The sequence below is a fragment of the Paenibacillus sp. 481 genome, from assembly GCF_021223605.1.
Taxonomy (GTDB): domain Bacteria; phylum Bacillota; class Bacilli; order Paenibacillales; family Paenibacillaceae; genus Paenibacillus_B.
The window spans coordinates 3,117,501-3,578,873 of the sequence record NZ_CP075175.1 but is presented as its reverse complement, the minus strand read 5'-3'; the positions used below and the strand labels follow the sequence as shown (position 1 = coordinate 3,578,873).

376 protein-coding genes, 22 tRNA genes, 1 rRNA gene, 12 pseudogenes, 6 CRISPR repeat arrays and 1 riboswitch (1 of these 418 cut by a window edge) are annotated in these 461,373 nt (G+C 44.7%); of the genes and pseudogenes, 96 read left to right on the top strand and 315 right to left on the bottom strand.

From position 1 onward, the window contains the following. Positions 1–161 precede the first annotated feature (161 nt). The 3 genes from KIK04_RS15775 to argS form a co-directional block, all read right to left on the bottom strand. A complete protein-coding gene (locus KIK04_RS15775) occupies positions 162–929 on the bottom strand; it encodes a hypothetical protein (protein ID WP_232274583.1) in 768 nt (255 codons plus the stop codon). Positions 930–1,164: 235 nt separating this feature from the next. Beyond that, positions 1,165–1,518, bottom strand: a complete 354-nt coding sequence (locus KIK04_RS15770; RefSeq protein ID WP_232274582.1) for a hypothetical protein — start codon at positions 1,516–1,518, stop codon at positions 1,165–1,167. 86 nt (positions 1,519–1,604) lie between these two features. Then, entirely contained in the window at positions 1,605–3,323 is a 1,719-nt protein-coding gene (gene argS, locus KIK04_RS15765; protein ID WP_232274581.1) for an arginine--tRNA ligase, read from the bottom strand. A gap of 267 nt (positions 3,324–3,590) precedes the next feature. On the opposite strand from argS, the gene KIK04_RS15760 reads away from it, so the two are divergent. Beyond that, positions 3,591–4,031 (top strand): hypothetical protein, encoded by a 441-nt coding sequence (locus tag KIK04_RS15760; RefSeq protein ID WP_232274580.1) that lies wholly within the window; start codon positions 3,591–3,593, stop codon positions 4,029–4,031. A 184-nt stretch (positions 4,032–4,215) separates the two neighbouring features. Here the strand turns inward: KIK04_RS15760 and KIK04_RS15755 are convergent, their stop codons facing one another. The 6 genes from KIK04_RS15755 to KIK04_RS15730 all read right to left on the bottom strand — a co-directional run bounded on the left by KIK04_RS15755 (position 4,216) and on the right by KIK04_RS15730 (position 9,082). Further along, the gene (locus KIK04_RS15755) at positions 4,216–4,368 is read right to left on the bottom strand and encodes a hypothetical protein (RefSeq protein ID WP_232274579.1); all 153 of its coding nucleotides are present in this window, start codon (positions 4,366–4,368) and stop codon (positions 4,216–4,218) included. A 771-nt stretch (positions 4,369–5,139) separates the two neighbouring features. Further along, complete coding sequence (locus tag KIK04_RS15750; RefSeq protein ID WP_232274578.1) at positions 5,140–5,589, bottom strand: GNAT family N-acetyltransferase; 450 nt, start codon at positions 5,587–5,589, stop codon at positions 5,140–5,142. Positions 5,590–6,003: 414 nt separating this feature from the next. Next, positions 6,004–6,516, bottom strand: coding sequence for an SMI1/KNR4 family protein (locus KIK04_RS15745; protein ID WP_232274577.1), 513 nt, complete (start codon positions 6,514–6,516; stop codon positions 6,004–6,006). A 130-nt stretch (positions 6,517–6,646) separates the two neighbouring features. After that, positions 6,647–6,895, bottom strand: a complete 249-nt coding sequence (locus KIK04_RS15740; protein WP_232274576.1) for a helix-turn-helix transcriptional regulator — start codon at positions 6,893–6,895, stop codon at positions 6,647–6,649. After that, positions 6,892–7,095, bottom strand: a complete 204-nt coding sequence (locus KIK04_RS15735; protein ID WP_232274575.1) for an aspartyl-phosphate phosphatase Spo0E family protein — start codon at positions 7,093–7,095, stop codon at positions 6,892–6,894. The genes KIK04_RS15740 and KIK04_RS15735 overlap by 4 nt, the downstream gene beginning before the upstream one ends. 691 nt (positions 7,096–7,786) lie before the next feature. Next, positions 7,787–9,082 (bottom strand): helix-turn-helix domain-containing protein, encoded by a 1,296-nt coding sequence (locus KIK04_RS15730; RefSeq protein WP_232274574.1) that lies wholly within the window; start codon positions 9,080–9,082, stop codon positions 7,787–7,789. Positions 9,083–9,455: 373 nt separating this feature from the next. Between KIK04_RS15730 and KIK04_RS15725 the strand changes: the two genes are divergently transcribed. After that, a complete protein-coding gene (locus KIK04_RS15725; RefSeq protein WP_232274573.1) occupies positions 9,456–10,169 on the top strand; it encodes a hypothetical protein in 714 nt (237 codons plus the stop codon). Positions 10,170–10,495: 326 nt separating this feature from the next. On the opposite strand, the gene KIK04_RS15720 is transcribed toward KIK04_RS15725, so the two are convergent. Both KIK04_RS15720 and KIK04_RS15715 read right to left on the bottom strand, forming a co-directional pair. Beyond that, entirely contained in the window at positions 10,496–11,263 is a 768-nt protein-coding gene (locus KIK04_RS15720) for a nucleotidyltransferase domain-containing protein (RefSeq protein ID WP_232274572.1), read from the bottom strand. A 251-nt stretch (positions 11,264–11,514) separates the two neighbouring features. After that, a pseudogene (locus tag KIK04_RS15715) lies at positions 11,515–11,964 on the bottom strand (site-specific integrase); the annotation flags it as partial. 410 nt (positions 11,965–12,374) lie between these two features. On the opposite strand from KIK04_RS15715, the pseudogene KIK04_RS15710 reads away from it, so the two are divergent. Together KIK04_RS15710 and KIK04_RS15705 are read left to right on the top strand one after the other, a co-directional pair. Continuing rightward, positions 12,375–12,707: pseudogene (locus KIK04_RS15710) on the top strand (site-specific integrase); the annotation flags it as partial. Positions 12,708–12,727: 20 nt separating this feature from the next. Beyond that, positions 12,728–13,072 carry a DUF6262 family protein gene (locus KIK04_RS15705; protein ID WP_232278760.1) on the top strand — a complete coding sequence of 115 codons (345 nt, stop codon included), beginning with the start codon at positions 12,728–12,730 and terminating at the stop codon, positions 13,070–13,072. Between the two features lie 168 nt (positions 13,073–13,240). Here the strand turns inward: KIK04_RS15705 and KIK04_RS15700 are convergent, their stop codons facing one another. Next, positions 13,241–14,152 (bottom strand): helix-turn-helix transcriptional regulator, encoded by a 912-nt coding sequence (locus tag KIK04_RS15700; protein WP_232274571.1) that lies wholly within the window; start codon positions 14,150–14,152, stop codon positions 13,241–13,243. Between the two features lie 99 nt (positions 14,153–14,251). On the opposite strand from KIK04_RS15700, the gene KIK04_RS15695 reads away from it, so the two are divergent. After that, on the top strand, positions 14,252–15,196 hold the full coding sequence (locus KIK04_RS15695) for an alpha/beta fold hydrolase (RefSeq protein WP_232274570.1): 945 nt from the start codon (positions 14,252–14,254) through the stop codon (positions 15,194–15,196). Positions 15,197–15,737: 541 nt separating this feature from the next. Here KIK04_RS15695 and KIK04_RS15690 read toward each other — a convergent pair. The 11 genes from KIK04_RS15690 to KIK04_RS15635 all read right to left on the bottom strand — a co-directional run bounded on the left by KIK04_RS15690 (position 15,738) and on the right by KIK04_RS15635 (position 32,117). Then, positions 15,738–16,262, bottom strand: coding sequence for an SMI1/KNR4 family protein (locus tag KIK04_RS15690; RefSeq protein WP_232274569.1), 525 nt, complete (start codon positions 16,260–16,262; stop codon positions 15,738–15,740). A gap of 109 nt (positions 16,263–16,371) precedes the next feature. Continuing rightward, positions 16,372–16,623 carry a helix-turn-helix transcriptional regulator gene (locus KIK04_RS15685; protein WP_232274568.1) on the bottom strand — a complete coding sequence of 84 codons (252 nt, stop codon included), beginning with the start codon at positions 16,621–16,623 and terminating at the stop codon, positions 16,372–16,374. After that, entirely contained in the window at positions 16,620–16,814 is a 195-nt protein-coding gene (locus tag KIK04_RS15680; protein WP_232274567.1) for an aspartyl-phosphate phosphatase Spo0E family protein, read from the bottom strand. Before KIK04_RS15680 ends, KIK04_RS15685 begins: the two co-directional genes overlap by 4 nt. A gap of 339 nt (positions 16,815–17,153) precedes the next feature. Beyond that, on the bottom strand, positions 17,154–18,425 hold the full coding sequence (locus KIK04_RS15675; protein ID WP_232274566.1) for a helix-turn-helix domain-containing protein: 1,272 nt from the start codon (positions 18,423–18,425) through the stop codon (positions 17,154–17,156). A 142-nt stretch (positions 18,426–18,567) separates the two neighbouring features. After that, a complete protein-coding gene (locus tag KIK04_RS15670) occupies positions 18,568–18,789 on the bottom strand; it encodes a helix-turn-helix transcriptional regulator (RefSeq protein WP_232274565.1) in 222 nt (73 codons plus the stop codon). Between the two features lie 222 nt (positions 18,790–19,011). Then, positions 19,012–20,292 (bottom strand): helix-turn-helix domain-containing protein, encoded by a 1,281-nt coding sequence (locus tag KIK04_RS15665; protein ID WP_232274564.1) that lies wholly within the window; start codon positions 20,290–20,292, stop codon positions 19,012–19,014. Between the two features lie 238 nt (positions 20,293–20,530). Further along, positions 20,531–21,158: direct repeats of the CRISPR family, unit length 30 nt; unit sequence GTTTCAATTCCTTATAGGTACGTTACAAAC. A 241-nt stretch (positions 21,159–21,399) separates the two neighbouring features. Further along, positions 21,400–21,588: a hypothetical protein gene (locus tag KIK04_RS15660; protein WP_232274563.1), complete on the bottom strand. Its 189-nt coding sequence runs from the start codon at positions 21,586–21,588 to the stop codon at positions 21,400–21,402. 579 nt (positions 21,589–22,167) lie between these two features. After that, a CRISPR array of direct repeats spans positions 22,168–22,801; the repeat unit is 30 nt. A gap of 429 nt (positions 22,802–23,230) precedes the next feature. After that, a CRISPR array of direct repeats spans positions 23,231–23,730; the repeat unit is 30 nt; unit sequence GTTTCAATTCCTTATAGGTACGTTACAAAC. 433 nt (positions 23,731–24,163) lie between these two features. Beyond that, positions 24,164–24,465: a CRISPR direct-repeat array (repeat unit 30 nt; unit sequence GTTTCAATTCCTTATAGGTACGTTACAAAC). A gap of 1,190 nt (positions 24,466–25,655) precedes the next feature. Beyond that, positions 25,656–26,030, bottom strand: a complete 375-nt coding sequence (locus tag KIK04_RS15650) for a helix-turn-helix transcriptional regulator (RefSeq protein WP_232274561.1) — start codon at positions 26,028–26,030, stop codon at positions 25,656–25,658. Positions 26,031–26,209: 179 nt separating this feature from the next. Next, on the bottom strand, positions 26,210–27,823 hold the full coding sequence (locus KIK04_RS15645) for a hypothetical protein (protein ID WP_232274560.1): 1,614 nt from the start codon (positions 27,821–27,823) through the stop codon (positions 26,210–26,212). Between the two features lie 215 nt (positions 27,824–28,038). Then, positions 28,039–31,224 (bottom strand): hypothetical protein, encoded by a 3,186-nt coding sequence (locus KIK04_RS15640; protein WP_232274559.1) that lies wholly within the window; start codon positions 31,222–31,224, stop codon positions 28,039–28,041. A 29-nt stretch (positions 31,225–31,253) separates the two neighbouring features. Continuing rightward, positions 31,254–32,117 (bottom strand): hypothetical protein, encoded by an 864-nt coding sequence (locus KIK04_RS15635; protein WP_232274558.1) that lies wholly within the window; start codon positions 32,115–32,117, stop codon positions 31,254–31,256. A 214-nt stretch (positions 32,118–32,331) separates the two neighbouring features. On the opposite strand from KIK04_RS15635, the gene KIK04_RS15630 reads away from it, so the two are divergent. Both KIK04_RS15630 and KIK04_RS15625 read left to right on the top strand, forming a co-directional pair. Then, entirely contained in the window at positions 32,332–32,709 is a 378-nt protein-coding gene (locus tag KIK04_RS15630) for a BlaI/MecI/CopY family transcriptional regulator (protein WP_269670950.1), read from the top strand. Between the two features lie 2 nt (positions 32,710–32,711). Next, positions 32,712–34,769 carry a M56 family metallopeptidase gene (locus KIK04_RS15625; protein WP_232274557.1) on the top strand — a complete coding sequence of 686 codons (2,058 nt, stop codon included), beginning with the start codon at positions 32,712–32,714 and terminating at the stop codon, positions 34,767–34,769. Between the two features lie 234 nt (positions 34,770–35,003). Here the strand turns inward: KIK04_RS15625 and KIK04_RS15620 are convergent, their stop codons facing one another. Then, positions 35,004–36,497 carry a protein adenylyltransferase SelO gene (locus KIK04_RS15620; RefSeq protein ID WP_232274556.1) on the bottom strand — a complete coding sequence of 498 codons (1,494 nt, stop codon included), beginning with the start codon at positions 36,495–36,497 and terminating at the stop codon, positions 35,004–35,006. A gap of 183 nt (positions 36,498–36,680) precedes the next feature. Next, the gene (locus KIK04_RS15615) at positions 36,681–37,697 is read right to left on the bottom strand and encodes a serine hydrolase domain-containing protein (protein WP_232274555.1); all 1,017 of its coding nucleotides are present in this window, start codon (positions 37,695–37,697) and stop codon (positions 36,681–36,683) included. A 399-nt stretch (positions 37,698–38,096) separates the two neighbouring features. On the opposite strand from KIK04_RS15615, the gene KIK04_RS15610 reads away from it, so the two are divergent. Then, positions 38,097–39,104, top strand: a complete 1,008-nt coding sequence (locus KIK04_RS15610) for a copper amine oxidase N-terminal domain-containing protein (RefSeq protein ID WP_232274554.1) — start codon at positions 38,097–38,099, stop codon at positions 39,102–39,104. Further along, positions 39,104–42,364 (top strand): DUF5704 domain-containing protein, encoded by a 3,261-nt coding sequence (locus KIK04_RS15605; RefSeq protein WP_232274553.1) that lies wholly within the window; start codon positions 39,104–39,106, stop codon positions 42,362–42,364. Before KIK04_RS15610 ends, KIK04_RS15605 begins: the two co-directional genes overlap by 1 nt. A gap of 343 nt (positions 42,365–42,707) precedes the next feature. Here the strand turns inward: KIK04_RS15605 and KIK04_RS15600 are convergent, their stop codons facing one another. The 10 genes from KIK04_RS15600 to KIK04_RS15555 all read right to left on the bottom strand — a co-directional run bounded on the left by KIK04_RS15600 (position 42,708) and on the right by KIK04_RS15555 (position 56,317). Next, positions 42,708–44,000 (bottom strand): helix-turn-helix domain-containing protein, encoded by a 1,293-nt coding sequence (locus tag KIK04_RS15600; protein ID WP_232274552.1) that lies wholly within the window; start codon positions 43,998–44,000, stop codon positions 42,708–42,710. Between the two features lie 347 nt (positions 44,001–44,347). Further along, complete coding sequence (locus tag KIK04_RS15595) at positions 44,348–46,735, bottom strand: hypothetical protein (protein ID WP_232274551.1); 2,388 nt, start codon at positions 46,733–46,735, stop codon at positions 44,348–44,350. A gap of 5 nt (positions 46,736–46,740) precedes the next feature. After that, on the bottom strand, positions 46,741–47,172 hold the full coding sequence (locus KIK04_RS15590) for a hypothetical protein (protein ID WP_232274550.1): 432 nt from the start codon (positions 47,170–47,172) through the stop codon (positions 46,741–46,743). Continuing rightward, positions 47,169–48,635: an RAMP superfamily CRISPR-associated protein gene (locus KIK04_RS15585; RefSeq protein WP_232274549.1), complete on the bottom strand. Its 1,467-nt coding sequence runs from the start codon at positions 48,633–48,635 to the stop codon at positions 47,169–47,171. The genes KIK04_RS15590 and KIK04_RS15585 overlap by 4 nt, the downstream gene beginning before the upstream one ends. Beyond that, positions 48,628–50,298 (bottom strand): hypothetical protein, encoded by a 1,671-nt coding sequence (locus tag KIK04_RS15580; protein WP_232274548.1) that lies wholly within the window; start codon positions 50,296–50,298, stop codon positions 48,628–48,630. Before KIK04_RS15580 ends, KIK04_RS15585 begins: the two co-directional genes overlap by 8 nt. After that, positions 50,295–51,062: a hypothetical protein gene (locus KIK04_RS15575; protein WP_232274547.1), complete on the bottom strand. Its 768-nt coding sequence runs from the start codon at positions 51,060–51,062 to the stop codon at positions 50,295–50,297. The genes KIK04_RS15580 and KIK04_RS15575 overlap by 4 nt, the downstream gene beginning before the upstream one ends. Then, a complete protein-coding gene (locus KIK04_RS15570; protein WP_232274546.1) occupies positions 51,059–52,609 on the bottom strand; it encodes a Cas10/Cmr2 second palm domain-containing protein in 1,551 nt (516 codons plus the stop codon). Before KIK04_RS15570 ends, KIK04_RS15575 begins: the two co-directional genes overlap by 4 nt. A gap of 36 nt (positions 52,610–52,645) precedes the next feature. After that, a complete protein-coding gene (locus KIK04_RS15565; protein ID WP_232274545.1) occupies positions 52,646–53,653 on the bottom strand; it encodes a DUF6602 domain-containing protein in 1,008 nt (335 codons plus the stop codon). 152 nt (positions 53,654–53,805) lie between these two features. Further along, on the bottom strand, positions 53,806–54,564 hold the full coding sequence (cas6, locus tag KIK04_RS15560; protein ID WP_232274544.1) for a CRISPR-associated endoribonuclease Cas6: 759 nt from the start codon (positions 54,562–54,564) through the stop codon (positions 53,806–53,808). A 769-nt stretch (positions 54,565–55,333) separates the two neighbouring features. Continuing rightward, on the bottom strand, positions 55,334–56,317 hold the full coding sequence (locus tag KIK04_RS15555) for a helix-turn-helix domain-containing protein (RefSeq protein WP_232274543.1): 984 nt from the start codon (positions 56,315–56,317) through the stop codon (positions 55,334–55,336). 186 nt (positions 56,318–56,503) lie between these two features. Here KIK04_RS15555 and KIK04_RS15550 point away from each other — a divergent pair, with 186 nt between their 5' ends. The 5 genes from KIK04_RS15550 to KIK04_RS15530 all read left to right on the top strand — a co-directional run bounded on the left by KIK04_RS15550 (position 56,504) and on the right by KIK04_RS15530 (position 61,048). Further along, positions 56,504–57,184: an MOSC domain-containing protein gene (locus KIK04_RS15550; RefSeq protein ID WP_232274542.1), complete on the top strand. Its 681-nt coding sequence runs from the start codon at positions 56,504–56,506 to the stop codon at positions 57,182–57,184. 152 nt (positions 57,185–57,336) lie between these two features. Further along, positions 57,337–58,464, top strand: coding sequence for a WXG100 family type VII secretion target (locus tag KIK04_RS15545; RefSeq protein ID WP_232274541.1), 1,128 nt, complete (start codon positions 57,337–57,339; stop codon positions 58,462–58,464). Positions 58,465–58,511: 47 nt separating this feature from the next. After that, a complete protein-coding gene (locus tag KIK04_RS15540; protein WP_232274540.1) occupies positions 58,512–59,516 on the top strand; it encodes a hypothetical protein in 1,005 nt (334 codons plus the stop codon). Then, positions 59,500–59,985 (top strand): DUF5381 family protein, encoded by a 486-nt coding sequence (locus tag KIK04_RS15535; RefSeq protein WP_232274539.1) that lies wholly within the window; start codon positions 59,500–59,502, stop codon positions 59,983–59,985. Before KIK04_RS15540 ends, KIK04_RS15535 begins: the two co-directional genes overlap by 17 nt. A gap of 253 nt (positions 59,986–60,238) precedes the next feature. Further along, positions 60,239–61,048, top strand: coding sequence for an endonuclease I family protein (locus tag KIK04_RS15530; RefSeq protein ID WP_232274538.1), 810 nt, complete (start codon positions 60,239–60,241; stop codon positions 61,046–61,048). A gap of 178 nt (positions 61,049–61,226) precedes the next feature. Here the strand turns inward: KIK04_RS15530 and KIK04_RS15525 are convergent, their stop codons facing one another. The 5 genes and pseudogenes from KIK04_RS15525 to KIK04_RS15505 form a co-directional block, all read right to left on the bottom strand. Further along, a complete protein-coding gene (locus KIK04_RS15525) occupies positions 61,227–61,928 on the bottom strand; it encodes an ABC transporter permease (RefSeq protein ID WP_232274537.1) in 702 nt (233 codons plus the stop codon). A gap of 3 nt (positions 61,929–61,931) precedes the next feature. Continuing rightward, positions 61,932–62,834 (bottom strand): glycine betaine ABC transporter substrate-binding protein, encoded by a 903-nt coding sequence (locus KIK04_RS15520; RefSeq protein ID WP_232274536.1) that lies wholly within the window; start codon positions 62,832–62,834, stop codon positions 61,932–61,934. A gap of 176 nt (positions 62,835–63,010) precedes the next feature. Beyond that, on the bottom strand, positions 63,011–63,670 hold the full coding sequence (locus KIK04_RS15515) for an ABC transporter permease (RefSeq protein WP_232274535.1): 660 nt from the start codon (positions 63,668–63,670) through the stop codon (positions 63,011–63,013). Between the two features lie 213 nt (positions 63,671–63,883). Continuing rightward, positions 63,884–65,020, bottom strand: a pseudogene (locus KIK04_RS15510) (ABC transporter ATP-binding protein); the annotation flags it as partial. A 572-nt stretch (positions 65,021–65,592) separates the two neighbouring features. Further along, positions 65,593–65,856, bottom strand: coding sequence for a DUF3395 domain-containing protein (locus tag KIK04_RS15505; protein ID WP_232274534.1), 264 nt, complete (start codon positions 65,854–65,856; stop codon positions 65,593–65,595). Between the two features lie 244 nt (positions 65,857–66,100). Between KIK04_RS15505 and KIK04_RS15500 the strand changes: the two genes are divergently transcribed. Continuing rightward, on the top strand, positions 66,101–66,553 hold the full coding sequence (locus KIK04_RS15500) for a MarR family winged helix-turn-helix transcriptional regulator (protein ID WP_232274533.1): 453 nt from the start codon (positions 66,101–66,103) through the stop codon (positions 66,551–66,553). After that, positions 66,550–67,794 carry an MFS transporter gene (locus tag KIK04_RS15495; RefSeq protein WP_232274532.1) on the top strand — a complete coding sequence of 415 codons (1,245 nt, stop codon included), beginning with the start codon at positions 66,550–66,552 and terminating at the stop codon, positions 67,792–67,794. Before KIK04_RS15500 ends, KIK04_RS15495 begins: the two co-directional genes overlap by 4 nt. Before the next feature lie 115 nt (positions 67,795–67,909). Here KIK04_RS15495 and KIK04_RS15490 read toward each other — a convergent pair whose 3' ends face one another. The 6 genes from KIK04_RS15490 to KIK04_RS15465 form a co-directional block, all read right to left on the bottom strand. Further along, positions 67,910–68,605 carry an ABC transporter ATP-binding protein gene (locus tag KIK04_RS15490; protein WP_232274531.1) on the bottom strand — a complete coding sequence of 232 codons (696 nt, stop codon included), beginning with the start codon at positions 68,603–68,605 and terminating at the stop codon, positions 67,910–67,912. A 4-nt stretch (positions 68,606–68,609) separates the two neighbouring features. Beyond that, entirely contained in the window at positions 68,610–69,893 is a 1,284-nt protein-coding gene (locus KIK04_RS15485; RefSeq protein ID WP_232274530.1) for an ABC transporter permease, read from the bottom strand. Beyond that, positions 69,890–70,990, bottom strand: coding sequence for a hypothetical protein (locus tag KIK04_RS15480; protein WP_232274529.1), 1,101 nt, complete (start codon positions 70,988–70,990; stop codon positions 69,890–69,892). Before KIK04_RS15480 ends, KIK04_RS15485 begins: the two co-directional genes overlap by 4 nt. 9 nt (positions 70,991–70,999) lie before the next feature. Beyond that, on the bottom strand, positions 71,000–71,371 hold the full coding sequence (locus tag KIK04_RS15475; RefSeq protein ID WP_232274528.1) for a hypothetical protein: 372 nt from the start codon (positions 71,369–71,371) through the stop codon (positions 71,000–71,002). A gap of 621 nt (positions 71,372–71,992) precedes the next feature. Further along, positions 71,993–72,442, bottom strand: a complete 450-nt coding sequence (locus KIK04_RS15470) for a DnaJ family domain-containing protein (protein ID WP_232274527.1) — start codon at positions 72,440–72,442, stop codon at positions 71,993–71,995. A gap of 606 nt (positions 72,443–73,048) precedes the next feature. Further along, on the bottom strand, positions 73,049–74,344 hold the full coding sequence (locus KIK04_RS15465; RefSeq protein ID WP_232274526.1) for an NCS2 family permease: 1,296 nt from the start codon (positions 74,342–74,344) through the stop codon (positions 73,049–73,051). A gap of 209 nt (positions 74,345–74,553) precedes the next feature. Continuing rightward, a riboswitch (purine riboswitch) is annotated at positions 74,554–74,655 on the bottom strand. 262 nt (positions 74,656–74,917) lie between these two features. Between KIK04_RS15465 and KIK04_RS15460 the strand changes: the two genes are divergently transcribed. Further along, positions 74,918–75,343: a hypothetical protein gene (locus tag KIK04_RS15460; protein ID WP_232274525.1), complete on the top strand. Its 426-nt coding sequence runs from the start codon at positions 74,918–74,920 to the stop codon at positions 75,341–75,343. Next, the gene (locus tag KIK04_RS15455) at positions 75,336–75,557 is read left to right on the top strand and encodes a type II toxin-antitoxin system HicA family toxin (RefSeq protein ID WP_232274524.1); all 222 of its coding nucleotides are present in this window, start codon (positions 75,336–75,338) and stop codon (positions 75,555–75,557) included. Before KIK04_RS15460 ends, KIK04_RS15455 begins: the two co-directional genes overlap by 8 nt. Before the next feature lie 93 nt (positions 75,558–75,650). On the opposite strand, the gene KIK04_RS15450 is transcribed toward KIK04_RS15455, so the two are convergent. The 13 genes and pseudogenes from KIK04_RS15450 to KIK04_RS15390 all read right to left on the bottom strand — a co-directional run bounded on the left by KIK04_RS15450 (position 75,651) and on the right by KIK04_RS15390 (position 111,311). Beyond that, positions 75,651–76,166 carry a DUF2179 domain-containing protein gene (locus KIK04_RS15450; protein ID WP_232274523.1) on the bottom strand — a complete coding sequence of 172 codons (516 nt, stop codon included), beginning with the start codon at positions 76,164–76,166 and terminating at the stop codon, positions 75,651–75,653. Between the two features lie 176 nt (positions 76,167–76,342). After that, positions 76,343–78,070 (bottom strand): cobyric acid synthase, encoded by a 1,728-nt coding sequence (locus KIK04_RS15445; protein ID WP_442951176.1) that lies wholly within the window; start codon positions 78,068–78,070, stop codon positions 76,343–76,345. A gap of 104 nt (positions 78,071–78,174) precedes the next feature. Then, positions 78,175–79,092 (bottom strand): adenosylcobinamide-GDP ribazoletransferase, encoded by a 918-nt coding sequence (cobS, locus tag KIK04_RS15440; RefSeq protein WP_232274521.1) that lies wholly within the window; start codon positions 79,090–79,092, stop codon positions 78,175–78,177. Next, positions 79,089–79,793, bottom strand: a complete 705-nt coding sequence (gene cobU / locus KIK04_RS15435; protein ID WP_232274520.1) for a bifunctional adenosylcobinamide kinase/adenosylcobinamide-phosphate guanylyltransferase — start codon at positions 79,791–79,793, stop codon at positions 79,089–79,091. Before cobU ends, cobS begins: the two co-directional genes overlap by 4 nt. 3 nt (positions 79,794–79,796) lie before the next feature. Then, complete coding sequence (cobT, locus tag KIK04_RS15430; protein WP_232278758.1) at positions 79,797–80,876, bottom strand: nicotinate-nucleotide--dimethylbenzimidazole phosphoribosyltransferase; 1,080 nt, start codon at positions 80,874–80,876, stop codon at positions 79,797–79,799. Positions 80,877–81,114: 238 nt separating this feature from the next. Then, the gene (locus KIK04_RS15425; RefSeq protein ID WP_232278757.1) at positions 81,115–81,954 is read right to left on the bottom strand and encodes an ABC transporter ATP-binding protein; all 840 of its coding nucleotides are present in this window, start codon (positions 81,952–81,954) and stop codon (positions 81,115–81,117) included. A gap of 2 nt (positions 81,955–81,956) precedes the next feature. Next, a pseudogene (locus KIK04_RS15420) lies at positions 81,957–82,996 on the bottom strand (FecCD family ABC transporter permease). Between the two features lie 87 nt (positions 82,997–83,083). Beyond that, positions 83,084–84,091 carry an ABC transporter substrate-binding protein gene (locus KIK04_RS15415; protein ID WP_232274519.1) on the bottom strand — a complete coding sequence of 336 codons (1,008 nt, stop codon included), beginning with the start codon at positions 84,089–84,091 and terminating at the stop codon, positions 83,084–83,086. 140 nt (positions 84,092–84,231) lie between these two features. Then, positions 84,232–85,497, bottom strand: coding sequence for an ATP-grasp domain-containing protein (locus KIK04_RS15410; protein WP_232274518.1), 1,266 nt, complete (start codon positions 85,495–85,497; stop codon positions 84,232–84,234). Positions 85,498–85,823: 326 nt separating this feature from the next. Then, a complete protein-coding gene (locus tag KIK04_RS15405) occupies positions 85,824–86,663 on the bottom strand; it encodes a histidine phosphatase family protein (protein WP_232274517.1) in 840 nt (279 codons plus the stop codon). A 278-nt stretch (positions 86,664–86,941) separates the two neighbouring features. Further along, positions 86,942–95,044: pseudogene (locus tag KIK04_RS15400) on the bottom strand (amino acid adenylation domain-containing protein); the annotation flags it as partial. 54 nt (positions 95,045–95,098) lie between these two features. Next, complete coding sequence (locus KIK04_RS15395) at positions 95,099–110,353, bottom strand: non-ribosomal peptide synthetase (protein ID WP_232274515.1); 15,255 nt, start codon at positions 110,351–110,353, stop codon at positions 95,099–95,101. A gap of 244 nt (positions 110,354–110,597) precedes the next feature. After that, complete coding sequence (locus KIK04_RS15390; RefSeq protein WP_232274514.1) at positions 110,598–111,311, bottom strand: adenosylcobinamide amidohydrolase; 714 nt, start codon at positions 111,309–111,311, stop codon at positions 110,598–110,600. Positions 111,312–111,601: 290 nt separating this feature from the next. On the opposite strand from KIK04_RS15390, the gene KIK04_RS15385 reads away from it, so the two are divergent. Beyond that, positions 111,602–112,078, top strand: a complete 477-nt coding sequence (locus tag KIK04_RS15385; protein ID WP_232274513.1) for a phosphatase — start codon at positions 111,602–111,604, stop codon at positions 112,076–112,078. A 266-nt stretch (positions 112,079–112,344) separates the two neighbouring features. On the opposite strand, the gene KIK04_RS15380 is transcribed toward KIK04_RS15385, so the two are convergent. Then, positions 112,345–112,905, bottom strand: coding sequence for a nitroreductase family protein (locus KIK04_RS15380; protein WP_232274512.1), 561 nt, complete (start codon positions 112,903–112,905; stop codon positions 112,345–112,347). A gap of 264 nt (positions 112,906–113,169) precedes the next feature. Here KIK04_RS15380 and KIK04_RS15375 point away from each other — a divergent pair, with 264 nt between their 5' ends. After that, positions 113,170–114,174: a lipoate--protein ligase gene (locus KIK04_RS15375; protein ID WP_232274511.1), complete on the top strand. Its 1,005-nt coding sequence runs from the start codon at positions 113,170–113,172 to the stop codon at positions 114,172–114,174. A 100-nt stretch (positions 114,175–114,274) separates the two neighbouring features. Here KIK04_RS15375 and KIK04_RS15370 read toward each other — a convergent pair whose 3' ends face one another. Then, on the bottom strand, positions 114,275–115,126 hold the full coding sequence (locus KIK04_RS15370) for a MurR/RpiR family transcriptional regulator (RefSeq protein ID WP_232274510.1): 852 nt from the start codon (positions 115,124–115,126) through the stop codon (positions 114,275–114,277). A 286-nt stretch (positions 115,127–115,412) separates the two neighbouring features. On the opposite strand from KIK04_RS15370, the gene KIK04_RS15365 reads away from it, so the two are divergent. Both KIK04_RS15365 and KIK04_RS15360 read left to right on the top strand, forming a co-directional pair. Then, positions 115,413–116,456, top strand: a complete 1,044-nt coding sequence (locus KIK04_RS15365; protein WP_232274509.1) for a DMT family transporter — start codon at positions 115,413–115,415, stop codon at positions 116,454–116,456. A gap of 242 nt (positions 116,457–116,698) precedes the next feature. Continuing rightward, positions 116,699–117,511: a Cof-type HAD-IIB family hydrolase gene (locus KIK04_RS15360; protein ID WP_232274508.1), complete on the top strand. Its 813-nt coding sequence runs from the start codon at positions 116,699–116,701 to the stop codon at positions 117,509–117,511. 140 nt (positions 117,512–117,651) lie between these two features. Here the strand turns inward: KIK04_RS15360 and KIK04_RS15355 are convergent, their stop codons facing one another. Further along, a complete protein-coding gene (locus tag KIK04_RS15355; RefSeq protein ID WP_232278756.1) occupies positions 117,652–118,383 on the bottom strand; it encodes an MBL fold metallo-hydrolase in 732 nt (243 codons plus the stop codon). 342 nt (positions 118,384–118,725) lie between these two features. On the opposite strand from KIK04_RS15355, the gene KIK04_RS15350 reads away from it, so the two are divergent. Next, complete coding sequence (locus KIK04_RS15350; protein ID WP_232278755.1) at positions 118,726–119,475, top strand: class I SAM-dependent methyltransferase; 750 nt, start codon at positions 118,726–118,728, stop codon at positions 119,473–119,475. A gap of 148 nt (positions 119,476–119,623) precedes the next feature. Here the strand turns inward: KIK04_RS15350 and KIK04_RS15345 are convergent, their stop codons facing one another. The 8 genes from KIK04_RS15345 to KIK04_RS15310 form a co-directional block, all read right to left on the bottom strand. Beyond that, positions 119,624–120,712, bottom strand: a complete 1,089-nt coding sequence (locus KIK04_RS15345; protein WP_232274507.1) for a sulfate ABC transporter substrate-binding protein — start codon at positions 120,710–120,712, stop codon at positions 119,624–119,626. A 75-nt stretch (positions 120,713–120,787) separates the two neighbouring features. Then, positions 120,788–121,852 (bottom strand): sulfate/molybdate ABC transporter ATP-binding protein, encoded by a 1,065-nt coding sequence (locus KIK04_RS15340; RefSeq protein ID WP_232274506.1) that lies wholly within the window; start codon positions 121,850–121,852, stop codon positions 120,788–120,790. 1 nt (position 121,853) lies between these two features. Next, positions 121,854–122,726: a sulfate ABC transporter permease subunit gene (locus KIK04_RS15335; RefSeq protein WP_442951175.1), complete on the bottom strand. Its 873-nt coding sequence runs from the start codon at positions 122,724–122,726 to the stop codon at positions 121,854–121,856. 131 nt (positions 122,727–122,857) lie between these two features. Next, the gene (gene cysT, locus KIK04_RS15330) at positions 122,858–123,673 is read right to left on the bottom strand and encodes a sulfate ABC transporter permease subunit CysT (protein WP_232274505.1); all 816 of its coding nucleotides are present in this window, start codon (positions 123,671–123,673) and stop codon (positions 122,858–122,860) included. 272 nt (positions 123,674–123,945) lie between these two features. Beyond that, positions 123,946–124,899, bottom strand: a complete 954-nt coding sequence (locus KIK04_RS15325; protein WP_232274504.1) for a LysM peptidoglycan-binding domain-containing protein — start codon at positions 124,897–124,899, stop codon at positions 123,946–123,948. Positions 124,900–125,189: 290 nt separating this feature from the next. Further along, positions 125,190–125,798 carry a TetR/AcrR family transcriptional regulator gene (locus KIK04_RS15320; protein ID WP_232274503.1) on the bottom strand — a complete coding sequence of 203 codons (609 nt, stop codon included), beginning with the start codon at positions 125,796–125,798 and terminating at the stop codon, positions 125,190–125,192. A gap of 12 nt (positions 125,799–125,810) precedes the next feature. Next, a complete protein-coding gene (locus tag KIK04_RS15315) occupies positions 125,811–126,443 on the bottom strand; it encodes a YigZ family protein (protein WP_232274502.1) in 633 nt (210 codons plus the stop codon). A 124-nt stretch (positions 126,444–126,567) separates the two neighbouring features. Beyond that, positions 126,568–127,923, bottom strand: a complete 1,356-nt coding sequence (locus KIK04_RS15310) for a glucose-6-phosphate isomerase (RefSeq protein ID WP_232274501.1) — start codon at positions 127,921–127,923, stop codon at positions 126,568–126,570. A gap of 277 nt (positions 127,924–128,200) precedes the next feature. Between KIK04_RS15310 and KIK04_RS15305 the strand changes: the two genes are divergently transcribed. After that, a complete protein-coding gene (locus KIK04_RS15305; protein WP_232274500.1) occupies positions 128,201–129,100 on the top strand; it encodes an NAD(P)-dependent oxidoreductase in 900 nt (299 codons plus the stop codon). Between the two features lie 102 nt (positions 129,101–129,202). Here KIK04_RS15305 and ppnP read toward each other — a convergent pair whose 3' ends face one another. The 12 genes from ppnP to KIK04_RS15245 all read right to left on the bottom strand — a co-directional run bounded on the left by ppnP (position 129,203) and on the right by KIK04_RS15245 (position 144,918). Further along, positions 129,203–129,538 (bottom strand): pyrimidine/purine nucleoside phosphorylase, encoded by a 336-nt coding sequence (gene ppnP, locus KIK04_RS15300; protein ID WP_232274499.1) that lies wholly within the window; start codon positions 129,536–129,538, stop codon positions 129,203–129,205. 111 nt (positions 129,539–129,649) lie between these two features. Continuing rightward, the gene (gene tkt, locus KIK04_RS15295) at positions 129,650–131,671 is read right to left on the bottom strand and encodes a transketolase (protein WP_232274498.1); all 2,022 of its coding nucleotides are present in this window, start codon (positions 131,669–131,671) and stop codon (positions 129,650–129,652) included. 503 nt (positions 131,672–132,174) lie between these two features. Next, entirely contained in the window at positions 132,175–132,516 is a 342-nt protein-coding gene (locus KIK04_RS15290; RefSeq protein WP_232274497.1) for a DUF2085 domain-containing protein, read from the bottom strand. Between the two features lie 365 nt (positions 132,517–132,881). Continuing rightward, positions 132,882–133,625 (bottom strand): hypothetical protein, encoded by a 744-nt coding sequence (locus tag KIK04_RS15285; RefSeq protein WP_232274496.1) that lies wholly within the window; start codon positions 133,623–133,625, stop codon positions 132,882–132,884. A gap of 68 nt (positions 133,626–133,693) precedes the next feature. Continuing rightward, positions 133,694–135,994, bottom strand: coding sequence for a hypothetical protein (locus KIK04_RS15280; protein WP_232274495.1), 2,301 nt, complete (start codon positions 135,992–135,994; stop codon positions 133,694–133,696). Between the two features lie 42 nt (positions 135,995–136,036). Further along, complete coding sequence (locus KIK04_RS15275) at positions 136,037–136,369, bottom strand: EsaB/YukD family protein (RefSeq protein ID WP_232274494.1); 333 nt, start codon at positions 136,367–136,369, stop codon at positions 136,037–136,039. Continuing rightward, complete coding sequence (locus tag KIK04_RS15270; protein WP_232274493.1) at positions 136,360–137,235, bottom strand: hypothetical protein; 876 nt, start codon at positions 137,233–137,235, stop codon at positions 136,360–136,362. Before KIK04_RS15270 ends, KIK04_RS15275 begins: the two co-directional genes overlap by 10 nt. A gap of 20 nt (positions 137,236–137,255) precedes the next feature. Then, positions 137,256–138,011 (bottom strand): vWA domain-containing protein, encoded by a 756-nt coding sequence (locus KIK04_RS15265; protein WP_232274492.1) that lies wholly within the window; start codon positions 138,009–138,011, stop codon positions 137,256–137,258. 93 nt (positions 138,012–138,104) lie between these two features. After that, on the bottom strand, positions 138,105–138,380 hold the full coding sequence (locus KIK04_RS15260; RefSeq protein ID WP_232274491.1) for a WXG100 family type VII secretion target: 276 nt from the start codon (positions 138,378–138,380) through the stop codon (positions 138,105–138,107). A gap of 91 nt (positions 138,381–138,471) precedes the next feature. After that, positions 138,472–142,533, bottom strand: a complete 4,062-nt coding sequence (gene essC, locus KIK04_RS15255) for a type VII secretion protein EssC (protein ID WP_232274490.1) — start codon at positions 142,531–142,533, stop codon at positions 138,472–138,474. Positions 142,534–142,752: 219 nt separating this feature from the next. Further along, a complete protein-coding gene (gene purU / locus KIK04_RS15250) occupies positions 142,753–143,658 on the bottom strand; it encodes a formyltetrahydrofolate deformylase (RefSeq protein WP_232274489.1) in 906 nt (301 codons plus the stop codon). Between the two features lie 138 nt (positions 143,659–143,796). Beyond that, entirely contained in the window at positions 143,797–144,918 is a 1,122-nt protein-coding gene (locus KIK04_RS15245) for a deoxyribonuclease IV (protein WP_232274488.1), read from the bottom strand. Positions 144,919–145,043: 125 nt separating this feature from the next. Between KIK04_RS15245 and KIK04_RS15240 the strand changes: the two genes are divergently transcribed. Together KIK04_RS15240 and KIK04_RS15235 are read left to right on the top strand one after the other, a co-directional pair. Continuing rightward, positions 145,044–145,514: a DUF2621 domain-containing protein gene (locus KIK04_RS15240; protein WP_232274487.1), complete on the top strand. Its 471-nt coding sequence runs from the start codon at positions 145,044–145,046 to the stop codon at positions 145,512–145,514. A gap of 85 nt (positions 145,515–145,599) precedes the next feature. Continuing rightward, positions 145,600–146,514 (top strand): TIGR01777 family oxidoreductase, encoded by a 915-nt coding sequence (locus KIK04_RS15235; protein ID WP_232278753.1) that lies wholly within the window; start codon positions 145,600–145,602, stop codon positions 146,512–146,514. Between the two features lie 112 nt (positions 146,515–146,626). Here the strand turns inward: KIK04_RS15235 and KIK04_RS15230 are convergent, their stop codons facing one another. The 9 genes and pseudogenes from KIK04_RS15230 to KIK04_RS15190 form a co-directional block, all read right to left on the bottom strand. Next, complete coding sequence (locus KIK04_RS15230; protein WP_232274486.1) at positions 146,627–148,411, bottom strand: DUF6382 and FHA domain-containing protein; 1,785 nt, start codon at positions 148,409–148,411, stop codon at positions 146,627–146,629. A 24-nt stretch (positions 148,412–148,435) separates the two neighbouring features. Next, positions 148,436–148,945, bottom strand: coding sequence for an A24 family peptidase (locus tag KIK04_RS15225; RefSeq protein ID WP_232274485.1), 510 nt, complete (start codon positions 148,943–148,945; stop codon positions 148,436–148,438). Between the two features lie 13 nt (positions 148,946–148,958). After that, positions 148,959–149,990 carry a TadE/TadG family type IV pilus assembly protein gene (locus KIK04_RS15220; RefSeq protein ID WP_232274484.1) on the bottom strand — a complete coding sequence of 344 codons (1,032 nt, stop codon included), beginning with the start codon at positions 149,988–149,990 and terminating at the stop codon, positions 148,959–148,961. Next, a complete protein-coding gene (locus KIK04_RS15215) occupies positions 149,935–152,199 on the bottom strand; it encodes an acyl-CoA cholesterol acyltransferase (RefSeq protein WP_232274483.1) in 2,265 nt (754 codons plus the stop codon). Before KIK04_RS15215 ends, KIK04_RS15220 begins: the two co-directional genes overlap by 56 nt. Before the next feature lie 2 nt (positions 152,200–152,201). After that, complete coding sequence (locus tag KIK04_RS15210) at positions 152,202–152,879, bottom strand: TadE family protein (protein WP_232274482.1); 678 nt, start codon at positions 152,877–152,879, stop codon at positions 152,202–152,204. Positions 152,880–152,916: 37 nt separating this feature from the next. Further along, positions 152,917–153,102, bottom strand: a complete 186-nt coding sequence (locus tag KIK04_RS15205; RefSeq protein ID WP_232274481.1) for a Flp1 family type IVb pilin — start codon at positions 153,100–153,102, stop codon at positions 152,917–152,919. 81 nt (positions 153,103–153,183) lie between these two features. Then, positions 153,184–154,059, bottom strand: coding sequence for a type II secretion system F family protein (locus tag KIK04_RS15200; RefSeq protein ID WP_232274480.1), 876 nt, complete (start codon positions 154,057–154,059; stop codon positions 153,184–153,186). Positions 154,060–154,096: 37 nt separating this feature from the next. Beyond that, the gene (locus KIK04_RS15195; protein ID WP_232274479.1) at positions 154,097–154,936 is read right to left on the bottom strand and encodes a type II secretion system F family protein; all 840 of its coding nucleotides are present in this window, start codon (positions 154,934–154,936) and stop codon (positions 154,097–154,099) included. Next, a pseudogene (locus KIK04_RS15190) lies at positions 154,936–155,340 on the bottom strand (ATPase, T2SS/T4P/T4SS family); the annotation flags it as partial. The pseudogene KIK04_RS15190 and the gene KIK04_RS15195, both read right to left, overlap by 1 nt. 121 nt (positions 155,341–155,461) lie before the next feature. Here KIK04_RS15190 and KIK04_RS15185 point away from each other — a divergent pair. After that, positions 155,462–156,922, top strand: coding sequence for a hypothetical protein (locus KIK04_RS15185; RefSeq protein ID WP_232274478.1), 1,461 nt, complete (start codon positions 155,462–155,464; stop codon positions 156,920–156,922). A 274-nt stretch (positions 156,923–157,196) separates the two neighbouring features. Here KIK04_RS15185 and KIK04_RS15180 read toward each other — a convergent pair whose 3' ends face one another. Continuing rightward, on the bottom strand, positions 157,197–157,394 hold the full coding sequence (locus tag KIK04_RS15180) for a hypothetical protein (RefSeq protein ID WP_232274477.1): 198 nt from the start codon (positions 157,392–157,394) through the stop codon (positions 157,197–157,199). A gap of 59 nt (positions 157,395–157,453) precedes the next feature. On the opposite strand from KIK04_RS15180, the gene KIK04_RS15175 reads away from it, so the two are divergent. Then, complete coding sequence (locus KIK04_RS15175) at positions 157,454–157,687, top strand: tyrosine-type recombinase/integrase (protein WP_269670949.1); 234 nt, start codon at positions 157,454–157,456, stop codon at positions 157,685–157,687. 344 nt (positions 157,688–158,031) lie between these two features. Here KIK04_RS15175 and KIK04_RS15170 read toward each other — a convergent pair whose 3' ends face one another. The 12 genes from KIK04_RS15170 to KIK04_RS15120 all read right to left on the bottom strand — a co-directional run bounded on the left by KIK04_RS15170 (position 158,032) and on the right by KIK04_RS15120 (position 166,920). Beyond that, entirely contained in the window at positions 158,032–158,544 is a 513-nt protein-coding gene (locus KIK04_RS15170; RefSeq protein WP_232274475.1) for an SMI1/KNR4 family protein, read from the bottom strand. A 19-nt stretch (positions 158,545–158,563) separates the two neighbouring features. Then, on the bottom strand, positions 158,564–159,652 hold the full coding sequence (locus KIK04_RS15165) for an HNH endonuclease (RefSeq protein ID WP_232274474.1): 1,089 nt from the start codon (positions 159,650–159,652) through the stop codon (positions 158,564–158,566). A 253-nt stretch (positions 159,653–159,905) separates the two neighbouring features. Continuing rightward, complete coding sequence (locus KIK04_RS15160) at positions 159,906–160,478, bottom strand: SMI1/KNR4 family protein (protein ID WP_232274473.1); 573 nt, start codon at positions 160,476–160,478, stop codon at positions 159,906–159,908. Positions 160,479–160,643: 165 nt separating this feature from the next. Next, positions 160,644–160,895: a helix-turn-helix domain-containing protein gene (locus KIK04_RS15155; protein WP_232274472.1), complete on the bottom strand. Its 252-nt coding sequence runs from the start codon at positions 160,893–160,895 to the stop codon at positions 160,644–160,646. Further along, positions 160,861–161,055, bottom strand: a complete 195-nt coding sequence (locus tag KIK04_RS24455) for an aspartyl-phosphate phosphatase Spo0E family protein (RefSeq protein WP_442951095.1) — start codon at positions 161,053–161,055, stop codon at positions 160,861–160,863. The genes KIK04_RS15155 and KIK04_RS24455 overlap by 35 nt, the downstream gene beginning before the upstream one ends. Before the next feature lie 353 nt (positions 161,056–161,408). After that, a complete protein-coding gene (locus KIK04_RS15150) occupies positions 161,409–162,707 on the bottom strand; it encodes a helix-turn-helix domain-containing protein (RefSeq protein ID WP_232274471.1) in 1,299 nt (432 codons plus the stop codon). 475 nt (positions 162,708–163,182) lie between these two features. Then, positions 163,183–163,695 (bottom strand): hypothetical protein, encoded by a 513-nt coding sequence (locus KIK04_RS15145; RefSeq protein ID WP_232274470.1) that lies wholly within the window; start codon positions 163,693–163,695, stop codon positions 163,183–163,185. Positions 163,696–163,726: 31 nt separating this feature from the next. Then, positions 163,727–164,758 carry a TIR domain-containing protein gene (locus tag KIK04_RS15140; protein ID WP_232274469.1) on the bottom strand — a complete coding sequence of 344 codons (1,032 nt, stop codon included), beginning with the start codon at positions 164,756–164,758 and terminating at the stop codon, positions 163,727–163,729. A gap of 143 nt (positions 164,759–164,901) precedes the next feature. Next, entirely contained in the window at positions 164,902–165,108 is a 207-nt protein-coding gene (locus tag KIK04_RS15135) for a hypothetical protein (RefSeq protein ID WP_232274468.1), read from the bottom strand. A gap of 99 nt (positions 165,109–165,207) precedes the next feature. Next, positions 165,208–165,615, bottom strand: a complete 408-nt coding sequence (locus KIK04_RS15130; protein WP_232274467.1) for a hypothetical protein — start codon at positions 165,613–165,615, stop codon at positions 165,208–165,210. Positions 165,616–165,637: 22 nt separating this feature from the next. Further along, the gene (locus KIK04_RS15125; protein ID WP_232274466.1) at positions 165,638–166,555 is read right to left on the bottom strand and encodes an abortive infection family protein; all 918 of its coding nucleotides are present in this window, start codon (positions 166,553–166,555) and stop codon (positions 165,638–165,640) included. 167 nt (positions 166,556–166,722) lie between these two features. After that, positions 166,723–166,920 carry a hypothetical protein gene (locus KIK04_RS15120; protein ID WP_232274465.1) on the bottom strand — a complete coding sequence of 66 codons (198 nt, stop codon included), beginning with the start codon at positions 166,918–166,920 and terminating at the stop codon, positions 166,723–166,725. A 157-nt stretch (positions 166,921–167,077) separates the two neighbouring features. Between KIK04_RS15120 and KIK04_RS15115 the strand changes: the two genes are divergently transcribed. The 4 genes from KIK04_RS15115 (at position 167,078) to KIK04_RS15100 (ending at position 170,518) form a co-directional block, all read left to right on the top strand. Then, on the top strand, positions 167,078–168,019 hold the full coding sequence (locus KIK04_RS15115) for a hypothetical protein (protein WP_232274464.1): 942 nt from the start codon (positions 167,078–167,080) through the stop codon (positions 168,017–168,019). A gap of 12 nt (positions 168,020–168,031) precedes the next feature. After that, the gene (locus KIK04_RS15110; protein WP_232274463.1) at positions 168,032–169,048 is read left to right on the top strand and encodes a phage exclusion protein Lit family protein; all 1,017 of its coding nucleotides are present in this window, start codon (positions 168,032–168,034) and stop codon (positions 169,046–169,048) included. 110 nt (positions 169,049–169,158) lie between these two features. Next, positions 169,159–169,869 (top strand): DUF8453 domain-containing protein, encoded by a 711-nt coding sequence (locus KIK04_RS15105; protein ID WP_232274462.1) that lies wholly within the window; start codon positions 169,159–169,161, stop codon positions 169,867–169,869. 85 nt (positions 169,870–169,954) lie between these two features. Next, positions 169,955–170,518, top strand: a complete 564-nt coding sequence (locus KIK04_RS15100) for a hypothetical protein (protein WP_232274461.1) — start codon at positions 169,955–169,957, stop codon at positions 170,516–170,518. Positions 170,519–170,704: 186 nt separating this feature from the next. On the opposite strand, the gene KIK04_RS15095 is transcribed toward KIK04_RS15100, so the two are convergent. Together KIK04_RS15095 and KIK04_RS15090 are read right to left on the bottom strand one after the other, a co-directional pair. Further along, positions 170,705–171,526, bottom strand: coding sequence for a TadA family conjugal transfer-associated ATPase (locus KIK04_RS15095; protein WP_232278752.1), 822 nt, complete (start codon positions 171,524–171,526; stop codon positions 170,705–170,707). Between the two features lie 40 nt (positions 171,527–171,566). Beyond that, the gene (locus tag KIK04_RS15090) at positions 171,567–172,829 is read right to left on the bottom strand and encodes a nucleotide-binding protein (protein WP_232274460.1); all 1,263 of its coding nucleotides are present in this window, start codon (positions 172,827–172,829) and stop codon (positions 171,567–171,569) included. Positions 172,830–173,116: 287 nt separating this feature from the next. On the opposite strand from KIK04_RS15090, the gene KIK04_RS15085 reads away from it, so the two are divergent. From KIK04_RS15085 to KIK04_RS15075, 3 genes are all read left to right on the top strand, one after another. Continuing rightward, a complete protein-coding gene (locus tag KIK04_RS15085; RefSeq protein ID WP_232274459.1) occupies positions 173,117–174,190 on the top strand; it encodes a copper amine oxidase N-terminal domain-containing protein in 1,074 nt (357 codons plus the stop codon). A gap of 146 nt (positions 174,191–174,336) precedes the next feature. After that, positions 174,337–175,251 (top strand): thermonuclease family protein, encoded by a 915-nt coding sequence (locus KIK04_RS15080; RefSeq protein ID WP_232274458.1) that lies wholly within the window; start codon positions 174,337–174,339, stop codon positions 175,249–175,251. Positions 175,252–175,333: 82 nt separating this feature from the next. Then, positions 175,334–176,548 carry a NupC/NupG family nucleoside CNT transporter gene (locus tag KIK04_RS15075; protein WP_232274457.1) on the top strand — a complete coding sequence of 405 codons (1,215 nt, stop codon included), beginning with the start codon at positions 175,334–175,336 and terminating at the stop codon, positions 176,546–176,548. A 101-nt stretch (positions 176,549–176,649) separates the two neighbouring features. Here KIK04_RS15075 and KIK04_RS15070 read toward each other — a convergent pair whose 3' ends face one another. The 14 genes from KIK04_RS15070 to KIK04_RS15005 all read right to left on the bottom strand — a co-directional run bounded on the left by KIK04_RS15070 (position 176,650) and on the right by KIK04_RS15005 (position 193,807). Then, a complete protein-coding gene (locus tag KIK04_RS15070; protein ID WP_232274456.1) occupies positions 176,650–176,877 on the bottom strand; it encodes a DUF2642 domain-containing protein in 228 nt (75 codons plus the stop codon). A gap of 107 nt (positions 176,878–176,984) precedes the next feature. Further along, entirely contained in the window at positions 176,985–179,084 is a 2,100-nt protein-coding gene (locus tag KIK04_RS15065) for a methyl-accepting chemotaxis protein (RefSeq protein WP_232274455.1), read from the bottom strand. 75 nt (positions 179,085–179,159) lie between these two features. Next, positions 179,160–179,459 carry a hypothetical protein gene (locus KIK04_RS15060; protein WP_232274454.1) on the bottom strand — a complete coding sequence of 100 codons (300 nt, stop codon included), beginning with the start codon at positions 179,457–179,459 and terminating at the stop codon, positions 179,160–179,162. Between the two features lie 106 nt (positions 179,460–179,565). Further along, a complete protein-coding gene (locus KIK04_RS15055) occupies positions 179,566–181,059 on the bottom strand; it encodes a potassium/proton antiporter (protein ID WP_232278751.1) in 1,494 nt (497 codons plus the stop codon). Positions 181,060–181,256: 197 nt separating this feature from the next. Further along, entirely contained in the window at positions 181,257–182,036 is a 780-nt protein-coding gene (locus tag KIK04_RS15050) for an SDR family NAD(P)-dependent oxidoreductase (RefSeq protein ID WP_232274453.1), read from the bottom strand. A 70-nt stretch (positions 182,037–182,106) separates the two neighbouring features. Then, positions 182,107–186,477 (bottom strand): non-ribosomal peptide synthetase, encoded by a 4,371-nt coding sequence (locus tag KIK04_RS15045; protein ID WP_232274452.1) that lies wholly within the window; start codon positions 186,475–186,477, stop codon positions 182,107–182,109. Positions 186,478–186,510: 33 nt separating this feature from the next. After that, positions 186,511–186,969: a 3-hydroxyacyl-ACP dehydratase FabZ gene (gene fabZ / locus KIK04_RS15040; protein ID WP_232274451.1), complete on the bottom strand. Its 459-nt coding sequence runs from the start codon at positions 186,967–186,969 to the stop codon at positions 186,511–186,513. Positions 186,970–186,990: 21 nt separating this feature from the next. Further along, positions 186,991–188,136: a beta-ketoacyl synthase N-terminal-like domain-containing protein gene (locus KIK04_RS15035; protein ID WP_232274450.1), complete on the bottom strand. Its 1,146-nt coding sequence runs from the start codon at positions 188,134–188,136 to the stop codon at positions 186,991–186,993. Continuing rightward, positions 188,133–189,350 (bottom strand): beta-ketoacyl-[acyl-carrier-protein] synthase family protein, encoded by a 1,218-nt coding sequence (locus tag KIK04_RS15030; protein ID WP_232274449.1) that lies wholly within the window; start codon positions 189,348–189,350, stop codon positions 188,133–188,135. Before KIK04_RS15030 ends, KIK04_RS15035 begins: the two co-directional genes overlap by 4 nt. Continuing rightward, entirely contained in the window at positions 189,350–189,607 is a 258-nt protein-coding gene (locus KIK04_RS15025) for an acyl carrier protein (RefSeq protein ID WP_232274448.1), read from the bottom strand. The genes KIK04_RS15030 and KIK04_RS15025 overlap by 1 nt, the downstream gene beginning before the upstream one ends. A 30-nt stretch (positions 189,608–189,637) precedes the next feature. Next, the gene (locus KIK04_RS15020) at positions 189,638–190,369 is read right to left on the bottom strand and encodes an SDR family oxidoreductase (RefSeq protein WP_232274447.1); all 732 of its coding nucleotides are present in this window, start codon (positions 190,367–190,369) and stop codon (positions 189,638–189,640) included. 58 nt (positions 190,370–190,427) lie between these two features. Beyond that, positions 190,428–190,673 (bottom strand): acyl carrier protein, encoded by a 246-nt coding sequence (locus KIK04_RS15015; RefSeq protein WP_232274446.1) that lies wholly within the window; start codon positions 190,671–190,673, stop codon positions 190,428–190,430. 16 nt (positions 190,674–190,689) lie between these two features. Then, positions 190,690–192,330 carry an HAL/PAL/TAL family ammonia-lyase gene (locus tag KIK04_RS15010; RefSeq protein ID WP_232274445.1) on the bottom strand — a complete coding sequence of 547 codons (1,641 nt, stop codon included), beginning with the start codon at positions 192,328–192,330 and terminating at the stop codon, positions 190,690–190,692. Positions 192,331–192,346: 16 nt separating this feature from the next. Beyond that, the gene (locus KIK04_RS15005) at positions 192,347–193,807 is read right to left on the bottom strand and encodes a class I adenylate-forming enzyme family protein (RefSeq protein ID WP_232274444.1); all 1,461 of its coding nucleotides are present in this window, start codon (positions 193,805–193,807) and stop codon (positions 192,347–192,349) included. 1,273 nt (positions 193,808–195,080) lie between these two features. Here KIK04_RS15005 and KIK04_RS24450 point away from each other — a divergent pair. Then, complete coding sequence (locus tag KIK04_RS24450; protein ID WP_442951094.1) at positions 195,081–195,176, top strand: hypothetical protein; 96 nt, start codon at positions 195,081–195,083, stop codon at positions 195,174–195,176. 608 nt (positions 195,177–195,784) lie between these two features. Here KIK04_RS24450 and KIK04_RS15000 read toward each other — a convergent pair. From KIK04_RS15000 to KIK04_RS14970, 7 genes and pseudogenes are all read right to left on the bottom strand, one after another. Beyond that, a complete protein-coding gene (locus KIK04_RS15000; protein ID WP_232278750.1) occupies positions 195,785–198,028 on the bottom strand; it encodes a heavy metal translocating P-type ATPase in 2,244 nt (747 codons plus the stop codon). Between the two features lie 261 nt (positions 198,029–198,289). Further along, a complete protein-coding gene (locus tag KIK04_RS14995; protein WP_232274443.1) occupies positions 198,290–199,612 on the bottom strand; it encodes an MFS transporter in 1,323 nt (440 codons plus the stop codon). A gap of 145 nt (positions 199,613–199,757) precedes the next feature. Then, positions 199,758–200,123 (bottom strand): hypothetical protein, encoded by a 366-nt coding sequence (locus KIK04_RS14990; RefSeq protein WP_232274442.1) that lies wholly within the window; start codon positions 200,121–200,123, stop codon positions 199,758–199,760. A gap of 51 nt (positions 200,124–200,174) precedes the next feature. Beyond that, the gene (locus KIK04_RS14985; RefSeq protein WP_232274441.1) at positions 200,175–202,478 is read right to left on the bottom strand and encodes an arylsulfatase; all 2,304 of its coding nucleotides are present in this window, start codon (positions 202,476–202,478) and stop codon (positions 200,175–200,177) included. A 90-nt stretch (positions 202,479–202,568) separates the two neighbouring features. After that, a complete protein-coding gene (locus KIK04_RS14980; protein ID WP_232274440.1) occupies positions 202,569–203,351 on the bottom strand; it encodes an ABC transporter permease in 783 nt (260 codons plus the stop codon). Positions 203,352–203,557: 206 nt separating this feature from the next. Next, positions 203,558–204,334 (bottom strand): annotated as a pseudogene (locus KIK04_RS14975) (ABC transporter ATP-binding protein); the annotation flags it as partial. Positions 204,335–204,378: 44 nt separating this feature from the next. Next, positions 204,379–205,413 carry an ABC transporter substrate-binding protein gene (locus KIK04_RS14970; protein WP_232274439.1) on the bottom strand — a complete coding sequence of 345 codons (1,035 nt, stop codon included), beginning with the start codon at positions 205,411–205,413 and terminating at the stop codon, positions 204,379–204,381. A 232-nt stretch (positions 205,414–205,645) separates the two neighbouring features. On the opposite strand from KIK04_RS14970, the gene KIK04_RS14965 reads away from it, so the two are divergent. Then, on the top strand, positions 205,646–206,257 hold the full coding sequence (locus KIK04_RS14965) for a hypothetical protein (RefSeq protein WP_232274438.1): 612 nt from the start codon (positions 205,646–205,648) through the stop codon (positions 206,255–206,257). 172 nt (positions 206,258–206,429) lie between these two features. Here the strand turns inward: KIK04_RS14965 and odhB are convergent, their stop codons facing one another. The 5 genes from odhB to KIK04_RS14940 form a co-directional block, all read right to left on the bottom strand. Further along, positions 206,430–207,719 carry a 2-oxoglutarate dehydrogenase complex dihydrolipoyllysine-residue succinyltransferase gene (gene odhB, locus KIK04_RS14960; RefSeq protein WP_232274437.1) on the bottom strand — a complete coding sequence of 430 codons (1,290 nt, stop codon included), beginning with the start codon at positions 207,717–207,719 and terminating at the stop codon, positions 206,430–206,432. A gap of 27 nt (positions 207,720–207,746) precedes the next feature. After that, a complete protein-coding gene (locus KIK04_RS14955; RefSeq protein WP_232274436.1) occupies positions 207,747–210,620 on the bottom strand; it encodes a 2-oxoglutarate dehydrogenase E1 component in 2,874 nt (957 codons plus the stop codon). A 535-nt stretch (positions 210,621–211,155) separates the two neighbouring features. After that, positions 211,156–212,466, bottom strand: coding sequence for a purine/pyrimidine permease (locus tag KIK04_RS14950; protein ID WP_232274435.1), 1,311 nt, complete (start codon positions 212,464–212,466; stop codon positions 211,156–211,158). A 100-nt stretch (positions 212,467–212,566) separates the two neighbouring features. After that, positions 212,567–213,010 (bottom strand): cyanase, encoded by a 444-nt coding sequence (cynS, locus tag KIK04_RS14945; protein ID WP_232274434.1) that lies wholly within the window; start codon positions 213,008–213,010, stop codon positions 212,567–212,569. A gap of 39 nt (positions 213,011–213,049) precedes the next feature. Then, positions 213,050–213,634 (bottom strand): beta-class carbonic anhydrase, encoded by a 585-nt coding sequence (locus KIK04_RS14940; RefSeq protein ID WP_232274433.1) that lies wholly within the window; start codon positions 213,632–213,634, stop codon positions 213,050–213,052. 144 nt (positions 213,635–213,778) lie between these two features. Here KIK04_RS14940 and KIK04_RS14935 point away from each other — a divergent pair, with 144 nt between their 5' ends. The 3 genes from KIK04_RS14935 to KIK04_RS14925 all read left to right on the top strand — a co-directional run bounded on the left by KIK04_RS14935 (position 213,779) and on the right by KIK04_RS14925 (position 215,329). Then, positions 213,779–214,213, top strand: coding sequence for an Lrp/AsnC family transcriptional regulator (locus KIK04_RS14935; protein ID WP_232274432.1), 435 nt, complete (start codon positions 213,779–213,781; stop codon positions 214,211–214,213). A 48-nt stretch (positions 214,214–214,261) separates the two neighbouring features. Continuing rightward, the gene (locus tag KIK04_RS14930; RefSeq protein ID WP_232274431.1) at positions 214,262–214,579 is read left to right on the top strand and encodes a BLB8/JUQZ-1 family protein; all 318 of its coding nucleotides are present in this window, start codon (positions 214,262–214,264) and stop codon (positions 214,577–214,579) included. Positions 214,580–215,008: 429 nt separating this feature from the next. Continuing rightward, complete coding sequence (locus KIK04_RS14925; protein WP_232274430.1) at positions 215,009–215,329, top strand: BLB8/JUQZ-1 family protein; 321 nt, start codon at positions 215,009–215,011, stop codon at positions 215,327–215,329. A 47-nt stretch (positions 215,330–215,376) separates the two neighbouring features. On the opposite strand, the gene KIK04_RS14920 is transcribed toward KIK04_RS14925, so the two are convergent. Both KIK04_RS14920 and KIK04_RS14915 read right to left on the bottom strand, forming a co-directional pair. Continuing rightward, entirely contained in the window at positions 215,377–216,312 is a 936-nt protein-coding gene (locus tag KIK04_RS14920) for a phosphotransferase (protein ID WP_232278749.1), read from the bottom strand. 329 nt (positions 216,313–216,641) lie between these two features. After that, positions 216,642–219,851, bottom strand: a complete 3,210-nt coding sequence (locus KIK04_RS14915) for a bifunctional cytochrome P450/NADPH--P450 reductase (RefSeq protein ID WP_232274429.1) — start codon at positions 219,849–219,851, stop codon at positions 216,642–216,644. Positions 219,852–220,373: 522 nt separating this feature from the next. Between KIK04_RS14915 and KIK04_RS14910 the strand changes: the two genes are divergently transcribed. Then, positions 220,374–220,613 carry a phosphatidylinositol kinase gene (locus KIK04_RS14910; protein WP_232274428.1) on the top strand — a complete coding sequence of 80 codons (240 nt, stop codon included), beginning with the start codon at positions 220,374–220,376 and terminating at the stop codon, positions 220,611–220,613. A 665-nt stretch (positions 220,614–221,278) separates the two neighbouring features. Here the strand turns inward: KIK04_RS14910 and KIK04_RS14905 are convergent. The 3 genes from KIK04_RS14905 to KIK04_RS14895 form a co-directional block, all read right to left on the bottom strand. Continuing rightward, positions 221,279–221,434, bottom strand: coding sequence for a helix-turn-helix domain-containing protein (locus KIK04_RS14905; protein ID WP_232274427.1), 156 nt, complete (start codon positions 221,432–221,434; stop codon positions 221,279–221,281). Between the two features lie 206 nt (positions 221,435–221,640). Next, positions 221,641–221,726 (bottom strand) — tRNA-Leu (locus KIK04_RS14900). Positions 221,727–221,757: 31 nt separating this feature from the next. Beyond that, entirely contained in the window at positions 221,758–222,117 is a 360-nt protein-coding gene (locus tag KIK04_RS14895) for a winged helix-turn-helix transcriptional regulator (protein ID WP_232274426.1), read from the bottom strand. 221 nt (positions 222,118–222,338) lie between these two features. Here KIK04_RS14895 and KIK04_RS14890 point away from each other — a divergent pair, with 221 nt between their 5' ends. The 5 genes from KIK04_RS14890 to KIK04_RS14870 all read left to right on the top strand — a co-directional run bounded on the left by KIK04_RS14890 (position 222,339) and on the right by KIK04_RS14870 (position 225,215). Continuing rightward, on the top strand, positions 222,339–222,986 hold the full coding sequence (locus KIK04_RS14890; protein ID WP_232274425.1) for a nitroreductase family protein: 648 nt from the start codon (positions 222,339–222,341) through the stop codon (positions 222,984–222,986). 224 nt (positions 222,987–223,210) lie between these two features. Next, positions 223,211–224,203: an LLM class flavin-dependent oxidoreductase gene (locus KIK04_RS14885; protein ID WP_232274424.1), complete on the top strand. Its 993-nt coding sequence runs from the start codon at positions 223,211–223,213 to the stop codon at positions 224,201–224,203. Between the two features lie 18 nt (positions 224,204–224,221). Then, complete coding sequence (locus tag KIK04_RS14880) at positions 224,222–224,434, top strand: DUF896 domain-containing protein (RefSeq protein WP_232274423.1); 213 nt, start codon at positions 224,222–224,224, stop codon at positions 224,432–224,434. After that, positions 224,431–224,910 (top strand): Rrf2 family transcriptional regulator, encoded by a 480-nt coding sequence (locus tag KIK04_RS14875; protein WP_232274422.1) that lies wholly within the window; start codon positions 224,431–224,433, stop codon positions 224,908–224,910. The genes KIK04_RS14880 and KIK04_RS14875 overlap by 4 nt, the downstream gene beginning before the upstream one ends. Then, positions 224,883–225,215: a putative quinol monooxygenase gene (locus KIK04_RS14870; protein WP_232274421.1), complete on the top strand. Its 333-nt coding sequence runs from the start codon at positions 224,883–224,885 to the stop codon at positions 225,213–225,215. The genes KIK04_RS14875 and KIK04_RS14870 overlap by 28 nt, the downstream gene beginning before the upstream one ends. A gap of 149 nt (positions 225,216–225,364) precedes the next feature. Here KIK04_RS14870 and KIK04_RS14865 read toward each other — a convergent pair whose 3' ends face one another. From KIK04_RS14865 to KIK04_RS14820, 10 genes are all read right to left on the bottom strand, one after another. Then, complete coding sequence (locus KIK04_RS14865; protein ID WP_232274420.1) at positions 225,365–226,624, bottom strand: MFS transporter; 1,260 nt, start codon at positions 226,622–226,624, stop codon at positions 225,365–225,367. Between the two features lie 640 nt (positions 226,625–227,264). Further along, positions 227,265–227,350: transfer RNA gene (locus KIK04_RS14860), tRNA-Leu, on the bottom strand. 19 nt (positions 227,351–227,369) lie between these two features. Next, a tRNA-Lys gene (locus KIK04_RS14855) sits at positions 227,370–227,445 on the bottom strand. A 49-nt stretch (positions 227,446–227,494) separates the two neighbouring features. Then, positions 227,495–227,569 (bottom strand) — tRNA-Glu (locus KIK04_RS14850). A gap of 151 nt (positions 227,570–227,720) precedes the next feature. Beyond that, the gene (gene mgtE / locus KIK04_RS14845; RefSeq protein ID WP_232274419.1) at positions 227,721–229,187 is read right to left on the bottom strand and encodes a magnesium transporter; all 1,467 of its coding nucleotides are present in this window, start codon (positions 229,185–229,187) and stop codon (positions 227,721–227,723) included. Between the two features lie 228 nt (positions 229,188–229,415). Next, positions 229,416–229,504: transfer RNA gene (locus KIK04_RS14840), tRNA-Ser, on the bottom strand. 5 nt (positions 229,505–229,509) lie between these two features. Next, positions 229,510–229,585 (bottom strand) — tRNA-Asn (locus KIK04_RS14835). A gap of 223 nt (positions 229,586–229,808) precedes the next feature. After that, positions 229,809–231,374: a DNA-binding protein gene (locus KIK04_RS14830; RefSeq protein WP_442951093.1), complete on the bottom strand. Its 1,566-nt coding sequence runs from the start codon at positions 231,372–231,374 to the stop codon at positions 229,809–229,811. A gap of 357 nt (positions 231,375–231,731) precedes the next feature. Continuing rightward, positions 231,732–232,559 (bottom strand): uroporphyrinogen-III synthase, encoded by an 828-nt coding sequence (locus tag KIK04_RS14825; RefSeq protein ID WP_232274418.1) that lies wholly within the window; start codon positions 232,557–232,559, stop codon positions 231,732–231,734. A gap of 45 nt (positions 232,560–232,604) precedes the next feature. Beyond that, positions 232,605–233,123, bottom strand: a complete 519-nt coding sequence (locus KIK04_RS14820) for a SprT family protein (protein ID WP_232278747.1) — start codon at positions 233,121–233,123, stop codon at positions 232,605–232,607. 184 nt (positions 233,124–233,307) lie between these two features. On the opposite strand from KIK04_RS14820, the gene KIK04_RS14815 reads away from it, so the two are divergent. Both KIK04_RS14815 and cmpA read left to right on the top strand, forming a co-directional pair. Then, on the top strand, positions 233,308–233,664 hold the full coding sequence (locus tag KIK04_RS14815; protein ID WP_232274417.1) for a hydrolase/acyltransferase: 357 nt from the start codon (positions 233,308–233,310) through the stop codon (positions 233,662–233,664). Positions 233,665–233,853: 189 nt separating this feature from the next. Further along, the gene (cmpA, locus tag KIK04_RS14810) at positions 233,854–233,994 is read left to right on the top strand and encodes a cortex morphogenetic protein CmpA (RefSeq protein ID WP_232274416.1); all 141 of its coding nucleotides are present in this window, start codon (positions 233,854–233,856) and stop codon (positions 233,992–233,994) included. A gap of 181 nt (positions 233,995–234,175) precedes the next feature. Here the strand turns inward: cmpA and KIK04_RS14805 are convergent, their stop codons facing one another. The 5 genes from KIK04_RS14805 to KIK04_RS14785 form a co-directional block, all read right to left on the bottom strand. Next, entirely contained in the window at positions 234,176–236,395 is a 2,220-nt protein-coding gene (locus KIK04_RS14805; RefSeq protein WP_269670948.1) for a Tex family protein, read from the bottom strand. A 159-nt stretch (positions 236,396–236,554) separates the two neighbouring features. Continuing rightward, positions 236,555–236,905 carry a type II toxin-antitoxin system PemK/MazF family toxin gene (locus KIK04_RS14800; RefSeq protein ID WP_232274415.1) on the bottom strand — a complete coding sequence of 117 codons (351 nt, stop codon included), beginning with the start codon at positions 236,903–236,905 and terminating at the stop codon, positions 236,555–236,557. A gap of 3 nt (positions 236,906–236,908) precedes the next feature. Next, a complete protein-coding gene (locus KIK04_RS14795) occupies positions 236,909–237,190 on the bottom strand; it encodes a CopG family ribbon-helix-helix protein (protein WP_232274414.1) in 282 nt (93 codons plus the stop codon). Positions 237,191–237,416: 226 nt separating this feature from the next. After that, positions 237,417–238,640: an alanine racemase gene (gene alr / locus KIK04_RS14790; RefSeq protein WP_232278745.1), complete on the bottom strand. Its 1,224-nt coding sequence runs from the start codon at positions 238,638–238,640 to the stop codon at positions 237,417–237,419. A 209-nt stretch (positions 238,641–238,849) separates the two neighbouring features. Then, entirely contained in the window at positions 238,850–240,292 is a 1,443-nt protein-coding gene (locus tag KIK04_RS14785) for a DUF4367 domain-containing protein (RefSeq protein ID WP_232274413.1), read from the bottom strand. 835 nt (positions 240,293–241,127) lie between these two features. Between KIK04_RS14785 and KIK04_RS14780 the strand changes: the two are divergent. Next, a pseudogene (locus KIK04_RS14780) lies at positions 241,128–241,310 on the top strand (transposase); the annotation flags it as partial. 249 nt (positions 241,311–241,559) lie between these two features. Here the strand turns inward: KIK04_RS14780 and KIK04_RS14775 are convergent. Further along, positions 241,560–243,272 carry an alpha/beta hydrolase family protein gene (locus KIK04_RS14775; RefSeq protein WP_232274412.1) on the bottom strand — a complete coding sequence of 571 codons (1,713 nt, stop codon included), beginning with the start codon at positions 243,270–243,272 and terminating at the stop codon, positions 241,560–241,562. Between the two features lie 281 nt (positions 243,273–243,553). On the opposite strand from KIK04_RS14775, the gene KIK04_RS14770 reads away from it, so the two are divergent. Both KIK04_RS14770 and KIK04_RS14765 read left to right on the top strand, forming a co-directional pair. After that, complete coding sequence (locus tag KIK04_RS14770; protein ID WP_232274411.1) at positions 243,554–244,261, top strand: lysoplasmalogenase; 708 nt, start codon at positions 243,554–243,556, stop codon at positions 244,259–244,261. A 165-nt stretch (positions 244,262–244,426) separates the two neighbouring features. Beyond that, positions 244,427–244,534, top strand: a complete 108-nt coding sequence (locus KIK04_RS14765; RefSeq protein WP_232274410.1) for a DUF6254 family protein — start codon at positions 244,427–244,429, stop codon at positions 244,532–244,534. A gap of 194 nt (positions 244,535–244,728) precedes the next feature. On the opposite strand, the gene KIK04_RS14760 is transcribed toward KIK04_RS14765, so the two are convergent. The 8 genes from KIK04_RS14760 to KIK04_RS14725 form a co-directional block, all read right to left on the bottom strand. After that, complete coding sequence (locus tag KIK04_RS14760; RefSeq protein ID WP_232274409.1) at positions 244,729–249,111, bottom strand: SdrD B-like domain-containing protein; 4,383 nt, start codon at positions 249,109–249,111, stop codon at positions 244,729–244,731. 355 nt (positions 249,112–249,466) lie between these two features. Continuing rightward, on the bottom strand, positions 249,467–251,104 hold the full coding sequence (gene groL / locus KIK04_RS14755; RefSeq protein WP_232274408.1) for a chaperonin GroEL: 1,638 nt from the start codon (positions 251,102–251,104) through the stop codon (positions 249,467–249,469). A gap of 114 nt (positions 251,105–251,218) precedes the next feature. Beyond that, positions 251,219–251,500 (bottom strand): co-chaperone GroES, encoded by a 282-nt coding sequence (gene groES / locus KIK04_RS14750; RefSeq protein ID WP_232274407.1) that lies wholly within the window; start codon positions 251,498–251,500, stop codon positions 251,219–251,221. A 295-nt stretch (positions 251,501–251,795) separates the two neighbouring features. Then, positions 251,796–252,578: a twin-arginine translocase subunit TatC gene (tatC, locus tag KIK04_RS14745; protein WP_232278744.1), complete on the bottom strand. Its 783-nt coding sequence runs from the start codon at positions 252,576–252,578 to the stop codon at positions 251,796–251,798. A 73-nt stretch (positions 252,579–252,651) separates the two neighbouring features. Further along, positions 252,652–252,948, bottom strand: a complete 297-nt coding sequence (locus KIK04_RS14740) for a twin-arginine translocase TatA/TatE family subunit (protein WP_232274406.1) — start codon at positions 252,946–252,948, stop codon at positions 252,652–252,654. 143 nt (positions 252,949–253,091) lie between these two features. Continuing rightward, positions 253,092–253,589: a MogA/MoaB family molybdenum cofactor biosynthesis protein gene (locus KIK04_RS14735; RefSeq protein WP_232274405.1), complete on the bottom strand. Its 498-nt coding sequence runs from the start codon at positions 253,587–253,589 to the stop codon at positions 253,092–253,094. A gap of 45 nt (positions 253,590–253,634) precedes the next feature. Beyond that, a complete protein-coding gene (gene moaC, locus KIK04_RS14730) occupies positions 253,635–254,123 on the bottom strand; it encodes a cyclic pyranopterin monophosphate synthase MoaC (protein ID WP_232274404.1) in 489 nt (162 codons plus the stop codon). Between the two features lie 44 nt (positions 254,124–254,167). After that, positions 254,168–254,782, bottom strand: a complete 615-nt coding sequence (locus tag KIK04_RS14725) for a 5-formyltetrahydrofolate cyclo-ligase (protein ID WP_232274403.1) — start codon at positions 254,780–254,782, stop codon at positions 254,168–254,170. Between the two features lie 243 nt (positions 254,783–255,025). On the opposite strand from KIK04_RS14725, the gene KIK04_RS14720 reads away from it, so the two are divergent. Continuing rightward, positions 255,026–256,999 carry an ABC-F family ATP-binding cassette domain-containing protein gene (locus KIK04_RS14720; RefSeq protein WP_232274402.1) on the top strand — a complete coding sequence of 658 codons (1,974 nt, stop codon included), beginning with the start codon at positions 255,026–255,028 and terminating at the stop codon, positions 256,997–256,999. Positions 257,000–258,345: 1,346 nt separating this feature from the next. On the opposite strand, the gene KIK04_RS14715 is transcribed toward KIK04_RS14720, so the two are convergent. The 15 genes from KIK04_RS14715 to cls form a co-directional block, all read right to left on the bottom strand. Then, the gene (locus tag KIK04_RS14715; protein WP_232274401.1) at positions 258,346–258,906 is read right to left on the bottom strand and encodes an NADPH-dependent FMN reductase; all 561 of its coding nucleotides are present in this window, start codon (positions 258,904–258,906) and stop codon (positions 258,346–258,348) included. 81 nt (positions 258,907–258,987) lie between these two features. After that, the gene (locus KIK04_RS14710; RefSeq protein WP_232274400.1) at positions 258,988–260,088 is read right to left on the bottom strand and encodes a cation diffusion facilitator family transporter; all 1,101 of its coding nucleotides are present in this window, start codon (positions 260,086–260,088) and stop codon (positions 258,988–258,990) included. Positions 260,089–260,289: 201 nt separating this feature from the next. After that, positions 260,290–261,330, bottom strand: a complete 1,041-nt coding sequence (gene tsaD, locus KIK04_RS14705; RefSeq protein ID WP_232274399.1) for a tRNA (adenosine(37)-N6)-threonylcarbamoyltransferase complex transferase subunit TsaD — start codon at positions 261,328–261,330, stop codon at positions 260,290–260,292. A 14-nt stretch (positions 261,331–261,344) separates the two neighbouring features. Continuing rightward, positions 261,345–261,821: a ribosomal protein S18-alanine N-acetyltransferase gene (gene rimI, locus KIK04_RS14700; RefSeq protein ID WP_232278743.1), complete on the bottom strand. Its 477-nt coding sequence runs from the start codon at positions 261,819–261,821 to the stop codon at positions 261,345–261,347. Positions 261,822–261,903: 82 nt separating this feature from the next. Then, a complete protein-coding gene (gene tsaB / locus KIK04_RS14695) occupies positions 261,904–262,752 on the bottom strand; it encodes a tRNA (adenosine(37)-N6)-threonylcarbamoyltransferase complex dimerization subunit type 1 TsaB (protein WP_232274398.1) in 849 nt (282 codons plus the stop codon). Between the two features lie 2 nt (positions 262,753–262,754). Next, positions 262,755–263,234: a tRNA (adenosine(37)-N6)-threonylcarbamoyltransferase complex ATPase subunit type 1 TsaE gene (tsaE, locus tag KIK04_RS14690; protein ID WP_232274397.1), complete on the bottom strand. Its 480-nt coding sequence runs from the start codon at positions 263,232–263,234 to the stop codon at positions 262,755–262,757. Between the two features lie 198 nt (positions 263,235–263,432). After that, positions 263,433–263,870, bottom strand: coding sequence for a TlpA family protein disulfide reductase (locus KIK04_RS14685; protein ID WP_232274396.1), 438 nt, complete (start codon positions 263,868–263,870; stop codon positions 263,433–263,435). A gap of 11 nt (positions 263,871–263,881) precedes the next feature. Then, a complete protein-coding gene (locus KIK04_RS14680) occupies positions 263,882–264,394 on the bottom strand; it encodes a HEAT repeat domain-containing protein (RefSeq protein ID WP_232274395.1) in 513 nt (170 codons plus the stop codon). A gap of 29 nt (positions 264,395–264,423) precedes the next feature. Continuing rightward, on the bottom strand, positions 264,424–265,941 hold the full coding sequence (gene skfF / locus KIK04_RS14675) for a sporulation killing factor system integral membrane protein (RefSeq protein WP_232274394.1): 1,518 nt from the start codon (positions 265,939–265,941) through the stop codon (positions 264,424–264,426). After that, a complete protein-coding gene (locus tag KIK04_RS14670) occupies positions 265,934–266,659 on the bottom strand; it encodes an ABC transporter ATP-binding protein (RefSeq protein WP_232274393.1) in 726 nt (241 codons plus the stop codon). Before KIK04_RS14670 ends, skfF begins: the two co-directional genes overlap by 8 nt. Before the next feature lie 18 nt (positions 266,660–266,677). Beyond that, positions 266,678–268,171, bottom strand: a complete 1,494-nt coding sequence (locus KIK04_RS14665; protein WP_232274392.1) for a CPBP family intramembrane glutamic endopeptidase — start codon at positions 268,169–268,171, stop codon at positions 266,678–266,680. 15 nt (positions 268,172–268,186) lie between these two features. Continuing rightward, a complete protein-coding gene (gene skfB, locus KIK04_RS14660) occupies positions 268,187–269,395 on the bottom strand; it encodes a sporulation killing factor system radical SAM maturase (protein WP_232274391.1) in 1,209 nt (402 codons plus the stop codon). A gap of 84 nt (positions 269,396–269,479) precedes the next feature. After that, complete coding sequence (gene skfA, locus KIK04_RS14655) at positions 269,480–269,647, bottom strand: sporulation killing factor (protein WP_232274390.1); 168 nt, start codon at positions 269,645–269,647, stop codon at positions 269,480–269,482. A 286-nt stretch (positions 269,648–269,933) separates the two neighbouring features. After that, the gene (locus KIK04_RS14650) at positions 269,934–270,125 is read right to left on the bottom strand and encodes an H-type small acid-soluble spore protein (protein ID WP_232278742.1); all 192 of its coding nucleotides are present in this window, start codon (positions 270,123–270,125) and stop codon (positions 269,934–269,936) included. Positions 270,126–270,368: 243 nt separating this feature from the next. Then, positions 270,369–271,799, bottom strand: a complete 1,431-nt coding sequence (cls, locus tag KIK04_RS14645; protein WP_232274389.1) for a cardiolipin synthase — start codon at positions 271,797–271,799, stop codon at positions 270,369–270,371. A gap of 223 nt (positions 271,800–272,022) precedes the next feature. On the opposite strand from cls, the gene KIK04_RS14640 reads away from it, so the two are divergent. Then, entirely contained in the window at positions 272,023–273,144 is a 1,122-nt protein-coding gene (locus KIK04_RS14640) for a M23 family metallopeptidase (RefSeq protein ID WP_232274388.1), read from the top strand. A 55-nt stretch (positions 273,145–273,199) separates the two neighbouring features. Beyond that, a complete protein-coding gene (locus KIK04_RS14635; protein ID WP_232274387.1) occupies positions 273,200–273,766 on the top strand; it encodes a bactofilin family protein in 567 nt (188 codons plus the stop codon). 46 nt (positions 273,767–273,812) lie between these two features. Here KIK04_RS14635 and KIK04_RS14630 read toward each other — a convergent pair whose 3' ends face one another. The 19 genes from KIK04_RS14630 to KIK04_RS14540 all read right to left on the bottom strand — a co-directional run bounded on the left by KIK04_RS14630 (position 273,813) and on the right by KIK04_RS14540 (position 295,217). Beyond that, positions 273,813–274,034 (bottom strand): diaminopimelate decarboxylase, encoded by a 222-nt coding sequence (locus KIK04_RS14630; RefSeq protein WP_232274386.1) that lies wholly within the window; start codon positions 274,032–274,034, stop codon positions 273,813–273,815. A 208-nt stretch (positions 274,035–274,242) separates the two neighbouring features. Beyond that, the gene (locus KIK04_RS14625) at positions 274,243–275,031 is read right to left on the bottom strand and encodes an NAD(P)-binding domain-containing protein (RefSeq protein ID WP_232274385.1); all 789 of its coding nucleotides are present in this window, start codon (positions 275,029–275,031) and stop codon (positions 274,243–274,245) included. A 119-nt stretch (positions 275,032–275,150) separates the two neighbouring features. Beyond that, entirely contained in the window at positions 275,151–276,017 is an 867-nt protein-coding gene (gene rfbD, locus KIK04_RS14620; protein ID WP_232274384.1) for a dTDP-4-dehydrorhamnose reductase, read from the bottom strand. After that, the gene (rfbC, locus tag KIK04_RS14615) at positions 276,007–276,591 is read right to left on the bottom strand and encodes a dTDP-4-dehydrorhamnose 3,5-epimerase (RefSeq protein ID WP_232274383.1); all 585 of its coding nucleotides are present in this window, start codon (positions 276,589–276,591) and stop codon (positions 276,007–276,009) included. Before rfbC ends, rfbD begins: the two co-directional genes overlap by 11 nt. A gap of 44 nt (positions 276,592–276,635) precedes the next feature. Beyond that, positions 276,636–278,477: a glycoside hydrolase family 55 protein gene (locus tag KIK04_RS14610; protein WP_232274382.1), complete on the bottom strand. Its 1,842-nt coding sequence runs from the start codon at positions 278,475–278,477 to the stop codon at positions 276,636–276,638. A gap of 108 nt (positions 278,478–278,585) precedes the next feature. Beyond that, positions 278,586–279,668: a lipid II:glycine glycyltransferase FemX gene (locus KIK04_RS14605; RefSeq protein WP_232274381.1), complete on the bottom strand. Its 1,083-nt coding sequence runs from the start codon at positions 279,666–279,668 to the stop codon at positions 278,586–278,588. Continuing rightward, complete coding sequence (locus KIK04_RS14600; RefSeq protein ID WP_232278741.1) at positions 279,649–280,515, bottom strand: formyl transferase; 867 nt, start codon at positions 280,513–280,515, stop codon at positions 279,649–279,651. The genes KIK04_RS14605 and KIK04_RS14600 overlap by 20 nt, the downstream gene beginning before the upstream one ends. Before the next feature lie 31 nt (positions 280,516–280,546). Further along, on the bottom strand, positions 280,547–281,161 hold the full coding sequence (locus KIK04_RS14595) for a sugar transferase (RefSeq protein WP_232274380.1): 615 nt from the start codon (positions 281,159–281,161) through the stop codon (positions 280,547–280,549). A 30-nt stretch (positions 281,162–281,191) separates the two neighbouring features. Further along, positions 281,192–282,310 (bottom strand): DegT/DnrJ/EryC1/StrS family aminotransferase, encoded by a 1,119-nt coding sequence (locus tag KIK04_RS14590; protein ID WP_269671032.1) that lies wholly within the window; start codon positions 282,308–282,310, stop codon positions 281,192–281,194. 96 nt (positions 282,311–282,406) lie between these two features. After that, positions 282,407–283,297: a UTP--glucose-1-phosphate uridylyltransferase GalU gene (gene galU / locus KIK04_RS14585; RefSeq protein ID WP_232274378.1), complete on the bottom strand. Its 891-nt coding sequence runs from the start codon at positions 283,295–283,297 to the stop codon at positions 282,407–282,409. A 6-nt stretch (positions 283,298–283,303) separates the two neighbouring features. After that, positions 283,304–284,587 carry a glycosyltransferase family 4 protein gene (locus KIK04_RS14580; protein ID WP_232274377.1) on the bottom strand — a complete coding sequence of 428 codons (1,284 nt, stop codon included), beginning with the start codon at positions 284,585–284,587 and terminating at the stop codon, positions 283,304–283,306. Between the two features lie 256 nt (positions 284,588–284,843). Next, positions 284,844–286,097 (bottom strand): glycosyltransferase family 4 protein, encoded by a 1,254-nt coding sequence (locus KIK04_RS14575; RefSeq protein WP_232274376.1) that lies wholly within the window; start codon positions 286,095–286,097, stop codon positions 284,844–284,846. After that, entirely contained in the window at positions 286,075–287,709 is a 1,635-nt protein-coding gene (locus tag KIK04_RS14570; protein WP_232274375.1) for a glycosyltransferase, read from the bottom strand. The genes KIK04_RS14575 and KIK04_RS14570 overlap by 23 nt, the downstream gene beginning before the upstream one ends. Next, on the bottom strand, positions 287,681–289,366 hold the full coding sequence (wzy, locus tag KIK04_RS14565) for an O-antigen polysaccharide polymerase Wzy (RefSeq protein WP_232274374.1): 1,686 nt from the start codon (positions 289,364–289,366) through the stop codon (positions 287,681–287,683). The genes KIK04_RS14570 and wzy overlap by 29 nt, the downstream gene beginning before the upstream one ends. Then, a complete protein-coding gene (locus KIK04_RS14560) occupies positions 289,363–290,694 on the bottom strand; it encodes a lipopolysaccharide biosynthesis protein (RefSeq protein ID WP_232274373.1) in 1,332 nt (443 codons plus the stop codon). The genes wzy and KIK04_RS14560 overlap by 4 nt, the downstream gene beginning before the upstream one ends. A 178-nt stretch (positions 290,695–290,872) precedes the next feature. Further along, positions 290,873–292,792, bottom strand: a complete 1,920-nt coding sequence (locus KIK04_RS14555; RefSeq protein WP_232274372.1) for a polysaccharide biosynthesis protein — start codon at positions 292,790–292,792, stop codon at positions 290,873–290,875. A gap of 199 nt (positions 292,793–292,991) precedes the next feature. Then, positions 292,992–293,702, bottom strand: coding sequence for a CpsD/CapB family tyrosine-protein kinase (locus KIK04_RS14550; RefSeq protein WP_232274371.1), 711 nt, complete (start codon positions 293,700–293,702; stop codon positions 292,992–292,994). Next, positions 293,686–294,435, bottom strand: a complete 750-nt coding sequence (locus KIK04_RS14545; RefSeq protein WP_232274370.1) for a YveK family protein — start codon at positions 294,433–294,435, stop codon at positions 293,686–293,688. The genes KIK04_RS14550 and KIK04_RS14545 overlap by 17 nt, the downstream gene beginning before the upstream one ends. After that, the gene (locus KIK04_RS14540) at positions 294,435–295,217 is read right to left on the bottom strand and encodes a tyrosine-protein phosphatase (protein WP_232274369.1); all 783 of its coding nucleotides are present in this window, start codon (positions 295,215–295,217) and stop codon (positions 294,435–294,437) included. The genes KIK04_RS14545 and KIK04_RS14540 overlap by 1 nt, the downstream gene beginning before the upstream one ends. A gap of 355 nt (positions 295,218–295,572) precedes the next feature. Here KIK04_RS14540 and KIK04_RS14535 point away from each other — a divergent pair, with 355 nt between their 5' ends. Then, on the top strand, positions 295,573–295,944 hold the full coding sequence (locus KIK04_RS14535) for a helix-turn-helix domain-containing protein (protein ID WP_232274368.1): 372 nt from the start codon (positions 295,573–295,575) through the stop codon (positions 295,942–295,944). Between the two features lie 53 nt (positions 295,945–295,997). On the opposite strand, the gene KIK04_RS14530 is transcribed toward KIK04_RS14535, so the two are convergent. The 4 genes from KIK04_RS14530 to KIK04_RS14515 form a co-directional block, all read right to left on the bottom strand. After that, entirely contained in the window at positions 295,998–296,171 is a 174-nt protein-coding gene (locus tag KIK04_RS14530) for a hypothetical protein (RefSeq protein ID WP_232274367.1), read from the bottom strand. Positions 296,172–296,333: 162 nt separating this feature from the next. Beyond that, the gene (locus KIK04_RS14525; protein WP_232274366.1) at positions 296,334–297,803 is read right to left on the bottom strand and encodes an MFS transporter; all 1,470 of its coding nucleotides are present in this window, start codon (positions 297,801–297,803) and stop codon (positions 296,334–296,336) included. Between the two features lie 119 nt (positions 297,804–297,922). Beyond that, positions 297,923–302,521 (bottom strand): glutamate synthase large subunit, encoded by a 4,599-nt coding sequence (gltB, locus tag KIK04_RS14520; RefSeq protein ID WP_232274365.1) that lies wholly within the window; start codon positions 302,519–302,521, stop codon positions 297,923–297,925. Positions 302,522–302,974: 453 nt separating this feature from the next. Then, entirely contained in the window at positions 302,975–305,188 is a 2,214-nt protein-coding gene (locus KIK04_RS14515) for a bacterial surface protein (RefSeq protein WP_232274364.1), read from the bottom strand. A gap of 191 nt (positions 305,189–305,379) precedes the next feature. Between KIK04_RS14515 and KIK04_RS14510 the strand changes: the two genes are divergently transcribed. The 4 genes from KIK04_RS14510 to KIK04_RS14495 all read left to right on the top strand — a co-directional run bounded on the left by KIK04_RS14510 (position 305,380) and on the right by KIK04_RS14495 (position 307,185). Then, a complete protein-coding gene (locus tag KIK04_RS14510) occupies positions 305,380–305,871 on the top strand; it encodes a DinB family protein (protein WP_232274363.1) in 492 nt (163 codons plus the stop codon). Positions 305,872–305,957: 86 nt separating this feature from the next. Next, positions 305,958–306,215: a hypothetical protein gene (locus tag KIK04_RS14505; RefSeq protein ID WP_232274362.1), complete on the top strand. Its 258-nt coding sequence runs from the start codon at positions 305,958–305,960 to the stop codon at positions 306,213–306,215. Then, positions 306,199–306,462, top strand: a complete 264-nt coding sequence (locus KIK04_RS14500) for a type II toxin-antitoxin system RelE family toxin (protein WP_232274361.1) — start codon at positions 306,199–306,201, stop codon at positions 306,460–306,462. Before KIK04_RS14505 ends, KIK04_RS14500 begins: the two co-directional genes overlap by 17 nt. Positions 306,463–306,588: 126 nt before the next feature. Beyond that, a complete protein-coding gene (locus KIK04_RS14495; protein ID WP_232274360.1) occupies positions 306,589–307,185 on the top strand; it encodes a lipoprotein BA_5634 family protein in 597 nt (198 codons plus the stop codon). Positions 307,186–307,651: 466 nt separating this feature from the next. Here KIK04_RS14495 and KIK04_RS14490 read toward each other — a convergent pair whose 3' ends face one another. Both KIK04_RS14490 and KIK04_RS14485 read right to left on the bottom strand, forming a co-directional pair. After that, positions 307,652–309,652 (bottom strand): YhgE/Pip domain-containing protein, encoded by a 2,001-nt coding sequence (locus tag KIK04_RS14490; protein ID WP_232274359.1) that lies wholly within the window; start codon positions 309,650–309,652, stop codon positions 307,652–307,654. Between the two features lie 227 nt (positions 309,653–309,879). After that, complete coding sequence (locus tag KIK04_RS14485) at positions 309,880–310,461, bottom strand: TetR/AcrR family transcriptional regulator (protein WP_232274358.1); 582 nt, start codon at positions 310,459–310,461, stop codon at positions 309,880–309,882. A 174-nt stretch (positions 310,462–310,635) separates the two neighbouring features. Here KIK04_RS14485 and KIK04_RS14480 point away from each other — a divergent pair, with 174 nt between their 5' ends. After that, positions 310,636–311,745, top strand: coding sequence for an MGDG synthase family glycosyltransferase (locus KIK04_RS14480; protein WP_232274357.1), 1,110 nt, complete (start codon positions 310,636–310,638; stop codon positions 311,743–311,745). 40 nt (positions 311,746–311,785) lie between these two features. Next, complete coding sequence (locus tag KIK04_RS14475; RefSeq protein ID WP_232274356.1) at positions 311,786–312,202, top strand: permease; 417 nt, start codon at positions 311,786–311,788, stop codon at positions 312,200–312,202. 101 nt (positions 312,203–312,303) lie between these two features. Here the strand turns inward: KIK04_RS14475 and KIK04_RS14470 are convergent, their stop codons facing one another. From KIK04_RS14470 to KIK04_RS14390, 17 genes and pseudogenes are all read right to left on the bottom strand, one after another. Beyond that, entirely contained in the window at positions 312,304–313,149 is an 846-nt protein-coding gene (locus tag KIK04_RS14470; protein WP_232274355.1) for a C40 family peptidase, read from the bottom strand. Positions 313,150–313,599: 450 nt separating this feature from the next. Then, complete coding sequence (locus tag KIK04_RS14465; protein ID WP_269671031.1) at positions 313,600–314,514, bottom strand: cation diffusion facilitator family transporter; 915 nt, start codon at positions 314,512–314,514, stop codon at positions 313,600–313,602. A 1,161-nt stretch (positions 314,515–315,675) separates the two neighbouring features. Next, positions 315,676–316,149 (bottom strand): annotated as a pseudogene (locus KIK04_RS14460) (peptidoglycan recognition protein family protein); the annotation flags it as partial. After that, positions 316,133–316,552 (bottom strand): phage holin family protein, encoded by a 420-nt coding sequence (locus KIK04_RS14455; RefSeq protein WP_232278740.1) that lies wholly within the window; start codon positions 316,550–316,552, stop codon positions 316,133–316,135. The pseudogene KIK04_RS14460 and the gene KIK04_RS14455, both read right to left, overlap by 17 nt. 44 nt (positions 316,553–316,596) lie before the next feature. Continuing rightward, positions 316,597–317,877: a hypothetical protein gene (locus tag KIK04_RS14450; protein ID WP_232274353.1), complete on the bottom strand. Its 1,281-nt coding sequence runs from the start codon at positions 317,875–317,877 to the stop codon at positions 316,597–316,599. Positions 317,878–317,930: 53 nt separating this feature from the next. Continuing rightward, positions 317,931–318,569: a hypothetical protein gene (locus KIK04_RS14445; protein WP_232274352.1), complete on the bottom strand. Its 639-nt coding sequence runs from the start codon at positions 318,567–318,569 to the stop codon at positions 317,931–317,933. Further along, a complete protein-coding gene (locus tag KIK04_RS14440; protein WP_232274351.1) occupies positions 318,562–319,746 on the bottom strand; it encodes a baseplate J/gp47 family protein in 1,185 nt (394 codons plus the stop codon). The genes KIK04_RS14445 and KIK04_RS14440 overlap by 8 nt, the downstream gene beginning before the upstream one ends. Next, entirely contained in the window at positions 319,724–320,086 is a 363-nt protein-coding gene (locus tag KIK04_RS14435) for a contractile injection system sheath initiator (RefSeq protein WP_232274350.1), read from the bottom strand. Before KIK04_RS14435 ends, KIK04_RS14440 begins: the two co-directional genes overlap by 23 nt. Continuing rightward, a complete protein-coding gene (locus KIK04_RS14430; protein WP_232274349.1) occupies positions 320,083–320,355 on the bottom strand; it encodes a hypothetical protein in 273 nt (90 codons plus the stop codon). The genes KIK04_RS14435 and KIK04_RS14430 overlap by 4 nt, the downstream gene beginning before the upstream one ends. 28 nt (positions 320,356–320,383) lie before the next feature. After that, the gene (locus KIK04_RS14425) at positions 320,384–321,175 is read right to left on the bottom strand and encodes a phage protein (RefSeq protein ID WP_232274348.1); all 792 of its coding nucleotides are present in this window, start codon (positions 321,173–321,175) and stop codon (positions 320,384–320,386) included. After that, positions 321,159–321,479, bottom strand: coding sequence for a phage baseplate plug family protein (locus KIK04_RS14420; protein WP_232274347.1), 321 nt, complete (start codon positions 321,477–321,479; stop codon positions 321,159–321,161). The genes KIK04_RS14425 and KIK04_RS14420 overlap by 17 nt, the downstream gene beginning before the upstream one ends. A gap of 20 nt (positions 321,480–321,499) precedes the next feature. After that, positions 321,500–322,270 carry a LysM peptidoglycan-binding domain-containing protein gene (locus tag KIK04_RS14415; RefSeq protein WP_232274346.1) on the bottom strand — a complete coding sequence of 257 codons (771 nt, stop codon included), beginning with the start codon at positions 322,268–322,270 and terminating at the stop codon, positions 321,500–321,502. Positions 322,271–322,355: 85 nt separating this feature from the next. Beyond that, positions 322,356–324,644, bottom strand: coding sequence for a phage tail tape measure protein (locus KIK04_RS14410; protein ID WP_232274345.1), 2,289 nt, complete (start codon positions 324,642–324,644; stop codon positions 322,356–322,358). A gap of 156 nt (positions 324,645–324,800) precedes the next feature. Further along, the gene (locus tag KIK04_RS14405; protein WP_232274344.1) at positions 324,801–325,085 is read right to left on the bottom strand and encodes a hypothetical protein; all 285 of its coding nucleotides are present in this window, start codon (positions 325,083–325,085) and stop codon (positions 324,801–324,803) included. Between the two features lie 14 nt (positions 325,086–325,099). After that, entirely contained in the window at positions 325,100–325,522 is a 423-nt protein-coding gene (locus KIK04_RS14400) for a DUF3277 family protein (protein ID WP_232274343.1), read from the bottom strand. Between the two features lie 46 nt (positions 325,523–325,568). Further along, complete coding sequence (locus KIK04_RS14395) at positions 325,569–326,567, bottom strand: DUF3383 family protein (RefSeq protein WP_232274342.1); 999 nt, start codon at positions 326,565–326,567, stop codon at positions 325,569–325,571. Positions 326,568–326,575: 8 nt separating this feature from the next. Further along, a complete protein-coding gene (locus KIK04_RS14390; protein WP_232274341.1) occupies positions 326,576–327,034 on the bottom strand; it encodes a hypothetical protein in 459 nt (152 codons plus the stop codon). A 355-nt stretch (positions 327,035–327,389) separates the two neighbouring features. Between KIK04_RS14390 and KIK04_RS14385 the strand changes: the two genes are divergently transcribed. Beyond that, positions 327,390–327,848: an ArpU family phage packaging/lysis transcriptional regulator gene (locus KIK04_RS14385; RefSeq protein ID WP_232274340.1), complete on the top strand. Its 459-nt coding sequence runs from the start codon at positions 327,390–327,392 to the stop codon at positions 327,846–327,848. Between the two features lie 146 nt (positions 327,849–327,994). Here the strand turns inward: KIK04_RS14385 and KIK04_RS14380 are convergent, their stop codons facing one another. The 14 genes and pseudogenes from KIK04_RS14380 to KIK04_RS24210 form a co-directional block, all read right to left on the bottom strand. Beyond that, entirely contained in the window at positions 327,995–328,702 is a 708-nt protein-coding gene (locus KIK04_RS14380) for a thermonuclease family protein (protein ID WP_232274339.1), read from the bottom strand. Between the two features lie 165 nt (positions 328,703–328,867). After that, positions 328,868–329,500: a DUF3885 domain-containing protein gene (locus KIK04_RS14375; RefSeq protein WP_232274338.1), complete on the bottom strand. Its 633-nt coding sequence runs from the start codon at positions 329,498–329,500 to the stop codon at positions 328,868–328,870. 20 nt (positions 329,501–329,520) lie between these two features. Then, the gene (locus KIK04_RS14370) at positions 329,521–330,117 is read right to left on the bottom strand and encodes a dienelactone hydrolase family protein (protein ID WP_232274337.1); all 597 of its coding nucleotides are present in this window, start codon (positions 330,115–330,117) and stop codon (positions 329,521–329,523) included. Next, positions 330,114–330,779 (bottom strand): zinc dependent phospholipase C family protein, encoded by a 666-nt coding sequence (locus tag KIK04_RS14365; protein ID WP_232274336.1) that lies wholly within the window; start codon positions 330,777–330,779, stop codon positions 330,114–330,116. The genes KIK04_RS14370 and KIK04_RS14365 overlap by 4 nt, the downstream gene beginning before the upstream one ends. Positions 330,780–330,917: 138 nt before the next feature. Beyond that, a complete protein-coding gene (locus KIK04_RS14360; RefSeq protein ID WP_232274335.1) occupies positions 330,918–331,532 on the bottom strand; it encodes a cyclase family protein in 615 nt (204 codons plus the stop codon). A gap of 54 nt (positions 331,533–331,586) precedes the next feature. After that, positions 331,587–332,108 (bottom strand): YfiT family bacillithiol transferase, encoded by a 522-nt coding sequence (locus tag KIK04_RS14355; protein ID WP_232274334.1) that lies wholly within the window; start codon positions 332,106–332,108, stop codon positions 331,587–331,589. Between the two features lie 18 nt (positions 332,109–332,126). Beyond that, positions 332,127–332,672, bottom strand: a pseudogene (locus KIK04_RS14350) (HAD-IIIA family hydrolase). An 18-nt stretch (positions 332,673–332,690) separates the two neighbouring features. Continuing rightward, a pseudogene (locus KIK04_RS24445) lies at positions 332,691–332,840 on the bottom strand (DUF6508 domain-containing protein); the annotation flags it as partial. Positions 332,841–332,879: 39 nt separating this feature from the next. After that, positions 332,880–333,449 carry a hypothetical protein gene (locus KIK04_RS14345; protein WP_232274333.1) on the bottom strand — a complete coding sequence of 190 codons (570 nt, stop codon included), beginning with the start codon at positions 333,447–333,449 and terminating at the stop codon, positions 332,880–332,882. 93 nt (positions 333,450–333,542) lie between these two features. After that, positions 333,543–334,109: a hypothetical protein gene (locus tag KIK04_RS14340; protein WP_232274332.1), complete on the bottom strand. Its 567-nt coding sequence runs from the start codon at positions 334,107–334,109 to the stop codon at positions 333,543–333,545. A 131-nt stretch (positions 334,110–334,240) separates the two neighbouring features. Further along, a complete protein-coding gene (locus tag KIK04_RS14335) occupies positions 334,241–334,696 on the bottom strand; it encodes a hypothetical protein (protein ID WP_232274331.1) in 456 nt (151 codons plus the stop codon). A 75-nt stretch (positions 334,697–334,771) separates the two neighbouring features. Further along, positions 334,772–335,212 carry a GNAT family N-acetyltransferase gene (locus KIK04_RS14330; protein WP_232274330.1) on the bottom strand — a complete coding sequence of 147 codons (441 nt, stop codon included), beginning with the start codon at positions 335,210–335,212 and terminating at the stop codon, positions 334,772–334,774. Between the two features lie 254 nt (positions 335,213–335,466). Beyond that, on the bottom strand, positions 335,467–335,622 hold the full coding sequence (locus tag KIK04_RS14325; RefSeq protein WP_232274329.1) for an RDD family protein: 156 nt from the start codon (positions 335,620–335,622) through the stop codon (positions 335,467–335,469). Next, a complete protein-coding gene (locus KIK04_RS24210; protein WP_269671043.1) occupies positions 335,568–335,696 on the bottom strand; it encodes a hypothetical protein in 129 nt (42 codons plus the stop codon). The genes KIK04_RS14325 and KIK04_RS24210 overlap by 55 nt, the downstream gene beginning before the upstream one ends. A 176-nt stretch (positions 335,697–335,872) precedes the next feature. Here KIK04_RS24210 and KIK04_RS14320 point away from each other — a divergent pair, with 176 nt between their 5' ends. From KIK04_RS14320 to KIK04_RS14295, 6 genes are all read left to right on the top strand, one after another. Further along, the gene (locus KIK04_RS14320; RefSeq protein ID WP_232274328.1) at positions 335,873–336,457 is read left to right on the top strand and encodes a sulfurtransferase TusA family protein; all 585 of its coding nucleotides are present in this window, start codon (positions 335,873–335,875) and stop codon (positions 336,455–336,457) included. Positions 336,458–336,563: 106 nt separating this feature from the next. Continuing rightward, the gene (locus KIK04_RS14315) at positions 336,564–337,658 is read left to right on the top strand and encodes an MBL fold metallo-hydrolase (protein WP_442951174.1); all 1,095 of its coding nucleotides are present in this window, start codon (positions 336,564–336,566) and stop codon (positions 337,656–337,658) included. A gap of 14 nt (positions 337,659–337,672) precedes the next feature. Next, entirely contained in the window at positions 337,673–337,900 is a 228-nt protein-coding gene (locus KIK04_RS14310; protein ID WP_232274326.1) for a sulfurtransferase TusA family protein, read from the top strand. A 27-nt stretch (positions 337,901–337,927) separates the two neighbouring features. Beyond that, positions 337,928–338,722 (top strand): sulfite exporter TauE/SafE family protein, encoded by a 795-nt coding sequence (locus tag KIK04_RS14305; protein WP_232278739.1) that lies wholly within the window; start codon positions 337,928–337,930, stop codon positions 338,720–338,722. A gap of 97 nt (positions 338,723–338,819) precedes the next feature. Beyond that, entirely contained in the window at positions 338,820–339,302 is a 483-nt protein-coding gene (locus tag KIK04_RS14300) for a DsrE/DsrF/DrsH-like family protein (protein ID WP_232278738.1), read from the top strand. Between the two features lie 61 nt (positions 339,303–339,363). Next, positions 339,364–339,630, top strand: coding sequence for a metal-sensitive transcriptional regulator (locus KIK04_RS14295; protein WP_232274325.1), 267 nt, complete (start codon positions 339,364–339,366; stop codon positions 339,628–339,630). Between the two features lie 193 nt (positions 339,631–339,823). On the opposite strand, the gene KIK04_RS14290 is transcribed toward KIK04_RS14295, so the two are convergent. Together KIK04_RS14290 and KIK04_RS14285 are read right to left on the bottom strand one after the other, a co-directional pair. Continuing rightward, positions 339,824–340,153 carry a DUF3024 domain-containing protein gene (locus KIK04_RS14290; RefSeq protein ID WP_232274324.1) on the bottom strand — a complete coding sequence of 110 codons (330 nt, stop codon included), beginning with the start codon at positions 340,151–340,153 and terminating at the stop codon, positions 339,824–339,826. A 417-nt stretch (positions 340,154–340,570) separates the two neighbouring features. Further along, positions 340,571–341,476, bottom strand: a complete 906-nt coding sequence (locus KIK04_RS14285; protein ID WP_232274323.1) for a GNAT family N-acetyltransferase — start codon at positions 341,474–341,476, stop codon at positions 340,571–340,573. A 688-nt stretch (positions 341,477–342,164) separates the two neighbouring features. Between KIK04_RS14285 and KIK04_RS14280 the strand changes: the two genes are divergently transcribed. Beyond that, entirely contained in the window at positions 342,165–342,620 is a 456-nt protein-coding gene (locus KIK04_RS14280) for a hypothetical protein (protein ID WP_232274322.1), read from the top strand. 774 nt (positions 342,621–343,394) lie between these two features. On the opposite strand, the gene KIK04_RS24440 is transcribed toward KIK04_RS14280, so the two are convergent. The 6 genes from KIK04_RS24440 to KIK04_RS14255 all read right to left on the bottom strand — a co-directional run bounded on the left by KIK04_RS24440 (position 343,395) and on the right by KIK04_RS14255 (position 352,185). Beyond that, positions 343,395–343,625, bottom strand: a complete 231-nt coding sequence (locus KIK04_RS24440) for a transposase (RefSeq protein WP_442951092.1) — start codon at positions 343,623–343,625, stop codon at positions 343,395–343,397. Between the two features lie 129 nt (positions 343,626–343,754). Next, positions 343,755–344,087 (bottom strand): transposase, encoded by a 333-nt coding sequence (locus KIK04_RS14275; RefSeq protein WP_232274321.1) that lies wholly within the window; start codon positions 344,085–344,087, stop codon positions 343,755–343,757. A gap of 75 nt (positions 344,088–344,162) precedes the next feature. Beyond that, positions 344,163–344,657 (bottom strand): transposase, encoded by a 495-nt coding sequence (locus tag KIK04_RS14270; RefSeq protein ID WP_232274320.1) that lies wholly within the window; start codon positions 344,655–344,657, stop codon positions 344,163–344,165. Between the two features lie 196 nt (positions 344,658–344,853). Beyond that, a complete protein-coding gene (locus tag KIK04_RS14265) occupies positions 344,854–345,081 on the bottom strand; it encodes a DUF8617 domain-containing protein (protein ID WP_232274319.1) in 228 nt (75 codons plus the stop codon). 19 nt (positions 345,082–345,100) lie between these two features. Next, entirely contained in the window at positions 345,101–350,206 is a 5,106-nt protein-coding gene (locus tag KIK04_RS14260; RefSeq protein ID WP_232274318.1) for an RHS repeat-associated core domain-containing protein, read from the bottom strand. Positions 350,207–350,391: 185 nt separating this feature from the next. Next, on the bottom strand, positions 350,392–352,185 hold the full coding sequence (locus KIK04_RS14255) for a carbohydrate binding domain-containing protein (protein ID WP_232274317.1): 1,794 nt from the start codon (positions 352,183–352,185) through the stop codon (positions 350,392–350,394). A 310-nt stretch (positions 352,186–352,495) separates the two neighbouring features. Between KIK04_RS14255 and KIK04_RS14250 the strand changes: the two genes are divergently transcribed. Both KIK04_RS14250 and KIK04_RS14245 read left to right on the top strand, forming a co-directional pair. Then, positions 352,496–353,386, top strand: coding sequence for a TetR/AcrR family transcriptional regulator (locus KIK04_RS14250; protein WP_232274316.1), 891 nt, complete (start codon positions 352,496–352,498; stop codon positions 353,384–353,386). A 15-nt stretch (positions 353,387–353,401) separates the two neighbouring features. After that, positions 353,402–354,622 (top strand): MFS transporter, encoded by a 1,221-nt coding sequence (locus KIK04_RS14245; protein ID WP_232274315.1) that lies wholly within the window; start codon positions 353,402–353,404, stop codon positions 354,620–354,622. A gap of 64 nt (positions 354,623–354,686) precedes the next feature. Here the strand turns inward: KIK04_RS14245 and KIK04_RS14240 are convergent, their stop codons facing one another. Then, positions 354,687–357,779, bottom strand: a complete 3,093-nt coding sequence (locus KIK04_RS14240) for an Ig-like domain-containing protein (RefSeq protein WP_232274314.1) — start codon at positions 357,777–357,779, stop codon at positions 354,687–354,689. Positions 357,780–358,046: 267 nt separating this feature from the next. Then, a complete protein-coding gene (locus KIK04_RS14235) occupies positions 358,047–359,663 on the bottom strand; it encodes an ABC-F family ATP-binding cassette domain-containing protein (RefSeq protein WP_232274313.1) in 1,617 nt (538 codons plus the stop codon). Between the two features lie 496 nt (positions 359,664–360,159). Between KIK04_RS14235 and rsgA the strand changes: the two genes are divergently transcribed. Further along, the gene (rsgA, locus tag KIK04_RS14230; protein ID WP_232274312.1) at positions 360,160–361,542 is read left to right on the top strand and encodes a ribosome small subunit-dependent GTPase A; all 1,383 of its coding nucleotides are present in this window, start codon (positions 360,160–360,162) and stop codon (positions 361,540–361,542) included. A gap of 511 nt (positions 361,543–362,053) precedes the next feature. Here the strand turns inward: rsgA and KIK04_RS14225 are convergent. After that, positions 362,054–363,001, bottom strand: a complete 948-nt coding sequence (locus tag KIK04_RS14225) for an MBL fold metallo-hydrolase (protein WP_232274311.1) — start codon at positions 362,999–363,001, stop codon at positions 362,054–362,056. A gap of 207 nt (positions 363,002–363,208) precedes the next feature. Here KIK04_RS14225 and KIK04_RS14220 point away from each other — a divergent pair, with 207 nt between their 5' ends. The 3 genes from KIK04_RS14220 to KIK04_RS14210 all read left to right on the top strand — a co-directional run bounded on the left by KIK04_RS14220 (position 363,209) and on the right by KIK04_RS14210 (position 365,855). Further along, on the top strand, positions 363,209–364,357 hold the full coding sequence (locus KIK04_RS14220; protein ID WP_232274310.1) for a virulence factor: 1,149 nt from the start codon (positions 363,209–363,211) through the stop codon (positions 364,355–364,357). Between the two features lie 445 nt (positions 364,358–364,802). After that, positions 364,803–364,889: a putative holin-like toxin gene (locus tag KIK04_RS14215; protein WP_442951173.1), complete on the top strand. Its 87-nt coding sequence runs from the start codon at positions 364,803–364,805 to the stop codon at positions 364,887–364,889. A 363-nt stretch (positions 364,890–365,252) separates the two neighbouring features. Further along, positions 365,253–365,855 carry a peptidase inhibitor family I36 protein gene (locus KIK04_RS14210; RefSeq protein ID WP_232274308.1) on the top strand — a complete coding sequence of 201 codons (603 nt, stop codon included), beginning with the start codon at positions 365,253–365,255 and terminating at the stop codon, positions 365,853–365,855. Between the two features lie 64 nt (positions 365,856–365,919). On the opposite strand, the gene KIK04_RS14205 is transcribed toward KIK04_RS14210, so the two are convergent. Next, entirely contained in the window at positions 365,920–367,071 is a 1,152-nt protein-coding gene (locus KIK04_RS14205; protein WP_232274307.1) for a DUF418 domain-containing protein, read from the bottom strand. Positions 367,072–367,266: 195 nt separating this feature from the next. Then, positions 367,267–368,133 carry a metal-dependent hydrolase gene (locus KIK04_RS14200; protein ID WP_232274306.1) on the bottom strand — a complete coding sequence of 289 codons (867 nt, stop codon included), beginning with the start codon at positions 368,131–368,133 and terminating at the stop codon, positions 367,267–367,269. A 154-nt stretch (positions 368,134–368,287) separates the two neighbouring features. Between KIK04_RS14200 and KIK04_RS14195 the strand changes: the two genes are divergently transcribed. Beyond that, positions 368,288–368,941 (top strand): hypothetical protein, encoded by a 654-nt coding sequence (locus KIK04_RS14195; protein WP_232274305.1) that lies wholly within the window; start codon positions 368,288–368,290, stop codon positions 368,939–368,941. Positions 368,942–369,261: 320 nt separating this feature from the next. Here the strand turns inward: KIK04_RS14195 and rnhA are convergent, their stop codons facing one another. From rnhA to KIK04_RS14140, 11 genes are all read right to left on the bottom strand, one after another. After that, a complete protein-coding gene (rnhA, locus tag KIK04_RS14190; RefSeq protein WP_232274304.1) occupies positions 369,262–369,918 on the bottom strand; it encodes a ribonuclease H in 657 nt (218 codons plus the stop codon). Between the two features lie 78 nt (positions 369,919–369,996). Then, the gene (locus tag KIK04_RS14185) at positions 369,997–370,557 is read right to left on the bottom strand and encodes an RNA 2'-phosphotransferase (protein WP_232274303.1); all 561 of its coding nucleotides are present in this window, start codon (positions 370,555–370,557) and stop codon (positions 369,997–369,999) included. A 154-nt stretch (positions 370,558–370,711) separates the two neighbouring features. Then, on the bottom strand, positions 370,712–371,425 hold the full coding sequence (locus KIK04_RS14180; protein WP_232274302.1) for a lysophospholipid acyltransferase family protein: 714 nt from the start codon (positions 371,423–371,425) through the stop codon (positions 370,712–370,714). Positions 371,426–371,667: 242 nt separating this feature from the next. Beyond that, the gene (locus tag KIK04_RS14175; RefSeq protein ID WP_232274301.1) at positions 371,668–372,894 is read right to left on the bottom strand and encodes a polysaccharide deacetylase family protein; all 1,227 of its coding nucleotides are present in this window, start codon (positions 372,892–372,894) and stop codon (positions 371,668–371,670) included. Between the two features lie 201 nt (positions 372,895–373,095). Continuing rightward, complete coding sequence (locus KIK04_RS14170) at positions 373,096–374,316, bottom strand: sensor histidine kinase (protein WP_232278737.1); 1,221 nt, start codon at positions 374,314–374,316, stop codon at positions 373,096–373,098. Between the two features lie 21 nt (positions 374,317–374,337). Beyond that, on the bottom strand, positions 374,338–375,033 hold the full coding sequence (locus KIK04_RS14165; RefSeq protein ID WP_232274300.1) for a response regulator transcription factor: 696 nt from the start codon (positions 375,031–375,033) through the stop codon (positions 374,338–374,340). Between the two features lie 332 nt (positions 375,034–375,365). After that, on the bottom strand, positions 375,366–375,683 hold the full coding sequence (locus tag KIK04_RS14160) for a BLB8/JUQZ-1 family protein (protein WP_232274299.1): 318 nt from the start codon (positions 375,681–375,683) through the stop codon (positions 375,366–375,368). Positions 375,684–375,903: 220 nt separating this feature from the next. Next, entirely contained in the window at positions 375,904–376,779 is an 876-nt protein-coding gene (locus tag KIK04_RS14155; RefSeq protein ID WP_232274298.1) for a radical SAM/SPASM domain-containing protein, read from the bottom strand. A gap of 230 nt (positions 376,780–377,009) precedes the next feature. Then, positions 377,010–377,804 carry a FlxA-like family protein gene (locus tag KIK04_RS14150; RefSeq protein ID WP_232274297.1) on the bottom strand — a complete coding sequence of 265 codons (795 nt, stop codon included), beginning with the start codon at positions 377,802–377,804 and terminating at the stop codon, positions 377,010–377,012. 924 nt (positions 377,805–378,728) lie between these two features. Next, positions 378,729–384,431 (bottom strand): RHS repeat domain-containing protein, encoded by a 5,703-nt coding sequence (locus KIK04_RS14145; protein ID WP_232274296.1) that lies wholly within the window; start codon positions 384,429–384,431, stop codon positions 378,729–378,731. A gap of 51 nt (positions 384,432–384,482) precedes the next feature. Continuing rightward, complete coding sequence (locus tag KIK04_RS14140; protein ID WP_232274295.1) at positions 384,483–386,540, bottom strand: RHS repeat domain-containing protein; 2,058 nt, start codon at positions 386,538–386,540, stop codon at positions 384,483–384,485. A 273-nt stretch (positions 386,541–386,813) separates the two neighbouring features. Between KIK04_RS14140 and KIK04_RS14135 the strand changes: the two genes are divergently transcribed. Together KIK04_RS14135 and KIK04_RS14130 are read left to right on the top strand one after the other, a co-directional pair. Then, positions 386,814–387,317: a GNAT family N-acetyltransferase gene (locus KIK04_RS14135; protein WP_232274294.1), complete on the top strand. Its 504-nt coding sequence runs from the start codon at positions 386,814–386,816 to the stop codon at positions 387,315–387,317. Between the two features lie 51 nt (positions 387,318–387,368). Next, positions 387,369–388,079, top strand: a complete 711-nt coding sequence (locus tag KIK04_RS14130; protein ID WP_232274293.1) for a Dph6-related ATP pyrophosphatase — start codon at positions 387,369–387,371, stop codon at positions 388,077–388,079. 123 nt (positions 388,080–388,202) lie between these two features. Here the strand turns inward: KIK04_RS14130 and KIK04_RS14125 are convergent, their stop codons facing one another. From KIK04_RS14125 to KIK04_RS14105, 5 genes are all read right to left on the bottom strand, one after another. Next, positions 388,203–389,033: a TIGR02452 family protein gene (locus KIK04_RS14125; RefSeq protein ID WP_232274292.1), complete on the bottom strand. Its 831-nt coding sequence runs from the start codon at positions 389,031–389,033 to the stop codon at positions 388,203–388,205. Between the two features lie 135 nt (positions 389,034–389,168). Beyond that, entirely contained in the window at positions 389,169–389,723 is a 555-nt protein-coding gene (locus KIK04_RS14120) for a riboflavin biosynthesis intermediates N-glycosidase (RefSeq protein ID WP_232274291.1), read from the bottom strand. Between the two features lie 6 nt (positions 389,724–389,729). Beyond that, positions 389,730–390,710, bottom strand: a complete 981-nt coding sequence (locus KIK04_RS14115; protein WP_232274290.1) for an NUDIX hydrolase — start codon at positions 390,708–390,710, stop codon at positions 389,730–389,732. A gap of 400 nt (positions 390,711–391,110) precedes the next feature. Next, on the bottom strand, positions 391,111–392,538 hold the full coding sequence (locus KIK04_RS14110; protein ID WP_232274289.1) for a serine hydrolase domain-containing protein: 1,428 nt from the start codon (positions 392,536–392,538) through the stop codon (positions 391,111–391,113). Between the two features lie 31 nt (positions 392,539–392,569). Then, positions 392,570–393,208, bottom strand: coding sequence for a TetR/AcrR family transcriptional regulator (locus KIK04_RS14105; RefSeq protein WP_232274288.1), 639 nt, complete (start codon positions 393,206–393,208; stop codon positions 392,570–392,572). Positions 393,209–393,428: 220 nt separating this feature from the next. Between KIK04_RS14105 and KIK04_RS14100 the strand changes: the two genes are divergently transcribed. From KIK04_RS14100 to KIK04_RS14090, 3 genes are all read left to right on the top strand, one after another. Further along, complete coding sequence (locus KIK04_RS14100; protein ID WP_232274287.1) at positions 393,429–394,250, top strand: NAD(P)H-binding protein; 822 nt, start codon at positions 393,429–393,431, stop codon at positions 394,248–394,250. A gap of 123 nt (positions 394,251–394,373) precedes the next feature. After that, positions 394,374–395,564 carry an epoxide hydrolase family protein gene (locus KIK04_RS14095; RefSeq protein ID WP_232274286.1) on the top strand — a complete coding sequence of 397 codons (1,191 nt, stop codon included), beginning with the start codon at positions 394,374–394,376 and terminating at the stop codon, positions 395,562–395,564. A 145-nt stretch (positions 395,565–395,709) separates the two neighbouring features. Next, positions 395,710–396,666, top strand: coding sequence for a helix-turn-helix transcriptional regulator (locus KIK04_RS14090; RefSeq protein ID WP_232274285.1), 957 nt, complete (start codon positions 395,710–395,712; stop codon positions 396,664–396,666). A gap of 65 nt (positions 396,667–396,731) precedes the next feature. Here KIK04_RS14090 and KIK04_RS14085 read toward each other — a convergent pair whose 3' ends face one another. Next, positions 396,732–397,415, bottom strand: coding sequence for a hypothetical protein (locus KIK04_RS14085; RefSeq protein ID WP_232274284.1), 684 nt, complete (start codon positions 397,413–397,415; stop codon positions 396,732–396,734). A 299-nt stretch (positions 397,416–397,714) separates the two neighbouring features. Between KIK04_RS14085 and KIK04_RS14080 the strand changes: the two genes are divergently transcribed. Next, complete coding sequence (locus tag KIK04_RS14080; protein WP_232274283.1) at positions 397,715–398,704, top strand: aldo/keto reductase family protein; 990 nt, start codon at positions 397,715–397,717, stop codon at positions 398,702–398,704. Between the two features lie 50 nt (positions 398,705–398,754). Here KIK04_RS14080 and KIK04_RS14075 read toward each other — a convergent pair whose 3' ends face one another. Further along, a complete protein-coding gene (locus KIK04_RS14075) occupies positions 398,755–399,651 on the bottom strand; it encodes a LysR substrate-binding domain-containing protein (protein WP_232274282.1) in 897 nt (298 codons plus the stop codon). A gap of 172 nt (positions 399,652–399,823) precedes the next feature. Here KIK04_RS14075 and KIK04_RS14070 point away from each other — a divergent pair, with 172 nt between their 5' ends. After that, on the top strand, positions 399,824–401,269 hold the full coding sequence (locus tag KIK04_RS14070; protein WP_232274281.1) for a DEAD/DEAH box helicase: 1,446 nt from the start codon (positions 399,824–399,826) through the stop codon (positions 401,267–401,269). 109 nt (positions 401,270–401,378) lie between these two features. Here KIK04_RS14070 and KIK04_RS14065 read toward each other — a convergent pair whose 3' ends face one another. From KIK04_RS14065 to KIK04_RS14055, 3 genes are all read right to left on the bottom strand, one after another. Then, positions 401,379–402,335: an aldo/keto reductase gene (locus KIK04_RS14065; RefSeq protein WP_232274280.1), complete on the bottom strand. Its 957-nt coding sequence runs from the start codon at positions 402,333–402,335 to the stop codon at positions 401,379–401,381. 216 nt (positions 402,336–402,551) lie between these two features. After that, a complete protein-coding gene (locus KIK04_RS14060; protein ID WP_232274279.1) occupies positions 402,552–403,583 on the bottom strand; it encodes a sensor histidine kinase in 1,032 nt (343 codons plus the stop codon). After that, positions 403,580–404,254 carry a response regulator transcription factor gene (locus KIK04_RS14055; RefSeq protein WP_232274278.1) on the bottom strand — a complete coding sequence of 225 codons (675 nt, stop codon included), beginning with the start codon at positions 404,252–404,254 and terminating at the stop codon, positions 403,580–403,582. The genes KIK04_RS14060 and KIK04_RS14055 overlap by 4 nt, the downstream gene beginning before the upstream one ends. A gap of 232 nt (positions 404,255–404,486) precedes the next feature. Here KIK04_RS14055 and KIK04_RS14050 point away from each other — a divergent pair, with 232 nt between their 5' ends. Genes KIK04_RS14050 through KIK04_RS14040 form a run of 3 tightly spaced genes read left to right on the top strand, consistent with a single transcriptional unit; the run spans position 404,487 to position 408,172 of the window. Next, positions 404,487–405,254, top strand: a complete 768-nt coding sequence (locus tag KIK04_RS14050) for an ABC transporter ATP-binding protein (RefSeq protein WP_232274277.1) — start codon at positions 404,487–404,489, stop codon at positions 405,252–405,254. Beyond that, positions 405,241–407,142: an FtsX-like permease family protein gene (locus KIK04_RS14045; protein WP_232274276.1), complete on the top strand. Its 1,902-nt coding sequence runs from the start codon at positions 405,241–405,243 to the stop codon at positions 407,140–407,142. Before KIK04_RS14050 ends, KIK04_RS14045 begins: the two co-directional genes overlap by 14 nt. A 1-nt stretch (position 407,143) precedes the next feature. Further along, positions 407,144–408,172, top strand: coding sequence for an acyltransferase family protein (locus KIK04_RS14040; RefSeq protein WP_232274275.1), 1,029 nt, complete (start codon positions 407,144–407,146; stop codon positions 408,170–408,172). 169 nt (positions 408,173–408,341) lie between these two features. On the opposite strand, the gene KIK04_RS14035 is transcribed toward KIK04_RS14040, so the two are convergent. The 12 genes and pseudogenes from KIK04_RS14035 to KIK04_RS13980 all read right to left on the bottom strand — a co-directional run bounded on the left by KIK04_RS14035 (position 408,342) and on the right by KIK04_RS13980 (position 424,998). Beyond that, positions 408,342–408,986: an NUDIX hydrolase gene (locus KIK04_RS14035; RefSeq protein ID WP_232278736.1), complete on the bottom strand. Its 645-nt coding sequence runs from the start codon at positions 408,984–408,986 to the stop codon at positions 408,342–408,344. A gap of 63 nt (positions 408,987–409,049) precedes the next feature. Next, positions 409,050–409,535, bottom strand: a pseudogene (locus KIK04_RS14030) (GNAT family N-acetyltransferase); the annotation flags it as partial. Between the two features lie 172 nt (positions 409,536–409,707). Then, a complete protein-coding gene (locus tag KIK04_RS14025) occupies positions 409,708–411,825 on the bottom strand; it encodes a CAP-associated domain-containing protein (protein ID WP_232274274.1) in 2,118 nt (705 codons plus the stop codon). Between the two features lie 798 nt (positions 411,826–412,623). Then, a CRISPR array of direct repeats spans positions 412,624–413,712; the repeat unit is 32 nt; unit sequence GTTTCAATCCACGCTCCTGCGTAAGGAGCGAC. Positions 413,713–413,887: 175 nt separating this feature from the next. Continuing rightward, a complete protein-coding gene (cas2, locus tag KIK04_RS14020; RefSeq protein WP_232274273.1) occupies positions 413,888–414,178 on the bottom strand; it encodes a CRISPR-associated endonuclease Cas2 in 291 nt (96 codons plus the stop codon). A gap of 11 nt (positions 414,179–414,189) precedes the next feature. Next, the gene (gene cas1c / locus KIK04_RS14015; RefSeq protein WP_232274272.1) at positions 414,190–415,221 is read right to left on the bottom strand and encodes a type I-C CRISPR-associated endonuclease Cas1c; all 1,032 of its coding nucleotides are present in this window, start codon (positions 415,219–415,221) and stop codon (positions 414,190–414,192) included. Further along, a complete protein-coding gene (gene cas4, locus KIK04_RS14010; RefSeq protein ID WP_232278735.1) occupies positions 415,221–415,910 on the bottom strand; it encodes a CRISPR-associated protein Cas4 in 690 nt (229 codons plus the stop codon). The genes cas1c and cas4 overlap by 1 nt, the downstream gene beginning before the upstream one ends. After that, entirely contained in the window at positions 415,910–416,800 is an 891-nt protein-coding gene (gene cas7c / locus KIK04_RS14005) for a type I-C CRISPR-associated protein Cas7/Csd2 (RefSeq protein ID WP_232274271.1), read from the bottom strand. The genes cas4 and cas7c overlap by 1 nt, the downstream gene beginning before the upstream one ends. After that, positions 416,793–418,637 (bottom strand): type I-C CRISPR-associated protein Cas8c/Csd1, encoded by a 1,845-nt coding sequence (cas8c, locus tag KIK04_RS14000; protein WP_232274270.1) that lies wholly within the window; start codon positions 418,635–418,637, stop codon positions 416,793–416,795. Before cas8c ends, cas7c begins: the two co-directional genes overlap by 8 nt. A gap of 4 nt (positions 418,638–418,641) precedes the next feature. Then, positions 418,642–419,307: a type I-C CRISPR-associated protein Cas5c gene (gene cas5c / locus KIK04_RS13995; protein ID WP_232274269.1), complete on the bottom strand. Its 666-nt coding sequence runs from the start codon at positions 419,305–419,307 to the stop codon at positions 418,642–418,644. 21 nt (positions 419,308–419,328) lie between these two features. Beyond that, the gene (gene cas3 / locus KIK04_RS13990; RefSeq protein WP_232274268.1) at positions 419,329–421,581 is read right to left on the bottom strand and encodes a CRISPR-associated helicase Cas3'; all 2,253 of its coding nucleotides are present in this window, start codon (positions 421,579–421,581) and stop codon (positions 419,329–419,331) included. 629 nt (positions 421,582–422,210) lie between these two features. Continuing rightward, a CRISPR array of direct repeats spans positions 422,211–422,901; the repeat unit is 32 nt; unit sequence GTTTCAATCCACGCTCCTGCGTAAGGAGCGAC. Between the two features lie 610 nt (positions 422,902–423,511). Continuing rightward, entirely contained in the window at positions 423,512–424,333 is an 822-nt protein-coding gene (locus KIK04_RS13985) for a TrmH family RNA methyltransferase (RefSeq protein ID WP_232274267.1), read from the bottom strand. Then, positions 424,330–424,998, bottom strand: coding sequence for a potassium channel family protein (locus tag KIK04_RS13980; RefSeq protein ID WP_232274266.1), 669 nt, complete (start codon positions 424,996–424,998; stop codon positions 424,330–424,332). The genes KIK04_RS13985 and KIK04_RS13980 overlap by 4 nt, the downstream gene beginning before the upstream one ends. Before the next feature lie 278 nt (positions 424,999–425,276). On the opposite strand from KIK04_RS13980, the gene sspI reads away from it, so the two are divergent. After that, on the top strand, positions 425,277–425,504 hold the full coding sequence (gene sspI, locus KIK04_RS13975; protein ID WP_232274265.1) for a small acid-soluble spore protein SspI: 228 nt from the start codon (positions 425,277–425,279) through the stop codon (positions 425,502–425,504). A gap of 198 nt (positions 425,505–425,702) precedes the next feature. Then, positions 425,703–426,782 (top strand): MerR family transcriptional regulator, encoded by a 1,080-nt coding sequence (locus tag KIK04_RS13970; RefSeq protein WP_232274264.1) that lies wholly within the window; start codon positions 425,703–425,705, stop codon positions 426,780–426,782. Positions 426,783–427,089: 307 nt separating this feature from the next. Here the strand turns inward: KIK04_RS13970 and KIK04_RS13965 are convergent, their stop codons facing one another. Then, entirely contained in the window at positions 427,090–428,340 is a 1,251-nt protein-coding gene (locus KIK04_RS13965) for an MFS transporter (RefSeq protein ID WP_232278734.1), read from the bottom strand. A 450-nt stretch (positions 428,341–428,790) separates the two neighbouring features. Between KIK04_RS13965 and KIK04_RS13960 the strand changes: the two genes are divergently transcribed. The 3 genes from KIK04_RS13960 (at position 428,791) to pepT (ending at position 436,455) form a co-directional block, all read left to right on the top strand. Continuing rightward, on the top strand, positions 428,791–434,157 hold the full coding sequence (locus KIK04_RS13960) for a SpaA isopeptide-forming pilin-related protein (RefSeq protein ID WP_232274263.1): 5,367 nt from the start codon (positions 428,791–428,793) through the stop codon (positions 434,155–434,157). 198 nt (positions 434,158–434,355) lie between these two features. Next, a complete protein-coding gene (locus tag KIK04_RS13955) occupies positions 434,356–434,970 on the top strand; it encodes a beta/gamma crystallin domain-containing protein (RefSeq protein ID WP_232274262.1) in 615 nt (204 codons plus the stop codon). Between the two features lie 252 nt (positions 434,971–435,222). Beyond that, entirely contained in the window at positions 435,223–436,455 is a 1,233-nt protein-coding gene (pepT, locus tag KIK04_RS13950; protein ID WP_232274261.1) for a peptidase T, read from the top strand. A gap of 113 nt (positions 436,456–436,568) precedes the next feature. Here pepT and KIK04_RS13945 read toward each other — a convergent pair whose 3' ends face one another. Both KIK04_RS13945 and KIK04_RS13940 read right to left on the bottom strand, forming a co-directional pair. Continuing rightward, the gene (locus KIK04_RS13945) at positions 436,569–436,850 is read right to left on the bottom strand and encodes an alpha/beta-type small acid-soluble spore protein (protein ID WP_232278733.1); all 282 of its coding nucleotides are present in this window, start codon (positions 436,848–436,850) and stop codon (positions 436,569–436,571) included. 538 nt (positions 436,851–437,388) lie between these two features. Beyond that, a complete protein-coding gene (locus KIK04_RS13940; protein WP_232274260.1) occupies positions 437,389–438,975 on the bottom strand; it encodes a peptide chain release factor 3 in 1,587 nt (528 codons plus the stop codon). 171 nt (positions 438,976–439,146) lie between these two features. Between KIK04_RS13940 and KIK04_RS13935 the strand changes: the two genes are divergently transcribed. After that, positions 439,147–440,292, top strand: a complete 1,146-nt coding sequence (locus KIK04_RS13935) for a flavin-containing monooxygenase (protein ID WP_232274259.1) — start codon at positions 439,147–439,149, stop codon at positions 440,290–440,292. Positions 440,293–440,480: 188 nt separating this feature from the next. Continuing rightward, complete coding sequence (locus KIK04_RS13930; protein ID WP_232274258.1) at positions 440,481–441,428, top strand: ClbS/DfsB family four-helix bundle protein; 948 nt, start codon at positions 440,481–440,483, stop codon at positions 441,426–441,428. Here KIK04_RS13930 and KIK04_RS24205 read toward each other — a convergent pair. The 10 genes from KIK04_RS24205 to KIK04_RS13885 form a co-directional block, all read right to left on the bottom strand. Next, entirely contained in the window at positions 441,392–441,517 is a 126-nt protein-coding gene (locus KIK04_RS24205) for a hypothetical protein (RefSeq protein WP_269670947.1), read from the bottom strand. The two genes, KIK04_RS13930 and KIK04_RS24205, sit on opposite strands and share 37 nt — an antisense overlap. A gap of 35 nt (positions 441,518–441,552) precedes the next feature. Then, a complete protein-coding gene (locus KIK04_RS13925; RefSeq protein ID WP_232274257.1) occupies positions 441,553–442,044 on the bottom strand; it encodes a hypothetical protein in 492 nt (163 codons plus the stop codon). A 29-nt stretch (positions 442,045–442,073) separates the two neighbouring features. Further along, the gene (locus KIK04_RS13920) at positions 442,074–443,054 is read right to left on the bottom strand and encodes an ABC transporter ATP-binding protein (protein WP_232274256.1); all 981 of its coding nucleotides are present in this window, start codon (positions 443,052–443,054) and stop codon (positions 442,074–442,076) included. After that, on the bottom strand, positions 443,051–444,049 hold the full coding sequence (locus KIK04_RS13915) for an ABC transporter ATP-binding protein (protein ID WP_232274255.1): 999 nt from the start codon (positions 444,047–444,049) through the stop codon (positions 443,051–443,053). Before KIK04_RS13915 ends, KIK04_RS13920 begins: the two co-directional genes overlap by 4 nt. Positions 444,050–444,120: 71 nt before the next feature. Then, positions 444,121–444,966 (bottom strand): ABC transporter permease, encoded by an 846-nt coding sequence (locus tag KIK04_RS13910; RefSeq protein WP_232274254.1) that lies wholly within the window; start codon positions 444,964–444,966, stop codon positions 444,121–444,123. A gap of 5 nt (positions 444,967–444,971) precedes the next feature. Continuing rightward, positions 444,972–445,922 carry an ABC transporter permease gene (locus KIK04_RS13905; protein WP_232274253.1) on the bottom strand — a complete coding sequence of 317 codons (951 nt, stop codon included), beginning with the start codon at positions 445,920–445,922 and terminating at the stop codon, positions 444,972–444,974. Positions 445,923–446,004: 82 nt separating this feature from the next. Further along, complete coding sequence (locus KIK04_RS13900; RefSeq protein WP_232274252.1) at positions 446,005–447,606, bottom strand: ABC transporter substrate-binding protein; 1,602 nt, start codon at positions 447,604–447,606, stop codon at positions 446,005–446,007. Positions 447,607–447,918: 312 nt separating this feature from the next. Next, on the bottom strand, positions 447,919–448,542 hold the full coding sequence (locus KIK04_RS13895) for a cyclase family protein (RefSeq protein WP_232274251.1): 624 nt from the start codon (positions 448,540–448,542) through the stop codon (positions 447,919–447,921). Between the two features lie 36 nt (positions 448,543–448,578). Then, positions 448,579–450,123, bottom strand: a complete 1,545-nt coding sequence (gene zwf, locus KIK04_RS13890) for a glucose-6-phosphate dehydrogenase (protein ID WP_232274250.1) — start codon at positions 450,121–450,123, stop codon at positions 448,579–448,581. 113 nt (positions 450,124–450,236) lie between these two features. Beyond that, positions 450,237–451,064 (bottom strand): YwmB family TATA-box binding protein, encoded by an 828-nt coding sequence (locus KIK04_RS13885; RefSeq protein WP_232274249.1) that lies wholly within the window; start codon positions 451,062–451,064, stop codon positions 450,237–450,239. Positions 451,065–451,152: 88 nt separating this feature from the next. On the opposite strand from KIK04_RS13885, the gene KIK04_RS13880 reads away from it, so the two are divergent. Next, positions 451,153–451,686, top strand: a complete 534-nt coding sequence (locus KIK04_RS13880; RefSeq protein ID WP_232274248.1) for a hypothetical protein — start codon at positions 451,153–451,155, stop codon at positions 451,684–451,686. Positions 451,687–451,855: 169 nt separating this feature from the next. Here the strand turns inward: KIK04_RS13880 and KIK04_RS13875 are convergent, their stop codons facing one another. From KIK04_RS13875 to KIK04_RS13845, 7 genes are all read right to left on the bottom strand, one after another. Beyond that, the gene (locus tag KIK04_RS13875) at positions 451,856–452,527 is read right to left on the bottom strand and encodes a response regulator transcription factor (protein WP_269671030.1); all 672 of its coding nucleotides are present in this window, start codon (positions 452,525–452,527) and stop codon (positions 451,856–451,858) included. Continuing rightward, positions 452,484–453,593 carry a HAMP domain-containing sensor histidine kinase gene (locus tag KIK04_RS13870; protein ID WP_232274247.1) on the bottom strand — a complete coding sequence of 370 codons (1,110 nt, stop codon included), beginning with the start codon at positions 453,591–453,593 and terminating at the stop codon, positions 452,484–452,486. Before KIK04_RS13870 ends, KIK04_RS13875 begins: the two co-directional genes overlap by 44 nt. A 35-nt stretch (positions 453,594–453,628) precedes the next feature. After that, complete coding sequence (gene liaF / locus KIK04_RS13865; RefSeq protein WP_232278731.1) at positions 453,629–454,285, bottom strand: cell wall-active antibiotics response protein LiaF; 657 nt, start codon at positions 454,283–454,285, stop codon at positions 453,629–453,631. Positions 454,286–454,385: 100 nt separating this feature from the next. Continuing rightward, positions 454,386–455,063 carry a PspA/IM30 family protein gene (locus tag KIK04_RS13860; protein ID WP_232274246.1) on the bottom strand — a complete coding sequence of 226 codons (678 nt, stop codon included), beginning with the start codon at positions 455,061–455,063 and terminating at the stop codon, positions 454,386–454,388. A 1-nt stretch (position 455,064) separates the two neighbouring features. Beyond that, positions 455,065–455,652, bottom strand: coding sequence for a PspC domain-containing protein (locus KIK04_RS13855; RefSeq protein WP_232274245.1), 588 nt, complete (start codon positions 455,650–455,652; stop codon positions 455,065–455,067). Then, entirely contained in the window at positions 455,645–456,331 is a 687-nt protein-coding gene (locus tag KIK04_RS13850; protein ID WP_232274244.1) for a PspA/IM30 family protein, read from the bottom strand. Before KIK04_RS13850 ends, KIK04_RS13855 begins: the two co-directional genes overlap by 8 nt. Before the next feature lie 49 nt (positions 456,332–456,380). After that, the gene (locus KIK04_RS13845; RefSeq protein ID WP_232274243.1) at positions 456,381–456,686 is read right to left on the bottom strand and encodes a LiaF transmembrane domain-containing protein; all 306 of its coding nucleotides are present in this window, start codon (positions 456,684–456,686) and stop codon (positions 456,381–456,383) included. Positions 456,687–456,915: 229 nt separating this feature from the next. On the opposite strand from KIK04_RS13845, the gene KIK04_RS13840 reads away from it, so the two are divergent. Both KIK04_RS13840 and KIK04_RS13835 read left to right on the top strand, forming a co-directional pair. Next, positions 456,916–457,485: an NfeD family protein gene (locus KIK04_RS13840; RefSeq protein WP_232274242.1), complete on the top strand. Its 570-nt coding sequence runs from the start codon at positions 456,916–456,918 to the stop codon at positions 457,483–457,485. 96 nt (positions 457,486–457,581) lie between these two features. Continuing rightward, the gene (locus KIK04_RS13835) at positions 457,582–459,120 is read left to right on the top strand and encodes a flotillin lipid rafts scaffold protein FloT (protein WP_442951172.1); all 1,539 of its coding nucleotides are present in this window, start codon (positions 457,582–457,584) and stop codon (positions 459,118–459,120) included. Positions 459,121–459,451: 331 nt separating this feature from the next. On the opposite strand, the gene KIK04_RS13830 is transcribed toward KIK04_RS13835, so the two are convergent. The 17 genes from KIK04_RS13830 to KIK04_RS13750 all read right to left on the bottom strand — a co-directional run. Beyond that, positions 459,452–459,533, bottom strand: a tRNA-Leu gene (locus KIK04_RS13830). Positions 459,534–459,547: 14 nt separating this feature from the next. Further along, positions 459,548–459,624 (bottom strand) — tRNA-Arg (locus tag KIK04_RS13825). 24 nt (positions 459,625–459,648) lie between these two features. After that, positions 459,649–459,723, bottom strand: a tRNA-Cys gene (locus KIK04_RS13820). Between the two features lie 3 nt (positions 459,724–459,726). After that, positions 459,727–459,801: transfer RNA gene (locus KIK04_RS13815), tRNA-Gly, on the bottom strand. A 3-nt stretch (positions 459,802–459,804) separates the two neighbouring features. After that, positions 459,805–459,879, bottom strand: a tRNA-Gln gene (locus tag KIK04_RS13810). 9 nt (positions 459,880–459,888) lie between these two features. Beyond that, positions 459,889–459,964: transfer RNA gene (locus KIK04_RS13805), tRNA-His, on the bottom strand. Between the two features lie 23 nt (positions 459,965–459,987). Next, a tRNA-Trp gene (locus KIK04_RS13800) sits at positions 459,988–460,061 on the bottom strand. Between the two features lie 7 nt (positions 460,062–460,068). After that, positions 460,069–460,154, bottom strand: a tRNA-Tyr gene (locus KIK04_RS13795). 4 nt (positions 460,155–460,158) lie between these two features. After that, positions 460,159–460,234 (bottom strand) — tRNA-Thr (locus KIK04_RS13790). A gap of 14 nt (positions 460,235–460,248) precedes the next feature. Further along, positions 460,249–460,324, bottom strand: a tRNA-Phe gene (locus KIK04_RS13785). 26 nt (positions 460,325–460,350) lie between these two features. Beyond that, a tRNA-Asp gene (locus KIK04_RS13780) sits at positions 460,351–460,427 on the bottom strand. Positions 460,428–460,437: 10 nt separating this feature from the next. Continuing rightward, positions 460,438–460,514 (bottom strand) — tRNA-Met (locus KIK04_RS13775). 6 nt (positions 460,515–460,520) lie between these two features. Continuing rightward, positions 460,521–460,596, bottom strand: a tRNA-Val gene (locus KIK04_RS13770). A gap of 82 nt (positions 460,597–460,678) precedes the next feature. Beyond that, a tRNA-Glu gene (locus tag KIK04_RS13765) sits at positions 460,679–460,753 on the bottom strand. A 5-nt stretch (positions 460,754–460,758) separates the two neighbouring features. Beyond that, a tRNA-Ser gene (locus KIK04_RS13760) sits at positions 460,759–460,850 on the bottom strand. A 4-nt stretch (positions 460,851–460,854) separates the two neighbouring features. After that, positions 460,855–460,930 (bottom strand) — tRNA-Asn (locus KIK04_RS13755). An 82-nt stretch (positions 460,931–461,012) separates the two neighbouring features. Further along, positions 461,013–461,373 (bottom strand): 23S ribosomal RNA (locus tag KIK04_RS13750) (it continues 2,573 nt past the right edge of the window).

Here is a 461,373-nt window from a genome sequence, read left to right as displayed (position 1 = left end):
GAAATCACAAAGTTATATTTGGAAAATCGTATTGAACGGCATCCATATAAAAATAGCTGCCGAGCGTTTCTCGACAGCCTGAGAAGAACAGAATACACCTTCTGTTCTTCTTCTCCTGATAAAAAAGGCCCCTACTTGAATAAGTAAGGGGCCCGTTTTAATTAATTTGTTACGATATCCAAATCTAACAAAAGAGAAGCCTCGCCTCTAAAACCAGTGTCATGGTTATACGTATACGTTTTGTTGTTATTCCCTGTTATTTGAATCCATACAGAAGCCTCTGTTATTTTATTATTATCAAGGAAGTCATAGTTATAAAACTCTGCGCTACCTTCTTGAACAACTTTAACTGCATCATTTCCTGAATATCTGTAAGAAGGGGCACTTTTGTGAGATTTTTTAGTAAACCAATTTGTTCCCAGAGAGGATGGTTTTGCAGCCCAAGTAGTAAGATTGTTGCTAGAAAAAGATACAATAGAGCCGTTAATCCCCCATGTTAAATCTACTTGCAAAGAAGCCAATGAAGCATTAATCGGTTGAGGATCCGTAACCGTTCCCTTTACCCAAGCTGTCCAGTACGATGTAGCAAGCTGCGAATTCTCAGTGTTTTGTTGACTAGCATTGATCTCCCTCGTATCAGCAGCGCTTAATCCTTCAAGTGTAGTTTTATATGTACCTGTTTGTCTGTTGACAGTGATATGATATTTTTGTGGCTCGCCATTCGTCGGTCTGGTCCCTTTAATACTTACACGATCATAACCGTTAGCGTCTTTATACACCTCAACTTTGTCTAACACCACTTCACTTCCATTCTCTGCTGTGAGAACAGAAGCAGTTACTGCTTTAGCTGAGACAGATGAGACAGGTGAAACCAAACTTAAAGATAGTACTAGTGAAAAAACAAAGCTCATAGACAACCATTTCTTCATAAAACCTACCTCCTAATTTATGTTTCTTCCTTCCTTTTTTTAGTATATTAAGTTCAAAAGACTTTGTCTATAGCGTTAATGATCTAATATTGTCCTTCTTTGTCGAATACTCGCTAATCCAAACTCTTATTCTCAGGGTCTCTTATGATAGAAAAAACACTATCCCTTTGAACAAAAAAAACCTCTTCGCCTCAACAATAATATTGTTGAATTCGAAAAGGTACGTAGCAGCACATCACATATTCATTTTCTTTTTCTTTTTCTTTTTCAAGAAAAATAGTGTAACAATCTGAATCAATGTGAAAAAAGCAAACCAATTCCACAAACTAGGTATTTTGCTCAGTCCCACATAAAACATAAAGGGAGATAACCATACAAGCGTAACAAGGTTCAGAACAAACCTATTGAAGATAATGGACAACAAGTTAATAACAGCAGGCAATCCTAACACGAACAGAATGTTCCTCTGCTTGACCCAATCCATTTCGAACTCATTATTATAAGGATTGGCATAACAAAAAATAAACAAAAAAGATAAAATACCTAAGGATGACGCAATACCAACATACTTTGCTGAAATTTTCATCATAACCACCTCGATTTCATCTTACACATTATTTTACGAATGTGAATGAGAAACGTTGTGTCCGACATTTCACATCAACCTTACTTAGGCTACAACTTCTCTGGCGATTGCAAGCCGATCAGACGCAAGCCATTGCGCAGCGTAATTTGGACACATTTTACAATGGATAGCCTTGCCGCCCGCAATTCAGGCTCGTCCACTAGGATTGGACAATCGTGATAAAAACGGTTAAACGCTTGCGCCAAATCAACCAAATAACGGCTCACAATGGACGGCTCCAACTTCACCATCGCCTGCTCGATACGCTCCGTAAACAGATACAACTCTTTAAGCACTTGTGACGTAGATTGCTCTTGAAGCAACGCAGGCGCAAACGGCACATTCTGCTCTGGCAGATCAATACCCTCTCCGCCATTCGCTTTCCGCAAGACGCTGCAAGCTCTAGCATGCGTGTACTGCACGTACGGCCCCGTCTCCCCTTCGAAGTTAAGGGCATCTTCCCAAGAGAACACAATATCCTTAATCCGATTTGCACTCAAATCGTTAAAAATAACAGCCCCGACACCCACCTGCCGCGCCACTTCCTCTTTATTTTCCAAATGAGGATTTTTGGCTTCGATGATGGATTGAATTTTAGCGATGGCTTGCTTCAGCAAATCATCTAATTTAACGACGTTCCCCTTGCGGGTCGACAGGCTCATGCCTTCCAGACTAACGCGACCAAACGGAACATGGATCAGATCCTTGGACCAGTCATATCCCATTAACTCAACAATTTTGAAGCATTGCTGAAAATGGAGATTTTGGGCGTAGTCCGTTACATAGATCACTTTATCAAACTGGTAGTGCGATTTTCTGTAAAGAGCGGCCGTGACATCGCGCGTATGATAAAGCGAGCTACCGTCCTTTTTGAGCATCAGCGCAGGGGACATATTGTACTCATCCAACTTGACGAGCCAAGCGCCATCATCTTCGACGAGCAAGCCTTTAGTGCGCAGCTCTTCGATGACAGGCCCCATTTTATCGTTATAGAAACTCTCTCCAGTGAAAATATCGAATTGAACGCCCAGCAGGTCGTATATGTTTTGAAACTCCTTAAGACTAACGTCTATGAACCACTCCCACAGGGCTAAAGCTTCCTTATCGCCTGCTTCCATCCGGACGAACCACGCACGGGCTTCATTTTCCAACTCTGGATTCGATTCAGCTTCATCGTGGAACTTCACATACAAGCGCAGCAGCTCATCAATCGCTCCGGTCTCCACTTGCTGCTGATTGCCCCAGCGTTGGTAGGCCACAATTAACTTGCCAAATTGAGTTCCCCAATCCCCAAGATGATTTACGCCGACAACATCGTAGCCCAAATACGCAAAAATGCGGTACAGCGCATTACCGATCACCGTCGATCTCAAATGCCCAACGTGAAACGGCTTCGCGATATTCGGTGAAGAAAAATCAATCACAACAGTTCGACCTTGCCCGATTTGTTGCGCACCGTAACGGTCGCCCGCTGCAAGAACGCTGTTCACGACTTCATGAGCAAATTGTGAGCGGTTCAAAAAGATGTTCAAATACCCCGCAACCGCATCTACACGCTCAATGTCGTCACCGTGTATGGTTTCTTTTAATTCATTAGCAATGTCTTGCGGCGATTTGCGCAGCAGTTTGCTTAGTTTGAAACAAGGCAGCGATATATCGCCCATGTCTGGATTCGGTGGATATTCGAGCAATGCCAAAATGTCATGTTCTTCGACTGCTTGTATAAATGAAGAGAGTTGATGAGCAACGCGTTGTTTGTAGTTGTGCATTGTAATTTCACCGATCCTTTATGGGTTGTATGCCAAAAAAACAGCGTGACACAGGTGTCCGTGCATGAATTAGGAAATATTATACACAGTTTGTCTGTGGAGGACAACTTGATATTGTGGAAGAAGAGAAACTTGAATTATACATTCTGAAAATATAATTATTTACTTTTAAGGAATGTATTTACTAAACGTTTTGAACATGTTATGTTCAATCTAGACCATGCTTACAACTTAATCGCATCCCAAATTGATTAAGGAGAGTGTGCAATGAAAACAAGGTTATTATGTTTTGTCGCTCTGGCTACAATGCTTACTGCAATTCCTGTCTCTGCTCTTGCTCCGTTAGACTCCAAGCCGATCCGTTCATCCGTACAAAAAGAAGATATACGTATACAGGCGCTTTTAATCAAAGAGGTTGGGTTCATTCCTTCACATGGAGAAGTTCAACTCGAGTTTTATTACAATCACACTTTTGGAAATGAAATTCGATACACGTTGCGGGATGAGAACAGAGCCGGAATGACGATTAAAATATACAATCAAGACAACAAACAAGTTGCTACGGCCAAAACGACTAAATTTAATAATTATTTTGTGAATAGAACGTTTAGACCACCTTCAAGTTATGACGGAAAATACCGACTCATCATCGTTCCTGATGATGGTGGCAGTGGATATAAATACGATATTGGTATCAGAGCGTTTTAGCAAACAAGAGAATTGGATAATCTCATTTTAAAGTCTTTAAAATAACTAATAATCAAGAGCCGCTGAGGGAGAGCCCTTCACGGCTCTTGTTTGTATTGGTACTGACATAAACCTGCATACCTCTGATGCTGAGAACACAACATAGTAAGCGGTTACAAAACAATGTTTACCGTCCCCAATTTAACTATTCCCAAGGCAAGACAGGCCCGCCTTGCGAACCATTTCCCTCCGCCTGACTGCTCACTAGCTGCGTAACGGCCGCATCTGCCGAGCCTAACAAGAAAGCAGCTCCCATACATGTGACAAGCAATGAGCACCATAGTTTTTTTCTCATCATCCATTCGCTCCTTCGTTTCATTTGTTTGACTTCTGTTCGTTCATGCGCTGTAAAGTTCGTCGCGAACATCGTTATGGAATATGCGTATGAGGCAACATTTTAAGAAATTCGCGTATTGGCAAAAATGTTTTCGCTTTAATTTACATATATGGATATGTTACGAAGGATGTGCATCCATGATCGAATGAATTTGCCGCTCACCATACCTAAATGTTGAACCCTAGGCTTGTTCGATTGTATGGTTGTATAAGCTGCTCGGTTTAGCTCACTGTCACGGTACGTTATGTCGATGTGGAAGTAAGTGTATTGTAAAGATATTTCTCATTTTGTAGAGGGTGTGATCGGTGTCTACTCTATCTTTTCTTAATAGTAATGCATAAATGAACATATGTAAATTATTTCATTTTTCGACACTTTTCGGGATCATCATTAATAGTATTCGCCTTTTTTTGTGAACAGGACAGGGGTAATTGTTGAGATATCTTAATAAAACGGAACAGTTTTTCCTTAAAAAGGGGTTGGTTTCGCATGGTTAGGAACTTTAAAAATGTGGGGAAACGATGCTGAAATATTGGGCAAATCCTAGCTACACGGGGAGGTGGAGCTACGTTGTGGCATGATGCACACAACGCAAGTGGGCAGAGGAATCTAGCATGTTGTAAAAAACGCGTCTACTGCGAATGTACGACATTTTGTGTCGATCGGAGGATGTGTTCATGTCAAAAAAAGTAGAATAGAAGTTTGTATTTGTTGTTTTGATTCCTCAAAACCTTATAAAGATAACTTCATACCTTCGTGAGTAGACACAAATCCTAGACGTTCATAGAAACGATGAGCATCGGTTCGTTGCTTATCTGTTGTTAATTGAACTAACCCACAGCCATATGCCTTGGCAGATTCGATCGCGTAGCGAAAAAGAGCCTCTCCAATACCTTTCCTGCGATACTGCTTATCCACACGGACACCCTCAATTTGAGCCCGTGTCATACCTAATCGAGCAAGTCCTGGTACGAATGTAAGTTGAAGACAGCCAATGACCTCGTTGCCTTCTACGGCAACAATGATTGAATTTCCTGCCTGCTGTTCGATTGCTGAGAAAGCATCTATGTACGCTTGAGGTAATGGAATTTCAAATCGTTCTCGACTTATTCCAAGCTCATCATCAACCAATAAGCGCACAATTCCTTCGAGATCACTTCGTAATGCGGTTCTTATAACCATCCTAATCGCTCCCCTTCGTCAATAACAACAGTAATGAAGCTAATCTAGCGCTTTAATTATCCGTCTTATATCTATTCTTTAAAGGTGCGTTACAAACCTAATTGTAATATATATCAAACGGATACAGAAGCCGTTATTTGTAAATGTTTAGGACAACATTGCATTCCAGCAGATACGTATCCCTATACCTATCCCTGTACCTACACACAACAAAAAATTGTCGTCGATCCCTCGGGATTTAAGCTGCAATGCAGATCGACGACAATTTTTATAAGAGCTTATCCTAGCAGATAGAAACATCCCATAAGGACACTGTACACTGGCTAGTTTATCTGATTGAAGAATCTGATAGGATGAGCTACTTGAGATGAAAGAACCTCACGGCTTCCGCCCCTTTTGTTAACAGGGTGCCGTTTAATGTAGCTTGCTGTCCTGAACTCGTTGCGGAATCTTCCAATTCCAAAAGTCAGAACCATTAGCGGCGATTACATGCCCAAGCCATTGAGCAAAATTCATTTGCAAATAGTCGCTAACCCAACCGTTATGATCCGCCAAGTATAACCCGTCTATGGTGTCTCGAATACAGATCTGCGTGGATGCATTGCAGGCTATGGTCAGATGGTGAAGTGAATTTTTTTGCAGCTGCTCAGCAAGCTGTTCTAGCCCGAATATTTCAAGGCCACGATCCGAACCCACACTAAATAACCTAGCGCCATTATGAAGCTTCACAAATTCGATGTAGTCACTTGGAAGGATGAATCGATATTGATCATAAAAAGCACGAAGTTGAGCTGTCGATGCTGGTGGATGGAATGAGAATCTAGCCACATGCCAGATGCCATAAACGTTTGGAACAACTAAGGAATAGCGCTGTAGCCGCTTTTTCAGACCTTGTACAATATCGACGGTTCTATACAGGTTGTCCACGATTAGTCCCCATTTCTTGTTGCATGTGATGATTAAAGGGGTTTCAAAAATGTAGCTCCATCTTCATCCGTTCGACATGAGAATCCTAGTTGCTGTGCAAATTGCTGTATAATAAAGTTGAATTATTCGTTTAACGGCTGTGTTTATTCCCAGTAAACACGGCCTTCAATTCGTCATAAGCAACATCATTTTTCTCAAAAAAATGCTTCCAATCAAAGTGCAGCGCTCGTCCAATTCGCTTTGCTACTTGCACGCTCGGATCACGCCTACCAGATTCAATGTTGCAATAGGAGCTGCGGTTAATGAACGACATTTTGGCGACTTCCGTTTGCGTCTTAGCTCCACGATGGTGTATCAGCCAATTCCGAGGATTTTTCATTGTAGAACCTCCTTGTACTTGGTTTTCGTCATCGTATTCATTTGAAACTGCAACACATACACATCCAATTCTTGGCTGATTTGTACGACGCGCTCATCGGTTAAGCTGTCGTACTCGTCCACAGCTTGATTTAACCGCTTTTTTAGCGTGTTCATTTTAAACAACAACATCTCTTCACTGCTGTATTGTACCAAGCACATCTTGATCACCTCCCATTCACATCACATATTCACTAGCTGTATCAATAACCCGAGTCTATTGGATGTTTCCTTAAATGCCTCTTTTTTTCTTTAGTGGCAACGAATACTACTATTCACAACAAAAAGGAGTGTCTAGATAGACACTCTCAGCTTGTCAAGAAACCTCTGTTTGTTCAGTCAAAAGTTTCTCTTCATTGAGATAACGGCAAGCAGCTTCGCACTTAGCGGTTGGTGGTCAGCTGATCCCTTGTGCCCTAACCGCTGGTGGCCAGCTGATTCACTGTGCCTCCTCTCCTAACGGTCGCCACAGTTGTTATTTCGCGAATATGAACCCATTCAACATGTAACGGTTATGATGGCGCTTAATACGATGAAAACAGCTGGATGTTGAATGAAACTGGAGAAATAAGCTCACCTGCAACCGTTAAAATTTAAAACGAGGTAAATCTGGCGATATAGCCCCTATGGCAACCGTTAAGAACTAACTTCGCTTTCTCGGCAGCCTGAAGTGTCTAGATAGACACTCTCAACAGGGTTCAGTGCAATACTGAACCCTGCCTTTTATTGTATACTCCAACCATTATCACCATTGAATGTGGAAATATCATTTGTCACGCTTGGAGCCAATGCAAAGAACAAACTCAACACCAACACCAGCTTAATGTAGCGATTTTTCACCTTTGCTTCCCCCTCAATTTGAATTCGTTTTGCAACGAGTATAAAAATTTTTAATCATTGTAACCGTTTCCATATCAATCTCTTGATTGTTCTGTGTAAACAGATCAAACACGGTGTACATGCACTCACGTTCTTTTTGAATGTCATTCACTTGAGCGTACTTGAACGCACTTTCCAAATAGCTACCTACTACATCCTCATGCTCTTTCATTTTTATTCTCGCGTAGTAATCTCCTTTAAGTTTGTAAAAATGAGCCAGCTCAGAACGTTTAAGTGGTGCTGTATAGGTAATCGCGGTGATTTTTTCATCTAGCTGTAATAGATCACCTATCGCTGATAATTGATCCTTTTCTAAATAGAGGATCAAGAGTTGGTTGACCACATGTACAATAAAATCATCTTTGCAATTTTGGAGGCATTCTTGAAATTGTGCGATGGCCAGTTCCGTATTGCCTCTTTTTGCTGTTAACATGGCGGTCACTAGTCTTACATTGTCAGTCACACGATAATGAGCATATTTCCGGTATTGATTCAAATATTTTTCCGATAAATCGTAAGCCCCTAAATACAAATAAGCATCTTGTAAAATTCCAACCGCATTAATCGTAAATTCACTATCTGAATTGTCCAAGTAAATCGCATTTTTGCAAAAATCAATACTTTCTTCGTACATTTGCAACGTGTAAGCATGAATGCCAAGCTTAAAATACAAACTGATACGCTCTTCTGGCGATAGCATATCCACATAATTTAGAATGTATTTTCCAGTCTCGTATGTGGTGTACAGCCGACTAAAATCATTGCGTTCGATGACGTACTTTTGATATAAAGATTTCGCTAAATAAGGCATCACGCCGTGACCACGTGTGTAGCAAATAATGACTTCGTACATCACAAGCTGTAAGGTAGAATTGTTAAGCGCTATCGAGGTGTTATACAGCTTCGTTATGGCATCATAGCTGTCTTGTCGCGGTGCTTCCAGAAATTTGGTCGCCACTTTGGATACGAGTAGCGGGTCTTCCTCTTGCTTACGGATAATTTCTTGCAATAAGGTGTACAGTACGTCTGCCCGATGTTCATTTTGTATATAACATGTGACTGTATCCTCGAACGAAATATTTAAGGCTTGTGCAATGGGATGAATGGTCGAAAATTCAGGCTGCTTAACCTCCCCATTTTCAATTTTGGAAATCGTTCCTTTGTTAATGTTCGTTATGTCTTGTAACCGGCCTAACGTGACGTTCACTTCATTTCTACGTTGTCTAAGGAGGTCGCCTATTGATGGATACTTTAGCGAGCCCATGGACATATTTATGAGCCTCCTTGAAACAAGATTTGTTCATACGGTTCTGCTGTTCTTTTATGTTAGTTTGTGTTGACGAAATGAAGAAAAAAGCATTTTACGACATCTACTGTTCGATATTTCATAAAATTACGAATAACGACGGCGGCATTCGCCGTGAACCTCCTTATCTTGTTAAGGATGAACTCTAGTGAATCAACTACACTAAAGTTTCTACTATTTGAATCTAACTGAGAGTTTAAACTAGGTTTCGAAGAGATGTGATTTTGCGAAAAAATTGAAACGGGCTTTGTAGCTATAGCGGAAAAGGGTGGCGAAAATTCATGTAAACGTGCAGTTAATTAAAGGAGGGCTGATGTTTGATTAGAAAAGCCTGCTAATGCGCAGGAATTTGACTCATAATAAGCCAGATGGTTTGCTTTGTAGAGGAAAAGGATGCATATTTACAGCCATTTTACATGGACGGTCACTATGGAATAAAAATAGATGCACAATCGCAGGCATTTCATTTCCTAGCACGGTAGAATCGGTGGGCAAAAGCCACTGTTTGCGCCATTGCAGAGACAGTAATAGAGGTTTCTATATTTTTGAGGTAAGTATACATATATTTAAGAAAGTGGGTGATTTGAGTGGTTATATTATTTTTTCTTGTAGTTCTTATCTTGGTATATCTTTATGTCCGAAAAAAGCTGATTATTTAGAATTAAAGTGGTCAGACAAAATGATCAGTTTCCTATCACTTTTTCTGATTATCTGCTTTGCCTGTGCTGTAGTCGTATTCGTGGAAATGGGGATTATCTATCTTGCATCCATATTAGTGGGTGGAATTAATTTCAAAAGCTCATTGTCTTTCGTTTGGGCAACGACCTTGATTATACTGATCAGTGAAATTGTGCATTTAATTCTCCGTGTTACTATAAAGTTCTTTTTTAAAAGAATTCCAAATTGGTTATTGGAATTGTGTATATTACCAGTTTCGATAGGAATCATTTATTTTATTCCACTCTTATTTCATTCAGAAGTCTCATTGTTAGCTGCATTCGTCATTACTGGAATAATGTTTGTGACGAATTGTATGCTTAAGGAAAAATAATCATACGGGACGTTGACGAGATTGGGCCGAAACTCACGGCAACTGATGTCAGCAGAAAATAAAGTGTTTTCTTAGTTTATCAAGAGCTAAATATAAAAAAGTCAGATAAAATAAAGGGTTCCGCATATTAGTCATGAATAATATGTGGAACCCCCCTTTATATTTAACTATCGTCTCCCGTTAGCTCAATAGTCTTATCTTTTAATTAGAGTCGCTGCTTATAGTTGTGAGGCTTGCCGAACACCTAACGCAGTGACGTCCCGACGGGCTTAGGGGCTGGATGTGGTCACTCGCTTCTCAGAGTGACCCGGAGCGTCAATATGGTGTTAGCCGAAGGAAGTTCTGGAAGCAGCCATTGCATTTAAGGCGTTCTCAAAATAGCTATATACTTCATCTGCAATTCCCAGAAACTCTTCAACAAGTACATTACTATCCAAGTAACAAGCATACAGATAATCAACTAAAGCGGAGTCAATCTCACAATAGTTTAATATGGCATTCTTCATCTTAATAATGTCATCTTGCCATACACCTGCATCTTCTAAAACCAAAGAGTATAATGCACGAATTAATCTCTTAGAGTAACCTTTAATATATCTAGTTTTCATTGTGTTATCACTAGCATTAGAAAGTAAACTATGTATACGATCTACTTCCTCCTTGGTCTCTGTATTTAAGTCTAAAATGAACTCTGGAGAAATAACTATCGGTGGTACTTTTTCACCAACGTCATGACCATATATGCAAACACAAATTATCTTTACCCAAAACCCCCACTCATTTGGTCTACTTAATACATCGTCAATCGAGCAAATTATCGTATCAATCTTAGTTACTACTGGATATTCTTCCAAAAGCCTGTCTTTAATATTTGACAATCTTTCGTAATCAATATCTTTGGGATTTACACATACAATAGTAAAGTCTGCATCTGACTTAAAAGGTTTAGCAGTTCCTTTTGGAATCGAGCCACACATATAAATGCTATGAATCTTACCTTTAAATTCGGTAAGTATATTATCTATATACTTATCAACAAAATCCTTATATTCACTTTGTATTACAATTCTATTTATAACTTTTTCTAATATCATATAGACTCCTCCTAAACTAAGAACTTCTTTCGGCTAACGTCTTTTTGCGAACTTCGTAAATTCGTCATGACTTAAGTTATTCGCGAAACCATTCAACTATCCTGCCAGTTAGTTGAGCAAAGAACCGCAATAAGACAGTTTCTTCGGTATTTCACTTGTTGCTCAAGTATCCTACCTAGTTCAACTCAAGCACAAGAGGGAAGAGCATTGTGTCAGATCTTTTGATAGACCTCCGCATACGAAAACTTAAGATGTAGGAATCCCTTGTATTTACTATGACCACCTATAAACACCTGTCTTGCCAGTTTATCTACCATATCGTTTTGGATCTCTTGAATACGGAAAAAGTAATCATATAGGTTTGTTACTACTGTGATTATAAGATTCACTGATTTTTCTGTTCTTTTCGCTTCAATCTGATGCAAAGGAGTAACTTTCCCGCTTTCAAACGGATTACGCAACCACCCTACAAAGTCAGCAAGATCCTTAACTCCTACTTCTTTATAATCTATCTTCCGCTCTTCAAGATAAGTGAAATACTGTTTTAATGCATAGCAATAAGTTTTCAGTGTGTTGTTGCTTTTACCTGTCTGATCCAGGTATTTTAAATACTTCATCACGGGAACAACTGGAACACCTATCTCATCCAACAGCAAATATCTCTTTTTATTATCATTAAGAATTACTTCTTGTACTCTCACAGCGCCACTCCCAACGAAAGCATTTATCCTCAATATATTAAATAATTTATACTGAATTTTTAAGCCATAGTTAATAATTCTTTTAAACAAAAAAATAGAGGAGATTAGCTCGTATATTGAACTAACCACCCTCTATTTACGTTACTACAATTAACCTAGTCTAACACTTTATTTTTCATTAATTATACTATAATGATTAGAGGATAATATGTTCAATATGAGAGCATACATCCTCTATTTTTATATATGATAGATTTGTTATTTAGATTTTGAAAATAGTATCTACTATGTATATAATGTGAGAATTAATAGAACATTTGTTTTGATTTGTGGAGGACGTAGCCCATAGCGGGAGGCGAAGCGAGGTTTAAACCGAGCGTAATCAATTATGTTTTGGATGGTGAAATTCTATGAGAGTACAAGAAGTTGTCTTAGAAGAAAGCATCAAACGATATATGTTGGTAGATGGGGACGGCTTACCTGTAATCCCTGTATTAAAATACCTTAAATACCTAGATCAAACGGGGAAAAGTAGAAATACATAGAAAACATATTGTTATGCATTAAAGCAGTATTTTGTTTACTTAGAGGACACAGATAAAGATTATCAGCATATTCGGTTTGAAGACTTGGTAGAGTTTGTTGGTTGGTTACGAAACCCTTTTGGAAGTATTAAAGTAACTCCCTTAAACCCGATAAAGGCAAAAAAGACAGAAAAAACCATTAACTTAACAGTTACGACCGCGCGGCCTATCTCAAGAACATTCATAACCAGCGGAAGGCAACTACTGCGGAGAATGTAGATCAGGCGATTAAACGCCTTATACGAGCTGGTGAGAGCATCAATTTCAACAGCGTGTCCAAAGAGTCTGGTGTCTCGAAGGCGAGCCTATACAATCATGAAGACATTCGGCAGCGGATCGACTCCTTGCGCCAACAGCAGTCCAAAGCTCCCACTCCAAAGCAAGTAAAGCGCGAGATGAATGAATCCAGCAAGGATGTGATCATCGAAACATTAAAACGTAAAATTAAAACAATAGAGAACGAAAACAAAGAATTACGTGAGCAGATGAAAAAGGCTTACGCCCAGGTTTATAATAAATTTTAAAACATCATTAACGGGAAGGATAATTTAAGATTATTCGCACTGAGCCTTACCATAAGTGACGGCGAAAAGTTGAGTTGAAGGTTGAAGCTTCGATGGTAAATCTATGAAGAAGCGCGTAAAGACCCAACTCATGTGGAATCGGTCATATATGCCGAGACGAGACCTTTATCAGGAATAGTTCTCCATCATTTGATATAAATAATTTCGAAAGTCTTCAACATAGGTTTTGGGCTCTACAACTTTTAGATGAGTGCCGAAGCTTGCTAATAATTGAAATCCCATACGATTTTGAGGGACATAAAGGGTTGCTAATAAAAATCCAGAACTATGGTCTTCAATACTTCTTCTACCGTACCTTTCGATGATTTGATCTTTTATGCTGGGCGATATCCGTGCCTTAATCGTGACGAATTGCGGTACATAACTTGCTTCGTGTCTTTGCTCGGACCAATCGTCTCTAGGATGAAACGCGCGTTCATCCATAGTAATAGGATCGATCCGAGATAACTTGAATGTTCGATATCCCTGTCGATGTAAACAGAATCCTTTCAAGTACCAACTCGATTCGCTAAAATGCAGCTCATAGGGCTCGACCATTCTGTTCGTTACAGCCCCATCTTTATCTGTATAATCAAATGAAACCAGCCTTTTCTTTAAAATGGATTCTTGACATGTCTTTAAGGTTTCAAGAATCTCGGACCGACCTTCCCAATTATAAAACGACAGTTGAATGGTACGATTCAGAGACAATGGACTAACCATTGCCTCTATTTTTTTAATCGTTCTTTCAACTTCTTCAGTAAGTAGAATTTGTTCCAATCCGCCGAGTGCAGTTAATATATTCTGTAAATCGGAGCTGCTTAAAAGGCGTTTATCAACCTTGTATTCATCCATTATGCCGTAGCCGCCTTTGACCCCAATGACAGAGTAGATCGGGATGTTAGATAAGCTCAATGTTTCCATATCGCGAAGGATCGTTCTTTTGGAAACATTGAATAGTTGTGAGAATTCCTTTGTAGAAACAACCTCTTTTTTCAGCAATATCATGATAATCGAAATGAGTCTCTCCGCTTTATCCATAATTACCCTCTTTTTTCTGCATGATTTCAGAACGGTGCCATATAGATGTCACCTTTTGTCCATTATACTACATGTATCACAAGAAGGAGGTTTTGATTTATGTTTAATCCAACCGATTTTCCCAAGCCTACCCTTATTTCAGTCAACGGTGTGGATCTCGAAGTCTTTGAAGCAGGCCGACAAAATGCTGGAAAACCCATTGTCCTCTGTCACGGCTGGCCAGAGCATGCCTTTTCTTGGCGACATCAGGTGGCCACCCTTGCCGAAGCGGGCTACCATGTCATCGTCCCAAACCAGCGGGGTTACGGCAACTCATCCCGTCCGACCGAAGTAACAGACTATGACATTGAACACTTGTCGGGTGATCTCATCGCACTTCTCAATCACTACGGATACGAAGACGCCACCTTTGTCGGTCATGATTGGGGTGCAATGGTCGTTTGGGGACTGACCTTATTGCATCCAAAACGTGTAAACAAAGTGATAAATCTGAGCTTGCCTTACCAAGAGCGCGGAGAAAAACCCTGGATCGAGTTCATGGAAGAAATACTTGGCGGCGACTTCTACTTCGTCCACTTCAATCGACAGCCAGGCGTCGCGGACGCCGTATTGGAAGACAATACGTTCCGGTTCCTTCGCAACCTGTACCGGAAGAACGAGCCTCCCACAGAGCCTCAGCCAGGTATGGTGTGGATCAATCTCGCCAGAGCAGAAACACCACTGGGTGAGCCTTTGATGAGCGACAGCGAGCTGGCCGTTTTCGTCTCCGCCTTTGAAACATCAGGGTTCACGGGCAGCATAAATTGGTACAGGAACCTTGACCGCAACTGGCGCTTATTGGCGGAGGTGAACCCAATCATCCAACAGCCGACCCTCATGATCTACGGCGACCGGGATTTGGTCCAGAGGTCTGAAAACCTGACAAAGTTCGTGCCCAATGTGGAAGTGGTCAATCTGGATAGCGGTCATTGGATTCAGCAAGAAAAGCCGGAAGAAACAAACCAAGCGATTTTGAAATGGCTGGAACAGCAGGATGCCACCTAGTCCCAAGAGCGTTTCAAGGTTGAGCCTGCCCTCCGGCTTGACCGGAGGGTGGAATGAGATAATCCTCTGAAAAACAACGAAGGAGCTGCAGTGACAGCTCCTTCGTTGTTTTTCGCCGATAGACCCGTTAAGCTGAACCGTATCACTAGTCATTAAACTAACGGGAAACGATAGTTTAACAATAAGGGGTTTCACATACTAGATATGTCTAATATGTGAAACCCCTTATTTAATCAAAGTTTTTTTTAATTTTGGTCTTGATAATTTTCAGTCTAGAACTTTATTTTCTTTTGACAACTGATAACAAAACGTGAACTGTGACCCGTAAGATGGACACTTTGAAAAAGCGCCCTTCCTACGGATTACAGTTCAGGTACAGGATAGTTCGTTGCTGATGTATAGCAATAACGCTACATAAAATTCATATAAAAAAGAGAAGAGTAAAACAAGAAAAGTATAAAATATGTTCCTAATTGTTCTTTGCGGGAGTTTCAATAAGAAACATATAAGCCATTACTTTTGATTACAAACGGACTTCCTATTAGGCTTGAGTTCGTTGTGCAATCTTCCAGTTCCAAAAGTCAGCACCATTGGCTGCGATCAAATGCCCGAGCCATTGAGCAAAGCTAATTGGCAAATAGGTGTTCACCCAACCGTTATGTCCAGCCAAGTAAAGCCCTTCTGCCGTATCTCGAATGCAGAATTTTGTTGTTGGGTTGCGGGCAATAGTCAGGTGATGAAGAGAATTTCGCTCTAGCTGTTCGGCCAATTGCGCCAAGCTGAATATTTCAATGCCTGCGTCTGTTCCAATACTGAACAATGTGGCTCCGTTATGAAGCTTTAAAAACTCGATGTAGTCACTGTGAAGGATATACTTATATTCATCATAAAAAGCACGAAGTTGGTCTGTGGTTGCTGGTGGATGAAAGGTAAATCTTGCGACGTGCCAGGTGCCGCACACATTTGGAACAACTAATGAATAATGATTCAGCCGTTTCTTCAAGCCTTGTACAATATCGACTGTTCTATAATGGTTGTTCACGGTCTGCCCCATTTCACGCTTCATTCATGGGTATTGTTGGGGTTGCAGTCTCGATGGTTGCTCGTGGTGAGCGCTGGACGTGAAATTAGAAGTAAGAGTGCAATATGTTGCATAATGAAATTGTGGTATTTGTTTATCGGCTGTGTTTATCGCTAGTAAGCACAGCCTCTACTTCGTCACAAGCAACCTCATCACCTCCTTTAAAAAATTCATGCCAATTAAATCCTAAAGCTTGTCCAATCCTCTTTGCTACAAGAACACTTGGATTACGTCGACCTCTTTCAATGTTGGAGTACGAAGTACGATTAATGGAGGCCATTTTTGCGACTTCGATTTGCGTTCTAGCCCCTCGAAAGCGGATAAGCCATTTACGTGGCTCAATCATTGCAGCACCCCCTTATATTTGATTTTAGTCCAGACATTCTTCTGATACTGTAGTACACATTCATCCAACTCTTGGCTAATCTTTACGACCCGTTCATCGGTTAAGCTGTGGTGTTCATCTACTGCCCTGTCTAGCTGTTTCTTTAGGCTATTCAATTGGAATAGCAACATGTCGTCATGACTGTACATCATTTCCCGTTCACCTCCTATGTACAGTTTTTTCTGGCACCCTGTATATAAATGGTATTATAGTGAAGTATAACACGGGTTTCGATTGATCCTTATTTTAACTTTAAAATTAACCATTACATATTAATACAATTTAAAGAAAAAGACGCCCAAAGGCGTCTAATCTAGCTTTTATTGATTTTCATCGTTTATTTCATAACAAACCTACTTGTTAGCTCTATTGTTTGCTCCAACCATTGTCGAAGACAAACGGAGAAATAAAATCATGTTCACCATACATTGCGGAGCTTGAAAAGAGAAAAATCATGAGAAGTGGAATTATCAAACGTTTTTTCATTCAGTTCACCTCCGATTTCTAAAAAAAGCATCTAACTTTTTAAGCGTTGAGATGTCCATTCCTTTTCCTTCATTAATATATATGCCAATAATACGACCAATACACTCACTCTCATTATAAGAGTCATTAACCGTAAAGTACCTATGAGCGCTTTCAAAGTAATAATTTATGCCCTCATCCGTTTTCCGTCTAGCAATAAAGTAATCCCCTTTTAGCTTATAAAACAATGCCAATTGTGCACACTTAAACGGCGTATTACAAGATAGAGTCAAAATTTTATGTTCTAGGTTTAGAACATTTTCAACCTCATCAAGATCATTATTATCTAATAACAAGATTGCAAGTTGATTGACGGTATGGAGTAAAACGTTATCCCCGCAAGTAGGTAAAAACTGTCGGAGCTGTTTTATTGCAATCTCCCTATCCCCCAAGCATGCTTCCAGCACAGCTGTCATCAGAGTAACGTTATCTTTTACGAAATCATACGAAAATCCACTGTATTCTAGTAAATATTTTTTCGATAAATCATATTCCTCAAGATGATAGTATGCGGTACATATTATTCCCGTCGAATACGCCCTTACAATACCATCTGAATAGTTCTCTTCGATAACTTTGCTGCAAAATAAGATACTATCCTGAAACAAGCGTAGATTGTACGCATGTATTCCCAGTTTGTAATACAACAGCAAGCGTTCTTCCGGAGGTAAGAAATCAACATATCTTAGAACATACTTTCCATTTTGATAAGTTAAATGTAATTTATTAAAGTCATTTCGCTCAATTAAATACTCTTGATACAAACTTTTCGCTAAATAAGGCATGACCCCATGGTCCCGAGAATACTCAATAATCACTTTAAATAAACCAAGTTTTACTGTTGGGTCAACTTCTGCCGCGGTGATATTATACAGCTTTGTAACGGATGTGTAGCTGTCTTCTTGTGGAGCTTGGAGGTATTTATAAGCAATTTTTGTAGAAAGTCCATTGTCTGAATCCTTAATTGCCATTTCTAAAATTCGAAACAACTCAACCGCCCGCGGTGCCAATTTAATATAATATTCAACAGTTTCCTTAAAGGGGATATTCAACGCCCGCGCGAGTGGATAGATCGATGAAAATTCCGGCCGTTTCACTTCGTTGTTTTCAAGTTTAGAGATATGGCCTTTGGCGACATTAGACAGCTCTTCTAGTTGTCTGATTGATAAGCCTGCTTCTGTTCTGCGTTGTCTAAGGAGGTCGCCTATTGTTAAATAGTGTTGCGATCCATGGGACATTTTCATGACCCTCCTTAACATTAAAATTTATTTCACCGCACACTTAATTTGTAGTAAATTCAAATTAATGCAGAAAAACATATATAAAAACATTATTAAAACGATGCATATTGAAACTGGGAAATCTATTTATCGACTATATTTATATGGAGTAAACACAGTCTAGTTCATCATTTATTTCATAAAATTTATACCATTTGAATCCTAAAGCATGACCAATACGCTTGGCTACATGCACGCTTGGCATTCGTTTTCCCGTTTCGATATTGGAATAGGAGCTGCGTTTTATCAACGCTAATGCTGCGACTTCGGTTTGAGTTCTAGCCCCCCGATAGTGGATAAGCCATTTACGTGGCTGATTCATTATAGAACCTCCTTACATTTTAGATCTAACATTTTCAGATCATTGTTACAACAAGTATAGACTGGGTCTCTTATAGACACTTATTTTCACTTGTGAATAAACCCTTTATAAATTTGATAGTAAAAAACCATCCTAAATGCGTATGATTCCAAAAAAATTAGCACCCTTTTTGGGTGCTACTGCTATTTCGACTCTATTTTACATAATCATTAATTGTTTATATTAAAAAGAACTTTTATTGTGACGGTCAAAAAAATCCTGAATCATTTCTATTGTTACTTTGTCCATGACATGATTTTTTTGGGCATATAAATTAAATAATAATTTCATAAACTCAGGTTCAATTGGAGTATCAGATGCCTTAGCAAACCTTCTTGCACTTTCCAGATAATAGTGAACTGCATTGCTATATTCATTTATATTCACAAAATAATCACCTTTAAGCTTGTAAAACTGGGCTAAAATAAATTTTTTAAAAGGAGTCGTCGCATCCTGAATATTATTTTCATAGGAAAAAATTTTAATTATTTTTTGTGAATTTTCCTTTTCAAGATATAGTTCAAGTAGTGTTGTTACAATATAGATTAGGTTGTCCATCGGGGTCTGCTTCAAACAATCTTCGAGCTGTGTAATTGCTAAGTCCACATTTCCAATCTTCCCGTTAATTGAGCCTGTCATAAATCTAACATCCTCTTCAACTTTAGGAAAAGTGAATGTACTGTATTTATCAAGGTTTTCTTGAGCTAGTGTGTAATCACCTAAATAGTAGTACGCGTTACATAGTGCATAATAAGATTCGCCTTTAAATTGACTGCTGGTCTTGTCGTGTAAGATAACATGGTGGCATAGTTCGATGCAGTCTTCATATCGCCGTAGAACATAAGCATGAATACCTAGTTTATAGTGGAGTATTATATTCTCTTCATGGGACAGGAAGTTGGAATAGTTAAGAATATTTTTTCCAATTTGATAGGTAGTCGTTAACCTGGTGAAGTCATCTCGTTCGATTAAGTAGGATTGTAATTGTCCTTTAGCTAGGTAAGGCATTACCCCATGACTGCGGGCATAACTGATGATGACATTGTACATAGCATTCTTTAGAGGTGGGTCGGCGGCGCATGAAGAGATGAGTGCGTATAATTTTCCAAGAGCCGTGTCGCTATCCTCCTGCGGGGATTCCAAATATTTAAAAGAAACCTTAGTTACGAGTGGAATATCCGCCGTATTTATGGTTTCCTGTAAAATCTCATATAAAGTGTTCGCCTTCTGATCCAAATCAATAAAAAGGGTAATGATTTCGGCGAATGGAATGTTTAATGCGTTTACAAGGCGACGTAGAGTAACAAATTTAGGGTTAATAATTTCACTATTTTCAATCTTGGATATATGTCCCTTGCGAACACCTGATTTATCCCCTAATTGGGTTAATGATAAGTTGGCTGTTTCTCTGTGTTGTCTAAGGAGGTCGCCTATTGTTGTATAGTGCAGCGATCCCGAGGACATGGTTATGACCCTCCCTGAAACGTAGTCATATTTCAAACCCATGTTACCACATGTTTCCTTTTTGGTAAATTGGAAATGTAAAAATAAAAAATAACCTTTTTTTATTTTTAGCTCAGTATTGAGCAGTAATAAAAGGGGGTTACGAATAGTGTCTAATTCGCAATTTAATAATTGTTTCGGGATGACACACGGTCAAAAAAGACACCTCAACTATCGCTATCAGGGGATTTTGTTAGTTGGTTTAATTCCTTATAGGTACGTTACAAAACTTGAAAGCTATACCCAAACTATGCAGATGTATGTGAAAGTTTCAATTCCTTATAGGTATGTTACAAACTTTACACTGGTAAAATGATGCGTGTTCCTACAGAGTTTCAATTCCTTATAGGTACGTTACAAACGAAAAGGCAATAAAAGAAGGTATGACTGTTTATGCTAGGTTTCAATTCCTCATAGGTACGTTACAAACGACAGGAAGACGAGTTTAGAGTTTTATAATGAGCAGTTTCAATTCCTCATAGGTACGTTACAAACGTAGATTACCTGCAAATCATGGAGGTTCCTCAAAAGTTTCAATTCCTCATAGGTACGTTACAAACCGTAAATGCTAGACAAAAAGGCAATAGGGGCGGCAATGTTTCAATTCCTTATAGGTACGTTACAAACTTCGCTTGAAGCATGTGCAATTTGACTCTATTCCGCGTTTCAATTCCTTATAGGTACGTTATAAACTCAACTCAAGAACAGATCCAGAAGTATCGAGATGTCTAGTTTCAATTCCTTATAGGTACGTTATAAACAGATTTTGAAGACAACTCTATTGTACAAGCAGGAGGGTTTCAATTCCTTATAGGTACGTTATAAACCCCACTTTAATATATACAATCTTATTATCAAATCCTTAATTTTCTATTTTTACGACCGATACATTACAAAAAAATGATAACGACGCTTGTTGATATGTATACATTTTGATATCAACAATGAAACATTGTCGTCGATCCCCCGGGTTTTATACGCTATTGGAGGTCGACGACAATGATTGGAAGCACTGAACCTAACAATCCGTATAATTCCACATGCATCCCACGCAGATTCCATACGGATTCAACACGAATCCGTTAAGCTCACCTTTTTCACAACACCAGATATTCCGCTTGTTTCACTAACCTTTAGCCTGTAGCCTAAGCCAGCCACATCATTATCCATACAGCTTGTCCAGCCTGTACTCGGACGGATACCGCCCCACCAACTGCAACGAGCAAAGCGAATATCCGAAAGGTTCGCGCGTTTCAATTCCTCATAGGTACGTTACAAACTCAACGAACGTGACGAGTGACCAAACGGCAAATGTAGGTTTCAATTCCTTATAGGTACGTTACAAACAAGGGTTTTGTATGGGCTCTTATTACAGTGAAACAGAGTTTCAATTCCTTATAGGTACGTTACAAACCCCATTTTAATATATACAATCTTATTATTAAAGCCTTAATTTTCTATTTTCACGACCGATACATTACAAAAAAATGAAAACGGCGCTTGTTAATATGTATACATTTTGATATCAACAATGAAACATTGTCGTCGATCCCCCGGGCTTTGTACGCTATTGGAGGTCGACGACAACTATGACGAGCGCTGAGCCCAACAATCCGTATAATTCCACATGGGCTCCACGCAGACTCCATACGGATTCAACACGAATCCGTTAAGCTCACCTTTTTCACAACACCAGATATTCCGCTTGTTTCACTAGCCTTTAGCCTGTAGCCTAAGCCAGCCACATCATTCCCCATACAGCTTGTCCAGCCTGTACTCGGACGGATACCGCCCGACCAACTGCTACGAGCAAAGCGAATATCCGAAAGGTTCGCGCGTTTCAATTCCTCATAGGTACGTTACAGACTATGATTCATGGGAATGTTCCGCAATCACGTTGCACATTTCAATTCCTTATAGGTACATTACAAACTATTTAAAGAGCTTACACCCGCACCGGACAAGTTGACATGTTTCAATTCCTCATAGGTACATTACAAACTGTAAATTCCACGCCTTGGTGGTTTGTCATCCGCGAGTTTCAATTCCTCATAGGTACGTTACAAACATGACAAAGAAAATGGATTCGGGTTAGTCCATAAATCATTTCAATTCCTCATAGGTACGTTACAAACACAGAAGGGTTTTACAGGTGCCACGAATGTGACGGGTTTCAATTCCTTATAGGTACGTTACAGACGAGACCGCAAAAAAAGTCGAAGCTTATTTTGATATTGCTAGGTTTCAATTCCTCGTAGGTACGTTACAAACTACCCAATCTGCAACAAAAAAAGACCATTTTTGAGTCGTTTCAATTCCTTACAGGTACGTTACAAACCGTAACCCCATTGTTCCGTGCGTTGTTTAAACAATAGTTTCAATTCCTCATAGGTACATTACAAACTATGCCCAAACAGCCGTGAAAAGGCGCTCGCAATGAGTTTCAATTCCTCATAGGTACATTACAAACCCCATTTTAATATATACAATCTTATTATTAAAGCCTTAATTTTCTATTTTTACGACCGATACATTACAAAAAAATGATAACGACGCTTGTTAATATGTATACATATTTATATCAACAATGAAACATTGTCGTCGATCCCCGGGGTTTTATACGCTATTGGAGGTCGACGACAACTATGACGAGCACTGAACCCAACAATCCGTATAATTCCACATGGACTCCACGCAGATTCCATACGGATTCAACACAAATCCGTTAAGCTCACCTTTTTCACAGCACCACATACTCCGCTTGTTTCACTAGCCCTTAGCCCTTAGCCTTTAGCCTAAGCCCGCCACATCATTCTCCATACAGCTTGTCCAGCCTGTACTCGGACGGATATTGCCCCACCAGTTGCAACGAGCAAAGCAAATATCCGAAAGGTTCGCGCGTTTCAATTCCTCATAGGTACGTTACATACAGAAAATAGACTGCTCATATTTGACGGTGATGCAGCGTTTCAATTCCTCATAGGTACGTTACAAACAGGTTTGTACGAGTATGGCGGTGGCCTGCTGCCGAAGTTTCAATTCCTTGTAGGTACGTTACAAACACACGGCTGGAAAGGATATGGTGAAGGGAATTACGGAGTTTCAATTCCTCATAGGTACGTTACAAACACCGATCGTCACGTCGTTAAGCACATTTTGGCGAAATAGTTTCAATTCCTTATAGGTACGTTACAAACAAAATAGCCTTCTCTCATCCCGAATGCTTCTTTGATGTTTCAATTCCTTATAGGTACGTTACAAACAAATCGACATCCGTTAACAAATAAGTGTTGCAGTTAGGTTTCAATTCCTTATAGGTACGTTACAAACGAATTATACCACTGCGGATTACGAGGGCGTCATAAGTGTATTTCAATTCCTTATAGGTACGTTACAAACCCCATTTTAATATATACAATCTTATTATTAAAGCCTTAATTTTCTATTTTCACGACCGATACATTACAAAAAAATGATAACGACACTTGTTAATATGTATACATATTTATATAAACAATGAAAAATTGTCGTCGATCCCCGGGGTTTTATACGCTATTGGAGGTCGACGACAACTATGACGAGCGCTGAGCCCAAAAATCCGCATAATTCCACATGGACTCCACACAGTTTCCATACAGATTCCATACGGATTCAGCACGAATCCGTTAAGCTCACCTTTTTCACAACACCACATACTCCGCTTGTTTCACTTACCTTTAGCCTGTAGCCTAAGCCAGCCACATCATTCCCCATACAGCTTGTCCAGCCTATACTCGGACGGATACCGCCTCACCAACTGCAACGAGCAAAGCAAATATCCGGAAGGTTCACGGGTTTCAATTCCTCATAGGTACGTTACAAACCGACCGAGACGTATAGTTCGGTTGACACGCAAATTTATAGTTTAAATTCCTTATAGGTACGTTACAAACGTGCGATGAATAGTAACGCGACCGAAATGCTGACGTAGTTTCAATTCCTTATAGGTACGTTACAAACCACAAGGCACACATGTATCTATGTTTCTCGAGAACGGTGTTTCAATTCCTCATAGGTACGTTACAAACGATGGGTGACTTTGATTGGCAGCATGACATCTGCTCTGTTTCAATTCCTCATAGGTACATTACAAACCCCATTTTAATATATACAATCTTACTATTAAAGCCTTGAATTTCTATTTTACGACCGATACATTACAAAAAAATGATAACGACGCTTGTTAATATGTATACATATTTATATCAACAATGAAACATTGTCGTCGATCCCCAGGGTTCTATACGCTATTGGAGGTCGACGACAACTATGACGAGCGCTGAGCCCAACAATCCGTATAATTCCACACGGACTCCACGCAGATTCCATACGGATTCAACACGAATCCGTTAAGCTCAGCTTTTTCAAAACACCAAATACTCCGCTTGTTTCACTAGCCTTTAACCTGTAGCCTTCAGCCTAAGCCAGCCACATCATTCCCCATACAGCTTGTCCAGCCTGTACTCGGACGGATACCGCCCCACCAACTGCAACGAGCAAAGCGAATATCCGAAAGGTTCGCGCGTTTCAATTCCTCATAGGTACGTTACAAACTATCATTCGTCTACCATCGACGTGGAAGTGAATACGTAATTTCAATTCCTTATAGGTACGTTACAAACAGAGAGCTTCGACGGCGGAAACACTCACCATGTATGGTTTCAATTCCTCATACGTTACAAACGGCAATTTTTACGTGCATATCGCGGCATTTGACCAGTTTCAATTCCTTATAGGTACGTTACAAACTACGCTTGGTAAGCGCGGTATTATCGAAATTGATATTAAGTTTCAATTCCTCATAGGTACATTACAAACGAAGGTAAGGAGTCACCTCCAATGCTATTTAAAGACGTGTTTCAATTCCTCATAGGTACGTTACAAACCGCCGATCACAGGAGCTGATGGATACCGCGTCTACCAAGTTTCAATTCCTCATAGGTACGTTACAAACCCCATTTTAATATATACAATCTTATTATTAAAGCCTTAATTTTCTATTTTTACGACCGATACATTACAAAAAAATGAAAACGACACTTGTAAATATGTATACATATTTATATAAACAATGAAACATTGTCGTCGATCCCCCGGGTTTTATACGCTATTGGAGGTCGACGACAACTATGACGAGCGCTGAGCCCAACAATCCGTACCATTCCACATGGGCTTCATACAGTTTCCATACGGATTCAGCACGAATCCGTTAAGCTCACCTTTTCACAACACCACATACTTCACTTGGTTCATTAGCCATTAGCCTGTAGCCTAAGCCAGCCACATCATTCCCCATACAGCTTGTCCAGCCTGTACTCGGACGGATATTGCCCCACCAGCTGCTTAAATAAACGGCTAAAATATTTAACATCCTTGTAGCCCGCGTGCACGGCAATCTCACGAACAGGCCAATCCGTACATTGCAGCCACTCTTTTGCATGCTCCATGCGGTTGGCCGTAATATATTCAAGCACGGTATATCCGGTATTCTTTTTAAAATAGCTGCAAAAATAATTCTCATTCATATACACTTGGTTCGCAATCATGCGCACCGTAATATGCTTCTGACAATTCGCTCTAATCCAACTTTGAGCGATCGCAATAGGTTCTATATAGGATTGTTCCGGCCAGTCATCACGCGGATTCACGACAATGTTCATTGGTTCACGAGCCTCCTAACTCAGATACAAGATTAAACGCAGGAAGTCTTACCCTTAGTTTAAAGAGGCTGCCCCAGCCTGAACAGAGCCGCAAAGTTGACGAAAAATGGTTGACCGTTCGCAACCATACGTGTCCGCTAGTGTCCATTCGCTGTCCAAAGATTGGCCTTTTTACTTATTCAAAGCATTTTTTCCAGCCATACAAGCTGTTTTTCCAGCCATGTGATCCAATACAATTTATCTTTGGTCTTCCAATCGGAATGCTCCCAATGATTTAAGTACCGCGCTTTGTACAAATTGGTGATGTAGGCGTTGTGAATCGATACATGCGTCGAAGTTGTTGCGGCGGATGAGCGGCTGTTCGTCGGCATTTGTAAAATGAGATGCTCCTCATCGTACAAAATGAATCGTTTCACATCGCGAAAATCGCTATCCTGTAAACTCTGAATCAAAATGTTCACCGTCGGCATTTGCACCATTTGAATAAGGTGACGGATACAGTCGATACGCTCCGCCACCGTGAAGCTCATTTGCTGACCGAAAAATTTCATTTTGCCTGCACGGAGAAACTTCAAAAATACGCATTTTGCAAAAATACAGTAAAAATGATAACTATGTAGCGCTTCGACAGTGCTCCCCTTTTTTTCCCGCATATTGTCCACGAACTTCTGCATGTGGGGTTCATTTGCCGTTTGAGTTGAAAATTGCTTCAGCACACTTTCAAATAGTTGATCCGACATCAACACAGGCGGTAGTGACGGCGTAATCGCGTACACATCGCTGTAAGAAAAATTCCATTCCTCCGCATAAATTTGAATCAGCGGGTCTTGGCTATGCTGTTCAAGCACAGGCTGAAAGCCTTGCATGACCTTTTCGTAGTAAGCGAGCAGTTGCGCAACAACTTGTTCATCACGCACAAGCAGCGTCAAATCACCGCGCCCCTCTGTTGCATAGCTCATCACAGCACCCACGCCCGCCACGACTGCGATACGGTCAAAGCTAATCATTTTACAACTATGTTTGGAAAAATAATAACGAATTCCTGTGCAGTCTATGTAGCTGTTCAACAATTTCATAAACGACTCAAAGGTGACTCCCTCAAACTGGTCATGCACATAACCAATATCAAACACCCACTGCCGCTCGGCAAGCTGTTGGAGCAGCTCAATAATTGGAGTCCGTACTCCCTCCGATTGGTGGATGATGTCATTGCCCCAGTGGACGATGCTAACTATTTTCTTCTCTCCATCAGGCTGTATGTGAGCGGCCTCTTCCAGCAAACGAGAAAACAAACGGTAGTAACTGTCCGATGCCCAATACATTTCCGCTTGACCCGCGAGGGCATTCATCTCCGTAATCTCTGAAGATTCATCCTGTTCTAGGATGCGCTCTTCTTTAGGTGCCTTGTTAATCGACTTTTTGCTAGCGGGCTCCTGTTGTCCGATTGACCAGTCTGCTTCAACATCAAGAACATTCCATTTCGCCTGTTCATAGGTCACGGCTAGAACTTGCTTGACCCACTCGGCGTACAGACGTTCTTTATCTACGACGGATGCAGCTTCATGTAAAGCCTCCGGTGCGGGAGCATACGCTAATAAAAATCGATTAATTGAGGCTTCCAACGGCGTTCCGTGCGCCAATTTATCGGCGATGTAGTTCGCAATAAAGCTAGACAGCAGGGTGAAGCTGCTGTCTTGTGGCAGACGCTTTCCGTTTAGCCACTTATAGACGGATGATACTTCAAAATGAATGCTCTCAGCAAGCTGATGCACAGGCAGTCCAGCCAGTTTCATGATACATTTCAGGCAGTGCGCAAATTCTAAGTTGTTCGCCATCATTAACCACCTTTATATCGTGGAGTGGGCTCTCGATCTCCGATTAGGGTTATCATTTTAACATATCAGGTTGGATTAAAAATGAAGATTAGATGTCAATGTACAGCAAAAACCCTATAGGTGAAACCTTTATGACAAATAGAGGTTCTCCTACAGGGCCTTACTACATCATTCTATTTAAATGTTGCGAGTTGATAGTACGGTTCCAGCAATTGTGCTGGCGGCTCAACCGCATTGCGCACCTTGCTTAAATAATAATCGTCCCAAGTGGACTGGAAATCGCCCTTATGCGTTAAGAACACTTGAAACACTTTGTTTCTAAATTTCGCGTCGATCTCCACCATTTCGACAGGGACCATCTCGATGGCATTGTCCAACGACTGCCGTGCCAACTGAGATAGGCTGTCCATCATTTGTTGTCCCGCTCCAGTCAGCGAATCCTTCACTTGCTTCGTTGCGCCGTCCAGTTCATCATGTGTGGACTTCTCGACTTTATTCTTTACATGATCGAGCACTAACGCCACGTTGTTGCTATGGTTCGTTAAAATCGTGTGCAGCTTGTCTGCCTTGTCTTTGTACTTTGGCAGCACCTCTGTCTTCCACTTGTCAGCCGTCGATGTGTAAGCTTGATGCCACAGCTCAGTACGCTTCTCTACCATTTTGCCCAAATAGGCTTCAAGCGCATCGTACTGATGGATGATGGCATCAATTGCCGTGGCAAGACCGCCGATTCCCGCAAGCGGCATCATGACGACAGACAGCTCAGGATTTGTCGCTAAAATACCGGCAAACGTCACGAGCAAAGCAGCATCCGTTCCTACTGTCACCCACTGCTTATGTTCGGCTGCTTGATAAATGCCTACTACTAAGCCTAAGCCCATCCCGAATTCAGCGCTTATCGCATTGGCTAACAACGCCCCGCCTTGAAGCATCGTATCTACATCGAGTTTATGTGTAGTTGCAAGATTATTGACGAACAGTACGACATCGCCTGCCATCATTGCACCATTCAAGCCCGGTCCTTCAATAAACTCGTTCATGGCTACTGTTGATTTGGGGAGTGGGCTGTACACCACGTCAGGTTCGCGCAGCGCTTCCTGCAATGACGAAGTAAATTTCAGCTTCTCCAGATCGATCTGCTCCGGCATTTTTTGTGCTTCGATCACTTTGTCGTAAGCTTCTTCAAGCGTCATTTTGCTCAAATCTAATTCCGGCTCGTCTGTAGGCGTTTTGTTCTCACGGTTAGGCTTCGTTTCTTCCTCATTACCCGCCTCTTTACCCGCAGGTACTGGATCAATTCCCTCCGCTGGCATCTCGATTTCTTCTACTTCCGCAAGCTCCATATCTGCCTGCACCGTTTCACCTTCAGCCACTTCTTTAAAGCAGCCTTGCGCACCATGACCCGCCGCGCAAGCAAGGGCTTCAGGTAAGCCTATTCGCTTACTATCTTTCTTCAGCATCTTCTTTTGCTGTAAAGCACGAAGCGGATCTTTAATTAAGAACGAATCGTTGTCCGTATCCGTATACGTTTTTCGTATCGGATAGCCCATTTCTTTGCTGAACATCGTTTCTGACGTTTCCTTCGTCTGATACGTCAGTACACGTTCAATCTCTGCCAACTCTTGCCCTTGCATCGTCTGACGCTTCTTTTTCAGCAGCTCACTCTTTTTGATCTGCACATTGCTCTCCGCATTTGCATACACGTCTTTGGACTTGATCTTCTCGAACTGCTTGCCGCCTGTCGCTCGTGCTTCTTCGGTCACCGTGATAAAACGGCGTTCATCGATGCGACTACTAGAAGGAACAACTTCTATTCCTTTCTTTTTAATTACCTTGAGAATCTTTTTGTTCTTTTCTAGTAGGGTCAAATTCTTACCTTGCCCAAACAAAGTCTCTTTGGCATGCTCTAGCTCATGCATGAGTACGGTAGCTGGATGGATAATCTCTTTACCGGAACTAATTCCGACCCCATGATGTGGGTCCAGTGTAATAATGCTTCTGCTCCCTAATTGCCCTACCCGTGCTGACGAGCTACTATTCGAGTTGAATCGCGCCTTGCCACTCGGCTCAATGAAGACACTGAGCTTAAAGGGCTCACCGTTGACATCGTACATCACCCGTTCATTGACAAAATTATCTCTGCTAAATAATTCAATTGTGATATGTCGGTCCAAATGACGGAACATTTGGTCACCGAGCAACTTTTGCGCATAAAGACTCAGGGTGTCTGTAACATTAAAATGAACAATTGTATTTAACGGTTCCAATACTTTGGATAATTGATAGATTGATTTCTTTACCGCGGCATGTGAGGCGAACATATTTTTATCTGCTTGTTTGAAAATGGCTGGCAAATCATACGAATGTGAATGCTGTACTGTCGCGATATGCTTTTTTAAATTAGCATTTAATTTCGTCACATATTCAAAATCTTTAGCCAACTGCTTTTCAATTTTCGCATAGTTTTGCTCAAACTCCTCAAGCTGCTGCGTTAGTTGCTTTTTGGAGCCTTTCATCGATTCTAGCTTCTGCTTCACCATTCCGATTTGCGCGTTCTGCGTCGCCAGCTTAATCGTATTACTATTCAGTTTGCGCTTCGCCGTAATCATTTCGATGCGCAGCCTGCTAAATTCAACATACTCATCCCAGTTGATTACTGCTAATTTCTCCCCGATGTAACGCATATATTTTTGCACTTCAAGCTCACTGCTCATACTTTGTTGAAATAGGGCGTTTAAATCCGTTTCGAATTGTTTAAATGCTGCATCCACTTCGTTTAGCCCATTTGCTCCCTGCTGCTTTTCCCAATGACCTAACGCAAGTTTTTTCACTTCTTGCCCGAGTTTTCTCGTAATTTCTTCCTCTTTTTGCAGCTTAAGACTTGCGTTTCTTATCGTTTCATAACTTTGCTTCGCTTCGTTCGGCGTCGTGGTGCTTTCGGTGATCGGAAAACCGATGCTCAGCTCCTTAAGCTGTGTTCGTCCTGTCTTGGAACTATTAATTTGTTTTAGTGTTTTAAATACATAATCCAAAAAGGGATCGCCTACCAGATACTTTGTCTCGTAGTTAGGGTCTACTACGAAGTTTTTAGCCGGATCATTATCTACTAAATCCCGGTTAGGCTCGCCCGTAACCCAAATGCCAGGAGACATTTCATAGATGGTCACTCTTGATCCGTCGTATACATAAATGTCTCTACTCAGCCACGGATGTTTAGGATCAGCACCCGCTATTCCTAATGGAAACATTGCAAACTGGCCTGTAAACAAGGTCACGCACAACAATAAAGATAAAATCGTTCTACATTTGTACATCGCGCTCTTTTTACTCATTGTATTCGTTGCATTCGTTGCATTCATCGTAAGCTACCTCCTCACGTGTTAACGGTTTATGTGATTTTAAACTCAGCGGTATTGATCACCTTGATGGGGTTAATAGGCCCGTATTCGACATACACCGCGGAAACTTTGATTACGCTGCCCTTAGGTGCGGAGCTGTACACGGTCATCGTTCCATTTTTACGATCCAGCATCACACCAGGGATAGGCTTGTCCAAATACCAACGCACCTTCGATCGGTCCACATCTTGGCCTTTGACTTGAATATGAGGAGTGAGTTCGGCTCCTTCGGATTCCACTCCGTCAGGAAACTTAATCTCATTCGTTGCGGTATTGACAAGCAGGTTTGACCACTCCACATCCCTCTTGGCGGCAGCAACAGGGATAAGCGACCACTGTTCATCGATTTCACGCCGCAGCAGCTTATCACTTTCGCGATAGCCTAAATATCCCCCGCCGTGCGTGTATATTTTAAAGGCGTGTCCTTCGCTACCGCGATCTAGGCGGTAGGATTTTGCCGTATAAAGCTGCTTGCTAAAAGCGTCCTCGCGAAACTCGTTATTCGTAAGTCCTTGATGCGCGAACAAGCGATTGGAGTCTTCGATATCTAAATCGATATAGACGTCATCCCCTAGGTCAACGGACACATCATTCTTCTTAAAATTATGAGTAAAGTAAATCGGCCTCGCTTCTGCCTGCGAGTCGGTTAAGTAAATATAACTACCGTTAAAGGTGACATATTGGCCTTTTAGCGGACCTGTCTGGGCGACCATATAATACGATTTGCTCGTTAGTACCGGATCACCGTTGACATCTTTCAATGATTCCGATGCAAACGTCGGGTAAGGGATCGACAACACGGCGAACATAACAGCCAACATGCGTACTAGAATACGTGCTCTTCTTTTTTTCATTGCAGTTCCTCCTTGTTTGTGTGGCTTGATGTGGTATCTCGCTTTCTTACATTAAAGGAATTGGGCGCACGAGATAATGGGACAATCCTCAGATTGGGGTGACAAATCACTTCTCTTCTATTTTCTTGTTAGGAATTGACAAACATCGATTACGTATGTAATCTATAGGTGGATGAATTGATTACGTTCGTAATCATAAAGAGGAGGACTTGATGTGAGCAAAGAAGTTCCGCGCATTTCAGAAGCGGAGTGGGAAGTGATGAAAGTATTTTGGTCCAAGGCGCCCGCTACCGCCAATGATGTGATCGATGTGCTAGGCGACAATACCGATTGGAAGCCCGCAACGATTAAATCGCTAATCAACCGATTGCTTAACAAGAAGGCGCTTGGCTTTCAGCAAGCAGGCAAGACGTATTTGTACTTCCCACTGGTTAGTGAAGAGGAATGCCTGAAAGCAGAAAGCAGCTCCTTTTTGCAGCGACTGTACGGTGGGGCTTTGAAACCGATGTTGGTCAATTTTTTAAAGCAGGAGCAGTTAACAGCAGAAGAGGTCGAGGATCTGAAAAAGTTACTGGATGAAAGGAAACGTTGAACATGAATGCACTGGTAGCCTTAATCCCCTCTTTTTTGGAGTGGATCATCACGACATCTTTCATGGCATCTGTTATGGTTGTACTCATCTTGGTCGTTAAATACGTCATGCAAGAGCGACTTCCTGTTAAATGGCAATATATGCTTTGGTTCGTTGTACTCATAAGGCTGCTGTTGCCATGGGCACCTGAAAGCTCGTTCAGTTTGTACAATGTATTTTCGTTTACTACTCAAATTCATCAGCAAAGTACGCCATCTGTGTTAACGGTCGTAAACGATCCGAACAAGATAGCAAAGTCGACCGTAGCAACTACAGCATCCGCAGCACAACAAGATATGCAATCTACACCTAGTACATCCCAATCTGAAAGTCATGTTCCTATTCATCAAAATACGCTTAGCGACACCGCCCAACCTTCTTTGATTCCTATCGGTTTATTTCTTGTATGGTTGCTTGGTGTACTTGCTTTTGCCGCGTATCTGGTCGTGGTAAATCGCAAGTTTGGTCGAAAAATGAAGGCGGGGGCTTACGCATCAGCAAATACGGATCATTTGAATGTGCTTCAGCAATGTGGTCACGAGCTAAACATCACCAGAAATATCCCGCTAATGATGACAACTGAAGTAGACGGGCCTACGCTTTATGGATGCAAACGCCCGAAAATATTGCTGCCCGCTACTGGGGTTGAGCGTTTTCTTAGCAAAGAGTTAAGGTACATATTTCTACACGAGTTGGTTCATTTGAAGCGAAAAGATATTGTTGTGAATGGAATCATGACCGTGTTGCTCATTGTCCACTGGTTTAATCCTGTATTGTGGTATGCAGCTCGCAAAATGCGGGAAGATCAGGAATGTTCATGCGACGCCAAAGTCATTTCTTATATTCAATCCGATGAGGTCAGAGATTACGGCTATACCATTGTTAAGCTTTTGGAAAAAAGAGCCGCTCATTCATCGCGATTTGTAGCTACTGCCCATTTTACAACGGATAAATCACTCATTAAGCGGAGAATCAAGCTGATTTCCATGTTCAAAAGACGTTCTTATGTATGGTCTGCTCTCGGGATCGCGATTCTCGCCATCTTTACGGGTGTGGCCTTGACGAATGCGACAGCGGAAGGGCAAGCCACCTTACAAGACCCTATCAGGGTTGCATATGAGGATCATCCCTTGCTCCTGACAGTGGATGAATCGATTCGTGAACAGGTCGAGCTTACGATCATCGATCTGATGACGCGACATAACACAGTTCTCCCACTTAAAAAGATTACACCCGTGCCTAGTGAAAAAGGACTGTTCATCGAATTTATTGGCGAGGATAACGGCCCAGCCTCTATCTGGATAAGCTCTGAGACGGGCGGACTTAATAGTGAGAACCTAAGACTCCCGCTTCCGCTTGCGAGTGTGAATCCCCTTCTGCTTCAACGGGCAGAACAGGCTATCATGGAGAAGGGTTTTGAGGGAACACCGAATTTTAAGGTTCGTACCGCACAGGCGGGTACTAAGATTCAGACTCGCTTTGAGGATAAGAAAGCTCGGGCAACCGTTCTGTTTCTGGATGATGAAATAGCCTATGTAAGTTATGCGGTTGATCCCGCGAAGATTACGGTGGAGCAGGATCAAAGAGGACAACAAGCGTTTGCTACATTGCGTGGAAAAAAGATTGAGCGTTTAACGGGGGCTTCTAGATATTTTTCAGACACTCATTCGTATTTGGCTTTGATGTATGGGCCAGATGGTGTTGTGCTGTTCCATCCTATTAGTTATGAGATTCTAGAAATCTCTGATTCTTCATTAGCTGATTTCCTTAAGGTTGGTTATGATGAACAGGAGAGGGTTAACCGTGATAAGAGGCTGCTTAGTGTAACCGATAAGCAGGTAACAAACGCCGCTTCTCCTATTGTGCGTCAGTTATTAGGCCGTGATTTGAATGATTATACGATGACACGGGATAATAAAAGACCTGGTAGTGCCACCTTTATTAAAGAAGGAAAGCATTCATTCAGTGTGTCATACAATGCGCAAGGTGAAATTTGGATGGTGAAGAACTGGGAACGGTAAATGGAGAGATGGCTACCGCTATCGACTCCCGTTTGCAGCGCTACCCTTAAAACAAGTAAAAAGGTCGAATTCGGAATCCTTCTGCCCCGAACTCGACCTTTTTTGATGCGTAACTCTGCAGAAAGCTGTTTCACTGTGACCTAACATAACCTATGAAACAACCCCTTACTTCGCGCCTTAATGCGAAACCCATGTCATTTTTATGTACACGTTCACTAAGACATTGCTATATCCTTATGTACCACAGAACGTTCGGTAAGGACGAGCTGATGGCACAGGCGGTGTTGCGTAATTAGCCTGTTCAGGAGTGTGCGCATAAGGATTGGAGAGAACATCAAGAAGCCGCTCCATCACGCTGTAGTCTCCTTGTTGCACCGCAGCTTCTAGCGCCTCTTCTACCCGATGGTTGCGCGGAATAAGCGCTGGATTGCTGCTTCGCATCAACTGCTGCGCGTCCGCTGCTGATTCCTGCTGCCTCCCTCGTCTCGCCTGCCACAATTCATACCACTGAACAAACTCCTCAGTTCCAAACAAGGCCGTTTCCTCTGGTTTATCAACAGTTAATGCACGAAACGTATTCGTGTAATCCGCACCAACCTTTTTCATCATGCTAAGCAAGTCTTCGATCAGGGATTCATCCTCTGGCTCTTCATTAAAGATCCCCAGCTTCGCCCTCATTCCTGCGAACCAATTCTCATAGTACAACTCTACAAAATGCGAGATCGCATCTTCGGCCAGTTTGACAGCCTGCTCCTCCTCATCATGCAGCAGCGGCAGCAAGGCTTCAGCCAAACGCGCAAGATTCCACGCGGCAATATGCGGCTGATTACCATAAGCGTAGCGACCATCAGCGTCAATAGAGCTGAATACGGTCGCAGGGTCGTAAGTATCCATAAAGGCGCACGGGCCGTAATCAATCGTTTCTCCGCTCAGCGCCATATTGTCGGTGTTCATCACCCCGTGAATAAAGCCAACGAGCTGCCATTTGGCGATCAATTCAGCCTGACGCTTCATCACTGCCTTAAGAAGGGAAAGATAGCGATTCTCCGCATCATCAACTTTTGAACGTTCTGCAACCTCTGGAAAATGCCTCTGCAAGGTGTAATCCGCCAGAGCGCGGAGATCCTCAACCGTTCCCCATCTTGCAGCGTATTGAAAGGTACCTACGCGTATATGACTGGCAGCCACACGAGTCAAAATCGCACCCGGCTGCTCGATTTCACGGTAGACGGACTCCCCCGTTGTCACCACCGCTAGGCTGCGAGTCGTCGCAATACCAAGCCCGTGCATCGCTTCACTGATGATGTATTCACGCAGCATTGGCCCAAGCCCCGCTCGACCATCGCCACGACGTGAGTATGGTGTTCGACCTGAACCTTTAAGCTGGATATCAACCCGCTCATCGAAGGGCGAAATGTGTTCGCCAAGCAGCAGCGCGCGGCCGTCGCCCAACATGTTAAAGTACCCAAATTGATGTCCTGCATAAGCTTGCGCAAGCGGCAAAGCGCCTTCGGGAATCTCGTTACCAGCAAACACCGCAACACCATCAGGGCCTTGCAGCGCTTTGGCATCCAACCCTAGTGATGCTGCCAACGACTCATTGAACATAATCAACTTCGGTGAACGGACAGGCGTTGGATTCAGTTCACTAAAAAATAATTTCGGCAGCCCACTATAACTGTTGTCGAAGTTCCAGCCGGTTTCTATTCTTTCATTTTTAGTTGTCATCGTATCTCCTGTTTTCCTAATATGTTCTCATATCGGTAATGCCCCTTTAGGGTTTACTTCTATACATTTATTATACCCTTTCCTAACTTAGAATGGCTCCCTTTTACCCTCAATGAATCAGTTGCAGGCTCCATTTTCATATAAATGTTGATAACCTACTCAAGCTTATCCTATTCCATTAGATCACTTTAGGCAGCGCATTACACCGTCACCAAATTCTCTAACATTGGCAAGGTAATCAAACCCTGAAGGGGAACCCCAGCCATTGAACATCCGAACAACGACAGTCTCGTATTTAGGAATAACAAGTAATGTTACGCCCGAGTATCCTAGAATTTGATACGACTCCGCGGGAATCATCTCCCCTATTTCATGACGTTTAGCGGAATGTTCCTTAACAAACCACAGAAACCCATTTTGCGGTAAATCGATATCATTCAAGACAGGACTTTGAAAAGAGGTTGCCATTTCGATAATTTTCGGAGAAACGACTTGTCCCCCAAGCACATTCCCTCCTTGGAGATGAAAATAACCCCAGCGCCCTAATTCTCGCGCCGAAACGTACATATTCATTTTATCGCCGTTAGTACTTTCAAACGTTCCCCAATGCGGATTATTCGGATCTCTGACTGTGTCAACGAAATTTTCCTGTGGGACCGCATACCAACCCGTTTCCTTGAATTCCAAAGGTTCAAATACTTCTTCAGCTAAAATTTGTGAGACAGACTTCCCCGTTGTTGTATATACAATATCGCATAGCAAATCAACGCCAACCCCGCGGTATGACCAGCTTTCACCTGGTGGGAACTCTCGTACCATTTCTCCATTTTCAATGTTCAAGCCATGGGTATGTGTCAGTAAATGTCTAATGGTAGTTCCTTTAATGACAAGTGCATGTAAGGAAGGGATATAATCCGACACTGGCGCGTCGATGGATGATATATATCCATGATGGATGGCGTAAGCAACAGCGAAACCGATGTAACTTTTTCGAACAGATGCCACATGAAATTGAGAGTCCGCTTGTATGGCTCTTGCATCACTGGTCGGAGAGTGTTGGCCCCAATACGTTTCAGCAACCACTTTGTCTCGATGGATGACCATAATGGCAGCACCAGAACATTGAATTGCTCGTTGGGTTCGTTCCACATGTTCAATTACTGGATTGAATTGATCCGAAATCTCTTTAGTCAAGAACATAACATCGACTCCTTGATTTGCAAGATAGCACTAATCATAGAACGTACGTTCCAACATGTAAACATTTAACTTATACATTCTATTGTAGTAATCTGCCCGTTGGTTCAAAAAAAGAGACCTCTGCTTCACCCCCTACATACAGATTGATAAATAATGCTTGAAACGATTTCCGTTTCCCTTTACAATTTCACAAGAAATATAAGGAATTATTTTCAATATTAAACCAATAAAATCATTGTTTCGCAGTCATCGTTGTGATACCTTATACGTACGAGACATTTTTTGATTTCCTCTGCGTAGAGGTTGCTTGGGCTTCTTTTTTACGCGGATGGACAAGAAAGTCTCTATTTTTTTGCACATTTACTACTATTTCAAGGAAAAGAGAGGGCGTTGATCACGATGAAAAAGGGTATGTTGACGTTGCTGGCAGCTGTTGTGGCAGGCGGTACGCTGCTAGGATTTGCGGAATCTACGAATGCCGCGAAGGCGGTGAAGGCAGTGAAGGCGGATAGTAAAAAGAAGCAGGTGATCTCCTCTACGTCTGTCGAGGTGCTGTTACATACGCGTAAGATGAAGTTTCCCGATGCGAGGCCGTACAAAGATGAAAACGATCGCGTGCTCGTTCCGCTGCGCTTTGTGTCTGAAGCTCTGGGGGCGAAGGTGAACTGGGACCCAAAGACAGACACAGCTACGATTACGAAAAATGAGTTGAAGGTTGAAATGACGGTCGGCAAGTTGAGCGGATTGGTGAACGGGCAAGAAAAGACATTTGATACGCCAATGGTAAAAAAACAGCAGCGTACGTATGTGCCGCTTCGTGTTGTGAGTGAGGCGTTTGGGGAGAAGGTCGAGTGGGATAATGTATCCCAGTGGGTTTGGATTGGTAAAAAGGAGTTTAAGACGTTGGAGGAGCTGGGGTACAAGCCGCAAAGTATCGAGCCGTTTAAGAAGTATTTTAAGAAGGAAAAGTTTTTGTTAAATCGCGAAAACGATCAAGGTCAAGTCATTGGACAATTTAAAAAGGTAATGATTATTGAGCCCGAGACATTGCCATTCCAGTTTAGAGAGCATACTGTCATTATGGATATGGGGTTAATGGGTGCAGACAAAGACAAAAAATCAGGCCAACGTATTTCTATGCGTACTAATAGCAGAGGTGATATTGGGGTTAACATTTTTCACCTCATGGATGATGGTGTTCCACGTTTCAGGAATAGTATATCAGTAGAGAAGCACGCAGATAAAGTAACTTCAACTTATCGGTATAAAATTCGTTCTTCCAGTGATGAGCTATTAAACATCCAAAACCCGCATTATTGGGATTTAGGGGATGTGAAGTACATAGGCTTTTATGACTATTCCAAAGAATATATGATCTTAATGAAAAATAGTTGGAGGGAGAGTTGATGATCCATAAAATCATTTGCTGTCTTCTGGCTATTTGCATCATGGTCACCCTGCTTCCTTCTAATCCTGTACATACAGCTTCAGGAGGTCAAACAGCACTTAGCACTCACGAGAAAGGAAACATGCGATACATCGTTGGGATGGTCTATTATGATATGTGGCGCCACGCTGACGGAAAGACATGGCAACATGGCAAAGCACCTAATGTAGGTGAAGGGGTATCCATCACACCAAATGAATATCATTTTTCTTTTTCCAATCGTAAAGTAAAAAAAGTAAATGTGTACCCTTTTTATGATCCTAATCGCAATTTGGATTACTTTTTTGACTCAAGGCCATGGGATAAAGAGAACTGGATAAACTACAGAGCTGCCATCTCGGGAGATGCTCCTACGATTGTTAAGCAGCCACCAAGAGGAATAGGAACGTCAAATATATCTATTCAAATAACTGTGAATGGTATTCTAAACGCAAGCAAACCACAAGATAAAACTGACGAAGAATGTGCAAAACTCGGCGGTTGCGCGGCTAACGTGCTGCACAACCGCATCTACTTCCCTGTCGTGTTCGAAATCGAGCTGGCTGGCACCTTTACCGTCAAACATTTTAAGCAAACTGGCGAATCACTAAATCATATTTTTCCGAACAAAACGATCGAAATGATACACGGCCGCACTTACCCGCAAAATGAACCGCCCACACACCGAGACTACACCTACGTCGGCTTTAAAAAATCAACCACCGCCAACGATCCTACGGGTTCCATCATTTCAGGACGGCCGTGGCGAACGAACTATGATGTCAAGCAGCTCGATACGTATACGCTCCACCTCTATTATAAAGATAACATCGGCAATCCGGGTGGTGGTGGCAACCAGCCCAATCCTGATCCCGGAACCGGATTTTGTTCCGAGCCTTCAGCCGGAAGAACGCTGACCGGACAAGCGCTTGATCCGCTGGCCACCGCCACCATTCAAGCAGATGATGCCAGCAATGCGCCGCATTCTTTTAACGTGACACAAGGGATTCCCACATCCGAGCATCTTTACGGTCAAGCGCTCGGGCGTAACTATTTGTTTACGAATCAGTTCGTACATATGAAAGGCGTTTGTACATACGAAGTTCCCGTGCAAAAAACATACACGCTCCATTGGACCGAAACCGAAACCATAACCGGACCTAACGGTCAGTCTAGGCAAATCAGCAAACCACAACAGGCCACCGAAACGGTGTCTGAAACGATTACCATCAACCGAAACTACGACTTCTGGAAAATAGATCGATTAGAAGTGTACGAGCTACAGCGCGCCCAGCTCAAAAATTATGCGCTGCCGAGCGGAGAACTCACCTTATCTCCTGCTGGTTATACACCACCCGATCACACCGCCGTACAACAAGCCGGAATTGTGGAATCTCCACGACCGCGAGCGTTGACCTTGCCAAGTGAATCGGTGCGTGGCGGCTCTAGTAAGCCAAGTATACCTTCGCCTGCGAGTGAGTTTCGCGCAGCTGCGGAAGCTTCCATCGGAAAAGTAAACGTCCAAAACGACGAACTTACCTTTCTGGGGCAGACGATTATGAACGGAGGCACGCATGCGGAGTCTGCGCCTACACCCGGTTCGATTCCGATGCCGACACCGATCGGTCCGCGTGTGCTATACCAAGACAGCTTGCTCATTGCATCAAGCAACACGAATCGCGAACATACACCTAGTTACGGCCACATGTACTACGACCTCATGAGCAGTAGCATCAATGGCGGTGCGAATAAGGAATTTCCGATTTACGGCATCAATCCTGTAACCGTACATACACCTGTTGTCATCTACGCTTCCATATCCGATGATCGAGCCCATAATCAAAAGACGCGGCCAAATCCAATCCGCTCCGCTCTTATTCTAGATCGTCCTTTCCAAGTGTCGATGCCTACTTCTGGCCCACACGCCCACTTTTCTGGTTACGGCAACCGCGATTATGCCAAGTATACGAGTCTCAAGCAAGTGTATTTTCCGTTCGATGTGTATACCGCAAGCGGAACATTTGTCCCTAAAGGCACGTGGCACAATATTGCGGTAAACGAACGATACACTTCTTTTCGAATGCCCGTTTGGGTCGATGAAGGGGATTACACCGTGCTATTCCGCTCCTTTGCCGAAAACGCACCGTACAACGGGTTTTCAACACAGCGCAAGGCCAATACGGACTTGCAGCACCATGTCGCTGTTGATATGGTCGACGTGGAAGTGATCGGCCGCGTATTTGATTTTCGCATTACAGATGTGATGGATCTCAAATGGGAGCAAGTATTTCGCAAAGCTCCTGGCAGCAAAGAACATACGGGAGCCTATTATTGGGTTGGGGAGTACGGCATTGACGGGCAACCAAGAGGCAACCAGCCTCCTTACGAGCTTCCGATTCGTCGTGGTAGCCATGCCCATTCGGGGTACAAAAATGTGACCGTCAAACAAGGCTATGCGTTTAAGTTTGACCTCAAAACGACGGGCAATATGTTCGCCCATAAAGATGGCATCCGTGTGACACCGACTTTTTATTTTGTCGATAAGAAAGGCCAGCAACGGCAAGAAGTCGATTTGTACTATCATACGAACGAGCGCTACTTTAATCGTATCGGCTCCACATCCGATACGATTAAACGAAAAGTCGTGCTTGACGCCCGCTTGCGCAACGTCCCACAGCAAACGCTGCGCGACACCGCAGCGGCGTACTACGATCTATTCAGCAGACAACTCCCGCTGAATCGGGATGCCTACATTCAAGCCGCGCTGAAGCAGGCCCAGCGCGACACCGAAGTCGGCCGTTACAGTCAGCAATTTCTGCCCGAACGACTGCGAACGTATATCGGCCCAACCGATGTGCCGAACGGCGTAAACCGCGCACGAGCGTTTGGAGCGGTTCAGCAATGGTACAGTGAATTCAATCTGCCGAGCAAAATCTTTATCGTGCCCAAAGGGTTCGATTTAAGTCGGCAATTCCGCTTCAATGATTCCGCCCCTTTCTTTTTGCGCGACGGTTATCTCATTATCAACTTTAATATCGAAACCGTCCGTAACGGGGACATGCTCCATCCGCACTTACAGTACATCCATGCCCCGCTGACCAATCAGTGGAAACGCGAAGGCTTTACCTATCACATCACAGACCCTTATGGCGTAACGTTTGCCCTGCGCGACGGCGATGTGATGTTCTACCATGCTGACCAATTCTCTGTCGACGATTTTAGCGTAAGAGGAACGCACTAAAAATGGAATGAAATAACTAAATAAGGGATGTCTCCAAAGTCATCGAAAATGACGTCAAGACATCCCTCTCTAATTTGGCGATCAAAAGAAATTGTTCTTTTGTCGGGGGAATTTTCTTTGTTATTTACTACTACGATCAGGTCATACCCAAGTATGTAACTCCTCGTCTGTTGCTCACCTATATGGACCGCGAATCCGCTACCGATTCAATTTCAAGACCACGGAACCACAGGACCTTCCGCAAAAAAACTGGTTTCATTCTGATATGTACTCACAGCCGCTGGAGTAAACAAAAGGGTCGCTCCCAATACAGTAACGACAAATTTGCACATTATGATTTTTCTCATTTTGGATTCTCCTTTACATTCACCAGTTTCAAATCCATAAAGAGTCTTGTCACTTTCTCCTGCATTTCTGCCTTTGAATTCGAGTTATTGTTCAAAGCATGAAACATAAGCTCCATGCACTCGTACACACCTTCAAGACCATTAATTTTGCCGAACATGGCGATACTTTTTACGAGAGAATCAACAGCCTCATCGCATTGGCCTACTCTACTTAAATATCCTCCCTTCTTCAAATAGTAGTGTGCATACTCGGAGTAAAGATACGGATTCATCATATTCGACTCTGTAAATTGAAACTCCATCTTCAACAAATCCTCGATCGCCTCAAAGTTGTTCTTGAACAAATACAAATCAAACAGCTCCGTAACAACATTAATTTTGATGGCGGCTGTCTGAAAGCTTTGCTGAAGCTGCTTGATCGCGAGATCGACCTCACCCTTCTTACTGTTAAGCAAGCCTGTCATCAGCAAGATATTCTCGTCCACAATTGAACTATCAAATGAACTCAGAATGCCAAGATAGACCTCAGCTAGGTCGTATTTTTCCTGATAGTAATAGGAAGAACAAATAGCTAGCGTAGAGTACGCCTTAAAGTTACTATCCACTTCATCTTCAATAATCACTTTCTCGCACAATTCAATACACTCATCAAACTTGCGCAAATTGTAGGCGTGCACACCTAATTTGTAATAGAGCGAAATACGCTCCTCATTACTTAAATAAGGGACGTAGTGCAGCACGTACTTTCCTGAATAGAACGTTTCTTGCAGCTTACTAAAATCGTTCCGCTCCACAAAATATTTTTGTAGCGCTCCTTTTGCTGTACATGACTGAATACCGTGGCTTCGTCCAAAATTAATAATGATATCGTATAAAAATAGTTTGGTTGGAGCGTCACAAATGAGCTGCTGTACCGTATCATACAGTTTGTGCAGTAACGTAAAGCTATCCTCGTCTTGTGAAGCCAAAAAATGAAAGGCAATGTTAGTTGTGATAGAGGCATTTTTCATAGATGCGGATTCTTTAAGCATATGTAAAAGTTCTTCTGAACGCTGTTCAATAAGAAGAAAGCGCTCTACTATCTCGATTAAAGGTATGTTTAGCGCAGTTGCTAGAGACTGAATTGTAAAATAGTCTGGCCTTTTCGATATGCCGTTCTCTATATTTACGATGGACTCTTGCTTCACTCCTGTGCGATCAGACAGTTGTTGAAAAGTTACGCCTTGGTCGCGCCGATATTGCTGAATAAGCTGACCGAGCGTGGACAGGATTGCTGTATCAGTTCCCACATCCTCACCTTCCTTCGATTGTACAGCGAAACTATTTATATATTACTTTATAATAATAAATTTGTAAATTATTTCATTTTTCGACTTTTTTCGAGTATTGCTGTCGATCGAAGGAGCGTGTAAAAGAATGGCTGGGTATACTTACTTATAGGTATATAAGAATCCCTATTTCAACTCATACGATATAACTAAGCATAGAGTAAACTGGGGAATCCATCGTCTCATAAAATCCAATCATATAAACGATTATGTAACAGAAGCAAAATATCGTCATCAATTTTGTGAATTGTCGTCGATCCCTGTAACTATAAGCTATTAGAAATCGACGACAAAACGTTAAAGCAACCTTATTCTGATTTCGATTTACTCAACCGCCATGATTTAGGGTATCCTCCTCCTTTACCACTTCTTTTTTCCTTACCTATCTCTTCAGTTATATTATCCCAGTTAACATGTTTTGGATTTCTTACCGTGCCATCCCCGTTCGTATTAAAGCTCTTTTCCAGTTTACTCTGAATAAATGGCTTAAATTGATTTTTCTTAAAATACTGTTCGCCGCCCATAACAGTAATAAATTGATCGATGTACACAGCACGTTCCGAATGCGCTTCAGTCGGGTTCAAGATAAGAGAATCAAAATCATTACCCTTTTTTTCAAGCTGCAAACTTTTGATTTCAATTTTCACCTTGCCGTATCCATAAGGTTTGGCTCCACCTATTAACTCATAGGATTTATCTTGCAAAGCTTTAAGATCGGTTACATTCTCGCTATACTTTTTAGAAGTAAGTACCTCTCTCCAATCCAGACTAAGCAGCAGCAGGCCTAATTCTTCATCGGATAAATTACGGAAATAAACCTTACCTCGAATCTTGTCTGTAGCCTTATTAAGCTCGTCAGCCTTCAACACTTTTCGTGTGGAGAACATATTGCTAGTGTTTTCATCTTCTTTAGATGTTTGTTCAATCTGTTTTGTTTTTTGTGTTGGGACAATGTGCTCTTTTAGTACATGATAATATTTGTATCCGTTTAATTTGACTTCATCGTCTTCATACGTTATATTTTCTGCTTCATTTTGTTGAATATACATCCCGTTCGCTGTTGCAGAAGGTGTCATAAGTACAAAATCTTTAACTACTTCAGGCTCAAAAGTTCCTTTATAGGGAATATCAACTGGACTAAAACGAAGCCTCGACTTGTAAGCAATATGATAATTGGGCTCTTTTCTTTGACTATCAGGCGCGAAACCAAATAAAGCATTGGCATAATCCAACTTGCCGTTCTCTCTAACTCCAATTAAATCTTCAAGTTGATTTTTATATGGAACTTTGAAGTACGGTGTTCGACCAATACTTACAATCTCTTTTTCAACTGAAGGTTCACAACTATGATAAAATACAATAACTCCTTGTGCAGCATCCTCTTCTTTAACTTCATTTGACGAAATCATTAATTGAATAACTGCTTCATAATTATCGAAAATATTATAAAATGATTTTACAATATCATTCCGTTTAGAATTGGTAATCCTGAATTTTTTCAGATTTCTATTGTATCCATTAATTACGGATTGAGGTACTAAATATTCATTTTTCAATTCGTCATTGGGGCCAAGTACAAAATAGTGACTCCGCTTCGAACTCGCATTAGTTGAGTTAAATAGATAACCCTTTTGTTTCACTTCTGTTGAATGATTGGTTGATATATATTCAATACCTTGCTTATTAGCTGCTTTTTTATAATAGACACTTCTTTGATAAGGGATAAAATCTTCGTTTGGTCTGAGCCTGTTGTACATTAGATACATTTTCACTTTACATCCCCATCTATCAGCATATAACTGATATAGTTCATGAAGTAAAAACAGCTCTTTTTCTGTCAAACTATAAGGTTTAATCTCTTTTAATTTCAACAATAATTGGTCTTTAACATGATCAAGGCCTTTTATCTTTATATCGCCTAGCTTTTTAAACAACGAAAAAATGTCTGTAAAAATTTTAGTGATTTCCCCTTCGATAATATTTAGTTTCCCTTTTAGCAGCTCTCTTTTCAGCTTTATTTGTTTTGTTTTTTTCTCAATTTCAGACTGTAAATTGTTAAATTCGATAATGTTTTTATTATTCCATTCGTAAATACTATAGTATTGTTTCCCAGCAACGCCCATATGCATCAAACGATGCTCCTTGATGGACAAAAAATATTTATCATCAAACTTTTTTGCTGGAGTGACATAAAATTGATTACCTATTTTTCTTAAAAATCCAACCTGAATCGTTCTTTCTATTCCTAAGTCCCTACTCGCTCTATTGGGTATTCCGTGTTGTGATTGAGCTCTATTGCGGTACAGAGGACTCGAAATATCCCTATAAACCATCTCCGAGCGGTCAATAAATTCCGGATAACTGGCGCTCAATATTTCCGCATTTGAACGTATTTTCCCCCGTATAGAACTTCCGCTAAAAAATAGCTCCTCATTCCACGTTGTTCTGACTTCGATGGCTAGATCAGAATAAGGTGTAATTTCATAGTCAATTGTCCCGCTTAATCCTTGAAAATCATTATGCTTCGGAAGATTGTTGTTTTGTTCCGTGCACTCGTACGGGTAGATTCGATTCTCTTCTTCTGCAAATGGTACAAAATCGTACGGAAGCGTTACATTTACAGAGGGATTGGATTTATTTCCTTGCTTCTTACCTTTATCCTTATGTCCTGTGTGTTTATATCTATCATTACGCATGTTATTCACCCCTTTACCAGTCGATATAAAACCGTTTTTTCCACATATGCTAAATGACTTTCCTCGTCGTAATTAAAATACTCTTTCACTTCCAAAAATTTATATCCGTTTGCATTGCAATTTTGTTCCACAGCATATGAGCGCAGTACAACTGGCGGCTCCGAGTCCTCTGAGCCATTCGTATGCTCTAACGGTGCATATACGACCAACTGCTGATCGTGTCTGCCCACAAAAACTTCTCGCCTCTCGTTAAAGAAATGTGCCTCAAGCAACGTTTTGTTTTCAAGAGCTTTTTCAAAAGCAACCCTCTTCTTATCCTCTAGTTCAGCTACTTTCCCAATCAGCACCTTGTCCAATAAATGAGCGATGACATAATTACTGTCATCAGCTATAAGTTTGCCCCACTCATACTGATCAAGTATCGTATGCATCTTCACTTCTTGCACCACCCTTTAAAGTCCTCAAAATGCTGCTTCAACCATGCCTTGCTTTGTTCCGTTAACGCCTCGGTCGTTTCAATCTCCGTACAGTTTTGACCGATTTCAATTTTGACTTTATCTGCCGCGAATTGCCCTAGGCCAATTACAGTTCTACCACCGAGTGGAACATGACCCGCTCCTATTCTACGCAGCACATACACCAATGGAAAAATAAATCCTTCTTCCTCCTCTGGCCCGCTGTTCACACCTTTTACAAGCTCAAACCGAATAGTAGCTGCCCCCTGAACTTCTTGCTGATGTTTCAAGGCTTTGGAATACCCCCCGCCTGTTAAGCGATCAATTTTAATATAGACGGGATGTTTATCTGGCTCAGCACCATTTTCGTCTTTCTGTTTAGGCCTCTCCATTTGTACAAGCTTACTGTTTTCAAATTCGATATCGGAAAATACGACTTTACCTCTCTGATTCAAACTGCCGAACCATTCCGCACATTTTGCATTCACTTTGTTATTCAATTCGTCGGCATCTATAGGTTCATCCATGAGCATACGCTTGATTAACAAAGCAACTTCATTCCTCATCAGACCTTTCAGACTGGTAGCAGGCATGTAATAGCCACTTTGTCTAGTCTGCAAGCCCGTCAATTCACGCTCCTGTTTCACTCGATTTTTATCTAAGTTAAAGCTCTGATAAACCCCATATGGAAAATAGCCCGACATGAAGAACGAGATTACTTGAACTTGTTCTTGCTTGGTTTCTAGTTGTGCTAACGCCTGCCAGTCAATGGGTGTACGCTCTGCACTTTCACGCCGAAAAATATACTCATCCAGCGCATCCTTGCTGTTCAGTGCAAACTCTACCCTTTGCAGCTCTATTAGCTCAAACCTGCCGAAGCCGTTGCTTTTTTGACCGCCTAGCAGTAGTTGTTGAGTGGCAATTCCTTTTGCCCAAGTGCCAATCATGGTATGAAAATCTTGTACACGCAATTGTTGCTCCTCTTTGGCTGTCTCTGTCTCTCTATCTAACAAAACATCACATTCAATTCGAAAATGAATTTCTGTCCCTATCGGTAAATACTCTAACGTATATTTATGCTGATCTTTTGCTGATCCATATTGCGGGTCAATTGCCGTTCCTTCCTTTTTGCCAAGCTCAGCGTAATGAATATGTCCGTCACTAATATAAATGCTACTCTCCTCAAGCGTAGAAGAACCTTTCCTTTGACCGCCTAAACTTCCATAGATCAATTCCTCTACCTTTTTCCTATCTTGTTCCTGTCCATCCTTATTCAAAGATTGCAAAATTCGCTGAACATAATCCCTTAGTGCCCCACCAAGTGCATTGCCTAACACAATCGGCTCTCCTTTCCAATTTTTCACCACCGATCCTTTTTCACTGTCACCAAAATAAACAGGAGAAATCGCTCGAATCGTAAAATAGTACGTTATCGCCTTATTCACTTTTGCCCGCCCTCCTTTGCTCAATATATAAACCTGCGTGCAACAGTTCAGCAATAAATAGCTTTTCCTTTAACGAGGCCTTAGAATAGAACAATTCGCCCTTGGTGCTGTCCAATCGTTGTTTAGCAAATTGCATTAAGCCATTGGATTGACGATTTGTTGTGCATATAAACTCTAATATTTCTGTAAAATTGCACCCCGCAACAGAGCACAAACGATTGTCCTTTTTGTAATACCTTTCGATAGAATCAGGCATAGTTGGTAATTCACCTTCCTCCAACTGCTTCTGTCGTTGCTCCAACAATTTTCTCATTTGTTCGAGCTGGTGACGATTTAATTGATCGGAAATGAGGATACGATTAGAATCCGGCTCCCCTTCCGAAGACTGGCTCCGTGATTTTACATAAATCATTTCCAGCCAACGCTCCTTGGCTGGCTTCAATCCTGAGATAATGATGTCCAGAACCCGATCTACTTCCGCTGTTCTTTGTTGTTCCTGATGCATTGCAGCCGCATTGTGCTTCTGCTGCTCCGACAATGGCTGTACGGCTTTTACCACTAGCAATTGCTGTGCTGGATTTGACATCTCCGCCCCAATCCAACCGAAACCATCTTGCGTCCGATAACCAATAAGCTTGCTTTCTAGCGCTTGAATCATTTGGATTTTTTCTTGCTGTGTTAATTCTTTTTGTAACTCGTATTCAAGCACAGATCCCGCCTTTAACGTTGTTTCTTTTGGATAGCGAGCTTTCCATGTCGCGTTATACCCTTCTGTAATGCCTGTCTGCACATATTGTCGCTTTAACTTGACTGGCACGCCGATTAAGCTTTCTATTTCATCCGTCGGAATAGCATTGACGGGTTGTCCATATGTATCGCGGCATATGCAATCTGACAAGCAAGTTATCGTTAGCTTATCGGCCGTTGGCATAGCAGCTGTATGCAGACCCAGAGCTTTTTTCGCGGCATGAAAATCAGTCTGAACGTGCGCAATGAGACGAAGTTGACATAAGCCATAGCCCGAACCTTTTGCACCACCCAAATACCATTTCGTGGATTGCTTGAGAACTGGAACAATGACATGCTCAATGGATTGATCATAGCTGACAATCGCCCGAAATGTATGGCCTGCTGCCAGCGCCTGATAGCGGAACAGATTGTCTCGTTCCTTCTCGTCCTGCTTGCGACTCATATTGTGATGGAGACGGTACTCCTTGACTGCGTTCATTCCTCTGATGTTCTTATCTTGCACGGATAGAAACCGGAACTCGAGCGTATTTTTATCCTGCTCTCCGTCCTGCTCCTTACAAGTATCCAATAAATTAGATATCTTGATCGTCTGCATCTGTTCTTCATCGCTGCTTCTTGCCAGCACCTTTGCTTTTCGCCACTGATGCTTGTTCATCCGCAAATGTTGCGGTGTAGGCAAATAGATATGTTCGCCGTGATAAGGATAAGCGTTATAGCACTCCAACTTCGTAAGAATTTCCTTTTGATGCTCATCAAAAGAGTTATTGTGGATTAATTGACTAATCATGGCCCCTCTAATCGTAGAACCTGGCACATAATCTTTTGAAGGCTCCGTTTGGTTCGCTTTACTTCCCACCGCGCCGATTTTCAGAGGCTCAAGGTTTACAATTTCGATGACACTATACCGTTTCATGCGGTTCCACCTACTTTGCTATCGTGCTTGCTGCATGTCGCTTGCCCATCCACGAGCAGTCTTGCGGTAACTTCGCCGCGCCCTCTATGTATGCCCGCGCCAATTCGTCGGAATGAGGAGACAATACGCTGCAAATTTTCAATATGAAGCTCCTTATTTCCATCCTCTTCTTTGAAAATAGTAGAGTCAAAGGTAAGCGAAGAGTAGAAGACTAACCCCTGTTTCACGGTATGGTACGTGGTTAGCATTCGGTCTTTAACTATGCCGTCCTGTAATTGAATGCCTGTTCGAATATGAGTTTGCGCTTCGATCAAATCGTGTGGCGTTACTCGAAAATACCCGGTTGCTTGATCTTCGGATTGCAGCGCGGTAAAACGTCTTTTAACTTGTTCATCCAGCTCCAAATGACCGAATCTCAATACACCGGGTTGCTGTTGAACATAGTTCCCTTTGAATGTTTCATCATCTGATGCTAACTTTTCAATGTCGAATAGCTCTATTTCTTCCTTGTTAATCCCAAACAAGACGACAATCGATGAAAAAAAGGACTTCTCCAGCTCCTTATCAATTTCACTATACCTCTCCAGCAACCAGAACGCCTGCCGTTTCAGCTGGCCTTTAAAGGATTTCGCATGAAAATAAACGAAGCCGTGACGGTCTGCCAACACTTTGGTCTGAACGAGATTGCGCTCCTTTTCACCGCTGCTAAATATCGCTTCGCTATCAAGACGCACCTCAATTTTGTAATCTTGATCGATCCTCATCGCTTGGCAGCCTCCCGCTTCTGGTTCAAATAAGGTAGTGCATCTATCACATCATTCAGCAAATAGGTATATATCAGAGATTTCCCTTGCTCCTCTTGCATTGCACCATAACGATTGCAATTGAACGCCTCATGCATGATTTGCGTAACCTTATGGCATGCTTCGGTTTGATTTTTGTCAAAATACAGTTCGTACGATTCCTTGCCAGAGTAAATCACGTTTTTTATCCCTTCCAGCACAGAGCTGCTTAATTCTTGATTCACCTGCGCTTGCTGTATCTCTTTCACTGCGTGTACAAACGATTCATAGCTGTAAATACCGTTCTCTACGGCTTCTGTCTGATCAATCCGCAACGGCTTCATATGAAACCGCTCTACGTCGTTACCATGCCTCACACCGTCTTCATAGGTTTGTGCCGAAAGTACTTGACCTTGAATAACGTTCCAATGAATAAAGGAAGCATTGGCGACACCGTTATCGTCCGTCTTCACTTGATAAATCTCTTCTTTGGCTCGCTTGCACAGCATTTCGGCCGTTTTTACCGTCTCAAAAAACGGGTGATTGTATCTGGCAATCGCAACTCCCGCACAAGCTGTCATCTCTTGCATACCGTCCATGAATCTCCCTAAAGCAGCTCTATACTTTTCATCACGGGACAACTCCTGAATACGTGTTACAATGGTTCCCGCTATTTCAATGGCATGATCGGACTGCACAATTAAGCAAATATCATCTCCAGCCATCACGATTGGCGTGATTAATAATGATGTACCTTCTTGTTGAAATGCTTTTAGCACATCAATGACTGCCGATTCATACAACTCACCAATGCACTGACTGAATTGCCCCAGTTCTTCAAAAGAAGATATTTGGTTTACCATATCTCCCATTTTATTGCCGTCAATCACGATAACCCCGATATAGCTTTTACCTTCCTCGGTGCTCTTGTAATCTTGTAATTCTTGTGTCACCTTAATTGACGTGCCCTGTGTCTTCTCTTCAAACTTGTGGTATAAATACCTCTTAGACAGCTTATGTTCACGCTTTACAGCACCGCTAAGCTCAGCTTGTCCCGTCTCATCAATCTTCTCCACACCATACGTCCAGCGTCTAAATTTAACCTGACGCTTATCTTTCAGCTCATCCGCCTTTTGATGCAGCTTCCTGCGAATTTCCTTGTCTCCTTTTTCGGTCGCAGTGATTTCAGAATCATCCACGATACTCATATACAGCTCCAAGTCAGGATAGTCCTTCAACACTTTTGTTGAGTAATTCTTCACAAAACTTTTGGCAGCTTCCTCTGTTTCAAACCGTATAATACTGTTGCCTCCACCAGAATATTTAACATCGTGACTGCCTTTGAAATTTTCATTTAAATGTCCCTTTAAAGTAGCTTTTATATATTCAGAGGTATCAAGATCAGCAATATCATCAACCTCGCTGACTACTTTAATCACAAATGAATTGTACAAATTGTCTTTCAACTTATTATGTTTAAAAATATATTCTTGCTTATGCGATACATCTATGAATACATAGGCAGCCATATATTACCCTCGCTCTCTGCTTGTATGGGTTGGTCGTTATTGCTTTACGCTTTGCTGTTCGGCTTTCTCTTTCTTTTTCTCATCGTTAATAATCTTGTTAAATTGTTTGGCGTACGCAAAATGCGGGAACAGCATGGGGTTATTAATAAGCATAAGGAGCTGATTTAATTGGAAATTTAGAGAGAGTAAAGGATTATCTTCTACCTTTAATTCCGCTAGTGTGTTGGTAAGGTAAAATTCATCATCAAATGAAAGTTCAGGGCATAAATCTGTCTGGAGTTTCTGCAGTTTCATTTGCTCATCTGTGAGTTTCTTTGGGCTAGCAGAGAAATTCTGAAGCCCTAGCTTATTCTCTAACTGTTCAGCCGTATAAAGCTCGTCATTCACATTGTTTAATCGCTGCCCCCACCACTCCAGTGATTTGGTCTCAAATGGAATCACGACCTCAAACTTCGTGCTCTCTCTTTGCATTTTTGAGATAATGATATCGAAATGGTTACCGTAGTCCTCTTTTAAATTTTTTATCGTTCGTTCTGTTTTGCCTGTTTTTGTGCAAGCCAATATTTTTAGAGGACGTGTTTTCTTTTGCGTAGGATTTGTTAATCCGGTTGCGTAACCAGCTACCATGCGGGCGACTCCGGAATTTTTTGTATTTAGCTTATCAATTCTATTAGCCCATTCTATAAGGTCATCTTCAGGCAAACCTGTACTTTTACATTCGATTGCGATAACAACCGCTTCAATCGGGATAAACTTCAATGTATTATATTGAAATACATAAGGTGTATACTGCTCGTCAAATACCGCAATATCGACTTCATTCGATACTTTACCATCTGAATCAATAATCTTGACTCCCTGTGCCATCGCGTATTTCTGCGGAATAATACTTCTAAAAAATTTCAACCACATTTCCTCACGATAGTTACCAGTTAATCCATCATGGTCAGAAGAAAGTTCCAGCTCGTCTACCATCATTGTGTTTATGTAATTGTAATTTTTATTAATTTTAAACATTACATTTTTTTCGTTCTTTTCTGTCATTTTATCTCCTCGCTCTCAGGGAATATTTCAAGTAATATATTAGTAAAATAATCCATGAGTATAGTATAGATTATATTTTCTTCGCCATCCATATTTTAGAATGTAAAAAAAGAACATATAAAAAATGACCATTCGAATAACGAATGGCCACTCTACGTTTTAGTCTTCTCACTACCTATCAGCCGGTACATTCCATATCCTTGCGATGCCTTACTGCCTAATCCCGCAAAATAAGAAAAAGCAAGCACATCCGCCGGACCCGACAGCTCATAGATTCCTTTCCAACCCACAATCAAAAACTTCTTATAATACGTAAGCACCTTATCCTGCGTACTTACCTGAACAGGACGAATCGAGAAATCGACATCCTTCTCGCCCGTAAAAGCGCAATATTTACGCTGCATATTTTGTGTAATCAACTCGGCAAACAAAGGCTCACTAGGCTCCATATACTTCGTATATTTCCGCTCATCTCGCAATTCCGTCTGGTAGACCGTAACAGGGGAAATCATTTGGACAAGCCAAGGCCCCGTACTCGGCAATTGCTCCTCCCGCTCCGTCGACACTTGCAGCACCCGCACGCGGTGACCATTCATTTCGATATACGAAGACAACAAAAATTGCACCGCCAAATCCTCGATCATTTCCGTAATAACGGAACTAATTTCCCAAGTCACGGTACCTCTAAAAGCAATCGTCGCCCGCCGCTTATCCACCGTGCTCTTCCCTCGCAGCTGACTGAACGTAAACAATTTGTACGAGCGCTTTCCATAAAAAAATCCTTCATCATGCATAAACTCTGCTAAATCTGGATTCGATAAAGTTCGATAAATAATACCTTGCAGCATTTGCTGGTAGCCCAACGGCAGCTCCAGCCCATTCGGACTAGATAATACAAGCTTTAGACGCATATACTCACCTTCATGTAGTTAAAATCGTACTTTTCGAAATATAATCTTTACTATTTTACCAGATTTTTAGGGTGGTTTTACATTTTGAGTTGGTACATGAATAAAATAATTTCTGATGCTGAAAAGTGGGGATTGTTATAGGATTTTGTAACGAGGGCACTATCCACTTTAGGGGATATTACAATTGAAAAAAAGTTCGTCAACATGACAGAAAAATGTACGTAATTTCAATTCTTTATAGGTACGATACAAACCGATTACGACACGAATGGCGACGATTACACAGTGTTTCGGTTTCAATTCCTTATAGGTACGATACAAACGATAACTCGACCGTTCATGTGAATTCTTTCTTTGGAGTTTCAATTCCTTATAGGTACGATACAAACCTATCAAAATCATTGGTGGCATGAGGGGCGGTGGCGGGTTTCAATTCCTTATAGGTACGATACAAACCCCATTTTACACCAAGTCGCAATCATTCGAAACCCTTGCTACACAACGTTTTTTCATCTTATTCTTCAAAATCCACTCCCGCCCGCCATTTGTATGTAATTAAATACATAAAAACTCACAAACCTTCATCCCGTATAGCAACTTCGCTTATCAAAATGTCGTCGATCCCCCGTGCTATTTACGCGATTGAGGGTCGACGACAAAAAAAGCTTCCTTTTATTAGATCTTCAAACCTTTGAACCAAAAAAAGTTTTTTCACAATTAATTCCTCACCCAGCCTCAGTTCCTTCGCTCAGAACCATATCCTAAAGCCCTACTTCATTTTCAAAGTTTGCGCATTCTTTTTAAAATGAGTCGGGGTCACACCCGTCTGCCGCTTAAACATACGTGAGAAATAGGCCAAATCGTTAAAGCCCACGCCGAAGCAAATTTCGGTCACGGTCATATCGGTAGCAAGCAGCCACTCCGCCGCCTGACGGACGCGCAAATCGATGACATAGTCGTTGAACGTGTTGCCCGTAAAAATTTTAAACAAATAGCAGAAGTACGTTTTGGAAATGTTAAACTGTCTGCACAACCGCTCAAGCCGCAGTTCCTCAGCAAAATGGCCGTTTATGTACTCGATGGCGGACATCATGAGCTCGCGGTATTTTTCAACTCGCTCACCTTGCCCATCATTCAACTGATCCTGCTCCGCCATGCGCGTGTATTCACGAATAATGATGGATAGCAGCTTTAGCAAATTCGCCTTCAATACAAGTTCAAAAAAGCGATCCGCCTCACGGTGCTCATCCAACATCTCATGAAGCAGCCGCTTCACTTCCGTATCGGCCTTACCTGTAAACGCCACCTTAGGCGTCACCTGCTCCTCATCCGTCAAAAATTGCTCCAAATAAGAAAAGTCAAAACAGTCCTTACTGCTATCCGCAGCCGCATGTTCAAAGCGCTCGTTAATAAAATGAGGCAAAAACTCGCATCCTATCACTTCCAGCTCCTGATTCGGAATCGTCTCGACCCGATGCACCGCGAACGGTGGGATGACGAACAAGTTGCCGCGCACCATTTTATAAGAGCGGTGGTTGATCGTATGTTTAAACTCCCCCTTGACTACATACCAGATTTGGATGTAATCATGAGTATGGTCCCATATGTTGCCGATAGACTCGTTGCGCGTGTACATTTTAAAAGGTAGATTAGCTTGCAGCTCTTGCTCGGCTCGAAATATCCGTACGCCGTTGGCAGATCGATTCGTTTGTGGCTCCAGCTGCTGTTCATCACCTTTGTTGTCGACTGGCATTTGCATCCCCCTGTCTGCGCAGCTCGTAGGTTCACAAAGCTTTAATATAGTAAGGGTTAAAAGTTATTGTTCTGCAAGTTTGGCTTATGGTAAAGTGTATACAATCTAAATGCATGCCTCTCATGACGAGCATGATAGAGCTAGCTAGAGCACATTTTCTTTTATCATAGAGGAGGTACTTTTCACATGCAAGGTACGATTGTTTCTTTAAATGTAGCGATGCCGAGCGAGAGCTTGGTGTACAGAGGGAAGCCTGTGCTGTCGGGTATGGTGAAGCAACCGCTTTCCGAGCCGACGATGCTCCATGAGCTTGGCTTCGAGGGCGACGGCGTTGCGGATACGAAGCATCATGGCGGCCGAGATAAAGCCGTATGCGTATACGCTGCGGAGCATTATGCCTATTGGTCGAGTGAGTGGAATCGCGAGCTGCCGCACGCAGCATTTGGCGAGAATATTACGACGAGCGGTATGTTGGAACATGAAATCCATGTCGGTGATACATTTAAGCTAGGCGAAGCTGTCGTGCAAATTTCGCAACCGCGCCAGCCCTGCTTTAAAGTAGCGGCTCGCTATGATATGAAGGAAGTTCCGGTGTGGATGCAGGATACGGGGTATACCGGCTATTATGTCCGCGTGCTGCAACCAGGCCTTGTCCGTCCGGACGATAAGCTAGAGCGGATTAGCGTGGACCCGAACGGCGTGACGGTCCAGTATGCGAACGAAGTGATGCATCATAAACGGGACGGCGAAGACGGCGTTCGGAAAATGCTAGCTGTTAAAGCGCTGTCGAGAAGCTGGCGGGCAACGTTCACGAAGCGGCTCGGTGGCGAGGTTACGGATACGAGCGCACGAATTAGTGGAAGCTAGTTACTATTCATATAAATGAAATATAAACATGAGGCGCCCCTACTAATAGAGTAGGCGTGCCTCTTTTTATTTCCGTTGTTTGGTCCAAGCAGGATTTGGTTAATGAGAGATGAATCTATATAATGGGTACATTTTCCTTAGAGGTGGATGCAATGACAAAAATTCAGGTCACCCCTGAACAGCTAACAGCAGTCTCTAATCAATTTTCGCGTGCAAGCGAACAGAGTTCACAGCTCATTGAACAACTGAGCAGACAACTTTCTTCCTTAGAATCGCGTTGGAACGGTATCACGCAGCAGCAATTTTTTCACGACTTTCATCGTTCACGCGCACTGTTAGGTCAATGCGTGTCCACGATGCAGGGCATCGGCCAAGAGTTGAACACGATAGCTGTACGATTCAGTCAGGCGGATGGAACGAGCGATGGGGCCATGACTGGTGGAAACAGTAACGGTACGGCTGGCGTAGATAGTTCTACAGGGACACATGGTTCTGACCCAACAGCAGGAGCCAGCACAGGAAGTACTAACGGAGCAGCCCATGATGGAACGGTCACCTCCTCTGTAATCGGTGGGATGGGCGGCGGCCTAGGTCTGCGAGATAATCTAGAAAAGTACGGAACCGCCTTTTACAGCGGTGTTGCCGCAGCGATGGTCCTGTCCGGCACCGTCGGCTTCAATAGAAAGCCAGGACATCACGGACGAGCCGTCATTCATACGGCACAATGGGTCAAAGGCCGCGGCAGCAACGAGTTTATGAAAAAGATGGCCCGTTCGATGGACAAGCAATTCCACCACCCCGGGCGAGTGCTAAGCGCCCTTAAAGGCTTTGATAAATGGTCGAGCAAACTAGGCGTTAACTTCGGTCTAGGGCTTAACCGCGCGAACAACTTCCCTCATTGGGTAAAAAACGTTGTCGTCGGCGTGAATCAAAATCAATCTGGTATGAAGACAAACAAAATACCCGGCATGATCGCCAAAAAGTTGTTCCCAATCAATGTGACGTTTAATGTGGCGTCAGAAGGTCTTGGTGTCGTTGAGAAGTGGCACAAAGGAACACTGACCGCCGAAGAAGGAGCAGTAGCGGCTTCAAATGTTATCGTTAAATCGGGCGCCACTTACGTGGGAGCGCTGGCAGGTGGAACGCTGGGGCTAATCGGTGGGCCTGTCGGAGCCGCCGTAGGTGCCTATGTTGGTGGGACTGTCGGCTCATTTGCCGGAGATCATATAGCGCCAGTCGTCGAGAAGGGATTACGATGGCTGTGGCAGAAATTTAAATAATGAGCAAGTTTGAATAAGACGCAATCAAAATGTACGTATGGAGGAACATGATGCAAAGCATTGTTGAAAATAATGTTACATTCATATTGTCTGTGGAGGAGCTTGGATTTGCATTGTCAGCAAAAGGTGCCGACGATATGGCAGCAGGTTTGTTGAAATCCTTTTATCCCGATGAGCAAATGACGGAGCAGAGCTGGGAGCTTATTTTACGGACGGCAGCCCACGGTCTCATCGCCAAAGGATACATGGAACGCTGGGACGAGCTGACCATGCAGACGTATTTTCATCCCGAGCTAGAGTCGATGTTGGAGCAGATCACCATAGCCCGCTCCATGGTGCGCTGCGTCCATACGACGGACAGTAGCGAACGTGTCTTAACGATGCATCTTCTGCACACCGAGCCGGAGCGTGTTCTGTACCATTTGGCAACGGATTCACTGATCCATGTGCTTACGTGGATTCAGCCAGCTGAAATGGCTGCGCATTTGGAGCCGTTGTTTGAACCACAGTTCGAACAGTCTGTACAATCTCTACATACAACTGACCATGGCCGCTTAGCGACAGCCTTATCTGAGGAAGCATGGGAGCAGCTTGCAACAGCAGTACAAACAGCTGCACAACACGCAAGCACGATGCAAGCTCAAAGTGCAGGGCAAGACACTTCGCAAGGCGCAGGGCATAACACGGCGCAACACGCGGTGCAGCACGCGGTGCAAGTCAAAGCTGATCCCCTTCCTCCGCAACTATTGCTAGAGGCAGCCGATCAAGCCGTGATCTCACAATTTTGGCAGGACTGCAAGGAAGCTGGCTATTCTATGTCCAATATGAGCGCCATGAGTTGGACAGACCAGCCATACCCTCATCTAGCGGACGTGTTGTTCCTCGTCATCGGAACCGAACGTACGTGGTTCATTTACAACAAAGAGGCCGATTTGACGAAGCCACCGTCGCTCTGGATGACCACAGTTAGTCAAGCTCACTGGACAGATCGCACCCAGCAATTAATTGCAGCTGCGATGAAAGCGAGCACCGATCATGCAGCACGAAGTTAAGACTATTCGCTATCGCCGCATGGTTGCAGTGTGGAAAGCGACCGCTTCACTACTTCTATTACTAGGCAGCACTTTTTTAGCCTATTCAGGCATGTTGACCGAGCATATTTCGGGATTACGCCGCTTCTTTTCGATCACGGCTGCACTAATTGGATATACGTTTTTTGGCCCTTATTTTGTAGCGAGCCTTATTCATCTCCTGAAGCGGAATACAGTGCTGCTATCGTATGATCATCAACATGTGTGGACGAACCGCGACCAAGTCGCTTGGTCGCAAATTCGCAAAGTCGAATTGACATCGTCGGGTATTCAAAAAGGACTGTTCCCTAAATTTCCACAGTTCGTGTTTGAACAGCAGAACGGCACTACAGTGATTGCAAATACTTACTATTTGATGACGGACGAGGAACTTTCCCGTGCGCTCAAGCAACTTCGCCAGCTCGTTAATGAGCGCGGGTTGCGGCGTTAGCTTAGCGCGGTGGGGGAACGGGAGAGCTAAATGAAAAGTTTACGACTAAGTGCTTTCTCTTAGCTCTCCTCCACTCCGTCCCGTCTTACTTTATAGTTCGTGTTTTCGATAGATAGACAGATAGGTGGATACATATTGTATCAAAACCTTTTGAAGGGAGGATTCAATACGAAACACCCCATTTTCATCGCAGATAGCAATCCTGACATAAGGAATACCGCACGTATCCAATTTGAGGAGTTGTTTATTTTTCATGAAAAAGAATGAGGTTGCAAAAAAAATTAAAAAAGTATGTATTACAATGGCCTCCATATGGCTGCTGAGCGCTTCCCTAACACAAGCGAGCAGTACGATTGATCTTAACTCCAGTAACGCTACTAGCTCCAATTACTATGCTTCCGCCCAAGGATTATCCGGCGACGCACTCAAAAAAGCGTTGCACAACATTATTGACGATCATCGCGTCATCACCTACAGCCAAGTTACCAACGCCTTAAAGGAAACTGACGAAGACCCGAACAACAAAAATAATGTTCTATTGCTGTACACACAACGCTCGCAAGCTAAAAGCACATTTGGACCAGGTGTAGACGATTGGAACCGTGAACATGTGTGGGCTCGCTCACGTGGCAACTTGAAATCTTCAGTAGCTAATTCCGATCTGCATCATCTTCGCCCGACTGACGCTTCTGTCAACTCCAATCGTGGCAACCTCGATTTTGATCTTGGTGGCAACAAAACGAATCCAGAGTGCGGTTGCAAATACGACCAAGATTCGTGGGAGCCGCCAGCTAAAGTGAGAGGCGACGTTGCTCGCATGCTATTCTATATGGCTGTTCGTTATGAAGGCGACAGTGGCGATCCTAATTTGGAACTGACCGAAAGTGTTGGCAATACAGGCAAACCGCTGCACGGCAAGCTGAGCCAGCTCTTGAAATGGCATGCGGAAGATCCGGTCGATGCATTCGAAAAAAGACGTAACGAGCTTATTTACAGCAAATATCAAAATAATCGCAATCCCTTTATTGACCACCCAGAATGGGTAAGTAAGATTTGGAAATAACATAATCGTAAAAACTGCCCCGCTGTAGCCTGATGCTATGCGGGGCAGTTTGTGTATGTTCATTTGTTGAAGCACTAGACAGCTTACTTGTCGTAACCGATCGGAATAGCTCCAGACTCTCCAGACTCTCCAGACTCACCCATGTACATCTTCGCTTTCGTAACAGCCTCTGCGGACACTACGACGTTTTTACATTTGGCGTACTGCCGCCGCTCGTGCGCTTCGACTTCCGATTGTCCAAGCGCAGCTTACGCTGCAAGGTGCCGAGTACAATATCGGCCACAATGGCCAGCAGCGCTGCCGGAATAGCACCCGCGAAAATACGCAGCGGGTTTTGATTGTTAATGCCGGAGTATATTTCCCGGCCTAATCCGTCGCCGCCGACGAGTGGAGCAATCGTCGCCACGCCGATGGCGATTACGGCCGCAATGCGCAGACCTGTCATCATATAGGTGAGCGCCAGCGGAAAGCGCACCTTCCATAAGAGCTGCATCGGGCTCATGCCTACGCCGCGCCCCGCCTCCACATAACTGGCGTCAACTTCCTTCAAGCCAATGTACGTGTTGCGTGCAATCGGGTTAAGGGAGTAAAGAAACAAGCCGACAACGACCGTCGTATTGCCGAGGCCGAAAAAGAGCATAAGCAGGACAAGCAGCGCTAAGCTTGGCACGACTTGCAGCACGCTCGTCAGCAGCAAAATTCCTTTGGCCAACTTCTCATTGCGCGTACAAAGCACACCTAGCGGCACCCCAACCAGCAGTGCCAAACCAAGTCCACCCAGTACCATCATCACGTGCAACAGAAAGTACTCCCACAACATATCCGCATTCCGGCTCATATATGCTAGTAAGTCGGCGAACGTCCATTCATAATCAACCACGTCTTACCCCTCCTTTAGCAACCCGACTTTTTTCAAATAATTCAGCGCCACCTCGCGCTCGCTTTTTTTCTCGATATCCACTTCATAGTTCAAATTAATCATCGTTTCGACATCCAAACGCCCGACTAATAGCCCTATAATTTCGGCCAACTGCGGGTGGCTGTCCAACACTTCTTTACGCATAACGGGCGAAGCATCGTACGGTGGAAAAAACTTTTTATCATCTGCAAGCGTCTTTAAGTTATACGCCTTCAAGCGCGAATCGGTAGAGTAAGCTAACACGATATCCACTTGGTTGCCCGCAACGGCTTGATACACGAGACTTTGCTCCATCGGAAATTCCTTGGCAAAAGCAAAACCGTACGCTTTCTGAAAGCTGCGATACCCGTCCGTATCCCGCTCCAGCCATGTCGTATCCACCCCTAAACGCAACGTATTCGCATCTGGCTGAATGTCAGAAATAGATGTATATCCCTTTTGTTCAGCTATATCTTGGCGCACCGTAAACGCATATGTATTTTCAAAGCCTAACGGATCGAACCATTTTAAATTAAAATGCTTATCAAAACCGACTTGCGCCTGCTTCAGCACTTCTGCCCGATCTTTCGTCTCCTTGATTGGAAAATGCTTGTTGAAAATCTCCCCCGAATACAGCGTCCCCAATTGCAGCTCGCCCTTCTTTATCGCGTTGAGCACAAGTCCACTGGAAGCCAGATCAGGCACTACCTTTGCCTCCAAATCTGTGCGATCTTCGATTAATGCCTTATACATTTCGGCTAGTATTTTAGTTTCTGTAAACGTCTGCGTGCCGATAACGATCCGATTGTCCGCACCGCATGCAGACAATAGCACCGTCAGTGCTAATAGGACTGTCGCCAAGCTAGCCGACAATAACCGTCGTTTCATTGTGCATCCTCCTCAGCCATACCTCCTACAGGTATCACTTATTGGCGACCTTACGCCGCCACCTTGCTATATGATGTCGCTTATTCACGACTTTATGTCGCCATCTTCCTGCACGCTGTCGCTCATTTACGACCTTACGTCGTCATCCTCCTGCACGCTGTCGCTCATTCACGACCTTACGCCGTCACACTGCTCGAACGGCCAAATCGACGCGTTAACGCTTTTTCCAACAAGCCCAGCAACGCATCCGCAATTAATGCCAGCACAATGGCACCGACAGCGCCAACTACAATCATCTCTGGCTTATTCACACCTAGGCCCGACACGATAAGCTGTCCAAGTCCACCAGCCCCAATAAGTGTCGCCAACGTCGCCCAGCTAATAATGTACACCGTCGTAATTCGCACGCCGGACATGATATAAGGCAGCGCCAACGGCAGCTGAATTTGCGCGATGCGTTGAAACGTGCCATACCCCATCCCACGTGCAGATTCCAGCACGCCGCGATCAACCGAATGGAAGCCATCATATGTATTCCGCAAAATCGGCATAATCGAGTACAAGAACAACGCGACAATCGCGGGCTTCATCCCAATTCCCATAAACGGAATTAATATCGCCAGCAGCGCCAAACTCGGCACCGTTTGCAGCAAATTTGCCACAAAGAACACGAAGCTGTTCAACCAGCCAAAGCGGTTGTACACCAACACGATGCCCAGCGGAATAGAGAGTACACAGCCAAGCAACACCGCTGCTAACGAAATAATCAAATGCTCTTGAAACGCCACGCCAATATCGGCGCTGCGCTGTTGAATAAAGCTAAGAACCGCATTCATTCGTTATGCCTCCTTTTCGAGCGCATGCCCCGTGGACTCGGAAGACTCACCTAACTCAGTAGGCTCAGTTAGCTCAGTAGGCTCGGTAGGCTCAGCATTTTCTGTAAGCTCATTAGGCTCGACATTCTCGGCGGGCTCAGTTAGCTTAGTAGGCTCTGTTAGCTCAATAGGCTCGGCATACTCGGCACGGCTAAACATCGGGGCCGCCGTAGCCGCCTGCTCCGTAATCATCGGATACACCTCCGACAAATGCTTGACGATACTGCCGCGCGTAATCAGACCTTTAAGCCGATTGTGATCATCCACAATCGCCAAGTTGGTCAGACCATGCTTCGTCATCATTTCCACCGCCTCTGGCAATGGCGTTCCTTGGCGCACCTCATAACCGATCGGCTTCATCACATCCCGTACCGTCTTACCTTCTTCTCCATATTGATCCAACACGTTATAAATGGAAACGATGCCTTGCAGCGTTCCATCCCGCTCCACAATAAACAAAGAATCAACCTTACGGCGCTCCATCATTTTTATCGCCTCTGCCAAGCCACGCGTCGGAGCTGCCGTCGCAGGCTGCGGTACCATCACCTCGTCTACGACCGGAATATCGTAGCCGCTACCACCGTCCATCCGCTTCTGCCCGATAAACGAGCGCACAAAATCATTAGCAGGACGCCGGAGAATCGATTCCGGCGAACCGGATTGCACAACCTCACCGTCTTGCATCAAGACGATCGTATCCGCAATTTTAATCGCTTCATCCATATCATGCGTCACAAACACAATAGTCTTATTCAGCTCCTGCTGCATACGAACCAACTCATCCTGCAACTGCTCACGACTAATCGGGTCCAAGGCACTGAACGGCTCGTCCATCAAAATGATATCCGGATCAGTCGCAAACGCCCGAATAATGCCGATGCGCTGCTGCTGCCCACCACTTAACTCCGACGGATATCGATCCCGATACACGTCAGGGTCCAAATTCACCAACCGCAGCAGCTCATCCACGCGCTGCTCAATGCGCTCCTTGTCCCACTTTTTCAAATTCGGGACAACCGCTACATTTTTCCCAATCGTCATATGCGGAAACAATCCAATATGTTGAATGACATAACCAATGTTGCGGCGCAGCTCAACTGGATTTTGCTGCCCAATATCTTTGCCGTTCACCAGCACCTTCCCGCTGGACGGCACCACCAGACGATTAATCATCTTCATCGTCGTCGATTTCCCGCAGCCGCTCGGCCCAATAAGAACCGTAAGCTCGCCCTGCTTAAACGTTAGATTAATATTTTTCAACGCCTCAAAGCCGTCGTCATAAACCTTCATCACCTGTTTAAATTCAATCATGCATAGATCACCTCATTGTCAGATTTGCCTAGCTGTACGCGCTTTAATCATGCGTGATTATCGAAAATGATAAACTGTGGCACTTTCCCTTAAAACATGGGGGAAACAAAAGGTTTAGCGGCCTAGCGTAGTGGCAGTTACACGTATGTTGAATCGCATGAATCACTTGCAAATCATATATGTAAGTCATATATAAGTCATATATAAGTCATATATGTATGTCATATATATAAACAGTTATATATAAATTGAAACATATAAAGTCTTATACATATACTTCAATGTCCTTCTCTTGTGGAATTCAATAACAATATGTCTTTCAAATAGTGGACACTATTCTCAAAAGGAGACACATCAAGCCCAACCTCCCCCACTCCACATATAGTCAATATCATTCCCCAAATATCTATATACGGATTTTTCCCGTATTAAAACGAAGTCTCCCGATATCCCCCTTTCTGTCCACTTTTGTATAGACATATTAAATGTTTGTCCACCATATACAAACAAACCGGACACCCGATCCTTTTCGATCAAATGCCCGGCTTTCATCAACTATTTTCAAAAATCACTTATGGCAACCAAACGCCCCTTGAGTCATCTTCCCCAACAACAGCAGAGCTCGTAACGCCATTGTGCGTCCACACGATAAACAAATATTTACGCTCACCTGGGGCAGGATCACCCGCCCAATTGTTGCTTGCATAAAAATTACGCACGCCTCTTAAAAAATAAGCATTTCGAATTGCCTGTGTTGCATCATTCACACTATTCCAAACGCCGTAACCAGCGTATACAATCGTAATCGGAACGGATTGAACTGTATTTTCTTCCATCTATTTCACACCCCTTCTCTTGGAAGATTACTAGATTATATGAAAGCGAAAAGATTTTGCATCTAAATTTCAGACTATTTTCTGAAAAATAGTTCTATTTCTCCTGCCTTTCATCCTCTTTACAACTCATTTCGTATACAGTAAAATAGTCACTAGCTAATAGTTTAGTTCACTTAACTTAACATTATAATTAATTTTAAGAATTTTAAGTTCAGATACTTAAGTTCAGAAAGGATGCTTATCATTGCACAATCCATACCGCGATGTTGTAAATAAATTTTTTAATGCTTCTGACAATTTGGATGCTTTGCTGTTCAAAGAGTCAACTCGGTTAGATTCATACAACTTAACGTTTTCACAGGAGTTAGTCATGTTTTATCTTGCCAGCCGTGAGCATATTACTTCCTCCGCACTCGTGGACTATTTAGGGGTATCCAAAAGTGCCGTCAGCCAGCTTCTATCTAAATTAGAAAGCAAAGAAATGATTTATAAACAGGTCAACCCGAACAATCGGCGTGAATCGTTTATTTTGCTAGGTGTTAAAGGTCAGCAATTTGCAAAAGATATGGATCACACTACAGAAACACTCATTCAAAAATATTTTTCCAAAGTTGAATTGAAGCAGCTAGAGCATCTTGTGCACGTAATGGAATCGATTACGCACACGATGAAAGGAAAAAATCAGGAGGAATCATGAGTCAGTCAGCAAGAAATGTAGAACATACGGAGTCACGCAGTTTATTCAAAAATAGAGCTTACAGCGCGCTATGGGTATCGAATCTGTTAGCTATTTTAAGCTTCTCCATCTTTATAAGCACGATATCGTGGTATGTCGTAGCTGAATTAAAGCTCCCGCAATACTTAGGCTTGGTCATTGTGGTTGCATCCATTCCACGTATATGTATGATGCTGTTCGGCGGCGTGCTTGCCGATCGTGTACGCAAATCGAAACTCATGTTTATCGCAGGCATCATTACAACTGCGCTGTTATTCGTATTATATATGCTTGAAAGCAACCAAGCTTTAACGTTTACAACGCTATTACTGATTTGCTTTGTGATGGGATTAACGGAAGGCATTTATTACCCAGCGGCCACATCCATCATTCCCCAACTCGTTGATAAATCTCAATTGCAGCGCGCGAATACGGTGATGCATAGCGCTTCAGAGCTCATATTTTTTACCGGACCTATCGTGTCAGGTATTATTATGAATTACTATTCGATCTCGCTAGCTTTATTGATCGCAGCTATTGCCAAGCTCGTTCACTGTCTATTTATTTTCCCTAAAATCATTCAAGACCCCGTGCCTGAGCAGCGTGAGCATAAACAAAGCTTTAAGGCCGATTTTATCGAGGGTTGGGTTTACGTTAAACAGTCCCCTCTGCATATTTCCAGCATTTTAATCATTATTATGATTAATCTGTTCATCTTGGGGCCTTTATTTTTAAGCCTGCCTATTATCGTAAAATCAATGGACGGAACTCCGTTGCACGTTAGCTTCTTAGAAAGCGCATTTTCGTTAGGTTCGTTAGTGGCTACCGTTGGTCTATCGGTCTTTTTATTGCGAAAAAAGCGCGGTGCAATTGTATCTGTATGTTTAATTATGTCGTTAATACTTATGTTTGTATTTAGTCAGACTTCTTCATTGATATGGTTAGTTCTAATTGCCATGTTCATCGGATTAAGCAGCTTTGTTACGTTTATTACGAGTGAAGTCATTATTCAAGAAACGACGGACACGGACAAAATGGGTCGCGTCATGGGGATCGTCTCGATGTCGCAAAATGCTTTTGATCCGGTTGCGCATATCGTGATCGCGGTGCTACTGTCAGTCGGATTTGCGATTCAATCGATTATGGGCGTCATGAGCTTAATCGGTCTCATTATTGCAGTTGCGATTGTATGGAAAGGGAAGAAGCTTCGTCGGACCGATTGAGTTCGCAACGAGTTAATTGTATACGGAACGAAACACCCGCTCTTTCCTTTGAAAGAGCGGGTGTTCTTTTTACACGATACATCTATTAACGCCCATCATCCGTTAGCGCATATCACTAGCCGTATTGCTCAATCCGGCGATCGGTTACAACCTCCGTGCATACACCTTCTTTAATGTAGTATATTTTATCGCATATCGCCGCAACTTGCTGATCATGGGTGACGATAATAATCGTCTTTCCCTGCGCATTCAATTCCTTGAACAACACCAAAACATCTTGTTCCGTCTGCTCATCCAACGAGCCTGTCGGCTCGTCTGCCAATAATAACTCAGGGTCCTGCACGATTGCCCGTGCGATGGCGACCCGCTGCATTTCCCCTCCAGACAGCATGTCAATCGATTTGTTGGTGAGATCGCTTATTCCCACTACCCGCAGAGCTTGTTCAACCTTCGCTTGGATATCGCGCTTCGGCAGCTTGCTGTAGCGTAAAGGCAGCGCTACATTTTCAAACACATTTTTACTATCGATCAACGCGTAATTTTGCAACACAAACCCGATATGCTCTTTTCTAAATGCTGCTAATTCATCCATATTCTTATCCGTCATTTGCCACTCACGATGTTGATAGCTTCCGCTGTCCGCTTTATCTAGGCCTGCAATAATATGCAATAAAGTCGATTTTCCAGAGCCGCTTCTCCCCATAATGGCAATCATTTCGCCTTGATTGATAACGAGGTTAATTCCTTTGAGCACCTCTAACGTTTGTTTCCCTACGGCGAAGCTTTTTTTCATATCTTGAATGTGAATCACGCGATCACCCCGTTCGTTTTAGAAGCATGCTTACCGGCCATTTGCGGAATTGATAATAGATTGGAGCTGCACTTAACATCAACATGCAGCCTATACAAGCTGCAACTAACAACGCATACGTTCCAACATGAACATCAATTACTGTTGAATACAACTGCACGGCTATTGTGCCTGGAATCGCAAGCAATACGATCATTTCGGCCAACATATAGGCAAATAAGTTGCTTCGTGTGGCTCCTGAAACGAGATGAATGGAATAATTGTTCATATTATCTTGCAGCTTAGATTTCATTAAAATCGCGATGCTTAACATACAGACGACGAACAATGAAACAGCCATTATCGCTAGCAGCAGCATATTTTGACTAAGTGCGGCAAAAATAAAATGAAGCGGAAGGTTGGTCATTCCAATTAACATCGTATCTGGAAAATCAGAAATCGCTTTGATGTGTTCAAACTTGCTACGTACAACATACTCATTTTCCGCACTAAAAATAGTCCCATTAATCATTTGCAAATAATGAATTTGTTGAAAATAAAGCTCCTTCTCGTCGGCAGGGACTACAGCAAATTGTTGTGCTGGCATTACAATATATCGATCTACATACAGCTCTGGATTATTTTTGTTAAATACAAGCGTATTCGGCTGAATAAATCCTTTGACGATGAGTTGAAAATCTTTAAATAAATAATTCCCTGCTAACCGATCACCAATTTGATATGTTCCGCTATATTCAGCTCCAAGCAGCACAGGAATCATTCCTTGGCTATGATGTTGAAAGTCGACAGCGGAAAAATTAGCACCGTCCGCTATTTTAATTTGGTAGCTCTCCCATGCTTGTTGATTAAGCTGAATCGCCTTTACGTTTTGATAAGGACCTTCACCCTCGATCAAAAAAGGCTCTCTTTTTACACCATCCTCGTATCCTACCAAAAATTTCTCCTGATAAGCGCTAGTCCGAATATCAATCGGTTGTGTAAACATATAAATATACTTTTCCCCTAATTGATGTTCTAGGTTGGAATACAACTTCTTTAAACGCAGAAGCGAATCTGGCTCATCCAAAAAGGCGTTGAAATCGCTGTTGCTAAGCAGCGTGTCCGATAACTGAAAGCTTGATAACGATTGCAAAGCATGAACCTGAGCTGACTTTTTCTCAATCTGAATATAATGAAGAAATAAAATGGTTACGGCTAGCAGCAAGACGAAGATTTGAAGCATAATGAAAAAGGTAAATCCTTTGCGCTGTTTGAGACTCTCGCCAACTTCCTTCATAATCATTTTCATAGGCCTCGCATACCTTTCTGCGCGATCTGTTTTGTTATCACCTTTTCACATAACCACATCGAAATGTAAGCACATAACAGCACCGCACCAAAGCCCAACACTAAATAGGAGGCATACATCTTGAGAGATGCATGATGATCTAGATAAGGCATCAATAACAAATAGCTCATGCCACAGACACTACCATAGCCTAGTAGGGCAAGCGAGATGTAAGTAATCCTATATCGCCGATACACATGTTGAAGCGAGACTCCCATTAACCATAGAACCTTGATTTCGGTCGTTTTTTTGCCTAACCAATATTGGGTAAATAGAACACTAGAACTAACGAGTAGTGCAATCACGATGAACAAGATATGCTGATCCATATTTCCTGTCCCCACATAGCGCTGCGCCCCTCGCTCACCCCGATCAAACGTATGAATGCTAACGTCAGCATGAGTCAACTTTAAGGCGCCTTCTTTCATAACGGGCCGGAAATCTTCCATGTTTAACACGTAAATACGGGATGAATCAGGCTGCCCACTCTCAACTGCATCTAAATTCAATAAAACGGTCGTATCTAATTTGGAATGATAGGATGCCCCCATCTTACCGATTACTTCAAAATATTGACCTTGAAAGTCGTAGTACCATTTGCCATCGCGTTGAATCAGGTGCGACTCATCGGTTTGCTTACCGACAACGGCAACTTTTTTTCCGTTATAAAAATCACGCTCTTGGAAAAATTGGCCCTTTATCATGGGCGGAATGTATGTATTCTTGTTATAGTAAATGGCCCTTACATCAATTGAGGTCGTTTCCAATTCTTTAAATATCGTATAGGCATGTGGCGTATTCAATTGCCGCCAATCTACCAGCTCTGGATTGTTTAGCGTAAACGATAAGCTATTGGCATCGTATAAGCCTCTGGTTAGCGTGTGCAGCTCTTGATGTTTGGTCTGATAGAAGCTTGTGGCGACGATGATGACGCTTAATAAGAGATACAAAATCACAATCCAGAGCATCCCGTTATTGCGCAGTGTCTTTATGGTCGAATTGTTCATGTTATCAATACCTTTCTTAAAAAAGGTGAAACTGCCAGCTGGCAGTTTCACCTTGTTCAATTAACGACCGTAGTACGTTCTAGCTGAATATAAGATTGGCCCCCAACCTGAGACTGCCTTTGTATAGCCAGTTCCCCACACCCGTCCGCTGTCTCCGACAATGAGACTTCCGCTCTCTAAACGCGCTCTCGTATAATGTCTTTCACTCCACCATGTTTCTCCAACAGCACGTTTCAATGTGCCTCTAGTCTCCGCGCGGCCAACGTGTCTAGGAGCAAGTGGGTTAATCTCACTTGATTTGCTCACAACCGCACTTTGCTGCCCTTCTGACCAACCCTTGTACTCGCTGGAGGCTGCAAACGCAGAAGTTGCAAGACCTCCCAATAAACCGACAACGACTAATGACTTGACCACTGTACCTTTGAACAACATACGACTTCCTCCTCGTTAAGGAAATTTATACATTAAACTTACGTAAATTGCGCTATGTAATAGAGCAAATAAGCCGTAATTGCAATTCACATAAGCAAATGCCACAACGAAAGTAACGTAAATCATTTCATCTTGTTGTACGGGTTCAATCTGAATAGAGCTGCAGGTGTCATGGATGCGGTGTACGACTTAGATGAACAGGTGATAATTAATATCTGATAATTTCTAGCGGAGAAGTAGGTGGTGTTCAGCTGCAACTTTATTTTATTCCTATTTAATAGGCTTGTAAACCACTTTTTTCCTTGGTAATTAAGTTGTTATATAGATTAAATATGATATATAAATATTAAATAGAAATTAATCTACTAAATGTTATTTAAAAATCAGTGCAACATTACGCCTTATTCAGACATCATTCGCTAAAAATATTTGTAATTACAAAGGAACATATTTTAGTGTTAAATTTAAAAAATTTTATATTTTCTTTAAGATTGGTTGTTGTCATTTCTTAAAATCAAAAAAAGGCCCTTTAAGTAGGTGGTGACTACTTAAAGGAACCCCTTCATACTCCTTGTGGGCCATTATTATATCCCGTTTCCACTCTAACTGCTCTGTAACTGGTTATTCCCACATCGCGTACTTCGTTTTTATATTCTCAAACGAAATTAAACCTTTTTGCAATATACTGCTGGGAACTTTAGTGTTGTATAACTGAATGCGAACATTAATTTCGTCAATTGCTATAGCAATCCGATCTCGTTCAACTTCCTTGTCTATTTTGTCTATTGTCGCAGCTATTGTATTTCTAATTTCCTTCTGAAGTTCAAGCCACGGTGGTAAGTAATTGGCATTTTTAAGTACAGAATCTAACACACTGCCTTCGGAAACATGTAGAGGCTTACCTTGCCCTTTTAAATCATCTAAGCCTCCCTTATCGACATAGTTATTAAAAATTTCATCCAAATGATTATTAAAACTTCTTATATTTTGAATAGCCTGCGCGGAATTTTCTTTCGATTCTTGAGAAATTTGAAGTAGGGACGGTTTATTTTCATTTTTGTTCGTGTTCAAATTTGCTCCTCCTAGTAACATCATTTTGTAAATAAATGAAGGTTGAATCGTCTTGAACAAACTAACAATATAAATGTTAATATCTTCTAATAACATTTTACGATAGCTACTTTGTAAGTCAAGATACAGACAACTTGCTATCCTCGAAAAGAGAGTCGGAGGGTAATAACTGTTTGTAAATGTACACATTTACACAAAAAAGGAGCTATTCATATCATGAATAGCTCCTTCAGGCTGTCGAGCAAGCAAAGTTAGTTCTTAACGGTTGCCACAGTGGCTATATCGCCAGATTTACCTCGTTTTGATTTCTAACGGTTATAGGTGAGCTTATTGCTCCAATTTCATTCAACATCCAGCTGTTTTCAGCGTAATAAGCTCCCTCATAACCGTTACATGTTGAATGGGTTCATATTCGCTGAAATAACAACTGTGGCGACCGTTAGGAAAGAAGGCACAGTGAATCAGCTGACTACCAACCGATAAGTGCGAAGCTGCTTGCCGTTATCTCAATGAAGAGAAACCTTCGTCTTAACAAACAGAGGTTTCTCGACAAACTGAAGGAGCTATTTGTATCATGAATAGCTCCTTCAATAACTTCTTTTAACGTTATGCCACGTAACCGATATACGCCAAGAACATCACCGTTAGCACATACATAATTGGGTGCACCTCACGGTACTCACCTTTAGCCACTTTAATAACGGTGTACAAAATAAAGCCGAGCGCGATACCTGTCGCTACGCCAAACGTAAACGGCATCGCTACAATCGTAATAAATGCTGGGATAACGACCTCAATCTTCTCCCACTTAATAAAGCGTGCCTGCGACGCCATCATCGCACCGACCAGTATCAAGGCCGGAGCCGTTACTTCTGTCGTCACGACCGACAATACCGGCGAGAAAAACAGTGCTAACGTGAACAAACCTGCCACGATTACGGAAGTAAAGCCTGTCCGACCGCCAGCTGCAATGCCTGCGGACGATTCAATCGTGGACGCTGTCGTCGTCGTACCGACAACCGCACCGAATAGCGACGCCGCAGCATCTGCGGCAAGGGCTTGGCCTGCTTTTGGAATTTTGTTATCTTTAATAATTCCTGCTTGGCTCGCAATCGCAATGAGTGTTCCTGCGGTATCAAAGAAACCGACGAACAGGAATGTAAAGATAACAGCCAGCAGCTCGGGTGTAAACGTAGCTGACAATTGATCGAACGCCACGCCAAACGTCGGCGCTAAGCTTGGAATTGTGCCGACAATTTGTTGCGGCAGCTCAATAATACCGAAGGCCATGCCCACGACAGTGGCAATGACCATACCGTAAAAAATAGCGCCGTGCACATTGCGCACGAGCAGCACGACCATCACGATAAAGCCGAACAAAGCAAGTAACGTCGGCGCTGACCGCAAGTTGCCAAGTGTAACAAATGTCGCTTCGCTGCTCACGATAATGCCCGCATTTTTCAAACCCATAAAGGCAACAAAAAAACCGATACCGCTCGCAATCGCATATTTCAAATCTTCTGGGATCGTATTAATAATTTTTTCACGAATCTTAATGACACTTAAAATAAGAAACAGCACGCTCGACACGAGCACGCCTGTTAACGCCGTTTGCCACGGAATTCCCATGCCAATCACGACCGAATACGTAAAGAAGGAATTAAGCCCCATACTGGATGCCACACCGATCGGGTAGTTGGACAGCACACCCATGAGCAAGGAACCAAAAATAGCTGTGACAGCCGTTGCCGTAAAGACCGCACCACGATCCATGCCCGCATCACTCAAAATAAGCGGATTCACGACCAAAATGTACGCCATGGCCAAAAACGTCGTTAATCCCGCCATTATTTCTTTGCGGTACGTCGTTCCCCTTTGTTCAAATTCAAAAAATGATTTCATGATGCGCCTCCTGATGATTGCTCTTCATACGATCATGCCCCAAGCCAATAGCGCTATGCCATAAAATGAAAAAAACTTTGGCAATTCTTTTCTGTGTAGAAAAGAGGCCAAAGCTTGAGTACGAAAAGAGATATAACGTAACACACCTAACACGTTGCACCCATTTATAAGAATGGTGACTTTCGAAAATTCGAAACATGAAACGGTAACTGTTGCCGGTATCTCCTTGTAGCCAAGCCTTTTACGGTAGCTTTGTAGAAACGTCCGCGCCATATTCACGAACTTATACAAGGGGCTATTAAAATGTATGTCCCTTACTTTAACAGCAACGACTGTAAGCGTCAAGACTTATGATGTAACACACATTTACTTGAATCATACACGATTCTATCGGATTACCGTATATATGCTTATTTAGATGGGAACACTTATGGCTGGAAATACAACTGAAGGATTAAAATGATGTTCTCATTTAGAACGACCTCGCATATTAACTTAAAAAAGTACATTCTGCACACTGTGTACATGATGTACACTTACGTGTTCGTTCGATATAATGAAAGGAGGTAAAGGATGGTGATTGAACATATGAGTATTTTAAACTCCACTGAAGTTCGAGCAAACTTCGGGTCATTCATTGACAATGTCGTCCATGATAAGCCTCAGGTCATTAAACGCAATCGCGATTTAATTGCAGCCCTGTCTATCCAACATACTCTCGATCTCCTTGCAAGCCACGACATCACGATAGAATACAGCATAGAAAATGAACATTTCAATGGTTCAATTGTACAAATTCCTGACATCGTCGGAGAAGGAATTAGTTTAGACGAACTCATAAAAGACTTAGCTGATCAATTGTACGATTATGCTAAAGAGTACTACGACAATTTCAACATGTATTATCACTCTCCTAATCGTCGTGAACATTTCCCATACATCCTGCGTGTATTGCTGCAAGATGACCGGAAAGGAGTTGTCCAATTGTTACGTGGCTAGTTGGAAGGACTTGCGTAGATTTCTAGAACGAGACGGTTATAAGCTGCTAAGACACGGCAGCCGAGATGATATTTATATCAAGCAACTTGAAGATGGAACGATTCTTCGTACACGGGTATCCAAGAGCACAGGCGAAATTTCCCCCGGACTATTTGCTAAAATTTTAAAGCAGCAGCTAAACGTTACTAAACAATATTTTAACTCTAAACTCTAATGTGCCATTTAAAGGGCACTTTTTTTGTGTGCAAAATCGATTCAACACATATAAAAAAGGACTGCGAATGCAGCCCCTCTTGCCGGTCTTCCTCTATTTACGTGTCGCCTTCGCCCAGAAACCACCGTGCAATCGCGTAGGCTCTGAAGTAACGATAAATGCTTTCGGATCACGTTCCAAAATGGACGTGTACAGCTTGTTGCAATTTTTACGACGCGCAAGCACTTCCAACATCAGACGATGACCATCACGCCCGCTACCTAACCAAGTCGTTACACCATACCCTAAGTCGCGCAGATGATTCGGCAGCGAACTTTCAGGATCATTAATAATCACTTTAAGCGTAACGTAGCCGAGTGCAATTTTGTCCTCAATCCACGTGCCGACAAGAACACCGATGCCGTAGCCGACCGCATACACGATCAAGCTGATCGGTTCATCCAAGTATTGCAATACCATATTTAACCCAAGCACGTAAATAATAATTTCTATCGAACTAAGCCCTGCGGCTATATATCGTTGCCCTTTTAGCGTCATAATCATACGAAGCGTAAAGAAGGAAACGTACACAATTTGTATAACAAATATAGCTATAAGAATCGTTAGCATGATCCAATCTCTCCTGACTGCCTTTTCCCAGTTGTATTGTGGTCATTACCCCCAACATTTACTCCTGAAACAGAGAACATAATTGAGAGTTGAACCTTGCTAATGGTGAACGATCTTTGCTCATAAAGCAACCCTGTGGAACAATGTAACAAAAAGCAAATACGATCTGACAAACACTATTGGCCATGTAAAATATGGTACAGTTTTTCCATATCCATATGCTGGCGAGCAATGTCTGCCAAACGGTCAAAAGCTTGCTCCTGCCGCTCGCTTACGTTAATCCGATCGCTCAACGGCAATAATCCCTTGGCCGCACGCAATTCATTGAGCCACGTACGCCGGAAAGCATCATTATGAAATAAACCGTGCATATACGTGCCAACAATATGCCCCTGAGCATGCACGCAGCCATCTGATACGCTGCCTTCATCGTTGCCCGTTAATGTCATGAGCGGTTCAAATCGGAATGGTGTCTGCTGTTCGGAAGCATGTTCGTTAGCCTGTTCGTTGAAAATGGAAGCTGTGTTCGTGTTCGCTTCCGTTACAGGTATCCCCGCAGACGTGAATTCAGTGCGGCCCATATGGATTTCATATCCTTCCATAGGCAAACCATGCAGCGAGGCAGGCAAAGCAGCGGCCGCTTGGATGCAGCCCGCAACCCGCTCCGTACGCTTCTCTGCCGCAAAAACTGTTGTTTGTGGCAGGAGCGCAAGCCCCTCCATCGCTTTACCCGCTGCCCCCTCCACACCGTGAGGGTCATGCAAACTCTGACCAAGCATTTGATAGCCGCCGCAAATGCCTATCACCCAGCCGTTATGTCGTGCTGGGGGCTGGGCTGGGGGTTCGGATGGCCGCTGGGACTGAGCTTGAGACTCAGGCTGAGACTGAGATTGAGACTCAGGCTGAGACTGAGATTGAGATTGAGATTGAATCCACGGCTGAACATACTTGTTCACGCAGTCCGCCAGCTTTGTATCGCGCAGCCATTGCAAATCGTCCATCGTACTTTTGGTTCCGGGAATAATGACAGCATCAGGGTTGCCGAATTGGTCAGGGCTTCGGACATAACGAACCCGCACGTCTGGCTCTGCTAGGAGCGGGTCCATATCTGTAAAATTCGAAATGTGTGGCAATGCGAGCACGACAATGTCGAGGTCATTTTCAGGCTGCACATTCCCCTTCCCTTTCCATTGCTCCAACGCCACCGAATCTTCTGCCTCGATGTCCAGATCTTCAGCGTAAGGAAGCACGCCTAACACAGGGATGCCTGTGCGCTCTTCCAGCCAGTCCAAGCCGGATTGCAACAGACTAATGTCGCCGCGAAATTTATTAATAATAAAGCCGCGCACCCGCTCCCGCTCATGTGGCTCCAGCAGTTCCAGTGTACCAACAATAAATGCAAATACACCGCCGCGATCAATGTCTGCCACTAAAATAACGGGCGCATCTGCCCATGCAGCCATATTCATATTAACAATATCATTTTGCTTTAAATTAATTTCCGCTGGGCTGCCTGCCCCTTCCATCACGACAATGTCATATTGCTCGCGCAGGCGATTTAGCGCATCAACGACCGTGCGCTTTGCCTCTGGCAAGAAGCGCGACCGATAGTCGCCAGCGCTCAAGTTCATATACGGCTTGCCATGCACGACGATTTGCGCCTGCATCCCGTGCATCGGTTTAATGAGCACCGGATTCATATCTGTCGTCGCTGCAATGCCGCAAGCTTCTGCCTGTACGCCTTGGGCTCGGCCAATTTCTTTGCCGTCCAGCGTTACATACGAATTCAGCGCCATATTTTGCGACTTAAATGGTGCAACAGCATAGCCATCCTGCTTAAAAATACGGCACAGCGCCGTCGTGACCACACTTTTTCCGACATCCGATGCCGTACCTTGGAGCATGATTGTTCTGCCCACTTTGCCAGTTGTCCTTGTTGTCCCTGTTGTTCCTATTTTCCCTGTTGCTCCTGTACCTTCTGTAGCTTCTGTTGTTTCACTCATCCCGCTCACCCTTTCCCTACAAAAATCAGCGTGATGAGGATCAGCACGGCTGTTTCTATCAGTTCGTTAATGGCTCCATACGTATCGCCCGTCAAACCGCCCAGTTTGCGAGAAAGTGCGCGTGAACATACCCACGCAAGCAAGCTAACCGCAACAGCAAGCGTAGCGATTAGGACGAGTGAAGCTAATACGGGCGATATTTGCCCGTGCGTTGTAGCTAGAGTGAATCGCTCTGTTAATTGTGTCAGTTGCTTCAGTTGTGTGAAGTGCAACGGTTGCGCTAGTTGTAGCCACAGCCATATGACTAAGGCACTCGCAGCAACGGACATTAGACCTGCACCGCACAGGTGAACGGTGCCAAGTCCTTTAAAATAGCCGCCAAGCCCCTCATTAGGGCGTGCATACGGCTCTCTAGCCATTGCCCACACCATGGCATAACGGCTCCAAATAAACGGCAAGACAGCTGCCAAGCCCCATTGCCACTGGCCTGCCTCCATCATGGTCGCCACTAACGACCACTTCAAGATGAGTACAGCGACACAGGCGATCACGCCCATCGCACCTACACGGCTGTCCTTCATAATTTCAAGCATTCTTTCGCGTGAACGGTGACTAAAAATGCCATCTGCCGTATCCATTAATCCGTCGAGATGAAGCCCGCCTGTCAGCGCAATTGCTACAAATAAGGTCAACGCTGCCGCAGGCCATGCTGGGAGTACGAGCGCAAGCCCCCAGCCCGTCCCCCACACCAGGAATCCGATAAGCAATCCAGCCCACGGAAAAAATGTAGTGCTGCGCTTTAGCACCTCATTCGTAAATGGTACAGCCCACGGCACAGGAATACGTGTCAAAAACTGTACAGCCGCTGCAAGCGCCTGTAGCCAGCCCTTCAAGCCCGCAGCAATCGATGGTTCACTACTCATAGCTCGACCATCCTGCTTTTTAACTCAATCGGAATCCCTGCGGTTACAAGGTACACTTCATCCGCGACAGCTGCCAGACGCTGATTCATCCGTCCGGCTGCATCGCGGAACAGGCGTCCCAGCTTGTACGCAGGCACAACGCCACTGCCGACCTCATTCGTCACAAGCACCAAGGTGCCGGAAAAAGCTCGTGCCGCTGCCGCTAAAGCATCGATACGCTCATTTAAGACATCTTCCACAGAAGATGTTCGTGTTGACGAGGATGCTGGCACGTTTGTATCGTGCGACTCCACAGCATGTGATTTAATGTCAGGCTGTTTCATGTCATGCTGCTCCACGTCTTGCTGTACTTCGTCCTGCTGTTCCAGCGTCAGTAATTCGTTAGACAACCACAACGTTAGGCAGTCTACCAACACCGCTGGGGCCGTACACGTATGCAGCCACTTTGGTAAGGAAAGCGGGCAATCGACCGTGCTCCATGGATAGTTAGTTGCTGCACGATCAACGCGATGTTGTTGAATACGCGCCGCCATCTCCTCGTCAAACGCCTGTGCGGTCGCAGCGTACAAAGCCCCAGCCGGCTCGTGCTTCATCATGAATCTCTCTGCGAACGTACTCTTACCGCTGCGCGCCCCACCCGTGACAAGAATAATCCGTCCTGCTTTCTCCGCTTTCACTGCTTTCTCTGCCGCCTCTGCCATCGCTTAGTCCTCCTTGTTCGACACTCCCGCTTCGGCAAATGTCGCCATTTCGTCCATGATGCGTATCGCGGCATCGATCAACTGGAACATAAGTACTGCACCCGTTCCTTCGCCTAAGCGCATATTCATGTGCAGCGCTGGTTTAACGTTCAGCGCAGCGAGCAGTGCGTGATGACCACGCTCCTCGGATAGATGAGAAGCGATAATATAAGGCTTTACCGCAGGTGCAAGGCGCACTGCTGCCAACGCCGCTGCTGTTGAAATAAAGCCGTCAATTACGACCGGAGCACGGTGACGAGCCGCGGCAATAATCACACCGACAAGTCCGGCGATTTCCAAGCCGCCGACTTTGGCCAACACGTCCAGCGCATCATCCGTCTGCGCCAGATTAAGTTCCAGAGCGCGACGCACGACCGTGCACTTATGCTCCCACTGGGCGTCGCCAATCCCGGTTCCGCGACCTACCGCATCCTCTGGTGCAAGGCCTGTGTATGCGCACAGCAGCGCTGAACTCGCTGTCGTGTTGCCGATACCCATATCCCCAGTTGCAAACATCCGATAGCCTTTGCTCACTAGCTCCTCTACCGTGTCTATACCCGCTTGAATCGCAGCCACCGCTTCAGCCCGCGTCATCGCTGGACCATGGGCCATATTTGACGTCCCTTTGCGCACCTTGCGTGAGACAAAATGAGTAGGTTCACCAGCCATTACAGGTGCTTCAAAATCCGCATTCACACCGACATCAACGCATACGACTTCTGCGCCAACGGAACGAGCCAGCACATTCACAGCCGCTCCGCCTCGCACAAAATTAGTTACCATTTGTGCCGTAACCTCGGCAGGAAATGCACTTACCCCTTCCGCACACACACCATGGTCGCCAGCCATCACGACGACTGCTTTTTTCGATACATCCGTTGTCAGTTCCGACGTGATTCCAGCTACTTGAACAGCAATCTCTTCAAGAACTCCCAAGCTTTCAGGTGGTTTCGTCAGTTGAAGCTGGTGGTCTCTCGCCGCTTGCATCGCTTGTTCGTCCAACGAAATAATATTTTGGATGTAATCGTATAACTCTTTAGCCATTTTCATTTCCATCTCCCCTGCGCATTAGCTCCATTAGCCTACTACCAATCCGAATCGAATCCTATATCATTTATTCTTGCATTCTTTTTTCAACACGTATTCCGTTCCGTTTGCCCATCCTTGTTCCATTTCTGTGTTCCATCTTCCGTGTATGTGTTCTGTGTTCTGTGCTCTATCTTTTGTGCTCTGTGTTTCTTATTTTGAAATTCAGATTCCGTGTACTTTATTCCACCGCCATCTACTCATTCGTGCACACAAGCACTTGCGGTCGCCCGTACTCTGGGTGTTGTACAATAGAGGTTCGTGTTGCAAAAATGTCGGCCAGCAGTTGCTCTGTAATGACTTCCTCTGGCTTCCCTTCTGCTACGATCTGCCCCTCATTCATCACCACTAACCGATCGCAATACAAAGAAGCTAAGTTTAAATCGTGCAGAACAGATACTACAGTCAAACTGGCAGTACGCTGCCATTCCCGCACAATGTCCAAAAATTGTACCTGATGATGAATATCTAAATACGTCGTCGGCTCGTCCAACAGCACAATATCGGGTGACTGGGCCATCAGTTTGCCCAAGGCCACGCGCTGCCGCTGCCCCCCACTAAGTTGATCAAGCGGTCGCTCCTCGATTGCCGTCAGCTGTAGCTGCTCCATAATGAGATCGATAAATGGACCGCTATCCTCACTCTCTGTACCGAACCACTTCTGGTAAGGAAACCTGCCCATTTCAACCACATCACGCACCGTATAACCGACAGCTGGAAGCGCTTCCTGTTGAAGCACTGCCATGCTGCGTGCAAGCTCCTTCCGCTTATAGGACGGAATAGGCTTGCCGAATAAGCTGACGCTACCAGCAGCGGGCACTTCCGCGCCAGAGAGCAACGCTAGCAGCGTTGATTTTCCGCTACCGTTCGGCCCAATAATGCCGACCCATTCCCCTTTAGCAATGGCTAATGAAACATGATGCAGAACGATCCGCTGACCGTAGCGTCCAACAAGCCGCTCTGCACGAAGCACCTGTTCTCCCGCTTTTTGTGTATACTGCTCACTCTGCTTACTCTGCTCGCTCCACTCACTCATCACTACGTCAGCCTCCGTTTCTCACGTTTATGCTTCACTAGCAAAAATACAAAGAACGGTGCGCCTATAAACGCAGTCACTACCCCCAGCGGAATTTCGATTGGCGCGAGTACCCAGCGGGCAAGCGTATCCGCCCACATCACATAAATGGCACCGCCCACAGCGGATAACGGCATCAGAATCCGATAGTCTGAACCAACAATAAACCGCAGCATATGCGGTACAACAAGCCCAACAAAGCCAATAACACCAGCCACAGACACAGCTGCTGCCGTAACGAGTGTCGCTGCCAACAGGACGATCCACTTCGTCCGCTCCACATGCATACCTGCATGCATCGCTTGCCGCTCACCTAGCGCCAGCAAATTAAGTTGTCGCGCATACGACAACAATACGACAAGCGCCACGATCAAATAAGGCGCAAGCATGGCCACGTAGGTCCACCCTCGTAAGGACAGGCTCCCCATTAACCAGAACAACACTTCATTCACAGGTTCCTTGGTCATCGCCACAAAAAGGAAACGACCGCGCCAAGAAACGCATTGATGACGACTCCAGATAAAATAAGCATCGTAACAGGCAGCTTGCCTTCATCATAAGCAAGGAGCATGACGACATATAGCGTGATGCTGCCCGTCAAAAAGGCAACCGCAGGCACCGTCCATTCGCCAAATAAAGCATACTGGTATCCAAAATAAATAATAAATGCCGCTCCTACAGACGCGCCGGAAGATACACCAAGTGTAAAAGGATCAGCTAACGGGTTGCGCAGCACACCTTGAAACGCGGTTCCTGCAATACCTAGCGCTGCTCCCACTAGCATGGCCAACACAACGCGTGGCAATCGAATATCGACCATAATTTGCGCCGAAATGTCATCCCAAGTGACGGGAATCAACGCTTGCACCCCTGGAATTTGGTGCAACAAAATCCGTGCTGTTTCAGCAAACGGCATCTGAACCGTTCCAATCGCTAAACATCCAATAACGGACAAAAGGAGAAGCGTGACCGCTGCTCCTCCGTAAAATGTTATTTTTTTCATACGTTTCTCCTATATTGAGTCTTCTTCAACTGGACAATCATAGATCACTTCACCAGCTCAAACTCACCATAAGCTCAGTTATAGGCCCTATTTTACGAGCTCAGGATAAATGGCCTTCGCTATCGCGTGCAGCGCTTCAGCTGCGCGTGGTCCTGGACGGCTAATCATATCATCGGCCAAGCCAATCACCTGATTGTTTTTCATCGCATTGATGCCGCTCCAACCGCTGCGACCTTGTATAATATCTTTTAATTTTTGCTTCGTCTTAAAGTCCTCTACACCTTCACCATACAAGATGACATCTGGATTCGATTTCACGATTTTTTCCTCGCTCATTTCAATCCAGCCCTCTTCGCTCGCCGCCACATTCATGCCGCCTGCCAGCTCAATCATATCATGCATATACTCCCCTTTACCGACTGTCCATCCTGGGGAGAACTCAATAAACACTTTCTTCTTCTCTTTCACTCCAGTAACGGCTGCTTGAATGTCGGCACGTGTCTTGCTCATCTTGTCCACGACCGCTTTCGCCTGCTGCTGGTGATCGGTGATGAGGCCGTACGTTTCGATATTTTTCATAATGCCGTCATATGTTTTCGCTTCCAGCTTGATCATGTTCAAACCAAGGTCGCGATATTTTTGAATCGTTGCATCCCCTAATGCCCCTGCAAAAATGATGTCCGCCTTCGCAGCAACAATCGCCTCCACATTAGGCTCCAACCCGCCCATTTTAGGCTTAGCTGCCGCTTCAGCTGGATAATCGTCATGATCGGATACGCCTACGATTTTGTCACCAAGACCAATCGCGAACAACGCTTCTGTATCAGATGGAGCGACCGAAATGATGCGTTCAGGCGCTTTTTCAAATGTAAATTCTTTGCCCGTTGAATCTTTAATCTTTAACGGATATGTAGTCTTTAGTTGTTGATCCTTAGCTTGCTCCTGATTGCCAGCGGTCGTTCCAGCACCAGTACCTTGGCCCTGCTGTTCTGCTGCTTTATTGTCAACCGTTTTAGGCTGCCCGCAAGCTGCTAAACTGACCGCCATAAGAAGTACCAAAGCAGTCGTTCCTATTTTGCTCCAGCTCATGTTCATGATGTCATTTCTCTCCTTTAATCGTAAATCGTAATAAAACCCCGATCTTGCGGATCAGGGTTTTGTATGCGTTTTCTTGCAATCGCTTTAACTGTAGCTAATTATACACGATTATAAATGGCAATCCAACATCAGCACGGTCATTGTACTTCTTCGTACACAAATTGTACGCGGTCGTTCAGCTGTGCCATCGTGCTCTTAATAGAAGCTATCGTATCGTCTGTAATCGTAATCCGGGCAAGTGTTTTGAAGGATTCAATGTTGGAAAAAAGTATTGTCGAACCAGGACCAGCAAACTCAGAAGCTGCAACATTGTGTGGTAATTCGCCTAATCCGCTTATTCCTTTGACTCGAATAGATTTCTTTATAGGAGACGGTATAAGCAATACGCCCGACGGTTTAATCGTGGCTAACATCGTCTCGCTGTAATTTCGATCGATCGGATGCAGACAATCCAAATCGTAGCTTGCTTTCACGAGATCAAAGCCAAACACATTGTCAATTAACTTCGTCATACCCGCACCAACGTAACGGCCGGCCATTTCAAGGAAAATAAAGTTGTCCAAATCTTGCTCAAACAGCTCCAAATGGAACACTAACGACTCAATCTGAAATGCAGCCAAACATTGTTCAGCATACTGCTTCGCTCTGTCATAGAGCTGTTTATCGTTATGAATGACACTACCGATATTCGTTCGATGATGTACAAAATTGTAGCAGCTGCCCACATAGGAAGAAACGGAGAGAAAATGAATGTCGCCCTTACACATGACCCCGTCAATGTGCATCGTTGGTAGATTGATGTATTGCTCCAATGAGATGTTGTTCGTCTGTTGAAGTAGCTGTTCAATATGCAGCTGTACTTTATCTTTATTGCTCGTGACGAGGACACCCTGACTGCCCCCTTGATTTGCAGGTTTAATGACAATCGTATCGAATTGGTTTAAAAAATCATCAATTTGCTGTGGATAATGGTGTTGTTCAACGTGGGCAAACTTAGGGATAGGCAGGCCGTATTCACTTATTTTTTGCTTCATTTTATTTTTATCTCGAAGTGCGTAAGCTTCATTAGCTTGTAGTCCTTGAATTTGAAAATGAGTGCGAATGATCGCCGCAGGTAGCACTGTATGCTCATGTGTGGCGACTACGCAATCAAGCGGCCCGAACTGCTCTACGATTTGCGCGGCGTAGGCCAGAACCTCATCCATTCTATGTTCAAAACATGATGCATCAAAAACATCCGGTGTCGCCAATTTATAGGCAACGTTCACCGCATACTTGATGGCAGCGGCCATCGACCGATACTCGTACTCTGACGTAATGATAGAATACTCATTTTCGAAAAAATCCATATAAGCACTTACACTATGCACATCGCCCAAAATAAGAATATGTCGTTTACGCATTGCACTCGCTCCATTCGTAGTCGATTATTGTATGGCTATCAGCAATCAATCAGGAAAGAAAAATAGATCGATCCCTAAGCAGAATAGCAGGATGTGCATCAACTATCATTGAAAATGACGGCAAGACACGCCTCTTTACGTAACCTCTCATCTGCTACTTGTCCAATACAGACTGTGAATCCGCCATCGCGCCTATTTTTTGAAGCTTACGAACATCTTGGCGGACTCACAATCCGCTAAGGAGCTAAAAAATGCGCTCGACATATGCAAACCATTTATGGGAAATCCCTGTTTATGGAATACTACAAGGTATAGGCTAGTTTAGGCTATGTAAGTGAAACGCTGCGCAGGAAGCGCCATGCTTTATTTCTGCCCATTTGTGCGACGATTAGAATACCGCCGCCAGTGGGTGCAGGTACGTCCCAATACGATGTATGTGGAAAAGCGATCGTATACAACTCGCGGACAACTCCACCATGTGTGACGATCAGTACATCCGCTGTTGGCTTGAACTGCGTCGCGCGGCTGTTGCGAGAATTCTTATGCAAACAACTGCGGACAGAAGGCCGGCGACTACGATTCGAGTTGGAGCGTGCTGTGTGCTGCGTTGTGCGCCTTACTGCGCGCCCCTCTGGATGCGCCGCCTCTAGCACCGCTGCCCATACAGCAGCGGTACGTGCGCTGAAGGCGCTCCATGACTCGCCGTCCGGCGGTGCGACGGCGGTGCGGTCGTCCAGCCACGCGCGGTAGCGTGGCTCCGCTTGCAAGTCATTGTACGTCCGGCCTTCCCATTGGCCGAAGTCCAATTCGCGCAAGCGGACATCCACGGTAGCCCGCGAAGCGCTATAAGGACATACGTACGCCAGCGTATCGCGGCAGCGCTGCAGGTCGCTCGTATAAGCGAGCGGTCGCCCGCTTGCCAAGGCGCCGCGCAGGGGGCGCAACTCAGCCTGCGAATCTGGCAGCAGCGGGGCATTTGTGCGGCTCACATAACGCCGCTCTATATTCATTTGCGTCGTACCGTGCCGCATGAGTACGATGCGGACGATCTTTGGCATTTTACTGATGCGATTTACTCGCAACGAACGACGCTCACCTAGGCAACACCACCCCATACCTGTCCCACGTTTACGGATACGGTGTCGCACATTATTTTTCCACTTCACCCTACTACTTCCTCTACCCATAACAACAATCCCTCTCCATTCAGCTATGTCGACTTACAACACAAAAAACATAAGCACCCTCAAAGTAACAACATTCATCCTACTAGATTAGATACCCCTTTTACGTCTAGCATTTAACACTATCCGAACATTGAATTCACCCTACTAATAGTATCCATACTTTTTGTTCATTTCGTCAAATGTAACGCTATCAAATCGCACTCTAAAAAGCCGATAACCCTATGCATCGCTGCAATCGGCGTTACCGGCTTTATCCCTTACTCTATTTTAATAAGATGTTCATCCGAAACCGTAACAAGCGCACTCCGCGATTCAATACGCTCCAAAATTTCTTTGATCAACTCACGATTACGCCCCACGTAACCGCCAAACAACATTTCATCATGCTTGCCAAATCCAGCGTATTCGCAATACTGAGCCGTTGTGAAGGAAGCCCACTCTGCCTTATGAACATCCATCTCCTGCTCGTTACAGTCCTGCACTTGATGACGTACCATATGAATGTTCGCATTCACCTGACCACTATGCTGCAATGAGCTCCAATAAGATAAGTAGCTGCTGGTAGACCTCATTACGCTGCGCCGCACCCGCTCATGGGTAAGATAATCCTTGTACAGTTCATGTTCGAAAAAATATTGGAACATCTCCTCCAACTTCGCCGCGCGTTCCGCGTCGGTTAGCGCCAAAGCATCTGACTTCGCAGCGGCATCCATTATAATGATATCCGATACCTCATGCCCTAGCTCTTCCAGCTTCTGCGCAACTTCAAAAGCAAGATTACCACCTGCCGAATACCCAAGCAGTACATATGGCCCGTCAGGTTGAATGTTTAGGATGTGAGCGAGATATTGCTCAAGCCGAAGATCATTTGCAAGAAACTCGAAGCCGTACAAAGTATGTGCGTGCAAACCTTGTGCTAGCTCGTAAAAAATAAAGCCATTTCCGATAACAGGTGGGAAACAAAAAACAGCTCTTTCCGCCTGCTGATTCAATTTGAAAACAGACTGTACTTCACCAGAATGACCACCAGCGTGATCCAAATACGTCGCCAAAGACTTAATCGTGCTATGTTCAAATAGGGCCGTCGTCGGCAGCTCTATCTTGAATTGATCACTTATTTTTGCAGCAAGTGCCAAGGCCTTGAGTGAATTTCCGCCAATAACGAAAAAGTTATCATCGGTACGGATCGACTCAACTCCTAAAATGTCCTGCCACAGTTCAAGCAAATACAGTTCACTTTCGGTAACAGGCATAGCATAGCATGCTTGTCCTAGCTCCCTTAGCCATTCCCCGCTAGGTTGCGGGAGCTTACCTAGGTTCACCTTTCCATTCAGTGTAAGCGGAAGGACAGACACCGGAATTAAAAACGTAGGAATCATGTAGCTAGGCAACTGCTGACTAAGATACGCCTTAATTTGTGCCATGTCGTTCATGTTATCCATGTCGCCTATATCGTTCATATCACCCATGCTGTCCACGTCACCCTTGCCACCCTCGCCGTCGTTGTCTTCCTTGTCTTTCTTGTCTTTCTCGCCTACCCTATCTAGCCCGTCTTTCCTGCTTACAACATAAGCACATATATGCTTATCTCCTTGTTGATCAGTCCATTCCGTCACAAACGCATCCCTTATAACCGGATGGCTACGCAATACCGTTTCGATCTCACCCAGCTCAATTCGATGCCCACGAATTTTGACTTGATCATCTATTCTGCCGATATACTCAATAGTCCCATTTGGCAGCCAGCGAGCCATATCTCCTGTGCGATAAATGGTTTTCCCTTTTTGAAAAGGGTGTGCCGTAAATTTTTCGCGCGTCAGTTCAGGTCGATGCAAATATCCTTGCGCCACCCCCTCCCCACCGATACATAGCTCACCTGCAACGCCTAGCGGCTGTAGCTGATTGTGACTACCCAATATATAAACCGTCGTATTGCTTAACGGCCTGCCGATCGGAATCGTGGACCATTGCTTCCAGTCATCTATCGGAAAATAGGTCGTAAACACCGTGCTTTCCGTAGGACCGTACACATGGATTAGCTTGCCGGCTCCTAGTGCTTGATACGCTTTTTCGACATGATGGACGGATACACGCTCACCGCCAAACAAAATTTTGCGCAGCCCGCGCAGGCTACTCAGTCGCAAATCGACGATTAGATTAAACAAAGCTGTCGTAATAAAAAGCACCGTTACGTGCTGTCGTTCGATAATGGAGACTAATTTAGAAATATCAAGCACATCTTGCTTAGATGCGATAACTAAAGTAGCACCATTTAGCAGCGCTCCAAAGATGTCAAAGGTAGAACCATCAAACGCAAACGAGGAAAGCCCCAGCACGACATCCTTCTCGGTTACTTGAATATAATTCGTATTCATCACAACACGCGAAATGTTACGATGGGTCGTTAACGTCCCTTTCGGCTTGCCGGTCGTGCCTGAGGTGTAAATGATATACGCCAGCTCATCACTTTCTATCAGTTTACTTTTATCACGGCTATCCCCTGACAGAGTAGCGTTAGGCCTCGCCTTTTCCTGCCAATCCATACCATCCACGTACAGAGCCGCTCCATTATATCCCGATTGTGCTGCTTTATCGTGCAAATGCTGTTCGGTTAAGAGCAAGTCAGCTTGACAATCGTGTAAAATGTAGCCCATCCTTTCCGCCGGATATTCAGGATCAATAGGTACATAAGCTCCGCCCGTCTTCAATATCGCCAAAATACTGACCACAACGAGATGCGAGCGCTCCAGCAATAGTCCTACCGTATTTCGTGAATGAATACCTTTACTGCGTAGCGCGTGGGCAAGTTTATTTGCTTGATTATTTAGCTCGGAATATGTGAGCTGTACATGTTCAAAGATGATTGCTGTTTGATTTGGTGTTCGCACAACTTGCTGTTCGAACAAAGCATGCAGGCTTTGTTCGCGTGGATACGAAGACCATGTTTTATTCCAATCGACGAGTAGCTGCCTTTGCTCGGACAGTGAACATACAGCGATGTCTTGGATTAGTTTGTGCGGAGCGGCCGTGATACCCTGTACAATTTGAGAAAAATGACGAACAAAGCGCTCCATCGACTCTTTGGCAAACAATGACGTGCTATATTCGAAGTTGCATTCCAACCGCTCCTCTGTAGCCACGATTGTCAGCACGAGATCAAACTTGACGCTCCTTGCTTGTACAGGATAGTTACTCCACGTTATATCCCCCATGTTCATATTGGCATCGCCAAAGCTTTGCAGCGTAAACATCGTGTCGAACAGCGGGTTGCGGCTCATATCACGTGTCAGCTCAAGCTTTTCGACGAGCAGCTCAAAAGGATAATCTTGATGCGCAAATGCTTGCAGTGTCTGCTGCTTAACTTCGTTCAGCAGGTCAATGAACGATTTGCTGCCTTCGGGGCGACTGCGCAGGGCGAGCGTGTTCACGAACATGCCGACCACATCGGCGAGGTCTGCTTGCGAGCGCCCCGCTATCGGTGAACCGACGACGATATCCGTCTGGTTCGTGTATTTGTGCAGCAGCACGTTGTAGGCGGCCAGGAGCAGCATATAGAGCGTGCTGCCTGTGTCGCGAGCTAGCTGCTGCAAGCCCTGCGTCTGTTCACGGGTTAGCGTGAACAGGAGTGAATCCCCTTCCGACCTGCGTATCGCCGGGCGCGGGTAGTCGGTTGGTAGCTCCAAGGTTGGTATGTCACCTTCTTCTTGGAAGACATGGAGCCAGTATGCTTCCTGCCGCTGCATCGACTCGCTTTGCAACCATTGCTGCTGCCATGCAGCATACTCTTTGTACTGGATGCGCAGCTCGGGCAGTGCTTTGCGCTTGGCCATACTGGTCGCGTTGGTCGCGTTGGTCACGTTGGTCACGTTGGTCGTGTTGGTCGTGTTGGTCGCATCACCCTTGTGCGCTTCATCATTGTGCGCATCACCCTTGTGTGCTTCATCATTGTTCACTACACTTATTTCCGCTCTGCACGTATCTATTTGCTCGCCTGCTTGCGCTATTTCGCAAGCGCTGGGGTTCGCCGCGTCGAGACGAACATCATCAGGCTGGGATGAGTCGAACCGAGCTGCATCGGGGCCAGCTTCGTCAGGCCAGAATGCGTCGAGTTGATCGAACGTATACAACTGAACAAGCTCTTGCCAAATAATGCTGAATGAGAGCCCGTCTGCTGCGATATGGTGTATATCCAACAGGAGCAGATGCTCATTTGTAGCAAGCTTGAGCACTTCTACCCGCATCAGCGGTGCCTGTTCAAGCGAGAACGGGCGAATAAAAGATTCTATATGAGCTTGAATATGATCTTCAATTTGTCTGTCCGTTTGTCTGTCTGTTTGTATAGCATGGTTTGGTTGCGAATGATGTCGTTCTTGACCTTCAAATTGCCCGATCTCGGTATACATGATGTCTAGCAACACTTCATCATGAATGACCTGCACAGGCTCCTCATTAACGATCGTATACGAGGTTCGGAATGACTCGTGACGATCCACAAGCTTCTGAAGCGCCCGCTGCAATCGATGCGTATCCAACTGCCCTTCCAACCGATACACACCAGGCACATTGTAGCTGGTCGTTGATACATCCAACTGCTGCAAGACGAATATCCGTTTCTGCGCAGACGATACCGAATAGTACGGCTGCTTTGCGAGAGACTCGATTTCCGTGAGCTTTCTCTCCGCAGACCTCTGCCTTGATGAATCAGCTGGATCAGATGAATCAGGCGTATCAAATGGTTCCAACACTTCGGCGTGCTCCTTTGTTTGCATAAGCACCAGTTGCTCCGCCAACTCCCGTATCGTCGGCCGCTCAAATAGGAGCCGAAGCGGCACTTCGACGCCAAGCACCTTTTCGCACTGCGCAATAAGCAGCATCGCTTTTAAGGAGTGGCCTCCTCGTTCAAAAAAGTTGTCCCACACCCCGACACGCTCGATTCCAAGCACCTGCTGCCATAGCTCGGCGAGTGCGACTTCTAGCTCGGTAGCTGGTACGGCGTACATGGAAATACCCATGATCGCTCCGGCTTGCTCTAGATCCGGCTCCGCCAAGGCACGCCGATCTACCTTGCCGTTCGCGGTGAGTGGCAGCTGTTCAAGATTCACAAAGAACGCTGGTACCATATACGACGGAAGCTTACTCCGCGCAAAAGCTCGCAGCACTGCCAACACTTCACCTTGAGACGAATCGTTAGGACGCGTTACCACATAGGCACATAAATACGCATCTCCGCTTCTACCTGCACCTACTTCGGATTCGCCCTCGCTAGGAAGCAACCCTCCCTGACCTTCCGCAGGGGCTTCCGTATGACTCTCCGCACACCCCTCCGTGCTACCTTCCATACGCCCATCCGCACGATCTTCCGTGCGTCCTTTCATACGACCTTCCACAGGGCCTTCTGCGCGACCCTCTGTACGTCCTTCCTCGCATCCCTCTGCACAACCTTCCTCGCGATCCTCCGCATGACCTAACGAAGGATCGGGCAGCTGACCCGCTCGGTTCCATACGAGCACCACCGCATCCTGCACATCGGGATGCTGCTTCAGCACCGCTTCGATTTCCCCTAGCTCGATCCGCTGACCGCGCAGCTTCACTTGATTATCAAGGCGGCCCACATATTCCAGCGTGCCGTCCGGCAGCCAGCGCACCAAATCTCCGGTGCGGTACAACTTCTCACCCACCTCAAACGGGTGCGCCATAAACCGCTCGGCCGTCAGCTCCGGCCGCTGCCAATACCCCAGTGCAAGTCCCTCTCCGCCCACGCACAGCTCGCCCGCCACACCAATCGGCTGCAATTGTCCATACGGACTTAACACGTAGGCAGTCGTATTGCGAATAGGCCGACCAATCGGAATCACACTTGCATCCTCTGCGATCCTATCTACCCGCTGACACGTTGCAATTACCGTATTCTCCGTTGGGCCGTACGCATTCACTAATTTTCCGGTGCCCAGCTGTTCCAGCGCCCGTCTCACATGCTCTAACGAAGCCTTTTCCCCGCCAAAAAAGAGCTTCCTCACCCCGCACAACGCCTCGATTCGAGCATCCACCAATACGTTAAACAACGCTGTCGTGGCCAAAAATACCGTTACACCCTGCTCCTCCATCACACGAGTCAGCCCAGACACGTCCAGCATCGTCGGCTTCGAGGCGATCACTAGTGTTGCCCCATTCAGCAGGGCGCTGTACACATCAAATGTCGAGCCGTCAAACGCAAACGACGACAACGATAGCATGACGTCCTGCGGCGTGACGTCAATCACGTCGCCTTCCTTCGCCAACTTGACGATGCCGCGATGCGTAATCAGCACCCCTTTTGGCTCTCCCGTCGTACCCGAGGTGTACATCACGTACGCCAGCTGCTCCCCGCTCTTCCCCGCTTCGACGGGATTGAATAGACTTGCAGAATGGACTGAACTTGCAACGTTAGCCGTACTAACGTCTACGGCGGTGCTACCCACACTCGCGTCACTGACCGTATTAGCCGTACCAGCTTCAGCGTCTGAACCAGCAATATCCTCACCCACATCACCTAGCCCAGCCGCCTCAACCATAAACAATTCTCCCGCAAACCCGGTCTGCTCCGCCTTTTCCGCTAAATGCCGCTGCGTAACGAGCAGACTTGTCCCGCTATCTTGCAACATATACCGAATCCGCTCCACTGGATACTCCGGATCAATCGGCACATAAGCCGCACCCAACTTCAAGATCGCGAGCATGCTAACTACGATTTCCACAGAACGCTCAGCCATCAGCCCCACTAAGGCTCCCGACTCCACGCCACGACGCGCAAGCACCCGCGCCAGTTGGCTCACCCGCTTGTCCAGCTCCCCGTAGCTCAACGTTTCCTGCTCGTACACGAGCGCGGTACGCTCCGGCCGTGCAGCTACCTGCTGCTCGAACAGCTCCGTCACCGTGACCTCGCGTGGATACTCACTCCGCGTCTGATTCCACTCTACAAGGAGCTTGGCCCGTTCTTGCTCGGTTACGATTTCAAGTTCGTGAACAGCGATGACCGGATTACTCACCACCTTGCTTATCACTTCCTGAAGATGTTCTACAATTTGTTGAATCGTGTGCGCTTCATACTGGTGAGCATCATAGATCATTTTGATGCCCAGTTTTTCGCCGGGTAGCACCGCTACCGTCAACGAATAGTTCGTTTGCTCGACTGTATCCAGCTTATCTACGACAAATCCTAGCTCATACGAGCTCAACAGCGAGCTCGCTTCATCACTAAGCGGATAATTTTCAAATACAACGATATGATCAAACAGCGCTTGCTTTAATGACGAATGTGCCTGAATATCGTAAAGCGGATAATAGCTGTGCGCCTCGGAATCTAGAGCGGACTGTTTGCACGACAACAGCAGCTGATCAAATGTAAGCTCATCACTCGTTATGCGTACTGGAATCGTATTAATGAAGAGACCGACCATTTTTTCAATACCCGCAATACTAGGAGGGCGCCCTGAAACAACGCTCCCAAATACGACATCTCGGCAATGATTGTAACGCTGCAACAATATCGCCCACACCGCATGAAACACCGTACTTAAGGTCACTTGCTGCTGAACTGCAAGCTCAACCAGCTGCGAGGTCAAATCTCGATCCAGCCAAAAAGCAGCCTCAGCGTGCAAAAATGCCTTTGCACTTTTTGCACTTTTTTCATTTCTTCCATCCGAATTCTGATAGTCACGCTGATCATGCTGTTCATGCTGTTCATGCGCCCCATGTTCTTGCCTACGCTTAGGAAACGATGCCGTTTGATGATACCCCTCCAAGTACGTCTGCCAATATTGCTGCGCAGCTTGCTTGTCCTGCTTTTCAAGCCACTGAATAAATTCCGCATAAGGAGTTGGCCGCTCCAACTGGATGCCTGTTCCCTTATGTAAAGCCGCATACATTTCGAACAGCTCGCGAAACACAATCCCGAGACACCAGCCATCCATTAAAATATGGTGGTAGCTCCACACGACCTGAAATTTTTCAGCATCGAGCCTAAAAATAGCAGCCCTCATTAACATTTGCTTCGCTAAATCAAAACTTCGCGCTTTATCTTGCGCTTTATATTGGGCGATACAAGCCGCTCGGCTAGTCTCGTCAAGGTGTGTGAGATCTTCAACGTGAAGGCGCAGCTTCCGAGTTTCCAATACAACCTGCTGCGGTCTTTTGGATTTGGCAGCCATAAAGTTAGTCCGAAAGATGTCATGCCGTGCAATCAACTGATCAAAAGCCTGTTGGAGCAGATCGACGTTCAACTCGCCTATGACGCGAAAAGACATGACCTCATAATAAGGCGACGATTCGTTGTGCAGGAGGGAATGAAACAACATTCCCTCCTGCATTGGAGACAAGTGGTAAACCTTTTGCACGATTGCTCTTCCCGCCATAACAGCACCTCGTCCATCCCAATATTAAATTTCGATGTCATCAAACCACAACGTAATCTCATCAAGCTCCGCTTGCGTCAAATCACGATTCCCCACGTCCGAAGGCGTTAATTCCTTGTCTCGTTTATGAACACAATGACGAATAATGGCTGTTAATTGATGCTGGAAGCTGGCCGCAAATTGTTGGATCGATGCTGCTGCAAAACCCTTTTTGCAGTACGTCATTTCCAATCGAAATATCCCGTCCATCACAATTCCGTTAATCTCCAGCGCAAAATTCCGTTCAAGCTCGGGGCTAATCATCGCTCCCAAGTCCAAGTCGGCACGCTTAAACGTGCTATGCTGCTGTTCATCATCGAATTGCCCTAAATAGTTAAAAAGAATTTCCCTCTGTGTAAAGGATCGCGACACATCGTGATCGCCCTGACCACGCAAATATGTCATCATGCCGTAGCCAATACCACGATGAGGTACACCTCTTAGCATTTCCTTGACCGATTTAAGATGGTGTCCAATGAGATCATCAGCGCTCATCGCTTGCTCCAACTCTGGCACCTCAACAATGACCGGAAACTGACTCGTAAACCAACCGACCGTGCGTGTTATGTTAAGCGGAATAATGGATTCCCGACCGTGCCCTTCCATAAACACGCGCACTTTTTCCACACCAGCCCAATCCTTGTATGCTAGACCTAACGCCGTCAGCAACAGATCGTTCATTTCGGTGCTGTATACAAAATGCGCGCGACTCAACAACTGGTCTGTCTCTTCACGGGATAAAGCAACGGAAATCGAAGCATAGTCTTTCGTGCGAGCATCTGTCATAGGGTAGTCTGTCGGTAAAGTCGGAACATGCTGTGCCTCAAGCTGTATCCAGTAATCCCGTTCCTTGTTCATTTCGACCCCATTTGCGTACTGCTGCAAGCCCTTGGCCCACTCCAAATAAGAATGCGTCTTAGGAGGTAGTTGAATTGGGTCGTTGTAAAGAGCTTGTTCATACCCTACTGCTAAATCCTCAAGCAAAATGCGCCATGAAACACCGTCAATGATCAGATGGTGCAAAATGAACAATAAATAGCCACCATGTTCGGTTTCAAATAGATGCACGTTGAGCAATGTATTTGTGGAAAAATGGATTTCTCGCTGCAAGCGATCTGCTTCTGCTGATAGGCGAGCGATTACGTCCTCGACCGCTAATTCAGCATGGAATGTTGTCTTGTGCAACTCGAAACGAGTTGACGGTAAGTCTTGATTAAACTGCAACCATTCCCCATCAGCCGCTTTCGTAAACACGAGCCGGAGCGCATCGTGATGCTCCATTATTTTGGTCAACACCTGCACGAGAGCCTTTTCGTCAAAGCCGCTTGCCCGATGCAGCATGACAGCATGATTAAAGTGATGTATATCTGTAACATGGTGTTGAAAAAACCAGCGCTGAATCGGCGTCAAAGGTACATTTCCCGTAACAGTGCCTTGTTCGATTTCGACTTTGACAGAGCGAACATAGCTTGTCATATCGCGAATCGTAGGCTGTTGCAGCAACTGCTTCACGTCAAATTCCAGTTCAAATGACTGCAAGCGTGCGGACAACTGAATTGCTTTTATGGAATCTCCACCCAGCTCGAAAAAATTATCGGTCAAACCGACACGCGGTACACGTAGCACGTGCTGCCACATTTCGGACAAGCGTATTTCCAATTCGGTAGTTGGCGGCACATACTCCTGCTCACGCTCAACAGCTGAGTCCCATTCAGGCAGGGCACGCCGATCCACTTTGCCGTTTGGAGTAAGTGGTAAGCGATCCAGCGCAATAAAAAAGGGAGGCACCATGTAAGAGGGGAGCAGTTGGGCTACATGCTGCTTGATGTCTACCAGCGATTCGCTAGCTTGCACCACAACGTACGCGTATAATTGCTTATCCCCTTGCGCGTTCGTCCGCACGAGCACGACGGCCTCTTGTACAGCTGGATGCTTTTGCAGGACTGCTTCGATTTCACCCAGCTCAATCCGATACCCACGAATTTTCACTTGATGATCGAGTCTTCCTAGGTACTCAATCTCCCCGTTGGGCAGCCAACGTGCCAAGTCGCCCGTTTTGTACATGTTCGTAAGCGAATTGTCGACATCGTCTCGTGCAAATCGGTTAAATGGATTAGGTACAAACTTTTGTGCGGTAAGCTCTGGCTTGTTCCAATACCCACGGGCAAGGCCAACACCTGCAATACATAGCTCACCTTGAACGCCTATCGGCTGGAGGTTATGCTCCGCATCAACAATGTACATGCACGTGTTGTCAATGGGCTTGCCGATTGGCATACGCACGAGTTCCGCATCTCCTGTGCATTCGTGATACGATACGTCGACCGTTGCTTCGGTCGGGCCGTATAAGTTCACCAATGCCACATGCGGAAGCCATTGCTTACAGCGATGCGCATGCATCACTTGCAAAGCTTCTCCGCTCGTAAACACGTACTGCAACGAGCGCAGTCGCGCAGGGGAATTGTTTGCTTGCGCTGCATATTCCAGAAACCATTGCAGCATTGACGGAACAAAATGCATGACGGTGACGTTGTGTTGCTCCACTGCGCTCACAATGGCGCTTGGCTCCTTCTCATCTCCCGGCGCTAACAGCACGACAGATGCACCAACCATTCCCCACCAGAACAGCTCCCACACTGATACATCGAAGCTGATCGGTGTTTTTTGCAAAATAACGTCGCGTTCTTGCAACGGATACCGCTTCTGCATCCACTCCAAGCGGTTGATGACAGAATGATGCTCGATCATAACGCCTTTGGGCTGCCCCGTTGAACCTGACGTGTAAATGACGTATGCCAAATGATGCGGTTCTGTCTCACAATCCAGATTCGAGCAGTCTCCACTGCACAGCGCTTCGTCTTCCATATTTATGACCGTTCCAGTAAACGGAATAGACAGCTTGTTGCCTGTTGTAAGGAGTAGCTGCGTTTGGCTGTCTGCTAATAAGTAAGCGATTCGTTCCTGTGGGTAGCTCGGATCAATCGGGACATAAGCCCCTCCGGCTTTCAAAATAGCCATGATCGCTATCATCATTTCCATGGATCGCTCAAGCATCAACGCCACCAACTGTTCGGGACCAACCCCTTGTGCCCGAAGCTTACGCGCCAGTTGGTTTGCCTTGTCATTGAACTGGCGGTACGACATCTGTTCATTGTTAAAAGCTACCGCTAGTCGATCCGGTGTTCTTGCTACCTGTTGTTCAAACAGCCCATGAATAGTCTGGTCAGCATGGTATGGCACCGCGGTATTATTCCACTGCACAAGCAGCAGCTCGGTTTCTTTTTCCGACAAAATCAAGATGTCCGCTATTCGCTGGCTCGGTGCCGCCGTGATGGATGCAATGATTTTTTGAAAATGGGAGACAAATTGTGCCATCGATTCACGTGTAAACAGAGCCGTACTATATTCCAAATAACCAGACAATTGATCGATGTTATCTGTAATGACGAGGGTGATGTCAAATTTGGCCTGCTTATACGAGAACGGAAATTCACTCCAAATGAGAGGCCCTTTATTATGATGGAGGCCGACAAAATTTTGCAGCGTAAACATCGTGTCGAACAACGGATTGCGGCTCATATCACGTGTCAGCTCAAGCTTCTCAACGAGCAGCTCAAAAGGATAATCTTGATGTGCAAATGCTTGCAGTGTCTGCTGCTTAACTTCGTTCAGCAGGTCTAGGAACGATTTGCTGCCTTCGGGGCGGCTGCGCAAGGCGAGTGTGTTCACGAACATGCCGACCACATCGGCAAGGTCGGCTTGCGAGCGCCCCGCGATCGGTGAACCGACGACGATGTCCGTCTGGTTCGTGTATTTGTGCAGCAGCACGTTGTAGGCGGCCATCAGCACCATATACAGCGTGCTGCCTGTGTCGCGAGCTAGCTGCTGCAAGCCCTGCGTCTGTTCACGAGTTAGCGTGAACAGGAGTGAATCCCCTTCCGGCCTGCGTATTGCTGGGCGCGGGTAGTCGGTTGGTAGCTCCAAGGTTGGAATGTCGCCTTCTCCTTGGAAGGCATGGAGCCAGTATGCTTCCTGCCGCTGCATCGACTCGCTTTGCAGCCATTGCTGCTGCCATGCGGCATACTCCTTGTACTGGATGCGCAGCTCGGGCAGTGCTTTGCGCTTGGCCATACTGATCGCGTTGGTCGTGTTGGTCGTATTGCCCTTGTGCGCTTCATTATTATTCACTACACTTATATCCGCTCTGCACGTATCTATTTGCTCGCCTGCTTGCGCTATTTCGCAAGCGCTGGGGTTCGCCGCGTCGAGCTGATCGAACTCATACAACTGAACAAGCTCTTGCCAAATAATGCTGAATGAGAGCCCATCTGCTGCGATATGGTGTATATCCAACAGGAGCAGATGCTCATCTGTAGCAAGCTTGAGCACTTCTACCCGCATCAGCGGTGCCTGTTCAAGCGAGAACGGGCGAATAAAAGATTCTATATGAGCTTGAATATGCTCTTCAATTTGTCTGTCTGTTTGTACAGCATGGTCTGATTCCGAATGATGTCGTTCTTGACCTTCAAATTGCCCAATCTCGGTATACGTGATGTCTAGCAACACCTCATCATGAATGACCTGCACAGGCTCTTCATTCACGATCGTATACGAGGTTCGGAATGACTCATGACGATCCACAAGCTGCTGAAGCACCCGTTGCAATCGATGCTTGTCCAACTGCCCTTCCAATCGATACACACCAGGCACATTGTAGCTGGTTGATGATACATCCAACTGTTGCAAGACGAATATCCGTTTCTGCTCAGACGATACCGAATAGTACGGCTGCTTGGCGAGAGTGACGATATCCGCGAGCTTTCTCTCCGCAGACCTCTGCCTTGATGAAACAGCTGGATCAGATGAATCAGGCGTATCAAATAGCTCCAACGCTTCGGCGTGCTCCTTTGCTTGCATAAGCACCAGTTGCTCCGCCAACTCCCGTATCGTCGGCCGCTCAAATAGGAGCCGAAGCGGCACTTCGATGCCATGCACCTTTTCGCACTGCGTAATAAGCAGCATCGCTTTTAAGGAATGGCCTCCTCGTTCAAAAAAGTTGTCCAACACCCCGACACGCTCGATTCCAAGCACCTGTTGCCATAGCTCGGCGAGTGCGACTTCCAGTTCGGTAGCTGGTGCAGTGTACGTGTACGTAGATACGCCCATGATTGCTCCGACTTGCTCCATATCCGGCTCCGCCAAGGCACGCCGATCTACCTTCCCGTTCGCGGTAAGTGGCAACTGCTCAAGATTCACAAAGAACGCTGGTACCATATACGACGGAAGCTTACTCCGTGCAAAAGCTCGCAGCGCTGCCAACTCTTCGTCCTGAGTCAGATCGTTAGGACGCGTTACCACATAGGCACATAAATACGCATCTCCGCTTCTACCTGCACCTACTTCGGATTCGCCCTCGCTAGGAAGCAACCCTCCCTGACCTTCCGCAGGGCCTTCCGTGTGACCTTCTGTGCGACCTTCCTCGTGTCCCTCCGTACGACCTTCCGTACGACCTTCCATACGCCCATCCGTACGACCTTCCGTGCGACCTTCCGTATGACTCTCCACACGCCCATCCGCACGATCTTCCGTGCGTCCTTCCATACGACCTTCCGCAGGGCCTTCCGCGCGACCCTCTGCACGTCCTTCCTCGCGATCCTCCGCATGACCTAACGAAGGATCGGACAGTTGACCCGCTCGGTTCCATACGAGCACCACCGCATCCTGCACATCGGGATGCTGCTTCAGCACCGCTTCGATTTCCCCTAGCTCGATCCGCTGGCCGCGCAGCTTCACTTGATTATCGAGGCGGCCCACATATTCCAGCGTGCCGTCCGGCAGCCAGCGCACCAAGTCTCCGGTGCGGTACAACTTCTCACCCGCCTCAAACGGGTGCGCCACAAACCGCTCCGCCGTTAGCTCCGGCCGCTGCCAATACCCCAGTGCAAGTCCCTCTCCGCCCACGCATAGCTCGCCTGCCACACCAATCGGCTGCAATTGCCCGTGCGGACTTAACACGTACGCGGTCGTATTGCGAATAGGCCGACCAATCGGAATCACACTTGCATCCTCTGCGATCCTATCTACCCGCTGACACGTTGCAATAACCGTGTTCTCCGTTGGGCCGTACGCATTCACCAATTTTCCGGTGCCCAGCTGTTCCAGCGCCCGTCTCACATGCTCTAACGAAGCCTTTTCCCCGCCAAAAAAGAGCTTCCTCACCCCGCGCAACGCCTCGATTCGAGCATCCACCAATACGTTAAACAACGCCGTCGTGGCCAAAAACACCGTTACACCTTGCTCCTCCATCACACGAGTCAGCCTGGACACGTCCAGCATCGTCGGCTTCGAGGCGATCACTAGTGCTGCGCCATTCAGCAGGGCGCTGTACACATCAAACGTCGAGCCGTCAAACGCAAACGACGACAACGATAGCATGACGTCCTGCGGCGTGACGTCAATCACGTCGCCTTCCTTCGCCAACTTGACGATTCCGCGGTGCGTAATCAGCACCCCTTTGGGCTCTCCTGTCGTACCCGAGGTGTACATGACGTACGCCAGTTGCTCCCCGCTCTTCCCCGCCTCGACGGGATTGAATAGACTTGCAGAATGGACTGAACTTGCAACATTAGCCGTACCAGCATCAGCGTCAGCATCTGAACCAGCAACATCCTCACCCACATCACCTAGCCCAGCCGCACCAACCATAAACAACTCTCCCGCAAACCCCGTCTGCTCCGCCTTTTCCGCTAAATGCCACTGCGTAACGAGCAGACTTGTCCCGCTATCTCGTAACATATACCGAATCCGCTCCACCGGATACTCCGGATCAATCGGCACATAAGCCGCACCCAGCTTCAAGATCGCAAGCATGCTAACCACGATCTCCACAGAACGCTCAGCCATCAGCCCCACTAAGGCTCCCGACTCCACGCCACGACGCGCAAGCCCTCGTGCCAGTTGGCTCACCCGCTTGTCCAATTCCCCGTAGCTCAACATTTCCCGCTCGTACACGAGCGCGGTACGATCCGGCCGTGCAGCCACCTGCTGCTCAAATAGCTCCGTCACCGTAACCTCGCGCGGATACTCGCTCCACGTCTCATTCCACGCTACAAGGAGCTGAGTCTCCTCCTGTTCGGTCAGCATATTTATCTCGGCTAGACGCTTCGTCGGATCGGCTGCAATCGTGGCTACAATTTGACCAAAATGACCAGCGAACCGCTGCATCGTCTCTTTTTTAAATAAAGAGCAGTTATATACAAATTCACAGCGGATTTCATCCTGCTCCTCTTTAACGAACACCGAAATATCAAAATTAGCCGTACGCTGCTCAAGCTCATACGGACTCCAATCCAGCGAGCTTCCTTCAAGGCCCATACCACCGAAATTCTGCATAGCAAACATCGTATCAAATAGTGGATTTCGGCTAAGGTCTCGTGAAAGATTTAACTTTTCAACAAGTTTTTCAAATGGGTAGTCTTGATGTGTATAAGCCTGTAAAGCCTGCTGTTTCACCTCACCCAACAAATCCTTAAATACCTTATCATCTGCCAAATAGCTGCGCAGCGCCAAAGTATTCACAAACATCCCGATAACTCCAGCAACATCCGCATGCGAGCGACCTGCAACCGGTGAACCTACCACAATTTCTGTCTGATTCGTGTATTTATACAGAAGAACATTGTAGGCCGATAACAACACCATATATAATGTACTGCCCGTTTCAAAAGCCAATTGCTTTAAGGCATTGGCCTGCGCATGATGGAGTGAAAGCGTGACGTAATCGCCTGTATCGTGTTTGGCAGCCGATCTTGGGTAATCGGTTGGCAGCTCTAGTATCGGGATTTCCCCTGCAAACACCTCTAGCCAGTAGGCTTCCTGTCTCTCCAATTGTTCGCTATATAGCAGCAGCCGCTGCTGCCAAGCCGAGTAATCCTTGTACTGAATACGTAGAGCCGGCAATAGCTCCGTCTCATCCTCATACAGTTGGACAAGCTCTTTTAGCACGATACTCGTTGAGGTTCCATCGAACACTAAATGATGAATATCCAATAAGAGTAAAAATCGCTCCGCTTCCAGCTTAACCAATTGAGCCCGCATAAGCGGCGCACACGCGAGATCAAATGGACGGATAAACGTTTGAATAATATCCCGCATTTCATCCTCATTAGCTTCATTAAACGGGATAGCAATACTAGCCTCATCATCCACAAACTGCATAGGCTCGCCATCAACAAGCGCAAATGAAGTACGGAACGATTCATGCCTTGCAACGAGATGTTCAAAAGCTTGCTCTAACCGCTCAAGATCAAACTTTCCTTTCAACATAAACGCACCTGGCACATTGTAACTGGTCGATGATACATCCAACTGCTGCAAGACGTATATCCGTTTCTGCGCGGACGATACCGAATAGTACGGCTGCTTTGCGAGAGCCGCGATTTCCGTGAGCTTTCTCTCCGCAGACCTCTGCCTTGATGAATCAGCTGGATCAGTTGGATCAGATGAATCAGGCGTATCAAATGGTTCCAACGCTTCGGCGTGCTCCTTTGCTTGCATAAGCACCAGTTGCTCCGCCAACTCCCGTATCGTCGGCCGCTCAAATAGGAGCCGAAGCGGCACTTCGATGCCAAGCGCCTTCTCGCACTGTGCAATAAGCAGCATCGCTTTTAAGGAGTGGCCTCCTCGTTCAAAAAAGTTGTCCAACACCCCGATACGCTCGATTCCAAGTACCTGCTGCCATAGCTCGGTGAGTGCGACTTCTAGCTCGGTAGCTGGTGCGGTGTACGTTGATGCGCCCATGATCGCTTCGGCTTGCTCCAGATTCGGCTCCGCCAAGGCGCGCCGATCTACCTTGCCGTTCGCGGTAAGTGGCAACTGCTCAAGATTCACAAAGAACGCTGGTACCATATACGACGGAAGCTTACTCCGTGCAAAAGCTCGCAGCGCTACCAACTCTTCGCCCCGAGACGGATCGTTAGGACGCGTTACCACATAGGCACATAAATACGCATCGCCGCTTCCACCTACACCAGCCTCTGCTTCACTCTCGCTAGGAAACAACCCGCTCTGACCTTCCGTAGGGGCTTCCGTGTGACCTTCTGTACGACCTTCCTCGTGTCCTTTCGCAGGGCCTTCCGTGTGACCTTCTGTGCGACCTTCCTCGTGTCCCTCCGTACGACCTTCCGTAAGACTCTCCGCACGACCTTCCGTGCGTTCTTCCATGCGACCTTCCACAGGGCCTTCTGCGCGACCCTCTGCACGTCCTTCCTCGCGATCCTCCGCATGACCTAACGAAAGATCGGGCAGCTGACCCGCTCGGTTCCATACGAGCACCACCGCATCCTGCACATCGGGATGCCGCTTCAGCACCGCTTCGATTTCCCCTAGCTCGATCCGCTGACCGCGCAGCTTCACTTGATTATCAAGGCGGCCCACATATTCCAGCGTGCCGTCCGGCAGCCAGCGCACCAAATCTCCGGTGCGGTACAGCTTCGCCCCCTCCTCAAACGGGTGCGCCACAAACCGCTCCGCCGTCAGCTCCGGCCGCTGCCAATACCTCAGTGCAAGTCCTTCTCCGCCCACGCATAGCTCGCCCGCCACACCAATCGGCTGCAATTGTCCATGCGGACTTAACACGTACGCGGTCGTATTGCGAATAGGCCGACCAATCGGAATCACACTTGCATCCTCTGCGATCCTATCCACCCGCTGACACGTTGCAATAACCGTGTTCTCCGTTGGGCCGTACGCATTCACTAATTTTCCGGTGCCCAGCTGTTCCAGTGCCCGTCTCACATGCTCTAACGAAGCCTTTTCCCCGCCAAAAAAGAGCTTCCTCACCCCACGCAACGCCTCGATTCGAGCATCTACCAATACGTTAAACAACGCCGTCGTGGCCAAAAATACCGTTACACCCTGCTCCTCCATCACACGAGTCAGCCTGGACACGTCCAGCATCGTCGGCTTCGAGGCGATCACTAATGCTGCGCCATTCAGCAGGGCGCTGTACACATCAAACGTCGAGCCGTCAAACGCAAACGACGACAACGACAGCATGACGTCCTGCGGCGTGACGTCAATCACGTCGCCTTCCTTCGCCAACTTGACGATGCCGCGGTGCGTAATCAGCACCCCTTTGGGCTCTCCCGTCGTACCCGAGGTGTACATCACGTACGCCAGCTGCTCCCCGCTCTTCCCCGCCTCGACGGGATTGAATAGACTTGCAGAATGGACTGAACTTGCAACGTTAGCCGTACTAACGTCTACGGCGGTGCTACCCACACTCGCGTCACTGACCGTATTAGCCGTACCAGCTTCAGCGTCTGAACCAGCAACATCCTCACCCACATCACCCAGCTCAGCCGCCCCAACCATAAACAGCTCTCCCGCAAACCCCGTCTGCTCCGCCTTTTCCGCTAAATGCCGCTGCGTAACGAGCAGGCCTGTCCCGCTATCTTGCAACATATACCGAATCCGCTCCACCGGATACTCCGGATCAATCGGCACATAAGCCGCACCCAGCTTCAAGATCGCGAGCATGCTAACTACGATCTCCACAGAACGCTCAGCCATCAGCCCCACTAAAGCTCCCGACTCCACGCCACGACGCGCGAGCACCCGCGCCAGTCGGCTCACCCGCCTGTCCAGCTCCCTATAGCTCAACGTTTCCTGCTCGTACACGAGCGCGGTACGCTCCGGTCTTGCAGCTACCTGCTGCTCGAACAGCTCCGTCACCGTAACCTCGCGTGGATACTCACTCCACGTCTCATTCCACTCCACAAGGAGCTGAGTCTCCTCCTGTTCGGTCAGCATATTTATCTCAGCTAGACGCTTCGTCGGTTCCGCTACCATTTCGCTTACAATTTGGCGAAAATGACCGCTCATCCGTTCCATCGTAGCTCGCGTAAACAGTGCTGTGCAGTATTCCAGACAGCATTCCAAGCCAACGGCATGCTCTGTTATCGTTAAAGTTAAATCGAATTTAGCTATCGGGTAATGAAGCGGCGATATACGCCAATTAGCAGGCTCGAGCTCTGTTTGCGCATCGCCGAAGTTATGCAGCGCCAGCATCGTATCAAACAGCGGATTGCGACCTACATCGCGTGTTAGCTTCAGCTTCTCCACCAACATTTCAAACGGATAGTCCTGATGCTTAAACGCCTGTAGCGCTTGCTGTTTGATCTGTGCCAAAAAATCAGCAAAACACGTATCCCCCTCAGGACGACTTCTTATCGCCAACGTATTGACGAACATCCCGACGACTCCGGCAACGTCAGCATGGGAGCGGCCAGCAATCGGTGAGCCGACAACAATATCCGTCTGACTCGTATATTTATGAAGCAGCACATGATAGGCAGCCATCAACACCATATACAAGGTGCTTCCAGTCTGTGCTGCAAGCTGACGCACCTGTTCAGTCAGCTCCCCGTCCAAGTTGAACGACAGCCGATCTCCGACAAAGCTCTGCACAGCAGGTCGAACAAAATCCGTCGGCAGCTCCAGCACCGCAACCTGCTCGCTAAACACACGAAGCCAGTAAGCCTCCTGCTCTCGCATCGTCTCACTCGCAAGCCAACTATTTTGCCACTCCGCAAAATCTTTATATTGAGTTCGAAGCTCTAACAAGGACTCGCCCTTGTAAAGCTTGACCAACTCCTGTGCAACAAGGAGTGCTGAAATCCCATCAAAGACGATATGATGAAAGTCCAGCAGCAGGATATGGCGTTCCTCCGCCAACTTCACAAGCTGAGCATGAATAAGCGGCGCCCGCTCCAGATCAAATGGTCGAATAAACGCATTCATCACGTCTTGAAGCTGCTCTTCGTTGTCTACTTTTGTAACATTCCAACTTATGTCCGCTTCAGGGTGGATAACTTGTACAGGCTCTCCGTTCACCATCGTAAAGGAAGTCCGCAAAGACTCATGTCTGCGCAAAAGTACCCGTAAGGACTCGTGCAACCTTACCTGATCCAGCTCACCAGCTATGTCCAGCATCCCAGGCATATTGTACGTTGTCAGCGCTGTATCCATTTGCTGCAATATAAACAGCCGCTTCTGGGCAGAAGACAGCTTATAGTAAGGTCTAGGTTCGATAGGCGGAATAGGAGTGTAGGTAGCTGTGCTGTTACCGTTCAAGGTCAGATGCTGTACATACCCAGCAAGCTCCTGAATCGTAGGCAACTCAAACACCGTGCGCAGTGCAAGGTCTATGCCACATTCTTTTTGTAAAAGGGAGACAACTTGCATCGCCTTCAAGGAGTGTCCTCCCAGATCAAAAAAATGATCCGTGATCCCAACCCGCTCTACATTCAGCACCCGCTGCCACAATTTTGCCACATACATTTCCATTTCAGTCCGCGGGGCTTCGTATACAGACATACGTATCCCACTTTCACCAGGTACAGGTAAATGGTTTCGATCTACTTTGCCGTTCGGGGTAAGAGGAAGCTGCTTTAAAGTGATAAAATGTGAAGGAACCATATATCTTGGAAGCCGCTGTGCCGCATACTCCTTTATTTCTCCCAGCGGAATATCCTCATCCTCAGCGGTGACGATGTACGCACACAAATACGGGTCCCCTTGCTCTGCTACACAATCAGCAACTGCAACGTCCTGTACGCTAGGATGCAGTTGTAGCACTGCCTCGATTTCCCCAAGCTCAATACGGTGACCACGTATTTTTACCTGGTGGTCGATCCGACCTAAATATTCAAGCTCGCCTGACGGCAACAATCGGGCTAAATCCCTTGTCCGGTACATCCGTTGCTCGGGTACAAACGGATTACGAATAAATCGCTCAGCTGATAATTCAGAGCGGTCCAAATAACCTCTTGCTACCCCAGCACCGGAAATAAACAGCTCGCCCGCAATACCGAATGGTACTGGCTGTAAACGCTCGCTCAATACATAAATTTGCGTATTGTCGATTGGGCGTCCTATCGGCACAGAACCTTCCTGATCAACCTCGGGGTTGAACTTGTATATCATACAACCCACAACCGTTTCGGTAGGGCCGTATTCGTTGAAAATATCAATCCTTTGGCCAAAGCTTTGATACACACGCTGCGCCAGACCTGCTTTTAAATCCTCGCCACCAACAATAAGACGCTTAACACGGGAGCCTTCATAATTATTTTCCTGAATTAACGATAAGTGAGCAGGAGTCAGCTTCAGCACGCTTGCCCTATTGTCACGCAAGATCGTATGCAACATAAATTCAGAGCCGTCATCAACATAAACAATGACTTCATTCCCGTTAAGTAGCGGCGCAAAAATCGAGGTGACGGTCAAATCAAACGACAAGGAAGAATATAGCGCAAACGCTTCCGTCTGGTTCTGTATATACATCTGCTTCGCCCAATGAATGTAGTTAATGACGCCCCGTTGCTCGACCATCGTGCCTTTCGGCTGTCCCGTTGAGCCAGACGTATACATGACATACGCCAAATGATGCGGCTCGCTTCTGCGCAGCAAATTCGATGCATCGCCTTCATAGATCGCAGCATCCGCTATATCGACAAGCTCGCCCGTATAGTCTGCTGGCTGCGCGCCTTGCTTAACAAGTAACAGACTCGCCTTGCTGTCCTGTAACAAATATCGAATACGCTCCTGCGGATAGCTCCGATCAATCGGCACATAAGCGCCACCCGCTTTTAGTACGGCCAATATGCCTACGAGCAAATCTAGCGAATGCTCCAGCATAATGCCCACAAGCTGATCTGGCCCAACTCCCTTTGCTACAAGCACACGCGCCAACTGGTTGGATCGCTGATTCAGCTGCTCATAAGTAAGGGACTTGTTCCCACAGCTTGCCGCGGGGTGCGAGGGAAACTTGTCCACCTGCTGCTCGAACAGCTCCGCGATGGTCTGATCCAACGGACTGCTTGCCTGAGTCTCGTTATACTCGTACAGGAGCTGTGCCCTTTCCCTAACGGTACAAATATCGAGCTCTGCCAGCTGCTTATCGGGCTGCTCTAGCAAGTCCTCAAGCAGCACTTCCATATGGGCAAACATAGCCATGATGTCTGATTTATGGAATAAAGCCGTCCGGTAATCAAACACGAAGTGCAATTCCCCTTCGTTTATGTAATCTTTAATATGCAGTGTTATTTCATTGATTTCATGCCCAGATGTACACATCTCATACTTAAAATCGAGCTGATCATGTCGGGACGTTACCATAGGCTGATACTCGATGCCGATGCCGAACAAGCCCGTAGCGTGGGAATGCACTTCTCTCAGGTCGTGTAAGATCAAGTCGTAAGGATATTTTTGATATCGAACCACGTTCGCTATTTTTTTACTTACTAAGCGAATAAAAGATAGAGCATCCATGTCGGGATCAATCTCAATGCGGCATGGAACCGTGCTTACAAACATGCCGAGCATATTTTTCTCTATCGAGTTCGTTCGATTGGCAAAAAAAGTGCCGATGGATATATCTTGCTGATTCGTCGTTCGGTACAAGTAAATATAAAGGATTGAGAATACTAAACTAAAAATACTTACATGGTGATCTTTACAAAATTGGAGGAGGCGCTCATGCAGTTCACGGGAAATAATAAACGATTCTCGTTCTGCTTGAGTAGGAATGCGGTATAGAGGTTGAGAAGACCATCCCGTAAAGGTAGGCAGCGTCAAAAACTCATTACGCCAATATGCTTGGTCTTTTTTAAAGCGGTTAGACTGTAGGTATTCCTGCTCTGTCTGTGTATATTCGAGATAGGAATGACTGCTAGTAGTAAGCTCCAACGCACTCATTTTTCGAATATAAATGTCTAAGATTTCATTCGCGATAAGGACGGATGCAATGCCGTCGTACATGATATGGTGTAATTTAATGTAAAAATATTGCAGGCGACCGTCCAAAAGGAGTAATGCAAAATCGTACAACGGCCGATCGTACAATGTAAATGGGGTACTGAACTGCTGCTGAATCCATGCTTGAACGCTCTCCTCCCCTTCACTTGAACAAAAATGGACAAGTGGAACCTCGTCAGGTTCGTCCGGAACGGCATATTGGAAAGGTTCATCATCTTGCAATCCAATTCGCAAACGCATCGTTTCATGGTGTCGAATATACCATTGAATAGCTTGTCCAAACCGTTCGATATCCTCACTGCCATTGAACTTTATAACCCCACCCAAGTTAGATGTCGGGGTCTGAGAATAAAATTTTTCCGTGTACCAGATACGCTTTTGCGCATGGCTTAACGGAAAGTGCTTAGGGTGATAGGTCATACAGTATCCTCCTAAAAACTTATTTTTCTCGAATATTCAACACGTAACAACAATCAACAATATGCAGCAACAAGCGACATTTCGACTTTATTACCATATTACAGCAGTTAGATATTATTGTAAATAATATATTTATTTAGTAATCTAATGTTAATTATTTAGAGGGCACACTAAAAAGCACAGTCCCACGCTTCGTTCTTAGGGCTGTGCTCTAAAGATCATATAAGAAAAGAAAGGACCAACCTTAGTCAACCTCATGCTGGGTTCGAACTGCTTCAGACACCGTGTCATACACGAGACACCCGATTGTATTGCCTATCGTCGTCGCAGTTCCCGCGTAAAGGTGTTCCGCTCTGTAACGACCACTGTTTATAACCGCAATCACGATGGCGTCCGTTGTCGTTCCCGTCGCGACCTTCCCTGTCTCCCCGTCAATCAATTGTGTGTCAGCCAGAGCTGCGCACTTCGCTTCGGTTGCAGTCATGACCAGATTCCATACCGCTGCTTGGCCGATATCACCATCTACAATAATGACCGTGTTAATCGTCCCCGGCTTATAGTCTGAATGCACTTGTCGCGGAATTCCGGCGCGAGCTGCATTCAACGTCCCTGCTGTTGTACAGCACAGTACCGAAAAAGCATCTCCCTCTTTTTCCTTCAGCGAAGTATGAGACAGCTTGGCAGCTGTTATTAAACCAACAGAAGTGACAGGATGGTACTCCCACTGCTCACATTTATTTCTCATATGTTGAACAGGATCAGAACAATCGAATTCAGTTGTCACCATATGATTAACGATACGCTCCGTAAGCCACGAACCGCCATGATATACCGCATTACTCCATACCGGCACTAGCTCCGGTAACGTCACGACGACATGCTCCTCGCGCCAAGTTAGGCTCACCCCTGGCAAACAAGTGGACGCATACATCGTAGAACCCTTACGAAAAGGCTGCATTACTCTCGTTATCCTCCCTCTTAACCTACAACTAACCCCAAGAACCGTTCTTCTCATTTGTACCCGGTCTTAATCGTATTGCACACTTATTTTCCGATCACTTACGTCAAGTCTAAAGCTAAATTATGCGCAACAATGCTGCACCCGTCAAACGAATAAATCACGCACAAAAATGTTACACAATTTTAAAGCGCACACTATGACACATCTGTTAAATGTTGTATAATAAACCTATGCGGAAATGACTTCATTGTCTGCACCTTGTACTTTAACTAGAAGGAGGCACTACTATGTCGGTCCACCATAAGATGTCCTGGGCATCACTAGGAGCCGCCATCGTCGTTACAGTTTATTACGCATCAGTATTGTTCCACTTACATCTAAAAGGGGACATCGGACTGTACAGCGCAGAGATGACAGCACTTGCACGCAACGTGTTCGGCATTGCCATTGTTTTTCAAGCCATTGCGATGTTTATTAAATTTATGTCCAAAGATGAGCTGCCAGATAAGCAGTTCGCACGCCAAGTTTCATATCGCGCCAATCAAAAGGCGCTTCTGTTTCTCGTACTAGCTGTTGCTTGCTGCGCAGCATACTTAATTAACTTGTCCGGCCGCAACGATCTGTATTTATCTCCGCTAGTTGGGGCGCACTTATTAGTTAGCGTGTTACTAGCAGCATGGATGATTAAGCATGGGATGGAGCTACTGTTCTATTTTCGTGATCGGAAAAAACAATCCACTGATGATTTTCAGGATCAATTTTGAAAACGCTTTCTAATACGAGGCGATAAGGAATTCACATTCGTGTTTGTTCCGCCACACAAAATAAAAAAACCAGCTCCTTAGAGAGCTGGTCAGATTGACGAGCAGAGGGGTGTCTTAACCGTCATTAAAAATGACGGCAAGACATCCCTCGCTCCATTTTGGCAGGCACAAAAATATCGTGCATAAGTGAGGGCTATCCGAGTACCGAGTACCTAGTAGTAACCTCACAGCTGTTACTCGCCTGATACGGACTGTGAATCCGCTATCTATTCTAGAACCGTAAACAACTCTTTAGCCGGTGTACGCGGACGCGCTGCTGGAGTTTCATCGAAATAACCGAGACGGAGCACGCCGACAATTTTTTCACCTGGCTGTACACCAGCTAGTTCACGAAAATCTTTATTGTAAATGTAGTCCCCTGTATGCCACAGCATACCGATACCTTCCTCCCAAGCGAGCAGTTGGAAGTTCTGAATCAGGCTGCTAACCGCCGCCAAATCCTCCTCCCAAATCGCCGGACGCGCATCTTCAGGCATAACAACGATTAAGTAAGCGGGCACGGAGTGTGCATGAGTCTTGAATTTTTCCCGTTGCTCATCGGACATCGCTTTAAACTTCAACGTTTTCATTACGATTTCAATAAGGCCATCGACCAATCTTTTTTTCCCATTACCATCTGCATATATAAAACGCCACGGTTCCCGCATGCCGTGATTAGGAGCCCAGACTGCATCATCAAGCAGACGCAAAATAAGTTCTCTTTCTACAGGTTTATCATTATAATGATGGATGCTCCGACGATTTCGGACAACACTCGCGATCGACATTTAATTCGTTCCCCCATTCTTTAAATACGTACTTATCCATTATATTTGATAACGATTATCAATTACAAATTGAAATTGATTATTACGGTTGTTGTAGGGAATGATAGGGAATGATATAAGCGACTTTCACCTCAAAAACAGAGCATTCCTCTCCCCTTCCACGCTATAGTTAATAAAGGTTATTCATCGACCGATTGACTAATTCGCCATTTATGATTAATGTCTAACATGGACAATCTCTTTACATGAGGAGGCACACTAGCAATGAAGTTTATCGATAACCGCGGTATCACTGATCCGCGCATTAATTTAGCGATTGAGGAATTCGTACTTAAACATTTGCCGATGGACGAAGATAGCTATTTGTTATTTTATATAAACGAACCTTCCATTATTATTGGTAAAAATCAAAATACGATTGAAGAAATCAACGCAGACTACGTGAAAGACCAACATATTCATGTCGTACGCCGTTTGTCTGGTGGTGGTGCCGTTTATCACGATTTGGGCAATCTGAATTTTAGCTTTTTAACTAAAGATGACGGGCAATCGTTCCACAACTTCCGTAAATTTACCCAGCCTGTTATCGATATGCTACGCTCGCTCGGCGTTGAGGCGGACTTAACAGGTCGCAACGACATTCAAGTCGGTGAGCGTAAAATATCGGGCAATGCCCAGTTTGCAACGCGCGGCCGCATGTTCAGTCACGGCACGTTGCTGTTCAATTCGGAAATGGAGCATGTCGCTTCCGCTTTGAAAGTACGCCAACTCAAAATTGAATCCAAAGGCACGAAATCGGTGCGTTCAAGAGTGGCGAACATCTCTGAATTTTTAAGTGAGCCGCTGACGATGGAGCAATTTAGGAATTCACTGTTGCACTATATTTTTGATAAGGAAGCGGATCAAGTTCCACAATACCATCTATCAGAGGAAGATTGGGAGCAGATCCATCGCATCTCCGAAGAGCGTTACCAGAATTGGGATTGGAACTATGGCCGCTCCCCACAATCGAACATTGCACATGCCAAAAAGTTCCCAGCAGGCATCATTGATGTTCGGATGGACTTGAAGGACGGTCGGATTGAGATGATCAAAATTTATGGTGATTTCTTCGGCGTCGGTGAAGTTAGCGATATTGAGGAAAAATTGAACAACGTCCGCCACGAAGAACAAGCTGTGCGCGAAGCATTGGCAGACGTGGACATTCGCCACTATTTTGGCAACATTGAGTTAGACGACTTCGTCAATCTTGTTATGCTCGTTGAATAGTAGCGCTGAACAGTAGTTGAACAGTAGTTGAACAGTAACGTTGAATAATCGCACAAAACGGCTCGCAGTCTCTTTTAAATAAGGGACAGCGGCCGTTTTTCTAGTTATGTATATGTATTTCGTTACGCGCTGGATCACTTGGCTTGGCCTCTAATGCAATCGCTGATAGTAGCACCTGAAGTACATACAGCTGCATCATTTTTGCCTGAAATGATGGGTGGACTTCTTGATCAGCTTGCACTAACAATCGAATATCTACGCGTTCCGCCGCCTCCGACCCACTATTAGCAGCGAGCCCGATAATCGTGGCCTGCTTCTGCCGCGCCAATTGAATCGCGCTTAGCACTTCATCATGTTCCTGCCCTGAAGAAATGATGAACAGCACATCTTTGCTCGTTAAAAATGCAGCTCGCTTCGTCATCAGTCCGAGCTCCTGCACAGCTATAGTGTCGATCCCCAGTTCTAGCAATTGATCCTGAGCCTCACTTATGACTGCGCTATGAAAGCCCGTACTCTCCATGCCAATCAATAACACCTGATTTGCGCTATTTATCGCATGCACTGCACGCTGCAACTGCCCTATATCAAGCTGCTTACGAATATGTTCTAGCCATGTGCAACTATCTGACGCAAGCTTATCTGCAAGCATAGCTAAGGCCTCGTTTCGATCTTGTTCCTCCTCTAGCCTATCATCCACTTGATGACTCACACTGGCTTGATGTTTGGCCAACGCTAACTTGAATTGCTGATAGCTGCTAAACCCTAAATTACGGCACAAGCGAAGGACACTTGTTTCGCCTGTTTCTGTCTTTTCCGCCAGCTCTGTAACCGTGGCATACAATACCTTATCAGGATGGGCTAGCACATACTTTGCGATTTTTTTCTCTGTATACGAAAAGGACGGATACAAGCTGCGCATGAGCAGCAACGCATTCGCTTGACTCGATTTCACTCGGGATTCCCCTTCCTTTTTATCGTTCGTTGCTTGTCTGACTCCGAATGTAGCACGCTTCCCGAAACTTTGTAAAGCAGAGAATCCGTGACTTGAAAGGCGTCAAAGACGCTTGCAAGCAGTTAAAAGTTGTTGTGGAAAATAGATGCTAGCCGGCAGATAAACGTAATTTCTCTTGCCGTGAACCTCATCCTGCGATATCATCCTACGATAGAATGTGTGGGCTTGCGCAAATGCCCTATGTAAATGATGAAGGAAACTTTACGATAAGGGGAACATGACGACGATGAAACGTTCTTGGATCGCGGATGCTTGCTTGCTATTTGTCGCCTTTATTTGGGGCTCAACGTTTATTATTGTGCAGCATGCTATTCATACGCTGCCGCCACTTGCCTTCAATGCGGTGCGCTTCTTGGGTGCGGCGCTATTGTTCGTGATCGTCCTGCTGATCGCAGGCCGAAGAGCGCAACGTAGCCTGCCTAGTGAACAGCCAAGCGGACTACCTAGCAGGCTACCTAGCGAGCCGCCTAGTGGGCTACATAGTGGGCGGCCTAACGAACTGCCTAGTGGGCTACATAGTGGCACAAGTCACGCAGGTAACGGATTGAGCAAGCTGCGAAATCGCCCGCTCGTGAAGCACGGCGTTATTCTTGGCGTGTGGTTGTTTGGCGCATACGCCTTCCAAACGATCGGCTTGCTGCACACCACGACGACGAATACCGGATTTATTACTGGTCTGTCCGTTGTGCTCGTGCCATTCATTACCGTATGGCTCTCACGCCAGCGGCTGCCATTAATGACATGGGCGGCAGCAACGTTTGCCCTCATTGGCCTCTATTTGCTCACGTTTAACGGCGGCGCGATGGATTGGAATCGCGGCGATCTGTTCGTGCTGCTGTGTGCGTTCTGCTTTGCGTTCCATATTGCGTTAACGGGGAAATACGCACCGCTTTACGATACCGTTGCGCTCGTTACCGTGCAGCTCGCAACAGTGGGCGTACTCGCTGCACTCAGTTCACTTTTATTTGAGCCGCTGATGACTCTAACAGAGCTCTGGCAAGCATTAAGCCATCCGCCTGTCTGGATTGCCTTGACGGTGTCCATCGGCCTATCAACGGCGTTTGCGTTCTGGGCACAAACGTGGTGCCAGCGCTACACCTCTGCGTCACGCGTCGCTGTTATTTACGCGACGGAGCCTGTATTTGCCGCCATTACAGGTGTTACATTTGCGGGAGAGTTACTTGGCACGTGGGCCATAGCGGGTTGCGTCCTTATTTTTGCCGCGATGATTTTGGCGGAATTGAAATGGGGCAAGCATGAGGTACAATAGAGGTGTACACCATACGAGAAATAGGAATGCACAATGTACCATGTAAATATGAAATGTAAAATGCAAAATGTAAGGCACCTAACATGTAGTATGTAGCATGACATTCAAAGCAAGAACTTAGAGATAAGGCTGGAGTGCAGGAACCGTGAGCTTAGCCGCCGCAACGCATCAGTAACGCGTGTAAGTAGCGCACAGCAGCCTCACTGCCTCCGCTCTAGCTACAAAAAGGAGAGAACCAAACGATGTACAAGCTAATCGCAATTGATATTGACGACACCCTGATTACGGACGATAAAATCGTAACCGAAGGCACGAAACATGCGCTCGAACAAGCGATCGCGCAAGGCGTTACCGTTACACTAGCAACTGGACGCATGTATGCTTCCGCCCACAAAATAGCGTTGCAAACCGGCCTCAACGTTCCGCTGATTACGTACCAAGGCTCGCTCATCAAAAATGTGCTCGACGGCCATGTGCTGTACGAATGTGCAGTACCACACGACGCGGCACTGCGCCTGCTACAATATTGCAAAGAGCACAACATTCATTTGCAATTGTATATCAACGATCACTTATTTGCGCACGAAGAAAATCAAAAATTAATCGATTACTGCACATTAAATAACAATATTCCGTACACGATCGAGCCTGATTTGGATCGTTTGCTCGCTTCACCATCGACGAAAATGCTCATGATCGATGAGCCCGAAACGCTCGATCGCATTGCGCCAGAGCTGCGTGCCTTGCTCGGTCCTGACGTGCATATTACCAAGTCAAAGCCGAACTTCTTGGAAGTGACCCATCGCGATGGTACGAAAGGGAACGCACTTCGCTTTCTAGCCGACCATTTCGGCTGCAAGCTAGAGGAAACGATCGGCATAGGCGATTCGTGGAACGACCATGAATTGATTGAAACGGCTGGCCTTGGCGTTGCAATGGAGAACGCGGTAGATTCGCTTAAAGCGATCGCTGATTATATTACGTTATCGAATAACGATGAGGGTGTTCGTCACGCTATCGAAAAATTCATTTTAAATAAAACGCACACGAACTAAGCAACCTACGCTCTCAGCTTAGCCTTAGCGCTATATAAAACCGTAAAGCCGTCCAATCAGATGAACCAGCTCAAGACATGAGCCTTTATCTAGCTGGGCGGCTTTTTTTTGCATTTTACCAAGAAATCCGCCCCAGCCCCTTATACAGAGACAGTCAATCCTGTCTTAGCTAACGCAACATGATCTGGTAACGGATACGTACGCCGCAAATCAATATCATGCGACATATGTGTAAAAATAGTACGCTTAGGCTGCACATCTTTAATCAGCTGCATCGCCTCCACCATATCGTACACCGACCGAGTATGATACGGCGCTTGCTCATAATAAAAGTTCGTTCCTAAAATGAGCAGCTCAGCCTTGCGAAATAACACCAATTCCTCCGCTTCAAGCCCGATCGCATCTGAGGCATACACCCAACTCGTACCATCCCGCTCAAAGCGATACGCATACGCGTAACCATTTTTACCATGGTTCACTTTAATCGGCTTAATACTCCAGTCGCTCCAACACCAATCACCATCTATATTTACAAATCGAATATGTTTGTCCAGCCACGGATACATGATTCGAATCGTATCATTCACTTCAGCCGGGGCAATCACACACCCTGTTCGCTCCAACCAACGACAAGCGTCGGCATATGCAGGCAGACCTGCAATATGATCGTGATGCGCATGCGTAATTAATATATGATCTAGCCAGTATAAACCCGCCTGTTCCATCTGCCATGTCCAATCCGGGCCACAATCAACGAGCAACCGCTCCTCGCCCCGTGCTAATAACACCGATGAACGATAGCGACGGTTAAGCCCACTTTGCCTCGCTTCTTGACACACCTCGCACGCACAATACACACGAGGAACGCCCATCGAATCTCCCGTCCCCCAGAACGTTACTCCCCATTTTTTCACATCTGAAATTGATTCGTTATGAACCAATTCATGAACATCTACTATTTCACTCATGCTGAAAATATCCTCCTATATGCGCATCAGCCTATAACCTAGATCGTAGCACTTCTATGGATACACGAGCAAGAGCAACACAATTGAATCCCTTTTTCAGCATATTCGCCTCCCCCTTTCTTGCTATGTAATGTGTTAGATTCCACGATCGAAGCCGTTTAGCTGCATAAGCCTTGTGATATGATAGGAATAAGTGATCAACACAAAGAGATGGACGTATTTTAATAGTTAGGAGTTGTATGAATGATGAAGCAAAACAAATATGATGATGCCCATTTCTTTGCTGCATACGAAAAAATGCCTCGATCCGTCCAAGGACTCGAAGGTGCTGGCGAATGGCATATGTTGAAAGCACTCATTCCCGAGCTGCGAAATAAGCATGTACTCGATTTGGGCTGCGGTTATGGATGGCATTGCCGTTATGCTCGTGAGCAGGGCGCAAGTTCGGTGATCGGTGTAGATATATCTGCAAAAATGCTCCAAAAAGCCCGCGAACTCAACGATGATACTTCCATTTCATATATACAAATGCCTATAGAAGACATCCATTTTCCAGACTCCCCATTTGATGTTGTAATTAGTTCGTTGGTGTTTCACTATATTCAATCGTTTGATACAATTTGCAAAAAAGTGTATGACTGCCTAAAGCCTGGAGGCACTTTTGTGTTTTCTGTGGAGCATCCCATCTTTACAGCTCGCAGCGAGCAAGATTGGGTTGTTGATGACCAAGGCAATCGACTGCATTGGCCCGTTGATAACTATCAGGTAGAAGGAATCCGCGAGACAACCTTTTTAGCTGCGGACGTCGTAAAATATCATCGTACGATTTCGACGTATATGAACGACGTCATTCGTTCGGGCTTTCGCATCCAAACCGTGCAGGAGTCTGAACCTTCTGATGAAATGCTGAAGCTTGTGCCGGAGATGAAGGATGAACTTCGCAGACCTATGTTTTTAATGATTTCGGCGCAAAAAGAAATGACACCTGCAAATTGATTTTATTTGAACGGTTATATGGAACAAACAGCTGTAAATGTGTAGGCATTCCAGAATCAACTAAACAAAGACGAGCATGAGTTTGGCTATTGAAGCCTGACCTCATGCTCGTTTGCTATGTCCGTATATTCTGCTTATCCCCGCTCAATTACTCAATGCCTGCTAGCACCTGATACCAAATGCCTTTCTTGCTATAAATCGTCTTACGCACTTCATCCCAGCCGCCCATATCTTCAATCGTAAACAATCCCTCAGGATCTGCCTTCGCTTGCGGCAACGCAGCAGCTACCTCCTTATTAACGGGGCGGAATCCCGCCTCCATCCACAGGCGCTGCGCCTGCTCACTACGCAAATAATCGACAAACGCCTGCGCCACCTTTTCCGTGCCATGCTTCTTCGCATAAGCATCAACAACGAGCGCAGGATTCTCGATCCGAATCGTATGTTTCGGAACGACGATTTCGTATGGCACGCCTTGGCTGATGCGAGACAGCAGCTCATTTTCATAGGTGACAATCGCATCACCCACGCCATATTCAAATGCAGCCATCGATGCGCGCCCGCTTTTGTCCAGCGAGATGACATTGTTATGAATATTCATAAGCAGACGCTTCGCATACTGCGGCCCGTCCACCCCTTTTTCAGCCGCCAGCTTTAAGCCAGCGCCATAGATCGCATTAATGTCCCACTGTGCGCCACCAGACGTGCGCGGATTAGGGTACAGCACATCAACACCAGGTTTCGTCAGATCTTCCCACTCTTTAATGCCGAGCGGATTGTCTTTCCGCGTGCCGATGACAACAATCGAACTCGTCACCATACCGTTGTAAGCGTCTTTTGACTTCCATGTCTGTGGAACGAGATTCGCCTTTACGAGCTTATCCACATCCCCTTCCATCGCAAATACGGCTACATCAGCTTCCATCCCGCCCGCAATCGAGCGCGCTTGTGTTCCAGAAGCTTCATACGATTGCTGAAAATGAACTGTTTGCCCCGTCTGCTCCTTCCAGTGCGCTTGAAACTGTGGAATAATGCGCTCCAGCGCATCTTTAGCAACGGTATAGGCACCGATAACAAGTGTAACCGACTCGCCAGATGTAGCTTCGGCTTGTGCAACAACTGGGCTGGCTGGATCTCCAGTCGAGGCCGTGCTGCTGCAACCGCTTAGCGCGAGCATAATCATGCACAACGTTGCGCTTATGATGCCAAACGCTCGGTTGCTCCACCCTTGCTTCATGAGTGCCCTCCTTCTGAAGTTATGAAGCATGTACTTCAAATTTAAAGTGGTCGTTTACCACGGTGTTTGTGGTCCTTAAATATGAATGGGCATGGGGTCCTCTTTTAAGTGGTTTTCCATCACCCAGCTATCGTTCTCATTAAACAAATACACGCGATGGACGAGCACTTGCACCTCATCCCCAACTTGCAACGTAGAGCTTTCAAGCGAACGATACGTTTTTAGCGTTAAGCTACCCACTTCAACTTCTATCATCCACTCGCTACCTCGAAAATGCAGTGCCTTCACACGCCCACTCTCGCTCGCAGAAGGCAGACGCAACTCACCACGCTTGCCGATCTCGATATACTCTGGGCGAATAAGTGCTTTAACGCTCGGCCATTCGACCGTTGCTTCGTATCCTTTGAGCTGATGAACATTCGCCAGAATCGTAGACTCCCCGATAAACTCGGCCACGAACGGTGTTTGTGGGGATTTATAAATGTCCCACGGTGTTCCTTTTTGCTCGACCCGACCTTGGCTAATAATCATGATTTCATCCGCAACTTCAATCGCTTCATCCTGATCATGCGTGACGAATATCGATGTAATCCCCACACGATCAATGAGCTCTTTCAGCCAACTGCGCAGCTCTTTACGAATCTTGGCGTCAATCGCGGCAAACGGCTCATCCAAGAGCAGCAGCTGCGGCTCGGGCGCCAAGGCACGAGCAAAGGCAACACGCTGGCGCTGCCCGCCTGATAATTGGTGCGGATAGCGTTTTTCAACTCCACTCAAACCAGTCAATTCCATTAATTCGGAGACGCGATACCCAATCCGATCTTTTGGCCATTTTTGTATTTTTAGCCCAAATGCAATATTTTCGAACACCGTCATATGCTTAAATAACGCGTAATGCTGAAACACAAAACCAATGCCCCGCTCCTGCGGCGGCACCTCATTTACTCGTTTGCCGTGAAAGCGGATTTCACCCGAATCTGGGTGCTCCAGCCCCGCTAACATACGGAGTACAGACGTCTTACCGCCTCCACTAGGACCGAGCAAGCCAATAAGCTGACCTGGCTCAACCGAGAAATGCACATCTTTAACAGCGTGATACGACCCGAACCACTTATTTAGCGCTTGTACTTCAATATGCATATTAGTGCACCCCTTTTCGTTTCTTGGCCCATTCCATAAGTAAGAGCAGCGCGATTGAACATATAGCCAGAACGAGTGCTAAACTGTTAGCCGCCGGGATATTAAAATTTTCGACATCTTGGTACACAAGGGTTGTCGCGGTTTGCGTCTTATTCATAATGTTGCCGGAGACGACAAGCACCGCCCCGAATTCGCCTAACGAGCGGGCTACCGTAAGCACGACGCCATAAATGACTCCCCAGCGAATCGAGGGCCATGTCACTTGCCAAAATGTAGTCCAGCTGTAAGCCCCAAGCATGGATGCCGCCTCTTCCTGCTGTGTGCCAATTTCTTGCAAGACAGGCACAACTTCACGAACCATAAGTGGAAACGTCACGAACAAGGTTGCCAATACCATACTCGGAAATGCATATACAATATTGATGCCCGCACTTGCAAACAAAGATCCTAATGCGGTTTGCGGCCCTAGTAGCAAGACGATCATAAAGCCGCCAATAATCGGTGATACCGCAAACGGCAAATCGATGATGCTGTTTAACAGCTGTCGCAGCTTTGTGCCTAGCCATGTCCCACGTACGATCATAACAGCAGTCATTACGCCAAAAATCGTATTGAGCAGTGTAACAACAAGCACGACTGCTCCTGTCATCGCCAAAGCGTGCAGGGCCTCTGGACGCATAATTGCCTGAATAAATGTAGTGCTCCCTTGTTCCAATGCACCGATTACAATTTGAATAAGCGGAGCAATAAGTAGAACAAAGAACACGACATACGTAAACACGATTAGTCCTAGGCTTGAACGTGAATACTTGCTGGCCGCAGTACGTAGCGAGCGGACAGCAGTCCCGCTAGAATTTACATTGGAACTTACGATCGAACTATTGATAGTATGATTAACTGGGATGTCTGTACCATTTTGATGATGGTTATTGTGATGGTTAGTAGAGTTGCTGGTACGGTTATTGACCGCTTTCCCAGCGACAGGAGGTAGATTCTCGTTGCTGCTCATCGTTGCTCCCTCCTTGCTTGCAGGGAATTCGCATACCATAGCACTGCTAAAGATAACGACAAAAGCATGACCGATACAGCCGCAGCGGAATGCGGTTGGTCACTTTCAATTTCACCAAAAATATAGACAGATGCAATCTGCGTCTTGCCTGGAATGTTGCCGGCTATAAGCACGACTGCACCGAACTCAGCCATCGCCCGTGAAAAAGCGAGCATCGCCCCACTTATAATACCTGGCCGCATTTGTGGCAGCAGCACTTGAAAAAAAGTGCGTCGCTTAGACGCGCCAAGCATATACGCAGCTTCTTCCTGTGCTTGCTCAGCCTCTTCTAGTAAAGGCTGCACCGTCCGAATAACGAATGGGAACGTAACAAACACCATCCCAACGACAATTGCAGGCTCTCCAAATACAATCCGCAATCCCATCGAGTCCGCCATTTGACCGATCGTGCTCTGTGGGCCAAGCAACATTAAGATCATTAATCCACCTACCGCAGTCGGCAATGCAAATGGCAAATCAACGATGCTGTTAAGCAGCGTGCGCCCTGGAAAGGAATAGCGATGCAATACCCAAGCTGCAATCGTACCTATTACAACATTGATCAACGTCGCCACCAGCGCAAGCCGAAACGTTAGCCACACGGCTTGCCAAGCCAGCGGTTCCATTATACTGTCTACGAATACCGACCAGCCGCCTGCGAATGAATGGACGTATATCCCCCCAATGGGAAGTACAATAAGCAAAAATACGTATAGTAATAAGGTCGTGCGCAATCCCCACACCGCGCTACGATGACGAAGCACCGAGTTCAAAAATGTCCCCCCATCCTCTGTCTATATGAAAATCACCAATTTTTGTATTATAATAAATCCTAGCTGTTTACTTGGTGTTATGAAAATACTTTACCAAATGTTAGAACGGAACGTCAATAGTTATCTTAAAGGATTGTTATGCAACTTATTCGAAACAATTATAAATGGTGATGCTACAAATGCAGGGGCTATGAACATGTAGATGTGCATAATTTATGCCATGAAAAAAGCATTGACCCTAACCGAATTGAGCGCGTCAATGCTTCTCATTTTTAAATGTGGGGTAAATATCCTCTCTCGTTCAACTTTCTCACTTCTTGCTCAAGGTCAAATGTAGACGTATCAAGTTGGCTATAAGTAGCGGCGCTTATCAGATACGAACTCGTTAACGGACTGTGTCCAGTATGTTCAGCTTCACCTGTCGGCTCTATATCACACTCGCTCCGTGCGACATATTCATTGTCTGACGAAGGCGCTGCAACCCATTCTGATTGTACGATATAATATGTTTCAGGCTGCACTTCTATTTCTGCTCTAAGTTCCGCTTCTATTTCTGCGTCTGCTTCGGTATCTACATCTGCCTCTACTCTAGGTTCTGCTTCATGTTCCCTAACAGGCTCTATCAGGCGCAACGAAGGACTTACCATAATATCGTCAGTTGTAACCGCTAAAGGAGATTCATTGTATTGCGTATAGCATTCATGATGATGGGCGGTCTCTACCATAGAATGAACGAGGCACTGCTCATGATGTACAGGCATATGATCGGGGTAATGAGCTTCGTGAACGGCGTGAGGAGCGACGTGTGGAGCAAATTGTGGATTCCAACCTACATGTTGTGATGATAGGCTCCCATAACCGTATACTTGCGGTACCCCGCCATATTGAGGTTGAGCATACACATAGGACGAAGTTGGTTCATTTGCATACGAACCATACTGCCCCGCCGTATACGGTACAGAACCATATCGTACAGGCACATAGGATGGTGCTGCATATGCATATGCAGATTGCATCTCAACCTGCGGAGCTGCATACATAGGCGTAAAATGGAGGGGCGGCGCAGCGTGCGTATTGTCAGCTACCGGAATTTTCAGCACTTGCCCCACATAAATATAGCTGGCATCTGTAATGCCATTTACTTGAGCAATCATTGGAAAAGGTACCCCAACACGCTGTGCAATCGCGTAAAGCGATTCGCCAGATTGGACAACATAGTCAATCATTAATATCTGACCTCCTCACGTTTTGTTCATCATTCACCATATAAGCTTGAAACGGGTATCGTGATGCATTGGCACTTTTGTCAAGCTGGAAAGCACTAAAGCATGGAAATGCTAAGTGCAGCCCGTTGCAGACACCAACGTCTTGTATGATTAAGCAACAACTCAGCAGAGATGCTCTGCCTCGTGTGCCGATTGTTTAACCGCGTTTGAAGTTAGGCTAATATCACTATATGTGAACGTAAACAAAACGTGAGGCATTGCGTCATTAATTTTCATACGACTCTTCGGCGTTACGCGGAAGCTGATTGAACAGCCTCCATCGCACGGCGGCACAAAAATCGCACATGTGCCGCTGCCGCAGGTTTTACATCTTCAAAGCTGACTTGATCTTGAATGTAGAAGGAGATAAAACCGTGCATGGCTAGAAACAAGCTTCGCGGTATATTGTGTCCTTCATTTTCGCCTTGCAAGTTAATAGCCATAGTTTGTCTTACAATAACAGAGAACATTTCAAGCAGTCGCGCTTGCTCCGCACGTGCGTAGGCAAGCAATTCCTCGTCTCGCGTCATAAACATGATTTCGTAATGATGTGGATTCGTTAAACCGAAGCGCGTAAACTCCAGCATAATTTGCTCCAGCTTCGTCATTCCTTCGGTTGGCACTTGTGCCATTACACGTTCAAACAGTCGTGCAAGATGAAAAAAATCTTCTTGCACAAGTGCATAGAACAGCTCAGCTTTATCTTTAAAATGATAATAAAGTGATCCATGACTATACCCAAGCTGCTGGCCAATGCTTCTCATTGAAATCGAACGATACCCTTTCGTGACGAACAAATGGCGGGCAACCTCCAAAATACGTTCGCGGGACAATTCCTGATCTACTGCTTTTCTTGGCATAGGCTGTTCTCCTTATTCTCCCTCAATGTAATAGACAGCTTCTCCCATCCGAATATCGGCCTGACCTTGTGTCAAATCCGTTATCCACGCAACAAACGAATCGCTCTCCGATTGGATCGGTAAGCAAGTAAGAGTTACTTTATCCGTAAATTGCGTATCTCCCATCCGCATCTCTCTATTTCTAAGTTCATTCTCTAACTTTCCTAGCCATGTGTAATCCACTTCAACAAACACTTCCTGATGCAGCACCTTCGTAATCGATTGTGCTGCTTCGATTGCAGCTACCGCTCCATCCGTATAAGCACGAACGAGCCCACCTGCGCCAAGCATAATTCCGCCAAAGTAACGTGTCACGACGATAGCTACATTTTTGAGGCCTTGATTTTTGATTACCTCTAAAATGGGCTTGCCCGCCGTTCCACTAGGCTCACCATCGTCAGATGCGCGCTGAATCTCGTCACGCTCGCCAATCATATAAGCGGAACAATTGTGCGTTGCATTCCAATGCTTTTTCTTTAAATCTTCTATAAAAGCAATCGCTTCTTCCTCTGTTTCGACAGGCTTGCCGTAACCGATAAAGCGCGATTTCTTAATCACGATTTCTTTATTACCTGCTTGTCGTACGGTTTTGTAACGTTCTAACATAAGTTCACCTTCCGAGATTGCTAAGAAAGCAGTTCACCAATATGGTAAACTGCTTCCTGCTGCTGATCGTATGTCTAAGATGTCTAAATTGCCATTATGATGTAAGTCAGCTAGTTGTGAATGATTATTGAGTCAGTCTTGATTCCAAGGCTGCCTTCTCTTCTTCATAGCCCGGCTTGCCTAGCAAGGCAAACATGTTCCTCTTGTAAGCTTCGACACCGGGCTGGTCAAATGGGTTAACACCAAGCAAGTAACCGCTAATGCCGCAAGCTTTTTCAAAGAAGTACACCAAATAACCGAACGTATACGGCGTCATATCCGGAATCGTCACGATAAGGTTAGGCACGTTGCCGTCCGTATGCGCGAGCATCGTTCCTTCAAATGCCTTCTTGTTCACGAAGTCCATCGTCTTGCCTACTAAGAAATTCAGGCCATCCAAATCTGCTGGATCTTCATTAATTGTAATCTGATGTGGCACTTCTGCCACTTGAATAACCGTTTCAAACAGATTGCGCGTTCCTTCTTGGATAAATTGACCCATGGAGTGCAAATCTGTCGAGAAGTCAACAGAAGACGGATAAATACCTTTGTTATCCTTACCTTCGCTCTCACCAAACAACTGCTTCCACCACTCAGATACATAGTGAAGGGAAGGCTCGTAATTGACGAGAATTTCTGTCGTCTTGCCTTTGCGATACAATGCGTTGCGTACAGCCGCATATTGATAGCTCAAGTTCTCAGCTACGTTAGGGTTGCTGAACTCCTCCGCTGCCGCTTGCGCACCTTGCATCATTTCTTCGATATTAATGCCCGCCACGGCAATGGGTAGCAAACCAACTGCTGTCAGTACGGAATAACGGCCACCGACATCGTCAGGAATGACGAAAGTCTCATAGCCTTCTTCTGTAGAAAGCGTCTTCAATGCACCTTTAGCTGTATCGGTTGTTGCGAAAATACGGTTTTGCGCTTCTTCTTTGCCGTATTTTTTCTCCAACAATTCACGGAAAATACGGAAAGCAATCGCTGGCTCTGTCGTTGTACCAGACTTGGAAATCACATTAATCGAGAAGTCCTTGCCTTCGATCAACTGCAACAGATGCGTGACATATGTAGAACTGATGTTGTTACCTGCAAAATAAATCTCAGGCGTCTTACGCTTGTCCTTCGGCAGCATGTTGTAGAACGAATGGCTCAACATTTCAATCGCTGCGCGTGCGCCAAGGTAAGAACCACCGATACCAATTACGATAAGAACTTCAGAATTCGCTTGAATGCGGGCTGCTGCTGCTTGAATGCGTGCAAATTCCTCTTTATCGTAGTTGGATGGAAGGTCAACCCAACCCAAGTAGTCAGATCCTGCTCCTGTCTTACTATGTAATTGCTCGTGAGCCACACGAATCGGCTCTGCAAAATAATCTACTTCATGCTGGCCCACAAATGCCAGCGCCTTACTATAATCAAAGTGTACTTTTTTAGTCATTGTACAGCCTCCTCGTCGAGTATTGGTTGACTTTGCCACTTTAACCCGCGAAATCACTAATTTCAGGATAAAGGATTTTGAAAAGAAACACAAGGGAACATATCCGAATGTAAGGGTTTACAAAATAAAACAATTTTATAGGGGTCCACAAATTATTATATTAAGGAATGATACGGTAACACTCACGGACCATATATATCTTGCTTACTTGGCGTATGTTGATATGATAGAATGGATATCGACAAAATATGGTTATGACTATGACGAGGTGACACACATGAAAACGGTAGCAGTAATCGGATTAGGCACAATGGGAGCGCCGATGGCGGAAAACTTACTGCGCAAAGGCTTCGCAGTTACCGTCTATAATCGGACAAGCGCAAAAGCAGAACCGCTACGCGCAATGGGAGCGCAAGTCGCGGCAACGCCTGCCGAAGCAGCAGCACATGCAGATGTCGTGCTCACGATGGTAAGCAACGATCACTCGATTGAGCAAGTCTACTATGGTGACCATGGCTTATTGGAAACGACACGACCAGGCACTACGATTATTGACAGCAGTACAATTTCACCGTCGCTCGTCGCACGACTGGCAGCAGATTGTAGCGCAAAGGGAGCGAGCTTTTTGGATGCTCCTGTTACAGGTAGCAAGCCAGCTGCAATCGAAGGGACACTCGTCTTTATGGTAGGTGGCGACACAGCCGTGCTTGAAGGCGCGATGGATGTATTGGAAGCGATGGGACGTAAAATTATACATATGGGCCCTACGGGTAGCGGCTCAATTACGAAGCTGGCGCATAACGCGCTTGTAGGCATTAATAACGCGGCTTTGGCAGAGGGCTTCTCCATTGTTGCAAAAGCAGGCGTAAATCCAACAGCGTTTTTGGATGTCGTGCAAAACGGAACTGGTGGCAGTCGAGCGGCCGATTTAAAAGGGCAAAAAATAATTGCTGGCAACTTTGACAATCAATTTTCGCTCCAGCTCATGTTGAAAGACTTGAAGCTCGCTTCACGACTGACAGAGGACATGCAGTCACCGTCCCCCATGCTTGATGCAGCTAAAAGTTTGTTCCAAATGGGGCAAACGGCTGGTTATGGCGAAGAGGATTTATGTGCTGTTGTTAAAATGTACGAGCAGTGGATCGGTCGTTCAATTGGGCAGCCGACAGATAAGTAAGAGAAACTTGTGGCGTTAAAATAAAAGCCTGTCCGTGTTCGCTAGGAGCGAATGAGCGGACAGGCTTTTTCGTATGACATGTACGAGTACAGATGAGTAATCTTAGAGGTAGGAGCAGCAGTAATCTGTAACTTGATGCACGCGCAGCTGGAATTTTTCATGGGCCGGTACGATAAATTCACCCGTGCCATTAATCGAAATCCACGCCTCGTTGCCAGGTAATTTCACTTCCAACGAACCCGCGATAATTTCCATTAACTCTTTCACATCTGTGCCAAATTCGTATTCACCTGGCAACATAATACCGAGCGTCTTTTTCGTTCCGTCAGCGAACAACACCGTACGGCTTGTTACTTTACCGTCAAAATAAACATTCGCAGCCTTTACTACAGATACTTGCTCAAATTGCGTTACTGATTGTTGCGATACATTAGACATGTTCTCCTACTCCCCTCAACATTAACTTGCTCATATATACGTATAGTCCACATCTCAATTCTGAGATGTGGACTAGTAACGTCAATTACGAACGCACACGATTACGAGTGCTTATTTAAGCAATGCTTTAACACGGCTCACAACGTTCTCAACTGTGAAGCCGTACTCTGCCATTACGCGGTCGCCAGGAGCGGATGCGCCGAATGTAGAGATACCAAGTACGCTACCTTGGTCGCCAACAAAGCGCTCCCATCCGAACGGATGAGCCATTTCAACTGCCAAGCGTGCCTTAACGTTAGGCAACAAGACAGAATCTTTGTACTCTTGGGATTGCTTGTCGAACAAATCCCAGCTCGGCATGCTGATTACACGTACTTGTACGCCTTCTTCAGCAAGTGCTTGTTGAGCACGAACTGCAAGCTGTACTTCAGAGCCTGTCGCAATAATTTGCGCTTGCGGCTGACCGTTAGCTGCGTCGGCTACAACATATGCACCACGCTTGATACCTTCGCGTGCATGCTCTGCGGATGCATCAAGAATTGGCAAGTTCTGACGCGTCAATACGAGCGCAACAGGATTCTCTTGGTTCTCTACCGCATATGCCCATGCTGCAGACGTTTCGTTACCGTCAGCTGGACGGATAACTGTCAAGTCAGGGATGATACGAAGTGAAGCCAACTGCTCGATCGGCTCGTGCGTTGGACCATCTTCACCAACAGCGATACTGTCGTGCGTCAATACATAAACGACAGGTGATTTCATCAATGCGGACAAACGCACTGCTGGACGCAAGTAGTCTGTAAATACGAAGAACGTACCGCCAAATACTTTAACGCCGGCATGCAAAGCCATACCGTTCATCGCAGCAGCCATCGCGAATTCACGCACACCGAAGTAGATGTTGCGGCCTTCGTAGCTACCTGGACGGAATACAGGCAAGCCTTTCAAATGCGTCATTGTCGAGCTCTCAAGGTCAGCGGAACCGCCTGTCAAGTGAGCAACATTTTTCGCCAAGCCGTTCAACGCGTTACCAGAAGCTACGCGTGTCGATACAGCGCTGTCGCCTGCTGCATATTTAGGAAGATCAGCATCCCAGTTGTCAGCCAATTGGCCATTGATAGCAAGCTCAAATTGCTGTGCCAACTCAGGATGAGCATTTTTGTAAGCTGCGAACATGCTGTTCCAAGCATCGTTAGCTACGATACCTTTTTGCTTCACGTTCTCTTCGAAGTGGGAATACACTTCAGTCGGAACTTCGAAGTCAGCATGTGGCCAGTTGTAATATTCTTTAGTCAACTTTGTTTCTTCTGCGCCGAGTGGAGAACCGTGAGTACCGCCGTGGCCGCCTTTACCTTGCTTGTTCGGGCTACCATAGCCGATAACTGTCTTCACTTCGATCAATGTAGGCTTGTTCGTCTCTTGTTTCGCTTGCTCAACTGCTTGAGCGATAGCAGCCAAGTCTGTGCCGTTTTCAACGACAAGCGTTTGCCAGCCATAAGCATCAAAGCGTTGACGTACATTTTCGCTGAACGACAAGTTCAATTCGCCATCCAAGGAGATGTCGTTGGAATCGTAAAGCACAACAAGCTTGCCCAATTTCAAGTGACCTGCAAGCGAAGCCGCTTCGCTAGATACACCTTCCATCAAGTCGCCATCGCCACAAATAACATATGTGTGGTGGTCAACAACATCGTAGCCTTCACGGTTGTAAGTAGCGCCAAGCTGCGCTTCAGCCATAGCCATACCTACGGACATAGCAAAGCCTTGTCCAAGCGGACCAGTAGTTGCGTCAACACCAGCTGTGTGACCGAACTCTGGGTGGCCTGGCGTTTTGCTGCCCCATTGACGGAAGTTCTTAATCTCTTCCAACGGCAAGTCGTAGCCGCTCAAGTGAAGCATGCTATATAGCAACATGGAGCCGTGACCTGCAGACAATACGAAGCGGTCGCGGTTAATCCACATAGGGTTAACTGGGTTATGAGTCATTGCTTTCGCGAACAGGTGGTAGCCCATCGGAGCTGCACCCATTGGCATACCTGGGTGACCTGATTTTGCTTTTTCTATTGCATCAATTGCAAGCGTACGAATCGCTGCAACTGACAATTGATCAATGTTAGCTTGGTTTAAAGTCATAATTGACTTCCTCCTTCTCCAACTCTTATCGTTTTTTTGCGAAAATGGCGTGAGATTCTAAGATACTCATCATTTTTTTATGTTGCCCCATTTTGCATTATTGTACCATTACTATGACCACTATGCTACTTCAACGTGCTGAAAATCTCTAGGAAGATTGTACCTAGAAGCTGGCTAACACTAAATTAGAAAATGCTGGTCACATTTCATTACATACCCGTTAGCTGCAAAAGTAAAAAGGTACATAGATGCAAAATACAAGGTGCAGAGGTGAGAAGCAAAGTTTGAATGGTTTAACTTTATAATTATAATCTACTATATTATATATAGAAGGATTGTTTTTGTAAACTAAGATACATCGATCTTGTAAGCACAAAAAAAGCCCGCCCCTCAATCAGGAACAGACTTCGTAAAGAAATAGCACTCTTGTCACAACCTCCTATCAAACTCTAATTTGCAGTAGGTAGGTCTAGTTGCCCCAACTTGCTGTATCCTTATCGCAGTCATACGAAATAACGAACAATCTCATTGACCACACTACCGATTAACGTGGCTTGTCCTGCACCAAACAGTACACCCGTCATCAGACGAAGCCCATTATTGCTCTCACGCCATTTCCATTTTTGCGTAAATCCGTCGACTAACATGGGAACACTCAGCAAAAAAACGAACAGGAGAACGTTCAACATAGAAACCGTGTTCGGTTGAAACATCAAAAAAAGAGGTAACAGGAAATAGCCTACGAAAATCCCTGTGCACCTTGCACAGATCGGAAATTGCCTGCCCCTAATAACAAAAGAGCGAGATCGTAGTCGATGGCACGGAATTAAACGCCGCTCAATCACAACTACAGACTCCTATAGATGCGCAAGAGGCGCAGTCAACACAATCCCATTTGCTCCATTTGTTATCTCTTCTGTCGTAGTAAAGGATCAGAATGAGGACAAGCAGAGCTACGCCCACTGCAAGGAGAATCCCGCCCCACATGATTACATTTTTGATGAGTAAAAATACCCCTGAAACAATAAGAATTAAGCTAATGCTTAATAAAAAATAAAACATATAAAAACGCCACCCTTGAATAATATTCCATCTATATTAATTCTATCATGAATCGATTTAAAACAAAAAAGCCTGCCCCTCTAACGGGAACAGGCTTTGATAAAGCAAAGTAGCTACAAATAGGCTTGAGCGATAGCTATTATGCGCTCTACTTTACAATCGTAGGATTTAACAGCGCAAATTTGATTTGCCCTTTATGTGTCGTTGTCACTTTAAAGCGAACCGATTTAGCGTAACGCAACGACAACGTCATATCTTCAGATAAACGGTTATCATCGAGGGTCCATGATTTCACTAGCGTCTCTTGATTGCGATCATTCACAACATATGCAGATACGGTCACGGCCCCGTTTAACTTTGCATCGGAAGCTTGTTTTAGCAATTGTGCTTTAGCCCCGAAGCGCCGAAATTTTTCATCTAAATGGATCGTGATATCTGAATAACTTGCACTGTCTCGATTATTGTCGAGCGAGATGTGGATGTAGTTCTCATACGGTTTTTTTTGATCGTCTTCCAGCAGTTCCTTGCTCTTATATTGAACGTTTACAAATGCGTGGGAATTCAAAATGGTCTTAACGGGAATCACGTTTGCTTCCGCAATTTTTGCATCTTCGCTGATCGGATAATAGGCCTGTCCGACACTTCGCAATACGACACCCGATTTATCTTGGGAGCGTGTCGCAACGTAACCCATATCTGGAAGCATATAGCTTGGAATATAAGCGTAGCCGTTGAAAGTAAACGGTTTATTACTCGATTTCATATTCACTTCAACACCATCTACTTGAACCGAGCTAATATCGAACAAGACATTTTTTAAATCTTGCGCAAAAGCTGCAACCGTACCAAACAGTAGCCCTCCTGCCACAAATCCAGCTATAAACTTTTTCATCTAAAGCTCCCCCTCTTGCTTTTTCAATGAATATGATTATCTAAAAAATGCTACGTTCACTGTGATGACTACGATCCACCGACCAGTTCCTTCAACATTTTACTGGCTAAAGTGTTAGTCGGATCGAGTTGCTTAAGCTGCTTCGCCACCTTGATCGCCTTTTCTGTGTCGTCCTCGACGTTAAAGGCCTGTAAAAGGCTGTCTTCCAACGCTTTTATTTTGTTCTTCTTTGTTTGCTGCGTATCGGATTTCGATGGTTCTTGTTTGGTCGGTTCTTGTTTGGTTGGTTCTTTTTTAGCCGGCTTGATTTGTTCAGGTTGTTTCGTTTGTTTTACTGTTGTTGTGTTCTTGGTGTTTGTTGTGTTCTTTGATTCCGCTTCTCTTGCCGGCTTTGATTTCGCTTTAGGCTCCGACTTCGACTCTACATTGCGCTTTAATGGATTAGATTTCGCGTCATTAGAAGCGTACTTGTTCGATGTAGATGAAGGTAGGGCGCCCGATTTTTTGGTGTCGGATTGGTTGGCTGGCTTGTTCTGCGCATCCGGCTTCGTTGGATTAATCGGTTTATCATTGCTCGTACGAGTCTCTTTCTTTATTGGCGGGGGAGAGACATCCGGACGCTCGCTTCCGTCCTTGGACGAGTTATTCGAAGCCGTTTCCCCTGTCACTTGACTCTTTGTTTCGCTCTTTGTTTGGCCCTTCGTTTGACTCTTCGCTTCGTCTTGCGCTTGGTCTTGCGCTGGGTTGTTCGTTGCACCGTTCACTTGGCCCGCTGACGACGTGCTTGAAACATTTGTCACCACCACTTGTTCGCTAACAAGTGAGTTCCAAGGTGCCCAATACAAGATGCCGCCCGCGCCGCCAAGCAGCAAACATATCGCTCCTGCAAGACCTACTACCCGCTGTAACCGCTGGCGCTTCGCTAACGCAACGGCTAGTTCGGCTTGATATTGCGCTTCCCTTTGTTCGATGGCTTGCTTTGCTTCTTGCAAAGCAATTTGAATTTCGACTCCGATGTCTGAAGTAGACGCATTCGGAATACGTAGCAGTAGCTGTTCGTAGCGTTTAACAGCCGCCTCCCAACGTCCATCTTTTTCATCTTGCTGTGCAATTCGAATATCGGTAGTGAAATCCATTCTTTGCTGCGCCTCTGCCTGTGCCTGTGCCTGCGCTTGCGATTGTCGCTGAGTTTGTGCCCCTGCCGCAGTACTGGAGTTACCAGTTTGGTTGTCATCACCATGCACAGCTTTATATATAACGCTATGTTTATTGTTAGATTCAGCATCATCACGCTCACCATTATGCTCTACTTCATTACTCTTGGCAGCTGCCTGCTCTGTCATCGTGACCAGCCCTACAAGATGCCGCTCACGCTGAGCAACAGCATCAGTAACAGCACCAGAAACCACTCTATCTGCCTCATCCTCTTCCGCACTCAGCAGTTTAGACTTCAATGCAACAGCCCATTCCCCGAAGGTTGGGCACTGCGTATTGTCCGTGCTTCCCCACACACGCTGAAATAGAAATGCCGTCGTTTCCCCGTAATGTACACTTAATGCACGCAGCAAAATATCCGTACGTTCCTGATCCAGCGTCATTAGCTCAGGATTGAAGTAACTTTCGCCCCACGCGGCCTTCCGTACTCCTTCATCACACCATGCAAGCATCTCCGCCAGCATAACACCACCTGAAAAACGATCCATCATCGAGTTCCACGCATATGCCGTCCCGCTTTTGCGAGCGTAGCCAGATGTCCCTGTTGGCATAATTTCCGGCTTGTACAACCCCGGAGCACACATCTGCTCAACGTCAACAAAGGAAACGATCCCCTCGTTTCCACGCTGCTCTACTTCATTCGCTTCATTTAAGCCAGCAAGAATCACGTTCGCTGCCGACAAATCTCCATGAGCCATGCCGCGCTGCTCCAAAGTAGCCAGTGACATAGCCGCAGCCTCACCAATAAGCAACGTTGTGTCGCGGGACAATGGCCGCTTATCAAGCAGCACATCCATCCATGTCGGGCCTTCAATCCACGGCATAAGGACCGCATATAACAGCTCTGGATGTTGCGAGATCAGTGAAAATTGATGCTGCGGTGTCATGATCTGGCGCTTGCACACTTGCATGCCAGGCAGCTTGGCATAAGGAGCCAATTGCTCTGCCTGATACACAAGTGCAGGATGGCGAAAATTAGGGCGAAACACTTTAAGCGCCCACGCTGTCGCTAGTTCGGTCGATTTAAGCCGATATACCGTCCCTTGCCTACCCTCTTGCCCATAAGGCACATCGGCAGACAACGGATGTGGCTCAACCACGTAGCTATGTTCACCTATATGAAGTTCGTCGTTTACATTTGGTTGAAATGGCATACAACTTTCTCCCATATCTTACGAAATAGTATTGAATACGCGTTATAACTCAAATAAGGGTAGCCTATCATGAATCCATGCAGGTTGATCCAACAAGGAACTGGAATAGGACACGTATTTCGTCAAGCGAATGTACATCCCGTCGTACACGTTCTGATCGCGAAGAGATCGCCGCTCATCTAATGGCTCCCAGCGTTCTGCATCCCAGCTAGACTCATAGTCATAACGTACATGACCATACTCTTCGTATAGAGGGACACCTAAAGCAGTTAGCATATAAGGCAACATATCTTCTAATGAGATATGCGCAGATAGCTGCACATCCACCGTCGTCGTAACGGGCTTCCATTTTAGCGTGACAATCGTTAAGGACATCTCTGCACCTCTTCATTTGCCAGACTACTTAAACTAATTTCCAAGTATGTCATGTCATCACTGTTCGCCAGCCCTAGCGCCTTGCTCATAGCAGCAGCTAACTGGTTAGGATCAGGCACTTGCTCAAATGAATCTAACAACGCTAGACCATCTGAATAAATAACTAGCTTCGCCTGCTTCCATTCTTGAACGGACCAGCGATAATAACTCGTATGTATGTTTCCGATACTGCCTTTGTTCGTCGACCAACGTTCCTCGGTACACATCGTCTCGCGCTTGCGCAGCATCCATTCCTCGTCCTGTATCCACAATCGAATGCGGATATCGCCTTGCCAGCATAAAAACAAACCGCATTCGTCGCTCTCCGGGTACTTCTGAATGACACCTGCCACGAAAGCAGCTTCACTGCCGTGACGTCGCTTTTCTTCGAGTACATCGCGCACGATTGGATTCATTTGTGACGGGAGCTCATACGCTTGCACGAGCTGTAAACCTTCACTGCGCAATTGATCCAGCCAACTGACAACGTGCCGTAATAAGCGATCATGCTCATCATGCTTATTCACAACTTGCCTTTGGTCCATTTTACCACTTTCGCACGCGTGATACAGCCAATCGGACAAACGTCCAGCAAGCAATTGTGCTGCAACTTGCCCACAGAAGGATAAGCTCACTCCATCGCAAATCGCAAAAGCAAGTGCATCCTTGTCACCCGTCACATGCAAACAATCTTGACTTGGTTCATTGCACTGCTGACTTTCTGCGGCACGGTTCATCGCATACCGAAGCGGCCATGGTTGTTGAGTGAAAGTAATTGGAATATCTCCGGAAGCGCTTAAACGCCATACATCGGTTTGTTGTTGCACCTTTTACAACGCCTCCAATTTTAAATTCGAACTGGCGTTGCAGCCGACATTTGAAACCCTAGCGAAATCAGCTCTGGACTGTTACCAGGGAACAACATGAGTGCACCTGATCCGATCGAATAGGACGATTCTAGCATCATATCGCGATAGCTTTCTGGGATGACAGAAGACATCCGCTTCAGCTTGTCCGCGGTTTCTTCGTCAAACGTTTCTGTCGGCAGTACACCTGTCCATCTCTTAACATCTATTGGTGAACGAACAGTCATAGATTCAGAAATATATATATTAGAAATAAGGACGTTACCGTCCGCCAATTGCATATCCATAATTCGTTTTGCTATAGGTTCAGGGTCCTCCCCTGTATGACTACCGTCGGTTAGATGGCAAATAAGTGGGGCCGGACATTGTTGCAGTTGCGGCCATTCTGTCTTTAATATTTTTTCGGCCTGTTCAAAGGCCAAAGCGGTATTCGTAAATTTCATTGGGGTGACGGCAGGAATTCCGCCCATATGTATCAGTTCATCAATTCGCTTTACTCCACCAAGCAGATCATATACTTCATCGCTATAGGCAAGCATCGCCACACGGTACCTAGGCGACATCCGTGTTCCTTTCGTCGAGCGAAATACCATTTGGCGAATAGCAGCCTGCAACGCTTGCATCACCAGATCCAATCGTCGCTGACCATGACATTCTAAATTCATTGAGCCGCTTATATCGAGTAAATAAATGATGAGTGCTGGCGTCGTTTGCGTTGCCTGAATACGATAAGTCATCTGTTAAGCTCCTTCTGTCCTTCAACTTCAATGAAGAAGCCAGGTCGTTATGCACCTGGCCTCTAATAGTTAATGAACACACGATAACGAATGTTATCCTTGATGATCCGCCTGACGGAAGCGCGTCGAAATTTGCGTCAGTTGCGTGTTGATGCTTTCCAACAACGTAACGAACTCGTTCATGTTCTTTTTCGCTTGCTCGAATTCTTGGAAGAAACGCTGCTGTGTCATCCCTTCCCAACGACCATGCAAGCCATTAATTTGTGTATTTAGATTGCCAATTAAACTTTGGCTTTCTGAGCTAGCACGCTTGAATTGACCTGCTACTCCATCAATTTCTTCCGGTGTAATCATAATGCGTTGTGACATGGTGGAACCTCCTCGAGTTCGTAAATGATGTGTGAATGATTGAAATATATTGTACAAGGCGGATTTAACGAATCGAATATAAGACCAGCCTCTACAAACTTGGAGACAACTGCTTCGTATTTAGCTGCTGTACAACATGATTCACATTCGGATCTGGCACAGCCATTTTCATACGTACTGCTTTGCGCTTGACGTAAAATCCTTCACCTGGCTCCAACACTTTGTTGCATTGTTCATATGGCAGCTTGAATTGGAATAGCTGTAAGTCATTCAAATCGGTCGTCCCTAGCAAAATGCCGATAGGGGTGGACTTAATCTCTTTTACCCAAGAATCCCACAGTTGAATCCAATCATTGGCACCTGCCGCTGCGATAATGTAAAAGTTTTTGCCGCGCCCTCGCTTTAACAACGTTTCAAGACGTTGCGCGGCCTGAAAAGAACCCGCAAGCTGCTTCGCGATTAAATCTAAATCGTCCATAACGAGTACGGTGACAGGCAGCTCTGCTGGTTGTTCCGTCACTTCCCATGCAGCAATAGCTTGTTCCATCTCCTGCTCTATTTGCTCTAACATTTGTTCAAAAGCAGCCAAGTCCGTAGCACAGCCACGTACATGCTTCAAATGTCTTAACCCGTACAACCCTTCGTTCATTCGGCTAAAATCAACGAGGTGCAACTTCAACTGTTCAGGATGCATCCGCGCTGCTAACGATAACGACCAAGTAAGGAGCGCCGTAGTCTTACCGCTCTCCACTCTTCCAGCAACCATGAAATATGGCCCGTCCTCCAAACGAATATGGAAGGGGGTCAGTTCCTCTGCCATCCAGCCAAGTACCACATCGCCTTCGCCTCTGTGTGTTGCGCATTGCACAGATGGAGATTCGTCTAGCGGCTGATCGATGAGATCGGAGAGCGATATCCGAGCTGGCAAGGTCGCAATCTTAGCTGGACGTGCTCCTGTCCATTGTTCGTTCAGAAGTTCAAACGACTTGCGTAATTGCCTTGCCCGTGACGTATCCTGTTCAGCCTCGATCGGCAAGGCCGCCTGAAACATAAGCGGCGGTACTTTACCTTTAACGAAGCCTCGTCCTTCCGGCATGTGGGACGGAAGCTTGGACGGCCTTCCGACAGCGTAATAATAATCGCTGCTATCGGCGAGCATCAATGTCATCGCGTTAGCAAAATTGCTGCGCATTCGTTCTTGCACGTCAGATAGCCGATTCGCTGTAATAACAGCGTAAAGGCCAAAGTTAGCGCCCTCGCGGAGCAGCGGCTCTAAACGATCATTTTCTTCCGGATAAGAGCTGCGGAAAGTCGCATATCCGTCTATTACAACGACCCATGCCGGTAAACATATTCCCGTCTCTTCGCGATACGAAGCAAGTGTCTTTGCCCCGATTTCAGCGAACAATTGTTTACGGTGCATCAATTCTTGCTGCATCATTTTGATGAAGCGTACAATCTTCTCCGCTTCATCTTCCTGAATGACATCGCCAACCTGCGGCAGCAATGAAAAATCACTCAGCATTCTACCCATGTCCAGCACGTACACGTGCACATCTTGTGGGCTATGATCCAGCGCAAGCGACGTTATAAACGTCTGCACAAGCGTCGTCTTACCTGTTCCTGGCATACCGTAAATAAGCCAATGGCCTGTTGATAAATCCATACGCAGTGAAGGCTGTTGTTGCTGGGCCATATCGTCTACAAGTCCGATAATAGGCTGTAGCCAAGTCGGCTCCTCCCCACCGCGTACCGCTTGCAGCGCAATTTGCTGTGGCAATGGCGGTAGCCATGGCCCCGGTAAGCGCTCTATGCCATGACGTACTGCGGAGCGAGATAACTGATCAATAATGACTTGCAGTTGCTTGTGCTTCTGTACCGCCTGTGTTGTCTGTATCGCTTGATCCGTCTGGTTATTCGGAAGCTTCACTCTTTCCGCTTCCCCGTTCAAATCAAGCGTAGACACATGGATTCGCGCCTCCTGCTCCTCACTTGCGTTTGGATAATAAGGCGCCCCACTCCACGCGAACTGGACCATCTCAAACCATTCATTGCTGCCCACCTGAATGTATCCTCTGCCGGGCGTTGTTAGCCACGCCGCATTCGGCACCTTCAGCATATCCCGACTATCCGCCTCATCTTGAACGCGCAAGCAGATGCGATAACGGGAGTTGCTCCATATTTTATCGTCCACAACACCGCTTGGTTTCTGCGTTGCTAACAGCAGATGCACCCCGAGCGTACGGCCAATCGCAGCGATGCTGACAAGCTCGCTCATAAATTCAGGCTCGTCTTTTTTTAGCTGGGCGAACTCGTCAATAATAATGACCAAATGTGGCAGCGGATACGTGCTTTTATGTGAAGAAGCATAATATTCATCGATGTGCTGGACATTGCCCGCGGCGACAAACAGCTTTTGTCTGCGTTCCAACTCCGCACGCAACGAAATTTTTGCACGCTCAATAAGTCCTTCTTCCTCCAAATTCGTCACCGTCGCGATGACGTGTGGAAGATCTAAAAATACGTTCGACATGCCCCCACCTTTATAGTCGATCAGCATAAAGGCAACATCATGTGGGTGATAATTGACCGCAAGCGAAGCAATCAGTGATTGTATCGCCTCACTTTTTCCCGAACCTGTCGTTCCTGCTACCAAACCGTGCGGCCCGTGCCCTTTGCGCTCTATTTTATCGTGAATGTTCAGCACTACTGGTTTCGAGCCGCCACGCACTCCCACAACAGCTGGAAGTGTCAGCGGATAGCGGCTTGCATTCCATTTTGATGCCGCATCCCATTCCTCCATGTTGCGCAGCTGCAACAGTTCCATAAGCGTCAGCACATCTGGCAGCTCTTCTGCGGCTGCCTTCTTTACCTCGATTGGCGCAAGCCTACGTGCAAACCGATTCGCTTCCTCGACCGAAATGCTGTCAGGCACCACTTTTTCTACACCAGTAGAAAGCGACGCCCGCGGATCGCCAACATCACGACTCCATCGTTGCGGATCAAGCTCCTGCATCACCGTATGAATCAACCGTGCCTCGTCTTCCGCGTGAACATCAATAATAATTTGACAATCATTCGGCAATTGCTCTCTCCGATCAGCCACAATAAGCGTACTTGCCCCACAACCTTTTGCTTCTTTCAAAAGCAAGGATAGCAGCGGTTCATCCTCCAACATGCGTAAATCCGTGATAAGCACCAACCACTGCGGCAACATTAGCTTCGCGTCGCTGCTGGACTTTTTTTGCATAATTCGCCGTTGCAGTGCGGCATGCAGCCATTCCAGCTGCTGATTCGTATAATGGGACTCCTTGCACACCATGCGCCATGAATGATTGTCATTCCATGTATGCGGAAGCCATCGTAACCAATCCCACTGCGGCCCTTCATGCGCCCGAAAGAAAGCCGCTAACTTAAGCTCATCTGGGGCATGGTGGACGGCACATTGCATCAATAAAAAACGAATAACCCCGTTCACACGTTGTCGGTCGCCCACCAAACCTACTACTCTACTTTTTTTGAAATCTACTAGAACAGGCGTATGGGGTACAACATCAAATTGCGCCTGAAGGTGTAGTGCTTCATCCAGAAGCGGATCTTGGTCATAGCCGTCCATTCTCGGCGCCTTTACTCGTACTGGAAACTTGACGTCGCCAAGCCCGATTCGAACAGACATAAAGTCTTCTTCAGTTGGACCGCGCTCCCACAGCTCTCTTTCTAGCTGCTCTGCGATGTTGCTACACTGTTGTGCAGATGGATGGGTCTTCAGCATACGCTGACGAAATTCATCACTTTGCTCGGTGAGCTCCTGCTGATGTCGCTCTAGCTGCTGCTTATAAGCGCGTTCACGCTCAGTCATTTGGTTGCGAAATTGCTTTTTTTGTTGTATGTACATAAAAAAAGGCAGCGTATACGAAACAGCTACCGTTGCTAATGAAATGATTTGAAAGACGAGAAAATGACTATTTTGCATTCTACGTGAAAAATAAAACATGGCTGCCGCCCCTGCCACCGTCATCAACAATGGAATAACGATCATAACCGTATTAAAAACAGGGGCAGGTGGCGCCATGGACGGTTTGAAAATTTCGACCTCGGTGCGTGCAATCGGAGGCACCACACGAGGAGAGCGTTGATACGATATGCGACTCATCCAAGAATCCCCCTAATCTTGATGTCTTCGTTCTATGAATCTGCGGAGATGGTTATTTTACCCTTTTCATCCCACTATATTACTATACGAAGAACGTGTTAACAATCTTACTTTACCCCTATATTTAACAATTAGAATCACGATTTATCCTCTTATCGCAAAAAAAGCACTCCATTCGATAAAATACCGAAACGAGTGCCTTGCTCTTGTTGAAATGATTTAGTTAAACACAACCGTCTTATTTTGATGCACCAAAATCCGGTCCTCAATATGCCAATGCACAGCACGAGCCAATACCACACGCTCAATCGTGCGCCCAATGCGCTTTAATTCATCCACATCAGCTCTGTGTGTAACACGCTCCACATCCTGCTCAATGATCGGACCGCCATCAAGTTCTTCAGTTACGTAATGCCCTGTAGCCCCAATCAACTTAACGCCACGCGTATACGCTTGATGGTATGGCTTACCTCCGATAAATGCTGGCAAGAACGAATGGTGGATGTTAATAATTCGATTCGGGTAATGTTCAATAAATTTTGGCGGAATAATTTGCATGTAGCGTGCCAAAATAATGAGATCCACTTTCCCTTCAATCGCCTCCAACTGCAAGCGCTCTGCCTCTGGTTTCGTATCCTTCGTCACGGGAATGTGCACATACGGAATACCGAATGACTCCACATATTCGCGCATGTCCGGATGATTACTAACAACCATCGCAATATCCGCATCCAGATCCCCAGCTTGCCATTGCCACAGCAACTCAACCAAGCAGTGATCTTCTTTCGAAACAAAAATAGCGAGGCGCTTTTTCTCACTTACACGGGATATGCGCCAATCCATTTTGAACTCAGCCGCAATACTTTCAAAATCATCGTTTAGCTTCGTAATATGCTGCTCTAGTTCTTCTACATCAAATTCAATGCGCATGAAGAACATGCCACCCTCTGGGTCCATCGTATATTGATCCGATTGTACAATGTTAGCTCCGTGATCGAACAAAAAACGTGAAACTGCGTTTACAATGCCTGCACGATCTGGACATGAAATGAGCATGCGTCCGCGATTGCGTCGGCTTTCGTCCGCCTGCTTGCGGGCATGAATCATAGTATGCTGATGTGTCATTGCCATACTCCTCCGTTATATGCACTGCATTTAGTCGCGAAGCGCTATAATAAATTATAAAACAGCGGTGTGCGACCAACTGCACAACTTGAGATACGTTGTGCGTATTGCGTAGGGTCACACATCCGCTGAATATCATTATTTCGTTAGAGCTTTACCAGAAAGCCAAGCAGTGATGCGTTGATTGATCTGCTCTTCCGTTAAGCTTGAGAACAGCTTCGCTTCCTCGACTTTATCAAATAAGCGTTCCAGCGGCTCACGCGGGTCTGCTTTTTTCGCTTTCGCATCCGTCTTCAGCACGTTCCAAGTATCAAGCACGAACTGACGAGAGTCGATTTCCTCTCCTTTGAAGAAGTGAGCTAAACGTTCAACGTCCGCTAAAAATTCAGTTCCAAAGCGCTCTTCCACGTTACCGCGCAATAGAGCAAGCTCAGCTTCATACATTGGACGCTGCTTTTTAGCGTCCTTACCGATCCATGGCGTCTCTAAAATAAACGGACGGCCTTGCAATCCCTCGTGGTGTACGATGCGATGGATACCATCAAAACCGATCCAACCAGAGCCGACTGGCGTATGACGGTCTTTCTTTGCTCCGACAGGATTTTTACTGTCGTTCAAATGCACAACAGCAATCCGATCCAGACCAACAAGACGATCGAATTGTTCCAATACACCATCCAAGTCGTTGACGATATCGTAGCCTGCGTCATGAATGTGACACGTATCGAGACATACCGTTATGCGCTCGTTATGTTCTACTTTTTCAATAATGGAAGCGAGCTCTTCGAAGCTGCGTCCAATTTCTGTCCCTTTGCCAGCCATCGTCTCGAGGGCGATGTTGACCGATGTGTCCTTCGTATTGCGAAGCACCTCATTCAGCCCTTCTGCAATCCGGTTAATTCCAAACTCAGCATCCTTATCCGTGTATGCACCTGGATGCAGAACAATATTTTTAACACCAATATAATCCGTACGGCGCATTTCTTCCTGTAAAAAGCTCACAGCCAGCTCAAATGTATCTGGCTTGTACGACGCAAGGTTAATAATGTATGGCGCATGCACAACGATCTCATCGATGCCGTGCTTTGCCATCATTGCTTTACCTTCTTCAATGTAGTGCGATTCAATTGGTTTGCGCCGCGTATTTTGCGGGGCACCCGTATATATCATAAACGAACTAGAGCCATACGATACGGCCTCATTCGCTGCGTTTAACAAACCTTTATCGGAAAAAGAAACATGTGAACCGATTTTCAGCATGGTACAACCCCTTTCAAGTGATGTTCCTATTTTACAGGGATTATCGAAATAAATCTAGGAATGCGGTATAATTCTTATAGGTATCCCTTGTAAAATTAGGCAACTGGCTAGAGAGGTGAACACATATGCTTCAATCAATCACAATATTTCCTTTGGCAACGAGTCAACCCGCAACTTGGTTTATGAACACAATCGCGTTCTGGACCTTTATCATGATTGGCTCGATGGCTATTGGCGGCTATTTTATGTTCCGTAAGTTTTTGAAGGTATTACCTAAACAAGACGGAAAATCAAAGCTCGACTGGCAAAATTATTGGGTCGAGCGCAGTCGGCCACTGTGGACAGATGAGTCAAAAGCATTTCTTAATGTACTTGTTGAGCCTGTTCCGAATGCGTTCCGCGATATTGCGAAACATACGATTGCGGCAAGAATTGGGCAGGTAGCCATTGAAAGTGGCGCAACCGAAGTAACGCGCGATCACTGCTTGCAAGGCTATATTTTGGCTACACCAAAGCGAGATTACCGCAGCTTGATCCGATTTCTTAACAAGAACAACATCGACTACTCACCGTACAAACACATGCTAAACAAATAATTAACATGTAATTATGCGCTCACATGTACAGTCAGAACATTAATGACATGGAGAAACCTCCAAGGAGGGATTACACTTGAAAATAATGATTTGCGGCGGAACTGGCCTTGTTGGCAAAGCATTAAGCAGAACATGGTTGCAGCAGGGGCATGACATCATTGTCGTGTCCCGATCTGGCTCCAAACTTAGCGCTGAGGATACTCATCCGCGCTTAACTACTGTGCGCTGGTCAGAATTGACGCGCCGTACAGATGAGTACACAGACATTGACGTTGTCGTCAATTTAGCTGGTGAGTCCATTAGCCAGCGTTGGACAGACATCGCCAAAAATCGTATTATGTCTTCGCGCATTTTACCTGCAAAGCGCCTTGCTGAGTGGGCCAACAGTATCAACCGCCCTGTGCCTCTTTATATAAGCGCATCAGGCATCTCGGTATACGGCCCTTCTACTACAGGTACGTTTGACGAAACGAGCCTACCGATAGGCGACGATTTTCTGTCGGACGTCGTCCACAAATGGGAAGCAGTTGCACACGCGGTACCTGCAACACGCCGTGTAATTCTTCGCCTAGCACCTGTGCTCGCAAATGAAGGCGGAGCTTTTCCACGTATGCGCCTTCCTTATAAGTTAGGTGTCGGTGGCCGTCTCGGAAACGGGGAACAACCTTTTTCATGGATTCATATACAAGACTTAATCTCACTAATTGACTTTATCGTCCAAGATCATACGATCGAGGGCATCGTTAACGCCAGCGCTCCCGAAGCCGTCACAAACGATACATTTGGCCGAACGATATCCAAAGTGTATAACCGCCCGCATTGGATGCCCGTTCCTGCTTTTGTATTTCATATCTTATTCGGTGAAATGTCGACTTTGCTCTTGCACGGTCAACGCGTATATCCAGCTAAAATGCTGGAGCATGGATTCACGTTCCACTATGGTACGGTAGAACGCGCTTTACATGCATTGAAAGAAGATGAACTCAACACGAATATGTAATCGCTTCCCGACGCGCTATACAAGGCACTACAATGGATAACCTCTTCTGACGCGCGTCGGGAAATACAGCATGCCATTCTTCTCAATACAGTATCCGGATTACTACATGTTATTAATGCTCACGATAATGATAGCTGTTTCCCGCTATTTTAAAGCTATCTCCGTGCTTTAATTCATAGGATTTATACGGTATAAGTTGCTCTCCCTGAATGTCCATTCCGTTTTTGGAGCCAAGATCACGAACGAAGCAGCCTCCTTCTGAAGTAAGCTCGAATTCGCAGTGCATTTTGGACACACCCGATCGCTCGTCTCGATAGTTCACACCTTGCTCTGCCCTGCCTATAACAAACGGAGAACAATCAAGCCTGATAGGTATTTCCCTACTATTCGCTTCAGACGGCAAACTCTGATCCGAATCCCTTATAAGATAAGGCTGCCGAACGATAGGCTGCTGCCCGCTCAAAGACTGTGTATGCATTGGAAACGTCGCTTCATCTAGCACAGTTGTCGAATCCGTAGAATGATTACCTAATACGGTCGTCTGCCTTTGCAAAGACTCATAATATCGGTTTGAATCGACCAAATGTGTCGCTTCCGACTGCCATGGCCGATATAGCTCACCATCCCTTTGCTCCCGTTCAATATCACTGAAAGCGCCTTGAAACTCCGACTCCTTGACCAGTGGTTTGTCCGAGGATTTATCTGATGAAGACGCCCTTGTCCGAGCATAATGAGCTTGTCGTTCCGCTACATTAATATCAGTTGAGTTCGTTGCGTTCCCTCTCCATTTTTCCCATCCATTTGTCATCCAACCCCAACCTGCAAAGACGGCAAGAATACTCCAAATGCTACTAAACATTAAAGATGTTGAAGAGGGTCGATCCAAATAGCCGAATTTCCAGCCAATAGCACATATTAGCACCAATACAGCCGCACAAATAGCGGGACTTTGACTTAGGCTGTGCTTGGATTCTGATTTCGATTCTGATTCTGATAGTCGCTTTGATGCTACCGGTGCTACTGGTGCTGGTGCTCGTACTGATTCTTGTGTTGATTCTTGTACTGGTTCTTGTACTGGAACTTCATAATAGCTGCCGAACTTTTCTGTTTTTTCGAATTTACTACCAAACGCTAATTCATTAAAATGACTATCTGCTTTCTTAGCATAACCGTGTTTAAACTCATCACGTACGGGTACAACATTCATTCCGATTACATGGTGCCCCTTATTTTCAGGCGAATTCGAACTGTAACTCGAATGATTTGAATGACTCGAGTAACTTGAATAGCTCGCTTCCCCTACCGGCACCGAGCTTGAAACAGGCTCCACAATGAGCGTTTGCAACAAACAACGCACATCCGATAAAGAGCTTATTTCATCACATAACAGTTGATTCAAACGCTGAAAACCGTTGCCTTCCCAACGACTAACACTTAAAGACATTAATGTACCCATCCTACGTAAACCTTCCATTCCAGCCCTCGGGTGAAGCCCCTCCGTTGTAGGAACATAAGTTACATAAAGCTCTGCTCCCGGGCTTTCTTGGCTCACAAAAACATACTGCTCATGCAAAAGCATATGATTAGGATGCAAAAAATAAGCTTGGCAATCTTCTAAGATTCGTACAAGTTGGAGCATCCATTCATAAAATTGCACACTCGTTAAAGTAGCTCCCTTAAGCATATGGTGCAGCATTTTTTTACCGCTAATATCATACAGAAGCCTAACGTCATAATCGACAATTCTGATGTCCATCGGCAGCAAATGGGGTATTCGGTTATGTTTAAGCATGTTAACTTGATGATTATCCAGATCATCAGCATGAAACGAACCGTCCCGAGTTAGCGCCATAATGGCCTTGCCCTCGTATAAAAAATCAGCCCGAAAGCCATACACCGCGTATCCCTCCCCAAAGGCAATTTATACGATTCCTCCTGTATAGACCGCTGTCACGGCTCCAGGAAGTACGGCCCACATAAACGGAAATGTAGCCTGATTGTGCGCTTCCTCCTTTAGCGGTGTCCATGTACGCAGCCAAATGGCTTGCTTGAAGGTAAGCATAAGGCGCTGCAAGCGACCTGTACGGCCAAATAACAAAATAAAAGCGGCGATAAGACCGCCATAAATAATGGCGTACATAAAAATATGCCACGTAACTGCTGCGCCCATCCAAGCTCCAATTGCAGCGAACAGCTTGACATCACCTGCACCTACCGCTCTACAAACAAATAGCAACAACAAAATAATAAATCCGCAACTAAGTCCTACAACACTATGTAACAAGCCATCTAATCCGGCGGTGACAAGATGAAACAGCAATGCTGCACAACAAGCCGTTATTGTAAGCCGATTTGGGATAACTCGTGACCGTACATCGGTCACAAATGCAGCTATTAATAGCACACCGCATGCTCCTGCGGCCCAGCTCATACCTTTCCCCTCCTTACGATGCGCCCGTCTTTGATTCTTTTTTCACATTGAACATCCGTTCAGCAGCGCGCCCATCCTCCGTACGAACGACTAAGCGCCACGTGCCTGCTGTCGTGTTTCCAGACACATGCCAGTCCCACGTCACAGTGCCATCTGGCCCAGCCGTTGCCCAGCCGATATGTTTCGCTTCACTTTGCCCACTTTTGTAGAACACAACTAGTTGCACCCTCTCGTTAGGAGCCGCTTTCGCAGTCAAAGTTGCTCGTTGTCCTGGTTTTAGCGGATCAGGCGACAACGTAGAAATTTGAGGTGCTGGTTTATCATTTGGCTTAGATTTACTCGTATCACCCATGTTAGGAGGCGGCCCGTCTCCGATCCACACCCGCTCCGTTGCCCTGACCGACAAAGTCAACTTGCTCATCAACAAAGGCACTCTCATAGGCAAGTCATACTCTACTTCGAGTGCGATAAACGGCTCCAGCTTCTCTTGCAGATCAGGCAATTTTAAGTGGGTTACACGTATTTTGCTCATGTGGAGTACCCCTTGAATACCGTAGCGCGACAGTAGCGGTTTAAACGTCGCTTCCCCTACAAGTGCTTGCCCTTGTTCACCCGCAGCTTGAGCTGTTTGCTCGGCCCATTTCGTTCCGCCTTGCACCCATTCACTAATAGGAGGAGGTAGTCCCGCTCCCAAGGCCTGACCCATTTCGCGTGCTGCCATACGTATCATCATTGCAGGTGGACGCTGTAACAGTCGCCCCCATGGGCCTTGATCCAATATCGGCGGGATGTTAGCTGTAGCCAGCTGAACGGGGTACATATGAGCGGCAACTTGCTTGACCGCATTTGTGGCGGCGGCTTGCAACGAAGTCACAATAACAGCCGCCTTAATTAAATACACAAAAAATAAAAACAAAATGAGTACCATCGGTAGCAATAAAGCAGCCTCTACAACGATGCTTCCCCGTCTAGAGCGCAACGACTGGACTCTAATACGAAAACACCGATTTCCGCGATACTCGGTATCGACCATCACTGAATTCACCGTCCCATAATCCCGCATGCCCCAACCACTTCATTAAACCAGGCAAAAACCATACCGGTGCACTCATTTGAAGATCCACTTCCCCATAAGTTCCCCTCGTTGTTGGGTCAACTCCGGTGTTGTATTGAATAAGCCCTAACATACGATTCATCATCGCTTCCCGCTTGCCATGCAGCATCATAAACAAACGTAAATGATCGCTGTAGCTAAGTGTGACAGCAGGGATAAACTCAGATAAAGGTACTTCATTTTGGGTGACGAGCAAGATCATATCTTGAATTGCTTGTTCCAAGCCGTGAGCAACGGCTGCTGCCAAAATAACTAACGGATGAACAAGGCTCCTGTATTCAACCAACCCCTCCATAGTACGAATAGCAAGCCGAACTAAAAATATTTCGCTATAGGCAGCACAAATGTTGCCTATCGGGCCGTTTTGGCCGTACAAAATGTATTCGAGCTCCTGATTATGTATACTTAGCGATTGAATAAGATCATCTGCTGGCTGGCCCGATTGGAACATAGATTGCAGCTTTGTCGGATCGTAACTCGTAAAATATAAAAAGGCATACTCATTTCGATACGTTCGATCACGCATTCCCTCTAATCCATCTGCTAACGCTCCGAACAATGAAGTAACTTGATCCATGGCAAGTTTGCTTTCAGAAATCGGATCACTCCTACGTTCCGATCCTCGTTGCCCGTCCGGCAGCGGGGACGAATTGAATACCGCTATTGATTCAGCCATTTTATTTACTTTAGTAAACCCTTCGCGATGCGCGGCTAAACGACTATCCAAATTAGCTAATAAGAACAACATATCGCTCGCTTGGTTCAGCTTTTTATTTGCGTTACTTTCATGAAACCGGCGTGCGTTGTCTTCCTCCAATAACTTAGCCAATTTTCTTTCGCGAGTCGTGATGACATTTGGTAATCGAACATAGTTCTGTTCGTAGTCATTCCATTGCTTCCATAATTCGACCACAGCCGTTTTTAATTTAAATGACAATCCTGATTCATTCGAACCGCCAACAGCGTGACCAACCATCGATTGAAAAGAGCCTACATTATTGTCCAACTCGGCATAGGCCAGCTTATGGTTGAGCAACTCTTGCTTAAATGTGTGCATAAACTCTTGTGGCAACACCAAATCATCAGCGGAACTGTTTAATCTTCGCAAAATTTCTTCCAGCTGTGCAGTCGATGCCGCATTCGTCGGCGTTGCAGCATTGTTGACGCGATCGTAGTTAACATGAGCATTACTTTGTCGAATGCGGCGGATGACGATAACTATTTCATCGTTTGCTTCACGCGCTTTCTCAATTTGCTGCAACGCAGCATTTAACCGATCTGCATGTACCCGCTGAACTTGAGATGACAGACCGCGCAGCTGGCTCGCTGCCAATCTGGAATCTTTTTCGTAAGCATCCGTATCATTCGTGTGCAGCTTCTGATCTTCAGCAAGCGAATCATCCGATCGCTTTTTGGTGATGTAATCGTCATATTGCGCGGCTATATCTGCCGCTGTGTTAATTTTTCCAAGCGGGTCGTTAGGAATCGTGGACACAAGATCGATTGCAATTTTCAATTTGATATCCGACCCACTTGCTTCACTTTGGGCGAGCTTTTGCAGACGAAGTGCCTCAAATAAGGCATCGTTACGACGGTTTACGATCTTTTGCAACTGCGCGAGCATATCCGTTACTTGCGCTGCTTCTTTCATGACATCAGCCATTGGCTTGAGCTTGCTCCCAAGCTCGAACGCAATTTGCACAGGCGCTTTATACTTCATATCCTCAAAAATTTGGCGCTCGAATTCATTATGACGGCCTAGCGGTCTAGTAACTGTCGTTGTGTGCGACTCGATTTGTGCATTTACCCACGAGAACGTATCCTTCGATTTCAGCTTCGTTTGATCTTGCGTCACATACTCCGTAATAAGAGCAGGATCTGTTTCCCCGTAGCCAAATAAACCGTATCGCTCCTGTAGTACTGGCTCATAAGCCGACATAACGGAGCGAATACCTGATTGCGCAATCAGTTCCGTGCGCCATTGGATCGCCGCAATCCGCGCATAATCGATCAGTACGGACATAAACAAAAACATAACCGCTAATATGAAAATGAGTAGGACAGACACTGAACCGTCTGTCCCCCACCATTTTTTTGTTCGACCTCTACCGATAGCCTCCCCCTCCCTCTGCATGCACATCTTTATCTAGCCGCTGAACCCCTAAGCAATTGCACCGCTTGCCCGACGGTAAAGCCACTACCAGCCCAAGCTTGCATTTTCATATGTACATATCGCACTAATTCCACTGTTCGGATAAATTCAACAGGGTCGACTACAGCAGATACCGCTTCACCTTCAACAGGGATCGATTGCCCCGTGAAGCGCGCGAGTGCCACACTTTTGACAGGCTTACTAAACTTTGCCGTGACGGTACGTTCCAAGCCTGAATTTCCGTATGACAATTCCCCACTTATCGCATTTGGTACATATGCTGCTGCGCGTGCCAACTTCTGTTCTGGTAATCCACCGCGACTATTTCCAGCTGGCACAGTCACTTTGTAAGCCTGATTTGACCACAATCCAGAAAATACGCGATCTAGCAGTTTGTCATCCAACAACCGCCAATACAGATCGTCATGCTGTCCCATGTTGTACACACCACTTTTTCCATCGCGATGACTATTATCCCAAAATGCAGCACCACGTTCTGAAGCAAGCACCGCAGCATGAGCCGTTAAGACACTTTGAAAAATAAGTACAGCTAAAAAGAGCATCATTACCGTACATAAAAACACGATCGGAAATACCATTGCCGCTTCCAGCGTCATTGAACCCTTTTCCTGCCGCCACAGCTGCCAAAGTTTCCAACTTTTTATCATGCGAAGCTCCTACCTTTATAAAAATAAGCCTTACATCTTAATTGAAAATTTTATCTGTCTCCCCTTTAGCCCTAGAAATGAGAGAAGTCAGAAATTCTGTAATTTGCGTACGGAACACAAGCGCCAGTACAACGATAACCGCAATAATGACCACGATTTCAACCATTCCGAGTCCATCCTCTTCGCTCCATAACCGCTTCCACATCTGTGTCACACTTTGCATACAACCCGCTCCTCTTCAAAAATAATCATCCACGCAGCCTGTTTATAAGGCATGTCCATACCCAACATCCATCCAAAAATGCTATCGCATCATTAATAATGCAGGGGCGCCCACAACCGCCAGCACGACGATAAACATTAGCATCATCGGAAATACGAGCTTTGTTGAAGCTTCTTCTCCCCGTTTGCGCGCAACTGCCTTACGCCTGTCCCATAACTGCCGACCAAGCTCCTCCATTGCAAGTACGAACGTTGCTCCACCACGCCGTTGATTAATTAAAATAGTCGTAGCAAACATCGATACTTCCTGCATCGCACAGCGCTTCGCAAATTGCTCAAATGCTTGCGGAAACGAGTATCCGTTACTAACGTCTTGCAGCATCTTAGTCAACTCGGCGTATAAAGAATGTTTCGTTTCGTGTTTTTTACGATCGACGCACGTCGTCAGCGCTTTCTGCACCGTTTCTCCCGCTTGAACAAGCAGCGTAAGTTTACTTAACAGTTCCGGCAGCTCCAATTGCACTTCTTGCCGTCTGCGCTCAGCCTTGTTCAATAAATCTCGTACTCTGGCAAGCGGTAAGATAAGCCCTACAAGGCTGCCGGCCAAAAAGTTAACAGCACTTCCATCCGTCAGAGCAGGCAGCAGCAGCCCAAAACCGATTCCTCCGTACGCGTACAGCACCATTTCCGCCAAGACGATGCGGAACATGCCGTGCGCACGAGCAGGACCGTAGAGCTGCATCACAGCTTGCCGCAGCGTCGCTAACATCGGATGCTGATCAGCCTCATCCTGATATCGCTCCAGCACGAGCAAGCCTGCTGGCAGCCAGCTCGCCCATTTCAGTTCGATTGCTGCACTATAGACAAGTTCCTTATATCGTTTGCTCCCTTTCATATGTATTAAGCCAAACACCGCCACGCACGCCCCTACACCAAACCACCACAACCATATGAGCATTGCACAATCCTCTCCTCAACTGGCCGATGCTACATCCCTACACCCGGATATCCATCATGCTGCGAATCATCCATGCCACCGCAAATAACAACAGTAAGGCAAATGTCGCTATTACACGGCCGACGCCCTCATATAGCCCCGTCATAAAATCAGGGGCCGTCACGTTCAAAAACGCGAGAAACAAAAAAGGCGCTGCCATCATGGCTTTCATTTCTAAACGCTTTTGTGCCACCATGACTTCAATCTCTTGCATGACGTCCATTTTTTCACCTATAACGGCTGACGTTCGGCGAACTACTTCTACCAAGTCACCACCCGTACGTTTGCAAGTAACGAACACATCTGCAAAATTAGCAATATCATCTTGCTTCGCACGTCTGCTAAAATCCAGCAACGCTTCCTCAATTGGCTCTCCGTTCTGAAGCCGCATACCGATGATACGCAATTCACGAATAACATCAACCTCGCCACCCGGATACAACAATTTCAAATCTTGTATCGCTTCGCGAAATGCATTTTCGATCGAACGTCCCGCACTCAACGAAGACGAAATCGAATACAGCGCTTGCTTAAATTGCTGCGTCAAACGTCCACGCCTGCGTTCGAGTAGCGCTTGTTCGCGCATGCCTGCATACTTGAACCCCAGAGCTGCTAACAAGAGAATGCCTAACCAATGCTGATAAAATAAATAGCCAACCGCCCCCATTACTACTGCCCCAACTAGAACTGCCCTTCCTCTCTCTCCCGTGGTCAATTCATAGCGCGTATAATCGGGCAATTGTGTTCGCGCTGCATCACCATCTGACCTTCCCGTTTTTCTTGAGACAAATCGCAGCATTTTTGAATCACCCAGCCTCTCTAAAGCCTGCTTCTTCACTACTTACTATCACCTCCTCTCAGCGTCAGTTCTGATAGCCCCGCCATTTCCAGCTTCCTTGCATCTAGTAAGCTGTTCGATGTACTCGTTAATGATCCGAGCACAACCCCATCTTCTTCCCCCTGCTCCTGAAATAAATAGAGCGGTAGCAGCTTGACTTCATCGTGTTCCATCCCCACAACTTCGACAATTTCCAGCACTTTGCGTGAGCCATCACGCAGACGTGCTAAATGAACAATAATATCGATCGCAGATGCAATTTGCTGACGAATAACAGGGAGCGGTAGCTGAGCACCGCTCAACACCATCGTCTCTAGACGGCTGATCATGTCTTTTGTTCCATTGGCATGGCCTGTCGACAAACTGCCGTCATGGCCAGTATTCATTGCTTGCAGCATGTCTATATAATAGGACGTATATTAAAATTAGCTACGAAAGAGTTGCATGTCTCGACATATGTTTACTTCCAAGGCACTAAGATGTACATTTATAGCATGGTAGTTATTATACATGGAGGTAATATTTATGAAGCTACGAATCGAAAAATGGGTTGAGGAAGCGGGGCCTTTTAAGGAATCAGACTCTGCCAATGAATTTTTTGAGGAATCTGTACGTTGCTACAAAATTGGAGCTTATAAGTCTGCTTTTATTATGTCTTATCTTGCCTTTAAAACTACTATCAGAAATAGAATTTTGGGATGTACTTACGGCAAAGAACTCGTTAGGTCTAACCCCAAATTTTGGGAAAATGAAATTATAACAAAATTAGAGAATGACGATGGTTGGGAAAGTTACTTAAATACAATTGTAGAAGCATCTTGTGCAGATAAGAATAATAAAAAGGATATTGCAATATTACATTTTACAAATGGGGAACAGGTTAAAACAGCTTATAATAACTGGAAAGATATTAGAAATGATTGCGCTCATGCAAAAAGACAAGTAACTATTGATAGTTCAACAGTAGAATGTTTCTGGAACTATATGATTGATAATTTAAGTAAATTTTATGTTCTTGGTGGTGAGGAGTACTTATCAAGGGAATTAGAAAATCTGTATAAATTCTATAGATATCCCGAGATAGTTAATCCAGAGACAGTAACCACAATATTGAATGATGTAAATGTGATATGTAATAAAAATTCTAAAGACTTCTTCCAAAAACTATTTGAAAACCTAAAGAAAACTACAAGAGTAGGGGAACTGGTTAATGATGAAAATAAGAAATTTTGGAAACGTATATTAGAATCGAGTCATGAAAATGTAAGGGATGGCATAATAGAAGTGATTTCAAATGATCCGCTAGATTTCTTTAACTTCTACAACTATTACCCTCAATTACTCGAAATGTCCTTTTCGCTCAACTCAAAATTTATTGTGAACGATTTATTAAAATGGCTAAATGAACCATATTATTTTGCATATGATTTTAAGAAAACGTTCTGGGATATTTTTGTTGAGATTTTAGACAGGTATAAAGTACATGTAAACGTTGATAAAATTGTAACTAGCAGAACCATCGAACTAATTAATTCTTTTATACCAGATGAAAGAAAATTGCGGATACTTAACAGTAACGATGTGTTCAAAAAATATATTATTGAAGTATCATCTTGGTTCTTTAAGACAGACGCAGGTTCACAATATGATAACTATAGTAAGTTTCAGTCTAAAGAATCTGAATATGTTGAACTCTGTTTAAACTATTTGGAATGGGATAGCGAGAGTATTGGAATCATAAATTATGCACTCGTTGAATTAGAATCAAGTATGCAATCAAGGTCTAATTCTGCATCTAGAATGAATGGCTATAGTTTTAAATCAAGATGCGAACGGATAATTTGTAAAAACAAAGCTAAAATAACGAATGTTCCGAATGTCGATTTAAATGATTACAGTGAAGTCTTGAAGATACTAAACAGTTGTAAGAGTGACCAAGGTAGTACAGATACTCTTCCTAATTCCGAACAGAACGAGTCAAATTAGACTGTCATGGATTTCTGATATATTGATATCAAAGTCTGATGAGTGAATCTAAATGAAACTCGTATTTTATCCATTACAAGAAGCCCTGAGAGTCAATCTTAGGCCTTCTTAACCTCTTTAACAACGATCCTCTGTAGATAATGGCTAATGCCATGAGACACTTTGAAAAAGATGATAACAGCAACGACAAAAACAACCAATTCATCTGCTACGAATTGGTTGTTTTCTTTTTTAGGCAGGCTTCAACAATCGAGCAAGCCTAAAAAATAAAGACTTACGGTATAATACCGTAAGCCTCTTTTACTTTCATATCGTATAAATAATCTTCATGAGCCATCTCTTCGGGGTACTCTTTCAATGATTTTTCAGCCAATTTTCCTATGATGTCTGATACAGCTTTGTCCATAAAGTTCCATTCAATATCTAATGTATGAGGTTCAAAATAATTACCGTGTATTAATGATAAGCTCATTTTCGTTATTTGTTGTTGCTACAATACGATGAACAATTTTTCTTAAAATTGCGTTTGTTATGTTATCAACGTCTAAACCTTTTAAAAAGTCGATAAACTGTCTAATGGAACAACACGGTCACAATGTACACCAAACACGACATACTTTTATTACAGGACTTGTTCGAGCGGGAAATAATATTAGCGTGATTCCGGGTTTAAGTGGTCATAGTTCGGCAGATATGATATTAAGGTACAGTATGCCGTCCGAAGAAGATAAGCAGGAAGCAGTAAATAACTTATTTAAGGATTAGCCACTCTATTATTGAGTGGTTCTTTGCTATGTTGAAGAGGGTAGGGGGGTGGTTTACAATTAAAACAAAATTGTGCTTAACCATAGAGAGCGGTACACATACACGTAGCAATTGGACATAAATATGGATGCGATAACGTTACAATGTGTAGATTAGCCTTAACTTCATATGTACGGGGGATAGTTTAAAATTTCGAGTCAGTTCCTGTATGTCTTATAATGAGGGAACACATTCAAGGTCAATGCAAATTATACTAACCGTATAAACATATTGTACAACTATTCATTTGCATAAAAAAGTAAATAAATCCTGTTCGTTTAAGAACAGGATTTATTTCTAACTCACTAAAACTTTCGATCCTCTACACGCCACGTCCAATACTTGTTTCCTTGAGCCATCACAAACCTATCTAGCCAAGTTTGGAAATCGCAGTATAGTGAACGTGCATCATCAAAATCAACACCGCCCTCAGACACATACATATACTGACCACCACTATTTTTCACATCTTCTGAATCAATAAAAATGTGATCGCCACATATATATGCAACAATAATTTTTGATGGGTGATTGTAATGCGAGTTCGTCTCTAGAACCTCTTCAGCTGAGAAAATTTCATTTTCCCCTGAATACACGACATCTTCAAAGAGCCTACAACCATTCGTTATCGACAAAAAATTCAAATAGTCTTCTGGCCATGATGGGTAGCGTTCTGTTAGCCAAGAGATTGATTCAGAAGACGCAGGATTTGTAAGTTTTATTACGCTATCAATTAAATATCCATTGTCTGCATTGATTTTACGAGAGCCTTGAGAATACAGTTCTGATAATGATTTCAATACTTGCTGGACAAACATCTTGGGATCACCCTTTAATTTAGTATGCAGTCCACCATGGACTAACTACACTACGATGAAATGATCTAGGCAACGGCATTAAATTATAAAAGCTGTTATCTCCATGTCTATCTTGAGGTTTAATGTGATGAACTTCAGTAAATTCCCCAGCCCAATTTATTCTATTCCATGGATAGACTCGATTGTAATCTTTAATAAAGTTATTTCTTTCCGTTGTCCCCCACTTCTGATTTGGACGTTTTCCTTTAGGGTATGACGCTGAAGTCGGCTCTGGTAATACACGTCTTGCATCGTTGTCATAATAATAAGGGTAAGCTACTCCTTTAGAGTTCAAAAGTATCATGTTACTCAAGAAATCTTTTTCACCAACTGGTACTACAATAATAAAACCATCAAAAATTTTCAGTTTTGAAATCGAATAATAAAAACCAGTTTGAGTTACAGAATGAAAGTGGTTGGCGCCAGCTCCCACTCTAACATCGGATTTTTGATACTCTTTTTTGTAAGTAGTGCTTACAGCCCAACCACCATAACTTCTGGTGTCGTTTCTGTAAAAAGTAGTGTGAAATTGAATCATTTTAGGCTTATTACCAACTAGAGTATCAACTACAGCACTTGATTCAATGGTTGGCCATACGTGTGAGCGTAGTGTAACAATTACTCCTATACCACCAACCTTTCCTCCTCTAAGAGTTGTATCACTTGAATATTCTCTTTTTTTATCTTCAATGAATTTTTGATATTCGTGTTCAGGGACAACCGTTATCGTAGGCTCACTTGCTACTGAGGAGTTTGCTGAGTTACCTTCTGAATAGACTGAGGAACTTACTGTGTTGTTCTCGGTTGATGAAAACTCGACATAATAATATGTCTTTCTAGGGGCATTGGGGTCTGACTTTAACTCTTCGTAACTACCAACAGGTACGGACAACTCTCTTGCAAGATGACTGTGGTCTTGATATTCACCAAGTGTTTCAGTTTGAGAAATAGTAACTTCGCTTTGCGGCTGTAGATGATTGTTTTGTGCAGAGACAAAGGATGAGGGAAAGATCAATGTGACAAGTAAAGCAATTGTCAAGAAAGATAATAACATTCTTTTAAGCTTCATGCAAAACGCTCCTATCATATTTTATTTTCACAATATAATGGATGTCTTGGTGTTTATGCTCGTCGTGGATTTGAGCAATTCTAGCACTATGGCCTCCCTTAATAGGATATTAAACTACGTTACATGAATTTATATTCTTTTTTTGATTATGTAATTGTTTCTATAAGTAACAAATAGTAGCAAATAGAAACATCCACACCTTATATTAAAATGTGATGGATGTTTCTTTTTGAATCTGTCTTTTTAGAATTGCTTAATCATATACGACTTTAACCTTCATACATTCTAAATTAACCGTATTATATATATCTCTGCACTGTAACATCGGATTCCAATTCCAAAAATCAGAACCGTTAGCTGTTATCAAATGCCCCAGCCATTCTGCAAATTCCATTTCCAAACAGATATATTTAGGACTGCCCTCATTCCAAAATAAATAATTCTCGTGTCGTGTAGCATCTATAAAAAAGTTGGCTTTCGGGTTTGAAGCAACGGGAAGGAATTGTGGGCGATTATCAAAAATAGTATTCATAAACTTTGTAAGCATGTCCAAGCCATAAATCTCCGTTCGCATTCCTAAGCCAATATCAAAAAGGATTGCACCATTGCAGCATCTTAGAAACTCTTCATATTCAATAGGGAGCTGTATATTGAATTTATCAATAAATGCTCTAATTTCACTTTTCGTTGCAGAGGAATTAAATGCAAACTTCCCTACATATAATTCTCCGTAAACATTAGGGATAAGCAACGTCTTGTTTTGAGCAAAGGCTACACGTTGTTGCAAGCAGTTCATAATTTTGAATACGCTGTATTTATTAGTCAAGGTTATACCTCATTCACGATATTTAGTTCTCTCTATCCTATCCAAGCAAAGTTCTATATGCAGGTTTTTCATGGGTATGTTAAAGGGGTTGCAAAGGAAGTATATTCGTGGTGATTTTCATAAAAATGCAAGAGTCTCTTTCTTAGGAAACTTGTTTTATAATACTTAGTGAACGATTGTTTTTCCGAGACTGTGTTTATGGGTAGTAAGCACAGTCTCACCATCTACATCTTCAAAGAAACGTTTCCAATCGAATTGTAATGCTAGTCCGATACGCATTGCTACTTGAACGCTTGGGTCACGTCTCCCCCTCTCTATGTTAGAGTAAGAACTTCGCTCAATGCCTGATAATGCCGCTACTTCTTTTTGGGTTTTGCATCCTCTACATTGAATGAGCCATTTGCGATGCTTCATCATTTTTCACCTCCTTTCGTGTCGTAAAGAACGCTTTCTGATATTCCAGAATGTAACCATCAAGTTGTTGACTAATGAGGACGACAGGGTAAGCCGTGAAGCTCTGATGTTCGTAAACAGCTTGAACCAATTTCTCTCTAAGATGTTCGATGTCGGATATCAATGGAATGTCCCCATCACTTACACCTGATATAAAGCATGAAGGAAGAATATTATCACCCCCACCAGTACTTCTTGTTAATGTTAATACAAGTATAAATATGGTTTACTGCATATGTGGAAATAAAAGATTCTACTATATTTTTCATTGAATATTTTGTAAAACGAAAAAGCTTAGGCAAATAAAAAAGATACCCGAAGGTATCTTAAAAAGCCAAATATGAAGGTATGTTATTTGGGACCAATCCATGGAGAATCAAAAAACACAATATCCCCTGAGAGCAATAATGAAAAAGATAAGGCAACAAAAAGAATCGGTAACTTAGATAGAATCTTTCTCATGTTAACCAATCCCTTCTAATATTTTTTGTTTATTATTCGAAGGTACAAGGTATTAATATTTCTAAGTACGTCTACACTGACTCTTGAAAAATCTTCAATTAGTGCTTCATTTATTAGAGTGACACTCGCTAAAGCATCATCGTACATTCCAACTTTCGCATATTCTAGGGCGCTATTACGATGATACTCAAAAGCCATCTCTACATCATTTTTTTTAAGTAATATAGTTCCTACTTGCCTATAGAAATTGGCAAACTTCACTCGTCTACTTGGTCTTATACGCTCATCATTGAGTGATTCAATCATGCGAGTTTCATATTTCAATAAATCCATTGCAGAATTAAAATCATTAGAATCATAATAGATATTCATTAATTCACATACTACATAAACAAGGTTATATTCAGAAGAATATTTCAAATAACTATTTAGTTGATGTAGAGCGGAATCAGTACTTTCAGTTTTTGAGCTCAACAATGCAGTGAAAAAATTATAGTTATCTGTAATATAACTAAATTCAAATTTCTTGTATTTTTCTAATTGTTCTTTGCTCTCGTTATATCGACCTAGAAAGTACAAAGCAAAACACACGTTGTGTATCGCAAGCGCTTTATATTCTCCCTTGAACTCACTTTGAAGGGTATCATTTTCGATTACATAATTGCTTAGTTTGATTGAATATTCGTAATTCATTAGAACACATGCATGGACTGCTAAGCAATAATAAAACTTAATTTTGTCTCGGTCACTTAGAAATTGGACATAATCTAACACTTTCTCACCTAAGTGATATGTTTCATTAAGTTTAGTAAAATCATTTCGTTTAATCATGTACTTCTGATACATACCTTGTGCAATATAGGGCATAATTCCGTGACTTCGGGAGTAATCTATGATGCTGTTGTACAAGTCGAGTTGGATGGCGGTGTCTGTTATAGATGCTGTAGTTGAATATAGTCTCTCAACTAATTCTAAACTATCTTCCTTTTCGGTTTCAAGGAATTTAGTTGCAATTTTGGGGGCAATTGAAGTGTTTTCTGAAGTTGTAATGGCAATTTCTAATATACCCATTAGTGATTCGGATTTCTGTTCTAACTCAATGTATAATACAACGTATTCGTGAAAGGGAATGTTCAGCACAGATGCGATACACTGCATGGTCTTTAATTCAGGCTTTTTTACTTCCCCAGTTTCAATTTTGGATAAGCCACCCTTGGTGATGTGGATTTTACTTGCAAGTTCAGTCTGAGTCATATTAGCCTTATTCCGATATTGTTGTATCAGTTCTCCCAAAGGTGTCGTTTCACGATTCACGTCATCACCTCCCTATAGACAAGTTCCAAATTAATACATTTACTCAATTTTACCATCAATACCCATACGTGTAAACCATATTTTAGTTTATTTTTTGTTTAGAGGGAACGTGTCTTAAGTGCATATTACTTAAAGCAAAGAATTGAATTAAGATACTTTACAATAACAAACCGTGAAGGGGGTGGGGGGGGTAGGTCATTATTTTGAAGCGAAGCGGAAAAATAATGAGATGGTTTCAGCACCCCCACTAATTACAGTGTGCATCTTCTTATTTGTGACTAATCTAGTTAGATGTATTTCAACCAAAACTATACCATAACTTTTTCGAAAAATAGTTCTCTAAATCCTTATTATTACTAGGATATTCATCCAACTCATCATACTCTCTCTATATAATAAATAAAGATGGTATTATAAAAATAAGCAAGCCGCTAAAAAAAAAATTAGCGGCCTTTTCGTGTATTCATCATATTATTCAAATATCAACCCAAGGAAGTTTTAATCGTATTTCACTCAAATAGTCAACATCACGATTTTCCCTATCGGATATAATCTCATAAGCAATATCACATAACTCATGTTTGTAATTCATTGTTGTAGGTAGTACAGCGTATCTTTTGACATCTACACCAAACGTTAAATCCCTATCTATTCTACAACTACTCACTAACTCTAAACATGAATCGACTGAAAACGTTTTGATCTCTTCATCGTTAAGTTTAGCTACATATTTCAGCTCATCTATATCTATCTTTAAATTATCGTAGCATATATCTATCTCATATACTGCAAAATACTCTTCATCGGAATACACTGAATTTTTATTACCATAGTAAATAGCATGATTAATTCGATTACTCAGATACACATATCCATCAGTCGTCGGAAACTCTTCATTATTATAGTACCTTTCAATTTTACATCTCAGTGTTTTGTCATGGTGAATTGAGATTGAATTTGTGAGTGTAGTTCCATGATATAGTAGCATACATCCTCCAAATTCGAATGAAATTCAAACCTTATATCATACCTATATCTTCTAATTCTAGTTTTATGGATCGGTATACCTCACTTACCGAGTTGTAAAATCTCTTCTGCATTACTCCTTGAAAATCAGAGAAGATATCCATGTTTTCTCCTTCTTGCATCAGAATACATACTCTACGTCGACCTAACATAGCAGAGAACCAACCCAACTCAAAAACAACGTTAGGCCTTGCTTGGACATACTTTTTACCGTTACTTTCGACAATATCATCAGGTGTAAATATTGCAAAAGCGTACGAGCACGTTGAAGCATAGGCTTCAAATTTATCGATTATTGTTGTAGCTCCTCCATCTGGTTTTTCTTGAAGAATAATTGGCTCTAAGTTAAAATCCTCTTTAAGCATTTTTTCGAGCTCTCTCCATCTCGCTTCATTGTGTCCATGAATTATGAAGACATTTTTATTATTCTGTACTTCTGTTTTCAAATTTCTTCCCCCTTGATCATTTGAATTGACTAATTTATTCTCTATTTCGATAAGAAAACCATATATTTTAGATTTAATTCTTTCAAGGATATTAAGAAGACTATTTATTTCATTGGAGTAAAAATCATCTTTTATATCTTTTTTTTGTTTCGCATAGTATAGATCCAGTGTATGCATGCCATCTGGAATATCATTTCTAATTACCTTCATTTTTGTAGTTTCTAGATGATTTTCTATCTCATATATACTATTTGTACAAACCTCTTCGCTTTTATTATTATTCTTATCAAGAAATTGTACTTTTCTTCTTCCCCAATACTCTGAGATAAGTTGATTGTGTAGTTTTTCTAATTCGTCTTCTTCAAAAAGTCCCCTCAATTTCTTGACAATTTCCTTTTTCTCTTTTTCAAATTGATCATTAGTACCCATTTCAACTAATTCCATAACAATCCAGTACAAAGATCTAAAATCATTAACAGCGAATGCAATTCTCTTGCACTTCTGTAGTATCAAACTAAGCTTTAATTTGCTCTCATCAATATCTTTTATAGTCTCTCGGACAAAAAGTAGCGTATCCATGAATCCTCCTTAATTTAATGTAATAATCATCTTATGATGAAAAAACACCACTTGTATTCACGTAGTGTTTTCTTTTTGCTTACTTAGAATTATGCATTTAAAATGCATATCAGTTGGCATGACCGCCTCAGGTATTAAAGTTGCTATGTATTACGGAAATAAATTGTCTCCTTAAATAAAGAGTAATCCATTTTAGCTTGAACCTCTACACTTCGTTTTCCGTTCAACGCCATGTAATCCCAAAATGAGACACCAAATCGATTCTCTATATTTTTCATGGCTTCTTTTGCTGCATCGCTAATTCCCTTTGATGTATCAAGAAAATGAAGAACTTTATCCATTTTCCCCACCTCACTATAGAAATTTACCATATTATTATTGCACCATATATACACTTATTTATGTAAGGTTATCACATGTTGTTATATAAATTTAAAATAACACTTTATTTATTCATCATTATCTAAAAATATTTCGCCTATCTTTGGTCTCTTTATATCTGGATTATATGGTGGAAAAGTAGACACATTTTTTTCTGCACAATAAAATGAAACTTTCTTCCCCACCCACAATAATGTGAAAGTCCCCACGATAAATAAAGTCAATTTAATAAATATATTAATACTATCAACACTAACATCAAACCCCAACACTTGTAGTGTTGTGCCAAGAATTATATATAGTAAACCCATTCTAAAAAGATATGTTTCCTTTAATATCTCCAATACACGAGGATGCACTTTCCCCTTTGTAGGGACAATAGTAGCAGTTAATTCTTTTATTGCATATTCCTCTCTTGCTGCAACCATAACAGCTAATAGTATAGAGCCAGACAGTGTAAAGAGTAATCCAAACATTCCATCCCCCCCTGATTGCGAATTATTTTGACGCCTTATATGATTCAATCAAAAACAATATATTTGTGGCTGCTAATTGAAGTGCATAGGCAACTAAATGAGTTGGAAGTTCCACTGGCGTTTCCCCTTGTCCATGTCCACTGTAGTTATTTCTGACAGTTGGAAGTCCGCTTTCCAAAGTACTCCTCAACGAGTTGAATTGAGCTTGAAGATTCTGAGGTATAAGATTGTTTTTAAACAGAGTATCAATTAATGCCTGCGAAGTATGTTTTTTGGATTCCCAGCCTTTTCTCTGACAGATAGTCTTCATAACACTTTCGAATGCTTTACATGCATCTGTCATAGCTTCCTTACTTCTTCCCTTCTTAAAATGTTCATGTGCGGAAAAAAACTCTTCTGAGGCTCCTTGAAAATCCTCATCAAATAATAACTTAACCGCAGGTGTAACAGCTTCATCGTGAATGTATTCTGAGTCAACTCTGACAATCTGCCCTTCGATAAACTGATATCCCAAACTGTGTTCTCGAAAACGCTCATTTAACTCATTTATGGCATCATCTGGACTTTGTGTCATTTTACACTTTCTTCGGTCACTTGAGTCTAAATTCCTGATATATTTATCAATAAGCCTAAAGCTTATTTCTACAATGTCTAATACCTTTTCTATTGATTTTTCTTCCATTATAAAATTACAACATATTTCATAATGATTATATCCATTAGGGTTTAGTCTAAAAACACCGTACTCTTTACATAAACTCTTATGTATGGTTTCCCACAGAACTTTAGGGATTTGCATTTGAACACTCTCAGAATATTCTCCAATTGCATCTGACCAAATATGTATAGCTTGAATACGAAATTCTTTGGGAATTTTGTCGTATGTAAAAATGTTCTTTGTAATTTTTTTATTCCTTTTTGAAAAAAGTTCAAATAACATCTTCCTACACCCCTCACATATTTCAAATAATTATAGCTATAACACTTAAATTGTATACCTCACTGATAACACTCTTAACTCCAAAGAGAGATTTTAATTTTTATCATTTCGCTTAAATATTACGAATGATTTATTCAATATATAATTCCAAATAAAATTCGAATTTTTTAAAATACAGTGGGACGGATCGCATAGAACTGACAGGAGTTTTTCATAAAGTAACTGCCATTAATCTTCACTGTGGTATCATTATGAGATTCAATTAATCCAACCTCTTCAATATCATCAAATACTACACGCACTGGGCGTTTAAATACCATCATTCTTTCTAGGTCATCATTATTTAATAGTTTTTTATTTATCATATATTAATTACTCCTTTATAAGTAAGTTCTAATATCTATACATTGCCTGCTTTATCATTCTTAACAATTCCACTTTTAAATTATGAATATTTTGCCTTTTGTTTTTTTGGATTATTATAATACTAACTTTAAAATGTACAAAAAAATACTCACAGAGGTGGTTCGTTTGCAAAAATATCTACTTTATCCCCCTTTCCTCGTTGTTGAGGAAGAAAATAATTTTCCTGATATGTGGGAAGTATTCTGTCTAAAGCTACTCAAACTTGACTTAAAAACAAACAGTATTGTGAGAAGAACTCCACCAGAGCAAGGAGTCGATCTCTACTATAGAGACAATAAAATAGCATACCAGTGTAAGTGTGTTATAAACGAAAACAATAAATTCAATGTTACAAATACCATTAATTCCATTACAAAAGCAATAAGTATCAAAACCTCATTACCTTGGGATACATTTACGCTTTGCTTAAATGTAAACTTGTCTGGAAAGCAAGAAAAGAGCTTAAGAGCCTTTTATCCCACTATTGATATTAAAACAAAAGATTATTGGGTCGACATTTGTGAACGATACCCAGACCAAGTGAGAAGAAATTTTTGTATCGTCACTAAAATATCTGATATAGATATACTCCGTTCAGAAAGATTCTTACTTAGTGGCTTTAAAAATAATTTAGCTCCTCAATTCTCTGATTCTGATAATGTAATACATATACTTCTCTACAGTGAACAAAATTCTAGAATTAGCAAAATACCTATCCCTACAAGCTTTACTTTAAAAGAATTTCACCAGTACATGGGGATACTGTATAATCTTCAAGAATACTATTCTGCAAATTATGGTGAATTTAAAATAATTACCACAATAAATATAAAAGGGAGAAAAATCCTATCAAGTAATATAACCGACAATAAAACGCTGCTAGAGTTGGGGATTAATGACGGGGATATTATAGGTTTTGAAATCTCCCTAGTATCATCCCATAATCCCAAATTAACTTATTCAGCATTATGGCTTAATGAACAAAGTACTTTTAAAGAAGAAAAAGCTCAACAGATTGTCAGTGAAATATTTCTAGATTTTAATAATTATTATAATTAGGAGAAAAAAGCTATGAATTCTAATAAAACATTCGCTGATTATAGTTTTTTGGGTGGGGTAACAGAATATTCATTAATTAGATTTAATCCTGAACCTGAGATATCAGGTTTTGATTTCTATAAAAACTTTATAGAAAACTTATGGAAATCTATTTTTTTAAATATGCATCCGAAGCCGCTAGAACTTATCTACGTAGAGCAATTTAAAGTTAATGGTGCAGTTAATTTAAAAAATAATAAAATTGAAATACTAATAAACGAAGGAGTTATATACAGACTTTACGAAGTATTTTATAATATTTTATCTCATTTTCCAATCATTGATCCCATTAAAAACACACCTGAAACCAGTTTAGGCATAAGGAATAATATTAATTATGTGGATGATTTAATACCGTTCGTACATAACTTTCACTTACCAATAGACAAAAAAAGAAAAATTTTAGCAGAATACATGGCTATGTTTGGAATTAAATTTGTAATTCTACACGAACTTGGGCATCTCCTTAATGGGCATGTGGGTTTGATAAATTCAGGTATCGAAGAACTACAAGAAATAGATTTCCATACCTTAGAGATGGATGCAGATGCTTTCGCAATATCACAATTAATAGATATAACTATTTTCAAGATACATAATGATCCAATCATATATGATTGCGTACAGTCAACTTCGAATTTTTACAGAATATTTTTTCTATCCATGCATGTCTTATTTATTATACTTAACACCGAGAGATCTTCTGAATCCACGTATTTACCAGCATTAATAAGGAATGTTTTTAATTTGGACAGTGCAATGGTCAATATAGAAAGGAAAGCACCTGATTTAATTAGTAGAGAAGAGCTAATCCAAATTATTGAGTCAACTTATATAGATGCAATTAAATATTATTCCGCTTTTTATGGAAAGGTAGATATAGACTCCTTAAATGACTTTAATCTGGGCTACACGGATGACATCCAATTAAATTGGAAGAAATTAAAGATTAAACTATATCCTTTCGCATTTGTAAAGCTAGCTGACTAAACCACTCTACTGGGACATCAACTTTATTAGTACTTCAAATATTAAACATAAAGTTAATTGATACCAAAAAAATTATGTCAAAGCACCTGAAAAGTCTAGGAGGTTATAATATGCCAGAAGACTTCTTGGTTCAACAAACTGATTCTGTTTTAGCGACAATTGTTAGGCTTTTTGCACTTGAAGACTCTGCAAAATTTGAAAAAAGTGATATTGTGAATGACTGGTTAAGTGAAAATGCATCACTCATCGGCTTCATCAGCTTTTTGCTTACTCTTTTTTTAACAGGCCTGAACGTTTATTTTGCAATGAAATCACAAAAATACAGTTCAGATTCTGTTAAGCTAAATAGTGAGATCAGAAAAGAAAATAATACTCCAAATGTCATAGTGTACTTTGATATGGAACTCATGAATAATTTGGATTTTAAAGTCGAAAACATAGGCGCAATTGCTGCTAAAAACATTAAAATTACTTTAATTCCAATTAACGAAGTTGTGAATACAGAACATTTTGAAAAGCTTTATGTATTCAGGCATCCAATAGCTTTTTTAGCACCAAAGCAAATAATAAAATGCAGTGTAGAATCGCTATTCGCTTTAACAAATTCAAACAATGAATACCCTACATATAATGTATCCATTGATTTTTCAGACTTAGAAGATAATCAATATAAACGTGAATATCTAATAGATGCAAATATGTATCAGGGCAGTTATCAAATCACAATTAAAACTACTCATCATTTGACTAAAGTAGTAGAAAAAATTGAACGACACCTGAACAATCTAGTTCAAGTAATAAACAAAGAACGTGACAAATAAATTTAGGTGGTTTTTACCATAAACTGGTATACTTCAAGTTCTGACAATAAGATAGAGATAATAATAATTTAATGAGGTGCTTAAAATGCCATTTTTCATTATTGCAAAAACACCTGTATTTTTAACTTGGGAAAAAGACAAAAAACTACGTGAAGAAATATATGGATTAGATAATGTTTTCAGCAGCTATATAAAGATTTCTGGAAAAAAAGATAATGAATATAAATTATTTAGAACAGCACTCACAAACAAATACAATCTAAATCCATTAACATTTATAAATGAATGGTCAAAATTCGATTTACAAAATGAGGATGCACAACAGAACATCTGGGACTTAATATATGATTATTGTGCTTATTATGATTGTGGATATCCCTCAGATTTGAGAGATGAAGTTGAATATCTTCAGGATGATTTTCAAGGTGTAAATTTTCTATTTCCACAAGGAAAAAAGTTTGGACTAAATCACAATGTTAGACCTTTAAGATGGTGGAAGTACGGTAAAAAGAAAAAAGGAATTACAATCAGAACAATCATTGATTCAACAAAGATAAAAAGAGTTGTTGGTGACTTATCAGAGTTTGTAGTCGAGTTTGACGATCACATTATGACATGTGGAAAAAACTTCGAGGTTATATATCGATGAATCTTTTATAACTCTAACTGCTTAGAAAAGTTTACTAGCAAGAATGGTAACTCTTTTCGGTCTACCTCAGAAAAAACTGTATTTCTCAATTCAATACGCAAGCTCACAAAATAAAGAATATAGATAAGATTTGCTCTTACTTAAATACAAATGTTCCGTATTTTTCACCACCTTATTTAAGTCCTATTATATAAATATCGCTTGCAGCATATCTAAAGCCTCCGGTCCACGTACCTCCCCGACCACGATCCGGTTCGGCCGCATCCGCAATGATGCTCGAATCAAATCGCGAATCGCAACTTCTCCCTTTCCCTCCGTATTGGCGTTGCGCGTTTCTAAAGAGACTAAATTCGGAACCGTCCGAATTTGCAGTTCCGCCGCATCCTCAATCGTAATGACCCTTTCGTCTGCCGGAATGTATTGCGATAGCGCATTTAAAAACGTCGTCTTCCCCGAACCAGTTCCACCGCTAATGAACAAGTTATACTTCGCTTTAACAAGCATTTGCAGCAACGCCGCCGCCTCATCGGTCAGCGCTCCTATGCGGACACGATCACTCATCGTAAGCGGCTTGTCCGGAAATTTCCGAATCGTAACCGTAGGACCTTTTAACGCGATCGGAGATGACTCATTAACGACACGGTTCATTTGTGACACTATGGATTGAATAATATCTTCAAGTTTTTCTTTGTTTTCAAACGACATAGGAAGCAGTTCCATTTTCCCTTTCCGCTCGATAAATAACTCTTCATGGCTGTTGATCATAATTTCCGTAATGCTCGGGTCATCGACGAGTGGCTGCAACACGTCCAAGCCGCGAAAAGCATAAAAGATTCGCTGTACAATGTGCTCGATTTCGCTAGCCGTTAAATAATTCATTCCTGACTCCGCAAATAACGTAGTCTCGATGCGCCGCAGCAACTCGTCATCGTGCAAAGGATCGCCCCACTCCATGCTGTCGCGAACTTTTTGCCGCACAACTAAACTGAGTTGCTCAAGCGATGTCATAGCCACACCCACATTCCCCCTAGGCCATACCATGATGAATTCATGTTGCCGTCGACCTACCTTCGCCAGCGCGCATACCACCAAGCATAAGCTGTGTATCGGCCCAATCTGCCAGCGCAGTCTGATACACTGCTGAGCTGAACCATTGCTCTGGACGATGCACCTGTTTCCAATGCGGAATATACGGTAAAAAGCCGCAAATTGCTGCATCACCATGCTGCCACCGATTCATCATCGTCCCCATATACCGATTAACAATGAGCTTTAATCGAGTCATCCGCTGCCGGTAATGATCGCTGTGTTCTTGCTCCCAATGGTTGAAAAGTTGCAGCGTATTATGGAGATGAGCTAAATCATCATTTAGCAGCCACACAATGTGGTGTGCCATCTCCCAAGCGGCTTCCGCACGCACATGCCCCGCCCCTGAATCGATAATAATCACGTCATAACGATTGCTTTCCGCAAGCCAGCGAATAAGCCCACGCGTTAAGTCTGCGTCTACCATGTTCCACTCTGCTCTACTCGCAGGAGACACAAACGTATCTGCTCGCAGCAGCGGCAGCGACACGACAAACGATTCCGGAGCAAGCGCCTGCTGCTTATCTCCCTCCGCCTGCAAATCGAACTTTATTTTATACCCTTCACCCTGCTTCGCAGACGTCTTCAAATCTCGCTTCAAATAGTAGAGCAGCTGCGAAAAATGATTCGGAGCATGGTCATTAGCACGACCCATCTGCGGCAATAAGACATGAAATCCCGCATGCTCCTCCACACTTAATAAAAAAGTGCGCAGCCCTTTCTCTGCCGCATAACGTGCAAGCTGGCATGCTGCCGTCGTTTTTCCGCTGCCGCCGCACGCGGAAGCTACTGCAATGATAGAGCAACCAGTACGGGCTGCTGATTCGCTAGCCCCTCCCGCCCCGTCACCTGCTCTCTCTGCTTCCGACGGCGCACCGACGCGCTCTAACATCTTTTGCAATAAATGAGGCAGTGGTTGATACAGCAGCTCCGTACTACACTGAGGATGATTTCTATGCTTCATTGACACGATATCTGTACGCTCACCTAGCAACATAATGCTTAAATCTTGGACATCTTCCTCTTCAAGCGCATCTAGCACATCCCCCTGAGTGACAAGCAAAGCGATGCCTGGCTGTAATCGTAAATAATGCTGCAACGTGTCTACTTGCGAGAACACGCGCAACTGCAACTGATCGACATACTTAGACTGCTTCCAGTAAGCAGTCATGCTATCCAGCATCCGTTTATCATGCAGTGCGAGTACAACGTCCCGCTTATTCATCTCGATATGCCTCCTTAGCACGCCAAAAATACGCAAAAAAGCACCGCCATCAAGTCCATATCTAAAATAGATATAAACAATTGATGACGGTGCTTCCGTCCGATGTTTGTTTGAAGTTGAAGTTAATGTACCATAATTTTCTTATTGGTGCAAGACTCAACATATTATCAACCCACGATAAAACCCAATATTTTCATGTACAATCACCCCACTATTTACTAAAATAACAAAGTTACAAAAAAATAAAGGGTGTGTCAATCATGAGAATAGTCAACAAGTTGTTATGTTTGGTTACTATTTTAACGCTCTGCACCGTTTGTGTTTTCCCTCATTTTACAAATGCAGCAAGCAAAAATCCAGATAGCATAGTTGTGTTTGTAGATAACCGGCAATTAAAAGAAAAAGCACTGGTCATAAAAGGTGCAACTTTCATTCCTTATAATTCCATTTTTGAAGCAATGAATATTAGTGTGAGCTATGATTCCAAAAATAAGATTATTAAGGGTAAAAAAGTTGGCGAACTGTACGATTTCGTTCTCGATATCTATATGGATAGAGGCTCTGCTTCCGTAAATCGCAGTAAGGCTCCGTATCGTGCAAGTCAGGCTAACGAAACTGAATCGATTGACTATGCTGAAAATGGAAGACCATTTACAAAAAACGGGGTAACTTATATTCCTTTAAATGTTATGATCAAAGCTACGAATAGTAAAGTAAAGCACGATGTTCAAAAAGGGATTATGTACGTGGAATTAAAACAACAGAAATCAGACTTGACCCTAAAAGATGTATTGATTGATCATAATGAGAAAAATGTAATACTCGATGAAAACGCGAGAAAAGCTGCATACAAACCTGCTAGATATTCAGATACAGTATACTCCACTCACCGTAGCGACATTATTGTTGGTGATTTTATGTTGTTTGGTGAATTTTTATCTTATGGTAAATATTTAATACCTCATGGATACTTAGATATAAAAAACCAAAAAGGAGAATATTTAGCTTCTGGATATTTTATAAACGGAATAAAAAATGGAGAATTTAATATATTTTATAATTTATCGCGTAATAATGATAACGACCCCAACATTAAAGTAAATGTACTTCATAATAAAATGACTGGTCCTATGACCATTTTTCAAACATCGACTAATACTAAAGTAATTAATGTTACTGGAACCGATGAAAATGGCCAAAAAACGAGAATTCCGTTGAAGGTTGGACAAATGAATACTAAAGAGGTTCATAAGATTGAACCCGACGAGCATGGTAATTATAATATACCCGACGAGTTTAAGCCAAATGACTTGAGATTCCTGGAACAAGATTTTGTCATTTTCGAAGAAAATAAAAATTAATGATTTTATCAAAAACAGAGCCACAAGCTCTGTTTTTGCTTTTTTCGCATAAAATAATCCAAGATCCCCTTGTCACTTTCAAGAAAAAAAGCCATACTTTATTAATACTTTTTGTGATCTATACCAAATATTCAGGGAGAGACAACATGAAATACATACTTAACAACATCATATCCCGCTTTAAAAATGAGGCACGCCTCGTTCGTACTGTCTACTTGTCAACGACATTGCTATTAGCCTTCTCGTTGCTGCTTGGAGGGTGTGGCGCATCAGAAGAAAAGGAAACCACCGCTGGTCGTATTTCTGCAAAAGTCGTGAAAGTCGTAGACGGCGACACGCTGGACATTCAGCTCGAAAATGGGCAGTCAAATGAGCGCATCAGATTGCTGCTTGTCGATACACCGGAATCGGTACATCCGAAAAAACCGGTTCAGCCTTTTGGACGCGAAGCATCTGATTTTGCCAAGAAAAAGCTACAAAATCGCGATGTAGAGGTCGAATTCGACGTTTCTGAGCGGGATAAGTACGGCCGATTGCTGGCCTACATCTGGGTTGACGGCCAAATGTTTAACGAAGAGCTGCTGCGGGAAGGGTTTGCTCGTGTAGCCTATGTTTATCCGCCTAACGTAAAATACGTGGACCAATTTCGTGAGGTGCAGACTGAGGCGCGTAAAGCAGAGCGCGGCATTTGGAGCATCGAGAATTATGCTACGGAAAAGGGCTTCGATGACAGTCTACAGGCGAGCGACAAGCGCGATGCAAGTACAGCAAAGGGTTCAAGTAAATCAACACTTGTAAGCGAAGAAAATGAATCAAGCCAAGCGAATGACCAAAATGATGCCAACAGTTCGAGCAGTTCTGACAGTTCAGAAAGTTCGAACAATTCAAGCAATTCTGCTGAGACATGCCAAGATCCGAAGATTAAAGGCAACATTAATCGTGATGGCGAAAAAATATACCACACCACAGATAGTTCGCAATATAAACGGACAAAGGCGGAGCAAATGTTCTGTACAGAGCAGGCTGCAAAAGATGCTGGATTCCGTGCAGCCAAGTCTTAATATTTTGTAATTGGAATATATGCATAAGGAGGCCAACAATCTCCAATACTACCCCTGTCGTTAACGCAAAGGAGTGAATCTGATGCAGTACGTATGGGGGTTACTTGGAGTTGTTGGCCTTTTGGCGATCGCTTTTTTATTATCGGAAAATAAACGGCGTATTCGTTGGCGCACCGTATTAGGCGCATTGGCGATTCAACTGTTGTTCGGCTTCATCGTCCTGAAATGGACAGCGGGAAGAGAAGTACTTAACGCCATTTCTGGCGGCGTGTCTTCAATTATTAGCTATGCCAACGAAGGTGTAGCTTTTGTGTTTGGCAGTGCAATCCCTGCCGCAGGTCAAGGCTTCGTATTTGCCTTTCAGGTGCTAAGCGTAATCGTATTTTTCTCCGCATTAATTGCCGTCTTGTATCACTTGCACATTATGCAATGGATCATTCGCTTAATCGGAGGTGGTTTAAGCAGATTACTCGGCACGAGCAAGGCCGAATCGTTATCAGCGACGGCGAACATTTTTGTCGGCCAAATTGAGGCCCCGCTTGTCATCAAGCCATACTTGGACCGCATGACTCGATCCGAAATGTTTACCGTGATGGCTGGCGGCATGGCCTCGGTGTCCGGCTCCGTAATGGCCGGTTATGCCTTAATCGGCGTACCGCTTAATTACTTAATTGCAGCCAGCTTTATGGCTGCCCCCGCGGGACTGCTCGTGTCCAAGCTGCTTATTCCCGAGACCGAAATATCGGAAACGAGCAAAGAGGTAACGGTTCAGCAAGATGATACATCTGCCAACGTTATTGACGCTGCGGCGCGAGGTGCCGTTGACGGTGTCCAAATTGCAATTGCAGTCGCGGCCACCTTGATCGCATTTATCGGGCTAATTGCGCTCGTCAATGGCTTATTAGGCGGTGTGGGAAGCTGGTTCGGCATGCCGACGCTTTCCTTACAGGGCATTCTCGGCTTTTTATTTGCCCCGATTGCCTTTTTAATTGGCGTTCCTTGGTCTGAAACGATACTTGCAGGCAGCCTAATCGGACAAAAAATAATTATCAATGAGTTTGTCGCGTTCTCCGAACTCGTCAAAATCCAAAGTCAGCTAAGCGATCGATCCTTTATGATTGCCGCTTTTGCACTGTGCGGGTTCGCTAACCTCAGCTCGATCGCGATGCAGATCAGCGGCATTTCGGCCATTGCTCCCAATCGGCGCAGTATTATTACGGAGCTAGGCTTTCGCTCTGTGTTAGCTGGAACAATAGCCAATTTGCTAAGCGCATCCATTGCCGGAATGTTCTATTAACACTGAAAACAATACCCCCTATTGTATTCATCGGAATGTACCATCAAGGTATTGTCCAATGTCTACGCTAGGGGGTACTTTACATAAACGGTTGAAACTGATTACTTCGATTCAGGCCTTACCCATACGATTTGCGCAATGCGAATAATAAATAGATGATCGTCAATTTGGAGGACGATATGATCAAGCTTTACATCTTTGACCTTACCCTTCAATGGACCGCGCACCGTTTCAACAACCACAACCTTATCGGTAACGGATTGCAGCGTCTGAACGACATAAGGATCAATAGGATACACAACCTGCGACGGCACTTGCTCCTGTGTCACGCTTTCATCCACCTTCCTGCTCTAAAGTGGAACCCTCATTAACTATTAATCATCAATATGAGGACAGCGCGACATTTATGTTTATGTTCCTTATTAATATTCCTTATTTAATAACTAAATTTGGACAGCGTCGCCTTCAATTGCTGGGACACCTCTTCCAACTGATGCGACAAATCGACTAAACGGTTCGAAATACTCAACTGCTCCGTACTCAATGACGCCACCTCTTCAGAAGTCGCTGACGCTTCTTCGGCTACAGCACTTACATTACTCATCGCTTCCACTAAGATCGCTTGCGAATGATTTAACCGCTCAACCGATTCGGTCACATCGCTTAATTTCCCAACCATTCCGCCCATCTGCTCCGTAACGGCGCTAAAAATGCTATCCGTTTCTTTTACAGCCTCGGCTTGCAAGCTGAACATCGGAAACGCCTGCGCAAGGGCGTCTACCGTCTCCTTAATTTCGGCCTGAATACTAACCGTAATTTGCCCGACTACGTCAATCGATTGCCGCGATTGATCCGCCAAGCTACGAATTTCGTCCGCAACAACCATAAATCCTTTACCCGCGGCTCCCGCACGGGCCGCCTCAATCGTTGCGTTCAGGGACAAAATATTCGTCTGCTTCGTCATATTTTGCAGCAGCTCCAATATTTTGCGAATCGACTGCGTATTCTCATTCAGCTTATTCACTCTGTCTGACAAAGTACGCATCGTTTCTTCCGTCGTACTCGTACGCGTCAGCAAAGTAGTCATATTGCTCGCACCGAGTTCACTCGAGCGCGAAACCTCTTGTGCGGAATGATCCATTTGTTCATTTGCCGCTACAACCATCTGCATCTGCATCGCCATCTGATGCGTTAAGTCGTGACCACGCTCTGCTTCGACCGCCAAGCTGCTAGCACCTTTCGCAATTTCCTCCGTGGCAATTGCGATTTCTTTCGCTGACACCGCCGTACTACGAGACGCATCGGTCAGCGACACCGCCGTCTCCAATACGGATCGCGCACTTGCTTCCGTATGCTGCACAAGCGTTGTAATTTGCTCCATCATCGTATTAAAACCGTGTGCTAGCTCACCAATCTCATCCTTCGTCTTCACGGACGCCCGCACAGCCAAATTACCTTGCGCTCCCTCATTCATTAAGTCGCGCAACGTATGCAAGGGCTTCGCGATCATTCGCATCACAAACCAACCGATAACAGCTGCCAAGATCGCCGCCGCAATCATTAATATAAACGTGACTAACAAAATAAAGTCCGCATCTTTCACTAACTGCTTAACCGGTACCGTACCGACCAGCTCCCAATTGCTAGATTTCAAAGGATGGTACGCTAGCAATATTTGCTCATCTTGATCGGAGGTGACCGTTTTACTACCGGATAATAGCTCGCTGGATTCTTGCTCCTTTTTTGGAACAAGCCACTGCGGAGCTTCCTTCGTCAGCATCGCTTGGTCCAGTGTATATATGTATTGCCCTGTAGGATTCAAGACATGAACGGAAGATCCATCCCCTAATTGTATGCCTTTCAGTTCCTGAGCCAATGCATGCATACGAATTTCTAAAAATATAATATAGTGCGCTTTACCAGAAAGCAGATCGCGCAGAGGTCGAGCGATACCAAACGTTGGCGCATGAGACTGTTCAAGACCCGTTGGCATCGTATCGATCCATACAGCTTGTCCTTTGCTATTCTGCACTGCATCGAACCAAGGCTTGTCCGCAGCAGATTGCACACCACGCCGCATCCCAAGTGCAGAAAATTGCTGACGTTCGCCGTCAAGCGGAATTAAGTACACATTCTCAATTAAGTTGTTGCCCACGGAGTACGTTTGCAGTGTCTCTTGAATTTTTTCTATCAACTGCACTTTATCATAGGTGCCCTCTTTCACTTCGTCGAGCTTGTCCATACTTTCTGTGAGGTTTGGGTCTAGCATAATTTGCATCGTCAAGTTTGAAAATTGATTCAGCATTAAATCGAGTTTCTCAGCTGCTTGGATCATCGTTTGGTAACTGGATGTGGATACACGCTCTTTGATTGCATCACGGGATAACATGTACGAAATCGTTCCTACACTAAACACAAATAAGACGATACTGACGACAAAAATGATAAACAACTTGACGCCGACTGATTTCGAAGGTCGTTGCAACATACCAGATTTGGTAAGCGCTTTCCAAAAAGAACGTGCTTTATTTTTCATCTCTCTCCAGCTCCCTCATTGAAACATATAAAAATAGACACCGCGAACGCCAAGGCGTAAGCGGTGTCTTCACCACTAAGTCAGCGTAAGATCGAATGCTCGCACCATTTCAAGCTCACTTACCGTTACTTCACGGTAAAAATGAAAATCTTGATGCTCCTCCATTAATTTCTCACGTGCTATATCACGCAACTCTGCTTCCGTAATCGGCTCCTCAGAACCAATAACAAGCTGGTCAACGCGCTCTTTCTCCTGATAGTCGAAGTCCACTGTCTCACACGTTACATTAACAACGTGCACATAGCGTGATGGAAAATAACCGACATGTTTATATTCTTTATCTAATTGCACATATGGAATAGTCAAACTACTCACCTAACCCTTATCTATTAATATCGGCAAAACACTTCCGTTTCAGAAGAGCTATGAAGATAAATTGGGTCACGATTCAATGATTATTTTTATGTCTCTAAATCGGCCCTTATCTCAGGGTATGTTTCTCATTACCCTCACCGTTATTTTCATCGTTTTTTTGCTCGTCGTCAACCTCTTCAACAAGCACCGTAAACAGCGATCGCAAAGCTTCTCTATCTTTTTTGGCAACTAAGATGTAGGCAACATCCCCTGCTTCCATCTGCGTTGTACCATTTGGAGAAATCATGCATTCTCCACGCACAATAGCTGTGATAAGCGCATCTTGTGGCAGTTCTAATTGATGCAGCATATACTTTACAACGGCTGTCCCAGGTTCGACCGTCTTTTTAACCATTTCCATATTCGTTTTGCCGACCGAAATAAGTTCCATCGTATGCATAGGCTCTACCTTCCGCTCACCTACTAGCCCTAAGCGACGAGCCAACGGTGAAATGGTTGCCCCTTGCAACAATGCGGACGTTAACACCACGAAAAAGACGACATTGAAGAACATTTGCCCGCCTTCCAATCCAGCAATAAGCGGATACGTAGCCATAACGATCGGTACAGCACCACGAAGCCCCGACCAAGCAATCAGCGTTTTTTCTTTAAAGGTGAAATTACTTATTGCCAAGCTAATAAACACCCCTATTGGACGAGCGATAAACATAAGCAAAACGGACAACAGTAAGCCCTGCCAAGTAATTTCTAACAGTTGATTCGGGAATACGAGCAAGCCCAGCACGACAAACATCATAATTTGCATCATCCATGCGAAGCCTTCATTAAAGCGTACGATCGAGTAACGGTACGTAATATCTTTGTTTCCAATGACCATTCCCAATACATAGACCGCCAAAAAACCACTTCCATGCAACATTGCAGTGCTGCTATACGTAAATATCGCCGCGCCAACTGCTAACACGGGATAAAGTCCCGATGTATCTAATTGAATGCGATTTAGCACTTGTGTAAACAGCCAACCTAAGGCAAGCCCCATCGCTAAACCGAAGCCCATTTGCCAGAAAAATGCGAGTAACATATTGATCAAAGGCGTATCAGGCACTTTAATTAGTTCAATTAATGAAATCGTGAGGAAGACCGCCATCGGGTCATTCGTTCCTGACTCAGCTTCAAGCGTGGAGGTAAGTCTCTTTTTAATATTTTGACTTCCTAATACGGCGAATACCGCTGCCGCATCTGTAGAACCGACAATGGCTCCAATAAGTAAGCCTTCTAACAAAGATATGTCCAAAATATAGCTGGCACACACCCCGATAATTCCCGCCGTCAGTACAACGCCTACCGTTGCCAACGACAAGGCAGAGCCTAAGATGGGACGTATCTCTCGATAGTTCGTCTGCATACCGCCTTCGAACAATATAATAATTAGGGCGAGTACACCTAATAACTGCGTTAATTTAGCATTATCAAAATAAATAAGCGGATTAAGTGCCATACCTACCACAATAAATAGTACGAGTGAAGGCACATTAAAGCGATTAGAAAATTTAGCCCCAGCAACACCTATTAAAAGTAATGTTCCGAATAAAAGCATCATTGCATCTGTAGTCCACAAGATTGCATCTCCCCTTTATGTTTATTTCAGCCATTTCCCCCCATAATCGTCGATTTTCAAGCAAATTAACTATAAAATCGCATATAATCTCTGCTAATATCATTATAGCTTACTTTTTACCCTAAAATCAAAAAAAAACCGAACATTTTTAGTGTTCGGCTCGCTTATTAAGCTTGAATTTACTTATTTTCAGGTCCACTAATTGAAAATTTATCAAACCATTTAGGGAATAAATGAAATAGTAACTTCCCAGACATCGTCATTAAAAATGGCAAGTCGATTTCCCTAATATTTCTTTCAACTGCGAGCACAATTTTATTTGCGACATCAACAGGTTGTAACATCTTTGAGTTATTTTTTCGTTTTAAGCCCCCTGTTGGATCTGCTTGATCCACAAAGGCTGTATTAACAAACGTTGGATTAATAGCTGTAAAATGAATTCCTGTTCCTTGTAATTCTTGTCTCAAACTATTCGTCAATCCTAATAGAGCATGTTTGGAAGGCGAATATGCGGAAAATGTTCCTTGTCCAAACTTCCCTGCCATAGAGGCAACATTGACGATGTGTCCACTTTTGTTATGAATCATATGTGGTACCACGGCCTTAAGACAACGTACTGTACCAAAATAATTAACATCCATCATTTGTTCAAACGATTCCAATGGCAAATCCACAAAATGACCGCATTGAATAGTACCTGCATTATTTACAAGTACATCGATTCGACCATGATCGTGAATAACCTTTTGTATTACATCGTTAACTTCCGTGCCATTGGACACATCAAGGGGATAAAAAAAAGCATTTGGGCCTAACCGGTCTGCAAGGTCCTGCAATTTTTGAACAGAACGAGCTGTCATAATGACTTTCGCACCTTTATTCACCATTAAACGAGCTGCTTCCGCTCCTATTCCCGTTGAAGCGCCTGTAATCAACACGACTTTATTTTTCAGATCCATTCCTTTTACCTCTCTTAACTCCTAACTCTAGCAAGGCTTATCTACCCTATTAAAGCTAAGAAAATGAAATTCATACGAGCAAATTTTGAAGCTCTTCCTTACGAATGTAACCCGTAGCGAACATATGCTGGAGTACTTGATTAATGTATGTTTGATTAATGTCTGGCCAGTGCCATTGCAGCTGTGCTAATCGCTGCTTCGTAAAAGTAGAGTCTATGTTCACTTTTGAGCGATAGCGAGAATGGACGTCAACGTCAGAACCGTACCCCATCATAAATTGAAGCTCTTGATTGAACTGTTCATCTTCCTGATTCAGAGCCACAATCTGTTCAAAACGTTGCTGCTTCATGAGTTCCACTTTATAACCGTGTTCATCTAACATTTCGATAAATTGTTCCGTTTCAAGCGTCTTATCATTCGATAAGTGGAACACATAATGCTCGGCTGAATCTCCCCGCTGCGTGATGATGTTCAGCATAGCTTCACTGCATTTATCTACTGGTGTAAATTCTAGTCCGGTTGGGAATAGATCTGTGATCACACCGTATTTGATCATAAACTTTAATCGTTTCAAGAAACTGTTTTCGTTCATATTTTGTTGATGCTGACCGTCAGTATATCGGTTTGTTAAATTACCTATTCGATAAATGACTGCATCCGTACCTGTCGATACATAATCATATATTAATTTTTCAGCTAAAAATTTGGTTTCGATGTACACATTGCACAAATAGTCCTGTTTAATATAAAAGTCGTGTTCCGTAAATAACACATCTTCATCCTCATCGACTTGAAGACCGGACACACTTATGGTAGACGTATGATGAAACTTCTTATCATGCCCTACAAATTTCAATAGCTGCTCAACCGAACTCACATTGGCCAATGTAAACTCTTCTTGAGTTCCAAAATGTTTCGTTAACGCGGCTGCATGAATCACTTCAGTTACGGTAACTTTTAAATCGTTATAAACGGCTTCTGCCAAACCTAAATTGGGCTGACTTAAATCCCCGCATCGAACGCTGACACGTTGATTCAACCATGGAATAACATCGTCGTTTTTAAAATAATACTGCACTTTATTTACTAGTCTTTCCGTCACTTCTTGATCGGAATGACCACGGATAATGCACGTAATGGTGCAATCCGTTGTTCGTAATAATTGTTCTAACAGATGGGCCCCTAAATATCCTGTTGCGCCTGTTAGTAATAGATGACCGCTGTGATTAAATGGCTTGCTTATTTGCTCATCCGTCAGCCGTTTTTTAGGCGGTTTATTCCAAATCATCTCGTTGACTTGTTCGTCTGTACGAATTTCTGGCTGTTCACCACTTATTTTTGACGTAATAGCTGCGATCGTTTTTAAATCATAGTAGTCCTTAATCGTGACCTGTAGTCCTGCTCGAGTTAATTTCGGCAACGTCTCAATAATTTTTAATGAGTGTCCTCCGAGATCGAAAAAGCTATCTGTAATGCCTACTTTCTCTAGTCCAAGCGTTTCTTCCCATACGTTAGACATGATGATTTCAGCTGGTGTTTGAGGCGGTACGTATTCCGTTCCCATTTGCATACCACTTTCAGGAGCTGGCAATGACTTACGATCAACTTTTCCATTTGGCGTGAGCGGAATTTGGTCTAACTCCACAAAGTAAGTCGGTATCATATAACTAGGCAATTTCTCTGACAATGCAGCCTTAATTTCATGGATCGTATGCGACTGCTTGGCCACGTAATAGGCACATATCACTTTCTCACCATTTTTAACTTCGTGTGTAGCTACGGTTGCCTCTTGAACGCAATCTACACTTAACAGTGACGTCTCGACCTCACCTAATTCAATTCGGTATCCCCGAATTTTCACTTGGTGATCCATTCGGCCTAAAAATTCAATGTTACCATCAGGTAGCCAACGAGCTAAATCTCCTGTTCGATAGCAGCGCTCACCGTCTTTAAACAAACCATTCACAAACTTTTGAGCCGTAAGTTCAGGCTGATTTAAATATCCTCGCGCCACACCGTCTCCACCCACAATCAATTCCCCATACACACCAATTGGTTGTAAGTTCATACCTTGATCTACGATATAGGCAGTGGAATTCGAAATAGGGCGTCCAATAGGAGCCTTCTTCAGCTGCTCTCCATGGATCGGATACGTGGTTGAAAATGTTGTATTTTCTGTAGGCCCGTAACCATTAATCAAATTTATTGTAGGGTAATGAAGTATCAATTTATTAGCATGGGCTATAGATAGTTCTTCTCCGCCTACAATTAAGGTTTGTAAACGTTCAAATAACGTATGGTCTTGTTGTACGAGTTGGTTAAATAATGCTGTAGACAAAAACATCAAGTTGATATCGTTCGTATTTATTAATTGTTTTAACACCACTGCATTAATAATATTAGCGTGTTCCGTTAGGTGCAGCTGACCACCATTAAGCATGGCTCCCCATATTTCAAATGTAGAGGCATCGAACACGATAGAGCCTGTTTGTAAAATACGCACTTGATCGTTCAATGGAAGAGAATTTGTATTTTTGACTAATCGGACGACGTTGCGATGTTCGATCATAGCGCCTTTTGGTTTCCCTGTTGTACCTGATGTATAAATGACATAGGCCAAATCATTTGGTTGTGAAAGGTGTGGCAGGTTCGAACGATCTTCATGGTGAAAATGTTCACCCTCTAAAGTGATCACTTTGCCTTCATAACTTACTCGTTCTTGCAAATGATGTTGCAGTAATAATACATCCACATTAGAATCGTTTAAAATATAATGGATACGCTCTTGAGGATACTCAGGATCTATAGGTACGTATGCACCACCTGCTTTTAAAATCCCCAACATGCCAATCATCATTTCCAAAGAGCGCTCAACCATAATACCTACTAATTGATCAACTTTTACACCTTCCGCCCTTAACGCTCGAGCTACCTGATTGGATTTCTCATTTAACTCCTGATAAGTCAGCGTTTGACCCTCAAATGCTACAGCAATACGATCAGGTGTGCGCTGCACCTGCTCTTCAAACAATTGCTGGATCGTCTTATGTTGGGGATACGCTATTGTTGTATCATTAAACTCATTTAAAATGATTTGTTTCTCCTCTTCATGAATAAGGAAAAACGTTGATATTTTTTGCTGACTATTTCCAATGATATATCGCACAATATCGGACATATATTCAATCAATTTATTTATTTCATGTTCTTCGAATACACATGTACGGTAATCCAAATGAATATGTAACACATGTTCAGAAAGCTCTTCCTCTATTCGGATAAGTAAATCGTTGACTTCATGTCCACAAAAATGGTGCTGAGATGCTAGCTTTTTATCGTTTTGTGTTTGATCCGATTTTAAGAAGTTCATTACTCGGTATTCCATAATAATACTAAACAGTCGCTGCAACTCTATATTGTGATGTTCGACTCTTAAATCTTGAATTAATTGATTGTAGGGATATTTTTGATGCAGCATAATTTTAGATAAATTAAGGGAAACACGTTGTAAAAATGAACCGAATTGCTCTTCAGGATCGATAGCTATTCTAGCGGCAACTGTACTCGCATACATGCCCATTGTACCTTTTTCTTTTTTCGTCGACCGATTTGAATAAACAGCTCCAATTGCCATATCTTGCTCGTTCGACACTTTATGAATATACGTATATAACACAGACAAAAAGAAGGCATACACATTAATTTGCTGATCCTGGCAAAATTGTTTCAAATCTTGGTACAACCCACCCTTAATGGTAAAGCTTGCTCTGTTCGCAGCAGTACTTGAGAGGATAGGTTGATAGGCTTTAAATTCGATAAAAGCAGGCAGCGTGTCAAATGTGTTTATCCAGTAATTACGATCCTGTTGAAATCGATCAGAAAAACGATAATCTTGTTCCGCAGAAATATAATCGATATACGATTTGGGTTCATGACTTGCTACTGGATTATTGCTTAACAATTGAAAATAGTTTGAAGTAATTTGATTTGTGATAATTTCCAATGAAATTCCATCAGCTATAATGTGATGAATTTTTATGCAATATCCATATTGTTCATGATCCGTCTTAAACATTAAAAAGTGATACAACGCAGATTGAATTAACTGCATAGGCTTTAATTTGTGTTCATGCAGCCAATCATCCACATGGCGTTCATCGTTATTTGCACTAAAATCAATATAGTCAATGGTTTGATAGGAGTAGGTTTCAAAGTATTGCTTCATTTCATTTTGGTCATTGATCAACATGATTCTGAATGCATCATGCTGCTGCACAGCCAAGTTAATAGCTTGTTCCAACAAGTCTCTATGCAGTTGTCCTTCTATTTTTATTGCACCCGCCAGAATGCACACTGATGTATTCGGATACAACAACTCCGTATTCCAAATGCGCTGCTGTGCCTGAGTTAATGGATACAACTGAATATCGTCTAAACTCATTTTATTCACCCCTAACGGTTATAAACGGAAGAATCATTTTACACAAAAAACCAATTCTGCTTTCGCGGCAATTTCCTCATTATCGATCTTCGCAATCCCTTCAATAACGCCTGAATTGCTAGTCAATTTAACGATATTACAGTGATAATACAGCTGATCCCCGGGCACAATTGTTTTTAAGTATCTTATCTTTGCTGAGGTCATTAAAAAGGTCGAGTCACTGTTAATTTCCATGACCCGCTGCTCTTCATTTTTTTGACTCAACTTGATTAATAGTATCGTTGCTTGACCAAATCCTTCATTTATAAGCACACCTGGAAAAATAGCTTGTTTAGGAAAGTGTCCCGTTACAGCCCACTCATTTCCTGTAATATTTTTCACACAAGTAATCGATTTAAACTCTTCGTAATGCTCTACACGATCGACGAAAATAAATGGGTAGTCTTGTGGCAATAAACGTTTAATTTCATCAAAATAAACTTTCGCGGACATACGTGTTAACCTCCTCTAATTTTAGCTTACTGCCTTTACAAGAACGGAACTGATCCCTCCAAATAAATCATTTGCAGTTAAAAGTACAGTGCTAATAGAATCGGTTTCGTTAGAAGAACCGTTAACTAAGGCATGACTCGGAATCGCGTTATCTTTTATGGCGTGAATCGATGAAATAACTTGAAACAGTCCGCCCGCGCCGCTTGTTTCCCCAATTGTTTTTTTGATATCCAAGATCGGAACTTGCTTGAACTTTTCATTTATGGCCGTTAATTCGATATGATCCTGATCAACAAGTCCATTTGTACTTGTAATAACAAGATCAACCTCATGATTTGGAGCGGTACCGTTTTGAATCACGGTATCCATGCATCTCATAAACCCTTTAATTCGTGCTTCTTGATTAGCAACTGGTGCAAAACAAGAATACCAAGATGTAATTTCTCCTAATATATTTGCTTTACGCCGAATCGCATCTTCATACCGCTCTAACACAACAACTGCTGCGCCTTCACCCGGAATTAAACTCCCCTTTGGGCCAGCAGACAATAATCCGGCATGGTTGTAATACCAATGCACCTCATCATTCCACTCATCTGTACCGCCAACAACGACGAAATCCGCATTTTTCTTTCTGAGCATGCTAATACCATAACCAATCGCATCCAATCCTGCGCAAAATCCAGAAGAAATCGTCGTGTTGCATGCTCTTGATTGAATACGAATAGCTAGATGAGAGGCGGGTGCGTTAACAAGCCCATTGGGTACTTCCATAGGGCTTATATGTTTAGGACCCTCCGTTATTGTCGTTTGGTCGAATTGAGAACTTACTTTAAAACCACTGTAATTCGTGCTTATTACAATGCCTAATTGATCAGGGTCTACCGTGTTTAAATCGATAGACGCATTGCTTAAAGCTGCTAGTGAGGCAGCACATAAGAACAATGAAGAAGGTTGCATAAATTGCAATCCTTTTTTACCTAAAATATCAGCGGCTTGAAACTTATCTACCCTAACAACTGGAGGGGTCTCTGATGGATTCGAGTGTGTATGACGAGGTGGAAGATCCCCATTCCGAATAGAGGACCATAAAGCCTGATCGTCAACACCATGAGCTGAAACGGTCCCCATTCCTGTAACTACGATACGATCTTCTTGGTGATTCATTCCGTTACTCCTCTCAACACAATAGTGGAAATATTGCCTCCAAAAGCAAAGGAATTGCTAATTGCAACTTTGACTGGTTGATGAACCGCTTGGTTAGGTACAACATTTTTCACACAATCAGCATCGAGTTCGGATACGTTCATCGTTGGAGGAATAACAGAATGGCGAATAGCCAAGGTACAAGCCACTGCTTCAATTGCACTCGAGGCTCCCATCGTATGGCCTAGCATAGATTTAATCGAACTAACAGGAATTAAATCGGCTTGTTCCCCAAAAGTGGTGTAAACGGCCAGCGACTCACTCGAGTCATTTGCTTTCGTTCCAGTGCCATGGGCATTAATATAAGAGACCTCATTTCTCTCAATATCAGCATCTTCGATGGCTCTATTCATGGCAAGTACTGCACCTAATCCTTCAACATGAGGTGCAGTAAGATGGTACGCGTCACAAGCAAGGCCATATCCTACAAGTTCAGCATAAATGGTAGCACCACGTTCAATTGCTTTTTCCATATCTTCCAATACTAAACTAGCTGCCCCTTCACTTACGATCATCCCTTTTCGATCATTTGTAAATGGTTGGCATACTTCGGGTGCAATCGCTCCCAGACGATGAAATGCGGTATAGCAAAATCTAGACATGCCATCCGCTCCACCTACAACAGCTACATCTAGAACTCCTTCGTGGATCAAATCTATCCCCCGACTAATCGCATAATTACCAGATGCACAGGCAGTAGATATTGTTAGGCTGGGTCCTTCAAACCCTAATTCAGTAGAAACTGCATTTGCAACAGAAGCTAAGGGATAGTTAGCTACATATTCCGAACGCACTTTTTGTTCCCCGCTTAATTCAATATCATGGCTATTTTCCAAAATAGAGCTGTTACCAATTCCAGTGCCTATACATACACCAACCCGCTCGCTGGAATAATAATCGCTTGGTACCTGAGCATCATCCCATGCCATCCATGATGAAGCCACAGCTAATTGCGTTGTTCTCCCCAATACGTTAGGGTCTAACTGCCGAAAGAAGGAGGCTGGATCCATATCCAGCACTTCCCCTCCCTGATTAACACTGTATATTGAAGTGTCAAAAGATGTTATGGTTCTCGTACCAATCTCACCTGCAATTAATGCTTCCCAAAACTTATTAACTCCAGATCCGATTGGGGAAAGAACACCAAGACCCGTAATTGCGATCCGTTTTTTCATTACTTTTCACCCGACGCGATTTCCTGTACCACAAGAACGGACTCATTTAAATCTGTAAAACGAGGGATGTAGCTTTCTGGAATTGAAATCTTGAATGCTTTTTCAATGCGAACGACAATTTCGATAACCATCATGGAATCAATATTCAATGTTTCGTTAAACGGATCGGTATCCTGAAATTCCGTAGTTTCTGCAATTTCCGCAACAATGGTTCTGATCACTTCTTTTGTATTCTCACTCGTCAAATTCGTAGTCATATTCGTTCCTCCATTTGAATGGTTTATGGTTTAAATCAGTATTCCGCCATCGACAGCAATCACACTACCTGTGATGTAATTGGACTGCAATAAAAAACAAATTGCATCTGCCACTTCCGAAGCCTCTCCAGCTCTGCCAAGCGGGATTTCGCCCAAAATTTTCGCTTTGCGATCGTCTGGGATGTCATTCCACATATCCGTAGCGATAAATCCTGGAGCCACTGCATTTACGGTAATCCCAAATTTGGAAACCTCTTTAGCTAACGATTTGATAAACCCGATTTGGCCAGCCTTGGTAGTAGAATAGTTGACTTGCCCTAATACACCCTTCATCGCACTTACTGAACTCACACACACGATCCGGCCGTATTTTTGTTTAATGAAATCAAACACCGAAGCTCTTGCATAATTAAATGTTCCTTTAAGATTCGTCTGGATCGTAACATCCCAATCTTCTTCGCTCATCATATAAAAAGGTTTATCTCTAGCAATTCCGGCATTTAGCACGACTCCATGCAATTGATTAAACCGCTCTTTCACTTGTGCAATCGTTTTTTGGGCTTGAGTAAAATCTTGCACATCTGCTTCTACCGCCAAAATGTTATTGCCTTGTCCAAGCTCTTCACAAATTTGTTCCGCGAGCACTCGATTACTTTGATATGTAAAAGCAACATTTGCTCCTCGTTCAATGAGCGCTTGAACAGTTGCTTTTCCAATTCCACGAGTGCCACCTGTAACCAAAAATGTTTGATCCGTAAACAATAAAATCCACCTCTATTGAGTTAATGTTGTCGCGGCTTGATGATGGTGCTGGTGAAGGTTATTTCAGTTGATAAACAAGTTCATTAATAGCAAGATGAGTTTCGTCTAAGTTAGTAAGTCGAGGAAGGTAATGTTCCGGTACAGTGATGTTGAATGCTTTCTCAATGCGTACAGCGATTTCAATGATCATCATGGAATCAACACCTAATCGCTCATTGAATTTTTCATCATTTTCATAATCATTAATTTCAGTAACGTCGGAAATAATGGTTCGCAGCGTTGCTTTCATAGTTTGTTCTGTCATGTCTCAAACTCCACTTCTAATTAGTTTGAATTGCTTTTTTTAATTTTCCGGAACGGATCAACTCAACCACTGCTTGAATATCATTGTCTAAGGGGCGATCGCGGTCTACAAAAGGAGTCACTTCTCTAATCATGTTGTAAATGACAGCGGTTTGTGGAGATGTCTTATCTGCACCACGCAAATCTAAAGCTTGGCAGAGTGCAATAAGATGAATAGCTGCTACATGTTGCGTTAATTCAACAATCGTACGCGCATCTCTTGATGCAATCGTACCCATACTTACTTTGTCTTGATTATGTGCCTCCGTAGATCTGGAAAACACACTGGCAGGATTAGTTAGCTTTAAAGCTTCAGCCGTTAAGGCAGAGCATGCAATTTGCATCCCTTTAAAACCATGATGTAAACCTAATTCATAATCATTCTCTTCATAATTTTGAATCAGATTTGGCGTTAAATTTTTATTGAATTTCTCGTCTACGACTAGCTGTAATTGTCGATCCAACAGGTCAGCAATATTCGCAACTGCTATTTTTAAGGAGTCCATAGCTTGCACCACATGTCCACCGTAAAAATTACCCCCGTTGTACACTTCGCGCGTTTCGATATCAAACACCGGATTATCATTCGTGGAGTTCACTTCGATTTCGAGCCAATTTTTAACCCATGATAATGTATCGTATAATACCCCTGTAACATGCGGCGCACAGCGGATGGAATAGCGATCCTGAATGCTTTGTGTTAATTGAACATACGTTTTGGATTCAATACTTTCATTCGTTTTAATAATTTGCGAATACTCTTTAGATAACTGGGAGCCTTCTAACATCAAATAAATATTTTGAGCACTCGTCATTTGACCGAAATGCGGTTTCTGCTCGTGTATAAAAGAGTAGAAATGACCTCGATTTCCAAGCAATGCTTCTGAAACCATCGCTGTACAAATATCAGCTACGAATGCAATTTCTTCAGCATCTTTGTAGGCTAGGCAAGCAAATGCAGACATAAACGAAGTTCCGTTTACTAGAGCGAGCCCTTCTTTTGCTTCCAATACTAATGGTTGCAGCCCTTCTACTTTCAGTACTTCTTTGATGTCGCGGGACTCACCTTTGTAAAGGACTTGTCCTTCTCCTGATAAGATAGCAGCCAAATAACTTAATGGAACTAAGTCTCCACTAGCTCCTACAGAGCCTCGCTCAGGTATAACAGGAGTAATTCCTCTTTCCATGTACTGAATAAGTTGATTAATGACATCTACTCGGACAGCTGAATTGCCTTTAATCAAACAATTTGTCCGTATTAACATCGTTGCTCTAGCAACACTTTCTTCGGAGTTAGGACCTACACCACAAGAGAGAAATCGAACTAAATTTCGTTGCAAATCAATTGTTTTTTGTGGTGAAATTTGTCTCATTACACTATCACCAAAACCAGTTGTAACACCGTAGATAGGCTGCTGCTGATTAATAATTTCGTGTTTTAACTCATTGCATTTCTCAATACGATCCAATGCCTCATCTGACACCGTAAACATAAAGGATTCATGTTCACCTTTGGCTACATTTACAATATCTTCAATCGTTAACTCATTTCCATTCAATACGATATCTTGCTTGTTTTTCTGTTGTGCATCTTGCTCGCTCACTAATACTTCATTCATGATTGATAACGCCCCCTCAAATGTGTACTTCTTTTCTCCGAATCTTACCCGTCGCCGTTTTTGGTAAAGAGTCTTTAATAACAATTTGCCGCGGAACTTTATAATCTGATAAATGAAGCTGGCAATATTTTAAGAGCTCAATTTCAGTGACCGACTCTTTTAATACAACAAACGCAACAGGTATTTCTCCTCTCGTCGTATCTGGAATACCAACGACGACTACCTCTAAGACAGCAGCATGTCTACTAAGCACTTCTTCAATCTCATACGCATTAACTTTTTTTCCATTTACATTGATGGTCGTTTTCACTCGCCCAACAATGTTCAATTCTTTATTTTGATCGAGATATCCCAGATCCCCAGTTCTCCACCAACCATCTTCCATGGCAAACTCGTTATCGTCTATCCCTTCTACTTGCAAATAACCTTTAGCCAGAGACTGGCTCTTTATTAACAATTCACTCACTACTTCACCGTGAAACTCTGAAACATCGCTAGAATCGAATTTCACATGCACGCCTGTGACAGGTTGTCCTAAATTAACGGCTTGACTGTCGAATAAATGGTTTTTCTGAATAGATATGGCACCCGCTTCTGATGAACCATAAATATTGTAGATAGGTAAATTCAATTGCTCTTTACAGTAATCAATGACTTCTTTGGTCAAAGGAGCTGTTGAAGAAAGTGCAAAACGAATCTGGTCTAACGGACGCTCAACATGCTTTACAATCATTTTATAATGCGCGGGTAAAGCCATTAAGATATTGCAATCACGCTTATACATTCTGTTCTCTAAGCTAGATGGAAGTACGTAAGCCCCAATAAAAGATACAGATGCTCCTCTTAAAAAAGTAGCAAAACATCCACAGATGGAACCAAAGGCATGATATACGGGAGCTGCACATAGCACCCGATCTTCTGACGTAATGCCAAGTGATATACCAATTTGTTCTCCATCTGCCATAACACTGCTCACCGTTTTGACAACTGCAGAAGGCACCTTAGTCGATCCCGATGTAAGGAGAACAAAATAAGTCTCATGATTAGGTGGATTTACATATTCATCCCAACATTGTGCATGTTTACCGATATCTTTTAACCAAAAAGTAGATCCAAAACATTCGAGTTGACTTGCTGATTCCGCTTGCCATTCAGGCTTATTATCTTCAGATAATTGAAAATGAGGTTTGTACAACGTCATTAGCTTGTTCATTTCTTCTTCTTTTAAGTTCGGATCTACTAGCATTACTGAAATGCCCAGATGACTTGCTGCTATAACAGCCGACCAGATTACCTCACTTTTGTTAATCGTAATAGCTAATGGTGTCGAACCATCCAAATTCAACTTTCTAAAGGCATCAACAAGTTTATCCACCTCCTTTATAAAATCTTGATAAGACACTTCTTCATTTTCCAGTAATATCGCCGGTGCCTGTGGATTCATTTCCATCAGTTGGTTCATGCGTTGATATAGCATAACAACCCCCCGCTCCTCGTATTTGATTCATTTCATTTGACTGCATCGTTATTACTAAATTCAAATCCCCTAAGCAAATATGAGGATTATGTAACACTTGTTTAATGGTCCGAGAAAAATGACCCGCTACTCTTTGTATACATGCAGCATCGTACACACCGGCATTGTATTGGAACTAAATCTGTATATCCTCACCGTTTATAACGGTAACATCGACATCATAATTGGCATCTGTTCATACAGGATGGAAGCTCCAAACGATCGAATATACCGTTGCTTGCTGATGCTCAGCCATTGGTCGTAAATCTTCATAGTCAAAAGTTAATTATTTATTTCCATAAATAAGCCACACAATGATGTCATTCCAATTGTTCACCAGACAAGTCTGTTAGGTTCATATCACTAGACGTAAAATTAATTTACTTATTTAATAAAGAAAACATAGCCTCATATTGAACTAAATTTGATTTATTCGTTCCATATATCAACCTTGCTTACTGCGAATTGGAACGCATCCTCACTTTTAAAAACACCTAGCATTCACCTTTTGTCTTCATACACTATTATATGTAAAATTTACTTTTGATTGGTTTATCGGTATCGAATATCGAATGTAGTTATAAAGTATCCTTGATGAAAACAAGCCGTAGATGTCCCGGATTAACGATAATGATTGTATTCATGAAGAAATACGCTCGTTATTCCTAGATTTACTGTGCTGTTCTCAAGTGTGTTACATGGATAGTTCTTCAGCTCAAGAATCGCATGAGAGGATTCTGTTGGTGCGTTTATGTGTGTTCTGTTGGATGTTTGTTATAGTAGCGCTCATCTGTCGTATTAAGGCGCTCTGAAGAAGTTCCTTGAAGTCGGTTGTTAATAAACTAGAGGCTGTTCTCAGAAGAAAATATGGGCTTCTATTCTCGGTTGAATAGTCGGTAGTAGGTAGTTGTAGTAGGTACTAATGTACTTTCTAAGGGATGAATTCAGAAAAATGCCGTAACGGTGGGTATACGCGTACATTCCACACCGCAGACAACCTCTAATATAACGAAAGCTTTAGTCGCGCAGATAGATGCCTTCACTAAGCGAACGTTAGACAAGCGCTATGTTTGTGATTACACTGATGTGAGCTATAATGCCGTAAGCGTGAGCCCGTCTCTAAAGAAGCTTCATATCTGGAGGCTGGTGCTCGTGAGGATGGATCTAAAGAAGTGTTAGCCTATACCATTGCTCCAACGGAATCCGCACAGTCTGGAACGAGCTATTACAGGATGTGAGAGCTTGTGGTACAGAAGAAGTTGTGCTCATTATTACTTACGGATTGAAAAGTATTGTAGCTGCAATAAAGAATGCATATCCTCAAGCCTAGTATCAATCGTGCTGCTTACATGTGCCATGTAATCTTGCTCATAAAGTAAATATTTCTGATCGGGCAAGCTTATGCGGCGCCTTTAAATCAGTCAATCGAGTAAATCTCCAACCCCTGTTCATCACCATAGATCCATACATTGTTCTACAGAGAAGGTTGTTTTCATTTACACATAATTCTTGATGATCCCAACACTACATAAAAAATACAAAAACAATTAAAACTTAAATAGTTTGATGAAGTTGAGTTGATAGTAATATATTTCACTACATCGTGTCAATTGTCAATTATTAAATTTTTTTGTAAGTTAGTGATACTTTATGCAATTAAATATTTTACACTGAACGACAATTATTTCATGTACTTTCCATGTACTTTTTATGTAATTTCGTAATTCTAAATATTTTCTAAAAAAAGAGAATGGATAGCGGATTTATAGATGCTTGTTATGAGAAAAAAATGTCGAATACTAGTGTATGCCTGAGCATTTGCCATAACAAAAAACAGATCACCCATTATCCGTACAATCTAGCCAGATAAGGGTGATCTGTTTTTTAACCTCATGATCAATCATCGTAAATAGTCAGCATGCATGTATGTTTTGGCGTTTATTTAAGAAGACGTAATCCGTTCAAAATAACGAGTATAGTACTCCCTTCATGCCCAACTACACCTAATGGAAGCGGAATTCCAAACAAGAAGTTAGTACCAATCAGCGATAAAATAATGATGCTCGCAAATATAATGTTCTGCTTTACGATCGCATGGGTTCTTCTGCCTAGCAAAATAGCATCTTTAATCCGATCCAAGTCGTCATTCATCAGGACAAGATCGGCTGTTTCCAAGGCGGCGTCGCTGCCTGCCGCCCCCATCGCAATGCCAACTGTAGCCGCGGCAAGGGCTGGCGCATCATTTACGCCATCGCCGACCATGGCAACGGCGCCGTACTGTTGCTTGAGCTGCTTTACAATACGCAGCTTATCTTCCGGCATGAGCTCTGCATACACGAGCTCAATGCCCGCTTCCTCCGCAATGGCATGGGCTGTCTGCTGCTGGTCACCTGTCAGCATCGCTGCCTGTATGCCAAGCCGCTTGAGCTGTTGAATAAGCGCTTTAGCCTGTCGGCGAATGCGATCCTGCAAAGCAATGAGACCTACGACTTCATCATTGCGCTGTACAAGCACGACTGTCTTGCCCTGCTGTTCCAAACGACGGATGTCATCCTGCACCGCCGTATTGTGTATGCAGGCGAGGTTCATGATGTACTTTGGCTTGCCGACGCGCCATTGCACGCCGTCTAGCCGAGCCTCAACCCCCATGCCCGTCAAGGCTTGGAAGTCGGATATGTGCGACAGCAATTTACGATGTGAAGCTGCGTCACAGCCTTGGGCTTGCATCCGCGCATCGCATCCTGTAGCGTACAGTTCGCTTGGCCTATCGACAACTTGCTCCCCAGTATACGAGGCGACACGCGCACGCTCTACATCGTTTCGCACGGTGTGCGATGACTTTGCGTGCGGTGGCTCCATGTACGACGAGCCCGTTTGCGGTGGCTCCGTGTGCGGCGGCATCATGTACGACGACTCCGTGTGCAGTGGCATCATGTACGACGACTCCGTATGCCGCGGCTCCGTGTGTGACGATTCAACTTGCCGCCTAACATTCAGCACAGCGTCCCTAGGCACATACGACGCTTCAACTTGCGACTCGCAGTGCTGTACAATCGCACGTGCAATCGGATGCGTCGACAGAGACTCCAATACAGCCGCTGCCTGCATAACTTGTTCCGCTGAATAGCCCTGATACACGGCAACATCGGTCACATCCGGCGTGCCTTGCGTTAGCGTCCCCGTCTTGTCGAACGCGACCACCTTCACACGTGACAAATGCTCCAAGTGCGCCCCGCCCTTGAACAGCACCCCTTTGCGGGCACTATTCGAGATCGCTGATAACGTCGCGGGCATAATCGAAGCGACAAGCGCACATGGTGACGCCACGACCAGAAACACCATCGCGCGATAGAACGATTCCTCCCAGCTTTGCCCGAGCACATACAGCGACACCATCACAAGCAGCACCGTGAACAAAATAATTGCCCGCGCATAAATACGCTCGAACTTTTCCACCACGCGCTGTGATTTGGGCGTCTCACTTTGCGCCTCTTGCACGAGCCGCACAATTTTAGCAAACATCGTGGACTCGCTCGATTTGGCCACACTCACATATAACACGCCTTGACCATTCATCGTTCCGGCAAACACATCATCCCCGACACTTTTGTCGACAGGTACACTTTCCCCTGTAATAGAAGCCTGATTAACAGCCGAACCGCCCTGCTCAATCACCCCATCAACCGGAATACGCTCAGCTGGTTTCACTAACACGATATCGCCCACTTGCAGTTGTTCGACAAGCACACGCTCTTCTATGCCATTCACAATACGTAAAGCATCCTCTGGCTTCAACTCCATTAAAGCCGAAATATCGCGCGAGCTGCGATTAATCGTAAACGTCTCCAAGGCCCCACTCAATGCAAAAATAAAAATAAGTACCGCACCTTCAGCCCAATAACCAATACTGGCAGCACCAGCAGCAGCTGCAATCATGAGTAAATTAACGTCCAAGTCACGCTCCTTCACGAGCGTGATAATGCCATCCTTCAATTTCAATGCGCCGCCGCAGACGTAGGACGCCACGTATAATGGAATGGCCCAACCCTCCGCTGCATATCCTGCAATCCACGCCAGCAGTAAAAATAAAGCACTTCCCGTTGCTCCCGCTGCTTCGCTGTATTTTTCCTTCCCTGCTGCCCACTGCTTCAAGTCCCGGAGCTTTGCAGCCCCATTTTTCATATTAAAAATAATCATCATTAATTTCCGCATAAACATCATCTCCTCTTTTCATTGAGAATGACAATCGTTTTTAGACCCCTAAAAATGCAACATGCTGTTCCCTATAGAAAGGAAACAGCATGGATAAGTTGAGAATGAGATCTATTTTCACCAAAGTCATTTTTTTTGAATTGAGGCAACTTTATAATAATGATTATAAATAAATAATTTGTTTTTGAAAATACGTATTCGCCCAAAAGACCATTTATTTTCAATCTTTTTTCAATTGCTTTCAGAAATAGACGCTTGCGCCCGTCTTTTCTTCTCCTGCCTTTCAGCGATGAAAAAGCCGACCACTGTCACAATGAGCAATACTCCCATCGCATAGAACAACATTTTCAAGCCCCATTGATTGTATATGTATGCGCCGATCAGACTTCCCGTCATCGTTGCACCTATGCTAAGCACTACAGACAGTGTCGCTTGACCACTGACACGAAACCGATCTGGAATGAGCTCCATCATATACTCCGCCAAGTAGACGAAAAATATCGCGATCGCAACGCCCTGCACAGCCTGCATAAATAAAATAATCGGCAGGGAATCCGTCATTCCGATAACGAACGCACGCACCGCCATAATGACCGCTGAGATTGCCAGCATCGGCAAAGGCTTAAACCGCTTGTTACTGCGGCCTAGATACAAGAACACGCCCACCTCGATTGCCGCGGGTAGCATCCAGCCAAGACCGATATCAAACGCTGTACCATTAACCTCCCGAATCAAAAAGCTGAAGTATTGGTCATTAAACACAAACGTCATCTGATAAATCAGCATAATGAAAGCAAATAAAATAAAACGTTTGGTCAGGACGTATTTCCATAACTCCCTCATTTGCACAGGTTCACGCTGAGCACCTTTTGGGTCAGACGCAACAGTTGCGTCAGTAGGTTCAGTGGCATCCGTAGCGGCAGACGTACCCGTCGAACCTTTACGATCATCCACCGATTGACGACGCGGATCACGAATCGGCAGCAACGCACAACATGTTAAGCCAACAAGCGCAATCGCGATCCAGCCCATCGAGCTGTTGCCAGGCAGTGCATCAAGTAGCCAGCCAATCAACAACGCGGCCACAGCAAACCCAGCCGCCCCAAACCCTCGAATGACGGCATAGGAATCTCCTAGTCGGCGTGCTGCCAGCATCGCCATACTATCCGTAAGCATCATCGCAGGAATCCACAAAAATTGAAACAAAAACACGAGCCCCATCACGATCCATGGATCGGAAGTTTGAAAAATAAAATACAACACGCCCATTAATAGGACGTACATCGAAATAAGCATCGGTTTCATGCTGCCGAACTTATCACTTATGTAACCGAACAAATAATTGGCGACCATACCGATAATCGGTAAGATCGCATTTTGCATCCCATACATCGCATCCGTATAACCGATGTCCTTGTAATAAAGCGGGAAAAAAGAAGAAAATAATGCAGCAGGCGTAAAGATCATAAACATGTAGCTATACAAATATTTAAGCTGTCGCTTGCGACTTCCATCGCCCAAAGACTCTGACGATAATGCTCCAGTTGTCAACACTGCCCACCACTCCTGTTGTATTTTTATAACTATCGACAGGCACTATCTTATTTTTTGCTTCTGTGAAATTGTAACATAAGTTGCGGGTGGGAACATGAAAAAAGAGCCCGCCTACGCGGACTCTTCCAACTTGAATCTATGTTGACTAGCTTGTTTCACCGACAGTCGTACCATCGCTAAAAATATTCGTTCTAGGTTCAAATTCAAACTTAATATTTTTAAATTCGGTCGTTTTTAATTTTTTATGATCATCCATAAATTGGTTCAACTCAAGGTGACCTGTCCATTGCTTGGATTGCTTGGATTGCTTGGACTTCACACCTTCGTCGTAATCCATATTCATCGACAAAATCTCTTCACCGAATACGTCATTAAACTTCGCCACACCTCTAAATGCTCGCACATCTTTATCCGCATTATTAGTGAACTTAAAATTAAATTGAATGCCATCGCTAAAACGCCACGCATTTGTATCTTTAGATATTACTTTTTTACCATCCAATGAGACCACGATCGTTTGTTCATAATTATTTATTTAAGAATCATTAGCCTCTTCTTTGTGTCATTCCGTCGCCAGCTCCTCTATCATTCGTGTCTCCCAATCCGTTTCATGACCCCCTACCGTGAAATCCACACGGTGAACCGTTCCCTGAAACGCAAATGGCGGCGTGTACAATGCACTAACGGACGAATAGCTGTCACGGCCAATATGAAGGAGTCCAGCGCCCGTGCCTAGCTGTGTTAGGCCGAGCAGTTTACCTTCTCCTATGAAGTGGTCATTAGCGTACCCTTTAATAAAGCCTGCCCCAGTTGCTGTTTCTGATTTGATGACTTGCAGCCGTAAATGAATCTTGCCAAGTGGCAGCTCTTCACATGAAATAAATGTAGACTGGGCCAACCCCGGCGTATGGATATGAAAAAACAAACGATTATGCTGGATATACAGCACATAGCCTCCAGCACGGGTGCCGAAAGCCGCGATCACACCGCCATCGTAAATCACGGTTCGTTCGACAATCGCTTCAATTTGAAAGGATTTGTCACGAATGTCGGGCGCTACTGTGCGAGCATATCCTACACGTGATGGATAATACGTCCGTCGAACTGGCCCTACCGTCTCTTTCCGTGCATTGCGCAAGCCTTTCAGCTTATTCGCTAACGAACGGCCATCCAGTGGCAGCACGCCATACCTTCCCGCTTCAATCCACCACAAATCAATAAGCTCTTGCAGCTTCTCTGGATGCGTTTCAGCCAAATCGTTTACTTCACTAAAATCGCTGTCCACATGATACAGCTCCCATTTGTCATCCTGAAAAGGGGTATCGGATTCATGAGCAGCTACCGCTTTCCACCCCTGATGCCAAATGCCGCGATTGCCTACCATTTCGTAATATTGAACTTGCTTCTCGGTAGGTGCATCCGCTTGTGCAAACGTATAGGCAAGGCTTACGCCATGAAGCGGCTCCTGACGCACGCCACGAATCGTTTCAGGCAGAGTGATGCCTGTTAATTCTAGTAAAGTCGGCACAATATCAACGACATGATGATATTGCTGCCGGATTCCTCCTCCGTCACGAATAAGCTGCGGATAATGAATGATTAGCGGGTCTTTGACCCCGCCTGCATGGACAAACGATTTGTACCAGCGCAGCGGGGTGTTTCCAACTTGCGCCCAGCCTGCTGGGTAATGATTGTTCGCGAGCGGTGTGCCGATCTCCTCGATTCGCGCTAGCTTGCTGTCGAGTGATTCCTTTACGCCATTCAGATTGTGCCAATTGGCTACTGCTCCTTCATCGCCCCCCATGGCACATGCGCCATTGTCAGACAAGAGTATAATAACGGTGTTGTCCCATTGCTCCACTTCCTGCAAGGCCGTGAACAAACGGCCAATCTGAACGTCCGTGTGTTCCAAAAATCCGGCAAATGCCTCCTGCAAGCGAGCAAACAATCGCTTCTCTTCCATAGAAAGCGAGGCCCACGCCTTAACATCAGGACTGCGTGGCGGGAGCTTAGCATCTGTCGGCACAATGCCTAATCGCTGTTGACGCTTGAACCAGTCAGCCCGTGTCTCGTCCCAGCCTTTGTCGTACTTGCCTTTGTATTTGTCTATGTAAGCTTGCGGTGCGTGATGCGGCGCGTGTGTAGCTCCATAAGCCAGATAGCAAAAAAACGGCTTATCTGGTGCCGCGGTTCGCTGCTCCCGAATATAAGCAATAGCCCGCTCCGTTAAATCCTCGGTTAAATGGTAACCGTCTTCTGGGAGCTGCGGCTGCTGTACCCTCCGATTTCCTTCTACCAAATCAGGATGCCATTGACTTGTAGCACCACCGAGAAAGCCGTAATACTGCTCGAAGCCCCGTCCCAACGGCCAATCATCAAATGGCCCTGCTTGGCTTTGACTCGCCCCAGGCGTTAAGTGCCACTTCCCTACCGCAAATGTGTTATACCCTTGCTCAACGAGTAGTTCACTTAAGAGCCCTGTTTCCTTGCTAACCTTGCCACGGCTATGATCAAATCCGCTATCGTACTCGGACACAAAAGCGACCCCCGTGGCATGCGGATTGCGTCCCGTTAACAGCGACGCACGCGTTGGCGAGCAAATCGCGGTTGTATGAAAGTTGTTATACCTTAGTCCGGATTGTGCCAAGCTATCGATATTGGGCGTTGCAATATCCGAACCGTAGCAGCCTAAATGCGAAAATCCTAGATCGTCGATCACGATTAAGACGATATTGGGTGCCCCTTGCGGCGCTCGAACCGGATCAGGCCAATGGGGGATCGACTCCTCAACAGTAATACCAATCACGGGCTGCTGATCCTTTATAAAAGAAGACGACTTCTGATGGCTCTGTTGGCTCTCGCTCATGCTTTCTTCACTCCTATTCGCTTTCATTACATGCTTAATCCGCACACCAAAATCCGATACCGCGATAGCCTTCATCAACACTCAAAGCGCTTAAAGCTTGCCCCTGAATACCTGCCCCTTCGTCACTCCGTATCGAGATAATGCCATACTACCGAACAAGCCAAGCAAACGATCCATCAAAAAGCCCATTAACCCCAGCGCAACAAGCCCTACGAATATCCAATCCGTCTTAAAATATAAGCGAGAATTCCATATTAAGTAGCCAACGCCCTCATTTGCTGCAACCATTTCAGCACCGATGATGGCCATATACGAAGTACTCATCGCAAGCCGCGCCCCGGTGAACATATGGGGCACCGTTGCAGGAATAATGACGTGCAGCAAGATTTGCCACTCCGAAGCGCCCATACTGCGCGCGGACCGAATCTTATCTTCTTCGACAGCTAGCACACCGGTCATCGTATTTAAAATGACGATAAACAACGTGGCGTAAATAATGAGTACAATTTTCGATTGTTCACCAATACCGAACCAAAGTAGAAATAAGGTAATAAACGCAAGCGGAGGAATAAAACGAATAAAATTTAAGACAGGCTCGGCCAACACGCGGACAACGGTCACCCTGCCCATCACAAGCCCAATCGGTATTGCCAGCGCAAGTCCGAGCAGCCAGCCTGTAAATACGCGGGCAAAGCTAACGTAAATGTAACGCAGCAGGGAACCGTCCTGCGACAGTTCTATTGCACCACGTAGCGTCTCGTAAGGACCAGGGAGAAAATCGGGGTTTGAACACCAAGAGGCAATTTGCCATATGACTAAGCTTATAATCCATGTGAGCAGCCCCGTGTTAAGCAGATTTTTGAATAGCGTCACTAGCTATCCCTCCTTTTCTACGCCCACCCTCGTTTGACTTCTTCTTCGAGTATTTGCTCGCGCGCTGCTTCAGGACCTCCATCTGGATTTTCATCAGGTCTTTTTTCAGGACTTTCTTCAGGTCTTTCTTCAGGTCTTTCTTCAGGTCTTTCTTCAGGTCTTTTTGCGGGCACCTCCTCAACTCCGTCCTCCCGTCCTTGCTCCAAATCATCAAAGTGCGATTGAATCGTGTGGTACCATTCATGAAAAGCAGGATCGCCAAGCTGCCGTGGATAGGACAGCGGAACTTCATAAATATCCGATATGCGCGAAGACGGCCCAACGGACATAATGCCGATTCGCTGCCCCAGCAGCAGCGCTTCGTGAATATCGTGAGTGACAAAGACGACGGTCTTGCTCGTCTGCTGCCAAATGCGAACCAACTCGCGCTGCATCGAACGCCTTGTCATCGCGTCCAGCGCACCGAACGGCTCATCCATTAACAGGATAGCCGGATCATTAGCAAGCACCCGCGCCAATTGAACGCGCTGCTTCATTCCACCGGACAACTCCTTCGGAAATTTGTTCTCATGTCCAGTTAACCCAACAAGCTGGATGTACCTATCCGACCGTTCGCGACGCTCGTCCTTCGGTACCTTTTTCATCCGTAATCCAAATTCCACATTTTCGCGCACCGTAAGCCAAGGAAACAGCGAGGCGTCTGCCTGCTGGAAGACGACCGCCCGATCACTTCCCGGCTTCGTAATTTCCTTGTGCCCGATCGCGAGACGGCCTTCTGACTTGGCTATAAAGCCCGCAATCATATTTAAGAGCGTCGACTTGCCGCAGCCGCTCGGGCCGAGCAGCACGAAAAATTCACCGCCTCGTACGACAAGATCGACGTCTTGAATAATGTAGTGCGGTTGCTTATTTGGCGAAGGAGAGGCATATGTCTTCTTTAACTTTTCAATGATAATCGGTTCCGGTTGACGGGCTAAGGTCATGCTCTAACATCCTTTCCATGTATATGGTAATTGAATGGTAATATCTAAGGCGAATAAGTTACGCTATGCGGCAGCACTCGCTTCAAGGGGTCAACATTAATTTTATCCTTGAGATTATATTTCACCTTGAGGAGTCCCCTTTTTTCCAGCCACGTCTTCATCGCTTGCAAATGGTCAAAATCTTCTTGGCTGAACCCAATGACATAGTTCACTTGATCGATATCTTTGAGCACACCATCCTTCGGCAGCTTTAGTTCCTTGAACGCCACATCAGCTGTCTCTTCTGGATGCTTAGGCACATAGGCAATAGATTCATTTAACGCCTGTAAAATGTGTCCCACTGCCTTCTCATGTTGCTTGACGAATGCTTGTTGCATCACGAAATAAGTCACAATTTTAATGTTAGCGTCCTTAGACGTGGCCAATACATGCACGCCGTCGAGCTTTTTAAATTTCTCTATTAATATCCCACCTGCCCACACTGCGTCCATTTGGCCTTTTTCCATAGCTACGATTGCCTCATCAGGTGACTGAAACGGCACGTAGACGATATCTTGCTCCGGAATACCTTGCTGCTCCAAATATTTGGCCCAAATGTATTCATACACCGTACCTTTAGCTACCCCAAGCCGCTTGCCGCGTAATTGAGTCGCTGATTGCACGTCGCCTTTTGCCAGCAGAACAGAACTAAAGCCAGAATCTTTTCGCGAACGCCCTAATGTGCTGACGACAGTCATATCTCCCTTCGCCAATGAATTCAACAAGGCGTAATCTGCCGCCGTGCCCGTCTCCGAGCGTCCAATCAGCATCGCATTCAACGTATCAATGCCGTAAGGAAAGTTATGAAATACAGGCTCTATACCGTATTTGCTAAATATCCCTTTTGCTTTTGCCATACGAAATTGCAACGCTCCTCCTCCTGCTGTGTCGAGTGCAAAATTCACGACTGTCGCTGGCGTGCCATCTACAGCTTGATTCGTTTCCGTTTTGTTCCCAAACGGTGAACAACCCGCGACACCTAACATGAAACAGAGTGCTACTACTAACATTCCAGTGTATCGCCAACGCACCTTTTGCATCCTGCCCCCTCCTTCTATTCAAATATAAAAAAGGCCCCTACGTTTATCCGGATTCGAAATAAACGAAGGAGCCTTTGGTTGACCAATCGGCACTTGTGGGATGAAGTTAATACGTTGCAACTATCATAATACCTATAATTCCCAGTTGTCAACATGGTTTTATTACCCAATTTTTATACTTTTCTTCTCTTAACTACTCAAGTAATATTCAAAGAACAGGAGAGTGATACTAGTGAGTTTGAAAAATCTATTTTTAAAGGTCTTTGTAGGTTCCATAGCTTTGTGTGTAGCTATTGCTGTCGTTCTATTTTTGATCAGCGATTTTAGTTATTCACAGCTAAAAATATTAGGTACGGCGTTCCTCGTATTTTTGTTTAGCTTTTTAGGTATTCCAATAGCAAAATTATTTGATGATAAGAAAAAGGCGGTAGGGTTAATTGGATTGATTTTGCTGGTCGTAACGTTGTGTTGGGACTTGCTATTTATTTGGGGATCGATGTCTTGGGACGATGAAATATGGGTTAAAGTTCTTATGATCATGAATGTGTGGTCGGTTTTAGGTTCGGTTGCATCGTTAATGTGGAATATTGGTTTTGGTCAGGGATACTCAAAATGGGTTAACTTTCTGACGTTAGGCATTATTGCTGTACTTACTATATCGTTAACGGTAATCGTTATAAATAATTTAAGTGCGAGTGATTTGAGTTATCGACTGCTGGCTGTATACGCCATCTTAATTGCCGCTGGTGTAGTTATTACGCCTATTTTAAAGAAAATGGAACTGAAAAATCATGTCGCGAACACAAATAACAAACTCCCGAGTGAAGATAAAAAAGACCAATAAATAAAGCGGCCATCTCCCGATTACGTGTCGGGAAATGGCCGCTGGTTCGTTAAGTGCGGTTATAAGTCGTTACAAGCATATCGGCCGGAGTGCCACGCTGTTACTGCTGCATCCCGTTATGCTTTGTTGTACGCTGTTGTGCGCTGTTGTAAGCTATTATTCTCTGTTGCGCTTAGCCTTCAAGCAGCAAAGATTCTGGATCTTCCAACAACTCTTTCACTTTCACGAGGAAGCTTACCGCTTCTGCGCCATCGACAATACGGTGATCGTAGGAAAGCGCGATGTACATCATCGGGCGATTTTCCATACGCTCTTGATCGATTGCGATCGGACGCCATTGGATTTTGTGCATGCCGAGAATACCGACTTGCGGTGCATTCAAGATCGGCGTGGACAGCAAGGAACCGAATACGCCACCGTTAGTAATCGTGAACGTGCCACCTTGCAAATCAGACAACGCTAGCGAGTTCGTGCGTGCTTTACCTGCAAGCGAGATAATTTCTTTCTCGATGCCAGCGAAGCCGAGACGGTCTGCGTCACGCACGACTGGTACGACAAGGCCTTCTTTCGCGGATACCGCGATACCGATGTCGTAATATTTTTTGACGAGCAGCTCGTCGCCATCGATTTCTGCGTTCAACAATGGGTATGCTTTCAACGCGCCGATGACTGCCTTCGTAAAGAAGGACATAAAGCCAAGGTTCACTTCGTTCTTCTCTTTGAACGCATCTTTGCGGCGTTTGCGAACGTCCATAATCGCCGTCATATCGACTTCGTTGAACGTTGTCAGCATCGCAGCTGTCTGCTGTGCCTCGACGAGACGCTTCGCGATCGTCTGGCGGCGGCGAGACATTTTCGTGCGCTCGACTGGCTTGCCATTTTCAGCGTCAGCAAATGCCGGGCTTGGCGCTGCTTGTGCTGGAGCCGCTTGTGCAGCCGGACGAGCAGCAGCTGGTGCTGTGTGTCCTTGGACGCGCGCTTGCACGTCGTCTGGATTAATGCGGCCGATCGGATCGCGCGTTTGCACGTCCTTCAGATCGATGCCTTGCTCGCGAGCAAGCTTGCGAGCGTGCGGTGTTGCGTGTACGCCATCAGCGCCGCCTTGCTCAGGTGCAGCCACAGCTTGCGGTGCTGGAGCAGCAGCCTGTGCTGCTGGTTGCTCAGCTGGTGCAGATGCTGGTACCGCTGCCGGTGCAGCAGACGCTGCTGGAGCGGACGCAGCTGCGCCGCCTGCCGAGATCAACGCGATAACAGAGCCTACTGCCACGTTGTCGCCTTCTTGCGCGAGAAGCTGGCTAATGACGCCGTCTTCGTCAGCACTAATTTCCAAGTTAACTTTATCCGTTTCCAATTCTGCCAACACATCGCCTGACTTTACTGCTTCGCCTTCACGAACGTGCCATTTATGCAACGTGCCTTCTGTAATGGATTCCCCTAGCTCAGGTACTTTAATTTCAGCCACGATGATTTCCTCCTTCAAGCCGGTCGGTTATTTATGATGCAGGTTCAATGCTTGTTCGATAATTTGGCGTTGCTCATAGCTGTGTACATCCGCATAACCGCTGGATGGGCTGGAGCGCTCAACGCGTCCTCTATAGCTCACTTCGGCACCTTTAGGCGCTACTGCGCGCAAACGGGATTCCATAAACGTCCACGAACCCATGTTCTTCGGCTCTTCTTGAACCCATACGATTTCTTTCACATTTTTGAAACGTGCGAATACTTCGGCAATTTCTTCAGCTGGGAACGGATAGAGCTGTTCCACGCGAATAATGTGCAGCCAGCTCCAATCCAACTCTGGTTGGCTGTCGATCTCCGCTTGCAATTCCAACGAAATCTTACCCGTACACAATACGATACGGTTTACTTTCGTCGGCTTGCTGCCAGTCAACGGCTCCTCCAAAATCGGTTTGAATGAGCCTTCCACAAACTCCGCAGCAGGTGAAGCACAGCGAGGGTTGCGCAGCAAGCTCTTCGGCGACATCACAATAAGCGGACGAGAAGCGTACGTTCCGCCAATTGATGCTTGATGACGAAGCAAGTGGAAATATTGCGCCGCGCTGGACAAGTACGCAACCGTCCAGTTGTTGTCAGCTGACAACTGCAAGAAGCGTTCTAAACGTGCGCTGGAATGCTCTGGTCCTTGACCTTCGTAACCGTGTGGTAGCAGCATAACCATATTCGAATATTGATGCCACTTCGCGCGACCAGATACGATGAATTGGTCAATAATTACTTGTGCTGTATTTACGAAGTCGCCGAATTGCGCTTCCCAAATGACGAGCGTTTCTGGCGAGAACACGTTATATCCGTATTCGAAGCCAAGTACAGCAGCTTCAGACAACGGGCTATTATGAATAGCAAACGATGCCTTGGCTGTTGGCAAATGATGCATCGGACAGTGCGTATTATTGTTCGTATAGTCATGCAACATCAGATGACGATGTGCGAACGTTCCACGCTCAGAATCTTGACCGCTAATCCGGATAGGCTGTCCGTTCTCCAAAATCGTCGCGAATGCAAGCGCTTCTGCCGTTGCCCACTCCACTTTTTCACCTTCATCAAGTGCAGACTCACGACGTCTTAAAATACGCTCCAACTTCGGATAAATTTTGAAATCAGCTGGAAGGTTCAACAAGTTGCTGTTCGTTGCCTTGAGCTGCTCCAACGTAGCGACTTTTATTTTCTGGTTCGGAACATACTCATCTTGCGTCTTCGTCGTTTGATAGTAATATTCCTGATCCGTCATATCACGGACCTGATCATAAGCTCCCTGCAAAGTAGCATCTACTTCATCTTGCATGAGCTTTACGATTTCGTCTGTAACAACGCCTTCTTGTTTCAGCTTATCAATATACAAGAAGTAAACCGTCTTATGAGCGTGCACCTTCTCATACGTCTTCGGATTAGTTACAGTCGGATCATCCATCTCATTGTGACCATGACGGCGGTAGCCGATAAGGTCGATCAGGAAGTCCTTTTTAAACGTATCACGGTATTCAAAAGCCATCCGCGCTGCAGCGATACAAGCGTCTGGATCATCCGCATTCACATGAATGATCGGAATCTCATAACCTTTTGCCAAATCACTTGCATACAACGTCGAACGGGAATCTTCACTTTCAGTCGTAAAGCCGATGCGGTTGTTAACGATAAAATGAATCGTCCCGCCATTTTGGTAACCGCGCAGCTTGTTGAAGTTCAACGTCTCTGCCACGATGCCCTCACCAGGGAATGCTGCATCACCGTGCATGAGGATAGCTACTGCCTTCTGTGTATCTTGCACAGGGAAACCTGGTTGACTGCGATCTTCTTGAGCTGCACGAGCAAAGCCTTCAACGACAGGGTTAACGAACTCCAAATGGCTCGGGTTGTTAGCCAAGCTAATCGTTGTTTTGTACTCATTTTCCTCAAAATTACGGTCAGCACCTAAGTGATATTTCACGTCACCTGTCCAGCCAAAGTTAATGCCTGTAGAACCTTCGGAAAGGTTCTGATCTTTGTTCGGTGCATGCATGAACTCATTGAAAATAGCTGCATAAGGCTTGCCCAACACATGTGTAAGCACGTTGAGACGACCGCGGTGAGCCATTCCCATCAAAATATTGGATGTTCCTCGGCGTGCAAAGTCGCGCACGATTTCATCCAGCATCGGAACAAGTGCATCGTTACCTTCAATGGAGAAGCGCTTTGCACCGACAAACGTTTTGTGCAGGAACTTTTCAAAATGCTCGACTTCCATTAAGCGGCGCAGCAGTTCCAAACGCTCTTCCTTGGACAAGGAAACCGCAAAGTTTGCTTGCTCTGCCTTTTCACGCAGCCAACGCTTCTCGTTTACATCGTGAACGTGTCCGAAATCATAAGCGATTGAGCTTGTGTACGCTTGTTTCAAGCGTTGAATCGCATCCCAAGCTGTGCGTAGCTCAGCGGGATGATCACTCCACACGAGTGAAGCCGGCAAAGATTGCAGCCCTTCACGTGTTAGGCCGTATGCCTCTGGCTCGAAACGACGCGGATCAGGTTCCGCATTCACACCTAGCGGATCGATGTTAGCTGCCAAGTGTCCGTACATACGGATATGGTCAGCCAGCTTGGCCGCATTTACTGCTTGCATTAATGCTTCGCTGCTAAGTACATGGTTCATTCCTGAAACTACAGCTTGATTGGTTGCTTGTGAATCAGATGTATGTTCTGCACCGGAAACCTCCGGTGGTGGACCGTATTGTTCGAACCACTCCCGAAATCGCGCATCTACCGCATCTGGATTTACTAAATACTGCTCATATTGTTCATAAACATATCCCAGATTGGGACCGAAGTATCGCTCCCATGGCCCGTTCTTGTGTGACAATCCTGCCGTCATCGATCAGGACCTCCTTACGTTGTTTATACTGGATGGTTACAAGTTCATGTTCTAGTTGTGAATTTATTATGACGATTAAATTAAATGGAAACGTCTTCATTATACTAGAAGTCTCTCCACTTGAATCAAAAAGAGTGCGAAATAATAGATAGAAATTAAAGATGATATTCATCTCAAATTGAGATAGTTTTACATCTAAGGTGTTGAATCAAGGGGTTTTGGCCCAAATTCAAGGAACTGAGGGCGTAAAATGGAAGTTTATGATATCATTTGCGATGCAAAAATCATGATATAAGAAAATAGAGCCGATTATGCAGCCAGCTCTATAACCTTCATTTATCCCTTAATATTAAATTAATTTTATCTTTATACCTTTCCATCTTCGACAAACAACCAATAAAGCCGACATCTTTCACGGGCGCCCGATTGCAGATATGTGCTTAAATAATCTCGTTATGCGAACGATTTTCACCCATACTGTGCGGTTCAGAGAATTCTCTCGCATAGTAGCTGCGAGTCTTCTTCTTCTCAAATCTTAACCACCAACGCCAGCAGTTTCCTGTTCATGCTTCCACATTTGCTCTAATAGAATGGCGATCAAGGTACCGACAAGCAGCCCGTTGCTGCAAATATATTGCAGCGTGGAAGGAAGGTTCTGAAATACAGTTGCAGGCAAAAACATAAGTCCAATGCTCACTAACAACGTTATTCCTAAGATCGTTAATCGACGATGATCAAGCTGCTCCCGCAGCATGGACTGTAAGGCAATCCCTATGATTTGCACAAAAGTAGCTAACAGCGCAGCACTAGCAACCGGACCTGGAAGCAGCGCTAATCCATTGACAACTGACGGTATGAGCGCGATCACCGTTAATAATAGACAAGCGATAAGAAACGGACGAATCCGCTTGTGCCCCGTTAATTGCATAAATCCTGCCGACGCTGGCAGCGGAACAACCCCAATCGTTGAAAATAGGGCGGCTAATATATGCGAGATCCCCCCAGTCCAAATCCCTCGGCTTAATGCCGTTCTTTCAACTTTGGATACAACCGGAACAACTTGTCTTACTGCTGAAATCGCGGCAATGGTATTCGAAACGAGCAGAAACGTAAACAATAGGGCGGTGATCACGATCCCTAGATCGAATCGAGGCGCACCCCAAGCAAACACCTGTGGAAATGTCAGGATGGAAGTTGCTGCTGAAAATGTTGGTTCCACTTTTCCAAATAACGCAAACAGCCCCCAGCCCAAGCCGATTCCAATTAATACGGCGTAACTTTTAATCCACCCTCTTCCTTTAATGGAGAGAAAGATGACAAGCCCAAAAATAAACAGGGATAGGAGTGCGGCCACATAATCGGGTTGGGCGTTCGTTCCTTGTAGTCCGAGCATGCCCTTTAACAATACACCGCTCAATTGCAGGGCAAGAATGAACAAAAACGAGCCCGCTACTAACGGGGTAAACAAAAATTGAAGCCGATAGACGAGCCCTGTCGCTCCTAATACGAAGAGAAACAGACCTGCTACGATTAGACCACCCTCTAAAATTTGCAAGGTATGCATATAATCTTGTCCTTGAATCAAGGCTAAATTCCCTAATATGACAAATATGCTTACCCATGATCCCGCAGGTCCATCCGCAATCGGATATTTATGCCCCAACCACCCCTGAATAAATGAACTGATTCCGACCACAAAAAATGTCCGCTGCATGAGAGTCGAGATTTGTTCCAACGACAATTGAAAAATACCACCAATTACAATCGGAAGAGCTACAGCATTAGCTAGCAAAAAAACAAACCACTGAACAGTGCTGAGACTATCGTTAACATACTTGTTCTTCATTTCAACTCACCTTTGCAAAAAGAAAGCCACCTTCCGATGGAAAATCGTAAAAAGGTGGCTTCCCTATTCATGGATTATGCTACAAATCGTCCTTGATCGATTACCATTTACGGTATGGCAAAAACTTTCCGTTCATCGTCAGAATGATGCGATCGCCGTTCGGATCTTCTTGCTTTTGCACGTCGAATTGGAAATCGATTGCGCTCATGATACCTTCGCCAAGCTTCTCCAAAATAAGCTCTCTAACCGTTGGACCGTATACGAGCAGCATTTCGTATAAACGGTACAAGCCTGGATCTGAAGGCGGCATGTCAATCACATCGCCACGGTGTGGAATTTGTGTGAGCGCTTGTACTACTTTTTCATCGAGTTCGAGCAATTTGCCCATTTTATCTGCTTCTTCACGAGTCATTGTCGCTTGACCCAGCAATGCCGTTACAACCCAGCTCTCCGAATGCTCGCTTTCTTTCGCGATTTCACTCCAAGTTAATCCTTTTGCAAATTTAGCTTCCAAAATGTGTTGTGTCGCTTCTTTTCTATTCATGTTTCATTGCTCCCTTTGGTTTAGTATAATGAATATCGCTTATTGCTTAAGTTGAGCTGGCGCTTGTTCATATCCGTTTACAATCAGATCCAGCTTGCCTGTATCTGGCGCAATCGCCAGGCCGTGAACCGCAACCTCTTTCGGAATGAGCGGATGATTCCGCACTAATTCAATGTTCCCTTTAATCGAATCCACGACATTCGTAAAGCCGAACAACCATTTATGCAGGTCGATGCCTGCATATTCAAGTGAAGATAGAATTTCTGGTGTCGCCACTCCCCGATCCATGATTTTTTGCAAGGTTCCTTCCGGATTGCTCTGGCTCATCCCACAATTGTGGTGACCGATGATATAAATTTCTTCCGCATTCAGTTCGTAGACAGCCGTTACGATACTACGCATAATGCTGCCAAATGCATGCGTAATCGTCCCACCTGCTGTTTTGATGATTTTGGCATCACCATTTTGTATGTTTAGAGCTTTAGGTAGCAGCTCAATAAGCCGAGCATCCATGCACGTTACGACAACCATGCGCTTTTTAGGGAATTTCGTTCCCTCGTAGGGTAGATACTCTTTTTCTTCTACAAACTGATCGTTGTACTCCAAAATTTCTTGTAAGAGCATTCTTGGTGCCTCCTTTGAAGTGTTGTAGAGTTATCACTGTTTCAATGGCTACTAACTAGTGAATCAGGATATAACTAAGTATAGATATTCGTGGCTGCAAGCTAAATAAGTTGGCGAAACGCTTTACGTCCGTTTGCTTTCACGATGAAAGGATTGATATTTATTTTTGATCATATCGATTTTGAGATACTAGCTTTACTCAAAGAAAACTCCAGAATCCAGTGGAAAGACATCGGCCAACAGATACATATGACGGGCCAAGCAGTCGGAAATCGCATTAGGCGGTTAGAAGATATGGGAATTATCGAGCAATATACGATCGTTACGAATAAAGCGAAGCTAGGACTACCTATAACGGCTTTTATTACATTATTTGTGGAATCAGCCAATCATACCTCTTTCCACAAGTTCGTGATGGCGGAGGATGCCGTTACCGAAGTGCATCGGATTAGTGGAGAAGGATGCTATGTATTAACTGGACATTTTGCTGCTAATGAGGATCTTGAAGTATTTCTCGCTCATCTACTGAAACATGGAAATTATCGAGTGAATCTATCGATCGGGAAAATAAAATCCTAATTCATGATCCTCTAACATCTGCATAGAATTATTTTTGGAGGTGTTAGAATGAAAATGTTAAGCAAAGCATTATTATCCACCGTATTAGCTTTCGGTCTCCTGTCAGGCTCCGTAGGCGCTGAATCCTTGAGTCAACAATCAGTTGATACGCAGGCAACAATCATTAATCCCATTTATAAGATGAGAGTCGGCTGGTCTAAGGGGATAGGCACGAAGGGCTCAAGAGTGGTGCTTGTTAGCGGCCATGGTATAGTCAGTGTGAATCAATACGGAATGGTAACTGCTTTGAGAGCTGGTACTGCTACGGTTTATAATTATGCAGCCGACGGTAATCTATATATTAATTATTTTGAAATTAGAAATTAAGTTGGGCATTTTATCTAGAAGCGTTTTAAGAAAAAATAGACCGTTTCCGTTAATAAGGAACGCGGTCTATTTCTTTTTTTGAAAATATATTTTTAACGAGTTGCCACCCAACCATCAACCTTAACTGGAAAATAAGCATAAGTAATGTACAATGCAGCGTATGTTCCAGGGTCTAGTGTGACGTTCCTAAAAAGATAACTCCCTCTAACATGAGTAGCATAGTCGAAGCCACTCTCCCCACAATTAATTACGAGGTAAATAGTCTGACCTGGCTCAAAAAAATATAAGAAAGTACGCGTGAATGAAGCAGCTTTTTCTTTTTGAATCCAATTGAAATGAACACCATAAGGAGAGTTAATTTATAGGTATTTTTTGGAATTCATGTTCCTCAAACAACCGCATATATTTTCACAACTGGAGGTGTTTAAAATGAAAATGTTAAGTAAAGCCATATTATCCACTGTATTAGCTTTCGGTCTTCTGTCAGGCTCGGTTGGCGCCGAATCCTTGAATCAGCAATCAGTTGAAACCCAAGCAACAATCATTAATCCGATTACAAAATTAAGAGTCGGCTGGTCTAAGTGGTTTGGCATGCAGGGCTCAAGAGTGGTACTTGTTAGCGGCCATGGTGTAGTTAGTCTAGACCAATATGGGAAGGCCACCGCGTTGAAACCTGGTAATGCTACGGTTTATAATTATGCAGCAGATGGAAATTTATACGTCAATTATATCGTAGTTACCTATTTCTAATCCGATTCGCAATGAAGCCGCTGATGATTTCAGCGGCTTCATAACGTCTATTTATAAGCTTGAATAAACCTCAGCGCACATTCGCTGTGATACTCGGCGAGATCTTTTGCAAACTGCTGATCCGGAAAGCCTCTATGCAGTAGCTTCAAACCACCCGATGTTAGCGCGATATGATGGTGCAACCGATAAAATAACATCCTATCGCGATCGAGATGATCATTTTTGAGATAACGATAATGATCCCCGAACCGAAACTCCAAAAAGCTGTGTTCATGCTCAATATCAAAGAACTGCGCCCCTTCAATATCGATAAAATACGGTTCCAATTGATCCGTCACGAGCACATGATCAGGCCCAAGCTCCCCATGTATAAAACCATAGCGACTTCTAGGCTCAAGCCTTGCTTCCATCTCATATAACGTATCAAGCAGCTTGCTTTGATTGGCCCCGATGCTTGCAATGTGTTGCGAGGCATAGGCTAACTGGGCTGGTGCATTTTCCATTTGCGAGTGATAGCATTTTCCCGTGTTCGTTGCGTTATGATTCAACTTGCCATATCTATCACTTTCGTTGCCATGCATAACCGTGAGCATATCTCCTAACCGCTGAAACACTTTATCTTGAACATGTGCATCAGGATGATCGAAATAGACTTCCGCCTTTTGCCCTTCTACATATTCAACGAGCGCATAATCAAAGGGATAACGGTTTCTTTCCTTATTCAAATCATAAAGAGCAGGCGTTTGCAGCCCTCGTTCTATTAAAAATTGATTGTTCCGTTCAAATAAATGACTCCCGTAAGATTGTTCATTAATATCACGGTTTGCTATTTCTTCTTGAAAATAATTCATCGTCAGATCCCATACATACAGAACGCAGGAGAACCCATTGCTACAATCTATTTTGTAGACAACCTTTTGGGCACCGCCATGCATTTTCGTTACATTCGCGACGAAATAACCCGTTCCCAATACTTTTTCCACATAATCCTGTAAATCAGCTTGCTTGAGGTGGCAAAAAAGTTCCACGCATCAACACTCCGTTTCTTCTCTTTTTGCCGGCTACCTAACTTTATTAAAAATCCCAACAAAAGTATAGACTGTTTCTTTACGCTCTGTTATGATGTTGAATAGGGTCTCGATAAAAAAAGTTATCCACAGACAAGCACAAAGCCTTTGGAGGTCATTCCAAAGGCTTTTTTTTGATGCTTAGCTTAATTGATTACACATAATCAAAGTGATAAAGAAACGTAAATAGCCCTGATCACATTGATGAGCACACTAGAATTAGAAATTAGTCTTAAATGTTGTACTTAAATCCCCGCCCATACATCCTTCGCATAGCGCCCCTCATCTTGCAGCCGCTCCAACCAAGCTGCCGACTGTTGCGCATTTGCCCCATGAACCTGTTCATACGCTCGCTTCAGCGTCGCTTCTACATCTGGCGCCATCTTGCTGCCGTCACCGCATATATACAAGTGCCCACCTTGATCAAGCATGTGAATCAACAGCTCTCCATCCTGCTCCATAAGATGCTGCACATACGTCTTCGGCTTGCCCTCCACACGAGAAAGCGCAGTATGCAGCGTTACGATATCGTCGCGCTCATACTGCGCCAGCTCGTCACGATAAATATAATCGCACTCGCTGCGGCAACCGAAGTACAAATGAGCAGGGCCAAGCTGCCCCCCATCCTGCTGCATGACGCGCCGTGCCTGTAGGAAGCCGCGGAACGGAGCCACGCCTGTACCCGGTCCGACCATAATAATCGGCGTCGCCGTATCTTGCGGCAGCTGGAAATCCGATTCCGGCGTGCGCACGAAAAGCACAATCGAATCTCCGCTCTGCCGCTCCGCCAAATAGTTCGAAGCTACGCCGCGATATTCCCCTTCGCCGCTCCATGCAGGGCCACGTACAACGCCAACCGTAATGCTAGCCTGATCCGGACGGACACGAGGGGAGCTGGAAATCGAATAGTACCTTGCCTTCAACGGCGGCAGCAACTCGATAAATCGTTCGAATGGAAGCTCACAAGCTTCGTAACGTTCCAGCAGCTCCAACATGGTCACCCGCTTCTTTTGCACGTGGGCCTTATAGGCATCTTCCTCCAATAAAGCCTCCAATTCTCGCTTGTGCGGCGGACAGACCGTATATGAAGCAAGCTCACGCAATTGGGCACGACTCGCCGCCTCTTGCAGCTCGACACTGTGACTCAACAATTCAAATAAGCTGACGGGCCGCTCCAAAGGTAGATGTGCCGCGCTTCTACCTGTGCCACTTAAAATGAGTTGATCGCTGCCGTTGAGTCGGTAACGACGCAGCACTCGCTTAACCACATCCTGCCGATTAAGAGGCAGCACACCGATGTGGTCCCCTTCGCTGTAGCTGACTCCTTCGGGGAGCGCAATTTCTAGATGGCGAGTGCTACGACCACTATCTGAGCTTTGCAGCTCACGGTTCTCCACAATCTTGGCATTGATCGCTTCGTATGATTGTGCCAATGGACTACCAACGATGCTGCTTACGAATTGAACGGTTAGATTGCTCGTTTCCTTAACGGCATCTTCATTCACTTGTAAGCCAAGCTCTGCCATGACATCTTGCCAGAGCTGCCCGCGCCATTGCTCGATCTGAATCTCAAAATCGCCGCTCGCATCCCCGCAGCCGAGCTTCGTAAGACGTGTCGCCCCCTTAGCTGCAAGCTGCTCATCAATAAAGCGCGGCACCTCTTGGTACGTGGATGCCCAGTTATGATCCCCGCAGCCGAAGACTGCATAGCGCACGCCTTCACATTCGGAGGCATCTGCTCCCTGAAGCCACTCGACAAACTCGCGTGCATTGCTTGGTGGCTTGCCATTATAGGAGGCAGATATAATGAGAACAACGCCTTCCTTCGGGAGCTTGGCGGCCCAAACATTCAGTGGCGCGACCTCCGTCTTGAACCCTTGATAACGAGCCATATCCGCTAATTCCCGTGCTATTCCTTCTGCTGTCCCCAGATTGGAACCGTAGAGAATGAGCAGCGGCGTATGATGAGCATCCACTCGACTCGTGGAAACTAGAGCATCTTTAGGCGCAGGAGAAGCCGAATCAGAAGCCACACCAGAGGCTGATGCAGCACCGTCGGCTGGCGCAACGATCAGCCCATGCTTACTCCGCGAACGAACACGCATCGTGAAACCGTCCGGCTTCAAGGTCAACGTTTCCTTTACTTTTAACTGATAATTCGTATGGTCAATAATCTCAAAATGCTTCAACACCATCCCTAGCACGAGAACAGCTTCTTGGATCGCGAACTGCTGACCGATACAAGCACGCTGTCCATTACCGAACGGCTTAAACGCATGATGCGGTACTTGGCTGATATCTTCGAACCGCTCAGGGCGAAACGCTTCAACATCCTCTCCCCACACGGCTTGATCACGATGAAGCACCGGAACTAACACATTGACACTATCCCCTTGCTTCATCGGGTATTGTCCCGCCAACATCGTGTCTTCCTTCGCGTAGAGGGCAAATGCAGGAGCCGTCGGCCATAGACGCAGCGATTCGTTCAGAATCATACGTATGTAGGTAAGCTCACGTACTTGGTTATACGTAGGTATCGCATCTGTGAGGACACGATCCACTTCTTCATAGGCTTTGTTCAACTTGTCAGGATGTTTTAGTAAATAATACAGCGCAAACGACAGCAATCCACTCGTCGTTTCATGTCCAGCAATGAGAAACGTAATAATCTGATAACGAATATTTTCGTCGTCCAGCCCTTCACCCGTATCCGGGTCTTTGCCATTCAACATATGAGATAGTAGATCATCGCCGTCACTGCCCGACTGCCCTTGTGCTCTCCGCTCGGCAATGATCTTGTCTACGAGTGAGAACATCGCTTGAATATCATGTTGATACTGGCGTTTCGTAATGACCATCAGCTTATCTTGGATGCCCAGTCGCTGCAATTGACTCATCGCTTCATCTAATGCGCGTGTCATGCTCGTAATGAACGGATGAGATTGTTCGCGATAAAAGCTGTTGAAGCGGTAATTGAAACCGCATAACCCGATCGTATCCAACGTTAAACGCGTCATATCCTCCGCCACGTCGATACTTTCATCCGGATTCAAGCGCATCCATTTCTGAACAAGCTGCACAGCAATGTCGACCATCATCTCATGATAGCCGCGCATCGCCAACTGGCTGAAGCTGGGCAGTAAAATATGGTGCGCCCTCTGCCAATTCGGTTCCTGAGTCGCACTCGTGAACAAGCCGTCTCCGGTAAAGGCACTTACTTTTTGCAGCGGCGCCCATATTCGTTTATCAAACCGCAACTCATCGCAAGCATCTTCCACCAATTGATGACCTGAAATGTAAACTTCCTTTCTTCCTCCTGGCAATTCCAAGCGAAATATAGGCCCGTATTCCTCCGCTAATCGCATCAAGGACTGCACAGGTGCTTCGAGATTAAGTTGCGGCAAATTGCCCAATGGACCGAACGACTTCGGCTGTGGGATTGTAGGTTGTGACATGCGCTCAAACCCTTCCTATTCCTGAACAGATTCTAAGCTATAGACGATTTCTTCATCCTTGTTACTATTTGAGAACAGGCACTAAAATATCCAATCACACACCGATTATTGAATGAGCGAGCTTGAGGGAATAAACGGGAACAGGTCTTTTGCGGTAATTGTAGAACTATGTTAGGAAAAAATAGAAGGGAGATTTATGACATGACATTTAGTGGTTATAGTGAAGAACTTCGCGGCCAAAAACAAGTGGAACTCCTCTTCGTTTGCATGTTTGGTACACCCGTTAAAAAACCAGAATTAGACTGGCTCATCCATAAATTTGGACTCGAATAACAAAAAAACCCATATACCAAGATGGGCTCTACAAATCTCATAGATTTATTAAGTTAATTTAACCAGCCAGCTCATAGACATTAGCCGTGACCACCTAATTTAAACGACAATAGACTATTGCTGTAGTCACAACAATCTAGGAGGTTGGTTATGGATTCAAATTACTTAAATCAACTTTGCAGGACCTGCATGAACAAATATGTTGGTATCCAAACCCATGACGGTAATAAGCATGATGGCTTCATCGCACACGTCGGTCAAGATCATGTCATACTTGCAATTCCTACCGATGAAATGATGAATCCGATGCAAGGTAGCTCCAGACAATTCGGATTTCATTCTGGCTTCTTTCCGAGACGCCGTTTTATTCAACGCCGTTTTCCCTTCCCGTTTATTGCGTCTTTGTTCTTACTTCCGTTCTTCTTCTAATAAATCGCGCGGGGTATGATTTATTCATATCCCTACATTTTCATTCCGGCCCTGTAATGTTCATTTTGTAGAGATATGTATGCATTCTAGGTTCATTCCGATTAACACACATGCACAATGTTTTTGATTGTAAAATTGCAAACTATAATGTCATTCAGGAGCCACCGAATTGTTCCTGAAATCCCCTCCTTGCGGAGTTTATTACAAATCTATCTAGCCAAGTTTGGAAATCACAAAACAATGAACGAGCAAGATCGAAATGGCACGGGCCTTCTGTCAAATACATGTATTCTTTCCTTGTGCTACATCATTCAGGTCGATGATGATATTATCCTCAATGATGCAGGCAACAATAATCCGTGAGGGATGATCGTATGGTTTGTTCCATTGAATGATGTCATCGATTGAGAAAATTTCAATCTCTCCCGTACATCCGACATTCGAAAATGGTCTAAAGCCGTTTGTGATAGATAAAAATTTAAAAAATCTTCGGGCAATGGAAAGTACGACTCAAGTATTCTGAAATAAACGATTTTAAACATACATAATGGACACAGAAAAGGAGCCTGACGACAATCATTGTTAGACTCCTTAATAGATCAATCCACTTGTGTTACTTATCATGTAGACCAAGTACTATTTTCCATTTAAATGAAATTATTACTTCACAATCTTTTATTCGCGATCTGCTCCCCAGTTTCAATGTTGGACAATCCACCTTTAGATATTTTAACCAATGATTCTAATTTAGCTAAAGACAGATTTGCTTTAAACCTGTATTGTTGCAGCAGTTCTCCCAAAGGTGTCGTTTCACGATTCACGTTATCACCTTCCCACAGATAAGTTCCAGATTAATACATTCAGTCGTTCTTACCATCAACCTACATACGTGTAAACCATATTTTGTTTAATTACGCTTATTTAGAGGAAAAAGGTTTTAGATGCAAATAATCAAAATGAGAACAAAAAAAAGTGTGCCTCTGTGCACACCTTCTAAGTTCGATATTATAAATCGCTTAAAATATTATGGCGCAGTAAAGAGAACTCGAACCTCCACGGGTATACACCCACTCCCCCCTCAAGATAGCGTGTCTACCATTTCACCACTACCGCTCAGAACCATAAGGCCGCCTATACATAGTAATTAAATATCACCCTCACTATTTCTCACGACAACCTCACCATTCGGATACTTGTACTTAATATACTCTCCGCCCCAATCACAAAGCACCTTCAACACCTCTTTCAACGACTCACCATATTCCGTAAGTGAATACTCAACTTTTGGCGGAACTTGATTGTATACTTTCCGCGAAATCAATCCATCTTGCTCAAGCTCTTTTAATTGTTCGGTCAGCATTTTTTGGGTGATCCCCGTTACCAACCGTTTTAATTCTCCTGTTCGAATGGGGCCTCTAGCTAAGTGATACAAAATATGCGCTTTCCATTTGCCCCCGATAACCTCTAAAACGACTTCTATTCGGTTGTTATATTGCTTCTCCATACGAATCCCTCTTCTTTTTTATAGGTACTTTTTCGTGCCTATCGTACAAAAAGGTGTCTATATCACAAAAAAGTGCGTACTTTTCATTATCTCCGTACTATAACATAATAAGTCTCGTAAGCAACTTATATGGAGTGAGCGCGAGAGGCTAACATCAAAATGACTCATCCATAATGAGTTCATTATCATTATACAAAATACATGTTGGAGGTATTTCAAATATGAAAATAGTTAATCGTAATGCAAATTTTTATGACGTAATCAAGGACCGCCGTTCGGTGCGCATGTTTGACCCTTCGTTCAAGATGTCTGACGAAGAAATCAAAGAAATTATTGCAGAAGCTATGCTTGCTCCGAGTGGAACGAACCTAAATCCTTGGCGTTTTATGGTCTTTACAGACCCAGCTCTTAAACAAAAGCTGCTTCCAATGGCTTTGGGACAACAGCAAGTAGCTGATGCATCCGCAGTCATTGTGATATTGGGTGATATGGACGCTTATACCGTGGAGAACGCTGATAAAATCAATCAAAGAGCTGTAGATGCTGGTTATATGACGACAGAAATTAAAGACAGAATTAACAGCAGTGTAGAGGGTTACTACGGTTCTGTAAGTGAACAAACAAAAAGAGAATGGCACAATCTTGACGGTGGTCTCGTAGCGATGCAGTTGATGCTCGCAGCAAAAGCGAGAGGCTATGATACGGTACCTATGCTCGGCTATAGTACTGAACAATTCCGCAAAGAGTTTAATGTGCCAGACCATTTGGTCAACGTCATTATGATTCCAGTGGGTAAAGCAGCGCAACCAGGGTTCCCAACGGTGAGATTGGGTGTTGACGAAGTAACAACTTGGAATGGCAAGCTCTAATCTCCATTCGAATCATTCGACTATAAGACATTCTTCATACAATAAGGAGCCGTTACCTTACGCTCATCTGAGTCAACAGAAGTCAACAGCGCAAATAACGGTTCCTTAGAAGGATGTTTTAGCAAAGCGTATAGCACAGGCATTAGCACGTTCTGTACGCTTTTCTATTTCATCTAATCGTGGATATTGTGTATCTATAATAATAACGAAAGAAGGTTTATATTATGAAATTAAGCGTCTTGGATCAAACACCAACTTCAGATGGACAGACTTCTGCTGAAACGTTACAACACTCGATTGAGTTGGCTCAATTAGTTGACCAATTAGGATATAACCGAATCTGGTACTCCGAGCATCACGGATCTGAAAATATAGCTAGTGCATCACCTGAAATCTTGATTGCTCATATCGCATCCGTCACGAATCAGATTCGTGTCGGGTCAGGTGGAATCATGCTTATGCACTACTCACCATTAAAAATGGCAGAAGTGTTTAAGACCTTATCGACGTTGTATCCAAATCGAATTGATTTTGGCGTCGGCCGTGCACCTGGCGGCGATCGGATGTCTACCTATGCTTTGCATGAGGGCAGGCAGCCCAAGATGGATAACCAATACGATAAACTAAAAGACACCATCATGCTGATGACTGAAAATATTCCCGATGATAGCGTGTATAAGCGTACATTGGCTGCTCCTGCGGGTGCTCCACTACCAGAAGTGTGGTTATTAGGCTCAAGCGGAAGCAGTGCTGCCCAAGCAGGACGATTCGGTATCGGCTATTCATATGCGCAATTTATTAGCGGGCAATTATCAGCTTCGATGCTGGATGCATATCGCACCAATTTCACGCCATCAGAAATCATGGCTACCCCACAAGTCAATGTAGGTTATTTCGTGATGGCGGCACAAACATCTGAAGAAGCTGAGTATCATGCAGCTAGTTTAGATTTGAATTTATTGTTCTTAGAAAAAGGAATTCCTTTTCAAATATTGTCGCCAGAAGAAGCAATGAATTATTCCTATACGGAAATGGATAAAATGCGTATTCAGCACAACCGTAGTCGATTCCTTGTAGGAAGCGCAAAAGAAGTAGCAGATACACTCCGTCAACACGACGAGCAATTTAATATCAATGAAGCTGTAATCGGAACAATCAGCCATAGTCATGAAGCAAGGCTACAGTCTTACCGTTTGCTTGCAACAGAACTTTTATAAAAAAGGGAGAGAACATATATGATTAACATTTTGGATCGAATCAACGTATTAGCTAGAAAAAATAAGGGGAACGGTCTAACACATTCCGAGTTAGAAGAACGCGATGTCTTGCGCCAACAGTATTTACAAATTATTCGGGGGCATGTCAATACTTCCTTTACAGGATTAACGATATTAGATGCTCATGGTCATGATGTTACTCCAAAAAAATCGAAGCATGATAGCGCATGAAAATGACGACTGGCTTAGAACAAGCCGTATATGCTCTCTTGCTACTTCATCGATTACCTAATCAAGCCATGTTGTCAGGCGAATCATTAAGTCAATTGTTACATGTTTCGCCAACTTATCTACAAAAGCTAATGAGAAAGCTTGTACAAGCAGGACTTGCGTCTTCAGTGCCAGGTGTAAAAGGTGGATTTCGTTTACTAGCTAGTCCTGAACATATTCGAACATACGATGTGTATATGGCCATAGAGGGTGTCGAATCTCTTTATCGCTCAAACGGCGTGTTTCGTGCCCTATTTGAATTAAAGGAAGAGCAAAACTGTCTACTCAATGATGTGATGGAAGAAGCAGAACATGCTTGGCAGACTATTTTAACACGTACAACGATCGCTTCTTTACATGATGCACTTATTCACACATCTTCTACTGACGCTCTCCATAAGATGGATTCGTGGTTGATAACAAAAATGGTTTCGTAGTCAATGAAGGAGGGGGAAAAAGAATGTTCGTTAGAGTCGTTCATTTCAAAAGCAAAGCAGGCATGGAAGAGCAATTACGGAAAATAGGGCGGGACGTTCTTGTACCTATTAATAAAGATGCAGGCTGTGAGCAAGTACATTTCCTAGAACCTACTGCTGATAATCACTCTTTTGGTGTAATAAGCATTTGGGACAATAAAGAGCAGTTAGATGCGATGAAAAATAGTGAAAGATATCGTGCTTTAATTCAGGATTTAACTCCATTGATTGAATCAATAACCGATCAGTTGTATCTTACGGAATAATCGTCTAATAAGAAGGACAAATACAAAGCCTAATTTCTCGCTTATACGGTTGAGGAATTGGGCTTTGTTGTCCTACACAATTACAAGCCTCAAAGTCTTCAGCTACGAATCCATGGTGAGAAACTAATTCAACTGATAAATGAACCCCTTTAACTCAACCTTTCTTCGTTTAATTGTTCATTCTTCATTTTGTTATACCGCTCTTTTAAAGATACAGCCCCAATTACTCCTGTTACGATTATTAATAATCCACCACCAGAAAATACAGTAGCAATTGACACTAGAGCTAATATAGCACTAATAAATCCGAGAGAAAGTGTATCACTAGCATAATTTATTGAAGAAGATATACTAAATACTTTCCCTAACATATGTTTGGGCACTTGATCTTGAATAATGATAATTCTAGAAAGTCCCTCACATGCCTGCCCTATTCCTATCAGAATTGTAGCTGTATATATGACAGGTATCGAGGGGACAATACTTATTGATACAAGTCCTATTCCCCATATAATAATACCAAAATTAAATATAAGTATCGGGTTAATACGTTTAAATGAGCCCAGTAAAATAGAACTTATAAATGCTGCTGCACCAAGTATCCCTGTTATATAACCAAATGTTGATATTCCGCTCTCCAAATATGTTTCTAAATAAATAGGTAGACCAACACGCCATAAACCAGTATTGATTAAAATACTTAGCCCTTGAACAATCACAATGAATGAAATATCTTTATTTTCCCTTAAATATTTGATAGTCAATTTCAAATCCGTCATTGTGCCTTCTTTTTGAAGCGGCACATCAACGTCTGTCTTTTTTGGTGTGTAAGTTATTAGTAAATGAAAAATACCAGCGCCTAATACGAAAAGAAAAGCCAAACTAAATAAATGGATTTGAGTAGTTAATTTCAAGACAACACCTATAGAGGCTGGAACTAAAATACTTGCCCCACGTTGAATCGAATCTAGTAACGCATTTCCTTCTTGTAACTTTTCTTTTGACAAAATCTCTGGCAATATAGCTCTGAAACTTGGTTCAGCAAAACAGTTACAAATACTTATACCAACAGCTAAAACCATTAAAGTAACATAGTTTATATATCCTAATGAATATAAAAATGGAATGGTTATCAACAAAATTGCTGTTGCCGCATCGCAAATCACCATTATTGTTTTTTTATTCCACACATCAGCCTTAATGCCACCGTAAATCCCTAAAATTAAAAAAGGTAATGTCTCTGCTATTACCATCATTGATACATAAAACGGCGAATTATTAGTTAACTCCATAGTCAACCATATAATCTCCATGCTAAATAAAATTAACGCACTTCTTTTCAATAGCCTTCCCATCAATAAATAGGTAAAGTTTTTTTCTTTTAACAAGCTCTTATACGGAATATGCATGTGCAACACACTCTCCTGATAACAGTTAATAAATCTATTTATCTCTTTCTCTATCGACTATTCAAATAGAATTTGTGAAATTGGAGTACTCCTACTAATGGAAAATCAAAACAAAGGAATAGGAACGTTGAAGGTACACATTGTCGGTTTTGGAGGATAATTGATCCAATGAGTGTGTTTGGACAACTGAAGAACTATTAATATCTTTTTATACATTCATAACCCCTTTCCACTAGAACGATTACTTTCTGGAATCATGCACATTAGTGAAATGACTACGGATAGTTGAGCATATATACATGTAGTTACCATAAAACATTTTCCTAAGCTATCACAAATGATTACACTACATAATTATAACATTTCAGATTAAATATAATGAATAGAGAGCAATTTTAAAATGAGTTAAATGCCCCGTTGTTTGCAACCCATTTATTTAAGGATCGCAAGTAGATGACACCACATCTGAGTAAATGTCGCTCTCTTTAATCGAGAATTTATTAGTAAGTAGGAAGTAATCGAATTGCAAATGTAAACAACAAAAAAACCACTCCCTTTCAGAATGTTATTGTTCTGATCGGTAAGTGGTTTATAAAAACAAAAAAAGCCCTTGTACTAAGGCTTCTAGTTTAAATAATTATGGTGCGGTAGAGAGGACTCGAACCTCCACGGGTATACACCCACTACCCCCTCAAGATAGCGTGTCTGCCATTCCACCACTACCGCACATTTAGGGAAATAAAACTGGTGAGCCATGTAGGACTCGAACCTACGACACCCTGATTAAAAGTCAGGTGCTCTACCAACTGAGCTAATGGCTCTCGATGACTAACATTGCTGTTTGCCGTAACCTCTACTTAAAATAAAGGTTGGTGACCCGTAGGGGATTCGAACCCCTGTTACCTCCGTGAAAGGGAGGTGTCTTAACCCCTTGACCAACGGGCCGTGCTCGTTATTCTCACCGTCACCTCGCGGCGACAAGTAATAATATATCAAAGAATAACGAGATTGACAACCCCTTTTTCAAAAAAACTTATTTGTAAAAATATCCATCAAAATAACCGCTATATCCACCTTTATAACATGCCCCAAAACTCTAAATTAAATACGATAAAAAGAGGGTCGCCGTACCAAAATAAACGGTCAAAGAGAAAATGTCATTTAAAGTCGTAATGAGCGGCCCCGATGCAACCGCAGGGTCGACATTAAGTCGATACAATAACAGCGGAATGGCCGTGCCCGCCATCGTTCCGATGATGACCGTCAAAAAGAGCGAGCTGCCGACGACAAAGCCGAGCGCCAAGCTGGACTGCCACATCCCCGCTATAAGTGCCACCGCTAAGCCGCATACCGTACCGATTATGAGTCCGACGAACAATTCACGTCGCAAGAGGCGCACAACCGTGCTGCGGTCTAATTTTTCAGAAGCAAGCCCCCTCACAACTACAGCCAACGACTGCGTGCCCGTATTACCAGTCATGCCCGCTATCATCGGCATAAAAAAGGTCAGGGCCACAGCCTGCTGAAGCGTATGTTCAAAGCGACTAATAATGCTGCCCGAAATTAAACCGAGGAACAGCAGCATAATGAGCCACGGAAGACGACGACGCGAGGCTGTCCAAGCGTTCGTACGAAAATTGATCGCCTTGCCTGTGGCGGACAATTTGTTAATGTCCTCGTTAGCCTCTTCGCGCAACACGTCGATCACATCGTCAACCGTCACGATACCGATTAGGCGGTCTTCGGCATCGACAACTGGCATCGAAATAAAGTCATAGTGCTCAAATAAGCGCGCCACATCTTCTTGGTCTTGGTCGGCCGTGACGGAAATTACTTTTTCGTTCATCAGACGGCTAATAAGCTCGTCCTCCGCAGCTAGCACTAATTCGCGGTAGGATAAGGTACCTACAAGCCGTTTTTGTTCATTTACGACATAAAAATAGTGCACATGCTTCGTCAGCTCTGCGAACGCCTTTATTTTCTCCACCGCTTCGCGCACCGTGTACCGATCGTAGAACCAGACATAACGGTTCGTCATCAAACCGCCGGCAGTCTCTGGCTCGTAGGTCAACAACTGCCGTACCGTGTCCGACTCCTCACGTGCCATCAGAGACAGCAAATACTCTTTTGCCTCATCGCCAACCTCGGCCATCATATCAGCCGCATCGTCGTTATCCATGCGGTTAAGCACTTCTGCCGCACGCTCGTGCCCGAGGCTGCGCAACGCTTCGAGCTGAAGCATTGGTTCCAGCTCACGCATCATCTCTGTCAATTGATCGCGCTTCAAGGCGTCTAACAACCGCGCACGATTTGCAAATCCCGCCGCTCGATACAGCGCGGCTATATCATAAGGCTGCCAGTAACGCAGCTGCTGACGAATATATTCCTTCTCGCCAGTTAAGATAGCTTGCGCATCACTTTCGCTCCACGGGTTGCCAGACTCATTTTCAATATGTCTATAAGGATTAAGCTTGTCGACTTGCTCTGCCTTATGTACATGTTCAGCCTTCTCAGAGCTAGTGGCCTTCTTGTCGTTATTTTCATTCTTGTTGTGGTCGGACATGTACCGCACCTCCTCTTACATCCTTACACACCTGTACTTCGATGAATCAATCCCGGATGTCGTGTATATAGTGTATGAAAAAAAGCAAGGGTTAACCGCAGAAATCCATCATTTCTTTACGGTCACCCTTGCTTCATATGTTAGGTACAGATGGAAATCTGGAAAATGGATATAAAAAAAGAAGCCCCGAAGGGCTTCCTTATCAAACATGCATAATTGTAAAGTAAATGGCGGAGAGAGAGGGATTCGAACCCTCGCGGCTGTAACACCCTAACGCTTTAGCAAAGCGTCCCCTTCGGCCTCTTGGGTATCTCCCCGTATGTGGCTCCCCGAACAGGACTCGAACCTGTGACAACTCGATTAACAGTCGAGTGCTCTACCAACTGAGCTATCAGGGAAAGACAATTACTAATTTATCATAATAAATATAGGCTGTCAACAAAGAGCAACAAAAAAATTAGGATCGCAATCGAAAATGGAGTCATGTTCGTCATCCCCCTATTTTTCCTGCTACAAACAAACACGCGCCCTCTCTAAACGAACAAGAGGGCGCGTGCGAAAGACCTATGTTAGATGGTCAAAATGTGATGTTTTAACTCATTTACACTTACAATCCCAATGTTAATTTACCGTTATCGCTTTCGTAACGAGATTTTTGCTGCCTTCACGAAGACGAATCGTAGCTCCGCCTACATCAAGCGGATTTGTACGCACGTTAATCGTTTTTGACACTTTTCCTTGTGCATCCGTCGTTACGGAAACGTTTTGGTAACCGTATGAGGTAGGCCATGTTCCGTTGTCATTTTGCACTTGTCCGATTTGTTTACCACCTGTCACATAAATACCCAACTTGAGTTGCAGTGTTGCATTCGGTGTTCCACCATTCACATTAACCGTAACTTGGAAGGGCTGGCCCGCCGTTACTGCGTTCGGATAACTAAGTGCATAAGTGGACGTTGGATCTGGATTTGGAGTCGGAGTTGTTCCTCCTCCGCTAGCACCGTATGAACCTTTTTTAAATGTGGAAGGATCCCACCATTTGTAACCTGCTGCTGGTTGTGCCCATGGCTCCGCTTTAGGCTCTGTACTGTTTTGTGGAATTTCAAAGCTGTGCAGCGCTGTTGGCTGATCCAATTGTAAGCCCGGAACTTGCTCAAAGCTTGTATACGCTTCGTCTTTCGCCAACCAGTTAACCAAGTTGATCAACAATTTAGCGTCATCTACTTCTTTAAAGCCGTCATACGTCTTTTTAGCTTGACCGTTCTCTTCACGCAAATATTTCGGCGTAATATCTTCTACTGGCGAGGAATCGCCGATAAATGCCGCTTTACCTGCCAATACTTTAGAAATCGACACGTACGGACCTTCAGCAACTCCGCCCCCGTTGTAGATACCTTGATCGACAGCGTGACCCCACTTATCTTGCGTCGGTGGCAAGTAGATAATGCCTTTCGCGATTTTTGGATTCGTGATCGCTAGCGTCGAGCCTGCATGCATAGCAAAGCCATATACACTTTCCGTAATGCCGAACGATTGATCGCTTGGTACGATGTGATTCGCTGTCACGTTGCCGATGCCGTTGTAACGGAAACGCACACCAAAGTTATCAGCGAGCCAGTCCGTGCTTGCTACGCCCTGCATAGCAACAGAGCTAGCTTCTTCGTTGCTCATGCCTTTAGCTGGGTTCTCCCAAGCGCCACGACGGTAGCCGTTGAACACTTCGGAAGCGTCCCAACGGTTTTTGTTGCGGTCCGCATTGTAGTGATCGCTAACAAACAAGATGCTGCCGCCTGTTTGAACATACTGAAGCATCGCAGCTTGTTCGGATGTTTTGTACGGAATATTCGGCTCAGGAATGACGAATACGTCGTAGCTTTGCAAATCAGCCAATACGATTGGTGTAGATTTGCGCAATTCCTTCACTTCATAGCCCGTTCCGGCTAATGCGTTACCGAAATCAGAAAAGGCACCATCAATAACCCAGTCTGCTGCACCTGCCGTTTGAGCATGTGTATTATCAAACAATACTTTTTTCCCATTTGGCGTGCCTACTGGTGCGATTACAGGAGCTGGATCAAGCGGGCCTTCCGCGTGTACTACATTATTCCCTCCTGCCCATGTCGTAAAGATAGATGCTCCAATTGTTACTGCGATTGTGCATTTGAACCATTTTGATGTAAATTTCAAGTCACAACACCTCCGAATGAATGTATAAAGAATAGTTAGTGCGTATTCATACATCGTAATGAACGTTTGTTAACGAGATATTAATCGTAGATGGTAATACAGTAAATATTTATCACTCTTTTTGCCACTAAAAAAACGACCCGCATAAGATGTCCTTCTACCATGGTGTTATCTTTCGCAAGTCGCTGTGAGTATGTAGCATGTTCATGTTGTAATTGGTGCTTTGGTTGTCAAAATATTTTCTTAATGAATCACACTGTCATAACTGACATTACTGAGTTTACTATTTTTGCTGAGTTTGCTATTTTTGCTGCCCTTACTGTCTCCTTGCTGTTTCCTAGCTGTTTCTAGGCTCTGCTATTCTTGCTGCTCCGTCTGGTTAAACCATTGCGAAAGCGTAACGATCAACACGCCCATACGCTCTTCCTCCGGCACAAGAATACGCTCAACGCCTTCATCCGCCAATGCAGCCGCGGTTACTCTCCCAACTGCTGCCGCAAGTGTACGTGTCGCAAACACATGCAGAAGCTGCTCCGTGATCCCTTTCTCCCGCGCATAAGCAAATAAGAACCGAGCTTGCGGTGCGCTCGTCATGGCGACTGCGTCCACTTTGCCTTGTAATAGTTCATCCGTTAGCTGCGCCAGCACGCTAGGCTCAGGCGGAGTATGACGGTATGGCATAAGCTCAACCCACGTCGCGCCGCTCTCTTGAAGAAATTGCACAAGAACAGGTGCCGGATCGCCGTGCAATTGTAAAGAAACAGACTGTCCAGCCCATTGCTCCACTCCGTATTCCCGCATCGCGCGTACCAGACCAAGCGTAGAACCGTCATCGTCTCGCACATCAGGCATAATGCCTAACCGCTTCAGCGCGTTGTACGTCTTGTAGCCACGAGCAGCATGACGTAGCTGTTTCAGCTTGGCAATCAGCATATCTGCTTTGCCCGCTTCTCTGGCTGCCTCCATGAGCTTGTCGAGCCCCATTCCGGTCGTCCAGACCGCCCATGTAAGTGGAGTTTCGAGCAACTTGTCCACTTCTTCCTCCAAACGCTCAAAATGTTCGAACATCGTGCCCTGCGTCGGACGGATAATCGGCGTCCCCCCTTGCCTGCTCACAATGTTCGCCATCTCTTCCGCTTTGCGCGGACCTGTGAGTGCTACGGTCTTCCCTGCTAACTTTGCCATGTACATCCTCCCTCAAGATCACTCCAGCTTCACTCTAGCTTCGCTCTAGCTGTCGCCAGACACCCCTGTTAGACGCAGCATCCGCAGCGGACCATGACAACGTCCGCAAGCGTAACGACGGATATCTACTTTCCGCTTGCGCAAATAGACTTGTCCGCAGCTTGTGCATTCCAGACGATACCGATACGGCTCTTGCCGCTTTATTCGGGTATCAGGAAGCGCCTTGCAGAAGCGTGACCCGCCAACTTTTGCTAACAAAGCTTTAAATTCGGCGTCTCTGTGGCGATATCCTCCTCCTTCAAGATGCAAGTGATAATGGCACAGCTCATGCTTAATGATGGACTCCACTTCATCAGCACCATTTGCCGCCCACTGCTTCGGGTTCATCTCGATGTGATGAGTTCGAAGCAAGTATCTTCCTCCTGTTGATTTCAATCTTGCGTTCCAGGAAACTTGGTGGCGAAATGGTTTGCCAAAGTCACGAATAGAGATTTGTTCTACCCATGCTTGCAGCTGCCTATTCGAAGGAAGTTTGGTCTGAGATGTATCGGAGGCCGACAACATGGTCGCTGCGTGATCGAAATGGTTGTTAGATATCGGTGGCAGCGGACTGGATTTACGCCCTTTTTCATGCTGGTTGTTCATGCTTCCTCCTTATTGCAATTTGACATAAGCCTACTTGTATTTCTAAAAGAAGTTCAGTAAACTGTCAAGAGCAAGATTAGAGCTGAAAAGAGGGGACCTACTAATGCCGAAAATGCGCTACATTATTTTTCAGCGTGAAGGTGAGCTGGAATATGTTGAAATGCCAACCGACTACGCCTACCAACTTAGTGCGCTGAATCTGCGATTACATAAAGAAATTGGCAAGCTAACCGCTGCTCACGTCCCGCTACTCCCTATTGCTGTAGCAGAATGCGATAACTTGGAACTACTGCATGAAAGCCACACCATTATAAATGGACTCGAATATTTAAATCAATTGGAGCGCTCCTTCGCGAATATTCGCGAGCAAGAGTATCCACTTATTGCACTCTTAACTGAAATTCGTGCCTTACAGGCACAGATGGAACAGTGGTACGAAGAAGAAGAGTTCAGCCTGTAGTTTGTGCATACTTTTAAATCGACAATCCTATAACCGATAAACAAAGCCGAAGCTGACGTGATGAGGGGACTACCCCGATTAATCGTTCATTCTTCGGCTTTTTCTGTTCGGACCTGCACGACTTGCGGCACTCGCCCATAAGATAGCGTTACAACGACAAATGTTTGTATCGGTTGAAGGAGGGGTATTATGCCGCAATGGCTGTGCAATCAAATGATGCGTGCCTTTAACAAAAAGGACCGCCGGCAAATTAAACTGCTGAACGAGTGCTGGTTTTTTTATCGCTCGAAGCCGCAAGCTCGCACGCTTCATTCACAAACACGCCGTTAAGCTCCGGCCCAGACCATGAGTAAAACTCCTATCGGAGTCCTTCGAAGATAAGCGACCTCGTTTAAAGGTTGTTATATCGCCACTATAAAATTGGGTGAAATTCGGGAAGCAGAAACGTATACATCGTATATATAGTAAAAAAGCCGACCTCATCCATTTCAGATGGAAGGTCGGCCTTACTCTAGTTAGGCTGGCGCATCGTCAAGCCTACACGCCCTTTTTTCATATCCACGTTCAATACCCACACGGTCACATTATCTCCAACCGAGACGATATCAAGTGGATGCTTCACATAACGATCACTCAACTGCGAGATGTGGACAAGTCCGTCATTTTTGATGCCGATGTCCACAAACGCACCAAAGTCGATTACATTGCGCACCGTACCTTTTAACTCCATCCCTTGCTTCAAATCCTCGATTTGGAGCACATCGGTACGGAAGATAGGTGGCGGCAACTCCTCACGCGGATCGCGCCCTGGACGCAGCAAGCTGTCGATAATGTCCTTAAGTGTCGGGATACCGACTTCTAACTGCGCAGCTAGCTCCGCTACATCTATGCGCTGAAGCGCTTCGGCTAAAGTGGTTGTTCCAATTAGCGCTTTATCCAAGCTCAGATGTTTAAACAAGCGATCCACGACCCCATATGATTCAGGGTGTATCGGTGTCTTATCCAGTGTATCGTCCCCTTCTGCAATACGCAGGAAGCCGACACACTGCTCAAATGCCTTCGGCCCAAGCCGTGGCACTTTTTGCAACTGGCGACGCTTCGTAAATTTCCCGTTCTCTTCACGGTATTTCACGATATTTTTCGCCAAGGTCGCATTAATACCAGATACATACGACAATAGCGACGGAGACGCTGTGTTCAGGTCCACACCGACATGGTTTACGGCGGATTCCACGACCGCCCCCAAACTTTCCTCTAGACGTTTAGCCGATACATCATGCTGATACTGACCGACGCCAATTGCTTTCGGGTCAATCTTGACAAGCTCTGCCAGCGGGTCTTGGATTCGACGCGCAATGGAGATAGCGCTCCGTTCAGCAACATCCAACGCTGGGAACTCTTCTTGTGCCAACTTTGAAGCAGAGTACACACTCGCCCCCGCTTCGTTGACGATTAAATATTGCAATTGCTGTTGCTTGCATTTTGCTATCCAATCTGCGACGAACTGCTCCGTCTCGCGTGATGCCGTACCATTGCCGATCACGACGAGCCCTACGTCAAATTTGTTAGCCAGCTCTGTAAATTTACGTTCCGACTCCTCCACCTTATGATGCGGCTTCGTCGGGTAAGTAACAGCGACCTCTAGCATTTTCCCTGTATCATCCACGACAGCAAGCTTGCAGCCTGTGCGATAGGCAGGGTCGACACCGAGTACGGTTTTACCTTTTACCGGGGGCTGTAGCAGCAAGCTGCGCAAATTTTGCGCGAACACTTCAATTGCCTGCTCCTCAGCCTTCTCTGTCAATTCGTTACGTACATCGCGCTCAATAGAGGGAGCGATTAGTCGTTTATATGAATCTTCAATCGTCGTGCGCAGCAAATCAGCGACAACAGACGGGCCCTTGAGCACCCTTTTTTCGATATAGGCTGTGATCTGCTCAACCTGCACGTCTAAAGACACTTTCAGCACTTCTTCACGCTCACCGCGGTTGATCGCCAACGTCCGATGGGCTGGAAGCCTTTTTACAGGCTCGGTATATGCATAATACATTTCGTATACAGATTCTTGTTCTTTGTCTTTCGCATCTGTGCGCACTAAACCGTTATCATACGTGTAACGTCGTACCCATGCGCGAATGTTCGGCTCGTCGCCGATAATCTCCGCGATAATATCCAACGCACCCTGCACCGCATCCGCAGGTGTAGCGACACCCTTTTCTTCATTCACATAAGCGGCAGCTTCCACATATGCGTCACCTTGCTTGGGCTGCGCCTGAATCCAGTTCGCCAATGGCTCTAAGCCGCGCTCCTTGGCGATGCTTGCCCGCGTTTTGCGCTTTTGTCGATATGGGCGATACAAGTCCTCGACTTCCTGCAATTTGACAGCTCTCACAACGCTATGTTGCAGCTCTTCCGTTAACTTACCCTGCTCTGCGATCAGACGCAGCACTTCGCTCTTCCGTTGCTCTAAGCCACGCACATAATGGAGCCGTTCTTCCAAATCACGCAGCTGATTCTCATCCATTTCGCCTGTCATCTCTTTGCGGTATCGGGCAATAAACGGAATCGTATTCGCTTCGTCTAACAGCGAGACAACGGTTCTAACTTGTTTCTCACTCAACGACAACTCGGTTGCGAGCTGTTTAACGATACGCTTCGGCTCATTTTCTTTCATTTCCACTAAAAGCGCTTCCAACGCTGTGAATTCAACTATCGTATTTTGATCTGTCATTATGTCATTCCTTTCACAAAAAAAGTGCGGCTTGGTCTACTACATATTTTCTCATTTCTTGTGCCGCTTTTCCACCCTCTAACTGTTTTTTACATCGCTGCGCACAAAAAAAAACGAGGCAGCCCTCGTTTCCAAACTAATTTTATGCTGTCTATTCCTTTAAAAATCTATCAAACCAATGCTGATTTGCAGCCCATCGTCTACTTTACGCATCGTTTCTTCGTCCAAGTGCGTAATTTTGTCGGTCAGCCGTTGCTTGTCGATCGTGCGAATTTGTTCGAGTAAAATGACCGAGTCCCGGTCGAAACCGTGCGTTTCCGCATCGATTTCGACATGGGTCGGCAGTTTAGCCTTTTGAATTTGCGCTGTGATCGCAGCTACGATAACCGTAGGACTAAAGCGATTTCCGATATCATTTTGTATAACGAGAACGGGACGGACACCACCTTGTTCCGAACCCACAACCGGCGATAAATCCGCAAAAAATACGTCGCCGCGCTTTACAATCAATGTCTACACCCCGCTAACTAAACGACCGAGAGTGCCATCCGCATCTTCTTCCGCATAAAAAGCCTCTGATGCCATCGTTAAATTGATCTTTGCCATTTCCATGTAGCCACGCTGCATGGATTCACGAATATGGCGCTTTTTTCGTTCACTCAAGTATAATTTCATCGCTTGGCGAATGAACTCGCTCCGATTAGATTTTTCCATGGCGACGATACCGTCCACTTCCTGTAGTAATTGGTCGGGCAAGCTGATCATAATTCTTTTGGTGTTCTGAATGTTTGCCACCTATCCTCGCACCCCCAAAACCTTTCCTGCCTATTACCATTATGTCGATTCCGTAGAAAAATTATACAACAGCATATATATGCCTTATGCAGATTCAGTATGTTGCAAAGAGCGCAAATTTCCGACTGCACTATGCCCTAAGATCATATTCGCGGTGTTTCGTCAAAAATCCTCTAAAAATACCGAAAACATCTTCAGGGAATTATTGTATATTACTACTAAATCGTCAAACGGAATGCATTTGCATAAGATGATCGTTAATCAATGCGTTTACAATTTTAACTGGGCGGCCTTGCTCCGTGTACACTCGTGAAATTCGATGTGCAAGCGCACAAATGATTTCATAGTGTATCGTCCCTAAATGATCAGCTAGTTCACTCGTCGATATCGACTCCGCTCCTTGAGTGCCGATAATGACAATCTCTTCGCCCACTTGCACATCTTCGGCATCCTTACCGAGCGGTGTAAGCGAAATCATACATTGATCCATACAAATTCGCCCGACGACAGGAACTCGCTTTCCTCGAAGGAGCATCTCGGTCTTGCCACTTAACATGCGCGAGTACCCATCCGCGTAGCCGATTGGTAGTGTGGCGATTATTTCAGCGTGTGGTGTATGATAACGAGCACCATAGCTAATTCCTTCGCCTTCCGGCACCAACTTCACGTGCACGACTTCTGACTTCAATGTCAGCATAGGCTCAAGTTCGATACGCTGCTGATTCACTTCAGCAGACGGATATAAGCCATAAATGCTAACCCCGACTCGAACCATATCGTATGTCGATTCCGGCATATCAAAAGTAGCTGCGCTATTGTTGGCATGTACAATTGGAATATCAACATTATGGGCTCTTAGCGCCGCAATAACCGCTCGAAAACGTTCATGCTGCATATTTGCATGCTGCTTGTCAGCTTCATCAGCGCACGCGAAGTGAGTGAATACACCCTCAAGTACAACGCCAGGTATAGCTTCTAAACGCTCAACAAATGCAACCGCTTCTTCTGGTGTTCGCAACCCAAGGCGATTCATGCCAGAATCGATCTTAACGTGAACTTTAAGCGGCCGCCCATTATTTTTGGCGTATAGACTTGAAGCTTCACGTTCTAACACGTGTAACACCTGTTCAGAGAATACATTTAGCGTTATGTCTTGGTCCCACGCTAATTGGATTCCTTCCGGTGGTGTGTAGCCTAATATTAAAATAGGCAATCGAATGCCTGCTGCTCTCAAATGCACCGCTTCTTCTATAAATGCGACGTTCAAATAATCGACGCCCGCACGCTCTGACGCCCGTGCAACTTCAATTGCACCATGTCCGTAAGCATTCGCTTTCAAACAGACGCTAAGCTTCGTTGCTGTAGGCAGCGCATTTCGAAATGCGTCTATATTGTGCCGCAAAGCGTCTAGCGAAATCTCCGCACGTGTTGGACGAAAGTACGTCTCCATGTTAGTCACCTTCTCGTTCTCTCCTCATCCGTTCAAACGTCAACAAAAACTATGTTAATGCTCTGGAAGAACGCTGTCAACGACAGATCTGGTAAAAAGAACGAAAGAGTTCCGTAGTTTACCTTGAAAGTATAGGATAAAACGGCCCGCAACTCTGAGTCAAACGCCAGAATACGGACCGATATGAACTATTTAACTCACCTTCCAAATTATTTTCCAGATTGGTCGATCATCGACTGTGCGGTCTTCACCATTTCATCAGTCGGCATCTCTGCGCTGACAACACGGTATTTGACACCGTCATACATCCATGTCAACGTCTTCTGCTCATCGCCTGTCATCTGTCCAATCGTAAAACCTAAATCTACGACCTGTCCGTAAATAAGACCAACCTCAACATCTTTCGGCCGTGATTCCATGATTGTAAAATTGTACGTACCTGTATAGCGCAACATTACAGCATGATCTGTGCTATTAGGCACTTCTGTTTTATCTTTTAAGGCTACACCTTCTGGAATATAGGACGGCTCGATAAAACCGAATGGGCCTTGGGCACTCGGCGCGATATCAGGTTGCCCGTTGCTCTTCTGCTTACCATTAGATGACTTATTCGCAACAGTCGGCTTAGCCGCTTCGCCCTGCTCTCCCGCTTCCGTCGGCTTAGTCGCCTCGCCTTGCTCTCCCGTTTCCGTTGGCTTGTTCGCCTTGCCCTGCTCTCCTGACTCTGTTGGCTTAGTCGCCTCGCCCTGCTCTCCCGTCTCCGTTGGCTTAGTCGCCTCGCCTTGTTCTCCCGTCTCCGTTGGCTTGGTCGCCTTGCCCTGCTCTCCTGACTCTGTTGGCTTAGTCGCCTCTCCCTGCTCACTCGACTCTGCTGGCTTGCTCACACCCGTTCCTTTATCGGCTCCATCTGGAACTACTGGTGTTTGCACAGCTTGATCTCCGCTAGTGCCATCTGACGTCGGCTCAGGCGTAGCCATCGTTGGCTGATCGACAGCAGTAGGTATGGAATCTGCATTGCGGCTTGATGTCATATTGCGCTGCATATCAAACTGCTCTTTATCGAACTTTTTACCAAAATCAAATTGATTAAACTTCATCTCAACGACAACTTGGCCTTCCGCATCTGTCACTTGAATTTGGCTAGGTGCATAGTTGCCTTTGTTCAGCCATATTTTTTGCCGGACGAGTGTATCCGTCTGATAGTTCGCCGCCACCTCAAAAACATAGCTGTCTCCATCAGTCGTGAACTGACGGTTCTTATCCGCCATAATGCTGCGTACTAGCGTTTGGTACAAATATACTTGGCCTTGGTTTTCTGGCCAATCGCTTTGGAAGCGGAAGCTTTTGTTCAAGCTTGGCGTCAGCACGAAGACACCCTCTTCATTGCGCAGCACAATTTGCTTCACATCCTTCTTCGCATTCGTAAGCTCAATGCGATAGTAAGACGGATCTTGGTACCATACTTCCACCTGATATTGCAACGGCTGCTGTCCAGAGTTAAGCGTCATCGTGCCGATACCCGCATAACTGTCTAGCTTCGTCATTACTTGGTCGAGCTCTTCGACTACCGCAGTCGCATCCTTTTTGCCGCATCCGGACAACAGAAGCGCGACACTCATCACAATGGCTAACAACCATGTGAATCGACGCATGAGATCATCCCCTTGACATGTAAAATTGTTCGATTCGGTTAACACTTCTCATTAACACCTCATCAACTGATAACATGTCTATGTGGTAACTTGGCCATTTATGCAGACTAGCTCTGGATGTCCCTAATTAAGGACAAGGGCATCGTACAGCAATACGTTTACGCATAACGGAAAAAGGATACCCGCGTTCAACGCAGGTATCCTCGATGCAGATACTCTCCAGCTTGTCGAGAAACCTCTGTTTGTTAAGACGAAGGTTTCTCTTCATTGAGATAACGGCAAGCAGCTTCGCACTTTTCGATTGGTAGTCAGTTGAATCCTTATGCCCTAACCGTTGATGGTTAGCTGATTCACTATGCCTCCTCTCCTAACGGTCGCCACAGTTGTTATTTCTGCGAATATGAACCCATTCAATATTTAACGGTCATGATGGCGCTTATTACGATGAAAACAGACGGATCTTGAATGAAACTGGAGAAATAAGCTCGCCTATAACCGTTAGAAATCAAAACGAGGTAAATCTGGCGAAATAACCACTATGGCAACCGTTAAGCACGGATTGTGTTCGATTATGCTACGTTCCAATCGGGAAAGACAACAATCTTACGAATTCGTCTCTATTGAGGATTTGGGTCGTCGGGATTATTGCTCCGTAAAGTGGATAAATATATAGACTTCTCGTTTATAGATAAGAAGGTTCGGCCTTTGCACTGTGCAGACAATGGGCGTCCTGCAATCCATTCAACACCGGATGGCCGGAGGGCGTGTTCTGATTTCGGATTCCACTCACATCAAGATAAATGCGAACAACCGATTCAGTAAGTCAGGATAAGGATTGTACAGCAAACGAAAAGAAACGATTGAGCGAAGCTTCGCGGATGCGAAAGAGCTCCGTGGGTTTCGTTATTGCCGTTTGCGCGGATTGCATAACGTCAAGGAACAAGCCTTGATGACGGCAGCCGTGCACAATATGAAAAAGATAGCGATCCACTTGGATCGCCTAGAGAAACAGGGGTAATCACCTTTCTTTTCGCTTCTGTATCTGTAAAAAATGAGAAACCCAAGTCTTGAGAAAAAGACAGGGGTTTCTCGGCAATCTGAAGAATACCCGCATTCAATGCAGGTATCCTCGTACATTCCTTTTACAGGTATAGCAGGTGTTGTAAGCCTTACAGGACTTACAGGTATCACAGGTGTTGTAAGCCTTACAGGTATCGCAGGTCTTTCAGGTCTTGTCGGTCTTTCAGCCGATGCCATTCCTCTATATTTACTTTTGCACCTTGATCCAAGCCCCTATATCCTCACTTAATTGCAGCGGAACGTTGCCTGGAAGCATATACTCATCGGTAGTAGACGGCTTATCGTAAGACGCAAACACATGATTTAACTTCGGATACTGCTTAAAAGTAACGTCCTTGCGCGATGCCAAGCCTTTTTTCCAGCCCTCATATTGCTTCAGATCAACTTGAAAGTCATTCTCGCCGTTAAAAATAAAGAGCGGCACTTGCTGATTCTTCGCTCGCTCTGGCCCATCGTTGTTCGCGATGTCGAACCACCAAGAGGCTGGCGGCAATGGGAAATCAGCTGGGTAATTGTCCGCTGAATACTGCTTATCATCAAGGATAGCAATAAGCTTCTTCGCCGATGCAACCATCATTTCTTGACGAGCAATCACTTCCGCTGGACGTCCTTCACTTTTAGAACGCGCCAAATGATCTTCAAATTGTCTTAACGCAATATCCTCCAACGCGCCAGAAGGTGCGGCCGCAAGAATAGCACCAGCAATCGCCTTGTCCTTGTCTTGCTCAATAATACGAGGCATAATCATACCTCCTTGGCTGTGACCAAGAACAAAAACTCGCTTACTATTCAAGCGCTTATCCTGCTGTGCTCCTGCTACAGCTAACAACGCATCATCGATAGACTCCTGTTTGACCGTAAGCTTCGGAATTCCTGCGATTTGATGCGGATATTCCAGATTCCGCTTGTTGTAGCGGATCGATGCTACACCTTGCTTAGCTAAACCAACAGCCAGATCACGGAATGGCTTATTCGCACCTATAGTCGAATCTTGGTCATGCATACCAGAGCCGTGTACTAACACGACAACAGGATATCCACCTTCAACCTTCGTCGTCGGCAGCGTCAGTGTACCTGGCAACTTAAATTGACCTTCACCTACTACAATAGACTCCTCTTTGTAGGCAGAAGCATCATCGTATGCTGGTGCCTTATAGCCTTGTGAAGTCATGGGTAGCCCAATGTAATCATTAACTAAACCATTCGAAGATAATTTAACATCGAAATAAAGTGGCATTTTTTTATCGGTCAAATATACAGCCGAAACGGTATGATGGACCCCATTATTGCTCACTTTGACAGAAACTATCTTCTCCGGTGTACCGAAATATTGAAATGACATGCCTTCCCCTGTCAGAGTCTGAGCTGTCACTACTTGCTTAAGCTCGGGCGTCATATACTCGTGCAGCTTAGCTAATTCAGCGCCTTGCGGCTGCTTACCAGCCTTTATCCACTGACCCAAAAATTGCGTCGCACGCGCCGACCAATCATTTGTCCCAGCAATATAAGCCCCGTCAACCCACTGGCCTGATACCCCTAACGCTTGCTGAATAGCATTCCAAGGCACCGTAAGTTCGCCGTTATGTTTCTTACTTAATTGCGCTGGCTTCGCTAGCACTAATTGTTCACCATTTACACTCGATTCTGTCTTGTTTAGTACAATCGTCCATACGCGTTCACCGTATGTAACGGTTGCTGTCTGCTTGCTATTGTCCCATTGCACTTGAGCCCCAATTGTTGCTGCAGCTTGACGCAAAGGAACAAGCTTTGTTAGTACTTCGTCATCGCGAGCTTCTACTGCCCGTTTATTGTCCATAGCCCACGCCTCTGGCGCAAATGGTACCGTACTGCTAAGCGCAATACATGAAGCCAACATCCATTTCCAAGCTGTACTTTTCATTGTCTATGCACTCCCCTTATACAGATGTGTCTAGTAACAAAAAATAAACAAAACCAAGTGAACATTCAATCGAGGTAATCGTTAACATCAGGCTATAATTCAACTGTTAGATAAATGTCTAATTAATAATAACATTTAAAATTTACCAGTGTCAAATCATTTATTGCTATACTGTGAATGTAGCGTATATCGTAATTATATGGTATTTAGCAAGGAGTAACTTGCGATGCAAGGGAGCAAGAACGCCTAACCTACTTTTTTAAAAAAGGGGATTTGATCGAATGTTGTGGGTTATTGGTATTATCGCAGCTGTCCAGCTCGGGCTGTTAGCAAGTGCCCTATGGGGAGCTAAGCCCTGTGTGTCGGGTGAACGCCGTTTTCCGCTCGCTGAAAGTATGCTGCTTAGCATTTCGCTAGTAACAGCTGCCGCTGCACTGTACGTACTGGAAGTTGTTCCAGCCTACTCGCTCTGGATCGCTATCGGTATGTTGTTCTCGTTTGTCGGGGACTTATCTATGGCTCAGCTATTGCCGTGGCGCAATTGGCTCATTGGCGGCATGCTGACATTCGGTATCGGTCACGTATTTTATATGATCGGCTTTGCCAATATGGCCACACAATTTGGCGGAACCATTTGGAATACAGGCTTCCTGATTGCCACCTTTATTGCGCTAATTGTTCATACGATTGGGTGGACCAAGTGGGTTCGCAACGATCGCCAGCCACGCATACTAAATATCGGGTCTTATTTGTACGGTTTATGGGTTGCAGGTACAGCAGTATTTGCATTTGCGATGTGGTGGGCTCTAGACGGCCTCTGGTGGCTGCCAGCTATTGGTGGTGTGTTATTTGTCCTCTCCGATTTAATAATCGGTTATACCGACATTGGACAACGTCGTGTCCCTAACCATCGACTATGGATATGGATAACTTATGTTGCCGCACAAGCGTGCATTGTATACGGGGCTCTGTTCGCAACCAACATGTAATGAACGACCTTGTAATAACGATGTAATTCGATCCGAACAACTATCTCTTTTCACGGCAAACATTTGCGGGGATACGAGCACGAAGGAAAGACCATATTAAGACCACATTCCGATGCACTCCATCGGCTTGGAATTGCAAGAAGCAACGAAGGGAGCTGCTTAATCATGAGTGTACAGAAGCGTCGTCGAGAAAATGCAGACAAAATCCGTAAACAGACACCACATCCTCATGGCAAAATAAAATCGTTTAAAGAGCTCTACGAACAAGGGTAAGCTGAACTTGAGTGGTACAATCCTTGAGTCATGCAGTCCTTAAGTCTTGCAGTACTTGAGTGATGAAGGGTTTGCGTTGCTTCATGCCAGTTATGAACTAATATGGACTTATACAAGCTTAATTATGCAAAAAAGAACCGTCAGGGAGAACCGCAAGCCTCCCTGACGGTTTTTGCTTCACTTACAACTTAGCGTTACATGAACAACTTCTTACGTGTAAGCCACATCCCAATCGCAAAGACGCAGAGAACGATGCCCACAACAGGTGCAATTGGCGCCTCTTCACCCGTTAACGGCAACGTCGTTGGTTGTTTCGATTTTTGCTTCGAAGCCGTATCTGTATCTGAATTTTTGTTCTTGGTCTTATCTTTTTTGTCCTTATTTTTCGCCCCATCTGTCGTACCTTTTTTACCATCACCTGGTTTCTTATCTTTCGGATCAGGATTAGGTTTAGGGTTCGGTTTCAATGGCTCACTAGGCTTCTCAGGCTTAGTTGGCTGTTTAGGAACCTCAGGCTGGCTAGGCTTTTTAGGCTCAGGTTTGCTCGGCGTAAACGTTCCACCCGAACCACCAGACCCTCCAGAGTCACCAGATCCTGTGCCTGGATTCGTACCAGGTGTAGTCGTTTTACGAACTAACCCCGCATCAACGACCAAGTACTGTTGACCTTGCGCGAGCGAAATAACGTCTGCCCACCCACTAACATCAACGTCCGAGTCACGTACGCGATCATTTCCGGCGCCCTTTTTCGTGAACTCGTACTTTTGCTGCAGCTCAGGAGTAAGCTTAAACTTTACCTTGTACTTGCCCGCTTCAAGGTTATCAAACAAATAATAGCCTGCTTGGTACACAGCCCCAGTTACGGAGTGATCATAGACCGTATTCGTGACCGAATTGTAATATACAGCTTTCGTTACGGATGATTTCAACAAGTTGTTGCTGTTATCGTACAACTCGACTGTAACGCCATTCAGACCTGTATCACCGTCATCCTGAATGCCGTTTTTATTTTCATCGATCCAAACGTACTTCCCAAGCGCACCTTTTACAGGCTTCGGGTCCGGACCTCCATCTTTTTTAAGGATGAGTCCAGCATCGACCGTTAAATCATTTGGCTGCGTTTGATTTATCGTAACGATGTTCGTCCAGCCCTGCGAATCGGCGTTTGAATCGCGCACGCGGTCATGACCTTGGTTCTGCTTCGTAAATTCGTAGCCCGTCGGTACAATGAACCGAACTTTATACGAACCGTAATCTTGGTTGTGGAACAGATAGTAGCCTGACGAATACACATAATCCGTCACGCTCGTATCATACACAGAACCCGTTACAGAAGGGTCATAGACGGAATTGGTTACCGCACTGTAGTACACGGAGCGTGTCACCGTAGTCGTCAACTTCTGATCCTTCTCGTCGAACAACTGTACGGTTACGTTGTTTAGACCCGCTTCATTATGATCTTGAACTCCGTTGCCGTTCGAATCGATCCAGACATATTTCCCAATCTGTCCCTTCCCTTTAACAGGAGGGTTGCCTTTCTTGATGAGACCCGCATCGATGTCATGTCTTTTCTCACCTGTGTTCAACTTAATGACGTCCGTCTGACCATCGGAATTCGCGTTAGAATCCTTGGCTCGATCAGTTCCTACACCTTTATTCGTAAAGGTGTAGCCGTCTGGCAAGGTGAACTTGACGTAGTAGTCGCCAGCATCAAGCGGTGTAAATAAATAGTAGCCCGGATTTCCTTTGTGATCGTTTCCGGTCAACGTGCTTTTCAGCAGCGTACCATCACTTGCTTGATGGAGGCTCACACGTATGCCATTAAAGCCGTGTTTCGGATCTTCATCTTGAAGCCCATTTCCATTCTCATCGAATGAGACGTAATTACCGATCTCCGCCTTCGGGTTCTCCATGATCTTGATTCCGACTTTGAGTGGCTCTGCTGGAAGCAGTGGCGTGCTGCTACCTACAGATGTAGCCGTATACCCAAATGAGTTCCAAGCAATTTGCTCTGGGCCCGTCGGCGCACCTATTGGTGCCCGCATTGTCCATGTCAGTTCTCTCGATTGCTGTGGCGCCAATACAAGGGAATCTGCAAACACAAATTTGAGTGCCCGAACTTTGGCTAAATCTTGTGGAGGCTCCTTCGTCCACGTTCCTGTAGTCATCGTGACCGTGTCATCTGTGCTGTAGAAAACAGTCACATCAGCAGGTGTAGTCACTTTATCCGTGAGGACAGGACTCCATTTACTGTCACGTGGCGAAGTGTCAATGACGCCCCGATCACCAATTCGAGGAAGTGCGTCCACAATGAGCACGTTCTTCACATTGGTTGTGCCTTTGTTGGTCACTTCCAGCTTATACTTGATTTCTCCACCAGGCGTGACATTTCCAGTGTCGGGATACTTGGTCCATTTTCCGTTGTCCAAATCTCCCTGCACCCATTTAATCGACTCCAAATTCGCAGAGGAATTCACATAAATGTCCGCGCTGTTGTACACGTACCATTTTCCAGCCTTGTAACGCTGATTTTTAAAGTTATGGAAGTTATTTAAGTATTTGTGCGTAGCCGAGGTCACTTCAACCTCGTTTTGAATGGCGCCCGTCAAGGCTCCATTGAACACTTTGGCATCGAAGGTTAGGTTTAGCGTTTCACCCTTTTTAAGCGTCCAGGCGTTATCGTTCTCGTTGCTCCAAGTCCAAGTTATCGGAACACGTCCTTGCTTGTCGGGAGTTCCTTTTTGAACAAAAGGCTGAGGTGGAATCTGCCCACTACTACTCGCCACTTTCCAAGAATCCGCAACAAACTCAAGCTCTTGGGGCAATAAATCCGTCACAATCGGGTTGTCAAAATTCACGTTGCCCCGCGTCGCGTTCTTCACGCTAATCGTATACGTGACCTTGTCGCCAGGCTTGAAGGAGGAACCGCTAGCTTGCTTATCAACCGTAATAATTGGAAGCTTGTCGACCGCAAGAACTTTCACTCTCGATACGAACTCTTCTGTATCGTTCGGGTTGATTGCTTTTTTGTGTGTGGCAACAACGTAGTTGACGATTTGCTTCCGATCAGGAGGGCTCTCCTCGTTCTTAGGAAGACCGTGATGCTCATCTATTTCAGGAAAATGGCATTTAGGCTTCACACCGCCATTTGGATCCTTTACGCATTCATACTTCCCATCAGGACCAGGTTGGTATTTCCCGAAGGCGTAAGGGTGTTCCAAATCCTTATATTCCGCAGTAAGTTCATAGCGGATTTGCAAGGATTCTACTTGGCGGAAATGCACGGGCACATCACCAAATACGAGTCGAATTCCCTTCATGTTCGCAGTAGCATTGAAAGGATGCACTACACTCGGGTTTAATATAGCCCAATCAATCCAGTCACTATCATTTTGAGGATTTGTTGTGGTGGTGTATTGCACTTTGTAAAAAGAAATACCGACGAATTTAGGCGTCTTGAACGATTTCAATTGCAAGCCTTTAGGTGTCAAATCTGTCACCTTAGCATCTTTCAGCTCCACGTTGGCCGAATTACCTATACCACCAATATAATAGGTAATTTCTTGACCGGTTGAAAGCTCCTTCTCATTCTGATCCACGCCTTTGTAAATCCAGATGCCCCCCTCTGGAACATTCACAAAGCCATGTGAAGCTTCTGCCGAAACCACACTAGGCTTAGATGAACCTACAGGCAGATAGGATACTTGCACGCGATTCGTTACTTTTTTATCTGGGTATTTGTCTGGATCTTTGTTGATCAAATCAAGGACATTTTTCGGATAGGACACCGTGACGTAAATTTCTTTTGGAAAATGACCATCTGCATCCGCTCGCCAATTCAACACTTTGTCGTTGTTCGTCTTGGTAGTAGGCGCAGGGTTGGATGAAACGAAGGTAGCTGCATCTGGAAGAGTATCTGTAATGACGACATTCTGAATGTTCAAATTGCCGTATTCTTTTAAGTCTTTCGTATCGTCAAATACAATTTTGTACTGTACTTGACTGCCGGGCAGCGGTTTTACATATTGGACAGGAACAGCCTGCTCTTTTTGCAACTTCCACACTGCGGATGCTTTGCTCGTGATGGTCACAGGGTTAGATTCAACGATAACCGATCCCTGATTATGCTGGAAGGTAGCTTTAGTAGTGGCAGATGTCCCATCTGGTGTAGTGAGGTTGGGGAAATGGGCATTGACTTGCAGCTTTCCTGTCGCACCAGACGCAGTCGGATCTTTGAACGTAAACGTGATCGTATCAACGCCATTAAGCTTCTCAAGCTTACCTACAGCGTGAACAGAATCAATCGTACGATCAAATACGATTCCACTTGGCAATGGCAACACCACTTTGGCGTTCGAAAAATGACCCGTCGTACTGGCGAGACTATAATCGATCGTGTACGTAAACGTTTTTCCAGTGAGCACAGTAGCTTCGTTACTACTTAATTGGATCTGAACACCGCTCGTACTGTTACTCGTACTGGCTGGGTTAGCCATTGCGGTAACTGGGAGAAGCAAGGTATTCAACAGCAGCATCAGCGCCCATACAGCGGCATACGGCCTCATCAATCGCGTCATTCCGTTGGCACTCCTTTCTCCTTATATTCTTATTACTTGTTGCAACTACACACAGCTCCTACAATCATCAACCTCCTTTTCATCATAAAATAACACATTGGACTATCTTCTGTCTTCTACCTAGCTGGTACATGCTAGTCTATGACGGTTAAGATGGGTACAACACCAAATCATTCATCAGATATCATAATCGATGTTTCTGAACAATAACTGAACCGATTTTTTGCGCAAAAAAGGCCTCTCGGAACAGTCCAAGAGGCCTTTCATATTTACAATTGTGGAAAGCTAATCTATTGTTACCCTGAATGGGTTACAAAGCTTAGAGCATTCATGCACTAAAGGCTAAAGGCCTTTATTACATCATGCCGCCCATTCCACCCATACCACCCATGCCGCCCATATCAGGCATGCCTGGCTTATCTTTTTCTGGCTTGTCAGCGATTACTGCTTCAGTTGTCAAGAACATAGCTGCAACAGAAGCTGCATTTTGCAATGCATAACGCGTTACTTTAGCTGGGTCAACGATACCTTGTTGGATCATGTCTACCCACTCGCCGGAAGCAGCGTTGTAACCTACGCCAACTTTCTCGTTTTTCAAGCGCTCAACGATAACGGAGCCCTCTTGACCAGCATTGTCAGCAATTGTGCGAACAGGCGCTTCCAAAGCTTTCAAGATGATGTTAACGCCTGTTTGCTCGTCGCCAGCAGCTTGAACAGCCGCAACTGCATTGTATACGTTCAACAGCGCCGTACCACCACCTGCAACGATACCTTCTTCAACCGCAGCACGTGTTGCGTTCAAAGCGTCTTCGATGCGAAGTTTGCGCTCTTTCAATTCTGTTTCTGTAGCTGCACCAACTTTGATAACCGCTACGCCGCCTGCCAATTTAGCCAAGCGCTCTTGCAATTTCTCTTTGTCGAACTCGGAAGTTGTTTCTTCCAATTGCGTACGAATTTGGTTAACACGAGCGTCGATGTCATTTTTGTCTCCGTTGCCATCAACGATGATCGTGTTCTCTTTCGTTACGCGAATTTGACGAGCGCTACCCAATTGAGTAACGTTTGTCGATTTCAACTCAAGGCCGAGTTCTTCTGTAATCACTTGGCCACCAGTCAATGCTGCGATATCTTGCAACATTGCTTTACGACGGTCGCCAAAGCCAGGAGCTTTAACAGCCACGCAAGTGAACGTACCACGAAGTTTGTTCACTACGAGTGTAGCAAGCGCTTCGCCTTCAACGTCCTCAGCGATGATAACCAATTGTTTGCCTTGTTGTACGACTTTCTCCAACACTGGCAAGATCTCTTGGATGTTCGAAATCTTCTTATCCGTAATCAAGATATAAGCGTTGTCAAGCACAGCTTCCATCTTGTCTGTGTCCGTAATCATGTATGGCGAGATGTAGCCACGGTCGAATTGCATACCTTCAACAACTTCAAGCTCAGTGTTGAAGCCTTTGGACTCTTCAACTGTGATAACGCCGTCTTTGCCGACTTTCTCCATCGCTTCAGCGATCAAGCTGCCAACTTCTTCGTCAGCTGCGGAGATAGCAGCAACTTGAGCGATGCTTTGCTTGCCTTCGATTGGCTTCGCAATCTTTTGCAATTCTTCAACAGCCGCTCTAACCGCTTTTTCGATACCTTTGCGAACGACCATAGGGTTCGCACCAGCAGTTACGTTTTTCAAGCCTTCACGAATCATCGCTTGAGCCAATACCGTAGCTGTTGTTGTACCGTCACCCGCTACATCGTTAGTCTTCGTAGCAACTTCTTTAACGAGTTGAGCACCCATGTTCTCGAATGCATCTTCCAACTCGATTTCTTTAGCGATCGTTACACCATCGTTCGTGATTAGTGGAGAACCGAATTTCTTCTCCAACACGACGTTACGGCCTTTAGGACCGAGTGTTACTTTCACGGCATTTGCCAAAGCATCAACACCACGCAACATAGAGCGACGTGCTTCTTCAGAGAACTTAATTTCTTTAGCCATCGTGAAAACCTCCTCAGATTCATTCGAAATGTATAAAGTAAATGGTTATGCCGACCTACTGTCAGCGCAACCGGTAAGTGCGTAAGCTAATCATCGCTGATGTTCTTAGTACAATTAACCAAGAATCGCGTGAATGTCGCTTTCTTTCATAATCAAATACTCTTTGCCTTCGAATTTGATCTCAGTGCCAGCGTATTTGGAGAAAATAACGCGGTCGCCTTCTTTAACATCCAATGGCACACGTTGTCCGTCTTTCCATACGCCATTCCCTACCGCAATAACTTTGCCCTCTTGCGGTTTTTCCTTTGCCGTATCCGGCAATACGATACCGAAAGCTGTAGTTTCTTCTTTCGCGCTTGCTTCGATCAATACGCGTTCACCTAAAGGTTTGATCATGAAAAAGAGCCTCCTTGTAAAAAGAGTTATAAGGTAAAGAACTACCTCCGCCTAAGGACGAAAAGGTTCGTTCTTAACAACAATTTTGTAGTGTTAGCACTCAAGCTCGATTAGTGCTAATAACAATAATTATAATACTGATTTTGGGTTTCGAATGCAAGAGGGTTGACGTTAAATTTTTTTAAGCTAAGCCATTTCGCTAAACTTTTTTACGATTACGACACCAATAAACAAAAAATGCAGGCTCCATTCAACGCTTTCGCATCTCCTTCGCCTGCATCATTCTTATGATGAGTTATGCGGTTGTCTTGTCAGCATCGTCTTCGTACTGCTGTTCCCATTTCATATCTTCTTCTAGCTGCTTGCGAAATACGGTCGCAGACAAAATGACACTTATTTCATACAGCACGAGGAGCGGAATCGCGACTAGAATGTCCGACACGATGTCTGGCGGCGAAATAAACGTTGCTAGCACGATTAAGCCAAAATAGGCAAACCGACGCATTTTGCGCAGCCGCAACGGATTTAAGATTCGAATCCGTGTCAAAAACATGATGACAACCGGCAGTTCAAACAGAAGTGACAACGGCAAAATAATGTTAAACATAAACGCAAAATATTGGGTAATACCGTACGTTTCCGTTAATTCTAAATGTTTATTAATGTTCGATGTAAATTGAAACGCCATCGGAAAAACGACGAAGTAAGCAAAAGCTACACCTAACACAAACAATAAAAATACAAACGGCACATAGCGCAACGCAGCCTTCCGCTCCGTCGCCCGCAAGCCAGGGCTAACAAACGCCCATACTTGATACAACGTTGTCGGAAGTGCTAGCGCTAGGGCTACAATAAAAGCAAACTTCATATATATCCCGATGCCGTCCCATAGCGAAAAGCTGTTTAAGCTTAACTGCTTGGCCGGCTCCGTATTGCGTAAAAAATCATAAATAGGATTTGCCAATATAAAGCCTACAATAAGACCGAAGATCAGCGCGGCGAGCACATAGATGACCCGCTTACGCAGCTCAGTAATGTGCTCAACGAGCGTCATTTGCTCTTCTGTCATTTGGTTCATTTGTGACATACCAACACCAACCTGTTCTTAAACCTAATGGAGTGCAGAAGCGTCCATTTAAACGCCAAACCTATTATTCCGGCAAGCGGCGTTGTTTGTCCAAGCTTGGTTGAGTAGTTGGCTGTGCATTTGCTTGAACCGGCGCAGCTCCCGCTGTTGCAGTTGCAGTTGCCGCCGGAACCGCTTGCACGTCCGTATGCGCTGATTTAGACTGATCCTCATCACCCATAATATCACGCGCACCTGCTTTAAATTCTTTTAATGTACGACCGAATGCTCGTCCAAGCTCCGGCAATTTATTTGGCCCAAACAACAACAAGGCAACAATTAATAGCAGTAAAATACCGCCAAAACCAATATTACCAAGCATAATGTTCTCCTTTCGATACGGACAAATGACATCTATCTTTTATTACCATCATATCATAAGCACAATCCGTAAAATACCAATCCAATGTAACAATTTTATGAAGATATTATCATTTGTACGCACTTATTCGATTACGAATTGGGTTACGCTTGCTCGTGATCATGAAAACGCCCACTTACAATGTCCAGTGCATGTGGAATTTGGTCCATGATCGCCTTTAAGTTTTCGTGTACACCTTTAGGACTGCCTGGTAAGTTAATAATAAGTGTCTTGCCCCGAATGCCGCATACGGAACGTGACAACATGGCCCGGCGAGTCTTTTGCATAGAAGCAAAGCGCATCGCCTCCGCCAATCCCGGAACTTGACGGTCAATTACTTTTAATGTGGCTTCTGGCGTAACGTCTCGTGGAGCAAGCCCAGTGCCACCTGTCGTAATAATAAGATCTGCTTTAAAATAATCCGCCATCTCAATCAAAGCGGCAGAAATATCGATAAGCTCATCTGGCACAATTCGATATTCAACAATAACTCCGTTCAATTCTTCTTCCACCAACTCGCGAATGACTTGCGCGCTCGTATCCTCACGTTCGCCTCTTGAACCTTTGTCACTTGCTGTTAACATGGCAACTTTCCAGCGCATGTTCGCTCCTCCTTTCGCCGACAAACCATCTTCATGCTTCATGACTTATTTATGTATATTATAGTCCCCGTTTTTGCCACCAGTCTTATGCATGAGCATAGTCGGACCTATTATCATATCTTTTTGCATCGCTTTACACATATCATATACCGTTAATGCAGCCGCACTCACTGCCGTTAACGCTTCCATTTCAACACCTGTTTTTCCAGAAGTTTTAACTTCCGCTTGAATAAAAAGGGTGTCCAGACCGTTATCAGAAAAGGTGACATTAACTCCTGACAACATTAGCGGGTGACACATCGGAATCCACTGCGAGGTGTTTTTAGCTCCCATAATACCCGCAACTTGCGCAACAGCAAGGACATCACCTTTTTCGATGTGACCTGCTTTAATGCGCGCCAAAGTTTCCGCTCTCATCTGAATACTTGTGCTAGCTACCGCCTTGCGCGACGTAATCTGCTTGTCAGATATGTCTACCATCCGTGCACGGCCCTGATCGTTAAAATGGGTTAATTGCTCCCCGTTCTGATTCATGTTCGCATTCCTTTCTACAACTCCTGCTAAATGATGACCTCATATCAAAGTGAAACCACGCCTTGTTCAGTAATGATGACGTTGACGGCAATGTCATGTGGCTCCATTGGAATACGGTCTACGAGCTGCCAGCTATACACGCAGCCGATCAGTTGCGTTGCCTGCTCTTTATCGTGCTCAAATTGCTTAAATCGTTCCCAAAACCGATCATAGTAGCCGCCACCGAAACCTAAGCGCCCTCCGTCAGCATCAAACGCAATTCCCGGGACGAATATGACATCTATGCTGGACCAGCTTGCTTCAGGCCATAGTTCTGTCTCAGGTGCAGGTTCTTGCAATCCCCAAGCATTTGTATGCATCACGAGATTACTGTCCCAACGATGAAGCGTCATTTGCTTCTGCTCTGCATGTGTGCGTGGTACATATATATGATCCCCTGCTTGCTGGCAATATTGAAGCACTGGACCAATATTAAGCTCTCCTCCGAAAGGGATATAGCCAAACACGGATAATGATCGTCCAACTTGCTGGCGCAGGCGATCTAACAAAGGCACAGCAAAATGATATACGGCATTGGCTGCGGCGTGCTGTTCATGCGTTGGAACGTTCGCGCGACGCTGCTTCATTCGCTTGCGCAACTCCGCTTTTGACTCATGCACTCCCCGCACCCCCGTCTCATTTAACCGTACCGTCTCATACTATCTTTATTCACGTTCATTTACGAATACCAACCTTAGTTTACCATCCTTGCGCGTCCCCTGCCAACATGTTGCTAACATTAAACGAACACAAATTCGATTTTATGAACACTTCATAAGAGAAAGTACGGAAAGCACTTCGCACTTCACCTCAATTTCAGGTAAACTAGACATACAGATTTTATAAACGGAGGAGATACACCTATGCTGCTTCAAGTGAACGGCATGAGCAAAAATTACGGGATCACCCCCGTATTAACGAATATTACTTTGCAAATTCAAGAACGTGAACGTATTGGCCTCGTTGGTGTTAACGGTGCGGGCAAATCTACACTGCTGCAATTGATTGCAGGAGAAATGACTGCTGACAGCGGCGTCATCTATAAATCGAAAGAAACGCGCATCGCATATCTTGCGCAAAATAGCGGCTTACAATCCAACAATTCCATTTGGAGTGAAATGATGCTCGTATTTGAGCATTTATTAGAAGCTGAACAGGAACTACGCGATCTAGAGCGACAAATATCTGATCCTGCACTCGCAGACGACGCTCAGCGCTATGAGGATACGCTCCATCGTTACGCTGTGCGCTCAGAGTGGTTTCGTCAACAGGGCGGTTACGAAATGGAGACGCGCGTGCGTAGCATTTTGCACGGGATGGGCTTCAGCCATATGGACCCGGACACACCTATCGACACGTTAAGCGGTGGTCAAAAGACACGCTTGGCGCTGGCTCGCATTTTGTTGCAGCAGCCTGATTTGCTGCTGCTCGATGAGCCAACGAACCACCTGGACATTCATACGCTCACTTGGCTTGAACAATATTTACGTTCATACCCGGGCGCTGTCCTCGTCGTATCCCATGACCGTTACTTCTTGGACGCGATGGTTACGACCATTATAGAAATTGAACGTCATCAAGCTAAACGTTATCCAGGCAATTATACAAAGTATATGGAGCTGAAAGCTGCACAGTATGAGCAGCAGCTGAAGCTATATGAAAAACAGCAAGATGAAATTGCACGGATGGAAGACTTTATCCAGCGGAATCTTGTGCGCGCATCGACGACGAAGCGAGCGCAGAGCCGTCGTAAAGCATTGGACAAGATCGATCGGTTGGATAGACCGATGGGCGACTTGAAAAAAGCACATTTTAGCTTTGAAATTACGCGTCAGAGCGGTAAAGATGTGCTGCGTCTACAAGATGCTTCCGTAGGCTATGATGCTAAAAAACCGCTATTCTCTCAAGCACGAATCGATTTAAATCGCGGTGAAATGGTCGCCTTGATCGGACCAAACGGTATCGGTAAGTCTACGCTCTTAAAGGCACTTATTGGTGACCACCCCTTCCTGCACGGCAGTGCACAATGGGGAACCAACGTTTCGATTGGGTTTTATGATCAAGAGCAAACATCGCTTAACCCTGCGAACACCGTGTTGGAAGAAGTGTGGAGCTCGTATGCTCATTTGGAAGAAGTCCGCATTCGCAGTGTCCTTGGCAGCTTTTTATTTAGCGGTGAAGATGTGAAGAAAAAAGTCGGCACGTTAAGTGGCGGCGAAAAGGCGCGTGTCGCGTTAGCGAAGCTGATGTTGCTGCAAGCAAATGTACTCATCTTAGACGAGCCCACTAACCACTTGGATTTGTTCAGCAAAGAAGTACTTGAATCGGCGTTAATCGATTACGATGGCACCGTGCTATTTATTTCTCACGACCGTTATTTCTTAAATAAAATGGCGGAACGAGTCATTGAATTAGGTGTTGACGGCACGCGTCATTTCCTAGGAAATTATGACGACTATATGACTAAAATACAAGAGATTGCAGAAGACGAAGCGATTGAAGCTGCTAGTATGTCTCCTCACACGTATAAGCCAGCGTTGGTAAATCACACCCAAGCTGCTGATGCGCTGGAAGACGAAGCTGCCAAAAGAGGCGCTGCTGCTTATGAAGCGGATAAGCAAGCTAAGCGTGAAGAACGCAACCGCCAACGTAAGCTAGAACAGCTAGAGCAGCGCATAGCGGAGTTGGAGCAACAGCTATCTGATTGGGAGCATAAGCTTACAGATCCGGAAGTATATCAAGATTATGTGCGCGCCCAAGAAGTTCAGCAACACATTGATGCATGCAAAGCTAATTTGAACGACGTTTATACAGAGTGGGAACAACTCATGGAATAGAAACGCTTCTACGTCTGGAAGCGCAACAAATGCAGCGGGTCAAGTGAGCGTAAGCTTCACTTGACTCTTTTTTATATAACGGATGGTCAAGCCAAGTTCGGCAGCTCTTTCATGAATGATTCGTAAACTGTTCTCCGTCCAAGATATTTTCTTGGTCAGTGATTAATGAGTTCATGTGTATGGAATAGTTCGTCTATTGTAGCTATTTTAAAGACTGCCGCAGGATACAGCCTTGTCGAGTTCCCAATGCCCAAAGGTTTCACATTTACGAACCCCTTTTGGACGCTGGCAAATTAGTTTGCCCATGTTAAATGTTGCTCGGGTTGCTGCAGGTTTAAGACGCTGCTCACACGATATCTGTGCGGCCTCCGCATGATAATGATTCGGTTTTCGGTTACGCTTCAACTCACGTGCAGCACTTTAGTCATGACGTCCCAGTTCCAAACCAATGATCCGTACGGACCATCCGTGGGCATGTAGGATTTCTAGCTTCGCTCTTTCTGTTGTGTAAAAATGGGTATAACTCATGATTGACTCCTTCGTGTAATGGATTGCTTGGATAAATTGCAAATCATAAAAGCTGATCGTAACGCGATATACCCGAAGCTGCTTAGTAATTTGAGAAAGCCTGAAGCCAATAAAAGTAGTGTCATAGAGGGGCAATCGTGTTTGTTGAATTGAGCGTACCTGACACCGATCCATGGCAAACGTACTATGGCTATCGATCGTCCCTCATCACTTACCTCTAACGGTCGCAATAGTCGTTATTCTTAGGGATAACTGCAATTTTAAAATTTAACGGTTCAGGTAGCGCTTATTTTAATGAAATTAGCTGAAATTGCATTCAACACGTCAAATAAGCTTGCTAATAACCGTTAGAAATCAACATCTATGAATATGAGCGAATTAAGCTCTGTGAGATCCGTTAGCGGCGGATGCCATGAGAATCAATACTACGATGAAGATTTTATGATGACTATCGCACTTCATAATGGCAATTCGTCATATAACATTTACACCGCTGAATGTTATCCACAGAATTGCATGTCGAATTTTGGAATGTGTGATCTAATCTTTGTCGAAAACAAGCTGTCACAGCGCGACTCAGCGCCAAAACCCAACATTATCCACTGTTTTATGCACACTATCCACAAAACCCACATTTTATTTTGAAAAATGTATCCCCTTCTTTCATCATTTTAACAACACCCACACAGTAAGGATGTAAGCGCTGTATCCACATTTTTTACAGGATATGTGTATAATTTTTATCCACAACGAGATTGTAGTACTTGAACGAGCATACAAAAAACTGACGCCGCTCTAAAAGCGACGCCAGTCTGAGTTTAGTCAAGTACAGGCACGTTATCGATCCAGTTTATAAGCTGTAATACATACCGTTGAACATATTGCTTCGTCTTTTCATCCGTTAACACTCTTTGCTCGGCATCTATCTTCTCATGAACTTGAGATATAAGTACCTTTTGAAAAGGCAGAACGAGTGCTTGAACCGCATCTAGCGTCTGCCTAATTTGCCTTTGTGAAAAAGCAGTACCTAGCCCGCCCGGAGTTGCACCAATTAGGCCAACTGGCTTACGATGAATCACAGATGATCGGGGAGGCCTCGACGCCCAATCAAGTGCATTTTTAAGAGCACCCGACATCCCCGAGTTATACTCGGGGCTTACAATTAGAATACCGTCTGATTGCCGCACAGCGTTATTAAACACAGCTACAGACTTTGGAAGATTGTCACCTTCTAGATCTTCGTTAAACAACGGAAGATTTCCGATGTCAATCCAGTGAAATTCAGCGGGCACATCCAACGCAGCTACTGCTTCTCCAACGATACGATTGTAAGAATTGGCTCGTAAACTCCCGCAAATAAGCCCGATCTTTTTACTCATGACCACATCACCTATTTCTACGAATTAGCATACCTTTACTATTCCCGCATACATAACAAGTTAGGCATACTAACGAACATTTTAATGTTTGTGGCTGCACTCACCGTTGTGCTCATGCTTGTGGTCATCGTGATTATGGTCATGATCATGCTTGTGATTATGTTGCTTATCGTGACTATGGTCATCATTATGATCGTGATCATCGTGATTATGGTCGCCCGCACATTGCTGGCTAGCTTGCACACCAACCTCACACACAAGATCCCCATGCTGGATACTGGAATCTTCAATCTGAATCGTGACGTGAGAAATTTCAAACTTGTCTTTAACCGTTTTTAGGGCTTGCTGTAAAATGGGATAACTCGACACCTGATCCTCGACCCGCAAATGACAGCTAAGCGCATCAAAACCTGAAGTTAACGTCCATACGTGCAAATCGTGCACACCGTTAACACCTGGAATCGCGGTAAGAGCTTCCGTTACTTGTGCGGTATCGATTCGCGAAGGCGTACCCTCCATCAAAATATTGACCGAATCTTTCGTTACACGCCATGCGCTCAACAAGATAAGTACAGCTACGATAATACTAATGATCGGATCTGCAATAAACCAGCCGAACTTCCACATCAACACTCCAGCAACAATCGCACCGACAGAGCCGAGCATATCACCAAGTACATGCAGAAAAGCACTGCGCATATTCAAGTTGTCTTTAATGTCTCCACGCATTAACACGAAAGCAGCTGCAATGTTAGCTAACAATCCAACAATTGCGATTCCTATCATCGATAAGCTTTGGACTTGTTGCGGATTTAATAAACGCTCATAAGCTTCAATTAAAATAAATACCGATATAGCGGCTAACGTAATCCCGTTAATAAAGGCGGCTAAAATTTCAAAGCGAAAATAGCCATACGTCTTGCGTGGCGAAGGTTTCCGTGCCGCAAAAATCATTGCAAGCAAGCTTAAAAATAGAGCTGATGCATCGCTTAGCATATGTCCAGCGTCAGACAACAACGCCAAGCTGTTTGTAATAAAGCCCCCAATAACTTCAACCACAAGAAATATCGAAATGATGATCAAAGACAACAAAAGTGCCTTTTTGTTCGCCCCGCCTCCGTGATGATGACCATGCCCGTGACTGTGTCCGTGTCCATGACTATGCCCATGATGCAGTCCCATATTTAGAAAACCCCTTTCGGATTTAATAATAAACTCTCCTTGATTGATTGTTATTATAACTCAATTCATTATAATATTCAATTGATTGTTTGAATGTTATTTAAAAATAAGCACTCACGAATGCCAAAAATCAAAAAAAGCCAAAAACGAGCCTGCATCGCTATGCAGACCCGCTTTCAAGCTTCACATATTGCAATCGATTTACACCGACCATTGTTCCAACGAAAACTGAGGATGTGCTGTGAAATCAAGCTCCGTAAATTGACCGTGCTTCCATTTCAAATAGGCGGCCGCCCCGATCATTGCTGCATTATCGGTACAATATTCGAACGGCGGAATAATAAGCGGCACTCCCTCATCTTCACACTGCTTCGTTAATGCCTCGCGTAAACCACGATTAGCCGCAACTCCGCCACACAACAGCAATTGCTTCACGTTGTATTGCTTGACAGCGCGCATCGATTTACCGACGAGGACGTCGACTACAGACTGCTGGAAGCCATGAGCGATAGCCCCGTACTTCGGCTCTTCACCGCGCATCCGAGTCTGGTTGATGACGTTCAACACCGCGGACTTCAAGCCACTGAAGCTAAAGTCGTACGAATCTGGCTCCAGCCACGAACGCGGCAGATCGACCGTTTCCGTAGCTTCCGTAGCTAAGCGATCAACGTGCGGGCCACCTGGGTAAGGCAGACCAATGGCACGAGCCACTTTGTCATAAGCCTCGCCAACCGCATCATCACGCGTCCGGCCGATCAATTGGAACTTACCTTCTGCTTCTAAATACACCAATTCGGTATGACCGCCTGAAACGACCAAGGCCATACAAGGATATTGAAGCTCTGCAACCAATTGATTCGCATAAATATGTCCTGCGATATGATGTGTGCCAATTAGCGGAATATCGAACGCCATAGCGAGCGATTTAGCTGCTACATTACCTACTAGCAAAGCGCCAATTAGGCCAGGGCCTTGTGTAACCGCGATCGCAGAGACATCTTGCATCGTAATGCCAGCCTGCTCGACCGCTTGCTCAATCATGACCGTAATTGTCTCCACATGTTTACGCGAAGCGATTTCTGGCACGACACCGCCAAATCTCTGATGAACATCGATCTGGCTTGACACCATGTTAGAAAGCACTTCGCGACCATTGCGTACGACAGCGACAGATGTCTCGTCACAACTCGTCTCTATCGCCAAAATAATACTATCTTTTTCGTCCGATTGTATGAATGTCAATGAATTCACCTGCTTTATTGATTGGACTCACTGGAAATAATGATCGGTGCGAACTGCTTTAAATCCGCCCACATAATAAGTGCGTCCTCTTGATTATCTGAATAGTACCCTTTACGAACCCCAACTGCGATAAAGCCAAATTTGGTATATAAATGTTGAGCCGCCTGATTCGATACCCGAACTTCCAGCGTCATACTTACCATGCCACAATAAACAGCAAGCTCCATCAACTGATAGAGCAGCTGTTGACCAAGACCTCGTCCTCGATAATCAGGGTAAATAGCGATATTTGTAATGTGAGCCTCGTCTAAGATGGTCCACATTCCTGCATAGCCAACAATTTGCTCATCACAAACCATTACGATATATTTGGCGTTCTGGTTGTGCAGCATCTCATTGCGAAAAGCATCAGCCGACCATGGTACAGTAAACGAAGCATGCTCCACGGTCATAACACCTGGAATATCGTCGATATCCATTGCTCTAAACATCGGTGCTGACGAAGTCGATTGTGGGGCTAATTCGTCAAATCGTTCTGTTTTGCTCAATGAAGTGACCGTCCTTTCCGAGTCATTATGATGGCGAGCTGCTTGCAACATCGTTTGCTCGCGCTGCCCTTTCTTCTCTTTCCTTCGCTAGCAGTTTGGTTTCCGCTTCCGTTAGCTGCGCATAGTTAGGCTCCAACTGATGGATATCGGCAGTTGGCACGCCCCGCTCTAGATCAGCAAGCGCCAAGCGGCCGATCCAAGCCGCACTTAATTTACAGCCTACGATACGAACACGGCTGCCTAATTTCGCTTGAAGCGCCTCCAGTAGCTCACGGTGAGGCTCTACATCGCCCACAAGCCAGACTTGCGCTTGCGGTTGGCCTTCATTATGAGCAAGCAACACCTCTGCTTCCTCAACAACCGAAGCAACTAAGCGAATGCTGTCTTCATTTTGACGAACACCTAAGCTGTCCACCGCTGCTCGCTCACCATGTTCAAAAGCAAAGCGCGCAGTATAAGCTTGTCCTCTACGCGCATCCATAAGCGGATACACCCATACTGAACCTTGCGCTTGTTCCATGTGCTGCTGCGCCGCTTCCCAGCCACTCAAAGCTAACGCATGTAAGCTCGACACACCCACAACAGGCTTGCGCCAAGCCCACGCGAGCGTCTTTGCCGCCGTAACAGCAACGCGTACTCCTGTGTAAGATCCCGGCCCAATACCGACGGCCAGCACATTTACATCGTCTTGCGTCCAACCGAGATCACGTATCATCGCTTGCATCGCTGGAACAAGCTTAATCGCGTGATTACGCTCTGCCTCTGATTGAAGATTCGCTAGCGGCGCCATTCCACTCCCACGCAGTGCGGCAACGGCCAGCACATTCGTCGATGTATCAATTGCTAGCAGTTGAACTGCTTGTTGTTCCATCATTCTTATACTCCCATCCGTTTTAGTTCGTTAACCCAAGAAATGTACGGCTCGCCATAAGCCGTCAACCGAATGATCCGCTCGTGTTCACCTTCATACTGCAAGAACAGATGCAAATATTTCGTTGGCAAAATCGGCGTCACGATGCTTGACCACTCCACCAAGGACACGCCTTCACCGTAAAAATAGTCGTCCAAGCCGAGCTCGTCCGCTTCTGCCATTGAAATACGATACACATCCATATGATAAAGAGGCATTTGTTCGCCTTCATATTCTTTAATGATTGTAAAAGTTGGGCTGCTAACGACATCCTTTACGCCAAGTGCACGAGCGACAGCTTGCGAAAAGCGTGTCTTACCCGCACCAAGGTCCCCATCAAGGGCGATGACCGTTCCTGGCTGAAACTTTTCCGTCAACCGTACAGCCAATTTCTCCGTATCCGCTTCGTTCATCGAACGATAAGCAAATTCCGCTGTTTGAAACATGCTCCTATGCCCTCCTCCATCCGACCAGCAACCAAATGAATTTCTAACGCCCTATTATACCACAAAAGCGAAGCACTATCCGTGAACGCTTGTCACTGCATACAAAAAGTGGTTCCCCCCACAGTAAATATACTGAAGAGACAACCACATGTTAAGTCACTTGCTATTGTATCCTTTTGTTCGCTCTTTAATAGCTCTTTAATTACCCTTTAATAGCTCCTTTACTTTCTTATACCCATCTACTCCAATAATTTTGTGCTGCAACACTTTATCTCTATTAAACAATAAAAAGACCGGCACAATCTTCAAATTAAACAAGGATACATATTCATGGTACTGGTCTAAAATGATCGGAAAAGCGTAATGGTTTGAATTCGAAAAATTCGTTATCGACTCTACACAACGTTCATCTTCCGAAAAAGGAACATGCACACTAACGAGCTTCACTTGTGTTGGATATTCACTCAGGTCACGCTGTAAATGGGTAGCGATTTCTTTACACGTGCCACAACTTATCGACCAGAAGTAGCATAACAGCGTTTCTTCTTCAAAACTATCTGTCAAAATGTTTGAACTCGAACAGTTTAAGTAAGGCAAATCATATTCAACCGAAGGTACACTTTGCCCCAGTTCCATTTGCCCACCTCCTAATTTGGTCCCGTCAGATCAGCTGCAATGACTTTAGCAAGCGCTTCTTCCGCTGCAAGGGGTCGGAACATACTTGCTTCGTCTAAACGTTCATCGTTTAAAAGGTCAACCATTTCTCTTCCGATTAAGGTTGGATTCAACATAGTAAGTGCCCATATCGCCCAAAAGCTCGCTGTTCCCTTAAGTTGGTTTGCGATTTCTAAAAGGCAAGGTATGCTCTTTTCCCCAATCCGCGATAAGGACAAAGCCGCAGCCATTTGCGTTTCTTCATGCTCTTCATGCAATAAAGCAGCTAGCTCAGGAACAGCATCGTATGCGTCCGTACCAATTTCCCCTAATACGACTATTGACATTGTTCGTAATGGACCTTTGTCACGTAAAGCATTTCTTAGCGTAGGGACTGCTGTTTTTCCCGTATGTTTTATCTCCCTAATTGCCTGAAATGCCTCCCGCTCATTATCACTAGCAAGCTTATCCATATTTTTCAATACCATCTCATTGTTATTGTTCATGGTTCACCTCTTAGTTCATATGAAATGCATCACAACCTACTTAACAAAAAAGCCCCTATAGAAATAAGCGCATAGAAATGAATAAAGTAAGCTCTCCCCTGATTACGAATCGAAACCATCCATAACGATAAGCCAATTAAAATCATAACTAGCGGAAGCACATATGGACTTGCCAACAATAAAGGCAATATATTTGCGAAAAAACCAACGAGAGCAGTACTCCCAACAACCACGTATAATACATTTTTAAAATAAATCATGATTGGTAAACCTTCTTGACGACCGTACGTCTGCATTGCAGCTGTTAAACGTATTCCTAACAAAAGAACAAACAAACCAATTGCATATCCAATAGCAACTCCTACTTGCTCCATATTTAAACGCTCATTCGACCAGCCAAAACCAATAAACACAGAGATAGGAATGAATATCCACATCATATGTGCGAGCTCTAAGACCAACACTTTTAAGTAGAATTTACCTGGGAGCAAAAATAAATCCCCCGATTGCATATGGCGCACTAAACCTGAAAAATAGGAATTCATTAATATGGCGGCAACAAGTACTACATTCACAATGATGATCCAATCGAAACGATATACGATCACATAATACACGATGGCTATTATAAAAAGGAGTTGAAATAGATGCGTGAATACATTTTTTTTTGCAATATTAATTTCGAACCACAAAAAAGAGCCTAGACCTGTTAAAAACTGCGCTCCCCACCAACTTTTGAACTGTTGAGGTTGGATACTGGCGCTAAATGCGTTATAATCTTTAAATTCTGACCAGAAGTCTGCTTCTCTTACTAGCTGCTCTTTACATTTCAATGACCGTGTAGAGTAATGAATCAAGGCAAACGAAAGGCATATTAAAATAAACACTGTTGTCCCTGTTTTCCAAGAATAACTTCCTTTAAAAATAAGTCCAAATTCAGAAATAACATCGGCAACCATGTTCCATACATAAGGGGATTCAGGTACGAAAAAGGTATAATAACTAGCGAATCCTAATAACACCGTAAAAATAAGGGCGCCCAGACCGAAAACAATCCGAATTCCACGGTTCATTCTGGCACAGGATAACGCAACGAGCCAATACTCCATCGCACCTATCACAACAAGGGTAAGCAATGCTTTTCCTGTTAAATTAACGTATGACATTGAAATACTTAAGCGTATGATGTCGCCAATAACGGCGCCAAGCAACCACAACGAGCTCCGCAAAAAAACTTGCCAGAGGACTGTCGCGTGCGCAATACGTGATAAATGAAGTGGCATTGAATAGAGCCAAATCACATCTTCCATTTTAGAAGGAAGACGATTGGACCCAATCCCTAAAACGGTGTAGATCAGAAACATAACAGCTAATCCCCAGCCGAAATAGACTAGTGATTCCTCGTTACCAGCATCACCTATATTGAGCTGTAGCGTAACAAAGAGGGCTAGTGTAACCAATAATAAAAAAGGAATTTTCGTTTTTCTTTCCTGATTGGATAAGCTTCTAAATAATTGCAAGCGGTACAATTGCCATATATCACCCATGTTCCGTCCACTCCCCTAAAGCATGGATGACGTCTTTACGCCATTCTGGCCAATCTGCCTCGTGTTTAGGGACACTCATTTCTTTTACAATACGCCCCTCTTGAATAAGGAGTACACGATGCGCAATTTCCAGAACAAACTCCAGACTGTGTGTACATATAAATACACCACATTTTTGTTCTGCTTTAGCAGTTAACCATTTGGCTAACCATTGTTTAGCCGGTATATCCAAACCAACTGTTGGCTCATCCAATACGTACAAATTTGCGTTTTGCACAATAGCACCAGCCAATATGGCCCGCTGTTTTTGCCCGCGTGATAAATGCCCACTCATCCGATCAGCAAGATCCGTCAAATGGACTTCAGCCAAGGCTTGCATGACACGCTCTTTAAGCTGCTGTTTGGGAACCTTAAATGCCTTGGCACGAAACTGCACATGTTCAGCTATCGTCAATGTTGGGTATAAAAATGGTTGATCAGGGATAAAGGCAACCATTTGTTGGGCTGCCACCGATCCAGGAGTATGATTTCCAATCGAAATATGACCTTGATCTGGCCTGTAAAGCCCTGTAATACAGCGAATGGTAGTCGTTTTACCTGCTCCGTTCGGGCCTAGCAACGCGACAATTTCCCCAGCTTGTATACAAAATTGGACATCGTCTACACCATCGCCATTTTCATATTTCTTTTGCAGATTGACAACTTTTAAAATATCCATTGTGAGCAATCCCTTTCACTATCCGTTATGGATGGACTGTGGTTTCGCCTGTTTATGGAGTCTCTGTTTGTCATAGCGATACTGAAAAAGAGGTACGGATACGAGTATGAAATTGTGCACAAAGTGGGCTACCAACACAGATACGAATCCGTAATACACATATACAAATCCTAATATCCAACCAAAGACGAACAGTTGAAACCATCTTATCCAGCGGGGCTGGTACCCTGTTCCTTGATGTAGGAAAGCCCACAACATTGAAGAGATACCTATTGCGACGTATACATTGCCGCTCAACCACCAAATAACAGGAATAGCAAGCAAGCGGTAGACCGTTTCTTCTGCCAAGGAACTTTGCAAAGCAACACTTAGCCCTTGCTTCAAATTAAATCCGGACAAATAAACAGTACGATCAGACAGTTCCGGAGAGATTTTTAACCAATTTTTCTTTTCTAAGATGTAAAAAAAGAGACCAAATACCCCTAAAGTCACTATGCCTACACAAACGCCCACAGCGCTTTGCCATTCCAATTGTTCAAATAAATATAAGCTCTTCTTTGTACTGATGAAATTCCCTGCCAACGATGCGATAAACACGACAAAACCAGCAGCCAAACTTGCTAGAGCTGTAGACAAAATACCTAACAAATATACTGATTTTATGCTGATGCGGGAATCATATGCATTGACGATACTAAGCTCAATATCTTCTTTTGCAGTTAAAGAACTAATAGCTGCCATAATACATCCCATGACCAAGCTATAAGCTAAAGATACCTCACCACCTTGCGTGATAAGAATGATCAAAGCCGCTATCACAGCAACAAAAGAGCCCAACACGCCAGATAAATTTAAAGTCGATTCCAAATATTCTTTTTTAACGGCCACATTCATTTTATCTGTCAGTATTTCTTGCGCTGATCCCATACTGACAAGGTAGCCATTTTGCACCTCCACCGCTATTTTCATCCGTATTTCTTCGGATTCAACGGTATACCAATACAGATCTGTATTGTTTAAGTCCTCTTCTTTTTTGCCATTACCTGTTACGAAAGCATTACCCCAAACGCCGTGCGTCGACGCATTTAATGAATGAAGTAAATGTTCAGGAGATTGAACTTCTCCATTTATTTTGGGAATGTCTTGCCTTTTCACATCAACTTGCAAAAAGGTGACCTCTTGATTGGCATTAATACCAATAATGATTGATTTATGTGCACTAACAAATCGAATCCTCCAAGCTTCTACAAGGCCCCATTCATATAAAATTTGTCTGTTCTTATTCAATAAATCCATATGATGGAGTTTGTTTACTGTATCCCGATCATGCCAAAACATGGAGTATTTCTTCCAATTATGTACGTCTACCCCAACATATCTCTTAATAAATTGTTCGGCTATTTGTTCAGCACTTTGTTTATCAATTAGCATCGACTGATACGATTTTGGTCTAAATTTGAAAAACAGCAGCAATCCTAAAATGGATAATAAAATAATCAATAACCATTCCATGATATATCCCTCTTCTTAACGAGTTTGGACAAACGGAAGATCAACTTCAGCAAGCTGTACTTTGCTAATACAATTGCAATGTTTGGCACTGCATTTAGCCTGCCACAATCTATCTTCAGACCCGATTGTTAGCATATCATCTTGCAAAATATGTCCTAATGCCACATCTTCGATTTGGCAAGGCGTAACAACCCCATCGGATCGGATATACCAAGCTAAATATCCTGGAGTACAAAAATCTGTGCACCCGTTGTTATCATCTTGATCCCAATCAGGTATCCACATCTGATCTCCCCATTGTTGAATGGCATCTTTGAGTTGACGTTTTATGCGATATTCTTGTTCGTCCTTTAGTGCAAAAGAATGATCAGAGGCTCGCCCAACGGACAATGTTTTACCTGCGCGAAACGCTTTTGCTCCTGCTTGTACAGACTGTCCTATCACATCAAACAAATCTTCATAATTCGTATTGTTTACGGTCATAGCAATAAGTACCGGTACAGATGCTTGTGAAAGACGATTTACATTTGCCATGCTTTCATTAAAACTGTTTTTTCGACCACGTAGTATATCGTGTATCTCGGCTTTTCCGTCAATGCTTACCTGAACAAACACATTCCCTAATTGTTGGACTAACTCAATCTCCTCATCGGACCATTTGAGTCCGTTACTAAATAAATTCACATTCGTAAATAACGAACTTGCCGCCGCAATAATCTGCTTAAATCCTTTTACTAGCTTGGCTTCACCACCCGTTATAGTGACGTCTGCAACGCCATGAGCAGCTAACTGCTGCATGACATCTATCCACTGTTCGGCACTTAGCTCATTCTCATTCGGCTTACCAGAACTAGCATAGCAAAACGAGCAACTTAAATTGCATGCATTCGTCAATTGTAGGGTACAACTAATCGGGATAAATGCCTTTTTAGAACCTGTAACTAGTAATGGCTTGTCCAACAAACCTTCTTTCCAAAGCGATGTAAACGGATGGTTGCCCAACTCATCACTTAACTGCTGCTCACTTAATAATTCAGATGAAATAATTTCCCACACTCTCGCCGTCTTTTTAAGACTTCCATTTTTGGATAGAAGCAGGGCAAGCTGTGCAGCCTTTCCACTTAATCTGAAATAAAACATACTCTTTTTATCTAGCAATAGTGCTCCATTCGGTTGCAGGTGTATACAAAGTTCATGAGGATGATACGTAATTTGTTCTTCCACTATAAATTCCTCCTTAAACACTAGTCGTTTAAATAGAAATTCGAATAGAGGGCCTTTCATTTTCAGGCCCCCTACCTTACTCAATTAAATTGCACGGCTAGGAATAGTAGGAATCCAGCAGGCACGCGTAAGAGAAATACTCTTAGCAGCCCAGCATGCAGCACAACCAATCGACTTCACCAAAGGTAAACCTGCTGATTGAGACATGTCTTTCGAAGTGGTCGATTCCCAGTTCTTTTCATTCTGTTCCATACTAGCACCCTCCAATAGTAAATTTTTGTAACGTTACAGCTAGAATATATTATGTAAGCGCTGTCTTGTCAATAATTATAAATAAATATGTATAATTATAAATTATAAATTATATAGATATCTAACAATTTATGAAAAAATGAACATCGGTCTAATAACGTTTTCTTGTAATATCGACTCTAATAGACTGAACGCCATAATAAATAACAAAATTCGGATACAAAATATTCCTTCTACACAAATAAAAAGCTGAAGCCTGTTACACACAGACTACAGCTAAAAGTCGTTATTGCTTTTTATCTTCATCGAGCCTTTCAACCGAAACCGTATGTGTATCTAGTGGGTTGTTACCGACTTGCACCGTGGCCATTTTGTTCGGTTCATCGACGTTCTCGATCCAGACAGGATGCTCATTGTCTAACAGTACAGGTACTGTATCCTTCATCTCGTATATTTGTTTAGCACGCGTCACATCCATCATTTTACCTCCATACATGTAACATTTTTGCATGATTAGCGTAACTCAAAGTTGGTGTATTCATACATAGGTAGTAATAGCCATTCCGTTGCATACTGAGAACAAATTAAAACGGAAATCGACAAGGCAACAACCATTTGCAGAAATCACCTACATGCTAACGAGGAGGACACAAGATATTTAGGTTCACAGCTTCGCTAATTTAAAGCATCGCGATAGCAAACGCACAACCGCTTCGCTATTTTAAAGCAGCGGCGATAGTAGGCGTACAACTGCCTCGGTCATCCGCTGCTTGCGTGAACGCTGGACGAATTCGCGATAACGAATTTCCACGCTATCCGCAAAATCGCGTTCAAAATCTTCCGTTACACGATCAATCGTTGCCGTATCAAAAAGTACAGCTGTCGCTTCGAAATTACTAAAAAAGCTGCGCATATCCATGTTCGCTGAACCTACAGAAGCAAGCGAGCGATCCATCACGAGCGTCTTTGCATGCGCAAATCCTTTTTGATACTGATAAAATCGCACTCCCGCTTGCAGCAGCTCCTCCACATACGATAAAGAGGCCCAATCAACAAGGCGGGAATCTGATTTACCTGGAATAATAATGCGCACATCAATGCCACTGACAGCCGCCGTTTTTAGTGCAAATAAAATGCTAATATCGGGTATGAAATAAGGGGTCATCATCCACACACGGTATTTCGCGGCCGTGATCGCGGAAAAAAACAACTCCTGTATCGCATCCCAACTTTTATCCGGTCCGCTAGATATCATTTTGACTTGTTCCTGCGCCTGACAAGCATGTGGAGGAAATAACTCTCGTCGCACAATAATTTCTTTCGTCACAAACGCCCAATCGTGTAAAAACACGCCTTGCAGCGTATACACCGCATCTCCTTCTATCCGCAAATGCGTATCGCGCCAAAAGCCTAATTTTTCATTCAAGCCTAAATAGTCATCCCCAATGTTCAACCCGCCGATAAACCCGATCGTCCCATCGACAATAACAATTTTGCGATGATTGCGAAAATTTAAGCGACGACGAAAAAAGGATACAACGAGTGGCAAAAACCAATGAAATTCCACGCCAGCTTGGCGAAATTTATGTAAATATTTGCGACGAAGTTCCATGCTGCCTACTCCGTCCACAATGATGCGAACCCTAACCCCTGCTTTTGCTTTTGCAATTAATGCATCTTGAAATACAGCACCAATCGCATCATCACGCATAATGTAGAACTCCATATGAATATGATCCTTAGCTTCACGAATCGCCGCAAGCATGGATTCATACGTAACTTGTCCATTCGTCAGCACCGTCGTCTTATTGCATCCGGTTACAGGACTTTCAGATACGGAGCTAATTAAAGTAAATAGCCGTTCTTGACTACGCATTTCGGCATTGGTTAGTTGAGCCGACTCCTGCACGACCTGCATGCGGGTCAGTTGATAGACATGCTCGTTAGACCCTGCCCATGTTTCTCTTTTTCGTACACGACGACGCGCTGTATAATCCTGTGCTAAAAAGTAATACATCACAAAACCAATTAGCGGGAAGCAAAACGAAATGAGCAGCCACGCGACTGCTTTGGATGGGTGCTTAAACTCCAATAACACTATCGTCACAATTTGAAATAAGTAGATGATCATCAAGATGATGAACCAAATCATTTACGTTGCACTACCCCCTCTTTAACATGAACATCCATCCATATACAATCTATACCATATTTGACCTTTAACCACAAATGAGCCGTGTGCAAGGATAGCATATTCCGTCATCCTTGTGCATGAATTGCAATCTTGAGGCATGTTCTACCGGACAAACGAATAAATTGCATATAGGCATGAAGGATAACACACTGTATCTGAACTTGAAGGACGAGGTGATGTCATGAAGCGACGCTGGTGGAACGACAGCATGACATTGTTAGTCATTCGTGACGCCGAGCAAGCAGTGAAACAGTTGAATGTCCCTAAGCTTCTTGTCATCTCTGTGCCATTAGCGGCAGTACTCTCTATTTCTGGGCTTATTGTGAGTATGCAGTGGAAAGCAGCAGCCCACATTAAACAGTTGGAGAAGCAAGTCGCTCAGCAAGCGATGTCGTTGGAAATTACGGTAAAGGATAAAAACGCCGCCATTTCTCGTCTGCAACATGAAGTGGTTCGCTTGTCCTCACAGACCCAAACGATGAAGAAACGCGTCGGGCAAATAAACAGCATGGAAAAGCAGCTGCAACAGTTCATTGAGGATCATATTGAACCTGCGTTACCTGCACCTATGAACATGTCGAGTAAACCAGCTACTATTGCGTATCAGCCTGCTTGGAACGCCCAACAACAAGTTGGAGGGGAAGAGCATGCTTGGACGACGGAGCAAATCATAGCGCTATCGCAGCGCTCCCAATTAGACTTAGAGCAAATTCGCGATATGTTGATTACGATCCAAAAAAGCACCCCAAGTACGTTGCAGCAGGCGGAAAAGAAGCAACTGTTGCTAGCGGGAACACCAAATTACTGGCCTACCCCATCACGGCGCATGACATCAAGCTTCGGCTATAGGCAAGATCCGATTTCTGGGCGCGCTGCTTTTCATGCTGGTCTAGATATTGGCGGTCAATTGGGTGATCCCATCTATGCGGCTGCGGATGGACGTATTATAGAAGCTGAATTTAATTCGGCTCGCGGACGATATATAATTATCCGCCATGTAAACGGTATCGAAACATGGTATATGCATTTGCATGACATTCATGTAGCCGTTAATCAAACGGTAAAAAAGGGAGATATCATTGGGGAACTAGGCAGCACGGGGCGCAGCACGGGTCCGCATTTGCATTTTCAAGTGATGCAGCGAGGCGACGCGGTTAACCCGCTTCCTTATTTAAAACGGCGTACGAGGGTTGTCGATACAGCAGCGGCTAAAGATGCTACTACTAGAGATGCTGCTACTGAAGATACCACTGAAGATACTACTAAAGATACTGCTACTAAGCGAATACGTGACCGTTATTAAGCAAGTTAAGTGAATTAAGTACGTTAAGTGAGTACGATCTTAAAGGAGTGAATATATGTTTCGCAAACATCCATCCCATACAGATACAACAGATACCCTGATCGGCAAAGGCACTATTATTGAGGGCGTTATTCACTGCGAATCAAGTCTGCGCATCGATGGGACGCTAAAGGGTGATGTTACGGGGAACGGTAACATTGTCATAGGCAAATCAGGCGAGGCGTATGCAAATATTACAGCCAAGCAGGTTATCGTAGCTGGAAAAGTATTTGGTGAGATACGTGCAGCTGAAAAGCTGACGATTACAGAAACAGGCCAAATTCGAGGCTTGTGTGAGTCTGGGCTCCTGATAGTACTTGAGGGCGGTATATGGAACGGGACAAGTGTAATGGAAAAAGAAGATCAGCTTAAGGAAGGTAGCAACGCGAGCGGAGTTGAACATCCGTCAAAATCCGAACATGCGGAAAAAATGGAGCACACTGAGAACACGTCTACTCATGACGATGCTCATGCAATGGAGCTTTCAGACTCAGCAGAGTCGTCGGAGTCGTCGAACAAAGCGAAGGCTGATGAACGTAAGTCAAAGCGAAGCGACAAAGTGAACGAGAAGCAAGCAGGATAACGCTTGCTTCTCATTCGATTATATAGAGGAAGAAGAATTAATAGGGTTATCCGTGCATGACGCAGTCGTAAGGCTGTTCAGTCGTTAACGAAATCCATAAGGCGTTAAGCGACTTGTGCTCGGATACACATCCGTGACAGCACCCGACCGGAGTATGTCCTTGTATGAAGCCTGTGCGGAATTGCAAAATAGTATCTTCAGCAATGAACAACCTTTTGCAGCCTAAGCAAAATATAGGTTGGTCATCACGTAACCCGCGTGCATTCATGGGACGAGCCTCCTTAATAGTATAATTCGCCAAATAATTGGCATACCTTTTTGCGCTAGCAGCTTCATTGTTACATTATGTATCATTAATGTACGTCAAAAAGAAAAATATGTCAAGCATTTTGATCCAAAATGTTGCAAATATGTTGGGGGCGTATTTTCCCCTTCATCCCGCCATTTCCAATTCCTTGTGGGCTCACTGCTGCCCATCATTCAAGGCCTCGCCATAGCTCTACATCTTGGAGCCACACTTGTTGATGGGCACGCCACAGTCGACACGCTTCAAGCTCTGCTTCATCGTTGAGCATCGGGCGCCGCAATCGGTTGGCGCCTCCTATTGCTAGGGCAGCGTAATGCTCTGCTACGCTATCCTTCGTAAAGCATACCGCCCTCTGAAAAGGGGCGAATAGCTTGACCATGTGCGGGCACGGCACTCCGTTCGACGTGCCCAGCACAAGCGGGCCATTGCCGCTGAAAGCGATCAGCGGCACGTAAGCCATTGTATGTTCAGCTTGCATGTGTAATGCCAATTCCGTTCGCAACCTTGCTGTCGTTCCTGGCTCCACTTCTGCTGCTAAGATCACGCTGGCGTGTGGAGCTAGCAGCGGTGTAAGCCAAGTGGCCAGCCTCTGAAGTAGACTGTCACTATCTCTCCGCACAATGCTGCCCGCCCCTCCGACGCCCCCTGCCTGTGTATTTTCGCCCATACCACCCTTGGCCTTCAGATCAACTTTAGCTTTCATACCCGCTGACGGAAACTCTCCACGTGCCCATTGCCCGCAGTGATTCAGACACTCATCACCAATAACAACCACATCAGCACGTCGAACAGCATATGACGCATGAATCGTGCACAATAGTCGTTCTTGCGCCTCTTCGCGCAAACGGGCTGCTTCTTCTGCCTCGGTCGCGACTAGCCATACGTCATGCCCAAGCTTCATCAAGCGCCACGCCATCGCCAAACCACCGAATGTTGTACCAAGCACGGCGCATCTCACGTTCACTCCCCCTCATACGCCGCACCTCCACCATGCTCACCCTTGCTCGTTCAAGCGGCAAAATACCGTTATCCTCGCTTCCTATTTATTTCGTTTGATCGCAATAGGAATGGAAGCCTTCAATCTTTCGGCAAACGTGCAATAAAATCTCGCAATGCTTCCTGCCAAGGCCGCAGCGCCGGAAATCCGTTTAAACGTAAAGCCATTCCCTCTAGCGCTGAAAATGCAGGACGTCGCGCCGGACGTGGAAATTGAGACGTCGGGACTGGGCGAACCTTCACTGCCAAACCCGCTTCCTCCATGATGGCGCATGCAAATTCGTACCAAGAGCATGTGCCGCTATTCGAAACGTGATACGTTCCGTATCTTTCTGTCACCATCAACTGTAAAATCATTTCCGCCAAATCAACCGTATACGTAGGGCTGCCTACTTGATCATGCACGACCTTCAACTCCGGCTGTTGATGACCCAATTGAAGTATCATTTTAGCAAAGTTAGGGCCGTGCACACCAAATACCCAAGAGGTACGCACGATAAAAGCACGGGCATGATGATTGCGAACAAAATTTTCTCCTTCATATTTCGTAGCCCCGTAAACATTCATCGGGCGCGGACGAGCAAATTCATGATAAGGAGTCGTCGCTCGACCATCGAACACATAATCCGTGCTAACGTACACGAGTCGTGCTCCGACTTTATTCGCAGCCACCGCAACATTGCGCGTTCCGAATGCATTGATGGCGTAAGCTTTGTCCCGCTCCCCTTCTGCTTCATCTACCTTTGTAAACGCAGCAGCGTGCACGACATGCGTCGGGCGCTCATAGCCAATCACTTCTAGCACTTGTTCCGCATTTGTAATGTCTAGTTGATCTTTTCCGTATCCAACTGCCGTAATCCCTTTGCGCTTTAGCAACTCCATCATATCGGCGCCAAGTTGCCCTTGTGCGCCAGTAACGAGCACCTTTTTAGGTTTCTTATATTTCATTCGTATCTTCCACCATTCTTGTTGCTGGCATTGTTGGCAATTCCGCGTCTTTTAAAGACGGAAGACGTTCATCTTTGTCCGATAATTGAGAGATGCGCTCTGGCCATTCAATGCCTAAATCCGCATCATCCCAACGAATACCTCGGTCATGAGATGGTGAATAATATTGGTCTACTTTATACATGACTTCTGTATTCGGCATCAATGTACAAAATCCGTGGGCAAAGCCTTGCGGAATGAGGAGCTGACTTTTATTGGCCGCGCTTAATTCGATTCCAACCCATTTACCGAATTGGGGCGAATCACGACGAATATCGACCGCCACATCATAGATGGCTCCAGACAACACACGCACAAGCTTCGTCTGGGCCATTGGCGATAGCTGATAATGAAGTCCTCGCAGCGTTCCTACCTGCATCGACAGCGAGTGATTATCTTGCACGAACTCGTACAGGACACCGTTTGCCTCTAATACCGCTTTATGATAGCTTTCCATAAAAAAACCGCGTCCGTCCGCAAATACATTCGGTTCTAGCACATATACGCCAGCTAGCTCGGTTTGTCTGACCTTCATACCTACACCCTCCGAAACTTAACCTCGTGTTGTTTCAACGGTGTCTATTGAATAATTGGTGTGTTACCGTCTGTTACGATGTCTTTCCCGCTCAACGGCACAGCATCGGTAGCAATTGCATTGTTCACCCAATAAAGCTGCGTGCTGGCATTGTCAGAAGGCCCGATACTATAGAGCAATAATCCGGTATACATATTGGCCGGTGAACGATCTTCGACAATGACATTGTTACGTACATAACAAGATATATATATTCGATTGGCAAACAGTGCGATACCCGAACTGTAACCTGCATTGCCATTGTATGCGCTGCCTGAATTCACGATCGTATTGTGCTCGATGATAATTTGCTTAGAAGGGCCTAACACGCTCCACGAAATCCCGTTTGCATAAGCATTTCGAATATAATTGCCCTGAATCATAATGCCCTCTGCTTCGCTACCACTCCCATGCAGTCCAAGATCAATGCCTGCGGAGTGTTGATTCGAAGTCAAATACGGTAAGCTCGGTTTCACAAAATCAATCACATTGGTGGAAATATGAATATTGCTCCATTTTTGATTGCTCGGATGATAAAATTGAATGCCTGTCGAAAGCTCGTTTGCCGGTAAAAATCCACCTGCATCCGCTTTCACTCGAATGCGATTGCTGCTAATCGTCAGTCCGTTTACGTGATCACTAACGCCCCATAGACTAATTCCGTACATCACATCCTGAATCGTATTGTTCGTTATTAAAATATTGTCGCTACTATACTGCGGTGACGGTTCGGTAGCAAAAATAACACCTGTCCGATACTGATTAATTACGTTGCGACTTACGATTTTTTGACCGCCATGTATTTCAATTGCTGTATTTGCACCTTTTCCCTTCGCTTCAAACACGTTACCTGTAATTTGGGAATGGTTGCCGACCACATAAATGGCAGAAGTATCGAAATGATTGGCTGCGTTTACGCCCATATTGAGAAAGGAACAATTTTTGATGACGACACGATCAACGACATTCGTCATAATGGACTGTACACCGAGGCTATTTTTAATCGTCACTTGCTCAAATGTTGCTCCGTTTCCGGTGTACATTTGAAACTCTCGCCTCGGGTCAAAAGCGTCTGAAGGCTGGCCGTTCTGCGGATTGTTCGCACTGTTAGCATCTACGGTAAGATGTTTAATCGAGACATTGTTAATCGGATGCGGAAATTCAAATACGCTATTGTAGATGCCGATTTGATCAGCTAATTTTACCGTTCCATTGCCATCCAACGACACCTTTCCATTCACAATAAGGACATGTTGGGCAGGTTTGGTCATCGTACGCAGAAGATACGTTTTGCCTGCTGAAAAATGAACCGTGCTACTTTCCGGCTGCTGACTTGCAAAATCAAGCGTGTGCTGTATGGCCAAACGATCATCGGCACTGGCATTACCTAATGCTCCGAACCATTCAGGGTACACATGTTTCATCTTGTTCGAACCGACAACTTTGCCTGTACCGCTAAATATTTGGTATAGCCCTGCCTTGAGGCTACCGTTAATCGTGATCGACTTCCCGTTCCCAAGGTGGAGCTGCGCATGTTGACCAAATACAAGCGTCACCTGTGCTGGAAAGGTTAGCCGTTCGTTCAATACATACGTTCCTGTTGGGAAATAAATGACGCCTGATTTCAATTGACTTGCTTTAACTAGCGCTGCCGAATCGTCCGTGGACCCATCACCTACTGCACCAAAGCTTTTTATACTAATTCCTTGCGGTTTTGGCGTTCCTACGGCAGCATCTACAAATGGAGAATCATGGTGATCAGACGTGACCACAACAGCGAAAAGGAGTACAAGTGCAAGCAGTGTCCAACGCCAAACATTCCTTTTTTTAAAAATAAACTTCTTCATATCCCCCCCACTTTCCAGCTTGTCTGTTTCTCGATGTCGAGTCGATCATATTAGGTAAGAGCTGCTTTATCTTATGCAACCCAAGACGAGATGGTGCAGTGGGTGAACCTATGTTACACAATATCGATTCAAAAATGTAGGATCACGATAAAACGGAAAAAAATGACCCGTTTCACGATGAGCGCTCCTCTCGATTAACGCCTGATACATATCCGGCCTTCTAATCCGTCGCCCCACATAAAATTCAGCCTGTGTTCGCTCATTGAACTCACGTTTAAACCGATATAAGCTGTCGTCCCCTGTCGCTCCACCTCCCAAGTGAAACCATTTGCACCCTAATCGCTTCGCCCATAAGGCCGCTTCATGAACGAGTATATTTACAGGTGAATACCGTACCTTCTCTCTGTTCAACCCCATTAAGTGATAGTGCGCATAGTCTCCGTAGTGCATAACCAGACAGGAAACGATGACCTCCCCAGCAAAAGTGACTTCCATAAGTGCAATATGTTCGGCCAAATACGCACATGTACGCTCCATAAAGGAACGGCTGAAATAATAGTACGGTTGGGCACGGCAATGATCCATGGTAGCATAGTACAACGCTAGAAAATCGTCGATTTCATCGATCGATCGATGCTGTACGGCCAATCCGTCCTCCCGTGCGCGCCTGATTTGATTCCGCTTATTCCTAGAATAATGCTTGCATATTTCAGCTTCATTTAAGCTCAGATCAATAAAAGCAGTATGCCGTGAAAAAGTTGGCTCCACAGCTGTATAGTCATGCCAGTTGCGCAGCAGCGGGTGAAAACGGACAAATTCCGTTACGATATGCTGCTCTTGACAGTACGCATCGAACTCGTGCTCAAACTGGCGAAACAGCTCCGCTCTGCGCTCCTTTTGCTGCACATTACAAATCGGGCCACCATAGCCATAAGGTGTCGTAATGTCTTGAGCCCCGCTGCCGAAGTGGAGTTGATCCATGAAAGGGAGCGTAGAGATGTCGCGCAGCAGGTACGGATAACAAATGAAATCGTCATCCTGCCTATATACAAACAGCTGTGCCTGTCCTTCTAAATGATGTTCATAAATGCGGCAATAATCGGCTGTAAAGTATACATCCGCACGCGGTATGCGTTGAATCAGTTGATCCCATTCGTCACGGGAGTTCACGTCAAGAATCTGAACTTGCATAAACGTCCCCCCACTTGTACGTTAGGCTAATGGAACCGTTCGGTATTCGTAAATAGGCCGGATCATGCCCGGGAAATTGAAAGGCGCGGACCGTATTCCAGAGCTGATTCATCGACATCGACACAGGCTGGGCGATTTCTTTATGCTGCAATACTTGTTTCGCAACATAAGTACGGCTTGTACCGCCTCGCATCCCCAATTGCTCTGTTTGTTCTATCCGTGGGGCTGTACCGTTCACGATTGCAGGCAGCCATGCTTGAATGAGTCTGAGCCCACGCTCGTTGCTATGCTGAAACAAATGATAGACCGTATGATGCGGCTCAATCGGAAAACGTTCCACAGCTATGATAGGCCCCGTATCAATCCCTTCATCCATCCAGTGCAAGCTCGTGCCAAAATGCTCGCGCCCTTCTAACAAGGCAGCCGCATCACACATGGAACCGCGCATCTCCGGCAGCGGTGCGCCATGTAAGTTCACGACACCAAGCCGAAAGCGCTGCAAGTGGCGCTGCCGCAATATTTCATGGTAGCGTACGCTCAGCCCTAAATCAGCCTCGATATGGGCCACCTCTTCCAACGTGAGCAGTGGTATTCCCCATCGTGGCGCCTCCTCCTGCATGTCTTCATCTTGCACCGCAGCTCGCCAACGTGAACGTGGCTGTCGTGAACAGACGACGCCTAGCACATCGACATAAGGCTGCTCCAACAACCAGCGTAAACAGGCAACCGCTACGCCCATACTACCGAATAGTATCAGGCTCACCCTAGTTACCCTGACGCTATCGCTAGTTCCGCTAATGCTAGTGCTGCTGCTATCGCACCCATCATCCTTGGACATCCATTCCATCGCGTGCACGCTACTATCCCCTCATTATTTTTTAAATAGAACGCTCTATTTTCATTTTTCGTTCAACATCTAAATCTGGCATGACCATACTCGAGCAGATCGCCACATCTTTACGCAAAATGACCTGCACCGCAGTCCGGTACAAAATGATGATATCGAACCATAAACTGTTCGTTTCAGCGTACTGAATATCCAACTCAAACCGCCTGCCCCAAGGCAAATAGTTACGACCTGACGTTTGTGCTAACCCCGTAATGCCTGGTCTTACAGCGAAGCGCCTTAATTCATTCGTCGTGTAGAACGGATTGTAGCGCACAGGCATCGGCCGCGGCCCGACCAGACTCATCTCCCCTTTGATGACATTAATCAGCTGCGGCAGCTCATCCAAACTCCATTTTCGCAGCCAAATTCCGGTCGGAGTCAGCCGCAACGTTTCTGGGAGCAGCTCACCGTTTGTATCTTTTTCCTCTGTCATGGTGCGAAATTTAATAAGACAGAACGTCTTCATGCCGATGCCCGCCCGGTCTTGACGGAACCATACCGACGAACCAAGCTTAATTCTGACGATTGCGGCGATAACTACTAGTACAGGTGCCAACAAGACGAGTAATAATCCTGATAAAATGATGTCAAAACCTCGCTTCACACGTTCTCCCCTCCCTTGTTCCAGTATGAGCTAGCGCACGACACAGCCGAGTACGCTCTCAACCGCATCTATGACGCGGTTCTGCTCTGTATCCGTCAAGCTTGAGCCAGAAGGCAAGCAAATGCCGTGGGTGAACAAATATTCCGACACGCTAACATGCTCCTCGTGCGCGAAATAACGGCAGCCGTTGTACAACGGTTGCAAGTGAAGCGGCTTCCACACAGGCCGCGCCTCAATGTTCCACTCTTCCAGCTTCGCAACCATCTCAGATGGGTGTACTTGAAACCGCTGTGGGTCCAGCGTCAAAGCCGTTAACCATCTCGTCGCACGGCCATAATCTCTTTCAGGCATAAAGGAAATACCCTCAATATGCGAAAAAGCAATTTCATAGCGCGCAAACACTTTGCGCCGCGCCCTAATGCGCTCTTCAAGCACATCCAGCTGTCCCCTGCCGATAGCTGCAAGCACATTGCTTAAGCGATAGTTGTATCCTAGCTCGCTATGCTCATAATGGGCTCCCTGATCGCGGGCTTGGGAAGCCCAGAAGCGGGCTTTCGCCAGCGCTTCCTCGTTCTCAGCGACGAGTGCCCCACCACCGGAAGTGGTCACAATCTTGTTGCCGTTGAACGAATATACGCCGAACTTGCCCCACGTTCCACTTGCCTTTCCTTTGTAAGTCGCGCCGAAAGATTCCGCGGCATCCTCCAAAATAGGCACTCCGTAATGGTTGCACAGCTCCTTAATCGGTTCCATATCCGCACTTTGGCCGTACAAATTAACGACCACAACAGCCTTGGGCATCCGATTTCTACGCTTTGCATCATATAAGGCTCGTTCCAACGCTTGCGGCGACATATTCCAAGAAGAAGGCTCCGAATCGATAAATATAGGTTCTGCCCCCAAGTAGCGAATCGGGTTGGCACTTGCTACGTACGTTAAGGACGAACAGATAACTTCATCGCCTGGTCCAACGTCCAGCAGCCGCAGACCTAAATGCAACGCTGACGTACCCGAGTGGACGGCTAGCACACTAGGCGTGTTCATAATAAGTCCCAAATCTCGCTCAAATCCATCTACCATTGGTCCAATTGGAGCGATCCAATTGCTTTGGATCGCGTCCGCAAGCCACTGTTGTTCCTCCCCACTCATATGGGGCGGCGATAAATAAATTCGTTTAAACACGCGTTACACTCACCTTTCTTCATTTAGTCAGCTAGTGTCAGCCTTGCTAGTAATACCCGAACGCTAATTACGCTTGTCGAAGCATTTTTCAACGATGTCTTGCAAATAGCTCAGAAACGGAGCGTGCAGTTCCTCTCTTTGTAAAGCAAAGTCGACGGTCGCTTGCAAAAATCCGAGCTTATCCCCCACATCGTAGCGAACGCCTTCGAATTGATAGGCCAATACGGCTTGCGTTTGGTTTAATTGGCGGATGGCATCCGTCAGTTGAATTTCTCCACCTGTGCCAGGCGCTTGCGTTTCCAGCACCTCAAAAATTTCGGGTCGCAAGATATAGCGCCCCATAATCGCGTAATTGGATGGTGCCTCCTCAATCGTCGGCTTCTCGACGAAGGAACGCGTATACATAAGCTGCGCCTCAATGGAAGTTCCTAATGGGTCGATAATTCCATATTTATGTACGTCTGAATTGGGAACCCATTGCACTCCTACGACCGTCGTATGATAGCGGTCGTATACGTCCATAAGCTGCCTTGTGCAAGGAATATCGTGTTGGACAATGTCATCGCCCAACAGCACAGCAAACGGCTCATTGCCGATAAAGGTACGGGCACACCAAATCGCGTGCCCGAGACCTTGTGGCTCCCGCTGGCGCACATAATGTACATTTGCTAGACGCGAGATAGAGCGTATTTGCTCCAAAGCCGCAAATTTCTGCTTGGCTGCTAAGCATTCTTCCAGTTCAAACGATTTATCAAAATGATCCTCAATCGCTCTTTTGCCACGCCCGCTAATAATTAAAATGTCTTCGATGCCCGAGGCGATGGCCTCTTCGACGATGTACTGAATGGTGGGCTTATCCACAATCGGCAGCATTTCTTTGGGTTGCGCCTTCGTAGCAGGCAAAAATCGGGTACCCAGACCTGCAGCTGGAATAATCGCTTTCCGTATTTTCATTGCTCGTTATTGCCTCCCTCGCTCTTTGTTCTGCCGCGATTGTGACAGCATGCGCTGATACAATCGCTCGTGAGCAGCAATGATATGTGCGGGTCGATAGTCACGCAGCACACGCCTGCGGCCGTTTACGCCAAGCTGCTTGGCGTACGCCGCGTTGCGGAGCAGTTCCAGCATCGCGTCCTGCAATTGAGCAACATTTCCAGGCTCAATAAACAAGCCGGTAACTCGCTCCTTTACGGAGTCAACCAAGCCCGTGACTCGGGACACGATCACAGGCCGTGCAGCCGCACCCGCTTCCAAAATGACGTTACCGAAGCCCTCACGGTACGATGGATGAACGAGCATATCCATAACGGTATAGTAAGGCTCTATCTGGCTTATAAAGCCTACATTTTTGATGCTCGGTTCTGTTGCAATGATTCGCTTCGTCCGTTCCTCGATCGGATCGGTCTCTTCATCGTTGCCTAGCATAAGCAATATCGCTTGCGGATAAAGTTGCTTAACAGCTAGAAAGGCTTCTACGAGCAAATCCACTCCTTTATCACGGGCTTGCCGCCCGACAAAGCCGATGACCGGGGCATCAAGTTCAATGCCCCATTGCAGCCGCAGCTGCGCTGCTTCCGCCAACCTTTCGGCCGTCGGCGCATAACGCGCAGCCTCCACGCCTTTACAACTGCCATGATGGAGTACTTCGACTTTGCTGACTGGCGCCAGTTGCAAATGAATCAGTGCAGCTCGAACGCTGTCACTCACGGCGATAACACGATGCGCACAGCGCGCTGACAGACGCTCGGTCCACGCCAGCACGGTTCGCCGCCAGCCTTTCATCGTCTCCAAGCGCAAGCCGTGACACGTATACACCCGATGCGGAACCCGACACAACCAGCCGGCTAACATCATAATTAGCCCTGCTTTAGGCGTACCAGCGTTGATAATATCTGGCTTCAACTCATGCAGCACACGACATGCATGCCACAGACTGGCCAAATCGCGGAATACAGACATGTATCGCTTCATCGGAATTTGCACGAACGAAGCGCCTTCCAGCAGTTCGGCCTGCGGCCTAGCGCAGGATACGACGGTGACTTCATAACCTTGCTCACGTAAATAACGAATATGACCTTCAAAAAAAAGAACGCATTCCGGCAGTGTAACGGCTAATACGATACGTGGCCGGATTTGATTGGTGATTTCGATCAACGGCTTGACTCCCGGCTTGATCTTCGGTTTCATCCCCAGTTCAATTGCAGTTTGGATTGCGGATTCAGTCACCTTCGAAAAAAATGGCATTCACACTTGCCTCCTTGAGCCTACACGAACCTGCGTGAGTCTCCTTACAAACTGTCCAGCGCCATCCAACTTCCTAGTTCTATTGAATTGACTAGCTCTATCTAACTGTCTAGTTCTACTCAACTGCCCAGCTCTATTGAATCGACTCGCTCTATCCTATTGTCTAGTTCCACCTAACTGCCTAGCTCTACCAAATTGACTGGCTCTATCTAACTGTCTAGTTCTATCAAATGCCAACCCGGGTCCTATCAACTATTTAAGTAAGGCTGATTCGAGGCGATAGAGCACTCCCCATTGCAAAGGAGCAAAAATCACGCAAAAATGCAGTGCGCCGTGCATCCAATTTCTCTTTGGCATACTGTTTAGCTGCGATGAAATTACACTCCCCTACACGCAGCCGAGTAGCTTCGTTCCGAATCATCCGGCGCAAAGCTGCGGCAAGCAACTGCGCGTTGCCAGCCGGAAATATCCACTCCGGCGCCAGCAGCTCTGGTATACCGCCTGCGGTAGATCCGATAGCAGGCAACCCTCTGCTCATCGCTTCAATAAGTGCACGTGGCAGCCCCTCTTGATAGCTTGGCTGCACATAAATATCTAAGTCGTCCAGCCAGTTGAACACCGCCGCCCCACTTGGCACAGGCGGACAAAATTCCACCTGCGACTCGACGCCTAACTTTTGGCTTAAAGCTATCCACGGGGAGCTATCCCCCTCACCAAGCACACGCAATTGAATCGGAACGGAGTCAATACCACGCTCGCGATGCAAAATAGCAAGTGCGTGCAAGGCGGTGTCTATTCCTTTGTAGCGTGCTGCCATAGAACCAATAAGACCTATTCGTATTGGCTGCATCGACTGCATTTCAGATGTATCGTACGAACGATGGCGACCGCCGATGCGCTCAAGCCGCCGCTCCCAACCTGCATCATCCATCATTGGGATGAACACATCCGAGCAGCCAATCGTATGTCCCTTACAAGGATAATGCCGCTGTAAAAATTGATTCGTCACATAAAGCGCATATGGCGCACGCTGTACAAGCCGCTTCGTACGCCACGTCATGATGGGAGCGTATATTTTCCCTTGCCATGTGCCATAATTCCAAAGCGCATCCCAAGCGTGGCCGACGACTTCCACCGCCCATGGCTTACCAAGCTTGTGCGCGGTCTGAATAGCGACCGCTCCAACTTCGCTCGGCAAGCGCGCAATAAGAACATCCGCTTGGGACAAGCTGTGTGATAGGATGCGAATCGCATCCGCTCGCTTGGTCAACAGAGCGACCGGATTGCTCAGCGAAGGCACCTCGCAGAAGCTGACACCTTGCCCGCTAGAGCGTTTCTGATTCAGCAGCGTATCAGTTGCCGTACGATGCAGTTGCCTTGACGCCACCTCAACATGCTGAAACACTTCCAAATATCGTCTCCACAACTCATAATCAAAGTAATTATGATAAAAAGAGTTCGTTGCCCGATCATGCTCAATGGCGACATCATATGCGAACAGTAATTTCACAGTTGTTCACCTCACTGCCCGCGCTATTGTGATGCCACCCTCTACGCGCCAACGCCTCATTAATGAGCTCTGCATAACGATTAGTTGCTTCTGTTAACGTAAAGCGCTGCAAATGTGACGCATGCACCGATTGGGCCAGTGGCAATTTATACGGTACTTGCCTTGTATGAAGTTCGTCGGGCTGCGGTACCAATATGGCGACTCCCCCTCGCGGAGAAGCATTCTGCTGCTCCTGCACTTGATCCTGTCCTTGATCCATCCCTATCCTCATGCCTATCTCTGCGCCTAGCTTCATTTCTAGCCCCATGTCCAGCTTCAACTCTAGCTGCTGCGGCTCAAACCGTTGCAACCACTGTTGCTCTTGCCGCTCCAGCATTTCGATCAACTTGCTTACAATGACGTCCATATTTCCGCACGGAACTAGCGCAGCGTTATGCACACCGCACAACACTTCTTCTGTTCCAGTCGCGGTGCAAGTTGCCACCACATCAGTCCCACAAGCCACAGCCTCAACCAGCGCTGTAGGTAGCCCTTCAACGTCCGATGTTTGTACAAACAGATGAGCTGCCCGCAAATAAGGGAGTGGGTTGCTAACATAACCAGGCAAATCGACGACGTTCTGCAATCGCAGCGCATCTTTCAAATCTTCCAGCTGTCTGCGCTGTACACCTTCGCCCACGATGACGCCTCTCACATCCCAATGGGGATGAAGCTCTCGCACACGTGAGATCGCAGTAATAAATAAGTCAAAGCGCTTCTCAGGTACGAGACGACCTACCCCAATAAGTACAGGCGAAAATCGTCGTTCAGCACCATGCTCTAGCATGAACCGCTCCTTTGGTTGACCTACTTGCTGCTCGAACATTTCCTGTTCCAAGGACAACTGGGAAAGCCATTGGTGCGAGCAAGGCTCAGCAGCACGCGCCTCAAACTCGTGATCAATAATTGGATTAGGCACAACCTGAATGCGCTCATCTGGAATGCCTAACCATTCGTGCAGTTCCATCCCCATCTGCTCGGAGCAGCCGACAACGGCATCCGAACGACGGTAACACCAACCGCGCAGCGCATCCGTGCCTAAAGCACGTCGATAGCTGATCGCGCTATGCTCACAGAGCAAAGTACCATACCCGAATCCGCCCCAAATATTTGCTAATGTCGCCAACACATTGTTCTCCCACATGTGCGACACAACAACGTGAGGCTGAATCCGCTTCAACTGCTTCACCAAAATCGGCAAAGCGCTGCGCAGACGAGCAGACTGCAATTCCGTAACCTGCACATAAAAAGGAAGGAGGGGCACATAGGGCCCCTCCAGTCGATTTACGATTAAATGCAACTCATACTGTGCCGGATCAAGCCCGCGCAATAGCATCGTGACTACCTTTTCCGCACCGCCACCAGCTAGTGAAGTGATAAAGAACGCGATGCGGGGCCGAGCTTCTTTTTGTCCAGCCTGTTCCATATAACGAGTTTGCTGCATCCGATCATCTCGCAAACGTTCGTCATTCAAACACTCATCATTCCAAAGCTCGCCATGCCAACGATTCATATTCAAATGCTCATCACTTTTATGACTTCTATCACTTATGCTCATATTCGATTCGCTCATGCTGCGCTGCACCTCTTTTTTCATAATCAATGTTTAATGCCGTTTCCACCAAATGCTTCGCTCTATGCTTGACGCTATGTGTTACTCCGCTCCTGCACCTGTACCTGTACCTGTTCCCGTTTCTGAACCTGTTTCTTATACTGTCCTGCTTCTGCATGAACGCAGCCATCACCAAGATGATGCCCACAAACAACAAGTTGTAAGTCAGATCAATCGCAATCTGATGAAACGCACTACGATGAAACAAGATGACGAGCGGCATACATAAATACTGGAGCATATAACCTCGCGACATGCGCACCAACATATAGCCGACCAGCGCATACACCGTAATGACAGCACCGATCCCCCCATTCATCCACGCCTGCGCAATAGCTGAGAACCCCATCCCACCGCCTTCGCCATAAATATAGGGGTAAAAATACCACGCATACCAATCCTCTAAATTTAGTGGCTTATCTTGGCCAAATAGCGTCTTGTATACGATGGAAGGCAACGCATAAGCAGTTGAAGTTAAATAAGATGGATCTGCGGCCGGATAGTCCGAATAAGCTGTAATGTTGGCGGTGACGACAAAGGATGCGCCTGTATCTCCGTTGGAAAAGGCCCAATTTTGTTTCGTCATCGATTGTAGTGGGATATCGTGAATGATCGACAACCGAACATTTGAGAATAGTGGTGAAATGAGAATCAAAATAACGAGCAGCAGCCCCACATTTAATTTGGGATTGATGCGAACAAGCCCTTTACTCATAAGCACAGCCGTACATGGTAACATCGTATTAAAAATTAAGCTCCTACTGCCGAGCCCCACAAAAAAGAAAGAGCTAATCGTCGCCGCAATGACCATAAACAACCACAATTGCTTCCGTGTGCGAATGGAGAGGGCGAGCATAAACAACGCGCTCGTCAAAATATTTTTCCAAGGAATGGATACCCCTTCCAGCTGACGCTGCGCTTGAAAGTTGCTAAGCCGATTGGCTACGCCGATTACGTTGAACCCCCCGAGCCGAATCTGGTCGATAGCGAGCAATACAATTCCGCCAAATAAGACGATGAGCGCGGGCCAAAATAGCTGCGGCACAAACAGCCGCGTCTGTTCCCATGCGGAGTCAGCATTGCGGCTGTCTTTGTCTCCACCGTTGTTTTTGTCTCTTATGTTGTCTTTTACTTTGCCATTGTCTTTTTCTCCGCCGTTTTCATTATCTTTGCCACTACCATTGGCTCTATCTCTGGCTCTTCCTCTACCTCTGTCATTGGATCTATCTTCAACTCTTCCATTTTCTTCACCTTTGCCCCTGATGCTACTCGCAATCATCATCCCTACCAGCAAACTTACCGTAGCTGCAAAATAAATTTGCAAATTGTAAACAAGCTTCTGTTCCGAATACGTGTGCAGCAAGCCCAACACATGATCGAGCGGCATCCCAACCGTATATAAGGTAAAAAAAAATAAAAACAACAGCACGATATTATTAAAAAACGAACGTGTCGTTGTACGCCGCGCATACCATATGCCGAATGACACATTGAGCAACACGATCATTACGATATAGAACAGCAACGGTTCAGCTTCCAATGTCCACAGGCAGAGCAGACCAAGCAGCAGGGTAGCCAGGACAGCACCACTCCCGATGGCGACAGTCGTTCGCTTCATACATACACTCCTCTTTCGTGCTCGATCTTGCCTTTTGGTGCCTCCATGTGACGCAGCATGTTGAACACGACACTGCCACAACCAACAGCCTGCACAACGTTTGCCGCCATCAGCGCGTAGGCCACACTATTTTGCCCAAGACCAAGCTTAATGAGTGCAATATGAACGAGCCAAGTTGTAACCACAGCCAGCATACTTATGAGCAACTGACTTCTGAACTTACGGGCTGCTGTCAGTACAAACCCGAATATAGAAGCAATAAAGCCTACCGTTGCCCCCACCAACAACAGCAGCAATAGCAGTTCATATTGGGCATAATCAGCACTATATAAAAAGAGGAGCAGCCCTCTGCCCCACATCATGCCTATTAACATAAGTAGTATAGAACCTACTAGCACGATAGCTATTAACTTACGCAGCAGCTGAATTAGCGACGTTCGTTCCCTGCTCGCCAGCGCTTGCGCAATTCGTGGGCTTGCGCTCTGACCGAGCGCGATCACGACTGTACTCCCTACAACGAGCACGTACATAAGCGCCGAAAAATAGCCTACCGCCTCGCTGCCGAAATAATGGGCAATGACGTAGCGTGGTACATTCGTTTGCAGCGATACAAGCAGCATGACGGCCCCCATTGGCCAACAGACAACAATTAATTTTCCCCAGTCGTGCCATTGCAGCGTAAGCCCGAACTGTGGTAATCGACACGCAAGCGGCCAATCCCACACCAAGAGTAGCAACACCCAGACTGTGGCATAACCGATTAGAGCAATCGTCAAACTGCCCGTCGTCTGATAAAAGCTTCCAAACACGACTAGCGACAACACTCCACGCATCATCAGCGATAACGAGCACCAATCCATCTTCTCGTGCTGCTGCCACCAGCCATATATGATGTCGCTCATCGATTCTGCTGCCTTTGACACCGTAACGAGCAGCACAATGATGAAAGTTGTCTCATCGATTGGAGCTAGCAGTGCTGTCCCGATCGAAGCTGCGACAGCAATCATCGTCATCCCCAATCGTAAACCGACGTAGCTACCAATACTTGTCGTTCGCTCCGCATCGGTAGCCAAAATACCCCGCAGCTGCAAGTTGCTCATTAAAAAAATCGGCGCTGTTATCGCAAGTGCTAACGAGAATAGGCCTACATCGTGTACCGTTCCGCCTTTGGCCAGCACGACGAGCATGCCCCATTGGCAAGCAGCATAGATGACGTTGCCGATAAGTGTCCAAGAGAACAGCCGCGCAAGTGAAGGTCTGCGCTGGGCGTGTGCCAATTGCCGCGTGCGTACGCGTGACAGACTCGACTCGCTGCTGTTCTCATTCATTTGAGTATCGTCTCCTTCAGTGGGCCTCGTTCAGTTGCCCTCATTCAGTGGCTCACATTCAGTGGCTCGCGTTCAGTCTCTCACGTTCAGTTACTGGCGTTCAGTTGCCCTCATTCGTGCTATAGCGAAATGACGCAGTTGCACACACGACAGCTGATTTCGTCAGCACGGCTTCGCCTTAGACGAGCGACCACTTCTTCTCCGGCCAATCCGATGATGAACGGTGTGGATTGAACGCTATGGCATGCGCAGCAGGTGCCACCGTTATCGGTTTCAGCCATGAATAGGCTGGCACCAACTTCTGCAACGCTTCTCTGACCGTCTCCGCATCATCTGTCAACGATCGCTCCAAGTTCATCAGCCCTGTCTCCAACATAAGAGAAGGCATTAACATCGGATTGCCGATAAAAATCCGATCGTGCGTCGTAGATGACAGCTCCTCTTCTTCGGTTAGCAGCTCTTCATACAATTTTTCGCCTGGACGAAGTCCGGAAAAAACAATCGGAATATCGACGTTTGGCTCAAAGCCCGACAAACGGATCAAGTTAGTGGCCAAGTCGACGATTTTGACAGGCTTGCCCATATCCAGCACGAACAGCTCGCCACCTTTAGCTAACGAGCCAGCTTGAATAACGAGCTGTACCGCCTCTGGTATCGTCATAAAGTAGCGCGTCATCTCTTGATGGGTGACCGTTACCGGTCCGCCCTGCATGATTTGCTGCTGAAAATGCGGGATAACACTCCCCCGCGTGCCCAGCACATTGCCGAAGCGAACAGCAACAAACATCGTGCTGCTGCGCGTGCTTAAACCTTGCACGATCATTTCAGCGACCCGCTTCGTCGCCCCCATCACACTCGTCGGATTCACGGCCTTATCCGACGACACGTACACAAAGCGCTCTGCACCATACTGATGCGCGCATTCCGCCACACATTTGGTGCCCAGCACATTGTTCTTTACCGCTTCAGCCGGGTTGCGCTCCATAAGCGGAACATGCTTGTGTGCCGCGGCATGAAATACAACTTGCGGCGCATAGTGAGCGAACAACTCGTCCATTCGCTCTTTATCTTTGACGTCTGCAATCAGCGAGTCAATCGCGAGCTGATCGTATTTTTGCCGTAGCTCCACCTCAATGGAGTGGATGCTGTTCTCGCCGTGCCCAAGCAACAATAGACGGCTCGGCTTGAATAAGGCAATTTGGCGGCACAACTCTGCGCCAATCGAACCGCCCGCTCCCGTGACTAGCACCGTTTTTCCCGTGACGTATGTAGCGATTTGATCCAATTGAACCGATACAGGTTCTCTTCCTAGCAAATCTTCCACGTTAATGTCCTGAACATGCTGAAGTTTAACTTTTCCTTGAATCAGATCATTTAAGATCGGAATGATCCGCAGTCTTGCCTTCGTTCGTTTGCTAATTTCAACGATGTGATTCGTTTCCGCCTTTGCTGCCGAGGGCATCGCGATAACGATGTCTGTGATGCCATATTTTTCAACTAAATAAGGAATTAGTGCCCGTCCGCCCTCGACCGGAATACCGTGAACCTCTAAACGGTGCTTCCGTATATCGTCATCAACGAAACAGACAGGCGTCGTATTTTTGCTGCGGCATTGGAGCAGTTCCTTCGCAACCATACTTCCACAACGACCTGCCCCAACAATAAGCGCACGATAACAAGGCTGTGCTTGCGGCATGTTGTGTGCGATACGCGACCGAACCATGCGCCAAATAAAGCGGGTACCACCTATCGTCAAGATAAGCGTTTCCAATGTCGTTAACGCTATCAGCAGCGATACAGCCTGCTCCATCACGAGCAAAGACAAACTATAAGAGAGTGCTGCGCTAACAAACACGGCCTTTAAAATGGAAATGAGTTCAGACACGCTCGCGTATTCCCATACCCGGTTATACAACTTAAAACGGTATAAACAGCACACTGAAAGGCACATCGTAATGAATGCAAAGCTCACATACTCCACCAAATGACTTCTATAAAAGTCTATCCCATAAAAAGACACAAAGGCCCAATATACACTAAAGCCTGCCAAAGCAAAATCAAGACCGAGCAACAGCATTAAACGTTTAGTCTTGCTCATGCCATACATCCTTTCCTCACTTATAACTCGCGAATTGTACGTTGAGTACCGTAGTTCAAGTACCGTAAGGGCATCGAACCCTGCCTCACACCACACCATTGACGATAAACGTCTAAGGCTATTTAAGCCCACAGCATGATCGAGTATCTCCAATGATAAAGGTATAGGAGACATTACCTACTGCAACATGAATATGATTTTATTCCCGCGCTGTGCGACGCACTTGTTTGAAATAAGCCCGCCATTCGCCTTTACTCAGTTGCTCGCCTTCATTCAGCACAACGCCCAGTATGTTCGCTTGGACACGTTCCAACTGCTGTTTGGCTTTCATTAAGGCTTCACGCTTCGTGACCCCCGCCTTGACGACGAGCAGCACACCATCGCAACAGGAAGCAATTAACTTGGCATCGTTAACAACGAGCACCGGCGGACTATCAAACAAAATGACATCATAAACTTCTCGAGCTCGTTCCAAAAAAAGTTCAAAGCCGCTTAAAGCAAGCAGCTCTCCATAGTTATAATCGTTAGCGCCAGCCGTAATGAGGGACAAATTGCGTACCCCTGTCTCCCGAGCTATATCTGCGGCGTCGTGCCCACCGCGGAGCAAATGACTCAGCCCTCTCCCCATATCCATGCCAAAAATGCGGTGCAATCTGGATCGGCGCAAATCACCGTCGATCAGCAATACTCGTTTACCTTCCATTGCGTATGTAATCGCCATATTCGTAACCGTAGTTGTCTTCCCTTCACCGACACCCGAAGACATAACCGCCATAACGCGTGGCGTCCACACGTTAACGTCGTTCCCTATAAATTGGAGCTGTGTACATAGTGAACGATACGCCTCCGATACCGGAGACAGTGGATTACGCGTGGCAAGCAGCGCATGCTTATCAAAGTGACGCAGCATAGTTGTCGTCCTCCTGCTGGGATCGCGTCTTCATATTCGGCTTTTTAAAGTCGCGCCGTGTCATTTTCGGAACAACGACAAGCGTTGGCAGCTGAATCGCACCTTCAACATCTTCTTCGCTGTACACCGCATGATCAAAATATTGAAGAATAAACACGGTTGCCGTGCTGATCAGTAGCGCAATAGCAGCTACAACGGTTATGTTCAGCACCGGATTCGGCTTTACCGGCTTCGCGTTCGCCTTCGGATCAGCACCCGTCAACAACGTGACATTATCGACTTCCATGAGTTGAGGAATTTTAACCATAAACACTTCTGTAATTTTACTAACTATATCGACGGCACGCGCATAAGACTCATCTCTGACCGAAATCGTCATCACCTGCGTGTCGTTCATCGAGGATACTTTAATATTTTCAAGCAATTGTTCAGCAGTCATGTTCAAGTCGGGTTTCGCCTTTAATACATCGTTAACGACCCAATTCGTTCGAACTAATTCTTTATAAGTTGAAATAAGCTGGATATTTGCGTTCAAGTCATTCAGGTTTACATGGCTTTCGCCTTGTTCGATGCGTGTCTTGTTGACAATGAGTTTAGTGGATGCCTCGTATATAGGCTTAAGGACGACGTAGCTGTAATAGGCTGATGCTGTAATCGCTACCAATACAATGGACGCAACAAGCCATTTCCGCTTCCAAATCGTATGGAGCATATGCTTTAAATCGAGTTCCATTACGCGTCAAAGCCTCCTTTAATGAGGAGCAGGGAATGATGAGCCTGCACAGAAGCCGTGCGAAACGGCACAATAGACTCACCCGCTACGAGCTTGACCGCGTTTCGCTTGACCGCTTCAGCATAAAATGCCCCCATATAGCGGCGCAGCTCTCTATACCCTTCGCGCATATGAAATCCGCGACGCTGTACATGATGAGCGTCCGATGCCAAGAAATGAACGCAGCGCTGGCGGCACAATGCCCGCGCTGTGCGCTTCGCTTTGAGGCCAAAGCCGCCGAGCAGCGATTTGGCTGTTAATTGAAACAGTACGCCATGCTCGATCAGCGCTAAGGCCAGCTCCGGCTTGCGAATAATCGAGCGGTTGCGCTCTGGATGTGCCACAATCACTTGCAAGCGTCTCTGCTTCGCATAGCGAACAAAATCGAGAAAGTCGTCCGGCATACCTGTAGACGGCCATTCGATTAACATATAGCGGCTGTCCGCCAACGGCTGCCACGCACCAGCCTCAAAGTCTTGGGCATAATGCTTGGTCAGACGCATCTCTTGGCCTGGCAGTACTTTAAGGGGTACGCGATGCTTGTCGAGCAGCGCAATCAGTGATTTTACTTTGGCGCGAATAAGCTCTCGCTCGTTGGAGTATCGCTTCGTGGCATGGTGTGGAGTGGCGATGATCACTCGCACACCTTGTCGCACAGCTTCAGCCGCTAAGCGGAGCGCTTCAGCTTCGGTAGCTGGGCCATCATCGATACCAGGCAGCAAATGGCAATGAATATCTATCATGTTCAACGCTTCCTCTCAATCAAGGTAAATAGACAAGTTTGAAATGATGGATGCGGAATTGACCTAAGTATAGTAAAATATTGTCGGAACACTGAACGCTCTGTGCGTGTATGGATTGGACATGTGGAAGTAATAATCTGTGGTGGCAATCACGTAAAATGATGTATAATGATACTAATTGTTTCTTTTTATTAGAATTTTTTTAGAATTTTCTTTGAATTGATACAATAAGTATCATAAGACCTCTTTAATTTACGATACATTATGTAACGTGTCAACATTTTTTTTGTGCCTATTTTGTTTCTATGCGACATTTTGTTTCATTAGGGCAAAAATGAGGAGGAGTCGGAAGTAGATGAGTACCGGAAACCGAATCGCAGAACTGCGAGAGTATAAAGGATGGACGCAAGAAGAATTAGCATCAATGGTGGGCATTACACGTGCAGCTTTGTCGCACTACGAAAAAAACCGCCGCAAGCCGGATTTTGAAACCTTAACAAAGTTAGCTGATCTTTTTGGTGTATCTATTGACTATTTAGTAGGAAGAACAGAAAAAACGGATCTCACCTTGGATCCATCTGTGCGAGACTTTGCAGATGAGCTGGAGTTGGCAGACGAAGCGTTATTGAAAAAATTCCGCTTAACTGTAGATGGACGCGAACTAACCGATGAGGAAGCTCGGCGCTTTATCGCTTTCGTACGCGCAGAGCGCTCGATGCGCCCCTAGCTGGGAATAAGACATCCTCCGTTAGAATGAACATGAACGGAGGATGTTCTGTGTTAACATGCAGAATGCATGGGGAACATTTGCCGAATTTCTTCCGGACACCGTTCTGGGCCAATACCTAGCTGCTGGAGCACATGCATGATGTCTAGCTTAACGGTTTCCGTATGACTAACGTACGTAGACAACGATTGTACATTGCGGTCTTCCGCTTGTTGCTTCTCCATCATAAACCTGTACCTCTCTTATTTCATAATAGTCCGCAGGTATAGCATAAACCCGTTACGTTGCGACAATAATCATTATATCTTAACCAATTGCGTAATACTGTCGGAATCTGGAAGAAAGTTTGCAAAATTTTCGTTCTATTTTTGTCGAATTACAAGTTAATTTTATGAACATCTGTCAAAAGAATGGGTTTCGCTCGATTTTTCCAACTGCCTTCCCCGCTTCTGTAAAGAAGCATGTGTGGCATAAGATGCAATAGCGGCCACTGCGACGACAAGAGAAATAGCGGCGACACCTGTAAGCCCACTGTAATCATACGTTATGCCCAATAGCAACGGGCCTATCATACGGCCAGACCATCCAATTCCTCCCGTAAGCCCCATATAAAAGGGGGCCCCCCGTCCAGCCTTATCTGCGATAAATGCAGGTACAGCCGGAGATACGAGCATTTCCCCTATCGTTGCCAGTACCATAGCCAACACAAAGCCCGGATAGAATGGGAATATTAACATAACCATATAAGCAAGACTGTAAAATACCGCACTCCAAATCAATTGCGAGGTTAGTAACTTGGCTATTTTACTTTTTAACCACATAATAAAAGGCTGTCCGAAAAAGATAACTAACCCGTTCAGCGTCCATAATGCGCTGTATGTGATCGGTTCCATCTTCTCATCAGTGATATGTGGTGACACCCCACTGTTCCACATCGAGTTGGCAAACCATATACACAAGGAGCCAAGTGCCATAAACAAATAAATATGAACCTGCTTTAGCTTGTACCATAGGCTTTGTTCTGATAGCACGCCACTCTCATCCTCATCAGAAGACACTCTAGCTTGTTGGAATGTACTAGTCTCCTTCGAACTGCTGCTTACATGCGCCTGATCGGAACTTATCTTAATCGTCATTCTGCGGATCGATGATGATTTCGTATTTTTTTGTGTATCCGCTCGATCATGGCCAACATCTGAATGGACGTCATCCTGCTTCGATTGCAGCTTCGATTGCAGCTTTGCCTGCTGCTGAACGGACATCCCGTCTTCCTTCCAATTCTTTAAATAAAAATAAAAGAACAGCGCAAATGCCGCAGAAGTCATGCCGTTAATGAAAAATGAGAAATTAAAGGAAATAGCGGCCAGCACTCCGGCTAAAGCCGTACCAATCGCGACACCCAAGTTGTTCGCCGCATAAATGGCACTAAACAGTTCTGTTCTCCGCTCTGCCCAACGAAAACCGATAAACGATTGGATGGCTGGCATCGACATGGACGTCATCAGTCCCAACAGAAACATAGCTGTCACGTATATCCACCATTCCCCGTATGCCGTCACAATTAGGGACACTTGCAGGCAAGATGCTACCGCTAACGATCCAATCAACAGACGACGTACGCCTAACCGATAATAAAGACTTCCACCAACGAATTGCCCTAGTACGCCTCCAAGCATTTGCATAAAAATAACGAAGCCCGCCTCGGCCTGCGAACGTTCCAGAACCGAATAGACAAACATCGTGGTCAGAGGCCACATGAGGGCACTGCCAATTGCGCTAATCATGCTTGCACCGATAAACACGTTCATTTCACGGGTAAAGGTGCGATAAATGCTCCAAGGAGATTGCATCATTGTCATATCACCGCTGTTTCTTATGTAGTGTGGTTGCTGCTGGATCGAATACACGGTCTAAGGGCAAAAAAAGCTTTAGCCCCTCACTTGTTACAGTGATTGGGCTAAAGCTATCTTACCATAATTTAGTTGCCGCCAACACGGGATAATTCGCGCATATTGGCTTCAAACGCGGCCAACAGCGCGGCTTCGCCGCTCAAGCCTTTATTTTGCATCGTCGCGATTTGCTCTAGCATCCGCTTATAATCTTTCGGAATAACTTTCACTAACTGCGACAACGTCGTTTCCCAGTTGGACAGTAAACGTTCACCATGTGTACTGCCTGTATACTGAACATGCTTTTCAATCATCGCTTTAACTGCTGCTTCTTCCTGCTCATCTTCAATCGGCTCTAGCAGCACCATCTCCAAGTTGCAGCGCTGAACGAAGGTGCGATCCGTATCCAACACGTACGCAATACCGCCTGACATCCCTGCCGCAAAGTTGCGCCCGGTCTGACCGAGAACAAGGACGCGTCCGCCTGTCATATACTCACAGCCGTGGTCGCCTACGCCTTCAACGACAACGTTGACGCCCGAGTTCCGTACCGCAAAGCGCTCGCCTGCGATACCACGAATGTAAGCTTCGCCACTCGTTGCCCCGTAAAATGCTGTATTTCCGATAATGATGTTCTCTTCCGCAGCAAACGTTGATTTTGTAGACGGCGTGACAATAATTTTGCCACCAGACAAACCTTTCCCCACGTAGTCGTTACTGTCGCCCTCGACCATTAACGTAATTCCGCGCGGCACGAAAGCACCTAAGCTCTGACCAGCCGACCCGATAAACGTGAAGCGAATCGTGTCATCCGGCAAGCCCGCAGCGCCGTAACGGCGTGTCACTTCGCTGCCCAAAATCGTCCCCGTCGCCCGGTTCACGTTGCAGATCGGCAACACAGCCTCGACAGCTTCTTGACGCTCCAATGCAGGGGCAGCAAGTGGTACGAGCTGCTGCATGTCGAGTGTCTCTTCCAAGCCGTGATTTTGCTGTCGCACGTTAATACGTGAGGAGCCTTCCGGCAGCTCCGGCTGGTGCAGCAGGGCTGACAGATCAAGATGCTTCGCCTTCCAATGGTCGGAAGCTTCTTTAATATTCAAGCATTCGGTACGACCGATCATCTCATCTAATGTACGGAACCCGAGTTCTGCCATCAGCTCACGCAACTCTTGTGCAACAAAGAGCATGAAGTTGACGACGTGCTGCGGGTCACCTGTAAAGTTTTTGCGCAGCTCTGGGTTCTGCGTAGCGACACCGACCGGACATGTGTCCAGCTGGCAGACGCGCATCATGATGCAGCCGACAACGACGAGCGGTGCTGTCGAGAAGCCGTACTCTTCGGCGCCAAGCAATGCTGCAACCGCCAAATCGCGGCCCGTCATCATTTTGCCGTCCGTCTCCAAGACGATCCGGTCACGCAAATTGTTCAATATTAGCGTCTGATGCGTCTCGGCAAGTCCAAGCTCCCACGGCAGACCCGCATGGCGGATCGAACCTTGTGGCGATGCACCTGTGCCGCCATCATAGCCGCTGACGAGAATAACGTCAGCACGGCCTTTCGCTACCCCAGCCGCAATCGTACCCACACCAACCTCGGATACGAGCTTGACGTTGATGCGTGCCTGCGGGTTCGCATTTTTCAAATCGTAAATCAGCTCCGCCAAATCCTCGATCGAGTAAATGTCGTGGTGCGGCGGTGGCGAGATCAGACCAACACCTGGTGTAGAGCCGCGTACTTCAGCTACCCATGGATACACTTTGCGTCCTGGAAGCTGTCCGCCTTCACCTGGCTTCGCGCCTTGGGCCATCTTAATTTGAATCTCGTCCGCGTTAACCAAGTAGTTCGAAGTTACGCCAAAGCGACCCGAAGCAACTTGCTTAATCGCACTGCGACGCCAGTCGCCGTTGCTGTCACGGAAGAAGCGGCCTGAATCTTCTCCGCCTTCACCTGAGTTCGACTTGCCGCCGATGCGGTTCATCGCAATCGCGAGCGTCTCATGTGCTTCCTTCGAGATCGAACCGAACGACATCGCGCCCGTCTTGAAGCGGCGCACGATCGATTCGACGGATTCGACTTCTTCCAGTGGCACAGCAGGACCTGCCGGCTTCAGCTCAAACATGGAACGAAGTGTGCCATTTTGCGCATATTCACCTTGCACGAGCTTCGTATACTTTTTAAACAACTTGTAATCGCCTTTACGACAAGACTCTTGCAAAGTATGAATCGTCTGCGGGTTGAACAGATGGTCCTCCCCGTTTTTGCGCCATTGGTAATCGCCACCGGAGTCAAGTTCTGTATCACGGCCTTCTTGTTCAGAGAACGCGCGTTCATGATGAATCAACGTTTCGCGCGTAACTTCTTCCAATCCGATACCGCCAATACGCGACGGTGTCCATGTAAAGTAACGGTCAATAAAGTCCGATTTCAGACCGATCGCTTCAAAAATTTGCGCTCCGCGGTACGACTGTACCGTCGAAATGCCCATTTTGGACAATATTTTAACGACGCCTTTAGTGGCGGCTTTAATGTAGTTCTTAACTGCTTTCTCGTGCGTTATACCGCGCAGCAACCCTTGACGAATCATATCGTCTAACGATTCAAACGCCAAATAAGGGTTGACGACGTTAACGCCATAGCCAAGCAACAGCGCGTAATGATGCACTTCGCGCGGCTCACCTGATTCGAGAAGGAGCGCGACCTTTGTGCGTGTGCCTTGTTTAATCAAATGGTGATGCAGGCTCGATACAGCAAGCAATGCCGGGATTGCTGCATTCTCCGCATCAATGCCACGGTCGGACATAATAATGACGTTATGTCCTTTGCTAATAACCCGATCCGCCGCTTCGCACATCGTGTGCAGCGCTTGACGCAAGCCCTCTGCTCCGTCTGCTGCTGTAAACAAAATCGGCAACGTAATCGATTTAAAGCCTGGACGGCGAATATGTCTTAGCTTCGCAAATTGCTCATTCGATAAGAATGGCGTCGCCAATTTAATGTGGCGGCAGCTTTCCGGCTCTGGCAGCAACAAGTTGCGCTCCGGACCGATTGTCGTGCCTGTTGCCGTAACGATTTCTTCACGGATTGCATCAATCGGCGGATTCGTCACCTGCGCGAACAGCTGCTTGAAGTAGTTGTACAAGCGCTGTGGGCGCTCCGACAACACCGCTAACGGAGCATCGTAGCCCATCGAACCGATAGGCTCCACGCCGCTGGACGCCATCGGCTCCAACACTTTGCGCAGCTCCTCAAACGTGTAGCCAAATGCTTGCTGACGCTGCTGCACGCTTTCGTGCTTCGGTTCCGGCACTTCTGGTGCATCCGGCAAATCAGACAGATCAACCAAATGCTCCTCCAGCCATTCGCCATACGGATGCTCAGCAGCAATGCTCTGCTTAACTTCTTCATCTGCGATGATTCGGCCTTGCTCCGTATCAACAACGAGCATGCGACCTGGACGCAGACGATCTTTGTACAAAATGCTCTCCGGTGCGATGTCGAGCACGCCTGCTTCCGAGCTTAAAATAATATGGTCGTCTTTCGTCACATAGTAACGCGAAGGACGCAAGCCGTTGCGGTCTAGTGTGGCCACAATTTGCACGCCATCTGTAAAGGCCATGGCAGCAGGTCCGTCCCAAGGCTCCATCACACAGCTATGGTATTCGTAAAATTGTTTTCTTGCCGCATCCATCGTGTCATGGTTGGACCATGGTTCTGGTACCATCATCATGGCCACATGGGTTAACGGCCGTCCTGCTAAATATAGAAACTCGAACGTGTTATCGAACATCGCCGTATCCGAACCATCGTGGTCGATCACAGGCTTAATCTTATCCAACTCCGTGCCAAACAGCTCCGATTCGCACATCGTCTGGCGGGCGTGCATCCAGTTCACGTTACCGCGCAACGTATTAATTTCTCCGTTATGAATCATGTAGCGATATGGATGCGCACGCTCCCAGCTTGGGAATGTGTTCGTACTAAAGCGAGAGTGTATAAGGGCAATAGCCGTTTCTAACGACTCGTTCTGCAAATCCAAGTAGAAGTGGCCTACTTGTTCTGTCGTTAACATGCCTTTATATACAATTTTACGACACGACATACTTGGGATGTAAAAAGATTCCGCCGCTTCGTCATTCGAATAGCGAATCGCTTTTTCGATCCGTTTGCGAATGGCATACAATTTACGCTCAAACGACAACTCATCTTGAACGTCGTCGCTACACCCGATAAATACTTGGCGCACGTAAGGTTTAACCGACTTCGCCGATTGACCGAGTTTCTCATCGTTCGTCGGCACCGTACGGAAGCCGAGAAAGCTTTGCCCCTCTTCTTCGATAATGCGGCAAAGCGCTGACTCATGACTTGACCGCACTTGATCGTCTTGGGACAGGAATAGCATCCCGACACCATAACGACCTGCAGCAGGTAGATCAACACCTTGCGCTTTCATCTCCTGTACAAAAAAGCGGTGTGGAATTTGCAGCATAATGCCAGCTCCATCACCTGTATTAGGCTCGCTTCCTTGACCGCCGCGATGCTCCATATTGACGAGTACAGTCAATGCTTGCTGAACGATGTCATGGGACTTCTTTCCTTTAATATGAGCAACAAAGCCCATACCACAAGCGTCTTTCTCAAACTGAGGATCGTATAAACCTTGTTTTGGAGGTAAGCCGTTAAGTTTCATGGGATGCAACCTTTCTATATAAAATGTAGTTCTTATTTCATATCCGATACCATACTGCTAAATCTCTACGTACCTTTTTGATAAAATCCGCTTTTATAAATTTATGTCTACATCAATGACAAAATTTATAATTATTCATTTTAGTTATTATATTATATTAACACCGTGACTAAAGAGTGGCAATTTAATATTTTTATGAGCACGATAATTTTTGTTTTTGCTACACATGCCCAAAAATTCAACGAAGCTTATAAATGCTCGACTTTTCACGAACTACACCCAAATATTTTATGCGCAGCAAGGAACAAGCCTGACACTTTTTTACTGTTCATCGGACAGGTTGTTTAGTGCAAAAAAGAAACGCATTCATGCAAATCCGTATATTTATTCATTTTAATGAATAAATAACAAAAGTCCGCATAACTCAAATGAGCTATGCGGACCCTATGCTAATTATTTAACACTAACGCGCAACGTCGCGCTCTTACCTTCGAATGATACCTTTAGTGAACCGCTGCCTTTAGCAACCGCAGTTACTGTACCACGTCCAGCACGAATCTTCGTATTGGATGGCACATATGTCACTTGAGACGTTACATCCACAACTTCGCCTGTATCATAAATCGCTGTCACTTTCCAACTTGCACCTTGACCTACAGCCAACTTAACGCTGGATGGTGTAGTCTCCAATTTCAGCAATTTTGCTTTAACTTGTACCGGAATTTCTAGCTTTTTCCCTTGATACTCGCCAACCAGCTTCGTGCTGCCAATTGCTTCCCCTCTGACCGAAGCACCACGAACCGTAGCTATTTTATCATTTTCTACTTTCCATTTGATGCGCGAACCGAGCGAAATGGTCTTTCCGTTACGGTAAGTACCGGTCACTTTAAGCGTTTGGCTCTTTTTTATCGTTGTCGTAATTGACTGCGGCTCCACCTTAAAGGATACAACTGGCTCCTCAATAATAACGCTAAGCTTCATACTTACATTTGCGAACTTACCATTTAACGTCACACGACTAGGAACCAAGCCTTTAAGCTTACCATCACGAACGAAGAGGTTCGCTGAGGATGCTTCCCATTCCATTTTCGATGTTACTTCTTCTTCTGTTCCATCCGTATACACAACCGTCACTTGCGGGACAGCTTGTTCACGCCCAGCTACTAACTCAAGGTTTGTTACGTTCGTCTGCAAAATGAGCGCTTTGCGCTGCACGTTCACTTCAATACGCAACGATTGACCGTTGACGTTCGCGTCCAAGTAAGAGAAGCCTGACGCAAGTGGCTTCAACTTGCCGTCTTCCACAGCTAGAACGGACGTATTGCTCGCCGTCCATTTCACGACAGGTGTCACGTCCATCGCTTCACCATTTAGTGCGATGCCGTTTACTTTCGGGACTGCTACCTGCGCCTCATCCATAATGAGGTTCAGCTTGTACGGTTTACTTCCAGACAAAATAGCTTCATCTTTGACTTCAGCCCACTTCAACTTATCGATGATCGGATACACAGTAATCTCAATCGTTCTGACAAGACCTTTATATTTAGCTGAAATCGTCGTAGTACCTGCGCCCTTAAACGTCACAATGCCACGATCAACGGTTGCAGCCATCATATTGCTAGATTCCCATTCGGAATCGTTCGTAACTTCATTTTGGTTGTTGCGGTCGCTTAACACGAACGTTCGCAACTGCATGGGAGCATCGCCCAAAATAGCATGCTGCTTCTTGTCCGGCGTCAGGCGCATCGCATGGTAAGATGGGCGCACGACTGCTGTAATCGTTTTGCTGCGTCCCAAATGTGTCGCCGTGATCGTTGCTGTACCGACACTTATTGGCTTCACGGCACCATTTTTCACTTCAACGACATTTGCATCGCTGGAAGCCCATTCTACGTTTGCCGTAACATCATCAATCGCTCCATCTTTTTTCTTAGCTGTCGCCTTCACTTGTTGTTCTGCGCCACCGTACTCAAACTCCAGCAGCTTGTCCGGCGACAATGTAAACTCTTCATACGGCAAAGCAACGATCAATTTCACTTTGCTCGAAAGACCTTTATGCTTCACGGTAATTTCCGTTTCGCCTTTGGCAAGGAGTTTAATCTCTCCTTTATCTACACTAGCCACTTCTGACTTAGAAGTAGTCCATACCGCTTCTTGCGTCACATCATTGTTCGTTCCGGAAGCCTTATCGGCTGCCGTCACCTTCCACTTCAGCTTCGTGCCAAGCGCCGCATTCACTTCACTTGGTACCGCTTGTCCATTGTCCACAGAAGTAATCGACAACTTCTCGAACATATAATCAGATTGCACGAGCTTTTTCAGCGTGAATCCTTGATATTTCACCGTAATTTCTGAAGTTCCTTTGCTGACACCGCTTACCCAACCGCTGTCAACTTTTACAGCACTCGGGTTCGAAGACGTCCATGTTGCAAGACTTGTAACGTCTTTGCGTTCTGTTTTGTCTTTTATCTTTGCCATTAATTTTAATTGGACAGACTGCCCATCAACGATGACATGCACAGGAGATAAAGACGATTCAAACTCAATCCCCGTTATCGTTTCATTCGCATGTGCAACACCATTGAACGGCAATATTCCTATCATAAGCGTTAGGACGAGCGACCACACGAGTGTCACACGCCATGTTTTGTTTATTACAGCGTTCACTTTTTTCCCTCCCATTACATTGCGCGAACACGAATGTAAGTGTATATACTTATATAACGGTATAACGGGAGGCGAAGTTAACGTCTAGAGCCGATTTTTCTTGTTTAGATCGCACTTTTGAGACTATGTTCCTATATAATTCGCTTCAAGTCCTTAGATTTAGAAATAGACCGCATAAGGAGCAATCGCATATGAGTCATTTACAAACATCCGCATATCATCCAATCGTACAGTCAACGCTGCATCATATCGCCTTTGCGGTAGACAGCATCGAGCAAGTGATGTTGCAAATTCCTGAGGAAGCATGGCATTACCAACCTTCACCCGCTACCCGAACGATCCAAGAGTTACTTGCACATCTCACACTGCTGCTTGAAGCCGATCTATTATTAATGGAAGGAACATCAGCTACGGAGATGGAACGCTTCTATAAGCAGCATACTCCACAATCCCGTGACCACATGCTGCTAACCCTGCGTGCAGGCTACGAAAAATGTGAGGCTGCTTATTTGCAATTTTCAGAACAGCAATTAAATGAAGAAACAAAAGCCTACTGGGGAGCCTCATACACCCGCTTCGGCTGGCTCGTTGAAATGAATGCGCACCTTTACCACCACCGTGGGCAACTGCTAGGCTGGCTGCAAGCTGGGGGATGGACTGTAAAAATTAGCTGGTTCGAGTGAAGATAAAGGAAGGCGGAATTCAAGGGAACAAGTGCATTGAAAAATGCGCTTTTAGGTAAGATTTCATGAGTGATATAATGGTGATAATGAATTTGAAAGGGGTGTTAAACTTGGCAATAAATAAAGAACGGATTGACTACCTCATACAACATTTATCAAATAAAGATCTTGAACTAATAACTGATTTAATGGAACGACTTGTTCGTCACAATCAAACTGAAATAACAATCGATGATGAACCCACTACTCACGATGATTTAAATACTATACGTGGGGCTCGCGAGGCAATGAGTAAAGGAGAACTCATCAGTCTCAAGGATATTGAACATGAATTACGAAATTAAATTTTACAAGGAAGCAATAAAAAATATTCGTAAATTAGATAAGGCTACACGAAATCGGATTCTCGATCACCTTCATATCCTCTCGGAAAATCCAAGAAGTCCTGAACTAGATATCAAAAAAATGCAAGGCATTGAAAATCATTTTCGTCTTAGAGTTGGTTCATATAGAGTTGTTTACTCTATTTTTAAGGATCAATTAATTATTGTCGTAATCAAGGTTGGTTCACGCGGCGATGTTTACAATTAATAACAACACTTCCCAACTTACATCTTTGCAAGCTTTATGTCATCAAAGTCGATGGAACAACCACCTATGTTCCTTTAACCTTAATCATGCACAATATGATTATTATTTCTACGAGGTGGTTACAACATGAGAAACACAACATGGGGAAAATTCACGGCGATTGCCTTACTTATTTTAACGATAGGAACAGGCTGCTCCGCAGTTGATAATTTATTAGGTCGAAACAACGCGTTAATTTTGTACGGGACAGAACAAAAGATAAATGAAGCCGTCAGCACTATCCCTGCAAAGTCAATTAAGGAAAACGTGAGCTACGAGGGAAAAATCAACGGCAACGACGAAAATCGCACCCTGTTCATTACAAAAGCGACTGCCGAAGCACTCGTGAAGCAAGGCGCTATTAAGCAAGTTGAAGTTAGCAAAAACAGTCGCTTGCACGCACTTCCTGAACAAACTCTGCCCCTGCTGTTTGCTAGAAGCGAAAAAACGTCCGTTAAGACCGGGGATTCAAAGCTGAAAGTGACGTATGGCGGCAATATCGTCATCGGTGAAGGCCGCTCCTATATCGATGAAATTGTCGTTATGAATCAAGCGGATTGGGAACAAGAACACGCGCAGACATCGAAATTCAATGTCGTACATGTAAACAAAGATCCCGACACTCTACTTCCTCAGCTTATTAAAATCGTAAATGGAGTGCAAATGTTCCGGATTGAAAAATAATTAAAAAATCTCCCTCGCACAGATTTCTTTCATAGAGACTGCACCCTAATGTGAGACAAATCAAAACACCTTCATGCGAATGCTCCTATGTCGTAAGATGTAGAGACAACTTTGGAGGTGTTTTTGCGTTGGCAGTTTTTCATATCTAGCAGCTCATTGAGAGCGTATTTAAACCAATGCGCAGCATCTCTAACCTATTTCATAAACTTCTTGTACAGGAAAATGCACAGCCAAACAAACAGAGCAATTGACACATACGGTGCCCAAAATCCGATGAATGAGAGAATTTCCATTGTTATTTACCTTCTTTCACTTTTTGTATACTACCTTAAAAAATGATGAGGTATTGCCAACGCAAAAACACCTCCAAGGTTGACTCTATGTGTTACGACATAGGATCATTCTCTTGAAGGTGTTTTGATTTCTCACGTTATGGCGTCAGTCCTATTCGCGATTCATGGACGGCTTATACAGCCGCCTGCGTCTTCGCTTCGCTCCCTTTTTTCATAAAGAACGTCAGCGTCATTGCACCGAACACAACAATATAAATGGACATAATGCCAGCCTGACTCCACATGTAGGAGTAGTCACCGCTCGAAATAACCGCTTTAAATCCGTACACCGAGTACGTCATTGGCAACCATGGTCCAATTGCCTGCATCACACCTGGCGTCAATTCCATCGGGAACGTACCGCCACACGTCACGAGCTGCAAAATAAGCAGCACGATTGCAACGAATCGACCTGGATCGCCCAAAATCGTAACGAGCGATTGTATGATAAACATATAAGTCATGCTTGTAATAATGCTAAACAAAATAAAGAGCGATACACTTTTCACTTCCAAGCCTAGTCCGAACAGCAGCACCGCATCTGCGAGCAATGCTTGCATGACACCGACAGATAAGAAGAGCAACGTTTTGCTCACAAATCTGCTGTAGCCCGTTGCCAAAGGATCTGGCGATTGAACAAGTGGCAATACAATCGTAATAATCAATGCACCGACGAACAAACCAAGGGACAAGAAGTACGGTGCAAAGCCTGTTCCGTAGTTCGGAACTTTGTTAATGCTTCCTTCAGTAACTTTTACGGGCTGTGCATACATTTTGATGCGTGCCTCAGACGATTTGACCGCAGAAGCTTTATCTGCTGCTTCGTCTAACTTAGTAGCCAGTTCGTTAGAGCCGTCTGCAAGCTTGTTCGTACCTGTGTGCAGCTTGCCAGCCCCTGCATCCAGCTGACTTGCACCGCTGGACAGCTCACTAATGCCTTGTGTCGCCTTGCCTAGTCCCGCTTGCAACTGTGTTGCACCAGTGGACAATTGCTGGGCGCCGCCAGCTACTTTGCGGCTACCTTGGGCCGCTTCGTTCAGCTTAGTGCCAAACTGCTTCATGCCTGCTGTTAGCTGATTCTGGCCGGATTTAAGCTGTCCAGCACCTGCCAACAGCTGCTGCTGGCCGGATTTCAATTGCTGCGAGCCTTGGAGCACGCCTTGGCTAGCGGCTACTAATTGTTTCACCGCTGGATTGTTCGCCAGCTCTGGATCAAGCTTGCTTAGCTGTGCCAATCCTTCAGCAAGTGCTTCAGCTCCCTCATTCAGCTTGGCACTGCCAGCCGCTGACGTCTGCAAGCCTTGCTCCAGCTTGTTCGTACCTTGCTGGGCTTGAACGGCACCCTGCTCCAATTGCTTATGCGCAGCACTTAATTGATCCAAGCCGCTCGTCAATGAACTTGCGCCTTGCTTCAAGTCCTGCGCACCTTTGCCTAGACGATTCACACCGTCCGCAAGTGGCGCGGTACCTTGCTTCAATTGCAAGGCACCGTCTGCAAGCTTCGCCATGTTACGCTTAAGCTCCTGCGCACCATCGCGCAATTCCTTCGTGCCATCATTCAACTTGCCTGCACCTTCACCTGCTTGCTGCAAGCCGTCAGACACTTTTTCAACCTGCTCGAACATCAGCTCCGTGTACGCTTCCGTAATTCGACGCGACACTTCCGCGTTCACTTCTTTAACGGCTGATCCTCCAATTTGCGCTGCAAGGAAATTGTGCCCTTCATTCGTCTGGAACAAAATTTCCGCTGGCTGCGGATTATCTTTAATCAACGTCGTAGCTTGTTCAGAAAAATTAGCCGGAATCGTAATCGACATATAATAACGATCATCTTTCAGTCCCGCTTCTGCCTCGGATTGATTTACATATTGGAAATCAAAATCTTTACGTTCTTTCAGTTGCTCAACGAGATCGGCTCCGACTTGCAGCTTCTCACCTTCGATAGTTGCGCCTTTATCCATATTGACGACCGCTACTGGTAAATCAGCTAGCCGTGCATAAGGGTCCCAGAACGCCCCCAGAAACATACCGCTATACATTAACGGGATAAACAGAACCGCAATAACAGGGATTAGCACCTTCTTATTACGAAACACGCGCCCCCATTCAGCGCCAAACAATTTAAACCCTTTCATAATTAGCCTCACCTCTATAAATTAAAAAAATGTGTACGATCGTTTAAAATTGTGAAGTTGTTCATAGCCAGTTAGCCAAAAAACTACCTGACTATAATCTTCATCTAGTCATTTTAAGCGAAACAAAACGCCTCGACTCGCTGCCCACAACTGTCCTTACTTCCAAAATGGGGCTTCAGCACGTGACGTTAAGTTAAGGTTGTTGTTCATATCCTCATATGGAACGATTACGAACCTCGCGGCGTCAAACCTTCCATAAAATGCAAGCGAAAATACGCTTTAATCGCTTCTTTATCTAACGGTTCATTCAAATGATTCCATTCCGTCGTCAAGGCCATATACAGGCGCAGCATGACGAAGCTAATTACCTTAGGATCGCCCTTCGTAACCTCGCCTTTATCCATTGCGATAGTGAGGTGGCGTTCGATATATTGAAGCAATGCGCCTTCGAATTGGTTTAATGCTTCCTTCGCCATCGGCGTTCCGATGTCGCGCAGCTCCTGAGACAATTTGATGGCCAATTCGTGTTGACTACGAAACTCAAGTACACGATCCAGCACACAATATAAATTTTCAAAGAAAGGCTTATGTGGTTGAATTTCTCGGTCAGCAATCTCTTTCATTTCTAAAATAAGCTGCTGCAAAATTTCGTTGAATAGCTCTTCTTTGTTTGTAAAGAATGTATATATTGTCCCCTTGCCGACTTTAGCGATTTTCGCTACTTGATCCATCGTCGTTGCCTTGTATCCAAACAATGCAAACGATTGGGCTGCTGCATCTACGATCTGTTTACGTCGGTCAACTGACATGTCGCATCCTCCCTTCAGATGACTGTATGACCACTTTGTAATTTCGGTCATTTATTAGCTTTTAGTAAGATAACACATTTCATTATTCTTTTCAACTACTATATATCCCAAAACCATCCTATTGGTTGGTGCTTCCTCATGCTTTTCCGGTTATAATGAATGATGGGTGAGAACATGCGAAAAAAAAGAATCCTTCTGTTGTCCGAAGGTTTCGGTACTGGACATACACAAGCCGCTTACGCACTCGCTGACGGACTGAGGCAAATTGATCCCGACATCCAATCGCGAGTTATTGAGCTCGGTAAATTTCTAAATCCTACGGTCGGGCCCCTTATTTTCGCTGCGTACCGTAAGACAGTAAGCACACAACCGAAATTAGTCGGTCTTTTATATCGAAAAAAATATAAAAAATCACTGAATCGCTTTACACAATCGGCACTGCATCGTGTTTTTTACACGCAAGCTTCTCATGTCGTTAATCAATTGCGACCAGATGCTATTATTTGTACGCATCCGTTTCCTAATATCGTGGTGTCACGTTTGAAGCGTTCTGGCCTTCGTATTCCGCTATATACGTTAATAACGGATTATGATGCGCATGGAACATGGATTGATCCAGAAGTGAACAAATATTTTGTTTCTACTCCTGAGGTTAGACAAAAGCTGCTGAAGCACAACGTGCCATCTGAACGAATTGTCGTATCTGGCATACCGGTTCATCCTAAATTTTGGGGAAACTGTTCACAGGCCGAAGCTCAGCGTACGCTAGGTCTACGACCGCTACCAACTGTAATGGTTATGGGTGGTGGATGGGGATTGTCGCTGCATGATGACCTGCTACAGTTTATGACGACTTGGCGGGAGCATATCCAATTGCTCTTCTGTATGGGCAGCAATCATAAAGCGATTCAACGGATGGAGCAGGACCCGGCATTTCAGCATCCTAATGTCCGGATTTATGGTTATACGAATGAAATTTCGGCCTTAATGGACGCCTCTGATTTACTGATGACCAAGCCAGGTGGTATGACGGTTACGGAAGGCATGATGAAAGGTATTCCGATGTTGTTCTATGATCCGATTCCAGGGCAAGAAGAGGAAAATTGTGATTATTTTATTGAACAAGGGTTAGGCGAGCGAATTGAATCCAGAGAGACGATTGCACGCTGGTTTACCGATTTGCAGCATCATTATGAACTGCTGCGAAATAAGCGACAAGCTAGCCAACGGTCACTGACTGAGGCAGAGCAATGTCCACGTGCCGTATTAGACCTGTTGCATTAGCCAGACGGTCATGTTTATGAATAGGGAGGCAAGAAATGTCATGATGTTTACCGTTTCCGGCTTCACAGGATACATTATTATTACGTTAACGATGCTTGCTAAAACTTTTGGCTGGACAAGTAACTATATTATTGTAGGCATTGCTGTGTTAGCTGGGTTTATATGTATTGGTATCGCAGAGAACCAGTTTGGATACCGCCATCGTGTAGTACGTACGATTGATTATTTGCCCCTCATGGTGCTCGGCGTGCTGTACGCCTTTGCTCCGATGGCTCAAATCGAGTGGTTCTATATTGCCCTGCTGTTCCCATTTGGAGCAATAAGTGCGGTAGTGTCCCGTTATTTAACGCGCAACCCGCGTTTTCGTAACCAGCCATCGAATCCCATGTTTGCTATGGGCAAACAACAGCCGCAACATCCAAACCATGTGAATCATCCACATGACGATCAACGATAAATAGCAGCAGGGCCGTATCCTTTACAGATGCGACCCTGCTTTTTTTACTGTTCACAGCGTTTTAAAGTGCTTTACAGTACTTTACAGTACTTTATAGTACTTTACAGTGCGCTACCACCGTACAAGAAGCGGTAACCCCACGTGTTGTCGCCGATTTTATCAATGCGAACGCCACCAGATGCCTGTGAGTACGTATGCATAATTTCACCATTACCTAAGTACATGCCGACATGTGTAATACGCTCTGTGGACTTGTTAATACCTGCATAGCTGGCAGGCTTCGAACCTTTGTAGGACATAAAGAAGACCAAGTCTCCACGCTTCAGCTGATCAAGGCTCGTCACAGCGTTGCCTTTGTTCTGCACATATGCCCCTTGCTTACGGGAGTCTGCCGGTATCACAGTACCTGTTACTTCTCTAATGATATGACGAACGAAGTCCGAGCAATCAAAAGTAGACGTATCGTTACGGTTGGAACCAAATTCGTACGGAGTTCCCATATACGTTTTACCCGTTGCAATAATTTTTTCAATTTTATCCGATGAATTCGTGTTTACATTGTTGTTTGTTTCCGGTTGCGGCTTTGTTGGCTCTTTCGGTGTTTCCGGCGTCGTTACATTGCCTGATACACTCATATATTTACTGCTTGTGCTTACATATCCAACTTGACCTTTACTATCTTGTACTTTGTACCAAGCGCTGCTAGGCTTGTCCAAAATCGAAACTTGCTCTCCCTTTTTCAACATACGAATGACCTTACCCTGCATAGAAGGGAGATCACGGAAGTTAACAGCCGCGACGATATTTCCTTTTTGGCTCGAGTTCGCAGTTGCAGCTGCAACTTGCCCATTCGTATTCGTTGCTTGCGGTGCTGCATTTGTAGTAGGTGCAATTATCATTTGGCTTGTCATCGACACCATTAGTAAACCGAGTAGTATTTTTTTCATAATAGCCTCCTATAGTTACGTCTGGTTGTTGAAAGCTTACTGAATCTCATGAATGAAAGCTTGTCCAACGCAATCGAAGTATGAGTTCATATCATGAAGCGATGTTCATATGAAGTCATGATCCGATTGTTATAAAATATAAATTTGACATCTCTTTTCTATATTTGTTATCTGATGCCATTTTTAATATGGTTCTAATTTAAACATGGCTTATAAGTCAGTTCTATAAGACATATTGCTTATTTGTTGACAAAGTTGTAAACAAAACTAGGCCTATATGCCCATTTAATTGAACTTAATTACAATTATTCAACACTATGTAAATCATAAAATGACAAAAAACACCGTTTTCGAGAGCAGGCTGTGCTCTTGATAACGGTGCTGATCGGTTAGTAAATACGTTCTCTAGCTAGTCGATAACTTCGATATCGATGCGTTCGAGTCGTCTGATTAGGTGTGTTCGTGGTGTTCCAGCGCTTCTGCTAAAGGTTCCACATGAACATGCACACTCGCAATATTGTGCTTCCGCTTCATTCGCGATTCTATATTGTCGCTAATAAGATGGCCTTCGATCAACGTTAGCTGCGGATCGACTAACACGACCACATCAACCAGAACATGACTGCCGTGGAGTCGAGCCTTCACATCGCGGATGGCACAAACACCTTTTGTTTTTTCAATTGTGGCGCGTATGTTGTTAAGCTGTAACTCGTCAAAGCCATCTGTCAATGTATGGGTCGCATCTCTAAAAATGCACCACGCCGTTTTGCAAATGATGACACCAACAGTCAACGCGGCCACCGGGTCCAGCCATGGCATTCCCAACTGTGCGCCGAAAATACCTACCGCCGCGCCAATGCTTACTAGCGCATCCGAACGATTATCTTGCGCGGCTGCAAGCAATGCCTGATTGCGGATACGATCTGCAAGCCGTTTATTGTAGGTGTACACACCGAACATAACGACAGCACATCCTAATGCGACCCATCCTGTAAGCATGTTTGGAACGGTCGAACTACCGCTAAAAATAGAGCGAACGGTCGTAATAAGCACCTGAAGCCCAACGGTAGCCATAATGAATGAAGCGATAAGCGCGGCAATGGTTTCCGCTCGATAGTGCCCATATGGGTGATCCTCATCTGGAGGCTTTTGAGAGATGCGTAATCCAATAAGCACCGCAACCGATGCGATAATGTCCGTTAAGTTGTTCCATCCATCAGCTTGGAGCGCTTCGGACAGAAAAAGGAAGCCAATGGTCAACTTTAAGCCGGACAGCACAATGTAAGCCGCTATGCTAAGCCATGCTCCTCGTTCCCCTTGACGTAATTGTTGTATGTCGTCCACTTCTAATATCCTCCTGGCCATTTTGTTGAGTGACATCACTTGCTTCGCCTGTTTGCTTTGCACCTTATTTAGAATGATTTCGAGGTTGCAGTTACTGCGATTAACATCAAACATCATTTCCATAATTGTCGTTGCGCAATCTTAACGTCTACTGATCCGTATTAAGTGTGAAGTTTAACGCCGGATCTTATAGTAGCAAATGCAAACCGTGTGGGTCTAGAGAAACAATGTTGTGGCGCGAAACAAGTCTTGCAATGTCCAACAACTGTTGTAACCGGATATAAAAGTTGAGTTGACTAAGAAAAGTTGGCCTTGCTCAAAACATTCGTTGACTGGGCTGATCGTTTGCACAACTCGTTTACTTTTCTATAATATGTAAATGAGAACGCAGGTGTGAGTTAACTCCTTTCTGAACCTGCGTTGATGCTCATGGCATTGCTTGGCTACTGATGCTTTGTTAGCTGTTGCTGTGGTGCTTAGATGCTGCTGCGGTGCTTAAGAGATGCTTCGTTGGTTAGCCGCTGCTGCGGTGCTTAGATGCTGCTACGTTGATTAGCTGCTACTGGGATGATTCCTTGCTGGATTGCTTACTTGGCTACTGGACTTCTACCGGATTGCTCGATTGCTACTTTTCTTTTTTTCACTTCTTACTAATTATCACTACTTCTTACTGCTAACCAGCACGCTACGCTGAACGCTGTTCCACTGTACGGCGTGACCGAACGATTCGCCAAGCTCGCGTACCGGAGCGTACACTTTTCCATTTATTAAGATGCCTTGCAAGGAGGACTGGTCTGGCAGCGTAATGGTCACGATTTCAAGTTCGGTTTTGGGAGATTGCAGTGTTGTACTTGGATGATTTCGATTTCGATGGTGATTGTGATTGTAATTTGTTAAATCGATTGAGTTTGAACTTGAGCTTGAGTTTCGATTTCGATTTGGTGGTAAGGGATTGGATGAATCCTGTTTATTTGGGCTATTTTCATTATTATGATGATTCTGACTTAATGGATTTTCACTAGGTTGGCGCTGGCTGGACTCATTCTGGCTGAATAGATGTTGGTTGGCTTGCTTTTTACTCGGTTGATGATGGCTTTTAGGATGGTGTTGATTCATTCTATTTAATAGATCGTTTGCCGCTTTTTTAGTTGCCTCCAACTTCACCTTGCCAGATGCATAGAGTCGATCAATGGTTTGCAAAAAGGTAGACCAATGCGGCAACAGCCGTGATGGGCAGCCTTTGCCCGACCAATGACGATGCGGCACGATGTTGTGCAACGGAATGTTGTGCCTAAGCATAAGCTCGGCGACGAGCGCGGCCGCATTGCGCCATGCGGCCTGCTCATTCATCCCGTTGTACATGCAAATTTCGACTCCAATGGACAGCGCATTGCCTGGCCCGCTTCCGTCACCAGCATGCCATCCTTGCTCATCATCGCGCAAATGCTGGTACACATCACGATCGTCGACCGTGTAGTGCCAGCTTTTTTTGGCGCCGCCGCTGCCATGTATGATATAGCGCGAATGCGCCTCGGCTGTGGCGCCGGGCGCTTCGTTGTCTGTATTGTGCAGCGTCACATACAGCGGCTTCATCGAGCGGTTCGGCTTGTTAGGCCGACCGTTCGGTAGCAGCCGCTGCTTAATGTCGATGGTCACGCTCTGTTTCCCCTTTCCCTTTTAGCACTTCAACCGCCTTGCGAATCACAGGCGGTAGCGGCACGCCGATGCGGCCGCCATTTTCGATAATGGACAGCAACTCGTTCGCCATATAAAAAAAGATGGTCGCGTCCCGCAGCAGGTGCTGGCCGCCGAGCACCTTGTCCACTTGGTGAGCAAGCGCGATCACCATAAAAATAAATACTTTGCGGGCAATGCCGACAAGTCCGACGCTGCTGCGCAGCTTGCCTTCGATGCCCGAGGCCATGAGGCCAGTGGCATAGTCGATGATGACCATGATGAGCAGCGCTTGCATCAGCACGGGCCAGCCGCCAAACAAAAACGAGGATGCACCGCCAGCCGCGGCCATCCCCGTTTTGAGGGCTAAATTCCATTTTTCCATACGTAATCTCCTTACAATATATACTTTATTTGTTTGTATTATACTTAAAATGCTATCCATTTCACATCAAGACTGCTGCCACTGAGAGGCTTATTCCAATCGATATCAAATGTAAATCCCTTACCGGCAACATTAATGGATTTAATCAAAGTCATATCACCATGTACAACTTGTGTGTGATGAGGCGATACTTGAACAAACATGCTCGCACAAGTATATATGCCGTTTACCTTTAAATACATAACTACTACAGCTGGCATGAATTCAAGTGGAACAGATATAGCTGCTTCAAATCTAGCAACTGTCCTAATCCCATTCGCATAACCTTTAAAAATATTTGAAATTTTCCCTGATAAATCATTAAATGTATCATTCGCGGATGCAGCAATTCCCTTGGCGTTGATGGCACCCGCGATTTTATGTTTCGCGTCAACGCCAGATTGCTTTAAATGATTAATCTCTCCAATAATATCCATGCCGTTTGCCACAAGACGACCGTGCACATCTACTGAATCTCTTTTTACTTCCATTACATCTTTTGAAGTTGTACCGATTTCACTGTTTCTGAACACAATCGTATCATTAGCATTGTCGGATGACTCTATTACTAGTCGCGATGTCTCAATTCCAGCTATCTCTTCTGCGTAGATACGGAACTTATCTGAAAGTCCTTCCCATGTGATACCTTGACTTTTTGAACCTGCTTTTAAATCGAAACGTATTTCTTCACCTTTTTTTACAGCTTGCTCTATTCTTGCAACAGCTTCATTTACCGTTTCCAATTTAGTAAGTGTTGGAGTAAAGGCTACATCCTTCTTCGTTTCCATAACACCAGTATCAAAAATCCAGCAACCCTCTTTACCATGTATAAGAAGTATTCCTCGAGCCCCCATATTAGGGTGGTTTTCTTTGAAATGGAATGTATTTTTAGCTTTATCTATATAGCAATTTTGACCTAACAGCACATTACCACCAGTACCCGATGACAATGCACCCCAAGAATAAACAGATAAAATGTCATTCACGGATAATGAGCCTGATATAGCTCCTCCCCCTCGTGACAAGCTTGCATTTTTCGCATTTGTTTCCGCCTGTGCTGCCACCGTGTTCGCATGATTTTTCGCATCCGTTAACGACTGGGTCAGCTCTGTCTTTTCGGCAGCTTTCTGCTGTATTTCCTGCAGAGCCTCATAAGTAGTGTTCATCTGCCAGTTCAACCATGATGCTGGTGGCTTATCCATAACGTTGTAGCCTTCGATAATTTTTGAATCAGGCGGGCGCGTGCCAGCCTTTTTCCATTCGGGTAGCGGTTTAGTAAATGCCATCTTCCCAGTCCCTCCTAAAAAGTTTATAAGCTTCTATAAAATAAGTGCAGCGATTAAATCGGAATCTGATAATCTTGCCCTGGCGTGTACATATCACCAAGTGTGCCACCAGTCGTCATGGCTTCGTCCGCAAGACCATGCTGGCCCTGCTCCAGCGTATCGTACACCTTCGACAAAGCAAATGTGCCGGACAAATCCACCTGCGCCACACGCACCCCCGCAGCGACTACGCTTTGCACGAGTCGTACAAACTGCGATGGGCTCATGCCCACGCTGTTCAACTTGTCATACGGCACCTGTACAACACTAATCGCTGCGGGCTCTGGACTATGCGGATCTGCTTGTTTCTCTTCGATTGCAAAATCATTCGGTGCAGCATTCAGTGCTAGCGACAACACGTGGATAATCGAATTTAGATCACCACTGGCATTCATACGAGCCATCTTCGAACGCAGCAGAATGCGATACACCTCATCCGTAGCCTGTCCACGTTGTTGTCCCAGATTGTGGCCGATCATATCAAGCGCTTTGCCTTCGGCTTTATCGATGCTGCGCCACAGTTCTATTCGTTGAATCGTCATAGCCAAATCATTGAACTGCCGCGTCATCACCTCGGCCAGCACCGCCATACGGCTGCCTTCCTTATCAATCACGTCAGGGAACATACGCAGTACTTCCTGTACGCTAAACATGACGCACCGTAACCTTTACTCTCTCCGGCGCAACACGTGCAACTGTGAAATCTGCGATATCTGCATTCCCATTTTCCCACGGACCATCGCCTAATTTAATTTTGACTCCGGTCACATCTTCGACGCCCGCAATACCTTGAATCACGGCTAGCAAGCGAGTGTACACAATTTTGGAGCCTTGCGGTAGCCCAACATATCGCTGTCCCTGTACACCATATCCTCCAATATAGAGAGCAACGACGTCCTTCACTTCATCCACGCCATGACTTGAGAATGTAGAATTCACCTCAATTTGGATATCTAAATGTACAAGTCGCTCTGTCATGCGACTGAATTTAATAATATGATCCGAGCCACCAATATCCTTAACCGTTACATTTTCTACGCCAGCCGTACCAATACCACCTGCTTTTTTCGCAAAAATCGCTTTGGCAACCTCGTCCGACTTACCACCATATACATACGTTTGAATCGATTTTGGTGGTACGCCGCGCGCATCCATCTGCATGGTGTCATTTACAAATACGGCAGCCGATTCCACGTCCGGAAGCTGCTGTAATGCTGAAATGATGGACTCCACCGTGGCTGCATTACTGCCGTCGCGAGCAAAGCGTAATCGCATACGTAGCTCATTATCGCTTTCTCGATCACTGCCGTGCTGGGTTGCAGCTGGATTCGTCACTTGCTTCACTTCAACTAGCGGTGTAAACATATGCGCTATCGTACCTACCGCTACGTTTCCACTGCTGCCAGAACGTTCCGCCATAACAGCTACTGAACCTATACCGGTAGCATCAAGTACGCAATCATCTTCCGTCACGAACCACACACCAGCTGTCGTCCCCACCTTGTACCCTGCGGGGACGACAAATTGAGGCGTACCACGTAGCTCAACTCTCCCCATGGCTGGCATTTCAAGTTTGCGTCGCAATCCATAAAAAACAGCTAACGCATCTAGCTGCACGCCTTCCGCATAATTCAGATAGGCGCCATGATAGACGTGTTCAACATCCTCCCACAACAAGGACAAATGCCAAGCAAACACTTGCATCAGCATGCCGAGCGGGGACGTTTCCGTTGTGTTCACGTCACTGCCCATTTTAGAACGGATATCATTAACCATCTCTTCGTAAATCTCGTTATACGTCTTCCGCTTAAGTCCATCCTTCGTTAGCATAAGTGACGCTCACCTCCTCACCATCTTGACCCGCAATGAAAAGTTCCACATTTAACTGCCTTGTTTGCTCGTCGAATTCCATGGATTCGACTTCGAGCGAGTTCACCCGCTCTTCTTCAGCAATACAATCTGTTAGCGCTTCACGCACACTGTCCTCCGTTACGTGCTTGCCCGTAACTAATTCGTGGTCGATTCCCATGTCCGGAGCAAAAAAATACTCGCCCAAGCGCGTTCCCAATCGAACTTGTACCGCTTGTGCGAGCTCTTCAGCACCTTCAACCCATTGCATTTGTCCTTTTTCAAAAAAAAGATCTCCATCCCTTAGAGCCCATGATCTCATCCTGCGCTCACCCTTCCTATAACGACCCCACCCGCTTGATTGCTGCCTGTAAATATGATCAGCACACGATCACCCACAATGTACGGGCGCGTCTGTTCAACCAACGGCATATCATAACGAATAAGCCCCTCTTCTCCATCCAGCGTAACATCAGCTCGCTGTGAAACGGTATGCACACTCTGGATACTGCCCATTGCTGCAGACGGAGAACCGTTAATTTTATGCTCGATCCATGCATCAAGCGCGCTAACCGTTTTGTTGCTTCCCATCGAATCCCTCCTTTAGCCTTTCTACTTACTATATGGCCTCCACTTGAACTTCAGTGTGGAACTGATTGTTAGCTGCTGAATGTCTACCTTCCTTCACAACAAAAAAACCGCTCTTCTTTTCGCTCTCTACCTTCACATAAGAGCCTGCAAGCAGACGGTGATTCATTAAACATTTTATTTTCAGTCCTTGTTTTTTGCCCGACTCGTGAGGCTGAGGAGATTCGATCATGCCCGTTGACGGCGACAGAACGATTACATTTCGGTCCGCGGGCTTGCCTTTACCGCGAATCATTAATTTTCCATGCGAAATGTAAGTGCCTGCTCCACAAGCAGCCGCCAGTTTGCGGATGGCCGTGATTGGGTCACCGTTTACGACGTAGCCGGATGTGTAAACCTTATCCTCCGGTAGTTGTAAGTCTCCAATAGGAAGCTGCGCAATCCGAATTAGATCCCGGATGATCTCACTCGCTTTCGCACCCTTACGATAAGATTGCTTGACGACCGTTTTGTAGCGATCAGACGTATCTTTGATATAAATAGTCGTGATTCGATCAACCTGCTCCTTTGAGGTGGACACTTCAGTGATTTCACCTTGTAGCACGGTGCCCACATCACGATCATAGCCAGCATTCACAAGGACATACATACCTTTGCGAATATTAGCAATTGTATTAGGAGATAGATTATAAATATCTACCGAAGACTCATTCGGCTCCGAATCATCATCGAACTGTATATCAAAGCTAATCGTCAAATCTTTATTAGAAAAACGATATCCACCAACAAGCACATCTACCCGTCGCTTAAATAAATTCTCCATCGTCTTCCCCCACTCTCAATTGAACCGTTTCACCAAGTGCATCCCAGCTAATGCGTTCGTGTCCATCGATGCCCTCTGCGATAATAGGCTCATTCGGGAAGTCCGCTGTTTCTAAATTATCAAACAACGGCACACCCCAGTTGAGTTTGGCTCCGAGCACGAGCGGACCATGTTCTCCGGACAAGTCTACCGTAAAATAGTCATGCCGCGCATTGTAGCGCAACTCCATCGTGTATAGACGTTGTCCAATTTCTATATCAAAAGAATAGGGTATTAGCTCCTTATCAATAGTTAAAATCGCCACTGCCAGTCCTCCTTTCACCGTTACCGAGTAGGGATATTCAGAACATCGCCCGCTTTTAATTGTCTGATATGAGGATTAACGTCTCTCAACAAACCAATTGGCATGTAATACATGTTCGCTATCGATTGCCAAGTATCCCCGAGACGAACTCTGTGCGTTCTATTCGGTTGACCCATCACAGAACTTTGCCGCGGGGTTGCAATGTATCCAATTGCTAGCAACATACCTGTCCGTAGATTCTGATGCTTAATTGCTGGATTCCAGTATTTCAACTTTCCAATCGATGTTGCAAACCTAATGGAAACCGTGTACCAAGAATCCCCCGAAGCTACCCTATACGTTTGCTTCTGTATTGACCGATTAGTGGATTTTTTTACAGGTGCTTTGCGCTTTGTACCACCTTTTTTCTTCTTATTAAGTCGCACCTTAACTTTGGGTGGCAGCTTCGTAAACTCTGGCTTAACAAGCTGTACCTGACGTAACATCATTGAAAAAGTCATACCGTTAGCAATACTATAATCGTGAGCTGTACTTAAGCTCGTTATCATGCAGCCTTTAAACAGATTGCGGCCCGAATACCGAAGGATTTGACCACGCTCCATACTAGTAACGAGATCTTGCCGCAGCTTAGCAGCGTCAAGGCCTAGCAGCATTCCCTCTAAGCGTAGCGTGGTATGCTCTTTCTGAATGTGATCGGTAATGGGCGCGCCCTTTTCAACGTTATGCTCTGATACGGTCACCCCATACTGCGGTTCCTCCATCGTAACGAACAACGGAGTTTTCCCTAGCATCGTGCGTTGCTGAGGATTTTTCGCTTTTGGGGAACTTTTTGTAGGTTTAGATTTAGGATTAGATTTAGGTTTAGTCGCAGATTGCTTATTCATATACTGGCAACGAACCTCCTTGCTGAGGCAGCTTGTCCTGAATCGAGCGTTCGAATGTCCGGAACGAAGCCTCGTATTGCTCACGGCAAATCCGCTTAATTTCCTCGATCATACGATGATCGATATAGCCGTTCACGTTCAAGTTCATAACGACATTGCTGTTTGCTTGCACATCCATCCGTTGCCCAGGCAATATAGTTCCTGGGGCTGTGCCTACACCATTGGCTACACCCGATCTAACTGCTCCTGAATGCGTTGCAGCTTGAGTCCCAACTCCATAACCTGTCCTATCTACATGCGGATGAGTAAGAGCAGTCGAATGTGAGGCCGTTGGTGGTATGTGCCCCCCGTTAGGGCCAGTCCCAGGAGTTCCAGCCGCACCCGGCACTCCATTCACACCAGTACCAGCAGCAGTACAACAACTGCATGCTAAGCCTGTCGACGTACCGGCGGGCGCATTAGAAGCTGGGCCCATGAATGTATCAAGAAGTTGACTGCCTAAACTAAGACCTATTCCTCCAATTATCCCTGCTGGTGTGAATTTCAAAGCAGTTGTGGCTGCTGTTCCTACAAACTTCAGACCTTTTTGAAGAAAAGGGGCACTCTTAGAAAAGAAGCTTTTTATACCTCCAAAAAAACCTTTACCTTTCTTGCTTTCCTCTACTCCTTGAGCTAATGCCTTGGAACTTTCAGTGCCCGCATTTATCGCAGGTTTGCTAGTGGCATCATCTGTTTTAACTGGTTGATTTTTATTATCTTTAACAGCAGTTGGTTCACCAACTTTGTCAACGGCCTGTTCTCCAGCTTTTTTAGTCGTTTCGTTAGTAGCAACTGCGGGCGCTTTATTAGTGTTCGAATTGTCAGGCTTGTCTTTGCCTTCACCAATCTCAGCTGCGTTCTCTTTGTCCCCTTTTTTTGAAAAAGGGTTGAGACTCTTAAAACCTTTACTAAGTACTGCGGCCCCTCCCATATAGGTTAAAAGCGTGGCCGTTAATCCAGCAATAGCCGTTACTGTACCACCCACTCCTAAAAATAGCCCCTGTAGCATTGAAGGCATAGTGTTGACTGCATTCATTGCCTCAGTAGCTGCAGAAGACATTGCTATAAATGGTGCTTGCGTTTGATTTGCCACATTCATTGCCAGATGATCTGTTGCAGCACTCTGTGCGTTAAGCGCTCCTGCACTACCTTGATTTACAGAAGCGGCCATAACAGCTGTATTTCCTTTCATTTCATCTGCATTACCTTCAATTTTCGGTATTTTACTCTTATATTCACTTATATTAATAAGTGCGCCTTGATTAAAAAGGTTCGCCAACTCCGCATTGTAGCTTGCACCTAGTGATAGAGCTTGAATAGCATTCTTTTGACCGCTTTCATTGAGCTGACCAATTTGCTGCATAAGATCAGCGAAACCGATTTCAACGCCTGCTTTCTCCGGAAACTTAACTCCCAATTTTGTTAGTTGTCCCCTAGCCTTACCGCCTGGGTCCTGAAGCTTTCTCATCATCGCTAGCAATGAGTTAGCTGCATCTGAGCCACGAACGCCTTCATTTCCAAATTGCGCAAACGCTGCTGCCATATCATCAAAGGTCCAGCCCATTTCTGTTGCTAGCGGTGCAACCTGTTGCATTGCCTCTCCTAGTTCAAAAATTTCAAGCTTCCCTTTAGATTTGGCATAGCTGAGGCTTTCACTCACACTTGCAATATCAGTTACTTTCTTCCCATAGGCTGCAAGCAATTTATCTTGCATGTTAGCCGTCTTGACAAGATCCACGGTATTCGCAGTTGCAAAGTTGCCTATAGTCGGCATCATAGCTTTAACTTCTTCATCATTGCGGCCCGAACTAATAAGTGCCAGCTGCGCCTCAGAGATATTGGATGAGGAATAGGGGATTTTTGCACTTTGCTGGAAAGCTGCTAATTGTAACTGTTCAAACTTCGCATCCGCAGATTTTTCATCACTATTTTTAAGATTGGCATGGATTAAAAATCCTGTTCTCATCATGGGGGCAGAATTGACATGTGAATCGTAAACAAGACTGCCACCTTTCGCTAAAATGCCTAAAAAATCTTTTTGCCCCGTGGACCAATCGTTCGTCTTACTAACTGTATCTTTAACCTTCTGCCCCATTGATTTTTGCTCACTCTTATTATCGCTTTTTGGATCCTTGTCTTTTTTACGCTCTTTTTCTGTTAGTTCCCGATTAGCTTGTAAAATAGCCTTTACCATATCTGTAGGAGAATAGTCTTTAATCGATTTATCAAACTGATTACTCATATCATCCCTCCCTTCCCTTTCAGCCAATCCATGGCCGCACTTGCTTCGCACAGCTCTTCCACCGTCATCGCACACGCCTGCTCATACGAGATTCCGCCCCGGCTATTCAAGACGACCTGCCATAGCAATTGCCGGAGCGGATTGTTGAGAAGCTGCTTATACGTCGGATGCTGTGGCGTCCAAGGGCGTATCTACCATGCCGACGAAGCGGGCGCACTCCATCCAGAGCGGAGTCAGTAGATCGGTCTTCTCCTCGAACGAGTCCCAGCTCACACGCGGCGATACGATGACATGCTGGATAAAGAAATCCATGGAAGCTTCTAATTTCCACCCGCCGTCAGGCTTTAAGGCATTGTCGTACAAACGCATCAGGGCGCGAGCGCCCGGATGCTGAAGAATATATTGCTCACCGTTCAGTTCAACTGTGTGTTGCTTAGCCATTTATAATGTCCCCCTTATACAAATTCGTGCTGATAGTCGAGCACCGTAATTTCGAACTCACGGTCTTCCAATTCCGCTCCATAGGCAGCGGCAGGCACTTTTTTGATGACAGCCTTTGTTCCGCCAATGCGTTCTGCCGGATCATTTTCGGTGTTCACCCAAATTTCGAACACTTTCTTCTCAATCGCCAGCTGCTGCAAATATTTCAATTGTGGCGATGTAGACATAAGCGTGAGCTTAACCGTCCCGAGCGGGTTGTTCTTGTAGGCCAACGATACGTCGCCACGTGCGCCGACGTGCGTCACCGTTTGCTCTTCTTCTTTTTCACAGTTAACGAATGTGTTCTCACCAAAACCCGTAATAAACGTGCCATCAACGGTTACCGTTACTTTTTTTGCATCATAAAAACCGATATGTGAAATATCAACATTGGACATATTCAAATCCCTCGCTTTTTAAAGTGTATGGTCGTACAAGGAAAAATTAATAGCGAATTACGCCTTTAATACGCACTTGATGCACAGCGCCAGAAATAACAAACCAGAACGAACCGCCCGTATATACGCGGCTTGCAATGTCCTGCGGGCTCATTTTTTCACGACGCAAAAAGGTAGTGCCGAACATCGGAGCATCATTTTCATCGGTAGCGATAATGCCTGTCCGATAAGCGTCGTGCAGCACGCTGCGCACCGTGTTTTCCACTTGAACAATACCCGCATTCGTATATGGCACCTTAGGTGCTTGGTTCAGCAATTGCTGCACTTTCTGCTCAATGCTAGAACGGACAAAGTCACGGGACATGACGACATCAATATATTCGCCAGACAGTGTCTTACCTTCCGATGTACGAGCTTGACCGTGCTTCTCGACATAGGTTAGCGCACCTGCATCGTGGATTGCTTTCAATTCGGTCGACGTTAACGCCAACGCCGGAATCCCACGGCACTCTTTAAACTTCCACGTCACGGAGCCGACATCAGCCGAGCCGACAGACCCGACTAACGCCGCATCTGGATACAATTTAACATCTGTATGGTAGAACAGCGCCGTACGCTCTAGCTTGCGTACTTTCAACGCATCAAGCTTCACCTTATCCTGCACGCGTGCCACGAACACGCGGAAATTCTCACCCTCAATCGCTGTCGCCAGCGCCTCGATGTCCTTCACTTCAGTGGACGTCGTCAGCAAGTAATACCAGCCACGGTCAAGCACCGTACGCAATCGCACTACCGCATCTTCTGTCTCCGCGCGGCCCACGATCGCAATGCGAGCCGGAGCGTTGTTGCCTTGAGCGAACAAGGCTGTCGCCATACCGTGTTCCGCTGTCGCTGGAGCAAAGTCTACTGCTACCTCTTCCAACGATTCATACTCCTTGTAGTTGTGTCCGCCAGCCTTTACACCAAGAATAAGCGGCATACCGAAAGAGAGGCGGCCAGATGGTTTTTGCAAATCAATCGTCACTTGTACGTCTTGCATTGTCATATTAAAATTCACTCCTTCATCGTTATAGGTGCTTTATCAATCGGTGAAACTAAGGTTCGTTCAAAACGGTCTCTCGTCCGCAGGCGAACGCGAATGCCTAAGCAAGCAACAGGCTCTTTTCGCCATTGCGGAGCCTTTACACGCACTAACACGGCGCCAAGCGTAGCCAGCTGGTCTGTTCCGGTCGTCCACAGCCATCCAAGGATGTGGCGCGTGCGTTCAACCGCTTCCAGCTTATCGGCTGCGTCTACCATAAGGAGCCATTCCATCTCGACTATTTTGGTAAGCGGCCCATTCATTTCAGCGTGATTCGGCGTGCAATCTACATACGGCATCCGCAAATCATACAAAATGCGCGGCGCGGCAGCTGGAGTTCCGACAGCAGCATCTGCAGGATGCAGTGGTAGTCGGAGATCTTTGGCCATCGGTTCTAACCAAAGGCGAACATAGTCGCGGTATTGAATCAATCTTTACTCCCTCCTTCCGGACCTCCTTTAATCGAGAAATAAAAAACAGCCGACCGTTTGGGGTAAGTCGGCTGTTTTTTTAGTTGTTGTGGATCGTCAGCGAAGTAGGTTCTGTTGCCTCGCTAAGCACTTTGGGGGTGTGCTTCTTTGCAGGCTTTCGTTCGCCGTGTGCGTTAACCTCTCGTCTTTCGATTCCCACAATATCATTATAGTACGGGGAACATGCGTTTGGTTTATAGGTTCTTTTTAAAAACGTTACATTATTTTTTTATTGTTATTATAAAAAACTTATAGAACATTTGTTCTTATTTTTGTGGTATAATATGTTTATATGAAACGAGGAGGACAACCCTTAATGATGTTGAATACGCACATGGATTTTCCTTCATTGACGATGACATTTGACGCGAAGCAAGCGAAAGTAACGGTTGAAAATGTGTTCTCCAAATACCGGATGTGCAAGGTGATGAAGTTCGCAGTTAAGGAGGCACGTGTTACGGCCAACTACGAGGCACGCATGCATGGCGCAACGAATCGTGTGGGTGACCCGACCGCCAGCATTGCGGTACATAATGCAGATAAAGCGAACGAGTGCCTCGCCTTTTGTGAGTTAATTGAAAATATCGTCGAGCAGTTGGAGGCTGACGAGCAGCTTCTCATTAAAGAGCGTTACATGAAGGGCGAGCGTGTTACCGACACGAAGGTGTATAGCTTTATGTTCGATCCGCCGATTAGCGCGGTGACGTACGGTCAAATTCGTAAGCGGGCGTTTATGAAGCTGTTGAACGTGTTTCAATATGTGTTCCCTAGTTAATGTGAATCGATTGCCGATCGGTCTTATTTAAACGCAAAAAAACCTTGCAACGAATTGCGGCGCCGGCTAGGTGGCTCGCAAATCTGTTGCAAGGTTTATGGTAGTGAGTATGAATAGTAGCTTTTCGCTCTCCGTAAATCTGCCGTTTAGCGTACTTTTCTAAACCCAGCATCAATCGCGTCTTGTTCCGTCAAGAAGAAGATGCGCTTCGATACATCAACACGCGTGTATTGACTAGGCACAACGTATGTTTTCTTTGTATAATCACCAACAAATTTATTTGGCACACCGTTAGAAATCGTCATACGGAATTCAAAAGGCAGCTCATCCAGTGGGTTCGTTGGGTCCCAAATGCCCAGTCCTGAGCGTTTAGCTTGCTCTTGGGATTTTTGGTATTGTTGAATAAATGTATCATTCGGCCAAATAAAGTACGTTACCGCATGACCCTTCTTCACCAAATCTTCGTTTACATTCAATTTCCCTTTAAAAATGTGAGCCAGCAAGCGCCCATATTGGTCTGTGGATTCAGCACCAACCGCCACTCTAATTTTAGTTCCAACTGGAAGCAAGGATTTCAAATAGCTAGTCGCTCTCTCTGCATGATACCCTTGACTTTGACCACGAAAATTCGTTTCTGGCGTGTCAATGGACAGCAAGCGCACTTTGGTAGTACCAAGCACCGGATAACTCAAATTAACTGTATCCCCATCCACAACTCTTTCTACAACCGCGTTGTAGTATGTCAGACTTTGTTGCGCTTTCGCGGTTGGGGCTGGCAAAACCGTTAAACTCACACAGATTGCTAACCAAAATGCCAGTACTAGCTTTGTAGACTTGACAAGGTGTAATTTCATCTCCATCCCATCCTTTCATCGATACAATGTTTGTCGATAATTGCTAATGTTGAGTAGCGTAGCAACTATGAACGGTCTAATTGTAGCGCCCGTTGTCGAAAGGTGGTGTCGTTGAGAATCCTGTCATCGTTACATTCATTATATTCATATTATTAATAATTTTGGTTACTTTTGAAATAGTCGATCTATTTTCTCTCTGTCATAATCAAGAATCCAATGATTAAACTTCTTATATAAAGGCAGTAAAGACTCTCTATTATTAGAGATTACATCTAAACCACGATCATCATATAAATAGTAAATGATATGTTTTTGGGGCTCGACAAAGAAAACACCATCCGAAACGTAAGGATCAATTGTATAATCTTGATTCCCAATCGCCTTTAAAAGCTCAATATAGTCTAAACTTTGTTTATTGTTTTTCAAAGAAAAATGGTGTACATATCCTGTAAGTTCATGAGTATCCTCATCAAAATGTTCATCTACCCTAAATAGATTTATCTTATGGAATCGAGAATTATCGAGTAAAAAGGTTTTAAATATATCTACTCCCTCATTAAACAATTGGTATGGCTCAACGTGCTGATATGATTTCACATAAAGCCAAAAGTCTGTCGTATCTGAAAATATTTCATTAAATATGTTTAGAGACCTATAGTATACGGTTTCCATATAGCCTCGATCTTCATCAGCTCCGATTTCAAATCTAATCCCATATTGTGCGTTATAAAAAAGAGGAGATTGGATTTCGAGATCTTTAAAATACTCTTTTAAATATAAATCAAGTGACAGTTCCATTCTTACAATTATCTCCCTATTTATATTTCTTCGATTCGTCTAAGGAAATCAATACTCATCTCTATACAATCCCTATGATGTTCTGGATGATATGCTTGGTAAAATGGATTCATAAAGCCGTGCTCAGCTTCGACAATCTTTACGACAGTATTCTGCTTTTGGTTGAGTTGTCCTTCTAAACCCGATACATCAACCGACTTCTCCTCTTTTGCAAAAAATAACAAGCTCGGAACATTAGGCTCTACCTCTAAATAATCCCTAATTCTCGATCCGTAATATCCAATTACACCATCAACTTCTAGTTCACTGCTCAGCCAAGCAAGCGTTGCACCAACACTAAAACCAATGATATAAATCCGATCATATTTCTCTCTATTTTCTTTAACGATGTGCTTCACTTCTAACAAGGATTTTTGAAAGCCAACTTCATTCCTAAAAAACAGATATGCTTCGCTTTCTTGCTCATAAGGAAAAGGGGCTACGTGCAGTAGATTAGGTGTAAGTACATCAAAACCTTCTTGCATCATAATGTCTCGAAAAAAATGAATATGATCGTTAACTCCATAGATTTCATGCAATACGATAGTTAAAGATTTGGCTGAAGACTGCCTGTTCATAGAAGTTCACTTCTTTCTGACATGATGTTGAGAGAAATTTCCCAATCCATAAATAATGCATTCAGTTCATTGGCTGTCTGATTAACAAAATCCCTTGCAACCTCTACCGTAAAATAAGCTGGCTGTATTTTTGGTTCATTACGGTCATCTTGCAGCCAGCTCATCTTCTCATCTCTGTGACCTCTAACTTCTGTCTCCGTCACAAACGGAACGATCGTAAACGGCTTAGACTTCTGCAAGTGATGAAAAATCTGGTGGTAATCGGAATTGGAGCGCAACAAGTCAAACTCCAATTGGCTAACTTCACGATTATACGTGGTTCTAATGTCTGCGGTGTCCCCTTTATAATGACACTCAAATTCAGCGTATACACTCTCTGTCCATCTTATATCCGTATAGATATGAGCAAAGTAGCCCAACACAAACTCTTTCCACGCACGCTCGGTATGCTGACTCAAATACTCCAAACAATGGCTTCTCACCGTTTCAATACTCGGGAACTTGCCTTCACTAACGAGATGAGTAATCCCCTTCTGTTCCCGCGTTATTTGATTTCGCATATGAATCGCATCTGGTGCAATACTCCCTAACAAAAAATGAGGGGATGGCTTGGACGAAGCTACTTTTGTTGCAATTGCAAAATGAACCATTGGCCAAGGCACGTGTGAACACCTCCGATACTATGCATTTAACAAATGGAGTTATAACCTGTAATAATTGTCGGCGGTGTATATGGGCCAATTCCAAAACTGATACACCTCATCGAAATTCCCCTAGTTCAGGCTACACATTCAGCTGCCTTATTTTACACGTGCAATAATACGAGCAATAGAAGAATCCGCTTTAATATGAAGCGGCAAGGCGATGATTTCAAAAGACTCAACATCCAATAAGCGCTCGACATTTGTTAAATTTTCAGCAATAAAGATGGTGTTCTCGAATAAATATGCATGAATCTCAAACGGATATTTATCGGGTGACGGTGTGTCCATGCCAATCATTTTGACCTTTTTTCGAACGAGGATGTCTACGAAAGCTTTCGTCAACACAGGGTACGCTGTAAAATATTCTGCTTGGTCAAAATACTTCCCATACCCTGTATATAAAATCACAATACTATTTTCCTTAATGGATTGCTCATACTCTACCTTGTAATCAATGGTCATCTCGCCAGAGACATCTAGTACACAACCTTCTCCGATAAATGAGTCCAATGGAAAATCACTCAAATACACATGGGTATCCGTCATATGCATCGGACCGTCGATGTGTGTCCCTACGTGCATATTAATCGTAAGCTGATGATTATTGTAGTGATGTTGCTGAATGAACTTGGATTGAATTAATGTCGTTTCGGTGTCTCCTGGAAAAACAGGCATCTTATCGACGATGAGACGAGTTAGATCAATGATCATGATTGAATCCTCCTTGTGGGATAGGAATGGGGAAATCAGCTATCTTTGTGACTACTAACCCTTGGACATCATATAGGATTGGATTTGAGAAATATGATGCTCGTTGTGCCAGACGAATCTTTGCAGTGCTGTATCCAAAGTGATGCTTCCTAGTACTTCGGTTTTTAATTTCCTGCTAAAATCATCTAGCTGTAAACCGTTAAGGAGAATAACAAATCGAATGTGAAGGGTTTCGAGTAATACAAGTGAATGTTCGATCGGGACATCTTTGTAATCGCTGAGTTCTGCCCATAAATCTTCGCGATAAGTACCGGACATAGGCTCGTCCTCGGTAAGCGCCTTTTTGAATCTTATGTACGCGTTCATATCATTATCAGCCATATGATGTACGATTTGTTTCGTAGACCAAGCACCCTGACGATGAGGGGTATTAAGCTGCTCAGGTTCGGTGCCCGCTATAAACTTTCTTAGTATCTTTGTAATATCAGGAATCTGGTTGATGAAGCGGGTTCGCTCTTCAATGGAAGGATTCATTACAGGTTCAAACGACCCGATGGGATAACGCAAATGCTCCACTTGCTGCGGCCTCCTCTACTAATTACATTTTTTCGCCAAATTAATGATGTAATCAACCGCGTCCTCAAAATCTCTAGCAACATGATCCGCTTCTGTGTTGGGCCATTTATGCCTATACTTATTTAAAGCTTCATTACCCGCTCCGGTTAGAACTAATATTTTCATGCAACCCGCATGATGCCCTGCTAATATGTCCGTCCACCGATCTCCAATGACAATACAATTTTTAAAATTTAATCGCTTATGTTCTGCTGCTAGATGTAACATTCCAGGACTAGGCTATCGGCACGCGCATCCATCCGTATGCTGATGCGGACAAATGTACACATCATCAAAACCAAAATGAATCATTTCATCAATAAACTGTTCTATGGTTGCTTCACCTCTAGAGATGCCAGGTTGATTCGTAAAGCCATATAGTTGCGTCCCTATTGTTTTAAGTTTATGTATGGCCCCTTTTGTGAATGGAAACAACTCAAAATTGCCCGGATAGAGCACTTCATCCGTGCCGCCTATTGTTCCATCGCGATCAATAAAAATTGCTTCTATGTTGTAAGCTTTCATGCTCAACCCCCGAACATAACTTGTCATCCATTTACGTAATATTTCGAGATCTGCATTCATGATATACGCATCAATGCTGTGGTCTAAATCCTTATACATCTCAGGTATATTGATCCACCCATTCCAATCAAACACGATTAGAAAACCAGTATCGGCAAGTGCTCCCATCCTCAGCACATATATTTACATTTGACCATGTAATAATCCTCATAAAGTTACTTGCAGCAGTAATTTCATTTCTTCTTTTATACTTGTCTTTTCAACCTCAATTCCATCGTTGTAATCAATTTCAGATGGAAAGGGTTTTCGGGTATTCATATAATTTTTTAATATGAGTAGACTACTTAAAGGAAATTCCCCGCGACACCAAGTACTCCTGTATCCTACAAATCCATGTTTCACTATTAATTGTTCAAATGCTAAGACGACTTCGTTAATAAAGTCAAAAAGACTGCATTCCGTTTCAATTTCAACTGATTTGTTTGCTTCGCTTTTACAGTACATATCTGCATACGAAACAATGGAAATGTTTAATTTCTCATGTCCAAGACATTTTAGCATCCACTTTAATCCACCCGGCTCGCTGTACCATTCAAAAGTAACTTCTGTTTGCAACTCGTCCTCTGGAACGCATCCCGGCAATAGTTGTAACAACCCATCTAGCAAATCCTTAATCGGCTCTGAAAGATAGCTTACATTAAAATATGATTCTTGATTGTTTATTTCTAGCATGCCAGATGCCCATCCAATACCGGATAATTCGTAAGTGAATTTCATTTATTTCTCCTTAGCTGATCCATTAATATGCTCTGTAACGCTATGAAAAGATACTCTTGAATGACCTGCGTATTACAAATATCATTCAGCGATTCAACTTTTAAACATCTCGTTAATACTGTGCATTTCAATTTTATCCTGCTCTGCTCTATTATCTATATATTCATGTTCTGCAATTATTAATAGTTCTTTCTTTTCAAAAAAAGTTAGTAATCTTATCGCCTCTTGAATGACTGGACTTTTGAAATCAAAGCTTTGATTTCCTTGCCTTAGAACTTCTTGATATTCTTCCGAGGTAGTAATAAAGGTCAGGGCAATAAATCGTAAAAAATCGTACCCCTCACAATACTCATCATAAAGAGTAGCTATTACTTCAAGAAAGCGAGTTATGCCTTGATCCTGATTTAACTCATGCAATAAAGAAATTAGCCGTTCTTGCTCGAACATGCCAAAGTTGACTAATTTCCTAATTTGTTTTTCTGTCTCTTGAAATGCATATATACTTGCGTAGTCCCTTGAGATAAATTCCAAATATTCTTGCTCACCAAAAATTATTTCGAGTTCATCATGATTATATAGCCACTGTTCAAAGTCTAATATATTGATCTTATTCCTAATCGAAAAGTATAAAAATCGTTGTGTGGAGATAGTATCAATCATGGTGTACCTTCTTTACTAATTATAGGATTTTCACCAGTAAAATCAGCTCTTCGCTGGTAGGGAGCCGTATTGTTGTTCATTTTGAAATAAATGATTAAAATGACTAGTTTTATCGCTTAGTATATATTTTTTTAACTTTTATTTAAAGGCAGTGTACTTTCTTGAAGTTCACCTTGATTGTCCAGATGTATGAACATCTTCTCTACATCCTCTTTTTCCATTGTTTTCATAATGATTAAATACTTTATATTCATCCCAGGTGGGTCCATACTTTCATTATTGAAATATTCCATTAGTTTTGTTGGGGTCGTCAATATGCACCATCGCTTAGACCCGTCATTAAAGGTAATTGTCACTTCTACAAAACGTTCCGTTTCAGTGTTGTCATCAAAACGCCAATCTTTCATGACTACTATCTTCGATCCATCACTTAAGAAGTTCTCTTTGTGAATCCACACCCTTTTTCCATGATCCCCAACGATCCTATACATATCCTTATTTTCATCGACTACAACGTAAACTTTTCCACGAGTCAACGCTTGCTGATATACACCAATACTGTTACAACTAACTATTCGAGCATCCATGGTCGCATCATCCTTTCATGGCTGTTCATGATTTCGTATCTGTGTTTAATAAAATTATTCATCTCGGCTATGTTCTCAATCTAGAGCCTTTATAAATCCCTGTATGATGCCTTTGCTATATCCAATAGCCTCATAAAACTCATGCGCCTCTTTACTCGTTGCACCTGAAACTAAAATCACACAGTGACAATTTCTTACCTTCGCTTGCCGCTCGATTTCTTCCATTAATTGTTTACCGACTCCAAGTCGCTGACTAGCCTTAGATACAATCATATTTTCCACGACCATAAAAGGACGACATTCCCCCGTTAAATCGTAACAAACGATTCCCATCACGGAGCCGACTAACTTACCCTGCTCATTTTTTGCGCCGAGAAATAAGTAGTCTTTATTGGATTGAAGATGTTCAAACTGTTCCTTTATCCGTTCGATATAGGGGCGACTTCCATCCAATTCTTCATATAAACAAGCCAATTCAAGTATTTCAGAAGCTATTATTGGTGAGATTTGAATCACACTTTCATCCTCCCGTCTTTTCCATAAGACCTTATTCGACATTCCTCCCTAAACCTCCCCTCCTTTTCGAAAAAGAATAACAAAAAAAGAAAACATCTAATATGCTGTCTCCTTTGCCTAAAGCATATGTACCTTGCCTACCTTAATAAAGTACCTGCCCCGCTTCATGTCGGTATTTGAGCACTTTTTATCCACAACATACGTATTGGCGAATTTGTCGTGCAGAGCTTGTTTCTTTTGCGTCAATCCAGCCATCATAAAAATTCGATATATAACGGAAATAGTGAGAGCAGCTTACTCCAATACCTAGCAGATGCCCGCAAAAAGGATAGTCTTTCGTAATCCTCATCGACTACTACGATATCAAACGACCTTTTCCCAAACGTCGCTTGCCATCTGGACGATTCCAATAGCCCGTAATATAACCATTCGATACACAATCAATCGTATGTGCTAAGAACCTCTGCCAAAATCCCGCGTACATGCCATCACCTCCTATACATTCACTTTCGGCAAACCAAATAGGGAATTTTATACTTTATAGGTGGATTTATGAACCTGTATTCAACAACCTTGACGAGCAAAAGTAATTCATTTATATTTTTAATATACCTATAGGGGTATATGTATAAGGATTAAAAATCAGGAGGCATGGTGTTCATGACCATTCAAGTAGATAAAGTTCTAGATGCCAAAGGACTGGCTTGCCCGCTGCCCATCGTCAGAACTAAAAAGGCGCTTGAAGAGCTAGCCCATGGCTGTGTACTTGAGGTTCAAGCGACGGATAAAGGTTCGTTAGCCGATCTTCAAAGCTGGGCGAAGTCAACAGGGCACCACTATTTAGGGACCAAGCAAGCGGGGAACGTGCTTCATCATTTTATTCGGAAGTCGGCTCCTGCCGAGGCTAAGGATGAACGAGATTTCCCAAATACGATAACAAATGAGGAGCTAGAGCAGCGAATTAAGGAGACTCCACCTGTCACGATCGTTGATGTGCGTGAGCCAGCGGAGTATGCTTTTGCCAAAATTTCAGGTGCAATCTCCATCCCACTCGGACAATTGGAGCAACGAATCCAAGAGCTGAATCAAGAAGATGAGATCTGCGTCATTTGTCGTACAGGGAAGCGCAGCGACATGGCGGCTCAGCTGTTGCATGAAAAAGGCTTTAAGCATGTAAAAAATGTTGTGCCTGGCATGTCCGCATGGAAGGGTACCGTCGAGCAGTCTAATCACTTAGTTCAATAACGCTAAGGCAATCATTGCTCATTTTAAAAACGATCACGAGAGAGGAGACACGATAATGACTACGGCTAAACTGCGCGGTATATCTGCTGGCGAATTGGCACACAAAATGTTCAACCATGACTCGCTTTTTATTTTAGATGTGCGCAATGAAAGTGATTATGCGGACTGGAAAATGGAAGGTCAAAGTGTAGAAACGCTGAACGTTCCTTATTTTGAACTGCTTGACGGTGTCGAAACCGTGCTCGATCACATTCCGGACGACAAAGAAGTCGTCGTCGTATGTGCGAAGGAGGGCTCCTCCATCTTTGTAGCCGAGCAATTAATTGCACACGGCAAGTCTAATATTTCTTACCTTGCTGGCGGGATGAAAGCTTGGAGCGAACATTTAGTACCTGTTAAAATCGGCGATTTAACAGACGGCGGTTCCATTTATCAATTCATACGCATCGGTAAAGGCTGTCTGTCTTATATGGTCATTTCGAATGGCGAAGCCGCTGTCATTGATCCCGTTCGTATGACGGATGTGTATACGCATTTTGCCCAAGAACAACAAGCCGTTATTCAGCATACGATTGACACCCATCTGCACGCGGATCATATTTCTGGCGGATTGAAACTAGCAGTGCGCACAGGAGCTAACTATTGGCTCCCACCGAAAGATGCGGATGAAGTGGTCTTTGACTATAATCCACTCGACGAACATGCTGTCATCTCTGTCGGGCATACTCAAATTCAGATTCAACCTGTCTACTCGCCAGGGCACACCATTGGAAGTACGTCACTCATTGTGGACAATCAGTATTTATTTTCAGGAGACATATTGTTCGTGCACTCCATTGGACGACCTGACTTGGCAGGAAAGGCAGAAGATTGGGTCAGCGACCTTCGCCATACGTTGTACGACCGATACAAGCAATTATCTTATGATTTAATCGTCCTTCCGGCCCACTTTGGACAAGCCGCGGAACTCGGTGAAGGCGGAAAAGTGTTGGCACGTTTGGGTGACTTATTCAAGAACAATCCCGGATTAAACATCACAGATGAGGCACAGTTTAGACGAGCAGTAACAGAGAATTTGCCTCCGCAGCCACATGCGTACGAGGAGATTAGACAAATCAATATGGGGAAATTAGCCCCCACCGCTGAAGAACAGCGCGATATGGAAATAGGTCCAAACCGCTGCGCGATTCACGATAAATAAGGAGGAATAGGAATATGGAAACGAACATCACCGTTGATACGCAAGGGATGGCATGTCCGATGCCCATCGTAAAAGCGAAAAAAGGATTAGATTCATTGGAAGCAGGTCAAATCATGAAGGTGTTATCAACTGACAAAGGTTCGCTGAACGATTTTCAAGCGTGGGTGAAGCAAACGAATCATGAGTTGGTAAAGCATGAGGTAGTGGATGGGATTTTTACCTTTTTCGTACGAAAGAAGTAACACATGATGAGCTCTATGGTTGTAAGTGTGGACGTCGCTTTATATGTAACGATGGTTGTGCTTGGATTCGTCGGCTCCTTCTTTTCAGGCTTACTAGGAATCGGAGGCGCTATTATTAATTACCCTTTGCTATTGTTTGTACCTGCTGCGCTTGGTATTGCTGCCTTTTCCGCACATGAAGTATCTACCATGAGTATGTTTCAGGTCTTTTTTGCATCGCTAGCAGGGAGTTTCATGTATCTAAAAAGACAGGGAGCGGGTCCCCCCTTGATTCATCGCGGGCTCGCTACCTATATGGGCGGCAGTATACTCATAGGCAGTGTCATTGGTAGCGTAAGTTCGGGATCCATTTCAAGCGATGCCATTACGATGATCTACGGTGCATTAGCTGTTATTGCTGTCCTATTCATGCTTCTACCTAAGCAGGAGCGCGAAGAACAAGTAAACAGAAATATTCCATTTAATAAATATATTGCGGTTATGTCTGCTTTTGGAGTCGGGATCGCTTCGGGCATCGTGGGCGCAGGTGGTTCATTTATATTAATTCCCGTGATGATAACCGTGTTGAAAATTCCGACCCGAACAACGATCGCGACTTCGCTAGTCATTGTATTTATTTCTTCGGTTGGCGGTGTGATCGGCAAAATTTCATACGGTAACATACCGATTATGGCTACTTTGTTCGTCATTATCGGGAGTGTGCTAGGCGCACCGCTAGGTTCAAAAGTAAGTCCTAACATCAATGTAAAGCTATTGCATTATGGCTTAGTTATTTTGATTGCAGCAACGTCGGTGAAAATTTGGGCTTCTGTGCTGGGTTAAATAGGTCTGTCGGGAAAGATTGATTAGGCTAGTAAGACTGACTGAACATTTTTTGACCATTGGTTAAATAAAGAGTAGAGGAGTTTGTCATTTTATGATGGGACAGAAAAAAGAAAAAACAACGATCGTGTTATTTAGCGGAGATATGGATAAGGCCATGGCTGCATTTATTATTGCGAACGGCGCGGCGGCTTACGACCACGAAGTGACGATATTTTTTACGTTTTGGGGATTGAACACGTTGCGTAAAGATGAAATCGTTCATGTGCAAAAAGGCTGGCTTGAAAAAGCATTCGGCTGGATGATGCCCCGTGGCGCCAAAAAGTTAGGTTTATCCAAAATGAATATGATGGGCATGGGTCCGAAAATGATTAAACACGTGATGAAGAAGCATAATGCTCTATCACTTCCCCAACTTATTGAATTAGCCCAAGAGCAAGGAGTGAAGTTGGTTGCCTGCACGATGACTATGGATATGTTAGGTTTGCAGCAGGAAGAATTGGTGGATGGGCTTGAGTATGCGGGAGTAGCGGGCTATTTAGGCGACGCAGTGGATGCGAAAGTAAACTTATTTATTTAAAAAGGGATATTGTCTATAATACCTGTATGGGTATATTGCATATAGAAAGGAGTGGCGTGCAGTGGGATACGTTTACAAGGATGACATCAAAAAACGTCTGCGCCGCATCGAAGGACAAGCTCGTGGAGTGCTGCGACTAATGGACGAAGAAAAGTCGTGTAAAGATGTCGTGGCTCAATTGTCGGCCATTCGCAATGCGACGGACAAAGCCATCGCTCAAATCGTTGCTGAAAATTTGCAGCAATGCATTATTGATGAGCAATTGGCAGGAAGAGATTCGAGTAAAGTGGTGCAAGAAGCCATTGAGTTATTAGTTAAAAGCCGTTAATCCATATATAGATGCATAGGTGTATTGGTGATTATGTATGAGATCTGCGTTAGGTTACCGTTTTGCACACGTTCGGCTGAATGTTGGCTTGGACGTTTAGTTGGATGATTAGTTAGATGTTTGTACGTGAAGCTGCCGGTTCATTTTGCACAATTCGTTTGAACCGGCAAAGTCATGCGAAGTCCCACACCAGCTAACCCCGAAACAATCCCCTATTATCATTTACTACCGTGCTTAATTGTTTCTCAAAGTCTGCATCCGGCAGTATATCATCAGTAAAAATGCCCTTATTTTTACTATCTTTCCAATATATCCTCCATTGATACTCTACTACTCTAAACTGAGCCATGGGATGTTGAACCCATCTATCACTCATAAATGCGGGTCTTTCTTCGATTAAGGCGACGTTATTGCCTCTGATGTTAGAGCTCAATATCATTTGATTTTGAAAATGAGGCGGGATTGCGTTTTGGGTGTAATTATCCATGATTTTAGTAATTCTTTTCTTTGTAAAATCGTTCATGATTGGATCTGCTCCGAATTTGGCTCTCATATAGAGAGCGACAGCGACGTTTTTAGCCCGCACTACTACGCGGGTGCGAACCCCCTAGGGATTTCATCTGACATTTAGACTCGCACCCGCTCGGTGAAATAACACCAAACAACATTTCCCCAAGAAAACGGGCCTCAACAAATAGTCGTGCTCAACGAGCAACGCTGACAACACAACCATGTCCGGAAGCCAACCAACGTTTCAATCTATACACCTGTGCAAGGAATGACAGTAGTCATTTTTGCTAGCATAGCACAACAAATCCGCACACTAAAAGTGCGAACCGCACTTATTTAGGGTATCATTTTGCAACAGTAACGATTAAAAACAATTCATCATCATCAAAAATAGGCTTGAGGAATGCTTCCCATCATAAATGGAACTCCCTCACAAAATATCCTTCACCATAAGCAGTTGAACATCGATCAACTCATATCCTAACGACTTATACAGACGAATAGCTGCTTCATTACTCCCAACAACGCCTAAAGTCGCCTCACTTCTTTGCTTCTCATCTCGTAAAAATGTTAAAGCCTCAATAATCGTTCCCTTGGCTACTCCTTGCCTTCTCCAATCAGGATGCGTAAATATTTGCTCGGTTGCACTTCGTTCCGCAGAAATTCCCCACGTCATGCAACTGCTAATCGGTTTTCCTTGATAAAACGCAGTAAATGTGTCCCATTCCGGTCCACTTTTGAACCAATTCAGCCTCGCTTTGCTCCACGATTCATCATCTGAACTGTCCTTCTCTGCTTGCAGGTACAGCTCCTTCTCCTCCTCGGAATCCATTGCCCATCGCTTAATTTCTATTTCAGGATTGAGCCTGTACTCGGGAAGCGGCACTGTTAAATCACGTCTCATGATGAAATAATTCAAACAATGATAGAAGCCTTGCGATAATAAAAAGTCGATAGAATCGTGGTCTTCATGCGAGCAAGTATAGCTGGTTTGAATTCGTTTACTTGGGTATGATTGCTTAATTTGATAGGCTCTTTCGACAAGCCGATTAAATATTTCAAGCTCTAGCTCGGCGTGCACATCGGAATCCACTGAATCCATTTCCATTGCAAAACGGTGAATATAGTCCGAATCTTTTCCTTCGCGCTCAAGATACTCACATGAATCCATCGGCTCTAAATGGCCCGTTGCAACGACTTGATTATCCAGCTCCGCACAAAATATATTTTCAGACTTGAAATCCGCATTATATTTGTACGATAAATGAAATAACAAATTAAATGCTGAGATATCGGTAGCATCTGTTGCTTTGTAGTGGCGAATGTGTGCTTTCATGGAGGATACACTCCTTAAGTATTGTAAGATGCATTTGCATATGTACCTAACCAAATCATAGTGATATCGCGAGCATGAAAGTTTAATAAGCGCGATAGCTGGTATCCAACCGACTATAAATGTAGCGCAAGCCTATTCCAACTTTCAGTAATAAAGCTGCGCACGAATACTCGGCAAATGAAATGAAGCTTTCTCCCAGATCCTCTTGCTCTTGCTCATCCTCACCTTAACCATTCAACTCTATAAGACACTTCTCACATCACTATTCGATGTTCTTCACAGACATCCTTTTTTCAAGCAGAGAATAGTAAAAAATATAAAGTTAATTAGCTACCTTTGTGGTTTGCAGGTTTGTTGCAATATTGATTCTTTATAAATCGGTCAATGATTGAATAAATCCATTGGATAAGCATCCAGAGTGACATAATCATATCGAGTAGTAACAAACTTCAGCAGAAGATATGATTCTATTAGAAACATTATATATATGGGCTAAATACAGCTTATTCTCTAATTTAAGAAAACAAATAGTATTATATTTCATTCATTTTCACCCCTGTTATCGATAAAATAAATTTCTTTAATATTAAATAAAACCATGTTATTTACTACTATTCCAAGTTGTGGTATTATCATTTTTGTAGAGAGCAATCTCTAAATATCCCAAATATGGAAAGGTGCGAGAACTATGAGATTCAAGAAAATTTTGGCAACTTGTTTGGTGGTTGCATCCATGACAATGACATCACAGGCAGCATTTGCAAAGGAGGGCTTTGCTGATACGCTGCATACTGCTTCGGAAATTTGGCTCCCAGGATACACGGGTACCTCTGTTAATTACACTCTTGACAGCACTTCAGATTATGACTTTTTCCTTGCCAATAATAGATATGGAGGAAGCGAATTTATTTACAAACTCTCCTTACAATCACCAAGCACTGCTAACTACGACGTACAGCTCATAACTGTCGACTCAAATAATAATATCGTAAAAACTTTTGAGGTTCCTGATTCTGGAGGAAGTACAGATGTATGGCATGATGTTATTCAGCCCGGTCATAAACTGTATATGAAAGTGTCTACTCGTGGTCATGAATATGATCGCAATAACACTTACAATCTAATTTTCCGGAAATATGGATAAGCCTTCTTTTAAATGACTGCCACAACAGCATAATTACCATTAAACAGCGTGTAACCTGTAATTATACTTAATAGCAAAAAAGGTCGAGTCAGGGCTAATCTCCCTTAACTTGACCTTTTTTCTTCGCTATTCACACCTCGGTAGATTAATCGTCGATATATGTTAACGGGTTATTGTAAATATAGGAGAGCACATTCAAGCTTATGGGAATGTTCGATTCCCCTTCATACGTATCCTCACTAATAAACCGCCGGATATTCAGAGCGAACTAGCGGCGCTTCGCTATCCCAATACCCCTACTAGTAGAAAAAAATTTGGTACTTGCACCGTTACAATCTGTAGTCAATATATAAAAGCGTTAGTTCGCTTTGATTACTACAAACCAGTGATAATAATACGTTTTCTATGAACCACAATTTTATATGCTCTAAGAAAAGGTGCTTTACGTAAATAGAGTTTTATTCGGAGTGGTATGTCTACTGGAATGCTCCAAAATGATACATCAAAATCCCCAAACAATAGAAATAAACCTTGAATGGCTTAAGGGGCTGTTGACAAAATGGGTTCGGAATTAAATTTCCGGGCCCATCTTAACTTTTAAGCATCTTTTTAGCTGAATAATCTTCAGTAAACACCCTCCGGTGCATCATTCCCCCCTCTAAATCATCGCTTTTGTCATCCTTTTTAGATTAATGGCCAACGCCGAAAAGAGGCAGTGTTCGAGTGCGTTTCGAATGCCTCTTTTGTATGTCTTACGTAGATTGTGCTCTTACTTCATCGTACCGAAGGTTCCTTCACACCATATTCTCCGCAGACGTTAAATTCGCTTATACTCCGGTGTCTTGGATCGCGTTCTATTTTGCTCCAATGCTTCATGAAATAGGGGCTTGTTATGCTGCGATAGGGTTTCGATTTGGTAAAACATCTGTCCCTTAGAGGACAAGCTTTACAATCCTTCGTTTTTGCTGTGTAGATCTGATGATAATGATTTCCCCTCCTGGACATATAAGTGAACCCTACATTTTTTTCCTGCTGGACAAGTTTACGTATCCATTACGGGATCATAAATAAATTTTTTTCCATCAATACTCTCGATGCTACTATGTTGCTGAGGGGCGATATAACCCCGAATATCTAGTTTTTTAATCCGTGATGAATCAGGGAACTGTCGTAGCCTTTGTCGGCGCCAACTTTTTGAATGGACAATCCAAATTTAATCTTTTGCAGGGAAAGCCTTTCTACATAGGGGTCGTTATCATTTACATTGCCTGGGGTCACATGGATATCCGTTATGATTCCATGTTTGGTGTCTATACTTGTATGTCCGAGATAGTGGTTACCGACCGGCTTTTGTGGTCTATTCAGCCAACCAGAATCGGGATCTGTCGTGCTACGCTTGACTTCTTTTCGTTCAGATTTATCTGGTGGTGATTGCTTAGAAGGATCACATTTTTTCTTCCCTTGCACTTCTCGTTTATCTTGTAGCTTCTTCTCCAGTCTATGAACTTCCTGTTCTAGTTCTTTTAAATAGTCCGGAGGGAGTTAATCTTTCCATACCTTTTCGCTTTGGTAATCGGAAGCATGAGCTTTAATGTGTGTAGAGTCAGTGACAATCACCTCACCTGTCACAGGCTCTGAAGATACACATGTTGAAACGATATGATCGAATATTTCTTGAAAGATCGTACGCTCCTTAAATCTGCGACGGCGATTCTGACTAAGTGTCGAATGATCCGGAATGGATTCTTCCAAACCTAATCCTAAAAACCATCGAAATTCCAGATTCAATTGCACTTGTTCTCCTAGCTTTCTTTCAGAAGGAATGCCATACAGATACCCAAGAAGTAGCATTTTTATAAGCATGACGGGATCAATTGTTTTCCTGCCAATTGGGGAGTACAAATGCTGAACTTTCTTATATATAAACGAAAAATCTACAACCTTCTCAATAGATCGTAGTAAGTGATTTGCTGGGATGTAGTCTTCCAAATTAAAAAGCATGAACTGATGTTGCTTTTCTTTATTTACTCCCATCATTTGCGAACTCCTCCAAAAATAAAACCGTGTAGAGAACAAATTCTACACGGTTGCTTTAATATCATTTTATTTGAGGGATCATTTTTATTTTGTCAACAGCCCCAAGGAGCCGATCAAGGTTTATTTCTTCTCTCCTTAAACTTATATACTACTAATCCGAAAGATCATTTGATGAGTAACTAGCACTTATTAGACACTAATACTCAATTGCATAGGTTTTAATCAATTCTGTACCTTTAAAGCAGTACACTCTTTCACATTGTTTGCATCTCCAAACATCAAATTCCGGCTCAGGCATGTCATCAATCGATTCTAGACAGTTTATTTTCTCCCACTCTCTATCTGTATACACGATTAATTCAACGTCGTTTGGTACTCGGTGGGTAGATAAAACTTCCCCACATTTACAAACGTACTTTCCCATCTTAAAACCTCCTCTCAGATTAAATTTCATTTCCTGTACTATTAGGTGTCTTTAAACGAATATTTCCTGAGTAAATACCATTGTCTGTCCAAATGTGAAGTTTAAATAAAGTATTCTCTTGTTTCAGTTTAGTCACACTGAAATAGTATAAATCAAAAATATGAAGGGCGCTTAAATCTTCGTCTATCCCGTATCTAAGATCCAAAACTACCTCACTCGCCCCTTGCTTATTAAACCCTTTAGCAACAGCCTGAGTTGAAGTCTTTACTTTTAGCTTTTTATCTTCCGGATATGCTGTCTTTAATTCAACCTTTACTCCGTCTACCAAAAAGTCAGGTGTATTATTACTATCTCGTTGTATAGTTTTTACTTTCTTCCCCATTTTCGATAGTGTTTGAGCGACGTTGATTTCATCAGTATATTTTAACGACTCGGGGCTATCATCATAATATCCATTACCTTTAGTTAAGTTAATATCATCCCAATTTTTAAAACTTATACCTACAGAATCAAAAAACTCTTGATCAGATATATCACCATCCCACCAATAATCCACTAAACTTCCCATTTCGTAGCCATATCTTAAAGTATTATATGCAAAAGAGAAATCAAGCCCTTTTCTATGACCCGTTGGATCAGTCCACTTTAATGGATTATTTTCCACATACGTATAGAGATTCTGACTTAACGGATTACCCAGTTCCCCTTCATACGTATCCTCATTAATAAACCGCCCAACACTTGGATCATACCATCTTGCGCGCAAGTATTGCAGATTTGTCGTTGAATCCCAATATTCTCCTGAGTAACGAAAAATATTCGGTGTCTGTTCTGCACTCTTTAGCGGATCGCCCCATATATCATAAGTGTACTGATTCAAGACTTTGCCGTTGGCATCGCGAATTTCTGTGACATCACCGTGACCATTTGTGATATATTGCTGTAGGCTGTTCTCACCTGATAGCTTACGAGCTAGCAATTTACCGCTGGCATCATAGACGTAGCCTGCGCTTATTGTAACAATATTGTTGGCTCCTACAGTACCCTCTGCTACAATTTTCGCTTTATCGTCATAATAGTAACGAATCGTCGTACCATTTTCAGTTCGCTCCACCATTAGCCCGTCACCATTGTAACGGTAAGCAACTGATTTTCCATTATCCATCATTACATTGGTTAATTGGTTACGATTGTCATACGTATAACTGCCACCTATAATTTCTGCCGTTGGTTTCTCGCTCGTTAACGTGCTTCGGTTATCACGTCCATCGTACTGGTATGACTCGTTAAACTGGCTCGATCGCTGAATTCGATTAAGCTTATCGTACGTGAAACTATATAAACTTCCATTTTCTTTCTTCGCAGTGATGTTTCGGTTGTTATCATAGCTGTAATCATACTGACCAAACAGTGACTCATGCTGCTTTTGCTGAATACCGATCCTAGTAAGGCCATCATACATATAAGACTCATTGAATCCTTGTGATGAACTTAATTTAGACAGCCTACGCGTCTGCTGATTGAAATCGTACTTGTAATGACTTATCTCACTTCCACTTTCATTCAATACTTGCACTTTGGTCGGAGTTGGCGAATCCGCCATGTACTCTAAGTTCGTCGTCAGACTAAAGTTAGATCCAGCAATCGTTTGCTTCGTCCGTAACCCTCGCACATCGTATTCATAGTTAAGTCTCGTATTCCCCGGATATGTAATGGTATTCAATTCTCCCGAGGGGTGATACTCATAATTCGTCGTTCCCGTACTATCAGTCATCGATGTGCGTCGACCGACCCGATCATACTGATATGACACCCTTTCCTCTGCCTGGCTGGCAAAGAAACTACTAGTTAACAAATTACGCATATTATACTCAAAATATTGTGTCTGTCCCTTACGATCTACCGATCGAATCACATTACTATTAGCATCATAATGTAGTTTTTTGCTTTGATTTTTCGGATCGATTTGTTGAATTAGCCGTCCAATTTCATCATACTTTTTTTGCACCTTGTTACCATCAGCATAAGTAACCTCAACCATATTGCCTGACAAATCATATTTGTAGTTCGTCGTCTTGCTCTCAGCATCCGTCACTGCGTTCAACCGACTCAATCCATCATACTGATACGTAGTTACGTTTCCGTTGGCGTCTGTCATACTGATGACGTTGCCCGCATGATCATACGTATACCTTGCCAACGTAGTCTTGATACCAGAAGGTTTTATTTCTTCCTTATATTCAACACGGCCTAATATATCATACTTTTCAATAAGCACATTTCCTGCACCGTCGATTGTAGATTTCATGAGTAGAGCATCGTCGTACGTATATCGTTTTGATGCAAAATATTTGGGTTTCTCTTCAATAACACGCCCCCATGCATCATACACATATTCAGTAGAATAATGCTTAATAGCATCTTCATATGAAGTAGTCAAAGCAACAACCTGACTTTGAGCAGTCAGACGGTTGTATTTATCATAAGAACGGTACGCAACACCTCGTGTACTCGTTTCTTTAACCAGTCGTCCAAATGGATCAAATGTCATTTCCTTCTTTTGATCAGCTGGATCTGTAACAGTCACTGTGTTGCTAGCATCGTTGTACACAATCTTCGTTTGTGTTCCATCCGCGTAACTTTCCGCTGTGACTCGATTTAATGCATCGTATTCATACGTAACAGCCTGTCCTTTGCCGTCTATGTATTGAATCATTGAACCTGTAACTGGATTGTATTTTGCTTGATTAGTAATTTCAGATGGGCTATTGTCCGCATCTTTAATTGTGACCGTTTGTTTGGTCAGGAACATCAATTTATGGTTGTTATCAAATTCTTGTTTGATAACCGTATTATTTACTCCTTCACCTTTCAGTTGAATAGTCGTAGGATTCCCAAAACGGTCATACTCATAGTTGCTTTGGCTCAATAGTCTTTGGCCTACGTGCTGTCTTTGGAATCGAGTAACTTGCTTTAATCCAGCATGATCTGGATAATATTCGTATTCAGATACTAAATTTTTATCAGTTCCAATCGGTACAGTGCTTTTCTTTAATTGAGATACGGTAACTTCCCTATCCCATTCTTCTGCTGGAGGCTTCCACTCCTCATCAACTTTTGACGTGAATTTAGTTTCTACGTACTCATGTTTGCTTGTAATATTAAGTGGGTTTGTTTCCAAAATGATATGACCGTATTCATCATATTCATATTTCACTCTTTGAGTAGATGATTTCAGACCATCACTAAACGCTGTCGTAATTTGTATTGGATTAGGGTTCCTTTTATACATATTATATTCATAATAAATATTTTTTCGCTCTGTTTTTCCGTTAGGCACCATAGAAATACTCGTGTTGTAAATAGTAGGTGTTTCATTTTCCATAACGCCCCAATGATCTTCTTTGTAATCTATTTGATAATGATAAGTCGTATTCATTAATTCATCATTGGGGGTATTTCTTAAACCGTTAGAGACACTAGTTGAAAAGGAATGATCTCCAAATCTCGAACCAACATCGCTATGGTAATTTAGATTGTTCAAATCAGACCATACAGGACCACTTGGTGTGCTATACGATCTTACACGCCCTCTATACCTAACCTGCTCTTCTTGAGCGTATGGGCCTGTATTTCGCAACACTTTCTCCGTGTCAAAGTCTGTATGAGCCTTCGTCGGGTGCTCAATGGTCTTTAATGGAAGCCAAACATTAGTGCCCCATTTCTTCATTATCCGATCATGAAAACTCGTATACTCTGCGAGATCTTTACTGAAATTAAAAAACATAAAATTATAATTATTATCATCATAATAATATTTTGTTGAGCGTTTCGCTTGATCAATAACTTCGGTCAATACCTGTGTAGTAATGCTTTCTGTTCTATTTTGCAAAACACGAGTTTCTTTCCTGTATTCAACCGTCTGTTTATTCGGTTGATTTGTCACAGGATCTAGAATCGAAGCACTTACAATAACTTTATCATCGTAATTACTGAATTCTAATTGATTATACAATCGTCTTCCGTTGTCACCTTCATATGTGGTCCCCGTGCGGACAAGTATTAATTTTTTGAAAGCGTAATGAAAATCAATCTGATTTCCATACTTATTCACTATCACTATTAATTGTCCATTGATGTTGAAAAAGTATGTTAAGCCTGTCTTATGATCATCCAAGATGAAAGTAGCATTCCCTACCTTTTCGCCCCCCTTTCCCCTAAAACTTAAATCCTTGTACGGATAGCCCTTCAATGTACTGTTATCGATAGAATATGTTCCTTTACCTGGGATGTATATCGATCCAGGATAATCATTATCACTCATTTTTATATATGGAATATCCCAAATCCACCCTTTTCCTAAGGCAGATTGCTTGTCTTCTTGAGGTTTCCTCGTTGCGTTCTTATTATTAGTAATATCAAAGTATATACTTTCTTTAGCGCGGGCACTATCATATGTACGACGCAGCTCAAAGTTCATACCATTAGGTCCAGGAAGAATAAAGTCCGTTTCTTCGACTCGCAGAGAGCCATCTACCGTTGAGATATTTACATTAACATCTCCAATTGAAAATGGGGCTTGATCAACACGTAGATCTTTTTGTTTTAGAGCGATCTCATCATATTGGGATGACATTAATGAGCGCTTATTCCGACTTTTTTGTTCAGGATAAACAACTTCGGTAACGCTTGGGTTTCCATCTATGTTTGGACTATCTATCTTAGGTGAATTTCCGTATACGTTGAATGTGACATTGAGGGGATTCTGCTCTTTTGTTAGATCAGACTTTATATGAGGATAAAGCCGTTGCATGAACTGCTCATAGGAGCCACCAGCTTGTTTCGTCTTTAAGCCCTGAAACACATGATGTAGTGGATAGCCTTTCATCGTTTCCTTGTGGACCCAATTTCTCGCAATTCCAAATTGATCTGCTACTGACGAAATCGTAATAACAGCGTTCGGATCAAATAGTTGTGGCTGTTGATGACTAGGAATCCCATATACTGCTTCTGAAACTGATGCATTCTTTCCGCTTCCTATCGAAAATATTGGCTGTGCTGAAGCAAACGGCAAGCTTGTAAAAATGAGTATAAACACAAGTGTAACAGATAGGACTTTCTTCACTTTTTCTCCTCCTTAGAATATTTAATGTTTAGTTCACTAAAATGAGTTATAAACATCAAATATAACTCCATCTTTAATATTGTTCTTCGTATATTTGTGCCAGAGTTAGGGATAACCGTATCCACAAAAAAATGAATAGACATTTTCTCATGCAGCCGTGCTTTTTAGCGTTACATTCCCTACACCTATATCGTTGGATCTATAATGACTGGGGGTTCAACTTGATCCCAAGGAGGGATAGGCGGCTCAGGTGTTGGATTACTTTTAGCTTGATTTGATACTTCCATTGAAATTTTGTCAATATGTAATTTACCAAAACCAGGCTTAATAATTTGTGTAACAAAATCAAAAGTGCCAGAAACATTTAAAAAAACCGACACACTAGCAGTAACAGCCCCCTCAGGAATATCTCCCTTAACATTCAAATTTCCATAATGGTTAGTTAATCTATGACGAACTTCTTCTACATAATTAGATCCCATAGCTTTATCATTACTATCATAAAATTGAACATTAACTTGTACCGAAGAACCTTCCAATTCTGGAATATACACAAGTGCATGGATATTAAAACTTTTTTTCGAATAAACAGATACACGCTGCAGTATACCGATTGTACCGAATACAGATGGAGTGCCTTTAACTTCAAAAATCTGAATTGATTTTTCCGTATCTGATCTATGATTAGAATGATTAATTCCCAATCCACTTAATGCCCATCCACTTGCGAGATTACCATACGGTACATTCAACTCAGGATTAGATAAAATATTTTTTTCCGTGGTGCGCTGTAAAACAATATCGTCTACCGTAATCGTGCCTGCAGCATCATTTTCCAATGCCCTAATTGCTGCGTAAACAACCGCATACTGTGCAGAACTCGGTGCTACAACATGATCTCCCAGCGTAATACTCGTATCCACCTTAAAAACAGGATTCTTCGGATCTACTTTTGTATATGCATAAGGATGTTTGACAAAATGACTCTTAATGATATTCCCTTGTCCATCAAGGAATTGAACATAAAGCTGAGCAGTTGCATTTTTAAGATGATCGATAACAAAAATCCCATTGAAGTTATACGCAGTGTTCGGTGATACCTTGACTCGCTGATTAATAGCAACTTCTCCATCTTTCGCTATACCAGCACCTACTATTTTTTGAACTCCTCTTTGACTAGTTGTGAAATCAGCATGATTCGCCAAATGTATCACTTTGTCCCAATACATCGAATTACCTGAAGCAGTTATAAGTTGAAAATCGTGATTTAAATTTTCAATTGGATGAAATGTCTTCGATACATTCATCCCTTTTACGACAATTTCACCACTAGCTTGATGGCCATTAGCTCGGATGACTATATAAATGGTAGCTTTCTGAACATTAGCGGGTATCGTTGCAGTTCCAGAAATGGTTGTGAAAATACCCTTTGTTTGAGTATTCGATGCTTCTATTTGTCTGTACTCCTGATTTCCACTATTCCCAAGGTAGCTAATTAACAGTTGAACATCAGCATTAGTCAGTTGATTAATAGCCAATGAAGCTTGAATCTCGTACATTTTATGCGGAATAACAGAAATAGTCTGACTAATTCCGACCATTCCTTGGTGAGCAATGTTTGAAGATATTATTTTCTGTTGCTTATGCTTACCGTTCTTTTCTAAGATAAAACTCGCTGTGGTTGTACCATTGACGACCTTCCCCCACACTGAAGCAAGTTCCTGAGTACCTGTCTCAAACAAAGGATTTATGAGCATATTCTTCTCTCGATTAGTTACTTTATGTTTACCTTTTCTAGTAACATTTCCATTTTGATCATTCTCATAAAATACGGTTCCGTTATTCGTTATAAGTTCTGAAAGTTGATTACCTTCTTCATACTGATAAGTTGTCTGGTTAGCATAACCACTTAAAGGATTTGCTAGTAATATAGAAAACACCATCAATGATAAAAATATAAGTTTAATAGACGCTTTCATTTGGTCCTCCTACTTTATATTTCTAGTCTAAATTTGATAGCAAAATACTTCGCTCTTATACAGCTCTCACTTTTTTTGAAAATTCACCGCCTTCTCAATTGATTTCAAAACAATCACTCCTTTCCTTTCATTTATTTAAAGCTATTAAAATATAAAGGTAGTTGAACTAATTTCCTTAAATATAAAAATAGTGCAACTCATATTTTTTTTATGTGTACTTGATTGACACATCCTACTGAATCGCATACAATTTAGTTCGACCAATAAGTCAAAGACAGTACCGATTAGTTCTCGACAAGGAGTGACCGTCATGCAGAACGACTCCATAGACAAAAAAAAGCACATTATCCTAACCGCTATGAAGTTGTTTACATCTCAGGGATACAGCGCAACGACAATGCAAGAAATCGCGCAGACATGCGAAATGTCGAAGGGCAGCTTGTATGTGCATTTTAAATCTAAGGAGGAACTACTACTTAATATTTATAAATATTTTCATCTCAATATCCAATGTCAGCTGCTACAAATCGAACATCAACACCATTCCAATCCCAAAGATTGCTTTAGGATGCAAATTGAAATGCTGTTGCTCACGATTAGCAACTGTCGTGAAATTTTTTTACTAGAGCTGCAAGGAACTATTTTAGTGGAACATGAGGAACTTAAGCAGTTTAAAGTTCAATCCCGTGATGAAACAATGCGTTGGTATGAGAACAAACTCATTGCTGTTTATGGCCCGACCATTGCTCCATATACCCTTGACTGCACTATAGCTCTCCACGGTATGATTAACAGCTTCACCCAATTTATAATTTTCGAAAAAATGGAGCTGGCAGCATCTGATTTGAGTCATTATGCGATTCGTCATATGGATTATATTGCGGAGCGACTTATCGCGGATCAACCTCCGGCCTTGGTTAACAAGGAAGTGTGGAAGGAACATTTAAACGGGCAATATCGTGAGAACTTTGAAAGGGATCATCCGATTGTGCTCGTCAAACAAATGAAGGAACAGCTTACAGAGCTCGATCTGGATGTGCAGCAAAAAGAAGACGCGCTTGCGTCATTGTACATTTTAGAGCAAGAGTTAAAGGAATTCCAGCCTAAAAGGGCTATTCTATTAGGGATGCTTGCCAATATACACAGTGTTCCGGCATTACAACTACTTAGAGAAAGATTAGAGCACAAGCTTGCTCTATAAAGAGGGGAAGACACGATGACAACAGCAGCAAAAAATGCTAAGGGACCACTGTTTATTTTGATGTTCAACATGTTTTTGGCGATGGTCGGTATCGGTTTAATTATTCCGATATTGCCGGAGTATGTAATCGCGTTTGGCGCTACAGGCCAAGCTATGGGCTTTCTAGTCGCGGCTTTTGGATTGACACAGTTCGTATTTTCACCGATTGCTGGTGAAATGTCGGATAGAGTTGGCCGTAAGCCATTGATTGTCGTGGGGATGTTGTTATTCACCATTTCCCAAGTGGTATTCGCCATTGCAACTGATATGTGGATGCTATATGCATCTCGTTTAGTAGGTGGAGCAGGTGTCGCACTCATGTCAGCTCCAATGATGGCTTATGTGGCAGATATTACAACGGAAGATAAGCGTGCGCAAGGCATCGGCTTGTTAGGCGCATCCATGTCGCTTGGTATTGTAATTGGACCCGGGATCGGCGGCTTCTTATCGAAGCTTGGCATGGGAGTTCCATTTTACACAGCGGCTGTATTGGCGGGCTTGTCCACCATTATTTCGTATTTCTTTTTGCCAGAGACATTGTCTGAAGATATTAGACTTAAAGCCAAAACAAGCGGTGTAAGACGTGAGTCGCTGATGAAGCAAATGGTTACTTCTACAAAAGCACCTTACTTCATGCTGCTGATGCTCGTCTTTATATTCTCGTTCGGGCTGCAAAATTTTGAGGCTATCTTCGGATTGTACGTAAACAACAAACATGCCTTTACGGCAACTGACATCTCGATCATCATTACAGTCGGCGCGTTGGTCGGTGTCGTTATTCAAGCGGTTATCTTTAACTGGCTCGTGAGCAAGTTTGGTGAAAAAGTAATCATTAACCTTATGTTTATTCTTACCGCATTCAGCTTAGTGCTGATGGTTTATGCGAACAGCTTCTGGGTTATTTTCGCGCTTACGCAATTGTTCTTCACGGCGGTGTCCATTATTCGCCCTGCTGTCAATACGTTGCTAACGAAGATGGTTGACGACAGCGAGCAAGGCTTCGTAGCGGGCATGAACAATGCTTACATGAGCCTTGGTAACATTGTTGGTCCAACGGTAGCTGGCGTTCTGTTCGACAAGAACGTTGAGTTCCCTTATTTGCTGGGAGCGGTCGTAATGGTGTTGAGTACGATTATGTTTATGAGCTGGAGCCGTAATGCGAAGCGGTTAAAGCCTAAGGCGTCAACGACTTCTTAAAAATAAAAAGAGGTGTCCCACGGTCATTATTATGACTTGGGGACACCTTTTTTATTACTGTAAATTATGGACGACGTGCTGGGTCTACGTCTATTATTACAGGCATACTTTCTGTTTTCCCATAGGGATCGGTTGCAATTCTAAGATACATTAAACCGGAGCGATAAATATATTGGCCTTCTAACTCAAACATTCCATTTGAGTCAGCAAAATAAGACATCCCACCGCCACTATCGTATAATACCGATATTTTTGCGTAAGGCTCAGTGCTGATATTAATTTTACCTTCACGCCCATAAATAGCTCCTGTTACAGAAGGAGGAAGTGCTTGCCCAATCTCTTGATTCACAGAAAGAAGGACAGGTTCACTGCTTGCTTTACCATTTTCAACTGCAACTAATTTAATGTGTTCTCTAGTCCATATATCACGAGTATGAAATGAAAACTCGCCGACTGAATTAGCAAATGTCGTTAAGTAACGATCGTAACTGCTTTCCTTAAATAGAATTTTTGCATTTGGAGTGGCTCTTCCATTGAGCCAAACACCATCAGTGTACACTACTGATGTTACAACTATAGGTTTTTCGGTTGTTCCCAGTGTTGCAGCTAATGTTATATTTGTAGGGTTACTTTCCTTTCTAATTGTTTCTTTTGCTGATACTTGAAAAATTTTACCGGGAGTAAAACTCCCGTCAATTTTAAAAGTAAAATCCCCATCCATCGTATATCCGCTAGCTATCACTTTACCTTCTTGCGTTTTAACAGCCAAATATGAATATGGTTCTGATTTTCCTTTTATAATTGGTTCTTCACTATATACCTCTCCAATTATTATAGGTGACTCTGTTAAATCAGAGTAGCTTCTTACCTTCACCATTATTGGCTCACTCTCCAATTTGCCGGGAGCAGTAGCCGTGATGATCAATTGTTTAAGATTATGCTTTGATATTTCATCCATTTCAAAACTGAAACTTTGATACTTTCTAGGCGGAATTGAAGATGTTTTGCTTTCGGTTTTAAATTTGTATATAAGATTACCATTAGTATCTTTCACGTTAATAGTCGAGTACCACTCTACCTCACCGCTAATATAAAAATCATCATTATATATTGAGGGAGCAGTTTTGGGTATTTCTGTTCTCTCTACAGTAGAAAGTGCTTTTAGAACAGCAGGGGCACTTTTTTTATATCCTTTATGGTATGTAGTTACGAACAATTCTTCCCCTACATCTAATGTCATATCCGGACGAGGTACGAGTCTGAAATCGCCATTATATGCAGAAAAATCAAAATCCAATTCTTCTCCTCTACCATTCATTATTTGAACGATTAGCCCTGGTTGAGTATTTCCATATACTATACCCCCAGTTACATAAACATTACTAGTGACAGTTGGCGTTGGAGCCTTTTCTGATTTTAAAACCTTAAAAGTGTAAGCCTTACTTAACGACTTACTAAAGGTATTAGCGTAAACATACAGGGTCTCTCCTGGAACGAGCTCGCTACCATCAAATTTAAAAGATCGGTAAAAATCCGTTGAATACCCTTTATCTAGTATAGTTCCATCTTCTTTTTTGATTACTATTTTCGTCAATGGTTCTAATTCAAGAAACATCGAACTATGTTCGTAATCATACACATTATCAGTAAGCATCCGTCGTATTTTCGTTTCTTCTTTTGCAGAATGAACGGTAGCAACAGCAGGATCACTAACTGAAAAACCAGACTTATAGGAATAAACATATAGCTGTTCATTTGAATTATATAGCACTTCAACTGGGTCAAGACTATACATCATATACTCTTTGTACAGTTCTTTTTCGATAGAACCTGATAATATAGTTCCATCTAGCTTTGTTACAATCAACTCAATCTCCTTACCATTACTGCTATGGGAACCGACCCAACCGCCATCTTGATCTACATAACTTTCTATTACAGGTTTAATAGTTTTCTCGCCCTGTTCAATAATTATTACTAAGGACTGGCTTTCCGCCATATTACCTTTTTTAGCGCTTACACGTAATTGGTCGCCAGCTTTTAAAGAAATCACGCTTTTTATAGGTAACTTCAATGCGAATTTTCCAGTCTCATCTGCATTCCCTTGTACAATCGTGACTCCCTGATCCTGAATAGTAATTACAGAACCTGCCTCCGCAGTTCCTGCAACAATCTCATCCACGACGTTTCTCACGGTCCCGTTAACAGTGGGCTTGGCTGTCTGAGTGGGTACGACAACTTCACCTTCGGAACCACCAGAGCCACCACTACTGCCGCCTCCGGAACCACCGCCGGAACTAATCGTTCCACTTCCGCCAGTTGACGGTTTGTTGTTGTCAGGCTGCTTCGCGTCTTTCCCTGTTTCTTTTTCCTTATCCTTAGCATCAGGCTTAGCTTCCGACACTTCCTTGGCTTTATCCACAAATTCCGCTTTATCATTCATCACTTTATATGTAAGTACAGCTAAAGCTTGTCTATCAGCAGCTGCTTTCGGATTAAAACGAACAGTGCCATCTGCATTAGCAACGCCGTTAATCAGGCCGATCTCCAATGCCAGCACGATATATGGCTTCGCCCATCCCGAAATCGCATCCATATCGGCAATTTTCTTTATTGAGCCCGTAGCTGATTTCGTTGCTTTCTCCAAACCAAGTGCGCGTACGTACATAACCGCTAGTTCTTCACGCGTCACTTGCTTGTTCGGCGAAAACGTCGCTGCCGAAGTACCTTGCGCCAATGATGCTTTAACAAGCGCGCCCACGTAACCGCTGTACCAGCTATTTGCCGCAACGTCTTTAAATGCAGCAGCCGCTGCTTTATCTTCTTTCAACCCTAGCGACAGCGCCAATACTTTAGCAGCTTCCGCTCGTGTCATCGAGCGGCTAGGCTCAAACTTCCCGTTACCCCCGCCTGATAAAATCCCTTTCCCATGCAGATCCAAAATTTCCTTTTTCGCATAGGAGTTCTCAATATCCACAAAGGAATTATTGCTTTCGGTAACATAAACAGAATCAACCACAGAAGTGCTTGCCTTTGCAGATGAACCCGCTTGCGTCGATGCCACCACAGTCCCTGTCATACCCGAAAATGCAGCTCCAAACAAAAGCATGCTTGCAAGTAGCTTTGCTATAGTCTCCCGATATTGGTTTAAGTTCAAACTAGAATACCCCTTTTCTTCTCTATATCTTTCTATTTCTCAGCAACATAATCTAGGCCAAATGCCCTAAAATTTTTCAAACCCCAATTATTATACTACTGCTTTTACTAAAAGTATCTCTTATTCGTAAAATTATTCAAACTATGTTCATATGAACAATACAACCATGTTACAAGCGAGAAACCAATCAACAAAAAAAGGCCGCCCCCTCAAGTAGAATACATACTCCTACTTGGGGAACAGCCCTCGCTATATCACATCATACAATTAGCTATACATCTGCTGACGCAGCTCTTTAACCTCATCGCTCTCGAGGTATTCGTCGAACGTCGTTACACGGTCGATGATGCCGTTAGGCGTAATCTCGATAATGCGGTTCGCAATCGTTTGAACGAACTGATGGTCATGCGATGTGAACAACATCGTACCATCGAAGTCGATCAGACCGTTGTTCAACGCTGTGATGGACTCAAGGTCCAAGTGATTCGTAGGCTCATCAAGGATAAGTGCGTTTGCGCCTGTCATCATCATCTTAGACAACATGCAGCGAACTTTCTCGCCCCCGGACAATACACTTGCTTTCTTCAATGCTTCCTCGCCGGAGAACAGCATGCGGCCCAAGAAGCCGCGCAAGAACGTCTCGTCTTGATCCTTCGAATATTGGCGCAGCCAGTCAACCAAAGTATCCTGTACACCGTCAAAGTATACCGAGTTATCTTTCGGGAAATACGCCTGTGACGTCGTAATCCCCCAGTTGTACGTACCTGCGTCTGCTTCCACTTCGCCCATCAAAATTTGGAACAATGTTGTCTTCGGCAAGCCGTTAAGACCAACAAAAGCAATCTTGTCGCCTTTGTTCACGACCAAATTCAAGTTCTCGAACACCTTTTCACCGTCAATCGACTTCGTCAAGCCTTCAATCGTCAGCAATTGCTTGCCTGCTTCACGCTCCGACTTGAAGTTGATAAACGGATACTTACGGCTCGAAGGACGAATATCATCCAACGTAATTTTGTCGAGCGTCTTTTTACGGGATGTCGCTTGCTTCGACTTGGATGCATTCGCGCTAAAGCGCTGAATGAACGCCTGAAGCTCTTTAATCTTCTCTTCCTTCTTCTTGTTCTGGTCGCGCATCAACTTAACAGCCAATTGGCTGGACTCGTACCAGAAATCGTAGTTACCTGCGTACATTTGAATTTTACCAAAATCGATGTCCGCAATGTTCGTACAAACCTTGTTCAAGAAGTGACGGTCATGAGATACCACGATAACTGTACCTTCATAATCCATCAAGAAGTTCTCAAGCCATGCGATCGATTCCAAGTTCAAGTGGTTGGTAGGCTCATCAAGCAGCAAAATGCTTGGGTTGCCGAACAACGCTTGTGCCAAGAGAACACGAACCTTTTGGTTACCGTCCAACTCAGACATTTGCTTTTCATGCAAATCTTTAGGAATACCAAGGCCGATCAGCATTCCGCCAGCTTCCGATTCTGCTTCCCAACCGTTCAGCTCTGCGAAGTCGCCTTCAAGCTCGCCTGCACGCATACCGTCTTCTTCAGTGAAGTCCGATTTAGCGTAAAGCGCGTCTTTTTCTTTCATAATGCTGTATAAACGTTGGTGGCCCATAATGACCGTCTCCAACACTTTAAATTCGTCATATGCATAATGGTCCTGCTTCAATACCGACATGCGGTCGCCTGGCGTGATATGCACGTCTCCGCTTGAAGGTTCAATTTCACCGGACAATATTTTCAAAAATGTCGACTTACCCGCACCGTTCGCTCCGATAAGGCCATAGCAGTTGCCTGGCGTAAACTTAATGTTTACGTCTTCGAACAGCGCGCGCTTGCCGTAACGGAGCGTAACGCCTGTTGTACTAATCATGGCATTCCCGTCCTTTATTAACAGTATTCGTTTCAAACGCTTATTATAGCACACATTTAGCAGAAACGCGATGGCATTCAGGGGCAAGAGTGGACGTGATTGGAAGCCAATACGAAACAGTGAACGATAACTACCCAATTTCACAAAAAAAGCGTATAATAATTTCCATCTAAGCATTTTGCACAAATCTCAACTTAGCTTCTAGTTTACGCAAAATGTTATCCATTCCATGAAAGTGAGGAGATGTCTTATGGTGAAGTTTGCATACAGCGTTCGGGAGGACCGATTCGGCCTATAAACCAGCGTGCAGCAACACAAGCACAAACCATCATTACACATGATCGGCGACATGCGATTGCATGCCAAGGTCGTTTCATAACGTCTACTCCCGAACTTGCCACGTCTAGCCGCAACGTTGTCCAAGGCTGATAAGACCATGCAAGTAAACGACGAGCGAGTGCCTATTAGGGTGCCGTAGTAAAGGGAGAATAACGAATTGAACATTTTTGAGCAAAAAAATAACGATACAAGCAACAACGAGATTACAGCAACAAATCGCGAATATGAGCAAATAAATGATAACCATGTACAGGAGAAGGCACACGATTCTGTGCATGAACACATACAGGCTAATGCACTTACAGATGCAAAAGCAAATGCAAATGTGCAAACAACTGAACAAAAAGCAGGAATTGAGGCGGACGCTGTAACAGAAGTCGAAGCTACAGCAGAACCGGAAGGCTTAGCAGCCTCCCCGCTACAAAGCGGCTGCGGCAGCTTGACCACGCTTGGCTGGGACGAGCGCTGGGACGCTGCTTGGGAAGCGTGGCTTGGCACGCTAAGCGATGCCGTGACTAGACGGTGGAACGGCCAGCTCGTTCCGGCGCGCGTATCGCTGGCGCATAAGCATTTGTACCGCGTCATTGGCGCGGATGGCGAGTGGCTGGCCGAAGTGTCCGGCCAAGCGCGCAATGCGATGCTAGCGCCCAACGGTTGGCCGACGGTCGGCGATTGGGTCGCCGTCGCGCCGCGCCCAGCGGAAGGCCGTGCCACGCTGGTTGGCGTCCTGCCACGACGCAGCGAATTTGCGCGCAAAGTGGCTGGCAATCGCAATGACGCCCAGTTGGTGGCGGCGAATGCGGATGTGGCTTTGCTCGTCACAGCGATGACGAGCGATTTTGAGCCGCGGCGCTTGGAGCGATACGCCGCACTTGCTTGGGAAAGCGGTGCAATGCCAGCTGTCGTCCTCACGAAGGCTGACGCCACGGACGACGAGAACGGCTACATCGCCGAGGCGATGCAAGCCGTACCGGGTGCCGACGTATATCCCGTGTCGTCACATACAGGCGCTGGGCTTGACCGCCTCCGTGCCCTGCTAGCACCGGGGAAGACGCTCGTGCTCGTCGGCTCGTCTGGCGTAGGTAAATCCACGCTGGCGAACGCGCTAACTGGCAGCGAGCATATGATCACCCAAGCTGTGCGGGAAGAAGACGGCAAAGGGCGTCATACGACGACCCATCGCGAGCTTATCCCGCTGGCGAATGGTGCTTGGCTTATCGATACGCCAGGTATGCGCGAAGTCGGCTTAGTCGCCGTTGATGGCGGACATGGCTTAGCCTCCGCCTTCGACGATGTGGAGTCACTCGTGCGAAGCTGCCGCTTCACGGACTGTAAGCACGCGAATGAACCAGGCTGCGCAGTACGTGCAGCCGTTGAGCAAGGTGAGCTTGAACCACAACGGCTCAACTCGTACTGGAAGCTGCAACGTGAGCTAGCCCATATCCAGCGGTCCGAGAACGCTAAGCTGAAGCGGGAGCACGCCCGCAGCACGAAGAAGCTACACAAATCGATTCAGTCCGCAGCTAGACAGCGCAAGTAAGTTAGCAGACTTAAACGGAGCTTGGGGGCTAGATAAGCGTACTAAGCTAGTTGGGCTTACTGAACTGGTTAAGCGTGCTGGGCTAGTTAATCGCTCTAAGCTGGTTATGCCCACTGAGCTACCTAAGCGCGCTAAGCTACTTATGCTTACTGAGCTACTTAAGCGCTCTAAGCCACTTAAGCGCTCTAAGCCACTTATGCTTACTGAGCTACCTAAGCGCTCTAAACTGATTAGCCTAGCCGCTTTGTCCCGCTAACCATACAAGTAGAGCAGCGAAGCACTATAAATCGCAGCCATCACAATCTAGCTATACACCAGCGTTAACTTAGATATACAACTAAAGCCATCTAGCACTTCGTTAATGAGCATAACCGTCAGATCAACGACTAGATAATTGATCATCAATCATCTAGTCCGTGAACTGCCTGTAACTCACAACGTGTGCCGGCTGGCTTTTTTCATATCAAGCGCGTTCTTCATTTGCAGCCATAACTCATATCGCCTTCTCGTTTCACTCGGGCAACTTCCACGTTTCCCCATGCGCCAACACCCTTACACGTTCCACTGCAATATTTTTCACAGCACGAGCGCTCTCCAATCGATCCAACGCTTCACGCGGCGAATCATCTGCCAACTTAAACGAGCCGTAATGCATCGGAATCATATACGTGGCACCGACATCCTCAAAAGCCTGCACCGCTTCCTCAGGCGTAACATGCTGCGAGCTCATAAACCACTCCGGCTCATATGCACCAATAGGCAACAACGCAATATCAATGTCAAAACGTTCGCCTATCTGCTTAAACCCACGGAAATAGCCGCTGTCGCCTGCGAAATATATCGTCTCCACTACATTTTCACGCTCGGTATCTAATCGCTCAATGACGTACCCGCCCCAATGCGAATGATTCATATCAGTAATCGTACGGCGAGTCCAATGCTGCGCGGGCACGCACGTAACTCGCAGACTTGCAATCTGCAACTGATCCCACCACGCCATTTCCTTTGTCTCGGAAATCACTTTGCGCTGCATCTTATCACGTAAGCCCTCTGGCACAATGAGCAGTGTATTCGGATTTACTAACTTGCGAATGGAACGAAAATGGAGATGGTCATAGTGGGAATGCGAAATCAAAATAATATCAATCGGCGGCATCTCTGCCAAAGGTATACCTGGGGAGGTCAATCGCTTCTCTAGCCCCATACGTGTAGCCCAGACAGGGTCCGTTACAACATTCAATCCACCTACTTGGATCAAAAAGGTAGAGTGACCTATCCAAGAAACACTCAGCTGTGTACGATTGTCATGCAGCCATTCTACTTCGGGCGCCTTGTTCGGGACAACGAAGGAAAAATCTTTCGTCTTCATCCGTATTTTCCGTTCCGCACGCCAGCGACGGAGTTCACGCAACGTCTTTTTTGTCTCAACACGATCCATATTTTCGTACAAACGCCGCATAGACCCACCTCGATAATAGTGTGTATTCAAATCATTATTTTCTCGTATAGGTATCATAACAAATGGATACTTTCAGCTTCAACAGCATGGGCTTATTCATCGCGGGACAAACTATCTCATACCATGGCAAAATCCATCCTGATTGCCGCTCCTTCATTGTTCCAAACATTCGGTTAGGATACAATGAGAGCAAAGGAGGTCGTAATCATGAAATTAATTACTATCGAACCTACGCCTAGTCCTAATTCCATGAAGCTTCATCTCGATGAGACGCTTCCTGCCGGCGTACGCCGTACTTATACGGCCGACAATGAACGTACTGCCCCTCAGCTTATTCAGCAGTTACTTGCGCTAGATGGCGTGAAGAGCATATTCCATACGGCAGATTTTATGGCTTTAGACCGTAAACCGAATGGAGATTGGGCTAACATATTAGCAGGCGTACGAGAGCTGTTCGGTCAAACGGAACAGCCAGCTGGCCTGGAAGAAGATTTGCAAGCATGGGTCTCTTTTGGGGAAGCCCAAGTGTATGTACAATATTTCCGCGGCATTCCGATGCAAATTCGGGTGCAAGCGGGCGGCGAAGAAGAACGCGTCGGCTTGTCCGAACGGTTCGTGCGTGCTGTAACCGAGGTCGCAAGTGCAACGTTAATTAGAGACCGTAAACTAAGTGATTATGGTGTACGTTACGGTGACCTCAAAGAAATTGCCCGTGAAGTAGAGCAAGAGCTAGAAGCGGCTTATCACGAGGAGCGTGTGCAATCCCTGATTAAACAAGCGATCGCTTCTGCCAAATCAGATGCCCCGTTCATCGAAGAACGCACAGCGCTGTCTGATGAGGAAGTGGCTCAGCGACTTACGCACGCGGATTGGCGCATGCGCTATGCAGCGCTCGATCGGCTAGAGCCTACGCCTGAGCGATTGCCACTTATCGCCCAAGCATTAGACGATGTGCAGACCCAAATTCGCCGCTTAGCGGTCGTTTACTTAGGCGAACTTAAATTGCCCGAAGGAATGCCGTTGTTGTTCAATGCGCTCAAGGACAGCTCTGTCAGTGTGCGTCGCACAGCTGGAGATACGCTGTCTGACATTGGCGATCCAGCTGCCATTGAGCCGATGATAGTCGCACTGCGCGATGCCAACAAACTTGTCCGTTGGCGTGCTGCCCGCTATTTGTATGAAGCGGGTGACGAGCAAGCAGTAGCTGTACTTGAAGAAGCGGTAAATGACGCGGAATTTGAAGTTGCACTGCAAGCGCGCATGGCATTAGAGCGAATCCGCTCGGGTGAAGCGGCAGCCGGAACTGTGTGGCAGCAAATGGCGCGGATGCGTGAACAGCAAGAATCTAGCGAATAGTTATAATTAAGAAGCCCTCGTACACGGGCTTAAGTTAGTCACCATAACCATAACCGCGAATTAACATTAGTTATGGTTATGGTGACTCCTACAACTCTTCACTCTACAACTCTACAGCTACACAAGTCTTTTGGCCTCGCCCCATATCAGCCTACGCTCCACCTTTACCATCTACCCCTTCAGCTTTCACAACAAATTCCTTATCCGTAGAAAAACCTTTTTAATATACATCCATTATTGTTTCATTACATACTTAATAGGGTTTATAAATACAAATAAGCAGTCTAGCGAAAGATGATTAAAAATATCTATTACTGAAAATTATTACCACCTATACTTAGAACGTGATATAATAGTGTTCACAATAGAACGGCTTAACGGGCGGTCGGCTAATCTCCCAGAAAGGGGGGTGAAGCCTGTGGGGATTCAGGATGCTCTGACGTTAATGGTTAGCTTCGGTTCGCTGCTGGTCATGCTGCTGACGCTAGTTGTTACAATTGTCTTGGCGCTTGTCCAACACAAAAAGAAATAGGCCGCCCCTCGGGAAAGGAACCGGCCTATTTCTACAACTATCATCCCAAAGCCACCGTCTGTTAGCGGCTATTGTATGTGGGAGTCGGTTGCCGCCGACTCCTGTTCTATGTGTATTATAATACTCCTGAAATATTCACGCAATAAATGATTACACATTTTTTACAATTCAATTACACCATTTGTCATAATTCGAACCTTTTCTCCGTTTCACACCCCTATTTAATCCCAGTATCTCACTAAAATAAATTAACCATAATTAAGTATTAATTCAAATAATTATAAAATATTTATTTTAATACCAATCATTATATGCTATATTAAAAACTGTAATGAATACAATATTGAAAGCAGGTGGTATTTGATGAAAATGATCAAAACAATCACAGTCGGTATCTGCTTCTCTGTACTCGCACTATCTACATCCTTCTCCTTAGCGTTTGCTCAAAACAACGAGAACCCATCTGGTGTTACCCACAATCAAGTTAAACCTATTATTTTTGAAGGTCAATCTTATTCACCACAACAGGCAGCTACATTCACTCAAGTTGCTTCACAAGTTAACCATACGGTTGTTGAAGCGAACGGCCGTGTATTTGGTTACGAACATAAGGCTGATGCAGACAAACATATCGATCGTATACTAGCCGCCCAAAATAATGAGGTCGTTCCTGAAGAAGGAGACTATCACGCAACGTTTTGGGATTTTTATAAGTATACGGGAGCTTCATTTGATGTTAGCTTAGCCCAGAACAAACCGTATGTTGGCGACTTCTGGAACAATGAAATCTCTTCGATTAAAACTGCTTACAAAGGAAGCGGTGTTACATTGTATGAGAATATCAACTTCACAGGTTCATCGATATTTTTTGCTCCAGGTGCCGTTTCGGAAAACCTGGGTTGGTTTATCCTAAGACCAAATGTAACTTGGGATGACCAAACCACAAGCATCGAAGTGAAACCTTAGGCTTCACAGCAAAAGGCTCATCCGTAAATGGACGAGCCTTTTATTCGTTTCATACCCACGCTTACTACTTATCCACGAATCGCCTAGCAACTTCTTCTTTCTGTGAGTAAATGCTCCATCGCCGTTGCGGCAATTCTGACCACCATTTTAACGTTAGTTCGAACGGGCCTATTTTAAACTTTTTCAACCATAAATGTGCGAATAGCATTAATATGACGCATATACCAAGCCATGAACTAATAATCAATGCGGAACTGCCTCCAATGATGGTAGCAAAGCCAAGCCCCCAACTGTAAAATAACACGGACGCAAGTAAATTTTGCAAGATGTAGCAGGTTAACGCGGTCTTTCCAACCTCCATCATACGAGAACTGAGCCAAGTAATACGAGGATGTCTCCACCTCCATGCAATAAGTCCCATATAGCCGAATGCTAGCATTGGAGCAAATACATACCGATCTAATCCTCCCAAATCGAGCACTGTATGCGACATATACTTATGAAGATAGGCGATCGCATTCAACGGTAATCCGATTCCAATCCCCCACATCAGTAACTTTTTTTGAATTCGCCTTCCATTTGCATCTGATACAAATGCGCCGCGGCGCATGAGCAGCACGCCGCATAAGAACAAAAACACACTCATCGGGATAACCGAAATCCACTCCGCGGTCGGATCGAAGATAGCATCTAATCGGCTCTGCATTTGTCCAAACCACGTGTCAGGGTATACGTAATATGACGAAGAATCATCATAGTCTTGTCTAGTAAATAGCCTTGGCAGGAGGACAAGCGAACCTATGTGATAGGTTAATGCAATACACATGGCGGATTTGATCACACGTTCGCTGCGACTAACCAAGAACGAGACAATCATCGCAGTAATCGCGTATCCTCTTAATATATCGAAATCGACCAACAGCACGTAATGCAACACTCCATCAAGCAGTAAAATAAAAGACGACCAGATATAAATCCAAGGCCATGCCAATTGATTGCGCAGTGCTTGTCGATACTTGATTTCCAAGCCTACGCCGAACAAAATGGTGAGCATCCCCAAAAATTTACCGTCGACAAGCATCAACGTTAACGATTCAAGAATAACGGGCTCCGCGGTAACAAATGTTTTTGAGCTCGCGAATATCCAAATATTTGTGCCAAGCGTACCTAGAATCGCAAATCCGCGAATGATATCAAGTAATGCTATTCGCTGCATAGGGTAATTCCTTTCTAGAATAGTAGTTAGGGGACCGAATGATTAGAATGAGTTCATCATAGTTGAGTAATGTGTATAACTTGTGTCTTCTAGGAGAGGCTCCTGTTTCAACTTCGTGAACATGAAGGAGATAAATAAAACAGCCGCTCCCTGATCCAAGATCAGAAAGCGGCCGCAGTAAAGACGGCATTAAATTTATTTTGAAATCGACTCATACAAAAAAGATTCACCATTGCGGTAAAAACGAGGATCGTAAATGCCGATCTCCTTATCATTATCTACAATGACAACGAATGGCGACCATTCATGCAGCGTTTTCGCTTTTGGATTTTCCATAAACAGACGATCAAGATTACTACTCTCTTTCGACTTTAATTGCACCGTCAGCTTCGGTTCTGTGAACACGTTCGCATTACTAATCGTAACCGTGTCCCCTTTTTTGCCGATCATCTGAAATTGCCCTGGTACAAACCCAGCTGCAAGTGCAAACTCGTCATACTGATCGGCGTACTTCTGATGCAAGGCATACCCCTGTACAGATTGAATGATCAGATGGCTGATCATAAGTGCCCAGACGATTTTATATACACGTGGCTGGTTAGTAGGTTTTTTAATTTTAGAAAACAACAATCCACCGAGCATAATCGCCCAAAATGTGAAATCGACGATCGGAATCGTTCCAAACGTAACCCGTGTTGTCGCAAAAGGTTCTACATATCCCGTTCCCCAAGCATTGAACAAATCGCTCGTATTATGAATAAATACCGCCAGCAAACCCATTGCCAGCAGTTTCCAACCCTTCACTTTGAATACCAACCAATTAAAGAGCGACATAATTGCTGCCCAGACAGGTACTAAAAATATAGAATGCGTAATGCCGCGATGCCACATCTGATAACGACCTGCTGTATCCCACCAAGCTGAAATGACATCGATATCGGGAATGTTGGAGCCTACGACGGTCGTTAGGAGCAGCGCCTTTTTCTGATTCGGAGTGAAATCTTTTTTATCTACCGCAGCGTACAACGTCAACCCAAAGAGGGTATGCGTGACTGTATCCATCTGTTCTCTCCTCTCTATGTTTCAAACTATATTTTAAGATGAGAGGGTCGGATAGGCAACTGCGGGAAAGTTGAACTTTCGTAGCACACAAGATATGGGGTGAATACAATTGCTCTGAGGTTTTTAAAAACACCATTTAAAGGATGTTGTTGCTATGGATAGTTCTTATGGATATTGGAGACCAGACGGAACCTTTATTTTGCTCATAACGATACCGGAATTAAAAAAATTGAAAGGTAAAAAAATTAGAACTACACTACCTAACATAGCAGGCACTGTAACTGCTAAGGTTGGAGCTTATAATGATTCAACCAATCGAGTTCAATTATTGAATATTAAAAGCGACAGAACTGGCACTAACTATGGAGACTTGAGTTATCTACCCGAGGAAATCAGTGGTTTACAGGTGTTGGATGGAGCAGAAGGTGGTACTTCGCCAGGTACACAGGATTGCACAGTTACAGGTGGTAAAGGAGCACATATTCATTCAGGTACGGCTACTGTCTACGATGGTGTAACCGTCGACTACACCGTTCATGAATGTGAGATAGAAGCTAAACCCAAAATTCTGGGTATCCCAACAGGTGGAAACTTTAAACTTACCAGAAGCAAAAATCGTTTAGATGCTACTTGGCCTGAAGCAGGTGGATTAACTAGATATGTGTTTTCCATTTGGGTTCAAAATAAAGCGCTATGGGCAGAAGTCGAGCATCAGCATAGAGTATATAATTTTCCATCAGGATGGAAATGGAAAAGAACAGGTGGAGGCAAAACAAAAATAGGCTCGTGGGCAAAGTTGAAAATTTGATGCTTTATTGGTGCTGCGGCTATCCAGTTAACGTCCGTATAACCATGGGCGCTGCTGGGACTCGTTGTGATGATCATTTCTCTTATTCTAAACAAAAAGAAATAGGCCGCCCACGGCTAGGGTTTCGGCCTATTCTTTATAACGTTCCCTTAAGTTAAAAGCCACCGCCTTTGAAGCGGCTATTGTATGCATGGGAGTCGATTGCAGTCGGCTCCTTTTGCATTGTACACAAGTTATCTCCACAATATACCGTGCTAAATTTGGAAAAGGAAGATACTGCGCAAAGCTTCCGCACCTCTTTTTCACACGCGGCTCACTTCTTATTTGCGGCCATAATCCGCCTTAATTTCGCCCCAGAGCTTCGTTTGCCACTTCAGCACTTTGTTCTCATACGTGTTCGTGTTGAGCCAATACACTGCGCGGTCAATCAAGTTCCAAATCTCCTCTGTCGACGCATCGCGCGCTAAAGTCGTGGACACCTGCTTTTGTCTGACCCATTTGAGCGCATTTTCCGAATCGCTGTATACAGTTTTATTGCTGCCTATTTTCTTCAAATAAGCTAAACCGTGAACAATCGCCAGAAACTCGCCCAAATTGTTCGTCCCTTTACTAATCGGACCTTGTGAAAAAAGAATCTCACCCGTACGCGTATCGACACCTTTGTATTCAACTGGACCCGGATTTCCCCGTGTGCCAACATCAACCGAAATGCTGTCATAATCAACAGGTTCGATGCTACCACTAGCCGATTTCGATCCGCGACTGGAAGTGGCCGATGAGCTTGATGCTCCACCCTTGCCCTGTCCCCAGTACCCTTTTGCTCCGGCTTTAAACGCTTTTTCCGCTTCCGCTTTCGATTCAAAAGACTTATATTTAGCTTGATTGAACTGATGAATTTGCACTTGGCACTCCGCCCAGCTCGTATAAATGCCAGGCTGTCTTCCAGCCCAGACGACATAATATTTTTGCTTCGCCATTCCTTGCCCTCCGTAAATCGCTTTAAAAGGTACATTCCTATTAGTTTCGGATGTATATATCACTTATATACTATAGGTTTATTGCAGATTGTTCAAAGGTTTGATCGCGGCAGGAGGAATGTACTCCGCCAACCACACTTCGTTACCTGCATAGTAAAACACAGCTCCTAACTCCCGTGCAGCAGTCGTATCGATCGTTAAGAGAACGAGCTCCCCTCGTCTGCTCCCAGCCATTGTTGCAAAATGAGTCCCTTCCGATAAATGGACATACTGCCGTTGCATGGAGCGGATTCCTTCTTTTAAAATGATAGCTACTACATTGGTGTTCGTCCCGTGATATAACATAGGTGGAGGGGTGCCTGGTTCGTATTGTACCTTCTGTTGACTATGCCCGTATCTCGCACGAATTCGCTCCCCGTCAATAACAAAGCGCTGCTTGTCTGATTGACTCACGACCTGCTCCACTTGCTCTTGAGTAACCGTTGACCATCTAGGTTGCGCTTGAATCACTCGCAATACGTCTTGCAATAAACACGATCCATCTGACGGATCTAAAGTCAGACCGTACTCTGTGGGAGTATGACGAAGCAGCTTCGTCATAAACTTACTTAGGCTCGTTTCAAGCTGTTTATTCAACATTTGCTCACCTGCTTACCATATGAATTATTTTTAGCTGCCAGTTACTCTATAGCGATCCATTTATTTCTTATTTCCATTATAACAAAAGCCATCCTGCGTGAGGATGGCTTTTAGATAGCTTGTGGATGGGTGTGTAAATACTCCGTTAGGTTGACTAAGCGTTAACGATGAGCGTCCTCACCTGTTCCGGCAAGGCTGCGATTTCTTCCTTAGACAATCCATCGACCGGAACGGGCGGCAAGATTGTAATCTCAACCTCGGCTGGCGTAATCCAGAAGCCGTTAGCCTCCATCAACTTATAAGTACCGTCGATGCGTACAGGTACTATCGGTGCGCCTGACTTCGTCGCGATGCGGAAAGCACCGCTCTTGAACTCGCCGATTGGGTCGCCCTTGCTGCGCGTCCCTTCGGGGAACACGACAACGGAATAGCCGCTTGCCACGACTTCGCCCGCTTCCTTCAAGCTGTTCATCGCTTGACGCGCATTCGAGCGGTCAACGAAGATGCAGCGGAACAGCTTCATCCAATCGCGAATCAATGGCAGCTTCGCGATCTCCGCCTTCGCAAACATCGCCTTCGGGGCACCGAGATGGCCAAGCAGAATCGGAATATCAAAATTGCCTTGATGGTTGGCAATGTATACAGCTGCACCGTCTGGCATATGTTCAAGACCGTTCACCTTTACCTTAGCCCCTGCTATTCGCAAGAGCGATCGTGCCCAATCTCCAACCTGCTTCGCCACATAGGCATCCATTTCCTCGATGCGTCCTTCACGTTGCATCGCTTTAGCTTTGCGCAGTTTAGGCATTAAGCATAGTAAATAACACCAAAAATAAATAAACCATACTGCCGTTCGGATAAATTTCATGCTGTGTAAAATCCTTTCGTATCAGCTCTCATTTGATATCAAAGTATAGTTCGTACAAACCGTACAAACATACCCAGTATATCATGATGTGCAATAGCGGGCTAGAAATAGCCGTCGCCACGACGAGGATCATCATTGTCCGAACGTGCTTTTTCACAAACTTTTGACAAGCTTCGTACAGACTTTCCACAAACTTTTTAAGTCTTCGATTTGTATGTACATACGCGTGTACAATCGAACGCTTACTTACGGGCTGTCGTTATTTTCAGCTTCTTACTGGCATTGTTCCATTGCAGTTGCAGCCCAGACATCGCGCTCAGCTCACGCAACGGGAGCCATAGCTCCTCATTTTTCACAATCGGTTGCTGCTTCATAAAGTAAGCTCGCTTGCCCGCAATCTTAACATAAACATCCTTTCCGGCAAGCTTTACAATGCCGCCAGATTCCCCTTTGAGCAAGCTGATGAGCTGCTTGGGAGATTGCTTTTGATTGCCTGCGTCGAATCGAAAAGCGACTTTGTCTTTCGGACCGTTCATTCCCGGCGTTACCGTAAATGATAGCTCCATCCCGAGGGATTTAACCGTCTCTATGACGTGGTCGTTATATGCCCCAAACGGAAAAGCGATAATTCCTTGTGTATTGTTCAGTTCTTCTTTCAATCTTCGCTCAGCCGTCGATAAATCTTTCCATATACGCGCTTTATACTCTTCTTTTGTCTCTCTTCTATCTAAATCTTTAACAAATAAGGGGTGAGTTAACATTGGCCTTGTTGCCCCGCCTGACGTGACAGGACGATACAAATGAGATTCATAAGTGTGATTATAAAAGCTCATACCTGCTGCTTTCATTTCTCGCATTTGATCCCACGTTAATTTAGGAATGCCCGTCTGATTATCAATCGCGGATACAATAATGAAATTCGTAGCTGTGTAGCCATATATGCGCAAAATCGGGAAGGCGTGTGTGTAGAAGCTCTCGTAACCGTCGTCAAATGTTAGCAAGACGGCATTATCTGGGATTGGACTCCCCTTCGTCATGTAGTTTACGTACTCATCCATCGTGAGTACATTAAAGCCTTCTTCTTTAAACAACTTCATATGCTGTTCAAAGTCATGAACCGATAAAATATGATCATGTTCCGGCTTATCTGCCAGATGATGATACATTAAAATCGCCACTTGATCCGAATAGTAGGACGGAGATGGGGCTGGCGATGAGGATAAAATTGAAGCTGGTACTGACGCTGCCTCAGCGGTTTCCAACTTTACCCCTAATACTGTAGTGGCAAATGATGATGACACCATAAGCTGCCCATCCTTTGCCATTTCTACACCAGCTGTATCAGCAATTTTTGCTCCATTTAGCTCAACCGATACCCCACTGCTCTCCATACAGCCAGCAAACAACAAGAAAACAAGCAAGCCTGCGAACATTGTAGCTATGGCTCGCCGAAACCGATATTTCATCATTCCATTTTCCTCCACATCATCTAATTACACAAAAGTATAGACGGAAAATATTAACGATTTCTTGCAGTAAATCTTAACGATTGCTTATCATTCCATAATGATATAACTCCGTTTGTTAAGAAAAATGTAGAACTTGCCATATGGGCTCAGTGAGCTAGTGGGCTAATCAACTCAGATCGAGTCAGAGCGAATGGGATCGAATCAGCACGACACAGGGAATCTCGTCTCAAATGTCGTCTGCCGATGGTCACTATGCACAGATATCGTTCCACCATGCACCTCGATAATGCTCTTAGCAATCGCGAGCCCAAGCCCCGTCCCGCCCGTCTCCTTGGAACGGGACTGCTCCGCCCGATAGAAGCGATCAAAAATGTATGGCAAATCTCGATCTGAAATCGGATCGCCGTAGTTCGTCATTTTTACAAATACCACCCTATCTTTCTGACCGATGACAAGATCTATATATTTGCCTTTACGACCGTATCGAATCGCATTGGACATCAGATTTTCATAGGCACGAACGAGTCTATCTCCGTCTACTAGCACCTTAACCGCTTCATTCGGTGCATCGATCCGACAGACGATATCTTCATTTTCCATATAAGGTACAAACTCCTCTACGAGCTGCCGCAAAAAATCGGTCATATCCAATTCAACTAGCTTCAGGGGAAGACCGTTATTCATTCGTGTATATTCGAATAAATCGTCGATAAGCTTTTTTAAACTGGTCGCTTTGGAGTAGGCAATATTAACGTAATAGCGTAGCTCTACTTCATCTTGATAGCGATCCTTTTCAATTAATTCAAGAAATCCGAGAATAGACGTTAATGGCGTACGCAAATCGTGTGATACCCCTGTGATCAGATCGTTCTTCGTCTTTTCAGCGTTGCGTTCCTCTTGAATCGAACGGCTTAACTGTGCACTCATATGATTAATGCTGTCGGCAACCATACCTAAATCATTAGCCAGTTTAACAGGAATCTTATGCTCAAAGCGCCCTTTCGCGATTTCATGCAAGCCGTACGTAATTTCCGCCAAATACCGATTCAGCTCCGCTGCCATCTCATTAGCCTGAACAGCAATCATACCTAGCTCGTCTGATGAATGAACCGGAATCGTATAATCGAACTGTCCTTGCTTTATCTCATGCAACCCGAGCATAATTTCCTCTAAGTAGCCAATAATCTTCCTACTTAGCAAATAATAAATAACTAGAAACAGTATGATACCTACAACAATAGCTGTTGGCTCCGAACCAATGTTGTTAATGACCCAAATAAGAGGTATGTTAATCGGGTCGAACGCAAGTAAATACCTGCCCAATAAAAAGCTGAGTAAAATAAACAACGCCGTACCCGCCACACTCACAACGAAAACGAACAGAAACTTCCATCTAATCGTATGAATGAACTTGTTTTTCACTCGCTTCACATCTCCAGTCTCCTAAGCTTCCATCTTGTAGCCGATTCCCCATACCGTCTTAATGTATCTCGGATTTTGACTATCTTTTTCTATTTTTTCACGAATTTTCCGAATATGGACCATCACCGTATTTTTGGATTCCATAAAAGGTTCGTTCCATACTTCCTGATAAATCTTTTCCATGCTGAGTACGATACCGCAATTCACAGCTAGCAGCTTGAGCACAGCAAATTCACGCGGCGTCAGCTTCACCGAAACGTCATCGACGGTTACCGAGTGAGTAGCGATATTAATGACGAGTCCATCAATCTGAATTTCCGTATCGTCTTGTGGGGATGCCGTATTGAACTGCTTATATCTGCGCAACTGGGATTTGACTCGCGCCATCAATTCCAACGGATTAAACGGCTTCGTGACATAATCGTCTGCCCCGATGCTTAAGCCCGTTATTTTGTCCATATCTTGGCTTTTTGCTGACAACATAATAATTGGCGTGTTGCTTTGCTCGCGTATTTTCATACACGCTTCAATGCCATCCATTTGGGGCATCATCACATCTAATATAATGAGATCGACGACGTTGCTATTGAGCAATTGCAGCGCCTCTAAACCGTTGGTAGCTTTGAGTAGCCGATAGCCCTCATTTTTTAGATAGATTTCAATAAGCTGGACAATCTCTTTTTCATCGTCTACTAACAAAACGGTTTCTCTGGACATGAAAATCAACTCCTTTTGGCAAGTTCATGCTGTCTCATGTAGTAAAAAAACACCTGCACAGTAGGCAGGTGTCTTGGATCGTATAAAGGGACACAACCGTTACTTTAGAAAGGACAAATGGATGTATATTGTAAAATATACCACATGAGTTTGGTGAATCGAAGGATAATACTGGGATTACCAACTGCGTTTAGTTGATATTATTTTGTTCAGCCCTATTTTCTGCTCATTTCCGCATAAATAAAAAACGCAACCCTTCAACTTGCAGGAAGGTTTGCGTTTTTTATTTATGCAACATCGCTTACAACTAAAAGAGGAGCGCTATTATCGAATTAGTTATACGCAGTTAAATAATAACGCGCAATACATTTTCCTTTTTTATACACTTTCAAATCAGCGTTGCCTGGTTCTTTAGCTTTTACATTATGACCTGAAAGAGTTATGTTTTGATCACTCCATAAATTGTATGAATCCCCTTTAACAGGTATAGGCCAATTTTTCCCGACTTTCAAGTTGTCAAAATCGCCATCAGGACATGCACTATTGATTTCGGAGTTCTCCGTAACGCTTGTTGCATTTGCAGCAAATGCAGAACCTGCTACTGAAAACACAAGAGCCATGCTTAACAAACCGACAGTTACTTTTTTCATTTTGCTTACCTCCATTTTTTGTATTCCGCTCCCCTATTCGTAGTCTATGATATTCGATACAACTGAAATAGTAGACACCTATTACTTTTTATAGTAATTCTATGACTTTATACATAAAAAATAATAGTTAGGTACAAACGCGAAAATGTTCAACGAGGCAAAAAAAAAAAGGATATGAGTACCAAAAATCTTGATACCACATATACCTTGATTATTACAGTTATGCTCCAAATCTTTGTCTGTACCCGCATTTTCTGCACAGTTCTTCAACCGCTTCCCGACGTGAAAATCCGTAGAACAAGTTGTTCGCTCGTTCGCCCTCGACAATTTCGGAGAAAGACGTTTCGTGTACATTACCCAAATTAATGACGCCCTCACCATCGAGACAGCACGGCACAACCGTCCCATCTACCAGTACGGCAGCTTGACTGCGCAGCGCATGACAGAAGCCTTTTCCGTCATCTTCTGGAGCTCGCAGACTAGGCCACTGGAATTCATGATCTTGGTTCAAGTAGACACGGTCAGCAATTTTCACACCGCTACCTGGTACGACTTTTTCTTCAATTTTAAAATCAAGGTTAAATTCCTGCTCCAATACTTCTAGCGTTTCGCGGTTTCGCTGCCGCTCGACATTCGTCATATTGTCTTGTGTCAAGTTCCACAGTCGGAACGAAAAAATAACGTTATGCTCAGCTGCGTCACGGACAAAATCAAGAATTTCGCGTAAATACTTTTCACGGTTCTCGGACCCGATATGTCCGTCAAAGCTATGCAGGGAGAAGTTCATTTGACGCAAGGCAGGCTTGCCGAGCAGCTTATGCCTGTTTTTTGTAATAAGTGTCCCATTCGTCGTAATGTTCACTTTAAAGCCCTTAGCATGACTCGCATCCAACAGCTCGTCGATCTTAGGGTGAAGCAAAGGCTCCCCTTTAACGTGCAAATAAATATGATTCGTATGTGGTTTGATCTGGTCCAAAATGTTGTTGAATGTATCTAACTTAATGAAGTTTTTCGTGCGCTCTGTTGGCGGGCAGAAGGTGCACGCCAAATTACAAACACTCGTAATTTCAATGTATACCTTTTTAAATGTTTTCAAGACTTGTCCTCATTCCTTATCTAGCTGTATTCCACCTGTAAAAAAGGAATAGGCCGCCCTCGAACAAGGTATGCGACCTATTTGTATATAAGGCAGTAGTGCGCTCGATTCATGGTGCGTTGCTTATATTATAGAGCGGCTGGGTAGCACTTGCAATTTATTGCGCACGATTACTAGCGATTAAGCTCGAGACATACTCGGATACAGGGTGCTACATACGATTCAGACGGTTACACACGTACATCAATATGGACTCGGCCTGCCTCTTGCTGTTGTGCAGGCTTGTCTGAAGGATTGCCTTCGGCAGTGCTGTTATCTACCTTATCAGCTTTATCACCCTTCGCTTCTTTAGTTTCCTTCGTTCCCGTAGCTTCCTTGTTCTCGGTAACTTCAGATATCGCTTTCATTTCTTCTTTCATTTTGCCATCAAGTTTGGCAATTCTTCCTTCAATACCGATCGCTTGCTCCAGCTTCTTCTTATTCACCGTCAGCTCTGCGTTTTGCCTCATTTCATTCCTGCCAAAAGCGGACTCTGTAAGTCCCTCATCGCCAAGATGCTTCCTATTCATCTTGACCTCTCTGTTTAAATCTTTAACTTCCACGTCTAACTTATTACGTACGTTACTTAGTTTGCCTAGGCGGTCGTATATCGTATTAGCTTCGATAAGCCGATTCATCGTAGCTGTCGCTGCAACATCCATCGTTCCATTTGAGGAGTTGTTAGTGGTGTTTGAATTGGGGTTAGAACGATTTGAAGAAGCATCATTTTTTAGCTTCTCATTTTTCTCTGTCATTTTTTGCGCAATTTGCGATTCGATTAATTGCAAATCTGTTGTAAGTGATTTTACTCGTTCCTCTTTAACTTTCACATTAAGTTCTTCATTCGTTTTGATTTCAGCTATTTTTTCCGTAATGTTGCTCTTTTGCTTCATTAAAGCCTGAATTTCCCGATCCGCTGCCGTTGTACGACCTGCTGTGAACGAAGGCGAAGCTGCACGGCTTGACGCTTTTGAAATATAAGTCATTTGAACACCTCCATTTAGGTAAATTTAGGTAAACCTCACACCCCTTATATCGGATCTATAATTGAAAAATTTAACATCTAAAATCAAAAAATCGGATCTTGCTTAATGTCAGCCATGTTCACGAGCGCAAGTAAGGCATGATGTAGGTCAGGATAATGGTAAATTCCAGCACAAAAAATAGTCGATGCAAAAATTGGCCGAATTGAATTAGCTTAGATCAGCTATCTACATATATTAAAAAGGCCTCCGAATACAACCTTATTTACGCCGATTCCGAACGGATCGAGGTTTATAACACGTGTAATGATGATAATACAGCAATACAGCTGCTTGATTATGTATATGGAAGCATTATTTATGAAAGGAGGTGACACGTTGTGAAGCATCGCAAATGGCTCATTCAAATTAGAGGAAGTAGAACCCAAAAAGAAGTCGCAGAAGATAAAAAGGGCGAGACCATGCTTACCACCAATAAACACAGTCTCATTGCAAAATAGACCAACCCAATCTTAGAATGATTTGCGTTTAACATAATACTTTCCGCTTGTACGCACCGACCACCACGACTACATTTGCTTGGCAACCCCTTTTTATATCCATGATAATTCCTGATAAAGATGTGCCGGATAGGACGGAGAGTTGAGATAATTGCATCTAGAAACGGGCTTGTGCTTACGTGCACGGGCCTGTTTTTGTTCCAATGAAGAAGGAGCGTATACGATGAACCATGACTCTGATCTGATTCTATACTTGAGTAAGGATTGCTATGTTGATTTTAAAGGAAGGGCCTCAAAAGGCCTGTAAAGACCTTAAGAGATCCCCCTCTTTTCTGTGTTCTAAAACTACAAGATGCTTTTAAATAACACTCCAAGCTCAAAATATAGACGCTGTAAATCGACATCATACAAACTTTATTACTTAAGCCTACTTAAATAAAAGGGGTTGGATATATTCCCTCCAAATCTGTTTATTACTATGCATTATAGAGTGATTCGATATTCCTAACCCATCTTTAATCCTCTTTCTTCGCTCTGGTGGTAATATTACTTCGACGTTTTGGGCTCCTTTAAATGTACGTTTTGCTTTCATCGACTTGTTTACACTGCCTCCGTTCCTTTGGACTAAGTCGTAATTATTATATACATGAATATGCTGCCCTACCTTAGTTTCAAGCTTATACTCCCTTACTGGTGTTGCTATCGTAATGAGGGTTTCTACAGACATGTCACGTTCAGCAAGTTTGTTGGCTATCATTATCGCTACATTCCCACCATGACTATGGCCGATTAATCTAATTGGCTCAGTTGGATTATCAATATGCCAATCATATATTTGATTCGTCAAATCTTCTGCTGCTTCTTCACGAGCTCCAGTAGTATTACCACCACTCCAAACCACAGCTTCTGATGACTCCTCAAAAAGCTCTTCTACATAATCAATAAAATCAGGCTTCCATGTTTTTTCTGGATGCTTATCGCCATTAAGATTTGTTCCATGAATAAGCCATACTTTATGTCCACTCGGGTCTGCATATATCAAGGGATTATTATGCGCATACGTATATAGATTTAGGCTCAGCGGATTCGTCAATTCCCCTTTATACGTATCCTCGTTGATAAAGCGGCCCTTACTCGGGTCGTAGTACCGCGCGCGCAGATATACCAGCTTCGTTTCCTGATCGTATATTTCCCCCGTGTACATAAACGGATTATCAAACGAACCCGTCTGCGATAATACATTGCCCCAAATATCATAGTCATACGTATTCAGGTCGTTGCCCGCCATATCCTTGATCGCGACAACATCGCCATGACCGTTATAGTAATAGTACCCGTCTTGGCCGGAAGGATGATTTTGTCTCCATAGCAGCTCGTTCCCCCAAATATTGCGAGCCTTCACGTTACCGCTGCTATCTAGCTCTTCTATTACTTTTCCGTTCAGATATACGTATCTGGTTAGGCTACCATTGACCGTCTTAGTTGCTCGCAAGCTATCGCCATAGTACGTGTAGGCAGTTGTATCTGTGCCCTTACTAAATGTCTTCAACTGGTTGAGTGCATTGTACGTGTATTTCTTCGTGCCCAACTCTGGTACAGCCATATGTGTATGTTCAAAGCTAACTCGATTGCCTCGTTCATCATAACTGTACTGCTTGGACACGGTAGAGTAGTCTTCTCGCTTAATGCGGTTAACTTGGTCATAGCTATAGTTAAACGTTTGGCCGCCTCTCGTGATTGCATTGACATTACCGAAACCGTCGTACATGTAAGTCTCTTTCCACTGGACAGGCGTGTTTCCGCTGATGTGACTAACATCTGTTAATTCTTTAAAAGCATTGCGATTGAATTGCTGCTTCAACAAATTCGGATAAATAATCGAATACGAGTTGTTGTTAGCGGCTACGTCGTATTGATACGTAACGGTGCCCATTTTGTCGTAGTTAACGGAAGTCATGCGATTAAGCACATCGTACGTGTACTGCGTTTCTTTGGAATCTGGGAAAATGACCTTCGTTACATTGTCGCTATTATCATAGGCGAACGAGTATTTTCGCCCAGCAACGGTTTGAACATCGTTGCGCTTCCATTTGTCATACGAATAGGCCAAGGTTTCGCCTTCACTGTTCTGGATGCCTGCAAGCATGCGCGTCACGGGATCGTATTGATACTGTGTCCAGTGCAATTCAGCACCCGCCTTGGAAACGGCAACTCGGTCTATCTCCTTATAAGGTGTATAGCTATGTGTTTTCGTCTGCCCTTGTTTGTCTGAATGCTTAATGAGTTCTCCCGTTGATGCATATTCGAAAGCTTCCTTTTGCCCTGTTGCATTCGTTTCGGTCAACAACCAACCGGCTTCATTGTACTTATTCTGGGCTTGCAGCTTGCCATTCATATATGTTGCAATCGGATGGCCAAACTGATTGTATACATACTTATATCGCTGGCCCTCGCTATCCATTAAGGAGACAAGATTCCCTGCTGCGTCATAACCGTACTTCGTAGTTTGCGAGACTGCACCTGATGTCGTCTTGGTTTGCGTGACTTTGCCGAACGAATTGTACAAATGCTCCGTCGTTCTTGTTTGGGCTGAACCTGGTACGGACTCCAGCACCTTTTGCACGCGACCATACGGATCGTAAAATGTTGTCGTTTGCTTATTGTCCGGTTCAACGACTAGTTTCGTTTCTTGCAAAGAAGCGGCAGGTCTATTCATTCCATAGGCTGCGTTCGCATAATACATCTTCGTCGTACGTCCAAGCGCATCCGTATTGGACAATATCTGTCCATTTTTTCCATACTCAAACGTAGTCTTCTTAGACAGATCTCCATTCGGATACGTTTCCTTAATGAGCTGCCCTGTGCTATTTAAATTGTTAATAACAACTGTGCGAGTCTCCGTTCCAACTTGGCGGTACTGCTTCTCGATAATGCCATACGGATTGTAGTAGGCTATTTCTTTCTCTTGATCCGGATGCGTGATCGTCACGATACGCTGGCTATCCTCATAGCTGTAGCTCGTTACACGCGGCTCGCCCCCGGCAGGTGTCCATTTCATCGAAATGGGACGATTTTTGTAATCGTACTCGTATTCGATCATGCTGGAATCGTGGTCAATCTGCTTGGTTAGTCGGTCGCGAGCGTCATACACATATTGAACACTGATGTCTGTCGGCTGCTGCCCTTCTGCCAAAGTCACTTTTTGTGTTTCTCGTGTAATGTGTTGTCCTAAAGTATCGTACTCCCAGATCGTTACGGTCGTAAGCCGGTTCAAGCCAAATTGGGTACCGCTGCTCACTTTTTTAGCTTGAATAGGCTGCTTCCACGCGTTGTATGCCACAAACTGCGTTTCCATATTGTCTGTGATATCCGCGCTTGTGCTTCGCGTCGTGATTTTATGTAACGTGCCATCTGGATTATAGCTATAACCAGTAAACAGTTTTTGCTTGCCATCTACTGAAGTTCGCTCTGTCTGACTCATTTGACGTTTAGGTCCAGTATACGTATTTACGGTTTGATTGCCTAACGGATCTTGCTCGGAAGCAATATTTCCGTACATATCATATTTAATATTTGTAATGACGGCGGATTTGGCTAGCGCATTCGGCTTCACATGCCATTTGCCCCACAAATAATCCTTTTCTTTCGCCGTTCGTGGATCATCCGCTGCCCCAGAATCGAAACGATAAATCGTCGTTGGCCTCGTATTATCTTTTGTGCCGTCATGCTCATATTTGTATGAGGTAACCGATAACGGTGCATAACGATAGCTGGACGTAGAGTCCGACGTATTCAACACATTGACTAGGCCTTGCCCACCATCCGATTGGTACGTAAGCGAGATTGGCCTTGGAATGAAAACGCCATCCTTAAAAAAGCCTCCAGCTTTATAACTGGACTTCTGCATGGACGTATAGTCGCCCATGTTCGTAGAGAAAGTGGTCTCCATCACATCGCCACTTCTAAACGCATTACTCGAAGCGAGTCGTCTCGTGCTTTCCTTCGCGTACATCCACGTTTCTCTAGCTTTGCCTTCTTGATGCGCATCTACGTTAAGGATGGTCTGCTTGAGCGTGTTGTCTGAATCGGTATACGTATACGAGACATTGACGACTTTGTGATAGCCGATGTACATCAAGTTAAACGTATCGAGATAATTGCGCGTCGTGCCACGCACCAGTTCACGCTGCGCATAATCGGCAGCCGCACTCCAAGTCGGATTGTACGTGGAGTAAGCAAATGTTGTCGTCAAGCCTGTATCCGAAGTGACTTGATTAACGAGCAAGTATGCCATCTCTCCGTACGTTTGCTTGTCTTTTTCCACGACAAGCGCGGACTCAGAACCGTTCGTGTCTGTAGTCGATTTATTTACGTCCAGAACAGGTGTCTTTAAATCTTTTTGCAGCTGGAACTGGTAATCATCTTCCATATTAAAATCTGCGATCCCTTTATCCTCTGCGGCATAGTACGTGTACCACTTTAACGTCTGATTGCCTATCATGTCCTTCACAGCATTTAACTGCACGTAAGGCGCTTGAATCGGTTTAGGTTCGTATTTGTGTAGCACTGGATCGTAGCTGCGTAAAGTCGTTTGCAGCATTTTATCCTCTGACACATATTCAATATGATTAATAACGACTCCGCTTTGATCCTTAGCTACAATGGACTGAACTCGTTTCATAGGCTTAGTCGTATCGTAATTGACTTCAATCGTGCGCTGCACGGTATCGGTAATGATGACTTTACTCGGATGTACCTCGTACGAAATTCGATCCCCAAGATGATTCGTAATGGATGAGATGACCCAGCGATGTCCTATAGGCTTAAATTCATACGTGATTTGTTCGTTGAGAGTAAGCAAATAAGTCTGATCAGCGCTTACGGTATATTTGGCATGTTTGTACGGTTGTTTAAATGGTTGATCCGTAATGTTGTCTCTAAATTCGTACGTAGAACCATCACCTACTTGGAAGGTGAGCCTCGGAAAAATCTTATCCTTCGGATCGGCGCTAGCATCTACGCGCACCCGATTGTAGAACTGTTTGCGATAAAACTTGGAGTCTTCATTTTTAATTCGGCCTGGTACGGTATATTCGTTGATTTGATCGTACTGCTGCTGAACTTGCAGCGTCGGCAAATTAAGCTCCCAGCCTGTTGCGATATAATTGTCGTCGGCTCCCGCCGCTTCCGGCTTGCTTCCCGTGCAATCCGTACCACCCTCATAGAACTCATCGTTATTGAAGCTATTGCACGTATCACCTAGGCTTGGCTCCACTACTTTAGCGTTCATGGAGTTGTATTTGCGAGAGAGAACGACGTCTAAGCCGTGTCTACCTGCAAGGTGTAGGTCTGCTTCTTGTAGATTGCTAGTTTGATAGATCGGATCGACAAGCTGACCCGTATTTTCTTTGTATGTGTAAGGTTTGATCTGTCCAACACCTATCGTTGAAGTCGGTTCAGGTGCAGTTAATGAACGTTTCGACCGCTTGTATGTGGTATCGGTAACACTAGGCAAGCTCGAAAAAATTGAATCGGTAGAAAAAGCTGAAAAGAAGTTCGGTGGTGCATCATAGGTTGCTTCAGTTACAGTTTCATAGCCTAGCTGCGCAACTTCAGGTGCATAAGAGGAAATCAGCTGCGCGTATTTCTGTGGCTGTTTGTGACGCAAATAGCTGATCTCCGCTAACGGTGTATAGCGACGGAGCGCGTCTAGCTGCTGCTTCGTTAGCTGCTCATATGCAGAGAATATGGTGTCTGAACTTGTATGAAGGGCTGCTTGTTGAACTTGTTTAGATAGTTGCTCCTGCTCAGCTAGGTATGTCAGCAGTTCAGGATAATAATAGACCGCTATAGCCCACATTTCTGGGGTAAAGTTCTGTTTCATTTCGGATATATCTTGTTTGGAAAATATACCGTAGTACTCTTTGTTCACAGTATGGTTGTACACGCTTGTGGTGACCGATTGACCGTATACTTGATCGGTAACAGACGCTTGTGCTTCTGACTCTTGTCCGAGCGTTGAAGCATATGGGTCAGCTGCGGAGTTGGTCTCGGATAAGGCGGTTAAGAGCGGTGTAGCTTGAACAAATAGTAATAAAAATATGAGAAGGTATGCTATTTTTTTGTTCATACTGCCTCCTGAATGTTATGTTGTGATGTTAGCCCTTGTTAGCCTGAATACTTATTTGAGCTCTTCGGTTGTCTGCTCGATAAGATTGCCCTGCGCATCGTATTTGTAATGGGTTTGGAACGTTCGATTGTTAACGGTAAACATGTGCGATTGCAGGCGATTGTTCTCGTCGTAGCGATAGCCGTATTTGCTGGCGGCAATGAATTTGCCGGTTGCTAGGTTGTAGACCCCCATGTAGTGACTCGGATTGGGTTCTACATTGCTTCCATCAGGCGCTATGTAAAGATCCAGAAGGCCTGCATAGTGAATCTGTGAATTCCTGGTCTTAAAACGAGCAACGTCACTTACACTAGGCAACACATCTATTCCTACGTCTCCTTTGTAATATCCGATCTTCCTTCCCGTCTCTCGTTCCACCATCATGAAGTGGCTGTATCCATATCCTCCATCTGGTAGTCGTGTCTGATTGTTATACTGCAATTTTGGAAGATTCACACCTTGCACGCTAAACTCTGGTTTAAAATGCATATCCCCTTTATTTGCTGTGACAGATGTAACCTTTATGCTTGTTAATTCCCGTGAACTTAAGTTGTAACTGCCGACATAGAACGTTGAAGTTGCCTCCACTGGACTTCCATCAGGGGCAATATACAAGTCCAGTACACCTGTATAATGGCTCTTTGAATTCCTGATCTTAAAACGAGCGACGTCACTTACACTAGGCAATACATCTATTCCTACGTCTCCTTTGTAATATCCGATCTTTCTCCCCGTCTCTCGTTCCACCATCATGAAGTGACTGTATCCATGTCCTCCATCTGGTAGTTGTGTCTGATTGTTATACTGCAATTTTGGAAGATTCACACCTTGCACGGTAAACTCAGGGTTGAAGTACATGTCTCCATATTTCGCAATTATAGAGGTAACTTTAATTGGCATCGGTTCCTGCGTACTTAAGTTGTAGCTACCGACATAGAACGTTGAAGTTGCCTCTACTGGGCTTCCATCAGGAGCAATATACAAGTCCAGTACACCTGTATAATGGCTCTTTGAATTCCTGATCTTAAAACGAGCAACGTCACTTACACTAGGCAATACATCTATTCCTACGTCTCCTTTGTAGTATCCGATCTTTCTGCCCGTCTCTCGTTCCACCATCATAAAGTGGCTATATCCGTTTCCTCCATTTGGTAGTTGTGTCTGATTGTTATATTGTAATTTTGGAAGATTCTCACCTTGCACGGTAAACTCGGGGTTAAAGTACATATCCCCATAGTTTGCATTAACGGACGTAACTTTTACATGCATTGGCTCCTTCGTCCCTAAGTTGTAGCTACCGACATAAAAGGTTGATGTTGCCTTAACTTGACTTCCATCGGGAGCTAAATATAAATCCAGTACACCGGTATAGTGGGTTAATGATTTCCTTATTTTAAAGCGAGTAGTGTTACTTACACTGGGCAGCACATCTATGCCTACATCCCCTTTGTAGTATCCAATTTTTCTTCCCGTCTCTCGTTCTACCAACATAAAGTGACTATATCCATAACCCTTATCTGGTAATTGTGTTACGTTATTGTATTGTAGTTTTGGAAGATTCTCACCTTGTACAGTAAACTCGGGGTTAAAGTACATGTCTCCATAGTCCGCAATTATAGAGGTGACTTTAATCGGCATCGGTTCCTGCGTACTTAAGTTATAACTGCCAACATAAAAGGCTGAAGTTGCATCTACTAGGCTCCCACTAGGGGCTAAATACAAATCCAAAACACCTGTATAGTGATTTTGTGAATTTACGATTTTAAAGCGAATAACGTCATTTACACTTGGCAATACTGTTATTCCCACATCCCCTTGATAGTGCCCGATCTTTCTTCCCGTCTCTCGCTCTACCATCATAAAATGACTGTATCCGTATCCTCCACCTGACAATTGCGTTATATTGTTATATTCTAATTTGGGCAAGTTCTTACCTTGCACGGTAAACTCCGGGTTAAAGTACATATCTCCGTAGTCCGTATTCATAGATGTGACCTTTATAGACTGATTCACAGCAGCCACTACTTGCGGAGTCACTCCGCTCCATACAAACAGCAATGGCAATAACATGGTTACTATAGCTGCCTTCTTAAAAATATCAAACACCCCTTTTACATGATTTTTTGTCGGTAAAATGTAATAACGTCTGTCACAAAAGATAGTATAGTGCATGATCAAGCAGAATATTGTCGAATTTTGTAAACGAAAATCTTTTTTATTTTATGACACTAATCTCACATATAATATGAACTCCAAACTCTAAATCTCGCTTTTTATCCAGCTTACTGTCACGAAAATAGATATAATAAATAAGTAGCAGAAAAAGAAAGGCGGACACTCATAATGAAGCAAACTGTTCAGAACGATATCGTTAGCCTTGATTTTTACGAACCCCATTACAGAGCACAACTGAAGAACTATCATTTACCAGAAGAACAGGAATATTTCACAGCACTTCCGTTGGAGGCTATAGCAGCCTGTGAACAAGAAAGTGATCGACATCCATTTCTAATCATGTGTGACAAGGCTCCGGTTGGTTTCTTTGTACTGCACGGATGGGCAGGGGTTAAAAACTACAGTGACAACCAAAATGCTATTCTGTTAAGAGCCTATTCAATCGAATCTTCCATGCAGGGCAAGGGAATTGCCAAACAATCACTGTTATTGCTACCAACCTTTGTCCAACATCATTTTCCAAATAAAAATGAAATTATTTTGACCGTAAATGATACTAATGTCCAAGCTCAAAACCTGTACATGAAATGTGGTTTCGAGGATAGAGGACTTCGTGTAGATGGCCCTAAGGGTGAATTACTCGTGTTCCATATGGAGCTGAAAAATAACTAATTTATCGCAATTAACACCGAACATGGTAACAATAAAGGAGAACACACACAGATGACGCACAGCACAGATTGGAAAAATGGCGCCCACGGGCATAAATTCATAGCTTCTTTTAGCGGGGGCAAGGATAGTGTTCTCGCTCTATATAAAGCCATGCAAGTCGGAGAAGCGGTTGGCCTTATCGTAATGTTGGAGGAGGAAGGGAAACGTTCCCGCTCCCACGGTATGCCCCCAGAGCTCATTCGCGCCCAAGCTGATTCTATCGGTTTACCTGTATTTACAGCGGCTGCGAGTTGGGCAGATTATGAAGCCGTCTTTATGGGCCTTTTAGCAAAAGGTAAAAATGAGGGGGCCGAAGTGTTAGTGACTGGCGATCTCGACATGCCTGAGCACGGCTGCTGGCACGATAAGGTTACGCAAAATGCTGGCTTGTCGCTTGGCATGCCGCTATGGGAAATGGATCATCGCGAAGCTGTCGAGCAGTTTATTAATCTCGGCTTTAAGACGCTCATTGTCACGGTTAACTTGTCCTTAGGCATGCGAGAAGACGATTTAGGTCGAACGTTAACCCATGAATTTGTACAAGAGCTTGAAGCGCGTGGGATCGATCCTTGCGGAGAAGGTGGAGAGTTCCACACCACAGTAATTGATGGACCTATTTTTAAACATGCGATTCCGGTTCGAAAATGTGAGATTTTGAGAACGGGAGAGTACGCATTTTTACCATTGGAACTGGATATGGTAGATGGTGGAGTTGGGAGCTAATCAATAAGCTCATCCATTAAACTGCGGCACTGGACAACACTTATTATTGGCAATCAGATGAAGGGAATTGGACTTTTCCAGTTCCCTATTCATTTTTCGCTGTCCCCTTTGTATACCTAAGCCTCACCCAAATGCCTCTTCAAACGCTCGGATGCACGCCCCTTCTCGGGAATGATCCAGAACAGCAAATACGATTTCATCAAACAGCTTGCCGTACCCTTCAATCTCCAACAGCTCTTTCCACCACGTAGATACCTCAACAGGGTTATTGCGGAATACACCGCAGCCATACGCCCCCAAAATCAAATGCTTATCCCCTCTGTCCTCAAAAATAGTCAAAGCAAGACGCATACGCTCTTTCATCACCCGCTTTGCCACCTTGCTATCTTCGCCTTTTAACAGCACTTGGCCGTAGTTAACAGCAGGCAAAGTCAATACAGAAGCGGTCACTGGCTGTTCCAGCAATTGAAACCGCTCATCTCGGAAAAAGACGACGTCGGGCGAATAGATCGCATATTCGGTATACATCATCGACTTGCAGGCGCGATTAGCCGAGTAGTATGCTTCGTTGCGCAGCTGCGTGCCGTACAAGCCGCTGGAAGCCGCGAGGCTTTCCTCCTGCGCCATAGCGCCATTTAAAAATCCGCCGCCCGGATTTTTTGCGCTGGCAAAGTTGAGCACGCCCACGCCGCTAACACCCACTCCAGCCGCAAAGTCTAAAATAGCCTTAACGGTAGCTATATTCGCGACGCTTTGCTTCGCATATAGCCCGTCCTTCGGCAGCTCGCAGCCTCGCACCAGCTCTCCCCCCTGCTCGGGCGTGATCAGAATACTATTATCCTCTGAATAGCGCTGCACATCAGCGATGTCGATTTTTTGTCCGTTAATTTCATAGTATCCCTGCTCTATATAACGAAGCGTATCTTGTGCAATTTCTTTGCGATTTAATCTCAAGGTGTTCCCCTCTTTCTATCTCTTTTCAAGCAACTCGCCGCTCGCCAACTCTTTTCGTAACAGCTCATTGTGTAATCGCTCATATCGTAATTATTCGCTCCGCAACATATCATATCGTAATTATTTTTTCCGCAATCACTCGTCCCGTAACAGCTCATCCCGAACCTCTGTCAGTACAAACCCGAGCAAATTGTGTCCGCGCCATTTCATTGGATTATGTACAGCTGGGTTGTCCTTCGCCATGCCAATCCCCCAAATCCGATCGTACGGACTCGCTTCAACCAAAATCCTATTTTTCGTCGCTTTCATAAAATGCCACAACTCTATGTTCTGCGAAAATTTTGCAAAATTGCCGCGCTTCACGATGCCGTAACAACTGCTCTCCCAGACACCGTTGTCGAAGTTTTTTACAGCACGCCCATACGCTTTCATCTCTTTCGGATGCTTCGCTTGCATAATCTTCGCGAGCATGTCAGCATCACCGAACAGCCGCGCCTTTTCCGCCATCATATACTGCTCCGTGCAACTGTATACTGCGCCATCCACAGTGAAAAAGCTCTTCCACCACTGGCTCAAACAGCTTTGATTAACGCTACCATCAGCCGGAGACGTATGTCCCCAGAAAAATAAAAACTTTAATTTCGTCCCTGCTTGATAAGCTTTCTGCAACTCTTCTAAGTTGTAAATCATCGCGTATCACCCCCCCTCACGATTTCGCCGATACAGCCGCGATGGGCGGTGTCCAGCATTCTCGGTGTAATAGTCCGTCTCCTCCACCAGATATGCCACTTTGCGGCGGAATGCGGCTTTCAGTAGCTCCTTGTCCAAAATAACCTCGTATACGTGCTGTAACTCTGTCAGGGTAAACAGCTTGGGCATCAGGTGCAGCGCGATGTCGGTATCTTCCACCTTCCCGCGCAGGCGCTCTATAGCACAGCTCAACATTTTGGCATGGTCGAAGGCTAGTCCTTCATTGGCAACAATCATATATTCCTCGGCAGATGATGCGTCTGTCCTTATCATTTTGCTTTCGACGATAGCAGTTAACGTTTCATGCTCACCGATAAGCTTCAATTCGTACTGTTTCGTTCTAACGTATCCGTCCTCTAGCAGCTCTTTTTGCTCCATCATAAGACGGTAGTTCACGTTAAACCATGCAGCCTCAGCCGCATCATCCCCCGCCTTCACCTGCACCCTAGTGCTATCGATTAAGGCCATATACGAACAGCTCATCACCCAAGTACGCGGATCACGCCCAGGCTCGCTGAACGTGTAAAGCTGCTCTAGGTAGACGTTGTCCACATTCGTCTCCTCTTTGAGTTCCCGCTTCGCTGCCTGCTCTGTCGTCTCCGTCGGGCGTACGAAACCACCTGGCAAGGCCCATTTCCCCAAGAAAGGATGACCCTTGCGTTTAATAAGCAAGACTCGTAGTTGCTTCTTCGGCAACTTGCGATAGTTGCTTTCTTCCGTATCGGTAACCGTAAAAATGACCATATCGGTCGCAACTGACGGACGCTCGAAATCTCCAGCACGGTATTGCTGTAAAAATTCCTGCTCTGTAAGCCCATTCTCGTCGCGTAAGTCTTGTATTTCTTGTATTTCTTGTATTTCTTGTACGTTCCGCAAATCTTGTACGTCTTGCAACTCTCGTAAATCTCCTGATTCTCGTAATTCCATTCCGCATCACCTGTTCGTAACAATTTGTTAATATCATTTTGTTAATAACAAATTAATCCATGAGTGATTATTTGTCAAGAATATTTTTCTAAAAAGTCCCTACTTCACGCTCGGCTCATGGGCTCGTGATTGGTTTCTGAACGTAGTAAATAGCCTTAGTCCAGTTCATACCGAGCTAAGGCTATTTTTACGTATCTGAATATTTTATTGTGCCGTTAACTTGACCGATATGTCCAAGCATGGAGGCCATATTCACGACGACACCGCCATTGAGCTACCATTTGCTCCGTCATTTCCAAACATTTCATTAATCGTTTTCAGCAGGAAATCGGACTGGGTTATTTGTAATGGGCATTAGGCGCAAATAACCCCCAATCGGCGAATTGGAGGCTATGGCTGATTAGGCATTCATTTTTTGTTTGTGGCCGCCCTTTTTTCCTGCAATAAAAAAGAACGTCACCAGACCTTGAACAGCCAAAATCGCGATCAGACTATAAAGTAGAAATTCGATGTCGGGCATAAAATGGCCCACCGCTCCCCATGGGACATCCAGTATAGTTGTGAGTAATGGAATCAGTCCCACCGCTACGATGACGGAGAGGGCTCCCGTGCACATCCAGACCTTTTTGCTAATTGATGCCTTGCGCTTTAAACGAATCAAACTCCACACACAAACCATCGTAATCAATAGTACGACCCCAAGCGTAATCCATTGCGCATTCACGTTCATCTCAGCCAGCTCTGGATTCTGCCCGTTCATAATGGACCGGATTCCCTCCATCATACTTAAATACGCAAGCGCTTCTAGCTCATGGTATTTATTCGTCACGAGAACGGCACCTAGCTCCTTCTCTGGAATAAAAAAGACCTCTGATTTGTATTCAGGTGTTGCCCCCGTATGATAAGGATATTTCTCGCCTGATCGAGGAAAATGCCAACCGAAGCCGTAGCGTCTGCCATCTGCCGGAGGCATTTGTAATTGCTTATGGCCTTGTTCCGTTAGTAATGGTCCGCCCTTTAGCATGAAAGTAATAAACTTAGCCAGATCACTGGCGCTTGAAGACATGTAACCGTAAGGCGCTCCCGCATGGTCATACCCGCCATCGCCTGCAATCGGTCGGCCGAACCATGACTCGTAGCCAGGAACGTATCCTTTGGCGACTGCACTGACATAATCGGCTGAAGTGTTGTTCATACCTAGTGGTGAGAAGATTTGCGTACTCATAAATTGTGAAAATGATTGCTTGGATACCTGCTCAATCAAGGCTCCCAATAACAAATAATTCGCTGAATTATATTCGTATACTTCACCTGGCACGTATCGAAGCTTCACTCCACTCAATTGTGCTACGGCTTTCGTAATCGCATTTTTTTGATCGCGACCTGCCTGATCTGTCACTTGCAGCCCGTCATAGGCGCTAATCCCGCTTGTTTGCTCTAAAAGATGCCGCACCGTTATCGGCTTGGTGCTGTCTGTTTGATACGTAAACGAAGGGAGGTACGAATCTATCGGTTCGTCCAGCTTTATTTTGCCGTCTTCGGCCAACATCATGACAGCAAGCGCGGTTAAAGGCTTACTTACTGAACCTATTAAGAAAGTCGTGTCAGTCGTTACGGGAGACCCGTCGCTCATTTTCCCCCAGCTATCTTGAAAAATAGTTTGACCTTTATGTACAACGACGAGCGAAGCGCCTGGAATTTGATAGTCTTCCAGCGCCTTTTTCATAAATGTGTTGATTTGTTGAGTCTTATCGTGACCCTCAGCCGCAGCAGCAAAGGAAGGAGCAACGAGTAAGAAGATGAATAAGACGAGAGTTATTTTTTTCATGTGAATTCACCTTCCTTAGTAGTCAAATATTCTAGTTGCTAGGCTTAGATTGATTCAAATAAAGCTCGACCAGCTCTGTCAATACAGCGTACGACTTGTCAAAATCGAGCTTATCGTCAACTATTTTTTGCAGTGCCAGCCCATCGAAACAAGCCAAAAGGATGCTAGCAAGCGCATCAGCATGTTGGGATCTGGATTCTCCTACTAAGCGCTGCAATGGTGTGGAGAGACTGTCTCTCCCATTTTGCAAAATCGAAGCGACCTCCTGTTCAAGCTGCCCGCTCTCACTCTTGATCCCTAATGAAAAAATCTCATACCGCCAACGATACCAGTCAGGGTTCTGCTCTGCTCTGGATTTAATTTCACCAAACACGTCTCCAACATGTATGGATTTCAAAGAAACTGGCTGTTCTTCATGTTGATGTTGATACTGGTTTTGATATTGCTTTTGATATTGCTTTTGAACGTCCTCCTGTACGGAAAGCAGCAGCTCTTCTTTATTTTTAAAATAATAATGAACGAGCCCCGATGTCATATCTGCTTCTTTGGCAATATCTTTTATCGAGGCGTTTAGGTAGCCCTTTTTGACAAATACGTTGTAGGCCGCATCTATTAAACGTTTTCGCTTATCGTCTTTTTCTTTCTTGCCTGTTTTATGTTGTGTACTCATATGTTCCCGCCTTCATTGGTTGGTCGACCAACCAATTATAATTCCGCACTGAATTGAAGTCAAATTTTGGAGCCATTATAAAAGTTAAAGCAGAGCGACGTTTTCATTTTTCAAAATAAATGCTGTATCTATTCAAAGTTGACAAGTAGTTGTCAACAACGCCCTACTATACTACAACTAAGAACGATAACTACAAGACGAAATAAGAGAAGAATGAACGATGACGATTCTAGTAACAGGTGCGACAGGTAAAGTAGGACGACATATCGTGAGCCAATTGCAGCAAGCGAACCACCATGTACGGGCTCTGACGCGCAACTCCGAACAAGCGAATTTTCCTGCGGGAGTGGAGGTTGTGTCAGGCGACTTAGCCTCACCTGCGGCGATAGCTGAGGCATTTCAGGGCGTTACCGGATTGCATTTAATTACGTTTAATGGTGACGCGTATACACCGCTCAACTCTGCGTCTGAGATCATCGAATTAGCTAAGAAAGCTGGTGTACAGCGAATTACTGTGCTGTGTGGGCCAGAGGAAAGCGTGGTAGAACAAGCGGTAAAAGCAAGCGGAATTGACTGGACGATGTTACATCCCGTCGAATTTATGGGCAACGCCATTTGGGACTGGGGATATTCCATTCGGGAAGCAGGCATCGTGAAGGAGCCATTCCCGCATGCATTAAGCGCTAAGGTGCATGAAGCGGATATTGCAGCGGTAGCTGTAACGGCACTGCTTAACGAAGGACATGCAGGTAAGTCCTATGTGTTGACCGGCCCTGAGGCGCTCACCCGCGTGGAATCATTTCGCATCCTGAGTGAAGCGCTTGGCCGTGACATTCCGTTTATCGAGCTGACGGAAGATGAGGCGCGCGATCAGTGGCGTGCGGAAGGCTACGGCGAAGAGGATATTGCTTTCTTTATCGAGATGGGAGCAAATACGCCGGAAATCGGATTTACCGTGTTGCCGACTATCGAAGAGGTGACAGGACGACCTGCTCGTACGTTTGCCCAGTGGGCCGCGGAGCATGTGCAAGCGTTCAATTAACTAACTGACCGACTGACTAACTAACTAACTAACTAACGAGACCATCGCTTCACAAAGTAAAGGTAGTCTGTTAACGAAATCGTCTACTAATGAAATAATCAATTTACGAGGAGCTGTTCAGTTATGGTTAACGATAACACTAACTCTACTAGCATTACTGCTGATGGTAACACGGAAATCCACCCTTTTCGTATCGACATCCCGCAAGCCGATATTGAGGATTTGCAATATCGGTTGGCCCGCACTCGCTGGTCAAGCGAGCTCCTTGGCTTAGGTTGGTGCCGCGGCGTTCCGGTCGATTATTTGAAAGAATTGGCCGAATACTGGCGCAGCGAGTATAACTGGCGCGAGCATGAGGCCAAGCTGAACGCATACCCACAGTTCACGACGACGATCGACGGGCAGACGATTCACTTCCTGCATGTGAAGTCGCCGGAGTCCAACGCTACGCCGCTTATGCTCATCCACGGCTGGCCCGGCTCGTTTGTGGAATTTATGGACGTTATCGGGCCACTTACGAATCCTCGCGCACACGGCGGAGACCCTGCCGACGCGTTCCACGTGGTCATTCCATCGGTGCCCGGCTTCGGTTTTTCATTGCCGCTAAGTGAACCGGGTTGGAGCACAGGTCGCATCGCACGAGCGTTCACCCACTTGATGTCACGTCTTGGCTATGACCGATATGGGGTTCAAGGAGGCGACACTGGCGCATTTGTCGCTCCAGAAATGGGCCACCACGATCCGGAACATATCATCGGTGTTCACGTTAATGCCTTGCTCGCGTTCCCAAACGGGACGGAAGGCGAAATGGAAAGCTTGTCCGAGGTCGATCGGAGTCGCTTTGCCATGATGGAAGGATTCAACGATGGCTATTTGCAAATCCAATCGCAACGTCCGCAGACGCTGGCCTACGGCTTGCACGATTCTCCAGTTGGGCAGCTCGCTTGGATCGTCGAAAAGTTTAAAGAACTGACCGAACCGGATGACGGTTTGCCGGAAGACTCGATTGACCGTGATCGGATGCTGACGAACATCAGTCTGTACTGGTTTAACGGCATCGCTGGTTCATCTGCTCAGATCTACTATGAATCGAGGCATGACGAAGCTGCTTGGATACCGAAAGATCGCGGGATGGTACCTACTGGGGTACTCTTCTCTCTCGCCAAGGATGTCACGATTCGCCACTTTGCCGAACGGGATCACAACATTGTGCATTGGTCTGAGTATGATCTAGGCGGCCATTTTTTCGCAATGGAGCAGCCTGAACTTCTCACGCAGGATGTCCGTGCGTTCTTCCGCAAGCTTCGGAAATAAAGTGAGCATCGGACATTTAAAATATGAAGGTGTTGTGTTATAAAGCGTCTTTAATCATTCAGTAAAGAAAAAAGAGTCACATACGTGGCTCTTTTGTGCAAATTGTTGCAAGTGTTCTATTATACATTTCGTGGAGGTGATCATCATGAAACTCGAACGTCTAATGGCCATTACCATTTTGCTATTGAACCGCAAACGAGTCCAAGCCCAAGAGCTTGCTGAGAAGCTGGAAGTTTCCTTACGTACCATTTATCGCGATTTAGACACATTAAGCATGTCCGGCATACCGATCGTCTCCTATACGGGGAACGATGGCGGCTTTGAGATCATGGAGAACTTCAGATTGGATCGCCAAATGCTTTCCTTTGATGAGCTTCATGCCCTATTTACCGCAGTGCGCGGGCTGCAAACGACGCAAGCCATGAAGCAGCGCGATCTGGCTAACCTACTAGAAAAGGTAGGGGCATTAGTCACACGTGCAGAGCATGATCATATGGCCGATACCGATCGTGTTGTCATTGATTTAACGCCTTGGAAAAGTGGTGCCGCAGCACGGGTCTTGTATGAATCGCTGCATGACGCTGTGCAAGATAAGAAGCAGATCCGGTTTACGTATACCGACAGCAAGGGAACGGAAACGAATCGTGTTATTGAACCGCATATGTTGGTGCTTAAAGGGTACACTTGGTATTTGCATGGCTATTGTTTGAATCGCGAGGATTACCGCTTATTTCGACTGTCACGAATGCGGGATTTAATTATTTTACCCCATTCCTTCAATCGCCCTTCTATGACACTGGATGAGGTAAATGAGCGATGGATGGAAGCTTGGGAACAGCAAACGGTCGATCTCATCCTCCACTTTAAGGGAGCGGCCATTGTTCCGGCGATGGATCAGTTTGACGCAGCGGATACGGAGCGGCAGCCAGACGGTTCGCTCATTGTGCGAACTCAATATGCTTATAAGGACGATGCGTCTTTAATCGGATTTTTGCTCAGCTTTAGTTCGGATCTGTATATTATGGAACCGAAACATATCGCAGCAGCCGTCCGCGCAAGCGCGTTCGACGTGCTCTCACTCTATGATAACAGGGAAGGATAGTCCGTGATATTCGAGTCGAGGTATGTGGTATGAGGCATGGGCTATCCCTTCCCTTTACAGATGGTCTATCTTTCATGTAATTGCAAGACTTCTACCATGTAAGCTACCAATGGTTCTAACGGATTCCCAATCCGAACATTGGTTTCTTCATACATACGGCTTGCCGCTTCAACCATGGATAACTGAGCTACAGAAATGGCGGGAACCTGTTGCAGCTCTGACGTTAATTTTATGAGGTTTCCCATGTATTCGGACAACACTTGCCTATACTTTTCTTTCATCCCTTGCATGATCAGCTCAAAAGCGCCTTCAATAACCTGAACTTCGATGGATGGAATCTTTCCAAAATGAGCGGCGTAGCTATAAAGCCGTTTCATGGTCCCCTCAACAGTAGCTGGATTCGTAAAAATAAGTAGCTGAGGCTGCTCTTGTCGGCAGACGTGTCTGAAAAATGGTTCATCTATTTTGATAATGGGGACTGTTGTTGTTAGTTGGTCTTCTTGGAGCAAAGCAATATAATTGGTGCAAGTAATTAGGATCGCATCCATCTTACTCTGAGCCATCCATTCCACCTGTTCATGAACTTTGGCCTGAGCTTGTTCCAGACTAAAATGATCATCTGACGATACTCTGGACACTAAGACAGGGTCGACAAAATGTAGCAGCTCAACTTCGTATGCCGCAAGTGCTTGCTCGATGTACTCGATATTCGAGTAATGGGCATGTAAGCAACCAATTCGTGTTCGCACAATAACTTCTCCCCCCACTTTCCATTTTCCCAACCATTATCACGCCACTAGTAAGGAACGCTTTTAATGAAGAGTATATCATTGCCGAACAAACAGAAAGATCTTTTTATATCCAAGCAGAAGAGAACCGGAACGCGATCGCGCGATTCAGTAATATGTTTTTCGACTTAATACATAGGGAAATGAATATTTCAACTATTAAAAATGGATCGATATAATCGAATTGTTACTTATTACAGGCCTAATACGATTGTGAAAATTCCAGAAAAGATTACATGTTAGAGTGGGAGGATGTTCAGATGAACCATCGACGACTAGGTGCCAGCGGCTTATATGTAAGCGAAATCGCGTTTGGAAATTGGATTACCCATGGCGCTCAAGTGGATAACGATACGGCTCATGCTTGTGTTCGTGCTGCGCTGGATGCCGGAATTACTACATTTGATACGGCGGATGTGTATTCGGATACGAAGGCCGAGGCCGTGCTCAGTCAAGCGTTACGAGGAGTACGCCGGGAAAGCATCGAGCTGTGCACGAAAGTTTACCATCCGACAGGAGCCGGACCTAACGATCGAGGGCTTTCACGCAAGCATATTATGGAGGCTTGTCATGCTTCACTTCATAGATTGCAGACAGACTACATCGATGTCTATTATGCCCACCGTTTTGATCCAAGCGTGCCGCTTGAAGAAACGTTTTTGGCCTTTTCAGATCTAGTTCGCCAAGGAAAAGTGTTATATGTAGGGGTGAGCGAGTGGACGGCGGAACAAATAACGAAGGGTGCGGCATTAGCACGGGAAATGAAAGTTCCACTCATATCCAGCCAACCGCAATATTCGATGTTATGGCGCGTTATCGATGCAGAAGTCGTTCCCACTTGCGAGCGGGAAGGAATCGGGCAAGTGGTCTGGTCACCGCTGGCGCAAGGCATTTTATCCGGTAAATATGCACCGGACCAACCGATACCGCAAGGGTCCCGCGCTTCGACTGCGGCGGGAGCGCCATTTTTTGATCGATTGGTAGGCCAGTGGATGCGTAAGGAGGTCCTATTTGCTGTTGCTCAGCTTTCTGCTGTTGCACAGGAAATCGGGTTAACGCTGCCACAGCTTGCTATCGCATGGGTGCTGCAACATCCACACGTATCGTCTGCTATTATTGGTGCATCTAAACCAGAGCAAGTACATGAAAACGTCAAGGCCGCAGGAGTTCGTCTTGATCCTGAAGTCATGAACCAAATCGATCAGCTGTTAGATGGTCTAATTGAACGTGATCCAGCTAAAACGGGGTGACTCTCTATTTGATTCGCCCCTCTGATTATTCACAAACGATTGGCGCACGATCAATTGCTGCTGAGCTGAGAGCAGATATCTTCCATGGTCTCTAGAAAAGCTGATAATGCAGCGTTCTCTTTGTCGGTTCTCCACGCAGTATATAAAGGAACCAACGGTGTACTTTCTGCAAATGATCGAAACACCACGCCGCTGCGCTGAAACACAGCAACAGAAGAAGGCACGATGGAAATACCCAAATTGGCAGCTACCAGATTTACAATCGTGTACATTTGAATAGCTTCCTGCACAACATTCGGATAAACGCCATGGCGTACGCAAAAGCCTGTGATGAGATTATGCAAAGGAATCCCGTGGTGTCGTGGAAATAAGATAAACGGTTCCGTTGCTAACGATCTGACGGATAAGCTCGGCTCTCCTGCTAACGGATGCTGCTCAGGCAACACAGCAACAAGTGATTCATTGGTGAAATTACGATATTGGATATACTTGGCCGGCTCGGTGGAACGGAGAAAGCCAACATGAATCGTTTCATCGAGCAGGGCCTGCGTTTGCTGGGCAGAGGTCATCTCGCGTAACGTAAGCTGTATTTGCGGAAAACGCTCCCGAAAAGCTTTAAAAATGTCAACCATCGAATCTCCCACCGCAGAATCAACAAATCCAACCACTAAATGCCCCGTAATTCCTTTGCTGGCCAACTGAGTCATTTTAATGGATCTTTCCAATTGAGCTAAAATCATTTTAGCCTCTTCTAAAAAGACAGCTCCCGCAGGTGTCAGACGAACATGTCTCTTGTTGCGTTCCAATAATTTGACGCCAAGTTCCTCTTCCAAGACTTGAATCTGTTGGCTCAGAGGGGGCTGGGTCATATTTAATTTTTGTGCAGCCCGGTTGAAATGAAGTTCTTCTGCTACGGCAATAAAGTAATGTAATTTACGTAAATCCATCCTTCTTCCTCCTTCGCCCATATGATTCTTTCACTGCAATAAGTATACCTCTCTCCAATCGTTCGTGTACGCAGCAAACATTAAAATCAAATTCAGCGTATAATAGACAAGTATACGGAAGATGAACGGTGGAACTCTGTATGTATAGAATATAGCGTAGAAGAGGTTAATCATGAGCGAGAAGCAATTTACAGATTATCAATTAAGTGAAGAAATCGTGAGAGCGTTGAGTAGCTTGGGCTATGAGACCCCCACAGAAGTGCAAACGAAAGTTATCCCTGTCGCGCTTGAGAAAAAGGATCTTGTTGTCAAATCACAAACAGGCAGCGGCAAAACAGCCGCTTACGGTATCCCGCTCTGTGAGCTCGTCGATTGGAACGAGAATAAGCCACAGGCGCTAATCCTGACGCCAACCCGTGAGCTTGCGTTACAGGTCAACGACGACATTACGAATATTGGGCGTTTTAAGCGGATTAAGGCGACGGCTCTTTATGGGAGACATCCTTTTCATGAGCAAAAGGCCGAGTTAAAGCAACGCACGCATATGGCTGTCGGCACGCCAGGCCGCGTACTCGACCATATTCAACGCGGTACGCTATCGCTAGAGCGGATTGCTTATCTCGTTATTGATGAAGCAGATGAGATGCTAAATATGGGCTTTATTGAACAGGTTCAATCGATTATTCAAGCGCTGCCTCGTGAGCGGGTTACGATGTTATTTTCCGCTACTTTCCCTGAGGATGTAGCTAGGCTGTCACGCAAGTATATGGATCGTCCGGTTGAAATTGAGATCCAAGCGAGTGGTGTCACAACGGCTACGATTGAACACGCGCTTATTCAAGTAATGGACGCGGACAAGCTGTCTGTGCTACAAAATGTACTCATTGTTGAAAGTCCGGACAGCTGTATTATTTTTTGCCGTACGCAAGAGCATGTAGATCGCCTATTCAGAGAAATGTCTGATCTCGATTATCCTTGTGATCGTATTCATGGCGGTATGGAACAGGATGAGCGATTCGAGGTCATGAACGCGTTCCGAAAAGGGCAATTCCGTTACTTGATTGCGACAGATGTAGCCGCTAGGGGTATTGATATTACGAACATTACCCATGTCATTAACTACGATATTCCGCTTGAGAAGGAAAGCTATGTGCATCGCGTGGGACGTACTGGACGCGCAGGTAAGACGGGTAAAGCGATTACGTTCGTTACACCTAAGGATAACAATCGCTTGTCCGATATTGAATCGTATATTGGATTCGAAATTCCGCGCGTAAAAGCGCCTTCTGATGAGGCTGTTGATCGCCGCAGAGAGCATTTTGAGCAGAGTCTTAAAGTTAGACAAGAGCCGAAAGAGGATAAGCGCGAGCAATTAAATAAGCAGATCTTGAAGCTTAACTTTAATGGCGGCAAGAAGAAGAAATTTAGAGCCGTAGACTTTGTAGGTACCATCGCTAAGCTGGACGGGGTAACCGCAGACGATATTGGGATTATTACGATATATGATCATGTGACAGATGTCGAGATTTTGAACGGCAAAGGGCCGCTTGTACTCGAATTGATGCAAGATACGACGGTAAAAGGCAAACTGTTAAAGGTGCGTAGAGGGAAAAAGTAACCGTTATACGAAACGGCGATCGCTATTCGGAGTCCAGTCCGAGAGCGGTCGCCGTTTCTGTTGTGGCGACGCTATAAATCACACGCCCCCTATATCTGAAGATGCTCCGTTATGCTCGATTTAACCGCTCTAGCTGCCCTTGACTTAGTTGGATTCCAGTAGCGCCAATATTTTCTCGCAGCTGTTCCATCCCACTTGCTGCAACTAACGGTATCGACGGTGACACATGTTGCATCATCCAAGCAAGCACAACCTGATTCAATGTCCCACCTGTCTCAGCAGCCACTTGCTTCAGCACTTTCATTCTCTCCTGCGTGCCCTCTCCTTCGAACTGTTTTGGCAGAGATACATGTTGTCGCGTGTATGCACCACTCATTAATGGTGAATAGGCAAGGAGTGTAATATCTTCTTCGCTTCTAAAGTAGTGCAGCATCTCCTCATCCACAACAACTTGCATACCGAAGTCCGCGTCTTTATGAGGGCGAAGATACGTGTGACGCTGTTGGATACAGGAGTACAATGACCAGTTATTCGCTTGGCTGATCCTTCTTGCCTCTTGAATTCGGGATAGCTCATAATTACTACATCCAATTTCCCTAACCTTACCTGCTTGAACGAGTCCATTCAAGGCCTCTAACGTCTCTTCTAGAGGGGTATCTTTATCGTCAAAATGAGCGTAATACAAATCAACATAATCCGTTCCGAGCCGCAGCAAGCTTTCATCTATCGCCTTTTCAATCGCTTTACGTCCCATACCTTCTTTATGTTCAATGCCACCGCCGATATAACTTGGATTCAGTCCTACCTTTGTGGCAACAACCATTTGACTTCGGTTACCCCGCTCTTTCATCCACTGGCCAAGGAGCGATTCACTTTCGCCACCTACACAACCTTCAATCCAGAAGGAATAACTATTGGCTGTATCCAAAAAGTTACCACCAGAAGCCTCAAATTCATCTAATAAGCGATAGGATGTCCCTTTATCTGTACGAGACCCGAAGTTCATACATCCTAGAGTTAATGCACTTACCTGTATACCTGTCTTGCCTAATGATAACTTCTGCATCCCCTATTCCCCCTCAGCACATTTGCTATTTCGGTAGTTTCCTGCGGAATATAATCCGATCCCTCTATCTTAGATGCATATATTTCCAAAATGTTGCATTTGCACTAGATCAAAATAAACGTTTCTCCGGATTAACTCAAAAGGGCTGCCCCCAAGTCATCAATAAAATGACTAAGGCGACAGCCCTTTCCTGTAACGGTAAAGCTTCTTTTTTCCTCAAGAGAGGTGATAATAACTTCTTATTTTCGGAAAATGAATCGTCACCCTTGTATAAGCGCCCTCTTCGGATTCAATAGACAGCTTATGCCCTAACTTCAACGCCATCTGCTTCGCTAAATATAGCCCCATTCCCGTCGATTTCGCATGCGTTCTTCCATTCGCCCCCGTAAACCCCCGCTCAAATACGCGCGGTAAATCCTCCGGCTTAATTCCGATTCCTGAGTCTTGAATGAGCAAACGCTTCTCTGTGCTATCCTCCTCCACCTTAAAGGAGATTTCACCCGCTTCATGCACATATTTCAACGCATTCGCTACCATTTGATCCATCATAAAAACAAGCCATTTACTATCACTTTGCACCAGTCGCTCTCCCTCATTCATCTGAAAGCGCACCCGCTTTGTAATAAACAGCTTCGCATACTTTTTTACACTTTTTTTCACGATTTGATCGAGCGCTACATCCGTAATGAAATAATCTTTAGAGAACGAATCAATTCGTGAATAGTAAAGGGCTTGCTCCACATAGCTGTCCATTTTATTAAGCTCATCTTCTAACTTATCGGCCAAAAAATCGACCGTCTTCCCTGCACGGTTCTCCAGCAGCAGGCCGCTTGCCGCAATCGGAAGCTTCACCTCATGAATCCATGACATAATAAAATCTTGATGATCCCGTTTCTCGTGCATGAACTTGCGCATCTGCTTATAATGCGTGTTCTGCATCTTTTTAATGACCTCGACAAATAAAGCTTGTTCCTCATTTTGCGGTTCGGGCAAAGCGACAAGGAAATCTTCCTTTTTGTTATGCATCATTTCCTTTAATTCGATATAAAAAGACCGACGATAATAATATCCACCGATGATGTACATACTTACGAGAAAGAGGCCGATCACATGCGTGTACAGGAGATTGGAAGCAGCAAGATTCCAATTCCCATTCGTCGTCAGCATGATTAAGGAAACGAATAGCATCAATACGAAGTACAAGATGAGAAAAAATCGCTTATCCTTTACATACGCTAAGAAACTCATACAATGATATACCCGTACCCTTTCTTCGTCGTAATGAAATCTTCCTTGCCTAGCTCAGCCAGCTTTTTACGGATACGTGTCATATTCACGGACAGTGCATTTTCATCGACGAATCTTTCATCCGCCCACAAGCTGCGCATAATGCTTACCCGACTTACGATCGTCCCTTTATGTTGCATAAGCAGCCGTAAAATAATAAATTCATTTTTCGTCAGTTCAATCTTGTGATGGTGATGCGACAATTCGTTCGTATTAAGATCGAGCACCACACCATCATGCTCGATTACATGCACTACGATGTCCGCAACGTAGGCATACGTTCGCCGCAGCAAGGCATTAATTTTGGCCATTAACACATCCGTATGGAACGGCTTATTAACATAATCATCCCCGCCCATATTCATCGACATCACCATATCCATCGGTGTATCTCGTGACGATAGAAAGATGATAGGCGCTTTGGAATGCTCTCTAATTTGGCTGCACCAATGAAATCCATCAAAGAAGGGCAAGTTAATATCCAATAATACGAGCTGTGGATTTTCTTTTAGAAACATTTCCAACACATGGTTAAAATCCTCCACCTTAACAACTTCAAACCCCCATTTTTCTAAAATCTCACCGACCATATCACGAATCGTAGCTTCATCTTCAACAATCATTATTTTCATCAATATTCTCCCGAAAAAAGCCCATATTAAAGTTAGATAAGACGTATAACTGCAACCAGTATACCCCGTACATACTCCACTTAGCCAAGACCGACATGCAGGGATGAGCTTTATGGACTCCCCATCAATGATGTAAGGTTGGCCCTTCAAACTGTAAGGGCATTGTAAGATTGCACGAGCTACAATGAACGTATAAAGCGAACATGAGCTTCTGAAGTGGAGGATAACATACATGAAACCAATCGTTGAAATCAAGCAAGTTGAAAAAGTATACGGGGCCAGAGGAAATACATTTACAGCCTTGCATGAGGTGGATTTTACGGTACAGGAAGGCGAGTTTGTCGGCATTATGGGGCCTTCGGGTGCGGGAAAATCTACGCTGCTTAATATTTTAGCAACTATCGATCAGCCGACGACGGGTGAAATATGGATCGACGGGACGAACATTTTAAATATGAATGAAGAACAGCTATCCCATTTCCGTCGTGACAAGCTCGGCTTTATTTTTCAGGACTATAATTTATTAGATACCTTAACGGTGAGAGATAATATTTTGCTGCCATTGGCCTTAGCCAACATGGATGCGCAGGAAATTGAGCAAAGAGTAGCTGACATTGCGGGGCGTGTTGGGATTAGCTCTCTATTGGATAAATACCCGTATCAAATTTCGGGTGGGCAAAAACAGCGCACGGCAGCTGCCCGTGCCATCGTGTCGAAACCGAGTTTAATTTTAGCGGATGAGCCGACTGGCGCCTTGGATTCAAAATCGGCTACCGACTTGCTAGAAAGCTTGCAGCAGTTGAGTCAGGAAGATAAGGCAACGATTTTGATGGTTACACACGATGCTTTTGCCGCTAGCTACTGCCAGCGCGTCCTCTTTATTAAAGATGGCAGCATGTTTACTGAATTGGTAAAAGGCAATGACTCGCGCAAGCTCTTTTTCAAAAAAATACTTGATGTATTATCCGTGCTCGGAGGTGGTACTAGTGACGTTATTTAGTTTGGCGCAAAAAAATATAAAGGGGAATATCAAAAACTACCTGCTCTATTTTATGTCCATGGTCATTAGTATCGTCATCTTCTATACGTTCAATTCTTTCATGTATATCCCAAAAATTACAGCTACGGTGCAGCATATGGATAGCTCGATGTCACAAACTTCTTACATTTTGATTGGCTTTTTAATTGTGTTTATTGGCTACTCGAATGCATTCTTTACCAAAAAGCGCAAAAAGGAAGTCGGCCTGTACTCCCTACTCGGGGTACGAAAAAAAGTAATTGCACGCATGCTCTTTTTTGAAAATATGATTATTGGCGCGATTACCTTACAATTCGGACTTGCGTTAGGCATTTTATTCTCCCGCTTGTTCTTGATGCTGCTGTTACAGCTGCTGGGCTTACCGATTGAGGTCGGTTTTAGTATCCCTATGGAAGCTATCTTGACAACGGCTATCGTATTTATTGGCATTATGCTGTTTACATCTGTGCAATCGTATTTGTTAATTTATCGCTTTAAGCTTATTGATTTATTCCAAGCCGAGAAAAAAGGGGAGCAAGTACCGAAGGCATCTCTTATTGCTGCTATCGTTGCAGTCGTGCTGCTTGGAGGCAGCTATTGGCTCATGTTCAACGCTATGGCTATGCTAGCTATGCCTATTGCGGTCGTTGGAACGTATGTATTGTTCCGTTCGTTGACGGTATATTTGCTGAAGCGCGCTCAACACAATAAGGCCCGTTACTACAACGGAATTAATATCATCGGGACGTCCAACTTGCTGTATCGGATTAAGGGGAACGCGCTAATGCTGACGGTCATTGCGCTACTTATTACTGCCGCGCTGCCTTACGTGCAAGCCGCTTTCTCGGAATACGCTGCTGTCGAGAAAGAAGCCCGCGCGTCCGCTCCGTTTAGTTATCTGCATCTGTCCAAGGGCGATGCGGTCGACAAGCAATTCGAGCGGCTCATTGCTGCGGATAGCGAACATCCGATCATCGACCAGCTCGATATTCCGGTCGTTCAAGTGAAAGGAAATAGTTCGGCTCCGTTTCAGGGCAATCAGAAGGAAGAGCTTGGGCTTCATTTGATCTCGGAAAATACGTTCGACATGATCAAGCAAGCTTTAAATTGGGAGCATCTTTCGATACCCGACTTAACTGGTGGACAAGCGGTAGCACTTAAACAATTTATTAATCAACCTGCCGAAACGTTTAGTGGTCACGAGGTAAACGTGAAAGTGCCACTCCCACAAGGGAATCAAATGACTAAGCTCGAGCTTGTGAAACTTGAAGAACAGTCGCTAAGACTAACATCTGGCCCAGAGCTGTTATACCTTGTCGTTGACGATTCAATGTTTAACCGTATCGCTGATCAGGTGAGCCCGATCACCTATAAGGCATATACAGTAGACGACGAACAAACGACGAAAGAAACGTCTGAACTCATCATGAAGCTCGCTGGTGATGATGCGCAGATGATGACATTTTATGATGAATACACCGAATTAAAAGCATTTACAGGGATGAAAATATTTGTCGTCAGCTCCTTAGCGCTAGTCCTGCTAGCAGCCACAGGAAGTGTCATTTACTTTAAGCAGCTAACCGAGGCGCATGCCGATCAACCTCGATATGCGATTTTACGCAAAATCGGCGTAAGCCGGAAAGATGTACGAAGAACGATACGTAAGCAAACGTTGTTTGTGTTTCTCCTCCCGCTAGTCGTTGGAATGCTGAATGCAGGGATGTTAGTCCTGTCGGTTGCTTTGCAATACAACATGGACCTTCGCGAGAGCATCACTTCGTTTACGTATGCTACCGCAGCGTATGGCGTTATTTATTTGATGTATTACGTGTTAACGATTCATTCATATAATCGGATTGTGAATAAATAACATGGAGACACAACAACAAAGAGATTATTTAATCGACAACTGTAAAGGTCTGTTAATGTTTCTAGTCGTGTTGGGGCACGGCCTAGAGTATTTGCGGAAAGAGTATGAACTGGCCGAAATGATGTATGTGTTCATTTATTTGTTTCATATGCCTGTGTTCGTGTTTATATCCGGCTACTTATCCAAAAATATTGAAAAAGGCCGTAATAACGCGGTAAAAAATCTGCTCGTACCGTTCCTCTTTTTTAATGTGATATGGAACTTCTTGCAGCTCGCATCAGGTTGGTTTACGGGTGTGGGCAAAGGGGTTGCTACGATACAACTTTTTTCTTTTTTCACTCCTGGTTGGGCATTGTGGTATCTCTTTTCCATGTTTTTGTGGCGATTGCTGCTGCCAGATATGTTGAAAATTAAAAATGTACTTGTTGTTAGTGTTGTAATTGGCCTTGTAGCCCGTATGTTTACAGAATTCGATGTGTTTATGTCCTTGTCGCGTACATTGGTATTTACCCCATTCTTTTTGGCAGGCTACTATACGAATAAGGGAACATTGCAGAAGCTAAGAGCATTTGGAAAAATACCGTCTATTGTGATGACTATCCTCGGTGTTGTGGTAGCGATTTGGTTTGTTACGCAATCCCGTATCCCCGTCGAATTTTTGTGGGCTGATCGTGTGTATGCCGAATTTGAAAGAAGTGATTTGCAAAGTATTGTTTTGGCTGCATTCGTTTACGGCATAAGCTTCGCGTTTGTGTATGTGTTTATCAATTTGATTCCGCAGACACAAACCTTACTAAGTAAGATTGGAAAAAATACGATGTCGGTGTATTTGCTTCACACCTACTTGATTAGTATCGTACTAGCGATATCACCGCTTGTGCCTAGCCATGCCATGCAGTTGGCTATTATTGTGGGAAGTTCTGTTGTCGTGACCTTGTTGCTCTCAAGAGATAAGGTCGCTGCTCGCTTTGGGCGGTTTTTAAACGGGCTGAATCGCAAAATTTTCGTTGAGAGCAAACATAATATGTGAAGAAAGGCCATCCCACTATGGGTGGCCTTTTTCGATATCTCTTTTGCGAACACATCGATCTTGTATTGACGTAGGTTTAGTATGCTCGCGATGATTGACAACCGTAACCGTAATTCTGTTCTCTCCATCTTTGTATTCGGTATGGAGATGTGCAAATTGACCAGACAGCTTAATCCACAATCACCGTTTTATGCGGGTCTTTTAAAAATTCAAACATCGTTCTGATCTGCGCAGGTGTATTCCGCTCCAAAGAAAGCGACGGCAAATCGTGCTCCGCAAAAAATTGGACCGCACTCGTTTCCGTGCCCACCGCTGCCTCCCCGCCAACAATTTCACATTCAATAAACAGCTTGTACACATGATACGGTTCCGGTGGATGCTGATGGTACTTCTTATCCAATACCGCAAGTAGCCGCTTTGCCTTTACCGTGAATCCCGCTTCCTCACTCACTTCTTTAACAGCAACCTCGGTCGGTGAACACCCAATATCCGCCCATCCTCCTGGCAGCGCCCATGCACCGTCCACCTTTTCCCTTACTAATAAGATCTGATTCCCTTTAAACACGACAGCCCGAACGTCCACCTTAGGCGTAGCATATCCCGTTTCATTGGCAAAGCTCATTCGCACTTGATCCTTACTGGCGAACGTGTAGTTTGCCAAAATATCGACGCTCATCTCTCTTAACATTTCATAACGTTCTAGATCATACACGTCCTTGCAATACGTTAAGCCCGTTTGCGCAATCGCTTGAATTTGCTTCGCCCACTCCAACCACTTCTCTTCCGGTCTTGTTGCCCTAGCAGTGTACTCCATTAACCAACAATCCCGTAGTTCACCTTCGTGCAGTTCATTTGCAGGCAATAATTTCACCTTCTTATATCCGCACTTCTCGTAGCACGCAATAGCTCGCTCGTTCCTTGCCTGAGGGTCCATTACAATTTGGTCTGCCCCACATTCGTGAACCAAATAATTCGCTGTGGCCCGAACTAATTGTTGCCCGATCCCCTTATTCCAATAATCTACTTCCCCAATAAATTGGTCCGTACCAAAAATACGGCCCAATTTCGCACCTGCACCGGAGCCTACCTCTGGCTCGGCATATCCGTAGCTTACTCGTTCCTCTTCGCCCAACGGATAGAACTGTAAATAGCCAATCGGCTGCTCATCATATTCAACAATGCATTTTACTTCCCCATCATATTCATCATCATAAAAATGTTCCCGCACCAGCTTCAAATCATGTGGGCGATCACGACCTTCATAATATTCCAACACTACCGGATTGGAGAGCCACTTTACGAGCAATTCAGCATCTTGATCAACGAGACGGCGAACGCTAAGTTTGCCATGTTCGAACAGCATGTATAATCTCCCCCTCTAAATAACTTCTTAAGTACTATCATATTTTACCAACATCTCACTTTCAACTTCACTTCGGACTCCCCTTCTCTTGTACAGCGAATCTAAAAAAGAAAACAGCCCCGTCTAGCAGACACGGGCTGTTTTCTTTACGTGCTATATCCAATTCATTTATTTAGAATCTATTATTGAAAGGTGTTACAAATACTTGCGTATAGTAGTCGAGAACGACACCTACACCTAGCGTTGCAAAATCTTTATTAAGCATATTTTTACGATGGCCAAGGCTGTTCATCCAACCTTCGTGAGCAACAATCGCACTATTCATTCCTGTCGCCAAATTTTCTCCCGCTAGGCGATAGTTAACACTCGCATCCTTCAAACGTCCGCCAACACTTTTCCCTGTTGTCGGAGACATATGTGCGAAGAAGTTGTTGTCCTTCATATCTTTACTGTGTCCTCTACCTACAACAGCTGCTTCCTCATTCCAAGTGAACAGGGGCAGCCCGTTGCGAACACGAATCACGTTAGCCAAATCAAACACTTGCTTCTCGAACGCTTCAGCGACCGCCTTATTTTCCGCTTCGCTCAAAGTCGGCGCGGTAAAATCGGGCTTCGCTCCCCGATAGCTATAGGAGAAGGCGTAGTTTTGGCCTTGCAGCATTTTAAATGGCTCCATGATCCGAATACCCGTCACCTTATAGTTGTCGTGTTTGTCCAAATAAAAGATATACGCCACATTATCTTTTACCATGAGCGTGTTTTCCCTTTGATTCTGAACAACAATGTTTGACCCTTTATAGGCAAATTTAACTTCGTTTGTGATGCTGAATGTTTCTCTAAGAATCTCCTCGCCAGAACCAATACCAATCTTGCCTACTTGGGCTTGGGAGCCATTCGAGTAAACGTCAACAACTTTGCCGTCTTGAATCCCAATTTGAACGTAAGTTGAAGGATTGCTGTTGTAGATCCACCATGTGTATCCCAGACCGGATGGCTCCATGCGGGCAGGGCTGCCAAGCTGCTTTACGACATCTTCTTCCATCGCACCGATAGAGAGATTGAACAGTGTACTTTTCGTTTCCACACCAGTATCGGAACCCGTATTCAAATCCACGCCGGAACCTGTGCTATTGCCATTGCTATTGCCATTGCTATTGCCAGACCCGGAACTAGCACCATTACCAATACCAGAATTTGCTTCAGGGGTAGTTCCTGTTCCGGAACCAGTCCCAACGCCAGTATCTGTTCCAGGCACAGTACTTGGCTCTTCAACGTTTCCGAAATTGGACGGTGTTACGAACAGCTTCGTATAATAATTCGCAAAAGCGCCTACACCTAGCGTTGTGAACTCTTTTTCCAAGATCGTATTACGGTTGGAAGAGTTGCCAATCATATTCTCGTAAGTATCGATGGCGCTGCCTGTACCGCCTGAAATAAATTCTGCGGCGCGGTCAAAAGCAATATTTGCGTCATTCAAGCGTGCGGACGAATCTTTACCAGTCGTAGGCGACATGCTGCCGAAAAAGTTGTTTTCTTTCATATCCTTGCTATGAGACCGCGCTACTTGAGCTGCCGATTCATTCCAAGTTAACGGTGGCAGGCCGTTGCGAGAACGAGCCACGTTTAACAGGTCGAATACTTGTTTTTCGTTTGCCTCAGCAACTGCTACTTGTTGTTCAGCGTTAAGCGATGGAGCAGAGAAGTTAGGAGCTTTTGACCCGTAGTAAGAAATGCGCGACGAGTAGAGGCGGCTTTGCATCAATTTTTGCGGTTCGATGACACGAATCGCTGAAATCTTATTGTCGTTTGCCCGATCAACATAAAACACATAGGCCTGATTGTTTTGATTCACTAAAATGCGAGACGACTGATTTTGTAACGTAAGCTTCGCGTTTAAGTGAGAGAACGTTACACTGTTTGCTACGGTAAACGCCTTTCTAAAATCAGCCTGACTCGTCCCTACACCTACTCCTCCAATTTGAGCTTGCGGAGCATTGGAATACATATCGACCACTTTGCCGTCCGCGATTCCGATTTGCACATATTTAGAAGGATCGCTATTGTAAATAAACCATGTATACCCAAGCGGACTCAGATCTTTGCGATTCGGTTCACCAAGCGTAGCTACAACCGCTGCTTCGGAAGCACCAAGTGAAATGTTGAATAGACCGCTTTGCTCTTGCGCATAAGCAGTTGATACATAACTTGTCCCAACCATATGAGATGGGGCCATATAAGATAGACCGGTAAACAGAAAAGCAAACGCACTAATAGCTATAATCTTACGCATGATGAAGTTTCCTCCCCAGATGATAATTACGCGATGTCAGAAACAGGCCCAGCAAGACGCCATGTATACGTTGATTCGTATATACGGGTAGGCTTGTCTCCTCCTCATCATCGTTAAATATAGCTATCGGAATTCAACGTCAATTCATAAATAGGGCTATTAAAAATAAGCTAAAAGCTCTACATTACTTATGATGGTTAGCAAAATTGTAGGTCCTTTGGGTAACGATATTTACAGCATATCTTTTAATTTATAAGGAAACGAGGAGGATAGCCCCATAAATAACGACTCCAAATTTTTGCGCCTCAATCGCTAATTTCGTAAATTAAATCTACTGCATGTCTACAACCATATTTTAATATTAGATAATCCCTATAGTTCAGCACATCCATATCTTGCTCTTTCCTCGCAGCTCAATAGATAGAAAGCAGCCGGTCAGTTGCCCGTCATATTTGATCATACAATTTACTTCGAGATCATCTTCATCATCAAAAAACTTTTTGATCAAATTCCAAATCATCTGGACGGAAATATTATTCATAATATTTCTAATAAATCGAATCAGAGAGCCACTTTACTAACAAAGTAGAAACGAGATTGCTAATATAGCCCTATCCTTTTGAATGGTATCCCCGAACATTTGTTGAAAATCGATTAAATTGTCTAGCATTACCGACTATAACGACCGCCTTGTCACAAATCCTGCTCCGCAGCCCTGAACTTCATTGCCAGCGACATTCGACATCGCTATTTGGAAAGAAGCTTCGTCATAAGCATCACTTGAATCAAGACAGCCGAGATTCAATTCACGCTCCTGCGTAAGGAGCGACTTAATACTACCCTTTGTGGGAGAAAATATCAGGGTTTCAATCCACGCTCCTGCGTAAGGAGCGACTCAATGATGAGTACTATAAAACAAACGCAATGATGTTTCAATCCACGCTCCTGCGTAAGGAGCGACGAGGAACAAATGGTTCGTTCGCTTAACGATGAACGTTTCAATCCACGCTCCTGCGTAAGGAGCGACTTCCTCTAAGTGGAAATATCCGATTACGGCAACAGGGTTTCAATCCACGCTCCTGCGTAAGGAGCGACAATTGACATCCGATAGATTGCCTTGGTAGTTGGTGTTTCAATCCACGCTCCTGCGTAAGGAGCGACGCGACACCGCCAATCGGATGAATCCGAACAAACACGTTTCAATCCACGCTCCTGCGTAAGGAGCGACTCGGATTGAATCTGGACAGTTGCGCAGCTACCGAGGTTTCAATCCACACTCCTGCGTAAGGAGCGACACGGGGGATAGAACGTCAATCCTCATACCAAAGAGTTTCAATCCACACTCCTGCGTAAGGAGCGACAAATTGATCGAGTCGTATAAAACAATCCAAGCAGTTTCAATCCACACTCCTGCGTAAGGAGCGACGCGGGATGCGACGATCTTTTTCTATATGGCTAATGTTTCAATCCACACTCCTGCGTAAGGAGCGACTGCGAACGAACACGCGCTCTCCGGGGAGTAATGCGTTTCAATCCACACTCCTGCGTAAGGAGCGACGTCTCGGACAGGTAAATCACGTCAGGCCGTAACTGTTTCAATCCACACTCCTGCGTAAGGAGCGACTCAAAGTTTAAAAAATAATGGTATGGAGGATGAAGTTTCAATCCACACTCCTGCGTAAGGAGCGACTCATTAGATCAACAACTAGGTGGGGTACTTAAAGGTTTCAATCCACACTCCTGCGTAAGGAGCGACTTCCGTCAGCCCCTCCTATTTCGGCCTCAATAGGTTTCAATCCACACTCCTGCGTAAGGAGCGACCCTCAACTGCCCACATACTACTTTTCTGTGGTTGGTTTCAATCCACACTCCTGCGTAAGGAGCGACAGGTATTAAATCAGCCCTTATACCACAAGGACTCAAAGCATTAAAATAGCGAACCTAAATGTTGAAGATGAACTATCACAATAATTCAGTACCCAAAACACCTACAAACCTTGCTATCAAAGAAGCGCGAACCCCCTAGGAATTTCATGTGAGCTAGAGGTTCGCGCTCAGATCATTAAATGATAATTATTCCTTCCGGATTGTAGGTTTCCTTTGCACCTACATGTTCTACCCGATTACCCCAGTTCTTCCCTAAGTTATAGTACCTTACACTATCCTTATTTTTATCAATAATTTGCTCAAGCTGGTGCTTCAACTGCATAAGCTGCAACGGGTCTAGATTACATTCAAAAACGGAGTTCTGAACCCGCTGCCCTACATTGACACAAGCTTTTGCTACCTGACGCAATCGGCGACGACCATCTGCATCTTCTGTACTCACATCATATGTAACTAATACCATCATAGCTTAGTTCCTCACTTCCATACAAATGGAGGATAATCATCCAAATCACCTCGAATATGTCGAGCTAACAGTAAAGCTTGAACGTAAGGCAGCAAACCTAGTTGTATTTTCTCCTTCAAATACGGATGGGTGATAACGGTTTGCTTGCGTTCCTGCCAAGCAGAGATTACCTTTTTGCGAGCATCTTGTTTCAAAATAACGGCTTCATTCTCCTGAACAAGAAAATCGTTCACTTGGATTTGCTTTCGATTCACAAGAGATAGTGCCAAACGATCCACCATATATGCCCGAAGCTCTTCCATAACATCCAAAGCCAGACTTGCTCTGCCTGGCCTGTCTCTATGCAAAAATCCTACTGCCGGGTCCAATCCAACCGTCTCTAGAGCAGATTGCGTTTCCAGCATCAAAAAAGTATATAAATAGGACAATAGTGCATTCATACGATCCCGAGGTGGACGACGATTTCTCCCTTTCATATAAAACGCTTCTTTTCCATATAAAATAAGCTCATTCATCGCAGCAAAATACCTTTTGGATGCGTCACCCTCTACCCCCAGAATCTCATCTAGAGACGTGACATGCATGACTTTGCGTACCGATTTTTTCAATTCATCTGAAGTATTACGAACTAATGTTTGATTGACATGTTCCCCATGATCCCGAATGCCTCGGATCAACACATTTCGGGAATTGGCCACCTTCGCTGCAATGAATCGGGTAGCTATACGCACACAATCCGCATCCATATCAGCCATACGGTATTGCCTGCGACGTAATAGCACGTTTCCTGACACCTTACCTTGTACCCTAGCCATAAACTGTCCACTTTCCTTCAGAAAAGAGAGGGCAATCCCCTGCTCCGTGCACAGTTGCATTGCACCAGGACTAGCCCCCATATATCCAAACATCACAATGCCCTCAAGGTTGTGTGCTGGAATCCGAAAAGTCTCTGTCTGATCGTTGTAAATGACGATATTTTCTCCATCTCGCTTGATGTAAGACTTAGGAGAAGTTACATACAAAATATTTAACAGCTTACGCATTAGGTTTCTTCCTTCCCAGCCCACTCATCATCAAATAACTGTTGGAGATATTGACTCGTCTTGCGATTCAGTTTAGGGACACAAATCGATTCCAGAGAACAATGTCTACATTTGTTCCCATATCTAGCAGTGGGTGTATTTCCTTCAGCGAGTAAACGGTGCATTTCTTTGTATAACTCTTCTACCTGTTGTCGAAGTTTCTCATGAAATGTAATAGGGACTCGTCGTTCCCATTCCTTATAATATATCGCTCCTTCAGGTACGGGTATATGCAACATCTCTTCTAAACACATCGCTTGGGCACACAGTTGCAGTTCATCCCATGCTAATGGCTTTGGCTTCCCTCTCTTGTACTCCACAGGATAAGGTACCCATTCCCCATCTCGCTCATGAAGAGTCAATCCCACGTCATGACTATCAGTGTCAGCTTTTCGAAATTCAACTACATCGGATACCCCATATATTCCTAAGTTATAGGAAACGAGGGGCACGGCTCTGCGAATGAGGATATTTCCCCGTGATTCCTGTAAATAAACGTTATCTACACGTTGATGAAGCTGTCGTCCTTCAAATGTTCGTACATTTTCTGCCCATTGCTGTTCCAAATGAATGAGTGCCCATTGACGCGTACAATACGCATAATGCTGAATTCCTGACAACGCCAGTAGTTCATCCTCCGTATAAGCCATCACTTTTCGATAATGGACACGCCTGCCGGAAGCTGATTCTGATCAATCGTAATCACGTAATCCTGATAGGAGCGGGCTGGTTGATCTGCATCTTTCTGCGCCTTCTCTACCGAAATTCGATCAAACAATTGATGTGCAGGTGCTTGACCTAATGGTGATTCATGTTCAAAAATAATGAGCTTTCTAACGGTCATTTCTCCCCGCGAAGCGGAGCGATCGTGTTCAAACATATTAACAATCGAATCCCAGAGCAGACTCAAGTCCTCATCTGTAAAATTCGTCTTACTCGCTAAATGAGCCGATATGAACCCATTCATTCGATAAATGGCATAAGGAACAATGTGCTTGCGACCCATCTCACGTTCTTTTTCCTGACCTTCCTGAGTAACAGCTTGACGCGTAATCGTAATTTCACTTGGAAAAATAGGGTCTACACTACGAGCAAACGTAAATTGCACAGGCCCCTTCACTTGACCACAATTGACTTTAGTCGTCATAACGGCACCAAAAGCTCGAACATCATAGAAATTGCTGCACATCCATTGCGTAAGGATATGGGCCTCAGATTTATCCTTTGGTTTCAATTCTTGCGCTTTAGCTTCTTCATCTCCACGAATAGAAACGTAAGCTCTACGATGCTGCTCGTTCAGTACAGCACCTTCCGTCACATAAATTCCGTGACCTGTATCAGCACCTTTAACGATTTCCACATAGTTCCGAACTTTTCGTTTTAGACATACATCAGTGACAATACCGTGCCCTGTTTCCGCATCCATACGCGGCATGTTACCTGCATCTGGATCGCCGTTCGGATTTCCATTCGTTACATCAAAAAAGACAGTGAAATCATATCGTTTCTGGATTGGTTGAAAAATTTTCTCATTACTCATCTTTGTCCTCACCTTTCTTGTACATGAAATTTTTTTGATGGTAGTAACCCAACATAAAAACACCTTGTTTATGTAAATTGAAATACTTCGGGAATTCCGTAACTTCCATCCCTGACATAATCTTCTCAATCTCACCATCTCTAAATGAACCGTATTTTGATTTGGAAATATGATGCTGCGCTAACTTTAATAGGACAGGAAATACATTCGCCGGCGTACTCGCTGCTGAAGCAAAATAACGATCTTTTATCGTACTATTTAATTTTTTTGGACCACCTGCAGCATCCTGTTGTGCTTTCTCCAACACAGCGAACAAGCGACCTAGTCGATAAGCCACGTCTTGTGTTTGCTCGTTAAGTCCCACGGTAATAACCTCCTTTAATGATTCGTTATGTTGCACACGTGCATAACGCGCAAGGTAAGCTTTCAAAATTGCTGCTCTCGTTGAATTTATCTCACCCTCAATTTTGATTCGATTCAGTACGGAGGTGAACAGCAAATACGGATATGGCTTACCTTCAATGACGGACCGAAATAACTGTCCCCCCAAGGAAGGAGATATAGACTTCCAAACGTCTTTGTCTCCCTTCCGTACTGTCTCCAAAAGCATTCTTGTAACTATTGGAAAACGATATTGACTGTAGCCTTGCTCAATCTCTAGATCAGTAGCATGCAAACGGAAGAAATAAATTAATTGTTGTAGATCTCCTTTCCAAAAAAAACGGACACCTAGACGAGCATTATTAGGCGACAGTCCGAGTACATAGAAGGGCGTATGTAGAGCTTGTACCATATCTTCTGTTAGCTCATCCCCTCGCTGAACACGACTCCATAAATCATATATCAACTTATTTTGATCTTGATCATTCTCAACTTCTGTTGGGTCCGGATCATAGACAAAAAAGGATTGTGTAAATTTTGCAATTTCTTCAGAAGGAATAATTTTATGATTTGATCCACTCCAAAACACGACCGTCATATCCCCCATATTAGTCATGCGATTACTCTCGGAAGCAAGCAGATGATTCAAAGCAGTTGTATACGCAAATACAGCCTGCTCGCTGACTGGAGCGTTAAAGCTTTTTTCCTTGTTGTACGACTCAAAAGAAGAAATATTGAATGACACTAGAGCAGCACCGCTAGATTGCGCATTGCGAACCCCTTTTATTTTCATATCATGTATACGTGCAATAGGCTGATTAAAAGCTCCCGTAATTAAACATTGCCCGCCTCTATCAGCTTTCATCGATTCCTGTTCCTTGAACGCAATCCATGCAGACCGAATTGATTCGTGCTGATGAACAAATTGTTTAATTTGGCCTTTAACCTCGAATATCGCAACCTGATTGGTAGACTTGTCCAATGAATCCAACAGCGGCACGACGACTGGATGATCTCTAACCTGTGATGGGTTCCATGATGTAAAGAAACGAGTGATTGCTATTGCTGATTCTTCGATACTATCCTCTAATAACTGTTTGTGAAGAAGTGCACTACTCTCATATTTAGCTGCCGCGTCTTGTACTTGTTTGGCTTTCTTTGCTGCTGTTAACTTGTCATTTAGTGTGTAAAGGCCAATTAAATACTCCAGCTTATCGCAGAGATAATACGGTTTAACTCCGCTGGATCTTACACCTTGTTCGGGTACAATCATTTTCATCGGCCTTAACTTCCTACCAACTGTTTCTCGTATATCGACTATATTTAACAACTCACCCGCAAGCGAGATTTGCAGGATGAAGGACACATCTACCGAACTGAAAAACCGTGCACTAATTCCCGAATCAGGGTCTTGCGAGAGGTCTACATATCGCTCATACAGCGCCTGCAATATCATATATTCAACCCCCTTCCTTTAATAAGTCCGGAACTTCAATTACACCTTGTCGCATAATAGGCCGAAAAAACGCGGGTTCCATGTCGCGCGTATAATCCATATCCCATAACATCCAGCCTAAATCAACCTCTTCCGCATCCTTATAATAAGAAGCTGGTATCTCACATTCAGGGTCTAAATGTGCAAAGTAAGCCGCGAACTCTCGGCAGCCTAAATAAGGGCGGTGAAAGCACTGTCCCTGTCTGGCTCGGCGAAGGAACATATTGTAGTGCTTTTCGGGGGTATCCGTATCCCCAGCCTGAGAGGTCAGCTCAAAGTGAGCTTCAATGATATAAGCAGGTCCACGTAGTAGCGTCGTGGCTCTCTGCTGCCGCTCTTCGGTAATAATTTGGTGTGCCATGGTTTTGGCACCTTTCATAGCTGATTTAATGTTACTGGCAGATATTTTCGACTCCACCTCATTTCTTCTTACGGTGTCGAATCGTATCTCGTGTAGCACATAAATGCGATCAATTACCCATCTTAGAGCGGGCTTCCAATGAATTGCTTCTAATATTCCTCGGGCTGCCGACGGTGTTATGACATCATAACTAACACGCTCTGCCTTCATCTCAGGGCGAGTGAAACATGCACGCTCTCCCCATACGTGAAGACGTATTCCATATGCCATTCTCTTGTCTCCTTTACGTTGTTATGCAAATAAAGCCTCCATCTTGTGATGCTCGATGGAAAAAGGCAGTAACCCCAAGTCATCCGAATATGATTTAAGATTAGTAAGTTTGTACACGCCATCTCGTACTTCTTCGAGCGCTCCAGCCTGTTTATATGCATCAAACTCATCCTTGTATAAGGTTATCGCATAGCGTTGCAAGGAACGGAGCAGCGGTCGGATATAATTGGCATCCCGTAACTTATCTAGCAATCGTTTTGCATCGTCATCATAAGGAATCAGTACAGTTTGCATTTCATGACCGATCAGGTTGAAAGACTTATCCACGTCTTTAAAGGGAAATTGCATACGTTTTACGTTGCAATTCAACTGACCTAGAATGTCCTGAGCATCCGTACGATCTTTTCCAGTCGTCTGATAAAAATAGAGTTCGTTAAAGTAATGTTTGATCGATTCAACAGAAAGGGATTGCTCTCCATACTGCTTCATTACATCCCTTGCTACTGCCCCTACTGTGCTGAACCATCCCGGTGGTAGCCCTTGTTCCAACTCAAACACATACACATTTCCTCGTTGACCATTAGGTAGGTTATCATTGCGATTGCAGCGTCCCGCTGCTTGAGCAATCGAATCTAGTCCTGCTAACTCCCTAAATACGACTGGGAAATCAATATCCACTCCTGCCTCAATAAGCTGAGTACTTATAACGCGACACGGTAAACCATCTTTTAGACGTTGTTGGATGATCGTTAAGAAATGCAACCGATGTTGTGGACACATACGAGCACTGAGGTGAAACAATCCATCCTCGGGATGGGAATACTCTTCCGAGAGCGCACGATACACTTCACGTGCTGTTTTTCTTGTATTTACAATACATAATGCTCGCTGTTGAGTTCTCATGTGGCCAGCTATCTCGTTAATTGTCTGACGTCCTAGCTGATGTAAACGCGTGCGCTCGAATTGCCGTGAGCGCAGAGGCACATCTTTCACGATTTCGTAGATATTTATTTTGCTCTGCACATGTTCAGGAAACAATTGTTTTATTTCTGGCTGAGTAGCCGTGCAAAAGAGAGCAGTCACCTTATAGTTCCGCGACAACTCATCCACTGCATAAATAGAAGGCTTGAAAAACTCACCGTTAATCATCTGAGCTTCATCGAAAATGACAACGCTATTTGCGATGCGATGAAGCTTTCGGCATTTCGATCGTTTACTTGAAAATAGCGATTCAAAGAATTGTACGTTCGTAGTTACGATAAGGGAGGCGTCCCAATTTTCTTCTGCAAGCTGGAGCTTAATATTCAAAGATTTGATATGCTCCGCTTGTTCTTCGCTCTCCCTATCTCCCTCCACTTCATCGTTTTTCATGATCCGCTGTACATTAGAGTGATGCTCCAAAACGACATCGGCTCCGAATATTCCCCTGAATATACTGGCATTTTGCTCAATTATAGAAGTATATGGTATCACATAAATGATTCGTGATAGTCCGTGCTCCTTGGCGTGATATAGAGCAAATCCAAGTGAAGCCAACGTCTTTCCACTGCCGGTCGGCATGCTTAGTGAATATAGTCCTGTTTCACCTTTGGCAGCAGCTATACATTCATGAAGCAATTCATTTCGATATGAATCAATAGGAGCAGATGGTATCGCAAATGGTTTCATATGATTTTCGTATTTTTCAATCATCTCTTCGATTGAGAGTGAAGGTTGACGCAGCCCATGACGTTCACTGTCTGCGTATTTTTCCGTATTTAAAGAATCAGCGTCTATGAGACAAGAAAATAACATACGTGTATACAGAGAAAATTGCATTCCACAATCTATCCCCGCTCGCAGTTTTGGTGGACTTGGTAGATCTGGCAGTTGAATTTCATTGCAGCCATGTTCATAGGGCTCAATCCTATCATTCTCCAATCTCATGGCTAGATCTGAGGAATGTCCCAATGTACTTCCGTAGTTAGGTAGCCCTGAATGGTGACCCGCAATGATATAAGCTGGTATAATGCCATAGTTTTTGCCCCAATGCTTCATAATAGCTTGTGCTCCAGCAGTCGAATGATCAACTCGAATTGAGCTTCCTTTAAGACGCCGTTGAAATTTGTCAGAATATTTCCCTAGGTCATGGAGCAAACCGATTGCACTTCCCCATTCACTAGCATCGAACACTTTCGCAAACAAAGCCGTATTGGTTGCTACTTCCTTCAAATGTTCTTTAAGTTCCTGCCATTTTTTCCGATCTTCACATTCTGTTCGGTGAGCATAATACATATAAGACCTCCTTTTATTAACAAATAAAACCGATTTAATTACATTTATTATGTCTCAATTTCATTCTAAGATCCTATTTCTGGCCTATAATCATCATAGCTTTCTTCAATATGTCTTTTTCATTTTAAAGAATCCATCTATTAAGAGTAGAAAAGGTTAGGCCTTTTTCTTCGACAAGTTCTCTTTTCGATTTTTCATTTGCGTACTTATGTATGATTTGTTTTTTGAATTCGGGAGTGTATGCGTGACGGTTTCTTTCCATTTTAAGGCCTTCGTATTTGTAGTTTACTTCCTAATTACATCACTACCTTGTTTCTAAGTAACTGTAGGATGATAACAAGGAATCGGACACACAACAAAAAAAGCGCTCACAACATGTAATCTCATGATGTAAGCACTTAGAAGATTTTCTAAATTCACTGATGTAAGAAATAATATTGGGTAGTATGAGGTTGATTTATTTTCCACAAATAGACTACCACAGCTTTATTTAAGTCGCAATAGACACGATTCAAACTTAATAGAAGTTTTCAAATTTTTCTTACCTATAATTAAACAAGACTTATAAAAATATAAAACAAGATCACTTCTAGAAATGACCTTGTTTTATACTCGATACAAACCTAATAGTTTCAATCCACGCTCCTGCGTAAGGAGCGACTCAAAACGATGTCCTCTTCGGACTCCCATTCTTCGGTTTCAATCCACGCTCCTGCGTAAGGAGCGACCTATCTACACATCCAACTTGACTATATCCGAGCTGTTTCAATCCACGCTCCTGCGTAAGGAGCGACCTAAATACATTGGATTACCGTCTCTACAATTTATTGTTTCAATCCACGCTCCTGCGTAAGGAGCAACCATCGTTCATTTAGCTGGCCTCCTTCTGAGTTGTGTTTCAATCCACGCTCCTGCGTAAGGAGCGACGTGACCATCATCTCCCAAATGGTTTTATCACGTTTCAATCCACGCTCCTGCGTAAGGAGCGACCATTATGCAGGGGAAAGAGTTCGATGAGGAAAAAGTTTCAATCCACGCTCCTGCGTAAGGAGCGACTAAACTACAGAATGCACACGAAAATCTCTCTCGCCAGTTTCAATCCACGCTCCTGCGTAAGGAGCGACTTCCTAAGGAGTTTTACAAGCTGGTATACGATGTTTCAATCCACGCTCCTGCGTAAGGAGCGACTACCCGAACGAATTAACTCGTATGTATCGAAGTGTTTCAATCCACGCTCCTGCGTAAGGAGCGACTTAACGGATTTGTAAAAACGGAATCACAGGAATGTGTTTCAATCCACGCTCCTGCGTAAGGAGCGACAGGTATTAAATCAGCCCTTGTACCACAAGGACTCAAAGCATTAAAATAGCGAACCTAAATGTTGAAGATGAACTATCACAATAATTCAGTACCCAAAACACCTACAAACCTTGCTATCAAAGAAGCGCGAACCCCCTAGGAATTTCATGTGAGCTAGAGGTTCGCGCTCAGATCATTAAATGATAATTATTCCTTCCGGATTGTAGGTTTCCTTTGCGCCTACATGTTCTACCTGATTACCCCAGTTCTCCCTTTAGCCGTTCGCTATCCTTCTTCTTAAATAAGCTCTGCAGCAAAGTGCCTTTCGATGCATCCTCCTCTAGCTAGGTCATGAAGCAGGGCAATACCTTTTCCCCATTCACTGGTGTTAATCACTTGCGCAAACGAAGCCGTATCATGTGCTGCTTCTATATGACCTACTAGATTCTTTCATTTTTCACGATTGTACCAATCCGTACGAAGAGCATAATACATTTTCAGCCCGCTTCCAGCAATATGAATCAAAATCTATTGAACTAAATTGGCAGCGATGGGCTGGACTTCTTTAAATGATACTATTTCTGCTAAAGTTTCAATTCATGCCTCAATGACCGTCGATACTGATTGTGCACTACGCATAAAGCCGCTGGCGCATCGCCTCGTACAGCAACACCGTCGTCGCCATCGCCACATTGAGCGATTCCGCTTGGCCCTGCATCGGAATAATGACCGCCTCGTCCACCAGCGCCTGAACCGCTGGCGACACTCCTTGGCCCTCGTTGCCCACCACAAGCCACGTCGCTTGCCGGAAATCATACTCGTAGCACGACGACGTCGCCTGCAAGCTCGTGCTAACGACACGCGCACCAGTTGCTTTTGCCTGCGGCAGCAGCTCCGCTAAATCGCCCTCCACGACCGGCAAATGAAACATCGAGCCCATCGTCGAGCGCACCGTCTTCGCGTTGTACACATCGACCGAGCCTTTACCTACGACAACGCCACTTGCTCCGACCGCATCGGCAGTACGAATAATAGTGCCTAGGTTGCCCGGGTCTTGCACCCCGTCCACCACCACAACGAGCCCGTCGCCCTTCGTAAACAAGGCTTCTGTCTCCGAATCCAACATCCCTACAACTGCGAACACTGGCTGCGGCGTTTCCGTATCGCAGCACTTCCGAATAATCGCATCCGTGACGCCAATCCATTCGATGAATCGTCCTGAATCCGAATCCGCGTGCGGCAGCAACTCCTGCGGTAGGCCAACAGCCTCATCGTAGGCAACACATTCGACACGCGCGCCTGATTTCATCGCTTCCAGCACCAAATGAGTACCCTCAACGAGAAAGCGTCGCTCGCGTTTACGATGTTTCCGCTCTTGCAATTGCGCCCACTGCTTCACACGCGAATTTTGGACAGACGTAATTATATTATCTTTATTCATATAGTTGCTCATGACTCTGAATATGCCAACTCCATCTTTTGCAAATGTTCATTTTCCCCGACAAGAACGAGGATATCGCCATCCTTCAGACGATCCTCCGCATAAGGCGAAATGTTCATTTTGCCGTTATTTTTAATCGCCATGACGTTACAGCCATAACGGGCGCGAATGTCCAGCTCTTTTAAATTTTTACCGATCATAAAGCTGGCCACACGCATTTCCACAATACTATGGTCATCCGATAACTCGATATGGTCAAGGATGTTCGGTGAGATCAGATTGTGTGCAACACGCGTACCCATATCTCGTTCTGGGAACACGACTTTGTCGGCACCGATCTTGCTTAGCACTTTGCCGTGCAACTCGTTCTGTGCCTTCACAACAATTTTCGGTACACCCAAATCCTTCAATATAAGTGTCGTCAAAATACTCGCCTGAATATCTTGTCCGATCGCAACGACGACAACATCAAAGTTACGAATACCGAGCGCCTTGAGCGCCTCTTCATCCGTCGAATCTGCCGATACCGCATGTGTGACCATGTTTACGATTTCTTGAATTTTTTGCTCGCTTGAATCGATTGCCAGCACTTCAAACCCCATTTTGCTCAAGCTCTGCGCGACACTGGAACCGAAACGACCCATTCCGATAATGGCGTACTGTTTTTTCGTTGGCATCTGCTCTCCTCACCTTCCCTTTTTTCCGAACGTTAAAAAATATCTTCGTTATTATATCACATATGCCGTGCATCTTCCCTCTCTGTAATCCCAATCCCTAATTTCCATCAACAGGTGGAGTCGCTTGCTAAATGTTAGCCCACAAATGCATGTAATTCCGCTCAGCTGGGAAAGTTAACACGTAAAGGTCGACAAAATGGGCAAGCTGTACGTTCCACTCCTATGCTGTCCTCATATTAGACCCCACCACTTTTGCTAAAAAGGAAGGAGGATCAGGCGTGTCAGTATTAATTAATTTAAGACAAGCAATTGTCCAAAAAGTAGCGAGCAAGTCCGACGCAGAAATTGTGGACATGATTGAAGGATCGATTGATCATGATGAACGGGCGCTACCCGGACTCGGCGTATTGTTTGAAATGATTTGGAAAGAAAGCGATGACGGCCAGCGGAATCAATTCATTCAGACGTTGCAGCATAAGCTAAATGAGGGACAACAACCTACGTAACATGTCAAGTCAAGTCGTACCACAAGACGCGGTTTGTTTTTTTAAAAAAGGGGCCGCGTCTTTACACTCCATAATGTTCCATCCTCAACTCATACGAGCATCTCATCTCAGCGCTTCTTTTCTCTGCTCTCATTTTCCAAAAAGATTTACTTTGACGCAGCGTCAAGCTGTACAATAAATCCAAAGGAGATGAACGAGATGAGAATTCAAGAAGCGGCTACCCAACTTGGCATGACAACGCGTGCGATTCGATTCTATGAGCAAAAGGGGCTCCTTTCACCTCAAAAAAATGAACAGAACGGGTATCGCACCTTTTCAGAGACAGATTTAAAACGATTGCGCACGATCGGTTCTTTGCGTGAACTCGACCTTACGATGGAGCAAATTCGCTCTTGTATAGAAGACGTTGAGGCTGGACGCATCGCAGAGCTGCGCCCTTTGCTGAATGCCAAACGGCAGGAGTTCGCACAGCAATATGCGGAGTTGAAACGTTTGCTGCGCATGCTGGAGCATTTTAACGAGCTGGAGCAACAGCATGAGCAAATAGATTCATATCGAAATGAGCCCACCGCGATTGTGAGCGAAATCCATCGGCTCGGTGAACAGTCGCGGCGCTACCAACAGCTGCGTGACAATTGGCAGGATCGCTGGCATTTCAATACACAGGCGCAGCAATACGATGAGGCCGTCTTCTGGGATACGGACGCTTTACAGGTGCACGCCAATTACGATGATATTTTGGATCGTGTATGTGCGGAAGCATCGCCGAAGCAAAGAGAACGTGGATTAGATTTAGGTATTGGGACTGGAAATTTATCAGGCCGCTTTGTAGAAGCTGGCGCGAGCATGACAGGGGTTGACCAGTCGGAAGCTATGCTTGAGCGCTGTCAGCAGAAATGGCCGCACATTCGGCTGCTTCAAGGCAATTTTCTGAAATTGCCCCTGCTCGATGAGACGTTTGATTTTATCGTGTCTACGTATGCGCTGCATCATTTAACAGATGACCAGAAATTGATCGCTTTTGAAGAAATGAACAGGCTGTTGCTGGCAGGCGGACGCATTGTAATTGCGGATTTAATGTTTGAAAATGAGGAGCATCGCCGTACATTTATTGATCATTTGCAACAAAACGGCAACGAAGCCGGCATCGCCGCCGTGCATGATGAATTTTTCGCCGATCGTTCTCGTCTCGTGCAGTGGCTGCATCAGAACGGCTACGACGTGTACGTCGAGCAGTTGAATCATCTGGTTCATTTGATTCATGCGGTAAAGCTTTAGCAACATGGCAAGCCAATATCGTGCGTTTCTCGCCACACTCTAACAGCCACCATGAACGCTAATGTACCGAAAGTAACACCTCCGTCAATGTAACGGTCGTGAGGAACGTTATCAAGTAGAAATAGATAGCACACCGTGTAAATCTTCAAACTTAAGCTCTGTCACAACCGCTAGATCGGGAAAAAATGAAAAAGAGCGCAAATAACGCTTGTCGTATCCGTTAGATGACTAGTAAGGTCAAATAGACCTCCTATACCCTAAAAAGGTGGGAGGTCTATTTGACATCGTATTTTTAAACGCCGTAGCTCTATTTACCCTTTCGTCTACGCAACGCTCTACTAAATACGAGCAATATTGGCATTAGCAGCACACCTGCCATAATCAGCGACGCTCGTATCGACCAGCGCGTACCGACCCATCCAACGAATGGGCCACCTGCGGTCTGGCCTAAAGCATCGGATTGACTCATCATCGAAAGCACTGTCGCACGGGATCGGCTCTCTAAATTCATGTTTAGCCATGTCCCATAAATCGGCCCACTCAACGACTGAATCACACCGACCGCCAGCAAAGCACACAGCGCCCAAACGAAATTCGGCGCTAACGCCAGCAGCAAAATGGCTGCAATCCGCAGCGTCGTTAACACAAACATCGCGACAAACACAAGTCGCTCATTGCCCATATCAAGCCGCTTCTCCGTTACCCTGACCACAATGAGGCTCAGTATCGTCGACAGAACCGCAATGATGCCGAACCACATCGGCATCGTTAAAGCGATCTCTTGCGGGAAACCGATCTCCTTAATAAGGTGTATCTCCCACAATCGGTCGTACCCTTCCGAAGCCGCCCCGCTGAACAGCGTCACGCCCACAAGCATGAGCAAAATCGGGCTTTGGCGCACGACCTTTGCGCCTGACAACCATGTCGCCTTCATGTTCTGCACATGCGAACTGTGCTCCTGTCGTTCAGCGCGAACAAACGCGGTTTCCTTCATAAACAGCAACAAAAATACGCCCAGCGCAATATACATGATCCCGCCTGCCACATAAGGCAAAGGCTTGGCTACCGTGGACAAACCTACGCTCAATGCGATCCCCAATAAACTCGCTACAAGGGACACGCGTTTCGCCCGCATAAACAAGCTACCTACTTTGTCTTCGCCCACTTCATCCACGATCCATGCCGAATCAGCTCCACTAATGAACGTGTGGCCCAGTCCCCAAATAAATTCTGCAATTAGCACAATGGCAAATACAGATAGCACAGGCAATAGGGAATGAACCCACATCGCGCTTCCTTCTAACACAAAGCCCGTCCCGATGACGAACATACCAATAATGACCGATCTTCGTCTGCTATACGTATCAGCAACAACGCCCGTTATCCCTTCGAAAACAAGTACCGTTAATTCCAATACCGTCCCCATCAATAACAATTGGAACGGTGACAGCCCAAGCTCGGTAATCAAATAAATACCGTTGGTCACAAACATCGTGGAACTGGCTAGTGCCATCATAAAAATCATCGCTACATATACTTGTGCCGCATGCAATTTCATCGTCTTCACTATGATCCGCCCTTTAGGCAGAAGACATGACAATCTAGTGTCTCGTCAGTGTTCTATTAATCGCTACACCTCATTACACCTACCAGAACCATATCCTCTGCCGCTCATTTTGTCGTGCATAAGTTGGTTTGGGAAATCAATTATCTTTCTCTGCATCATAATACCTCCTAAATAATCCCTTTAAATTTATTCATACTATACGCTTGCAGCATTATAGTTGTCTATTATTTTCTATATTAAAGCTTTAAGGGTTGTTCAGCAGTTGTTCAGAGTTTGTTCAGGCACATCGTTTATTATTTATGGATTGGAATGAAAGTTAACTTTCATACCATTATTTAGTTTAACAGTTCTATGATTCCATTTTTCATTGACAATGGTAGGTGATATGGGGGAAAATAGACCAGTTATACAAAATACATAAAGGAGTAGGAGATTCTATGTATGAATAGGAATAGGAAAATATTATACGGTTTCTTAGTAGTCACTATGTTAGTGAACCTTGTGCTACCACCTCCGCTAGTAGGTGCATTTGCAGGATCACTAAACGCGCTATTTAGTGCCAGTGGCAGTTCGTCAAGCGTTACAGCCGCAACCTATGGTAAAGACCCCGCTAGTGTCACCAGTGCAACCTATGGCTCTATCACCCAGAATATTATTACATCTGTAATTATGACAAATAGTCAAGGGCAGCAAATTCAGAATGTCAGACCTGATATAGGTGAGCGCATCACGATTGATTTTAAGTGGGAACTACCTTCCGGTCATCCGTATGGTAACGGCTCGACATTTACGTTCCAGCTTCCAGATAAGTTTATGATAGGCCCTGCTATATCTAAGCCCTTGGAAGGCGACGTTGGAACGTTTATAGTTACCCCTGAAGGCCTGGTAACGTTTACCTTCAATCAAGAGATCGAAGGTGGCCAAGGGCTTACAGGTGAGTTCTTTGTCTGGAGGCATTTTGACAAGGGCAAGATTACAGGAGGAACGAAGCAGCCAATCGAGTTTATTATTGCGGGTGATTCCACGATCATTCCTATCCATTTCCAAAATAAAACGGGTAGCGACATGGTCAAGAGCGGGGAAGCCAACAAAAAAATGAACCCGAATAGGATCGATTGGGTCGTTGATTTTAACAAAGACGAACAAAAAATAACTCAGGCTGTCTTTTCCGATCAGCTCCCAAGCGGTCTCGAAATGGACTGGAGCAATTTCGAGTTGCTCAAACTAGAGATACCGCTTAATGGTGGTAAACCTACCAAAGAAGAGCTGGTCACCACCATTGCACCTCAGCCTACTGCGAATGGATTTGAACTTAATCTAGGCGATATTGAGCACGCATATCGTGTAAAATATTCGACTAAAATTAACGAGACTGTAGATGGGAAAGTGTATGAAAATAGCGCCAAGCTCACAGGCAGCAACCTGACCCTTCCCCTTGTTACATCTGCTAAAGTTCAGGTGACATACAGCAAGCCGCTTGATAAGCAGTTCATTAAATACCATCCGGTTGATCAAAAAGTGGATTGGGCGATCCAGTATAACTATAATGAGCGACACATTGCACAGTCTGACGCATGGATTGAAGATCATTTTGATAAGACTGAGCACGAGCTTACTGGAGATATTGTTGTCTATGAAATGACCATCGCTAATGATGGTAAGGCAAGTCGCATTGGCGCGGCTCTCAATGAGAACACGGATTATACGATCGATCGATCAGTCAATTATGGTTTTAAACTACACTTTGCTAGAGATATTAACAAAGCGTATGAAGTCACCTATTCGACTAAAGCGATCAAGCGTGTACAGCAAGAGAGCGTGCGCGTTGACAATACCGTAAAAATATTTGACAACCCTACGGGCATAACAAAAGGGCACAACATCGGCCAAGTTGTTTTTGCTAAAAGTTATAAACCCGTCAATTATGCCAACAAAATGATTGAATGGCAGCTCGATCTGAACAGAGACGGTAAAGTCATGAACGACGTTGTCATTACGGACAGTTTTGCAGGTGAGAAGCTGACATTCCTTGAGGACGAATTAAAGATTACTGGTCTTACAAAAGATGTTGACTATACGGTTGCTCCGCTTCCAACGTATGAAGAAGGATTTAAGATTACGTTTAACAAGCAAATTGTTGGGGCTCATACGATCAACTATAAGACAAAGTTCGATCCGACTACCAAAAAGTCGAGCTATAAAAACAATGCCGTTCTGAACTGGAAAGATGAGCACAATGTTTCTCAGCCGTCTATCTCGAAGACAGTTACCGTTCCCGCTGATTCCTACACAGTAGATAACGGAAGCAAGAAAGGCTCATATGACGCCAGAACGAAAGAAATTACGTGGACAATCGACGTCAACTATAATCTTAACAACATTGCCAGTCCAGTGCTGCGGGATTTTTATTCGCAAGGACAGACATTTGTTAAAGGCTCATTCGCTGTTAAGCATCTAACCTTGCTGGGCGCGGAGAACCAAGTTAGAGAAGGCAACCTTGTTCCAGAGTCAGACTATACGTTTGATGATACCGTTAAACAAGGTGGCAACGATGGCTTCGAATTAAGTTTCAAGCAGCCAATTAACTCCGCTTATCGTATTACATATAAGACGAGCTTGAATGGACAAGCCATCGGTAAAACATATTCGAATCATGCTAGTTTGCGAGATGGTGCGAGTAACACGGTTACGTTGTTTGAGAAAAAAGCTACCGTCAACCCAGCCAATGGCGGAGAGTATGTGAAAAAAAGGGGCCAACAAGGTACCGGTGTTAACGCAGAATATGCATTTTGGACGGTCAACATTAACCATAGCCAATCGCATATTGAAGCTGGCGCGACATTGACAGATACATTGTCTGCGAATCAAATTTTGATTCCAGATTCGATCAAGCTCTATCATACGACTGTGGATCAGTTCGGTAATGTACGTGAGACTACTACGGAAGTTAACCCAGACCAGTATACGGTTAGCATTGTTGGTACAACGCTGAATTTAACGTTCAAGCAGGTGCTCCGCACGGCGTATATATTGAAGTACAAGTCGTTTATTAATGCAGACAGCGGAGAGACCATTAGCAATAAGGTTTCTTTTAAAGGCCAATCCGCTGGAGCTGTAGATACGAGTTCTAACAGTGGCTTTAACGTTAGCGCAGCTGGCGCTGGCGGTGGAGCAACACCTGGTAAAGGCGACATTGTCTATATCAAAAGAGACAAAGTCACCAAAGCTCCATTAGCAGGAGCCAAATTCGGTCTGTATGACGCTTCAGGCAAGACGCTGCTTCAGGAAGTCGTAACCGACGCTAATGGTAAAGCTATTTTTGCAGGATATAAGTATAAAAAGTATGTACTGAAAGAGTTAGAAGCTCCTGCTGGATATGCAATCGACAGCGTGGGCGGCTATGAGAGCGGTAAACCTATTACATTTATTAAAAATATGGTTCCGCCTTATGTTGAAAATAACAAGTTGGTCCGTGATTACGAGCTGACGAAGGTCGATGCAGACACACCGACAAAGGTATTGCAGGGCGCGATATTCAAACTGCAATTCGATGACGGTAGTGGATTTAAAGATGTTAATGGATTTACAAGCTTGAAGACGGGCACAGATGGTAAGATCCACTTGCCTGCGCTTCAACCAGGTAGTTATCAACTTATCGAGACTACTGCGCCTCACGGCTATAAGCTTGATTCAACACCAATTAAGTTTACAATCGGTACGAACCAGATTGAGTTGCTAAAAAAATCTGTACCTAATACGCGAATCAAAGGCTCGGTCGAGCTGACTAAAGTCGATGATCGCACACCTGCCACACCTCTTGCTGGAGCCGTATTCGAGCTACAAGATGCTGGAGGCAATGTGCTGCGTAGCGGATTGACTACTAATAGCAACGGAAAGTTGTCCGAAAACAATTTGGCAGTAGGCACTTATTATTTTGTTGAAACAAAAGCGCCGACAGGTTTCAAACTTAACAAGACGCCGCTCAAGTTTGATATTACGAATGAAGTCAAAGTCGAAGTTACATTTATAAATGAACTTCTTCCAGGCTCGTTTAAGTTGACTAAAGTTGAAACAGGTCAACCTAATACGAAGCTGGCTGGTGCTCAGTTCCGTATTCTCGATGAGATGCAGAAGCCTGTCATCGGTCCATCAGGACTTGAGCTTCCACTTATGACGACAGATGCGAACGGACAGTTTATCGTTCCTGAACTGAAGCAAGGCAAGTACTTTGCTGAAGAAGTTAAAGCTCCGAATGGCTTTATGATCGAGCATACGCTTACTGCGTTCGATATCGTCAGTGATAAAGAAACGTCTGTCACGGTCGAGAACAAGCGCGAGCCGCTTCCGGGATCACTCAAGCTCACTAAGATTGAGACGGGGCAACCTAACGTGAAGCTCGCTGGCGCTCAATTCCGTATCCTTAACGAGCATCAGCAGCCTGCTACTGATAGAGCAGGAGTTGCCTTGGCGCTTATGACGACAGATGCGAACGGACAATTTGTTGTTCCTAATCTGAAGCAAGGCAAGTACTTTGCTGAAGAAGTTAAAGCACCGAACGGCTTTATGATCGAGCATAAGCTCACCGCGTTCGATGTGGTTAGCGGTAAAGAAACAACGGTTACGGTCGAGAACAAGCGTGAACCACTTCCGGGATCGCTCAAGCTTACTAAGATTGAGACCGAGCAACCTAACGTGAAGCTCGCTGGCGCTCAATTCCGTATCCTTGACGAGCATCAGCAGCCTGCTACTGATAAAGCAGGAGTTGCCTTGGCGCTTATGACGACAGATGCGAACGGACAATTTGTCGTTCCTAATCTGAAGCAAGGCAAGTACTTTGCTGAAGAAGTCACAGCACCAGTCGGCTTTATCATCGAGCATAAGCTCACCGCGTTCGATGTGGTTAGCGGTAAAGAAACAACGGTTACGGTCGAGAACAAGCGTGAACCGCTTCCGGGATCGCTCAAGCTTACTAAGATTGAGACGGGTCATCCTAACGTGAAGCTCGCTGGCGCTCAATTCCGTATCCTTGACGAGCATCAGCAGCCTGCTACGGATAAGGCGGGAGTTGCATTGGCGCTTATGACGACAGATGCGAACGGACAATTTGTCGTTCCTAATCTGAAGCAAGGCAAGTACTTTGCTGAGGAAGTCACAGCACCAGTCGGCTTTATCATCGAGCACAAGCTCACCGCGTTCGATGTGATTAGCGGTCAAGAAACGCTTATCTCTATCGCGAACAAGCGCGAACCGAGCAGTCCACAGCAACCGGTTGATCCAATCTCCCCTGATCCTGGCGGCGGATCGGATAACAATCCGGGCGGTGGTTCGGGTAACAACCCAGGTGGTGGCTCTAACAACGGTTCGGGCAACAACACTGGCGGTGGTGGCTCCGACAACGGTTCGGGCAACAACACCGGCGGTGGTGGCTCCGACAACGGTTCAGGCAACAACACTGGCGACGGTGGCTCTAACAACGGTTCGGGCAACAACACTGGCGGTGGTGGCTCTAACAACGGTTCGGGCAATAACACTGGCGGCGGTGGCTCTGACAAAGGCACGGGCAATAACACCGGCGGTGGTGGCTCTAACAAAGGCACGGGCAATAACACTGGCGGCGGTGGCTCTAACAAAGGCAAGCCAACCGACACAACAAGCAATCGTGAAGAAGGCAGCAATACAAGCTCTTCTGGCAAACTTCTACCGAATACAGGAGAAGAGAGCCCATTGCCAATGCAGCTAGCTGGACTAGTACTTTTGATGCTCGGTGCAGCACTGCTCTTCAAGAGAAAGAAATGGCTTAAATCATAAGCATCTATGAATAGAAGAGGCTAGCCCACAAGTAGTGTTAACTACATCGGGCTAGCCTCTCTTTTTTACATATTAATTGGTTCATATAGTCACTTTAACAAACTTTGAACTAAAATTTACATAACCTTAATTGATTTGTAAATCTCTCTTTTTTACAATTGAGTAGCAAACAAAATTTAGTGAAAGATAGGTGATAACATGATTTTGGGCAAAACGATGTTGGCAAGCGTGCTAGCTTCATCACTTCTTTTGACTCTCATTTCATCTTCTGTTGCCGCTCTCCCTCCACACACATCTCAATCAGCAGCTAAGAGTTCATATTCAGAAATGATCGTGAACGGCGCAACATTTAGCTCTGCCGATGCGGCCCGCTACGAGGCAGCGCTTGCTGACGTGAGACACACTGTCGTCGAGAGCGACGGTACAACGTACGGGTACACGAACAAAGCAGACGCGGATCAACACATCGAACGAATTGCTAATGAGCCTCGTGCTGAACATGGCGGCGGTGTATCACCTATCCATTTCAAGTCCAAATTTTATGATTTGACGAACTTCAAAGGTGATCTATGGGAAGTACCATGGGGTACAAACATCCCCGATTTCCACACATGGAGTGACAAAATTTCATCTTTGAAAATAACGTATGGCTATAGCGGTGTTCGCTTGTTCGAACACAATAACTATTGGGGAAGCTCCATCTACTTAGCTAAATCTGCTGAAGTTCAGGACTTAGGCTCCCGCTTCTTGTATCCGAACAAGACATGGGACAACCAAGCAAGCAGTCTTCAATTTATAGGCAAGGAAGAATAGCCAATAGCAGATTGCTAATTGCTTATCACACAATATCAACTGCGTAGAGGCTAAACTCTATACTCTTAACTCTTAACTCTTAACTCTTATCGCCCACTCCACGCTCCATATCATAAAGACCTTCCCAATGTATTTTTCACACTACACCGGGACGGTCTTCTTTTTTGCCTAGATTCATGTCTCTAAAAAATGACTTAATCCCGCCCAAACGTGATAAAATAACGTCAGGAAAATGAAGGGAGCTGCACAACTTTGAAGCAACAATTGATCGATCGACTTACAACGTATGTAAAAGTAGATACACAATCCAATTTTGACAGTGAAACCTGTCCATCTACACCAGGACAGCTTACACTTGCCAACATGCTCGTGGACGAGCTGAACGCCATCGGTATGCAAGAAGTAACGATTGACGACAACGGCTATGTCATGGCTACACTTCCTTCCAATACGGACAAAGAAGTGCCTACAATCGGGTTCTTGGCCCATATTGATACCGCAACCGATTTCACAGGTAAACATGTAAAACCGCAAATCGTAGACAACTACGACGGCCAAGATATTACGCTCAACGAAGCATTGCGTGTGGTACTATCACCTACACAATTTCCAGATCTAAGCCAATATAAAGGCCACACCTTAATCACAACGGACGGCACAACGCTCCTTGGTGCCGACAACAAGGCCGGCATTGCTGAGATTATGACCGCGATGGCTTATCTCATTGCCCATCCTGAAATTAAGCATGGCACCATTCGTGTAGCCTTTACCCCCGATGAAGAAATCGGTAGAGGGCCGCATAAGTTTGATGTCGCTGCCTTTAACGCGGTATACGCTTATACGATTGACGGTGGCCCGCTAGGCGAGCTCGAGTACGAGAGCTTTAACGCCGCTGGGGCAAAGATTACGGTAAAAGGAAACAACGTTCACCCTGGCACTGCCAAGGGCAAAATGATCAACTCCGCCAAGATTGCGATGCAGCTGCACAGTCGTCTGCCTGCGGAAGAAGCACCTGAATTCACGGATGGCTACGACGGGTTCTATCATCTGACCTCCATTACAGGTGATGTTGAAGAGACGAAGCTGAGCTATATTATTCGCGACTTCAATAAAGAGCAGTTCGAAGCCAGAAAAGAGTTTCTCGCTAACATCGTGCAGGAATTCCAGCACACTCACGGCGAGAACAACATCATTCTCGAAATGAACGATCAGTACTACAACATGCGTGACAAAATCGAACCCGTAATCGAAATTGTACATCTTGCACGCGAAGCCATGGAATCGCTCGATATTACGCCGATTATTAAGCCTATTCGCGGAGGAACCGACGGCTCGCAACTATCTTATATGGGACTGCCTACACCTAATATTTTTACAGGTGGCGAAAATTATCACGGCAAATTCGAATTCGTGTCGGTGGACAACATGGTTAAAGCGACGAAGGTTATTATCGAGGTCATCAAACGATTCGAGCAACAAGCCTAAAACATAACGAGCTAATGGTGTGAAAAAAGTTTGCGGCATCCGAGCAAAAGGACATTATATCCCCGCTACGTCGGATGCCGTATTTCATGCCTTCCCCACACTAGACCTAGGCTTTATTTTTGCTTCGCTAAATTCTCTTGCGCCAGTCGAATCATTTCGCGGACCATCGTCCCGCCAATCTTACCACCTACCCGACCAACAGACTCCGTCGTCAGTTGACTATTGTCACCACGCTGCAAAGGCACCCCCAGTGACTTCGCAACTTCATACTTCACATCATCGGGATGCAACGGATCAACCACAAATCCTTCCCGCCTCATGACATCTGCTTTAAACGCATTAACCCCTTGTTCAGCACCTGCGACAAGCAACCTTCGCCTGCTTCTTCTTGCCATAGCCATCCACCTCTTCATTCCATCAAAATTGATCAGAATCGCTAAGATGTTCTTACCATTCCCTAAGTTGAGGCGCAAATACATATAACCTCCCCCTGTAACGGTTACCACAGGAGCTATTTAGCCAAATTTATACGTTTTCAATTTCTAATGGTTGCCAGAGAACTTATTTTGCTGATCTAACCCATCATTCATTCGTTTTCATTGCAATAAGCCCTACCAGAACCGTTAGACCCTAAATAATAATCTCATCTGTAAAATAACGAGTGTGACAACCGTTAGCATCGAAAGTAACATCCAGGGGCGTCCCCGAAGACATACATCAAGACATACCTCACCCAAGAACCACCCCTTTTCTCAAAAAACAAAAAGCGCAAGTTCTAAGACTAATATAGCCTTAGAACGTACGCTTTTTGTATCCAAAAACTTATTTGCATTTACTGACAAAATTATCTCCAAGCCATAGCCATACTATCTACTACTTTCGGGACAAATCCTTCCCAACAGCCCAGCACACCACAGTGAGCCCGAACTTATGTTAAGGTGCCATTTCCAAAAACTTCGCATCTGGCATCTTTTCCATCATCGTACGCATCGCATACTCATTTTCAAACAAGACAACAAAATTGTCGTTCTTATCCTTAACAAGCTGCGAATTGATGCGGAATTTCGTCGGATCCAGCTTATCAGCGATAATCCAACGTGCAAATTGAAACTGCAAACGCTGAAGCTGCACTTCCACTCCATACTCCGCTCTCATGCGATACTCAAATACCTCGAACTGAAGCTGTCCAACTACACCAAGAATCGTCTCATCAAATACACCCGCGTTGTGGAATACTTGAATCGTGCCTTCCTCCGTAAGTTGGTCGACACCTTTTTGATACTGCTTATGCTTCAAGGCATTTTTAACCGTTACACGCGCAAAAATTTCTGGCGAGAACGTCGGCAATTCATCAAACGTAACCGCTGCCCCTTGGCTCAAGCTATCCCCAATACGGAAAATGCCCGGGTCAAACAAACCGATAATATCACCTGGGAACGCCTCGTTCACAATATCGCGGTCCTGTGCCAAAAATTGCTGCGGCTGCGCCAGCTTAATGTCTTTGCCGACACGCACGTGCTTCACGCTCATACCGCGCTCGAATTTACCCGAACAAATACGCAAGAACGCAATCCGGTCGCGGTGCGCTGGGTTCATATTCGCTTGGATTTTAAACACATAACCTGTGAACTTCTCATCTGTCGGATTAATTTGACCTTCTGTCGATTGACGAGGTGCTGGTTTCGGCGCCAGCTGCAAGAAGTTCTCCAAGAACGTCTGCAAACCAAAGTTGTTGATCGCACTGCCGAAGAACACAGGCGTCAGCTCACCGCGCATAACTTTTTCATAATCGAACTCATCGCCCGCTACGTCAAGCAGCTCCAGCTCTTCACACAACTGATCATGCAAATATTCGCCCGCCATCTCGCGAATAACCGAATCACGATAATCTTCAACCTTTTGTACTTGAATCGTCGAATGATCATCGCCTTGGAACAACTCGACTTGGTTTTTCATGCGATCGTACACACCACACAAGTCACGGCCCATACCGATCGGCCAGTTCATAGGCACGGAACGAATACCGAGTACTTGCTCCAGCTCTTCCATCAACTCAAACGGACTACGACCTTCACGGTCGAGCTTGTTAATAAACGTAAAGATCGGAATGCCGCGCTTCGCGCACACTTGGAACAACTTAATCGTCTGCGCCTCGACACCCTTAGCAACGTCAATCAACATCACGGCGCTGTCCGCTGCCGTCAACGTGCGATACGTATCTTCACTGAAGTCTTGGTGGCCCGGTGTATCCAAAATATTAATCCGATGCCCGTTATAATCAAACTGCATAACCGAAGACGTTACAGAGATACCACGTTGCTTCTCAATTTCCATCCAGTCACTCGTCGCATGCTTGCTCGCTTTGCGTGCTTTAACCGTTCCTGCAAGACGAATCGCGCCCCCGAAAAGCAAAAGCTTCTCTGTTAGCGTCGTTTTACCTGCATCCGGGTGGGAAATAATCGCGAACGTACGACGTTTTTCTACCTCTTGTTTTAATTGCTCGGATAACGATTTGCTCATATATTTTAGCCCTCTCAATAACAAAATCACGTAATTGTTATTGTATCACAAAACCATATGAAAAACTGCTTTCTCACCATCTTATCCATATGTGAAAAGTTATATTCAAACAGATATTTGAATGTTATAATACTCTCATTCCACATCTTAGAAAAAGGACGGTAATAAGCGATGAACACCGATCAAACCCTTGATGTCATCATTATTGGCGGCGGTCAAGCCGGACTTTCCTTAGGCTGGCACTTACGCTCCTTGCAGCCTCAATTAACATTCCTTATCGTCGAGCGGCATCATCGTATCGGCGACAACTGGCGTGAACGCTACGACTCACTCGTCTTGTTTACTCCTCGCACATACAGTCAACTACCGGGAGTGTCCATGGACGGCGATCCGACAGGATTTCCGACAAAAGATGAGGTTGCTCAATATTTAGAGGACTATGCCCGACAAGCACAACTACCTGTTCTTACGAGCAGCGAAGTCGTTCAAGTGACTTGGGAAGCTCAAAAAAATCATTTCAAAGTTGCTATACGCCAATCACCTAACCTTCATAGCATTCAACACGATCACCATAGTCAACTTGAGCAACACATATCATTGTATTGCAAACAGCTCGTCTTGGCTTCTGGTCCATTCCAGACACCATACATACCAGCTTGGGCTGCTAACATAGACACCAACGTTATTCAACTGCACTCCAGTCAATATCGCAGCCCAACACAACTACCTACCCTATCAACGCAGCACAATGTACTCGTCGTGGGTGGCGGTAACTCCGGCGCACAAATCGCCGTCGAGCTAGCCCGCACATCTCACGTCTCGTTATCCGTGCGGCATCCACTCCGTCATATGAAGCTAAGCCTATTGGGACGAAGTACCTTTGAATGGATGGACAAGCTCGGTCTGCTGCATGCACCATCCCACTCCCGAAGGGCCAAGCTGATAAGGCGACTTGGCGACCCTGTTTTTGGCAATGAGCTAGCAGCAGCTCTACGCACTGGACAAATAACGATGCAGCCTGCGGCCACTAGTTGGGACAGTGCTTCTGCATCGATTTGCTTCCAAGACGGTTCGACGTTTGCCCCGAACGCGATCATCTGGGCAACAGGCTTCAACAATGATAACCGTTGGTTGCACCTTCCCGGTTTATTGAACGAACGTGGCCAAATCATTTATTTTGGACATTCCACGCCAGTTCCCGGATTATACGTCATCGGCATGCCATGGCAACGATCCCGCAGCTCTGCATTATTATGCGGCGCAGGTCGGGATGCATATCCATTAGCGCAAGAAGTGATTCACTTCGCGCAGACATAACCTTTAACGTTTACTCTTAACTTTCACTTATGCCCGACTTAACTTCCATTTATGTCTGATTTCGAAATTGACTTTTAACCTGAATTTGAACTTGAATTTGAACTTGACATAACGTTGTCATAATTGACCCGTTACACTGTGGTTGTAACTTTGTTATTACCCTACAAGATGAACGAGGAGGAACAACTATGGAACCCATCACAAATGCACACCGTCAAGCAACAGCAAGCGCAAGCATTCATCATTTACTCATGCAATTAGGTGCTACAGACGTACAGCACACCGTCGACTTTTATCGTACCTTATTTCACTTCCAGCTCGTTGATCACTATGCCCCTGAAGGCGAAATGATTTGGGCCCTACTACGCGCCAATGAGACAAGCCCAATAGAACTTGCCATCTCCAAAAAAACCGCAAGAACATCTGAACCACAAGTTAACATGGAACATGGACCGATCAACGAGCAGATCAGCCTAACCCTATGTACCGACAACGTCTTACAATCGTATCAACATGTAACAGAGCAAGGTCAGCAGCGAAGTGACTTGATGCTCACGCCTTACCAAACACTACAATTTTCACTACTAACACCTGATGGATATGCCATCACAGTATCCCAAGCGACTGAACAAGTCCGAATGTCGCAACAGCAACTGCTCCAACTTATCGCCGTCCAGTACGACAAGCTAACCAACCTATTGCAAGAACTCTCACTAGAACAAGCTATTCAGCCCGGTGTTCAAGGCCCATGGTCAGTAAAAGACATCCTTGCCCACCTCACCGCATGGAACGAACGTCTACTACGCTGGGTAGAGGAATGTGAGCAAGGACTCGTGCCCATTACACCTGAGCCAGGATACAGCTGGGCACAAATTCATGAACTAAACGAACAAGCGTACTTGCAACAAAAAGAAACCCCATTTCCTACTGTCATACAGCATTTCAACACCGTCCATGAACAAGTCGTCAGCCGCATTGCAACGTGGAGTGATGAACAACTGAATGATGCGCACGCTTATTCATTTTCAGACCAACAACCGCTCTGGACTGTAGTCGGTTTCAACTCATTTGACCATTACCGCGCACATCTTGCTGCTATTTACAAAGGACTAGCAACACTACGAGCCAACCAATAACACATTTGCACATAAAAAAGCAGGCCAAGCGCAGCAATATGCCATGCTTGTCCTGCTTGCTCTACTTGCTCTACTTGCACTGCTTGCACTACTTGTACTGCTTACCCTACTTGCCTGCTTTCTACTAACCGTTTAACAGCGCACGCACACCCAACGTGACACTCCGCACTTCCTCGTGCCCGTGCTCGTGTTCGTCCTCGTGAACATCACGACCATCACTATGATCGATTAGCACCCAGTTCGGTGCTAAAGCAGCTTGCAGCGCCGCAACGTCCATTGACGATAGCTGCAATCCATCAAACCGACCTTCACCCACTTGAAAGTGCTGATCCGCCTGTAAGCCAAAGCGAAATTGCAGCCACATTTTCAAGCCGTTAATCGTATTAAAAGTCATCGCATACCCTTCACGGACAGCCTGCTCCAAATTCTCGCCATGCTCTTTAGCATAATTCAACCATTGATCCGGTTTAAAAAATGGCTCACCTACAGCCTGCAACGGCTCCACATCACCCGTACGGATAATCGCTAGCAACTGTTCATCAGAAACTCCAGCCCGACGAACACACTCTAACCAAATCGCCGTGCTTTGCGATAACTTTACAACCTCATTTTTCATCTGGTTTCCCCCTTGGATCATCATGAACATTACTCGTGTAAATGACATGCAGCAAAATGCTGGGGCGCAATTTCGCGCCATTGCGGTTCCTCACTACGGCAGCGTGCTATCGCATACGGACAACGTGACGCAAACTTGCACCCTGGCAAGTCATCCAATGGACTCGGTAAATCCCCTTCCAAAATCGGCGGTGCCGCCATCTCCCGCTTCGGATTAGGCTGCGGAATAGCTGCTAGCAACGCTTGCGTATACGGATGAGCGGGGCGTTTAAACAACTCATCGCTCGACGTAACTTCCACCAACTTGCCCAAATACATAACGCCGATACGGTTAGAAATATGACGCACCATAGATAGATCATGCGCGATAAACAAATACGTCAAACCGAAGTCAGACTGCAAATCTTCCAACATGTTCACGACTTGCGCCTGTACAGATACGTCTAGCGCCGAAATCGGCTCATCACACATCACAAATTCCGGCTTCACAGACAAAGCACGCGCAATACTAATACGCTGGCGCTGCCCACCACTGAACTCGTGCGGATATCGTTCCGCATGTTCAGACTTTAACCCCACTTTGTGCAGCAATTCAAGCACCATTTCACGCCGTTCAGCTCGTGTACCTAAGCCGTGTATTTCCATCGGTTCGCTTATAAGCTGCGTGACATTCATTCCTGGGTTCAAAGAAGAATACGGATCTTGAAAAATAGTTTGCATCCGCTTGCGAAACGGCTTAAGCTCCTTCTCTCTCATCGCGGCCACATTGTGCCCGTCGAACCGAACTTCTCCCGCCGTTACATCATGCAGGCGCACAATGCTGCGTCCCAGTGTAGATTTGCCACAGCCTGACTCCCCAACAAGGCCAAACGTTTCACCGCGGCGGATGCTAAAGCTAATATCATCTACCGCTTTCAACATCCGTGTGTTGCGGCCGAACAAACTCTTGGCCGCGGGATAATATTTTTTAAGCCCTTTGACATCAACGAGTATATCTTGCTGCTCATTCATGATGCATCCTCCGATCCAGCGTGCGACTTAAGATGTGGGAACCAGCAGAGCGCTCGCTGCTCTGAATCCGCGAACGATGCATACGAAGGCATCTCCTTGCAACGTTCAACCGCATGCTCGCACCGCTCCATAAACGGGCAGCCTGCAGGCGGATGCAGCAAGTTCGGCGGCGTGCCGTCAATCGTAGCCAATCGCTCTCGCTTCCCCTCCGTCACACGCGGAATAGAACGCAGCAAGCCTTGCGTGTAAGGATGACGCGGTCGCTCAAAAATATCGTCGACCGTCCCTTCCTCCATCACGAGTCCACCATACATCACAACCACGCGCGTACACACTTGCGCCACTACGCCCAAATCATGCGTAATAAGCAAAATAGAAGTACGCGTCGTATCGCGTAACTGCTTCATCAAGCCCAGAATTTGCGCTTGAATCGTCACATCTAGTGCCGTCGTTGGCTCATCAGCAATGAGCAACTCCGGCTCGCACGACAACGCCATCGCGATCATCACGCGCTGACGCATCCCGCCACTAAACTCATGCGGATACTGATCAATCCGCTGCTCAGGCGACGGGATGCCGACTTGTCGCAGCAGCTCAATCGCCTTGCTGCGTGCCTCGGCACGGCTCAACTTGCGATGACGCCGTAGCACCTCCACGATCTGCGCCCCGACGCGCACAACCGGATTAAGCGCCGTCATCGGGTCTTGTGAGATCATCGCAATCCGATTGCCGCGTATTTGTCGCAAACGAGCATCCGACATCGCCAGCACATCCTCACCCCGGAACAGCACTTTGCCCTCCTTGATGCGGCCTGGTGCTTGAATAAGCCCAAGCAACGATTTTACGGTTACACTTTTGCCGCTGCCGGACTCACCCACGATACCGATGACTTCCCCTTCTTGCACCGTAAAGCTGATTCCTCGTACAGATTGCACTTCACCTGCACGCGTCATAAATGACGTTTTTAATTGCTGAACTGACAATAATTCCGTCATATGTCTCACTCCGTCGTGTATATTCCGTGCGCCCTTTCGCGCCTGTGCCTACTGACTTTGCACACTCGCACCTATCTTCGGTTTGACTTTGGCTCAAAGGCAATGCGAAACACGTCCCCTAACAAATTGAACGACAGCACCGTCAGCAAGATGAACATTCCCGGGAACAGCGCCATATATGGCGCTTCGCCAATATAGCCTTGCGCATTATTCAACATGCTCCCCCAAGACGAATCTGGCTGCTGGATGCCTAATCCAAGAAAACTTAACGACGATTCCATCAAGATAGCAGACGCGATATTAATCGTAGCCGCGACAATGATCGTCGGCATAATACTAGGCACAATGTGCTGCAAAATAATTTTAGCTTTACTCTGACCCGATACGCGAGCATACAGCACATACTCTCTTTCTTTGACGGACAATGTCTCCGCCCTGACAAGACGAGCAATGCTCATCCAGCTCAGCATCCCTATAATGAGTACAATCGTCATAATTCCTGGCTTTAAATACGCATTTAATATAAGCATCAAAAAGAACGACGGAATCGACATCAGCACATCGACAATACGCATAAGCACATTATCGATCCAACCGCCAAAGTAGCCGCTTATTGTACCAACTGCCGTTCCAATGACGACTGCAATCATCATCGACAAAAATCCAACACTTAACGAAACACGGCCGCCATACAGCGCCCGCGCTAAATAATCTCGCCCATGATCATCCGTGCCGAACCAATGGGTCCAACTCGGCGACTGCAATCGCTCGGTAATGATCATTTTGTTCGGATCATGCGGAGATAAGAACGCAAATATCGCTGCAAGTGCGAAGATCGCTAGCACGATAATGGCCAAGATCCCCGCTTTTTGTTCTCGCAACTGTTCGGTTACGTGACGCCATTTCAAGCTCAACATTTGAATCACCCCATCGTTTTAATTCGCGGATCGACTATGCCATACAAGAGATCGGCAATTAAATTACCGAGTACAAGCATGACCGATGAAATCATCGTAATTCCCATAATGACAGGGTAGTCAAGCGCGAATACCGCTGAAATGCCGAGCGAACCCATTCCCGGCCACGAAAATACCGACTCGGTAATGAAGGCGCCCGCGATAAGCTCTGGAAATGACATACCAAGAATCGTAATGACCGGAAGCAGCACATTTTTAAACACATGCCTTCTCAGTACTGAACCTCTGGTTGCCCCGTACGCGTACTGAATTTGTACATAATCCTCTTCGAGCTGACTAATCGTCTGCGAACGAACATACCGTACATACACGGATACGTTCATCAACATAAGCACCGTGCAAGGCAAAATGCCATGCTTCAATAAATCCCATACCGATTCCACGCCAATCGTCCGCATCCCCATACTCGGCAGCCAATTCAGCTTCAACGAGAACACATATATAAGCATAATCGCGAACCAGAAGCTCGGAATGGAAATCCCGATATAGGACACGAAATTTAACGAGCGATCAACGAAGCGATTTCTACGAGATGCCGCATACATACTTAATGGGACCGCAATAATGAGCGACAAAAAGAGAGCTGCCCCCATTAGGCCCACCGTTGCCGGAATACGCTCTAAAATAAGCGTTGATACCGGACGGTGGCTCGTTAAGGAGTAGCCCCAATCGCCTGACAATACATTTACAAGCCAATTCCAATATTGCACAACAATCGACTGATCTAAGCCTAAACTTTGACGAATACGCTCTACGTCCTCTGGACTCATATCGGGTGTTACAAATGATTTCACCGGATCGCCGGGAGCCATCTTGATAAGTCCAAATGATACGACCGAAATAAACCACAAAAGTGGTATCGCCTGTAGAACTCGTCGCAAGATGTATTTCTGCACAGGGATTTCCTCCAAATAGGCGCCGACCGCCGACCATTACATATCTCGTCGGCGCCCTTCATTGTGGATCACTAACTCCGTCTTATTGCTGCAAAAAGACTTTGGACAAGTCTTCAAACATGACGACTGGCTTGGCGATAGCCTCTTCCAAACCGCCGTAACGCTTATCAACTGCCACGATCGCTTTGCCATATGCGATTGGATAAATCGTCATTTCATTCGCGACCGTTTGCTGGATTTGCTTATACAGCTCACCGCGTTTAGCCGTATCCATTTCTACAGCCGCTTGATCCCACAGCGCATCGAATTGTGGATTTTTGTAATGCGAGTAGTTGTAAGCTGCATCGCTCAAATAGAGCGATTTGTAAGCGTCAGGCTCATGCCCCATAATGTAGCCGCCAAATGACAACTCATACGCCGTGTTGTTCATATCCAGCGACATGTTGCCGAACGCCGTTGAATCGAGCGCCATCAGCTCGACTTCAATGCCTACCTCTTTCAGCTTCTGCTGTACGTACAACGCCTGACTCGTCATCGGCTTATTCGTATTCACATAAGCAAGACGCAACTTCAAATTGCTTACGCCCGCTTGCGTCAGCAACTGCTTTGCCTTTTCCGCATTATAATCATACTTCTCTACATCCGTTGTATGATATTGCGTATCTGGCGTTAAGATCGAAGCAGCCGGCTCCGCAAATTCAGCCGAATTGTAGGCCGCTGTAATAATTTCATTACGATCCAGCGCATAAGCGATGGCTTGACGTACCTCTTTCTTTTTCATCACATCTGCGTTCAAGTTGAACGCCATATATAACAGGCGACCTTCTGGATACGTCACCATATTGAACTTGTTAGTACTATTAAGCTTGCTGTAATCAATCGCATCGATCATACGCATATTCAACTCGCCATTTTGCAAAGCCAAATTAGCAGCATTCGAATCCTTCGCAATACGGTATGTCACCGTATTCAGCTTCGCTTTGCCTGCAAAATAGTTGTCAAAGCGCTCCAACATCACGTATTCGCCTGGACGGTACTCTTTGAACTTAAACGCCCCAGAGCCAATCGGATGTGCGTTCTTCTTGCTTTTTTCCAAGTCCGCTTCCCCTTCAAAGACATGCTTCGGAATCGGAATTAATGAAGCTAGCATTCCTTCAAATGCAGCAGATTGCTGCGGGAGAACGAACTGAACCGTCAAGTCATCCACCTTCTTGACTGTAAGCGGCTTGCCTTGGTAGACGAAGGATGCGCGATCAGAGCTATGCTGCTTCTCATCTAGCACACTATTCATCGTAAACACGATGTCATCAGCCGTAATCGGCTTGCCATCATGCCACGTCAATCCCGTACGAAGCTTTAACGTGTATGTCAAATGATCAGCTGCTGCTGTAACACTTTCAGCCAATACAAACTGCTTCTTACCCTCTTTTACCGTATAAAGTGGAGCGAATAAGGACTGGTTAATCGTAAGCGTGATACGATCTCCTGCATACACAGGATTAAGTACACGAGGATCATCGGATACCGCAATGATCATATTGCCGCCGTCTGCTGCTTGACCTGCATTTCCTGACGGGGAAGTAGTAGAGTTAGGTGCTGGGGCATTATTACTGCCGCATGCTGACGTCACTAATACGAGCATCAGTGACAACAACGTGGTAATCCACAACCGTTTGCGCTTCATGATAGTTCCTCCTAGACGTTAAATGGCAGTTTATAGACATTCATACATCTAAGTATAACAAGCTTTCGTGGGAACTCAAGGATTTTATCCGAGTTTTTTTATAGGAATTTAATATTTTAGATAATAATAAATAAAATTCATTATTATCCAGTTTAAGCAAGTTAGATTCGCATCTTGACTAGAACTTTGATTTAGACCTCCATTTAGACTCTATTTAAACTCCATTTAACCTTCGCTACACACCTGTTCCTACGATTTGCACACATGCAAAAAAGCTGCGCCCCATTCGGACACAGCTTTTCTTATACAGGTTTACTGACCAATCAACAGCGCACGCGCTGGCGCGGCTTCGATACCTGTCAACTTGAGTGGAGCGATAACCATAAAGTATGTTCCTTGCTCCACTTCCTTCAAGCGCAAACCTTCAACGATAATGATATTATTTTTAAAAAGTGGACGGTGTGTCGTATAATCCGGCTGCGCACGCTCAATGCCGAGCCCATCCGTACCGACACCTTTTACACCAAGCTCGATTAAATACTGAGCTCCGTCGTCTTTCAAATACACGAACTCGAAGTCGAACTCTTCAGAAAGGGAGTTGCGAGTCTTAAACAACACCCAATCTCCCTTTTGCAAGCCAAATGGCTCCAAGTCCGCTTTGCTGATACCTTCTTGTACATGCGTCAAATCTAGCACACGCGCATGTCCAACAAGCTGGTCCAGACCGATTGTTTCAATCGTGTCGCCATCTTCTAACATGTGCAACGGTGCGTCTACGTGCGTGCCGCAGTGCACATCGATATCGATGCGCGACTCATACGCTTTCGCATTGGAGAAGTTCTGCACGTTATTAATGATCGGCTGCTTCTCTTCTTTATTCTTATATACTTGCATCCCTTGCTCAATCGTCATAGAGATATCATACAATTTAAACATCGTTTACTTGCCTCCTAGCTGCTAGTGCCAGTGAAATTATTTGGCCCAGACGACTTCACTTTCATCTTGTCCGTTAACCGGCCACCAATGGAATCCATCCTGCTCCAGCAACTCATCTGCCTGCTTAGGCCCCCATGAGCCAGCTGGGTACAGTTGCAAATCTTTATCCGATTCACCCCATACCTCGGCAATGAGGTCAACGAATGACCATGCCGACGCAACTTCATCCCAACGCGTAAAGTATGTAGAATCGCCACGCGCTGCATCAAAGATAAGACGCTCATACGCTTCCGGTGTATTAATGCCCACCATATTGCTTTGGCAGAAGTCCATCGCCAATGGCTGAATGCCGCCTTCGGAACCTGGCTTCTTCCCGTTGATACGGACGTAAATGCCTTCCATCGGATTCACGCGAATAACGAGCAAATTCGGCTCCAAGTTATGCTTCTGCCCAAGATACACGTTCGTTGGCATGCTCTTGAACTCAACGACGACTTCTGTCGTTTTAACCGGAAGACGCTTTCCTGTACGAATGTAGAAAGGAACGCCTGCCCAACGGAAATTGTCGACGAATACACGTGCGCCGAAGTACGTCTCCGTTACGGATGCAGGATTTACTTTTTCCTCTTCCCTATAACCCGGCAAAGATTTACCATTTAACACACCTGCGGAATACTGTCCACGTACAACGTTACGATGTACTTCGTCCATACTGCGGTATTGACGCAAAGAACGTAGTACCTTTACCTTCTCATCGCGAATATCTTCCGGATGCAGACGGCTTGGTGGCTCCATCGCTATCATCGTGAGCATTTGCAGCATATGGTTCTGTGCCATATCGCGCAACGCACCCGCTTGATCATAATATCCGCCACGTTCCTCAACACCAACCGTCTCGGCAAGCGAGATTTGGATATTTGCAATATGCTTGTTGTTCCAGAGCGGCTCAAAGAAAGCATTCGCAAAGCGAAGAACTTCAATATTTTGAACCATCTCTTTACCTAGATAATGGTCAATACGATAAATCTCTTCTTCCTTAAATACACCGCTTAATTCATGATTAAGCTTTTGTGCGGATGGCAAATCGTAGCCAAAAGGCTTCTCAATGACAAGTCGATGCCAACCTGTGCCGTCCAACAACCCGCCATCACGCAAATTGTAGGACACACTGCCAAACAAATCAGGTGCTAAAGCTAAATAGAACAAGCGATTGCCTGGAATTCCGAACTCGCGCTCAATATGCTCTGTTTGTTCCTTGAGCTCGCGGAATCCGTCAACATTGTTAATATCTAACGGCTTGTATTCAAAATGCTTAGCAAAACTGCCCCAATCTTCGTCCTTTTGCACGTCATAACGGCAAAATTCGTCAATAGATGCGCGAACGTCCTCACGGAACTGTTCTTGCGTACGCGGGCGGCGAGCAAGCCCGATTACAGCAAAACGCTCCCCTAATTTGCCTTCACGGTACAAACTGTAAATGGCAGGGAACAATTTACGACGAGCCAAATCTCCTGTAGCACCAAAAATGAAAAATACGGCGCCATCAGCTAATACTGATTCATGGTTATGCATCACAGTCATCTCTCTCCATCATCCTAACACTCGTTAATAGGCATGTTGTAGTACATTTCGAATGTGATGCCATTTTAGCATATAAGTTAGAAGGAAGCTATTCTTTAACTAGAAAATTAGTGTCAAAATTCGCCAGCAATAAGTGGAGTTCCAAAGGAAACCCGTGTTTCTCCTGCTTCTTGATCTTCATGCACAGCAACTTGAAGATTAGCATTGCTGTTATTCATTTGAACACCTTGCCCCATGTAATCGCTCTCATAGGAAACACTAATCGTCCGCTTATCTGAATAACGATCCAACGGTTTTACGACTCCCCATTCATGCAACGCTTTCTCCGCAATAGCAAAACTTTCAACAGCATTCGACTTACTAATCGTCTGAACAGTTGCACTCCACTCTGGAAAATACGGATACGAAGACATCGCCTGCAACAGTCGTTCTCCCTCCACAGCAGATTCCGAAACGCCACCTTTAGCTTGTCCACTTAACTTAATCGTATAATAAATACGTGCCTCGCCATCTTGATATAACAATATATCGCCCTTCCAAGCCGAAGTAACATACTGTCCGCGGTATACTTGTCTCCCCCGCTCCATACGAGGAGTCAGTCGCTCACGAATACCTACCACCTGCTTCCAATTTGCAATCGAGACTGCCTCATCAACTTCCGCTTTAAAGCTCCCATGAATCATAATGGATGAACGCAAATGGTGTTGTCCGCTTAATTCAGCCAATACCGAAAGCATCTTCACCCGCTTCACGATGTCCAATTGAAGCTCCTTCCGCTCATGATTCCTAGTTTGCTGCGAGCTGCCCACTTCGTTTAATACTGCAACCGAAGCGCCGCACAACGCAAGCCCAATTAGTCCAGCAATCGCCGCCGTCTTACTACGAAACATGACGTGCTTGGTCATCATCATTTCCTCCGTAATTTGGGCTACCCCCGGCATTCCCCTCTAGGTTCAAGTCTATACACCTTCACCTATTGCTGAATAGACTGTGCTATCCAGTACTCGATTGCAAAGGAGGTCTATACCCATGATTCCCGTTCCTATAGATGAACGAGTCATTTACAGTTTACGCGGTAGATTCGTTTGTGCTGTTATGAAAGACGGAAGAAGGTATACCGGTCAACTCAGAGCACTTGAAAATGGAAAAATGATCTTATACACCAATGACTTCCCCTACGAGAGTCATGTAGAGCAAGGGCAACCTTTGTCTCAATTCTCTGAACAAGAGGATACATCAAAGTCTGTTAGTCCAGAGAAGAAACGAACGAAAAAGAAAAAGGCAGCTCCAGCATCTCGAACCAAAAATTTAAAAACAAAAGCCCCCACTGGAAGACAGCAAACTCCTGCAAAAACTGGCCCGCATATCGGCGCACTTTCCGGACAATTGCTAGGGCAATACTATTCAGAGCCTCTAAACACTTCACCTTACCCTAGTTCGGATAATTATCATCACTACAATCAAGCATCTTACGATCTGCCACCATTCAACGTCAATCGTTTTGGCACAACCATAGCCTTGGATATAGGATTTGTTTCTCTACTGTTTCTGCTTTCCGAGTAACTAATCCTGCTCATCACTATGCAAATATACAAAAACACCCGACTATCTCCTCCATACGAGATAGTCGGGTGCAGCCTATGGACTTTTCACTTTACTGTTTATGATTGGCTCGTTTGCTTGATCTTACTTGATCTTACTTGATCTGACTTGATCTGACCTGAGCTAACTGTTATTCAGCCAGCCCATTTTTATAAGCATAAATCGCCGCCTGTGTGCGGTCCTCTACACTTAGTTTAGCCAGAATATTCGTCACGTGGAATTTTACCGTCTTAATTCCAATAAACAAATCGTCAGCAATATCCTGATTGGACTTGCCTTGAGCTAATAGACGCAGCACGTCCATCTCCCGTTCCGTTAATTGCTCATGCGCCGCTTGTGCAGGCTTAGGCTGGCGGAAACGATCCATCATCTTAGAGGCTACCCGCGATTCAAGCACGGATTGCCCTCGAGCAGCTGCACGAATCGCCTCTGCTATTTCTGTCGCACGAGACGTTTTAAGCAAATAGCTGAATGCCCCCGCTTCAATAACCGGATACATTTTCTCATCATCCAGATAACTTGTTAATACGATTACCTTACAGTCAGGATACAGCTGCAACAGCTTACTCGTCGTCTCGATCCCGTCCATACCCTCCATCACAAGGTCCATCAACACAACGTCAGGTTTATATTCTTGAGCGAGGCGAATACCGTCTACACCGTTGCTCGCTTCGCCAACGACTTCAATACCATCCTCTGTATTCAGCACTGCGGCCAGCCCAATACGTACCATTTCATGGTCATCGACTAGTAGTACTTTAATTGGCATTTCCAACGACTCCAAGTCCATGTCCGTCTCCATCGCTGCCATCGTCCTCCCTCCATCCACTTTCTTCTCTTACAACAGGAACACGAATCTCAATTCGTGTCCCCTTATTAAGCGCCGTCACGAACTGAATAGAGCCGCCTACTTCCTGCACGCGCTCCTGCATCGTGCGCAGACCATAACTAGCTTGCTTTTTATCGTTCCAATCAAACCCGATGCCATTGTCACGCAAGAGCAAGCGCACATAATCATCACGATTTTGCAGCTTAATTTCCATTCTTGCTGCCTTCGAATGACGAAGCGTATTCGATAGCGCTTCTTGTACAATCCGGAACAAATGATTTTCAATCCCTTTGTTCAATTCGATATGCTCATCCATCTCACACTGGATTTCGATCGGCACTTTAGACTCTAGCTCGTGAATAAGCTCGCTAAGCCCTTGTACCAAGCCTTTCCCTTCCAGATGAACAGGACGTAAATGAAGCAACAAGGCGCGCATTTCCGATTGCGCAACCGATGCCATTTCCTCAATAAGCTCCACTTGCCGCTCCGCACGGTCAAAATCTTTCACTAGCGTTCGTTTCACGGCTGTCGCCGTCATCGAAATCGCAAATAACTGCTGACTCACCGCATCATGTAGCTCCCGCGCCAAGCGCTGCCGCTCTTCAATAATCGCCGTCACCCTAGCCTGTTGCGCTAATTGAGCATTGTTCGTAGACAAGCGTTGTAGCGATGTCACTTGCTCTTCCCAACGCTTACTGACACGCCCCAACTGCTCGGCCAGCTCACCTAGCTCATCATATCCTAAGTCAGGCATCGGACGGGACAAGTTGCCCTTCTCTAAGAGCAGCATCGATTCGCGCAGCAGCTCAATTCTCCGCTTAATGCGATAACCTTGATAAAAACCGAAGATGGAAGCCGTAAGCGCCACAATACACAGCGCTGACAATGTTGCCGTTACACCTGCTGTCCATGATTCGAATGGCTTCACATATCCATAGGACTGCATGAGATAAATGACCACAAAAAACATCACGAACGAAAGCAGTATCGCTTCGCCCATAAATCGAATGAGCATATTAGCACTTTTCTTCGTTTCCATTCGCGGTCCCTCATCTCCTTCAATAAATAATCAACTTAGTGCAGGCGAATATCAATATCGCCCAAAATATATGAAATACGCAACTTTACTCGTTGCTCTGAACAGTCATAATTCGGCGAATGCCACGTCCACTTATTATAAAATCCTGTTTCCTTATCACGCAGCATATCAATACTGCCTAGCAACACCGTTGCTTCAATTTCAACGCCAACATCGTCAGGTATCGTAATATTCATATCTCCAATAATGCCTTGGAACAACAAAGTCGTTTCTTTCTCTTCAAAAATAGCCAGCGACAGGTCAATATTGCTTTCCCCAAAAAAATGCCACATGCTCATGCTCCGCAACACGTAAGGCTCCCGATCCCATTTCAAAGTCGTACTTAAATTTTGCCTTTTTTCTACCCGTTCATGGAATCGTACTTTTCTGGATCGCATATAGAAAATGCCCAAAGATATAAGCACAATGCCGATAATTAGCGGTAAATGCATGATCATTAGCAACGCTCCGCCGATACCGACTAAGATATAACCAGTTCGAATTTCTTCCGCACGAATTTTACGCACACCAAAAAAGAGGAAGACGAGGGCGAGAAACGTCTCAAAAGCAAGCCATTTGCCGATTAAAATAAGTAATCCGACAATTATAAGTACATACGCCAGTATTCGGTTGTTTGACTTCAAAGGCCGCACCTCCCTCGCAAAATTCAATTAAAGGCACTAAAGGCGATGCATGTGCATCGCCGTAGTGCTCCTTTGATAGCATATCATAACCTGTCGCTAGTCCCAAGAGTTATTGTTTTTTTTCTAGTTTCGCTTTCAGAGCAGCTAATTGCTCATCCACTTTCAATTCCTTTTCAACATCAACAGGAGCCTTGTAAGCAGAATTGTAGCCACCATTCGGTACACGCATGACATCAGCTTCTGCTTCTAATTGCATAATCTTCTCTTCCATGCGATGGAACCCACGCGTCGCACTGCCACCTTCAATCGTGTTCAACGAGCTAATCGTGGACATTTGCTTACGAGCTTTCGCCATTTGAGCACGTGCTGCCAACTCGTTACGCTTGTTGCGCAGTTTGTAGAACTCATCTTTCATCATATGCAGCTGTTGCATAAGCTCATCTGCTTGATTTTTTGCTTGCACATGCAAGTCACCAAATTCCGTTACCTTTTGGTCATAGTACAACTTCTCTTCCAACAACTTGCGCGCCACTTCTTCTTGACCCGTTGTCAATGCACGTTCTGCTTGCGCTTCACGCTCTGTTACGATGCGAATCGCTTCATCAAAGCGTTGCTTGATACGACGCTCGTTCGCCATTTGCTTCGCAACGGTTACCTCTGCCTCATGAATCTCTTGCTCCATATCACGCAAGTATTGATTCAGCATAACAACCGGATCTTCCACCTTATCCAACAACTCATGTACCGATGCCTTTGTCATATCTTTAATACGTTTAAATACTCCCATTTTACTTATCCCCCTTCTCATATTTAGCCACTTTGTCGCGTAATTCTTGCAGTTCTTTCAACAATGCCTTCTTCTCGATATCTTCCATCATAGAGTCAATCGTGGACTCGTTAGCCTGACCGTATTGATTGTTCGATCCGCCATAAGTCGATTTGTATTGACCGCCATATTGGCCACCATACTGACCACCGTATTGACCGTTCGCTTGCTTCGGTCCACCGTAGTTTGGTGCCGCGTTATACCCAGCGCCGTACCCTTGATTGAAATTGCCGTTAGCGCCATTAGCGCCGTTATAATCATGGCGATTGGATTGGTATCCTCCGCCATATTGACCTTGCTGATTGTACGGATCATGCTGCGGGCCATATCCACCACCGAAACTAGCTCCACCATTTGAATGGTACGGATTTTTAGGAACAACCATCGCTACAACGAGGTAAACGACCAACAACGTAAATCCTGATAAAAATACTCCGATGACGAACAACACTCTCAACAGCGTCGTATCAATGTTTAACCATTCGGAGATGCCGCCTATTAGGCCACAGCACTTTCGGTCACGAACGGAACGATAGAGCTTCTTATTCATTATTATGCAACTCCTTAGCGTTCATCTTCTGCTTCAAACGCTCCATTTCACGTTGTAGCGTTGCTTCACGTTCTACATTACCTTGGTAAGCACCGCCAAATTGTCCACGACGAACGTCACCCAAGCTTTGCGTTTCCCACTCCATATCAGATACTTTGTCTTCCAAGCGGCGGAACATGCCGTCCGTTTGTCCAACTCCATACTGACCAAAACGCTTATTCATTTGTTGCTGCAAGCGAATCGTTTGTACACGAGCAATGTAATATTGTCGTTTATCATACACAGACTGGTACTCGCTCTTCAACGAATTAAGCTGTTCTTCCAAATCGAGAATGGCCTGCTTGCTCTTCTCGTACAAATCACGGTACTGATCAGCCTTCTCCTCATGCATAATCTTCTCTTGCAGCGCCAACTTAGCGGCAAACTCCTCGTTTGCTTTTAAAGCTAGCAGCGCTTGCTGCTCGCGACGGTCACGCATTTCCTCTGCTTGGTTCATTTGATGCCTTAGTTGATTAGCGTGGGCCACGTACTGATGGTACAACCGTTCCGCTTCTGAAATATCTTGCCGAGTACGCATTAAGAACTGGTCAATCAAGCGTACCGGATCTTCTGATTTCTCAAGATGCTCATTTAATGTTGCCAAAGTGATGTCACGAACTCTTCGAAAAATATTGCTCATGCCGTATTTGCCCCTCCTTGACTCGTCTATGTGTAACCTCTACCCAACCTTAGTAAGATTGATGGTTCCGATTTCCCTTTAATATCGAGAAACCGTATATAATCATTCCAATTGCGATAAGTATGACAATGAGCCAAGAGAACTTACTCAACAAACTGATACCACCAATAATGATGAACATCCATCCGAAAAATTTGTTGCCTGCTCTTACTCCGTAGTAACCAAGTGCGACAAGCAATATTGGGAGCAAGTAGCTAAACCAGTCACCCGCAAAGATTCCAATCTTGCTAAGCAAAATGAAAGCGCCTAGACCAATCAGTACAATCGCTAACGAGTTGCCCTTCCGCCGTTCCATCCGTCCCTCACCACCTTTCTTCGTATTCTTGCTTATGTCTTTATTTTAGGTGGAATTGAAACGAACCAAAACAGGCTGAGGACGGTATTTGTACCTAGACCGAAGTCGGGGAACATCACAGACCACAGAAATAAGATCCGCACCCTACATCTTGAAACGATGCTCATCAGCATACATATACATAAATGTACCGAATATTCATTCTCTTACATATGAAAGGAGCGATGCCATGGAGACCATCTACTGGGGGTTATTTACGTTCGGTCTCTTATACGCCATTGTCGTTGTCATCTTCGGGGAAATAGTTAGTCATTTCCTTGACGGCCTTTCAGGTCAGCACCACTCATTTTTTAACCCTAGTGTAATGGTTAGCGGATTAACGACGCTCGGTGCTTCAGGCATTGTGCTAACCCAGAGCACACAATGGCACGCTTGGAGCATTTTCGTCATTTCCTTAAGCTGTGCCATCCTCATTTCGGTCTGTACCTATTTTGTCTACGTTCGTTCTATGCGTAACAATGAAAACTCCGTTGCTTTCTCCATACAAGATTTGACGGGTAAAATGGGCGAAGTCATCGTCCCGATCCCCCCATCAGGCTATGGTGAAGTTATGATTCGCATCGGGGCAGGTGTAACAAATCAAATCGCCTCATCCTTTGATAACACGTTTATTCCTTCTGGGGCTACAATTGTCGTCATTGAAGTCGATGACCATACCCTACATGTTTCACATTTTGATGAGTTAAGCGCATTCAGTCGTTCTGCTACGTTCAGTCATTCTCCTAATAAATCAGAATAACTAACATTTTTCCCTTCTCTGTTCAGTATTCATAATCATCATTTAACGACTCCTATTTCCAAACCATCCAAAGAGGAGCTGTATACGAACATGCTGATGAACGAATTTCTTTCTATCCCGCTAATTACGGTGGGGGTCATTGTCATTCTGGGTCTTGCTTTTTGGGCACGCTACAAGACGGTCAGCCCTGATGAAGCGATGATTGTAACAGGAAGCTATCTTGGCAGCAAAAATGTTAACACCGACGAGTCAGGACGCAGCATGAAAATTGTACGTGGCGGCGGGGCATTTATTTTACCTATTTTTCAACAGGTCCAATTTCTATCGTTGCTGTCCCATAAGCTAGATGTGACAACACCTGAAGTATATACCGAGCAAGGTGTTCCCGTCATGACAGACGCCGTCGCTATCATTAAAATTGGCGGCTCTGTAGAAGACGTAGCTACCGCAGCCGAGCAATTTCTCGGTAAACCAACTGACGGGCTTAAGAGCGAAGCTCAGGAAGTACTGGAGGGCCATTTGCGAGCCATCCTAGGTTCAATGACGGTTGAGGAAGTGTACCGCAACCGTGATCGCTTTGCGCAGGAGGTTCAAAGCGTCGCGGCCAGAGATTTAAAAAAGATGGGCTTGCAAATCGTCTCCTTCACCATTAAAGACGTACGTGATAAGCACGGCTATTTAGAAGCACTCGGTAAACCGCGAATTGCAGCTGTTAAACGAGACGCCGACGTGGCGGAAGCAGAGGCAGTCCGCGATGCCCGTATCCAAAAGGCACGGGCAGAAGAGGAAGGTATGAAGGCCGAATTGTTGCGCGATACGAACATCGCCGAAGCGGCCAAAGAAAAGGAGCTCAAAATCGCATCCTTTAAAAAAGATCAGGATTTGGCACGGGCGGAAGCGGATCAAGCTTACCACATACAGGAGGCACGCTCTAAGCAAAGTGTTGTTGAAGAGCAAATGCGTGTCGAGCTCGTACGCAAAGAACGCGAGATAGACTTAGAGACCAAAGAAATATTGCGCCGTGAGAAGCAATATGATGCAGAAGTGAAAAAGAAGGCTGACGCAGAGCGCTACGCCGTCGTGCAAGCCGCTGAAGCAGACAAGGCTCGTAGAGTACTTGAAGCCGACGCCCTGCAATACAGCATTGAAGCTGAAGCTAAGGCCCAGGCAGAGCAGAAGCGTCTTGAGGGCATGGCATTGGCAGATGCCGAACGAGCACGGGGTACGGCTGCAGCTGAAGTTATTCGCTTGCGCGGCCTAGCCGAAGCAGAAGCTAAGCAAAAATTAGCTGAAGCGTTCGAGAAATTCGGCGAAGCCGCCATCCTCGACATCGTTGTGAAGATGCTGCCAGAACTAGCAGCTAAAGTAGCCGAGCCGTTTAGCGCAATAGATAAACTTACCGTAGTCGATACAGGCAACGGCGACGGTGCTGCACGAGTAAGCAACTATGTAACCAAGCTGATGGCTACTGCGCCGCAAATGTTAAAGGACGTATCCGGTTTGGACTTCGACAAATTAGTTAAGCGATTCACAGAAGGTCCCGTAGGTGCAGCAACGGCACCGCTTGAAGTGGCAAGCACTGTGCAGGAAAAGTCACCGAACCTTACAACAACCAATCAAGCGACCGGTGACTAAACTCTCACTTGCATGCCTTACAGAGCTAGTAGCGTCCAACACAACTAACGCTTACGATTGGTAAAAAGAACACCGTCATCTCTAGCTAAGAAAGCTAGCGGATTTATGAAAGCCAATATGAAGGAGGCCCAGATATTTAAGCTGGGCCCCCCTCATATCCATAATATCAGCTTAAAAGATCATCTTCACAACTCACCAATCACTCACCCATGTCTCAAACTGCAATGCAATTTATGAGCAGGGAATATTCAGCATCAAGGAACGATGTTCTATGTTTTGCAGCATGCAAAAACACCTGAGGTCATGACCTCAGGTGTCTACATAATAAATATGGTACCGGCGAGAGGACTCGAACCTCCACGGTTTCCCTCACGATTTTGAGTCGCGCGCGTCTGCCATTCCGCCACGCCGGCAAATAAAACTTATATGGCGCGCCCTAAGAGATTCGAACTCCTGACCTTTTGATTCGTAGTCAAACGCTCTATCCAGCTGAGCTAAGGGCGCTCAACGAAAAAAAATAAAAAATATTGGAGGCGCCACCCAGATTTGAACTGGGGCATAAAGCTTTTGCAGAGCTTTGCCTTACCACTTGGCTATGGCGCCATCTGGAGCGGACAACGGGATTCGAACCCGCGACCCTCGCCTTGGCAAGGCGATACTCTACCACTGAGCTATGTCCGCATATGGCTGGGGATATAGGATTTGAACCTATGCATGACGGAGTCAAAGTCCGTTGCCTTACCGCTTGGCTAATCCCCAAGAGTGATATGGGGCGACCGAGGGGAATTGAACCCCCGAATGTCGGATCCACAAACCGATGCGTTAACCACTTCGCCACGACCGCCATATCATATTCAACTATCCTCTTGGCAGGGGCAGCAGGAATTGAACCCACACCAACGGTTTTGGAGACCGTTGTTCTACCTTTAAACTATGCCCCTATAATAATGGTGGAGGATGATGGATTCGAACCACCGAACCCGTAAGGGAGCAGATTTACAGTCTGATGCGTTTGGCCACTTCGCTAATCCTCCACGATGGTGCCGGCGAGAGGACTTGAACCCCCGACCTACTGATTACAAGTCAGCCGCTCTACCAACTGAGCTACACCGGCATCTAGCCATTATATGGTGGCTCGGGACGGAATCGAACCGCCGACACGAGGATTTTCAGTCCTCTGCTCTACCGACTGAGCTACCGAGCCTTACTTATAAAATTACTTTAATTAAATGGCGGAGCTGACGGGATTCGAACCCGCGGTCTCCTGCGTGACAGGCAGGCATGTTAGGCCTCTACACCACAGCTCCACGATTTATTTGGTTGCGGGGGCAGGATTTGAACCTACGACCTTCGGGTTATGAGCCCGACGAGCTACCGAACTGCTCCACCCCGCGATATTATGGTGGACGCTGACGGGATCGAACCGCCGACCCTCTGCTTGTAAGGCAGATGCTCTCCCAGCTGAGCTAAGCGTCCATTTTCTTGACCACTCTTATATCTTATCAGATACTCACTCTTATTTCAACCCTCAATTTTTACCAGTTGTTTAAGTGATGAGTGGTGACCCGTAGGGGATTCGAACCCCTGTTACCTCCGTGAAAGGGAGGTGTCTTAACCCCTTGACCAACGGGCCACATCTGGCGGAGAGAGGGGGATTCGAACCCCCGAGACGCTTGTGACGCCTACACGATTTCCAATCGTGCTCCTTCGACCAACTCGGACATCTCTCCATAATGGCTCCCCGAACAGGACTCGAACCTGTGACAACTCGATTAACAGTCGAGTGCTCTACCAACTGAGCTATCAGGGAATATTATTTACTTTATTCAAGACTTGCGCCCTGAAAACTGATCGTGAAAGGTAAATCGTTATTTCGAATCATCTTGCTTATTTAGGATAAGCCCTCGACCTATTAGTATTCGTCAGCTCCATACATTACTGTACTTCCACCCCGAACCTATCAACCTCGTCGTCTTCAAGGGGTCTTACCAAAAGTGGGAAATCTCATCTTGAGGGGGGCTTCACGCTTAGATGCTTTCAGCGCTTATCCCTTCCATACTTGGCTACCCAGCGATGCTCTTGGCAGAACAACTGGTACACCAGCGGTATGTCCATCCCGGTCCTCTCGTACTAAGGACAGCTCCTCTCAAATTTCCTACGCCCGCGACAGATAGGGACCGAACTGTCTCACGACGTTCTGAACCCAGCTCGCGTACCGCTTTAATGGGCGAACAGCCCAACCCTTGGGACCTA

Coding starts and splice junctions, on each gene's coding strand:
- KIK04_RS15775 (WP_232274583.1), bottom strand. CDS start 929: ATGAAGAAATGGTTGTCTATGAGCTTTGTTTTTTCACTAGTACTATCT.
- KIK04_RS15770 (WP_232274582.1), bottom strand. CDS start 1,518: ATGATGAAAATTTCAGCAAAGTATGTTGGTATTGCGTCATCCTTAGGT.
- argS (WP_232274581.1), bottom strand. CDS start 3,323: ATGCACAACTACAAACAACGCGTTGCTCATCAACTCTCTTCATTTATA.
- KIK04_RS15760 (WP_232274580.1), top strand. CDS start 3,591: ATGAAAACAAGGTTATTATGTTTTGTCGCTCTGGCTACAATGCTTACT.
- KIK04_RS15755 (WP_232274579.1), bottom strand. CDS start 4,368: ATGATGAGAAAAAAACTATGGTGCTCATTGCTTGTCACATGTATGGGA.
- KIK04_RS15750 (WP_232274578.1), bottom strand. CDS start 5,589: ATGGTTATAAGAACCGCATTACGAAGTGATCTCGAAGGAATTGTGCGC.
- KIK04_RS15740 (WP_232274576.1), bottom strand. CDS start 6,895: ATGAAAAATCCTCGGAATTGGCTGATACACCATCGTGGAGCTAAGACG.
- KIK04_RS15735 (WP_232274575.1), bottom strand. CDS start 7,095: ATGTGCTTGGTACAATACAGCAGTGAAGAGATGTTGTTGTTTAAAATG.
- KIK04_RS15730 (WP_232274574.1), bottom strand. CDS start 9,082: ATGTCCATGGGCTCGCTAAAGTATCCATCAATAGGCGACCTCCTTAGA.
- KIK04_RS15725 (WP_232274573.1), top strand. CDS start 9,456: ATGCGCAGGAATTTGACTCATAATAAGCCAGATGGTTTGCTTTGTAGA.
- KIK04_RS15720 (WP_232274572.1), bottom strand. CDS start 11,263: ATGATATTAGAAAAAGTTATAAATAGAATTGTAATACAAAGTGAATAT.
- KIK04_RS15700 (WP_232274571.1), bottom strand. CDS start 14,152: ATGGATAAAGCGGAGAGACTCATTTCGATTATCATGATATTGCTGAAA.
- KIK04_RS15695 (WP_232274570.1), top strand. CDS start 14,252: ATGTTTAATCCAACCGATTTTCCCAAGCCTACCCTTATTTCAGTCAAC.
- KIK04_RS15690 (WP_232274569.1), bottom strand. CDS start 16,262: ATGAAGCGTGAAATGGGGCAGACCGTGAACAACCATTATAGAACAGTC.
- KIK04_RS15685 (WP_232274568.1), bottom strand. CDS start 16,623: ATGATTGAGCCACGTAAATGGCTTATCCGCTTTCGAGGGGCTAGAACG.
- KIK04_RS15680 (WP_232274567.1), bottom strand. CDS start 16,814: ATGATGTACAGTCATGACGACATGTTGCTATTCCAATTGAATAGCCTA.
- KIK04_RS15675 (WP_232274566.1), bottom strand. CDS start 18,425: ATGTCCCATGGATCGCAACACTATTTAACAATAGGCGACCTCCTTAGA.
- KIK04_RS15670 (WP_232274565.1), bottom strand. CDS start 18,789: ATGAATCAGCCACGTAAATGGCTTATCCACTATCGGGGGGCTAGAACT.
- KIK04_RS15665 (WP_232274564.1), bottom strand. CDS start 20,292: ATGTCCTCGGGATCGCTGCACTATACAACAATAGGCGACCTCCTTAGA.
- KIK04_RS15650 (WP_232274561.1), bottom strand. CDS start 26,030: ATGAACATTGTCGTGAATCCGCGTGATGACTGGCCGGAACAATCCTAT.
- KIK04_RS15645 (WP_232274560.1), bottom strand. CDS start 27,823: ATGAAACTGGCTGGACTGCCTGTGCATCAGCTTGCTGAGAGCATTCAT.
- KIK04_RS15640 (WP_232274559.1), bottom strand. CDS start 31,224: ATGAATGCAACGAATGCAACGAATACAATGAGTAAAAAGAGCGCGATG.
- KIK04_RS15635 (WP_232274558.1), bottom strand. CDS start 32,117: ATGAAAAAAAGAAGAGCACGTATTCTAGTACGCATGTTGGCTGTTATG.
- KIK04_RS15625 (WP_232274557.1), top strand. CDS start 32,712: ATGAATGCACTGGTAGCCTTAATCCCCTCTTTTTTGGAGTGGATCATC.
- KIK04_RS15620 (WP_232274556.1), bottom strand. CDS start 36,497: ATGACAACTAAAAATGAAAGAATAGAAACCGGCTGGAACTTCGACAAC.
- KIK04_RS15615 (WP_232274555.1), bottom strand. CDS start 37,697: ATGTTCTTGACTAAAGAGATTTCGGATCAATTCAATCCAGTAATTGAA.
- KIK04_RS15610 (WP_232274554.1), top strand. CDS start 38,097: ATGAAAAAGGGTATGTTGACGTTGCTGGCAGCTGTTGTGGCAGGCGGT.
- KIK04_RS15605 (WP_232274553.1), top strand. CDS start 39,104: ATGATCCATAAAATCATTTGCTGTCTTCTGGCTATTTGCATCATGGTC.
- KIK04_RS15595 (WP_232274551.1), bottom strand. CDS start 46,735: ATGCGTAATGATAGATATAAACACACAGGACATAAGGATAAAGGTAAG.
- KIK04_RS15580 (WP_232274548.1), bottom strand. CDS start 50,298: ATGAAACGGTATAGTGTCATCGAAATTGTAAACCTTGAGCCTCTGAAA.
- KIK04_RS15575 (WP_232274547.1), bottom strand. CDS start 51,062: ATGAGGATCGATCAAGATTACAAAATTGAGGTGCGTCTTGATAGCGAA.
- KIK04_RS15570 (WP_232274546.1), bottom strand. CDS start 52,609: ATGGCTGCCTATGTATTCATAGATGTATCGCATAAGCAAGAATATATT.
- KIK04_RS15565 (WP_232274545.1), bottom strand. CDS start 53,653: ATGACAGAAAAGAACGAAAAAAATGTAATGTTTAAAATTAATAAAAAT.
- cas6 (WP_232274544.1), bottom strand. CDS start 54,564: ATGCGTCTAAAGCTTGTATTATCTAGTCCGAATGGGCTGGAGCTGCCG.
- KIK04_RS15555 (WP_232274543.1), bottom strand. CDS start 56,317: ATGCCAGTCGACAACAAAGGTGATGAACAGCAGCTGGAGCCACAAACG.
- KIK04_RS15550 (WP_232274542.1), top strand. CDS start 56,504: ATGCAAGGTACGATTGTTTCTTTAAATGTAGCGATGCCGAGCGAGAGC.
- KIK04_RS15545 (WP_232274541.1), top strand. CDS start 57,337: ATGACAAAAATTCAGGTCACCCCTGAACAGCTAACAGCAGTCTCTAAT.
- KIK04_RS15540 (WP_232274540.1), top strand. CDS start 58,512: ATGATGCAAAGCATTGTTGAAAATAATGTTACATTCATATTGTCTGTG.
- KIK04_RS15535 (WP_232274539.1), top strand. CDS start 59,500: ATGCAGCACGAAGTTAAGACTATTCGCTATCGCCGCATGGTTGCAGTG.
- KIK04_RS15530 (WP_232274538.1), top strand. CDS start 60,239: ATGAAAAAGAATGAGGTTGCAAAAAAAATTAAAAAAGTATGTATTACA.
- KIK04_RS15520 (WP_232274536.1), bottom strand. CDS start 62,834: ATGAAACGACGGTTATTGTCGGCTAGCTTGGCGACAGTCCTATTAGCA.
- KIK04_RS15515 (WP_232274535.1), bottom strand. CDS start 63,670: ATGAATGCGGTTCTTAGCTTTATTCAACAGCGCAGCGCCGATATTGGC.
- KIK04_RS15505 (WP_232274534.1), bottom strand. CDS start 65,856: ATGGAAGAAAATACAGTTCAATCCGTTCCGATTACGATTGTATACGCT.
- KIK04_RS15495 (WP_232274532.1), top strand. CDS start 66,550: ATGAGTCAGTCAGCAAGAAATGTAGAACATACGGAGTCACGCAGTTTA.
- KIK04_RS15485 (WP_232274530.1), bottom strand. CDS start 69,893: ATGAAAATGATTATGAAGGAAGTTGGCGAGAGTCTCAAACAGCGCAAA.
- KIK04_RS15475 (WP_232274528.1), bottom strand. CDS start 71,371: ATGTTGTTCAAAGGTACAGTGGTCAAGTCATTAGTCGTTGTCGGTTTA.
- KIK04_RS15465 (WP_232274526.1), bottom strand. CDS start 74,344: ATGAAATCATTTTTTGAATTTGAACAAAGGGGAACGACGTACCGCAAA.
- KIK04_RS15460 (WP_232274525.1), top strand. CDS start 74,918: ATGGTGATTGAACATATGAGTATTTTAAACTCCACTGAAGTTCGAGCA.
- KIK04_RS15450 (WP_232274523.1), bottom strand. CDS start 76,166: ATGCTAACGATTCTTATAGCTATATTTGTTATACAAATTGTGTACGTT.
- KIK04_RS15445 (WP_442951176.1), bottom strand. CDS start 78,070: ATGCTCCAAGGTACGGCATCGGATGTCGGAAAAAGTGTGGTCACGACG.
- cobS (WP_232274521.1), bottom strand. CDS start 79,092: ATGAGTAGTGAACCATCGATTGCTGCGGGCTTGAAGGGCTGGCTACAG.
- cobU (WP_232274520.1), bottom strand. CDS start 79,793: ATGGCAGAGGCGGCAGAGAAAGCAGTGAAAGCGGAGAAAGCAGGACGG.
- cobT (WP_232278758.1), bottom strand. CDS start 80,876: ATGGCTAAAGAGTTATACGATTACATCCAAAATATTATTTCGTTGGAC.
- KIK04_RS15425 (WP_232278757.1), bottom strand. CDS start 81,954: ATGAGTGAGTGGAGCGAGCAGAGTAAGCAGAGTGAGCAGTATACACAA.
- KIK04_RS15415 (WP_232274519.1), bottom strand. CDS start 84,091: ATGAACATGAGCTGGAGCAAAATAGGAACGACTGCTTTGGTACTTCTT.
- KIK04_RS15410 (WP_232274518.1), bottom strand. CDS start 85,497: ATGCGTAAACGACATATTCTTATTTTGGGCGATGTGCATAGTGTAAGT.
- KIK04_RS15395 (WP_232274515.1), bottom strand. CDS start 110,353: ATGACCTATCACCCTAAGCACTTTCCGTTAAGCCATGCGCAAAAGCGT.
- KIK04_RS15390 (WP_232274514.1), bottom strand. CDS start 111,311: ATGCAGCCTTTTCGTAAGGGTTCTACGATGTATGCGTCCACTTGTTTG.
- KIK04_RS15385 (WP_232274513.1), top strand. CDS start 111,602: ATGTCGGTCCACCATAAGATGTCCTGGGCATCACTAGGAGCCGCCATC.
- KIK04_RS15380 (WP_232274512.1), bottom strand. CDS start 112,905: ATGTCGATCGCGAGTGTTGTCCGAAATCGTCGGAGCATCCATCATTAT.
- KIK04_RS15375 (WP_232274511.1), top strand. CDS start 113,170: ATGAAGTTTATCGATAACCGCGGTATCACTGATCCGCGCATTAATTTA.
- KIK04_RS15365 (WP_232274509.1), top strand. CDS start 115,413: ATGAAACGTTCTTGGATCGCGGATGCTTGCTTGCTATTTGTCGCCTTT.
- KIK04_RS15360 (WP_232274508.1), top strand. CDS start 116,699: ATGTACAAGCTAATCGCAATTGATATTGACGACACCCTGATTACGGAC.
- KIK04_RS15355 (WP_232278756.1), bottom strand. CDS start 118,383: ATGGGCGTTCCTCGTGTGTATTGTGCGTGCGAGGTGTGTCAAGAAGCG.
- KIK04_RS15350 (WP_232278755.1), top strand. CDS start 118,726: ATGAAGCAAAACAAATATGATGATGCCCATTTCTTTGCTGCATACGAA.
- KIK04_RS15345 (WP_232274507.1), bottom strand. CDS start 120,712: ATGAAGCAAGGGTGGAGCAACCGAGCGTTTGGCATCATAAGCGCAACG.
- KIK04_RS15340 (WP_232274506.1), bottom strand. CDS start 121,852: ATGCATATTGAAGTACAAGCGCTAAATAAGTGGTTCGGGTCGTATCAC.
- KIK04_RS15325 (WP_232274504.1), bottom strand. CDS start 124,899: ATGATTGACTATGTTGTCCAATCTGGCGAATCGCTTTACGCGATTGCA.
- KIK04_RS15320 (WP_232274503.1), bottom strand. CDS start 125,798: ATGCCAAGAAAAGCAGTAGATCAGGAATTGTCCCGCGAACGTATTTTG.
- KIK04_RS15315 (WP_232274502.1), bottom strand. CDS start 126,443: ATGTTAGAACGTTACAAAACCGTACGACAAGCAGGTAATAAAGAAATC.
- KIK04_RS15310 (WP_232274501.1), bottom strand. CDS start 127,923: ATGACTAAAAAAGTACACTTTGATTATAGTAAGGCGCTGGCATTTGTG.
- KIK04_RS15305 (WP_232274500.1), top strand. CDS start 128,201: ATGAAAACGGTAGCAGTAATCGGATTAGGCACAATGGGAGCGCCGATG.
- ppnP (WP_232274499.1), bottom strand. CDS start 129,538: ATGTCTAATGTATCGCAACAATCAGTAACGCAATTTGAGCAAGTATCT.
- tkt (WP_232274498.1), bottom strand. CDS start 131,671: ATGACTTTAAACCAAGCTAACATTGATCAATTGTCAGTTGCAGCGATT.
- KIK04_RS15285 (WP_232274496.1), bottom strand. CDS start 133,625: ATGAAAAAGTTTATAGCTGGATTTGTGGCAGGAGGGCTACTGTTTGGT.
- KIK04_RS15280 (WP_232274495.1), bottom strand. CDS start 135,994: ATGCCATTTCAACCAAATGTAAACGACGAACTTCATATAGGTGAACAT.
- KIK04_RS15275 (WP_232274494.1), bottom strand. CDS start 136,369: ATGTCCTTAACGATTGTCACGCTAAAATGGAAGCCCGTTACGACGACG.
- KIK04_RS15265 (WP_232274492.1), bottom strand. CDS start 138,011: ATGACTTATCGTATTCAGGCAACGCAAACGACGCCAGCACTCATCATT.
- KIK04_RS15260 (WP_232274491.1), bottom strand. CDS start 138,380: ATGTCACAACGCATTATGATTACACCGGAAGAAATTGATGGAGTAGCA.
- essC (WP_232274490.1), bottom strand. CDS start 142,533: ATGAGTCGCATATCGTATCAACGCTCTCCTCGTGTGGTGCCTCCGATT.
- purU (WP_232274489.1), bottom strand. CDS start 143,658: ATGACACATCAGCATACTATGATTCATGCCCGCAAGCAGGCGGACGAA.
- KIK04_RS15245 (WP_232274488.1), bottom strand. CDS start 144,918: ATGCTGAAAATCGGTTCACATGTTTCTTTTTCCGATAAAGGTTTGTTA.
- KIK04_RS15240 (WP_232274487.1), top strand. CDS start 145,044: ATGCTTCAATCAATCACAATATTTCCTTTGGCAACGAGTCAACCCGCA.
- KIK04_RS15235 (WP_232278753.1), top strand. CDS start 145,600: ATGATTTGCGGCGGAACTGGCCTTGTTGGCAAAGCATTAAGCAGAACA.
- KIK04_RS15225 (WP_232274485.1), bottom strand. CDS start 148,945: ATGAGCTGGGCCGCAGGAGCATGCGGTGTGCTATTAATAGCTGCATTT.
- KIK04_RS15215 (WP_232274483.1), bottom strand. CDS start 152,199: ATGTGCATGCAGAGGGAGGGGGAGGCTATCGGTAGAGGTCGAACAAAA.
- KIK04_RS15210 (WP_232274482.1), bottom strand. CDS start 152,879: ATGATAAAAAGTTGGAAACTTTGGCAGCTGTGGCGGCAGGAAAAGGGT.
- KIK04_RS15205 (WP_232274481.1), bottom strand. CDS start 153,102: ATGCAAAGTGTGACACAGATGTGGAAGCGGTTATGGAGCGAAGAGGAT.
- KIK04_RS15200 (WP_232274480.1), bottom strand. CDS start 154,059: ATGCTCATATGGTTGTGGTGGTTTGGTGTAGGGGCGTGCGTGGCGGTG.
- KIK04_RS15185 (WP_232274478.1), top strand. CDS start 155,462: ATGAAGCTACGAATCGAAAAATGGGTTGAGGAAGCGGGGCCTTTTAAG.
- KIK04_RS15180 (WP_232274477.1), bottom strand. CDS start 157,394: ATGAGCTTATCATTAATACACGGTAATTATTTTGAACCTCATACATTA.
- KIK04_RS15175 (WP_269670949.1), top strand. CDS start 157,454: ATGTTATCAACGTCTAAACCTTTTAAAAAGTCGATAAACTGTCTAATG.
- KIK04_RS15170 (WP_232274475.1), bottom strand. CDS start 158,544: ATGTTTGTCCAGCAAGTATTGAAATCATTATCAGAACTGTATTCTCAA.
- KIK04_RS15165 (WP_232274474.1), bottom strand. CDS start 159,652: ATGAAGCTTAAAAGAATGTTATTATCTTTCTTGACAATTGCTTTACTT.
- KIK04_RS15155 (WP_232274472.1), bottom strand. CDS start 160,895: ATGATGAAGCATCGCAAATGGCTCATTCAATGTAGAGGATGCAAAACC.
- KIK04_RS15145 (WP_232274470.1), bottom strand. CDS start 163,695: ATGCTACTATATCATGGAACTACACTCACAAATTCAATCTCAATTCAC.
- KIK04_RS15140 (WP_232274469.1), bottom strand. CDS start 164,758: ATGGATACGCTACTTTTTGTCCGAGAGACTATAAAAGATATTGATGAG.
- KIK04_RS15130 (WP_232274467.1), bottom strand. CDS start 165,615: ATGTTTGGATTACTCTTTACACTGTCTGGCTCTATACTATTAGCTGTT.
- KIK04_RS15125 (WP_232274466.1), bottom strand. CDS start 166,555: ATGTTATTTGAACTTTTTTCAAAAAGGAATAAAAAAATTACAAAGAAC.
- KIK04_RS15120 (WP_232274465.1), bottom strand. CDS start 166,920: ATGATAAATAAAAAACTATTAAATAATGATGACCTAGAAAGAATGATG.
- KIK04_RS15110 (WP_232274463.1), top strand. CDS start 168,032: ATGAATTCTAATAAAACATTCGCTGATTATAGTTTTTTGGGTGGGGTA.
- KIK04_RS15105 (WP_232274462.1), top strand. CDS start 169,159: ATGCCAGAAGACTTCTTGGTTCAACAAACTGATTCTGTTTTAGCGACA.
- KIK04_RS15100 (WP_232274461.1), top strand. CDS start 169,955: ATGCCATTTTTCATTATTGCAAAAACACCTGTATTTTTAACTTGGGAA.
- KIK04_RS15095 (WP_232278752.1), bottom strand. CDS start 171,526: ATGACATCGCTTGAGCAACTCAGTTTAGTTGTGCGGCAAAAAGTTCGC.
- KIK04_RS15090 (WP_232274460.1), bottom strand. CDS start 172,829: ATGAATAAGCGGGACGTTGTACTCGCACTGCATGATAAACGGATGCTG.
- KIK04_RS15080 (WP_232274458.1), top strand. CDS start 174,337: ATGAAATACATACTTAACAACATCATATCCCGCTTTAAAAATGAGGCA.
- KIK04_RS15075 (WP_232274457.1), top strand. CDS start 175,334: ATGCAGTACGTATGGGGGTTACTTGGAGTTGTTGGCCTTTTGGCGATC.
- KIK04_RS15065 (WP_232274455.1), bottom strand. CDS start 179,084: ATGAAAAATAAAGCACGTTCTTTTTGGAAAGCGCTTACCAAATCTGGT.
- KIK04_RS15055 (WP_232278751.1), bottom strand. CDS start 181,059: ATGATGCTTTTATTCGGAACATTACTTTTAATAGGTGTTGCTGGGGCT.
- KIK04_RS15050 (WP_232274453.1), bottom strand. CDS start 182,036: ATGGATCTGAAAAATAAAGTCGTGTTGATTACAGGCGCTTCAACGGGA.
- KIK04_RS15045 (WP_232274452.1), bottom strand. CDS start 186,477: ATGAGTTTAGACGATATTCAGTTGTATCCATTAACTCAGGCACAGCAG.
- fabZ (WP_232274451.1), bottom strand. CDS start 186,969: ATGTCCGCGAAAGTTTATTTTGATGAAATTAAACGTTTATTGCCACAA.
- KIK04_RS15035 (WP_232274450.1), bottom strand. CDS start 188,136: ATGAATCACCAAGAAGATCGTATCGTAGTTACAGGAATGGGGACCGTT.
- KIK04_RS15030 (WP_232274449.1), bottom strand. CDS start 189,350: ATGAAAAAACGGATCGCAATTACGGGTCTTGGTGTTCTTTCCCCAATC.
- KIK04_RS15025 (WP_232274448.1), bottom strand. CDS start 189,607: ATGACTACGAATTTGACGAGTGAGAATACAAAAGAAGTGATCAGAACC.
- KIK04_RS15015 (WP_232274446.1), bottom strand. CDS start 190,673: ATGACAGAACAAACTATGAAAGCAACGCTGCGAACCATTATTTCCGAC.
- KIK04_RS15010 (WP_232274445.1), bottom strand. CDS start 192,330: ATGAATGAAGTATTAGTGAGCGAGCAAGATGCACAACAGAAAAACAAG.
- KIK04_RS15005 (WP_232274444.1), bottom strand. CDS start 193,807: ATGCTATATCAACGCATGAACCAACTGATGGAAATGAATCCACAGGCA.
- KIK04_RS15000 (WP_232278750.1), bottom strand. CDS start 198,028: ATGAAAAATGGGGCTGCAAAGCTCCGGGACTTGAAGCAGTGGGCAGCA.
- KIK04_RS14985 (WP_232274441.1), bottom strand. CDS start 202,478: ATGAGCGAGAGCCAACAGAGCCATCAGAAGTCGTCTTCTTTTATAAAG.
- KIK04_RS14970 (WP_232274439.1), bottom strand. CDS start 205,413: ATGCAAAAGGTGCGTTGGCGATACACTGGAATGTTAGTAGTAGCACTC.
- KIK04_RS14955 (WP_232274436.1), bottom strand. CDS start 210,620: ATGACGGCAGGATTGTCACACAAGAACGGGCCATGGGAGCGATACTTC.
- KIK04_RS14950 (WP_232274435.1), bottom strand. CDS start 212,466: ATGAAGAACAAGTATGTTAACGATAGTCTCAGCACTGTTCAGTGGTTT.
- cynS (WP_232274434.1), bottom strand. CDS start 213,010: ATGAATAGAAAAGAAGCGACACAACACATTTTGGAAGCTAAATTTGCA.
- KIK04_RS14940 (WP_232274433.1), bottom strand. CDS start 213,634: ATGCTCTTACAAGAAATTTTGGAGTACAACGATCAGTTTGTAGAAGAA.
- KIK04_RS14935 (WP_232274432.1), top strand. CDS start 213,779: ATGAAAGGATTGATATTTATTTTTGATCATATCGATTTTGAGATACTA.
- KIK04_RS14930 (WP_232274431.1), top strand. CDS start 214,262: ATGAAAATGTTAAGCAAAGCATTATTATCCACCGTATTAGCTTTCGGT.
- KIK04_RS14925 (WP_232274430.1), top strand. CDS start 215,009: ATGAAAATGTTAAGTAAAGCCATATTATCCACTGTATTAGCTTTCGGT.
- KIK04_RS14915 (WP_232274429.1), bottom strand. CDS start 219,851: ATGTCACAACCTACAATCCCACAGCCGAAGTCGTTCGGTCCATTGGGC.
- KIK04_RS14910 (WP_232274428.1), top strand. CDS start 220,374: ATGAACAAATATGTTGGTATCCAAACCCATGACGGTAATAAGCATGAT.
- KIK04_RS14895 (WP_232274426.1), bottom strand. CDS start 222,117: ATGGAGAAGCAATATAACAACCGAATAGAAGTCGTTTTAGAGGTTATC.
- KIK04_RS14890 (WP_232274425.1), top strand. CDS start 222,339: ATGAAAATAGTTAATCGTAATGCAAATTTTTATGACGTAATCAAGGAC.
- KIK04_RS14885 (WP_232274424.1), top strand. CDS start 223,211: ATGAAATTAAGCGTCTTGGATCAAACACCAACTTCAGATGGACAGACT.
- KIK04_RS14880 (WP_232274423.1), top strand. CDS start 224,222: ATGATTAACATTTTGGATCGAATCAACGTATTAGCTAGAAAAAATAAG.
- KIK04_RS14875 (WP_232274422.1), top strand. CDS start 224,431: ATGAAAATGACGACTGGCTTAGAACAAGCCGTATATGCTCTCTTGCTA.
- KIK04_RS14865 (WP_232274420.1), bottom strand. CDS start 226,624: ATGCATATTCCGTATAAGAGCTTGTTAAAAGAAAAAAACTTTACCTAT.
- mgtE (WP_232274419.1), bottom strand. CDS start 229,187: ATGTCCGACCACAACAAGAATGAAAATAACGACAAGAAGGCCACTAGC.
- KIK04_RS14825 (WP_232274418.1), bottom strand. CDS start 232,559: ATGGCAAAGTTAGCAGGGAAGACCGTAGCACTCACAGGTCCGCGCAAA.
- KIK04_RS14820 (WP_232278747.1), bottom strand. CDS start 233,123: ATGTTGTCGGCCTCCGATACATCTCAGACCAAACTTCCTTCGAATAGG.
- KIK04_RS14815 (WP_232274417.1), top strand. CDS start 233,308: ATGCCGAAAATGCGCTACATTATTTTTCAGCGTGAAGGTGAGCTGGAA.
- cmpA (WP_232274416.1), top strand. CDS start 233,854: ATGCCGCAATGGCTGTGCAATCAAATGATGCGTGCCTTTAACAAAAAG.
- KIK04_RS14805 (WP_269670948.1), bottom strand. CDS start 236,395: ATGACAGATCAAAATACGATAGTTGAATTCACAGCGTTGGAAGCGCTT.
- alr (WP_232278745.1), bottom strand. CDS start 238,640: ATGGAGACGTACTTTCGTCCAACACGTGCGGAGATTTCGCTAGACGCT.
- KIK04_RS14785 (WP_232274413.1), bottom strand. CDS start 240,292: ATGCGTCGATTCACATGGTTGTTAGCCATTGTGATGAGTGTCGCGCTT.
- KIK04_RS14775 (WP_232274412.1), bottom strand. CDS start 243,272: ATGAAAAGTACAGCTTGGAAATGGATGTTGGCTTCATGTATTGCGCTT.
- KIK04_RS14770 (WP_232274411.1), top strand. CDS start 243,554: ATGTTGTGGGTTATTGGTATTATCGCAGCTGTCCAGCTCGGGCTGTTA.
- KIK04_RS14765 (WP_232274410.1), top strand. CDS start 244,427: ATGAGTGTACAGAAGCGTCGTCGAGAAAATGCAGACAAAATCCGTAAA.
- KIK04_RS14760 (WP_232274409.1), bottom strand. CDS start 249,111: ATGACGCGATTGATGAGGCCGTATGCCGCTGTATGGGCGCTGATGCTG.
- groL (WP_232274408.1), bottom strand. CDS start 251,104: ATGGCTAAAGAAATTAAGTTCTCTGAAGAAGCACGTCGCTCTATGTTG.
- groES (WP_232274407.1), bottom strand. CDS start 251,500: ATGATCAAACCTTTAGGTGAACGCGTATTGATCGAAGCAAGCGCGAAA.
- tatC (WP_232278744.1), bottom strand. CDS start 252,578: ATGAACCAAATGACAGAAGAGCAAATGACGCTCGTTGAGCACATTACT.
- KIK04_RS14740 (WP_232274406.1), bottom strand. CDS start 252,948: ATGCTTGGTAATATTGGTTTTGGCGGTATTTTACTGCTATTAATTGTT.
- KIK04_RS14735 (WP_232274405.1), bottom strand. CDS start 253,589: ATGCGCTGGAAAGTTGCCATGTTAACAGCAAGTGACAAAGGTTCAAGA.
- moaC (WP_232274404.1), bottom strand. CDS start 254,123: ATGAATCAGAACGGGGAGCAATTAACCCATTTTAACGATCAGGGCCGT.
- KIK04_RS14720 (WP_232274402.1), top strand. CDS start 255,026: ATGCTGCTTCAAGTGAACGGCATGAGCAAAAATTACGGGATCACCCCC.
- KIK04_RS14715 (WP_232274401.1), bottom strand. CDS start 258,906: ATGAGTAAAAAGATCGGGCTTATTTGCGGGAGTTTACGAGCCAATTCT.
- KIK04_RS14710 (WP_232274400.1), bottom strand. CDS start 260,088: ATGGGACTGCATCATGGGCATAGTCATGGACACGGACACAGTCACGGG.
- rimI (WP_232278743.1), bottom strand. CDS start 261,821: ATGTTTAGAGCAATGGATATCGACGATATTCCAGGTGTTATGACCGTG.
- tsaB (WP_232274398.1), bottom strand. CDS start 262,752: ATGATGGAACAACAAGCAGTTCAACTGCTAGCAATTGATACATCGACG.
- tsaE (WP_232274397.1), bottom strand. CDS start 263,234: ATGTTTCAAACAGCGGAATTTGCTTATCGTTCGATGAACGAAGCGGAT.
- KIK04_RS14685 (WP_232274396.1), bottom strand. CDS start 263,870: ATGGAACTGGGGCAAAGTGTACCTTCGGTTGAATATGATTTGCCTTAC.
- KIK04_RS14680 (WP_232274395.1), bottom strand. CDS start 264,394: ATGAACAATAACAATGAGATGGTATTGAAAAATATGGATAAGCTTGCT.
- skfF (WP_232274394.1), bottom strand. CDS start 265,941: ATGGGTGATATATGGCAATTGTACCGCTTGCAATTATTTAGAAGCTTA.
- KIK04_RS14670 (WP_232274393.1), bottom strand. CDS start 266,659: ATGGATATTTTAAAAGTTGTCAATCTGCAAAAGAAATATGAAAATGGC.
- KIK04_RS14665 (WP_232274392.1), bottom strand. CDS start 268,171: ATGGAATGGTTATTGATTATTTTATTATCCATTTTAGGATTGCTGCTG.
- skfA (WP_232274390.1), bottom strand. CDS start 269,647: ATGGAACAGAATGAAAAGAACTGGGAATCGACCACTTCGAAAGACATG.
- KIK04_RS14650 (WP_232278742.1), bottom strand. CDS start 270,125: ATGGATGTGACGCGTGCTAAACAAATATACGAGATGAAGGATACAGTA.
- cls (WP_232274389.1), bottom strand. CDS start 271,799: ATGATTTGGTTCATCATCTTGATGATCATCTACTTATTTCAAATTGTG.
- KIK04_RS14640 (WP_232274388.1), top strand. CDS start 272,023: ATGAAGCGACGCTGGTGGAACGACAGCATGACATTGTTAGTCATTCGT.
- KIK04_RS14635 (WP_232274387.1), top strand. CDS start 273,200: ATGTTTCGCAAACATCCATCCCATACAGATACAACAGATACCCTGATC.
- KIK04_RS14630 (WP_232274386.1), bottom strand. CDS start 274,034: ATGAATGCACGCGGGTTACGTGATGACCAACCTATATTTTGCTTAGGC.
- rfbD (WP_232274384.1), bottom strand. CDS start 276,017: ATGAAATATAAGAAACCTAAAAAGGTGCTCGTTACTGGCGCACAAGGG.
- rfbC (WP_232274383.1), bottom strand. CDS start 276,591: ATGAAGGTCAGACAAACCGAGCTAGCTGGCGTATATGTGCTAGAACCG.
- KIK04_RS14610 (WP_232274382.1), bottom strand. CDS start 278,477: ATGAAGAAGTTTATTTTTAAAAAAAGGAATGTTTGGCGTTGGACACTG.
- KIK04_RS14605 (WP_232274381.1), bottom strand. CDS start 279,668: ATGCAAGTTCAGATTCTTGACGTGAACTCCCGTGACGAATGGGATCAA.
- KIK04_RS14600 (WP_232278741.1), bottom strand. CDS start 280,515: ATGGAATGGATGTCCAAGGATGATGGGTGCGATAGCAGCAGCACTAGC.
- KIK04_RS14590 (WP_269671032.1), bottom strand. CDS start 282,310: ATGAGTGGGGAGGAACAACAGTGGCTTGCGGACGCGATCCAAAGCAAT.
- galU (WP_232274378.1), bottom strand. CDS start 283,297: ATGAAAATACGGAAAGCGATTATTCCAGCTGCAGGTCTGGGTACCCGA.
- KIK04_RS14580 (WP_232274377.1), bottom strand. CDS start 284,587: ATGCCATTTTTTTCGAAGGTGACTGAATCCGCAATCCAAACTGCAATT.
- KIK04_RS14570 (WP_232274375.1), bottom strand. CDS start 287,709: ATGAGCGAATCGAATATGAGCATAAGTGATAGAAGTCATAAAAGTGAT.
- wzy (WP_232274374.1), bottom strand. CDS start 289,366: ATGAAGCGAACGACTGTCGCCATCGGGAGTGGTGCTGTCCTGGCTACC.
- KIK04_RS14560 (WP_232274373.1), bottom strand. CDS start 290,694: ATGAATGAGAACAGCAGCGAGTCGAGTCTGTCACGCGTACGCACGCGG.
- KIK04_RS14555 (WP_232274372.1), bottom strand. CDS start 292,792: ATGAGCAAGACTAAACGTTTAATGCTGTTGCTCGGTCTTGATTTTGCT.
- KIK04_RS14550 (WP_232274371.1), bottom strand. CDS start 293,702: ATGCTGCGTCACTTTGATAAGCATGCGCTGCTTGCCACGCGTAATCCA.
- KIK04_RS14545 (WP_232274370.1), bottom strand. CDS start 294,435: ATGGAACTCGATTTAAAGCATATGCTCCATACGATTTGGAAGCGGAAA.
- KIK04_RS14540 (WP_232274369.1), bottom strand. CDS start 295,217: ATGATAGATATTCATTGCCATTTGCTGCCTGGTATCGATGATGGCCCA.
- KIK04_RS14535 (WP_232274368.1), top strand. CDS start 295,573: ATGAGTACCGGAAACCGAATCGCAGAACTGCGAGAGTATAAAGGATGG.
- KIK04_RS14530 (WP_232274367.1), bottom strand. CDS start 296,171: ATGATGGAGAAGCAACAAGCGGAAGACCGCAATGTACAATCGTTGTCT.
- KIK04_RS14525 (WP_232274366.1), bottom strand. CDS start 297,803: ATGACAATGATGCAATCTCCTTGGAGCATTTATCGCACCTTTACCCGT.
- gltB (WP_232274365.1), bottom strand. CDS start 302,521: ATGAAACTTAACGGCTTACCTCCAAAACAAGGTTTATACGATCCTCAG.
- KIK04_RS14510 (WP_232274363.1), top strand. CDS start 305,380: ATGAGTCATTTACAAACATCCGCATATCATCCAATCGTACAGTCAACG.
- KIK04_RS14505 (WP_232274362.1), top strand. CDS start 305,958: ATGAATTTGAAAGGGGTGTTAAACTTGGCAATAAATAAAGAACGGATT.
- KIK04_RS14500 (WP_232274361.1), top strand. CDS start 306,199: ATGAATTACGAAATTAAATTTTACAAGGAAGCAATAAAAAATATTCGT.
- KIK04_RS14495 (WP_232274360.1), top strand. CDS start 306,589: ATGAGAAACACAACATGGGGAAAATTCACGGCGATTGCCTTACTTATT.
- KIK04_RS14490 (WP_232274359.1), bottom strand. CDS start 309,652: ATGAAAGGGTTTAAATTGTTTGGCGCTGAATGGGGGCGCGTGTTTCGT.
- KIK04_RS14485 (WP_232274358.1), bottom strand. CDS start 310,461: ATGTCAGTTGACCGACGTAAACAGATCGTAGATGCAGCAGCCCAATCG.
- KIK04_RS14480 (WP_232274357.1), top strand. CDS start 310,636: ATGCGAAAAAAAAGAATCCTTCTGTTGTCCGAAGGTTTCGGTACTGGA.
- KIK04_RS14475 (WP_232274356.1), top strand. CDS start 311,786: ATGATGTTTACCGTTTCCGGCTTCACAGGATACATTATTATTACGTTA.
- KIK04_RS14470 (WP_232274355.1), bottom strand. CDS start 313,149: ATGAAAAAAATACTACTCGGTTTACTAATGGTGTCGATGACAAGCCAA.
- KIK04_RS14465 (WP_269671031.1), bottom strand. CDS start 314,514: ATGGCCAGGAGGATATTAGAAGTGGACGACATACAACAATTACGTCAA.
- KIK04_RS14455 (WP_232278740.1), bottom strand. CDS start 316,552: ATGGAAAAATGGAATTTAGCCCTCAAAACGGGGATGGCCGCGGCTGGC.
- KIK04_RS14450 (WP_232274353.1), bottom strand. CDS start 317,877: ATGGCATTTACTAAACCGCTACCCGAATGGAAAAAGGCTGGCACGCGC.
- KIK04_RS14445 (WP_232274352.1), bottom strand. CDS start 318,569: ATGTTTAGCGTACAGGAAGTACTGCGTATGTTCCCTGACGTGATTGAT.
- KIK04_RS14440 (WP_232274351.1), bottom strand. CDS start 319,746: ATGCTAACGAAGGATGGACTTAAGCGGAAGACGTATAACGAGATTTAC.
- KIK04_RS14435 (WP_232274350.1), bottom strand. CDS start 320,086: ATGAGATCATGGGCTCTAAGGGATGGAGATCTTTTTTTTGAAAAAGGA.
- KIK04_RS14430 (WP_232274349.1), bottom strand. CDS start 320,355: ATGGGAAGCAACAAAACGGTTAGCGCGCTTGATGCATGGATCGAGCAT.
- KIK04_RS14425 (WP_232274348.1), bottom strand. CDS start 321,175: ATGGAGAATTTATTTAAGCGACGGGTAGATGTGCTTGTTGGTGGATAT.
- KIK04_RS14415 (WP_232274346.1), bottom strand. CDS start 322,270: ATGCTAGGGAAAACTCCGTTGTTCGTTACGATGGAGGAACCGCAGTAT.
- KIK04_RS14410 (WP_232274345.1), bottom strand. CDS start 324,644: ATGAGTAATCAGTTTGATAAATCGATTAAAGACTATTCTCCTACAGAT.
- KIK04_RS14405 (WP_232274344.1), bottom strand. CDS start 325,085: ATGGCTAAGCAACACACAGTTGAACTGAACGGTGAGCAATATATTCTT.
- KIK04_RS14400 (WP_232274343.1), bottom strand. CDS start 325,522: ATGTCCAATGTTGATATTTCACATATCGGTTTTTATGATGCAAAAAAA.
- KIK04_RS14395 (WP_232274342.1), bottom strand. CDS start 326,567: ATGACAATGCAAGACGTACAAGTGACGATTGATTTGCAAAAACCATCT.
- KIK04_RS14385 (WP_232274340.1), top strand. CDS start 327,390: ATGATGTTGAATACGCACATGGATTTTCCTTCATTGACGATGACATTT.
- KIK04_RS14380 (WP_232274339.1), bottom strand. CDS start 328,702: ATGAAATTACACCTTGTCAAGTCTACAAAGCTAGTACTGGCATTTTGG.
- KIK04_RS14375 (WP_232274338.1), bottom strand. CDS start 329,500: ATGGAACTGTCACTTGATTTATATTTAAAAGAGTATTTTAAAGATCTC.
- KIK04_RS14370 (WP_232274337.1), bottom strand. CDS start 330,117: ATGAACAGGCAGTCTTCAGCCAAATCTTTAACTATCGTATTGCATGAA.
- KIK04_RS14360 (WP_232274335.1), bottom strand. CDS start 331,532: ATGATCATTGATCTAACTCGTCTCATCGTCGATAAGATGCCTGTTTTT.
- KIK04_RS14345 (WP_232274333.1), bottom strand. CDS start 333,449: ATGAAATTCACTTACGAATTATCCGGTATTGGATGGGCATCTGGCATG.
- KIK04_RS14340 (WP_232274332.1), bottom strand. CDS start 334,109: ATGATTGATACTATCTCCACACAACGATTTTTATACTTTTCGATTAGG.
- KIK04_RS14335 (WP_232274331.1), bottom strand. CDS start 334,696: ATGGATGCTCGAATAGTTAGTTGTAACAGTATTGGTGTATATCAGCAA.
- KIK04_RS24210 (WP_269671043.1), bottom strand. CDS start 335,696: ATGTACGCGGGATTTTGGCAGAGGTTCTTAGCACATACGATTGATTGT.
- KIK04_RS14320 (WP_232274328.1), top strand. CDS start 335,873: ATGACCATTCAAGTAGATAAAGTTCTAGATGCCAAAGGACTGGCTTGC.
- KIK04_RS14315 (WP_442951174.1), top strand. CDS start 336,564: ATGTTCAACCATGACTCGCTTTTTATTTTAGATGTGCGCAATGAAAGT.
- KIK04_RS14310 (WP_232274326.1), top strand. CDS start 337,673: ATGGAAACGAACATCACCGTTGATACGCAAGGGATGGCATGTCCGATG.
- KIK04_RS14300 (WP_232278738.1), top strand. CDS start 338,820: ATGGGACAGAAAAAAGAAAAAACAACGATCGTGTTATTTAGCGGAGAT.
- KIK04_RS14290 (WP_232274324.1), bottom strand. CDS start 340,153: ATGAACGATTTTACAAAGAAAAGAATTACTAAAATCATGGATAATTAC.
- KIK04_RS14285 (WP_232274323.1), bottom strand. CDS start 341,476: ATGAAAGCACACATTCGCCACTACAAAGCAACAGATGCTACCGATATC.
- KIK04_RS14280 (WP_232274322.1), top strand. CDS start 342,165: ATGAGATTCAAGAAAATTTTGGCAACTTGTTTGGTGGTTGCATCCATG.
- KIK04_RS24440 (WP_442951092.1), bottom strand. CDS start 343,625: ATGTCCAGGAGGGGAAATCATTATCATCAGATCTACACAGCAAAAACG.
- KIK04_RS14270 (WP_232274320.1), bottom strand. CDS start 344,657: ATGATGGGAGTAAATAAAGAAAAGCAACATCAGTTCATGCTTTTTAAT.
- KIK04_RS14265 (WP_232274319.1), bottom strand. CDS start 345,081: ATGGGAAAGTACGTTTGTAAATGTGGGGAAGTTTTATCTACCCACCGA.
- KIK04_RS14255 (WP_232274317.1), bottom strand. CDS start 352,185: ATGAAAGCGTCTATTAAACTTATATTTTTATCATTGATGGTGTTTTCT.
- KIK04_RS14250 (WP_232274316.1), top strand. CDS start 352,496: ATGCAGAACGACTCCATAGACAAAAAAAAGCACATTATCCTAACCGCT.
- KIK04_RS14245 (WP_232274315.1), top strand. CDS start 353,402: ATGACAACAGCAGCAAAAAATGCTAAGGGACCACTGTTTATTTTGATG.
- KIK04_RS14235 (WP_232274313.1), bottom strand. CDS start 359,663: ATGATTAGTACAACAGGCGTTACGCTCCGTTACGGCAAGCGCGCGCTG.
- KIK04_RS14225 (WP_232274311.1), bottom strand. CDS start 363,001: ATGCGGCGTTTGTACGAAAATATGGATCGTGTTGAGACAAAAAAGACG.
- KIK04_RS14220 (WP_232274310.1), top strand. CDS start 363,209: ATGAAATTAATTACTATCGAACCTACGCCTAGTCCTAATTCCATGAAG.
- KIK04_RS14215 (WP_442951173.1), top strand. CDS start 364,803: ATGGTTAGCTTCGGTTCGCTGCTGGTCATGCTGCTGACGCTAGTTGTT.
- KIK04_RS14210 (WP_232274308.1), top strand. CDS start 365,253: ATGAAAATGATCAAAACAATCACAGTCGGTATCTGCTTCTCTGTACTC.
- KIK04_RS14205 (WP_232274307.1), bottom strand. CDS start 367,071: ATGCAGCGAATAGCATTACTTGATATCATTCGCGGATTTGCGATTCTA.
- KIK04_RS14200 (WP_232274306.1), bottom strand. CDS start 368,133: ATGGATACAGTCACGCATACCCTCTTTGGGTTGACGTTGTACGCTGCG.
- KIK04_RS14195 (WP_232274305.1), top strand. CDS start 368,288: ATGGATAGTTCTTATGGATATTGGAGACCAGACGGAACCTTTATTTTG.
- rnhA (WP_232274304.1), bottom strand. CDS start 369,918: ATGGCGAAGCAAAAATATTATGTCGTCTGGGCTGGAAGACAGCCTGGC.
- KIK04_RS14185 (WP_232274303.1), bottom strand. CDS start 370,557: ATGTTGAATAAACAGCTTGAAACGAGCCTAAGTAAGTTTATGACGAAG.
- KIK04_RS14180 (WP_232274302.1), bottom strand. CDS start 371,425: ATGAAATTTATCCGAACGGCAGTATGGTTTATTTATTTTTGGTGTTAT.
- KIK04_RS14175 (WP_232274301.1), bottom strand. CDS start 372,894: ATGATGAAATATCGGTTTCGGCGAGCCATAGCTACAATGTTCGCAGGC.
- KIK04_RS14165 (WP_232274300.1), bottom strand. CDS start 375,033: ATGTCCAGAGAAACCGTTTTGTTAGTAGACGATGAAAAAGAGATTGTC.
- KIK04_RS14160 (WP_232274299.1), bottom strand. CDS start 375,683: ATGAAAAAAGTAACTGTCGGTTTGTTAAGCATGGCTCTTGTGTTTTCA.
- KIK04_RS14150 (WP_232274297.1), bottom strand. CDS start 377,804: ATGACTTATATTTCAAAAGCGTCAAGCCGTGCAGCTTCGCCTTCGTTC.
- KIK04_RS14145 (WP_232274296.1), bottom strand. CDS start 384,431: ATGAACAAAAAAATAGCATACCTTCTCATATTTTTATTACTATTTGTT.
- KIK04_RS14140 (WP_232274295.1), bottom strand. CDS start 386,540: ATGTTATTGCCATTGCTGTTTGTATGGAGCGGAGTGACTCCGCAAGTA.
- KIK04_RS14135 (WP_232274294.1), top strand. CDS start 386,814: ATGAAGCAAACTGTTCAGAACGATATCGTTAGCCTTGATTTTTACGAA.
- KIK04_RS14130 (WP_232274293.1), top strand. CDS start 387,369: ATGACGCACAGCACAGATTGGAAAAATGGCGCCCACGGGCATAAATTC.
- KIK04_RS14120 (WP_232274291.1), bottom strand. CDS start 389,723: ATGATTTACAACTTAGAAGAGTTGCAGAAAGCTTATCAAGCAGGGACG.
- KIK04_RS14115 (WP_232274290.1), bottom strand. CDS start 390,710: ATGGAATTACGAGAATCAGGAGATTTACGAGAGTTGCAAGACGTACAA.
- KIK04_RS14110 (WP_232274289.1), bottom strand. CDS start 392,538: ATGAAAAAAATAACTCTCGTCTTATTCATCTTCTTACTCGTTGCTCCT.
- KIK04_RS14105 (WP_232274288.1), bottom strand. CDS start 393,208: ATGAGTACACAACATAAAACAGGCAAGAAAGAAAAAGACGATAAGCGA.
- KIK04_RS14100 (WP_232274287.1), top strand. CDS start 393,429: ATGACGATTCTAGTAACAGGTGCGACAGGTAAAGTAGGACGACATATC.
- KIK04_RS14095 (WP_232274286.1), top strand. CDS start 394,374: ATGGTTAACGATAACACTAACTCTACTAGCATTACTGCTGATGGTAAC.
- KIK04_RS14090 (WP_232274285.1), top strand. CDS start 395,710: ATGAAACTCGAACGTCTAATGGCCATTACCATTTTGCTATTGAACCGC.
- KIK04_RS14080 (WP_232274283.1), top strand. CDS start 397,715: ATGAACCATCGACGACTAGGTGCCAGCGGCTTATATGTAAGCGAAATC.
- KIK04_RS14075 (WP_232274282.1), bottom strand. CDS start 399,651: ATGGATTTACGTAAATTACATTACTTTATTGCCGTAGCAGAAGAACTT.
- KIK04_RS14070 (WP_232274281.1), top strand. CDS start 399,824: ATGAGCGAGAAGCAATTTACAGATTATCAATTAAGTGAAGAAATCGTG.
- KIK04_RS14065 (WP_232274280.1), bottom strand. CDS start 402,335: ATGCAGAAGTTATCATTAGGCAAGACAGGTATACAGGTAAGTGCATTA.
- KIK04_RS14060 (WP_232274279.1), bottom strand. CDS start 403,583: ATGAGTTTCTTAGCGTATGTAAAGGATAAGCGATTTTTTCTCATCTTG.
- KIK04_RS14055 (WP_232274278.1), bottom strand. CDS start 404,254: ATGAAAATAATGATTGTTGAAGATGAAGCTACGATTCGTGATATGGTC.
- KIK04_RS14050 (WP_232274277.1), top strand. CDS start 404,487: ATGAAACCAATCGTTGAAATCAAGCAAGTTGAAAAAGTATACGGGGCC.
- KIK04_RS14040 (WP_232274275.1), top strand. CDS start 407,144: ATGGAGACACAACAACAAAGAGATTATTTAATCGACAACTGTAAAGGT.
- KIK04_RS14035 (WP_232278736.1), bottom strand. CDS start 408,986: ATGGAGTACACTGCTAGGGCAACAAGACCGGAAGAGAAGTGGTTGGAG.
- KIK04_RS14025 (WP_232274274.1), bottom strand. CDS start 411,825: ATGCGTAAGATTATAGCTATTAGTGCGTTTGCTTTTCTGTTTACCGGT.
- cas2 (WP_232274273.1), bottom strand. CDS start 414,178: ATGATGGTATTAGTTACATATGATGTGAGTACAGAAGATGCAGATGGT.
- cas1c (WP_232274272.1), bottom strand. CDS start 415,221: ATGCGTAAGCTGTTAAATATTTTGTATGTAACTTCTCCTAAGTCTTAC.
- cas4 (WP_232278735.1), bottom strand. CDS start 415,910: ATGGCTTATACGGAGGATGAACTACTGGCGTTGTCAGGAATTCAGCAT.
- cas7c (WP_232274271.1), bottom strand. CDS start 416,800: ATGAGTAATGAGAAAATTTTTCAACCAATCCAGAAACGATATGATTTC.
- cas8c (WP_232274270.1), bottom strand. CDS start 418,637: ATGATATTGCAGGCGCTGTATGAGCGATATGTAGACCTCTCGCAAGAC.
- cas5c (WP_232274269.1), bottom strand. CDS start 419,307: ATGGCATATGGAATACGTCTTCACGTATGGGGAGAGCGTGCATGTTTC.
- cas3 (WP_232274268.1), bottom strand. CDS start 421,581: ATGTATTATGCTCACCGAACAGAATGTGAAGATCGGAAAAAATGGCAG.
- KIK04_RS13985 (WP_232274267.1), bottom strand. CDS start 424,333: ATGAGCAACTATATGAATAAAGATAATATAATTACGTCTGTCCAAAAT.
- KIK04_RS13980 (WP_232274266.1), bottom strand. CDS start 424,998: ATGCCAACGAAAAAACAGTACGCCATTATCGGAATGGGTCGTTTCGGT.
- KIK04_RS13970 (WP_232274264.1), top strand. CDS start 425,703: ATGAGAATTCAAGAAGCGGCTACCCAACTTGGCATGACAACGCGTGCG.
- KIK04_RS13965 (WP_232278734.1), bottom strand. CDS start 428,340: ATGAAATTGCATGCGGCACAAGTATATGTAGCGATGATTTTTATGATG.
- KIK04_RS13960 (WP_232274263.1), top strand. CDS start 428,791: ATGAATAGGAATAGGAAAATATTATACGGTTTCTTAGTAGTCACTATG.
- KIK04_RS13955 (WP_232274262.1), top strand. CDS start 434,356: ATGATTTTGGGCAAAACGATGTTGGCAAGCGTGCTAGCTTCATCACTT.
- KIK04_RS13945 (WP_232278733.1), bottom strand. CDS start 436,850: ATGGCAAGAAGAAGCAGGCGAAGGTTGCTTGTCGCAGGTGCTGAACAA.
- KIK04_RS13940 (WP_232274260.1), bottom strand. CDS start 438,975: ATGAGCAAATCGTTATCCGAGCAATTAAAACAAGAGGTAGAAAAACGT.
- KIK04_RS13935 (WP_232274259.1), top strand. CDS start 439,147: ATGAACACCGATCAAACCCTTGATGTCATCATTATTGGCGGCGGTCAA.
- KIK04_RS13930 (WP_232274258.1), top strand. CDS start 440,481: ATGGAACCCATCACAAATGCACACCGTCAAGCAACAGCAAGCGCAAGC.
- KIK04_RS13925 (WP_232274257.1), bottom strand. CDS start 442,044: ATGAAAAATGAGGTTGTAAAGTTATCGCAAAGCACGGCGATTTGGTTA.
- KIK04_RS13920 (WP_232274256.1), bottom strand. CDS start 443,054: ATGAATGAGCAGCAAGATATACTCGTTGATGTCAAAGGGCTTAAAAAA.
- KIK04_RS13915 (WP_232274255.1), bottom strand. CDS start 444,049: ATGACGGAATTATTGTCAGTTCAGCAATTAAAAACGTCATTTATGACG.
- KIK04_RS13910 (WP_232274254.1), bottom strand. CDS start 444,966: ATGTTGAGCTTGAAATGGCGTCACGTAACCGAACAGTTGCGAGAACAA.
- KIK04_RS13900 (WP_232274252.1), bottom strand. CDS start 447,606: ATGAAGCGCAAACGGTTGTGGATTACCACGTTGTTGTCACTGATGCTC.
- KIK04_RS13895 (WP_232274251.1), bottom strand. CDS start 448,542: ATGTTTAAATTGTATGATATCTCTATGACGATTGAGCAAGGGATGCAA.
- zwf (WP_232274250.1), bottom strand. CDS start 450,123: ATGACTGTGATGCATAACCATGAATCAGTATTAGCTGATGGCGCCGTA.
- KIK04_RS13885 (WP_232274249.1), bottom strand. CDS start 451,064: ATGCCGGGGGTAGCCCAAATTACGGAGGAAATGATGATGACCAAGCAC.
- KIK04_RS13880 (WP_232274248.1), top strand. CDS start 451,153: ATGATTCCCGTTCCTATAGATGAACGAGTCATTTACAGTTTACGCGGT.
- KIK04_RS13875 (WP_269671030.1), bottom strand. CDS start 452,527: ATGGAGACGGACATGGACTTGGAGTCGTTGGAAATGCCAATTAAAGTA.
- KIK04_RS13870 (WP_232274247.1), bottom strand. CDS start 453,593: ATGGAAACGAAGAAAAGTGCTAATATGCTCATTCGATTTATGGGCGAA.
- KIK04_RS13860 (WP_232274246.1), bottom strand. CDS start 455,063: ATGGGAGTATTTAAACGTATTAAAGATATGACAAAGGCATCGGTACAT.
- KIK04_RS13855 (WP_232274245.1), bottom strand. CDS start 455,652: ATGAATAAGAAGCTCTATCGTTCCGTTCGTGACCGAAAGTGCTGTGGC.
- KIK04_RS13850 (WP_232274244.1), bottom strand. CDS start 456,331: ATGAGCAATATTTTTCGAAGAGTTCGTGACATCACTTTGGCAACATTA.
- KIK04_RS13845 (WP_232274243.1), bottom strand. CDS start 456,686: ATGGAACGGCGGAAGGGCAACTCGTTAGCGATTGTACTGATTGGTCTA.
- KIK04_RS13840 (WP_232274242.1), top strand. CDS start 456,916: ATGGAGACCATCTACTGGGGGTTATTTACGTTCGGTCTCTTATACGCC.
- KIK04_RS13835 (WP_442951172.1), top strand. CDS start 457,582: ATGAACGAATTTCTTTCTATCCCGCTAATTACGGTGGGGGTCATTGTC.